We start from the raw sequence: 461373 nt of genomic DNA, 5'->3' as shown, positions 1-461373 counted from the left end.
AACAGAAAAAAGGGCAAATCACTAAACTCGATCACCTCATGGCGACCATCCAGCGCAAACACGCCAAAAAGCAAAGCATAGAATAACAGGTGATACACCCAGTACTTCCACTTAGCCCGATTTAATTCCCCCAGCATGAAACAAAATTACAAGGATCTCCCAGCTGGTTTAGCTAATATCCCTGAACGGCATAATTAGCCAGGCAATCAACCTTTTGAGGCCAGCTAACGTCCCTAAGGTGTTCACAGGATTTATTCTGTCGTTTACCGGAAAGAATTTGTTTGGAAATGCCTCCACGGGTCATCTTCGCAAAAAATTACGCTACAAGCATGAAAAGGATTCTTTGGTTCATCTTGGTGGTTATGGCCATTTCTCCGCTCGCCCACGCCCAAAGTGGGTTGAAAATCAGCGGTCGTGTGTTGGAATCTGAATCTAAACAGCCCATCCAATATGCCACTGTATTGATGATTGATACGGCTACCCAAAAGAACATTACCGGCATCACCACCCAGGAAGATGGAACCTTTGAGCTCTTCGCCGAACCCAGAAAGGACTTCGTTATCGAGGTTAGCTTCATTGGCTACCTCAAGTATCGAATTACCGAGTTTACTCCACAGAATGGAGTGATTCAACTGGGAGATGTCCTGCTTTCACCCGACCACAAGGCCTTAAACGAACTGGTAGTGGAAGGCGAAAAATCACAAACGATCTTTAAGCTCGACAAACGGGTATTTAATGTGGGCGCTGATCTGAGCACCACCGGGGCCAGTGCTCTGGAGGTTTTGAATAACGTGCCCTCGGTAACGGTGAACATTGAAGGGCAAGTTAGTCTTCGGGGAAGCGAAGGCGTGCAGATCCTGATTAATGGCAAGCCCTCGGTTATGACCGATGAAGGAAGCAACTTATTGGGAACCATAACTGCTGATATGATTGAACGGGTGGAAGTAATCACCAATCCATCGGCCAAGTATGAAGCGGAAGGCACCTCAGGAATCATCAACATTGTGCTCAAAAAGGAAGAGAAAAAAGGGTTTAACGGGTCCGTTACGCTTAATGCGGGTATGCCCTTGAACAACAGCATAGGAATCAGCTTAAACAAACGCACCGAAAAGTTTAACCTATTTACCCAAATGGGAGCTGGGCGAAGAACCTTTCCAAGAGAACAAACTACAGAAAACCGGGACCTGGTGAACGAAACCACCGTAAGCTCCTTAGGCAAAGCCCATAAGAATGAGACCTTTTACAACCTTATCGTAGGAGCAGATTATCATCTCAATGAGAACAATACCTTCTCCCTATCGGGTAAATATGCCTACGAAATTGAAGATGAAGATGCGGAATACGATTTTCAATCTTACAACATGGGAGTGCAAGACCAGGCTTGGACACGTAACGAAAACACCCATGCTACCAATCCTAAATGGGACTACGAGTTTCAATACGCTCACGATTTTAAGAGTCACAAAGAGCATGATTTGGTATTCAGTGCCTCCGGATTCTTTTTTGGTAAACAAAAGAGTTCCGAGTTTGCCGATCACACCACCTTTGGAGATCGAACCCCATCGGATCAGCATTCGGCCACCGAATTTGAAAATGCCAATTACATCTTCAAGCTGGACTACACCTACCCCTTTGCCGAACGGTTTAAATGGGAATTGGGATCGCAATACCGCCTGGACAACACGGTGAACGATTATCAAATTGGATCCTATCAGGGTGGTGAACTCATTTTGAACCCCAATTTGACCAACCTTTTCCGCTTTCAGCAAAACGTTTTGGGGGTATACTCCACCATGAGCTACGAATACAAAAAATGGGGAGCCAAAGTGGGACTTCGATTGGAAAACACCGACCTGAGTACCACCTTAGAAACCACGAATCAAAACAACACCAGAAACTACACCAACCTCTTTCCCAGTGTACACACCTCTTACAAATTGACCGAGCACTGGTCCTTTCAAGCGGGTTACTCCAAACGAATATTCCGCCCAAGAGCCTGGGATCTGAATCCATTCACCAACATTCGAAACAACTTTAATGTGACGACAGGAAACCCCAATCTTCAACCTGAGTTTACGGATTCCTATGAACTCACGAGTATTTTGGCGACCAAAAAGGCCTCCTTCAATTTTGGGGTGTATTACCGCTATACCCAAGACGTTATTGAACGGGTGACTGCCTTTGAAAACAACGTGAGCGCTACCCTTCCTGTAAACATCGGAACCAACTCCATCACAGGGTTAGAATTTAACGCGAAATACAGCCCCTTCAAGAAAATGGATCTGAGAGCCGATATTAACTGGAACGCCTTTGACCGCAAGGGGGAATACCAAGGCACCTCACTCGACTATAACGGCATCCGATGGACCACCCGGTTGACCACGAAATTCAAACTGCCCTACAAATTTGACTTAGAGCTTACGGGAAATTACCAGTCGCCTTACAACACCATTCAGGGAGAGCGAAAAGACAATTTATTCGCCGATTTGGGTCTTCGTAAAAAGATGATGAAAGGAAAGTTGGTGGCCCACCTGAGCATAAGGGACCTGTTTGCTTCCCGGGTATTTGAAACCGTTACTGAAGAGCCTGGTTTCTATGTATACAACAAAAGGCAATCTGGTCGATTCATAACCTTGGGGGTAAGCTATAGCTTGGGTAAAGGGGAGGCGATGGAATTCTCTGGCCAAAAAAGGTTTTAGCCGACACATTTCATCCTCCCCTTCTTCTTTCTGAGTACCAGCTTTGTTTGTCCTAATCTTTAGGATCCTGGTGGCACAAACTGGTCGCAAATGGCGGCCCAGGCATTGGCTGCAGATTCATGGCGAATAGCGGCTACGGGTTGGTAATCCGGATCGTTGTGCCAGGCTTCAGCAGCGGCTCTATTGGGGAACTCGATCACTACGATAAAATGCTGAGGACTTCCCTCCACTCCATTTACCTCCATATCCACAACAATGGGCTTTCCACCGTGTTTGGCCATGATTGGCATCACCTGAGGTATGTATTCATTTTGATAGCGGTTAGGATCTGTAATCTGGTAATTAGCAATAAAATAAGCAGGCATAAGTTCTTCGATTTTGGGTGCGAAATGCGTAAATTAATGGATTCTTAAACGGAGAGTAAGTTAATCATTTTTAATCCTTTGAGACTCCGACTCAGAATAATAAGTCTAAAGCAGAATGGCTTATCTTTGGTAGATATCCGAACCCAAACCAATATTCCGTGCTGCGAATTCTAAAAAACGGTATTTTGCTTCTTTGGCTTCCGCTAACCGGGCATTCTCAAGACTTAGTAGAAACGCTTTTGGTCACCGATACCAAAGACTCTCATTTGATCAACACCTACTCTCCTGCTATTGATATCGATGGGAACTACTGCTTTGATCTGGATCTTGGTGACGATCATTTTTTCATTACCAAGGATGATACCTTAGGACCACTCCCCTACATTTCTAAGAGTTATGGTAGTGGCGGTGAGTTTACCCATACCAAATCCTATCGGCAATCGGAGGATGAGCCCTGGTATTTTAAAAACGGCAAAGGGACGAGCTGGTATGGACCGGTAAAAGGAAAGGAAAAGGAGAATGAAGCTGGTGCCAGTTTAAACGGTATGTCTGTGGTAGTGGAATACCACGATTCTGTTTTCTACTATGCCAATAACCGATTGACGAGCAAGGTCCCAAAGGAAGCCAGTAATTGGAGTATAGAAGACGCTTGGGTTTGGATGGCCTCGGATGGCGAGTTCATCAACCAAAAGCTTGAAAATGGTGGATATCGGCTCTACCTCAATGATAGCATACTCCTTCACGAATCAGAAAATGACTATTACAAGCTGCGCCTAAATTCGAAAGGAGACTATCTCTTTGCCGAAGGGCGAAAACCCGGACCCAAGGAGCCCTACGACTATGATTATATGTTTTTTCTTCATACTCGAGACAGTGTATTTGGTCCTGTGAGAACAGAGTGGAATTGCTACCTTCAGGAAGATGGAGCCTACTACTTCAGCGGCGATGATGCTGGCCCCGAATATATTCTAATCAACAACGATTTTTACCGGGACCTACGTGGTATTAAAAACATCACTCTTCGAGGCCCGAAAAGTTACTTATTCACTTATATCAAGAAGAATCAAAACTATGTTTGCGTCAATGGAAAGAGTTATCCCATTCCCTATGACCAAATCACCTACCCCAGTTTGGATGAACAAGGAAACTTTGCTTTTTACGGTGAGCGGGATTACTACTTGTACAAATTTGTTAATGGCCGGGAAATAGCCGATCCTATATCCAAATACGGCGTAAGACCCATGCCTCTGCACATCGATCCTACGGGGCACTCCACCCATGTTTTTCGTACAGACGACTCCGTTTATTTCTACCAGGACGATTCCCTACTCTTTCGTCCTTTTGCGAAGCAGGAAGTAAAATTTGAAAACGGTCGTGACATCCTAGGTATCTACGGAGATAAAGACCGGCCCAATCAAGTGAACTACCTTGGATATATAGAACTCGACGGAGCCGGATATTGGCTGAATAACAACACCTTTTCTCGTCCCATGCTTCCTGCTCTCCAAAAAAGCTGGGACCCCAATCCCAAAAAGGGCGAAATTGAAGCCGCTGGGATCTCTGAGAAAGGCTTTTACATCATTCAACGTACAGGCCGAGGTAAATGGATCATCAACCTAAATAACCAACACTACCTGGAGCTGAAAAAAGTAGATCAACTCACAGCGGATAATTTTTACCTCGAAGCCGATCGCTTTGTTTGTTACGGCTTTAGAGGATTGTCTTTGTACCGATTTGAATGGAAATTATGAAACGATTAGTCTTACTGCCGATGCTCTGTGTATCCGTAATGATATGGGCACAAAAAATGCCTTCCGACTATTTTCAGGAAGGAGCCGTTATGATGGAAGGTGGCAATCCCCAAAAGGCCATCGAGTCTTTTAAGTATATCGTTGATCATCACAAAAGCAACGACATTTACCCTAAAGCCTACTACAACCTGGGGTATTGTTACTATGAGAACCGGCAATACGACAAAGCCAAGGTCATTTTTCGGGATATTCTCAACCAGGGCTTTAATGAAAAAGACCCGCTGAATGGCGGCCTGATGGACGAACCCTACGCCAACTACAAACACCGCTCCTCTCGCCTGCTCTACCAGCTTTATTTTGATCAGGAAGAATACGACAGCGCCCTGCATTACTTAGCCGTAGCAGATACCGTCCACACCTACAACCACTTTTGCGGAAATGCCCATGCCCAAGCCTCCGTGCACACCGCCGTGAATTATGCGGTAATCTATGAACGAATGAAGGACTTTGATCAGGCTGAAGCGGTTTTACTTCCTGAGGTCATCAATGAATTCGCCAATACTCAACCCATCGTGGAGGAATTGGAAAAGCTTTATGAAGTTCGAGACGATCGCACCTCCTTAAAAACCCAATTGGATCAAGCGATTGATAGCATCTATACCGTGGAAGAAAAATGGAATGATCGTACGTATACCAACTACTGCTTGAACTTTCACGGAACGGAGATTGAAGTTATTTCCCGCGGATCGGATCATGATAAGGACGAGGCCATGAAAAGAGCCGCTACCCTGGTTAGGGAATCCGGATTTTATAAAATGGTGGAATCTTTGTAGTTAGTTGAAAATCAAAAAAAATCTACCCGGACCAGGATAATCCGGGTAGATCGATTTTACCGAGAATCAGGATACTGCCTCGGAGTTTGCATTTTTCACTGCATCGGCCAGCTGGGCGGAATTGCCAACTTGATCTTCTGCGACGTTTACTGGTACAGGACCTACCTTTTCCCACTTACCATTGCGGAGGTATTCGAATACAGCAGTCCCCGATTGCCAATCTTCTTCCAAAGACATTCTTAGCTTCAGGTTAGTCACCATCATCGGAACTCCATGCACTAAGATAGGAGAAGGCCCTTCACCTGTAGCTACCACCAAAATGTTACAGGAATTCATTGTGCACATGTAAGAATAGTCACCTTTGATTTGGGAATATTCACTTAGTGGAGGATTGGTGGATTGACCTAAGTGTCCTACTCCGGTCACTTTTTGATCCGGTGTATTCACCAATAAAGAAAGGTTCAATTGTACCCCGCCTGGCATTCCGTTACCAACTCGGTAGTTGACCAGGAATAACCCTACAGATGATCCTTGCCCGTTTTCATTGTTTGACATGATAGTTTAGTTTAAAATAGTTTGATGTAAAAATACTGAAGCCAGGTTTTAGCCACAACCCGCCCATACAACCTAAAAATCATTAAAACGCTAACTATCAGCCAATTAAATTCAAATTAATCGATCTAATAAGGGTATAAATACCTGGAAAAATGGGTAGATTTCACTGGTTAAATCGAACCTCTGAATACCTCAACGATCGCCTCATTCCAATTGAAACTGAAGCCTTTTTATGAATTTCACAAAGTATTTCATGTCATTCACAAAAAAACGGCTCATCCCATAGGATAAACACCTCTATTACAAGGGGCTGCCGATTATTTTTGCCCGAAATGGTAGTATGAAAATCAATTCGTTAGCCCTACTCACCTTCCTTCAACTGTTTATTATCCATCAGGCCATGGCCCAGAAATTCTCAAGCCAGGGTTTCCTTGTTCCGGATACGGTATGTGTGAGTGATAGCTTCGACATTGTTTCTTCCAATGCTCCAGAAGCGTCCTACCTATGGACCTTTTGCCAACCTGATTTTAGCCAAAACTTTACCCAGACATCCATTGGTAACCCCGGATCACAGCTCAACACCTGCAACAATGGTGACTTGATTTTTGATGGGACGAATTACTACCTGTTCATCACCAACTACAATGGAAATATTATCCGATTGGACTTTGGCAACAGCGCCTTAAATACTCCAACAGCAACCAACATTGGCAATCCGGTTACTGGATCCGATCGATTGGCCGGTGTACAGATCGTGAAAGACAATGGGAATTACTACCTATTTTACGTAGGCCGCGGATGTGGACTTACCCGACTGGATTTTGGCAACAACCTAACCAGCACACCTACCGTGAATCAACTCGGAAGCTTGGGCATGAGCTGGCCTCATGAAATGGTCATTCTAAAAGAAAATGGATCCTGGTATGGCTTTGTCATCAACCGGTTTAACTCCAAAGTAACCCAATTGAACTTTGGAACAAGCATCACCAATACTCCAACCCGAACAGACCACAGACCTTCAGGTGCAGGAATGAGCCAAAGTAGAGGCCTCACCCCCATTAAGCACAATGGAAACTGGTACATTTTTGTAACCAACCTCAACAACACGCTATCCCGTTTTGATTTTGGAAATTCTTTGAACAACACACCAACGGCGAGCAACTTTGGCAATCCGGGAAATCGACTAAAAAACCCGCTTAGCCTGGTGTTTTTGAAGGACTGTAGCAACATTTACGCCTATGTAGCCAATGAATCCGGTGGAGCCATTACCGAATTGAAATTCAACGCAACCCTGGATACCATTACAGCCACGAAAAATTTGGGTAACCGGGGCATGTTTAACCATCCCACCTCTTTTATACCGCACACCGAGAATGGTAACCTTTACCTCTTTCTGTCAGATTGGGGAAATAGTTCCATTTATCGACTCAACGTAACCACCTGCACCGGAACGATAGCTAACCAAAGCAAAAAAGAGCCTAAAAATCTGGTTACCACCCAAACAGGAACTCTGCCCCTCACCCTTCTTCGGGATTTTGGACTACCCCATCAAGAAACAGTCTGTGAGAATTTGACTGCCGCGGTTTGCTGTTTTAAGTCTACCGTAGACACCGTTGATGCCTGCCAGAGCTACATCTGGAATGGCCAAACCTATACCTCCAACAATTTCACCGATCAAGATACCATTCGTACAGCCGCCGGATGCGATTCCATTGTCACCCTTAATCTAACCATTCACCAACCCGATTCCACGGTGGATGTCATTCAATCCTGTGGATCTTATACCTGGAATGGTGTGACCTACACCAAGGACAACTTTGGCGCCAAAGACACCTTGATCAATCAAAATGGTTGCGATTCTGTGGTTACCCTTTCCCTAACCATTTACCAGCCTGATTCATCAGTAGAAACCATTCAATCCTGTGGATCTTACACGTGGAAAGGCACTACCTACACCAGCAGCAACTATACCGACCAAGACACGCTTCAAACCTCCCATGGCTGTGACTCTATCATTACCTTGAACTTGACCATTCACCAAGTGGATTCAACGGTAGATGTCATTCAATCCTGCGGTTCTTACACCTGGAATGGAGTAACCTACACCAGCGATAACCATACGGCCCAGGACACACTGGTTGGACGATATGGTTGCGATTCCGTAGTTACCCTCAACCTCACCATTGTTGAATCAAAACATACGGTTGATTCCATCAGTGCTTGCGACAGTTACACCTGGAATGGAACCACCTATACCTCCAGTAACTACACTGCCAGTCATACCCTATCAAGTCATCAGGGTTGTGATTCTGTGGTTCAATTGGCGCTCACCCTTCACCACAGCCAACAAACCACCGATTCCATTACGGCCTTTAACACCTATACCTGGAACGGCGTAACCTATTCAAGCAGCAATTACACAGCTATGGACACCCTAACCGATATTCACGGGTGTGATTCAGTAGTGACCTTGGCCCTGACCATCATCATCAATAGCACCGGAGAAGCTCATAATCATTCCAACAAAACACTTCAGCTCTACCCTAACCCAACATCCGGTTTAGTACACCTGAAAATGGCCAATATGCCATCCGGATCTTATACACTGGCCATATACAATATGATTGGCGCCATTGTGCATCAACAGGAAGTAATGGTTGACGCTCGTGAGCAAGTGTTGGATTTGGATCTTCGATCCGTTCCTAAAGGGAAGTATTGGATTCGGGTGGAGGGAGCATCCGGATCGACTATACCTCAAGTGGTGGGTGTTTTGGTTCGGTGAGAAGTAATCTTTTCAACCTCTGAATTAGCAATTCCATCTGGTTATTTGATTACTACCATTTCCAAATTCCTGGCTTAAATAATTCAAATTACCGCGATCCTCCGTTGATACTATCTGAACAATTATTTCTTTGATAATGCGAATTATTCTGTGGTTTCCAAAAGTCAATCTACTGCGAGAACAGAGTCTTTAGATTCAAGAATTCATTGACTAAAATGTCAAAAAATTCAAGGTATTTTGGGATTGACGATTGGCTATTGAGATCGGAACTTTGGTGTTCACTTTTAAAATTACTATTATGAGTAACATCATTGCGAGCATTGTTTTATGCGAGAATCAAAATTTGGCCAACGACTATTGGTTGGAAATCGAGTTGAGTAGTCCTCATGAACATGAATATCAAGCGAAAAGAAGCCATTCAAGTGGCCCTTTCACTAATGATATTCTTGACTTAGAAGTTGATATGACCCAAAATCCATCGGCACCCGAGGATTTTATTGTTGATTTAGGGGTACTGGAAATTGATGAAGAGGACGGAGTAATCAATATTGATTTACTCGACGAAACCGATAATTCTGTGGGATCAGGTAGTGTAGATGTAAAACATGCTACACAAAAAACCCGACCGGGAGCATTTTCACCTGCCTAATCAATGATCGACCCATCACTTCATGACCAATCAGGATGGGTCGATTTTGTTTTTCTTCAATCCACACTACCTTTACTTCCTTGAAAGACCTTAAACTAATGAAACTTATTGGAATATGCCTATTTCTATTCACTATCGGTATAGCTAATGCAAATCGTCAAGGGGATAGTCTAAAAGCTATAGAATACTCTGACCTAGCCTTTCATTACCAGGACATTGACCCTGATTCCTCCCTACGATATGCGCGACTAACCCTCGAATTATCCAATCGTTGGAATTGGCTTCAGCTGCAAGCATACAGCCTGTCGGACATCGGAAATTATTACCGATTACAAGAAGACTTTCCTTTAGCAAGAGAGTATTATACTCAGAGCTTGAACATTCGCCAAAAAATTGGTGATACCAACGATATGGCAAGCGCTTACAAGCATTTAGGTTCTATGTACCGCCAATGGGGACTATACGACTCATCTGAATACTATTATTACAAGGGATTATTGCTCACTTCTGAGAATAACCGATATAGTCGAATGTATGGTATTATCGAAAATGATCTGGCTATGACCCTTATGGATCAAGGCAAGTATCAGGATGCTGAGGATAAAATTATATCTGCTTTAGGAATAGCCAAAGAACATAAGGATAGAACGGTTTTAGCACAACGATATCATACACTAGCTAATCTCTATCTGGTAATAAATCGGTTTCAATGGGCCGAAGAGTATTATTTGATGGCCTTAGAAATTTACCAAGCTGAAGGAAATCTTCAAGGGCAGATTGACGTGCTAATTAATCAAGCCGGAGTCTATTTGAACTTAGATGAAAATGAACAAGCCATACCACTACTGACCGAAGCCATTTTTTTATCCGACTCATTGGGATTATTAGATAATCGAGCTGTCATTTATAATAACTTAGGGTTAGCCTACCTAAAATTGGGGAATCTCTCTGAAGCAGAACCATTTTTGGAGAACGGTCATCTTTTGGCCATAAACACAGGTAACCACAGAACTCAATTACGCACTGGCTTCAATTTAATTCGATTGTATTTACAATTCGACGAGGTAACAAGAGCTTCAAACTTGGTCGAAGAATTGGATAAAATAGTACGTCAAAAAGAGTATATCGCTTTTCTTCCCGAATTCCTGGCGCTAAAATCCCAGGTACTGAGTGAGCACGGGAATTTTGAAAAGGCTCTAAGAGTCCAGCTTGAGTATGAGAAAATTAGAGATAGCCTTGAACTAGTCATTGACCAATCTCAGCAATCACTGATTAGGAACGAAATCTATGAACGTGAACATAAATTACATCTTCAAGAAAAGAAAACAACGATCGCCGAAAAAGAGACTGCAGAACTTAAGAACTCCCTACTGCTGTCAATTACTCTGCTCCTATCCATATTATTCATTGGTTACATAATTATGCAATGGCGAATTCAGAAATCGGAACGAGAGAAAAAAAAGAGCGAGCAACAGTTTCTTAAACTAAGGAATCAAGTTGATGTTAAATTACTGGAGTCTTATCTCAAAGCAAGCAAAGACACAGGAACTCGTATCGGAAGAGACCTACATGATAAATTAGGAAGTAAACTGGCCGTTGTTCAGTTCTCCTTGGAGGGCATGCGTAAACTCAACAACGATCCCAGGGAATTGGATAAACGATTTGTCGAAGCTGAACAATTACTGGATGAATCTTGTAAGGATCTACGATTAATCGCTCATGATCTACTGGACCAACAGCTTGAAGACCGCGAACTCGAAACAGAATTAAAAAATTACATACGTATCATCAATGATCTGGATATCGTGGATGTTTCATTTTCATCCAGTAACATACCCACTCAAATTGATGAGGCGATAAAGCAAAATGTGGTTGCACTAACTCGATTATTCGTAGAAAATGTTTTCCGTCATGCACAGGCGGCTTCACTCCAAATCCATTTAAAGTTTGAAAACAATCAAATTTTGCTTGAGATAAAAGACGACGGAATAGGGTTTAAACATTCTAATAACTCGCAGGGATGGGGTTTAAAAAATGCCCAAAACCGCGTGGAACAACTTGGGGGCAAATCAACCTGCTATCCCATCCTGGCAATGGCACTCAAATTAGCATCATCATTCCCCTATCAACTGACAAATCATGATACACGTAGCACTTGCAGACGACCATCAAATGGTTTTGGATGGACTCGTTCGAATTCTAAAGGATTCTGAAGAAGAAATTCGAATCACAGGATTAGCACTTAACGGTGAGGAGGCACTCGAAATAGCCAAAACACAAAACGTTGATGTCATGGTACTCGATATAGGTATGCCCGGCATGCGAGAAGCTGCGTCTACACTCAAAGAGTTAACTGAAAAGCATCCAGATATTCAAGTCTTAATTCTATCCATGTATGTTGATCGAGAGCGAATAATGATGATGATCCAAAACGGCGCTAAAGGGTATTTGCTTAAAAATCAAAGTGGAAGGAAAGTTGTTGAAGCCATCAAGACACTGGCAGCCGGAAAGCGCTATTTTTCAAGGGAGGTAAGGGATACCTGGTTCGATACCGAGTTTCCTGACGATGAGGATAGAATTAAAGAAATCAAACTTTCTTCTCGTGAAGAAGAGGTACTTTATCTCATTACTAAAGGGTTACCTACAAAACTTATTGCAGACGAGTTAAACCTCTCACCCGCTACGATTGAAACACATAGAAACAAATTGATGAAAAAAACGGGTTCCAAAAACGTTCAAGATTTGGTTCGATTTGGTGTAATCAATGGTTACTATAATCAAGATTAACCCACTCTTATTCTCATCTCCGCTTAAGTTTACCTAACCAACCTCTTTTCCTTCGAATTCATCTCCATTTAAGCTGATAATGGTATTCATGGATGAATCAATTCTCAACCATCCCAAAATACCTTGAAATCAACACACACCGCTGCTTTACTGATAGTTACAGTTGTAGATTTGAGTTTTAATCACTCAAAAACGGCTGATAAATGCACAAAAATTTCACTCAAAAAACGCTTAGCGTAGGGATAAATAAGTACGAGTTTACCTCTTCGCTTAGTTGCTGTGTTAATGATGCTACAGAAGTAGCACACCTGCTTAAGCGGCATGCAAATGGAGATGTAAACTTTGACGATGTTGTCCTTAAGAAAAATTCAAGGAAGGAAAAGGTTGAATATGCCTTGGATAATCTTTTCTCTGATGTTCGGGGTTGCAATCATGTACTCTTTTTCTTTTCAGGTCATGGATACAGAACTGAAAATGACGTCTATCTGGTTTGCAGAGACAGTTCATTGGAAGATCCGGGTATTAGCCTGGTTCAATTGATGAATCGAATAAATAAATCCTCAATTCCTTCTATAACGGTAATTCTGGACTGTTGTCATGCCGGATTTATAGGAGATACCGAGAAAAACTCCAACCCAATGAATGGGTCATTTCCTGTTTCATGTATTCGCGAAAACGTTACCCTACTAGCTGCTACCACTGGGCCTGATGTTGCTGGAGAGGATCGAATCCATGGGCTATTCACTAAAGCGCTACTTTATGGTTTGCAAGGAGCGGCAGCAGACCTCTTTGGACAAATTACGCCTGCCTCATTATACGCTTTGGCGGATAGTTATTTTACAGCCGGTCAGCAGCGCCCTTTATTCAAATCCAATTCTACCAACTTAAATACCCTTCGCTTGGGACATGCCATTCTGGATCATCAAAGTATTAGAGAATTGAAGAACAAGCGTTTTCATCTGGAACGAAAGGATCCCGTACAACTATATCCTCATGAAGTATGTATAGATCTCAAAAAGACCGATAAAATTCAGCGATTTGAACAGCTTATTCAATACCAACGGGCTGGATTGATTGAATGTCCAAATAACAATTCCATCTACTTATCAGCCTTATTAAAACGCCCCTACCAACTCAGTGCATTGGGCAATTTTTACTTAGAACTACATAATCACGAAAAAATTTAACCACATGAAAGTATCCACCCATTCCACCATCCACAAACGCATGAAATGCTTTGTGGATTTCATTGCCCCAGAAAAAGAAAAACGGGACAAAATCAAACAACAATCGGCTGAAATCCGAGCCTGCATTGAAAAACATGCCAAGGAGGACGGTTATACCATCGCTTCCTCTGCCTATTCAGGATCATTTGCCAAGAAAACCGGGTTGCGTCGGTACTTACTCGGCAAGGATGAAGTAGAAGGTCAGGACATTGATATTGTATTTTTATTAGAAGATAAGGACAAAGATGGGAACGCTTTAGACTGCATGATTCATCGATTTAAAGGCTACCTCAAAAAATGCTACCCAGACTCAGAAATAAGTAACACCAAGAGCTCCGCCACCATTCATTTTACCGGTTCCAAACAAAATTTTGATGCTGTTCCGCTAATCAAAACGAATCGAGAGAATATTCAAAAACTAATCCGAACCGAGGGAACAGATAGACAATCATCGGCCCAAAAACAGGTAGAATTCATCAGAAAGCGCAACCGGTCGAGCAATGAAGTCGAAGGCGTGGTACGTTTTAATGACTGCCTGCGGCTGGTGAAGTGGTGGCGGTATCATATGCAGAGTGAATCGGATGTCTTTGGAAACCATGAAGGAGATAAAAAGGTACCTAGTTTTTTGCTGGATCTACTTTGTGCCAAAGCTTATGACAAATTAGGAGTTAAAGCAACTTATGCCGAGACTCTTTTCGAGTGGTTTGATTATCTAACTGAGGTAGTCCGCGATGGCCTTCCCGTTGTATTTGGTAATCATCAACCTTCGGATACCTGGAACTGGGAAGTTATAGATCCCATGGATCGTTCAAACAACATTGCCGAGGACTGGTGCATATGTGAAATTGACGAGTTAACATACTGGCTTAATGATTCAGCCAATCAAATTTCTAATGCCATCGCAAGCGATTCCCTCAAGAATGACTCTGAAAGCCTGTTATACCTGACCTTCCTTTTTGGAGATTCCATTAAAAATCAATGCAAAAACGTGTAAATCAATTAAAATGAACACCACTCTCCCCCTGGACTAATAATCCTAAAACACTCCGTGATTGGCGAAATAACAGATCAAGAAATCAAAGAAGCTTTACCCGATACCTGGAAAGCCTTGCCGTGGCAACCGGTTAAAATTGAACCGATCAAATTGGAACTTGGTGAGGCTAAGGACATTCATTGGCCAACTTTATTGGTTCAACAAAACAAACTGTTTGATGAAAGAGTGCTCCCCGTGTTGGAGGATTATCCCAACTATCAGATTTGTTACTTCGGATTAGCCCCAATCCCTTTGGCCATTCATTTAGGAACTCGGGTGCAATCCTACCGTCCCGTAGAAGTTTTCCAAAAACATCATGATGCCAAAGATTGGCGATGGTCAGAGGGTCAACTCGACGAACCTATCCTCAAGGAAGTTCCAGAAGAACGAAACAAGGCTGAAGGGCCCGTAACCATTCGCTTTGGGACCCGATTCGAGATTCACCTGGAAGACATTGAGGCTGCAGTGAGTCAATCTAACAAAGATCTCGAAATTGCCCCTCCCAATCGAGGCGGTGATGTGTTTGTTTCGTCAGAGCATTTGTCGAAGTATGCCGGGGCCTTTAGGGACCTATTGGACAAAATAGTCTCAAACCTGCCCAGGGTAAAAGACATTCATCTATTTGCCGCCATTCCAGTGGGCATGTCCTTTAAATTGGGGCAGGAAATAAGCCCAACAGCACATCCCTTTGTGCATGTTTATGAATTCGCTCGAGACAAATCTCCTCACTATCAATTGGCCTTTACGGTCAATCAAGAGCTTAATGCTAAGCTGCTGGAAATAGCTCCAAAGGAAAAGGAGCATTTTAAATCTCTGAGATTAGCCCTGCGGGAGGATGTAGAATCGTATAAAAATGAGATTGTAGAAAAGCATGGTCAACAGGCCAAACACTGGTTCAAGGATATAGCTCCCGATAACAAATCCAATTTCCAATCCTTTCAAGCCGCGTATTGGAACTCGCTAAAACCCATTCAGGAGTTGAATCTGGATTTTAGTTATTTGGACCAAAATCACTCTTCAAAGTCAGAAGAAAACTACTACTTCTTTACGGACGCTTTTATGAAGGCCCTTAGGGAAGAATTGCCTCAGGAAGACAACCGTAGATTGGCCATCAGACTCTTTAGTCTAGGTGAATCTGCATTACGTCATTTTCATAAAATTCAATCCGAGAAATTACGCTATTGGAATCTGTATCCCAAAGTACTGGAAGAAGCTGTTTATCAATCTGATGTATACGCGTTAATTCACTGGATATTCTTTGACCGCATCCTGGTTGATTCACCTGCCGAGCAGCTAATTCGTTCGATTGATGTTTTACTCTCAACCCTTTGGGCTTTTGACCGAGCCAATGGCCGGATTCAAAAAATGGAGGTCCACCGTGTAAACCGATACCTGATTTGGTACTATTTACGTGAACGAGTCCAGGCAGACCGTTCTATAAACCTAAACCAGTTTCTCGACTTGCTTGCTCAAAAGCCCATTCTGGAATTGCGGATGAATGCCAAAACCGATACCCGAAATAAGGTTGTCTACGATTTCACCGCGCAACAGAAAGACATCGGGCTATCCATTTTACATAACGGAATCGCTCGATCTTTTGCTCATGAAGAAGGGTTCTTTCCTCTGCAGAACCTGATAGATGGATTTCAGAATCAAGAGGCCAATCAGATCAAAGAGGTCATACAATCTCTGGTAGAAAGTAAGCTTCAATAAGCTCAACATCAATCCTTAAGCACATGAAAACTCCCAAAAACTCCCCCATCCAAAATCGATTCAACTGCTTCGTGCAATTTATCTCCCCGGATCCCAAACGGCGAAGAAAGTACGAACATAGAGCGAAGGAAATTATCGGGTATATCGAGAAGCGGTTAGCCTCTGATAGTTATACGCTTTCAGGATCTACATTGGCGGGATCATTTGCCAAAAAAACCGGACTCCGAAGACATCTGGAAGGCCCAAACGAAGTGGAAGGATTGGATATTGACCTGGTCTTTATTTTGAAGAACGAAGACCTTAAAGGAAAATCCCTTACTTCGATCATTCTGGTACTGGAAGAATACCTACGCGACCACTATCCTGATAGCGCTGTAGGTCATACAAAAAGCTCTGCCACAATCAGTTTTAAGGCGGATCGCCTCTCGTTTGACGTCGTTCCCTTGATCACAACGGAAAAACCCGGCGTGTTTCAACTGAACCGCACGGACCACCAATCCAGGCGATCGTCGGTAAAGGAGCATACCCGCTTCATCCAAGCACGAACCGCATGTAGCCAAGGAATGAATGAAGCTGTTCACTTTAACAACTGCCTTCGTTTGGTAAAATGGTGGCGTTATCAACGGCAAAGTGAGAAAGGCCTATTTGGCAATGGAAAAAACGATACGAAAGTTCCCAGTTTTCTACTCGACCTACTCTGCGCCAAGGCCTTTGACCGGGTAAAGGTAGCTCAGACTTATCCTGAAACCTTGTACAAATGGTTCGAATTCATTCAGGCCGAAATTGAACACCGTAAACCTGTTTTATTCACAAAGCATGTCAAAAATTATGACCTATCCCCTAACCAGCACTGGCATGTAATGGACCCCTTGGATAAATCCAACAATGTGGTTATGAAATGGAATATATCCAAGATAGACGAACTGGGCCGATGGTTTAAGGAATCCCTACCCCCACTAAAGAAAGCCATCCTTCTCGACAGAAAGGGCGAATACGATGAAAGCCTAAAACTACTGGTCAAGCTCTTTGGCCCCTCCATCAAAACTTATTGCAAACAAGCTTAAATCTTACCTCATGATCAACGTACTTAAACTTCGCAAGGCCATTATTGATAAATACCAGAGCTACGTAGAAAGCCTAATGGACATCCGCGATGACGAATTGCGGGCCAAGGCACAGCATATCATTGACAGTCAAAAACTTTGGCCAGACCCTTTACTCCAATGTAATCCCGGATTTAAGAATGGCGAATCAATCGCAGAACTTGTTGATCAGGACTTGCTTCACCCGGAAATGGACAAAATATTCGCCAAGTATATTCTCCGCAAACACCAATCCGAAGCTATTCAGTTAGGTGCACAGAACAAAGGGTTTATCGTGACTTCTGGGACCGGATCGGGTAAGTCTTTGACGTACTTAGGTACCATTTTTAATTCAGTGCTGCAAAGACCGGAAACAGAGAGAAAGGGTGTTCAAGCCATTATCGTATATCCTATGAATGCCTTGATCAACAGCCAGTTCGACTCAACAGAGGATTTAAAAAGAGAATATGAAGATCAGTACGGTAAGCATTCCTTTCCCATCAACATTAAAAAATATACGGGACAAGAAGACGATCAGGAAAAGAAGGAAGTGATCAGAAATCCTCCCCATGTCCTTTTAACCAATTACATGATGCTGGAACTGTTGCTTACACGAGCCAAAGAATCCGGTTTGAGCCAAGCTATTACCGATCAACTGAGGTTTCTGGTATTTGATGAACTGCACACTTATCGAGGACGACAAGGGGCTGATGTCGCCTTGCTCATTCGGCGCATAAAAGCTCACTCTAAACAAAAGGTGGTTTGCATTGGTACGTCTGCTACCCTTTCCTCAGGCAAACCTCAGGATCAGAAAAAGGAAGTAGCCAAACTGGGTCAACAATTGTTTGATGAAGTCTATACTCCAGAACAAATTATCGGTGAAACCTTACAAAAAAGAATACGACGACCTCTACCAGAGCAGGAGGAATTGCATCGATCTGTCAGCGAAGATTTATCTACTATCAAAGATGAAAAAGCTCTTTTGGATCACCCGCTGAGCTGCTGGATGGAGCAGCGAATAGCCTTACAATATTTTGGAGAAACCCATCAGTGGTTACGTGGTAAACCCCAAACGGTGAAGCAAATCGCTGATTTGCTTAGCCAGGACTCTGGACATGCCAAGGATTTTTGTGAAGAGCAACTCGATGTTTACCTCCAGGTTCTTCAACGTATTAATGAAAGTTTGCCTGAGCACAGGCATTTCCTACCCTTTCGGATTCACCAATTTATTCAGCAGACCGGACAAATCAAGGTAACACTCGAATCCCGGGGCAAACGAAGCATAGTTCAGGACGACAAACCCTTTGAGTACAAAGACGGGAAACGATTACCTCTGTTTACCGTCTGGTTTAATCGTCAATCAGGAACTCCTTATTTACCGGTAACCCTTGGTGACAAAGGAGTTATTCCCTGGGATGGTGAGTCTGACCCGAGTGAAGACTTTCCTGGAAAAAACGGCTATTTGATCCTGGAAGAGAATCCACAGGATCCCCTTTGGAGTGCAGAAAGAGAAAAAGAACTACTTCCGGATAGTTGGATGGAAACCAAAAAATCAGGTACATCCATCAAAAAAGAAAAAGCGATTTACCTGCCACAAAAGATTCATCTTAATTCATCCGGAACCAGGCAAAAAATGGAAAGTTCCCCCTACAAGCCTGGTTTCTGGCGGCACCACTAAAAATCGATCCGGTTTCAGGTATTCTATACCCATCTACCCTGCGCGATTACAACAAGCTTACTCAATTGGGAGGTGTTCATCGAACGCAAGCAACCACACTCCTCTCCTTAAGCGTGTTGGAACAGCTTGAAAATGAAGCTAATTCACGATCCATTCAAAAGGTATTGAGTTTTACCGATAACCGTCAGGACGCAGCTTTACAATCGGGGCATTTTAACGATTACATGCAGCAAATCTTCATTCGGTCTTGCCTCAATCAAGCTTTAATAGCAGCCGAACAAGAAGATGGATACCTGGACCACGCCACCATCGCTTCTCGTGTATTTGAAACTATGGAATTGAAGGAGGAAGATTTTGCCAAGGACCCTAACAAACACCACAAGTACATCCAGAAGAATGAGGAATGCTTTGAAACCTGGCTGGAGTATCAACTATTTGAGGACTTGTGCTGGTCGCAATCCTACTGGATGCCAGGACTGGAACAATGTGCCCTTCTCCGAATTCACTACAACTGTCTGGATGAAGTGTGTAAAGAAGAAGAACGCTGGTCTACCTCACGGTTATTAAGCCAAATGAATGAAGTGCAGCGTCTGAATTTTCTAACTCAGGTATTAAACTACTTCCGACACTCTGGTGCGATTGAATACTACACGTTAAGTGCTGAACAAATTCGGAGAAATGAAAAAGACTTTAAGGCCCGTTTACGAAAAGACTCACTATATAATCCAAAAGTTAAAATAAATGATCCCAGCTATCTAAGAATCAAACCTGCAAAAACCAAGAAAGCTTATACAAAAAGTGTTGGGTATAGAAGTCTATTCGGTTCTTATGTGAAGGAAAAATTAGTTGATTTCATCGGAAAACCCCTCGTAAAAGAGGAACTGGATCAGGAAATAGAATCGATTCTTGAATCCCTTGAAAAGGCCGGCTACCTCAGAGTCTTCCGTTTTAGTGATGTGCCCTTATATCGTTTGAGCGTTGAGAATATCCAGTGGTTTAAAGGAGATGGAAAAACAGTGGTTCCGGACGAAATTAGAATTCGAAGCAAACGACGTCAAAATACAGAGCCAAACACCTACTATCAAGCAGAATATCAGCGCAATCCAAAGGGATACAAGCAGAAAGTTTCTCGGGAGCATTCGGGACAAATCAAAGCAGACGAACGCAAAGATGTTGAAGACCAATTTAGAGAAGCCTCAGTCAAAGCACTGTTTTGTTCACCCACCATGGAATTAGGGATAGACATTCATGACCTCTGTGTGGTACACATGCGCAACGTTCCACCAAACCCATCCAACTACGCCCAGCGGAGTGGACGAGCTGGAAGAAATGGCCAAGGCGCCCTCATTCTCACCTATTGCAGCAACAACTCTGCCCATGACCGGCACTACTTCGAACATCGAGAGGATATGGTTTCAGGTACCGTTATTCCCCAAAAGCTGGATTTGATCAACCCTGAATTGCTCAAATCCCACATTCAATCGGTGTACCTGGCCCGATGCAACCTCAAGGAACTCAGAAGTTCGCTGGCTGAGGTAATGGACTTAAATGACCACAGCTTGCCTTTGTACGAAAACATTCAAGAGGGTTTAAAACTGGATGATCAAACCATTCGGGAGTTGGAAGTTTACTTTAAACGCGTTTTTTCAGGAATAGAACACCAACTCGAGCAAACCTCCTGGTACACCCCATCCTGGATATGGGATCAACTTAAAAACACACCAACGAGTTTCAACCAGGCTTTTAACCGCTGGAGAGAATTATACGAAGAAGCCAGGCATTCCAAAGAATTGGCATCTACGCGAATGCAACAAACGCGGCTGACCAAAAGCCACCAGGAATGGAAAGACGCTGATTATGAAGTACACCGCGATCAGCGTAAAATGGACCTGCTCATTAATAAAGGAGGTGGACATCAGGACTATTCAGAGTTTTACCCATATCGCTATCTCGCTGCCGAAGGCTTTTTGCCAGGCTACGATTTTACGAGATTGCCCTACCGTGTATTCCTTTACGGAGGTGAATCGGAAGGAGAATACATTCAACGTCCCCGATTACTTGCTCTTAGGGAATTTGGGCCTGAAAATTTTGTTTACCAAAAGGGTCAGAAATGGAAAATCCGCCAAATTCATGTCCCCTCCAAAAAGGAGAACAAACTGATCGAAACGGCTTTGATCAACAAAAACCTGGGCTACTTTCATCCGGATAGGGATCTAAAAAAGGACGTCTCTCAATTCTCAGGTAAAACGCTGCTATCCACCGATTTTGAAGAATACGGCAACCTCCTTAACATGCAGGACATGACGGCCAGGCAACAGCAAAGAATTTCCTGCCAGGAAAACGAACGGATGCGCAAGGGATATCAAATAGAGACCTATTTCTCTTACCACAAGTCTCAAGAATACAGCCAAAAACTGAACATACACGACGGAACTGATCACTTGATTACCGTTCACCTACTACCGGCTGCTGAATTGATTCAGGTGAATTGTGGTTGGAGAAAGAACAAAGGAGGAAATGGCTTTTTACTACAGACCAAGAGCGGCCATTGGAAATCGGTGAATCAATTGAAAGATGAAGATCCCAAGGTACTGGAATTGATTAAAGAGGTTAAACTCTATACCCAAATCACAGCAGACTGCCTCTACCTGGAACCGGTTCGCCAACTCAACCTGGATCGTAACGGCGTAATCACGCTAATGTATGCGCTTAAATTGGCCTTGGAGCGTCATTTTCAGGTGGAATCCAGGGAATTGGCGTGTACCCTTATGGGTGACGCTGAAATGCCCAACATTCTCTTTTATGAAGCTACCGAAGGCAGTTTGGGTATTCTCTCCCAACTTCTGGCCTCACCCGAAACTTTCAAAACGATTACTGAAGAGGCTTATGGCATCTGCCATTTTAGAGAAGGGAAAGACGTTCATCCTGAAGGAAACAAACACCAAGCTTCCTACGATGATCTTTTAAGTTATTACAACCAAAGACATCATTCCCAGATAGATCGCTTTAGCATCAAAAACATATTGGAACTGTTTCAAAAAGCCAACTACCAAAGCTTAACGGAGAACGGGCACTCTCCTTACGAGTCTCATTACCTCAAGCTGAAAAAGCAATTGGTAGAAATGGACCCCGATCTTGAGAACTTGGTCGATGAATTGCATACCCAGCGACGAAAGCTGCCTCAACACTTGCATTTTCGACCGGGTAATTGCAGTCAATCTTTTGCCTGTTACTTCTCCAATCAAGTGGGCATCCAACTTCATAATCCAGTCAGCTTGAAATGGGAGGACGACCCTCTCGATCAAAGTCTTCAATCCCCTGAAAATTTAGGAATTGAAGCCCTTACCCTGAAGCCGAATGATTCACCACAGGACTTCATTCGCAAGCACCTTCATTGTTTCCCCCTTCAAACAAACTAAACATGGACACGCAATTTAAACCTGGGACGCTCGTGAGTTTTTATGAGCGAGAATGGGTTGTTCAACCCTCCCAAAATGATGATGTATTACTACTAAAACCTCTTGGAGGCTCAGAAAAGGAGATCAAGGGAATCTATAAAAACCTATTCGATGAATGGAGCCTGGTAAAACGGGCCAGCCTTTCTTTACCCCAAGAGCATTCCATCGGAAGCTTTGCGTCTGCCCGACTCCTCTGTGATGCCGCCCGTCTCTCTTTTCGAAGCGGAGCTGGACCCTTTCGTTCCATGGGTAGACTCTCCTTTGAACCTCGCTCCTACCAGCTCGTACCGCTGATTATGGCGCTTCGCCAACAGACGATCCGCCTTCTGATTGCCGACGATGTGGGAATTGGTAAAACCATCGAAGCCTTGATGATCGTTCGTGAAAAGCTGGATCGCGGTGAAATTCAACGATTTGCCATTATCTGTCTACCCCATTTGTGTGACCAATGGCACCAGGAGCTCAAGGATAAGTTTGGAATTGATGCTACTCTAATTCGCTCGGGAACGGTGAAGAAACTGGAACGGGAATTAGGTCCCAACGAATCTCTTTTTGAACACTATCCTTTTCAAGTCATTTCTATCGACTACATCAAAGGCGAACGAAAGCGGGAAGTATTTCTCAATCATGTTCCTGAAATGGTGGTTGTGGATGAGGCGCATACCTGCGCGCAACCTTCGGGGGCTACTTCGAATCAGCAGCAACGGCATCGCCTCCTAAAAGCTATTAGCCAAAAGGAAAAACAGCACTTGCTCTTGCTTACCGCGACCCCACATAGCGGGAAACAAGAGGAATTTCAAAGTTTGCTCGGCTTACTTGATCCCAGTTTTGAGCCCGTAGACATTACCCAAGCCAAGCCTTCCTTTAAGAAAGAAATAGCACAGCACTTTGTACAGCGGAGGCGAAAAAACGTGGAAAAATGGATGGATGAGAAAACCCCCTTTCCCACTCGACTTCCGCTCGAACAGGCCTATATCCTATCACCTGCCTATCGAGCGGTTTTCCGGCAGGTTCTTCAATTGGCCAGAATGCTCACCAAACCGCAAAAAAACACCACCGAAGGGCAAAAAAGAATGCGCTATTTCCTGGCTATCGGGCTGATACGTGGTGTTATGTCCAGTCCAGCGACAGGTGAAACGATGCTTCAAAATCGATTGCTTAAAAGTCTGTCTCAAGAACAATTAGAAAACCTGGGCGACGAAGACATCAGTGCTTTATCCGATCACTCCATTCTCGATGGCGACTTCGACCACAGCGAAGATCAAGCACCCGCAGAATGGACACAGCGAACCGGGTTTACCTCCAGTGAACAAAAAGCGGTACTGCAATTGGGTAAGGCCGTATCCCTATTGAAAGGATGGGAACACGATCAAAAAGCGACTGCCGCAAGGGATGTTTTAAAGAAATGGCTAAGAACCGATAATACCATCGTTTTCTGCCGCTACATTCAGACAGCCAACTACCTGGGGGAATTACTTCAAAAGGAATGGAAAAGAATCGGTGGTAAAAAGGTAGAAGTGGCCATCATCACCTCCGAACTCAGCGACGAAGAACGTAAGGAAAGAGTCCACCAACTCAGCCAAAACCCTGATACCCGCAAGGTTATCGTAGCTACCGACTGCATGAGTGAGGGAATCAATTTACAAGAACATTTCTCAGCCGTGATTCACTACGACCTTCCCTGGAACCCCAACCGACTGGAGCAACGGGAAGGCCGGGTGGATCGGTTTGGGCAATCCAAAGATGAAGTAAAAGCCCTCCTCCTTTATGGCCAAGACAATCCTATGGATGGAACCGTACTTGAGGTGCTCCTACGAAAGGCACGTAAAATCCGTCAAGCCATTGGCATTTCTGTCCCTTTTCCAGATGATAGTAAAAGCATCATGGATGCTGTGTTAACAGCAGTTCTGTTGAAACCTCAAAAGAACGCTGATGAAAGTGTACAAACTCAATTGAACTTTGGTCAGGATGATGAGGTTCAAAAGATTAAACACCAGGTCAGTGAATCCTTCGAGCGGATGGAGGAACAAGAAAAACAGATCACCTCCATATTCGCTCAAAACAGTATCAAACCCAACGAACTGGCTCCCTACTTATGGGAAAGCAAAGAGGCCTTGGGTGATGCTGGTACCGTGGAACAATTGGTTAAAGCAGCCATGCCCTTGTTTGGCTGTTCGCTAAAACCATTGGAGAAAGGATTTGAGCTTAACTCGCAAAACCTTCCGGTTGACTTAAAGGAAAGCCTTCCCCATCCATCCAATTGTCGGCTTTCGTTTGCCTCACCCACTCCAAATTCATACACCTATATCGGCCGAAACCATCCCTTTGTAGAGCAACTGTGCCTCAAACTGCTGGATGGCGCCTTAAATGATTCTGAAAACCCCTTGGTTGCACGAGCTTCCGTGTTTAGAAGCAAACAAGTAGAACAACGCACCACCTTGTTTTTGCTACGCATCCGAAACGTAATTGCCAACAAAAAGGGCAAAAACGAACTGGTGGCTGAAGAAATGAAACTGTGGGGCTACGAAGGCCTTCCCCATCAATTTGACCCCGATCAGCAACTGAAGGCACTTGAACTACTACAAAACATTCAACCCTCTCAAAATGTGCCGGATAACATTCGGAAACAACAACTTAATATCGCGCTCCGGGATTACCAACAATTGAAGAATACCCTGGACAAACTGGCCCGCGAACGTGCCCAACACATGGTAACGGGCCACGAACAATTTAGAAAAGCAGTGACCGGCCACCAATACCAATCGGTGATCCCTGTACTTCCCCCTGATGTACTGGGTGTCTATATCATTTTACCCGAAATCACCCCTTAATCATGCAGCACTACGACATTAAATCAAACTTGTTTTCCTCCCAATTGGTGGAGAACATTTCGACAAAAGGTGGACAATCAGCAGCGGACTTTGGTATTTCCGATGGAATGCGTGTCTCCGATCACATCTCCACTGCTTTCTCATCAGCACGTAACCTTTGGACCAATTTTCAACGGGCCAAATCACTTATTCCCGACCATAAAACAGGAGTAAGTGAAACCCGAAATCAATGGATGATACCCTTTTTGGGTCAACTGGGGTTTGATTTAAGTCACATCTCTTCAGAAATGGTTGACGGACAATCCTATACCATCAGCCATCGCGACAACAAATTAGGCGGACTTCCCGTGCATATTACCGGATTTAAGCACCACCTGGATCAAAATCCAGGACGAGAAAGAGGTAACCGTCAGTCGCCCCATGTGCAAATGCAGGAATACCTAAACCATACCGAGCACCTGTATGGGTTGATCAGCAACGGACATCAATTACGACTGCTCCGCAACCACCATCGATTAACCGGTATTCAATACCTGGAATTTGACCTGCAGCGCATACTGGAAGATAATGACCTGGTCACCTTTACCGCCCTGTTTCGCCTGTTACACAGCAGTCGTTTTCCGGCCAAACCCACCGCCGACTGTCTGCTGGAGCATTACCACCTTGAATCGGTGGAAGAAGGGCATCGTATTAGAAACGAACTCAAAAAAGCCGTTCAAAATGCCCTTGAATGCCTGGGCAACGGTTTCTTGATCCAAAAGGAAAACAGCGATTTACGGGAAAGTCTGAATCGAAATGAATTAACCGCTCATACCTACGGGCATAGTTTAAGAAAGCTGATCTATCGCTTACTGTTTCTATTCGTTACCGAAGAACGTCAACTGCTCTTTTTCGAAGACAGTGATGAGGATCAACGGAAATTGTACCGAGACCATTATAGCCTAGCCCGACTTCGATTGATGGCCGAACGGTATTACGCCAGCAGCGATCGTCATTATGACCTTTGGGAGCAATTGAAATTTACCTTTTCCTTTTTTGAGCAGGAAGGTCTGGGTAAAGTGCTTGGCTTGGCCCCTTTGGGAGGGGATTTGTTTCGTCCCGATTCCTTAGCCTGCTTGCAAAATTGCCGGTTGAGCAACCGCTGTTTGTTGGAGGCCATTGAACACCTGAGTCGTTTTGAAAAAGACCAGAAGCAGAAAATTCGAATTAACTACACCCGAATCAATGTTGAGGAGTTCGGAGCGGTGTACGAATCCCTACTCGATCAAATTCCCGTAATCAACTGGGACGCTCCCTCTATGCCCTTTTCCTATCGGGGTGGAGATTCGCGAAAAACAACCGGCTCCTACTATACCCACGACGACCTGGTCAAACAATTGCTTAAAACGGCGCTACGCCCAGTGCTCGAAAAGCGGCTAAAAAACGCTGAAAATGAAAACCATCCCATCCAACTTCGGAAAACTAAACTGGCAGAGGCCGTCCTTGGAATCAAGGTATGTGATCCTGCTTGTGGTTCCGGGCACTTTCTGTTAGGAGCAGCCCGGGCATTAGCTGTAGAATTGGCCCTGATCCGAGCGGATGAGGGCGAATCTACGGCTCTGTATGAAGGTCAGGCCATGCGCGATGTAATTGAACACTGCATTTACGGAGTGGATCTCAATCCCGATGCAGTGGAATTGTGCCGGCTGGTGCTCTGGCTGGAGGCCCATCAGGCAGGGCGGCCCCTCACCTTTTTGAATCACAAGATAAAATGTGGGAACAGCCTTGTTGGGCATTTACAGTGTGAGAGCGAGAACGCCCGTCTGACTGAGTCATCCGGGCAGGAGGACGAGGTATTGCTTCCTGTTATTCCTGATGGGGCTTTTAAGCCAGTGACGGGTGATGATAAGACGGTAGCCAAAAGTTTAAGACAACAAAACAAGGAAGAGCGAGAAGGAATGCTTCGGCTTGACTTTGCCCCCAATTCGATGGAATCCGGATCGCGCTTCCTTACCCATAGCTATCAACAGTTAGATCAGCTTCCTACCCGATCCCTTCAAGAAGTTTGGGAAAAAGAACGAAGCTACCAGCAATGGGAAAACGAGCCTCAACTCCAAAAGCAACGCCTGCTCTACGATGCCTGGACCTACGCCTTCTTTCAACCTTATACCCTGGATCAAAGCCTATGGGTAACTCAAGCTCGTTTACAGCAGATTAATGAAGATCGTATAGATCCCAATCATCCCCTGCTTCAACGAGTGCGCTCTGAAGCTCGGAAAATGGCCTTTTTTCATTGGCCGTTGGAGTTTCCGGATGTGTTTGGCCGAGAGCAAGATCAGCGAGGATTTGATGTTGTGTTGGGGAATCCTCCTTGGGAGCGGATCAAGATTCAGGAGAAGGAATTTTTTGCCAGTCGGATACCCGAGATAGCCAACGCCAGGAATGCGGCTATTCGGAAAAGAATGATTGAGGAGTTATCATCAGAGAACCCAATATTGCAAGAGTTTAAATGGACTCTGTACCGATCAAAAGGATTAGGGCGCTATTTAAGAAATTCCAGTCAATACAACCTAACATCCGGCGGAGACATAAATACCTACTCCATTTTTTCTGAGCGAATCATAAACCTTATATCCAATTTGGGAAGGGCCGGAACTCTTATTCCAACCGGAATTGCAACTGATTACACCAATCGTCATTTTTTCAGATTTCTAATTTCCGGGAATCGGCTAATTAGCCTTTTCGATTTTATCAACAACGCAGGGCTTTTTCCAGACATTCATTGGAGTCTAAAAATTTGCCTTCTCACAGTAAATGGTTCTTCGAGTAATATGGAATTGAAGCCAAAATTCGGGTTTTACCTTTCTCAACCTAAGGAGCTTATTGATCAGTTAAGGATAATCGAAACGCCTAGCCAAGAATTACTTGATTTTAATCCTAATACCCACACTTGCCCTCTTTTCAGAAGTATTATTGATCATGAAATCATCCAAGGCATCTATGATCGACTTCCAATTTTGATTCGAGAAGCGGGCCAAAAGAATCCTTTTACGGCCATAACTCATAGAATGTTTGATATGTCGGCAGATTCTAAAGCTTTTAAGCAAAACACCTTATCAACCAATGAATGGAGGTCTCATGTATTTGCAATGTTCAACATGTCAAATCATTCATCTTACTTCAAATTCGATTCTGAACAATACCAAATAGACCTTCAACTTGACCAAGAGGACTTGCCTTTATATGAGGCAAAACATATCTGGTTATACAACCATAGACATTCGACCTACAAACTGATCAAAGGCAAAAAACCTGAGCACAGACTTCTTGAGGGTCAAGAACAATCAAGTCCCAATATATCTATTATTCCCAGATACTTTGTTCATTCCTCAGCAGTTAAAAAGAGATTAGGAAACATATTAAACTCTGAATCTAAGAATAGAATTGTACATGATTGGCTTCTGGGGTTTAGGGACGTAAGTTGTAGTACCAACCAAAGAACATTTGTTTGTTCCATTTTCCCGTATTCAGCTGTAAGTGGGAAAATGCCTCTAATCTTTCTAGATCAACCTTTATTATTAAAACTGTGTTTTCTGGGAATGGTATCATCCATACCATTTGATTATGTAGCAAGACAAAAAGTTGGTAGCAATTCAGTCTCCATTTTCATTCTCAAACAACTTCCCATAATTCCTCCCGAGCAATTTAGCCCGGAAGACCTCCAATTCATCGTCCCCAGAGTATTAGAACTCACCTACACAGCCTGGGACCTCAAAGCCTTTGCCGACGATGTATGGGAAGAAGCTGATCCTGCTATGCGAAAACTAATCACCAAGCGCTGGAAGGATAATGAAGCTGCCATTTACCGGGAAGAAACGGATCGACCGGACTGGGTTACCTCGAAACCAGAAGAATTCCCCTTCCCACCCTTTCGGTGGGATGAAAACTACCGGCACGAAATTCAATGCGAATTGGATGCCTATTTCGGTATGAAATACGGCTTGAATGAGGAGGAAATGAAATACGTTCTGGATCCCACTCTTTCTCAATTAACCGGTAAAACTCAGGAAGAAAGAGATTCTTTTCCAGGAGAGACTTTCCGGGTGTTAAAACAAAAGGAAATTAAAAAACACGGTGAATACCGAACAGCCATTCGGGTGATGAAAGCCTGGCATCAAAAACCCTGGGAAAACGAAAGCAACTCGGTGAAACGATCGGTTCGACCCACTCCTATGAGAAATCAGCAAGAGGCCCGAAAGATTCCACCACTGATGACCTACATCATCTACCGTCACCAAAGACATCCAGCCCATGCCAAAAAACTGGGACGAGTAAAAATGGAAAAAACACTGCATTTGATCGAGTCCTTCGCCGCCGTGGATCTGGGTCGGCAACCCATTCAAGACGAGTACGGTCCGGCAGACTTTCGGCTCTTAACTCAGTGCGAACAAAAAGCTTCCGATTTGGGCTATTTCAAAGCCATTGAAGAACCGATGGAAAATCGAAAAGAGGGGCAATTTCGAACGCACTACTACAAAACCGTTAAGTTTAAAGAAGGGCTCAAGGAATTTGAAATCCAATTTCAGGATCACCGCCCTACCATAGACCATCTTTTGGAGTTAACTGTCCCCCTCAATCGACGACAAACCGAACTAATAGCCACTGTCTACGCCACCTGGAACAATCTGCTCATGGACGATCCCTACTCCATCACAGATGAAAAAATCATCCGCCAATCCCACAACTGGAGTCCGACCAAACGGGAAAAGTTTACGCTGAATGAGGTTGGACAGGCCCTACAGTGGTTGCAGGAGCATGAGCTTGAGCCCAACGGAAAAGGAAAAAAAGTAGAAAAATAATTTTTATAAATCCAGCTACCTGGCTCTGCATTTACATGGCCATAGTAGCTCAAATTATACTGTTATGCACAGATATTACATGAATGTCCGTCAAGATAGTCGCGGATACAATGAAGTACACAAAGAGACTTGTATTTGGTTACCCAATCCAGAAAACCGATACTATATCGGAGAATTTTCAAATTGCCAAGCTGCTATTGCTGAAGCTAAAAGACAGCACCCCTTGCTGAATCCAGATGGATGCAAACACTGCTCTGAGCCTTGTCACAATGGTTAGGAAAACTTCAATGGTTCACGACTATGAATGGTCGTGAACCATTTTTACAATTACTTAATAACTCCCTTAAACAATAAATATGAAAGACTATATCAGACTATTAAATGAATTTGAATCTTTCCCTACCCTATGCCATTGGTTTAGGTTAATTGCCCATCAAACATGGGACCGAATTCGGTTTGCACGAGATCATGAAGGGCTCAAAATGTTTGAAACTACAATAACCCAAAATCTACTTTTCTCTTTTGCGATCTACAAGATGAAATACGGTGCCCCGATCAATATGTACGAAGCACGGAACGAACGTGCCAATGGAAACGACATTGAATTCTGGATTACCCTTCAGGACGGTAACCAATTGAGATTACCCATGCAGGCCAAAATCATGTACAGCGGTAGCAAATATCCAAGAATGGACCATGTAGGACAGATTGACTCTTTAATTGATTATGCCAAAGGTATAGATGGAATACCTTTATACCTGCTCTACAACTCCCAGGATTCAATCAACTTCTTGCGTTATCCGGATTTTGCCCGTTTTAGTCCTTTAGAAATAAAGCAATTCGGCATTTCCTTCATCAGTGCTCACTTTTTGAAAGAAAACTATTGCAACAAATCTTTTGATAAAGAAGGGAAACCTAAATGGAAAATCCCATCGTTTTTTGACTTACATCCCTATCATGCAGCTCCTTGGAATAACTTAGTATGCCATTCGGAAGCTACAGATTTGGATTCATTTCTTAGTTACTTAAACCTCAAAATTCACGATAAATTAGTGGGAGCCAAGAGAGGCATCAAGTTTGTCAAAATTCATCCTCCGATTGACGCTAAGTGGAAACCATTAGAATTTGAAAGTGAACTAACCTCTGATAAAAATCAACTTGGTTTCATTTCTCCAGGAGATTTTGATGCTTTACCCACACCAAAGGAAACCCCTGAGGAGCAAAAAGAGAAATACGAGAAGTTTAATCCACGGTTCTTAATAAGTATAGATTTTAGAAAAAATGAAAGCAATTTGAGCAACAGCCTTTGAGATTAACGCAAAACCGCAGCCTCCCCAAAAACACGGAATAGGCTGCGGCAAATATCTCTCCCCTAAAAATTCACCCCAAAGTAAAGATTGGGCTCAAACAGAAAGTAGTTCTTCCATTTGTCATCCAGGGCTTTAAACTCGGCTGGTGTACCGGTATCGATTACCCAGAAGTTGCAATGAACTTGAGGCTCGAAGAAGAAGCGTTTCTTCTTGCCTATGGCCCAATGATAACCAAGGTGCACGGAGTTGTACAGCTTGAATCCCGTGCCGACTTTGGTGCCGCTTTCATCTAAGTACATTTTAAACTGGGGCAAAACCTCAATACTGGTGAATAAGCCTTTCCAAATCATACGTTGGTAGGACACCCCAATTCCGGTTTCCCGAACGTGACCTGGGTAGAACTCTGTTTCGGTATCGATTTTATCGGTAAGTCCATCAGACCATTGGATGCCCATGGGTTGAAACAATCTCCAGGTGGCAAATTTCACCCCAACAATGTTCTTGTTATCCAGGTTGCGTTTAACGTGAAATTCAATGTGCCGGGTATTCGTTTTATCATCCCAGGATTTGGTAAATAACTGAGGAACAATAATCAGGGGCACGCTCACCCGGTATTTGTGCATCACCGAGAGTTCCTTGGTCAGTTTAAGGTCGTTTTGGGCAAATGCGGTGAAGCTGCTTGCAAGCAAAAGGGTAATCATTAACTTTTTCATAATCAATTGTTTTTCGTTTCAGATGTTTTTGTTATTTGATGAATTCACCCCCTACATAGGAGGCTTTAATTCTGAATCAGATGGCCATAGGATGAACCCACTCCAACGATTCAACAGTGCAAGTTTCCGGCGGATTTAAAGGGATTTCATCCTGATAGGAAAGTGTGGCTTTGGACTTAATGGGCTATGATTCAAAGGGCCTCAAAATGCGACCAACAAGAATTAGCGAGTTTAAAAACACTCAATTAGGCATGAGTCAATTCAAAATTCAGAATTCAGAATTCAAATTTCAAATCTTCTCACACTGCATCAGCACTTTCACCATCAGCATTACGGCTTCTTTTGACGTTTCCAATTGATTCAAGGTACTCACCAGGTACATATCCAATTCAGGGCAGTAATACATCGAAGTACCATTCAATCCGGAATGACCAACCACATGCCACCTGGGTAAGATCGGGGCCAGTTCCTTAAATTCAATCTTACGCAAGCCAAAGCCATAGGTCATGCCCTTGGTTTCCGGCGTCCATTGCTGCATGAGGGCCAAGGTTTGCTCAGACACCAACTCCCCTTTCATCAATGCCTTCTGAAAGGTGATCAAATCCTTTCCTGTTGAAACAATAGCTCCCCCTGCCCAGTCTGCACTCAAACTCTTAAATGTGCTGATCTCCTGGCTGCCCAGGTACATTTCAGCCATAGTTTGAACAGATGAGCTCGGCTGAGATCGTTGATTGAGGTAGGTCTGATTCATCGTAAGTGGATCGAAAATATGTGTAGCCAAAAAGTCGTGTAAGGCCATGCCACTCACCTTTTCGATGATCATACCGAGCAACACATATTCTGTGTCGGTGTACCGGTACCCCCTGCCTGGAGAAAAGGAAGGTTTGAAATGAGCCTTGGAAAAGGAAATCAACTCCTCGGGTGTCCAGAACCGATTGGGATCTGTGACCAGCAATTCGAAAAGGCTGGGTGTACCATCCAGGGTTTGGGTATCAAAGTAGTCGGGTAAACCAGAAGTATGCTGCAACAAATGCGAAACCTGGATGGAATCACTATAGTCTACTCCATTCCATACGTGTAGGCCATCCGTCGTTTCACGGGTCAAGTACTTCGAAATCGGATCCTCAAATCGAATCTTTCCCTGATCCACGAGCAGACCTATGGCCGTTGCCGTAAAAGTTTTACCAATGCTTGCCGTATAAAACGGGTTCTTCAAGGTCACCTCACTCCCATCTTTGAAGGTTCCCTTGGCGGAGTGCCATTCAAAATCTTTGGAGGGCGAATAAAGGCTCAAATACACATTATGTACGTCTTTCTTCTTGAGTTCCCGTTCAAGAAGACGATCGATTCGTTGAAGTACCTTGTCTTGATTGCTTTGTCCCATAAGTAAGCATGTGCTTGCTATACCGATGAATAATAAACCGAGCTTTTTCATTTCAGATAGAATTAATGTCTGTACAAATCTTGCCGATAAGCGGACAGGAAACGTCCGGGATTCTACTTTGCATGAGATTCAGCACCTATTTAGTCTTCTTCGCAACCTCGGCTTCAAAGAAATCCTTCAACCGATGCACCCCGTATTTTGGAGCTATGTTGTCGAAAGATGCCAACGTGAGAAAGAATTCAAGGGGCCATAAGTTTTAGGAGAAGTAAAGCTTCGAAGAATAAACAGGGTCAATCGCCGCATCCAATCGGGTAAATGGACGAATTTCCCTTTCTGATTCCAGGCATCGAAAGCAAGCTGAGCGATTTCATTCTGGGTTAAAATATCAGGTCCGCCGGCCGTAATTTCCATACCCAAGGGCAATGCCAGGTGATTGGCACATACCACTGCTAAATCCTTACCGTGTATGGGATTGAGCTTATTCTCCCCATGTCCAAAGAAGTAGGCCTTTCCTTTTTTGGTCATTTCCAGAAAATCCTTCATATCTGAAAAGAAACCATTTGGACGCATAACGGTGTAAGGCAATCCGGATAAGCGCAAATCGTCAACAAAACGTTCCTTGGCTTCAAAAATCTTTAAATGCCGAAGCTGATTTCCACCAATGGCAGACACATACAAAAAGGACTTAACCTCTGCCTTTACGGCTTCATCCAGCAAGTTTTTATTGCCTTGATAATCTACATCCATGTAGGTCAATCCGTCTTTCTGACGAGTGATTCCAACGGAGGTAAAGACCCAATCTACGTCATCGCAAATACCTTGTAAAGTCTCTGGCTGCGTAATATCCCCCAGAAAAAACTGGTGTACTCCGTCAAACATTTCCTGCTGACTCTTTTTTCGGATTAAAACCTTTACGTTGTAGTTTCTACTGAGGAGTTCCTTCACTACGAACTGCCCCAGGTAACCCGTAGCACCAGCTACGAGAACATTTTTTTTAGTCATTTTCTTTTTGATTTAGGTAATTCTGTTTTCCAACTTTTGGTCGGTTGGTGGTTGGATTTTGAGTTCCATCTGGCCAGTTACCGGCTAAAATGGGTTCGGCAATAGCCCAAAAGGCTATTCCTGTTTTGGGTGTCGATCGTAGAGGTTTCATCATCGAAGTTTGGGGGATTAGAAATCATTGATATTATCGATGAGCCCAGGGCATAAAGGAAAGCGGCACGGAGTATCCTAAAGAAAAGGTCATTCCTCGATTGGTCGTTTTGCTCCAAACACCGGGTTTTTCCCCTTTGAATTTGGTGTTGTCGGTGAGGCCAAGGCTGTATCGGGCATCTAACAGAATCGATCCTGGGCCGCATTGAAAAGAAGCTCCAACTCCACCCACAACGTTCATTTCAAACCGCTTACTCTTGGCTCCAGGCCCATCGATGAAAGAAACGCCATTGATCTTTTTATCTGCGTCTCCTATTTGCTTCACCGTGTAGCGATTGGTGGCGTATCCGAAGCTTGGACCCAAAAATACGTGACCTTTCAGCCTGTTCTTGCCGAAGTTGGCTTTGAACAAAACCGGTATTTCCAGGTAATTGGTTTTCACGTCCGTGGTTCGCACGTCGGTTTCCCAGTGATTCTCAAATCGAACGCCTTTTTGAACAAAGGCTATTTCGGGCTGAAGCGAGAATCGTTTGTTCAATTGAATGTCAATAGGAACGGCAAAGGCCAGCCCAGAAGTAAACTTAGTCTTGGAGTTAATGTCTTCGTTGTGAACTTTAAACACACTGGTTCCAGCTCTTAGACCAACCGTAAGTTTTTGAGCTTGAAGCTCTCCTGAAGATATCAGGGCAATTAGAAGAACGAAGAGAAAGTAAAAGGGTAAACGTTTCATGGTAGTAAGTATTAATGTTTGCTAGGGAATGAATTAGTTTCTTGAAAATTGATCCAGAGAAAACCGAACCTGACGAAGAAATTGGTGGAACTCCGATTTATGATCTGGCGTTGACGCGTCCATATTGGTAAGAATGAGATACCCAAATCCGGTGCGTTGGTTAAACTCAAGGTGACAGGAAATACCTGGGTCTCCCCCGTCGTGAGTGAGCTGCTGATCGTTAATAAACCAGAACGTGCCTTGGTTTTGTGCCATCGATGCCGGGACCACTCCAGAAGCCAATTGAGGTTTAAAAAGTTGATTATAAGACTCGTTAGACTGAAGTACCTTAGAGCCTTGATTAACCATTTCAAGCAGGTATTTGGCTAAGTCGTCGTTGGTGGTATACAAGCTTCCATCCGGATATGAATCGTTTGCATAAGGAGGTAAAGGTGTTTTCCTATCCCAATAAAGGGTAGCCAATTGATTGGGATTCTGATTCTCGATATAGTATGAACTGGAAGACATGGACAAAGGCGCCAATACCTTGGTTTTCACATACTCCTTAAAGGGCATTTCCGTAGCGGACTCCACCAAAAAGGCACACAACGAACTGGCCACATTAGAATATCTCCACTTACTCCCGGGTTGCTCCGAGCTGAAATTATCCAAGCTATAGTACTTCCCATTGGGGAGGTAATAGCTCCTGAGGTATTCCTCCAGAGAAACTCCATCGCGCATTTGCATACCCATGGCCGATTTCAAGGCTTCAGCTCCGGCCCCATTTCCTTTATCATCGGGCAATTGGTAATAAGCCTTCAAATACATCTGCTGATTATCCATCAGTCCTGATGTATGGGTCACCAAATGCTTTACCCGAATAATCGCCTCCGGATTTTTAGGGTTTCTAACTGTAAAGGGTAGAATGGAGTTTATATCCGTCTCCAAGGTAAAGTAGCCCTCTTCAATGGCTCTGATTACTGCAATTCCAATAAAGGTTTTGCTTATTGATCCAATGGGTAAAGAGGTCTGGTTGGTAAAGGCTGATCGCTGTTCCAAATTGGCGCTTCCAAAAGACTGCTGGTAAACCAATTGGTTATCCTTCACCACGGAAACAGCAAATCCGGGGACCTGCGAAAAATCATGGATTTCAGTTAAGGCTTCACTCAACTCATCGGTTGTAGTAATGTTTTGGTCCTTTTTCTTACAGGACGGGGCCAAAAGAATCAGCCCGGCAATCAAAAGATTAGAAAGTAGTATAGATTTCATTTTCAGGAGTTTTAATGATGTTTTTGAAAAAATTCCTGAGGCAAAGAAGGGGTGATCAAAAGGCATCCGCGTTCCAAAATGTAATTGCGGACCTCTTGATGAAAATCAACACTTTTTGGATCGGAGGTGAGATTTCGCACTTTTGGTGCCAACGCCCATCCAATCCCATGAAAGGTCAGTGGCGAAGAGAGAAAGGAAGGATTCTATCGAATGCCGAGGATTAATCAGCCTGTTCCTTTAGCCAGTTTTTAGGAGTAGTACCTTCCCTCTTCTTAAAGAAGGAGTTGAAAACCGATTTGGAATTAAAACCACTTTCGTAAGCCATTCCTAATAAGGTCAGGTGGTTGTTGCTTGCATCAAGGGCCATCTCCTTAAAAGCATGGAGACGATACTCGTTGATGTATTCATTAAAGTTTTTGCCAAACTTCTCGTTGATCAACCAGGAAAGCTTATTAGGGTGAAGGTTTATTTCCTGGGCCAATTGCTTCAAATTGAGAGACGGATCCAAATACAACTTCTCCTCCACCAACGCCTGTTGGATCGAAGCTAAGTGTTTTTCCAATTCATCCTTGGAGAGCACCGATGCCTTGGTCGAAACCTCCACCACTGGTTTTAGTGCTTCGTTTTGCCAGTCAAAGGAACCGGGATACACCTGCGTTAAGAGTTGCTGAAACTTATCCAGCTTGTGCAACGGCGTCAAAAAAGGATCATTGTTGAAATTGATCAACTGCCCGGATCTTACGGCAATGGCCTTTTCCAAAATTTCCAGGGCCAACTCGTGGTTGCCCATGTGCACCTGTAGGTACAAATCCCAATTGATCAAACTGGCTGCACTTGCATTGACTTGATCCCTCACCTCTTCCAGGTTCACATCCACCGGCTCGTTGGGATGGATGAGTTGAAACAAGGCTCGGCATTTGGTAGGTTCCTCCACTTGTGGCCGACTTAAGAGAAAACGGTTGAGCGCCTGGTAATCGCCCAATTGTATGTTACAAGCTACGATAACCTCAATAGCCAAGGCAAATTCAGAATCTACCTTTAGCGAAGCCTCCATGCTGGCAATGGCTTTATCAAAATGTCCCATGAGGTAATGGATCATCCCCTGGGTATAATAATGATTGGCCGATAAGGGATTCAACTCAATGGCTTTTTGGCAGTTTTCCTGAGCTTGTTCAAATTGTCCCAAAGCCAAGTGTAACTCGGCTAAGGCCTCAAGTGCATCGGTAAAAGCGGGATTCAACTGAATGGACTTATTCACCTCCCGATAGGCTTGCTCAAAATTCCAATTTCCCCATAGGCTAATGGTTGCCAAAGCAAAATAGCCCAGGTAAGAGTCTTCGTCCAACTGCATCACCTTTTCCAGGTATTCTTGGGCATCTTGCATACCTTGCTCGTAAGGAATAAATCCCCAGGAGGCACAAATACCAGAACACAATCCTGCTCCAAAATAAGGGAGGGAAAAAGTCGGGTCCAGCTGAATGCTTTCCTTGTAATACTCAATACCCAAAAGCAAATCAGCTCGATTCCACTTGAGGTGATGGTAACGACCTTTTAAGTAAAAATTGTAGGCCTCAAGGCTCAGCGTAGGTGCAGTGACCAAATGATCCTGTACATCAAAATGCCCGAAATTTTCCCGGAGCTGATCAGCGATGAGGAGACTTATCTCATCTTGGAGGGCAAAAATATTGGTCATTTCCCGATCAAAGATCTGTGACCAAATATGCGTCCCATCCGAAACATCAATGAGCTGGGCTGTAATACGCAATTGATTCTGTGCCTTCCTAACACTACCTTCCAAAACCGATTGTACACCAAGCTGCTTGCCAATCTCCCTCACGTCCATGTGCTGGTTCTTGAAAGCAAAAGAAGAAGTACGGGCAATTACTTTGAGGCTCTTAATCTTGGTGAGCGCATTTATAATCTCTTCGGTAATTCCATCGCTGAAATACTCGTTATCCGGATCCGAACTCATATTGACGAACGGAAGAACAGCAATCGATTTATCAGCTATAAAATGAGGTTCCGAGGAAGGCATTAAACCAAAAATAAAAGCGCTTTACAAAAGAATCTATCTATTATCAAAATATCCCTGCTCTACAGCCGTCGTTTAAATGAATTGATAGGCCTGCAACAGCCCGAACGAAGATATCAAAAAGCCGGATTGATACAAGACTGCGGGAACAAAACCAATGGGCCAGTCATCTGGTTCAACTTGATCAATAAGAAAGGTAAAATGGAAGGCACTTATCCGTTCGGGTTTCCAATTGAATGGTATACAAAACCCGGTTATCGTATTTCACTTCCAGCGTATGCTTCTCCTTAAATTCTCCGTTGTCATACTTAAAATCAGCCGTCACGGTATTGTCCGAATAACAACTCGGTAATCCATTGGAACGATAAGCCCTCCCAAGAACGTCTATCACTCCCCTTTTCTCTCCATCCAAGTAAACCGTTAAGTCCATAATATTGTAGAAGTTAAAGGTAGAAACATCCTGTTCGCGCAGGTAAAAAACCACCGAGCCCGAATAGGTACAACTGTTATCACTTCGGGTACATTCAGCACAATAATTATCTGCCGCAGCCATCTGGCATCCATAAATGTATTCGCAAGACTGATCGTCCTCTTTGGCTTGGTCGTCATAATTCTTAGCCACCGGATCGGTGCAACCTTTCTTCTGACAGGCGTTCAGAATCAAAAAAAGAGAGGCAAAGGCGGTAAGCAGAAATAATCGAGACATATTTTGTTGATTTAGTTGGAAGACCAAAGTAATAAATTAGGCGTACTACCGGTAAAAGATCCCTCTCCTTACAGAGCGTCATTTGGACCTTACTGCATTGTGCTGAACCAAGTGGTACATGAGAAAGTCCTACTTTCGGCGCAAATTTTAAAACTAATCATGACTCGCCCCCTATCCTCCCTAATTTCCCTCCTTTTTCTGCTATTGTTCTTTCAATCATCCATCACTGCCCAAGAAGTGAAGGGAATGCGCTACTCCATTTCTTATTCAGCCATCGAGAAATGGGCTCAAGACAATCCTGAAATTGCTGCCGGAATTATGTCAAAGATGCCTGAACGTATGCCCTATTGGTGCGATCAATACCAGGTAGACAGTCTTTTTTATCAAGTGTTTTGGAAATCAAATAGTGAGCTTATGTCCATCAAAATTCACTCGGTAAAGGATAGGTCCGTTTACGTTCTGCTTCCTGATAATTCCCTTCGAAAGGAAAGCGAGAATCCAGGATTAGACTCCGTAAAGTTTGAACCCTTGGAAAATCCATTCATTGATGGAGAGGATACCTTAACAGGACTCAAGTTAATTGATCACAATGCGCTCCCAGTTTGGATCTATGATTCAGAAGACCTACCAACTGAAGCGGTCATCAAAGTGGATGGTGGTATTAATGACTATCCTGAAGTGCTTTTTCCCATGATGTTCAACCGATATCCACAACGAATTAAAATAGAAATGCTCTTTGTCAACTCGTCTTTTCGGGCTGAGCAAGATCTAAGCAGCAAGGATGCAAAACTGTACTTTGTATTATCTTCTTTATCCGAATCCATTAAATCCAAAACCAATCGAAGAATCTTATTAAATGGCATTGTGGACTATAAGCCATGAAATACGACCTTACTTTAAACTATCATGCAAGTATCCGAAGAAAGCAAACTGCTAATGGATGTGGATTTTATTAATGCCAAATCCAAGATTGCAGCCATTAACAAGCTGGCGGAAGACTATCAAAAAGTGGTGAGCACCGATTTATCGTTCAGAAGCCGCTATCCAAAATTGTCACCAAAATTTGGCAGATTAAATAAACGAAAACAAATAGGCCGAGAATCGATGTGGGATTGGCAGGCCAAATTCAGGGATATTTTCGAGCGCTCATCGGTCCAACATCAAGCCTTGTTTGTCTATCAATTTGCAACATTTGAAGGGCTATTGGGTATGATCCTATTACATGTGGAAGGCCGAAGAGAACTTTTTGAGACAACAGGAAAGACCGAAGAAAAAGGCAATAACAACTTAGTTGGTCTAAAAGATTTTAGAAAGAGGTTCAAACAACATTTTCCTGAAACAAAATTCCTGGTATCAAACGAACTTAGTTTTTGGAAAGAAGTCCGGAATACTATTGTCCACGGAAACGGAAGATCAAATAGCAAATTGGAAAAAGCCGAAAGGACATTAGGAAGAAATCCTTTGGAGTACAAATCCCTTGATCTCCTGTCCTTAAACGATATCAAACAGGTCGGTGAGGTTCTCCTTGATTTAATAGATCTGCTGGAAAAGGAAGTGGCCCTGTTCTCCGATCAAATTGTGAAATCATAAGGCCATCAGGCAAGTGCCCCCCTAACCAATGGGAGGTCACAAAGCCCTTTTGTACCCCGATGGCTGTGTCAAATCATTTCAAAGCTTACGAAATTCACTCTAACCTCAGGATCATGACCATTTTCGTTTTTACTGCCGGTATCTTGCCAGGCGAAATTCGAAGCAACGAATTGAACCTTGTCCGTAAATTTAGGCTGACAACATAAAAAGTCTCCGTATTGCCCGCCTACCGTGCGACCCTCTGAAATCGAAGTGAGCTCCCATTCATAACGTTCCCCAGAAAAAAAGCCTACGCCTACCGCTGGACTGGGATAGTATTCACCACCACCATATTGCACGGATATACCTAACGTTCCATTATCATTCACAGTGATACTCGGCCAGACATAAGCATATTCTGAATTCCAAATATCATATTGGCCAATAACCTTTTTCGCTACGGTATCTACTCGAATGATAACGACATAAGGATAAGGACGATTCAATTTCAGATTGACTTCCGAACAAAACGCAAAACATAAAATATCCCCTTCCATCCAGGCAGCCTGAACGGGGTTTGTTCCTAATCGAGCCAGCCATTCGGTGGGGCTGCCCGAAGGACACTGGGCTGAAAAGTTTCCAAATCCAACATTTCCAAAATAAAGCGGGAAATGCTCCAATGCACCCGACTCATACCAACAATAAACATCGCCACTTTGATCTATTCCTCCAATTTGAACAAAGTATTGCCTATCCAAGCCATAGGAAGGACTCACATAGATTCCAGGTTGCAGTTTAATATAATCCAAATGGCCCAGAGGCTCATGAGTCTTGAGTTTTTCCAAGGGCAAGCGAATAGCAATGGAATCCTGGTCCACCCAGTTTTTATTAACACAAAGTGTAATATACAGATGGTCGCTACTGCAGGCCAACTGGGGATAATCGAAAGCATATTCATCGCCTGACTGAGTATAAATATCCTGAGCCCGAATATCGTATCGATAGACGGAACTTCCCTCTTGATAGGGTTCATTGAACACGGCTATTTCTACGGACTGACCGGACACTTTACCAGTATTTAAGTTCACCCAAATCATGCATTCGATTGAGGGAACGTACAGTACATGCTGGTCGCACCAGGTTTCCGGAAATATTTGTTTTATGTTTAGGGGCTCCCAAGTTTTTCCGCCATTCAAAGATTGAGCACCAATTCCAGTGGAATAAGAGTTGGCTGAAAGCATTCCCCATTCTTTAGCCATTGCCACGCTTGGTTCCACAACCGTTCTTGGGAGATAACCACCAAACTGAGCATGGCCAAGCTTATTGTTCATGAATATATGAAAGGTTTCAGGGCTGTGATTGATCGAGGTTTGCGGATCGGTATTGGTTTGCCACTCACCCTTATTTTCTGGAAACAAAAGGCTGCCCTTATGCTTAGATGGCCCTTGGTTATCGGCAGAAGTCTCCTGGAGATCATCAGTCGGAATGAAAGGTTTAAAAGGAATTTGTTTAGGTGTTGGAGCAGGAAAACTCCCCTTTTTGATTTTATCGTTGATGAGCATAGCGTTATTTAAGGATTTTGTTCCTCAAAATTAGAGGATCCTTAACCCCAACAACCGAGTATTTATACGGGTTAGAACGGGTATAAATCCTTAATTATGAGTCCATTTAATTGCCCCCCTTTGATCTTCTCTATAGAATAGTTGGACGTTTCACTCCACTCCATACTCATTAATCTTCCCCTTTCAAACATTGAGCAACATCTTCCAGCGGCATGATTCCAGTCAGTCTTTTACAGTAGCCTCCTCTATAGCTTTGTGCTAAACTATTTTCGATGGCCCTCGATATCAATAATCCTATTGACCGCGTTGAAGGCATTTCACGAGAAGAATTTCAACGCGACTACATGCGTCCGCAGCGCCCCTGTGTGATTCCTAACTTCTATGGAGAAGATGCGGTATTCTATACCCAATGGACGATCCCCTATTTTAAGGAAGTATTGGGTGACATACAAGTGGGAGTATACGACTCAGAAGAATCGACTCGAAAAGACGATCGCTCCTACAAGAAAACTTCAGACTTCATGCGATTTGGTGATTACCTGGAGTTGTTGGAAGCCGGACCTACCAGCAAGCGGTTGTTTTTGTTCAACATATTCAAGCACATGCCTGCTTTGAAAAAAGACTTTCGGTTTCCGAAAATCACTCCAGGTGTGGTTAGAAGCCTTCCTCTGGTATTCTTTGGTGGAACGGGTGCCCATACCCGCATTCATCAGGACATGGATATGAGCAACGTATTTCTCACCGAACTTCAAGGGCGAAAAAAAGTTATTGTTTTTGATCCCCAATATTCCGACCTGCTCTATCGCCTGCCTTTTGGAGTACACAGTTCTGTAGACATATTAAACCCTGATTATGAACGCTTTCCTGGTCTGGAAAAAGTAAAAGGATATTCCACGACACTGGGACCCAGAGACACCATTTTCATGCCTTCTGGTTGGTGGCACGATATTCATTACCTGGAGCCTTCCATTGGTATGGCTATGCGTTCCTTAGGAACCGTCAAGCAAAAAATGGAAGGATTGTATTACGTTGGATTACTCACCCATCTCGATGATCTATTCCGAAAGGTATCGGGAGAAGCCTGGTATAAAACCAAAGTAAACATTGCCAACAAAAGAGCTGAACGGGCTCTGATCAAGGAAAATGCGTCCCAATAATGCGAGCCCAATAGGAGCCGCTCGTTCATGGAACTGCTACCCACACTTAAAGTGGCTACAGTTCCTGCACTTTAAGCATTGATTTGGTAATGGCATGATTCAACAAACCATCTGATGTGTATCCAATACAATGATGGGTAGGCCATGATTTGAATCATATTTATTCTCCAGGGATCGGAATACTTTTACCTCCTCAAAGTTCGCCTAATCCAAGGCCATTTTTAAATTTTAGATTATCCCTACTTTGTAGCCTATGAAATGGTTGGCTTATACCCTTTCTTCCTTTTACTACCTCGTATTCTTTGGTTTACTGTTAGTATTTCATCCGATTCAGGTGTTGAGTTGGAAGATAAGAGGATACCAAGGCCAAAAACGAGCTGTGGATCTGCTGAATTATTGTTTAATCAAAAGCTGGGCAATTTTGGGTTCTCGGGTAACCTTCAATGGTTTAAACGATATCCCGGTCGGAAAACCCTTGATCATTGTTTCCAACCACCAGAGTCAATATGACATTCCCCCAGTTGTATGGGGTTTTCGAAAGCATTTTCCCAAGTTCATTTCCAAGAAAGAGCTGGGCAAAGGAATTCCAAGTATATCGTACAATCTCCGCAAGGGAGGCTCGGCGCTGATCGATCGGAAAAACCGTTCTCAGGCCATTAAAGAAATCATCAAACTGGGCAGGCATGTTGAGCAAAACAACTATTCGGTATGCATTTATCCGGAAGGCACGAGAAGTAAAGATGGTCAACTCAAGCCCTTTAAATCGGGTGGGTTAACTACCCTACTCCGAACAGCCCCTTCTGCACTGGTCATACCCTTTGTCATTGAAGGAACCTATGCCCTTCAAGGTTCCGGATTTCCCTTGGGTATTGGCAAAAGACTAACTTTTACTGCTCTGCCTCCAATCGATAGAAATGCCAAAAGCCCGGAAGAAATTGTGGACCAAGTTGAAAGGGCGATTCGCAAACAATTGAATCAACCTTTAGCTACAGGTTTTTCAGAATCGGTAAGTTGATTGATGTTCTGAGACAGATAAACAACTCGCTCTCTTTGCTCTTCCAACTGACTTAATACCTTAACCTTAGCTTCTTCAAAGTGATCCAGGCAACCTTTGAACAGGTCGATGTAATAGTCCACTCCTCCCAAGAGATTGCCGGCAAACTTCACAAGGTAGTTTTGCTGTTTCCTCGATGAAGAAGGAAGGGTCTCCTCTATTTTATCCTTGAGGTATTCTATGTACATAGAAAGCTCTTTAATCATCATGTTAGGGCGGTCTTTCCTCTCCATGATATTCGCTCGTCCACAAATGTGGTCCACCATTTCTTTCATTCCCAAAGTTTTGGAGAAATAGGCCAAATTAGGTCCTGGACAAATGGATACTCCATCCCCTTCGGTTTTGGTTTCGAGGTTATTTACCAAAAGAGCTGATGTTCCCAACCCCACACAAATGCAGGATTTCTCCATGATCTTTTCCTCTCTTTTGTAACGTTCCTCGTCTGACAACTCGAGCTGATCCAACTCCTTCAATTTCAGGTATTGATATTGCCGAGAAGCTGTGCAGAGTCCTTGTTCGGTGAATTCCTGATTCAAGGCGACGTAACGCTTCGGACAGGAGCTACCTGGTTTATGCTTGAGAATACGTTTCTTTTTTTCCAGGTCTTTGGTATTTCCCCGGAGGTTGTTAAAGGGTACTCCCAAGGGGGAAATATGGCTTAGGTAGAGATCTTCTTCTTTGGCCCTTTTCAGTTGTTTTAAAGTGGTTGAGTCCACGTTGGTTACCTCAGGTACCAGCAGGAATGGCGAACCCCAGCCTACTGAATCAACTTCGTAATGATTCAACAAAAAATGATGTTCTTCTGCGGTACCTACGCCCCCTTGGGCACTTATTTTTAGGGAAAGTTCCTGAGCAGGAATCTCCAGTTTTTTATCCAGTAAGGCCCGAACCAAAACGTCTCCAATTTCCGATTTAAGTTCCTTCCTTTTTTCCTTGAATTCAGCCAAAATGGGCCCTAGCAGATAACCTTCGGTAGCAAAGGCATGGCCACCGCAATTCAATCCAGACTCAATACGGTATTCGGACACCCAAATTCCCCGTTTGGCCAGCATTTTGCCTTGTACCAAGGCCGATCGGTAGTCACTTACCTTGAGAATTATCTTCTTCTTAATCTGCCCATTTTTATCCGGGTAAAAGTCAGCGAAGCCTTCTAAATAGCTGTACAGTCGAGGATTCATACCTGCTGACAAGACCAAAGAAGATGAAAGATTGCTTTGAGCATAACCCCGTAAGGCGGCGTGGGCATCATTGTATTCTACCGGCAGTTTTTCCTTCTTCACGTAATTGTCCTTGTCCACCTTGGTCATGATGTTGACGTCGATACTGCCTGGTGTCAGGTGATCGCGTAGCCAATTTTCCAAATCCTTGAGGCTGTAAGATCGACTTGAAAGGCGCCTATATTCCTGCTTAACGACAGAATCTTCGGGTAATAAATTCAAATAGGTCCAAAGTCCACTACCCGGCTCCAGGGACGATTTCTTTAGCTTTTCAAATTTTTCTTCCACCAATTGATGGATCATATTTAAGTAGGCAGTAATGCGTTTAGCACGAAAATCATCCATGCTGGAAGAAATTTCCTCGTACGGTAATTTGAAATCCCGGCAGTACATTTTCCGTAATTTCTCAATCAGGATATCATCTACGAGGGAAATAACTGAGTCAATTCCGAAGGGTGATACTTTTAGGGGCGTATCTATAGTATATCCAATGCCCATAACCGGGATATGGAAGGAGTGAGTGAATGCCATAGCTTTTGCTTAATTCTATAAATAGAAATTCGTTAAAACTAAGCAAGCATCACTGACCGTATCCTGTCGACCGTTCCTTTCATTTCTGATATTGGTCATATTCAATGCACCAATATCGAGGCCTGCTTAGGTACAGACAGATCGCTGAATACAATCAACTCAAATCACTGATTTAGAGTTACCTGATCCTATCAAATGGAATTTAGGTAGCCAAAAGTTTGGAAAGCGAATTCATTCCCCCTCGGAATCATTCGAGCACAATGGCAGGGAGAACATCGAGTACCTCCCCCTCATGAAAACATTGAACCCAATACCAACCAGCACGAGGTAATTGTAAAGGAATGGAGCGGTCAGCAGCTCGAGGGTTTATCGAAATATCCTGAATGGTTTTCCCAGACATTTCTTTAACTACAATTCGGGATACTTCCACATCCTTTTGCCACTCCAGCCGGCTATTCGAAGTGCTTGGGTTCGGGAAAATGCGAAATGCTGATTCTTTCGCTAAGTTATCCAGGTTGATTCCAAGTGCAGTATCCTGCTTGGTGGTATCCTGATCTTGGGCCACACCCAGAGCAAACCGATAGGCTACCGGACGGTGATCCGAAATGTAGTAGTCGTAATCGTTCCAGCCACCATTGAGGTAATCGTCTACCTTGACGCAACTCACCTGTTGATTAGGACTGCTAAAGGTGCTCAGCAAGGGCTTGTTAATCAAAATGTGATCGAGGTGCGATGGCCAGGATGGATAGGACCAATTGGCCGATGAAGACTGAGCAATGGGCATGTCTACAAAATAGTAGTTGGTATCATCTATTTCCTGTTGGAAGATGTTATGCACCTGAGGATCGGTGATCAGATCATTCAAATCACCAACCACCATCACACGCTCGTTGAACCAGTTCAGGTTAACATAGTCCATGATCAAACGGTGTCCGGCATAGCGTCTGGACTCTTCATCCCCCGGATCGTTTCTGTCCCACGACCCATTTCCGCAACACTTGTAATGGTTGTTAATCACCCGAATGGTAGAATCCTGGTACTCAAACTCAAGAACCAAAGGAGCTCGGGGCAATGGATTACGGTATTGACTCTGGGTAAACAACTGGGAAACTTTGGCGTTTTTCACCGTTTTGGTATTGTACACATAGGCCAATCCCCGGAAATACACTTTTCCAAAAACGGCCTTGTAATCGGGTAAAGAACGCAATGAACGCTTTAGATCGTTGGTATCATCAATTTCTTGCAAAGCCCATACATCAATGTCCATAGCTGCGATGATCTTGCCCACCGAATCGATGGTCGCATTACCGCGTTTAGGAAACCGCTCAATGTTCCAGCTTGCTACTTCTAAGGTTGAATCTGTACCCCAATCAAGGTCTTTAAGGGATTGTGCCTGACCCCAAACAGACCAAAGCAATATCAATACTAATCCAGCGCTTCTTCCAATCATGCTGCAAAGAACGGGATTAATTTGAGAACAGGGAGTGCCGTTTTGGTCAGGTACCAGCTATTGGGAGTACTTTTTACTGAGGTATTCTTTATTCGTTGCCGAAAGCCAGGAATTCGCCAGTACCTTTTCTAAGGTTTCAGAATCTTGGGCTCCGTGATAGAGCATTCGAAACACATCTGCCACGGTAACACTGTTTTCCGCACGTTCGATAAGTTGAAGCTCATCGCCGGTAGATACTTCACCCGGTTTCAACACCCGTACATAAATACCGGAATACGACTGATTGATAAATTCCTTTAACACGCCCTGATCTCCAAATCGAACTCCCAACTTAAAACAAGGTTGCCGGGGTTGAGAAACCTGAATCACGGCACTTCCTGCTTGGTAGGTATCACCAATGAAAACCTGGCGTTCGTCGCAATCACTCAAACTGAGGTTTTCTCCAAACATGCCATAACTCCAATCGAGATCGGGGTACTTTTCTTTCCAAAAGGCGTAGTGATCCACCGAGTAGAGGTAGCAGGCTTTATCTACCCCGCCGTGGTAACGACGGTCAATAACGTGATCGCCTTTTACGTCCGTTGCTTCCAAAGTCAAAGGATGATTTACAGGATCCTTAAAAATTCCGGTTTCTACTTCTTGTCCTTGCCAAATAACGGTTTTCCGTTGGCCAATGTTGGTGGAAATCACTTTCATGGAGTCCAAATTTTTAGGAATTCAAATATAGTAAGGATTCCTAATGAAGTGCGGAAATGATTGGGATTTGTCAGGCGAATGCCTTGGGACAACGTTTACAGAATTTTCCCTTCTTCTTTTTAAAACTGCCACAGCATTTGTTTTTCATCTTCTTGTTTTTGGCAAGAATCATCAAAATACAAGAATCATTAACTGAAGGCTGCGGCTCGTGAATGGGAGAAATAACGCTGTTCATTATTTAGATTCGTTCTAAACAGCAAATATAGGTGCAGAACAAAGACGATGAACAATTCACCACTTCTTTTTTTAAACGGGTATCAACAATCCTTTAGAAATACTGGAATTTAAGGCTACTTCCATTTAATACTGCACCCCATACTTGGGTATTGTTCAGTATCCACAGGTTCTTCCGCCAGAATAGCATCCAGGGCCGTACAGAGATCGGTTCCACTCGCCTGCCCCATTCCCGGTCTCGAATCATCGAAACGACCTCGATAAGCGCATTTCAAATCCTGGTCAAAAACAAAGAAATCGGGTGTACATTCAGCTCCATAGGCCTTAGCTACATCCTGGGTTTCATCGTAGAGATAAGGAAAAGGATAACCTAACTGCTGAGCCACTCGAGTCATATACTCGGGGCCATCCTGGGGATGCGTTTCCACGTTGTTGCTACTAATAGCGATAAACTGAATCCCCTTTTCCTGGTATTTACGAGCAACTTTGACTAACGCTTCATTTACGTGAATCACGTAAGGACAATGGTTGCAGATGAACATAACCACCGTTGCTTTTTCTGAGCGCAAATCCTGCAGGGAAAGCAACTTACCGGAAACGGTGTCGGGCAATTGAAAAATGGGAGCTGGGGTTCCCAATTCCATCATATTGGATTCTACCAAGGCCATATCATTCGATTTGTATCAAAGGTAATAGGCAATGCCTAAACGAGCTTAAACACACGAACGGGCTTTTCAATTCCTTTCAGATGCATCAGACCTAAATCTTCATGGGACTGGACCCTATCGTTGGCCGCCAGAAAAACACTTTCGGAAATGAGAAATTGACTGCCCACTTTTTTGTTCAAGGGCTCTATTCGTGCTGCGATAATCACGTTTTTACCGGTTAAGGAATAAGACCGGCGCTGCTCATTACCAATATTTCCGGCCACAAGATTTCCCGAATTCAAACCTATTCCCAGGCGGATATTCGGTATTTTTCCATTCTCCCCTAACTCTTTCACTTTGTCCAATATGTCATAGCCTGATCGCACCGCCTTTTTAGCATGATCCGAGTCTTCCCGGGGAGCTCCAAAAACCGCCATCAATCCATCTCCCAAGAGTTGAAGAACCACCCCATTGTTCCCTTCCACGATTCGAATCAGTTCTCCGAATACCAGGTTTTGAAAATGAGCTACTTCTGAGGGTGTTCTGGAATCGGCGAAGACCGTAAAATCTCGAATATCGAGAAACATGACTGTTGCATCATAACTTTTGGTGGGCAGTTCCTGGTTGCTAAAAATCATCTCCTTGGCTATTTCCAGAGATACCTGTTGATTGAGCAAGGCCTCCACCTTATCCGACATTTGTTTGGTCACTTCTTTCTCCTCCAATAATCGCATTTCAGCTCTGCTGGCCGATTTGGAGTAATAGTTGATCAAGAGCGAAATCACTACGATAACCGAAACCGAGTTGATTACTAAAACAACATTACTTGGCTCTGAATCAATAACATATTGAGCTTCTTGGGTGGTTAAAAATAAAATCGCGTAGGTTAGGCTCACCACCCCAAGCATTCCAAATTGGAAGATGCTCTTCCATTTGGGATTGAAAAAGCAAAGCCCAGCCAGGTAGATTAACCAATAGTGAGCCCCTGAGTCCCAACCCAGAAAGTAGGATGTAACGATCTGATGCAACCACAATTCCGTGAAGGCCAGAAAAAAAGCCAGGTTTATCGCCCCTCTCCTATTTAGAATAAGCGCACTGGCAAAGGCTGGGACGCTGTAGAGCAAATTGAACCAAGCCAGTTCTTTGATGTCCAGGACAAAGAACATGAACACCGCCGAAAAATGGGCAATTAAACCAATCCAGTAAGCTGCATTGGTAATATTGATAAACCGACGATTTAAGGATAGTTCTTCTTCCGGAGATTCGCTCATATCGGATACTAAAATACAACTCCCTCCTAGAAGCTGTTCCCCCCATTCCGGGAATTGATTAGACTTTTTCGAATCAGAATTCTAATCCAAAACGACCAAATTCTAATCCGTTTACCTGAAAATTTGGGCTAAGTGGCTCATTTTATTTAAAATAGATGTACCCTATTTCTTTAAATGCTACACCCATGAAAAAACTGACTGCCCTGCTATTGGTTCTATTCTCAATTGCCTTAGCTCATCTTTCAGCCCAAACCCTTACTTTTTTTGATTATCAGGATCATCTATCCGTTACCGGAGCGGACAACAAGTCCATTACCGAAATGGTGTACAAGGATAATCACCTTTATACGGTAGGCTATTTCAATAAATTGGCCTTTATCAATCAGGATACCACGGTCCATGCCATGCAATCGGGAACCCTTATCGCGGGGTTTGTCACAAAATCTGATTCGGCCGGAAATCTAATTTGGGCCAAGAGTTTTGGCAATCCAGGAATAGCGACTCCTGACGATATTGCGGTAGACGATCAGGGAAACTTGTACATCACCGGTTATTTTGGCTTGCAAATACCTGTGGATTTTGACCCCGGCCCTGGAACCTTTCTAATGACCAGTGAAAGAGCCCATGCTCAGTTTATATTAAAACTGGATTCCCGTGGCAACTTTGTTTGGGCTCGTCAACTGCCTCAAAACAGCCGGATACCTGGTTACCTGTCTATCACCTTAGATGGAGCTGGTGACGTTTATGTAGCTGGTGGGTTTCAAGATACGATCGATCTTGACCCTGGTCCAGGCGTAGACTTGAATCCGGGTAATGGGTCCCAAAATTCCTTCCTGATGAAATTGAACCCCAACGGCCAGCGCATTTGGGTAGAAAGTGACTGGGGAGGTGGTAATCTTTTTATCCGCGATGTTCAAATTGATCCACAGGGTGGTTTGTACTTAACGGGTGCCTGTTTTTCCAGCCCCGATCTAGACCCCGGCCCCTGCGAAAGACGGGGAACCAAAACTTTCTATATTGCCAAATGGGATACCAGCCGCCAGTTTCACTGGGCTCGAGATATGGAGCGGGTGGTCTACTCCATCCTCCCCGATTCGATGGGAAACTTGTACTACAACGGGAGCTACCAAAACCACAATGATTTTGATCCCGGCCCTGGTGTGGATCTAAAACCTCACCTCCCCGCTTCTACCATGGGATTGTACCTGGCCAAAATGAGCGCCGAAGGTATTTACCAATGGAGCCGGGCCATGAAATTTCAGCCGAACTGGTCGCATTACCCCATGATGATGGGTAAATCAGGTGATCTTTTAACCGCCGGATACTTTGACCTACAAGCCCAATTTGATGAATACGATACGGCAGTAACCCGCACCCAGGGAGGTAGAGACGCATTCATCGTAACCCACAGTGCCAATGGTGAATACTTAGGAAAAACGACGTTTGCAAGTTCACAAAATGAATCCATCTGGCATTTGGCGGGAGATCCAAATACGAATAATCTATTCGTCAATTTTTCCGTCACCCGAAGTTTAGACCTTGATCCTGATCCACAGCAAACGGTGACTCATTCCAATGGTATTGGCTATTTTGATTTAGTAGTAGCCCGTTATAAGTTCTGTACCGTTTTGATTCCTACGGACACGGTATTCATTTGCCCTGGTGACAGCGTTTGGGTGGCCGGAGCTTACCGTAAAACAATCGGCAATTATTCGGAACCTACTAATGTACCCAATTGCAACTGCCATACTCTTACCACAGTTGCAGCGGCGCAATCCCAGGTTAAAGAGGAAATTATTGCGTTGTGCCCCGGCAAAGTCTATACTTTTCGAAATGGAGACACCACTCACCTTCCCACAAAACATGAATGTACCCTCTCTTTTCCCGGAGCTTGTGATACTACATTTATAACGCATGTAGTGAGTTCACCTCCTTGCTTTAAACCCATTTATAAAAATGCCAGCACTTGCGTAGGACAGCTCTACTATTTCCCGGATGGGGACACTTCATCCATCGCAACTATTGATACGAGCTATGTAAGTTCACCTTACGCTTGCGATAGTATGATTATCACTCAACTGCAGGTGGTTAATCAGAATAAATTCAGCGTTCAGGCCAGCGTTTGCCAAGGCAACTTCTACACCTTTCCGGATGGAGACACCTCGAGTATAGCCACGGTGGATACAAGCGTGATGGTGAGTCAAGCGGGTTGCCAGAGCACTATTATTACTCATTTAACCATTAGTCCGGGCTTCCATATCACGGAAAACGCTTCTGTATGTAAGGGCCAGGTCTACATGTTTCCAGATGGTGATACTTCATCCATGGCCGGCACTCATATTAGCCATTTGAGTTCTCATACCGGATGTGATAGTTTAGTAGAAACCCAATTGACGTTAAACCCACACTATGAGCGCTTGGATTCAGCCGTTATATGTCCTGGTGATCAATACCTATTCCCAGGTGGCAATATTGGAACAATGGCTACTACCGACACGGCCTTACTCAGCACCCAAATGGGATGCGACAGCACCATTATCACCGTACTTGAAGTAAAAACGCTGGACACCGTTGTAACTGAGATCAACGGAGTACTTGTCGCCCGAGATTCCCTGGCCAGTAGCTACCAATGGATCGAATGTCATACCGGTAAGCACCTGGTGGGTGAGCAACAACGAACATTCACACCCACCCAAAATGGATATTATGGGGTAATTATAAGCCGAGACAACTGCTCGGATACGGCATGTTTTGCCATGGAAACCGTTGGAATTCAAAACGGATCAGGTGTTCAAAATCAATTTAGGGTATACCCCAATCCAACTGAACGCCATACGCTACTGAGCCATAAGGACGAATCGATCCGTTACTCCCTCACTTTGTACAACAGCAAAGGACAAGTTTTGCTTCGGGAAGACTCTATAAAAGACAGTCAGTTCCCGATTGATTTGGCCCCTTATCCCAAAGGGGTGTATCACCTTCAGGTGACTGAACAATCTGGTAGAAGCACCCATTTTCGATTGGTCAAAAGGTAAGTCCACAAAAAAGGCCAGTGGGAAGTAAACCACTGGCCTAAGTGTTAAGTAAAATGGAGTGTAACTAAAAAATAAACAGGGTGTTACACGTTGCCCAATCTACACTCAAATTGGGCCCGCAACTACCACAAGCCGCTGCAGAAGCACTGGCTGTGGGTGGCGAACCTAAATTGCATCCGCCGGTGCATCCCTTGCTAACAGTGACCGTTGGACCACAAAAAGATCCGGGCGCATTGGAAAAAATAACCTGGGCCGAAAACCAATAGTTGGGAGCTGGATCAGGTACACTCACCGATCCACCTGGAGGAACGACATAGGTTTGGTGGCTTGGAATAAACCCCGAGCAAGTGGCACCCGGTGGTGAGGTTAATAAAGTAACTTGAACAGTGCATGCTGCACTATTCATAATCTGAATGGGTTGGGCATAGGACGCTAAACTTAGTCCAATGGCCAGAATAAGGAAACTGAGCTGTTTCATTGTTTAAGAGATTAATTATGGAATTTAACAATGGCCCTTTCCCAAACTGAAAAAGAGCGTTTTACATCGTAATATTCTGGCAAAACCTCAGCTACTCCAACAAGCGATGAATAAGTGATGAAAGTGGGCGAACCACTGATGATGAACAGTGTATAACTGAATCTTAGAAATTAAGCTCAATCCCAATTTCAGCCAGGGTCCCTCCTATTGGATCTCCGTTTTCCGTTCTTTCCCTAAGAAGCAAGTAATTGTTTTCAGATCCCATTTTCAAGCGTTCGCGGGTAATGGACAACCCATGAGATTGATGCCCCTTTCGGGACTTGGATTGGGCAGCTTGTAGCCCTACTCCATTATCTTTAACCTGAATGATCAACATATTGGTTTGACGGTAAATTCTGATTTCTATTTTTCCAGGTCCATCCAAAGGTTGCACTCCATGCCAAATGGCATTTTCTACCAAGGGTTGAATAATCATGTTAGGTAACTGAAGGTTAACAGTTTTGAGATCACCTGCAACATGAATCTCTTTTTCAAAAGGTCGATCCATCCTCGCCTGTTCCAGTCGCATGTAGATTTCCAATCTTCTAACCTCTTCGCTCAGCGAAATGGACCCTTTTCGCGAAGAGTCCAGATTGAGCCTTATCAATTGGGCAAAATCGGCCATAAAACGATTGGCTTCCCTGTTCTTAATGTGGCTGTAGTAATGTTGAATGGTATTGAGTGAGTTGAAGATAAAATGGGGATTCATAGACAGGTTGAGTGCCTGCTGCTCGAGTTCGTTGATTTTTTGAATGAATTTTTGCCGCTTTAGGGCCCTCCTTTTTTCGGCTCGTAAAACGCTCCATAAAATGAAGCCAAACAACAGTAACAGCAGCAATAGGATGGTAACCAAAAACTTCGCCGTTTTCCAAAAAGGAGCATGAACAATAAAAGATCGATGAGCCACTTCACCCCAAACGGTTCCGGGAACTTTACTCCGCACTTCAAATCGGTATTGGCCCGGCCCAAGCCCCACATATTCTGCCACATTCTGCTGGGTATGGTGCCATTGAGTATCCACTGGCATTAAGCGGTAGGCATAATTTACTCCGGATGGATTGGTATAGTTGATAGAACCATAGTGTAATCTTAGGTTGTTTTGTTGCCAGGTAAATTCTGGTACAGAAGCATCAAAAAGAGTGGTATCTCCCATGAGCTCGAGGGCATCGATACGAACCGGAAAGGAAACCCGGTTGGAAACTTCTATTCGGTCCAAATCTATCCGAGTCAGTCCTTTGTTGGTTCCCACCCAGAGTTGTTGCTGGACCGAATCATAAGCCAAGGCCTGTACCACTTTTGAAATCAGGCCATTTCCTTCTGTGTATCCGGTAATCAAATCATCGTAATACAAATTGAGTCCCTGATCCGTTCCTACCCACATACGATGCTGATCATCCTCTATCAGGCACCTGACCGTATTGGAAAGCAAACCGTGTTCTGTCCCATACCGATTCCATGTATCGCCTCCATCCCAAACTAAAACTCCCACCGAAGTGGCAAACCACCACTCCCCGGGTCTTCGCAAAGCATCAAAAAATTTGACATAGGCATATTCCTCTGGTACTTGTAGACGCTGAAGTTCCTCCAGATCCGATTTTACCGTAAACAGCCCATTGGAAGTGCCCAGGAGCAAAAGATGCTGGCCCCTATCCAACCAACGAATGAAGTATTCCTTGCTAAACCTTTCATGGTTACCTGGAATACGCTTCAGATTTCGACGAAGATTGTTTCGATCTTTTAGAATCAGCAGGCCCCAACGACCGGAGAACACGGTATCACCGTAATGAATTGAGGCACTAAATACATTATCAACCAACCCTTTAGTCTTGTCCCAGCGAGGATTGGAATTGAACACGTGGGTAGCGTAAAAAATGCGCTCGCCCTGATCTTGAATCTCGGAGACATATCCACTGAGGGCCTCTCGTTCTGAAGCATTTAGGTCATACTCCTGAGCTAAATTCCAAGGCCCTACTATTCCCGTTTTATTGACTCGATTGATGCCCTTACTCGTTCCTACCAAAAGGCCACTTTGAGTCCATTCCATACAAAGTATATGTCCTGAACTCAATCCATCCACTGTGCTGTAGCTGGTAAAGGGATTGTTGACCAAACAAAAAAGGCCGGAAGACTGGGTTGAAATCCACAAATTTCCTGATCGGTCTATAAACAGGTAAGTCACCTGATCTCCTGAAAAACCCAAACTGGAAGACACCTCTGTAATTCGGTCTCCCTGAAGGAGATATAATCCTTCGTTGTAGCCCGAAAGCCAAATGTTTCCATTTGGATCGCGTACGGCGTATTGCACGTATTCTTTTACCTCATCGAGGTGCCTGACCGTTTGAACCTTACCATTCTTTAGCGCATAGATTTTATCCTTTCCAAAAAGAAGGGTACTATCCTCCAAAGGAAGAAGAGCGGTTATGAAATTAACTCCCGGAAGAAGTATTGAGTCCTGACCGATTAAATAAGTCTCCTTATTGTTGGACACAAAAAGTGAATCGCTGCTAAAGGGATAGGCAAACAACCATTGAAATTTTTGTTTATTCAGGTTGATCTCACGCCGATTAAGCTGGGTATCCACCACCGTTATCACCTCCCGATTGTAGAAAGCAATAGACTGATCTTCCGGAGATTGAACAAAGGTGACCGGCTTAGCACCATGCCGATGTAAAAGCGCTCGGAGCGGTTTATCTTTTTGAATCAAATAGAGCAAGGAATCGTGACTCCCCACAACCATTTGCCAGTCATTGGTCCATTTAAATATCCGTTCTGCAGCATCATATCCTTGAGGACGCTGTAGCGGGTAGTATTCGAATACCGTACCGTCGAATCGGGAAACACCTTTGTCTGTTCCTACCCAGATATAGCCGTGATCATCCTGCGATAAACCGTAAACACTGCTTCCCTGCAGTCCTTGCTCCTGATCGAAATGCATAAAAGAAAACGTTCGGGTATACTGCGCCGACGCCCACGAAGAAATCCCCAGGAACAGAACGAAAAGGAAGTGCTTAAGCAAAGTACTCACCAATCTTCCGTTTGAATTCCTTGTTCTTTCGCTGTGAAATGAGAATTCGTGTACCATCTTTCAAAATGGCCTGACTGCCATCCTTTTGGGTATACTCTTGAAAGAAGTCGAGGTTGATCAAATGAGAATGATGAACCCGGTAGAAATTATATTTGGGCAGAAGGGATTCAAAGTAGCCCAGGTTTTTGGAAACCAACTCTGTATCGCCATTTTGATAGAACAAACGGCTGTATCCTCCATCCGCAGAGATTCGGATCAGGTCAGCCGTTTCCACCATTTTAAACCCATGAGCCTGGGGAATTTTAAGGCAAGATTTAGCAGAATTTGCACCGCCTGCAAGAAATGCTGAGGCCAGTTCCTGTAGATTGATTTGTGACGATTTTTTTTCCTGAATGCTGGAAGCCACTTTTTCCACGGCTTGCTCCAATTCGTCAATGTTAATGGGCTTGAGCAGGTAGTCCAATGCATTGGCCCTTAAGGCTTGAATAGCATATTCCGAATGACCGGTTACAAAAATGATGGGCAAAGACGAATCTCCCAATCGATCTAAAAACTCAAAGCCGCTGATACTGGGCATTTGAACATCCAAAAAAAGGCAATCAACCGGATGATCCTGAAGAAAAGATATGGCTTCATGGGGCTTTTCAAAGTCACCTAAAACTTGTACTTCAGGACAGTAATTATTCAGGAGGTTTCTCAGGTTGATTCGGGCACTTTTTTCGTCATCAACCAACACGGCATTCAATTTCATGAATCAAGGAGGGCTTTTAGGATTGTTTGATTTATTTGGTAATAAACCTTTCAGGTTTAACTAATTAGCTGTTTAACGATTAATTCGGACTAAAAGTATCTCCCATTATCATGCCTAATTTTTGCCAAAGCTCCAATTGATAAAAGGCAAACTTCGTCGCTCATTTCGGTTCCAAAGTCCAATCTGAAACCCATTAAGATCTTCCGTAAAGTTAAAAGCGCCCAGCTGAAGTCCATTAACCCGCTCCGCCGAATTGAGCATGCCCAATTGAAGGCCATCGGTTTGATAAGAATAATTCCACAGAGCTGCCTGCACTCCCCTTACCTGCTGGTGAATGTTGACTGCTAAGGCCAATGAAACTCCACGTACACTTCGATTGTAATGCCCTATTAAACCCAGCGTGACTCCATTCACCTGGCAATCGCAAAGGGAACCCAGCCCGGAAATATTTACACCATTAATTCGCTCAGAAAGCGGCATGGCCAATTCAGCTTGATAGGCCGAATCGGATTTTAGGGTGGGAACATCTGGAATAAACAGGAGAAACAACCCTCCTCCAATGATTTCAACCCGAACGCCATTGGTCCTCACCTTCCGTTCATCGGTCATCCAACTGAATAACCCTACCGAAAGGCCGTGAATATTAGCGCTCTCTTGATGAAAACTCCAAATGGGCGCATAGTTTTTTCGCTGAGCCCCAACTTTTAGGACCGTCCCAAGGAAGAGGGCAATAAAGAGCACATAGAGAATTGGTTTTGTGGCCATGGTAACGAGGGTTGTCTAACAAAAGTCGGGAATTCTCCTAAGACCCATAGCCCATCTGGCAAAATCCACGGATTCTAAAATGAGATTTAACCAGGCATTGGATGATTTTGTCTACATTGTTACCAAATCATTGCCATGTATCTACGCCTTGTTGTTTTACTCGCCCTGTTTTCTTTTTCGTTTGCCGCACTGGCACAGAGTTTTGGACCGGAAGAACTGATCAGTGACCTCACTCCCAATGGAAATAATATCCAGGTTGCGGATTTGGACGGAGATAGTGATTTGGACGTCATTGTTGCACTAAATACCTTTTCCAACTCCCGAGTAGTTTGGTTTAAAAATGACGGCCAGGGAAATTTTGATTCTGCACAAACGGCCTTTTCGGGAATCAACCGCCCCTATTCACTGGCGGTAGGCGACATAGATGGAGATCAGGATCTGGACTTGCTCACGGGTAGTTCTATCAGCGATGAGTTGGTTTGGTTTGCCAATGATGGTTCGGGAAACTTCGGCTCTAAGAAAACGATAACGAGAGGACAACGCTCTATTCAATTTGTCTACTTAACCGACATTGATCAGGACATGGATTTGGACGTTATGGCCTCCTCCATTCTGGACCGGAAAATTGCTTTGTACATCAATCAGGGTCAAGGGCAGTTTTCGAGTGAAAATCGAATAGATAGCGTCTTTCCCCATCAGCCGCGATTTATCGCCACCGCCGATATCGACGGAGATAATGACCTCGATGTGATTGCCACGACCATTCGTTCCGGAACCCACCGCATTTACAGTTATGAAAATCATGGGAACCTGACTTTTGCCAACAAAACAGAAATCTACAGTGGTAAAGAAATAACCGTATTACATGCCGAAGATCTGGATGCCGACGGTGACCCTGACATCGTATTTGCAGACGCCCAGGAAAAATCACTGGTTTGGCTGATCAATGACGGCAACGGCAGTTTTGGAAGTAAGCAACTGCTCCATGGAAATGCTGGAGAATATGTCCGAGGACTTACCATTGCCGATGTAGATGGTGACGGGGATTTGGATTTGCTTTCAGCCTCGGCCAATGAGGGATTAATTGCCTGGTATGAACAACAAAATGCCATGGCCTTTCACCAGCACGTGATTCACCAATCCGGCCAGGGAGCGAATGGCATCCAATATGGAGATTTGAACGGAGATGGAAAAAACGACGTAGTGGTTTCCTGGTGGGAAGACCGCAAAGCAACCTGGTATCCACAAGTAGAACCGGCCCTATTTTTGGAAGAATTGAGCACCATCAACTCCCCCATCTTTCCCAACCCAACACGAAACACTTTAAGGGTTCAACCCGATCAATTGGGACAGCCTTATCAAGTAATTGGTTTGAGCGGACAAGTCCTTATGGAGGGCACCTTGGAATCGCAGTTGGATGTGTCATCACTTCAACCGGGAACCTATGGATTGGTAATTAATGGAAAATATTTCCCCTGGGTTAAAGAGTAATCATTAGAACAATTGTTCCCTGGACACGAAAAACATTGGCCCCTTATTAATTGACTTGCCACCAACCACTTAACCCTTACACGCATACTATTTACCAGGAGGCATTCGCATTCCATTTAGTTCTACAAACCTTCTTCCAGCCTGCTCTGTCCCCCATTCTAACTCGGCTGAATTGAATCATTTTCTATTCATTCCCGTAGAATTCATCCTACAGCCGGCATAACACTGAGTTTGCCTCTAAGCTATACAGCGATTCAAGTATGATTAGATTTATTGGCCTTGTGGGCCTTTTTAGTTTAACCATCACAACCACAGCCATAGCCCAAGCACCGGGCAATGTGAGTAGCAACTTATTGGGTTGGTGGAAGGCTGATGCCGGAATTACCGGATCCGCCCCCGTCACCAATTGGAATGATCAAAGTGGTAATGGAAATCACCTGAGTTCCGGCTCTGGTCCTGACCTGTTGACCGACGATATCAACTTCAACGACGCTGTATCTTTCAATGGATCGAGTGAATATCTTCAGGATGCTACTGGTCTGTACGGTACAAGCACCTACAACCACATGTTTATATACATCATAAACAAAACGAACACCGTAAAATCCAGCTCTGTTTTTCGCGAAGGCCTAAGTGGTGGTGATCGGTTTGGCTCCCACTTACCCTGGAGCAACGCCAACGTGTATTACGATCACGGCACCTGCTGTGGAAGTTCTCGTATCAATACTGCCTGGGGCACCAGTACGGGAGTCTACCATCTCTGGACCTTAACATCCAGCACCGGAACCTCCACTCCTTCCGGAACCCGCAAAGCCATTTACCGCGACGGACTTTCCATTTTGACCAACGATAACAATGACGGTGGAACGGGTAACAACAGTAGCTTCTTTTTGGGAGCAAGCAGTGCCTCTTCCTCTTTTCACCACGGAGACGTAGCCGAATGCATTATCTACAATGGCGTTCCTTCCAGTACCGAGCAACATCAAATTCATAGCTACCTGGCTGTCAAATATGGGATTACCCTGGATCAATCCACCGCTCAAACCTATGTAAGCTCAAGCAATACCACTATTTACGCTTCAGGTTCCGGAGGAAGTCACGATGGCTACGACAACGACATCACAGGAATTGGTAGAGATGATAACAGCGCCTTGGATCAGCGTAAATCGATGAGCATCAATAGCGATGCTTTGATCATTATGGACAAAGGAGGAGCTTTTTCCAACGATGAAGACTTTATTCTTTGGGGCAACGATAATGGAAGCACAGCCTTAACCACCAGTCAGACTCATCCCTCTTTTGCCCGCCGCGTAACCCGGGTATGGCGAGCAGACCTTACCGGGAGTCCAGGAAATGTGAGTGTTCGCTTTCTGTTAGGATCCGGAATTATCAATACAGGAAATGCCTCCGATTACGCCCTGCTTTTGGATGGCACCGATACCGATTTTAGTTCAGGAGCCACAGCGCATACTACAGGAGCAAGCCTTAGCGGAGACACTATCACCTTTACAGGAGTAAGCTTTACCGACGGTGATTTCTTCACCCTCGGTGTCGATTTAGGAGGTACGGGACCTGGAGGTGTTATTTCCGGAATTCTGGCCTGGTGGAAAGCCGATGTCGGATTAACAGGTAGTAGCCCAGTAACTGCCTGGAGCGACATGAGCGGCAATGGCCGCGACCTTTCCGCTACTAACGGCCCTGCACTTCAATCCAATAGCATCAATTTTAATCCAGCTCTCGATTTCGATGGATCCGATGTTTTTTCATTGGCCGGCGGATTAATTGGAACTTCCACTTACACCGACTTATGGACCTATGTGGTCAATCAAACGGATAATGTGGCCAATCGCACCTTGTTTTACGAAGACATGGGTGGCAGTGATCGATACGGATCACACCTCGTTTGGGGAGATAGCCATATTTATTACGACTTTGGAACCTGTTGCGGCGTTTCTCGCATTTATACCAATTGGGGAAGTTCTACAGGCAATTACCATGTATGGAGCATGGGAACCTCCACCGGTAGCTCCACTCCATCTGGTGCCAGAAAGTCCATCTACCGCGATGGAACCCTGATTGCTTCCAACAACAACAACGAAACGGGCACCGGTAATTCCTCCACTTTTTACCTGGGTGGAAGCAATACTTCAGGATCACATGACGGGCAGGTGCCTGAATTTGTAGTATTTACATCCACCCCTACGACCAATGAACTCAGACAAATTGAATCCTACTTTGGCATCAAATATGGCCTTACCCAAAATCATGACTACCTAAGCTCATCGGCAACCACGATTTGGAATGCGACTACAAATTCGGAGTTCCACAATGACGTGGCAGGAATAGGCCGAGATGATAACTCCAATCTTAATCAAAAACAATCCATTTCTCAGAATTCAGATGCCATTGTGACCGTGGCCCTGGGTGCCGTGGCCAGTGATAATGCCTCCAACGCCAATACTTTTTCAGCAGATGAGTCCTTCCTGATTTGGGGAAACAACAACGAAGCCCTAGCTTCAGATGCGATCGTTGATTTGCCGGCTACCATTGAATCCAGATTGGCTCGAGTATGGTTGGCTTCGGAAAGCGGTACCGTAGGAACCGTTCGTATTCGGATGGATGCCAGCGGAATTTTAGGCCCTTCAGGTAATGGAACCAACGATTTAAATGACGTAAGACTCCTCGTAGATGCAGATGGCATTTTTGGCACTGGTGCTACGCTTATTAGCCCTACTTCATTTGACAACAGTACGGACCTCGTTAACTTTGATGTCGATTTTACCGTGGCATCTGGTTTTTATTTCACCCTGGGTTCAGTGGACTATACCAATGCTCCTCTTCCAGTAGAACTAACGGCATTTACGGCCCACGTTATTCATGCTGAATTGGTCGAGCTGAATTGGGTCACTGCATCGGAGATCAACAATGATTTCTTTGTGGTAGAACGAAGTCAGGATGGTAAATTCTGGACATCCGTTACCCAAGTCGAAGGTCATGGAACGAGCTCAGAAAGTCATACCTACCAATCCTTTGATTCATACCCTTTACCAGGCACGACTTACTATAGGCTGGTGCAATTCGATGAAGATGGTAGTTCGAAAATCTATCCCATGGTGGCTGTTGAGATTGGAGTAAATGAAACTCCGGTCCTCTACCCCAATCCCGCTTCTAATCGGGTCTACCTATCGAGCGCTGGAATGACGGAGTATCTCGAAAATCCTGAAATTCGTTTGATCAGTACTTTGGGTAAGGTATTTGCGCCAAATTGGACTCGGGATGGTGATCGATGGATACTGGATACCCAATCCATACCGGATGGTTTGTACTTCCTGTGGGTTCGGAAAAACGGGCAAACTATCTACCAAAATGAATTGCTCATTCGCCATTAGTCCGTCGGCCGAGAAACGGCGTACAAGGCTATAGCTTCCTCCTTTCCTCGTAAATGATGTTCTCCCATTGGAGTAAATGTAAATCGCCCGGTTTCGTTGACCAATATTTCCGTGGTCAGTAGATCTGCCCCAAGGCTATTGCACATTCCCTGAACCCGGGAGGCCGTATTGATTACATCTCCATGAAAGGCAATGTCGCGTTTATACACCCCGATTTCTGAAGCAGTAATTAAACCGGTGTTACATCCCGCCTTAAATTCAGGAACCTGTCCGTATTTCTGTTGATAATGCTTCGAGCGCTTTTTAAGAACGTCCTGAAAAGCGAAAAAGAAAGCAAACATGTACTGATCGTCCTTAGCCATATTAGCTGGCCAGGTGAGTACCACTTCATCCCCCACATATTGATACACTTCGGCCTCATACTCGGTGAGAAGAAAATTGAGATCCCGAAAACAATCGCGGATCATCTCGCTGTACAGCAATGCTCCCAACCGTTCCGCATGCCGGGTAGATGAGCGCAAATCCAAAAACATAAAGGCTCTGTACTCAGGGTGAGGAACCCGGTATTTACCTGTAAGAAATCGAAGGAGGTTGTAATCTCCCATGATCTCCATGGATTTGAGTACGAAATTGAGCATGAAGATTTGAAAAACCAGAACCAGCATGACCACCGAAACCAAGCCTAAGATTCTTGGATTTAAGGTCAAGGAGAAAAAATCGAAATTCTGGTAATATCCGAGGTTTCCGATAATCATGTAGATCAAGGCCACTATAATCAGAAAACCCACCAAATAGACTCCCGAACTGATCAACAGACTCATTCCAAATCCGTATCGGTCGAGCTTCCAGCGTCGAAACAACCATCGATTGGCCCAGATGAACAAGATGCTGAACAAGAGCCCAAAAAGAGTGGATTCCACATATTGAAAAGGAGAAACCCAATAGGCGGCGACGGGATCCATATCCTCAAGGGACAAATCCGCCAAGGAAATAAAACTCCCGATGGAACCTATGGAAATGTAGGAAAATAGATTGATACTCAATATCCAATAAAGGATAATGCCGGCATATTGAACCCGTCGTCTTTTGGAATAACGCATGGTTTGATTCAGGTGGGGTCAAAGATAGATGGTAGGATCTTTCAGCTGAACGTAAAGGGTAGAATTTTAAGGAAATTTTCGAGAATCAATACAGAATCCGCTGTGGTACTACTCTACCTTCAGAAACGGTTCCCGAAAGTAGATACATGCCCTTAGGAAGTCCAGCGAGATCCAAGACAATTTCCGCCTCCTTTTCCGATTCTGAAATAGGCATTTCACGGACTATGTGGCCCATAATGTCCACCAACATGAGGTTTTCAAATTGACGGGCATAACTCAATTCAACCAGGCGCTCATCCGGATTGCCAGGCTGTCGATTTACTTTCAACTTAGGCGTTGCCCCTTCGTAGGATTCTTCTTCCTGCTCTACATACAGAATTTTGAAGCGCTCCAACGTTCCATCAAAATCGATCTGGGTAAGGCGATAGTAATGCGATTCACTCAAGGGGGTTTGATCCAAGAACTCGTACTCCTTGCGGGTATTTACCGTTCCAGATCCCTTTTGCGAATGGATGGGCAGCCAATTTCTTCCATCTAAGCTACGCTCTATTAAAAATCGATCATTGTTGATTTCGCTGGAAGTAGCCCAGGATAGTAATCGATTTCCGCGATTGTCCTTTTCCACCTTCCACTCTACCAAATTTACCGGTAAGGGCGAGCTTGCTGTGATGGAGATGCTGTAACCAGTATAGCAAAGAGGATCATCGGCAAAATTGTCACGTCCCCGTATAAACCAACTTCCAAAAGGACTTTCCCCGGCATATACCGTTAAAGCCTGAGAGGATGCATAGGTACCTGTAGTCGGGAAAGTGGGTAAAGGCGTGGAGTTCGAGAAACTCATGGTTACCGCTCCCCCATTGGTTGTACTGGTAAATTCATCGAAGTTGATCAACCGGCGATTGGCGGTGGGTAAACTGGATGGTCCTCTTAGTATAAATCGAATCTCTTCGTTGTAAGGGTTCCCCGCTCCAGGACTAGCGCATGTATTGTCCACCTTGGAAAAACTCACACTGGCACTCACCGATGTAATGACAAAATTGGCAGGAAAATCAACTCCACTGGTAAACGTAACCGATGGTGGGTTACCCGATCCATTATCAATGATCAATGATCCGGTCCAACTTTTGGTAACCGTCGTTTGAGCACTCAGCACTCCCCATAATAGTATCCCGCACAAGAATAAAACTGCTCTCTCCATTCAGTTCTTAGACTTCCCTGTAATTCCTAATAAATTGGCTTCCTGATCAACAAGAAAAACCATGTACGATTGAAAAATGGGAAATGTTGCACGCAAAGTCAAGGGAAAGGAAAAAATGACAGCCAGCTTACATGAATTAACGATAAACGAAAGGTAGAGTGCCGGAATTACGGCATTTTTTTGACTTGGATCAAAACATATGGATGGGATTAGATAGTCCTTTGTATTTTGTAAATGTCGAAAGACCCCATTTGTATGAAAATAGTCACCTTTTCTTCCAATACTTTGTTGCTTATGGCTCTGGTTGCCGGAGCTTGTAAAAACGGCGAACGCACGCCAGAAAGCAAACCTGATCAAGAGATCGCTTACCAATCGGATGTTCGTCCTATTATTCGAGATTACTGCACCACTTGCCACCGTGGCGAAAATGCCAGTGCCGGCCTGGATTTAACGGAATATTCGGCGGTGAGAAAAGCAGCAGAACACGGCCCCTTGCTAAAACGCATTATGGACGCTGAAAATCCCATGCCACAATCGGGACTAATGCCTCGGGAAGAACGCAAAAAAATCTTGCTATGGGCCAAAAACGGCTTTCCAGAAAATTCTCCCTCTGCTACAAGTGCTGCGGCTACTGAAAAAGAATCTTCTTCTACCTACGATTGGACTCCTCCAACGATTGCACCCGCTGGAATGGATGAATCGGCCCTCGCCTTTTTTGACCACATGCCAGGACATTGGGTAGGTAAAATGAACATCATGGGCATCAAATACCCATGGTTTTGCTTCGACTACCGCCCCATTTCACCCTCCCACGTTCATGGAATTTTCGAAGGGGGTTCTATGGGAAATCTATTTACCTCCTTTTTCATTGCCGACTATCAAGGAGAAAAGCGGATTATGGCTCGTAATGGGGGTATTCTGCAAGGTATTTACCGAACCAGCTACTTCGTCATGGATAAAGCCGAAAAACGTGGAAATGGCCATTACTATCGATTGGTAGATGCCTATGGTAGTACAGACATCATGTGGATGGAACTAACGTTTACGGATAACGAATTGGTATTTAAGTCCTACACCAGTCGATTGGGATTGCAATCTCCTCCTAAACTGCACATGGAATTTGAAGCTAAAAAAATGCATCCGGAATTGGCTCAACAAGCTGCCGAAAAAGTAGGTTATCCTAAAAACGAAGCTGCCTTTAGTTTTCCCAATGGATTACCAACACCGGATTGGGGCGAAGAATATCCTGTCATTTCATCCTTTACGTACATGTCTGAAGGTCAAGGAAAAGAGATCATTACACTGGCTCATGAAGCAGGAGATCCCGTAACCATTGACGACATCCCCTACCTCGGTCGATTGAACCTGGAAATTGAACAAAATGAAAAAATCAAAGGCCATAAGCTGGAAGTCTACCTGACCCAAAAACCATTGACCAATGATCAAGGCGAATTCATCATGGAGCACGGCTACATCAAAGAAGACCTCTACAATGGTTTACTGTTGTTTCCAGAACTGGAACCAGGCACTTCTTCTTTTGAGATCACCTACTTACATCCAGGGGATTACTACCTAACGGTGATTGCCGACGTAAACAAGGATATGTATGCCTCCAAGGGCGATATATCCAGCATTAGTCAAAAAGTGAGTATTGGTGCTAAAGAGCAAAAGAGCTTACGGGTAACGGGTATTGAGCACCAGAACTAAAACTTGCGGAATCGGATGGCAAATCCGGCCTGAAGAATCAGGGCGTTGGAAATGCTACTGTTGTACACGCTGGTGGTCAGTTCATCATGATTTGAGGTGTAGTGCCGGAATTCGCGGCCCAGAGTCCATCCTCCTTTGAGAAACAGAACGTAATTCTTCTTGATATACCAATCTATAAAGAGGGTGTTGTTATAAGGATAATAGGGAAATTGGTCGGAGAAAGTGGTTAGATAAGAATCGGTTTGCCCTTGAAATTCAGACAGGTTAAAACTCATTCCTTCGGCCAAGCTCTCCAGGCCAATGTACAGATGATCGAGCTTTAAACCGTACTCCAGGTAGATACGATACATGGGAAAAAAGGAGAGGTACCCTCGTTTGGAAAACTTCCAGTCTACTCCGAGAATGGGAAAAACCCAGGGTCCGAAAGGTTGATCTGAATAAAATATTCCTGCCGACCAGATTAAGTCGTTGCTTTTTCCATAATGAACCATACCGGTAATGGCCGATTGAAAAGACGAATTGTACAAGGTGTCAAAATCGGAAGAGAGTCCGAAATAGGCGGAAATGGTACTCCCCCAATAGGGGTTCTTCCAGGTTTTGAGAAACTCGGCCCCCACAAATACCTGATGAATGTCCAGAGGTTGAGTTATGGGTCCACCATGCTCCAGCGAAAGGTAATCGTAAGATGCGGCCAAAGTCAATCGATCGGATCGATCATTTAAATCCCATCCGTATCCGCCTGAAATTCCCCATTGCCGCTGATCGATCGACAACTTGGATTGATTCAACTCGGCTGTTCCAAAGGACATACCGGAAACCTGAAAAATTTCGTCGTAATTGCTGTATTGAGCATGAAGGCTACGTGCGGACAAGGAAAGAACAAAAACTGCCAGTAAGGGAAGAAAAAAGCGATTCACGAATAAAATTTGGACCATAAGATGCCATGCAAACCTAAAGGAAGCCGAAAAAAATGGTTTTGATCTAAGTCAAAAAATCTAAATTGGCTCAGTAATGTCAGAATTGCTCGGATACATAGAAGAAAGGGTCTCTTTGAACGCAGAGGAAAGAGATGCAGTAGTAAGCGCCTTTAAACCCGTTTCAGGGGCTAAAAATGAAGTCATCATCAAAGCGAATCAAACGGCTCGCTACCTGTACTTCATTCAAAAAGGACTGATTCGCACGTACAGCGAAACAGACACTCGAGAAATAACCAGCTGGATTTATCCAGAAGGTTTATTTGCCACGGGTTGGTACAGTTTTTTGAGACAAGAGCCCTCTCCCGAGTATGTGCAATGCCTGGAAGATTGTGAATTGATGGCCATTAGTCACGAACAATTACAAAGCCTGTATAAGAGCTATCCCAATTTGGACCGTTTTGGCCGCTTGCTCATGCAGGAGCAGTTTGCCTTCCTCGACTATTTTAGCCGCGGGTATTACTTCCTATCGGCTCGTGAAAAATACGAGCTACTCCTCTCCTATTTTCCAGAAATCGAATTGCGGGCCAAAATCGGCCACATCGCATCGATGCTGGGCATTAGCATTGAAACCCTTAGTAGAATTCGATCGGGTAATCGCGGCTCATGAATCCCTCTAAATGGCAATGGAAACCCATGTTGGCCTTGGCCGTACTGGCATACGCCACCATCTATGACCTGTATTGGGTATGGGGTCTTGCCCTTCTTTTTTGGGCAGGTATCGACATTTATTCTGGAAAAACCCACCTGATCGAAACGGTGAGCTGGAAACAAAATCCGGTGTTGTTTATCGCCATCGAATTGGGATGGGCAGGCTTGGCTATTTACTTAATTTTGGGATCGTTATACCCAGTATGACTTATTGGAAATCTATAGCAGCGTTTCTTCTCATTACTGCCATTTTCGGAGCTTGCACCTCCACTTCTAAGCCTTCATCCGAACCTGAAAAACAAACCTTGACCATGGAAAAGAAATTCCAGCTAATTCTGGACACCACCTTTGCCAATCATCCTAATACGAAGGGCATTATCCTTCAAATTGATGCTCCCGACCTTCACTTGTTCTGGGGCGGTGCAGTAGGATCTGCAGATTCGGCCGGTCGCCAATTGGAATCTCATTTCCCAGCCTGGATAGCGAGTAACACCAAAACCTATGTAGCAGCAGCCACGCTTCGATTAATCGAACAGGACTACTTTTCACTGGAATCTGCCATTACTGAGTTGATTTCTGAACGCAGCAGGGAATTACTCAATCGATCGGGATATACCACAGACTCTATTAACGTTCAACATCTTTTGTCGCACACAAGTGGGTTATTCGATTATTCGCAGGCTCCAACATTTCTCAAACGATCGGTCGAAAACCCAGATTATCACTGGTCTCGTGATGAACAGATAGCCCTGGCGATGGAAGAAGGAAATCCACTTGATTCGCCGGGCAAATCCTTTAGCTATTCAGAAGTGAATTACCTATTGCTCACTGAGATTATGGAATCCCAATTGGACGTTTCATTTGAGCTGGCCATTCGAAAGTTGCTGAAGTATGAAGCGTTAGACCTAAAACATACCTGGTTTCATGGCCTGGAAGAAATGCCTCAGGATTTGCCTCCTTTGGTCCAACAATTTGCGACTCAATATCAGGTGAACACGTATACCCTACACCCTACCTTTGACCTATATGGCGGCGGTGGAATTGCAGCTACTGCAAAGGACTTGAATCACTTTACTCAAGCCCTGTTTAGCGGACAAGTTTTTGATCAAAAAGAAACCCTAAACAAAATATTCACTCAAACCATTACACCGGATTCAGGATCAACAGATTATAGACTCGGAATAGAACGACGAGTTTTGGGCAAACATGAAGCCTACGGCCACGGTGGTTTTTGGGGTACAACGTCGCAATACTTTCCCGAATTGAACGCATCAATCACCGTCTTTTTAATGGAGCGCGATGAGTGGGAAGTTTACCTCCGAATGATGGAAGATGTGGCGAATGTTTTGAGTGAGTAGTAGGGTTTGATTATGAGTTTTACAAAGTCTCTTTTGGGTTTCCCTAAGCCTTTTTCGGAGGTCCATTTTTGAAAAAGACTTTGTATTTAATCGATTAAAAGGAGCTGCAATTCTCCTTTTTCACCGGCGTAGTCCTTGGCGCTACTATGCAAATAATGAATTGGATCTGCAACTAACCCAGCCTTCACCGGATTTAAATGGATGTAATTTAATCTTTGGTCTATCATTTCGTTGCTCCATAACTCAACTGGATGATTGCCATCCCTCCAAACTTTGTAACCGTTGTTTCGCTTGATACGATCTCCTGCTTTTTTAAACTCAGCCAAAATCCATTCTCTTCTACTCTCTTGAATTGCTTTGATCTCTTTGATAATTTGGACGCTAGTATGTCTTTTAAAATCTCGCATAACAGCACCCAATTCTTGCCTACCATCATTACTAACCATAAGATGAATATGATTGGACATGATGACCCAGGCATGAATGATCAGTCCCTTTTCCTTTTGGCAATATTGCAAGGAATCAAGAATTAAATTTCGGTAGTTTTCTCTGGTAAACAAATCGATCCAGCCAACAACGGTGGACGTAGTGAAATAGATCCCATCGGGATTTCTAAACTTATACTTTTCGGACATAAAGGTTGGTTTGAAGGGCTAAGGTATACAATTAAAGTTTTGGAAATCAACCACAACTCAGGTACGCGTTTAAACGCGCACCTGATTGTGAAAATAGGTATTGCCTGGATGCATTGGATTCTTGAGGCCCATAGTTAGTTTAAGTTGGTTTGACGAGCTAATTTATGGAAATATTGATGATGGTGAGTGGATTCTCTCCGAGAGGTGGACCTCCCGGAGAGTTTACTTTTGGGAACTCAGGTGCGCGTTTAAACGCGCACCCGATTTCCGTTGTATGCTTGCTGGATCCGAATTTTGCCAAACGGTTTGTTTCTAATTCCTGTTCATTCTTAAAACGAAGCAGTTATGGAACTCAAACACCCCTGCCCAATGGCCCTATCTCGCCTGGAGAATAAGGATGGCTCTTTTTCATGCTCGGCTTGTGCCCGAAACCTTGTTGACTTTAGAGGAAAATCTGAGGCGGAAATCCGGGCTTGTGCGGGAAAAGACCTATGCGGTGTGTTTGATCTCGATCAACTTCCTGATCAAAAGAGATATTCCGGTTGGAACCAGATGCTATTCTCGGCTTTGGCCTTGCTTTCCCTAATCGGTTTTTCGGTGAAACCTCTTTCTGCGCAAACTACCGAACCTATTCAGGTAGACTCGGTTCAGGCCAAGCCGGAGAAAAATCAGGAAGTTACTGTGATCTCGGTTAGCCCGGCAATTGACGAATCCTCTGAGGAAGAAGCTCTTCCGGTTCGCCACAAACGAAAAAGAAGACTTTTTCGGAGAAAAAGAATAGCTGGTTCCATGGTCGGGTGGATTTGAATCTGCCTCATGAATGGACCGCCAATGACCTTAAACAGAACTAAAAACGAATTTGAATGCATCTACCTCATCCCTGCCCTGTAGCCTTATCCCAACTTAAGAGTAAAGATGGTCAAGCCTTCTTTTGCAAGGGATGCCAAAAGCACCTCATCGACTGTCGAGCGAAAAGTCAGGCGGAAATTGAGGCCATTGAAGATCCTCATTTTTGTGGCATTTTCAACGAAGATCAGCTTGAGGCACCAGCCCGATATAAGGGATGGAATCGATTTGCATTTGCCTTGTTGACGGGTATTTCACTCCTCGGCTTTTCCGTGAAGCCCCTTCAGGCACAGACGGTAGACCCCGTTCAGGTGGATTCCATTCAAACGAAGAATGAACAGCACCATCAGGTAACGGTTTATTCAGTGAGTGATGTTCCAGAACCGGAAGAACAGGTTAAAAAGAGCTGGTTTCACTGGTTTAACCCTCGCAAACGGAACGGAAAACGGAGATCCAAACATTGGATGGGTTGCCCTGCCTTTTAGGGAAATTACTTAGTCTGATATTGAGTTAACCTCAATCCTCACAAAACCTAATTTTGTGGCCGATGAAAACATCCCTCGAAACGGAATTAAAATCCATTCTCTCCTTCGATTCAGTTGAAAAATGGGAGATCATACAATCGCTCTGGTCGGGCTATGGTAGCCTGCTACGGGTAAAACTGCAGGGAAGTTCCTACGATTCAGTCATCGTTAAACGTATTACCCCACCGCTTGGGGCGCAGCATCCACGAGGCTGGAACAGTGAATTGGGGCATCAGAGAAAATTGAAGTCCTACGAGGTAGAATGCCATTGGTACGCCAATCTGGCTAAACGAGGTGATGATTCATGTCGAATTCCCCAATACCTGGGCCATAAAGAGATCTCGGGCGGTATGCTCTTGGTCATGGAAGATTTGGATCAAGCTGGTTATCCTTTGCGCAAAAATCACCTCACCCCTGTTGAGCTAAAAAAGTGCTTGAGTTGGCTGGCTCATTTTCACAGCCGATTTTTACAGACTCAATCTGAAGAAATCACTAAGGGGCTTTGGCCGATAGGAACCTATTGGCAGCTGGAAACCCGTACCGAGGAGTACGACAAAATGCCTTCAGGTCCACTCAAAGATGCGGCATCTATGTTGCACCAAACCCTGAAAGGTAGCCGATTTCAAACCTTGGTGCACGGAGATGCGAAATACGCCAATTTTTGTTTTGCTCCAGATGGACGTGTGGCGGCGGTAGACTTTCAATACGTGGGCGGCGGATGTGGGATGAAAGATGTAGCCTATCTACTGAGCTGCATTCCGGGTGACCTATCCCTTGCTCAGGAATCGGATCTGTTGGATGCTTATTTCAAGGACCTTAAAGATACCGTTCGACAAGAACACCCAAATATGGACACAGAAGCTCTTGAAGCCGATTGGAGGCCGCTCTACGTGGTTGCAAGAGCAGATTTTGAGCGATTTCTTCAAGGCTGGGCACCCGGGCATTGGAAATCTACGAATTATGCGGAACGGTGCGTGATTCGAGCGGTTTCAAGCTTAAGTGATCGGATTAAAGACAAATCTTAAAATGGATTGACTTATGATTCGGCCGGTTTACCCCATTCCTCTCCCGTAAGCTCAATGTATCTTTTGTCAACACAAAGAATAAGCTCTTTCAAAAATTCATCCATTTGGGTCAGCAGGAATTGAAAAAACCGGGATTCTACAAATTCAATGCTATACCCGTTGTGCACCACTGGAAACTGCAATCCAATCTCCTTTCTTTTATCCGCTTTTTTGTACTGATTGTTATTGAGTACGCCACCTTGGTGGGCAATAGCATTCCGGATAACCTTATTTTGTTTTATCGGGGTAAAGAACTTCTCCAAAGTGCCCGGGTTTATCTCATACACCTTAGTCAGGTAGTTCCAATAAAGCATTAAATCCTCCTGACTTCCAAGATCCTTCAATTTAATTTTAAAATCAAAAGAGCTCTCAATCAAGCCACACATCGATCTCAATTGCCCTTCAAAAAAGGAGTATATCGACAAGGTTAAGGCATGGTTTTGACGATTGCGCAGCTCTTCTAAAATCTGTTCTTCCTGCCCATAAAACTGATAGAAGTATTGCCCTTCAAATTCCGGTTCCTGTGCCTTAAGCGTTTCGTCTGATTCGATGGCCTGTTTGAATTCGCTTAGTGAATCGGCTAACGACGATGTCAAGTTCTGCTCAAACTTCCACAAGGATTGCACCCCTAAGTTTACCTCAAATTCAAAATAGGTTAGTTCGCCCCAGGTTAATAAGTAAATATCGCTTAAGTCTATTTTCATGGTCTCAAGGTTGTGTTTTGTGGGCCAAAAGTAGCACGATTTACGTCGACTGAGGTCTCATTCGGAGGAGACCTTTATTCGGTAAACCAAGAAATTTTGTCCAATACCTCTTCATCCTCTACATTCGTGGAATGAAACTGCTCCTTCCCTTTTCAATTCTACTCTTGGTTAGTCTTTTAACTTTTGGTCAACAAGTTCCTGTCGGAAGCCAATGGACCTTTGGAGCTTACTACGGCGGTGATATGTATGGTAGTGACAAGGAAAGCGGCTTTACCAAACTCGAAGCGGTAAAGGACACCGTGATTTTAGGAAAAACCTGCAGCAAACTGGTTTGGGATAGAAACCTGACCTGCGGACCACTCGGCATCTCCTATTTCTACGAAGAAAACGGGAAAGCTTACCGCTACCTGCCTCATGCCGCTGACTTCGAATTGTACGCGGATTATACAGTGAACGTAGGAGACACTCTGGTTCGTTACGACTGGCACGATGCGGACTCCGTTCTTCTTCGGGTAGATTCCATTACCACGCCTGCAGAATTGAAAGGACTCAAAAAGTTTCACCTCACCAGCCTAAACGTAGGTATCAATGGCATTTTTAGCGTGCTCTATGAAAATCTGGGTTACGCTGATGCGCTCGGGTTAAATCCTGAAGTAACCTACATTATCTGCGATGGTTCTTCGGCGGGAAATCTGCGCTGTTTTGAAAGTCCAGGTGGACCATCCTATAAGTTAACCTCCGGCGATTGCGAAGCCGAATTGTATGTTGCGGTAAGTGAATCAGTATTGAACGACGAAGCCTTTAGTCTGTATCCCAATCCAGCGTACGATAAGGTGAATATTATCTGGCCAGCGTATAGTTTAGTGGAAGGGTATCGGGTGACCTTGTTAGATATCACAGGAAAAGTCGTTTTTACCGGTCCCCTTCAACAGCAAATTAACATTGATCCATTTGAACCTGGAGTTTATCAATTAATCATTGAAGATTCCCAGCACCATCGGGTCTTTCAGAATCGTTTACTGATCCAGTAATACTCATTTAATTCCCTTTAAAAACCAACAATATGATTTCAACAAAACTTACCACGCACTTAAACGCTCAGCTAAGCTTGGTACTTGTGCTTGTACTTACCCTTTTCTCTTCCTGCCAATCTGGTCCCTCCGAAGAACAGAAACAAGCCGCTGAGGAATACTACAGTCAGATTCATGAAATACGGGAGAATCGGCCGAATCGTTTAATTTGATCACGGTATCCTATTCCACCCTCATCATGCCCGATGATCCTCCTCCGATGGAAGTGCAACAGCAGATGAAAGAAAAAATTGAAGCCGAACTCAAAAAGAAAAAAGAGCTAGAAGCCACTTTACTCGACATGCCCGAGTTTGATCCGGAAATCCCCATCAAGGCAGTAACCTTGGAGCAAATTCGTATGGAACAGGAATTTATGCTTCCAAGCTATTGGGAGAAAATGTACATGCACAAGGAGCAATCCACTGAAGACTCGACCCGAGTATTTGATAATCTCGTGGATCTGATTGATAAAATCGTCACCTCAGAAACCAAAAGCTACGAAGCTTGCCAAAAGTTTGAGAAAAAATACCACCTGACTCCCAGAGCAACGATTTCTTCAAGTATTGAGCGTGGAAAAGCGTTTGTGGAGGAAAATGAATGAGCGAAGCTCGTGAATTTTAAATGATCAAGTTAAATTTTCAGGAGTTTGAAGAATAACATCCATGATGCGGGTGCCTTGAGTATCACTTAAAGATTTAAGATTTAACCTTAAGATTTAAGATTCAATCGATTTCAAAAATTACTGCCTCACTCGTTACTATGTCTAAGAACTAAGGTTCCACTGTTCTTCATAAAAGCTTAATTTTCAGCTTTACCTTAAACATTTAGCTGTGAAATTTGACCTGAACGAAGAAGCTGGAATTTACCGTGTGGCCAAATGGTCTGTATTGCTCATTACCCTGACCTGGGTACTCACCCCCTTTATCATTGAATATACCGTTATTAGCAGAGGAACTTTTGGCGACCTCTTTGGCTCCATAAATGCGCTGTATTCCGGATTGGCTCTGGCCGGGATTATCCTAACCATACTCCTGCAACGGCTGGAACTGAAGAATCAGCAGGAAGAACTTCAGCTTACCCGAAAAGAGCTAAAACTAACTCGACAAGTATTTGAGGATCAAAGTAAAACATTGCGAATGCAGCGATTCGAAAACACCTTCTTTCAAATGCTTAGTGTACATCAGGAGATTGTAAAAGATTTAGATGAAAACAAACTCGAAATAAACCTTTTCAATCATGCTGATAGGAAACATGTCGCCATAAATGGAAGGGATGTATTCAAACATCACTATAAATTGCTGGTCGGCAACCTAAAATCGAATGAGAGATTCAATGAAATTTATCTTGAATATTATACCGTGGTAAAAGGCGATTTCGGCCACTACTTCCGCACTCTTTACCGAATCATCAAATTCATTGATGAAACCGAATTCGTTTCCAAACAAGATTTGAATATTACCGCAGATCCTCCTACCCACACGGAAAGCAAAAAACTTTGGGTCGCCAATTTCAAAATCCGCTACCACTACACTTCCATGGTTAGAGCACTACTTTCCGACTATGAATTGCTCTGGCTCTTTTACAATGGTTTATCCGAAAACGGAAGGGAAAAGTTCAAGCCCCTAATGGATCGCTACTCGCTCCTTAAAAACATGCCTCTGGAAGAGTTGCATGCCGAAGGATTTGAGTCAAACTACACCAAACGGGCCTTGGGAAAAAGCGACTAATCCTGTACGAAAATCCTCATTCAACCACTTTCAAACCCTAAGCATACACTTTCAAGCTATTGGCTACCACTTTCAAAGTTGGTGTTGGTTTGTCCTTATCCAATATTGACCTTTACAGAAGGTGACAGCCGAAAAACCTTTAACCGAGTAGGCATCAATTAATCCTTTTAATATGAAATCATATTTATATTTATTAATCATGGTCTTGCTTCCCACAGGAATCATGGCACAAACCGATGCCTGGACCATACAGTGGAACGGGCCCCATTTGGACGATTGCGAATGGTCGATCATGTTTGTTAACAATGCTTCTAACGAATACATTTCGGCCTACCCAACGTCATCAGAATCAACCATTGATTTACCCGTTTCAGCAGCTACTGCGGGTTACGTCCGTTTTTATCGTTTTGATGGTTCTTACGGAATCGATGATTTTTCCAATGGTCCCGCCAGTTACACCTTTACGGGGTATTGCGGATGCAACGAATACATTGTTAATGTAGTGGTGGATCAATTAACCAAGACTATAACCGTGACCGTCACTCCTACGGGTTGGGTAAAAGCCGGACCACCCTGCGATCCCGAACCGGGACAATAGTTTTAAGAAAAGCAACTCTTAGAGGTGGGAGTTGCTTTTTTTACCCATTTTTAAACCGCACCTTCAGTTTCCGCAACTCACCTTTGTCAATCTTGTCGTTCAGATTTCGATTGGTGAGAATGGCCAAATAGATCTCGGGATACTTGGACTGCCCTACCGCTACCGTCTTTCCGTTGTAGGAAAACTGGGAGATCTGAAACTCCAGCTTGAGGTATTCCCCTCTTTCTTCCAAAAGCTCCACTCTGCCGGATTCACCGTCTTCGTAAAACAAATAGTGATGCCCATTTTTTCGAATGAATAGCGCTTCATATCCCGCTTGACCAGCCGCCATTCCCATGCCTCGACCAAAGCAAGCGGTCTCATTAAGCTTCTGCCCTTCCTGAATCAATTCCCAGCTATCCTTATTCCGAAATGCGGCAATCTGAACGGAATAATACTCCTTGTTAACTGAATTATAGCGCTTGGAGAAAAAGCGTAGCCCAAAATCTTCCCGATCGATCAATATCTCGGATTGATTCTCGGCAATCACCGTTTCCTTGCCATGCTGCACATACGACAGCACTTCATGTGGCTTTTGTTTGGGGAGGAAGGACCAGAAGGCAAAACCTGTAACAATCGCAACCAAAAGAATGAAGAACCTTTTCATAATAACCTTACTGCTTAATCAACTTCAGAGTTTTTTGACCTTCAGGGAGTTGAACGGTTAAAAAGTACAATCCGCAATCCCCTTCAAATTCCAAATCGAGTTCGGACGCGTGTTCGTGATACTGACGTACCATCTCCAAACCATGAATATCCCGGAGCACCAACACCAGCTGATCAATGGTTTGATTAAAAGTAAGTCTAATCTTCCCTTCTGTTGGGTTCGGGTAAGCCTTTAGCCTGATTCCACGTCCCTCAAAATCCTCCAAAGAATTCGTTGAACTGCCCGAATTGAGATTCATCTTCTGGATGAAAATATCATCGTACCCTTCAGAAGTAAGCTCTACAATTCCAGGTCCCATATCCACATCAACCGTTCTTTTGAAATGGCCCGTGGAATACAAGTATCCTGTGGGATTGATAGCGATTCCTTCACCCTGATCATCGTCTTTGTTTCCAAAACTCTGCACCCAAACAAAATTCCCTGAGGCGTCCAGCTTGTGGACAAAAGCATCACGATTTCCAAAGGAAGGCGGGCTAACTACTTCTGCACCCGGATCGAAATCTACGGCTCCAAAAGTGTATCCGGTAGTAATCACGTTTCCTACATCATCCACCTCAATGGCCAAACCACTATCGTTGCTCGGTCCGCCGAAGATTTTCACCCAGACGAAATTTCCGCTGGCATCCATTTTATGGATATAAACATCATCCAATCCCTTAGAAGTAAAACTGCTTGTCCCCGATCCTGGATCAAAATCGGCGGTATCGTAGAAATAACCTGTGGTATACACCTCTCCCGAAGCGTTTACACTTATAGATACTCCGCGATCTGCTTTACTACCTCCAAAGGCCTTGGCCCAAATGAAGTTACCTGAGGCATCTAATTTCTGGACGAATACATCATCGTGACCAGCGGCTGTTAGTTGCGCTGATCCGGCACCAGGATCAAAATCGGCAGTGCCTTTAAAGTATCCCGTGGTGTACACATTTCCCTGACCATCCACATCCAGGGCCAACCCTTCCACCGAAGAACTTCCACCCCAGGTTTTTACCCAAAGAAAATCGCCCGAAATATCCAGCTTAAGCACAAAGGCATCCCGACTACTCCCCGGGTCAATCAATACCGTTCCAGGTCCGGGATCAAAATCTATTTCCCTTCTAAAATGCCCGGTGATATAGACATTTCCAGAGGCATCCACCACCAAAGAATGGGAACCCGACGAACTGGCTTCAATCGTTTTCACCCAATCGAAGTTTCCGGAGGCATCCATCTTATGAATAAAAATCTCATCTCCAAAAAAGGCTGTGGATGTGATGCTTTCGTTTCCAGGCCCAGGGTCAAAATCCACCGTACCGTTGAAATAGCCTTTGGTATACACACTACCCACGGCATCTGCAGCAATTGACTGTCCCACATCATTTCCACTACCGCCAAATGAGTGTGCCCAAAGCATTTTACCCGAAGAGGTCATTTTCTGTACAAACACATCGCGGTTACCCGAGGAATGAAGGGGCGTAGTTCCAGACCCCGGATCGAAATCTACGGAATGGTGAAAAACACCCGTGGTATATACGTTTCCAGACGGATCGGTAGCTATCGCATTTCCCTGATCAATGAACGAACCTCCAATGGATTTGGCCCACACGAGGGATTGAGCCGACAATTGCGAAGAGGCGGCTATCATAGTCGCGATAAAAAAAAGAGTTGTTTTCATGAATGGTGGTTTGGGGTTATTCCGAAAACTAAATTAGGGAAACTTGAGATTTTATCACACCGAGTAATGAAAGCGCTTCCCCTACCCTCATAGTCATCCTTAATAGGCCTTCAAGGAAAGTTTGTATTCATACCAATACATCTCATCCCCTTCAATCATCTTAAATACAAGCCGATCGTTGGCAATTTGCATATCGTTGCGGAAGGGATCTGCATTGTAATTGGCGAATGGCGGCAGGTAACTCAAGTCAATGACGTCCACTGTTTTTAGCATCCTGTTTTTTATTTCGAGCAGCGGTCTACCTTGGTATTTGATGTAGGCCGCCAAGAATTTCCCGTCTATAATAGGGCTAACATCGTGAATTAGAAAATTGATCTTGGCTGTCAACGTGTCTTCTAAATAAGACGGAATACTCTCCTGGGCGTAAGGCTTGTGTCCGTCACCAAAAAAACGAGATTGAATTTCATTCTGCCCCTCCAAATAGAGATCGGGCTCACAATTTAGAATGACTAAGCTTTGGGAAGAATAGTTTACGAAAAAGGTTTGGTTATAAAACAAATCGAACTTGGCGGATTGGATGGAGGCCGGTTCGCGGTAGCCTACCACCTGGGCTGACGAATCAGTCAAATCGATCTGGGTCAAATGGAGCAAGGTGGAATCAGGCGTGTAAACTAAGCTGGACGTATAGATTCGGTTTTGCTCTACTCGCAATCCGTTTTCCAACATGGTATAATGCTCCCTTTGCCCTTGAGGAGACACTTCCTCTACTTTTCTAAATGATATGGCACCCGTTTTCAGGTCGTAAAAACCAAGCAAGGAATAGGGAGTCAATACTGACTGCCCCTTATTAATAAGGGTGGAGTCTCCTTGATCATTTTTGAAGGCAAATACCTCCTCGTTGACCTCCATTACCTCGAGTTGGAGGGTAAACATCAGGGTATCCTTTCCCAAGGGATGAACCGACGATACCCGAACGATTTTTCTTCCGGTGGCACGTACTTTGGGCTCATATTCCTGGGCGTAACGGCATTTTGAAGAATCGTTGCGGGCAAAAAAGGTGCAGTATAAATCTGCAGCACTGTACCGTTTGGATACATTTAAAAGTAACTCTGCCTTACCCGAAATGGAATGGATCCGTACAATTTCGTTTCGCGTATTGGTCAGCAGCAACCACTGATTTGGCTGGTACTTAAATACTGGATCCTTGGCCTGAACCAGCAGCGTATCGATGTCCAACAGCTCGGTTTTTCGGTCAAAGTTTATTTCTACTCTTTCCCGGGGAAAGTATATGGGGTTCGTTTTATTCCATTTGGTGGAGCCATTATAGTACAAATGCCTGCGGTAGAAATAGAACAACCTGACCAAGTTCGTTTTTTGATTGAGGGTATGGTATAATTGGGTATCAGAGACTACCGTTATTTTTTTAATTTCTTCCTGGTTTAGTTGGAGGGTTTCTTGTAGAAACAAAGGCAAATCCCGGGCCCTTAATCCACCCTGATTGTTAAGAACGAGAACAACCTGTCGGCCCAATTTTTTTACCGATTGATAAGTCTCAACAAATTGAGGTACCCAGCTGGTTGTAGCCCCAACAACGGGATAGGTAATGATAAAATAGCTGTCGTCCAAAGCCCCACCTACCTCTGTACGAACCATCGAATCCAGTTTGGCTCCATGTGGATGCTCGGTGCGAAAGGGAGATTGAACGGCCTGAGAAAACAGAAATAAGGGAAGCAATATTCCAAACAAGCAAACAAACGACCGAATATTCATAACCGAAAGAAAAAAGGCAACCGCTCCTGGAAACGGTTGCCTCACTATCGTTTTAAGGGTGAAACAATATTTCATCTACCTGCGCATTGTAATAAGCATATAATCCGGGTGTTTCCGGCATATAAGATCCGTCATCTCCGTATTGTTCAACCAAGGTAATTTCCCCCAAAATATCGTTGGGTTCGGGAGCTACTACGGAGTGCCAACAGCATCCTTGTCCTTTTCCACAATTAAGTGTACTTCCAGACTTCGACTTCTTTCCCCAAGCCGGATCGAGAGGAACGTTTACAATTGATCCGCCTAAAGACAGGTATTCGGAAACCGTTTGAATGCGATGATAGATTAAACCGTTGCCGGTATTGACAATGGTAGACGGTGGATTTTGCGCAAATCCGCAAAAACTCAAGCTAATAATAGCCACTAACAAAGTGATTCTTTTCATAGTTTATTAAGAATTAATGAATGAATTTGGAGAGGTTCCGCCCCTGCCTTCGGGACCAGCCAACGATCATTTTGCTGCAGCGTCTGGTCTAAGATTTTGTTGAATTAAGCTATACTCAAATGAAAAAAGAGTATACTGCTCAAACAATACGCTCTGAAGCGTATTTTTCGGATCCTATTGAAATAGATAAGAGGTATGTCCATTAAACGAAACCTCAGGATTCGAACTTTTAATCTTAACTTTTTCCAATAATTCGCGAAAATATTTATGGACTCAAGCCTTCCCTTTTCCAGCATCACCAGAGCCTTTTTCCTCCTGTTAACCTCCCTCCTTTTCACCACCTCCATCTTTTCCCAGGACACGATAATAGACCCCAGAGACAGCGAAATCTATCCCATTGTAAAACTCGGTGACACCTGGTGGTTCCAATCCAACCTACGCTACGAAACCCGCCTCTCCTGGTGCGAAGGCCAAAAGGACCACTACCGCTGTGAATCGAATTATTACTCCTACCAAACCCTCGATAGCGTTTGTCCACCCGGATGGCGCATCCCCACCTGGCAGGATTGGGAAGCCGCGGTAGACCTCTATCAAACAGCCATGGGCATTGAAGACAGTACGCTGGAAACAGAAAATATCGAACATGAAAGTCTACGCTCTTCGGAACGCGTCATCGGACTAAACCTGTTTAACGATTCCACCGGCCTCCAGCTGCAATCCACCGGCTGGATTCAAGGCCACAAAGCCCAAAGCGATCGAAAACTGGCCAAATACCCAGCCGCCACCTTTTGGATCCTGGAACCCGAAGCTCCAGATTCCACCTTGCACTTACATATCTATGAGCATACCTATGTAAAGCATGGGCATGATTTTCATATTCGGGATAAGGCTAAGAAGGTGAGACGGTTTACTGTTCGGTGTGTGAGGTAGGAGCCCCTTATCCGTATATCGAAACCTAAATCATCGAAATCCTCTATTTTAGTTCAACCAATAACCTAAAACTAACCAAACATTTACTATCATCGTCATGGAAAAATCAACCAACTCCACACTTCCAGAAGAACTTGTCATTCGAAAAATTCACCTTATCCGTGGACAAAAAGTCTTGCTGGATCGCGATTTAGCTGAGCTGTATGGTGTAGAAACCAAATACCTTAAACGACAAGTCCGTCGAAACCTGGAAAGATTTCCAGAGGACTTTATGTTTGAACTCACCACTGAAGAACTCGAGATCTTGAGGAGCCAATTTGGCACCTCAAGTTGGGGAGGTACGCGTTACCTTCCGCTTGCCTTTACGGAACAGGGTGTTGCGATGCTATCTGGGGTTTTGAAAAGTCCGGTAGCTATTCAGGTGAATATTCAGATTATTAGGGTCTTTACCAAAATGAGGGAATTGCTTTTGACGCATAAAGACACCCTGCTCAGACTTGAGCAATTGGAGCGAGGACTTTCGCATCACCAAGAAGAGATCCAGACGATTTTTACTTATTTGGAGCAGTTGCTAAAGGCTGAATCCGAACCTCCGCTGAAGCGGGTTGGGTTTCGGCGGCGGGGTGAAGAGGATTGAATAATAAATATCCCCTTAATTGACTCAACTTTGGATAAGCTGAAAAAGGTTCTTGGATTTGCAGAATTTGTCTCCAATTAATTCTTTTCCTATTTTGGTATTCTGACGCAGGCCTAAACTATGAACAAGAAGAACCTTTCTGAAAGGGATATCTGCACCAAATTCATCAACCCAGCACTAGCCGAAGCAGGTTGGGATATGAAATCCCAAGTGCGTGAGGAAAAGTCATTTACCGATGGGCGTATTATCGTTCAGGGAAAAATGAATACCCGTGGAAAACGGAAACGAGCTGATTACATCTTATACTTCCGCGATAATGAGCCAATCGCCATTATTGAAGCAAAAGATAACAAGCAGCCTGTGGGAACGGGTATGCAACAAGCGTTAGAGTATTCTGATATTCTTCAAATTCCCTTCGTTTTTACCTCAAATGGAGATTCATTTGTCTTTCACGATAAAACGGTTTCTGAAAACATTGAAACTGAAATCGCATTAGGCGAATTTCCATCACCCGAGACTTTATGGAACAAGTACTTAAGGTTCAAAGGACTTGATGATCCTGAACCAAGAAAAGTACTGGAACAAGGATATTATTCTGAAGAAGGCGGGTTGGAACCAAGGTACTACCAGATGAATGCCATCAACAGGACTTTGGAAGCCGTCGCCAATGGCCAAAACCGAATCCTCTTGGTTATGGCCACAGGAACAGGTAAAACGTTTACGGCCTTTAATATCATCTGGAGACTTTGGAAAGGGGGAATAAAAAAACGGATCCTTTTTCTTGCGGACAGAAATGCATTGTTATCCCAAACTAAAAATGGCGACTTCTCCCCTTTCGGTAACGATATCATGCACATTATCAAACATCGAAAGATCGACAAGTCTTACCAGGTTTATTTCGCTCTTTATCAAGGCTTAACTGGTAATGAAGAGGCTATGAATGCATACAAGCATTTCAGCCGTGATTTTTTCGACTTGGTTGTGATTGATGAGTGTCACCGAGGGAGTGCTTCTGAGGACTCTGCCTGGAGAGAGGTATTGGACTACTTCGAAGGAGCGACACAAATTGGAATGACGGCAACTCCCAAAGAGACCAAGAGGGTTTCTAATATTGACTACTACGGAGATCCGGTTTATACCTATTCCTTGAAACAAGGAATTGATGACGGATTCCTTGCACCTTATAAAGTAGTACGAATAGCTACATCGGTTGATGACGGTTGGCGGCCAACCAAAGGAATGTTAGACAAATATGGAAACGAGATCATTGACCGCATTTATAACCTAACGGATTACGACCGAAACCTAGTCATTGATGAACGCACCGAACTCGTTGCTCACAAGGTCTCTGAGTTTTTGAAAAACACCGATCGTTTTTCGAAAACTATCATCTTCTGCGATGATATTAACCACGCCAACAGAATGAGGCAGGCCTTGATCAACGAAAATGCTGATCTGGTTGCTAAACATAGGAATTATGTGGTGAAAATTACCGGTGATGATCAAGTGGGAAAACAGGAACTGGATAATTTCATCGATGTAGAAGAAAGGTTTCCTGTTATCGCAACGACGTCAAAAATGTTGACCACTGGTATTGACACCAAAATGGTTAAACTGATTGTCTTGGATTCAACCATAAAATCAACCACTGAATTTAAACAGATTGTTGGCCGAGGAACGCGGATTAGAGAAGCTGAAGGAAAGGTCTTTTTCACCATTATGGACTTCAAAAAGGCGACAAATTTATTTGCCGATCCTGATTTTGATGGTGATCCTGTACAGATTTATGAACCAGCAACAGGAGATTCCGTGGTTCCCCCAGAGATTCCTGGAGACGGTGATTCCAAACCAAAAGGCGGCCGAGATGATGTAATCATTTCAGATCCCCTTCCAGGAGTGCCCAAATATTATGTGAACAATGTTCCCATTGATGTAGTTCGAGAACAGGTTCAATACTATGGTAAAGACGGTAAGCTCATAACCGAGTCCCTGAAGGACTATACCCGAACCAATATCAAAAAAGAGTTTTCCTCCTTAGAGGCCTTTTTAAATAAATGGAGCGAAACAGAAAAGAAGGAGGAGTTAATTACTGAGCTCACGGAACACGGTGTTTTGTTTGAGGCACTTCGTGAAGAAGTTGGAAAAGATATGGATGCCTTTGACCTAATTTGTCACGTTGCATTCGGCCAACCTCCCCTCACCCGAAAGGAAAGGGCCAACGCCGTGCGAAAACGCAATTACTTTTCAAAATATGGACCGGTTGCTAAAAAGGTCATAGAAAGTTTATTGGATAAATACGAGGATGAAGGAATTGGCTCCATTGAAAAAGGATCAATTCTTAAAGTAAGACCACTAAACGAGATAGGTTCACCGGTAGAAATTGTTAAGGCTTTTGGTAATAAAGAGGCATTTGAGAGGGCCATCAACGAATTAGAAACTGAACTGTACAAATCTGCTTAACATGAAAGCCTATTTTATTCGTGCCCTTTGGGGCGAATACACTCAAATCTTTAAAGATAGAAGATTTGCAGCGATTGGTTGGTTGGACAAAATTCCGGCAGAACCCCATTCACGAGATTACTTTATTCAAGAACATCGTCGATTGTTTCCCGATAATGGAGATGCCCGTACTTATCAAAATGCAGGGCAAATATTTCGATTTTGGAACCACATTAAGGAAGGTGACATTGTCGTTTCTACCTATCGTGATGGTCGACTTATTGTGGGCAAGGCAACGGGAAATCCATACTTCGAAAAAGACGATTTTACTTTCTATGAACGAATACCTGTTCAATGGAATGATCAAACGGTTAATCGATATCAACTATCTATAGGATTGCAAAACACCCTCAAGAGTTCCTTGACTGTATTTTCCATATCACAAGTAGAAGAGATTGCCCAAGCTGCCGGGTTTGATGTGCCTGAATCTAAAAAAAAGGATACTATTCCCTTTGATCAGGCTAAACTCACAGAGAACATTAGGAAGAAGATATTGACCCTCGATGCTGCCGAATTTGAATTATTGGTGAGTAAACTATTGCAGACCCTGGGATTTGAGGCTACTCAGGAAACAGGACATGTTGGCGATAGAGGAATTGACTATGAAGGAATTTTGAAAGTAAATGGCGTGGCTTCAGTAAAACTGCAAGTGCAGGTAAAACGATATGAGAGCAACAAAATAAACGATACCGATATTCGAAACTTTCGAGGTTCACTAAAACGTGACTTTCAAGGAACTTTTATTACCCTTTCAAATTTTGCCCCAAAAGCTATTGAAGGAGCCAATAATCCAGCCATGGAAACAATTAATCTGATTAACGGAAAGCAGTTTGTCGATTTATTTATCCTTCAATATGATGACGTAATGAAACTGCTATTTGATGACGAAAACGAAGTACTTATTGAAAAACTTCAATTCAAGAAAACCCTAATTCCTCTTTGATTATGCAAAAATGTGGGTTTTCAGAAACACAATTCTCATTTAACTACACCAACGAATTTGTTCAAGCCAAATCTATTACCAACCTCCCCTTCTTTCCGGATACGGTGAATGAAGGAAGGTATTATGGATTCGACGTTTGTGTGGGAAATTACTTTTTACAATACAAAAAATCGAACCTATTTGATATCAATGATCCTCAACCGCGTTTTTACAATGCGTTTAACTCCAACTATTTTAAAATCAAGATTAAAGCGGATAAACGGCAGTTCCAATTTTTGAAAAAAATCTCTCGACTAAACCAGAATTTCAACAAGGTGATGTATGTGACTCCAGAGTTTCATACTCGTAGAGAGCTCAAAAGACGATTTGCGAGTCATTCGATCATTGATGGATCAGCGCACTTTTCGTTAAATGATTTTCCCGATAATCTAACAGGAGATCATTACCTGATATATAACGATAAGGATAATTCGGGTACGCTTTTTTCGGAACCCCGGCGTATCAAGAAATCCAATCCGAATTTGGATGTAGAAGAAAATCACAACAACCGATTGAGCCTTTTTAAAATGGCTGAGAAAATTATGCGTGAGGTAGATAGAAGTGAACACTACAACCAAATTCAGGACTACAGAAATCAACCGGGAGAATTTGTTCGTCAGGTACGTGGATTGTTAATGAACGAATACCAATCTTTGTGGCTTCCGGTAATCAACTGGAATGAGTTCGAAAGGCACGTATGAGTACAATCACAACAAACATCAAAGGTATCCGCGATATTATGCGGAAAGATTCTGGAGTAGACGGCGATGCCCAGCGCATTTCGCAAATGGTGTGGATGCTGTTTATGAAAATCTTTGCTGACAAGGAGGAAGAATGGGCAATCACGCTAAACAACTACAAAAGCCCTATTCCTGAAGACCTCAAATGGCAAAATTGGGCCTCTGACGAGGAAGGGTTAACTGGTGACGACCTGATGGAGTTCATCAACAACGAACTGTTCCCTACGCTCAAGGAGTTAGATATTAAAACCAGCCCTCAAGCCCACATCATTCGCTCGATATTTGAAGATACCTACAACTACATGAAAAATGGGACCTTGTTTCGACAGGTCATCAACCAGATCAATAAAATTGATTTTAACAGTACTAGCGAACGTCATTTGTTTAACGACATTTACGAAACTATTCTCAAGGAGCTTCAAAGTGCCGGGTCTTCGGGTGAATATTACACCCCGAGAGCGGTCACCCAGTTTATGGTGGATATTGTTGATCCGCAACTGGACGAAAGTGTTTTGGACCCAGCTTGTGGAACAGGTGGTTTTTTGACTTGCTCGATTGACCACAAAAAGAAGCTGGTAAAAAACGACAAGGACGAAGCCAAACTACAAGCAAGTATTCGAGGTATAGAAAAAAAGCCCCTCCCTCACCTACTCTGTACGACCAACCTAATGTTACACGGATTTGATGTTCCTGCGGTAAAACGGGGCAACCTGTTGACCCGACCCTATGCCGACTGGAGTAGCAAGGACCGGGTGAACGTTATCTTAACCAACCCACCGTTTGGAGGTGTGGAAGAAGACGGAACGGAAACCAATTTTCCTCAAAAATTTCGTACCAAAGAAACCGCTGATTTATTTCTCGCTTTGATTATCCGTGTACTCAAAAAAGGAGGACGCTGTGCGGTGGTATTGCCTGATGGCTCATTGTTTGGTGAAGGCGTAAAAACCCGGATCAAGGAAGAGTTGCTGGCCAAATGTAACCTCCATACGATTGTACGCTTACCCAACGGGGTGTTTAACCCGTATACCGGAATAAAAACAAACGTATTGTTTTTTGAAAAGGGAAACCCAACGGAGGATATCTGGTATTTTGAACACCCCTACCCGGAAGGAGTGAAAAGCTACAACAAAGGCAAACCTATTCGTATTCAGGAATTTGATCTCGAAAAATCCTGGTGGAACGACCGGGACGACGAATCTTTTAAAAAATTCGCCTGGAAGATTTCAGCTGAAGAGATCCGAAACCGCAACTACAACCTGGATATCAAAAATCCCTACCAGGAAAGCGATGATTTGGCCAGTCCTGAAGAATTGTTGGAAGAGTTTCAACAGGTAGAAAATCAAATTTCGTCCATTCAACAAGAAATTGTGACTGTGCTAAACGAGGCTTTAAAGTAGACCTATGGAATTGTTGAAACACTTTAAGGCTTTAACCCTTCATCCTAAAAATGCTCAAGAGTTGAGGGGGTTGATTTTACAATTGGCAATTGAAGGAAAGTTGACCTCGGAATGGAGGCGGCAAAATCCTGACATCGAATCAGCTTCAGATTTATTGAAAAAGATTCAAGAGGAAAAAGTTCGGTTAGTAAAGCTAGGAAAAATAAGGAGAACTGAAGAAATACAACTTGCCTATAATATCTATCCAAAATCAAAGAAACCAAAAAAATGGAAAGTAGTACCTCTTGGAAATATTGTTGAAATAGTCAGGGGAGTTACCTTTCCAAGCTCTGAAAAATCTATAATTGATTCTTCGGAAAACATTCCATGTCTTAGAACAGCTAACGTACAAGAGAAGGTTGATTGGGATGATTTAATCTATGTCAATCGAAAATTCGTCAAGAGAGATGACCAGATTTTAAGGCTTGGGGATGTAATTATGTCTATGGCTAATAGCAAAGAGTTAGTTGGGAAAGTCGCATTGATTGACAATCAAATGAATCGTGAGTATACATTGGGTGGTTTTATTTCCGCTATTCGTCCATACAAAGTTGATTCCAATTATTTAGCCTTTTTTCTTAAAGCACCTTCAACTAGAACAAATTTGATATTAAGTTCAAGTCAAACAACGAATATTGCCAATATCTCGGTAGGGAGATTGAGACCGATAGAGATTCCTATTCCTCCAATCGAAGAACAAAAGGTTATTGTCCACATCGTAAACCAACTTTTTGATGAAGTCAATCAACTGGAAAACTTGACCCAAAAAAGAGTTCAGCTTAAGGAGAACTGGGTTACCTCTGCCCTACGTCGTTTATCTCAGTCTCAAGACACAGAACTTCAACGAGATTGGGAGATGGTCCAACAGCATTTGGGCACTTTTTTTACCGAAAAAACCAACGTACAAAAACTTCGGGAGACGATTTTGCAATTGGCGGTTCAAGGGAAGTTGACGGCTCATTGGCGTTCCATTCGTCAGGCTCAGGAGCCCCCAATGGAGCCTGCTTCGGAGCTTTTAACGCGCATTCAAAAAGAGAAGGCCCGATTGGTAAAAGAAGGAAAGATTCGAAAAGAAAGAACCCTGCCTCCTATTCTCCCGGAGGAGGTTCCGTTTGAATTGCCTAAGGGGTGGGTTTGGTGTAGGTTTGGTGAATTGGTGAAGTTCATGGCATATGGGACATCACAAAAAACAAATGATAATGATGAAAATGTGCCTGTTTTAAGAATGGGAAACATCACTTCAAAAGGACAATTAACTTTCGGTAACTTAAAATATATCCCTCCTGATCACAAGGATCTTCCTAAACTGTATTTGGATAAGTACGATCTCGTATTTAATAGGACCAATAGCTACGACTTAGTAGGAAAATCAGGTGTTTATTTTGGAGAAGGATTTACCTACACATTAGCGTCATATTTGATCAAAGTTTCATTGGTCATGAAATTTGTCGACCCCGTCTATATTAATAACTACATTAACTCGATGATTTGTAGAGTGACTCAAATTAACCCTCAAATTACTGCTCAGACGAATCAAGCAAATTTCAGTGGAACTAAACTCCGCAATATCTTAGTCCCCTTTGCCCCGTTAATTGAACAAAAAGTCATCGTCGAAAAAGTCAACGGGTTAATGGCCTTATGCGATCGCCTGGAAGAACAAATCGAGCTTAAAAATCGAGTACAGGAAGACTGGATGAAAAGCTGTTTAAAACAGGTGTTTAGTTAGTCTCTTTACCGAGAAATTGAGCTACGTCTGCCCATATTAAGGAACCTCCCTTTTTGTCATCAGGATCGTTGACCAGCATTTTCCAATGCTCATTTGATTTCAACCCTTCCAGTTCTTTTGGTAGGCCTTCACTCGTATATAGAGTTGAATCTCGTTCAACCGTATCGGTATAAATCGGATAATTGTTTTGAAGTATAATCCATCGAAATAGTTTATCAATGTCTGGATTGATATCCTCCTCCCAAAGGATATTTCTGTACATGCTATACTGATTGGCCAGCCGCTTTATGCTCCTTGGGTTAGCCTCAATTAGGTCGTGATGATTTTGAAACAAATGCCCCAATTCTTCGGTGTCCTCATCTAAAGATTCAAACAAGGCATTCTTGGCATCTGCCATAGAAATTCCGAATTTCTCTTGAACATTCTTTGTTTGTTGTGAGGGTTTAAGTGAATCCTTTTTTATCTCCTTTTTGGCAAAGGATTTTATTTCATCCTTTAACTCATCAGTCATTTCTATTGCCTCTTTTACTTCTTCTTTTTGCTTGTACTTTCCTTGTGGGTCCAATATGAAGTTCCAGTATTCTTCTTTTGTACTTCCGGTAACTTGCGGCAGTCTTACCGATAGTTGAAAGGCTTTTTCTATAAAAAAGTACCCCAATCGGTGCCCGGGTTCTCGTACTATTCCGGTGAAGTCTTTGTAATGATTTTCAAAACAGGTACTGATCCAGTGTTTGTCCCCAGCTACGATGTAAAGCACCTTTTTCTCCTTGTAGAGTGTTTGTATTCCTTCAAGAAGTTCAACGGCAAAGGTCGAATTGCATCGATCTATATCATCAATAAAAATAGCTGTGTGATAACCTGATTGTTCGATGTTTTTGATCAATGACTCAAAATGCTTCTTAATTTTCATCATAGGATCATGTACATTCTGCATAAATGATTTGGCAGTGTCAGGGGACTTGATAAAAACGGGTCGAATAACAAATTGGGAAAGTGTGTAGAGCACCCCACCAATTGCGGTCATTGAGCCAACTATTTTCGAGAAATAGATAAGGTTTTCAGAGTTAGGGTGAGATTTTAATGGAGACTTGAGACCTTCACTCGCCCAAGACATAATTTCAGGAAAGAAAATATACATGAGGTATATCAATAAAACAAACCCAAGAAAGCTGAGAGACCTATATACAAACTTAGGGTTGAATAACCTTCTTAAAGATTCGAATCCAAACATTTTAGCTTTTGAATAGCCTTTCATTCCCCCAATTGCCTGATTATAAATCTGATCCAGAAAGGGCCACCAGGGAGGATTGACATGCTGGTGTTGCCAGGCATTGAAATGAATAACAATCCACTTGTTCTCTTCTGTATCGAGATTTTTTTCAATTAACTTGAGGAAAGTAGATTTCCCATCTCCCCAGGCACCTTGAAGGTGAATCATAAAGGAGTGATCCTTATCCTTAGAAGCTCCCTTTGAGTTGAAAATTTGATTGTTCAAAAGGCCGGTCAACGATTTGGCAATTCGATCGCGGTTTAATCGATCAACCTCTTCCACCTGATCCAAATGAAAGGGAATGTTTTCTCGACGATCAAGCTCTTGCTCGCCGTTTGTGTCGATTCCTTCATCTTCCTCATTGCTCTTTGAAAGACGACGACGAGGAATGGTCGAACCTAACCATAGTTTTTTGAATGTTGGATCGTAGATAATTCGGGTGTAAAAAGCGGTAACATTCTCCGGGTTGGTTACAAGAAAATCGAATTGATCGAAATACTCTTTTAGTTTAATATGAAAGTCATTTTCGGAAAATTTTGTCCCGATGAAATAGTTAAATATTTTCTCCCGGTGCGGTTTGGAAGCAATATTGAATCGCTTTATTGGATCATTCAGGTAATCGAGAATTTGATTAAATGCCCTGTGTTTCGTTTTAGAGGTGCTTTTAAATCCATCCAGAGCATAATCAATAAAATGGGGAATCAAATGATGCTGCCTCGGTCCTATTTTAGCAATCGCCCGTTTATCCTTATAGAGGTTAAATTCCTGTTTATGAAGGCCATTGGTATCGGCATAGGCTATCAGAGTATTGATTTTCCTGTATAAAGTTGATAAGGAGCTATTCTTTTCGTCCAGAAATAGTTCAAATCCTGTAGGGCTTAAATCTCCTCTAGACTTCCAAAGAACCTTCAGTTCTGCGTATTGTTCGATGGTTGGATTTTCTATTGCTGCCTGTAAATCAATAAATCCAGCAAATCCACTGGACGTATCCTCGTGAGGCATGCATCTTTTCAGTGCCTCTCTTGCCTTTTCAAAATAGTACTCTTGCGATTGAACAAATGAGCTATATTTTTGAATGAGAAAGTCCTTGTTTATATTAACCAAAAATTCATTTCCTGGATAACCACGACTTTTCAGATTGAACTTTTGAGCAATTTGAGGAGCATCGTTCAACGTATGTTGAATCCATACGGGTGAGAACTGCTGGAGTTCAATCCCACGGATGTTTGTAAGATAGTTGGCAATCTCCAATTCCTTATCTCCATGTATTTCATCAAAATAAAATATGACGTATCGTGATGGTTTATAGGAATCGATATAATGATCGGCGGTTTCGCGAATTTCTTGGACCGAAATATCCTTATCTCCATATATTTTGGCGACCATATAATAGTCGAGTACTTCGTCTCGTTCAAAGAGGTCCGGACCTCCGGTTTCCGAATTTAACTCAGCATGCGCATCTTCTGAATGATTGTAGATTTCTAAGGCAATTTCTCTTCGTTCAGAATCTGAGAGATAGGTCAGGTCATACTCAATTCTATTTTCAGACATAGTTTAAGGTTTGATGATATTACCATGCTAATTTAAGCCATGATTGGGCGCAATTCTGAATTCTTTTGAACAACGGAATTATATTCACCAGTTAAATAATGCTGGCTCTCAGGAGGAAGTTTCCTTTTTTGCCAGGTGTTTTTACCAGGGGTTAATTGGGCTTAAAGTTGAGCGGGCCTAATTCTCTTTTCTTTCCTACCAACTTGGACGCTACTACCCTACGGCCACAATGAAGATTGGCCGGTAGATTGAGAACAAAATCTCTTTAATAAAACTGAATAACAGCCTAAAGTAGAATATGGACGGAAGAAGGAAAAATCCCTAAAACAACCCCTTCTTCTTCTTAGCTTCAAACAAATCATCCAATGCCAATCCTTCAAACTCGGCAACGGGCTGTTCCTCAACCAACTCGTGATAAACAGCAGCGACAAAAACCATCTCGGCGGCGGAGACGATGCTCTGGATTAAGAAAAAGACCAATACGCCGGCTACAATGCCTACTATGGGATTGATGGCGCCGAGCAATAGGCCTATGGGTAAGGCTACCAAAAGCAAACCGATGAAGGAAAAGATACCGAAGCTAAAGGAGGCTCCGATGGATTCACCCCACTTCTCTTTCATGATTTTGCCGGATTGTTTGAGGGCGGTGATGGGGCCTACGTTTTCGTAGGCAAGGATGGGTACTACGAAGAAGGTCATGATGGACCATACAACTCCTACAATCATGGAGAAGAAACTTCCCAATATGCCTCCGTATTCGTCAATGGCTTTGAGAATTAAACCAACGGTGGCCGATAGCATAGCCCAACCCAAAATGACGGGAATGCGAGACATACTGTAGTTTACACCGGTACTAAAACTGGGAGTTCCACCTTGTAAATAGACCCGGGTACAGTGCACGAGGCCCACGTTGAAAAAAACAATAATGAAGTAGCAAACGAGGTAAAACAAAAAGGTTAAAGCATAATCAGCGGCTGTTCCCTGTCTCATGGCTTCGCTGTAGTCAAAACCCCAGTTGGCATAGAAAAAGCCAAAGAAGGTAGCCAACACAGCACCCAAGGCGATTCCCGAGATGATGGGAAATAGAACAAGTTGTTTGTTTTTCTGAATGAGTTTGAGACTGGCGGTTCCCATGGACCACCCTTTTCCCATCCTGGTAAAAAAGCTCATAGTAATTGGTTTAGAGTTCTTTCAAAGAAAATACATTTCTAGCGGAAGGTCAAGTAATTCAGAAAGATTCAGATGGTAGGCAAATCGGGTTCCTATACCAACGCAAATACCAATTAGCACCTATTATTGAGACACGATTTCCCAAACCGCCCACTCTACGGCATCCTTACTAAACAAATACACAAAATGCCGTCCCTGAATGGTGTAGTACAAGGCCTTGTCAAAGGGCCCTACCTGCCCTTCCCCAATGGGTTCGCCTATACCACCTTCTGCTGTAAAAGGATAGATAAAACACCCATAATCGGGTTGGCCTCCCAGCCCAATCATCGCCTGTACATCGGGTAAATTGGCAAAGAAAATCTGCTGAAAACGCAGCCCAAAGGTGGGTGACTGATACTGATCTGGATCAAGTTTTCCGTCGGGCAGGAAATCCTGGGCACGGGTTACGCCATCATAATCATCGTAGCGAAATAACTGGGTGGGATTGTTGTGCAGGTAAATAGGGATTTGCAGCGGAATGAGGTACTTCGTTTTTTGGTTGCCGTGGTCGGTTTCGTCTTTGCCCATTTTTCCACCGGGAAGCAAAGGTTGGATAAACCAGCGGTCGGAGCCCGTGATGCTGGCACCGTAGAGGTAATGCTGTCCGTCGATATGAAAAGGAAACTGCAATTCGTAGGTGTTGTTCCAAATACCATGGTCGGTGATAGCGCCGATTTTTCCATCTGCATGAATGGCCCGTATTTCCCAGGGACTTGGACTAATGAAGTGTAGACTTCCCACATCAATTCCAAACAAAAAAAGATTGCTTTCAATTTCGTAGGTAAAGGCTATGTCATAAGCCAGTGCACTGGTGCCGGACTGAAGCAATGGGCCCGGAGATCCGTCGGTGTTAAGGTTTAATACTACCCAGCCTTTGGAGTTGACATCTTGCTGAAACAGGTAATGATTTTCACCAAAGGAATAATGGGTTTGAACCGCACAGGACACGCCGAATTCTCCACCCGATTGGAATACGAATTGATACATGGCTTAAGGATTTTGACAATGTTTCTTCTAAGTAAAAAGAAATTGAGCTAAAAAGCAAATTATCAACAAGTTAAAGCAGACTCAAGAAAGCCCATTTGGCACAAATGAAGCTTCGATTTTCAATCGTTACTGGGAATCGGTGGAATCCGGATTGAACAACTGAAAAACATGAACCAAGTCCCCTTCTTCAAGGATTTCCTTTTCGAACTGAAAGTTCAATTTTTGGAGCACTCGAACGGATCCCTCATTTTCGGGCAGAGCCATGGCGATAATTTTGGAGAGATGGAGGGTCTCAAAACCAAACTTCAGGCAAGCACGTCCGGCTTCTGTAGCTAAGCCTTGTCCCCAATAATCTTGCATAAACCGATAGCCCAGGTCCACTTCTTTCCAGTCTGGTAGATATTTAAGTCCGGCAAAACCGATGAAACGAGGTCCTCCCTTGAGCTCTACGGCAAAACGTCCAAATCCATGTTTTCGGTAATCTCCAAGAACGTTTTCCTGGATTCGGTGGGCTACCTCTTCCCTACTAACCACACCTCCATCGCCGGTATATCGACTCACTTCGGCATCCAGATTCATCTGGTAAGACGGCTCAATATCCTCCTGATCAAAAGGCCTTAAGATTAATCGTTCGGTTTCGAGGTAATGGTCCATAGTTCTAATTTGGGTTCAAGATAGAATTTAACGGCGAGAAGGATAAGGCGATTCAGTAAAGGGTATTGCCCCCCTGCAAAACTAAGGATCCAGGCAGTTTTGGCGGAAGTCATTTTCCTGTTGTATAACCTTCCTTGAAGGAACTAGGAAGAGCGCCTGTTTCACCCCTAATCTCCAATTTTCATGCGTGTAACACTCGTAAACCATCAAGGGCGTTTCAAATACCGAAAAAGCACTTTCATAAGAGAGCCGATTTAGGCAAATGTCCACTATCCCAAGAAGAACGGGAAAAAGCCAAACAGTGGCTCATTATCAGAAACATAGCACTCAAAAAAAAATTTCGCAAAACGAAAGATGTTCCTTATACTTGTTAAGCGATTTGACCAGATCAAGACCTATTATGCACCCTACATGGATTAAACTAAATGCACCTTAATAACCCTATAAATTAACTTCTTACCCTTGCACACGATCTCCGTTTAGCCGGAAATTTTCTTTTTTGCTCAGCCCGTTCAGCTTGACTGAATGCAAACCTTCTACAGACTCAAATTCAATTTGGGCTGTGGCGCTCTTAGCGCGTATATGGATATCTAATACCATTAATCTTTTTATTTACCTGGTACACACAATCCCATACTCTTCTTGTGGGGCTTGTAAAGCTCTTGGTGGTTAATACTTAACCAAGAACATGCCCTTTCGATTCATGCCCCAAAATGGAGAGCCTCGTCCTAGCCTTATATTTTATTGCGCATAGGCCTTAGACGTTATGTGGGATTATTCTGCCGGAATACTAGCGGAAGCCGAAAAGCTAGCCATCCAGAGTAGGCATTAATTACCCATTAATTAAACAATTATGAATACCCTTAAATTGGCAGGACTTCTAATCGTCCTGATCGTTAACGCTAACTTGGTTTTCGGACAACAATGGTCCGGATCCAACAACACCACATCTACCCTTTCCAGATCTGGCGATGTAACCGTAGGATCAAGTAATGGACTTGGTAAACTTGAAGTCATGAACGGATCCAACTCCCAATGGGCCTTTACAGCCATGAATACTGCCGGAGGCGGTGGTGCCGGCCTGTTCAAAAGTGGATGGATCAACGGAACCGAGCCCGTCTTTCAAGTGGAAACCTCGATTTCTGGTGCATCTATGTCTAGCCCTGGCCACCTTCGCTTTACCGTTCGTGCTGATGGTAAAGTAGGCGTAGGTACCAACAACCTGGTAGGCGACCACCTCTTGTATGTAGGAGGCAAGGCCATCTGTGAGGAATTGACCGTAAAACTGGAAGGCAACTGGCCTGATTTCGTTTTTGCCGACAAATATGAATTAATGAGTCTTGGCGAATTAGAGTCTTTCATCCAGGAAAATCATCATTTGCCCAATGTTCCTTCAGAAGAAGAAGTAAAGGAAGAAGGGATTCAATCGGGAAAGATGGATGCCATTTTGTTGCAAAAAATCGAAGAATTGACCCTTTATGTCATTGAATTAGAGAAAGAGATAAACCTCCTTAAAAACAAGTAGTATGAAGTTATCCCTTAGCCTTAAAGCGCTCGGGTTCATGCTCTTGATACTCGGCGGGCAGTTGACCTCCCGAGCCCAGTTAACCCCTACCCAGGCCTCGGCCACAGCTGCGGTAAACGCTCTCACGGGAAATGGAGTTACTGTATCGAACATGACCCTGAGCAAAGGTGACCCGAGACAATTGGGCACCTTTGTCAATCCTGCTAATCCTCCCGCTCCAACGATCGGAATTAGTCAAGGAATTGTTCTCTCTACCGGAACAGCCATAGAAGTGGGCCCGGCCAACAACCATAGGGTCGAATCCATTTCGATGAGCAGCCAAGGCGAGCCAGACCTTTCCATCTTGTCGGGTAGCGCTGTTAGCATGCTCGATGTGGCCGTTTTGGAGTTCGATTTTGTTCCCTCCGAAAACCACATCAACTTTCGGTTTTGTTACGGAACGGAAGAATCGTTATCGGAATGCAACAACGGTTTTGCCGACATCATGGGTTTCTTTCTAAGTGGTCCAGGAATAGCTGGCGGACAAGGATTTAGCAATGATGCTGTTAACCTGGCCGTAATTCCCGGCACCTCCACTCCAGTGGGTATTTGTACCATCAATTCTCAAACGAATACTCAATACTACAATGAGAATCTCTTTGAAGATTTTACCGGAATTGAGGCCAATTTCGAATTTGACCGGTACACGGATGTGTTTCAAGCGAGCTACAACAACCTTACTTGTGGCGAAGAATACCACATCAAAATTGCCATTGCCGATGGTAAGGACCGCTTAAAAGACTCCGGAGTATTTATCGAAGCTGGGAGTTTTAATAGTCCTACAAATGTGCTGGGCATGAATTTTCCATCCGAAATCTGTGAGAATCAAATGATGAACTTGACGGTGGTTGACGTTGGGGCCGGTAATACTTACCAATGGTCCACTGGTGAAACTACCAGAAGCATCACCGACATCGCCCGGTTGGAATCGGATCCTTACAGCGTCACGGTTACCACGCCTACTGGCTGTCAAAAGGTGTTTGTCTCCAACATTAAGGTTCATCCACTTGATGACACGCCTCCTTATACCACCGGTTACAATCAAACCGGTGAATACTGGGTAGTCGTCAACGCAAATCAAACCCTGGGAGTCAACATTCATGGCTTTGATTACGATGCCTACGACGATGTGACCATGACCTGGAATGGCGGCCTACCTGGAGCCACTGTTTCGGTTTCAGGAAACAACACGGCAACTCCGGTAGGTACGATTTTTTGGACACCTGGAGTCGGACAGTTAGGCGACCATCAGTTCACGGTAACTACCACAGGAACCGATCTTTGTGGGTCAAGTTCCACCACGGAAACCTATAACGTAAGGGTAATCTGTGAATTTTGTCCCCACACCATTTTCCACGAAAACCGAAACGGCAACGCCTTTCCTCTACCCTCGCTTACTGAGGCTGGTGCACAGGTTATTGCTGGAAGAAGTGTTACCCCCATTTTGGTGAATGGGCCGGTAAACCTGACTGGTACTTCAGGAACCACGGAATTTGCCGGTGGATTGAAAGTAAAATTGAAAACCGGATTCTCTGCTCGGGCCACCAACAATCGAAGTTTTAAGGCTCGTGTAGGAGACGTTTGTACAGAAGCCGAATCCTGTGACAATTGTTGTGACGAATGGCCTGGGTTTTCACACGACTTTCTTCCCAACGTGTTCACGCCTAATGGAGATGGTGTTAATGACTTCTGGATTCTTTCAGATAATGCTAATCCGAATTGTGCCTACAACGCCACCAAATTCACCATTACCGTTTTTAATCGATGGGGAAATATCGTGTTTCAACGTAGCGAAACGGGTATGGGATGTTGTCCCTTTGTATCCCCCACCAATGGCCTACCTTCCATTCATTGGGATGGTAGAAACAACCAGGGGAACTTTGTGGTCAACGGAGTTTACTTCATCATCGTGGAATTGGAGGCTTGTGGAAACAGTGTTGAACTTAACGCAGGTGATGTCACCATTTTCGCTTCGCCGGGTAAAACCGATGACTCGGAGTTAACTTCAGTTGAGGAACCTTTAGGATTTGAAGAAAACGAAATCACAGTTCATCCGAATCCAGCAACAAATTCTACCACAGTTTCTTTTGAACAAGCTCCTACTGAGGACATTCCGATTCATCTACTTGATGGAACCGGAAAAGTTCTGGGTAGTTGGACCCTGGAAGCGGGTCAACAGAGCTATCCTATTGATCTGGGAAATTACTCAAATGGCACTTACTTTATCCGAATCATCGCTCCGGATCAGAGTGCTGAAATCAAAACTATTTTGAAAAAATAGGACCGATAAAGTCAATCGCAAAAAAGCCTGATAGCCTGGTTAAGCTCGTCGGGCTTTTTTTATTTCATCGGGTGGAGAGTTAAGCCCATTGGAGTTAAAGTGCAGCGCGCAGTTCCAAGTAACTCCGTTCCTCCACAAACACTCCACCGATACCAAAGTTTTGACGGTCCAAAACGATTCTGGAATACCCGGAATTGGGCGTAATACTCACGGAGACTGTAGGATCGGTTATTCCATTCACCTCAGCATGACGTTTTTGGTAATCGAGGCTAGCATTCACCGGAAAGGCCAAACTTGTATACCTGTGCTCATCCGATTTTAATGAGTCGGTTTCGTAATTCAGGGAATCAATTTGAATCAAGTGGCTATACATGGTGGTGTCCAAATCATCATAATACACACTGTCCTGAAGAATCCGAATGGACGTGGTGCAGTATTTCTTGGTCACCTCTCCCCGATTATCAGGTCCATGGTTGTATTTCATTTGATAAAAACCAGTTGCAGCGGGTAAGTTTTGAAAGGTGGTTGAATCACAAACTACCGCTGGCGTTTGGTTGTTTTGAGCACTCGGCGTTTGAGTAGTATCGCTACTCTCAGGTGTGGCATCAACCACTTCTTTTTTGCAGGATACCAGAAATAGGACTAAAACAAGGATGGATAGTGTGGCTCTCATATCCCAAAAATAAGCAGGATTAATGTAAAGCTCATCGGTAGCTAAAATTTTAAGGTAATGTCTTGGAGCAAAAGGTGTATGGCCCGTAGCTTCCAAGGCTCGATTGAGTCATCCCATTGAATTTCAGATAAATCTGTGCCCTAAAAAATTTCATTTTCAATTTTTTATTCCGAACTTTATAGATCAACGACAAACTTTATGAAATCTTCACTACTAAGAGCGATTCTTCTCTTTACTGGGCTGTGCATATACTCCTGGTTGGTTTATGCCTTTGGTAGACCGGCAAATGGAGACATGGCGGGTTCCCAGGTGGAATCTGTGTCCATGCCTTAAACGTACTGTAATTGCCCCCGTTTTTTTGTAGAAAATGGGTAATGTTTCGCGGTAAATGAGAATATAATTTAGCCTGAACGGGTTTTAGGCCTGAAACAGCTGGGCCATAACCTGCTGTTTGTAACTCCCTCCTATGGGCAGCTTATTGCTGTCGATCACTACCTGATTTCCTTCCAGAGCTGTAATTCTGTCCTTGGCCACAATATAGGACTTGTGAATGCGAATAAACCGATCTGCGGGCAACTCCCTTTCCAACGCTTTGAGCGATTTTAGAGAAAGAACCCGCCCTTCTTCGGTGTGATAGGCCACATATTCGTTCATGCCTTGTACGTATACCAAATCATTAAGCGGAAGCCGAATAATACGATGCTCAGATTTCACCATGAGGTAATCGGGTTCGGCTGCCTCCGTCCGGGGAGGTGCAATTTGATTTTTACGTCTCTCCAATTCCAATCTTGAACTGGCCTTGTTTATCGCTTGCAGAAAAAGGGAAAAATCAATGGGTTTGAGTAAATAGTCCACTACATCGAGTCGGTAGCCTTCCAGTGCGTATTCCTTGTAAGCGGTAGTTAATATGACCAAGGGAGGTCGATGCAAAGATCTGAGTAATTCGAGTCCTGTTAATTCGGGCATGTGTATGTCTAAAAAAACGAGGTCTATCGAATCATCATTCAACCGACGCATCGCATCCATGGGATTCTTGCACTTACCCACCAACTCCAATTGAGGCATACGTTGAATGTAGGTTTCAATAAGCTTGCGGGCTAACTCTTCGTCATCCACAATCAGACACCGTATTTTCTCCAAACTTTTCATGATTCCGTTTGAATTTCAAGCCTCACTCGAAATTCGCGGTCTGTATTATCAATTTCCAAGAGGTGTTTATCGGGATAAATAACCTCCAACCGCCGTTTTACATTGTTTAAGCCTATTCCTCCTTCCCTTTCTTCGGTGGATGGGGTTCGCGGAATGCTGTTACTCAAGTGAAAGATAATAACTCCATCGGTTACCTTAAGTTTCAAGTCCACCCAGCCGTTTTCCAAATCTTCAATTCGCCCATGCTTAAAGGCATTTTCAATGAAGGTAATGAAGATCATGGGCGCTACCCGCACCGAACCCGGATCAGATTCCAGATCAGCATGTAAGTTCAGGCCTTCACTATCCTTAAGTAGTACCAAATCCAAATAATCTCGAATGTGGGCAATTTCGGAAGACAAAAGCACCTTTTCCTCGCTGCACTCATAAATGACGTAGCGCAGCATCCGCGAAAGCTTCATCAGGTTTTCAGGAGCCTTATCGGATTTGAGCAAAATGAGGGTGTAAATGTTGTTGAGCGAATTGAACAAGAAATGAGGATTAATCTGATTCTTAAGCAAGCGCAGCTCCATACTAAGCTGCTCATGTTGCATGTTTCGATTATGGATTGCCATTTGCCATAAACTACTCGCTATAATGGTCATGATAAAGGGTGCTGTGGTGTGCCACTTAAAGATGGTGCTTACCAACTCAAAACTCTTTTCTCGCCCGGCTACGAAGATGACCCAGGCGTAGATAATCAAATCCGTAATCAAACTGAGCAGCGTAATGGTCGCCACCAACCCAAGGATGTAATACAGGTACTTACGCGGCAGCAAATAGCGTGGAATCAGGTGATTCAAGTTAATGGAGCAAGCTACCATGGACCCTACTCCTATCATGAGTGCCTTGCCCACATCGTAAAAGGGATTTCCAATGTCGGAATAAATCCAAAAGAACAAAAACCACAACCCACCCCACAAAAGGACTTGCAACCGTTTTTCTCTTTTATTTACCAATACATTCATTGTTCCAAAACCAAAAGTCTGCCAGCTCGCTCAATTTTTCAAGATTAATCAAGCAAACCCTACATTTTATCAGTGAACGGGATTTCTGAAGACTTAAGGCCCTTCCTTGATTTTTTCGAATCCTTGCTTGAATACTTTAGGTTACGCGTTATGCTTCCCGAAAATTTGCGGGGTATTTAATCGCATTTCCTTCCCTCTCAGAAGGTCATAATAAAGTACCTGCAAAATATGAATCTCATTCCTCTTTTTCAAAGTTCAAAGGCGTTTCCATCTGTTTTTCAACCCTTTGATCAAAAAGCGAATACATCTTTTCAGCGAATAGGTTTCTGGCTTGGATTGGCTTTATTGCTTTTAACAGGACCATTACTTCAGGCTCAAACGAAGTATACCGTGAGTGGTCAGCTTAAGGATGCTTCGAATGGTGAAGATGTCCCCTTTGCCACTATTCAGGTAAAGGAACAACCCGGCGTGGGTACCACTTCCAATGTGTATGGTTTTTACTCCCTCACCCTGCCGGCTGGAAACTATACCCTTGTTTTTAGTTTCATTGGTTACGCCTCGGTGGAAAAACCCATAAAGCTTACCCAGGATCTAAAACTTAGCGTGGAGTTATCGGCCTCGCAGGAAACGCTAAAAGAGGTGGTCATCTCCGCGGAAAAAGAAAATGAAAACGTCTCCCGAAATGAAGGAAGCGTGACCACGATAAACATGCAGGATGTCAAAGAAATTCCAACGCTGTGCGGCGAACCGGATGTGCTTCGGGTGGCGCAGATGAGTCCGGGAATAAAGACCGCAGGTGAGGGGAATTCGGGCTTTTACGTGCGAGGTGGTGGTTTGGATCAAAACCTGGTACTTATTGATGAGGCACCGGTGTACAACCCCTCGCACGTGCTCGGATTTTTCTCTGTATTCAACGGTGATGCTATCAAGGGCGCAACCCTGTATAAAGGTGGAATGATGCCGGAATACGGTGGCAAAACAGCCTCGGTGATGGACGTGAGAATGAAGGATGGGAACAGCAAGAATTTTGGAGTTAGCGGAGGCATCGGCCTTATCGCTTCCCGACTCACCGTGGAAGGCCCCATCGTTAAAGACAAAGGATCATTTCTAATCTCAGGGCGCCGCTCTTTCGTGGAGCCCTACCTCAGCCTCTCAGGACAAGAAAGCATTCAAAACTCAAGCCTCTCCTTTTATGATTTGAACCTGAAAGCCAGTTATAAAATAACCGACAAAGACAAAATCTACCTCTCCGGATACTTCGGTCGCGATAACATGGGATTTGAAGATCAATTTGGAATTAACTGGGGAAATGCCACCGGAACCTTTCGCTGGAACCACCTGGTAAACGACAAGCTGTTTTCTAACACTACACTGATATACAGTAATTACAACTACAACATTGCCCTGGGCTCTGATGAAGAAAGACGTAGCATCGAATCCTCCATCGAAGACTACAACGTGAAGCAAACCTTCTCCTATTACCCCAATAGCAAAAACTCCATAAAGTTTGGTGCTAACGTCATTCACCATACCATGGAACCTGGAAGCATTGAAGGTGGCTCCAGCTCAGGTGTAAGCGACAATCAAGCTGAATTAGCCTATGGGCTGGAAAGCGCCCTGTTCATCCAGAACGAGCAAAAAATAAGTGGTGTGTTTAGCTTAAACTACGGCTTAAGGTTCTCGCTATTTAATCGATTGGGATCGGGAACGGCCTACACTTTTGATGAAGAAGGAAAATACCTGTCAGAAACTTACTATGGCAGTGGCAAAACCATGCAAACCTATGCCAACCTTGAACCGCGGCTCTCGGCGACCTATTTGTTGAATGAATACAACTCCGTAAAATTGAACTATAATCGAAATGCCCAATACCTGCATCAGCTCACGAGTTCTACCACCTCCACTCCAGTTGATGTATGGGTGATGAGTTCGAATAACATCAAGCCCCAAATTGCGGATCAAGTAGCCCTGGGGTACTTCAGAAACCTGCGTAAGCTTCCCATCGAAGTTTCAGCTGAAGTTTACTACAAATACATGCAGAATACCATTGATTACCGTACTGGGGCCAATACCTTTCTTAACGATCAAGTGGAAGGAGAACTGGTGTATGGAACCGGAGAATCATACGGGCTGGAGGTAACGGTAAAGAAAACCAAGGGAAAGTTTACCGGCTGGCTGGGCTATACCCTTTCCAAAACCACGCGACAATTTGATGAAATCAACAATGGGGAGGAATTTCGGGCCCGACAGGACCGTACCCATGACATCAATGTCGTAGCAATGTATGAGTTAAATAAAAAGTTGACCCTTTCCGGAGCTTTTATATTCTACACCGGCGATGCCGTTACCTTCCCAACAGGCGAATACACGGTAGAAGGAAACACAATCCCTTATTACACGGAACGTAACGGTTACCGCATGCCCAACTATCACCGAATGGATTTGGGACTTACCTGGAAACTGAAGAAAACGGAAAAGTTCCAATCGGATCTCAACTTCTCGCTCTACAATGTATACGGCCGGGAAAATGCGTATTCCATCTCCTTCCAGGAAAATGAGGACAATCCCGAAATAACGGAGCCCGTGCAGCTTTCCTTGTTTCGCTGGGTCCCCTCTATTACCTACAACTTCAAATTTTAATCCATGAAAAAGCTACTTCTCTTTTCGATGTTGGCAGGACTTACAGCTACTTCCTGCCAAAAGGTGATCGAACTCGATATTCAGGAATCGGATCTGCAATATGTTCTGGAAAGCGAAATGACGGAAGGTGGCCCTAAGGTGGTTGCGCTCAAAATATCGCAAACGGCTCCCTTTCTCTCTGGCGACGAACCCAAACGGGTGGAAAATGCATCCGTTGTTCTTTATGACGACCAAGGAAACTCCCTTCCACTGGTTCATCGAGACAGTGGAATTTACCAAACGACCTACGAAGCTTTACCGGATCACACCTACCGCCTTCAAGTTGATTTTGGTGGCGAGCAATACCTGGCCGAATCTTTTTTGCCCGCCCATTCTGAGCTACTCGGTGCCCGGGCCGAACCCCAAGATTCATCCGGTATTTTTATCGGGTATCAGATCAAATTCAGCTACCAGGATCCGGCCAATCGGGATGATTACTACCGGCTTCGAATGACTGTAAATGGAAAAGTGCAAAACAGTGAACGAGCGGACGCTATTTTCTTCAACGACCAGTCCAACAATGGATTAACGGTTACCCGGACCATTCGCAACAAAACCTTTCAATCGGGAGATGAAGTGAAATTGGAATTACTGAGTATGACCAAGGAAAACTTCCGCTACCAAAGAGAAGTGTTTGACATGGCCTTTGTGAGCGCTGCCTCCAACTTTAGTGCTGCCGCACCCGGAAATCCGATCAACAATTGGACCGGACCTGTGGTAGGCAATTTCACCACCTACGGATTGGATGAACTGACCTACGTGGTTCCTTAAACTCAGAAACGGTCTACCAATCTGCTAAAAGCTTCGGAGTTTCTCCCTGAGCGTGTATGATTTGATCATCTGAATCCGGTGTTTTGAACTGATTAACAAGTTCCGTATCCAGATTTACAGCTTGCACATTATCAGACAATTGAAGATCCAGCAACCCTTTGATACGTCCTTTGAGCACGGGATCCAAAATGGGCACATTCACTTCAATACGTTTGTGTAGGTTTCGATTCATCCAATCGGAAGAACCGATGCAACAAACGGGTTCTCCATCCTGATGAAACCAAAGGATGCGAGCATGCTCCAGGTAGCGGCCCACTAAGCGGGTTACCCGAATATTTTCACTCATCCCTTCAACACCAGGAATCAAACAGCAAATGCTTCGAATAATCAAATCAATCTGAACTCCTGCTCTACTGGCTTCATAGAGTTTATCGATCATGGTTCGCTCCTCCAGGTTGTTGAGCTTGATGATAATGCGAGCCGGTTTACCTTCCCGGGCCAGTTCAATTTCACGATTGATAAGATCGAGGTAGGTATCCATCAGGTTAAAACGAGCCACTTGAAGCGTATTAAATTCCTTAGGAATGGCACTACCTTCCAAAAATCCGAACAACTGCTTTAGCTCATTGCCAATATCTGGATGACGGGTAAAGAGTCCAAAATCGGTGTAAATACTGGCGGTTTTCTCATTCAAGTTTCCGGTACCAATAAAGCTGTACCAAGTATTGGGCTCCTTTTTCGTTTTACGGGCTACCAGGGCTACTTTGGCGTGTACCTTTAAATCGGGTAAGCTGTAGATAATTCGCACTCCGGCCTGGGATAAATCCTCTGCCCATCTGAGGTTGTTGGCCTCATCAAATCGGGCTTTTACCTCCATAAATACGGTTACCTGTTTTCCGTTGAGGGCAGCACTTTTCAAGGCTTGGCCAATTAAGCTATTGGAAGCCATCCGATAGATCGTGGTGTAGATGGAATGCACATCTGGATCGATGGAAGCCTGGTTGAAAAACTGCAGCACATAATCGTAGGAATGATACGGAAAATGTAACAGCTGATCGCCTTGATCAATGGCCGAGAAAATTAACTCGTGTTGTCTAAAAAACTGAGCCGGTACGCCTTGGTGTTTGGGGTATTGCAATTTTTTGGAGTGTACGCCGGGCAAACCCATAAAATCAGAAATGTTGTGGTAGGATCCTCCTTTTACCATGTCCTCGTCTTCGAAGGCCAGCTTTTGCTGCAATTCGGCGACAATAGCCTCTGACATATTCATATCGTATAGAAACCGGCAAGGAACGCCTAAATCTCGTTTTTGAATCTGACGTTTGATCTTTTCGACCAAATCACCATCCAGTTCATCTTCAATGAGCAAATCCGAATCGCGATTCAATTTTACACTCCCGCACTCCTCTACCTTATGCTTGGGAAAAATAAGCGGAAGGAAAACACGAATCACTTCATCGAGCAAAATGAAGGCATGCCCTTCTTCGCCTGAAAGCGGAATAAATCGGGGCAGCTCGTCCGAAGGGATATTGACCACGGCCAGCTCCCGTTGTTCCGGGTCCTTTTTGCGACTCAGACTTACCGCATGATATAACTTCCGATTTACCAAAAACGACTCATCGGCATGGTCATCCAAAAATCGGGGGTGAATAAAGGCCAGTACCTGAGTTTTGAAAAAGTGACGCAACTCACGAAGCTGATCTTCCTTTAAATCATTACCCGAAACCAACTTAATGCCATGCTCTTCCAGGGCTGGAAGAACCACCTCACTCAAAGTATGACCAAATTCAGCCAACTGAGCGGGAAGAATTTCCTGAATCTCCCGGACTACATCAGCGGGATTGAGACCTATCCCCTTGTTGATTTTCTTTTTGCCCAACAAGGCCAGCTTGCGCAAGGAAGCCACCCGCACCCGGTAAAATTCATCGAGGTTGGAAGAGTAAATAGCCAGGAATTTCAAGCGTTCCAGCAATGGAACCTTGGGATTCTGGGCTTCTTGAAGAACGCGGTAATTAAAGGATAACCAACTTAAATCGCGATTAAAATACCGGTTGCTTGCCCCTTCTTTCTGCTTACTCATAAGTCACCAATTTCCACAAATTTGGACCAGAATGAGCACATCTAAAAATTTGGAACGTAAAGTTTTTCCTAAGTTTTGGACTTAAGACTTCCTTGTTCCTTTTAATTCTTGATCTCCTGCATTTGCCGAATTTGCTTCAACAACATTTTCTTTGGAGTGAGGGGAATCATATTCATCATCATTTTTTGCCCAAAGGTTAATCCGGAAAGTACATCCAGTTTTCCTTGAATCATTCCATCATAACCGTCCTTAGCCACAGATTGAGCACTAAACGTGTTGGTAAACAAATCGGTTTTATCCATGCCTGAGACTTGAGCAAATTCCGTCTCGGTGGCTCCTGGAAGCAAGGCTGTAACCGTAACCTGGGTATCATGAAGTTCTTCGGCCAAAGCATTGCTAAAGGAAGTAACATAGGCCTTGGTGGCAAAATAAACGGCTTGTAAGGGGCCTGCCATTAAACTCGCTGTAGAAGAAACATTCAAAATCTTGCCGCTGTTGCGACTTACAAAATCTGGTAAAAATAGTCGGGTGAGTGCCGTGAGCGCCACAATGTTTAGGTTAATCATGGTCAAATCCTTTTCCCAATCGCGTTCATGAAACTTTCCGTGTCCCCAAAGCCTGCATTGTTGATCAGGTAATCCACCTGAACGCCCGCTTGTTTTACCGCATCGTAAACTTCCTGAGGGCCATTGGCCAGTGAAAGATCTTTGGCGATTACCAGGACTTGAACTCCATGTTTCGATTCCAATTCTGCTTTTAGGTCGTTTAATCGCTTTTCGTTGCGAGCCACCAAAATGAGATTTCCACCTTGAGAGGCATGAATTCGGGCCATTTCTTTTCCAATTCCGCTGGATGCGCCGGTAATGAGTGCTGTCTTTTTCATCGTTCGAGAATTTTAGGATTACTCAACAAAATTCCTTCATCCTAATTAACAGGTACATACACGATTTCCAGTTCAACTAACACATTTCCACGATACCCCATATTTGGCTACCCTTATTTTTCAGGGCGTAATTCTACCGATCATTTTTTAGGGAATTCTACGGTGAGTAAATCAGCTATTTCTACGCTTTTCCAGGACAACTATCCGGCCTACTTTCACATTTAAATTCAAACTGTTGTTGCCGCGCTATGCAGGCTTATGGCAACCTTAACTAAAATTCAAAAATCATGAGTACTAACAGAGATTGGTCCAAAGTGGTCAGTGCCCTCAAAGAAGGGAACATAGATGCCCTAAAACGTTTAAAAAGTAATGCGAACAGTGATGGAAATGATTCCGTAGACATTCAATGGGACATCGATTACCAAGCAGAGTATCAGCAAATTACTTCTACCTATAACCTTACTCCTAAAAATGCCGGAGATGTAGTGAGTTGCACCCTTTCCGGATTAATGGAAGGCGAAAACATTGTAACGGCCTCCATCGCGTCCCAGCTCTCCCCTATATCCACCTCAGGTGATGGCAGCTACACCGGTATGGATTACTGCAATTACTCACCATCAGGTTCGGTAACCATTGATGGTAGCGTAACCGGAACTTTGGAAAAATCGGATGGAACCAGCGTTGGTTTCAATTTCACGAAATCCATTGTAATCTCGTAAGAGGTTTATTTACCAAGAAAAGGGCGGTTATCCGCTCTTTTTTTTCGCTTGTATCCAATCGTAGATTTAAACCTACCCAACTGATAATCTTTAACTTTTCTCCTTTATTGCTTAACTTTGATTTTAACAGCTAACTGCTGCGAGGGAGAAGATTATGCCTTATACAAAGACAATTGGATTATTACTTCTGATATGCGCGATAGGGGCTCTTACACACCTTCATGCAACCACTTACACCTCCAAAGTAGCAGGTGGCGATTGGGAAACCAACGGAACCTGGGAGGGTGGCTCTGCGCCTGGCACCACTTTGTCCAATGGAGACTCAGTCATTATTTCTGCCAATTCTCCGGTTACCTTCGCTAATGAGTTATCCATAGAAGGTGTTCTTCTTATCAATGCGGGAGGTTCGCTAAAAGGATATTCGGATAATCTTAAAATTGGTGATGGGACCAATACTGGGCAATGCATCAACTACGGTGTGATTCATGCCCGAAAAGTGGAGATTAAAGGAATAGATAAAACTCCGGTAAGCGGACTCCCCTTGCTCCACAATCACGATACTATTCGCACAGGAAAAGTTCATACGGGTACCAATTCAGAAAATGGAACTGCCTCCTCTGGAAAAACAATCAATGCCACTTCCGGATACATATTAATTTCTGCAACCCTGGGCGAAGCCAAAGGTGAATTGCATGTGGATGGAGAGCTGGAAAACTGTGGTACGATCGAAGCAGAAACTCTTTTTAAACCTCATGGTTCTTCAGTAAGCTGCTGTGGCGCTATATATACCCCACTTGTAGAATTTGACCTAAACAAAGACCGACCTGGAGGACTGGGTTGCGTCAATGTTTGTTCAGCCTCCGGAAGTTCTACTCAACCTACTTGGAGGGTCAAAGGTGGTTCTGATTATGCTACACTCAGTGCCTTTACCGACGACAATGGTTCTGGCAGCGGCGGCTTTCACACGGATACAGATTTTTCCATCGATTCGGCCAATACTTTTGGTTGCGGTTCAAGTGTGAGTGGCCATACCTGGGGTGGCCTTGGATCCTACCCACTTCCAGTAGAATTAGTTGGTTTCCATCTCCAATTTCAGTATGCACATGTATTGATCAGTTGGACTACTGCTTCTGAAACTCAATCCGACCACTTCATTATCGAACGTCAATCTCAAAATGGAGACTGGTTGGAGATCGCTACGTTAGACGCTGCTGGGGAAAGCAATGAATCACTCAATTATTTCTGGCAAGACCAAGATTATGAAATCGGGCTGAACTACTATCGACTCAGTGAAGTGGACATTAACGGAGAGGTTACGACTTTTCCCATCTCCTCCATTCGCGTTAAGGAGAACATCAGTTCCCGGGATATTCAGTTGTACCCCAATCCAAACTATGGATCGTTTCATGTAAAAGGTGATCTGGAAGGATTAAAATCGGTGATTGGATTGGATGCTGAGGGTAAACAACACAAGCCTTATTACCGAGGAGATAATCAGGAAATTTTTGTCGTTCTGGAGTCGCCTCAAGGAGGAACGTTTGAAATAGTTCTGGTCTTTCCCAACGAAACCAAAACCTTATCAGTGGTGGTTACCTCAGACCATTAGTGCACAAAGCTCTGATGCAGCCATTGTCCCTTTGAATCCATTAACCGTATTTGATAAATGCCTGGTGGCAAATCATGCAATTGCCAATCGTATTCCACTTGCAACTCTCCGAATGCCTGCTGAAAAACAATCCTGCCCTGATAATCGAGTACCGAAAAATGATAAAAACCCGGAGGATAAGATAAGTTTAAGTGATCTTCAGCTGGATTGGGGTAAAGTGAAAATCCAGAGGCCGCCTCCCATTCTTCTTGCCCGCCAATAATGGGAAAACAGTAGAATCCATTGGCCTGCTTCCAGGCGTCAAATTTGGATTGAAGCACATCAATCGGTTCCACGCTATCCGGTGTTCCAGCCACGTTGATATCTATAAACAAATTGTTGGCTGCATCATTGGGCTTGGCCATTCGTAAAAAGGCGGAAAGAGAACTTGTTCCTTCTGGGGCACAGCGCGTATCTGCCCCAATTACCTTGGCGCCTTGCATGGCTGCCATCAGCTTCTCAGCCAAGCAACCATCGCTTCGAAGGAAGCGAGCTTCCATCGAGTCCAGCACCGATTGGTCCAACAAAATGTTTCCTTGAATGGAATAACCCGGCCCGGTAATGTGGTTCTTATAATCCATACATCCAGCTCCGGTAAATGCCGCAGAACGTGGGCTTCCGGCATTGTAATCTACAATTCCGTATTGCCTCACGGAGGAGTCTCCCCCGGCGTCGTTTTGCCCTAACCAATCAATAATTTCTTGGGGAGAATCTCCGAGGTTCATTCGATTTCGGGCATTCGCCTGATTGGAAGGTATGTATAAGGCTTGGGTATGAATGGCTCCAACGCCGGGAATAACATCACTAATGACCAAGGCTCCTTTAGTTCCCGGCCAAATTATGCTATCACCACAAGTGGCACCGGCGCTACCAATTTCACGGGTTACCGAATCGACGGCAACGATGGAAAAAGTATGCTGGGCTTGAAGAAAACCAGCCTGAAGCAAAAAGGAAAGAAAAAACAGAATTCGCGAATGAACCATGGTACTATAACTTAGAACCAACAAGATAGGGAATTGGGGGAATTTTAAATTTTTAGGGGCAATGATCAATTTTCAACTCCAGAAGTTGTTTATGAAACAACCCTCATCATCTTCTAATGGCAATCGATTCTCGACTCTCAACCTCGCCCTGAAAATCACTTGCATCCACGGCTAATCTGCGAGACTACGTCGTTGTTGGGTACACATTGACCAGACATTACATGATCTGGCTCATACCTGTTCAGGTTCGGGTCATTTAGGGCATACATCATAAACGACGTAAGCTGATCGACTTCTTCGGAACTTAGTTCCAAGGGGTTGAATTCACTGGAAAGTTGGGATGTTGGAACCTTGGAGTTCTCGGCTACCGCGGTATTTTTATAAATCACTACATCCTTTAAGCTTGTGAATGTTCCTCCATGACCGTAAAAAGCGGAATTAGACAGATTGTATAATTGAGGAACCTTGAACTGGTAGTTTTCCGAGGCGTTTCCGGTAAACCCTCCTCTACCCTTGTTCGCATTTTCTGCCTCTGCTGCATCCTTTATCACCGGTTGACCGGCCAGCATGTCATTCATTCCTAAGGCGTGAAATTCCATACTGCTCAAGGCTGGACCTGTATGACAGTTCACACAATTTGCTTTTCCGAAAAACAGAACCGCCCCTAACTTTTCATCCTCCGTCATCGCATCGTGATCTCCATCGAGCCATTTTTGAAACGGAGCTTGGTTGGAAATAATCGTGCGTTCATAGGCCGCGATAGATAATCCAGCCATTTCTCGGGTATACCGTTTAGAAGCAGGGATATCCGGAAAAGCCATATCAAACAATTCTTGATAACCATACTTGAATAGTAGCTGCGTATCCACATCCATTCGGTGCACTTTTAATCCAGCTATCGCCTGAATTTCTAATCCTTGGTAACCAAGGGTATTGGTCTCTTTGGGTGTTCCCGGTGTCCATTGACTTTGGGTAGATGCATTGGCACCCGTTGCTCCAAATTGCCCATTCCATAGCATCAATTCCTGCCATGCTCCATTCATGGCACTGGGAGTTCTTAGCGGTTGTAGGTCGAGAGAATCTGAAACATAAAGAGGGTTAGCATGTCTTTCTTCCCCCGTATTGCCGTAACCAATTCCTCCTTCACCAATACCTTGCTGTACGTTGGCCTGAAATCCACCACCGGCATGATGGCAACTGGCACAGGAGTAGGTATTACTTCCTCCCTCAATTCTCGGGTTCACCGCTAAGGCCGTTTCGTGAAACAAAAGTTTACCCAGTAAAACCTTTTCCTTGGTTAATGGATTTTTGGGATCCTGAGGTATGGATTGGAAATGATCCGATGCAGGAAGTTTAAAATAGGACAATCCTTTTCCGGAAGCCGCCTCGGCAAGGATATCGCTTAATGATTCGTCCAAATTTGTGGTAACCACCTCTTTACGACAACCCCAAGCCGTCATCACAAGGGTCAAGGCGATCAGTAGGTTCGTTTTAGTTTTCATAGAAATGTCAGTTAGACGACAATTTTTGGAAGCTCAAAAATAGTCAGTTGATTGGATTATGAAAATGGAAATCTCAGGTGTGCCATTACGATGGAATTCAGGTACGCGATCCCGATAGGTATCGGGACGCGCACTTGAGTCTTTTTTAATGTCTTGAACTTTGGGTGAACTTGAGTTTCGAAAAAAGATGAATTCAGGTACGCGTTTAAACGCGCACCTGAGTCTTTTTTTAGGTCTTGAACTTCGAGTAAACTCGAGTTTTAGACATAAAAAAAGCCCCTTCACTTTCGTGAAGAGGCTTCTGTTTCTCAGCGGTCCGGACGGGACTCGAACCCGCGACCCCATGCGTGACAGGCATGTATTCTAACCAACTGAACTACCGGACCCTTTAAAAACGCAGTGCGTTTTTAAAATGAACCACTTGAAGAAAAATCAACAAGCTGTTCGTTTTTAAAGTGAATCTCGAAAGATTCGATATCATTTAGCGTTTCCGCTGTTTGTCTTAGAACTATCCGTTGTTGTAACGGGCAGCAAAAGTAGACCAATTTTTAAATTCAACAAGCGTTTTTCAAAATAAATTTGATTCGCAGAAACCGCCATTTTATAACCAATTGAGTGCGAAATGGTTGCTTATATGACTTTTTTGAAAAAAAATTTTCAGAGTTCTCCCCTACCGTTAATTGCGGCACCGGCAATAATTTTTCGGACAATGGAATTAGACCTAGGAACAAATCTTAAATTGGTCTAATGGAAATCTATTCTCACCACCCATACCACCATAATCGGATCATTGACGAATTTCGAAAACTCAACATTCCCTTTGAAGAGCAAATCCTAAACCAACAAAGAATGATTCCATCGGAACGGCAACCCTATGGCATCTTTAAGATAAGTGATGAATACTCCGATGAATGCATTCCTCTGATACAACGCCTCGAAGAAGAAGATTCTGAACGAATTCCTGAAGTTCCCCGTAAGAAACTGGATTACCTCAAAATTGGTCTTGGTATATATGCCGTATTTATCAGCCTATTATGTTTTAAATACCGCCATGAATTGCAGGACACGCTGGCCGATAAAAACTTTGACATTAAGTGGAACAACTCGGCCACACGCTTGAACTATTTCGAGAAATCGAATGGTAAACTGGTATGGAGCTACTTTGACAAAGACTGGGATTTGGTTTTTGAACGTATGGAAACCTATCAGGACAATGTGATTATTGAACGCTGCATAGATGACAATGGCGACGGCTATTACGAGAACATTCGAAGCTTTGATGTGAATGGCAACTATATTGGAATTTCGGAAGACAGAAATGGTGATACCTATATCGATTACCTAGAAATGATCTTACAAGATGGCGAGGTGCTGAAGTTAGAGGATTCGAACGCTGATGGCGTTTTTGAGCGAATGCTGGAAGAAAAGAGTCGCTAAAACTAAATCCTAAACTAACTCAGGTACGCGTTTAAGCGCGCACCTGAATTAGGACCTGAGTTAGTACTATACTCTTGTCGTTAAGCAATGACTTATTTTTGAGCTATGTCCATGGGATTCCGAAATTACCTCGCTCAGCGCATTGAATTAACATCGTCGGATTGGGAGCTCGTTGAAAAGTACCTTCCCGCTCGCCCAGTCCAAAAAGGTGAACTCTTGCTTCAGGAAGGCGAGATTTCAAAATCCTTCTTTTTCAATCAGTCTGGATTTATTCGATTGTATTATACCCTGGGAAGCGAGGAACGTACGGCTTGGTTTTATCCGGAGAATCAATTTATCAGCGCTTATGCCAGCTTTGTGAGGCAAGAACCGTCTCAAATGAACCTGCAAGCCATGGAAGATGGCGAGGTGATTGAAATTACGTTGGAAGCTTCGATGGCATTACTTCAAGGCTCTCCACGCTTCGAAGCCCTGGCACGAATGGCGATGGAAGAAGAACTTATTAGCCACCAGGATATGGTTCAAATGTTATTAACCTTGACTCCGGAGGAACGGTTTGCGTCGTTACTGGAAAAGAACCCAGAAGTTTTTACCCGAATTCCCCAGCACTATATCGCATCTTATTTAGGCATGCAACCTGAATCTCTAAGCCGGATAAAAAAACGTTACTACCAAAAATCTTAACCTGGATCAAGAAACGCATTGCACTACTCCACCGAGCTTTGCTTCAAACTTGATTCCATGAAAAACACCTATCTCACCTTAGCCCTCATAGGCTTCGTTCTGCCCAACATTTGGGTAGCACAAGAAACATTTGAAACTGGTAATATTCTATTGTACACGCAACCTCTGGCAACGATGTCGGGTATGTTTGCCAATCGTATTTCCACCATTTTTATGATCGATCTGCTCTTTGCGGTGCTTGTTTTTTTTACTTGGAGCTATGCCGAAGCTAAAAAAACGGCCATGAAAGGACTTTACGGAGTTTGGATTGCAACGATGCTTTTAGGTTTAGCCGGTGGTCTTCCTTTGTTCTTATACCTGAGAGAAAGGCATCAGGAAGGGAAATAAAAAAAGGCCATTCCCTGAGGGAACGGCCTTTCTCAAAAAAAATAAAGTATAATAATCCGATTAGTCGATTACTCTGACATTCACGGCATTAGGGCCTTTTCTACCTTCTTTGAGTTCGAACTCAACCTTATCTTTGTCGCGGATTTGGTCGATTAATCCAGTGGTATGCACAAAGTATTCTACTTTGGTATCATCCTCCACAATAAAACCAAATCCCTTGGTCTCATTGAAAAATTTAACTGTTCCAGTTTTCATAATAATTGTAATAGGCTACGAAACTACCTTTTTTTATTCAACGCGTTTCTAAAGAAATGATTAATCTTTGGTAATGGATGGATTATTTCGTGTTAACGGCTCAATTATTTGGAAATAATTCTTTCTCAGGAGCCTTTTTCTTTTTAAAGGGACGAACAATTAGCCGAGTTCCCCGATCAAAATTCACATAGCTCCAAATCCAATTGATCAAAACCACCAAACGGCTTCTAAAATCAACCAGAAGCATAAGGTGAACAAACAACCAGGTGAGCCAGGCGAAAAATCCTCCGAATTGCCAGTTACCAACCTTCACTACAGCTTTGTTTCTTCCGACGGTAGCCATGGTCCCCTTATCCACATATCGGAAGGGCTTCGGTTCTTTATTCCGCAATTTATCCTGTAATGAGCCTGCCAAATATTGACCCTGTTGCTGGGCTACAGAAGCCAACATAGGTAAACCTTGAGGAAATTCATCGGTTTTGAGTACGCTCACATCCCCTATGGCCAATACGCCTTCAAGTCCTTGAACTTCATTGTATTCATTAACCACTATTCGGCCTCGTTCGATGTTGCTTTCCGGAATTCCTTCGGGAATATTTCCCATAACGCCGGCTGCCCAAATAAGCAATGCGGAATTAATGTTCTGCTCCGCTGTATAAATGGTTTGCCCGTCGTAATCCTTTACCAAGGTCTCGGTCCAAACATTCACCTCCATACCTCTTAGGTACTTAAGTGCATTGGCAGAAGCCTCAGGAGACATCGCCGCCAACAATCTTGGCCCTGCCTCGATAAGGTGAATTTGCATACGGCGGATATCCAGATCGGGATAATCCCGTGGCAGCACATGCTTTCGAAGTTCGGAGAGCGCACCTGCCAGTTCTACCCCTGTGGGCCCTCCCCCAACGATCACAAAATTCATCAGGCTATCCTGCCTTTGAATATCTTTTTCGTTGAGAGCTGCTTCAAAGTTTTGTAAGATAAGACTTCGCAAGTCCAATGACTCGGTCAGGCTCTTCATGGGCATGGCAAATTTCTCCAGGTTTTTGTTCCCAAAAAAATTGGTTTTGGCCCCGGTGGCAATCACCAGGTAATCGTATTCCAATTCGCCAATGTTCGTTACCACTCGCTTTTCGTCCGTTCTAATTTCCTGAACGGTAGCCATTCGGATGTGGGTTCTTTTTTTGTTTTTCAGCGTCTTTCGCAGCGGATAGGCAATAGAATCCGGTTCGAGACCAGCGGTTGCTACCTGATACATCAGGGGCTGAAAAGTGTGGTAATTGTTTTCGTCAATCAGGACGGTTTGGACTAAGCTGTCGTTCAATTTACGCGCCAGCTTCAACCCGGCAAACCCTCCCCCAGAATGACCACTCTGGGTAGGTCCAGTGCGGGAATGTTGAGTGCTTTCATGATGCTGGGTCAACCAGCCGTGGGCCACTAAAACATACTTTTTTTGAGTTAGCCTCCCGGCCCGGTGTTCCCTCTTAAAATTGTGGGTATAAAGATACTGAGCAAAGACACATCTTAGGTCAATTTTCGGGTATTTTTTGGGGCGATGTATCCGCATGTTTTCCTGCCGACAAGGCCAAGAATACCATTAACTAAAGTTTGATTTAATGTTAATTAATTGTTACCTTGAGAAATCGAATTCGGGAACATGTCTTTCAAACTGCTGATTATCATCTTAGCCGCTCTAATTTGCGGTTCCTGTAGCCAACAGAAAGGTTGCACAGATCCTGATGCAGCCAATTGGGATTTAAAGGCGAAAAAAGATGATGGAAGTTGCGTGTACCATGGCGATGTTCATATTGTTACCACTCAATCCTTAGACGACAACCACAAATTGTACCTCAAAGTGGATGGTCGCGGATTAGGTTACCTGATCAACCATTGCTACACGGATCAATCTGTGGCTTGCGATCCAGAGGGCTGTTCGGTGGGCTACTTCACCGACAATTTGGAAGGTACCTATCAAGTCACCGCCTGGAAGCTACAGTACAACGATTTGGATGATCAATGGGATACCATAGGTACCATAGGCCCGCAATCTTTTACTGTTTTACCGAAAACGTGCCAGGCAGTAATTCTCAACTAATTCTCAAAAAATAAGGCAAATGTCCTATGGTAGAGTCTAATAACCGAATCTACCTTTGAAACTGCATTCAGTTAACCTGACTGTGTCCTATTTGATAAAATGTGCCTTTGAACTACCTTGAGTAGCCAGGGGCACATTTATTCTGATTTTCCAGCCAATTGTTCAAAGGCTCCACGGTTAAACCAATTCTGCTCAAAGCTCTGCTTAACGATATCTTGAATGCGATCTTCAAATTCATCCCGTAGCCCATGTTCTAATAAATAGGATAAGGCTTCGTCAAATGATCGTAGCATGCTGGTAAAAAAAGAGTCCTGCCGAATGAAGCGAGTGGCGGAATAGGATTGAGCAATTTCAAGATTATACAACATTAGGTCACCCACAACCAAAGGATCTACCCCCAATCGGATAAAGTGCTTGATCAATTTTTGAGCAACCGACCTACGAGCTTTAGGCCGGCGGGATGAAATCGGAAAGTATTCTTTCGATATTTTAAATCGAGCATCTTCTAACAGCTTGTCTTCCTTGGGATTGAATACAAAATTGTAGAATTCCTTTACCTCCTTAAAACGACCATACAAATCCAGCACCTGCTCCTTCATCTGTTCGTGACTTAGGGTATCGAGGTACTTGTTTAACTCCCGTTTGCTCATGAGGCAAAGGTGGTCAATTTTAAAATGTTTCTAAACAAAGGATAAACCAATTCAGAGATTTAAAGAAGCGTTTACCGGTCCCAAACTCTTAATGAACCACAATCACCTTACCAGTTACTTTCTCTTCTCCAGTCCAGGCAATCACCAGATATTGTCCAACGGGATATTCGAGCATCGATAAACTCACTTGCTCTCCCGGATCGGCATAGTATCGTAAAATTTTTCCACTTAAATCGGCTATGTGTAGCTCTTTGGCTCTTCCCTTAAATTGAATCGTCATCTGGTCGTAAACGGGATTGGGATAGATCTTCATGCCAAACAAAGCACTCTCTACCTTTTCAGGAAGTTCGTTGTCTAACTGGGTGGTATCATCTCCAGGAAGAGTCGCTACAGGTAGAAAATTTGTGGTATCGTATCGAACAACGTGGGAATCGGCGTATTGCACGACCCAAAGGTCGTTGATGATTTCGTGTTCAATAATCTTAGGGGCCAGTACCTGCAAAGTATCCGGGGTTTCGTCGTTACGCTGATTGCAATCGGGAACGAAGGAATATTCATCAATTAAACGGAGCAACAAGTCGTTGAGAAGTTCTACGTCGTAAGAATCGGTAGTCGGTTCAATATGATCTCCGCCAATGCCACTATGGTTGGTCAAAAAGGTATAGGTTCCATTGGTACTCAGCGCCAGGCATCGCATGAGGTATTCTGTGCTTTTGTCCACCCCACTGGCCGTAACCGGAATAATGCGAATTCCTTTTCGAGCTGCTTCCTTGATGGACTCTTCCATTCTTTTACGACTTTCTCCATTGTTGTGGGGTGGCGCATCCAAAACCAAGAAAGCAATTCTGGCTCGGGCCTGCTCATTCCACTCCAACTTGTTTATGGCTACTTCGAGGGCAGCATCAACGGCTTCAGGGTAATCCCCTCCTCCGGCAGCGGACTGTTTTTTAATAAACTCAATGGTCTTTTCATACTTAGAAGTCAACGGGGTATGCTGGGTAAGATAGGCATCAGAGGCATCGCGATAAAACACACTTCCCAAACGGATAACACGATCCGGGTGTTTTTTCAATGCTCTTTCCATCACATCTTTGAGCTCCGCCTTGAGGTAGGCAATTTCATCTCCCATAGATCCCGTGGCGTCCACTACAAAGGCAATATCTACAGAGTTTTCCGCCCCGCATTTTGCATCCACCCGAAGCAGGTTCACGCCCTGATCAAACGGAATGGGAGATTTAATAGGATAAGTCTCCTCCTCTACTACAACCTCAATTCGATAAACATCTTTTGCACCGCCTAATAACCCGGGCCACAATTCGGCTTGCCCCGTATTATCTGTTCGGGTTGCCCATAAAATTTTCCGATCTCGGTTTACCAACCTGACTTCAGCGGATACTACGGGAAAATCATCCTTGTTGCGAACCAACACGGAATATCGTTGCCCCGTTTTCATGCCCCAGGTACTTGCATGCTCTTTCAATTGACTATCACTCAAATCGGACCAAAGCCTCCATTTCGCAAAATCATTCAATTGTCCGGCAGTAAGCTGACCGGCCTTTTGGGTAAAACCAGAGCCTACCTCGGGTTTAACGGACATTCCACCTGAAGATTCTGAGGTATAAGCGGACGAAGCCGACATAAACCCCACCGCATCATGGAGTATTTTAGGAGCTTTAACCACGGCCATACTTTCGGAAGCTATATCTTCATCCATCTCCACTATAACCAAATCGGGTTCAGCTGTCCCCTCCTTGTTACTATAAGTAGTTTTTGGAATTAGAGTGATCGATTTAAAAGTCGTTTTCCGGTTTAACACCATTATAAAGCCTAAGTAATCTTCATATCCCTTTGCCCGTAGTATATAACGATACTCGCCTTGCAACATACGTAACTCCAGGTTGCCTAAACTATCCGACTTTGTCTTCATCGCCTTGTCATCCTCGGTAATGTTGACGCTGGATTCCTTAATTAAAATCTTAACACCGGTCACAGGTTTCTTCGTGACTCCATCGCTTACCTGAAAATGAATTATTCCAGTGGGAACTGGCACGGTTTGAGCCGAGGCGAATAAAGTAAAAAGAAGGCCGGTAAGCAGTAAGGTAATTTTTCGGGTATCCATGGTCGTTCGTTTTTAGGACTATACTAAAGACCAAAACCATACCAATTTCCATAAACCTTACTCTTGTGCGGCTTCCTGATTGGTCTTGATCACTTCCAAAAAGGCTTCCGCGTAACGCTTGGCTTTAAACTCTCCAACCCCGCTAACTTCCAGGAATTCATCCCGATCACTCGGTTTTCTGGCGGCCATATCTTTAAGTGATGCATCGCTAAAGACAACAAAGGGCGGTTTTCCAATTTTTTGGGCAATGGATTTTCTCAAAGTACGAAGTGCTTCAAACAACCGCTCGTCGGAAGACAGGAATTCTACCTCATCCAAAACGGGCGCTTTATCAGGCTGTTTTTGACGCTCCCGAATAGTTTCCGGAGTTACCAGCCGCACTTTTTTGTTTTCAAAAAGTACCTCCCGGCTCAATTCGGTCAGCTTTAAATTGTTGTGATCCCGGTAATCGATTTCGAGAAACCCTTGTTGAATCAGCTGCTGCAGAAAGAGCTGCCAGGCAAATGCGGTTACTGCCTGTCCTACCCCAAATGTTCGGAGCTGGTGCCATTGGTTTTGCAATACAGCTACCGATCGGGTTCCTTTTAGAATGTCGATGAGTTGCGTCACACCGGCTTGTTCTCCGGTTCTGGTCACGGCCGAAAGAGCCATTTGAGCTTCTCGGGTTCCATCCATGTATTGGGGTGGATTCTTACAGACATCGCAATTACCACAGTCTTCACCCGGATTTTCGCTGAAATAGCTCAGCAAAATTTTACGCCTGCATACTTGAGCTTCAGCAAACTCCTGCATTCGCTGTAGTTTCAGTTCCTGAATTTCACGGTATTGGGGATTGTCAATGGCTTCAATGAATCCCATTTGGGTTTGCACATCCCGGTAACTGTAGAAGAGATAGGTTTCAGAATCCAATCCATCACGACCTGCACGTCCAATCTCCTGGTAATAGCTCTCCAGATTACCCGGCATATTTTGATGAATCACGAAGCGAACATTGGATTTATCTATCCCCATTCCAAAGGCAATAGTTGCGCAAATGATGTTAAGGTTGCCTTGAATAAAATCCTCCTGGGCCTGAGCTCTGAGGTCCGGTTTCATTCCAGCATGATAGTGCCCGGCTTTAAATCCAGCCAGCTTCAGCTTCGAACTTAATTCCTCGGTAGCCTTGCGACTGCCACAATAAATAATTCCGCATTCATTTTTAAAATTCCGCAGAATCCTTCGGGTTTGTTCCCACTTTTGACGCCCCGGTAGCACGGCCAGGGAAAGATTGGGCCGATCGAATGAAGCCACAAAATAGCTCGGCGATTCCATGCCCAAAAGTTGCCCAATATCGGCTCTCACAGCTCGATCAGCAGTGGCGGTAAGTGCCACCACGGGAACTTCTGTGAAGGTTTCTTTCAATACCTTAAGTTCACGGTATTCGGGACGAAAGTGATGCCCCCAGCTACTTACACAGTGGGCTTCATCAATGGCAATTAATCGAATGGGCAATTGTTGGAGAAAGTCCAGAAAATTGGCCGAAAAGATTTTCTCAGGCGACACGTAGAGCAACTTTAACTCCTGGTTCATCAATCGATCGACAATGGCTCGCTCTTCCGTTTCATCCAAGCTTGAGTTGAGGTATTCAGCGGCAATTCCATTGGCCTGAAGGGCGTTTACCTGATCCTTCATCAAGGCAATCAAGGGCGACACCACCAGGGTTAATCCGTCCATTAAAAGAGCCGGTAACTGGTAGCAAATGGACTTACCTCCTCCGGTAGGCATCAACACCACGGTGTCTTTGCCATCCATGACGTTTTCGATGATTTCTTTTTGGAGCGGGCGGAATTCGGAATACCCGAAATGTTGTTTTAAGGTAGTTAGCATAAAGATTGGTTTGGGTTGAATTCAAATCTAATGCAATTGATTCTTTTAAGAGCTCCTATTCCTTCAAACATCACCAATCAAAGGTCCACTTTTTGCCGTTTTGCGAGCTTTCTTTTGCCAAAAGATGTGTACATCTTTTCCACGACCCTCCTCAGCATTCAGACTTCACCTGAAATCAATATCCGGCTTGTTCTGCTAAAAACAAGCTGGAAAAGTGCGTATTAGGTATTCATAAATCGAAAAAACCGGAGTACTTTTGCCGGCTTTTTGAGGCAAACTCGGGAATTATGTGGGAACTTATTCGTAAAAAATCAGCCAACGCCAAAGACGATATTCTATCGGGTATCACCGTAGCTCTGGCTCTTGTACCAGAGGCCGTGGCCTTTTCATTCGTAGCTGGCATTCCTCCGCTCATCGGACTCTATGGAGCTTTTATGGTAGGCTTGGTAACAGCTGCTCTTGGCGGACGTCCGGGAATGATTTCAGGTGCTACGGGTGCTCTTGCTGTAGTCATGGTCCACTTGGTTAAAGAAGCAGGCGAACTCTACCCTCAAGTAGAATCTGCCGGGCTTCAGTTTCTTTTTGCCACCTTGGTTCTCATGGGAATCATTCAGATTGCCGCTGGTGTTTTCCGCCTGGGTAAATTCGTTCGTTTGATCCCCCACCCTGTGATGATGGGATTTGTAAATGGATTGGCCATTGTCATTTTTGTCTCACAACTGGGGATGTTTAAGGTGGAAGGCGAATACGTATTCGATCAGTCCTTCTACCTCATGGCCGGATTGGTGGGTCTCACCATGGCTATCATGTACCTCCTCCCCCGATTGACTAATAAGGTTCCGGCCGGATTGGTCGCTATTCTCACGGTTTCTTTGCTGGTGATTTTTGGCGGATTGGATACGCAAACGGTAGGCTCATTCGTAGGTGGAGAAGGCATTCAAGGTTCTCTACCCACCTTTGGAGTTCCCACGATTCCTTTGAATCTGGAAACCTTAAAATTCATTTTCCCTTACGCCTTGATTTTGGCGGCCATTGGATTGATTGAATCCTTGATGACACTGCAGCTGATTGATGAATTGACGGATACACGTGGAAATGGTAACCGGGAATGTATGGCCCAAGGTGCGGCCAACATCCTAAATGGATTTTTCGGTGGTATGGGCGGTTGTGCTATGATTGGTCAATCGATGATTAATGTGAACTCCGGAGGGCGTGGTCGTTTGTCAGGAATTGTTGCCGCCTCTGCCCTCTTGCTCTTCATTTTGTACCTCTCGCCGCTTATCGAGCAAATTCCGATCGCTGCTTTGGTTGGCGTTATGTTCATGGTGGTTATTGGAACCTTTGCCTGGTCAAGTTTCCGCGTTATACCAAAGATTCCGAGAAGTGATGCCTTTGTTATCATCCTGGTTTCTTCCCTCACGGTCATCTTTGATTTAGCCATTGCCGTAGTTGCTGGTGTGGTCGTTTCTGCTCTCGTTTTCTCCTGGGAAAATGCAAAACGGATTCGTGCTCGCAAACACGTTAAAGAAGATGGCACCAAGGTTTACGAAATTTGGGGTCCCTTGTTCTTTGGATCGGTTCAGACCTTCAACAGCAAGTTTGATGTAAAAGAGGATCCTGAAAATGTAGAAATCGATTTCATTGAGTCAAAAGTTTCTGATCACTCTGGAATTGAGGCCATTCGTGGTTTGGTTGGCAAATACGAGAAAGCAGGAAAAACGGTACGCCTAAAACACTTGAGCCCAGATTGTAAGGGTCTGTTGATCAAAGCTAATCCTAAGTTTCGCGAATTGATTGTGACCGATATCGATGATCCACGCTACTATGTGGTAGTGGATTCCGAAGTAATGGCTTAGTTCCGCCCCTGCGGTTTTTGGTGTATTTTAGATCACTTCAAACCTAAAACCGCAAAACAATGCTTAAGTACAGCGAGTACGAGGACCGGTCGGTTCACCTGCCTGCCTTTATTTCTTTGGGACACACCACTGCCCGATCGTGTAAAATATGGGCGCGTTTCCCGATAGCGGGTACCTATCATTTAATCTACCGTACTACACCCTTTCATTTCGATTCCATTCTCTTTGAAACGACTGATCTAAATGCTCATTTCTCAGAATTTGAACGCCAGCATAAACTGGCAGATCACCGCGGAGATAACACGGTGCAGTTTCCATTAAATGATCTTCAACCCGATACGCAGTATTACTATGCCCTATTTCGGGAATTAGGATCCAACAAATTTGAATGGGTTAAAGGCCATCACAAGCATTTTCATTTTAAAACCGATCCTGAAAAAGCCACAGAAATCAGGTTTGCGCTGTTTAGCTGCCATGACCCAGAAGAAGGAAAATTTCACGATCAAGCCTGGACGCACTTTCAGCACTTTTTAGAGAACTCTCCTGTCCATTTTTTAATTGGTGCTGGAGATCAAATGTACATTGACTCCAAGGGCAGTGAAAACCACAATTTCAATCAATTTATTCGAAAAAACCGGGAAGCTATTTTGGCCAAACACCCCATTGGTAGCGACTCTTTAAAAGAATTTCTACTGGATGCCTACCGTTGCAATTACCGGCACTATTTGAATTACAAGGCTCTGCAAACGGTTCAAAGTCGATTTCCGTCCTACGTCATTTGGGATGATCATGAAATCATCGATGGCTGGGGAAGTCACTCGGAAAAATACCTGGCCAAAAAGCTGGGAGTACACGGAAATGCTCAAAAAGTAAAACAGGCCAATCAATTAGGAGATGCGATGTTTCGGGCCGCCACCTTGGCCTATTCCGAATACCAGGGAGCCAAAAATCCAGAAGAAGGCAACGACGTGGGCGACGACGGTGAAGTGGGACAAATCCATTACACTTTCGACAAAGGTTTCGTTTCCTTTTTTGTGATGGATATGAGAAGTCACCGGGATTGGCGCCAGGTAAATCCGGATAACGATGACGAACTCAAAAAGTGGATTCTTGGCGATGTGCAACATCAGGATTTACAATACTGGCTGGAGGAAAAATTTAATGATGACGAATGCGAAGCACTTTTCATCGTTTCTCCTGTACCCGTTTATCATTGGGGCGAAATGGTTCATATTGGCCACCTCATTCCAAGTGCAAAGGACGATACCAAAGACGAGTGGGACTCCAAACCCAATCACTTTGAGCGAGACTCCTTCCTCAACCCCATATTCGACCTTTCCGAAGAAATGCGTAAGCCCGTCATATTCCTAAGTGGAGATGTGCACAGCGCTGCCATTTTTCGATTGTGGCGCAAGGATCGCCCTCAGGCCAATGTTTTTCAAATGACTTGTTCTGGAATTAGCCGTGGGGCCGCATCATTTGACACTCCTATTAGCAACAAGCAAATCAATTACAGTCAATACGGGAGTAGCAAACCACCAAAAGACGAACGCGTACGTGCTGAACGATTGGTCTTTGAAGAAAAAAACAACTTTGGTTTTATTCGTTGTGAAAAGATTCCGGGTGGGGTTAAAATCAATGGTCAAGTGATAACCTACAGTCCAAAGAGCGAGGAAATAGAAATGGTGCCAGCTCAAAACCTAAATCCGCAATAAGCTATTTTACAGACCGTTACCACATCCAATCGCATGAAGTGTTTGTTCCTTTTGTTAAGTGTGTTATTGAGCTCTCAGATTGTAGTGGCTCAAACGGGTTGTCCGGTATCTGGTCGGGTAGAATTTATGGTTCATTCCCATCCCAATTACCATGAAAATGCGACCAGCAATCGTATCTGGATTACCGAAGAGGATTACGAGAATCTTTCGATTAAGGATAAATTGCACTATGCTTTAAACTACCCAGAAAGTTACTCCCAGATCTGTTATTTTCAACGTCAAGATCCAAATGAAATCCGCGGGCATATTTCCGGCACCATGAGTGGCCTTCGATTCAGTGAAAGGCAACGAAAACTGCTACTGAGCCAACACGATTCCATTGGAATATACCTGGCCGAATGTGTTGAAATTGGAGCTATCCCCGACCGATTGATGCTCCAAGCCATGGTTTGGTCAAAAGCCTGGTTGTGCATCCCTTACCTGCTCGAAAACTTCGATCAAGGATCCATTCGCAACACGGAATACCTTACGGCTATACTATTGATTCTTTGGAGTTGTGAAGACGAAGCTTTTTTGAAATCCACCATTTATCAGGAACTGTATGGATCCGGTGAATTTAGAGCTCCCCCAATTCCGTATTCCGAAAAAACCAGAGCCGAAATAGAAAGCTTGGCAATGAATTTTTACCAAAAAAAATGGCAAGAACGAAACAAGTAATTCTTGGTTTCCTAATGGCCTTGAGTCTAATTTCCTGCTCGGAGCCAGAAAAGTTTGTTCAAATTCCTGGAGGCAAGTATTATCTCGGTACCTCAGGACATTTGGTCAATCCGGCAAAGGAAGTAATTCTGGAACCCTTTTGCTTAAGTATTCATGAAGTGACCAATGCCGAATTTGCTGAATTTGTAGAGGCCACCGGTTACCGGACCAAGGCTGAAATGCACTTTGATGCGATGGTGTTTAGAATCGGTATGGGAGAATATGAATGGATTCGGGAAACTACAGCCTACTGGAGATATCCTCAAGGCAAGGAAAAGGGAGGAATTGAAAACAAAATGAACCATCCGGTAACCACCATAAGTTACCTGGATGCCTTAGCCTACTGCGAATGGGCCGGTGTGCGTCTACCTACACTGAATGAATGGGAGGCCGCAAGCCGATGCGGACAGAATAAAACCTATTACTGGGGCATGGCTGATTCGTTGATTCACATGAATGGAAACATTTGGAAAGGGAAAGACCATTTAAAGCCATCCACAGCCGAACAATTTGCTCATACGGCACCAGTTGGCAACTATTTACCTAATCCTTGGGGGCTATACGATATGTACGGAAATGTCTTTGAGTTTTGCGATGGCCTCCCTCCGGCTTTAGACTCCATTCCCGGGATAGTAAGTGCCAGAGGTGGATCTTGGTGGTGCTCCATGAACTCCTGCAACTACTTCAATTCCATAGACATTGGCCGGGTAAGGAAAGAAGCGTCTTTTTCCAATCACGGATTTCGCGTGGTGAAGAAGAACTGTTAGCCCTACATCAGTACATTGCGAATAGGCTGCAGTTTTTCTGGAATGTCATCATCCTCAATCATCTCTCGTAGATCGATCTCAATGGTTCGAACCAGAGACTTCATCGGAACATCATTGCCCAAACCTTCGAATGGATTCTCACTCCAATCTCCTACGACTTCCATAATGACAAACACCCAGCCAATCACGGTGGTCATGGGAATAGTAAGCCAAAGTAGTCCTGGGTTCATATCCTGCATTTGAGTCATGATACCAAAGGGAAGCATGATGATGAAGATGCCAATCAAATAAACGCTCATAGAGGCATACTGACGTGGCAAAGGATAGTTCTTAATCCGCTCACATTTACCTTGTTGGGTGTAGAAATCGGTAAGCATTTTTTGAAGCTCCATGTGACGGAAATCGTCGATCAAACCTTTTTCGCGCAGCTTCATCAAATCTTCTGATTGACGGTCAATTAAGCGAGTAGCTCCATTTTTAAAGGATTTCATATCCTGAATTTCATCTTCGCTCAGGTAGCCCTTCAATTCCTGTTCAAACTCCACTTTATCAAACAGGCCCTTTCCTTGGTTATTCATTCGTCTTGTGGTCAACCTTCTCAAGCCACTATTACCTGAAATATGCTCCCAACTGGTAGGTCTAAGCAATTGGTTACGAAGTACCATCAACCAAGCCAGGTGCTGATAAATCAACTTTTTATGCCAGGCTTTCAATTCCTCTGAAGTGGCCTTGTTTTGAGCAAACTCATTAGTAACAAAGTGTCGAGTCATACTCCCCCAGGAACGACTTCCATTGACAATGGCTCCCCAAATTTTCCGAGCTTCCCACAAGCGATCGTAGGAGGAGTTGTTTTTAAATCCCACATAAAAGGAAACCGCGATACCGACCAGCGATATAGGTAACCAGGGCAGTTCCATCCATTCGAAATGAAATTTTGTATAAGCCAGGTAGGACAAATATCCCCAAAGTGCTAACCAGACAACATGCATGCCTGACCAGAGAAGAATATTTAATAAGGAAAAGGTTCTTTGTACGTACATAATTCCCGAATTAGCACACCAAAATAAAAAGTAATTCGATCAGAGAAAGCCTGTAAACGCTAATATTTTTAGCCTACTCTACTTCTTGCCACCAATTGCTACCCGCCCCTTCAGCGGTATTCAAAGTGAATGTATGGCCTACTTCAGGAATCAGGTAATAAACGCCCTTTTCCTTGGCCTTGGCCGTCATCCGTTGTACTGGATCTTTCCAACTATGCAGAGCCAGGTTGAATTTCCCCCAATGGATGGGTACCAAATACTTGCCTTGCAGATCGAGATGAGCCTGCACGGTTTCTTCTGGCATCATGTGAATGTTTGACCACTTTTCATCGTACTGACCACATTCCATCATGCAGAGATCGAATGGGCCATATTTGTCTCCAATCTCCTTGAATTGCGGTGTGTAGCCTGAATCTCCACTGAAATAGACCCGCTTGTTTTTTCCTTGAATTACCCAAGAACACCAAAGAGTTTTGAACCGATCGGTAAGCGCTCTACCCGAGAAATGACGGGCCGGAGTACAAACCAGTTTTAGCGAATCGCTCCACTCAGATTCCTGCCACCAATCCAATTCCTGGATCTGATTGCTTGGAATTCCCCAGGATTCCAAATGGGCTCCTACCCCTAAAGGAACGTAGAATTGATTGACCTTTTCCTTGAGTTTAAGCATGGTTTCGTAATCCAAGTGATCGTAGTGATCGTGTGAAATGAGCACAGCATCCACATCTGGAAGTTGATCTACTGACATGTGCTTGGAGTAAATAAAACGCTTGGGCCCCATAAATGAAAAAAGAGAGGCTCGTTCGCTAAACACCGGATCAATCAAAAGTGTTTTACCCTCTATTCTTACGATGGCTGAAGAATGGCCAAACCAGGTAATCGCCACCTCTTCTTCCGGGGTATTGGCAAAATCATCGGCTTGGAAAGGTTGCACCCGAATGGTATCTTCTGGCTCGGCATGATCCACACCGCGAATGAACTCCCAGGTCATTTTTGCCACATTTCCGGCACTCATGTCCATATTGGTTTCTACCGGATTGACGAAAATACCTCCATCAAATTGGGGCGAATTTTCCATGCGAGCCAATCGATCTCCACTCGCCGTTCCACCAATTTGAGGGGCCAGATTTAAAAACAAGGCCAAGCCAACCCCAATTATGACCAACACGGCCAATATTGTCCAAAGCACCATTCTTCTAAGCTTTTTCATGTCAAGCAACTATTCTTTTATCAATCGTAACTGACCCAATTCGCCGTCAGCTTCGATTTTCAGGGTATAAACCCCGTTAGCTAAATGCTCCACATTCCACTCCAGATGCTGCGTTCCCTGTGCTGAATGTCGAGCCACTTCCTTACCCGACAGATCAAACAATATCAACTCCAATTGACCCACTTGCTGGCCAAATTCAAAGGTATATTTACCTGATCCTGGATTAGGATATACCTTGAGACGATTAACTAAGGTGCTTTCGTCTAAACCGAGCACAACATTTTTACATAAACTGGTATCTACGCAACCGGCCTTGGTCACTTCAACGGCATAACTCCCTGATTGACTGACAACATAAGACTGACTATTGGCCCCACCAATGGGTCCCATTTGATGATCACAACTCAGCCATTGGTACGAATCAGCCGCCGATTCATCTACCGTCAGCTTTAGTTTCCCTTGATCAAATCCGGACTGAACATCCATATCGGGCTGAACAAGTGTAACAGTTACCTGATCGGTACCGGCACAGTGATCGGCATTTCGACCGGTAACCGTGTAGGTCTGTGTTTGATTCGGAGTAAAGGGTTGTCCATTAGTCACCCCGTGGTCCCAGGAATAATTAAGGGCTCCTGAAGCTGTAAAGGTCACAGAGTCGCCTGGGCAGATCGAAGTTTTATCTACACTACCCGTTACCTGAGGACGACTTGAACAGGTTTTGTATCGATACATGTAGTGGTAGGTCTCAGTGGTATCCTGTGCATCTCCCACCGCATACAGCTTAAAGTAAACCTTGGTTCCGGCAACGTGTGTTGGAATGGGAGAAACGGTTTTCCAGGTACTGTCTTGAACGTGATTAAGCTCAATACGCTGATTAAATCGTGTGGTATCCGAGGACCATAGTAAATAAACGGACGAAAGATTTCCCGCATAAGCAACAATGGCTTCTACCTCCATAGGAAGATCCTCCACTGGTTGAGTCTCGGTGGGCTTTTCTGTGGGAGTTACCTGTTGAATTTTTGGGTAATTGACCCTTCCCATCAATGTGTTTCTCCATAGGCCACGTCCCCAGGTTGCGGCTAACAAGGAATTGGAACCATATTGAATCTCCAGATCGCGAACGGAGGTATTTGGTAACCCGTCGTGAAACAATTGCCAAACGGTGTCTTGCATACCCATGTAATAAACACCAATTTCACCACCTACATAGATGTAATGATCGTTAGTATGATCGATTACCACTGTAGTTGCCGGAATAGCAGAAAGGTTGTAACTGATATTGGTCCAGGTTTGTCCCAGGTTGTGGGAAATGTAAACCCGTTGATTTTCATCGCGGTAGTTGTCATAAACCAGCACCAAGGTGTTGTCGTCTAAAGGATCGAAGGCGATATCAGAGATGGATCGATTGGTGGGTAGAAGGTGAGAAATATCTTGAAGGGTTTGTCCACCATCCGTGGTCAATATCATTTCATCGTAGCGCGCCATTACCCAGATGTTGGGATTGTTTTCAGCTATGGCCGCATGCTTAATTTTTCCGATCTGGGTAGTTCCCAAATTACTCCAGGAACTTCCAAAATTGGTGCTTTTGTAAACGAACTCTCCAAAACCATACAGAGTCATGTGCTCTTTCGGATCAAAAAACATTGGAGCAATCCAGTCATTGTCTCCACCGTGAGCTGCGGAATGACGGGATTGTCCGCCATCTTTGGTTCGCTGACGGTTGCCATATTGCCAACTTCCCACCATCCAGTTGTCGTTGAGGGGATGAATGATTCCTTCCATTCCATCTCCCCCATTCCATTCGATCCATCCTCCGGGCTTTAAGATGCTTGTTCCATTGTCTTGCGATCCACAAATTTGTTGACCAGCAACGGATTGGCTCACTCCTACCCGATAGTTTTCACGAATACCGGTTCCATCATTTAAGCGTGTCCAGGAAGTTCCTCCATCGGTGCTTTTGGCTAAATAACCGTCGGTTCCAATGTAGAATACCCCGTTGATGCATTGAGCAATCCTTAAATCGGCATGAACATAATTGGTATTGATGTTATGATTCGGATTTCCTGTAGACCACCAAGTAACCTGATTAAAGTTTTGTCCACCATTAGAAGTGGCTGTTACATCCACGTAACCATAGATCATACGATTGGTATCTAAATCAGAAACAGCAAATCCACCGCTACTCTGCCCTGGATTGGAAAGAAAGGTGAAATCGGCTCCCTCGTTCTTGGAGCGCCAAACGCCATTGTTGGAGGAATACCAAACACAGTCCGCACAAACTGGGCTGGTGGAAAGCCTACCATTGGAATTGTTGTTGTTGCCAGGAATGGTAGCGGATTTCGTAAAGCTTGCCCCGGCATTCGAAGAACGAAGCACAAAGTTCCGGTTGCTACTCGTGTTGCTGTAAACATAGATCACCTGTGGATCTGTAGGGTGAAATGCAATTTGGCGGGTACTTGAACTGTGAATTCGGGTCCAGGTATTCAATCTATTGGTAGACCGATAGAGACCATTGGATGCTCCAACCAACATCAGCTGTGGATCATGAGGACTCAAGGCCACAAAGTAGACCTGAACACTGGAACCCATTCCGCCAAAGCCCAGGTTTTGGGGATTGAACGGAGTTTGCTTCCAGGACATTCCACCATCAGTAGATAGGTAGATTCCATGAGTTGTGTTGTTTTTCGCATTACGCACATTGATCCAAACCGAATCCTTGTGGGTGGGAGAAACACAAATAGAGTTTACTCCAGAAGCTACCAAGGTGTCGGTAGTCACTTCCCAGTTTTGTCCCCCATCGGTCGATCGCCAAAATCCACCGCTTCGGGAACCCAAAAAGAGTTTCTGGGAATTGGCTGGGTCCACATAAAAGCTTTCTACCCGACCGATTCCTTGAGAATAGTGTGAGGTAACCGTGTTTGCGTTGTAAGGACCGAGGTCATCCCAGAGGTAATCGTAGGCATTTCTGGATGCCGTGTTCTCATATTTGTTGAGAAATGAGCGGTAGGCATTCTCCACAAAATAGGGCGATACCGTAGACCTGTCCCCTGAAGGGTAATAGTGCCCTTCTTCTGAATTTTTCCATCGCTGGTAGCCCTTCCAACCTGAACCCTTACCCTTATCGTGGGTGGCAAACCAGGCATCCGCCTCCTTGACCACATCGTAGAAATTGACCTGAGGGTCGTTCATCATTTCTTTGTAACGTTGGCTATAGGCTGATTGACTGATCCATATCAAGGCCAGTACCAAAAGACTTACTCTGTGCATAGTATTTGATTTCCAATTGAAAAGCAGTTCAAATGTAAGTCCCAGGAAGGTTCATTGAACGTGATTGACCCAAAAATTAGATTGAAGTCATTCGGAATACGGAGAAATGATGACAGCAGACACGATTCAAGGTGACTCGTTCAGATTGAACAAGCCGTTATAAAGAATGCACGACATCGTAACAAGCTACAGGTGCACCTCGCTTTTTACGTTCCAGCGGTCAACCTTGATTTTGTTTTGTATTTGCTCTTGAAACATGGAACTGAGATACCAACCCATTTGGGCGTGCTCCCCAAAAAAGGTGGGCGAATTGTAAACTATTGTCAAAATGGAAATAAAGCCAGATCCGAATTCCGGGGTATTCAGAGCCAGTTTATATTTTCGTATCCACCAGAAAAATTCGCTATGGCTACATCACACACAATTGCTCCAGAATCCTTTGATTACCTGAAGATTCTTGCCAAGAACAACAACCGGGATTGGTTTCAAAAAAACAAACCCACTTACGAAAAGGCCTTGGAAAATATCCGCGACGTGGCGGAAGATTTGCTTCAGGAAATGGGGAAACACGACAACATCGAAACTCCCTCCGGAAGAAAAAGTCTGTTTCGCATTTATCGTGATGTGCGTTTTAGCAAGAATAAAGCCCCTTACAAAACCCACTGGTCAGGGCATTTTAAGCGGGCTACTGCCGAATTGAGGGGTGGATACTATTTTCACCTGGAACCTGGAAATTCATTTGTAGCCGGTGGTTTTTGGGGACCTAACCCACAAGATTTACAACGCATTCGACAGGAAATCGACTTGAATGCGGAAGAGTTTCGCGAGGTTCTCAATGATTCAGCACTGCAATCTACGTTTGGAAATATGGAAGGTAACCAGGTAAAAACTGCACCTAAAGGATTTTCGAAAGATCACCCAGCCATCGATTTACTGCGGTATAAGCAGTTTGTGTTCACCAAACGATTCACAGATAAGGAAGTGCTTGGAAAGGACTACGTGGCGCTGGCCAATCAAAGTTTTAAGGATTTACGTCCTTTCTTCGATTTTATGAGTTCCGTGCTCACTACTGATGCGAATGGAGAATCATTGATTTAACTCATTCGGTATTCCCGATTGCCGTCGGAATCCGAATGGAAGAGTCGCGGATTTAAAACTGAGCTTGCGACCTCATGAACGAAGTGAGTAATCCGCAGCTACCACTTTCGGATTATTCCCTACGGTTCTGAGGCAGTTGCATATCCGAAAAAGTCGAGGAGATTTAAGAAACTAATCCATGGATACAAAGCGCCAAACCTACACACTTCTCTTCCACTCCACTTTTCCCAAATAGAACAGGTACTCGGTTTGATCACCCTTCTTGTTGACTTCGGCTGAATAGAAGAATGTAAATGGAATTTCAGCGGATTCAGTAACCCAAACCGCCGACCCCATGCCCATTTGAGCCGAATCATCAGATAGGTCGGTCCAGGTTAACTCTTCGATTTGTCCAGATTCACGGGAATAGAACATGGGTGCATAAAGAAAAGCGTCGATCCAAGTTTTATCCTCCAAATTGATAAGCGATTTCATGGCCTCTTTGGAGGCTTCAATCATCTCGGGATCTGCAGCTGAATCGCTGGCAATAAGGGCCAATTCGAAAAACTCCTGGAGCTTCTGCTTGCCCAATGGTTTAAACCAATCCGGGTTCAGGTTGGCATTTTCAGAACTTAGTTGCTCATTAGCCTCCGATGCCGCATACTCCTCTTCGCTAGCTTCTGCCACCGGTGCCTGCATGGTTTCAGGACTTTGGGAGCAAGAGAAAAACAAAGCTGCCAGAGTGAATAGAAATAACTTATTCTTCATCATCCCGAATTTTGAATTTGAGTTGAACAATTTTTCCATCCTTGCGGCGGGTTTCCAAAATATCCATTTGCCTTAAAGATGAGGTGGGCAAGGTCATTTTGTTGATCAATTCCTCCTTGGAATACAGGTCCACACCATAATCATTCTGCCCAAATACTTGATAAATGATAGCATCGTCGTGAATGATCTGGTTCAGTTCCCTCCGCCGCTGTTTCCAATCCTCCACCTTGCTCTTGGAGAAATAATGAAGCATGAGGGCATAATCATCTGTTTTTAGGTAAATGATTTCCGGATCCTCTCCACCTGTTAAAGCCCTTACAATAGTATCTGACTTGTAATAAGGTGAATGGACGGCAAACTGAACTACATTTTCATCACTATCCCAGGCGACACAACTATTTCCGGAAGTTACCAAGGTTCGGGGTGACTCTTTAAAATTGATAATTTCCACCCTAACTGGATTGGTAATCGGTTCATTTCGATCCTGATCGTAAAAACAAAACTGAACTCCATCTCCACCTTGAGTCATAAATTGATTCCAGGCAAACAGCCCAACCGCGGTTAGAATCAAGTAGCCCAATACGTACCATTTCTTACTTACCACCGGAACAGATGTGCTTTCGGAAGGAGCTTGACGTTGAAATTTGAAATCATTCCAATTGTCCCATCCGGCATATCGACTGAGGAGGTTCAGCATGTCAATTCGGGGCAATTTATCCGGTACTCCCGACTTGAAATAGGTATAAAACCATTTTTCACTCACCTGGCCATTGACCTTTTGTATTAGGTGATCCTGAAAATCGGTGATTTCTTGCCCTTTCCATTCTTCCAGGTTGGGCGACGCCGATGGATGATGCCTTAAAAACTCTTCAGCCACCGCCTTTTTCAACCGAACAAATGCCTTTATATCCTCCGACCGACTCAAGTATAAATTACTGGTTTTAAGAATCTTGTATTTTGAAAATTGATTTACAACTGGTTTACAAGGCTTTTACCTAAATGCCCCACATGCCCCCAATAGCTTTGGTCTCGAAAGTTAAAAAATCAGTAGAACTAAAAGCTCAATATCATGAACAGATCCAAATCCTATCTAACCGTCTTCATCCTCTCCTTTATCCTTTTTGTGGCCTGTGCAGAAAATCCCGAACACGCCATGCGAGCCGAAAATACAGAGGAACAAAACACACCAGGCGTTTATGCCGCTTCTGAAGCCATGGAAAGCGAAGAGGCCTCCCAAACACAAGAAGTTTCTATCAGCGACGTAGTTTCTTCCTCTACTCAGCCTTTTGTAGGTGCTGATAAAAAATTCATCCGCAAAGCTGATTTACGGTTCGAAGTAGATGACGTGTATCGTTCCACAGCGCAAATTGAACAAATCGCCATTCGACAAGGTGGCTTTGTGACCAGCGGAGATTTGCAATCCCAGGTTATTCGCACCGAAACCTACCCCACCGATCAGGAATCCGCTATTGAAGTAACCGAGTATGAAACCAACTGCTATGTAACCCTTAGAGTTCCTGCCGAAAATCTTCATCAGACCCTTACTCAAGTGGCTGGCGAGGTCAAATTTCTTCACAAACGAACCTTGGAAGCCGATGACGTAACCCTCAAGTTGGTGGAACAGGAAATGGCTCAGAAAAGGGCTCAAAACGGCCAAAAGCGCCTAACCGGAGACAGAAAACGAATAAAGTCCAAGAACCTCGCGGAGTTGGAAAACCTGGCCTATCATAGAGAAACAGATCGTGACTTGGCCATTTTGCGTCATTTCTCACTGGAAGATGAAGTGGCTTACAGTACGATTACCATTGCCATGGTTCAAGACCATCAAATCACGCAGAAGGTAGTGCCTAACCTAAACGCCATTCGCGAAAACAACGCTCCTGGGTTTGGACAACGCTTGGGAAAAAACCTCGCCTTTGGATTCGAACTTATTCAAGAAATCGTACTTGCCCTTATGAATGTGTGGCCATTTCTACTTGTACTCAGTATTGTGGCTGGTATAGTGATTAGAAAAACCAAAGCCAAAAAGTAGGGCGACTGAATCCCGGTTGAGAGCGGCGAGGACAAGATAAGAGGGCAAAAAGCACCCTCCACCTCGTCCTCGCTCACACTCTCACACCCGCTCTTTAAACCAGGTTAGTTAGGGCCTCTTGGAGGGTTGGGAACTGAAATTGAAAGCCAGCTTTCTTGAGCCGTTCAGGACTTATCCATCGGCTCTTGAGCACCAACTCGGCTTCCGAACCGATTAGAATACTGCCTAATTTGAGCATCAATCGGTTAGCTGGTAGTCCGATAGGTATCTTCAATTGATGCCTTAATTGTTTCATAAATTGATGGTTGTAGGGTACTTCTGGGGCGGCGGCATTAAAAACACCTTCCAGATCGCGGTGTTCGATGATCCATTCAACTGCCCGAGCCAAGTCCTCTTCATGAATCCAGCTTAGGCGTTGCCACCCAAGGCCTTGCCTGCCTCCTAATCCAAATCGAACCAAGCGCTCATAAACTGGAAGTACACCTCCCTTCTTCCCCATAACCAAGGCCATTCGCAAAGAAACCTTGCGGGTTCCGGGTGTATCCGCCTCCCACAACCGGCTTTCCCATTTTTGACAGACATCAACAGAAAATCCAGTACCTGGTACTCCATCGTTTTCGGTCATCGGTCGATCTTCGGCGTGACGGTATATGGTGGCAGAGGTTCCATTGATCCATACTCCCGGTGGATGCTGGCAACATCCAATGGCCTCTCCCAGCAGGTAGGTCGGGTGCAACCTGGAATCATAAATAAGCTCTTTGTTTTCAGGTGTATAGCGACAATTAACGGATTTACCACAAAGGTTGATTAGTGCCTCAGCATTCTCCAATTCCGTCATCCAAGATCCCAGTTCTTTGGCATCCCATTTCACGTATCGAATTCCGGGTTCATCCAGGTGATTTTGCCGACTAAGGATAACCACTTGTCGTCCTTGTCGAACCAAATGATGGGCCAGATTTTTTCCAACGAATCCAGCTCCACCGGCTATTACTATCTTTTTCATGATCTAATTTTTCAGGGCTTGTATGTAACGGACATCTACCGGACTTCCATCCAGCATAAAGGCATTCTCGGGTCGTTTATCCCATATGGTGTCAAAGGCCTTCGGGAATAACCGAATGGGATGTATATCTGCAGCAATTTGTTTATCCGGATAGATTTTCCAGGGCACATGTTCCACCCGGTATTCATGAGTTACGCGCTGATTCCCGTTGTACGCGTAATAACGCTGACTAATAAATTCTTCCAGCGTATGAGGAGCTGTGTCCTCCGCTTTGGCTTGGGTAAGTGCACTAATGCCGTGCTTGAAATTCCCTTCTCTAATGCTGTAATAAACGCTTGCTTCTTTTTCGCCTCGTTTGGCTCGTTCCCGAATCTGAACATGACCAAATCGTTCTTTAAACAAGTTGCGCGCAGCCCATTCGATCATAACCTTGGGCACCAATTCTTTGATAAAAACCACTCCTCGCCTCCATTCTCCATTTTCATAGCGCTTCACGTAGCAGCGTAGATTTAATTCAGGAAAATATTGGTGAAATGGAACCTTAAATCCCAATACACGAAGGTCCCGAAAAGTAAAGGCTACCAGGCTCAAATAGGTCTTCCCTTGAAAGTAATCGAGTTCAATTCCTCCAGGGATATAGGGTTTTAAAAGATTTGGGTCGCAGGGATAGTTCAGTAGAATCAGGTTTTCCCAACGACATCGCATGAACAGCTGATTGTTTTTCATTACTTTTAGTATTTTCAGAAATTATTGAAACTTTATGGGTAAAATAAAGGGGTGTTTGTTCAATCCTCTTATTACTTAACTAACTTGAGTAGGTTTTTGTAGAACCAGTGTTGGTCCGATCGGGTGAACTTATCCACCAATCCATTGGCCTGAATCGTGAATGATTTGATGTTGCCAAGCATTTCGATAAACTCTGCCTGCTCCTCTGCTTCAGGCTCCTGATCAAACTGTTCCAATTGCTCGATCATAGAAACTACAGGTTCAATTTCGCGACGTTTCCGCTCAGAGGCAATTTGCCGAGCCAGGGCCCAAATGTCTTTTCCTGTATAGAAGTATTCCTTTCTCTCCCCTGCTTTCAGTTCTTTAAACACGATTCCCCATTCGATGAGTGCGCGGATATTCATGTTTGCATTTCCCCGACTGATGTTGAGTTCTTCCATGATTTCCTCGGTACTCAAGGCTTCATGACTAACCAACAACAAGGCATGAATTTGCGCCATGGTGCGGTTAATCCCCCATCCAGAGCCAAAGGTGCCCCAGGTTTGAATAAATTTTTGTTTGGCTTCGTTAAATTCCATGGTTCAAATATAGAATTATTTTCTATACTTTCAATTATTTCTGAAAGTACAGTAATAATTTTTTAATCTCATGATCACAGTTATACAATTACGCCCCAAAGCCCTTTCTCAGCCATCGAATTGAATATTATTGCAAGCCTAAATACATTGGATTGAACGGACAATTATTCATTACGGATCTCGATGGAACTCTTCTAAATCCTGAAGGGAAACTATCGGATTACTCCTACTCTGCCTTAAAAGATTTGTTGGATGACGGCATGCCCATTTCGGTAGCCAGTGCTCGTAGCTTACACACCATGAAACAAATTCTTGGAGATTTACCGATTCAAATTCCGGTTGTTTGTATCAATGGAGCCTACATCTGCGACTTTGCTCAGCATCGGTACCTGGCCATACAGGGATTTCCAAGCGCGATTAAAGCCGGATTGCTAAACTATATGCAGGAAAGGAGTTTAGGGTTGTTTGTTTCGGCCTTTATCGATGAACAAGAGCTGCTTTATTACCACAAATTGACCAATCAGGGCCAACTCTGGTACCTGAATGATCGCATCAAGGCTAAGGATCACCGACTCAGGGAAACCCAGGATCTCAGCCCCTTTTATGAAGAGCAGGTGGTTTCGATGACCCTAATGGATGATCGCGCTCCTCTTGAACAAGTTCAATCAGATTTACGCCAGCAATTTGGCGATTTGCTAAATCTCAACTTAACGGAAAACCTCTACGAACCCAAATCCTGGTGGCTCACGATTCATTTTCACCGAGCCAATAAGGCCGAGGGAATCAACTACCTTTTGGAACAAGGTTTTGGAAATCAAAAGAACCTTACCGTTTTTGGAGATGAACTCAACGACCTAAAAATGTTTGCCCTGTCCAATCAGGCTATTGCTGTGAGCAATGCCAATCCAGCGCTCATCAAGAAAGCACACCGAGTCATAGGAAGCAATGACGACAACAGCGTCGTTCGCTACCTGCAAGAAATATGGAAGAAATAGGGCCTTAGCCCTATGCACTACTCTTCGGTAATGGTGATTTTTTCAATCTTGTCTCCGGCACGAATCTGATCGATCACGTCAACGCCTTCTACCACTTTACCAAAACAAGTATGATTGCGGTCTAAGTGCTGCGTATTCGAGCGATTGTGACAAATAAAGAATTGAGATCCCCCGGTGTTTCTACCGGCATGAGCCATACTTAGCACTCCGCGATCGTGAAACTGATTATCACCGTCTAACTCGCAGTCGATTTTGTAACCAGGTCCGCCAGCACCTGTTCCATCTGGACAACCGCCTTGAATAACGAAGTTGGGAATTACCCGATGGAAGTTTAATCCATCATAATAGCCATCCTGGCTCAATTTGACAAAGTTTGCCACTGTGTTAGGTGCGTCTTTTTCGTAAAACTCTACGGTCATGACCCCCTTATCGGTTTGAATTTCTGCCCTTTTCAATACGTATGTTTTTTGAATTAGAAAATGTTCTGTTCAAGTTGATCGCCAAAATTAACGAAATCACAAGGATAGCAAGGGTTCCCATCGATTCTTTCAACCGTTGAACGATTCATGTTGTAGAAAACAAAAGAATCATGAGAAAGGTTGGTTCAAGGTGTAGATTTTATACCAATCCATATTTAATGGCCTTTTGCACCGCTTCTACCCGGTTGTGGACCTGGAGCTTGGAATATATGTTTTCGATGTGCTTTCGCACTGTTTTGGGGCTTATAAACAAATCCTCAGCGATGATGGAATGGTTCTTTCCTTTGCTGATGTGCTCCAAAATCTCCTGTTCTCTTTTGGTCAATTGAAAATCAGGAATGTCGGATTTTCCCTTTTCGTCGTTGAATCGGATGAGTCGCAAAACCTTTAGTGCAATTCCCGGTGACATGGGAGCGCCTCCTTCGGCTATTTCCCGAATGGCTTGGTGCAACTTGGCCGGTTTCTCGTCTTTAAGCAAGTATCCGGAAGCCCCAGCCACAATGGATTCAAAGATGTTTTCATCATCATCAAAAACGGTAAGAATCAGAATGCGAATCTTGGGGTATTGTTCCCGGATGAGCCGAGTTGCTTCCACCCCATTCATGACAGGCATATTGATGTCCATCAGCAACAAATCGGGTTCGTAGAGCTGAAGCTTAAGCAGAGCTTCCTTTCCATTCATGGCCGAAAACAAAAACTCTACTTCATCAAAGAGCTCCAGTTTTTCGCGAATAGCCCGGGTCAAATCCGGGTTATCCTCTACTACTCCAACTTTAATTTTTTCGATCATAGCTTAGTGCTGTTTCACAAAATAAGCATCTCTCGGGGAAATCGGAAATAAGGCATTTGCCTTAATTGTCAGGAATGGGAATCTCAACTTGTATGTGGGTTCCTTTTCGGGGTTCGGTTTTCAGGGTAAATGTGCCTCCTGTTTCCTCCGCTCTAATCTGCATGTTTTGCAAACCATAATGCCCCTCCAAATCTCCATTTCGCTCAAAACCGATACCGTCATCCTTCACATCCAATCGAAGTTTGCCATCAGCAAAAGTCAATTCGATGAGTACGTTTTTGGCTTGTGCGTGTTTGACAATATTTTGAATGCATTCCTGGGCAATACGAAAGAGTTGAATGGCCTCCGATGTTTTAAACTCTTTATTTAAGTTACCGATTAATTCTACCTGATATTCTATATTTTGCAAGGAAAACATTCTACTGGAGAAATCCATCAGCTTCCCTTCAATATCGCGGAGCGAAATCTGGTTTTTATTGAGTACCCAAATGCTCTCCCGGAGCTGTTCCATGGTATACCTCACACTATTGCTCAATTCATCAATTCGTTCTCCGGGAAGTGCTTCATTCTTGGTTTCTATTCGGTAGGAAAGGTTATCCAAGGAGTGCACCAAATAGGTCAAATTACTGCCTACATTGTCGTGTAAATCTTTTGAAATCCGCTCCCGCTCTGAGCGCACTTTTTGCTCCATTTCCAACTCCCTCAAACGCTGTTTTAATTTGCGCTGAGAAAAGAAAACGGTGGTTTGAACTCCAATGGCGACTATCAGTAGAACAACAAGCACAACGAACCAAGGCTTTTGCCAAAAAGGCGGATGAACCACCAAAGGCACCTGAAGCAGAACCTCGCTTTGTTGTCCTCTTGGATTAACCGCCCGAACCCGAAAATTATAGTTTCCCGCAGGCAAATTCGAATAGGTCACACGTCGGTTGTGCGAGGTGGTGGTTACCCATTCCTCATCAAATCCTTCGAGTTGAAAGAAATACAAGACCTCTTCAGGATTAGCGTAATCCAATGCAGCAAACTCTAAGGTAACTACCTTATTACCCGGAAACAAGTCCAAAACCGATTCAGAGTGCTGCAATGCCTGCAAAAGCGAATCCTGAGCGTGATAATTTAAACTCAAACCCGTGAGGTATACCGGAATATCCAAATCTACCGGTTGTAGCACGGTATCTGGATGAAAGGCAATTAACCCCTCAGGTGTGCCATAAGCAATCTCCCGATGCGAGTTACTAAAGATGCAACTGATAGCAGCTTCCTGAAAAAGGAGACCATCCTCTGCATCAAAATTGACAAATCGATCCTCTCCATTGGGAAGCAGCGAAACACCCTGATTGTGTGTGGCCCACAGACCTGTTTGGGCATCGTAATTCACGGCAGAGACAACAGAATTGGCCAATCCAGCTGAACTTCCGAAATTCTGTATGGTATCGGCTTCAAAGGCCAACCGATCTACCCCACCGCCAAAAGTGGCAATCCATAAAACGGAATCTGCCTGGAGGTCAAACTCGCTGATAAAGCGAAAGGCAGGCCTTTTATTCTCCTGGCTAAACTTGTAGTGGTAGTTGGTCACTCTTTCTTCAGGGAGATCTATACGGAAAATACCATCGTTCGTACCTACCCACATTTTCTGGTTATGGGCTAAGGAAGAAAGAATATAATAAGTGGAAAGATCATGCAGGCTATCCTCTATTCCGATTCGACTGCGAAGCCATTCTCCATCAGCATTATAGATATAAGTTCCAAAGAATGTGGTGATCCATACTTCATCCTGAATTTCTTGAATACTGGTAACCGGTCTGGTTCTTGAATACTGTGGTGTTTCGGGCAAAGGAGTTTCGATTACTCGGTCGCGTTTGTTCAAATCAATGCGATAAAATCGGTCTCGAGCGCCGCACCACAATTCATTCCCGACTTTTTCGAGGGTCATAATACGCTCCGGAATAACACCTACCTTTTTTCTGGATCGAATGGCCTGGGATAAGAATCGATTTTCGGTCAACCGATCGGTCGTTAATCTCAACTCATAAAGTCCATCTTCAGCTCCCACCCAAAGCGTACTATCCTCTTGGTAAATGGCCCATACCATATCGCCTCGGGTCCCAAATCCATCGAGGTATTTAAATCGATCCAAATGGGGTTTATATAAATTGATGCCTTTGTTAGCCAGACCTATCCATAGGTTGTTTTGTGCATCCCTATAGATGTGGTGAACCACGTTATTGGATATCCCACCGGGCTGATCTGCTGTAAGATGGGTTAGTTTTCCAGCTTCGTCACAGATAAAAATTCCATCGGTGGTTCCGATCCAAACCTGCCCACGATCGTCAAATTCAATACACAAGGGAATCGTCGCACTATCTGGTAGAATTACTGGCTCAAGAATCTTTTTTTCAGGCACATACCTAAACACTCTCAAACCGGATATAACCCAAATTTGATGATTGGGAGAAAGGTAAATGGACTTTTCTGAAGGCAGTTGAAAAAAGGTATAATCCGGAGTTCTAATTGTGTCGTCCGGAGCTTTATCGACCATGACCAAGCCAAAGGCGGTCATGTGCAATTTGCCCCAATACTTGGAATAAGAAACATCGAACAAACTCTTGGTATTGCTCGAAACCAACCACTCAGCATGCCTGGAAAGGAGTACCGTAGAATCGGATTTTAAATCTTCTGGAATTCGAAAAAACTGCCCTCCAAATCGGGTATAAATGTAGCCTCCGATCCGGGTCATGGCTCGTCCTACTTCTTCCCGTCCCTGATCCAGGTATTTGATGGTAAATGTTTTACCACCAGCCGGATCCACTACATTGATTCCATCTCTTGTACTGGCCCAGATACGTCCCGAGGTATCCTGGGTGATTCGAACCACAAAACCGTCGGTTAGCGCAGCGTCGGCTCCTTTACCAGTGCGGTAATACCGAAAATCGTAGGAATCGTAGCGACACATCCCATCTTGGGTTCCCAGCCAAATGAAACCGTCCCGGTCTTGAAATACATGGTTTACAGAGTTCTGAGGCAGCCCGTCGTTTAGCGTCAATTCGCTAAACCGATAGGTTTGCGCCTGTACTGAAAAAACAGTCAACCAAACCAAGCCTACAAGCCCCCACCTCATCGCAATCATGGGCAAAAGTTAGCTAATCTTTTTAATCCCAAGTCCGCCGAACTACAGGTAGTTTCACATCTTTTAGGGGATCGCTTCCGCTCCCTCCTTTCCAGATGTTCTAACTTCGCTGTATGCTTATTCTCATTCTACTTTTCCTACTGCTTTTGGAATTCTACGTGTTTCAAGCCATTCAATCGGCCTGGAGTTCTGATTTTTCGCTGGCTTGGGAAATGGCCTATTGGGCAACCAGCTTATTTACTGCCATCGCGGTTATTAGCTACAACAGAATCTATCGGCTTAGCTCGGTGGAAAAGTCTCAGGGAATGAGCATCTTTTTCGGTCTGGCCATGAGCTTGATTTTCACCAAGGTGCTATTTTCTTTCCTTATGTTGGGAGAAGACCTCTTTCGGATGGCCATGTTTGCCGGCGAATCGATTTACGATGGCGAAATGGCTTCCTGGAAGGATAGAAACCTAATGTACAATGAAGCAGGCCTGCTGTTAACTTCACTTCCTCTTCTCTACCTGGGATTTGGAATCTTTAAAGGAAAGTACCGCTACCGGGTTCACCGAGTGACTTTAACCTTTGATCACTTGCCAGATGCCTTCGACGGTTTTACACTAGCTCAAATCTCAGATGTTCATTCCGGATCTTTCGACAGCCGAAAAGGAGTTCAAAAGGGGCTGGATTTGCTACAAGAGCAAAACCCTGACTTAATTCTGTTTACGGGTGACCTGGTTAACAATCTGGCGGACGAGGTAAAACCTTACATTGACCTGTTTGCAAAACTGAAAGCTCCTTTTGGAAAATTCTCGGTACTCGGAAATCACGATTATGGGGAATACGTTTCCTGGCCATCCAAAGAGGATTGGCTCAATAATATGGATCGCTTAGCCCGTTATGAGAAGGAAATGGGTTTTGACTTGCTCAACAACCGCCATGTTCGTTTAGAAAAGGACGGCGAAAGCATTGTTTTGGCAGGTGTGGAGAATTGGGGCAAACCTCCATTTCCACAACGCGGTGATTTACAAGAAGCTCTACGAGGAAGCAAATCGGATGATTTTTCGATTCTACTCTCTCATGATCCCTCGCACTGGGACTTACAAGTGCTCGACTTCCCCAAAAAAGTAGACCTCACTTTGAGTGGACATACCCACGGCATGCAGTTTGGCATTGAAATTCCGGGTTTTAAATGGAGCCCTGTAAAGTACAAGTACCCACGCTGGGCGGGCCTCTATGAAGAAAAGGACCGTTACTTATATGTCAACCGCGGATTTGGATTTTTAGGATTTCCCGGACGTTCAGGCATTTGGCCAGAAATCACTCTAATTACCCTAAAAAAGGAAGCTAAGGCTTAAACCGATATCCTACGAAAAGCTTGAATTTCCCATGAGAGATTTGGGCCCCTCGCCTTTCTCCTAAACCCACAGAAAATAAGGAGCCGGTGAACTGTAATCCTGTAAAGAAACGATCAGCATTGTAACCAATGGCATTCATGGTTTTCAGACGAAAGCCCAGATTAGGATCCATTCTTCTTCTCCGGTCCTGCTCGTAGTCTCCAAAGTTGAGCCCCATTCCCGGTATCAGTCCAAGGGTTAGAAAGAACTTCTCTTTGAGCACAGCGGTGTACATGTACCCTAAATTCACACCAAAATTGACAACCAACATATCCTTCATTTCGAGCTGTGGGTCAAAATCGCTGCGCATTTCACGTGGCACTAAGGCAGAATCGCCATCCACACTAAACTGTGAAAACGATACTCCTCCAATTACACTACCCGCACTTTTGCGCTGGATTTCGTTCAACACAAAGGGAGCCTTCAAACTAAACTTATCGTAGTTAAAAGCATAGAGGTATTGCAAACTAATGTTGATGGTCCTTACATCTGAGCGAATTTTAGATTCATCGCTTATGATGGTATCACTTCCCCGATGATCTGCCAGGCGATAACCGTAGTAGTACTGGTACACGCCTTCCATGTATTGTTCACTGGAATAAAAGGCACCTTGAAAATCGAAAAAACGGGCTTCATCAATGGCTTTTTCCTGCAAAAAGGAAAGACTAAATGCCAGATCGATGGAAAACCACCTATAAGACAGCCCTACCCCCATATTGACACCTAAGTCTGGGCGGTAGATAACCATGGATTCCGCTCGTCGGTCATAGAGCTGAAAGAAGTTAAACTTATTCACTCCCACCAGTTTCAGGGCCAAACGATCGGAATAGTTACGGATGTAATTGGTGTCTTGTTCCCGGGTCAAAAAGTTACGGGCAAATTGCTCGGTTTGAGCAAACAAGCTATCGTATTCAACCAATTGAGCCTGAGCAGCAAACCCAAATATCAAAAAGCTGAATAGCAGTATAGTTTTTCTCACCATGAACAGCTCTAAAGTAGTTGTTCCAAGCGGAAAACGAAATGTGCCGTGGTATTTTTTTACCCGCGACCGCCGGAATCTTCCCGGTTCACCCGAATGCTGCGTCCATTAGCAACCACACCTTTGAATCGACGGGCTACAATTTTGGATTGATCGCGGCTTACATCAAAGAAGGAAATTTTCTTCTTTAAGGTGATATCACCAATTGCCTTTTTCTCCAATCCAGTTACGTCACATACAAAATCCAACAAATCGCGTTTGCGGATTTTATCGATGGTTCCTACATTGATAAAGAAACGATCCCAGTGCTTGTTGCTACCGAATTCTCTTCTTGGAGAATCAGAATCACGGTCGCGATCACGATCACGTCTGGATGAATCTTTGGAAGAATTGCGCAAACGATAAGGCAGCTTATTCAATTCACTGGAAATCAAACGTTCTACAATGTCATCAGGGCTCAAACCTGCAAACTCTTCTTCCAGTATGGGTTGAATCAATTCTTTCCATTCGTTGCCTACGGGAGTTTCCACCACTCCTCTAGCCCAACGTCTCACAGCACCAGCTACAATTTCCTGTTCTGATGGTGGGTCCACTTGCTTGAGCTTTACCTTCAGATTTTTCTGAACGCTACTCATTCTGCGCTTATCCCGATTATCTACCAAGGCCAAAGAAATACCTTGCTTTCCGGCACGAGCTGTACGCCCACTTCGGTGGGTATAGTAGGCCAAATCGTCGGGTAGGGAATAATGGATTACATGGGTCAAATCTTGAACATCAATACCCCGGGCAGCCACGTCGGTAGCCACCAAAACTCGTAGGCGGTGCTCTTTGAACTGACGCATCACCTTATCCCTTTGGTTCTGAGTCATTTCGCCGTGTAGGGCTTCTACAGGGTAATGGGCGGCCTGTAGTTGCTCGGCCAATTTCTGAACATTTATTCGGGTTCGGCAAAATACAATCCCTCTTAGGTCCTGGTTTCCATCGAGGATTTTCTTCAACGTAGGAAATTTGTCCGAACCTTTTACAGAAATGAACTGATGCTCAATATTTTCGTTTACCTCTTTCTTGGTATTCACCGATACTTTAACTGCATCTGGCATGAATTTCTTCACCAAGTTTTTGATTTCGTCCGGCATTGTAGCGGAAAACAACCAAGTAGTCTTACTCTCGGGTAGATAGGTCAGGATTTCGTCAATCTCTTCCTTAAATCCGGAGCGAAGCATTTCATCGGCCTCATCCAGTACTACATACTCAGTTTTGTCAAGCTTGACTGCTTTGCGGTTGATCAAATCCTTCAATCGACCGGGAGTAGCCACGATGATGTGACGCGTTTTCTTCAAGTCGCGAAGTTGCCCCCTCATATCGGTTCCACCGTAAACAGCCAAAATTCCCAAATTGGCTACATACTGAGAAAATAGGGTAATTTGATCCGTAATCTGCTGACACAATTCTCGAGTAGGTGCAATCACCACAGCTTGGGTATAAGGTAAGTCCGTGTCGATCTTGGTCAACAGAGGCAATCCAAAGGCCGCGGTCTTTCCTGTTCCGGTTTGCGCCAGTCCGATCAGATCTACCTCAGAATCAATCAATATAGGAAGGGTCTGTTCCTGGATGGGCGTTGGGGTTTCGATCCCCATTTCCGTTAAGGCATCAGTGATATCTTTCGGAAGTCCGAGCTCAATGAATTTATTCAAAATCAAGGGTTTAATAAAAGGCTGCGAAAATACGCCAAATAAATGAGGGGGACTGTTTTTCTACTGATTATCGTCCCATAACGTCGCCTGAAGGAAAATTACCTCCTCCCCGGCCTCTTCTTGCTTTCTGATTTAAGCGGTAATTAAAGGAAAGAATAACGCTCCGAGATCTCCACTGAAATTCGGTGTAGTTTTCAAAATTCGGCCCTGTAGTTTCGCTTCTTCTGATTCGTGAATTCAGTAGGTCACGACCGCTCAAGCTCAAGGTTCCATTTCCTTTGAGAATTTCCCAAGCCGCTCCTAAATCCCAACTAAACATGTAGCGGTTTCTTCCCTGAGTCGTTTTTACTGGCGAGCGATAATTGAAGGTGGTCTGTAAGGAGAACTTGCGTTTTACTTTCCAGCGAGACATCAATCGACCTGTCCATCCCCAGGTATCTGCGTTGTAACTGGTACCTTCATATTCGCCCAGGGTAGATCGACGGAAGCCATTGAGGTTCAGGTTTAAACTCCACCATTTATAGGGATCATAATTGGTCGAAACTTCCAACCCCACAGCATGGCGCTGGCCTAAGTTGATGGGAAACCTGTAAACAACTCCATTGGTATCGCTCACTTCAATTCGCTCCACAGCGTCTTCGGTATACCGGTAATAAAGGCTGGTCAAAAACGTAACCTTCTTCTTTTTCTTCATGTAACCCACTTCCGACGAATGGGTAAACTCCGGATTGATATTGGGGTTACCTCGATTAATATTCCGTGAGTCGCTGTAGTTATAGAAGGGCAACACCCACCAAAAGCGGGGCCGATTGATCCGCTTGCTATAGCTCAATTGAATAAATTCTTCTTTGCGAAACTCGTAGGAAAGCTGCACACTTGGAAAAAGGTTGAAATAGGTTCGGTGATTCTTTTCGCCGGTAAGTTTGGATTCGGTTAACACATCAGAGAGCTCTCCCCTTACGCCTGCCTGGTAGGAAAACTTTTTCGTTTTGTTTCCGGCCATCAAATAAGCAGCATAGATGTTTTCACTGTACACCACATGATTCTCGAAATTGGGCAAAGTCACCCATTCTCCCGTTTCAGCTTCTTCCTGAACCTTAAAATCATTGTCTACGGTTCTCAAATTGGCTCGCAAACCCGTTTCTGCCTTGCCCTCTTTTCCAAAAGGATGAATGTAGTCGGTTTGCATTAAAATATTCTGTCTTTTTTCTAAAGTCGGAACCTGCTGACGAATGTCTTCCGTTTCAGAGTCATCATCGGTTTGAATAATGGTGGCATCCTCAAAATCTTCGGCTTGAGAATATTGGGCATCAACCGTCCACTCCCGACCTTTCTTCTTAAAGGTTTTGCGGTACCCCATGGACAATTCCAGGTTTTCCCTTTCCTGCCGCTCCATTTCATTCCGGTTGGTCGTTCGGGTTAATACGCGATTTTCATCGTAATCCCGGTAGATCAAATCGGTGGGGTTATCACCTGTGCCAAAACTGGTCATTCCAGCTAAACTCAAACTGTTGTAATCGTTGAGCTGTATATCGGTTCCCAAACGAAAATTGTGAGATAGCCCTCCCCGTTTACGTTCGCTTTCTGTTTCGTAGTAATAGGTGGTATCGGTCAAAAAGTTAGTCTGCTCGGTATTCCCAATTCCAGGTGTGATTCGATAATTGAGTCCATAACCAGCAAATAGATTGACCTTTTTCTTGCGGTAGTTGATCAGGAAGGAACCTCCTACGGTTTCTGGTATTCCTACCCGAGCTTCAAAGTTTCCGTTGATTCCGGACTTCTTCTCTTTCTTCAGAACAATATTGATGATTCCTACTTCTCCTTCCGCATCATATCGAGACGATGGATTGGTGATCACCTCCACGGACTCTACCATATCACCTTGCAGCAAACGAAGAGCTTCGGCATTTCCCATTCCCGTTAAAGAGGAAGGCTTGCCATCAATCAAAATACGGACATTTCCACTTCCGCGAAGGCTTACGTTTCCTTCAACATCTACTTGCACTGAGGGAAGGTTATCCAAAATTTCGGCTACGTTTCTTCCAGCATTGGCCATGTCTTTGTTGACATTAAATACCCGCTTGTCCAGTTTGATTTCCATGGCTGCTTTTTCCGCAGTAATCACAACCTCTGACAAATTCTTACTGTCTTCGGTCAATGAAAGGCGGCCCATCGAAAGTAGCTCAGAGCCCACAGTAACATTAGAAATGATCCGACTTTGGTAGGAAAGAAAAGAAACCTTTAGGTAGTATTTCCCGGGCTTAGAACCCAAAATGAATTTTCCATTAACATCGGTTGCCGCTCCAGTAACTAAGGTGGAATCAACGGCTGAAAAGAGAGCTACAGAAGCATAAGGGATAGGAACATCTCCTGGATCGACAACAATTCCAGAAACTCCAACCTTAGGTGTTTGCTCCTTGTTTTGAGCAAGTCCAGGTAAAGTAAATCCAAGCGTAATAAGCCACAGAGCGATCAGTTTCCCTTTCATGGTGCGGCAAAAGTACCTGCATTTTGGATTAAAGCAGCATGAAAATCCGGCTTTAACAACTCTTTAAGATTTGGGGTAGCCCTCAAAATCCGGGCTCTTTTCCTGATGATAGGGACTTAATCTATTCGTGGGAATGACCACTGCCCCATTTGGCACGTTCTTGCTCAAACCATCCGATGAGTGATTCACGCTGCTCCGAAGTCAAATCTGCCTCTCCATGCATCACTACATAGATTTCCATCGGCATTTCACCTTCTTCCAACTCTTCGGCACACTCCTCCAGTTTGTGTTCCTTCTTTTCAGGGTCCCAAGATCCATACTCTGAAAAGTTCAGGTGTTCACGACCTTCGTCAATATCATGACCAACCAGCCAAGACACTGGAGCTATTTGGGCGTACCAGGGATAGACCGTATTATTAGAATGGCAGTCGTAACAAGCAGTTTTGATCAAATTACCGATTTCACTGGGAGGGTTTGTGGAGTACAAAAAATCCTGCTCCAAAACCGACTCCGGATTAGAAGTATCAATACGGATAAATTGAATTCCTATTAAAACTACCACTAAACCAATCCAAACTTTCTTCATATCCGATCAAATATTAAAAATGGGGTCGCAAAGAAATAAAATATTTCTGGGTTTATCATCCAATTGCTAACCCCCGTCAGCAGCGGGCTTCCGAAGACAATGTGTCATTCATCGAACAAAACGAACCGTTCGTCGATGAAACCAAGCAGCTCATCGACCAGAGGCTGTTTTAGTCTTTCCCAGATTGGGAAAAAACTTATTTTCGACAATACCCTTTTGGGAGGCTGTTGCGGAGCGCCTTTTCCCAATTTCTTAACTCTAACTATAAAACTCTATACCCGATGCGTATACATGTACATGATTTTCAGGTTGTCCCAAATTTTATACAAACCACCTGTTCGAGAATCATTATATGTAGGTCTACTGATTTCAAAAAATCCTGATCCATAATCGCAAAGAAGGGCAATGAATAGTTATCAGTGGTTACTCAACCTTGGGGTTGATCCTAAACGGGATTCCGATACGGATATACGTAGAATTCGATCCCTCAATTTTATCACCTTTATTCTGGCGATAATCCCCATTCCCTACCTTTTTCTTTATGGTTGGTTGGGCGTACAGGAATTGGTCATCATGGAAATCGTGACAGCAACTTCACTTTTTCCCATTTTCTACCTCAATTATTTGCGGAAGCACAAGCCGGCCAAGGTCTATTGCTATTTCCTCAATATCACGTACATCTTTCTTTACTCAACCAGTTTGGGTCATGAAGCAGGGTTACTTCTTTTCTACTTAATTGCGGTATTCCTCCCCCTATTCATCTTTGACATTCACAAAGACAAGGGCACGCTTTTGTTGGGCTACAGCCTCACCTTCTTTTACTGCATTGTTGATTTCTATTTTGATTTTCAACTATTTGGCCGCTACCTCGTGGATTTAGAAACCCGTCAGATATTGTTTCTAAGCTATGTACCTTCCTCCTTTCTCCTGGCGTTTTATACGTCTTATCAAATTTCATTGTCCAACCTTCGAATGGTCGATCGCTTGCAGGATCAGCAAAATGAATTGATTCGATCGGTGGAGAGCAAGGAAAAACTCATTCAGGATATAGACTTTACGAATCGGGAGCTCCATGCACTTGTAGATAATACGGAAGATGAAGTCTTTGCCATAGACAAAGAAGGACGCTATATCATCTGGAATCATATCCATGAGAAAATGACCCTCCTGCTCTATGGGCAACGCCCTGAAAAACGAAAGGAACTCCTCTATTTCTCTCCGCCTACTTCCAAAATTCAATGGATAAATCCACCGTTTCATTGGCCTACTGTTATTGAAGAAAGCCTGACCGGACAAAACCTAAACCTCTCCCAAGCCTTTGTAAAACAAGAACGGAACACCTATTCCGAATACTCCATTCACCCCATTCCCTCAACCGATGGACAAGAAGCTATTGGAGCCGTTATTCGAGGACACGATGTAACCGATTTGGTCGAATCCAGAGATATGCTCAAGTCAATCAGCGAACGACTCAAACTGTCGGTAGACATTGGAGGAATTGGCATTTGGGAATACGACTACCAGATCAAGCAGTTTTATTTCTCCCGCATCATGCACGATATGTTCGACATACGATCGCATAAACGCAGTGAAATAACCCGGCAGTGGTATCGATTGGTAGCCAAAGAGGATCGTGAAAAACTGGTAGGTTCTATTCGAAAATTACTCAATGGAGAATCCATTGCCACTCAGCTCAAGTTAAAGGTGGCGGGTCCACAAGGAAGCCGACGTATTATCCAAACTAATTTTCACCTGCTGCGGAAAAATAGATTGCCCTATAAACTCATTGGATCTTGCATTGACATAACTGAAAACGAAAACCGCAACCTCGAGCTCAAGCAAGCCTTGGATTTGGCTGAAAAAGCCTCGGAAGCCAAATCGGACTTTCTCTCGGTAATGAGCCATGAAATAAGAACTCCGCTCAATGCCATTGTTGGAATTTCGGATTTGCTGTCCATGGAAAGCCAAATGGGACACAATATTCAGCTCTTGGATAGCTTAAAATTTTCCTCTAAAAACTTATTAGGGGTTATTGATGACATCCTGGAATTTAACCGAATCGAAGCAGGCAAAGTGGACCTTCAATTGGAATTAACCCACCTCAAGCATCTGTTGGACGACTTATACCACATGCATCGGGTAAAAGCGAATCAACAAAAAATCGATTTAAACTTTCACAAGGCTAAAATTCCCGATCTTATCCTGGCAGACTCCAACAAACTGAGTCAATGCCTGAATAATCTATTGAGCAATGCCCTGAAATTCACCCACAAAGGCTCAGTAAGCCTGACGGTTACCACAATCAAGGAGGATTTTCATACCATTTGGCTCCAGTTTCGTATCGAGGACTCGGGAATCGGAATTCCAGCTGATCAGGTTGCCCACATCTTTGACAAATTTACCCAGGTAGAGAGCCAAACCAGTCGCCAGTTTCAAGGCTCGGGTTTAGGACTCACTATTACCCGTAAATTGGTTGAATTGATGGGCGGATCTATTCAAGTACAGAGTATTGAAGGACAAGGCAGTACTTTTACCCTTGACATTCCTTTTCGACAAACTTCTTTGAAAACGGAATATGTCAGCGGCACCAACTTGCAAGTGAAGTTTGATGCCATTCACGGTAAACGAATCCTAATCGCAGAAGACAATCAGCTGAATCGAACCGTACTGGAGCATTTCTGCGAGAAACTGGCGATCCATGTGGAATTCGCCACCAATGGCCAAGAGGCCATTCAATATGCCAAGGAGAAAAACTATGACCTCATCCTAATGGATATTCAAATGCCGATGTTGGATGGAATTGAAGCCACTGAAACGATTCGTAAAAAAGATCAATTCATTCCTATTCTGGCCCTATCGGCCAACGTCAACCCCTTTAATATCGAACGAGCCAGGAAAGTAGGCATCAATGATTACCTCACAAAGCCAGTGGAGTTTGAACGATTCGTCAACAAGGTGTACGAATTGCTCATTCAGGGCAACAATTAAGGAAGGAACTGAACACCGAAACGAGTTTTCTCGGGAACCATAGTATCTGGAATTTCTGATTCTCCGAGCTGCTGCCTCAAATCAATTTCAATGGTGGTGCAAATGGCTGACATAGGTGTATCCGATGCCCTGTTTTCAAAGGGATCTTCAGTAACATGTCCTGATTTTTCCAAGATGTAGAATACAAAGGAAATCAAGGTGCTCATGGGAATAACCTGCCAATCCATCTCCTCCATCAACGACATGGGTAAGAGAACGATGAATAGCCGCATAAAAAACCGAGTAAAGTACTGGTAGTAATACGGGAACACGGTTCCTTTAATTCGTTCTGCCTTACCCTGTAAATCATACATTTCGGTCAGGCACCGGTTGAGCTCAATTTGTTGGTAATCGTTGATCCATCCTTTTTGATGGGCTACGGCTATTTCAGTTCCCTGGCGATGTAACAATTGCGTCGCTTTGTTTCGATGGGCCGAAAGTCGTTCAAACTCTTCTGCCGGTAACAGATCCTTCAACTCATCCCAGGAATCTTGTTTTCTCAATTGAATTCTCAGAGCATTAATCCAAGCCAGGTGACGGTAGATCAGGCGTCTTCGAATTTTTTCCACTCCTTCCGGGTTATCCTCCGACTGAATCAAGGAGTTGACTTCCATGCCAAATGATCGGCTGATGTTGACTACCCCACCCCATATTTTGCGGGCTTCCCACCATCTGTCGTAAGCTGAATTGTTGCGAAAACCAAGAAAAATAGCCAGGGCACCACCCAAGATGGTCACAGGAACCACCGACATTATTGGGCTCCAATGAGTTAAGGTATGAATGAAGTACAACAGCGTGGACCAAACCACAAAAAAGAGAATGGCCTTGTAGTTGAACCGGACAATACCGGCCATTTGAAACAAGGGTCTGTGTGAAAACTTGACAAGCATAGAAACGAGATGTGATTAACTAATCGAGAACAATTTTAGGTGATTTTTGGTTGTCCTCCTACTCTTGTGCCCATAAGTCGTCTAACCATAGTGGCGCACCGATTTCTGGAACCATGAGCTGATCGGGCGAATCCGCAAAGGCTTTGGTTACCACTTCAATGGGTTCGTTGGGTGGCTCATCGCTAAGGTCGTAAGTCCCATAATGCATTGGGATAAACCTTTTTCCGCCTACATCTTGATAAGCCTGAAGCGCTTCCCAAGGACTGGTATGTGACGATTTCATGATAAAATCTGGATTATAAGCTCCAACTGGCATAAGTGCTATATCGGGTGATCCCATAATTCGTCCAATGTGCTTGAAGTGCGAATCATAAGCAGTGTCTCCCGTAAAGTAGATGGATTTAGTTTTTCCATTGGACGCTTTCCATTCCAGCCAATATCCACCCCAAAGCATATCGTTAAAATCCAGTAATCCCCTTCTGTTCCAATGGCGGGCTGGCAGAAAGGCTATCTTAAGCTCAGAGAGGTCGAATTGCTGAAACCAACCTGCTTCTTGATAAGGCTGACTTGTGTACCGCTTCAGGAGTTTTCCCATATCCATGGGAAGCAAAAATTTCACCTCTGGATTTACCGATAATAAATCACGCAAGGTGGGCACATCAAAATGATCGCGATGGGCATGGGAATACAAAATGTAATCCAGATCCGTGATGGACTTTCCACCTATGGCCGGGCGGGTATATGATTTGACCATAGGAAGTTTAGAATAGCAAGGGTCAATCAGAAAGCTAACTCCACCTAATCGCAAATAGAAGGAAGCATGTCCCATCCAAACCAGTACATCACGATCGCTCTTCAAAAATGATGTGTCAGAATGTACGGTGAGCGAAAAAGGGTTCTGCTTCTTGAGTCGCTTGGCCTGGCGACGGTTCCGTTGCCACTTTACAATGTCTTTAAAACCAGGTTGAAATCGTTCGTTTTCGTTGTAATAAACTCCTTTACAGTATGGATTTCCTTTCCAATCAGGATCCAGGTTTTTCAAGGATTCATTCCGCACATATTCAATAACTCTTGACTTCTTTTTGTAGGTCATTTGCTTGATTCTCTATTTTTTTTCACCCTGGCGACGAATTTAAAACATCCCGTTATTCCTGACACAAGGCCCTTATTCCGGCCCATAGCATAGCTCGACACTTCTTGCTTTTTCATCAACTTTTCGTAAATTGTTCAGGTGCTGAATCGGATTATCGAACGTGCACAGTGGAACAAATAACAAAATCTTATTCACCCAATTGATTTCTATGGATCAGATTATTTACGTTGCTGTGATGGTCGTTACGGGCCTATTATTTTACTGGATCACCCTACCCTTTACCTTTACGATTAGACGAAGAATTGTGATTAAAGCTCCGGCAGATCGAATTTTCCGACAAGTCAATGATTTGAGAAACTGGGAAAAGTGGTCCCCCTGGCACAGCATTGATCCCAACCAGAAAATCACTTACAGCGATCCTGATTCCGGACAAGGAGCCTGGTACACTTGGGAAAGCACCAACAAGAATGTGGATAAAGGAAAATTGACCCTGGAAGAGGTTCAGGAAAATCACCTGATCAAAATTCGCCTCGAATTTGAGAAATGGGGAACGAGCCACGCTGTAATGCGCTTCAACGATAAGAAGAAAGAAGGCTATGAAGTAATTTGGAGTATGGACAGCAAAATGAACGCTTTTTCCAAACTCTTTGGCCCCTTTATGCGAATGAACCTGGGATCTATGTTCCAAAAAGGACTGAACGGAATCAAAAAAGAATCACGCCGCAAAAAGAGACAATAAATGGCATTTGACGAGCACCTTGCCGAACGCATCCGATCTGTATTGGAGGAAAAGAAAGTGGTCTTTGAAGAGAAGAAAATGATGGGTGGGCTCACCTTTATGGTTCGGGACAAAATGTGCGTAGGAATCGTAAAAAACGATTTTATGGCTCGGGTTGGCAAGGACCGATATGAGCAAGCTCTTACCCGCGAGGGTGCCCGGGAAATGGATTTTACCGGAAGACCAATGAAGGGTTACGTATTTGTAGCGCCAGAAGGGATTGACATGGAAGACGATTTGGACCTATGGGTGCAGGACTGTCTGGATTTTAACCAAGAATTATAACTACCCGCTTCCTGTAAGTTTACACCATCAAACCAACCCTCAAGTGCCTTCAGCAGTCCATTCTTACACAGAACAGACCAATGCGCTTTTTGAGACTTGCCATACTTTCATTTATGGCCTTTACCGGGCCCTATCTTCATGCACAGTCTCTCCTATTTCCCTATGCCGAAAGCAACAACCACCTCTTCTTCAATGCTGCCTTATCAAGTTGCCAATCCTACGGTTCCACTGCCTTAACCTATCTGAATCAAGCGAATAGTGTTGGAAACAGTAATACTTTGGCTTTTCAATCCAGATTAAGAAGCCGATTCGTTCGAGGAGGTATAGGTCTATTGGGGTATTATGAGCAAACCCCAGGTTCCACTCAGCAATTCTCCTTTTCCGGAAACTACAGCATTCGTCATAATGTCAATCGTCGACTATCCTTGGGATACGGAATGGTATTGGGATACAATTACCAATCGCGGAGGAAAGCAACATTTGATCCAGGTTATGCAGAATTGCCCTCGAATTCGCCTGGAGATTATTCCTATCTGGACAACCATTTTGCCGTGGCTGCCTATGGAGGTGGTTGGGCACTGGGCTTACAAGTAAACAATCCCATTTCCTGGTATTTCTCGTCAAAAGGCACATTCGACGTTCCGCTTGGTCTTACCGCCTTTGCAGGGAGAAGCATTTTAACTGGACGCCTCCACAAACATTTGAATGCCGTGGTACTCTATCAATGGCAGCAAATGCCAACCGATTCTTCAATTGATACCCCAGAAGACATTAACGAGGCAAGTATAAATCTGGCCTATATAGACAAAGAAATTTCTTTGGGTTTAGGCTATACCTATTCTCACAAACGATACTACCGCCTACTTTACCACCTCGGTTATCGATTTCATCCCTTCCGGATACTCTATTCACTGAGTATTCAAAACGATTTAGGCAGACCTGCTTTTGAATCCCCAAGCTGGAATCATCAGTTGGCCGTTCAGATGGCGATTTTTCGCCGTCGTCATTTTCGAGCCAGGTTTCGACGTACACCCTGTGAGGCCTTCTGGTATTAAGTTTGATTAACAAATCAAGTCAGTTAATCCTTCTTAAGCAGGCAACCTGCTTCAAGATTTTGAGTCATATTTGCGTCTATCGAATTCAAATTGCCATGATTAAAACACTTTGTATTGCCCTAATCGGATGGATGATTGTTGGTCCCATTCAAGCTCAGGAACAGCAGCAGGAAGAGATTCGCCAAGCTTTTGAAGGATACAAAACTTCCATCATGGAAAAAGATGGTAAAAAGGCCATTAAATGGGTAGACAAAAACACCCGGGAATATTATGCTCAAATGCTGGACCATGCTAAAAACATGGATAGCAGTTCCTTGGTTACCCTTCCCCTAATGGACTTGATCACCGTGCTTACCGTAAGACAGCGCTTTGATCGTGAGGAAATCCTGAGTATGAAAGGTGATGACTTTTTTGTAGAGGCCGTCAACAAAGGCATGATCGAGGAAAGCGGTGTCACTCCCCTATCCATCGGCAAGGTCAATATTGAAAACGATCAGGCCACAGGTCAGGTTCTTAAGGATGGCTCAAGTACGGGGTTAAATTTTCGATTTTCTCAGGAAAAATCAAGATGGAAAGTGGATCTTACCTCCATTATTCCTGCTACGACCAAGTCACTGGAACAACTAAGAATGCAACAAGGAATGAGTAAATCGGGGTTTGCCATCTACCTCCTTGGCATGATTGACAAATCCGCTTCGAAAAAAGAGGATCTCTGGCTACCCGTTAAGTAGCTGATATAACGAGGCCTATAAGAAAAACCAGCCATCCACGTTAGCCTTATAAACCACCATGAAAAAGCGATTTCGCCTTAGAAGAATCCTCCTTACCCTCCTTCTTTTGCTCATCGGGACAGGAAGCACGATATATTTTGCCGATCAATGGGTTTCGAGCAAAGCGAAACACTGCTACTCCTCCACCGATGACCTTCCTAAGAAAAAGGTTGGACTGCTGCTGGGTGCCGGTAAATACACCCGCAAAGGGAACATCAATCCCTACTATAAAAATCGCGTGGAAGCTGCTGTAAAACTCTATCGAAGCGGAAAAATCAAATACCTTTTGGTAAGTGGAGACAATTCATCGAAGTCGTATGACGAGCCCTCCACGTTTTTAAATGATCTGAAGACCAGAGGGATTCCCGAAAGCAGAATAGTATTGGATTATGCCGGATTCAGAACTTTGGATTCTGTAGAACGATGTGAGAAAGTGTTCGGTGAATCTGATATAATTATCATATCGCAGCCCTTTCACAATGAGCGAGCCCTCTTCATTGCCCATCACAAGGGAATGAATGCTGTGGCCTACAATGCACGTCGGGTTAGCCGTTCTCAAAGTACCAAAACCATGTTGCGGGAAAAGCTGGCTCGGGTAAAAACGCTGTTGGACTTATTTATCCTTCAAACCGAACCCAAATTCTACGGAAAGCCAATCAAAATTGGTTGATCTCAGGGCCATCCAAAGTGTGTCCAATAAAGTCGTAAATGGCAAATCTCCCTTCTCCTTTCTAAGTAGAATGGCCTCCAAGTGTTCCTTTAAGAGGAAAAAAGCTTCGATTAGCCGTATTGCATTTCTCCACGAATACCGCTAACTTTACGAGAGTAGAACCCAAAAACACACAAACTTTTTATGAAAAAAATGATCTTCCGCGACGGAAATGCCCTTCCAGCCCTAGGACTGGGTACGTGGAAATCGGACCCTGGGGACGTTTATGCGGCGGTAGTTGAAGCCATTAAAGCTGGCTATCGACATATCGATTGCGCCGCGATTTATGGAAATGAAAAAGAAATTGGTGAAGCCCTACGCTACCTGTTCCGAGCGGGATGGGTTAATCGCAAGGACCTTTGGATCACCTCCAAACTCTGGAATGATTCCCACCGACAAAATCAGGTAGAACCAGCCCTTCATAAAACACTAAACGACCTACAACTCGATTACCTGGATCTATACCTGGTGCATTGGCCCGTTGCCCTTCGAGAAAATGTATCCTTCCCTCAAACCGCCTCCGATTTTTATTCCCTGGAGGAAGTACCGCTTACCGAAACCTGGGAAGCTATGCAGGCAGTTCGAGAAAAGGGACTGGCGAAGCACATTGGAGTCTCTAATTTCAGTCAAAAGAAATTGCAGCACCTAATCGATCATTCCGATTTTGTACCAGAAATGAACCAGGTAGAGCTGCACCCTTTCTTGCAACAAAACGCCCTACTCCGCTTTTGCCGGGAACATCAAATTTTAGTCACGGGATATTCACCACTTGGCTCAGGAGATCGCTCTCAAAATATGAAAAAGCCAGATGAGCCCAGGCCCCTACAGCACGAACTGGTATTAGAAATTGCCTCAGAAAACGACTGTTCTCCCGCCCAAGTCCTTATCGCCTGGGCCATACAAAGAGGTACTGCTGTGATACCAAAATCGGTTAATCCCGTAAGAATCAGAGAGAATATCGCTGCGGCCAGTTTACAATTGTCTGATGCCGAAATGGTTTTGATTGATTCGTTAGATGCTCACCACCGTATTATTGATGGTAGTTTTTGGGAAAGACCGGGCAACACCTATTCTATGGCGGAACTGTGGGATGAATAAGTTGTACCGCTTACCCGTTAAAAACACCTTTTACGGGAACTACATGCGATAACAGAGATTACGGAGTTAATGTCAAAAACAAACCATGAAGCACCTTCCTCTTCTGTTAATCAGTCTACTATTCTCCCTCCTCGCTATTGGACAAAACCGGGTGGGCTCTTTCTTCGTTCAAGAATCTCAGGGTAGCTATTTATTCTTTCCCCAATTCTTCAATCCTGCGGCCATGAATGCCTCCGATCTTAAGATCAGCGCTACGGCGGTTAGCGATTTTTCCCATTACAATCAGGGACAGCTTGCTATCGAACTTCCGAGTTACAAATCCAGGTTGGCCTTAGGAATGGGCTATTCGGGAACACTTCACGACTCAAAATCAGGATATGGCAGCTACCTCAGAAAAGAACAGGGCTACCTAAACTTTACCCTCCCGATTAAAATAAAGGATGGGATTCTTAGTATTGGGGCCCGGCCGTTTTATGCCTACTACGAAGAGGGCTTCAACTTGTACGAACCTCACCTCATTTCTCCTCATTCAGACATCTTCTATCCTCAGGACTATATTGAGGAGGAAATCAATATGGATTTGGGAATTTACTGGAAAACGGAAAACGCCTTTGTTGGTGCATCCCTCTCCAGGATTTTTGACAATGAAAGAAGCAAGGAGTTGCAGGCAGCAGGACATAGAGCTTACCTGGAACAACGAAACCTGTACATTACTACCGGATTCTTTGCGTCCACCTTCAATGGAAAATGGAAACCTGGAGCCAGTTTAATGTTCAGCAGTCGAGGTGGAAGTTCTAATTATACCCTGCATTTTAATAACCGACTTTTTGATCATTTTCTTATCGGAATTGGTGGAGGTGCGAGCTTGGATGATTATTTCTACGATCCTATATCAAGAGACCTGTGGTTGACAGGTTATCTGGGCTATGAGGGCGATCGCATTCAGGTGTTGCTCAACGGTGATTATGAACCCAACAAGCCATACTACCATGACGAGTTTTACCTACTTACCAGCCTTCAACTATCCTATCGTTTTCTAAAAACAGTTTCTAAAAAAGCGGTGACCTTAGCCAAGAATTAAGACAAAAAAAAGTCCGCCGAAGCGGACTCTTTTTTTCGACATTTATTTGACTAAATGACGCACATTTCAACCTTGATCCAATCGAATCGGCGAACCGTTTCAGATTGTCCCCTCCACTTTCAGACTTCCTGCCCGTAGGCCGCAAATTGATTTGAACTCCGGAAAAAGTTCGCTTCAAACTGCTATCCCCGTAAGGAACGGTTGTCCTTCTGTTAGTTACCTTCGTTATGAGGGTTTTGCAACCTTCATTTCTTGGATAACCACAGGCATCATCATCATTAGAATTTTTTCAGCTCCTAACTATCCCATCAATGCTTTTTGAAACCGAAGTTTTTTCAACGTTGAGTATCCGAAGAAACTCTCTGTCTTTCAGCGCTTAATGGTTGCTGATTTTTGCCGGAAGGTAGTTCAAAGAACGATGTTTGATTGAATTGCTTACTCAAATATAGGAAAACTTGTATCCGAGATTAAAAAACAAGCTAAGTACTTATTAACCAAGCATCAACATCAGTTATCAACAATTGTTTATAACCTAAACTTAGTGTTTCCCTCCTCCCATGATGTGAAAACTGTGCAACAAGGCAGGGAAAAGAGCATCCATAGACTCCTTCGCTCCATTGGTAGAACCCGGTAAAGTGAGCACCATACAGTTTCCTTTTAAACCAGCGATTCCTCGGGACAACATGGAATAAGGCATTCGATTTTGCCCGTAATTTCGAGCGGTCTCCATAATTCCCGGAATCTCCTGATCCAACAAAGGCTTTACGGCTTCAGGTGTATTATCTCTTGGAGACAAACCGGTGCCTCCCGTAAAAATCAGTAAATCTGCCTTTTCATACCAGTGATTTACCTGGCTTTGAATTTGATCGAATTCATCAGGAATTACCTCGTAGTGGTCTACCTGGACATTCGCAGCTTCCAATTTTTGGCAAATCACCTTCCCCGCTTTGTCTTCCTTCTGCCCTGCAGAAATGCTATCCGAGCAGACAATTACGGCAGCCTTAAGCTCACCTTCCTGGAATCGGTTTTTGTAATCCGTTTTTCCTCCTTTTTTCCGAAGCAAACGAATGTTCTGAATCTCTACTCCTTTATCCAAAGGCTTGAGCATATCATACATGGTTAAGGCTACTACAGACGCTCCGTGCATGGCTTCTACTTCCACACCCGTTTTGTAAATGGTTTTTACCTCCATTTCAATCCGAATGGAAAGATCCTGAATCTCATATCGAATTCCCGTATACTCAACGGGTAAGGGATGGCAATCGGGCAACATTTCCCAGGTACGTTTCACAGCCAAAAGCCCAGCGGCCTTGGCCATTTCAAAAACATCTCCTTTAGGCACTTGTCTATTCTCAATGGCTGCAATGGTTGCAGGATCACTCACTTTTACCGTAGCCTCAGCCACGGCCTGCCTCAGTGTATTGTTCTTATGTGTAATATCAACCATGTAAATCGATTAGGGGCGGTTAACCTTCCATTGGTGACTCTCATCTTCGAATATTTCCTTTCCGAAAATGGGTGCCTTGGCCTTGATTTCTTCTACCAGATACTGGCAGGCTTCTGTACAATCGCCACGGTGAGCTGAAGAGGTAAAAACGAAGAGACAAATTTCACCCACAGGCACCTGACCTAAACTATGGTAGATATGCATACAACTGAGGTCGAATTTTTCGAAAGCACTTTCCCGAATATCGTGTACTTCTTTTTCAGCCATTTCCTCGTAAGCGGTATACTCAATAGACTGCACGGTTTTTCCATCTATTTCATCAGCTCTTACCTGACCTAAGAAGATGCTATGTGCACCAATTCCTGTTTTGCTCTGATGCTTGGCAATGGAATCGGCAATAAAAGAAGCGGGGATTGCTCCTTCTTTGAATATTTTCTTGATTTTCTTCGGTTTCACTTCCATTATACGGTGATTTCTTTCAATAAATTGGATTCTGGAGAAAGTCCTTGAACTCCTCCTTTCAATGAGCTGCCTGTTTTAAGAGGGTGATCTGAAGTCCAGGCCTGCAAGGCTAAACGACTTCTTACTCCACTTTGGCAGACAAATACAATATGATTTTTGGTATTTAGAATAGTCTTTTCGGAATCCCATTGAGACCAGGAAACCTGTAAGTCGGATGGAAATGGAAAAGCAATCCTCTCCTCCTCTTCTCTTACATCGCAAAGAAGCCAACCTTGCTGGTGCTTTTCTATAGCCCCTTGGGCATCGCATTCAACAATCTCTGCATGTTCGGATGGCTTTTGGCTGTAGTCCTGAATTTGCCGGGTTAAATCCCAGGTTTGGGTCTGACCAGTCCGGCTATCCCATACCCATAGTTTTCCTGAAAGCGTTGACGCATAACCCAAAATCAGCTTAATTACTTCATGAGCTTGTTGCATACCAACCATCCCGGGCACCAAACCCAACACACCGGTTACAGCGCAGTTGGCTTCTCTCCCACTTGGAGGTTCAGGAAACAAAGACCGGTAGTCAAAACCAGGCTCTTGGTGGAATACAGATACCTGCCCTTCAAAACCAGATACTCCACCGTAAACCAGGGGTTTCTGATAATATCCACACCAATCGTTGATCAAATAACGGGAAGCATAGTTATCAGTTCCATCAATAACTACATCATAGGATTGAATGATGTCTTCTGCACTCTGAGCGGTGACTCCTTGCTCATAAACCTCGTAAATCAAGGTTGGATTTAATTCCCGCAATCGATTTGCTGCCGCAGAGGCTTTGTTTCTTCCTAAGTCTGAATGTCCGAATAATACCTGGCGATGAAGGTTATGCTCTTCCACTTGATCAAAATCGGCTAATCCGATTCGACCAATTCCTGCTCCAGCCAGGTACTGGGCGGCTGGACATCCTAAGCCACCAACACCAATAATGAGCACCGAAGCCTCACTAAGCTTCTTCTGTCCGGCATCCCCTATTTCAGGCAGAGCTATTTGCCGGCTATATCGATATGCAGATTTTTTTTCCATCCCTATCCACCGGCAAATGGTGGTAACAAGGCAATTTCATCACCTACTTTCAATAGGGCCTGCTCATCTACCATTCCAGCGTTACGAGCTACCCGATACGTCAATTGTTGCAAATCTGGATAGGTTCTTTCCAACTCTTCTACGAGCACCTTTACAGTTTGCCCGTTTTCCAGGTTCCATTCCTGTTCCTGAGTTCCGCAAGCTTCTGCGGTTTGGCCAAAAAAACGAATTCTAACCATGGCTTATGTTTTCCAATCGAAGCTGGATAATTCCTCTTCGAAATAGGTTCTAATTTTTTCCTGTAGTTTTTTATACTCGTCCAATACTCTTCTACCGTCATCGGTCAATTGAGTCCCGCCTCCGCCAGCACCACCACTTACCCTTACCACAAGTGGATTGGGAGCCTGAGCATTCATGCTGTCAATCAGCTTCCAGGCTTTGCGGTAAGACATTTTCATGGATTGCGCGGCTTTGTTGATGGAGCCTGTTTCGGCAATGGCTTCGAGCAAGGTAATTCGTCCTTGACCCAAAAAAGTTCCTTCTTCACCAGAAATCCAAAAACGGTAATGTATGGGGTATTGCACCTAACAAATTTAGCGTTATATCCAATACAACATAACGCTTTTGAGGAAAGATTTAAAGTGTAATTTCCTGGCCCAAATAAGCCACGCTATAGCCCGCTTTCTGCACTTGATCGAACTCCTGACTGCTCTTGTTCCACAGCGGATTGGTGTGATTTAAATGAATGAATACCACCTTGCTTTTCTGCAGGCTATCCAATCCTTTGAGGTAGGCCATACTCTCTTCTACGGATGGATGGGGTATTTCGGCCATATCCCTTCCGGGCAATTCTTTACCGGAGAAAAAAGTTCCATCGATGAGCACCCAATCATGCTTTTTAACCTCCTCCTTTAAGTCCCGCCCCCATTTACTCCACTTATCGATGTCTGGAATAAAAAGCAGGGATTTATGAGGTCCTTGAATTTTGAATCCAACGGTTTCTGAAAACTCGTCGCGGTGAGGAACTAAAACAGGTTGTACTGAAATCTCGGCAGACAACTGAAGCAGGGAATCAGCTTTCATGAGTCTCAATTCAATATTATTCAAGTCCACCAATTGACTCCAGGGACCATTGGTTCTGATGAATTCAGCCATACGGGGCATGGTGTAAACCGGAATTTCTTGAGCACCATAAACCTCTCTGCCCAAATGCATAAGTCCGGTATAGTGGCCAATATGGGCATGGGTAAGAAAGATGCCTGCTGGAAGCTGAATCTTGGGCTGACCAAGCCATGGGCTCATCTGACTCATTTGAGCGGGAAAATCGGGCGAAGCTTCAAACATCCAGTATTTGCCTTTGCCATCGCGTAATCCCAAGGAAGTAACGCGGCGAGGCGGATGACCACCAACCCAGAGCTCACGGCAACATTCTTTATAACAACCCGCTTGAGGTGATCCGGCATCCTGAGCAGTTCCTAAAACCAGAATAGAGGGCCCTACGTCCACTCTCTTTGGCTGAATCGGTGCCTGTTCAGCCTCCTGACAAGCCATGGCCAAAAAAATCAAACCACACGCCATCCAAAGGCCTAAACGATGTACCATCCCGATGCATTTTTTCCAAACTGAACCCGATCTCCTGGCTGATAACCCAACTGCCGATTTACCGGAATGCGAAGGCGATTTTCTCCAATTTCGATTTCATACTCCAGGCCCTCTTTTCGATCGTGAACGCCCTTCACTACAGCCCAGAGGTGAGCCTGACCATTCTCCCTTTCTAAATGCAAAGGACTGGCCGAACGCGATATTTTACCTTCCTCCATCAACCATACTTCATCCGCCATCTTCAAAGCCTCTTCCCAATGGTGAGTAACCCAAAATGTGGTCAATCCTTTTTCCTGGTGAAAGCGAAGAATTAAATCCATCAACTTGCCGCGCATTTCAGGATTTAGGGCAGACAAAGGCTCATCAAGCAGCAGCAATTGTGGCTGTCGAATCAAGGCTCGAGCCAGGGCTACGCGTTGTTTTTGACCTCCTGAAAGCTGACCTGGCTTTCGTTGCGCATGACGTTGAATTTCAAGGGCATTCATCCATTCATCCACCGAATCTGAGTCCATGCCTTTGTCCAGGGCAAATCGAATGTTTTGCTCCACCGTTAAATGCGGAAAGAGAGCATAGTCCTGAAACAAGAGTCCTACCGATCTTTTTTGCGGCGGTAAGAACACTCCCTGATCGCCGCTGTACCAGGATTGACCATTAACCGTGAGACTTCCCTGATCTGGTTTCATCAATCCAGCCAGCATTCTAAGCAGTGAGGTTTTACCCACACCAGATGCCCCATAAATGACAATAAACTTTCCGGTTTCTACCTCTGCTTGCAGATCAACTGGCCAGGGGTGCAGCTTTTTATGGAGGTTTAGCTTAATCATGCTGTTCCCTCCTTCTCCACCGGTGATTTATGGCGTAAGTGATAAAAAGAATTACAAAGGTTATAAGCAGTAGGGCCAGTGAATAACCATGTGCCGCCTCGTAATTGAGCGCTTCTACCTGATCGTAAATGGCAATGGAAGCAACACGGGTTTCTCCCGGGAGGTTTCCGCCAATCATAAGTACCACACCAAATTCCCCCAAGGTATGCGCAAAGGAGAGCACCAGCCCTGTGAGTAATGCGGGTTTGCAATTGGGCAAGAGCACTCGAATCAAGGTTTGCCATTTGGATTTGCCTAACACATAGGAAGCCTCAGAAAGTTCCCGTGGTAAGTTTGCCAATCCGGCTTGCACAGGCTGAACCATAAAAGGTAGGCTATAAATAATCGAGGCCAATACCAATCCTTCAAAAGAAAACACAAAGGATACACCTACCCATTCCTGCAGCCAACCTCCTATACCATGAGCAGGGCTAAAAACCAGAAGCAGGTAAAAACCCAAAACGGTGGGAGGAAGAACCAAAGGCAGGCTCACCAAAGACTCGAAAGCCGGTTTCCACCTCGACTTACTCTCAGATAACCACCAGGCAATGGGTATGCCGATGACTAAAAGCAGCAGAGAGGTAACAGCAGCAAGCTTAAAAGACAACCAAAGGGGTTCTGCCATTAATCGGGAATTGTATATCCATATTTCTTCAGCAAAGGCTGAACTTCTTCTGAAAACAGGAAATTATAGAATTTGTCCACATCCTCCTTATCTCCCGGGTGGTTTTTCAACCGCACGACGAATTGATTTATGGGAGTATGGAGAGAATCATCGATCAGTTGATACCATCCTTCCTGGCCTTGGATCAAAGAATAGGCGATCAAACCCGCTTCTACATTTCCACTTGTCACAAATTGTGCGGCCTGGGCCACATTTTCGCCCATCACAACGTGACTCCCTTCCAGTAAATCCGGGCGAAGTTTTAGGAGAACTTCCCGGGCCGCACGGCCGTATGGAGCCGTTTCCGGATTAGCGATGGCGAGCCTTTTTATTTGAGGATGATTTAACCCCTGTTTTTCCCAATTCCACTCCTGGCGCAAAGACCAAAGCGCCAATCTCCCTTGAGCATAAATTTGTGGATTTCCTGCTGTATACCCCGACTTTTCCAACTGAGATGGGTAGTGTTTGTCAGCCGAAAGGAATAGGTCATAAGGGGCTCCATTTTGAATTTGGGCAAACAATTTCCCAGAGGAGGCAGTTATCAATTCACATGGAATTCCGTATTTCTTTTCAAACCGGGCTTCTACTTCTTCTAAAACCATTCGGGTATTGGAAGAGGCAGCTACCACTACCCCTTTAGGCGTTGACGGCTGACAGGAAAGGGCAAGACCTACCCATGAAAAAAGAAAAAAACATCGACACAGCCCTTTCCAAATCGTTTTCACCTTATCGCTATTAAAATCCGGATTCAACGGTTTATTTAGAGAACGGTTTTGTTTGAAGAAGGTCACTCACTGGATTTAATTCATGCAAGGTTTCTATTTTCAGACAGGACTCCTTCATGGCCTTTCTGTACTTCTCTGCCTCTGCTGGCATATTGGCCCCAGCTTCCTTCCATCCCTCTCGACTGGGCCATTGCGCATAAGCCAGGTATCGATTACCCGTTTCGTGGTGTAAACGAGATCCTAAACTTCCCTCATGCCGGTAGATTAAGTCCGTTAGCCCTGACCAGGCATCAATTAGTTTCTGGTCATTGCCAGGTTTAACTTCAAAGGAATAGATCACAGCAAACATATCCAGGGATTTGCCCAAATGTAGTTATTCAGGCCATTTGACCGGCTACAGAAGCAATTTTTGAATCTCCTCTTCCTCTTTCCCTCTCACATCGTAAAAATCCAGGACCAGGGTTACTTCTTCATTTGGCCCCGCATCCATTAAACGCTCTCCATTGCGAGGGATGGCTAATTGTTGGTCAGCAGTAATGACCACCACTCGAGCATCCATACCCGAATAGAGCGTGATCGTATTTACCCAATTATGAGCCAGGTTACTTAGCACAGCATTTCTCCCCTTATCCAAAAGGTAATACTTCATTCCCTTCATATCCAAGCCCTCAGCACTTTCAAATCGAACCATTACCTCCCGTTTTTGCGCACCAGGTCTGTAAAAACGATCGCAATTGAAAACTCCAAAGTTCCCTACTTGAAAAGCTCTGGTGATGCCATATTCTGCTGGATTTTCTTCTCGCCACTTTCTTTGCTCTTCCGCTCTGGCTAAGGAATCTCTTATTCGTTCCTGAGCCCATCGCGCTGAATCGGCTTGCCACTTATTGGCTGCTTTGATGGAATCCAATCGGAATTGGCGCTGTCTTTCTTCGGCCAATTTTTCTTGACGGACTTTTTCTCTTTTGTAGGAGGCAAATTTCTTTTTGTACTCTTTCATGGCCAGGTCGTAGTCCTCCCCTTCATAAACAGGCTCCACTCGATAGCGTCTTTCCTCGGCTTCTCCCATGCGGTTGTAGCCCATGAAATGGATCTGATATTGGCCCTCAACATTGGTATTTTCCAAATCGGCGGAGAACCAGGTCACATTGGTGTCCTGGTTGTTTTGTTTTCCTTCGAGCACTTTAAACTCCACGCCGTTGTAGACACTTAATTCCGGGAAAATGGTCAAGTCTTCAATCTGCAATTGAATGACCCAATATCCGGCCGCATCCTTTTTGCTCAATGGTTTTGCGGGCTCTACAATGGGCGCTTCATCCACTTTTTCCACCAGGGTTTGGTAGGATCCGTAATTGGGCTCATACGTAGTTTCCTGCAAGGAATCTAAGATAGACTCGGGTTCCATCACCGAGTCCTTTCCAATATCGGTCCATTCACCCGTGGATTCGTTTAAGGAATACAGGTTGTAATCTCGGTCAGCCCTACTGGATTGAAGTCCAATTTCCACTTGCTTTCCGGGAGCAAATTGAATTCCATTCATTCCCTTGAACTCACACATCCCTGCCGATTCAAAGGGTTGTCCTTTGTAAATCATAGGAATTCCAGACAGAAAGACATCGGAGGCCTGGTTAAATTCCCGAAAGGACAATTGAACCCTTCCTTCGGTAATTAATTGACCATTGGAATCTTGGAAACTGTGGGCAGGAACCTTGACGTAACTTCCTGTTGGCAATTCGAGTGTTGTATCGCGGTCAGCTGGAACCTCCCAATGAGTAAATGGGATAACGTCTCCCAAGGGCGGGTTAATGGCTGGGACCATTTCGGCGGTGGATCGGTTAGTTGAAGGCGTTTCGCAGGCGGTAAAAATGGATAGAAACAATAATCCAAAAAGTATCTTTTTCATGGTTCAATGATGTTGTTTCCCCTTTATACCCGCCGTTATAAAAAGGTAAACCGCTGAAAAAATTTTTTTTGAATTTGTCGATAAAAGAGGAAACTCAAACTATGGGAGAAGGGAAGGCAAAATCTCAAATAATTGTATCTTACTGTTCTTAAATCATTTATCACATGACTACTTCTCAAAAAATCCCGCTCTGGTATTGGATTGTTTCCACCCTTGCCCTTCTTTGGAATTTGAGTGGCGCTGTTATTTACATTATGCAGGCCTACAATCCTGAAATGATGATGGCCGATATGACTGAAGTGGAACGTGAATTGATGGCCAATACCCCGGCTTGGGTAACGGCTGCGTTTGCGACAGCCGTATTCAGTGGTTCAGCGGCCTGTGTTGGCCTTTTGCTTAGAAGAAAATGGGCAGGACCTTTGTTCTGGTTATCTTGGGCAGGAGCAGCAGCCCAATTTTCCTACAACTTTCTAATTATTGATTTAATGACCGTCAGTGGTCCTGGTACGATCATCATGCCCATCGTTGTGCTGGCCATTGGATTAGGCCTAATAGCCTTAGCCAGAATGGCTAAAAGTCGGGAGTGGGCTCGTTAGCCAACCATGCCCTTTTCAAATTGATAGATCTTGGCCTGAATAACCGTGGCAATAGACTGCGCTCTAACTAAGGCTAAATCGGCTTTGGGTCCTGAAAATAACTCCTTAAGGGTTTGATCAAACAGAACCAACCATTGATCAAAATGCTCTTTTTTCAAGGCCTCTTTTACGTGCAAGTCCAGGTGTGCCTTCATCGGATTTCCCCGGTAATTCTGACTATCGAGTAAAACCGACTCCCAGAAATCGTACATTTTGGGGATGTGTAGTTCCCAATTCAAAGGAACCACCTCGTTAAACAAATACCCGATAACCGGGTCTTTAATTACTTTTTGATAGAAAGTATCAACCAACAACTCAATATCTTCTCTCTTCTCTATGTCTTTCATTTCCGCTCTGATATAGCAAACTTGATATAAACTTCACTGGTCAGTTTGATGGATTTGAACTCCAAATTTGGCAGACTTCCGTAATCGTCTCCCCCACCTCCGTCGCTTGTTTCCATCATAACATTGGCCAAGGTGTTGTAACGAGCTCCGCGTTGCCCGAAATAATTGTGGTCTTCACGCACTTCCAAAGCCTGACCGGTTTCTTCTCCAATGGCCTCCAGCATATAATCCGCTTTCTCCTTGGCCGCCTTCATGGCCATAATGCGAATATCCTTTCTGTATTGGGCCATTTCGCTGTGATCCACTCGTTCAATACCAGCCTGATTGATATCCAGATCATCACAAACCTTAAACACCAAACCTACTTCATTGGCCGTGGTGACCAGCAGTCGGTAGTTCTTTTGGGCGACCACATCCTTTTTGCGACGTCTTATGGCCTGGTAACTTGTGCTTGCATCCGCTAATACCAATTTGGACAAATCTATACCCGCATCGCTAAGCGCTTTCCTCAATTCCTTTTCGAGTTGATTTATATCCACTTTTTCCTTGGACTCAGGCTTTTCACGTAAATGGATGTACAGATAGATACGATCTGGGGTTACTTCCAACTCACTCTTACCACGTACTTCAATAAAGGGTTCTGTTTTCTGTTCCTGGCTGAATGAAGTCGCACTAAAGAGAATCAGAAACAGCAGTGGAATCAGGGCTAATTTTTTCATCGGGTCTATTGTTTGGTGCTGGTGCACTTTTTCTAAAATCTTTCATTTGATGGATGGTATCTAATGTGGTAATGGTCCCCATATTCTCACCCAAGGCATTAAACTCTTCCTTTTCATACCGTACACTCCCCCATCACTCATAACCAGAAAAACCTCCTCACCGGTGGAAGGCTGGTATACAATTAGGCTGTTGTCGGGATAAAAACGGTTAACTTCAATGGAGTCTTCCAGGATGAAGACATCGGTAATATCCACCCACATGGAATAGCGCAGAGTATACATCCTTTTGGCGCTATTCCAGTTTCCTGGAGTAAAACTCATCATTCGGCTATGCAGGGTGTCAATATGCTGCTTAAATCGATCTCTGCGCAGCGGAATGGCTTTGGAAATCACTCCTAAGCTATCAGCCAACTCCTTGACTTTAAATTTTCGAATCTGATCTCCTTCTTTTTCCCAAATCCAGTCTTGACTCCGGTGCAATGATTTGTAGTGAAATTGGTCACAAATCAGTTCGGCTTCAAAAGAAGTATCGGTTCGCGATTTCATAACGCCAAAACAATTGGACTTAGCCAGGTAAAATCGATCTGGAATAGGGACATCCTGCGGTTGGTTGCATCCCGATAGAAAAAAGAGAACGAGTCCAACTAAGGCCCATCCTGTCTGACGGAATTGCTTGTGCATGATTCGGTAATTTGAAACTAAATTATAAAGACTTTTCACTGGATCACCATGCGGTTGATAACTCTTAACAACCTTATCCAAAAGGCACAAAAAAAGCCCCAATCCAGTGGAAAGGGGCTTCGGAATCTAAATTCTCTCTGACTTAGTAAACCCGATAGGTATGTTCGCGGCAATCACACTCGTCGCGCAGGGTTAAAGTCGTTTCTTCTATAAAGTACGTTTGCTTTACTGTTCCTTGTTCGTAGTAAATGGTGTTGGAAGCTTGATGTTCCATATCCATAAGATTGCCCACACGGTCACCGTTAGTAGGACGGGTGGTGTAAGGCATTTCTTCCATTACTACTCCATCTACGTAGCGGGTGTAAGTTCCATTGGAATATTCAAGAAGAGTTGTGTGGCCATTTTCAGGAGTGTTGCGGGTGCCATCCGAATTGGTTGACATGACCCATTCCCATTGCTGACCTTCCAAGGCATGACCTTGCGCAACAGCTTCATCTTCAGGACAGTGTGCTTCTTCTGGAATACAGCTGGTAAACAAAAGAGCAGTTAAGGCAAACAGTAGATATTTCATGGTTTAGGTGTTTTGTAAGCTTAATAAGCGGGATAAAGATACGATTGTTTTCTTTAAATCTCTGATTAAATTAAGGTTACCCCAAAAAAAACAGCCCTATTCGTCTCGATCTATGTCGAAAATAGTTCCGTCTTGAAAGAGGTCTTTTACATCTTGACGAGATACGCCATAGGTAGTTTCCGGGTAATACTCGGGCTTGTCGATTTTGCGCAATTGAGAGCGTTTATCGACCTGCATCGTATTTTCAAAAACATAAACACTATCTGAGTCTACCCGATCTACAAGAAGGGTGGAATACATGCCATCACCTGACTTGTAATCATACTTGTCCCCTGCCATGGGTTCTTCGATGTATCGCTTGTTGTTTTCACTATTTACTTGACCGGTGTAGAAAATCACTCCCGCTAAAACAGCAATGACGGCCAATCCGGAAAAAAACCAAATAGGTGTTTTCGTCGATGAGCTCAAGGCATCAGCCGCCTGCCTCATTTCGGCAGTCATTTCTTTTTTGTCATAGGCCGCTTGGCAATGGCTACATTCTGCCACAGCAGGCCTTCCAACTGGAAACAAGGGAATCCAGAAGATATGTGCATAGCGTCCAAATACATGAATGCGAGTGCTTCCTTCAGTTTGACAATTGGGGCAAATTAGTTTTTCAGGGGTATCCGAAGATAGGGCAGCTGATCGTGATCCGTAAATTATCATTGGTTTAGATTTTGAGCGAATATAAACCTTTCACCCAAATGGAAACTAAACCCTAACGACCTAACTATCGGGTTAATAAAGGCATGTACATAGCCCAGGGCCCCACTTCGTCTTTGTATTGCTTGGCCATAACCCGGCCAATTTGAGCGATGTGAGAAAGGTCATGTACTACCCAACTGGCCAGCAATTGCCTTAGGGTAACTTCACCTAATTCAGGATGAACCGCTTTAAGTTCCAACTCTCTATCCGTCAATTGCCAGGATTTTAAGGTTTCGAGATTTCGGGCACGCCACTCGGCAAATTCTTCCAATAACTCGTCCATGGTTTTTCCCCGGCTCATCTCAAGTTGGGCAAAACGATCGAAGGGAATGAAAGTTTGTACCTCATCAGGGCTATCCAAGATCAACTTGGCTCTTGGCAGCCAATCGGTTATTTCTCCGTGAAGTAAATGGCCAACAACGTAATAGGGGCTCCAACTCTCCCCTCCCTCATTTTCAAATATCCAGGCTTCATCCAGGTTTTTAAGCCAGTCGTTTAGAAGAATCGGTGTGCGTTCTAATATGGGTATACCAGATTGCAATTCGAATGTCATCTCTGTTTGATTTTCTGTATTGGGCGCAATGTCGGCAATATCTTTTTAGCAACCAAGATTGATTTTGACATTGTTAAAAAAACGACCTTTTTGTGAATCGGGAACTGGGTGTAAGGGTCATGAAATCAGCTTCCACACCAATACAAGCAAATGGCAAAAAGTGCGACCACAGCAGTCAAGATTAGTACGGTTAGAAGACGTTTGTTCATGGTTACCCAAATATAGGCACTCTACAAACGGATTCAAACGGGCAAAAAATCGACTTATGAACAGCTACAAGGGCTTCGTGGCCACAATGGAGTACATCATCGGAATCTTATTCCCCAGATGTTTAACGCGAAATTTACCTGGTGCAAATTCCTCCAGGTGATTGAAGCAGCTGTAGTTCGAGTAGTCGTATTCTCCGAAATGGCTCAGTTCTAAGCCTTGTCTCATTAACGAGGTGAGTAATGAACTCATGGAATGATTCCAGGAAACGTCTTTTATTTCTACTCCTGATTCTCTATCCGCATAGGTACCGGTTTGGGTTTCGATAATGGGATCAGAATTGAAATAACGGTATTGTATTTTCGAAAAATCATCGTCAAACATCCACAGCGTGGGATGAAAATCGACCATTACGAATTGCCCTCCTGGTTTCAGGTATCGAGCCACAAGTGCGGCCCAAGGCTCTAAATCAGGCAACCAACCGATGGTACCATAAGAGGTGAACACACGATCAAATTGGGCGTCTAAATGCTCGGGTAAATCATACAAATTGCAGCACACGAATTCGGCATCTAAACCTAAGTCTTCATTGAGTTTTTTGGCTTGATTAATGGCCTGGTCAGACAAGTCCACACCGGTAGCCTTTGCTCCCATTCGGGCCAGAGACAAGGTATCCTGACCAAAATGACATTGAAGATGGAGCAATGAAAGTCCATTCACATCACCCAATAGATTAATCTCTTCCTCATTGAGCGATGTTTTTCCCTGAAGAAAGGATTGCATATCGTAGAAGTCAGAATCGACGTGTGATTCAACACGGTCGTTCCAGCTTTTGCGGTTAATGGTGGCAAAGTCTGGGATTGATTTTGATTCTTTCATGATTTTTGGTTTGATCGGCCAAATTACTTGTTTTCCGCTTCCATCCGCATCTCAATCAACCAATCTTCTCTTCGTATCACCTCCCCTTTCCGGTTCCAGTAGGAAGAGCCCATATCTTGGTTATTGATAATGATAAGATCCGCTGCCGGCTCTCCGTTTTCGTACCAGAATTTCCATTCCCGGGTTATGTTGGTGGAGTCACCACCATTAGAGGCTCGTAAGTAAGTTAATTTTAAATCTTCTCCCAGTTGCCCATCGGGGTAATATTTCCAGGTACGTTTAACAGCCATTTGCCCACCGCGAAATACTTCTCGCATGGATAGCAACTTCTGTTCGTTGTAATAATTCCAGATGCTGTCTTTGACTCCTCGGCGGGTAAAACCGGTAAGAAAAACTTCGCCTGATTCATAGAAATAAGTGAAGGCTCCATTGAACGTATCACCTTCCAATTTCACCGTTCCATTGGGGTAATATTCCCTATAGGTTTGAGCGTTTATCGCACTCCCGGAAAGAAGGAACAGCAGAACAAATAAAGAGCTTATTTTCAATATTTTAAATTAACTCAATTAAACAATTAATGATTATTTACTACCAAAGGAAAATGACGCTCTTCAGCTCCTGTTTTCCAATACAAATAGTACATGCCATTAGACACCTGGTTTAATCCTTCTATCTCTACTTGCTGGTAACCTGGCGATAAACTCAGTTTTTGCCCAAAAAGTATCTGACCTTGCTGATTAATAAGAGTCAACTCCCCAGATGCTTTTAAGTCGGTGTGAATCGTGATGAAAGACTGCCCGGAAATGGGATTGGGGAATACTTCAAAAAGTTGAGCGGTTGAATGCTGTTCTATTCCAACACCGACTCCACCGCCGCCACCGCCGCCGCCTGAACCACCGCTTCCAACGGTATCCGGATCAAAGGTTACTCTTACACTATCCATGGCCACAGCACTTAAAGGGCGATCTTGAGCATTGGTAGGAACTTTACCAATGTCCTGTACCACATTGAAACCACTAACTACTATACCAAACACAGCATGTTTAGAGGTTAAAGGAGCCTTATTGAAATCGAGGTAGGTATTGTTCACTAAATTGATAAAAAACTGACTCCCACCTGTATTAGGTCCTCGATTGGCCATGGAAATAGTTTTTTGAATGTTGCTCAAGCTACTATCAAATTCATCCTGAATGGTATACCCAGGTCCTCCTGACCCAGTACCGGTAGGATCCCCCCCTTGAATCATGAAATTATTGATTACCCGGTGAAAAATGACTCCATCGTAGTACTTGCTTTCAGCCAGTTGAACAAAGTTTCCTGAGGTTATGGGAGTGAGTGTATCGTACATTTCCACCACAACATCTCCCAAGGTGGTATATAATGTTACTTGCGTTTGTGCCTTTGCAGAGCCTAAGCCCAAGAGTATTGCGGCAATGAGTAGTCTTGTTTTCATGCGGAAAAGGTACTTATTATTTGAAGGATACAGCAAAATGATTACATGAGTGGATACTCAATGCACACCTTATTACACTTATAATTCAAAGGATAACAGACACTTGGCTATTTCGCCTTAGCCCTTTTGGCCGCTGCAACGGCTTCTTGACTCCAGCGAGCCAATTCCTCCCTGTTCTCAACAACCTCCAAGGGAACTTCCCAATACGGCATTCCTTTTCCGTTGTTTTGAGGATCAAATTTTTTCATGCCCTGGATTCAAACTGGGCCTGGCTTTGTTCATCGGCTTTCAGTCGAAATACGCCCCCACCAATCATTCCAAACATGAGTCCATCGCAAAAGAAGCCTATTCCGCCAAACATTTTCTTGGCTTGATACTCTCCAAATTCTTCCAATTGGTCGTGAATGAATTCAAGGTACTGCTGATCTACTGCCATGCTTTTGGTTTAAGAATCAATAAGCTAAGGTAAGAAAGACCACAAAAAATTGCAATGCGGTTTTACCAGGAAGCTTCGATGATAAACGGGGCTGAATTAGGAATAGCTGAACGGCATTTCATCAACACTTTTTGCGGGCCGACCCATTTGGCCGCTTCCACTCCCCAATTCGCGGGTTCACGCTCGATGAGCACACCTTTATTGGCCTCCATGGGTTGTAGCACAAACCCGTTGAAACTATAACGAGCATCGAGATCGCAGCCAATCTGAAGCATATAGGTGCCTTCGTCATTAAGAATGGGGCGACCATTCATGGTTATGTCCTCTCCATTATTGGCGTTGATTAGTCTATAATGATTGCCTTCGCTTCTTTGCACCCTAATGACGTAATATCCCTGCTCATAGTACCATTCAAAAGCCAAAGCCAATTCATCGTGTTGCTCCATGGGTCGAACGGTTAAGTCGCTACCGTCGAGCATTTTTAAAATCAAGTTGTTGGAGTCTCTTTGTACTTGTCCCTTAAACCGGTTTTGAAGGTAAGTTTCCAGAGAAAGTGCCTTTTGGTGCCAATTGTCATGCGGCGCCATCAAAGAATCCAACGTTTTTTTGGAAAGAGGACTAAACTGAACAGCACTGGTATCCAGGCGATTCAAGGAAATGGAATCGCCATTGGACATCAATCCCCGAGTGGATTCAAACCTGTTGGTGGGATCTTGTTTAATAAGTGCCCTTATTTCAGCTTCATTCTCCTGAACGGGCTCTACTGTTTTTTGAGGTGGGTTATCTGAACAGGCCAGTACAGAAAATGAGATTGATGCAAAAAGAAAAAGCCGGAAGGACCGGCTTTTTGATATAGTATTCTGAATATGAATCATGAATCGGTAATTTGTTTTTGCTTGAATTGCAGGTACGAATATACATAAGGAACCAAGCCTATGATCAAGGTAACCGTAACAAAGACGACCATCATCAAACTTCCGCTAAGCAGTAATCCGGTCAATACAATCACCATCCCTCCTACTAACCAGAGTGTTCCAGCAAAAGAGTGGGTTTTCCTCCAGATTTGTTCGTTCTCCAATGTCCATGGGCTACGAATACCAAGAAAGTAATTGGGGCGAATGGTTTTAAAGTAATTACCCATAACCACAAACAGGAGACCTAATAGAATGAAAAGGATATCAGGCGGGGCGGCAGCTTGCTCTTTGGAGGAATAGAGAATGTAAAGGGCCAATACGGACATAAACAAAGTCATCCAAAATCGAAGCTGATAAAACTTGCCACCCATGTTCTTGATTTTCTTCTTTGGGTCGATGGTAGGAACTATCAGGAAAACAGCATAGGTGAGCAAGGGTAACAATATGGGAATAAGAAGCAAGGTGATTTTTGGGCCCCAGTCATCGATGTTGCCTTCCGCATCCCAATGAATGGGTACACTTTCAGGAAGACCAGACCATATAAGAGCAAGATAAATAAAGGGGCAGCCACTAAGGCCAATACCGGTAAATCAGTTTTTAATTTCATGGTTTCTATTTTTTCAGGGTAACTATCCAGGTTAATAAATCTTCCAGAATGCTGGTATTAATGGAATACACAACGAACTGGCCTTTCTTTTCGGAACTCACTAAATCGGCCCGTTTGAGTAGATCGAGATGATGAGAAATGCTGGGTTTGGAAATGTTGAAATGGTCGGCTATCTCTCCAGCGGATAAATCCTTGTCTTTCAACAACTCCAAAATTTCCCTTCTCGTGGGATCATTTAGTGCTTTAAAGAGGTTATTCATCGGTTAAACATTTAGACAAATATCTAAATACTTTTTCATATTTCCAAATCCCGCTACACTTAAAGCTTATTTTCAAGCACTTACATTATCCATGAAATTGTCTGGCCATATCTGGAAGGCTCAAATGAGCACGGCCAACCACCTCTTGAAAGTCCGAATTCACATTAAATGCCCCTTCCCCTATTCCGGCATAGATTCCGGCTATTACCGTTCCCATAAACTCTCCGAGAGCAGCTTTTCGCTCGGCCGCATACTCATCCACAGAAATGGCTTTGAAGCTTAGTCGGGTTCCAAAAACCGAATTAATCGCCTCTGCTAATTGATTTTGGGAGACAGGATCTCCATTGAGGTTGTACACCCCCTGGCTATGCTGATCATTTTCCAACAAATGACGGTAAGCTATGGCTAACTCACTTCTACTGGTATAACCACACTTGCCCTGTCCTGCACAATTGATAATACCGCCCTCTTTCACGTAATTATCTACATATTCAAAATCAGGTTCTATGTACAGCCCATTTCGACCGATAGCCCAATCCAGGCCCGAGTTTTGAATATCTTCTTCGGTCTGTCGGTTGCTTTGAACAATGGGACTAAAAGCTCCACCACTACTCGGCCCAATAATGCTGGTATATACCACTTTTTGAACACCACTTTGCTTGGCACCTTCAATTATGTTTCGGTGCCAACCTATCCTTTGTCCAGGTTCTCCATTAGCCGATACAATGAGAACTGCATCCACCTCTTTCAGAGCCTCTGGCCAATCGGTGGGTTGAGCATAATCTCCTTTTCTTACCTCTACCCCAGGCATATCCACTTTTTCTGGTGTTCTGGCAACCGCTACAACTTCGTGCTTACCGTTCTGAAGTAATTCACGAACGATACTTCCTCCGAGCTGTCCACTGGCCGCGGTTACTGCTATTTTCATGATTTGAGATTTTGAGGTAAATGTAATTTCATGCCCTCATGACTGGCTGTGAATCCGAGCTTTTCGTAAAACCGGATGGCATCTGGTCTTAATTTATCTGTAGTTAACTGTAAGACGTGAGCTCCTTCCTGCTTGGCCTTTTCGATTGCCCAAGCCATCATTTGTTCACCTGTTCCTTGGCCACGGTGCGATTTCTTAATTCGAACTCCTTCTACCTGCGCCCTTACCCCACCTTGATAGGTCAAGTAAGGAATAAAGGTCAATTGCAACATTCCGATAAGCTCTCCGCGGTCGTTGGTCACCACGGTTAAATGTTGATTGTTATCCTGATCAATTTTGGCAAATGCCTCTTCATAGGCCGAAGGAAGCGGGAGTTGGTAATCCTCACGCAGTTTTCCCAGTTCATCATCAGCCAGCATTTCTATCAGTGATTCCAGATCCTTTCGAAGGGCTCTTCTAAAATGCAAGTTTTCCTGATTATCCACCATGGTTTACATCTGGGTATGGTGAACCAATGGATAAGGTTTGGGAATTTGCTCAGGATCTTCATCAATCATTTCACGAAGGTCAATTTCAATACCTCGGGCGATAGTCGAAATGGGAACATCATTGGCCGATCCTTCAAAGGGATTTTCACCGGTTTTACCAATACGCTCCATCGTATGAAATACCCAGGAAACAATCATGGAAAAAGGAACTGCGGCCCAAACAAAGTAATCTCCAATTCGGGGAAAATTTAACGCAATCTGCTCCCCGACTTTGGCAAACTCAGGAATAACACCAAAGGGTAAGAAGAATACCAAAATCCAAACGAAAAAACTATTCAATGTAGCATACTGCCTTGGGTAGGGAAAGTTCTTAATTCGTTCAGATTTCCCCTGCAAATCATACAAATCTTTGATTAGCCCCTCCAAATCTAAGAAGGCAAATTCCCAAATGAGTTTTTCCTCTTTCAGCTTTCTCAAATGCTTGGACTGCATAGCAAGTAGCGCCGTAGCCTTGTTTGTTTTGGAAAGAACATAAGTGAACTCCTCTTCTGAAAGCAAAGGTTTCAAGTCCTCTTCCAGGGTATGTTCACGTTCTGGAATATGCATCATTTTGGCCCATTCGCGATTGGTTTTATGGCTCAAAAAAACCTCCCAGGACTTGGGGCTTCTCATCGAATGCCTCAGGGCCGCCATCCAGGCAATGTGTCGGTGAATTAAAGTAGAAACCTCCTGTTTTAAACGAACGTCATCCACAGGTTGGCTTGCGTGTTCACCAGTTACCGTATCCTTTACCAAGGCTCCCCAAGTGCGTGATACATTTACGATGCCGCCCCAAATTTTTCGGGCCTCCCAGATTCGGTCATAGGTCACTTTGTTTTGAAAACCGATGATAAAAGCCACCGCCGTACCGATCATGGCAATGGGAAGCCAGGGCAAATAGAGCCAAGTGAGCCCACAGGTATCGTATAATACCGTGGGGATAAAGGCAATAAGGAAGAAGGTAAACAGATCTAACCGGGTCCAGCGGATCATGTCTTTTACCGAATATCTTGTTTTTGTATACATCTCAAATTCCTCCGTTTATTCGGTCACCTCTTTTTTGGAAAGGGTTTTATGAATGTCGTTTACAGCCATTAAGCCGGCACTACCGTACCATTCTTTAAGCTCCATGACCAGACTCCCCTTTTGAATGGCCGGATCGGTTTCGGTTAAAGCTTTAGCCTCTTCGAGTGTTTCCACATTGAATATGTAGATTCCCCGCAAGTCGTCATTTCCGAAAAAGGGCCCTGCCACAGCAAGCTTTCCTTCATCGGCAAGGCGCCCAATGTTTTTTAGGTGTGCCATTTGTAGTTTCATGGCTTCGGCCGAATCCAAATCCCGGTTAGGACCTCGTTTTAAGAAGGCCATGACGTATTTTTTCATTCCATAAGCATCAGCTCCGTATTTGGCCGCGGCGATGGAATCATAACCTGATTGGGGCAATTCTGCCTCTTGTTCAACTGTTTCCGTGGGCTGTTGGGGAGATTGGCAAGAGAAAATGCCCAGGCCCATCAAAGTGATTCCTGAAAGCAGGAAAGATCGTTTTAATCCGTTCATGTACGCAAGTTTGAGAACGAACTAAATTAACGAATTGACTCCTGTTTTTCCACCCTATTCCGACTGGCCGTAAGTAACTGTGGATTACAGAGCTACCCTCGCTTTAAGAGCCAGGTGGTCTGAGCTACCTCCTTTAAAGACTTGTACTTTTTGGAATTGGAGCTCACCTTTTGCCATCACATAGTCCAACCGAGTTATCGCCGGTAGGTGTGACGAATTGGGGAAATTGTCAGGGTTTCCTGAACCTGCCTCCTCAAATCCATCTACCCAATCATCGGTTAATTGCCGGTATATGGGTTCATGAGGTGTAGTATTGAGGTCACCAATTAAAAAGATGGATGAATAGTCAGGTTCCCATAGAATAGCCTGCTCTTGAATCTGATTCAATTGTTCGATTCGCAATTGGTGGTTTTTATGAATCAATGGGAAAAACCGATCTGGATTTTCTACGGCCACCGCCGGAGAAGCCAGGTGAGCATGAACCGCCAACAGCTTCCTCCCGGCTACTTCCAAACTTACCCATTGCGCAAATGGCAGCTTTGAATCGTTGTTCATCACCTTGATTTGCTTCAAGGGAAATCGACTATACACGGCCAATCCATGGGTACCACGATAGGGCAATACAACTCTATAAGGATGAGATTTTGATAATTTCTTTTCCAAAATAGCATACCACTGCGGAGTGATCTCCTGTAGAAAAAGTACATCTGCCTGGGCCTGTTCCAATATGCTTAAAGACTGTTGGGGCGCTTTGTTTTTAAAAAACAGATTGTAAGTGATTATGGATATTTCAGTTTTTGGAGTGGCGGGCTCTCCTAAGCTTTCCCGGTTAATCCCTACCCAGCTATATTCTAACAATAGTAGCGCCAGGAGTAGCCAAACCACCCGCTTTAGAGGGCGAGAAACTAGGCGGCGATCGATAAACCAGGACCAAAAAACACCGCCAATAATCCATAACGGACGTCCCAGAATTAAGGCTGTACCGAGAATGAGGGTATCTCTGCCCACCAAAACCAGGATAGTCGCAAACACCCAGATAAACAGGCACATGCGAAAAAACCAGCCTAACTTTTTCGTTGGTTTATAAGATCTTAGACCAAACATGTTTTACCTCATTAATTTCCACTTAACGACCCAAATAAGAAAGAGCAGAAATAGTATACCACCAACCGCAACCACCAGGATTTCATCGAGGGCACCATTAAGCGCTCTATCCCACCCATTCTTAAAACTGGCTCTCCAGGCCAAAGATTGTAAGGCGTTTTCACGTTTCTCCATTAAGGGTGAGTGAAAGCCGAATTTAGCCGCTTCTTCATAACTCTCCAATGCCGCTTCCACGTTCAATGTTTGAGCAATCACATTGCCATAATCAAAATAGATGTTTCCCACAATCCAGTTTGGTGGTTTTACAAAGTAGCCTCGTTCTTTTAGTTGAATGGTTAAATGGTCCCTGAGTTCTATAAGATGGATACCCTTGATATTCTCCGGTATTCCTTCCTTTCCAAAATCGAGTCCAAGGATAGAGCTGGTGGAATCCCGATCTGGATTGAGTTGAAATTCCAAAATTTTTAAGTGAATCCATTCTGACCCTCCATGAGACTGCGGATTAATCTTCATGGACCTGGCAATCCAATAATGGGCAGAATCAGGTTTTCCTAACAACTCGTAGATCGTTCCCAGGTTGGAGGCCGTTACGTATGATCCTGGTCGCTGAGATTCCAAAAAATGGTAGATTGACTTGGATTTTTCCAATTCGCCCAAGTAGATTAACGCGGCTGCATAATCAGATAGATCCTGGTAAGAACTGTCCGTGCCCCATCTCTTTTCCAAACGTTGCGCTTCGAGGCGGAGTTTTGCAGCATCTATACTTTTGGGATAAACGATCCCTCTGTAAGCATCAGACGAATGTACGTTTCCATCCAGGGTGGTTCGATAGACATTGATACAGGAAAAAGAAGAAAAACCAGAAAGAAATAAACAGGCGAACAAGAATAATGAAGGTTTCATCACCATTGATTTTGAGGGTTAATACGGGCCTGTTCTTGGGCTAAAAGTAAACTATCCTCGAGCTAAGTGACTGTTATTAAATCCAAAAAGGATCATTCGCTCAACACAAAGCGCTTCGAAATGGTCGATTCTCCGTCGTTAAGCAGGAAGTAATAAATGCCTGGAGAATAATTCAATTTCCATATCATGGTTTCTTGGTTCATGTTTCGTTCTTCCAGCAATCGGCCAGAGGAATGGTAAAGCTTAACCTTCCATGGTTTGATAATCTCCTGTTTCCAGTTCAGTGTAATTTGATTCCTCGCCGGTTGAGGATATAGGGTCAATTGCTGAGCGACTGTTTCCAAATCCGGGAGGTTCAAATGGTTCCATCGCAATTGATGAACAGCGCTGGTCACTTTCTGGTCCTCTTCCATACCACCGGCGAGGTAGAATACACCCATTCCCACATCGGCCACTCCCCTTAAATCCATCGGAACGGAGATTTGATCCTTAATCCAGATTTGATCAGGGTGAGTGATATATATATAACGGTTTATCGGAGCAACCCCGCCACTGCCATTGTAGGCTATTCCATTGTAGTTGTAGGTTACCTCGCTACCACCAATCCAAAGTACTTTATTTTCCAACCGGGCACACGCCATACGGTAACCATATTCGTTGGAATCGGGTGTGGAAATGGACCAGGTGATTTGAGTTGGATCTGACGGATTTATCACTCCCATTCGCAATTGATTTTGAGCTGCAAATCCGGCACTACCAGATGCTCCACCGTAGTAATAAATGGTGTCACCAATAATAATCCCAGAAGATCCAAAGGACTTGTAATCGTGGTTGTTTGGCACATTGCTACCGGCAGTCCAGGAATCGTTTTTGGCGTCGTAAATCTGCACCAAGGGAATATTTCCCGAGTGGCTCCAGCCTGTGATTAGATAAATCAGACTGTCTTTCCAAACGGCTTGTACATGATCATCCGTTGCAACGGGCATATTTTGTCCATCCGGTAAAAAAGAATTGGTCGAAATCTGATAGCGATGCATTTTATTGGATGAACGCTCATTGCCGTTGGCATAAACATGATAGCCACCAGCAATGTATATAACGTCTCCTATTCGAGAAGCCGCAGCAGCCACCTTACCCAAAGTATCGGGTAAATCCGGGATGCGCTCAGCTAATCCGGTCTGGGTATTGAAACGAAAGGATCGTAAATGGATGCCTGAATATTTCTTGCTAGTATCAATTCCACCAAAGGAATAAAGGTAGGCCTCCCCATTGATAAAACCTTCACAAACGGCATTGTTGCTCACCGCTTCAGGTAAGTCCCCTACCCGATCCACCTGAAACTGGGCCCAAAGTGAATTCGACATCAGGCAAATAAGCAATCCTACTCCTACTCTTTCAATTATTCTGTTCATGCTCTTTGGAATACAGATCAACAATTTGATGGCGGTAAAAACAAATCAACCCTTTTCGGCTCCATTTAAACAATCGTTCCTGTGAAATGCCCTTGCGACTGGCCCATTTTTTCCAACCTTTAATGGACCAGAGCCAAAATCTCCAGGCCACCAATCCTCCACCAACAACCACGATGTGCAAAGGAACCTCAAAATAGTAGATTGCAATCATGGTTCCTAAGAATACTAAGGCCGATGGGACGACCACCTGCAGGTAACCACGAAGAATTATTTTCCAACCTGGAATAGAAGTTGAATTCTGAACCTGCCCTTTCATGGAATCAAAGATAGCGGATTTCAGGGGCGAGGGAGTTTAAGAGACGAGGGTGAGAGTTGAGATGCGAGGGAAATTCAGCGGCGAGGGAGAGAGTCAAGATTCTAGGGTGGGTGTATTGGTAGATGGTGGCTTTACGGTTCTATCAGCTTCTTTTGAACTTTAGGTAAATCTTGCAGACCTCTAATTCGAATTGGAAAATGAGTTTGTCTTTTGAGATTTCATGGATGGGTAGGAATTCATCGGTTTCCGGACGGCCGTTGGCGGTTACGTCGTAGAAATGAAGTTCTGTTTCACCCAATTCGTATTTGCCTACTAAGGTTAGCGTATCAGATTTTATTTGGAAGGTACTGTCGGTTCTGAGTTGGATTTGGTCAAATTCCATCGAGATCCCTTGAAGACAAAAAGCTGAATCACTCGTAAGGGTATCGAAATTCCAAGTGCCCGCCAAGTGCTTTTCGGGAGTAAGAATTTTGTCCTCGTATTCTACTTTTTCGCTTTCTGAGCAGGAAATGATGCTGGCCATCAAAAGGAAGACCGATAAATAGGAAAGAATTTGCTTCATCAGGACATTTTCGTTTGAGCGACCAAAATAGCAGAAATGTCGCCAGCTCTGATTAAGCAGGACGATAAATGGCTCGTGGGTAATCGGACATCCGGACTCCCTCCTTCTCCAATTCTTTGATGGCGTCGTTGGCAATCCATCTGGCGGCAGGATGGTCCACGAGCAGAATTCGATGAGCTCGTTGTATAGCTAGCGCATTCAGATCCTGGTTTCGCTTACCGATGTTTCTCAGAGCCCAGTTTACCGCTTTTTTGACGTACGGTCGGTTATCCTCTACCGCCTTTTCGATCTCGTTGAGGAAGGTGATGAAGATTTCGTTGTCCGCCTTTTTGTCGGCCATGGTGTAGGCAGCCATGATGGCAAAACCGGCACGCTTTTCAAATTCTGGTTCCCGATTTACCCATTCCAAGGCCTTGGGTATAGCCAGTGGGCTTCGTGCAAAAAGAGCCATAGAAAATGAATCGCAAATCTCCCAGTTTTCGAAGGTTACGACCCATTTTTCCATGAGTTCTTCTGTTAAATCTTTGGGGCGAAACACTTTGCTGCACAGCACTCGTGCTTCATAAATATCGGTATCAAAAAGATCGATGGCCAACTGATTATCCTTGGGAATCTGCCGAGCCAATTCTCTCAAATCCTTTTGATAAACACCCCATGCATTGTTGGCTACCACACCAAATTTCTTCTCCTTGCGTAAAACCGCTTCAGGGTCAGACAAATCACGTAAACGATTGAGTATGGTATCCAAATTCATTTGAAAAGGAATTAAGCTTCTTCTTTTATGGCAAACTTCTCCCGGTAATCTTGCATACTCTGCTCAATTACTTTTAGGGCGATTTCGCGGTTTTGAAACTCTTCCACTTTTACCGTTTTATGCTCGAGCTTTTTGTAATCTTCAAAAAAGCTACGAAGTTCTCTCACGTGATGTGGAGGCAATTCACTAATGTCGTTGTAGTGGTTTACGCTAATGTCATTGTTTGCCACAGCGATAATTTTATCATCCATTTCTCCATTGTCCAACATGCGCATAACGCCAAGAACTTTGGCCTCAACGATACACATAGGTACAATCTGTACTTGAGAGATTACCAGGATATCAAGTGGGTCACCATCATCACAGTAGGTTTGAGGAATGAAACCGTAATTGGCCGGGTAATTAATGGATGAGTATAAAACGCGATCCAGAATGAGCATTCCGGAGTCCTTGTCTAATTCGTATTTGGCTCGGTAGTTTTTAGGAATTTCGATAATACCTTTAATTACATCTGGAGCCTTGTCTCCTACACTTATATCGTGCCAGGGGTGGATGTTCATACTTATAAAAATTTTGGGGTGCAAAGTTGGGAATTAAAAGCCATTTAGTGGTGTTAATATTGCTTTAAATCCTTGTGCATTCAACGACTTTTTACACCCGGTCGTCCAAGGCTGACAAAGCGTTTGCGATAAATTGGCGCAAAGTTTCAGATCTATTGTCACTTAGCTCGGAGAACGGCAGAACGGCCCCTTTCCAATTTTCGGTAATATTCCACCTTCCCAATCCCGGTTTGGAGATGTTTTCGTAGTCTATTGGCCCTTTTAAACCATATCCAGCCAAATAAAAATAGGGTTCACCAACCATCTCGTCTTCCATCGCCCAGCCGAAACCGATTCCCAAAGTGCCATTTGGCTCTAAGTAAATTCCGGTATCAAAATGATGGGGCCAAATACGGACTTCACCGTTTTTTTGCCAATGATTCAACACGCTTGTACTGGCTTCGTTGGCTAACTGTCGGTATTCCACCCAAAGATCAAGCTCCGATGCTTGAGGTAGGGAAAAAGGTTTATGGCTCAAAGAGTAGTCCGGTATTTCATAGTGCATTGGATCCATAAATCCTTCGGTAGACAATCCCAATTGAGCCAATCCCTTGGCCATTTTCTCCAATGCCGAAGAATCGGTTTCTCCTTCCAAAGCCAGACTTTGCACGACTTGATTTCGATCGTTGACCCATTGAAACTCCAGGGATCGAAGTTTCAGAGTGGGTAAAATGGCAGCAACAGAACTTTCCACCCATCGTCCAGTGAGGCGCTCACCTATGGAATCGAAGGCCAAATTGGTGTGGCTATCGTCAGCCTTTGAAGGAATGAGTGTCCGATTTATCCGGGCTAAGAGTTGTGCCAGGTAATGGAAATACTGATCAACTTGGGTATAGGAATGAGTAGACATGAATTTGCTTTTTCTCAAAGCTAAAGAGCCCTACTCTGAAGCAAAAGTTATCTCTAAAGGAATACGGGTAATTGTCCGCTTTGCGTCGCTTCTACTCCGCTTTGACCACTCCGATAATAACACCGAACTGACCATCCATTTGAAGCCAGTTTTGTGCAGGCAAGTAGGTTCGGGAAACAAAACCATCCAAATACAGGGCGTTTTTACACCCCTTTTGCTTGAAGTAGGTGGCCATGTCGTAAAAGTTGACTTTTCGCTTCGACATGGCAAAGAGCAATCGACCGTCTGGTAATACCCCTACTCCATTTCGGATATGTACATTCGATGAGCCTTTGTTAAACTTGGGGTGCAGCTGTCCATCAATCACCAACATGGGTCCCGATTGGGTCGCGTACCAAACGTTGTTCAGCTGGTCGTAATCGGTGGATTGACAAACTATTCCCTTACCATCCTTGGTTAGCGCAAACACTCCATTGGGCTGCATGTAAAAGTTACCATAAGCCTCCTGAACCCGGTTTAGTTGTTTCACCTGTTTTCCCCGATCGATGAAAAGGCCTTGAGGTGTACCATCAGGTTGATACATTCCACCGTTCATGGCAAAAACCAATTCCTGATTGTTTGCCTCCAACGATTTTTTGAGTCGACCAAGGCTACGGTATAATTTCTGGTTGTCATCCTTCCAAAACAAACGAATATCCTCTGTTTGAGGATTTACTTCATAGGAGATAAATAGGTTTTCGGAAACCCGATACTCTTGCTGATTTGGTTCACGAAATGAGCCTAAAAGGACTCCAATCGGAAGAAGGAAAAGAAGAAAATAACGCAACAACCGCATTATTTAAACATATAAACGGTCCGCTTTTGATCATCCGGACGGCCAATGATGTTATTGATGTAGTCATTCTGGTAAACCAAGTCACCCTTCTTAATGTAACCTTCTGCTTTGGGCATACAAGCTCCCCAGGAACCCGATTGCTTACAATCTTTCAATTCTACAATGCGAACCAGCGTATGATCTTCTACGATTATCACTACATGCGTATAAGCACGAGCTTCAGACAAAATTTCCATGACATTGTCCTTGTCCAAGTCTTTGGATTTGAAAGAAGCATCGTCTGCCATAGCGGCAAAATCCTTAATGGGAGTTTTACTTTTAAAATCTTCAAAAGAACTCACGTCAGTTAAGAAATCACTAACCACAGCAGATTGGTCTTGAGATTCTCCAGAACCACTGTTTCCAGAGCAACTCCACATAAAAAGGGCTAGTACAAATGGGGCTAAATATTTCATGTTTTCGGATTTGCAGCTAAATTAAAATTTGCCGCTATCACGTCTACTCTATTTGGTAAAAATCTTTCAATTGTTCTGGACTGACCGTTAGAGCTTGATTCAAATGCCTGATTAACTTTTCTTTGATCGTATCCTGGCTGGCATTTCGCGAAATATAATTGAGTTCAATACCTCGAATAGTACTATCCAGAGCCTGCGAGTAACATAGCGGATGTGCCACCTGATCCCAAAAGTATGACCATTTCTCTTCCTTTGAACGCCTTATTCCCAGCCCAAAGTTGAGCATGGCCGGATCGTATTCGAGCAGCCGGTAAATGACTTTATTGGTCAAACGCTTGTCCACGCCAGTTTCCTTGGGATTGAGGCCGCCTAAAAAAGCAGCAATATCTTGGTGGTAGACAAAGAAGTTCAGGGTATCCCCTTCCGATGAAAAATAGTAGCCACGTTTCTCCGGGTGATCAAATTTTGCCAGAATATGCTTGTGCATGCGGTAATCCTTTCGGGTAAGGCTGTCGTAGCTCAACTGACAGAACGAAGTTGGGTTCCATTCTACTGTATCGATCTGGGCCGGGATGGTTTCATTTTGTACAGGCAACGACTCTGTGTGGGTATCGCAAGCAGTCCCAATCCAAAGACTTGCTAAGCACCAGAGCATACCATTAAAACTTGGAAACGAAGAGAAAGTCAACCGTATGGCCATGGTGTAAGATGGGTTCGTTATACATAAAACGGCTCGCCGATTTTTTGGGAACATCTTTTGATTCCTGCCGGTTTTTAATGCGAAATCGAGAATCTCCGTAGCCTAATGTAAGCACCGTTATTTGATATTCACCTGATCGATATTGGCGATAGGATCCTATTCCAAACCATCTATAAACGTTGGTGCCCATGGCTTTAAAGAGACTATCGGTCATAACCGTATTGCTATCGAGATTGAAGCGGCCGTGCATGCGTTTTAGAAAAGGTTCGGGATATACGATTTCCTGAGAATCCCCTTGGTATACCCAATAGTTTAGCTTTTTCACGGTATCGGCATAGCATTCCATCGGACCGCACTTTTGCTCGAATGTTCCAAACTCAATAACATCCAAATGGAGCTCTTGAAAATGACTCAGCTTTATCCAGTCCTTTTGACAACTGAGCAGGAAAGAATCCATCGTTGGCACATAGGTAGAATCCATTACCCGAAACGGTACGTATTTGTGGATTATTTGACGATTTCCGTTCTGGTCCAAACGAACTAACCGAGGGTTAACCTTCCAATATATCTTGCGAAATTCGTAAACTGCATCTCGCCGCTGGAAGACCTCCAAACCAATAACATCCCCTTCTGAAATACCGACTGGAAACAAGCGAATTTGAGAACCCGATTCACACGAAATCGCCTGAAGAAATGAGGTTATGATGAAGGTGAATATCAAAAGGTGTTTCATGGTAGACAAATGCAGGTCCCTTATTATCGAAAATGAGAGAACTAAATTGTTCTTTACTTCTTGTAATTTCCTGTTTTTGAAGGAACAACCAATTCTTTGATCAACTTCTTTTTGGCCCGTTTGAGCCCCATATTCGTGGTTTGGTGAATCTGCCAAACTCTTTTTCCCATAAACTCAGCATCCTGAAAGTTAAGAGATGATGGCCTATTGGATTTTTCAAAGGCTCCCCTTGGCACGTAAAAAGTAATGATTTCCTGGTATCCCCCATACTGGCTAATCCTAAGGTTAAAATTCAATTGGACAAACAACTCAAAACCATTTAACTCACATCGAAAGCAGGAATCGTTCAAGGAAGTTGCTGAGAAAAGTTCCATGATCTTCTTTCCCAATTGCCGCCGTCTCCAAGGAATCAACTTCGTGTCAATCAAAAAGAAAAAGCCCCCTAACAAAACCGAACCAATGGCCATTATAGAAAGCTGTTCCCACCAAGCCGTTGGCACATCCTCCTCCAGGAGGTTAGTAAAGAGAACAATTCCTCCTAAAAAGAGGACCGACAGGCCCGTCCATTTTAAAAAGGACTTCATAATTATGCCGGAAAAAAGATAGGATTCAAAGAATCGTATCTATAGCTTTTTCAGAACCTTTTTTGGGAAGATCTTCTTCATTACATCCTTCATATCCTCCTTTTTCTCCAAGAATTTCCACCCTGGATATGCCGGATCGTTCACCGCATACATGGTCGTTTCGGTATGGATAGATATAACTCCCGTTTTGGAATCAAAGGACACGTTGTCGGCTCCGTACACCTCTTTGAGCATAAGGGCAGCAAATTGCAAACCTTCCTCTCCCCCTTCATTGTTTAGAAATTTCATGTGCATATCAAAGGAATAGTCCAATGTAGCGTATTGAACACCTTGGTATTCCATGGTCTCAGAAACGCTTTTGACCTTGGCATTCTTCATTTCAATTTTCACATCAGGATCGGAGTATAACTTTTCGAATGCCGTCTGCAGATCCGCCTTGGGATAATGTTCAAACAACTTAGGGTATACAAAATCCAGGGTACCTGAGATATCCTGAGCTTCTATCAAGTCGAAGTAGGTATCAAATGTTTCTCGAATTTCAGATTCAGCCTTTTGTGCGAAGGTGGTAAGGGTAATAACTATGAAAAGAAGCAAGGGTAAAATTCTTTTGGTCATCATATTGGTTTTTCAAATTTCTGCGAAAATAGGCCCATTTTGTTAAACCCATTTAAGGTCAGAAACATTCCCATTGAAAATTGTGCACTTGCCAAAACGGCTCTAAGCATTGCCTAAATGCGTCGATAGAAGCCAGTTCATTGGTGGTAGCTTGCCGGCATAAATCAATAAAACTAATTACTAAAATCATCAACATGAAAAAGCAATTTTTAAGCTTCGCAGTACTAATCTGCCTGTTTCTAACCTCTCAAGCTCAGCTCAAAATTCACAACAGCGGGAATTTTACATTCGGATGGGTTCCTGCTCCTCAATCCTTCAATTTTCTCACCATTCGATCGGCGGATAAACGAGGAATCTGGCTGGAAAGTAACTTCCAGGCCCCGTATAACCAATCGATGACCACACGAGTACAAAATCCCAACACGCTGTCTTATGTAGTGCACTACAATGGCTCTGATAACTTTATGGTTGCCTCGGATGGCGGAATCTTTGCCAAGGGAATCTGGGTCACCTCGGATCGACGATTAAAACAAAACATTGTTCCCCTTGAAAACGCTCTTAAGAAGGTCAAGAGTCTTCGAGGAGTGAGCTATTCCTATACCGATGCACAAGAGAATAATGGACGATCCGATCAAACGGAGATCGGCTTTGTTGCTCAAGAATTAGAAGAAGTGCTTCCAGAAATGGTACGCGAACGACCAGATGGATTAAAATCCGTAAACTACCTGCATATGGTTGGCTTGCTGGTTGAAGCGATCAAAGAACAGCAAGTTCAAATCGATCTTCAAACCACAGAAATTGAAGAATTAAAATCCCAGGTAACCTCTTCTACTGGCCATCTTGAGAATATGGAGGAGCATGGCCATTTGGAACAGAATATACCGAATCCCTTTAACGAATCTACCCGAATCGGCTATTACCTGGAAGAATCGGTCAATGAAGCCAAGATCTTGATTTTTGACCCACAGGGAACATTAATTACCACCTTCCCTATTGAAGAAATGGGAGAAGGAAGCATCCAAATTGATGCAGGTGATTTTGAAGCGGGTTTGTACATCTACTCCCTGATCGCCGACGGTAAAGAAATTGATCATAAGCGTATGATCCTCACCGAGAAGTAATCCGTTATGAAGATGATTAAATTTCAATTAACGGTGATACTCGGACTTACGTTCCTGGTATCGAATGCGCAACTGGATGCTTCCTGGAAAGTAACCTGGCAGGATGACTTTAATAATCAGAATAGTCTCAACTCCCAATTGTGGCATACGAATTACGATTGGCGTCAAGGATACAAATGCTACGAAAAAGAAGGATCTCACTACTTTCAAGCCTATCGGTCCTGGCCAACCGATCCACACGGGAACTATGTGTTCGATCCACAAGCCGTAACAGGTTCGCCCGGTGGCGGGAAAATGGAGTTGATCGTAAAACAAAAAACGCTGACCCATCCCAACACCTTAAATGCCTGCGTTGATCCGCCCCGGTATGAGACCAGAACGACGAATTACACCGCTCCGATGTGGGTCGTTTCTCAGCAAGCTTTTAAGTATGGATACTTTGAAATTCGTTTTAAGCTACCCGCCTTGCCTCCAGGAAAAACCAATGAGGGAATTGGTGCCAACTTCTGGCTCTTTGGCGACATAAACAACATTAGCCTTAACCCGAATCAGGATATCGTGTGGAGTGAACTGGATATTTTTGAATTCCTGCATAACTGGCAAGTACCACCAGGGCCAGGACAAAACCACAACTTCTCTTCGGGTGTGCATTATACCACCATAATCCCCAATACAACGGACACTGTGATTGACAGCACCGAAGGCACCATGCCCTACATACATGTAGATTTTGATGGGACTTATAAAACAATGGGTTGCTTGTGGTTGCCCGATCGAATGGCAATCTACCTGGATGGCGAAGTCGTTTACCACAATGAGTTTCCCTACCTCAACAAATTGATGCCTATGTCCATTATTCTTGATCATAATGTGGCCGTGTCTGGTAGTAATTTAAATCCTAACACGCTCATTGACTATACCTATGACATCGATTATGTGAAGGTTTATCAATTGGAAATGGATTGCACCACTGATTTTGCCGTGTGTGAGTTTAATCCGGTCACCTACAACAACAATGTGAAAAAGAGCATTTCTGTGGGTGGATACAATTGCGATGCAAGGATTCCGGGAAACTTCAACATCTCATTCCGAGCGGCCGACTTCGTAGAATTGAAAGAAGGATTTGAAGTTGAGCTGGGTGCTGAGTTCTATGCCGACATTACCGATTGCAATGAAGCACATGAGATAAGGTAAGTAGCCATTTAATAGGTGAAAGACGAGTCCTTTGGTTCTGGTTTTGGCTGGAAACAAAGGACTTTTTTTGTTTTTGACAAGCTGTGGCAATAGAATAGCCTCAGCTCGCCCAAATAAACACAAACACCCTATTAATCAAATAAATAACCCATCTTCAGCTCCCTTTAAAACCATTTGTAAACGTTTAAAAACAATTATAAACGACTATAAACACTTAACCACCGAGTAAGCCGGGAGAGCTGCAACACCTTTGTGTCATCATTTCGAATTCGCGAATCGAAGTTTCTAAGTTTTACTGTTTTAATACGTGTTGTCATGAAGAATATGAAAAATAAGGTACAGTTGATCGGCCGCTTGGGCCAAGATCCGGAAGTCAAACAATTTAATGAGAAGAACAAGCTTGCGAAATTTAGTATTGCAACCACCGAGAAATACAAGGATGCGAAGGGAAAGTTAAGGGATAACACGATCTGGCATAACAACATTGTTGCGTGGGGGAAACTTGCCGGAGTCATTGAGCGCTACCTCAAGAAAGGATCAGAGGTAGCCGTGGAAGGCCGCTTGCAGTACCGGCGCTACGAAGATGGAGAAGGAAAAATCCAACTTGTTCCAGAAGTAGTGATCAGCAACCTGCTTATGCTCCGTACTCCGGCTGTCGCACAATAGGAGTTCCCAACCAACCCAATTTCCAGCCGAACAGCCAACTGGGGCCGGTCTCAAAAGTTCAAACCCGCCGGTCCCGGCTGTTCCCGGAAATACTCCAACAAGCATTTGCAGTTCACACTCAACCCAGGTTTCAAACATCAACCAATCCAAAATCCTGTTCATATGGTTGAGTAGTGGTTAACCCATCCCAAAAGGCCTTTCGCCTGGGGTGGGTTGTTTTTATTTAGAGCCTTGGATTGTTGATTTGTAATACTTTTAGCTCATTGCGTTATTGAATTAAACGCTCCTATGAACCGGCAACACCTCCATCTCATCAGCACTACCCTGCTCTTGACCTTATCCATTATCTGGATTATGGGCTGTTCTATTTTTAGATCTTCACAAAACTCGGTCGTCATTCCCTTTACCGAAAATGGTTTGATCGGTTTTGAAAACTCCAAAGGAGAGGTCCTAACTCCACCTCAATTTGATTCCATTGCTTCCTCTTTTTACCACGATTATGGAGTTTTCTGCCGAGATGGAAAATGTGCTCTCGTCCGTTCGGATGGAACAGTCATTACCCCTGCCATTTATGATCGAATCAATAGCGTTTATTTAGGAAGAACAAGTGTTCACGTACGGAAAGATGGCTTCTGGGGAATCATCGATCTAAACGGTCAGGTTATTCTCTCGCCTAAGAACGATATGGTCTATGGTTTTATGGAAGGCTACTGTATTTCCAGAAGAGCGGACAAATGGGGTGTTTTGGATTCTCACGATCGGGAAGTGATTCCTTTTGAGTACGATCAGATATCGCCACCAAAAGGTGGCTTGTTTCAAGTTAGAAAGGGTCGAATTTGGGGTATGCTTAACACCTCGGGAGAAGTGGCTATTCCAATAGAATACAGAGGTATGACTCCTTATAATGTTGAATACGATTTGATTGGAGTCAGAAAAAACGAAGGTTGGGGCTTTATTAATTCGAAGAATGAAGTGGTTATTCCCTTTGAGTTTGGCTATTGCCAGGCATTTGGAGGTAAAATAACCTGGGCGAGCAAGGACCAGAAATGGGGTATAATCGACACTCTGGGAAAAGCCCTACTCCCTTTCCAATTCGATTTTCCGGTCCACTATACTTCGGGAATCACCATGTTGAATGACCAGATCATTCGAATCAGGTTGAATGGAAAAGAAGGGGTGATGAATCTTGAAGGCGATACTCTTGTATCACCTAAATTTAATCACGTGGCTTTACTTGGCGATTCCCTGGCTTATGCCGAAACCGATTCCTTCTATGGCTACATCCAATTCCCTAAAAAGGAAAGCCTCTGGCCGCTTTGGAGCAATCATCAGGAACTTTGGGAGACCATTACGCCAGCTCCGAAATCATTACCCAATCATACCGATTCATTGGACTATTCCATCAATTACCTAAGAACGGAAATCACAGAAATCCTAAAGCAAGACAGTACATCGAGCTGGAGTTTGGAAAAGATCCTATTCCTGCGTGCCGAGGCCTTGAGAGAAGAGCCTAAGATCTACCCGGGTTATTCCAATTTTAAGGCCATCTGTGCCAATTACGGAATTTGGAATTCTGGAAATTTCACGGTGTCCAAATATGGACCAGGCTGGGAAAGATTTAAAAAGGAAACCCTGTTCGCCATTGTTGCCTCTGAAGAATTGCGGGAAACCACCTGGAATTGGTTGAAACCTACTTTTCGACACTCCTTTCAATCCATGCATCCTCAACACCAACGCACCTATTTAGAGGGCATTGAGTACCTCAGGGATTATATCAATCATTACCAGGCTGGAAAAATGAAACGCTACTTAAAGGAGAATCCCTGGCGGTTTGCTAATTATGATCCTGATGGAAATAAAAATCCCTGGCGAAAATCCTGTGCCACCGTGGATCGACTCATTCTGGTTCACGAAGTGATGACGGAAAAAGAGGCTCGTCAATGGATTAATAAAATCGCCGATGAGGTTCAGACCTGGGTAATCGATGTACCCAATTAAGCGAGTTTTGACGCTTCCCGATTAATCTCCTTGTTGCCCAATATTTTGAGATCTGGCTTTTTACTGGCCACTTCAATCATGGCTTTTCCAAGATTGGTAGTATTGGTTGCAGCTGCCGGAAACTGTTTAAGAACCAAATACAGAGGCCAGAAGATTTTGTAAATAACCCGGTAAGCAGCCGTTCTGGATTGAATACCACGCAAAGGTTGGATGAATCCAGGGCGGAACATATAAGCTTTGGAAAAATTCATGGCCAATAGGTCATTTTCGGTTTTACCCTTAACCCGTGCCCACATGCTTCTCCCCTTTTCGGAAGAATCGGTTCCCGCTCCTGAAACATAACAAAAGACTGAATCCGGGTTTTGAATCAAAAATTCCTGGGCAAAATTGAGGGTGAGGGAATGAGTAATCTCTGTATATTTTTCTTCGGAGAGGCCCACAGCAGAAATTCCCAAGCAGAAATAGGCCGCATCGCAATTGCTCAATTCTCCAGCTATACTCGAAACCTGTGAAAAGTCTTTTAATATCAGCTCTTTGTGCTTCGGATGATCCACCTCGATAGACCGACGATTGATCGTGATGGCTTGGTCGATGAGCGGGCTATCCAGGCATTCGAGTAACACTCCTTTGCCCACCATTCCGCTTGCTCCGGTAATTACCACTTTTAGTCCCATGTGATCAAAGTTATATTAATGATGCGGAGAACGCCCAAAGCTTCGGGCAATTTTAAATCCAACGTTGTAGTTGTTGTATACCTGTTTAAACTCGTAAGAAACTTCAGGAATAATCCACCAGTTGTTGGCCAGGTATAGCTCATACTCTGCTCCTACCTTGAGCACATAGAAATTCTCATTCGACTCAAATTCGAGTCCTGGACCGGCGAAGAAATTAAGTCCTCTAACGGGTTCATAATAGGCTTGAAGCACGGCCACAGCAACTTTGTATCGCTCCAAAATTTCCCCATCGTCTTCGATGTAGTACTTGGCCTGCTGAAAATCGAACATTCCTCCAAGAGCCCACCGGTGATTGAAGGTGTACACATAGTTCAAACCATAGGTGTTCACTGTTGACATACTTTGCTCTCTATCCAAGGGGTTTTCTCGAGTCAACGGGATAAATGTGACGCCCTGAAAAAAGGCAATGGTGTGTCGCAATCGATGAGGTGCAGCCTGCAATTCCGATGATTCTTGAGCCCAAGCCAATGAACCTGAAAAAAGAAGAATACTCCAACCAAGAAGTATTCCTAAACAAGTACTTTTCATAGGAAAATTTTAAGCTGACAATATACCACATTGTCCCCACGTTGGCATTCTTATACTTTTGCATTTGTGAAGATTTGGCTGGTAGGTTTAGTGATGGTATTGAGCGTGAATGCAAAAGCTCAATTAAGTGCAGAAAAGTATGTTTCCCTGGCACGGTCAGATCTGCAAAATCAGAATTATACCTCCGCGATTCAACGGTTGAATTTCGCCCTTCGTGCCCGCCCCTATCTGACGGAGGCCTATTTTCTACGAGGAATGGCCAAATACCAATTGGAAGATTTTCTCGGTGCCCGTGAAGACTATACCCAATGTATTCGGTTAAATCCCCTTGTTCCGGCTCCCTTCCAAAACCGAGGTTTGGCCCGGGCTCAGCTCAATGATCATTATGGCGCCATTGAAGATTTTAACCGCGCCATTAAGTTGGATCCTGGCGACTATTTCACCTACATCAACAAGGCCTTCAGTCAATTGCAGATAAATGAACTGGAAGCCGTAATCGTAACCTGCGATCGGGCGGCTTCGCTCAATCCCTACCTGGAATCAGCTTTCATGCTTCGCGGCGTGGCCTACGCTCAATCACAGAAATACAACAAAGCGATTGAGGATTTTACCCAGACCCTAAAAATCAATCCGAAAAATGACGAGGCCTACCTGCGTCGGGCCATGGTATACAACGAGAAACTGGAGTACACTTTGGCTTTAACCGATTGCGATTCTGCCATTAGTATAGATAGCAGTTCATCTCTGGGCTATTTTGTTCGGGGAAACATTTTTGCGGATCGCTTGATGTATGAAGAAGCCTTGGCAGAATATGATCAGGTTATCCGGCTTAACCCGAACAATGCTCTGGCTTACTACAACCGGGGAAACATTCGGGGAAATCTGGGCAATGTAAAAGGGGCAGCCTACGACTACAAACGGGTTACAGAGATTAATCCGGAGAATATTCTGGGACACTTTAACCTGGCTCTTTCCTACCATAAATTGGAGAAGTATGAAAAGGCTGAGGCCGAATACAGCAAGGTTATCGCTCTTTTTCCGGATATGGAAGATGCCTGGTTTAACCGAGCCTTCGTGAGAAAGGAATTAGGGGATGAAAAAGGAGCCCAAGCCGATTATATGAAGGGAAACTCTCTCCGTGGAAAAAACCGGGAACGTGAGTACAACCTGGAAGATGAGGAAATGCTAAAGCGGTTTACCGAAATGGATGCCGATTTCTACAACCCTGACTTTAATGAAGAAGAGAACCAGTTTATTGTTTACGCTGTTCCCTTCTTCCGAATTGAAGAAACGGACTATTCCCAGGTAACCCGGTCTCAATTGGAATACAACATCGAAGTGCTTAACCAATTTAACGAAGCCACTCATAACCTGCCTTATTTTTATGTAACTCACCACATGCAGGATGTTCCAGAAGGGCAACCCGAATTACGAAAGGAAGCCCTGGAAAATTTAACTCAACCAGAAACCGATGAGTTAAAAGCTCAACGAACCCTACTTTGGAAAGCCATTTGGTACCATTCAACCTTCGACTTCAACCAATCTTTGGCAAGCTACGATAGCCTCATTGCAGCTCATCCAGATTTTTACCTGGCCTACTTCAACCGAGGTAATACCATGCTCGACTTATTGGAGTTGTTGCTCAAATTGGATGCAGGAGAAGGGGCATTTATCGATGTGGGGGATGAAATTACTCCCGTGCAATTGAAGGACGTGCAAACCGTAAAACTACAGTTGGCTCAGATCGAAGAAATGTATCAGAAGACCCTAGAATTGCAACCCGACTTCTACTACGCCTGGTTTAATATAGGAATTGTGAGAGCCGAGCAAGGGAACTTCAACGGAGCGGTGGAAGCCTATAGCAAGGCTATCAAAGTTAACCCGGAGTTCAAAGAAGCCTACTACAACCGAGCCTTAACCTACCTCTACCTGAAGAGCAACAAAAAAGCGTGTAACGACTTAAGTCGAGCAGGTGAATTAGGCATGCATGACGCCTACTCTATCCTGAAAAAATACTGCAATCAATAGGCTACGCTGCCTGAAAGTCTGGACAATCTACCTGAAGGTTTGCTACGGTAAGAGGACTTTGTAGAAAATGACAATAATGATTCTCCCCCTGCATTTCATGAAAACGACATCCGAGACAGGTACGTTGAACTTGCAGAACACCGGCCTTGTTTAGCTGGTGAATGAGCTGAATAAGGGTAGCATGAATCGCTTCCTTTTGATGTGTTTCCAAGGGATGGATGGCTTGTTCCAAGGGGTAAGTATACTGCCCTAATTCCTTGAGCAAGTCTTTTCCTTGAGTGCTTAGAAAGAGAGAAAAACTTCGACTATCACTGGAAGAATAGTCCTTTTCAACCCATCCTTTTTTGTCCAAAACCCGCACAGCATCACTAATGGTAGGCTTGGTCACGTTAAACTCCTTAGCCAACTGACTGACATTGCACAATTCAGCTCCATGTTTCGACACAAAAAATAGAATCTTGATTTGAATGGGGCTCAAGCCATGAACTTTGGCTTTTTCCCATAGTAAAGCCTGAATGGCTTCAGCAATCCGCTCCAAACCGTGGGTAATTCTGCTGTTTAAATTTTCATCCATAAAAAAACCCGTGACAATAGCCACGGGTCAAAGATAGAATTACTTAGGAATCCTAACAAATTGGGATAAAAAAATTAGCCCTTCACGTCTTCCATAGACGCTCCAAAATTCAAGTGCAGCACGTTGCCATTTGGAGTGAGTAAGGCAGGAACAGACTTTACTCCTTCCCTTTCCGCTTGAGGAATACGTGAAGAATCCTCACCCAAGTGGACGATCTCGAGATTCTCTTTTCCAATCAATTCTACAATGTCGTGCTCAGCACTTACACAAACCGGGCAACCAGCGTGGTAAAAAACAGATTTGCTCATAATCAATTTTAGGTGTTAAAGTTCAACGGCGATATTGCCGATACAAATATAGTAAGGAATCCTAACTAAATAGGTTTAGCGATAAATATTTTGACGTTAAAACCTCAATTATCTATTCACCAAAAAGGCTACAGCCTGATTATCAAAAACTTTCAGGATACGTTAATAAGGACAAAGATTTCCGTCCTCACGTTGATCATTGAAAATTGATCCGATAAACATCGGAAAAATGAAAATTCCTAACCTTTCACCCGTGTAAGGTGCATGGCCTTGAGCATCCAATCAGGAAGAGGTTTTTGAGGATCTCTTTTCTTCAAGTTAATGTACCAGCCCAATTTTTTCATTACCGGCACTTTATGGGTCTCCACAAACTCGATCAAGTATCCATCCGGATCTTCGATGTATGAGAAACGTCCAGCAGCCTCTCCCATATCAAAGCTATTGGCACTATCCACAGTAAAAGGAAACCCTTTGGATTCGCAGAGCTGCATCAATTCATCCATACCATTGATATCGAAGCAGAGGTGAATAAATCCTCGATCACCCCAATCGCGGTTTTCAAAGATTTTGCGGCAATCCGTACGATCTAGGGATTGAATCAACTCGATCTGAGTAGGTCCAATCAATTTACTAAAAGCTCCATTACGCGGTTTGCTGTGGGTAAGCAAAACCCGGCGAAATTTACCACCACCTTCAGGCAATCCCTTTAGATCTTCGAATGTTCCGGTTTCGTCATAAATCACCTTGTCGTACCCCAATACGTCTGAGTAGAGGGTTTTGGACTTCTCGACATCGGATACACCAATAATTCCGCCCATTGGACCGGCGGTTAATCCTCCCGTGTTTTTGAATACGTAACCATCAGGTACTATTTGGAAGCGGTTTCCGTAAGGATCGCTCATAAAAAAGTGCTTCTGACCGTTGGGCATTTCCAGGAGCTCACTGTCCAATTGAACGCCATCTTTTTTGAATTGCTCGTAGGTTTTGGCCACATCGTAAGAACGGATTTTTCCAATGTACAGACCGTAATCACCCAACTTAACTTCAAATTCGGGCAACTGAGGAGTACGGGAAGTGTACTGCCAAATTTCAAATCCTCCCCCACTCTGAATGTTCATAGCCAAGATGGCGTGACGGCTTCGCACCTCGTTTTGGGTGTAAGGCAACATCAAGGCAGCATCTGCCGCCTCTTCAAAAACCTTGATGTCCATACCAAAGTTTTTGCGGTAAAAATCAAATGCTTCGTGTACGTTAGGAATGCCAATTCCCAATTGCTGAATTCCACTGATCACTACTGCCATAACGCTATTTTATGTGGGTTTAATTCGGGCGGCAAGTTTATAAAATAATCCCGGAATATAACGCTTTAGATACACCATGATCAATTCCTTGTTGCCCACCAATATTTCTTTCTTTTTTTGCTCTACTCCTCTTAGAATGATTCGAGCACACTGGTCTGCCGGCATTCCGCCTGACTGCCCCTCGTCCATTTCACCATGGGCTTTTCCATCTGCTCCAATTGCATGAAGAGAAATGTCCGTAGCAATTCGTCCCGGACAAACAATGGTGACAAAAATGTTTTTGCGAGCCACTTCAAATCCCAGGGATTCGTAAAACCCATGCAAGGCATGTTTTGAAGCCGAATAAGCCGAGCGCAGGGGAAATCCAAAAACTCCCGTAATACTGCTGGTAGCTACCACGTGACCAAATCCCGATTTTTCCATCATGGGGAGAACCGCCTTGGTCAAAGCCACAGCTCCAAAGTAATTGACCTCCATAATCTTTCGATCTACTTCTATTCCTGCATCCATCGCTTCAGCCCGTTGGCTAATACCACCATTGTTGAACAGGTAATCTACCTGAATGGAATCTGTTGAAACTTGATCTACCGCTTTTTGAATGGAATCGGGGCTGCCTAAATCCAGGGGAACGATCCAAACTTGATCCGAACCCAAAGAGCGGCACTTTTCGGCCACTGCTTCTAATTTATCCAACCGTCTGGCGGAAAGGATGAGATTGGCTCCTTCCGACGCCAAAGCATAACACAGCGATTCACCGATGCCTGAGGTGGCTCCGGTAATCCAGCAATTCTTATGGTACCAGGACATGTACTACTCGTCTTCTTTTACGAAGACAAAGGTATCTACATGAAGGATAGAGGCACTATTTCCATGGCTCGAACCTGCAGAAGTTTCCAGTTCGTACCCTTGCTTACCCAACCGGTTGAACACATCAACCAACTGGTTGCAGTTGTGCTCGTGATGAGTAGAGTTCAATTTTTCTACCGGGATACGTTCGGATTTTCCGTTGCCATAGGCGATAACGATTTCACCTGGTTTGTTAATTGGCTCATAGAGCTTTACTACAATATAATCCTGGGCAAAGGTCGTAGCCGACATCATCAGGAAAACCAAGAAGGGTAAAATGCTTTTCATCGTTTGTGCTTTTTTGTAGTCCTGAATCAAATATATCCATTTCGACTACAATCAAAAACAGGAAGGTTAAATAAGTGACCTGCCACTATCCGAATTAATTTAGTTTTGCACCCTTCCACATTATGATAAACGACAAATTCAGAAAGACCTTAGCGATCATTGTGCTTTTCTGCATTGCACTACTGACGCTGGCTGCTTTAACCTTTATTCCAAAGGTCCAATTCGATTACAAATTCGAAAAGTTTTTTCCGCCTGACGACGATGATCTTCAGTTCTACTACAGCCATATTGGCAAGTTTGAATCGGACAACGACTTTTTGCTGGTTGGAATTGGAAACGACGGAAGTCTGTTTGAAGAAGATTTTCTAAAACGTTTGGAGCAGGTTACTGACTCACTCAAGAAAGTTCCTCATGTAACCAAGGTGGCCTCTCCTACCAACATCAATAGTCCGGTTATCGGTCCAATGGGTGTGGTGAAGACCAAATTTGTTCATGTGGACAAACCGGAGTTGTACAAAAAGGATTCGATTAGAATCTACTCTACCCCCGGACTCAAAGGAGCCTTCTTTTCTGAAGATGCCCAAAAGGTGACGTTGCTCCTGAGCATTGAAGGTTCTGACGATAGAAAACAAAACGACAAGGTGGTTCAAGATGTGGAAGCTACTGCCAAATCGTTTGGTTTTGCGCAAACTCATGTAGCCGGAAAGATCAAGGGGGCCTATTATTTTATTCGAAAAATGGAGTTTGAGCTATTGCTCTTTATGTCCATTTCGTTCTTCCTGCTCATCCTCTTCCTGTTCATCAGTTTCCGCTCCTTCTGGGGCATTTGGATTCCCCTTTCGGTGATCGGAATTACCCTGATATGGATGATCGCGTTTATGATCATGATCGATCGTCCGATCAACTTTATGACCACCCTGCTGCCCACTATTCTATTTGTGGTGTGTGTATCGAATGTGGTACATATCGTGGAGAAATACCTGGATGAGTTACGCAAAGGTTACGGTAAGTTGCCCGCCTTAACGACCGCTTTTAAAGAGATTGGTCTGGCCACATTCTTCACTGCTTTTACCACAGCCGTTGGTTTCCTTTCGCTGTATACCAGTATGATTATTCCGATTAAGGAATTCGGTTGGATTACGGCATTGGGAGTATATGCAGCCTTCTTCTTGTCCTTTACATTACTGCCCGCATTACTCTATTTACACAAGACACCTAAGGTTAAAGGGCAGCATGCAGATGACTCTTTCTGGTCTAAAAAATTGCACCGTTTGTTCCTGTGGATTCTGCCCAATCGTCAATTGATTTTTGGCGCCACGCTCCTACTCATGCTGATTTCCTTTATCGGAATTTCGCAATTGGTGTTCGACAATAGCTTTCTGGACGACTATGCCAGTGACGAGGGCATGCGAGCGGACTATGAATTTTTTGAGCACAATTTCTCGGGTTTCCGCCCCTTTGAACTGGCCGTTTGGCTGAAGGATACCAACCGTAATTTCCTGGAGCACGAAGTACTGCTTGAGGTAGATAAGATCGAAAAAGGCCTACAAGAAGTGTACGGCATGGGATTCATTGTATCGCCTAACACCTTTGTAAAAGGAACCAAACGAGCCATGAATGGTGGAAAGAACGAATTCTACCTGCTACCCAAGGATGAAAAGGAACTGAAGAAAATTAAGCGCAACATTCGTCGTCTGCCTAAGGTGAACCTACGGAGCTACTTAACCGATAACAAAACAGAGGCTCGTATTAATGGAAAGGTGAGAGACCTTGGAGGTAAAAAAATGCGGGAGCTCAACAAGGAGTTTGCCCAATACCTCAAAGAGAACACCAATACCGAATTGATTGAAGTTCGAATCACGGGTATGCCCTACTTGATTGATAAGACCAATGAATTTTTGGCCAATAACATTGTGCTGAGCTTGTCCATTGCCTTTTTGATCATTGCCATTATTATGGGTATTCTATTCCAATCGCTGAGAATGATTGTGATTGCCGTATTGCCCAACTTACTTCCTCTTTTGGTAATTGCTGGCATTATGGGAATTGTAGGAATCAACATCAAAATTTCTACTTCCATCATTTTCGCCATTGCATTTGGAATTGCGGTGGACGATACGATCCACTTTATGAGTAAGCTTAAAATTGAGCTCAACAAGGGTAAATCCATCATCTATGCCCTGAAGCGAACCTACCTATCCACAGGAAAAGCAATTATTGTAACCTCGCTTATTCTGTGTTCCGGTTTTATGATTCTTATTCTTTCTTCTATTTCCAGTACCTTTTACATCGGAATGTTGGTCTCCACTACCCTACTGTTTGCAGTAATTAGTGATTTATTCTTCCTTCCGGTGTTGGTTTTGATGTTTTATAAAAAGTCTGAAAAGAAAGAAATAGCAAAGGAAACGGAATAAAAAGTTAATTTGGCATAGCAATTGTATTTGTTGGTCAAAATGTAAATTCGCAATTAAAATCAAGTACGATGAAAAAAGTATTTAAATTCTCCACCTTCTTATTGGCACTGATGGTGGCTTTTAGTTTCAATGCCTGTAAGTCCAAGAAGACAACCCCTAAAAAACAAGGCGAAGTTCTAATTAAACAATATTGTTCCGGACCAGATTATTTCTCCGATAAAAAACACTTCCGTTCAAACGCGGTTGGAGAGAGTATGGACCAAATGACAGCTCGTAAAAAAGCATTGTCTGAAGCCAAAGCTAAATTGGCCGGTGATATCAACACTACTATGAAAGTGGTTGGTGACAACTACGTAAAATCTTCTGAGTTCAACAACAAAGAAGAAGTATTGGAGCGTTTTGAAGAAAACTCTCGTACTGTGGTTAACCAGTCTTTGACCGGTATCAAAACCATTTGTGAAGAGTTTACCAAAACTCCTGAAGGACGCTTCAAGTGCTACATCGCTATCGAATTGTCTGGTGAGGACATTGCCTCTAAGTACAACGAGCGTTTGAGCAAAGACGAATACCTCAAGGTAGACTACAACTACGAAAAGTTCAAGGAAACCTTTGAAAAAGAAATGGAAAAAATGGAAAACAACTAAACTCCGTTTTTCATCGAAACTGGAACCCCGCATTTGGCTTAGGTCAGATGACGGGGTTTTTTATTTTTGAAGCCACGCTGCTTCTATCGGCGGGATTAAACTATTTTTATGCCACTACCTCACCCCAAAACTATGGATGCTCAATACTGGATCGAGAAACTCGCCCTACTCCCTCACCCAGAAGGTGGACATTATCGGGAAACCTTTCGCTCGAACGAAGAAATAAAACAGGAGAATTTGCCGCAGCGCTATGCCGGCAACCGAAACTTTGGTACGGCTATCTATTACCTATTGGAAGGTTTTGATCGCTCCAGGTTTCATGTTTTAAAATCGGATGAAATTTGGTATTACCACAGCGGATCATCAGCCATTATTCACTTTCTAACGCCAGAGGGTAAATACGAAGACCGTCATATTGGTCCCAATCCAGAGCGGGGTGAACAGTTTCAGGTTGTTATTCCCAGAGGTACATGTTTTGCGGTTGAAGTAAAAGATCGTAGCGGGTACATTCTGGTTGGCTGCTCGGTACATCCGGGATTCGACTTTTCAGATTTTAGTATTCCAACCAAAGAGTTCTTGCACGAGCGCTACCCGGCTCATCGCGAATTGGTTGAACGATTGGGATAAGGCTCCCCTTTTCTGGAAATACGAAATCCTTACATTTGAAAGCAATCCATGACTACACCCCCTGAACAAAAGAGAAAGTGGTTTAAGAGCCCTTGGTTTTATATCCCTACCGGATTGCTCGTGCTTTTACTGGCTGTTGTTGCCGTTCTCGTCCATCAGCTGGAAAACATTATTGAAAGCAACATAAGGACAGCCCTGGCCAATGAGAAGGAAATGGCCTACCGCATCGATTTTGAATCGCTTCGAATTCGTTTGTTGGAAAACAGCATCAAGCTTAAGGGAATTCGGGTGAATCCCAAGAACGAACTTATCAAACAACGCGAAGAAGAAGGGGTTTACAAGTCGTTTACGACTCATGCACAGGTGGAAACGGTGAGTTTAAAAGGCTTGGATTGGGAAAAACTGATTACCGAGAAAAAGGTGCATCTAAACCAACTCGTGATCATCAAACCCGATATGGACATTTACCTAACGGGTAAAAAACAACCTAAAAAAGTAACCGATACACTCTCCCTGGCCGAACAGATTTCATCAACGGTGCAATTACTTGATTCCATTCATGTTCAGGAGGTATTGATTCGCAAAGGTGTATTTGAACTCTACTCTCCCGATAGTGAGCGGGTTCTTGAAATCAACAACCTGGGCTTGGAAATGATTGGTGCCGATTATGATACTACGCATTCAGATCGCTTGCCGGTAAAGTTTGAAAAGCTCCTTTTTTCAATGGGTTCCGCCCAAACCAGCTTAGGCGAAGAATACGTTCTTTCTACAGGTGACATCCAGTTGAACTACACCGACTCGTCCTTTAAACTGAACGACCTCGCCATTAAATCGAAGTTTAACCGCAAAGAATTTACCAAACGCTCGAAGTACGAAAGAACTCAACTGGATCTGGAAACGGCGCTGATTGAAGGGAAAGGAATCGACATGGAACGGATCATAATCGATCAGTACATACATGTTCGTTCCCTGGCGATTGATCAGGTAAACTTCAAAGGTTTTAAGGACAAAACTCCACCTTGGAATACGCGTAAGAAGCACCCTATTCTTTCTCAGCTTATCAAAAAGATTCCTTTCCTGATCAATGTAAAACAGGTACACGTTGCAAACAGCGATATTCTTTTTGAACTCGTTATGCCTGAGCACGAGAAACCTGGCAAACTGTATTTTTCAGAGTGTTTTGCGTCTCTGTATAACATTACCAATGACCCTGAATTACTCGAAGAATCAGACCGACTCACAGTGGATTTTGCATCCAAAATGATGCACTCAGGAAAGTTGAATGTAAATCTTCAATTTGATCTCTCAGGAAGAGCCGATCGCTTTTATGTGAAAGGTCAATTGGATAAAATGCCTCTACAAAAGCTTAATGATGAATTGGAACCTTTGATTGGAATTGAAGTTTCATCCGGTATTCTGCACAGCGCTCAAATCGACATTTCAGGTAACTTCAACGACATCAATGGAACCGTTAATCTGCACTACAACGACATCCAGATCGATATCCTAAAACTGAAACCGGATGCTGAAGGTAAGTCGTCCAAATTCTTCAGCTTCATTGCCAACGCGGTGGTCCGAACCAACAATGTACCTGGAACCGAAAGCTACAAAGAGGGTTATGTGCACTATACCCGAAGCCCTGATATCCCCTTCTTTAAGTTTTTGTGGGAAGGAATTTTCTCCGGAATCAAAAACACACTGATCGGAATTAAGTCTAAGGAAGAAAAGGAAATGAGCAAAAAGCGCTCAGGTCAGTCTGATACGAAAGACTCCTCCGAAGAAAAGGGAATCAACAAGTTGTTTAAGAAGTTGAAGAAAAAGAAGTAATTAGAAATACTCTTTTAACCCACTAAGAATAAAGTTTGCCGCCATGGCTGCCAGCAGCAATCCCATGATCCGGCTAATAATCGTAGCTCCACTATCTCCGATTATCTTTTTCAACCAGCCAGCCAGTAACATCAAGGCCAGGGTGATTCCCAAAACAACCAACATCAAACCTATGGTAACGAATTGTTCATCCCAGGAATGACGATTGGTATCCGTTAACAAAACAATAGCCATAATCGCCCCCGGTGAAGCAATGGACGGAATGGCAATGGGATAAACCGCAATGTCTTTCTTCTTCTCAATGTGATTGATTTCATCCTCGGGTTTACTCTCTCCAAATATCATGGTGAGGGCAAACATGAAAAGAATCACCCCGCCTGAAATCTGAAAAACCAACAGTGGAATTTCGAGGTATTCCAGCAGTCCCTGACCAGCCAATGCGAAAAACAGGAGAACCAATCCAGCAATGAGCGCAGCCCGGAAAGCAATTTTGCGGGATTCTGCTTTCGAGTGCAAAGCGGTAGCAGCCAAAAAAACAGGAAAGGTTCCGACGGGATCGATTACCGCAAAAAGCGTGGTAAACTCGTTAAGAAGAGATTCTGTCATGCGGACTAAACTATGTAAAATGGTGGAATTGATCTACTTTTGCGGCCATGATCCGCCTCCCGATTCTACTCCTCACCTTTCTGTTATCTGGGTTGCAATTGTTGGGACAAGAAACCAACTATTGGTCCAATCAAATCGGATCAAAATCAGCCCTTATTGGTGGAGCGGTAACCGCCTCTGTAAGAGACAACAGTGCTGTCTATTACAATCCTGGGGCCCTGGCCTACATGAAAAAATCAAGCTTTAGTTTAAGCACCGATATTTATACCCTCGACAACCTATTTATTGAAAATGGAGCCGGCCAGGGAATTAACCTGAGTAAAACCTGGCTTGGGGTTACCCCGAATTTTATTTCTGGTGGTTTAAAAATTAAAGGTGCTCCCTTTGCCACCTTGAACTATGCCGCCTTTAGCGTTCACGAGAACAATTTCGACCTCAAATCCGTGCACAATGGCCAATATGATGTACTGAGCATTTATGACGGCAAGGAATACTACCAGGGCAATTTTGACTACCGGAGCAATAACAAGGAAGATTGGATTGGTGTTGGATTTGGACTTCATTTTAAAAATTACTTCGCTATTGGGGTGAGTACCTTTCTTACCTTAAGGCAATTGCACAACATTACTTCCCTCCGAACCAATTTGCTGTCGGATCAAACCTTGGTACCAGGAGTTCAAATTGTGGGAAGCACCGGTTCTTACCGGGAAATCAGGCATTTTCATGCTGGTAATGTTTGGAAGGTAGGAGTGGCTACCGAACGAGATAAAATAAGCCTTGGAGCCAGCATCACTACTCCTCGTTGGCGAATTCCTGTCATATCCAGTGCCACAGTGGAGCGTCACTATGAAGAAGATATTGATGGTCAACCCACGGTACAAAGTTCCTATTTCAATGAAAAGGTAAATGCCAACTTCAAGTCTCCATGGATTGTGGACTTGGGTATGCAATGGGCAGAAGAAAAGACCATCTACTCCTTCCGGGTTGCTTTTTTCTCAGGCATCGAACCCTATGCTCTCAATGAAACCGTGGATCCGGTGGATGTGACCGATACGACCCTGCGATTTGCCAATCGTGAATTTCAGCAGGTTTGGACGGCCAACCGCCCCTTGGTAAACTTTGCAGTAGGACTTGAGCGTAAACTCAATGATCAAGTTTCCGTTCTTTCCGGATTTAGAACCGACTTTAACTACATGGACTTTGACAAATTGGATCCTAACGAAAAATGGGTGGCCTCGATCAACTATTGGAATACCTACCACATTTCTGGCGGTATAGAATTGATCACCAAAAATGGCAACGATATCGTGTTGGGCGTTAACTATGCCTTTGGCCGAAGCAAGGGTGACTTGCAACTTATCAGTCTCACAGATCCATTAGCAGACAATGGCCTCACGGGCGAACTGCAAACCAATACCAGCAGCGTTTACCAAAGACTTTCTCTTGTGCTCGGATTGGCCTTGAATTTCCATCGTAGAGGTCAGGCTCCAGAAGAGGAATAGAGCTTTGAAGGATTAGAAGTGGTCCTTCACATAATCCACTACCTGTGCCACCGACAGCTTCGTACTTGCTGCTCCTGTTCGAATGTAAAAGGCCTCTTCACTCCCCTCTTTTAAATACACCGGTTCTTTCCCTTCTTCACACTCAATCAAAGCGATTTCCTTACCCAAATATTCTATGACCCGAATGGATAGGTAGCGCAGCACGTGAACCCCAATTTGTTTGGATATCAGATTCTTGATATGCAGGCGGCATTTGTCTTCATTCTCAAAGCCATCTTGTTCAATGCCCAGAATTTCGCCATCATCGGCAACACCGAGAAGCATGATTCCGCCCTCGGTATTAAGAAAGCCTACAATTCCCTTCAACCAGGCCTTCTCCATGTTCTTGTCGTTCTTTTGGGTGTGTAGGTTGTAGCGAACCGTGGATTTGAATTCCAGGTGCTTGCTTTCCCCCTTACCTATCAGCTCCAGCAATCCTCCTGCTTCTGTTTTACTTTCCAGATGAACTTGAGGTAAATCCTTGATTTGACGGGAATAGCGACGAACAATCCAAACCACCACCAGTGAGCCTAACACCAATAAGGCCAGAGACATAAACCAAATCTTCCGTTCTCCCGAATTGATCTCCATAATGAAATCCGATTCAGGGAGCACAACGCCTAAATACAATCCCTGACGTGAAGCATTCAGCTTTTGAAACCCAAACCACCAATTTTTCTGCTGTTGGCGGGTCACCAGAAAGGGATTATCTGGATTGCGCGATGGGAATTGAGTCAATAACTTTTCGAGCACCACGTCATCCGTAAACTCCGGAGAGATGAAAACCTGTTTTCTCCACCCTTCCTGACTCCGATCGATTTTACGACCGGGAATCAATACATTGCCCGTGCTGTCAAAGAGAAAAACCTGGGCATTGGGAGATACTTCCAACTCATTGAGCATGTGGTGAACATCGCTCAACCAAATATCAACCGCCACCACCGATCGGGCGCGACTTCCCGGAGGATGCCAAATTCCGGAAACAGAAATTTGAGCCTCATCATACAGCAAATTGATTTCTGGCGGAGACCAGTAAACCCGACTCGAGGTATCCAAATTTAAGGCTCCTGTTAACCAGGACGCATAGGTCCAATCTGGGCTAAAGTCACGATCTATAGGCTTCACTTCGTTTTTGGAATCAACCTGATACCAATGCCAGGGATCTTTTCCGAAGGAGGTAAAAACTCCAATGTCAATGCCAGCCTCCTGCTTGATCAGCCAAACTCCATAACCATCCGGTTCGGCAAAACGGAAGGAGCGCAGTCCTGGAATTTCCTGAAGCAAGGGCCCCATTTTTCTAACCAAACCAGCCGTGTCTGCAGGAGAAAGTTCACCTACTTCTCCCCATGATCTCATCAGGTGTATGGTTCTGCGGTAGGATTCAATCAAGCCCAAAAACTCCGAATGGGCCTTCTGGGTGACTCGGGTGGTGTTGGTTTCCATCACCTCTTCTCTCACCTCGCCTCCTTCTGCATAAATGAGCCAACCCGCTACTCCAATGAGTACGGATAAAAAAACAACCAGGTCTCGAATCATTCGAACCTGAACTCGATTGCCTCTAACAGAAGAAAAAAGGGCCATTCACTGTGTGTTTGAAAGTGAGACAAAATAAAGGAAATATGCCCTCAGATGGAGTACAAAAGCAAGGGATTTATACCTTTTTAATTCAGGCCTTCTCGGGCCTTCCATTCGGCATAGAAATCACCTACCTTCGTTTGCGTAAATCTAAATCCCCTTTTGCATCATGGCTCTTTTGCGTCGAATCCTGGTAGTTCTTGTCCTGGTCTTTATGGTCAAGTTGGCATCTGGTCAAATTCTGATCGCCCTCTTGTTTGGCGATAAACTGAATTCTGAAAAAGTAGAATTCGGTCTGAATGTTGGACTCAACGGAAGTTCATTGGACTATTTTCAAGACCACTATCGGTTTGGGGCCAATTTTGGTTTGTATTTCAATCTAAAAATCAAGGAAAAAATCTGGTTTAGCCCCTCGATTATGATGCTGTATCCAGCAGGAGGAGCCCGACTATCGCCCTATCCTACTGGGGATACTATTTTGGATCAATCACTCAATGAAGCTACCGTGCGAAGAGATTTACGCTACCTCAGCGTCCCGCTGTTGTTTCGAGCTTACTACTACAAGGGATTTTATGCCGAACTGGGGCCTCAGTTCATGTTGTTGACTTCGGCCACAGATCACTTTGAGCAAAGTGGTGAGATTGGAAAACTGCAATTTGATCGTGATATAATCGATAGCATGAATCGATTTGATGGTGGAATTTGTATTGGTTTGGGTTATAAAGTTCCGCGTAAAGATGGAATGACCTTTGGTGGGCACTTCTACTACGGTGCATCCAACATTTATAAGGATTCCAGCTTTGCCGATCATCGAAATACACTGTTTAGCTTTCATCTGGGAATTCCCATTGGGGCCAAGCATAAAGAAGATAAGAAGGATTAACGCAGGAATGGCAATTTGATTACAAACGATTGCCCAAGCTGTTTTAAGTTTGACCCCATGAAATACACCCTATTTTCAATTCTTTTCAGCCTGGTTTTCTTAACACAGGTTCAGGCCCAGTCAAACCTCGTAAAGTCTGGCCCCATGGTGGGTTACTCGGAAATGAGGGAAGTAATGGTTTGGATACAAACCGTTGCTCCAGCTGAAGTAGTGTTGCAATATCGATCGGTGGACCCGGCTTCGAATTGGCTGCATAGCCAACCGGTAAAAACTACCCAAGAACATGCCTTTACCGCTCACTTGATAGCCGATCAGGTAACTCCAGGAATGCAATACGAATACCGGGTGCTGGTCAATGGAACCACCTTCTCGCCTACCTATCCCTGTACCTTCAAAGCTCAGAGTCTGTGGCAATGGCGTACTGATCCACCTGAGTTTATGTTTGCTACCGGAAGCTGTGCGTTTATTTCAGAAGAAGAATACGATCGTCCCGGTAAACCGTATGGTGGAGACTACCACATTTTTAAAACGATGAACCGGATGCACCCGGAAATGATGCTTTGGTTGGGCGACAATACCTACTACCGCGAAGCAGATTACACCACCTTAACCGGAATGCATTACCGCAACACCCATACCCGATCATTAGAAGAGCTACAACCCTTTCTGGCCCAAACCCACCATTACGCCATTTGGGACGATCACGACTACGGCCCCAATGATGCAGATCGAAGTTTTATTTACAAGGAACGAGCACTTGAAGTGTTTAAAGATTTCTGGGCCAACCCTTCTTACGGCCTGCAAGACTTACCGGGTGTAACCGGGAACTTTTCCTACAACGATTGCGAATTCTTTTTGATGGACAACCGTTACTACCGCACTCCTCAATACAAAAAAGACAGCAGTTTTATTTGGGGTAAACAACAGGTGGAATGGTTGATTGATGCCCTAAAGTTCAGTAAATCGAGTTTTAAATTCGTCGTTACCGGTGGTCAGTTTCTCAACCCTACCCAGGTGTATGAAAACCACGCCAATTACCCTCAGGAAAGAGAGTACCTTATCCGCAGAATCGAAGAGGAAAACATCAAGAATGTAGTGTTTTTGACTGGAGATCGTCACCATAGCGAAGTTTGTAAGTTGGATTTGAAAAACGGACAAAGCATTTATGATGTTACCGTATCACCGCTCACTTCCAGGGCCCATTCCACACTAAAGGAAGAAAACCCCTTACGCCTGGAATCGAGTTTGATTTTGGAACGCAACTTTGCCACGCTCGAGCTCAGTGGAAAATGGGGGCAGCGTCAACTGTTGATTACCTACTATTCCAGTACGGGTAAGAAGCTCTATGAGCTAACGATTAATCAGGCTGGGAATTAATCATTCCAGAACACGACTCACAGTACAAACTGCGGAGTCCGGGTTGATCCAGAACGTGCAGTGGAATTTTACACTTACCGATAAACAAACGACACCAATTCTTCGGACCCAATTTTTCATAGGACTCCAGTAGTAAGCTGGCAAGTGCGGGTTCTCTATGCTCATAAAGCACTGGTGCAATTGCCGTTAGATACAACCTCAAGGCTTGGAGATTCGGCTCATCTGCCTCTACTAAAGGCTGAATTAAAGAGTCAGCCTGATTGACCCGGCCAAAGGCGAGCATCATAGAAGCCAAATCCAAGCGACGACTATCGCTACTATCGATTTGCAGGTAGTTCATTTCCAAATAATCCAGTGAAGGATCGGCCTTTGTCAAATCCTCTTCATCCTGTGATAAAAACACCAGACGAGCCATTTCGAGGTGGAACCAAACATCGAGCTTTTGCTGCACCGAATCCGGCAACCAACCTTTGCCTTCATTGATAAGGCTTTGTGCTAAAGCAATACGATCCGGAGCTTCAAGTATTTCCAGATCTCTACTCAAAAGGACTTTCAGGTTGTAATCGGCTTCTTTGGAAACCAAAATGGGATTCATGTCTTTGAGCTTATTGGCCAACGTAGCACTGGGCCCGCCTATTCCATACTGCTGGCGATAGATGGATTGGGTATACCAAAAGTACTCCCACCCTTCTCCTTGTGGAGGAAGTAAGGTATCAAATGCCAAACGCAATTCAGCCGGAACATGATTTCGATTTCGAATGAGGTAACGCTGCACTTGTCTCAATCGATCTACTTGCTTCAGTTCTTTGCGCTGTACCTTATCAAGCCATTCATCCCGTAGCAGCATCCAGTCCCACAGATCAGACTCCACGGGTTTTACCCGAATGGTGACCAAGGCTTTACGCTGCTCAGCCAAAAGATGCTCCACGGCCAACCGATTTTCTTCAACCCTCAGCCATTTTTTGATTTCCTCTTTGCTTTTGCGTTTCAAATGGAGAAAATCGCTGCCTTCCAACTGTTTGTAAAAAAGGTCCCAATTCTCCTGAGATTTTACCTCGTATGAAATGCTATCCGATTGGAAACCTTGTAGGTACTTCACCAAAGACTTTGCCCTTCCTGTAAACAACTGTTCATTTTCACTGGCACTTCCTTCAACGGATGCAAAAGCCTGTAGATAAACACTTTGAACTTTAACCTCCTGGTTTTTCATGAAACCTACAATGGCCGAAAGTTGATCCGTATCAAAGTCTACCTTTCCTTTTGGAAATTCGACTTCCGCGTGTACGGTTGTGGTTTTGCGATTCGGTCTTACCCCATCACTACGCAAATCGAGTACTAATTCGAGTTTGGGAGCCTCCACATTGGGTAAAGACCCGCAATAGCTGTAGAAATTGAGTTCGCTACAAAGTACCTTGTTGTTGATAAAGTGAAGTTTCGCCTCCAAAGGAAAATCGCTCATTCCTTCTGGGGTGGCGCCCAATCTCAGGTAGTGGCAGGTCTTCTCCCCTTTGGTTTTCGGACGTTTACGGGCTTTTTCATAAAGCTCCATTACCTGTTTCTCAATGTTGTTGCGGTATATTGGTGGAAGCAACATTCCGTCTACAATGCTCTTACCGTTACGTGTATTGGGTTTGGGTTCATAGGCCTCGTCACAGGAGTATTGATTATCGAAGGAAACCAATTCAGCCGTTAATCCATCTTTTGAAGAGCGAAACAAGCTGCGAAAGGCAAACAGATCGTACACACAGAGTAACACCTCTTCACGGGTCACCGTGAGCGAAAGGTCCATACCTTCCAACTTCTTACGTGCTTGTCGAGAGCAATCCTTGGCTTCAGTAGGTGATTTTAGACCTTTGATGTAACGGCGCTGAACCGGAATATCAAAGGACTTTAGTTTTTTTTTTGAACGACAGGTGGATCGAAATACGGGAAGTCGTTGTTCGTTTGGGTTTGAGGATGAATCCCGGTTATTTGCCCAAACACTTGAACGCCGTACAAACTTTTGGTCTCGGCATTGTAAGCCAGAGCCAAAGCTGCAATGCTATAATCCCGGCTGAGAATGTTGGCATAATGCGGCTTCGAATTCTTCCACACATCGGCCATGGCTTGGGCATAATCCTGATAGCTTTTTAGCTCCTTGTTTCCCGATTTGAATCGAACTTGAATATTGGGCTCTGCAGGTAGGTATAAAATGTTCTCACCGGCCAATACATGGGCACACCCAAAAAATTCAATGCGGCGCTGTGGATCCGACTTGGCCTTCTCCCCTTTTTGAAAGTGACTTTGCTTACCCGTCCTATCCATGTAACCAGCATGATCCCGGGCAGCCAGAAGCAAGAGCGAATCGGGAGCGAGGTTATCACGCCCCTTTTGTTGGCGCAGTTCATTGATCTCATTCCAGGTTAGAAACTCCAAATAGTTGAGGTTTGGATTTTCGTAATCGAAAGGATCAGAAGGCTGTTGTGCCCAGGCCGAAAGACAGACCATGAAAATGAGAAGCAGCGCCGATTTTTTCATTCGGCGTGCAAGATAGCGTTAAAGTGTACAAAATACCGCTGAACGGAAGAACAATTTAATCAACCGGCCGTTGAATTAAATAGAGTTATCACCTTTTTAATAGTTTACTTTGCCCTCCCTGTGAATCCCAACGCCCATATACGCAAAGGACTCTTTATTCTGGCACTGCTCAGTTTCACGCTTTCGAGCTTTTCGACTACCCTCGACAGCCTGGAAAATCGAATTGGTCAGTTGCTTGAAGTAGATCAAAAGTCCGAACTCATTGAGACCTATCTGGCCCTGGGGATGGAATACTACTATGCCGGGGAACTGAATGAAGCCATCAACCAATCTGTAAAAGCCATAAATCAGCTTAACAATCAGCTTCCTCCAGATTTGCATGGACGAGCATTTCTGCATTTGGCCAATTACCAGATTGAAACGAATCAATATACCAATGCCCTAAAGAACCTGCACCATTCTTATGAATTGTATAGCAAGGCAGAGCAAAAGGACAAACAGGCCATTGTACTGGGCAACATTGCTGTGGTGTTTGAAAAACTGAACAACACTGAATTGGCCCTGGAGTACAACCTACGATCCCTCAATCTAAAGCGAGAATTGGGCGACTCCACTACCCTAACGGCGAGCTACACCAATATCGGCAACATTTACATGGACATGCGGAAGTATGAAATGTCGATGCGTTACTACCAAAAAGCACTGGAGCTTGATTCACTGAATCAGGATTTGAGATCCATCAGCGCTGATTACAACAACATTGGCTACCTCTACTCCAAGTTGCACGACTACCGCCAGTCTCTGCATTACTACAACAAGACCCTCGAAATCGACCAGCAGCTAAACGATATATATGGTCAGTGCATTGCCTCCGGAAACATTGCTACCTCCCTGTACAATTTGGGAGATTTGAAAAAAGCCGAAGAAATGGCCTTTGCCAGTTTAGATCTGGCTAAACAAGCTGGCACCATTAAGTACATTTCCGAGAATTATGATCTGTTGAGCAAAATAGCCGTTTCGAGAGGAGACCAGGAACAAGCCTACCATTACTTAAAAGAACATTCCCGCTACAAAGACAGCATCTACGAGCAGGAGCGTGCTCAGGAAATTGCCCAAATACAACGGGTAATGGAATCCGGGCCCAACGAAAATCAAATGAATGCCTATGAAGAAAACGCCGAAATGGACTGGCAAAACTTCATTTTATTTGGCTTAACCATCCTACTTTTTTCTTTCGTTGCCTTCCTACTTATCCTGTGGATCAGCAAATTGAAATAGCGTTGTTGAAAAACTCCGAATAGGTCGACAACCGAATCAAATACTTGGATTAATTTAGCGGCCAGTAAACAACAGCAAAAAAATGGCACACGACAATTTACCAGAAGCACCCTACGAAGACGGCGGAGCGGTTAGTTTTTCAATCGTTTATACAGCTATTGCAATTGTAGGCGTTGCCCTGTTGCTTATTTTCGGATAATCCGAATTTAAGGCAGTTTACTTCTTTTCACCAGGTAGGCGAGCAAAACAGGCTCGAATCCTTCGTTGATATCCACTTCCTGGTAATCTACACTGTACTGACCACATTTCAGTTCCAGCTGGTGCTGGTATTCTTCCATGTGTTTTTGGTAGTTCTTTCGGATGGATAAGGGATTCAACTTCACCTCTTCACCAGTTTCAGGATCTACAAATCGATAAGGACGATCTTCAAAATTGAGTTCGCGCTCCTTGCTTCGGTCCAATACGTTGAATACGATTACCTCGTGTTTGTTGTGGCGTAAGTGCTGAATGGCTGAAAACAATTCATCCAGGCTCTCACCCGAATTATCGAACATATCGCTAAAGAGTACGACTAAAGATCTACGGGGAATACTATCCGCCACTTCGTGCAGGCAATCAACCAAAAAGGAATGCTGATCGTGCGAGGAATAATCCAAGGCAGATTCCAACTCACCGTACATTCTTTTGCGGTGACTCATGGAACCCCGAGCTGGCATGTGTACATCAATCTGGTTATTGAAAGTGGTTAACCCTACAGCATCGCGCTGACGATTGAACAGGTAAGAAAGAGCGGCCGCGGCATGAATGGCAAAATCCAGCTTATTCCGTTTACCTGGCTCCGCCTGATCGTTGTGAAAAGGAAAATACATCGAAGACGACGTATCGATCACCAACTGGCAGCGCAAATTGGTTTCTTCCTCGTATTTTTTGACAAATAGCTTTTCCGTCCTTCCGTACAGCTTCCAATCTACGTGGCGAATGGACTCACCGCTGTTGTATTGGCGGTGTTCTGCAAACTCGACCGAAAACCCGTGGTATGGCGATTTGTGCAGACCCGTTAAAAATCCCTCTACCACTTCCCGGGCAAAAAGCTCGAGGTTGGTAAACTGTCTTATGCTTTCTTGGTTTAAAACCATTTGTTCAATTTTCAATGATCAGGCTAAAGGGTCAATTTTCATTCGATTGTCATCGGAACTCCCACGTCTTAATGCCGGTGGCTAAGGTAGCGAAAGGTTCTTGATTGTTTAGAACTGGGAATGCTAAAGATTGTTGTTTCTAAAGATTGCACTTACCCCACATTTTCCACACTTACAGGCAAAATTCCACAGTTACTCATTGGCCTAAAAAGGAAGCGTTTCACCACTCTAAATTCGTTGAGATGCGTCAAATTCAACACACTGATTATTAAAAATTTAAAACGAATTGAGATGAAAAAACACCTACTAATACTTTGGCTTGGAGTATGGGTAAGCACCCTCGCCATCGCTCAAACAACGCCCTTCAACACGGTTTATGAACGCCCCGGATATTCCATGCAGGGTGGCAACATCATTCAATTGACCGACTCCACGGAAAAAGAACTCGTATTTATTGCCATGGGTCCTGATACTATTCGCAGGCAGGCCAATTACATCACCAACGTCTTGATTGTGAAGACGGATAGTAACGGAGTGGTTTTGCAATCCATCCAAAAGGACACTACCAATTCGGTGGAAAAACTTCTGGAAACCCACGACAATGGCTTCCTGCACATCTCTCAATACTACGATCATTTGGAAATCACCAAATACGATAACAACCTATCTCAGCAATGGGCCACCCGCTTTTTGCACCCCAGTGCCATGTTTATGGGTGGTTGGAGTTTCGACAATTTGGACGCCATCCGGGTGTATGATCCTTACGCCCCTCATGGCCAACAGGAAAACTATTACATCAGTTTTAGCTCGGGCTCTCCCGATACGACCTATCGCTACGACAAAAACATTTGTGTGCTCAAAATGGATGAAAACGGCACCCTGCTGTGGAAGAACTATTACACAGACGCCAACCGGGCTGCCTACGGTTCCAACGCTCAAATTCAGGACAATGCCTGGTCGCTCACTTCTTTCGAGTCTCCTACCCACCACCAGCGGGTGATTGCTGTAGCAGGAAACAAAGACATTCAGTTTCCCTATCATGAATACTACATGTGGACCTTTCTGATTGATGAAAATGGAAATCTACTGTCTGACATGCAATGGATTACAGTAGCCAATCCTAATCCCGACCACGGAAGTATTCTATGGGACGGAGACAGCCTGGTGTTGGCTTATCAGGAAAAAAACACCGTACTCAACCCCGATCCGGATCAAGTATCTGGCCTTGCTATCCTCAAGTTCGATGAGTTGTTTTCTGGAATGCGTGCCCGGTACTATTGGCACTCCTGCGAAAACTACCCCAATAATATTACCCTGGCCCCTGATGGGGACTACATTCTCAATGGCTGGACCGGAGAATGTATTTACACCGGACCTCCCTACCCCAGTCAAATGCTGATGAAAATCGAGCGAAATACTCTGGATGAATCCTGGTTTCACAAGTTTTCCATCAATCAGAATCAAGGGCACAGCGGTTTCCACATAACCGATCGCTGGGGATGGAACTACCAAGTTGGAAGCATCTGGAACTACTACCCCAACGGAGCCTTTGAAAATGTTCATGTAATCAAAACCGATCCTGCCGGTCGCACCTGCGACATGACTATTGATCACACCCAGTTTATTGATTTTACTCCAACTTGGTTTACCGAGAGATTAGATCCGGTATTGGATTTAAGAGATTCATTGCAAGAGGATTACATGTGGCCGGTATGGATGAATGAGTACCCTTGTTTAGATGCTCATGGTGATGGTTCACGCGGCGCAGTAGCCGTGGTGGAAGCAGAAACGCGGAATGACGAGAACCTATATACCGCTACCCCTTCTCTTATACAGGCAGGACAATCATCTTGGAAAATAACAACCGGTAAAGTATCCGAGCAGTCTTCAGAGGTACGCATATTTGACAGCAGCTCACGCCTGGTCTACAAAACAACCTGGGAACCATCAGAGGCACTGGAACTTCCAGTGGGAGCGCTTGCTAAAGGAGTAAATCTCGTTCGAATTTCAGAGTCCGGTCATTTGTTGCAAACCCTTAAGGTGGTACGTATAGATTAGATTAAAAGGACGGTCCATAACTGCCTCCCCATCCTATTGTTGCGCAGGATCGGGTTTTATACTAAAAGGCCGGCATCATTTGATGTTGGCCTTTTTTTATTTGCCAGTAATGGGTAATTAATGTGTTTTGAAGGTCGTTTAGCAACCCTTAAATAAAGGTCATGGAGATAAGAGATAGTGCGATGAGTGCTGGAAGGGCTTGTACATAAAATATCTTTTTCTCTGCGGTAATTGCTCCATACACACCAGCCACGAACACACAGCTCAGAAAAAACAAAGAGACGTTGATTTGCCACTCCGCATTTTCAATGAAAAAGGTCCAAATGAGTCCGGCCGCTAAAAAACCATTGTACAATCCCATATTGGCCGCCAGTTCCTTAGTCTGACCAAAGAGGGTTTCCGGAAATTTCCTAAACACCTTTCGCCCCCTTGTCTCCCAGGCAAACATTTCAAAGAATAGGATGTAGCAATGGATCAGTGCAATGAGCCCGACCAGAATTCTACTTAGGATTTCCATAATTGCGTGTAAATGAATGATCAAATGGGAGCATACACTCTCCCCTAATTACCGCTAAAGGTAATTGATTGTAACCTGAGAGACTCTGCTTAGATTAAGTGCAATAGCCATCAAGAATACGACTACACAAGCTGATGGCTTAATCAATGCTCAGAATTGAAACAAGTTTCCCTATTACGCGTAGGGAATAATTACGCTTTCAAAAGCCACTTATGTACCTGATCGCAAACTATAAACTTCAATTCCTCACAGCTGTTTGCAAAATCGTTGATGGGGATTGACAAAATGAGAATTCTACTCTTAATTATTCTGGCCATGGCTGGTGTTGGGACTGCGATGTCTCAAACTGGACCAGGGGGAGTTGGCAACTCCACCTCCAATGGTTTGTGGTTAAAGGCAAATAGTCTAAATCTATCCGATACCGATCCTATCGATACCTGGGATGATTCTTCAGGTAACTCTAACGATGGTAATTCCGGAGGAACTGGGCGACCACTTTATGTGGCAAGTAGCTCTATGAATAGTATGCCCGCAGTTCGATTTGACGGGGTTGTGGATACGATGACCATTCTGGATGATGCCCTATTGGATAATTCTTCCGGGCTCACCTATTTTGCCGTAGTGAGGCCCTCAAATTTGGACGGAACACCCCGTCCCATATTAGGCAAGCGCATTAGTTATGGTAGTTCAGACTATGCCTATACCTGGTTCTTTTTCGGAAGCAATACCTTGACCCTTGATATTAACACGGGTAATAATAGATTCAATACGAGTCCAACTACATTTTCTAACTCAACCAATTATCTACTAAATTTCAATTATGATGGTTCTTTGGCCGCCGCTTCCAGGTCAACCATATCAAGTGCGGGCACATTGGTTAAAACATCCACTGAATCATCTACTACCGTTCTTAACTCATCGGCAAACCTTACCCTTGCTGTGCTCAATTCTGGGGATGGAAGAGAATTTGGCGGAGACTATGCCGAATTAATCCAATATAACTTTTCGCTCAACGATGCTCAATCCATCATTGTGCACAATTACCTTTCTGCCAAATACAACATAGCCTTGACATCCAATGATGTTTACGATGAGGATGATAATGGTGACTACGATTACGAAGTGGCTGGGATTGGACAAGCCTCAGATGGATCGAATCATACTGAGGCTCAAGGTTCTGGTATTGTTAGAATGTTGGCAGCGAACGATTTAGACAACAGCGAGTTTTTAATTTGGGGGCATAACAATGAAGCTTTGAGTGCAACAGGAGTAACAGACCTACCCGCTACCATTCAGGCCAGACTTGCTCGTGATTGGTCGGCGAGTGAAACCGGAGAGGTCGGAACAACCACCGTTAGGTTTGATTTATCTGGGGTTCCCGGCTCCATTACCACCAGCGATCTAAGACTTCTTATCGATGCTGATGGAACCTATAGTTCCGGAGCGACCATTCTTGGCCCGCCTACTTCATTGGGCAGTAACGTTTACGAATGGACCGGAGTAGATATTGACAATAACGATCATTTTACCATTGGCTCGATCAATTCAGCTCAGACTCCCCTACCCGTAGAACTAATCGTATTTCATGCTAAAGGTGGACCTAACTCTGTCGTTGAACTTAGCTGGCAAACTGCTACCGAAATCAACAACCATTATTTCACCGTAGAACGGTCAAAAGACGCAGTAAAATGGTTTGAAGTTTCCAAGGCTGATGGAGCTGGAAATTCTTCCACATTATTGAATTATGCGTCCGTTGATAATAACCCATATGACGGTCTTTCCTATTATCGACTCAAGCAAACTGATTTTGATGGACAGTATAAATACTCCATGGTCAGAAGCGTTAACCTGGAAAAGCTTCAGAATTCATCAGTTGATATCTACCCCAATCCGACCCAAGAGAAATTCACCGTGAAAGCTGATCATTTGGAATTGGAGCAAATCATCCTTTTTAATAGCCTGGGAGAAAAGATCACAAAAGGGATTACTATCACCAGAGGCAAGGACCAAGGCATAGCAGATATTGACATTTCTGAGTTACAATCGGGAATGTACTACCTCTTAACCAAAACCACTGCGAACAAGGTATACAAGCAATAAAGCTCCTACGATTCCTGCTTTCTTTGTACGAAACATTAGGCACCATTAGACAGAATGGGATTCAAAGTACCCAAAGATACACCCGCCATGGAGCGAGAATTGATTTATCTCCTGGTTGACCTTTGTGTCAAATGGGGATTCTGTATTCCTCCGGATAGTTTCGAGCAAATTTCGAAAATGGACTATTACAACGACAATAACTTTGCTATAGACGTAGCTAAGGCTGAAGGATTAGACGAGCATTCAAGCTGGGTAAATAGGATAGCCGAACGATTCCGAGAAAGATTTGGAACCCATGAAATTGACGCTTCGACTTTTGTAGACCGAGTAAGGGGTGTAAAAGAAAATTGGTAATTCAAATTGCCAAGAACAACTTAGGAGTCTGCCACCTCCCTTTGGGTAAATCTTTTTCTTACGAAATCAACCATTCCAACTAACCTGAATCCATTACAGCCACAAAAAAGACCTCGCACGCAAAAAGCTCGGTACAAATACGCTCCATGCAATATCCTTCATTCGGAAACCATTCAAAACTAAGAGGCCCAACACCTGATTTGATGGTCCTCAATTAAGCCCTCAGCTTCTGGCATATATATTGCACGAAACAAGTCTGAAAAACAATCATTTACCCAACAAATCAATGACCACTATGCGAACCGTTTACTGCCTCCTATTCATTTTACTATTCACTTACTCACACGCTCAAGCTCAACGGAGCTACATCCTTTATGACACAACAGACTTCGGAGCAGACTATTCTTATTCTATTGCTGAATGGCATTATGTAGAAAATTCCATACGTCAAGATCGAATTTTGACTCCCCGACCAGCTGTCATTACTGCCGATTTTTTGGTATTGAATTGGAAATCGGGTATTCTGGTAACCAAAACCGATACTGGGCTCGTTCATATTGACGTAAAAACAGGAAAGGTAAGTTCCAGGAACTGGCCTTATCCACCCTTGGGAAGCCTCAACACTCTTTGTATGAAGTATGATGAGGCTGAAGATCGTATTTATACCCTGTATCAGAATGATAAATCTGAAGGATGGGTGGCTGAATACGATATAAAGACAAGTACTTTGATAAACGCCACCCGTATTTCCGAAGTCAATGGGGTATTTGTTTTCCCTCCGTTCATTTATAGTGCCTATACAGCGACGTTTGACACTCGAAACAACAGCTTCCTGGTTTACGGAGATGCAGGCATTTTAAACATCGATGCGAACAGTGGAATAGCCACTGCCAAACCGCTACCTATGGAAGCACAGCAGATCAACGCTCATATTTCGTTCCATTACGATGAATATGATGACATCTTTTATGCTGTTTTTCTGGATTCAAACGGACAAAACTCCTTCGCCAAATACGATTATGTCTCCAATTCATTTACCGAAAAACATAGCCTTAATCAAACGGCTTTCGGAAGTCAAATTTTCGATGCTTATTCTGATGTGTACGACAGCCAAGCCAAAAAGCTTATCGTCAGTAATTCTAAAGACCTCTGCCTTATAGACGTACACACTGGTCAGGTGGAAACCCGGTCGAGTTCCGTTCATGGTGTTCCCGCGAAAAAATTTATCATACTTACCGCTCCTTCCACGACCACTTCTCTAGTTGAAACCACCCGTCCTTCCATAAAATCATATCCAAAACCAGCCAGCGATCGCCTTTACCTGAGCGGGTTGAACCATGAGCCATGGCAGGCAACCTTGTTCAATTTAACCGGAAAGAAAACCATGGAATCTCAGCTAAATTCAGACCATCCCTCATTGGATGTTTCTTCCCTGGAGAATGGGCTTTATATTCTAAGAATTCAACAGGGTACGGAGACTATAACTCAGAAGGTGGTGATTAGGCATTGATTGGGATTAGGATTGGCAAATTCAGCACATTTGAAACCACCGGTCAAAGGCAATAATGAGAAAGATAGAACTCCTAAAATTGATCCAGTACCCTACCCTACTAATCCTTCTATTCACTTTGATGGGTTGTTCTACCGGTTTAAAGAAGATCGAGCGGCATCCATTTGAAATTGATCACTCCATTACCGGATATGATTTGGTGAGTGATGGCTATCGTTGGATGCCCGGCGTGGATGTTGTTTTGTTGGGTAAGAAGACAAAAGATACCTTGGATTATTATCAAACAGAATTTCCTACTGAGAATACTTTATACCAAGACGGAGATATGACCTTCCTCGAACTCGAAGAAGAAGAAATAATTCAAATTCCGGATACCCAAGTAACTGAAGTAAAAGAAGAAATGGCCCCTCTTGATATGCCTGACAGCATGTACAATCGAATTTGGTGGAACAACGATCCGAACTATAAAGAAGGGTTTAGAAAAGGGTCACCTATAAATCGATACTTCTATCTGACCCTGACCAAAGATGGTCTTGACCAATTCATGGATAAGATGGATTCTACTAAATACCGGTTAAGTAGGGGCGTAAATGTTCATGACAATTACGTTGATGAGTTCTTGATCCTCAATCTTCATTCAAAAGACACGTTTTTCTGCAGCGTTGAAGCTTTGGAGAATGGGAAGTTTAGGTTTCTGTCTTATTGTTCGGTTGGGAAGTGATTAAAATACCTTTGTACAAAAGAATTGATAATCAAAAATGGCAAAATTCAAACCATACCTATTGATCTTTTTGAATCTCTTTTCCATAGAAATGTTTGCGCAAAATAGTCCCGCTATTATTAGTGACTCGGACGGATTTACATATGTCCGTAGTGGACCGGGAATTGACTTTGACATTCTTGATACAATATTTAATAAGGAGTTCTTCTACTTCAAACCTGACAGGAATTCCAACTGGGTAGAAGTAACCGCTTGGAAAGGAAAACAAATCGAAGGCTTTATCAACAAGAGTAAAATTCAAGAAGTTAAAAACCTGGACAATGACACACTTAAGGAAATTGTATTTCAGGTACTCGACAAACAAAGAACTTTAGCTGATAACTTCACAGATGCCTGGAAAGCAAAGGATAGCATCGCTTACCGAAGGACCAGGAGAGAATTAGAATATTATAGCGAAACAAAATACGATCCAATTCTCCACGTAATTCCTGATTTTTTTTGTTCCACCAAAGACATTATCATAATTGACAGGCTCTTTGAGACAATGTGGGCAGACAAAGGTTCTGCAAATGAAATGCCTTCATTCTCAATTGGAGAATGCTTTAATTGCAATCCGGACTTAGTAATTGAAAGAATCAATAAAATCACAGATGAGGAGCAGAAAAAATTAGTCGTTGGTCACATTGTTTGGGGATTAATGAATCAGTTTGATGTCAATAAAGAGGGAGAATCAGAGGATAATAAGTACCATGAACTAATGGAAAAATTAGAAAACGCCAACTTCTAACCTGGCGTAATCCCTAATCGCCATAGTTTGCATTTACGACAAACCCATCATTTCTAATAATCGGTTGTTGAAAATGGTTCAATTAAAGGAACTAAAACGTCGCCATAACCCCATCATAGACCTTCATGCCACCATCACTCAAATAAGGCTTCAATAGCCTATTAACCATCTGACAATAAGCCTTTTCATTGTAAACATCCGAAGGGTACATTTGGAAATAAGCTGTACGGGCACTTCCGCTTAGGTACATGATGTAATGGAGATCTTCATCGCTCATTTCTTCTTTAAAATGACCTTGTTCATTTAGCTTATTCAGTAATTGCAGCCAGCTTTCTTTCCTGGTTTCAGCGGCTTTCATAGCCTCTGCATATACCTTCTGGAAATTTCTTTTGATCTCAATAAAGTCGATACTGAAAAATAAATACTTCAAGGTTATCGCATAACTTATGGATGGCAGAGTCAGGAAATAAACCAACAGATCCTCCTGGGAAGTAGGCTTTTGAAGAGCGGTTAACTCGGCATTCATGTCCTGGTGTAATTCCATAATCACATCCTCTTTGGTTGGATAGTGATAGGTAACATTTCCGTAACTCTTCTTATTCTCTTTCGCTACATCCCGTAAGGTTATGTTCATCACGCCGTGCCGGTTGAACAGTAATCTGCTTTGATCTTTTATGAGGGCTTTCGTCTTCATTTTGCTAAATTAGTCCATTTGGCCTAAATTTGCCATTTACTAATAATCTGGCATGAAAAGTATTTATAAATCTCCTCAAGCAAGAGAAAAGATTTTCCAACTCTACGATCAAAAATTAGCAAGTCTTGATTTTCCCTTGGAGGAAAAGGACCTCAACACCACTTACGGGCAAACTCGGGTGATAGTCTCAGGAAACCCTAAAGGACAGAAAGTGGTTCTGTTTCACGGAGTTCATGCCGGTTCCCCCCTAACGCTGGAGTGTATTAAAGGCCTTCAAAAAGACTATCAATTCTACGCGATTGATACGATAGGTCAAGCCACCAAAAGTGCAGATACCACCATCAATATTAAAGACGAGTCTTTTGCCCTCTGGGCGGATGAGGTATTGGACCAATTGGATGTTACAAGTGCTCATTTTATAGGCATTTCCTACGGTGCTTATATTCTGCAGAAGCTTATCACCCATCGCCCATCTAAAGTGGAAAAGTGCGTATTTATCGTGCCGAGCGGCTTGGCCAATGGTAATTTCTGGCCATCCATGACCAAACTTTCCATTCCGCTTATGAAGTATCAATTCTCGAAAAAGGACAAAGATCTTCGAGCCTTTGTTAAGCACTTTGTTCCGGAAGAGGATACCTACATGTTTGAATTTCAAAAAGCCATATTAACCGGCCTACACATGGATTTGAGAAGACCTCAAATTTTGCAAAAGAAGGATGTGGAACATTTCACCAATCCGGTATACCTGATCTTGGCTGACGACGACGTATTCTTCCCGGATGACAAGGTCCTAAAACAAGCAAAAGTTGTGTTCCAGAACCTAAAAGACGTTCACCTGCTGAAGGATTGCAAGCATATGCCGAATGGAACGCATCTCTTCGAAATGGAGCAAAAAATAAAACAATGGATTGGTTAGAAATAAGTTCTCCATCTTGCCCATGGCAACGAATTCATCTCCGGCAACTGAACAATTACCCATAAAAGAACTCGTTTTCGAGATGGAGGCTCGAATTATTATTCAAGATGATTTTTCTCTTCCGATGATTTATGAAAAAGAAGTGATTTGAATTAAAAACTGATCAGCACGATGGAGTCAGCGGGATTTGAACCTTAAAATTACGCTGAACGGAATCTAAACACTTATAAATATCACGTCGTAGATTCAATCTACGCCGAAACTATTCTATCAAAAGGAAGAATTCTGCGATCCAAAACAGATTCGAAAATTATAATTGCGCTCGACGGAATCTAAACATCAATCAATACCTCGTCGTAGATTCAATCTACGCCGAAACTATTCTATCAAAGGAAGAATTCTGTGATCCGAAACAGATTCGAACATTATAATTGCGCTCGACGGAATCTAAACTTTAATCAATACCTCGTCGTAGATTCAATCTACGACGAAACTATTCTATCAAAGGAAGAATTCTGTGATCCAAAACAGATTCGAACATTATAATTGCGCTCGACGAAATCTAAACATCAATCAATACCTCGTCGTAGATTCAATCTACGACGAAACTATTCTATCAAAGGAAGAATTCTGCGATCCAAAACAGATTCGAACATAATAATTGCGCTCGACGGAATCTAAACATCAATCAATACCTCGTCGTAGATTCAATCTACGACGAAACTATACGACATACCTAGGACTAAATCCAAAAACTATCCAATCCAAAACCCATAAAAAAACTCCCAAGCCAAAAATGACCGGGAGTTTCCTTTAAGAATTATGTGATGATCCCTGCTTACAGCTGTGCAGTAAGTTTGGATTCAAGTGCGCTTTTAGGTACGGCGCCAACCTGACGGTCAACAATTTCTCCGTTTTTCAAAAACAGAATAGTAGGAATGGAACGGATACCATATTTAGCAGCGGTACCTGGGTTGTTGTCCACATTTAGTTTTCCAATAACAGCCTTTCCTTCGTACTCCCCTGCCAATTGCTCCACGATAGGACCAACCATTTTACAAGGGCCACACCATTCTGCCCAAAAATCTACGATTACGGGCTTGTCGCTTTTCAAGGCCAACTCTTCAAAATTGGAATCGGTAAATTCTAATGCCATGATCTTTATTTAATAAGAAATGAATAATACTTCAAAGTCGAAAACAAATGTATTTAAATCAAGGGGTAATAGATTGTTCTTTGACGGACAATTGTCCACCCCGAGCGTTAATAACTCTTAATCAGTATCGAGGCTACTCCCTATGGACATCCATGGAGACTCCATTCATTTCATTTAATGAGAAACCAGGACGGTGAAATGCTTGGTGGAACGATAATTGTCCTTAAACTTGGGTGGTGGATGCCGAATACTAAAACTAAGCCTTTGTTTTCGGCCGCTTACACATTGATGGGCAACAGGCCTCTAAATTCTTTAGTTTTGCAAAGTATGAGTCGATTGTTTCTGATCTTATCTGTTTTTCTCGGGTTAAGTATGTCTTTGACAACGCATGCCCAGAAAAAGATACAAGCCTATTTTTCGTACAGTATCTTCCATGTTCCTGGAGGTGATCCGTATATCGAAACTTACCTATCGGTAAATGGAGAAACGGTGAAGTATGCCCCAATGCCCAGGGAAAATACCAGGCCGAAATTGAAGTAACCTACCTCTTCAAACAAAATGAGGAGATCAAGCAATTTGATAAATACAAGTTACTTAGCCCTGAACTGGCAGATGAGAAAGGAGACAAAGTAAACTTCCTCGATCAGCAGCGAATTGCCCTGCCCCAGGGTAGCTACCAGATGGAGATAAACATCCGGGACGTCAACAACAAGGGCAATGGATTTTCTGGTTCCCAAAAGATTGATGTTTATTTCGATTCTGGAAAAATCCAGTGGTCGACAATCGAATTGGTGGAATCTTACAAACCTGCTACTCAGGAAAGCAACTTTACCAAAAGTGGCATCGACATTATTCCCAATGTGACGGACTACTACCCTGATCATGTTGGATCGCTCAAGTTTTACACCGAGGTATACCACTCCGATTCGGTATTGAAAAGTGAAAAGTTTCTGATCAAGTACTACATTGCTCAATACGAAACGAATCAGCCCTTACCTCAATACATCGGTTTTATTCGCCAAAACCCGGCTCCGGTTGGAATCGTGTTGCGGGAATTCAATATTGAAAAATTAGCCAGTGGCAATTACCTACTGGTTGTTGAGGCTCGTGATCGTAGCAACAATTTGCTGTCCTTCACTTCCTCTTTCTTCCAGCGAAGCAATGTAGCTGCTGATACAGCTCAAATCGATTTGGATGAGGTCATCACCCAAATGACTTTTGTGGAGAAATACAACAATATAGATACGTTACAGGACTACGTTAGATCCATTCGACCTTTGGCCGATCGCGGTGAAGAATCCTTCATCGATCAGCAAACCAAGCGTAAGGCCGAGCCTGAAGTAGATGTATTGAAAAAGTTCCTTTACCACTTCTGGGCTAAGCGATATCCTTTGTCTGCTGGTGTGGAATGGGCCAAGTACCAAAAAGAAGTAGAAAAGGTGAACGCCTCCTTCGGCACCTCTATTCGCCAAGGATACGATACGGATCGCGGACGGGTTTACCTGAAGTATGGTCCTCCTAACAACCGTATCGAAGTTCCAAGTGAGCCTAACTCCTACCCGTACGAAATCTGGCATTATTTCAAAATCGCTAATCAAACCGATGGACGTTTCGTATTCTATAACGACGATCTGATTACCAATGACTTTACGCTACTCCACTCCACCGTATTTGGAGAAATTCAGAATGAGCGTTGGGAAATGATTCTGCAGAGCCGAAATACTCCAATGAACGACCTGGATCAGACTGATCCTGGAAACACTTACGGCTCTCGTGCCCGCTACTATTTCAACAACCCGAGATAAACTTCGGTTGTACGTTCAAAACGCTATCTTTGACGCCTTTTTAACAAAAGCACAAGAGCTCATCGGGTGACCACCTCAGTATCGAATAATACCCTTCCTGCCGGCCTCGGAGAAAATCCCAAGGTTGCGGTTGTCATCCTGTGCTGGAACGGAAAAAAGTACCTGGAAGAATTTCTTCCTCAGGTCTTACAAAACACCCACTACCCCAATACCGAAATCGTAGTTGCTGATAACTGTTCTACGGATGGCACACGGGAATTTGTTCAAGAGAAGTTTCCGGAAGTGGGATACGTTTTCAACGCTGAAAACAACGGATTTGCACAAGGCTATAACGACGCACTTAAGCAGGTAGAAGCAGACATATATGTACTGCTTAACCAGGATGCTACGGTGGCTGAAAACTGGGTAGCGCCCGTGGTGGACATGATGAAACAAGATCCTTGGTTGGCCGCAGCTCAACCCAAGGTAATTGCCGAACGTGAGCGGGAAAGATTTGAACATGCCGGTGCCTCGGGTGGTTTTCTGGACAAATGGGGATATCCGTTTTGCCGGGGACGTTTGTTTTTTCTCACTGAGGAAGATCAAGGACAGTACGATGATCCGGTAGAAATTTTCTGGGCCACAGGAGCCTGTATGTTTGTTCGAGCCGACCTGTACTGGAAAGCCGGCGGACTGGACAACGATTTCTTTGCCCACATGGAAGAGATTGACTTGTGCTGGCGTATCAAAAACATGGGCTACAGCATTAAGTGTATTCCAAGTTCGGTGGCCTATCATGTAGGTGGCGGAAGTCTGTCTTATGACAATCCCAAGAAGGCCTATCTCAATTTTCGCAACAGTTTGATCATGCTGATCAAAAACCTACCGCCCTACGAAGCGCTCTACATCATCCCCATTCGATTTGCATTAGACTTCCTGGCCTTAGTACGCATGGGAACGGAAGGAAATGTGAGGGCCATGTTTGCGGTATCCAAAGCCCATCGTCAGTTTCTCTACTATTTTCCGAAATGGTATAAAAAACGCCGCGAAGCCAAAAAGCTATGGGACCAACCTAATCTATCGGGCACCTACCCTAAAAGCCTGGTCTGGGAATTCTTTGGAAAAGGAAAGAAGAAGTTCTCTGATCTCAACTGGAAACCCTGAACAATTTTAAATGATCAGGTGAAATTTTCAATTTTCTGGAATGGAAATTGAGCGTTGAGCCTGAATATTGAAAATTGATATTGCACGTTTGTCGGCAAATTCCGAACTTTAACTCAACGCTAATGGTTTTGTATACTACGGGAACAACTTTCTGCGTTGCGTCTGGGAATTTATAATTCAAATTTTGTTTCTTCTAAGGGCATGAATCGATTGGGAACCTTTATTGCTTTATTGGCTGTGCTGCTGTCTTTTACCGGACTGGCACAAACGGTTACCTGGTCGGGACAAGTGAAAGATGGTGCTACTGGAGAGCCGCTGGGATTTGCCACCGTTTTTATCAAAGGCTCTACCCTCGGGACTTCCACCAATACTTATGGATATTTCTCCCTGACAGCCGACATCAGTAAACTTCCTAAAGATTCCCTTCAATTGGGAATTTCTTTTTTGGGCTACGAGACCTTTTACATCCCCGTATCGCACACGCAGTCTGCTCCTTTAAATGTGGAATTGAATGCCAAAAAAGAATCTCTCAAGGCGGTAGAAGTGGTGGGCGATCGATCGCAACAAGAGGAAGAAGTACATTCTACCCAAATGAGTACCATTCGAATTCCCATGAAACAGATTCGCCACATGCCTGCTATTGGTGGTGAGGTGGATATTATAAAGGTGATGCAACTGTTACCTGGCATTTCCGGTGGAATCGAGGGAACTACAGGTATGTTTGTTCGCGGCGGTGATGCCGATCAAAACCTGGTCCTGATGGATGAGGCAACGGTGTATGAGTACTCCCATTTGTTTGGATTTTTCTCCATTTTCAATACCGATGCGGTTAAAGACATTACCGTGATCAAAGGAGGTTTCCCGGCAGAATATGGCGGACGTCTCTCCTCTATTTTTGATGTCACCATGAAAGAAGGCAACGCCAAGAAACTATCAGGTTCTGGTGGAGTTGGTTTACTCTCCTCCCGGTTGACGGTGGAGGGCCCCATGCTGAACAAAAAGGCGTCGTTTGTGGTTTCCGGGCGGCGTACCTACATTGATCAAGTGGTGAAATTGGCAGGAGAAAACATTCCTTACTATTTCTACGACCTCAACGGAAAATTCCGAATTAACCTTTCTAAAAAAGACTTTCTACGCTACAGCATCTACTACGGTAAGGATGTACTGGCCATTGTGGATCGAGAGGGCGCTAACAACCGCAACGGATTTGGATTTGACAAACGAAACCTCACCAATACCTTAAGCTGGAACCATATCTACAACAAGAAACTCTTTTCAAAAGTCTCCTTCTTCAATTCCTTTTTCGACTATCAAATCAACGGTCGGTATGAGGATAATCAAATTCGGGTAAAATCTGACATCACCGATTATGGACTAAAAACCGATTATCAGTGGTATCGAAAAAGTGATCACACCGTAAAGTTTGGAGCCCTCTTTACGCATCACATCTTTAAGCCCAACCTTATTAATACCCAAGGAGAGATTTCGGAATACCTGGAAAGTCAATCTCAACCCAACCTCACCTTTCAAGAATATGCGGCGTATGGACAATCAGAACATCGGTTCTTTGGAAGTCTGCTAGCGGTAAATGCGGGTCTACGCTTTTCAGCCAGTAATACGGGCAAAAAATGGTATGCTGGAATTGAACCCAGAATTAACGCGAAATATAGCCTGACCGAAAACGATGTGGTGAAGGCCAGCTATTCGAGAATGAATCAATACATGCATCGGGTGTCCAGTTCAGCTGTAGCCTTGCCTACGGATATGTGGTACCCCATTACCGAAAAGGTGAAACCTCTGAATGCAGATCAAATTGCCGTGGGATACGAACACCTTTTCAAGAAGCCGGGTCTGCGCTTTTCCTTCGAGAGTTATTACAAATGGATGAACAACCTGATCGAATACCGCGAAGGTGCCAACCTGATCCTCAACAACGAATTTGAAGATGAACTGATTCAGGGAAGTGGTGATGCCTATGGATTTGAATTCCTCCTCAAAAGAAATGAAGGCCGAATTTATGGCTGGGTAGCCTATACCCTATCCTGGTCAACTCGAGACTTTGATGAACTTAATGGCGGTAAGCAATACTTTGCCCGTTACGATCGGCGACATGACGTTTCGGTAGCCCTCAATTTTAAAATCACCAAGCGACTGCACTTCTCCACCATCTGGGTATATGCCACCGGATCTCGTTTTACGGCTCAAACTGGGCAGTACCTGGCACCGAACCCTTCACTAAGTGGTGTGGAAGTCGTCCCGATTTATTCGGATCGAAATGCCGTTAAGATGTCCGATTCACACCGCCTGGATGTCAACCTGATTATAAAACCCAAAGAAAAAGCCAACCGCAAATGGTACGGTGAATGGCATATTGGGGCATACAACGTATACAACCGGGCCACGCCTTACCAAATCGAAATTGTTCCACGCGACGATGGACTGGGTTACAAATACTCCCAACCGGGACTGTTTGGTTTCCTTCCTTCCATTGCTTATAACTACAGATTTTGAAAAATTGGATCTATCCCATAGCATTGCTTGCCTTGGTCAGCTCCTGCCGGCCCAAGCCCATTGATATTGATGTGCCTCAGGCTGAATCGAAATTGGTGGTATCGAGTATTTCTGTTCCGGATCGGATATTGGTCATCAACGTATCCCGATCCTTTACGGCATTGGAACAATCTCCCGTAGGGGAAGGTGGAGATACAGCCCTACTCAACCAACTTTTTGTAAGCGGGTGTCAGGTTTTTCTAAGCAACGGCAACGAATCTCAACGGCTGCTGGATTTGGGCAATGGCATGTATGCCGGAACCGAAGTTACCAGAGTAGTCGATAAAGAATACGAGCTTACGGTTTACGATCCGAAGAAGGATCAGCAGGTATCCTCCAAAACACTGGTTCCTCCCCAGGTTTCACTCAACAATGTTACGGCCCAAAAGCGATACCGCTATGAGCGATTTGAAATTGTGGTTGACTTTACCTTTACCAATACCTCTGGAGGAAGCCACTACCTGGTAAACTGCTATGCCAATTCTGACGAAGGAGCTACCTACGAAAACTTTGCGTTGACTTATGGACGTTCTGAATCAACCCTGATTGAGCATTCTGCCTTTGGCGAGCCCTACAATGGAAGTATAGTTTTGAGTGATTGGGACAATGACACCATCCTCGTCTCCTTATCCGAAATCACGTCTGAATACTACGACTATTTACAGGCACGGGATCGCGCCAGTACTTCAGTTCCCTTTTTGAGTGAGCCGGTGTCTCTTCCCACCAATGTGGAAGGTGGATATGGCTTTTTTACAGCCCATTTTCCAGATGCCAGGGCCGTGGAAGTAAAACCTCAATAAATCACATCTTTATTTCCCGCATCTTCTTTCCCTTGGTGGTAATCAAAGTGATGTTGTAGTTGGCGATTCTGGCCGTTAATCCTCTACCAAAAGACACTCTAATATTGGTATAACGAACAAAAACATCCCGATTGAGGCTGCCCAATTCCTTGCGTATTTCGGGCGGAAGCATATCCCCCTCTACATCTACCGAACGAGATCCTTCAGGACCAATGTAGTTGACGGTAAATGATGTTACCCTTAGCCTTTGTTTGTAATTAGGAGCAGCGGCATAAATGCGATTAGGAACCAACTGAAGGTCAAACAAAAAAGAATCAGATGGCACCTGCTGAATATAAGGCTTGAGCTCAGGATAAACCTTAAATCGACGGATGGCGGTTAGTTCTATTCCCTCTGCTGTAGAATCAAAAATCTGAAGCCAAACGGTATCGTTTTGCAATGGACGTATCCAAGTGGTATCTCCCGATTTTCGAAGAGTTCCTCCAAGTACCTCAAGGGTAAAATTCTTGGTACTGTCTTCCACAGTAAAAAACATCGGATGTTCTACATTTTGAAACAAGTATCGGTATTCAGGATCAAAGACAATGGGTGTTTTGGGCCGTTCTACCTTGAACTCGGTGTGGGTTTGTGAGCGTGTGTTTATACCGAGTGTGAGTACGAGAATGAATACGAGTAATGTGCTTTTTCTTATTTGATTTGCTGGTATTTTCATTGCCATCCCTCGGAGATTTTGTTGCCGGCCAATTTTTCGAACTCCTGGGCGGTCATCAACTCCATGGTAAAGGTATGGGAATTGCTGCCGGGTTCAATTTTATTGAAAGACTCGTCGATGCTCACTGCTATGGTTGAACCACTATCCATTACGGACCAAATCATTTGATCCATCCCGGGGTAGTAGTTTAGATCTTTAGCACTTCCTTTTACAATAGCGGTAGTTTCCCAAAGTACCAAGGTCGCAGAGTTGAGTTTTAGCTCTTCCCCTTCGAGGGTTTGGTAAGAGGCTAAAAGTCGCTGTGAATTGGGGTTGTGGTAGAAGTAATCGGAATTCCAAATCCCAAATTGATTGATCGCAAAGGTTCGCTGAAGGTTTAACTCTTGTTGGGCCCGTTTTCCAAGGGTAAAGCGACGTGCCTTCATCTGCTCTTGCTGGGCCCGAAGCTTTTCCGCTTTCTTCTCGTATTTGACTTTAAGATCATCCCGACGTTTTTCTACAGCAAGCAATTCCTTTTCGTAAGTAGCAAACAAAGCCTCGTATCGATCATTGGCCTGTGCCCAGCTTTCTTCGGGAACCACCAAATCGGATAGAAAACAAAGGGGATTGGGGATTCCCGGCTCAGGGTTTCGCTGACTAAAACAGACCAAAAATTCGGAAGCACCCTTTCCTCTGCTTATATCCACGTTGTTCCAGGTAAAACCTCCGTACTTGGCTTGGTACACGGTATCCCGATCGCTTACCTGAAAGCGATATCCCTGAAAGCTCTGCAACTCCGGAAACTCCCGATGATTGGCCTTAATGGAGAATTTCTCTTGGTCTGCGCTTTCCAATAATGGCTTGGCCGGAGGACTTTGCAACATGCCCTGATATAGCGCTTCTTCCTGTTCCAACTTAGCTTTGAGTCGTTTCAATTTCTTCGTGGAAATCGTTCCGGCGGTATCCTTCCGAACGAATTTCCAGGTGCCCGTTTCTTCTTCAAGAATATATTGGTTGAAGTGATCCCGCTGATCAGAAGATAGAAGTGTCACTTCCAATTCTTTCTCCGGATGAACATAAAGTGGCTCGCCGTTTTGAAAAGCTCTTAACTCAAACATTCCTGCAGATTCAAAGGGAAAGGAGCCCTTGAGGGTGTCGTAAGTCATCGGAATTCCAGACAGAAATATGGACTTCTGATCCATGTATTCGCGGTAAAACAGCTGGATGGGACCTACGGGAATCATCCCGTTCTCGTCGACTATTCCTCCTCGGGAATAAAGATTTGTGCTCCGGTTGAAGTTTTTAGATACTTGTCTGCATCAAGATTCTTTACCTCCAACTGCTCATAGCTGGGCAGACCTCCGGCCAGTGGAGAAGAAAAGTACTCTGGCGGTTGAAACTCGGTATTGGATATTTCGGCTGGAAGGGAATCGTCTTTAAAATACCAGATTCCGCCGGCCAAAAGGAGCGCCAGCATGGCGCTCAATCCCCAGGTTTTCCAGGACTTAAATCCAGAGGAACTACCTGAACTCATTTCTTCGTGAAGCTTGAGCACTTCGTCAAAATTCTGGTATTTCAACGCCTCCTCATCGCTAAACTGCTGATGTTCGTTTCCTGATTTTATCGTTGTCATGATTTCTTGCTTTTGATCATTCGGCGCATTTTGTCTACCACCCGGTGCACCTTCACCCGGGCATTGGTTTCGGTTAATTGAAGAATCTCCGCAATTTCGCGGAAGGAGCGCTGTTCGAAAAACCGCAATTCAATCAATTCCACATCGGCTTGGGGTAGTTCTCGAAGCAATTGAATAAGCAGACTTCTGCGCTCCTCTGGATTCTGGTCGTGGAGTTCTTCTCCCCCCCAATCGGCCATGGTTTCCGAATCACGATCTGATACAAAAAGGGTTCGTTCCTTTTTTAACTGGCGGTAATGGTTATTCACCTCATTGGAAGCCAAACGAAACAACCAGGATCCAAAGGCTATTCCACGAGGCTCAAATCGATGTAGCTGATGCAAGGCCTTGGCAAAAACAAGGGAGGTAATGTCTCCCGCATCGTGATGGCTGCCCACGCGTTGACGTACAAAACGAAAAACGGGTAAAAAATAGCGTTTATACAACACCTCAAACTGAGCAGAATCCTTTTGAGCCCGCTTGATTTCGAGGGCTTCCTGCTCGAGAACGGTTTGCTTTGATGAAGTGGAATTGGAACTCATTTTGTTCGACGCTTTGATAGGATAACGCCAGGATACAAAAGTGTTACATTCCTTTTTTTCGATTTTTTATTCAAATGGGTCAGCCTTCGATTGCATTTGGCCTTTTTCAGAAAGCTTATCGAAAACCAAAAGTCGATTTTAAAAAGGTGGTATTCTGATTTTGGGTTTACAGGCTTATTCCCCAAAATCCACTGTGCCAAAGGAATTCGATAACGATAACCCCAAAGGCGATTGCCCAGGATTTACTCTCAGAAACGGGTGCCAAATGGCGGATGACTTTGGTGAGTAGTAACCAAGCCCAAAATTTTGCTCCCCATTTGATATAACCCACATATCCATCAGGTCTGAAATACCAGTTAACATCCCAAGTTGAAGCATAGATAGGCAGCCCAATCATGAGCATATAGGGAAATGCCTTCTTAAAAGTCACCTCCTCAAATCCATTGCGTTTGAGAACCACTGCTACAATGTAGGTGGGCAACAAAAAAGTAAGTACCAATCCAACCAATCGCCCTGCATAAAAGGCCACCCAATCTCCGGTAGTCATGTGAAACTTGGGATCGTAATGTGCTCCCATATCAATAGCAAATACCAGAACAATACCCAAGATCATCCATTGCGAAGTGGTAAAAATGTGCCTCTCCTCTTTGAAACTCCGAAAGGATGCAGTTGGTTTAAAAGGGGTTATTAACAGGTATTTTAGCGCCTCAAGCATGGGGGGCGAAGGTAATTAGAAATGGATGATGAAATGAGCATGACGGCCGTCAGAAAATGCCGACTTTCGATTTTTAACTCATAAACCAGCGATTCAGAATGTAGAGAAATGAAAAAAGTAGGACTATTAGCAGAATGGAAGCCAGTGAACAACCCCATCGCCCTTTGGCTTTATCCGATTCAGCGATATTATTCAGGTGTATTTCGCATTCTTTCTGAGTGAGAAAAAAACCTCTCCAAGCCATATCAGGTATGGAAAGGCACCAAATGGTATGGCAATGATTACATCGATAAACCTCCTCGACTTTTTCGAAATCGTCGTTCTCCCACTTCAGTCTTTCTAAATAATGGGATGCCTTGAGTTTATCTTGGAGAAGTTGCTCGAATTCAAGAAACTGAGCCTCTGATTTAAATCCAAAATTTTCGGTGTCAAAACAATGTTGGCACATGGTCTGAGCCAAGGTAATAAATCGAAAATTACCCGGCCGCTATCATTTCCACCTTAGCCTTGTAGTTCTTTACCGTTAGTTGAAAGGCCTCTTCCTTGTTCTCTTTTACCCATTCCAGGCGTTCATCTTTTTGTAGGTCCGGGTGAAACTCACGTAAGTGCTCATCGCTCCATAGGGTGAGTTCAAGAATCACCGGAGCCAGGGCCAGTCCCCTTTCCGTTAAAAGATAGATGTTGGTCTTTTTGTTGTGTGGCAACTTCTCCTTGGTAATCAGTCCAAAGCTCTCCAGGTTTTTTAAGCGGGTTGAAAGTATGTTGGTGGCAATGGCTTCTGTACTGTCCGTAAAATCCTTAAAAGTGGTTTTCCCCTCGATCAGCATTTGTTTAACAATTACGATGGTCCATTTATCACCTATAATATCTACGGCGGAGGTGATCGGACATTGACATCGAAAAGAATGATTCATAATAATTCCCCTGATTACTTTTAAAATACAAGTAATTACTTACTTTTGCTTGCAAATTAAAAGCAAAGTTATCATTTAAGGTTATGAAAAAGGTTCTTTTAACAGGTATTTCGGGATTTATAGGTCAACATTGTGCGGCAGAATTACTTAAACAAGGCTACGCTGTTAGAGGATCATTAAGAAGTCTATCCAAGTCAGAAGCGATCACTAACACCATTAAAAAGGAAGTTGATCCTAAAGGTAACTTAGAGTTCTGTGAACTGAATTTGTTGAAAGATGAAGGCTGGGACGAAGCGATGGACGGGGTTGACTTCCTCATGCACGTGGCCTCCCCTTTCGTATCCAAAGTACCCAAGGACGAAAACGAATTGATCAAACCAGCTGTAGAAGGAACACAACGCGCTATGAAAGCGGCGAAAAAAGCCGGAATCAAACGGGTAGTTCTAACCTCTTCTATGGTAGCCATGTTAGGAGATGTGGTGGGTGATAAAAACATCAATGAAAACAGCTGGACCAACCCAAAAGCGAAAAATGCCACCGCTTACCTAAAGAGTAAAGTACTCGCCGAAAAGAGTGCCTGGGACTTTATAAAAGATCAAGGCGGTTCTGATCCCATGGAGTTGGTTACTATTCACCCAGGCCCGGTATACGGTCCTCCCCTTTCCAACAACCTTTCTGGCGAGTCCATGACCACTTTTTCTGAAATGCTTTTGGGTAAGATTCCCATGGTTCCACAAGCTGGAATCAACATGTCGGATGTGAGGGATGTGGCTCGAATTCACGTTCAAGCTTTGGAAAATGCTCAGGCAGCCGGCCACCGTTTTATCGTGGCCAGCGAAAAAGCACACACCTTTCAGGATTTGGCACAAACCCTAAAGACAGGTGGTTACGAAAAAGTGAAAACCGGCCTGGCTCCCAATTTCTTCATTCGCCTAATGGCCAACTTTAGCAGCGACATGAAGGGTATGCTTCCTTACGTGGGCAAAATCTACGAAGGCGACATTAGCAACACCATGAAAACCTTTGATTGGAAGCCTATTACGCTTAAGAAGATGGCCTTGGATACGGCCGTTTCTGTGGAGCGGATATTGGAGGGAAAGTAATTAGTCTTTAGATTGGAAAGATTGAATTTCCTCAGGTGACATCGCCTCTACTTTCAGGGTAGCCCCTTCTCGTTTCGGGTAATAAACCCAAAGCAGCTTATTGGGAAATCTACACTCCACGGACATTAAATAAGAGGGAATTCGGTCCATTTGGGCATATCCGGGATGCCAAAAATGGATTAGAACTTGAGTTACTCCATGCTCAAAATTCCCAATAACCCTGCCTGCCGTACGGTACCAGTTATCTTCAGTATCCAGTGAACCTGCTTTATTCATCGTTGGGGACCTTGATTTCTTTAACCACTTTATACCCCAATCTCCCTTCCACAAAACACAGTTGAACCCTTCCGCCTTCGTAGAGCAAATTCCAGGTTTCTTCATCGGCCGTGAAGCGCTCTTCTTTCTCTCCCATTTGGAGAAACAAATAGTGCGAATCTCCGTCAGAGTCCTCCCCTTTCCAGTTGATCTTGTAGTTCTCACAAGTTACTTCACCGAGATCCAATTCTCCACGATTCATTCTACTTACGATCATTGGTAGAGCCAATGCACAACCAAACAGGAGGCTAAAAAAGACCGAGTACCTTCTTGAGCCATTATGGAAAAGTCGGGAATAGATGAATCGAAGGATTACGATTAGCAGAGCGCCTACAACCAGACCGATAACACCATAAGTTAGAAACAAATCGCCACCATGAATGGTATTTTCGAGGGTTCTGATTTCCAAGGTGAGTAAAATCAAGCTTACCATAAAACCAAAGAACAATCCATAGTAGACTACTTGATCAACTCTTTTGGTCTCCCCCTCTCCCTTGGGTGGAAAAAGATCGACCGATAATATCAAGGATATTTTGACCAAACGAATGAGGTTGGCCATTACCACCAGAAACCCGCCCAAGGCCACAAATCGTAGCATTCCGGCATCATCACTAAATGGGATAATGATGAGTCCACCAATCAAGGCATACACCAAGTATCTCAGTGCCTTTTTCCGAACTTCAGACCTGGCCATTATTCTTCAAAATGAGATGGAGACAAGAGAGAATTTGCCTTCAGTTTGTCCAATATCATTCGAGCTTCAGCTTCATCTATATCGTTGGCAAATTTGACCGTTTGCATGCCATAAGAGAACTTGATTTTCCCTCCCTTCAATCCGAAACTATTCCACTTGTTGTAATAATTGAATACACCTAAATCGGCACTTGGATTGATAGCCATATTGGCAACCGAACCGAGTTCGTATCCCCGAGAACGACTATAACCCGTAACGCGTTTTTCAATGGTCAAAATTCCATTTTCTAAGCGGATGACCTCCCTACCTGTTAACATCCAGGAAAGACCATATAAGGCAAACATTCCTCCAACCGTCCAGGCTCCCAACCAAACCAACATAAAAGCTTTGGCCACGAAGGGTGTTGTAGAGGAAAACAAGGCTCCAATAACCGTAATCTCACCCATCAACCAGCCCATGGACCAGAACCCTAAGAATGGAATGAGGAACCAATTCTTTCGAGATGGGATAGTGATTTGCAACGAGTTAGTATTTTCTATGATTTCGGCTCTGCCGTTTGCTGGTTTTACGATCATGTTTTCCGGTGATTAAAATTTTGTAGCACGGTTCGATTCAAATTTCATCATAGGTAATGCGGCCTTCCCAATAATCGACTAAGCGCTTCTTAGGTAGCCTTTCCTTATGATAAAGTTTCAGAATTTCTTCCTGAAAATCGGTCCAACTCCTTGCATTGAGTTGTTTGTAAACCTGCATGGCCTTGGCTGAATCACCAGCATATTCCAGACTACCTAAATACCCAATGTACAAATCAAATTGCGTCGAATCTTCCCTTAAATCCTCCTCAAACATCGATAAGGCTTCCTGATAGAGGTTCTTCGCTTCGGTCGGACGATCAGTCAGTTCCAGATAAAAGGCCTTTTGCACCCGAAAAAAGGGGCGATCCGGATATAGTTCAATTAGTCTGTCTGCTGATTTCATCATTCCTTCAGCATCCTTCATTACAAACATCAATCTATCTCGGTGGATAAGGGCTTGAAGGTTTTGTGGATTAAGGGCAAGTGCCTGGTCTGTGAGAGTCAAAGAGCTATCTATCCTTGTGGAACTATCGAGGTTTCTATCGAAATAAACCTCAATGGCCTTTTCTTGAAGTTTTGTTGCCTCCGCATTGTTGTTACACGAGTAAAACAGCATACTCATGAGGAGAAGAAATAGAAAATTGGTTTTCATGTTTTGAACTTGGCTGAAACGAAAATAAGAAATCTCAATCCAGAATTATCAATTAGGTCTACCGGTAAATCGCATAAACAAGGACCGAATCAGGCCAAATATTTAATTCTTTAACCCACTCTTTTTATCCCGGAATTCTATGGAATTAAGCTTATCCATGACCCTATCTAACTTAGAATAAGAGTTAAAGACTCAATTGCTTATAGGTAAATTCTACTGTTCAGAAATCGGTTTATCATATCTACTTTCCAAATTTGTTTCTTTCACAACAAATTTGACGATACCCAGGTCCTTTTCCATACTTTCCAGGGTTTCGATTAGGAACTTATCCAAATCTGGCGGTACATCCATTCCACTATCCTGGAATTGTTTGATCAGAATTGATAAATAATCAATAATCTTCGTTTTTCCTGTTGCATCCAGGAACATTTCCTGAGACCAAAATTCTAAAGTGGTCATTACCACTTGGCCTGAGGGTTCTTAATAGGGACAACAACTTGCTCTTTGTTCATCCAATCCCACGCGTGGGTTCTCACGAAGTAGTGATTTCTTTTTGGGTGACTTTCGATCCAATCGAATGTAGGAACGAGGTTAGTTTTTTTCTTGAAGGGATTCCACATCATGTCAGTTTAATGAGTTAAAATTAAATCAAACTAACTTTTGGTAATGGTGGATTACAAATCCGAACCAGTAATGCCGAAGGGTAATCAATCTTTGTTTCGGCTACTTATTCTGTTAAGCCATAGCTTTAATCTTATTCCAATTGGACTCAGATAACCCATTTTCCCAAAATGCGGTTACACCAGCATCGATTTGACTGTGAACCATCTGTGCTGAAATAATTTTATTATCTAAAACAAATACCACATTTTTTCCACTATTTTTCTTAGTGGCCTGGGACCATGCATCCGTCCCAGTTTTATCCAGATAAATGGAAAACCCTTTGGATCTTGATAGTTTTCAAATTCTCCGCCTCGAATAAAATTGGCAGGCACCACAATCGGTCGAGGGGTTACAAAAAAAGTCTGATCTGCAAAGGCTCGTTCAAAGTTGTTTGAAGTGGTCTGAACTTCATACCACCCATCGGATAAAACTTCATTCTTTAAGTTTCTGTCCGTTGTTTCCTGGATAAGTTTAAAAAACTCCGCATCATCCATTTGAGGTTGAGAACTTTGGCAGCTAAGTATACTGATAGCAATGGTGAATAATAGAATCCTTATCATTTTTAAATATTTGAATTTCAACTCAAACAACCTTCACATTTAACCACCAGAAAATACCAATTGTTGCCTAAATCTAATGAGTCAAGGATTTCCACGCCTGTTTTCAAATCATGGGTAAATGCCGGACGAAAACCCTGAGGGTTGTGATAGAAATAGGCATCATAAGTATTGTATCCGGAAACACAAGAACGAAAGCTCACTTCTATCGTATCCCCTTCCATGGCCACATAACCCCAGTCGTTAGAGTTAAACCATTGGGTCAGGGCCGGTAAGGATAAATCATGTTCGGATTTTAACTTTGAGGGATCGTCTGTTCGTAAGAAAAGACCACTCTTGCGGGAGTCCAATGAATCCAAAGTTGCTCGATTCAGTTGAATCTCTTTTTCAACCTTCTGCCATTTTTCAAAATCAGAAAACACTTGACTCTTCCAGAATGGAACGTTGGATTCACAGGTCAATAAATGACGATTTAGGTAAACGGCTATAGCCAGAACTACACCCAACACCATTAAAAGGCTCCATTTGAACCAATTCATAATGCCGCTGTTAACGCCTCAATTATTCCTGCAAGAAACAAAAGCAAAATGGTTAAAATGAGATTAATCAAATAGGTAGTAAAGGTGAGAACTATCCGCAGAATGGGATGAAGAGAGCGGAAAAATTGAAAATAAACCCAAAAGATGTAGCCCATCGAGATGGTCATCGGAACGATGTCTTGGTAAAAATCATCCCCACCAATTAGGACAGAAATTCCACTAACCACCAGGTAAAGGATAATCTGTTGGCCCGTGATGTAAAGATTTAGTGTCAAATGTTCGAAGTAGTTGTACCTGGCTTTTAGAAAGGCCCAATAGGAGGCCAATGAAAACACGGGAAGCAACAGCAAAGACGAATAGGCAAAATGCCTGGCCAGCCAATTCAGTACTTCGTAAACATGAACATTCTCCCTACCCTGATCCGTAAATCCTTCGGCAATTCCTGCGATAATCCCTCCAGATAGGTTTGTTTACCTGTAACGGAAGCCAAAAGAACGTACAATGCGGCGGTTACAAACAAGAAAGCTAAAGGACGAATATGAACCTTTCTCTTACCTGCCAAGTATTCCTGAATGGTGTGGCCGGGTCTCAGGGTCAGTTCTTTGATGGTGAAGAGGAGACCGTGATTCAGTTGAAAAACACTGTTAGACAATTCGTTGAGTAGAAACTGAAGGTTAACTCTACCGGAATCAGCCTTCTGCCCGCATTGGTTGCAGTAGTTCCCCTCAAAGGTATAACCACAGTTTTGACAGGTGTTTTTCATGAATCGAGGTGCGAAAATAAGGTTTGTGGTGGTTTTCCTGAATACCCCTTCTAATCCCAGCAGAAAGGGAAATTAAGAAGAATGCCAAATGTCCACCTTATGCGCAAACTCTATTCCACTTTAAGAACTTTCTGGGTGGTCCGACGCTGATCTATATCCAGCACCAAAACATACAAACCGGCTGGAAGTTCGGTCAAGTCTATAACCTTTTCATTACGAACAACCAATAGAACCTCACCGGTCAAGGATACAATGGAGGCCTTCATACTTTGATGGTTTTGATTGGGCGTGATTTTCAATAGACCATGAGTAGGATTAGGATGAACCCTTACTGCATTGTCATAGGACTCCTCCCCTTTTACCTCAAGGATGGTTTGGCAAAAACTTCTTCGTTCATTGATGATCGTATCGCAAGGATTCCGATACTTGGATTGGCTGTGCACGGGCGATGGTTGATCGGATTGAGACAGCGGAGTGAGCTGGGGATGTATATCCGTTTGTGCGGTTGAACCACCACCCAAAGCAATGTCCTTGGCTATTGGATTTCCGGTGAAGGTATAATCCGCCATAGCATTTAGGAAGCGAAAACTCACCAAATAATCGTGGGCATTAAACACCGCTTTGGTTGTGTATTGGCCAGGTAAGTTGTGATCGGCATTGTAAACATAGTTGGATACAGAATCTGAGTAAACCAGTATACAATCCTTCAAACTATCGTCAATGGCGATGTTATTAAATATATCCATTCCCATCCGGTGATCATTCACGTCATCATCGTCGTACAACACCATGAGCATTCGGCAATCTTTTGGGAAATTATCCAGATCGGAAGTACCAAGTTCGAAAGAGTACCAGGGAGCCGAGCAGTAAATGAACCTGGCCGTAGTTCCCCAATTGTTCTCGGTAAAATGGCGGTAAGAAATTCTCGGAGTGGCACCACCACCGAAAGAATGTCCGTAGAATCCTACCTGGTTGGTATCGATTAGTTGAGGCAAGTTTCTTGCCGCCTTGGCAAATCCATCGTATAGGGTTTGATATCTCTCAGGAATCGTTGCGCCGATAGTTTTGTAGGGTACGAAAACCACTACATAGCCGTTGGAAGCCAAATTGTAGAGCGTTTCTCGATAAATGGTGGTGTCGTTGGCGCCATAACCGTGTGAAAAGAATATGGTGGGTTTTGGTTGCGAAGTTCCCTTTGGGTAAAACACAGAAATGTCCTTGGTCAGGTAATGGTCGTTTCTAAGATGAGTGGATTCAACAGCGAAGTTGCCATCCGAGCCATAACCCGATGATGGAGGTTGAATCGGCCCCTCATATTGAGCATAGAGCCCGTTAATCCAAAGTGCAAAACATAGAAAAAGGCAGTATTTCATATAGATAACCGATTACTGATTGGGGCCTAAAAGTAGGAGATTTAGCCACTAATTTTACCGGCTAACGATTTCTTAATCTTCGACTTTAGGCGATTTTGAGTCAGGATTGTGTTACCAGAATATTTGGCAAAAACGCATTTCCTTGTTTTGTCAATTCACATTAAGCATGAATTCTCCTCATCATCAGAATTATATTCCACAAGGCAAATACGTCCGGTCCTTTTCTGGCATGAATTGTCACCTTTGACTGATCTTGTTTTAGCAAGGTTAACTCGGACCACTCACTTTTCGTTAAACCCGATTTGATGGCCCGTTTTGTCTCTTCAATGTTTTGTAATCCATGAGGTAGGATTTTTTGAATTTCGGAATAAAAAAGAACGTTTGCCATTTGATCATCACCAAACATCAACCTTTGGGCACCAAGCATAGTCCAATTTGCAGAATCAGGACAGGTAAACAGCAAGACAGGATTCCCACACTCAATGGCCCCCAATAGCTGCAAAAATTGATCTCTCCGAGTAACATTCAATTCTTCCCAAAAAATAATGGAACTGGATGCCTGATGGTATTCTTTTGCCTTCCATCTGAGCCTACTTTCAAGAAATTCGACCGTTTTCTGCATCCATTAAATGATTGGGATTAGGAATGTTTCCCATAATCCAAATCCCTCAACATTCCCTTCAACATCACCGGAACAATTAGAGAGTGAAAGGGCTTGACGGGAAGAAAATACAGCCGACCGAAGAAATTGCGAAAAACTACGGTTGTTGTGATGGTCAATCGCTTCTGGTTCCCCTCAACTGGCTCGGCAAGTAAAGAGATTCGGAAATCAAGGTGCTTATCGTCCTCCCCCATAATTACCTCCCGATCGTTGACCTGAAAAAGGCGGAACAATCCGATCTGTTCCCCGGCTTCCCATTTCTGATTATCCAGGTTGTTTTGAATCCCATCTTCAGATGTCTTCAATCCAAATGACTTAACGATTCTATTTCGAAGAGAGAAAAGCTGACCAATCCAGGATGGGCCGGAAGAGAAAAACGCTTTGGCCATATCCCTAGCCCCAATTTTATTCTCAACATCGGATAGGTATCCCTGAAAACTGTCGATGTAGTGATACTTGTCTTTGGAAGAAAACAAGAGAGACTCCGCCGGAGCTTGAACTTTGCGGATTTGAAGTGTTGCCATGTGATGCTTATCCTAAGTAATCAACTGGTGTGTAAAGGTAACTCACAAGGAATTGGTGGATAGAAAAAAAAGCGTTTTTTGAGCTTTTAATCCCCTAAATCGTTATGCACATGAATGATAAAACACGAGTAAATGATCTAATCATAAAGTTGCTTAATATCACCACCTGTCTTCACCAGATTCATATTTAATTGCCTCCCATTGGGCATGCTGTTACTCCTTATCGATTCGTCCATTTAAATTCGATGAAATCAAATTCTAAATCGAAAAAAAGCCGTGAGCACTTACCAGTTTATTGGTTTTGCTACACGGCTTTTTGGGATTGTACACCACAATTATAGCCTAACAAGTCATTCTTGTTTCAGCTTTGTAAAAACACATGCTGCTCCGTCAAGCTACTTTGTTTTTTGATGTTAGATCATTCTTCTTAACAAATTGCCAATATTCACTCAATCTTAAAAACTTGGCCCCTTTCTTTTACTTTTATTTTGCCTTCTCTTCATTTTCCGAAAACCTTTCAATTTTCTACCTCGATACTTTGGTCCTTTTCTGCGATTGTGAACTTTCGAGTCTGGACCAGATGTATCTTTATGCCTCCATATTCTTGGTCTAAACTTAACCTTTACCCTTGTTTTGAGTTTTCTTTTTGAATAACTTATGGTGATCAAAGCTGCTCTGTTGGCATCGTAGATTGGATCGCCCGTTCGCATATCAGAAGGGTTAATTCCAAACTGCGAAATGGAATTTTGAAATCTTTCTGATCTGGCATCAGCCAATTCCTTCGCCGTAAAACTCGCCACGACACTACCATTTATAAAACCATTTGCTCCTCGGTCACCTTCACTGAGCATGGTCGATCCGCTTATCTTAACAGTAAATCCATCCGGTGTTTTTCGAATAAATCTTGCAGCTCTAAATGCCTCTGTCACAGCCTTAGAATTATTGGTATAGGCATCAGAATCAAAATCAAATTCGACTCTAAAATCTTTCTCTATTTTCTTAACCTTAAATTCACTAAACACATCAATTTCAAAGAGTTGAAATTTGATTGTATTTCTTGCTCTGTCCTTAAAGCATTTTTTATACGGATCGTTGAATTTTGGTTTTACACGTTCTAAACCCTCTAATTCTATTCCGTCAATAACGCGATTTTCACTAAAGGCATATGGGCTATTCCATGGGTAAAAATAGGACAGAGGATCAACTGCAAAAAAACGTCCTAACCTTGGATCGTGCATTCTGTATCTGTATCCTATTGAATTACCATTTCCGGCTATTTCATTATCAACTTCTTGATTCTGAAAACCAAATCTATGACCACTTCCGGACCACCCTTTTCTCCCGGGCATTGGCATCCCAAAGGGGTAATAATCCTGATACTGCAACACCTCGGCTAACTTGAAGCGATTGATGGTTTGAATCAGAATATTGTTGAGGGAGAAAGAGCTACCACTTACCAACTCCCAACGAACCCCAAGGTGAATTCCAGGTACATTAACCACCACGGTTTTTGTCCCTGATGTATTGGAATAAGTCTCGGTTTGCAGCGTAGTTCCCTGGTTGTCGTACAGGGTCAACTCCACTACTCCATTAACAATCAGATCAAAAGTCAATTCATGATCTTGTCCGGTTGCTCCTGAACCCAGGTTAAACGGAAAATCGGTTTTAAAATAGGCTCCGGTCGTAGAGGATCCGATGGTACCAGTGCTGTTGTCATAGGCCATGTTCTGGTGCGCATAATCCTGGTTGCTCAACGTATAAGAATCAACATCTTCTTGTACAGCAAGGTTATCCACTCGTTGAAAAAGTGCGCGGTTGCTGATCACGTTGTTCACATTACCGAGGTAATTGCTCAATTCGTAGGCCGAACGCCCCATTTCACTGGAACCTCGTCTAAAGCGCTGCAACTCGTCTAATGCCGAAGCTCGAATAAACAGATCGGCCGATGCGGTATATTCAATATATCCGCCATTAGTGGCCCACTGAATTCCGTCGGAATAAAACCGTGCAGTATTCGGATCATCACTAAGTACTTGGGAAATATGAGGCAAGTTAACATAGTTGGAAAAGGCATTGGCCATCGATGCCGTTGTGCCGGAGAGGTTATCCTGGTGAGCCATGTAATTGTTGGCTCCATCATAAACCGTAATCCTGTTCATGGTTCCACTTCCAGCGAAAGTGATGTCCATTTCTGTACCGGTAACGTACAACCGGCGTTTACCGATATCTCCGTCATTGAGTTTAACGTCATTTTCCAAATACATCATTTCGCTTTCAGCCAAAAGACGCGTCGATTTGTCCACTCCTACCCGTTTTGAGCCGTAGATTCCTCTTTCACTCACCTTATAATCCAGTTGATAAGTAGAAGATACTTGTAACTCCAGGGTATAGCAATGTCCACCAATGCACACGGTCAATACAGGATTGCTCCAGGTCCAGCCCTCTGCTTTGAAAAGGTTGTAGGTATCGCCGGATTTAGTTACGGTAAACCCTTCGCCAGTAAAAAACTGGGTAAGAAGAGCATCCATGTTGTAATCACGGCCACAAAGTAGGATTCCATTAAAGAGATTCCCATTTGTACCTCCATTGGATAATTGCAGGGTTAAGGGTTGACTCCTTCCGTTGCAAAGGAATTGATAGTCCAGCGTGAACCAGGCGTAGGAACCATCTTCCGCCATATCGGTTTCATAGATGGCCATGTTGTCACCAGAAATATCATTTACATAATAGGTATAATCCCAATGACCAATATCAGAAACTGAGCCCGCTATCCGAGGCTTTACAATTTTGGCAATCCGATTGCCCAAAGGATCGTACCTAAACTCAATGTCCGGTTTTTCCGAATTAGGAGTTCTTGTTATGTGGGTAATCATTCCATCAAGGTTCCATTCAATATGGGCGATTTCGTCTTCCGAATTGTTGATCACCTGTCCGATTTTGTTGTAAACGAACTGAGAACCACCGGTACCGGAAGCCTTAATGTCTGAACCAAATTTCAATCCTTCGGCATCGCTAATGGTCGTTAACTGATTTTTGCCGTTGGCATAGGTATAAGTGATATCATCCATAGCCGGAGTATTGCCGTGGGCATTGCGCAGCAAACTCTCAATGTTGCCATTTGCATCGTAGATCAACTCTACCTTAAATTCATTCGTAGCTGCTGCACTCGTCCAGGTATTGGATGCCAAATCATTACCAGTTTTATGAGCTTGTTGCGATTTCAAACGGTTAAGCTGATCGTAACGATAAGCCCGGCCATAAGCATCCAAAGGATCATTATTCAAGTCCGTAATTCCGGGTGAATAGGCAGCAATGTTTCCATTGTAGAGTGAAGTAATTCCACCATTATTGTACTGGTAACTGCCTCCGTGAGTAGCTGCAAAGTTCTGCTTGGTCCCATCAATGGCTTTGTAATCTCCCTGGTAGTAATCCACCACGTAACCAAACACATCGTTGGCAATTTGACGGTGAATATCAGGATCAGAATTATAAGCGGTTCCAAGCTCGCCGTCTTTTCCAGGGTCATTCGCTCCTTGCAGGGAGTTGCTGTTCATGGCCTTTATCCAGCCTTGTAGATTGTACACATAATCCAATCCTTGAACTTTTTGCTCACCTACTTCGGTTCGAGCCAAAGGTCCGTGAAGATAGTATTCGTACTTGGCATCCTCTTGCCAGATCACCCCATCGGTGCTGGTTTCCACAATGTGAATACGGTTGTTTTGGTCGTACAGATATCGGTGATATTTAGCATCCAACTGGTGGGCTTGATACTGCACTTCGTTAACATTACCCGAAAGCAGTTCATAGGAGTAGCGGATTTCCTTTAAACTCTGACCTAAGAACTCCAATTCCGTGTTTTCGTTGATCACACGAGTTACATTTCCATGGATATCGTAGGCAAAATGAATCCCATAATCATAGGTTTCGGCGTCTCCATCTGAATTTTCTTCCACCGTAACGCTACTCACCCGTCCTAAGGTCATACGGGGTTCGGAACCAAAATAGCCGGCCACTTTAGGAGATAGGTCATCACTGTAATAGGTAGAGGTGACTTGCTCCTTGCTCATGTAATTCCAAACCGTCACTTGGGTTCCATTTATCGTCTGATCCAAATCAGCTAAAACGCTCACTTGATCGACAATGGCTTGCTGAACCTCAGCGGGTAAATCTTCGAGTGTAGATCCCGCTGCCAATTGTGGATCGTAGGCCACTCCAGCATTTAGCTGACCTATTTCAACGATTCTTCCTAAATCATCGTATCGGGTGTAGCTGTACTGGGAGTACTCCAAAGATCCTTGGGTTTGAACGGTTCGCTGCTCCGCATTTTGGGAAAGAACCAGTTGCCCCTGGCTGTTGTACCAGAATCGGTTTCTACCCGCATCAGGTGAAATGGCTTCCACCATTTGGTTAAGCGTGTTGTAGCGATACTGGGTTTTGTAGCTATGGGTCGCCGGAGCTCCATTCACTACTCCATTAGGGGAAATGGTTTGAACCAAATTACCATCGGCTGAATAGTAGTACAAAGACGCGTTGTATTCATTCGCATCGTAAACCAGCTTATAATTCTCCTCGAGAAGTTTACACTGACCTTTGTAATCTTGAACGAAGGCATCTCGTATGGCATCAATCTCACCGATTAGTTCATCGACCACCTCAGCCATCGTATTTTCAATAATCATGTCCAGGCAAGGATTCTCATTTTCCATACCGTTGTAGCGGTCCGGACAGATGGTTACCAGAATATCATTTCCAGGCTTTTGGGAACGACGGTACATGGGGTAAGAGGTCTCTACCGCAATGCTTAAAGCTGAGCTCCCTGTGTTGGTCGCTACCAATATGCATTTATGAGCATCACCGTTGGCCCTCGGGCTTCCCATGTTTACCCAAAATTCATCGAAGCTAAATACATCGGACTCATCATTAGGTATTCCGCCAACCGGATAAAAAGCGGTGATATCAATAGTGTCCTTAATGATTCCTCCGGTAGAGGTATTTTGCAGGTAAATATTGATCCCATTTCCGCCCAGGTCATGACTAATAGTGGCATCAACCTCCGAATTCAAGGTTAACGGATGGGGGTATAACGAGCTGCGGTAGTAATCGTGGTATAGCGGTATAGTATGTTCCGTTCCATCCGCCAATCCGGTTTCATCCTTTAGGTAATTCAACAGGGTAATCAAATTTTGAGCATGAGGACTCAATCCGTAAGGTGAGTACCAGCCTAACTTAGCCATGTGACATTCCTTGACATAACTGGTCAAAGCACCACTCTCGGCCTGGATGGATTCCTGATGGACCTTGAGGTAATTGCTAAAGAGTTCGTAGAGGTAATCATCACCTTCTCCACCAATGGAATAGGTGGTAGTTCCAAATACTTCCTGGTAAAAATCGGTGTACTTATCCAGGAGAGAATCGCATTCAAAACATTCACTGCACCCTACTCCTTCCGGAACGGGAATATTTAGATCAGTCACATTGGCACCAGCCTGATTACAAGCGCATTCAGCTTCGCTAAAAGAGTTTAACCAAACTCCATATTTATGCGCAAAATAGCCATTCGGACTTGCCACTCCTACCGGTAGATCATTCGCTGCCTTGAGGTTATCAAATTCGAGACGAGCGAGGGCAACCTTGTCGCAGCCACACACATCCAAAATCGGATAGGCAATGGAATCCCGGTAGCCATCCACCGATTCGATTAAATACGGATTCATGCCTGGTCCCTGTGTCAATAATCCACAAGTTTCATAAGCATCCAGAATATCTCCAAAGGAAGAAACCTGAACCTGGCCTGGGGGCGAACAAACTGTAATGGGGATGAAGGTTGGAATGATATCAACCGGGGTGTCATCGATAAAAACAGTATCCTCTGTAGCAGGAAGCGTAGATGCTCCATAAGGCGTGGTTTCACTACAGGAAGCCTTGCAAAGAGCTACAAAGTGCGCCTTCAAGGGCGTGGTATCCGCCAAATTGGTCATAGCAGAAAGATCTAACTGTGCCAACCATTGGGAAGCCAAATCTTCGCAATTGCTCTCACAGGGGGCCAGAATGTTTTGATCATAAAATGACTGTCGCCCTGCAGGAGTGGTCATTTGGTTGGCCAAATTTGTGTCCGAACCCTCGGCATGAGAGGTCATGATGCTATATAAGCGATCGGGTAAAAGGCCTGAGGTCAATCCACAATTCATGAAATGATCATTGATCAGTTCCATCCTTTTGGTCAAATAGGCATCTCTAAAAATACGCCATTCTCTATCCTTAAAACAATCACTGGTTCCCATGGAATTTGGAAAAGTCGTAGTGGATTGAGGCCTCGCCAATTCTATTGCATAGTCATAGAGATGGGTATTACTTGTTCCATCCACATTTTGCATAAAACTGGACAAGAGCGGACCAATAGTGGCATGGCTTTCCAAGGGATCATGAAGCAAGGTTCCCATTCCCGATGAAGGCGATTGATACAGGGCCGAACCATAAGTACTTATCGGCTGCAAGAGCTTAAATGAATCATCAATGGCTACAAGCAATTTCAAGGCATGATCATAGGTCATGGCACTTTGCAAATAAGCCTCATATTCAAACACATCTGCATCGGTTGAACAGAGATTTAAAAAGCACTGAGCCTCGGCCGGTAGCGCATTGTTAGACTGAAGCCAGGCAAAAATCGCTTTTGACCAGGATTCTTTAAAATTCATCACAAAAGCCTGCTTGGACATAAACCTTGGCCCCTGCCCTGCTGGATAAGGGACTCCATTATCATCCAGGTAGTTAACGGCTGCACTGGTGTAATCAAAATTGAAAATATTGTTATCACTCAGGATACTGTTGTTATCCGACCCATTGTAGGTAGAATGATCGTACGCTCCATAAAATCCACCCGGACGCAGTTCGGCAATGAAGGCATTTTCAAATTCCTCACAGCGGGTAGGAAGAATGTTGACTTCACGATTACACAGGGTGTAGCAATTGGTCAGTAATACGTTGTAATCGTTTATCGCGGTGGCCGTATCATACACAATGATGCTGACATACACTTCGGCAAAGTAGCCGGAAAAAATGTCGTCATCGTAATTCCCAAAGTACTTGTTAAACCACAACGTAAAACGCGAACCGGTAAGGGTTTCGGGAGGCAACACACCCGCATAATAACTGTTCCAAAGGTCCAGGGCCAGCTGTTCATCGAGTGTTCCCAGTAACATACTTACCCATTGATCCGCCGTTAAAAAGGACCACTTGGCGTCAATCGTATTGCCATTGTAGCTGTAGGTAAATGAACCATCCAAAGTCCATTTGATGAGATCCAGGGCACTGGTATCTGGTTCAATGAGGGTATCAAATCCGGGGCCTGGTACTGCGAAACAGTATGGAGAAATTCACTAAAGCTTCCTATTTGATCTTCGCATTGCGTTCCGCATTTATCCGGCATACAGCTATCTGCTTCAGCCAACACATCCGACAATTTGCTTTTAAACAGAGTCGCAGCGTTGGGTACACAGCCACTTTCTTCCATGTAGAAATCGGCATAAGCTTCTGCAATGCTATCGTTCAACACAATGCGTTTCGTGATGAACAAGGTGGTAGGCTTGCTAATGACCGGAGTCAGGACGATACTGCTTCCACCATTTAAGGCGTAGGTAGGATTGGAATTGCAATTGTTCAGTTGCTCCCGAAACTTACCGGCTCTTTTGGTCTCCTGAAAAAGCGTATCGTACACAGAGGCCACACAGGGGTTCTGGGCGGTGATAATGAGCTCGATATCATAAACGCAATCGAAGCAAATTGGCGTGTTAGAACAGGTGGTGTTGTAGCTGGGTATATCCACGCTGTAGTTTACCTGATAAGTCCTTCCCGGATCAATGATCCGCGAATAATTGGAAACATACTCATCCCCTATCCATTGGTTAAAATCGGTCAAGTCATTTACGCGGGGAGTTTGAGTCGTGGATCCATCCACACTAATGAGATTGAGTGGTGGTGTGCCAGCCAGAATACTGAGCACTGTATTTCCATGCATGTTTTGGTATACCGTGCGACGCTGACCGTTTTGATCCACTACGTGTTTACGCTTGTAGTACTGAGCATCGCCTCGGTTTTGGGATTGGAAATAATCCTCCAAATCACCGTTGGCCGGTTGATCATAGATATACCTAACCGAGCGCCCGGCAAGCGGCTCAAAACCCATTCCAATTCCGCCCGATGTTTCCTGTACACGTCCCGTGTTATCCGGTGTGTATCGGGTAATCTGAAAAGGCACTTTATCCGCATCCGGAACAAAGGCTTGAGCCCCTTCTTTATCCGGGTTGTATTCGGAAAAATAATTGGCAGCACCTTTGGATTCCGTATCCGATAACTTGACAAAATTATAGGCACAGGACCCCGATGTATCCAGGTATTGATCCAACTCAAAATGCTCGTAGGTATAAGCATCAGCATTGAGCGATTCGGGCATGTCGAGGCTATCGATATAAGCAAAATCATATTGATTAACGGGACTCGGTAAGATGGTGACGGCTATGCGTCCTTCGGAGTCAAAAACGGCATTGCTCGCCAAGGTTTGTTGCTCCTCGCTATTGGATACCTGGCTTTGACGCGTTCTTCCCATTCCATCGGAAAAACTGGTGGATAGTATATTCACCCCATTCTCATTAAACAGGGATTGGGCTACCCAATTTCGATCCGCATCAAACGGCGTTGTCAAAACCACATAGGGCTTGTAGTTTCCATTTCCAAGAGCGAGCATGGTAGAAGCGCTATTGGAGGTGCCCAAGCCACTCTTATCCGTAGACCATTTTCCTTCTACTGAAATACCGTAATCGGTGGTATTGTAGTAAATCGGTCTATAGCGGAAAAAGACGACTCCCTGGTTATAAATCAAAGGAACCTCATAGGCATTTGCATGAACCCTTACCCGGGTTACGTTTTCGGTAAAGTCATAGGAAAGCTGCCCGATGTTGGACTTGTTCACCGTATCGAGGTAGGCCCATTCCAAATCATAAGCCTCGGCTCCTGGAATGTATGGCCAGGATACCTTGGCCCAGTTATCAGAAACAATCCGGTAAATACTATCCTGAGGCGGCACCTTCGATAGTTGATAATCATAATAGCGCTCTGACTCAATTCTGGACTCGAGGTAAAGGGCCTCATCTCCTACATTCGTTGAATTATTGACTACTACAACTACCTGATAAGCGTCTTTAAACCGGAAATAATCCTCACTCTGGTAATCTCCCGTGGCGCTGTACTGCACTTCTAAATTTACCGGAGAAAGAATTTCCTGATAAAAGGATGTTCCATTCCATTTTGTGACGCGAATTTCCAATTCCACACTGGCCTGCAGAGTTGAACTGGTTGACTGTAGCCGAGTATGGTCTATTCCGAGAATTACCGTGTTGGTAACTCGCCGATCGGTAAAGGATTGCTGCCAGTTGGCCTGGCTTTGCATATAACCGTACTTATCATCCTGTACAAAAACAGGTGAAGTACCATTAACAGAGAAATAACTTCGTTTTACGGCCACCTCTTGGGCTCCGAACAAACGCAAGGTTAGGATAAGCAAGCTCACCATTAGGGCGTAGCGATTGCATGCTTTGTATAAAATTCTCATGGTTTATTTTCTAGTTGTGTTGGATATTAATCTTCGATAGAGTTTCGCATACTGGAAATCGTGACTTTTCCTTCTGAGGTTTCACGGAAAATTTCAGACACTACGCCTTTGGTGTTGTAGATGTATTGAACACTGAAATTAACCGGGTCCAATTGGGCCTCCTGTCTACCGTAAAGCGGCGATACCGTTACAGACTGAACCTTTGCATTTACCGGAGCGATCTTAACATCATCCAGGTAGATTTTGCTTGACCAATTGTTGTTGAATCGAATACTCCAAAGCCCAGTCGATCCGATGAACTGATCCCTGGGTAGCAGATAGGTCAATTGCTTCCATCCATCGATTAAGGTAGATTCGTAATACTTGGTCAGGCTCTTGGTTACGGAACCCTGCTTTGCAGTTACCATAGCACTGGCATCAAAAGGAGCCAAATTTCCATCCATTTTTACCCAGAAGGAGATCAGGTAATCCTTTGGATCATTAGGATCCCAGGCAATTCCTTGATCGAGGTTGGGCTCGGTCAATAAAAAGGGTACTTGGTAATCCACGGCCTGAAACCGATCATTCAGCTCCGGAATTTCGAGCTGTATATACTCCCCGGGATCAACAGCTAAGGAAGCTGCTCCGGTATGAGCATTCGAATAATCCAAAGTATGATTGGTTCGCGTTGTTCCGTCGTACCAGAGACCATTGGAATAGATCAATCGGTCTTCAAAACAACTTTCTCCATCGTTTTCCAGGTTCTTATCCTCAAAGCTTTCTACATATACTTCGTTGGTACGTGCATCTGCTGCAAATCCGGAATTGATCTGCCCTTGATGCGCAAATACCTTAGAACTGTAGTTTCCGGATGCATTCTTGCTTTCCGTCACACCTGTTAAAGCATTGATGCGAGTATGGGTTAGGGTCTTAATCCACCCGTCATTACTTGGCTCATATTCCATACCCAAAGCGGTGAGGCTGTACTTAGCAATCACAGAGGAGATTCCATCAGTTTCCAAGTTCAAGGAAACCGGTTGATTGTTTCCATAGCCCCCTTGGTATTCCCGTAGGGTGTTCATGTTAAAGACCTCGTGGATATTCCAACTCCCCTTAACTCCCACGAGAAAAGGGTTGACAATTGGCTCATCCTCCGAACTTGAGAAGTAACATTGCGAATTACTTGAAAGGCTCTTCTTGTAAAGCTGAGCGTCTTCTATGTAAGTAATTGCACTACCCGCTAAGGCCGACTCTACCGTCGTTTGCTTAAACCACTCATCTTGAGTCATTCCAGTAGGTTTCAAAAGGCTAAAGGATTGAACCGTGGCTCCGGTGCGATTCTGCTGGCCGGGTCTAACTACTTCGTAAACATAATCCTGAGGATTGGATGGGGTAAAATGGGTTCCATTGGTCTGAATAAACTTATAGGTTCCATCGTCATCCTTGCTTACCCAAACTTTGGTATTAACATCGTTCACCGCATCATGAGCGATACAGACCGTTCCGGGAACTTTTAGCCGTAGATCTACAATGGAATCCGAAGACACCGAATTGGCAGTGAACGAATGCCCCATCATTTGATAAGCCGGACCAAAAGCCTGGTATTCCTTGAACCAATAGGCTGGAAATCTTAGGTTTAAATGGTCTCTGGAAGTGTTCAGGAAATTGGTCGATGTAGACGCAATGGCTTCCCTCGATTCATGATCGTAAAGTACGTCTTGAGCACTAAATCGGGCCCGCTCGTCGTAGGTTATCACTTCTTCCAATATTCCATACTGCTGAACAATTTTTGAAAGGGTAATGGTTTTCAGCTTTTCAGTCGATTTGGAGTGATACTTCATCCAGGTAATCAGAGGAATTGGAAACGGAATAATGGCCGGAGATGGAATGACGTTAATATTCTTTTGGTCCTGATCGGAGACCACCTCAACATTGTTTTGCCTGGTATCCACACAGATAGACACGTCAATTCCTGCGACCTCCTGCTGTAGATTACCCCATTTATCAAGGGTATTTACAAGGTTGTTGAGCTGGTTGTTTTGACTTCGAAACTTGTATTCTATCGACGAAACCAGCTTACCATTTTCATCTCTCGATTCCTTTCTTTTGGGTTTGCCATGCATGTCATTGAGCACTACACTAAACCCCTGAGAAGCGACGTAGTCTATTTTAGACTCTCGTTTGTTCCAACCCACTTTAGGATCGGCCTCTTCTACATATTTCTGAATTGGAGTAAAATCATAGGAAATAGGATAATCCTTGGAGGTGTAAAACTCATCCACCATACTGCCTGTGCGGCTAAGAGATACTCCGGTTTTCTGGATGCTTTTTTGCTCTACATAACTGTACACTACTTGTGCACCGGGCAGAACATTCCTTCCCATTGGAGTTTCAACAAAGGATTTACTGGTCTTACCATAACTGGAAGCATACTGGCTCAATAAATCGGCATGATTGCGAAACAAGGTGTTGTCTTCTCCGCCAATCATCGGTTCGTTGGAATTAACTCCGGAAGTGAGCGGTGTGGTCGACTCAGGGTCGGCATAGGTAAATTCGGTTCCATAGGTATCCGAGAAGTCCTCCCAGTGGTCGGTTACCGTAATTTTGGCCACCCGGTGTCCACCGCCATATTTGATGCCATCGCTGTCAAAAAGTTTTACGAAAGAACGGAAGGAGTTAAATCTGCGGCCGTGCCCTTCTGAGCGCATGTATTTGTAAAAACCCTGTTGATGAATTCTCTTTTGCGTTTGTTGACCAGCCAGGGCATGCACAAAAGCTTCAAACCCTCCAACGCCTTGAAGGTTAGATCCTGGGATGACATATTTACTCAGGTAGTCACCCGCATATTGCCAGGCCATACGTGCTATAGGATTAAAAGTGCCCTCGGGTACAGACTCTGGCTTCACCGGTATAATGGCCTTGGTGTAAAAACCATTTTGAACAGGTCCATACACCTTAGCATGATCGGCATCGATGTTGGCATATCCGCTAACTACGTCATGGGTACTGGATTTTCCATTGGCCATTTCTACGTAGAATTTGTAATAAATGCTGGGCAACAACTTTCCCTTGTCTCTTAAAAACCGATCGCGAAACTCTTGATCGGGATCTGCCGCATTACTTGGAATTCCTTCATCTCCCAAATCCACAACCATAAATTGGTAGGGAGTTCGGGCGGCGTAGAGTTCATTCACAATCAATCCCGTGGCTCCTTTTTTGAATCCAAGAACCTGAAACAAACGCATCGGTTTTCGATCCTGAACGTAGGCGTAATTGTCGCTTTCATAGTACACCTTGATTTCCGAACCACCTGGGGTTTCTATGGTAGAGAGGTTCCAGGCCGCAGCATAGCTATTCGCATCAGATTCTGCTTGAGGAGTAAACGGATACTCGTTGTTGGTTCGAGTAGTCATGGATAGATAACCATTGGAGTTAATAGGAAAACTCAAAGCATTGTTGGGCATGTAATTTCCCCATCTGTCCTTCGCTCCTACTTTGTAAGCAGGATTAAAACCATAGGTAAAGGCGTACTCTTTCCCCTTAGATTCCAAGGACTCAAAATCAAAAATCTCAAGCGATTCCAGGGTTAGCTTTCCTCCATTACTCGCATCGCTATCCGGAGAACCAGGACATAAATCATAACTATAGTGGAACACCACAGTACGAAGGGGTTGTGCCTGGGCTCCATTCTTGAGTTTGTCTTCCTTACTGTAAAGGCGAATTTCTTGAAGGTATCTTCTACGCTGGGTAGCATCTTGGCCTCCATGTACACCCAAAACACCCAAACCATCTTTCCGAATTTTATCCGGGTCGAGCTCATCGTTGAGAATGAACTCAGCGATCATGTTTTTCGATTCAATGGACTGGAGGTACCAGAGTTCTTTTTCTCCGTAAACAAAACTTCCCTTATCGTCCTGGATTTTTCCTCGGGTGCCCGGATCAAAATAGGCCGAATCCTTTTGATAGGGATAACGCCACCTGTAGTTGGTTTCTTCCAAAGAGTAATTAAACAGGGTGTATTGCCCAATATCATCCTTGGAGGGACCATTTTGAGTTCGGTCTTCGTAGTCTGAACTCAAAACTCCCGAAATCAGGAATTGCTCCGCATATCCTGGAATATCCTTTTTCTGAAAGTAGTGATCAACTCCTTTATTATTGGATGTTGACGCATCCTGTGCCGTGTAGCTTACCAATCCTTTGGCCACTTCGTAGCCATTACCCTCTACGTTGAATTGATACTCTTTTTTAACCCGGTTGTAGACCGGATGGCTAAAATATAACCGGGAGCCATTAGGTTGAATGATATGAAAATCGGAAATATGGTGTGGTTTATTGGCACCCGCTTGGGATGTGTTATCCAATTTGTCAATAGAGTTAAACTGAAGGCCTGTCTGGGTAAATCCATTACAATCCTTAATGATGCCTCCAAAAATAGAATAGTCCCCTGCTCTACCCGCCTCGATAGCTTGAACCGTGGTCAAACGTTGTTCTCTATGAGGCTGTCTAAATGGGCCTGCATTAGTCCCATTCGTCAGCAAGGTAGATGGACTGTGACTACCTCCCGGGGATAAGGTAAAAGCTACCGCTCCGGTATACCCAAATCCCTGAAACATAGAAGGAGCTTGGGTCAATTCTCCAGCAGGCTTAAAATAATAAGGCTCATACTGGCTTCCATCAACCTTCGGTGAAAACTTCAAATCAGATTCTAAGCCAAAATCCTCTTTCCAGGAAGTGTTTACTCCAAATGTTTTGGACTCAGAAAAGTTTGTACCAAACTCGGCATACATTCCAACGCCAAATTCCGCTTCCGATTCAGAAGTATTCCCCTCAACAATTGCCACGGGATTACGAAACTCACCAACATCAGAACGTTTGGTACGAAAGCTCATTCCACCCATGGCCGAGCTCATCATAAATACATCGTCCGTATTGTAGGAAAATGGGAGAACCGTGGTTTCATGTCGCACGACACCCTCTGCTTCCCGGTTAAAATCGAGCAAAGCCATTTCTTCATCCACTTCGGGAACCTGATCGAGGTACATTTGACCATAGCCCGGATTTTCCAGGGTATTGCCAATCAACTTATCGACCACCTCTCGGTAGTTAACCCCTACATAAGGATAGGTTGAGTAATACTCTCCCCCGGCTGAAATCTTAAAGGCAAAGGACTTCGAAATACGGGATAAAGGAGTACCGGGTGTAAAGGCCAAAGCTTGAGAAGGAAAGTTTACCGTATTGAAGGCACCAGAAGTTCCGTAGGCAGCATCTCCGCTCTGAACGGACATAGACACACCAATACTTGAGGTTTCTACTGCATATCCTCTTATGCTGTTGTAATTACTACTTCGGCCTAATCCAACTCCTCCGAAAACCGGAATTCCTCCCAGGCCAAGACCAAAGCTCATTCCTACCGTAGCTCCGAAATCATTCGTTACTCCACTTTGGTTTCCAACCGATTGGTTCATGGAAATTCCACCACCAAAACCGAGGGGAACTGCCTGCAATTTTTGAGATACACTGGCCGAAAGAGAAACACTTCGATCAATGCCCAAACCTGTGTAATTATTAAACGAGGCACTCGCACCGAGGCCTACACCCAAACTGGATTCGGAAAAGGGAATATCACCGGCTCCGGAGAGCTCCACTCCAACATCCAATCCACCGCCACGAGTCAAATTATCCTCCTGATTAAAGGTGGTGGTCACCACATCTCCTTTAAAATCATCTGGAATGCCGCGCATTTGACGGTTTATCGCTCCGGGGGTTAAACTCCACCCTAAGCCAACCCAGCTGGCCTGTTGTTCCAGTTTAATGCCTGCGTTATAGTTTAAGTTGACGGGATAACCCTCCACATCCATGAGCGGAATGGAATAGCTAAAATCACCTGTTTTTACATCTACCATTTGGGAGACTCCAATGGGAGATCCCATGGAATCATTGCCATGCGCTGCCAGTAAAATACTTGGAAAAAAGAGTTGGTAGGCATGCAACAATACGAGGGCTATCGCCCACAATTTTTTGTACATCATCTTATAGTTTATTGTGGAATCGAAGGGTAAATTCTTCGTCCTTTTCATTGGTGATAACTAATTGGTAATAACCTTCTTGAAGCTGAGAAGCATCGAGGCGGTATACATTAAAGCCGTAGTCTCCGGCAGTGGTAGAAAGAATGGTGGAATTGGTTACGTCCGTTTCGTTTCCATCCGTTTTCACCAAATAGTTGATGGATCCATCCTTGTAGTCAAAATCATGCTCAAAATAGAGTTGGTTTTGATAGGTATTGTAGAATCCGCCATCGGCTTTGCGTGAAGGCTCATAGTACATAGGAGCACCACACGATAGGTTGGTGTAGCAGTTTTTAACGTAAGGCCCCTTTTGGGTGTAATACGAGGCCGGTGGGGTTGCTCCACTGTTGACTGAACTCAGAAACTTAGCCCGAATATTGGCATCACTGGTAAAAGTGGCGATCGGACTGTAAGCAGCTGGTGATAAGGAACTGGAATAAACCGTTAAGGAAGAACTTCCTCGTTCCAAGTAGAAAAATCCCTCGAAGAAAGGATCTAAAAAAACATGGGACTGAGAAGTTCCTCCCGCATGAACGGTTACCGCTGGTAATCCAAAGGCACTGCTCCACGCCATTCCTTCTGCTATAAGCGAAGAATTTCCATCCGTAAATCCAACGGTTACAGATTCACCGATAGCTCCCCCTTTCAGGTTACCATGGATCTTGTAAAGACCAGATAACCAGATCGGATCGTTTACCACTATGGAATTGGAAGCAACAGCATGGCCAACGGTCATATTGGCTGGGGCCGGATTTGGTTCGTTGAGCCTGGCAGAATGGTAGTTGGGAACCCGGGCGACGTTATTGGTTTGGTACCAGTCAACTTCATAACCAAAAGAAACATACAAAGGCGGATAGGTGTACAGAGGTGCCGTTGGTGAATTGGCAACACTTACTTCCAAACGGTACACACCCATATCCACTGGGGTGTAAAAACCGGAAGACACCAAAGCTCCATTAAGGTCGAACCATTGATACGAAATTTGTGCAACTGTAGGACACGGCTGCGGAACATAGGGATGGCTGCACAGCAGGTAATCAGCGAGATCAACATTAGGCGTTAATGATCCTATGGATTCTGCACAGTAAACTTTGGGTGGGTTTACGCTAACCTTAGAAGAAGCCTGGCTATTATAGGTGGTTAAACCAGAAATGGCCCCATGAGAAAGGGACAATTTTTGAAGGGCCAAGGTGGGTAAACTGGTCATAGCAGTGCTCCAAACCTTAATTCCATTCACCTTAACTTCCATCTCCTTATCGTTGTTAAAACCAACGGATAGTTTGGAGCCTTCCGCAACCTTGACACCGAGAGGAATGGAGTTGGCATTCATCAAAGCGTAAACATCCTGGTTGTCTACCCAAATTCCATATTGAGGCTCGATCGGATGAATTTGTTGCGTCTGGGTAAGGATGTCAAAACCAAACTTAACCTCGGTCGATTTATCTTCAATGGTCAATTCCAGCTCAGGCTGGGTCTCTTCCAACCTGCTGTCGTATTGATTGAGCAAATAGACCGGATCAAGAAAGCTGGCGGATGAAGCGGATAGTAATCCATTATCAATGGTATATCCGGAAACAGTGTTGCTTAGTAATACGGCTTCAAAAGGCAATCGAAGAGTTACATCATAGAGGGTATCCAGGCTATCGAGAACGGTGTATCGAATGGGGTCGCTATTGTGAACGTAACGAGCCAAATCCTGAGCTTTGAGCGCATTGAACAAGGAATCGGATAGCGTATCACCCAAAGTCCACAAAGGAACCTCGAGCTGCTCTGCCCTGGATTTGAGCTGGCTGTTAATGGTTGAAAGGTCTTCTTGCTTAACGAACTGCCCATTCCAGAATACCTGCTGTCCAGGTTCTAATTCGGGTGCTTCCACCTTTCCCATTTGGTTGGCTCGGGACATTTGGGTCAGGATCGGCGCCTTAAATGATTCCGGAAGAGGCCATGTGGTTTGGACTACCGATGTGGGGTCGGCGTTTTCCGCAATCATGGCAATTCGCTGCCCCATAAGTTGGTCTCCAGCCACCCGTGAAAAGACCTGAGTGGCTCCGTCATCGATCTTCACATAAATGGAGTTATTGTCCACCTCTACCCGCAGCTGATAAGCCTCGGTAGGCGTGGCCTGAAGCGCAATCCGTTGGGCGTCGTAATGAAACCAGATCGAATCACCTGAATCTGCCTCCAATACCAGCCCAAAATCATGGGCATCAGCCAAAATGCCGGGTTGATTTTTCGGTGTTAATCCAACCCATCCGGAAAATGAAACTGGTACATTGATTTGAAATGAACCATCCGTTGAATAGGCATTGGCAAATAAGGCGGCCGCAGAGCTGGCATTTCCATTTTTGATCATACTGGTTTTAGAGCCATTGGCTTGTCCCCGTGCTACGGATTGCATATAAGCCGACTCCCCTTTTCTATGGTACCATACCTTGAGTTTAGGAGCCCTGGAAGCATTCTTAAATTCACTGGAATAGAAGAATACGGCACGGGTAGGCTGCTCATTGGTCAGCTGTATTTTCCAGCCGTGGTGTTGACTTGGGTAGCGTACAAAATGCTCAACATGATCGGTCACATCAATGCTCGTCCATCCGGTATAAGTTACTGGGTAACTGATCGATTGAATTTGATCAGAACTCTCCGTATTGGGTTGATTCGCATTTATTACACCGAATTCTTCCCAGGATTCGGTTACTCTCTTCAGGTAAGGGAACTGGAAAGTGTACCCGTCCAAAAACCAGGGGTTTTCACATAAACGTCTAATTGAGCTGAATCAATGACAATATCCGTCGGCAAGGAATCTCCAAGATCATCAAACCTTAAAAGGGTTCTTTCCACCCGGTCAGTACCATTACCAGCCACCTTGGCCGTTCCTCGTAAAAATACTGAAGAGGCCAGGTTAGCTTGGGAATTAATGTTGGAATAATAGGTCACATCTGCAATTGCGGTTAGCTTTATTCCATGGGCAATCTGAATATCCGATGGGGACAAAGCACAGCTAAACACCCGGAAATTATCCAGGTCTCCGTTAAGCCACCCCTCATTAGTTGGAGTTCCATCTCCATGGCAATGCCTCGCTAAAGAAATGTAATCAAGATCACCGATCAATTCTTCGGCGCTTTGGGTAGAACGGCTGCCAGCTACTTTTACGCCATCCAGGTAAATGAAAATGCTATCATTTTCGTTTAACACGAAGCCGTAGCTGTGCCATTCACCATCACCTGGTGCAGGATAAGTTACCGAACTTGCAGTTGACTGGTTTTTGTCTCGGATTACAAATTCAATTTGGTTGTTTCCGTTATCTGCAAAGCAGTTTATCAAACTACCTGAGTTGCTGGCAGAGCGCTGGCTAAACAAAGGAGACTCATTGGAAGCACCTCCACCCTGGCCATTTAGTTTAGCATTAATAGTAAGGGTAAATGGACCTCCGGATACCAGGGGTTCTCCATCTGTAAATTCAATGTAATCGTCCACTCCATCAAAGCGGAGGGCCTTCTTTAAATAGCCACTTCCATCAGAGGCTGTAGAAGTTCCATGTCTTGAAGATGTGTAGGAGTTTGGGCCATTGTCATTGGAGTTGTTATCCAAGTGCACATCAACTTGGACACAGGAAAGATCGAGGAGCGACTTTCCATACTCCCGGTAATGGGAAATCTGGGCTCGCAAACCTGATCCTGTTATACCTAATAATAGGGTTAATAACACAAGTTTATTCATCACGTTAGTTTTAATTGGGGTTTAAGACCATGAGTAAGGTCTATCGTTTTGTTTGGGTCAGTAAACTCGGATAATTTCAAACCGGTATTAGACAGCTCAGAAGAGGCTGAATATGGGGTAACCCATTGGGCAGATGGATGAGTTATAGACGCCATCCGGAGAGGATTTTGTCCTTCCATTAAGGACATAGGAATCCACCCCGCTAAATGCAGGTTTTTGGGGTTCATAAAGATTAGGGTTCTCTTTAAAAAAAAGTCAATAAAAGGCTGTTTCCATGCTTTCGATCATGGACGATTCCAATAAATTGGCAAATAGATTGGCACTAATAGCTGGAGGTGCAATGTCTGTACAGCACCACGCAGTCTCCACCTATTTTCAGGGGAAAAAATCTGAATACGAAATTCTTGCTTGACCTCCTACTTCTGAGGTTGCAAAATGGGCTTTGGATCGTTTATTCGATCTGTTTAGGGTGTTTCAGGATGGCTCGTCCTAAAACATAGTCGATTAGATGTTTCATGTTCTAAAAGATAGGGTTCTCTTAAACTGTTTTTTGGCTAATAAATACGGAGAAATCGAATGTTACATTTCTCGGTTTAGAGGGTATGGGTGTAGGTTTGTTCGCTACTCCAATATCACTTCATTCGGAATATCCTCAGGCGAAAATGCATGGGATGAATACCTCATAAAAAGGTCCGATTTAGGAATACAGGATACTTTGAAAATTGGCTTAGGAGTGGTTCGCTCCCAGGCGGCTTTGATTAGTAGATTCATACAAGTAAAGATAGGGTTCTTTATAGGCCCAAATATATCGATAATAGGTATTCGTGATACCTCGAAATAAAGAATTAGGCTATTATTTTTTGAATGACCATTTTCATTCGACGAACTGCACAAAAGACCCTATTAAGTCCTACCGTATCGAAAGCTCGGTTGATTCGTTTTTTCCAATTGAATTTGAATCCACTCTTCTGAGTTATTGATTTTCAAACGATTACCATCTAATGAAATCGAGAAGCGATCTACTCTTACCGGTGCTTTGAATTGATGGTAAGGAAATTCGATGGGACCTTCATCGAGCATGAGAACAACTCCTCCAGCACTGGGAGTAGCGCTTATCCATTGGTTATTTAGCCTTATGCTGTAGCAATGCCAATCATCCTTCGAAGGACCAATGCCATTAGCAAAAAATACGTCTCTACGAATGCCCGTGAGCCACGATGGCCCAACTTGTAAATCATTCATAGAAGTCATCAGACCGTGACGTAGGTGCTCGCCCCCATCTGGAATAGAAAATGTTTGAACGGAAGTGCTACTTGCCCAAAGCCGGCCCCAGGGCATCAGCACAAAGGCCAATGCGCCAAGACCGCTTTTATGTATGAATGATCTTCTTTTCATCTTAATCGAAATTCTCGGTTAAGGTGCCCATCTTACCATTTTGATAATCGTTTAGGGCCTGCATGATTTCCCGTTGACTGTTCATCACAAAAGGGCCATAAGTAGCCACAGGCTCATTGATAGGCGCTCCGGCCAATAAGATAGCCCGGGTATCTTCCAACCCTTCCACCAAAACCTCCTGTCCGTCATTTTCAAACCAAATCAGGTCCTTTTTAACCGTTTCGCGATGGGCATTCACCTTCATCGATCCATCCAGTTGATAAATGAAAACATTGTAGTTTCTCGGAACGGGCAAGGTCATTTTTCCCCCTTTTTGAATATTCAGACGCAAGGTCAACAAAGGCGAATAAGTGGAAATGTTTCCCTTAGTTCCTAAAAACTCACCGGACACCACTCCCACATTAACCTTTCCATCCTCAGATGAAACGACGGGCGTTTGCTTTTCCGTTAAGGGCTGATACGAAGGCTTTTCCATTTTATTCGCAGCGGGAGCATTAACCCAGAACTGGATGAGCTCAAACTCCCCTCCTTTTTCAGCCAACTCCTTCGCCGGACGTTCACTATGCACAATGCCACTTCCACTATTCATCCATTGGGTACCTCCTGCTTCAATAACGCCATCGTGCCCCGTGGAATCGCGGTGATGTACACCTCCCTTAAAAATGAAAGTTACCGGAGCAAATCCCCGATGCGGATGCGGAGGAACTCCCACATCCTGTTGCCTTTGGCCACCAGGCATTCGGTCCGACCAATGGTGAACGAGCAAAAAAGGATCGATTTGATCCACTCCTCTCGCTGGTAAGGGTTGATCCAGATAAATTCCTCCCATATTAACCTTTTGGGCAGGAATTATTTGCTTGATGTTTCTCATGATTTTTCCTCCAAACAGGTATGATAATCACCTGTTAATGAGAACAAAGTTACAAAGATTTTTTAAATTGATGTAGGTACATGTATTTTGAGTAAATGGGAATTTAAATTACTTTTAGATCAACAAAACCAGGATGAAAAACCTAACTACCCTATTCCTCATATTGCTCGTTCCCAGCTCTTTGCTTTGGGGCCAGATTGTAATAGAGGAAGATTTCAACCAAGGAATCCCTGCTGATTGGAAAAACGATTTTCAGGATAGCTCCGGATGGTACATTCATCCTACTTTGGGCAAAGGAGGAAGCCCCTGCCTGATTTCTAAGAGTATTCCGCTACCCCACCAAAGTGGTAAAGGCGGAGAATTGACCACACACCGCATTTCCCTACTCCCGCTTAAGGATCCGGTACTCGAATTTGACCTGGCTTTGATCAAGCAGGACACGGGGTCTCCTGAACTTCAACTCGCATCCACCAACTTTAAGAACTTCGGCTATTACCGCTACCTGGCCACATTCAATGAACAGGGCGATCACGAAAACAACGCCATACCCATTACCACCTTGCATCCAGCGGGATTGGACTCCACTAAGATTCAGTGGGCACATATCGCCCAAAGCCTTACGGGTAATACCCTGGATGATTCCAACGTATTCCACATTTCGAGCAACCTTCAGTTTCGAGGAATAGTATTGGTAGACAACATCCTGATTCGCGGGCAGAACATCAATACCAATCCCATTCCCTATCAGCAGGGCTTCGACGATTCTACCCGACTGCCTTTTAACTGGGTTCCTTTCTCCTTTGACTCTTTGGGAAAATGGACATTGGATACTGTTCACTCAGCTCCTGGCTCGATAGGAAACAGCGTCGTGTTTAGGGGAAATACCCATCAAATTGAGGGAAGCTTTTATGATCTACGTGGCCCCCATGTGCACCTGGATCCTTCGGAATACCCTAAGATGACCTTTAAATATGCGGTAGATGCGGATTCACTACGACCTGGAAAACTGGAAGTTTTATTCCTTATGGGAGCCCGATGGCCGTGGGAACCTTTGTACACTTTTGATCTGGACAGCCTTCACACCGCCAAAAATTCAAGCCCTTCGTTTTCCCCGGATTCAAGTGAATGGAAAACGATGGAGCTACCACTTTCACCAGACCTATTTGCCAATGAAACCTACATTCGGTTTGGATTTGAGTATACGTCCCATGGAGGTAAATCGACCATTTACATTGATCAAGTTGAGTTCTTTGATGCTCCCCCTCAGGATACAGCGAATGGCTTGCCTCAACACCGCAATGCTGCTTTACTTCACCATTATCCCAATCCAGTCGAAAACAAGCTCTACTTGTATCACCCCTCAGGAATTCAACATTGTCATTTGACCAATTCTTTGGGTCAATCCCATGTGCTAAAAGACTTCCAAGATCAAATGCAGCAAACCGAGCTCGACATGAGCGAACTCCTGCCCGGAACCTACCACCTCGAAGTTGTTCTCAACACGGGAGAGCGTATTTCTAAAATCATCGTAAAACGCTGATAACCCACATTCTATAGGCAATCAAGTTGAAAAAAGCCCCTTGGCGATTCAAGATTGAAAATTGCCCCTAAATTTGCCGCCCATGTTTGCACTCTCTAAAATCGGCATGTTTGTTTCTGGCCGCGATCTGTTCAAGGACCTTTCATTTATGATTGGAGCCAAAGACCGAATCGGCTTGGTTGGAAAAAACGGAGCTGGAAAATCGACCTTATTAAAGATCCTCGCCGGGGTTCAAAAACCCACTTCGGGAACCGTAGATATTTCCTCCGGAAGATCCGTTGGATACCTACCCCAGGAGATCAAATTTGACTCCAATCAAACGGTTTTTGGAGAGACCTATTCCGTGTTTAAAGAAGTGGCAGGCATGGAGGCTGAGCTGCACGATATCAACCATCAACTTGAAACCAGAACAGACTATGAATCTGAAGGTTACAGCAAGTTAATTGAACGATTAAACGAGATCCACGAAAAACTCGGAACACTCGAAGCGGACAAGCTGGAAAGTCGTATCGAAAAGGTACTCAAGGGATTGGGTTTTAAACGCGAAGAATTTGACCGTCCCCTGGACCAATTTAGCGGTGGTTGGCAGATGCGTGTGGAACTGGCCAAAATCCTTTTGCGCAACCATGATTTGTTACTGCTCGATGAGCCGACTAACCACCTGGATATTGAATCCATTCTCTGGTTGGAAGATTACCTCAAGAACTATCCGGGAGCCATCATGATGGTGAGTCACGATAAGCGCTTTTTGGACAACATTACCAACCGGACCATTGAAATTGTTTTTGGAAAAATCTACGATTACAAAGCTGCTTACACCAAGTACATGGTGCTCCGCCAGGAACGCTATGACCAACAGGTGGCAACCTACAAAAACCAACAGAAATACATTGAACAGCAAGAGCGCTTTGTAGAACGTTTTAAGGCCAAGGCGAGCAAGGCAAAACAAGCTCAATCCATTATGAAACAGCTGGATAGGCTGGAGCGTGTGGAAATGGACGAGTTTGAAACGGCCAGTATTCAATTCTCCTTCCCTCCTGCCCCAAGATCGGGTGAACGGGTTTTGGAACTTAAGGATTTGGGAAAAACCTATGGAGAAAAAACGGTACTTCAAGGTATTGACCTCAAGGTGCTTCGTGGACAACGACTGGCCTTTGTTGGCAAAAACGGAATGGGTAAATCGACCCTGGTAAAAATCATTAACCGGGAAACGGATTGCAACGGTATTTGCGAATTAGGGCACAATGTAAAAATTGGCTATTACGCTCAGGTTCAAGAGAAAACGCTGAACCAGGACATGACCGTGCTGGAAACGCTGGAGCACGAAGCCACCGGTGACTGGACCAAAACCCATCGACTGAGAGGACTCCTGGGCGCTTTCCTGTTTGGAGAAGATGACATTGACAAAAAAGTACGGGTATTGTCGGGTGGTGAGAAATCGAGACTGGCCTTGGCGCGTCTCCTACTCCACGAAATCAACCTGTTGATTCTCGATGAGCCGACCAACCACCTGGATATGGCGGCCAAAGACGTGCTAAAAACGGCTCTTCAGAACTTTGACGGCACCTTGATCGTCGTTTCACACGATCGGGACTTTTTGCAGGATCTAACGGACGTAACCTTCGAATTCCGTGATCAAAAGATCAAAGAGCATCTTGGCAGCATTGACGAATTCCTGGATAAATACAAGCTGGAGCATTTCCGTGAATTCGAAATGAACAAGCCAAGCACAACCAAAGCTGCAGCAAGTCCCAAAAAGGAAGAAAAAGAGTCGGACAATAAGCTGGACTACCAGGCTCGAAAGCAAAGGGATAAGGACATTCGAAAGCTGCGCAATAGCATCACGAAATGCGAAAGACGTATTGAGGAAATTGAAGCTGAGCTGGAAGATATGGAAGCCAAAATGGCGGATCCGGAGATCTATGCCCAAAAAACTCCTGAATCGAAGGATCTGTTCTTCAAGCACGCCGAATTAAAGTCTACTCTGGATCGGAAAATGGCAGAATGGGAAACCCTTCACGCAGAGTTGGAGGAGATGGAAGGCTAATTTTTTTTTAAAGTTTCGCGCCAACCCCTATCTTTACTCTTCAGTTCATCCTATTGTAACTAACTGGTTACGATTGATTTCTAACCAGCAAAACAACCGTACGCCATGAAACAACTTGCATTAACCTGTGCCATTTTAGCCACAGTGGCGTCCTTATGGGGCCAAGATTCCAGACAGATTCTTATAGAGAAATCCAACCCCGGAGATCCTCTGGTAAACGCCCGTCGAATTACTACTCACTATGGACCACATGGGCTGCCGATCCAAGAAGATGTGGAACACTGGAAAAATGGAAAATTTGAGATACACAGCATCAGAGACTACCTCTACTCTGACAACAACCTGCTAATTGGTGAAATACTACGAAACTGGAATTCTGATCAATCCCAATTTGACACGAGCTTTGTGTACAATTACGAATACAATGGACTGGATAGATTGGTCTACGAAACGAATCGAAAATACTGTAAAAACGAATGCTCACTGACCACGGTCGATTCCTCGGTTTACACTGTTGATGGACACCTGGCCAAAAAATATCATTTCTTGCTCGACATCCATACGGGGCTAAGAACGATGCAATGGGCTCATTTTTTTGAATACCGAGCTGATGGATTGATGGTTAAAGATTCGCTCATGAATTATCTTGGAAACGGAAGCTGGCGTGGTTCATTGCGAAATTTGTACTACTACTTATCCTCGGGTCAGCTGGATTCCTTAATCATGGATGGCGGATACAATCCAATCGTAGGATGGATTCGCTCAAAAAAGGAGTTTTATGTATACAATTCTCTTGGACAACTAACTTATCGGGAAGAATTTGGTCCAACTATGAACTTGAACAAGAAGACCCATTTTCACTATAACTCAGAGGACAGCTTACACCAATACCAAACGTACAAGTGGAGCACTATAAACCACTCCTGGGAAATAGTGGAACAGGGAACCTACACTTACCAAACAACTCAACTGTCGGTGAATGAGATTTCAACAGGAACTAAGGTTCAGATTTTCCCCAATCCAGTAAAAAATGAGTTCACCGTCAGACTAGATGGCAAGGAATTGAAGGACTGCCAACTTATCCTCTATTCTGCCCAAGGAAACGAAATAATGACTCGATCATTTTTGGAAAGCGAAACCTTAGACATCGATCGAAGTCACTTGAAATCAGGACTATACCATTACGAAATCCGAAAGGGTACGCAAAGAATTTCTTCCGGGACATTGGTATTTGAGTAAATCAGTGGAACCAACCCTTAGGAAATTGTATGGGTTAAATTAATAGAGCCTCACCACCCAGGTAAGGACCTAACCAATAAAACTATACCCATGAAAACCTTTCCTCTCACCCTATTGCTGCTTGCCCTATTTTCTTCCGGCGTAGCTCAAAAAAAAATCTCCCTGCTTGTTGAACAAGAATGGAACGACTCCACAACTATCACAGGTAACCGAACCACCTGGACTTACACCCCACAAGGTGTAACCGACTCGATCATTTTGGAAAGCCATGTCAATTCTCATACCTGGGAAACCTACCGAATTACCCGTAACTACTACAAGAATTACACCCGGCTGGAAAAACAAGTTGAGATTTCAAACTATTCACCGCCTCATCCCTTCGACACCACCAACATTTTAGATTTCACTCACTATGCTGATGGGAAAGTGCTAACCAAAATCCGCCACCAACCTTACTTTTCCAATCCAAGAACAACGAAGGACTCCCTGATCTATGCTGGAAATGGTCAGGTGTTAGAAAACCACAGATTTACCTGGAATAAACAGGAAGGAGTATGGGATCCGAAGGAGACCTACTACTATGAATATCTGCCAGATGGGCGTCTAATAAAAGATTCCATTCTTTCAGCGGAAGTTACTCGAACTCCTTTCAACACGATTACAACCTGGATCAACCGAATAAGACGAAACTACTTTTACGACGCTCAGGGTGTGTTAGATTCTCTTACCCTTGACTTTTGGGCACGTGCCATGAGCGGCAACGATAGATGGGGCCGTCAATTCCGTGAGGAATACAGCTATAATTCCAAAGGGTTGGTAAGCCAAATAGAGGTAATGAATGAGTACAACATTCCGACCCGAAAAACGGAGTACACCTACACTCCCTTCGATAGTGTTCATCAATACATTGAATACCAATATAACCTGAATGATACCTTATGGGTACCCAATAAACGTGGAACCTATACCTATGAAAATCAAATGGCTGTTGAGACTTTAACTGATGAACGAACTATTCAAGTATTTCCCAATCCAGTAAGTGACAAACTCACTGTGCGTATCAACCAGAAGCCAGACCATGGATTTGAACTCAAGCTCTACTCTGCCCAAGGGCAACAAGTTTTGATAAGAGCCTTTTCCAATGGTGAAGAGCTGCACCTTGACCGTATGGGAATGGGTTCCGGATTCTACCTTTATGAAATAAATGATGGACCTCATCGAATTACTACTGGAACACTGATCTTTGACTAAGGTCAGTGCATTCCAGCTTTTTTTGACCTATCCCCCGTCCCGTTTCGAAAAATTGCTTTTTCTTAGGTATCTCTAAGAAATCAGCATGTCGAAAAAAATAGCTCTCGTATTGTCAGGAGGTGGAGCCCGGGGACTGGCCCATGTTGGCGTAATTCGTGAATTAGAAGAACGCGGATATACCATTACATCTATCGCAGGAACTTCCATGGGATCCATTATTGGAGGCGTTTATGCCTCCGGAAAAATGGACGAATTTGAAGAATGGATTAAAACCCTGGATCGAATGAAAGTGCTGAATTTATTGGACTTTGCCTTTTGGGATGCGGGCCTGATTAAAGCCGACAAGGTGATCAAAACGATGAAGGAATTTATTGATGACCAAAATATTGAAGACCTGGATCTTCCCTTTTGTGCAGTGGCGGTCGATTTATTAAATCGTAAGGAAGTTGTTTTTAGAACGGGTAGTATGTACGACGCCATGCGAGCCTCGATAGCTATCCCTTCTGTTATCACCCCGGTAAAATACAAGGACACCTTTTTGGTAGACGGTGGGGTGATGAACAACATTCCATCGGTGCACGTTGCCAGAACAGAAGATGATTTGCTATTAGCCGTTAATGTCAATGCTCGGGTTCCTTATGATGCGATTGAAGAAGAGCCTAAAAAGAGCGAACTCAATGAAAACTACGAGAAGCAGCTTAAAGAATTTCAAAGCTGGATAGACAACCTAATCCCTCAAAGGCAAAAAGAAGAGAGCCTTTCCTATTTCCAGCTGGCCAGAAAAACGATCAGCTTAATGACCTCCCACATTGCTCAACTGAGGTTGGAGGATTCACCACCAGATATATTGGTTGAGATATCAAGGGATTCAGCCGAAACCTTTGACTTTTTCAAAGCGGAGGAATTGATCGATTATGGGAGAAGAGAGGCTGCTAAAGCTTTGGATAAACGAGAGGTACAATCGCAATCACAAGGATAGAAAGGATCATTTAATACCGCAATACAACATTCAACTAAAAGATTAACTCATCCGGGTCAAACAATTGATTTTGAACAGCAAAAATAACAAGGCCAGCACTATTTCGTGCTCCCGTCTTTTGCAGCAAGTTGTTCTTATGACCTTCAACGGTACTTCTGGAAATGAATAGCTGTTCTGAGATTTCTTTAGCGGTTAATTGTCGGCAAATGGCCTGAAGCACTTCAATTTCCCGCTTGGATAAACTCTCTGCCTCAAACTGCGGCTTAGGTACTTTGCTGGTTATCTGTGAACGCATAACAGAGACCTGCTCCCGGGTAAAGAAATGGCCTTTTTCATGAACGATTTTTAAAATCCGGTACAATTCATCCGGATTAATTCCTTTGGGAAGAAAGGCATCGATTCCATTGCGTAGCATATAACCTATAAGCGACTTCTGGTAAAAGGAGGAGATAACCACGATTCGCGATTCGGGATACCGTCTTTTCAATTCGCGGGCCGTGTCGGCTCCATCGAGTTCGGGCATGCGCAAATCGAGCACGAATAGATTTGGGATATGGGTTTGAGTTTCGAGCTTTTTGAGCAGTTCTTCACCACTTGCAGCAAGCAGACTCACCTCTATATCCTCGTGTTTTAGAAAATAATCCCGTAACAAATTCAGTATCAACTGCTCGTCATCGGTCAAGGCTATGCGTAAGGTTGTCATAACATATCAGGGGTTATCGGAAACACAAACAAATAGGTGGTTCCAGATCCAGGTTTGGAATGGACCCGGTAGGACCCATTCAGCATTTCTGTTCTCATTTCTAAATTCCGCCTTCCCAGGCCACTCGAAGGCATAGAAGTATCGAAGCCAATTCCGTTATCAGCTAACACCATCATGAGGTATTTTCGGGTGCTTCTCACTTGAAAGCGAATGGTTGTGGCCTCAGCATGTTTGATGATGTTGTTTACCGCTTCCTGGAGAATGCGAATCAATTGTAACTTGTGGGAATTGGAAAGGGATAGCGTCACTTCCTCTCTGGCCTGGTAATCCAAATGGTACACTCCATCGAGCTGATGCAGCACCTCTTCCATGAGCTCCAACCAATGATTACATTCAATGAGCGGCGGATGCAAATCATGAGAAATACGTCGTGCCGTTTGAATGGATTGCTGCATCATTGGCCCCAACCTGTCCACGTTGTTTTCAGTATGCATGCGGGTAACCATAATCGTCAATTGTGTGATCAGATCGTCATGCAAGTCATTCGCTATGCGCTCCCGCTCCTTTTCTTGTACCCGAATGCTGTCGACCAGCATTTCCTTTTGGTGCTTTACTTCCAAGTCTGCCAAATGCTGGGCTGCTTCAATCTTGTTGCGGATGTATTTGCGGGTAAACAACACCATGGCCGACATCACAACCAGCAAAACTGCAAACTCAACTGCTAACCAAATTACCTGTGTTTCAGGCTCCTGCCATTGTGCCATATTCCCTGGGCTAAGTTGATATAGAGTGCTACCAAAAATACAAGACGAATTAACCAGAACACAAATACAAAGGATAAGCCTGCATTCACCATAAAATTGACGGTAAGGGACATAAACAGGTCTACTGCAGCATAAAACAGAATGAAGATATTGGTGACCTGCTCAGCGCGTTCCACCATCTTCCTACTATCCAGTACCACAAAAAGATAGAGCAAGCCCAGAAGCATAACCACACCATCAACCAACAGGCGATCGTAGAGTTGAAATTGCTCCAGCTCGACATAAAAAGAGCGACTCAATAAATGAACCAGCAAAAGAATCCCGATGCCCGAAAGCACCCACTTGAGGTAACCGAATTTTCGGGTCACAAAAAAGCGGGTATACAGAATGCTAAAGAACGCAAACTCAATCCAGGCCGACCAGGACAAGAAATGCAGGTTATTGAGCATGGAAAACCACTGCTCTATAAAACGGGAACACTGATCAATGATCAAAAACAGGATCAAAAAGACCAGGACTACCCTATTTTGATCATCCAGCCTAAATCCCCATCGAATAGCACTAAGAATGCCTAACAGCAGCGAAATTGGAGAAGCCCACGACAGCCAAACCATCCAGTCGTTGAGCGGCCCCATTTAGTGAAGTGCCGAATGGAGTAATTGGTAATCCGACTGATTGTTTCGGAAAGGCGGAATCGGTAAAGCCACATCTTCTACCAATTCGTTTTTGCTAAAATCGTTGTTCCAGAGAATCAACTCAGGCACATAATCTTCGCGCATACCTATTACGGCCATTACACTCGCACAACTCGGGTCACCAAAGAGCTCGGTCAAATCTTTCATCGGAATATGCATGGCCTGAAAAATACCGGAATCCTCGCCATGTTTAGCCGCTTCTTGGATAACATACTCTTTTCGGTTGATCATCCAACGAAAGGAGCGCTCCAAACCTTCCAGCACATCAATCTGGTTGTGGGGCGGGTTATTTCTAAATACTGGAATCGGCACATTTTCGTCGTCACCGTACTGATATAGAGCGACTTTAACTTCGCTTGCCGGCGGATCATGCTGAGCGTCCGCTATAGAATCAATCATTAAGAACTTTAATCGCTGATCGGGCACTTCCACGACACCTACGTAGGCATGAATAGTGTCTTGATCCCCCACTCCTTTGTTTTCCCAAAACGTGTACATGCTGCGGGGGATTTCAAAATAATGACCACTGGCCAACATCAATAAAGAGTTTCCTGCATTGCCTCTCATTTCGTTCCAAATGACTAAGGCTGAATTGATATCATTAATTTCCATAAGGTATCATTTAGTTTGTTTTATAGTTGCTACAGCTGTATGCAATCGTTGCGTTTGTTAAAACCTAAAGTATGGTTTTTCGTCCATCATACGGTCATTCATATCAACAATCCAAAAGGCTGCACCTTGCCAGGAAAGGCATGCCGTAAGAACACATAACCAATACCACTTAATCCGCGGAATAAGGAAGGGTTTTCCAAGTGAATATCAGCCAGATCGTAGGTTTGATAACATCCATCCTCCAGCCTCTTAATTCTGGCTTCATCAAGACGTTTCGTTACTTCCGCTTCCAGCTGTTTATCGTCGAGTAGCTGTGCCGCTTCGAGGAGAAAGTCTAATCTTCCAAACCGACCACAGCAGTAAAAGTCAATGCCCGTTTCTGCAAAATCGAGGGTGGTACGAATAGCTTGGTCCATCCTTTTGAGCCAATAGGAATCACCGGTCAATTGCCAGGCGTGCAAGCGGGCAAGTCCAATTCCAGGGGCGCCATGGCACCAGGAGGTGGCAAACTTCCCCTCTACCTTTCGAAGATCTCTCCAATTCCCCTGGTCCTGGCTAAACCATTCATCTTCCCACTGGACTGCGAGGTAGCAGGCTTCTTTGTAGCGCTCAACGCCTGTTGCTTTCCAGGCTTTTAACAAGGCTATACCCATTCCAGCAGAACCGTGCGAAAGCCCGGTTAAGGGACGTTCAAACTGACGAATGTTGTGCCAATAGATCCCGCCTGACTGAGGATCAGCGGTGGATTGACTGAGTAAAAAATCGGCACACATTTCGATTTTACGCTTAATGGCTGCTTCGGGTATTTGTTTGTAAACCTCACACAGAATGGATAAAGCACCAGCCGTTCCACCAATCTGATCCAGGCTTTCGTCCAGCTCCAAAGTCTCAGTATTCCAACCATCTACAAGCTCCAGAATAACTTGAGAATAGCGGAGGGCATCTACCCGACTGAGTACATAAATAAGCCCTGCTACACCTCCACTCATGGAAAGCGGCATCAGCCTATAGGGCGGTTTATTTTGCAAGGCTTGCTGTACTTCATGATCGAGTAGCCCGGCAACCACAGATCCGTAGGTAGATTCCCCGGTGCATTGATCCACCTGATTCAGAAAAAGGGCAATTCCCAAACCTCCCGCATACAGCGAATGATCCAGGGTATGAAAAGCGTATTTGCCCTGATCCTCCGATTGAAAGCAATTCCACTGCAATCGCCCCTTTTGCTCCCATCCTGCATCTACAATTTGCCGTGCTATGGCCAGGGCTTCTTCCCGTGAATTTTGCGTAGTCTTTGTAGCCCCCTCTTCAGTCACCCGTTTCGTACCTCCCGAATGGTTCATGTAACGAGCTGCCAGTGTAGATTCCAGAATGCGAACCTGTGCGTTTAGATCTTCCTGGGTCATGGTATAAGCCCGTTCCAGAATAAAGTCATAGGGCGTAGTCTCGTAAAATTCCGGAACTGCCTCATGACCATTGACCCATAGCGAATTTGAAGTCGTAACGGCATGGGTAAGTGGAATATCCATCTGCAATATGGCCTTGGCTTCTTCCTCTATAAATTTCTCCTGATGCTCATCGCTTAGTCTTAGGTTTAGGTAAAACTCTTCCAGGTAATTGCGAATGATTTCTTGGCGTTTTTCCTCCGATTGCAAGGCTTCGGGGACAAACGAATTTTCAAGCATCCTTTTATAGGATTCGGTGGATCGGGGAATAATGCGAACGGTTTGATGCTTAAAGCCCGAAAAAGGATGAACCTCTGGTAATAAGTGCTGCAAACTCAGCAACCAATTCCCCATTCGCTCAAATCCTTCGATTAGTTCTTTTTGGTAATTCTCCGGTGTCACCTTAGTACCATCAAGTAGGGGTTGGTTTCCATCTGCTTTTAGTTTACCAGATACACGAACCAGCTCCAAAGCATCGCTACCCTCATTTACCCAACGCCATACGGAATTGCCACTTTCCTGCACTCCCTGGGCGCCGAGGGCACTTCCATCTGCGGGTTTCTTACCGGTTCCAAAATAAACCATCATGGGTACAAGCCCTGAATTCAAGACGCTGTACAGGCCAAACTCGGTATGGTTAAAAAGGCATTCGGTATCGATAATCATGGGGTGACCACCACAGGCTATGATGTTTTCCAGGTGAATATCCGTTCCCTGCAAAAAGTACAGTAAAGTGAGTAAGCCACCCGCTCGTTGGTAGTAGTCTGCAACCTCGCCTTCGGATTGACAGGGAGTATTTTTTACAAATTCTACCCATTGGTAATTCTTTTGGTTGAGCATTTTCAAGGTTTGGAATTCAGGTCCCCCCCAGCTTTACTGGCCTGCTCCAACAAGGAATAAAAAGCGGCATCCAACCCTCCCGAGCGAGGTTTGTAAACCAACTTTTGGTCGTTTTTGAAATGAAGAATCGAGGTACTCTCCCCGTTATTGTGCACATCACCCAATCCCATTTCTACCTGGAGAATATCGCCAAAATCCACACCATGGTTCAAAAGTGTGGCCAGTTTTGCCCGATCTGATTCATAGTTTTTACGTACCGATTGTTCAAACTGCTGTGTCTGTTTTAAGTAGGTCTTTTTCAGGTGACTCAGCAAGGGATATCGTGCCGAAAAGGCTGTCCTGCCCTGCTCTTCTTGTAGGCCATTTAAATAAGCTGGTAAAGTGGCTTGGGTTGAAGTTCCTGGTTGCAACAGGTTCATGAACTTTTGTCGACGCTGAAAATTTTGGTAATCCTGATCAAAAGCAAAACGGCTGATTTGGGAAAGTCCTTTAAGTACTTCGTAGGCAGGTTGAGTCCTGTTTTGGGCTTCATTTTCATAGGCCAATGCCAGCAAGGGCTCGCTAAAGGGAATCGGTGGATGCATGGAATCTTTCATTTCAATTTGAGTTTAGCGGTAAAAAAAAGAGCCTGCCGAAGCAGGCTCCCAGGGGTATTAAAAAGTACAGCTGCAGGTCCAGAAAAAACTCTTGCAATCGGCGTCACTTACAGACTGACTGTAGTTTTTAACGCTGTTTTCCAAGTCTGCATAAGACAGCTGATATCCGTGTTCTTGAGCCGTTTTGACGAGGGTGTCAAAAACCGCCTTTTCCAAGTCGCTACCCAGTGCAGGGTTGCCAGCGACCTCTTTCGTTAAATTAATCATAGTTAAGGTGTTACAATTAGATTAAACCAATAGAAACTTAGGTGCTTAGCTACCCGGAGTACACAAAAGCGACCAGCAACCAATACAGCAGTTATCGCTAAAGGATCCTCCGGATAGGTAGGATTTACCGTTTTCCAACAGGCCAGCTTCGGTTACATCGTATCCTTTGCTTTTTGCCAGATCAATAATGGTGCGAAACGCAGCATTTTCCATCTCTTTTTGGAGAGAAGTATTGGAGCTTAATTCCTGAATAATATTTGCCATGATACTAAGTGTTTAAGGGGTTCGTAATTAGGCCGTGCAAACTGCAGTGAATAATACGCTGGTACAGCTGTCTCCCACTTTGGAAGCAGAGTAGTCTTTTTCGGAAGCTTCCAAGTCTTGAGTAGTTACGTTGATACCGTGCTTTTTGGCAACTTCTACGATAGAGTTGTTTACGGCATTGTTGAATTCGTTTCTAAGTGCCTCGTCGTTGTTAAGGGCTTCAATTAGCTTTTTCATGATAATTTGTTTTACTTGTTTGATAATTAAAGGCTTGCGCCATTTCTTTAAGTTCAAATGCTTTCCTGATCTGTTACCCGGAACCTTTTCGGTGCAGCACAAAGCCAACACGGTCATATTCAGTGACCAATCTGTATCCGAAAACAGAGTCCAGAAAGTATTCTTGAAATCCTCAGCTGAAGGGAACGTTTGACATCTCGGGCATGCGGTGGATACTTCTCGAGTATCCCTGGTGAGGTGTCAGTGAGTAATTACAGGACTAAAGTACCCTGTGAACTTGAGTTGGCGTCCGTGGTTTTTATCCGTTTCAGAAAATGGGATATTATTACCTGCGGGAAGATTTGTTTGAATTCCGGATAAGATAAGAGCCCAGTACGCCCCTATTATCAGGGGTTGGAGCGATAATGGTCAATTGAGGATCAATGCCCTCACCCCTATTCCAGTTTCATAAACCGGTACTTGTACACCGCAAAAAACTCCCGAAATAGTCCATAGAGATCACGAAGTTCAAAATGCCGGGCATGCGATCGATAGACTTGTTCAAAGCCCATTCGTTCGAAAATGATTTCCGTGCGACGTAGGTGAAAAAACTGGGAAACCACAATCACACGCTTGGTTTTGAAATCAGGAATCAATTCAGTGGAATTTTTAGCGGTTAAATAAGTCGTATTTCCGAGCGTATCCATCACCACATCCGGAGCCGGAACTCCCTGGGCAATTAGATATTCTGCCATTTTGATCGCTTCGTTGTGACCTTCCTTCCCCCTACCACCGCTAACGAGAACCTTTTGAACCAACGAATCCTGATACAACTTCAATCCTTGATCTACCCGGGCCTTGAGGCGTTCGGAGAGTTCACCGTTTTCATGGACTTTGCTTCCCAATACTACAGCGTAGTCGGCAGAACCCATGGTATCATTTACTCCCTGATAGATCGTAACGGATGATTCCAGCAAAAACCACCCCAACAATACGAGTAGAATTGCTCGAATCCTGAATTTTAATTTGCCCGACAAAGTCATGAAATTGATCTGATGCTAAAATTAAGCCGTTCGGGACTTCATTACTCGAAAAGAGAAGTAAATCAAATTCAAAAATGCCCCCATGAGCAAAGTCATACCCCAAGTCCTCGGATGATCGAAAGGATAAGCAAATCGATGCCCAACATCATAGATAAGCCCAATAGGCTCCCTAAGTACGTCCCAGCTATTCCAGCGCAGGTAACGGCCCAGGTAGATACCAAAGGCGGAGAGAAACAACAATACCACTGGAATTCCACTTACCCATTTTTTATTGATCTGCTTTCGTAGCATTTGTTCAATGTCCCAGAGGCTTAACAAACCGTACATCAACCCCGTCCAGGCGAAGGATAAAATCAGGATAAGATCAAACCAAACGGGCATGGACGATCTTAAGCGTAAATGAAAAAGATCGGTAAGGATGTAAGGTGCATTGGGAAAGAAAAGTAGCCAGACTACCATGATAAGTAAGGTTATCCGTTTGAAACGTTGCAACTCGGGTTTGATAACCATAAGTGTACTTAGCATCCAGGGAATGATGGCGAGGAACAAATTCCAATTGAGGAAAATGAATACCCGGGTATCCGAATAAAAATAACGAAAGAGCGAGCAGGCAATGCAAAAAAGGGTAAGTCCACCCAGCATTAAGTATTCGGAGGATCGGGTGTGTTTTTGAAGAAAAGCAAACATGGTTAGGAACGGATTTCAGGTTGCTTCGAATGTAAAAAGCTTGGCCCATCTGTACCTAAACACCCCCTGAGCTTTTAAGTTCTTTTTACTTAATAAAACCTAGTGTCAGAGTTTGAGTGTGAGCCCGAGAGTCGAGGGGAATTCAATCTTGAATCTTCAACTTTGAGCGTAGCGATCACTTAGGTAATCTTCAACTTTGAGCGTAGCGTTCAACGAAGATAATCTCGCTTCTCGTTTCCCGCTTCTCGTTTCTCGCATCTCGCCCCTCACCCTACATAGTCCATCCATTCTTTTACCACTGATTCGAGTGCAGCCTTTTTATTCTCAATATCCTCCAGGCTTTCAAAACGGGCTACTCGTCCTTCCTTTCCATCACCGCTCAGCAATCCAGCGGCATTGGGCAGCACTGCTCCCTTGTGAAACATGAGGCTTACAAACTTCTTGGCATTCATAAAGAAGGAAGCCATATTGCCCTTGTACATGAAGGTGGGACTACTCCACTTGATGGTTTCTTCCATAGCTGGATGGGTGGCCAGGATGATTTCACGAACCCGGCGGATTTCTGCGTCCATGGGGTGGGCTTTCTTTTCCAGGTACTCGTCTACTTTGGGATTTGTGTTCATAGGAATGGATTTGGAGTTAAAGGTAGGGAAGTTGGGTGGGGTAATGTCGGAAAAGGAGATACAGAAATCGTACATTTCAATATCCAAAATCGAACTTTTACCAGATAACTATCCATGGGACTTTTCGGCAAAAACAAATTTCCGCATATTCAATATGGCTTCAGAGGTGAAGGCATCCTGTACAAATTCAAAGGAAAAGAATTTGAAATCTGGTCTACTTGGGGGAATGGTCGTAGAATTTATCTCGATGAAATATATCCGCATGAAAAATTCACAATTGAAGAGAAGAGAATCATGTTTAAAGACATCGTAGCTTTCTCAAAATGGAAAATGGAACTTCCGATAATTGTGTATACTTCCATTTCAGATGATGCCCATATCTGGAGAGAATTGTGCATAGAGTTTAAAGATTCAATCAAATCCGTAGAAACCTCAACGGAAGAAGAAAACTTACAATCCCAATATAACATGATGAAGGAAGGCTTAGAAGGAGGATTGGCTACCTACCATATAGATGGCCAGGTATTAAAAACGGTAAAAGACCTTGAGACTTACTGGGCGAAAAAATACTCTTGAATTAACCTCACCTTTTTTCAAAAGGATCCGAAAAAGCCGGATTGGTCAACAATTGCTCATCGGTCAGCGTATTTAAAAACGCTATAATCTGATCCTTCTCCTCTTCCGTAAAATGGCGGCCACCACGGTGCGCATCAACCATTTTGGGATCGGTATGGGAGGTGGAGTGAACATCTTCGCTGTAAAAATCGAGTACTTCCCGCATGGTCTTAAATCGGCCGTCGTGCATATAGGGAGCGGTTACCATGATGTTTCGCAAAGTGGGAATCTTGAACTTTCCTAAATCCGTTGTATCGCCGGTCACGGTGAATCTTCCCGGGTCGGTGTAGTCGGAGGCTACTTCACCTGGTATTAATCCGTTGTTGGTGAATTCTGCCGTGGTGCCCAGGGCATGGCGATCGGTAACGTGGCAGTGTAAACAATTGCCCATGGATTGGTCATTTACATTTAAAAAGCCTTCAATCTCGTCTTGAGTAAAGTGATCCTCACCTCTTAGCACCCGGTCATACTTGGAATTATTGGACAATAGAGTGCGCTCAAACTGGGCAATGGCTAAAGCAATAGTCACACTATCAATCGGGCGATTTCCAAAGGCCTGTACAAAAAGTGGGCGGTAAAATGAACTGGCCTGGATTCGTTCCGCTGCAGTGGACCAATCCAAATCCATTTCAGCATGCGATCTGACCGGTTCCCAAACCTGGGATTCGAGACTTTCTGCCCGACCATCCCAAAACAAGCCAGGATGCCAGGCCAAATTGAACAAGGGCGGAGTATTTCGTTTCATGAGCTCTCCGTCAATTCCCTTGCTTAAAGCGTTTGGAGCATCCGAAAAAGCCACTTCCTGCCGGTGACAAGAGCCACAGGAAAAGGTTTTATCCCGACTCAAAATGGGATCGTAAAACAAGTACCTGCCCAGTTCCACCCCTTCCTCGGTCACCGGATTGATAGAAGAATGCGGCATTTCCGGAAAAAATTCCAACTCCGGAAAACAGTAGGGATTAACCCGCTGGGGTAAGGTCCAGGCTATGCCCAGAACCATTCCCAAAATCAGGATTACGGCAATTCTATATTTTAGAATGCCCAGCATTATTCATTAACGTGAACCACTTTAACCACATCACTGGCCTTATTGGTTCGAATGTGAAAGTAGTATTCACCCTCAGGCTGACCGGAAAGATCGACCCAATACTTGGTGGGCAAATGTTTGCTATCCTCCACTACCCGACCTTGTGAATCGGTTACCCGCAAGTGCTCAATGATATGGAAGTTATCCAATTGCTTGGCCTGGATATGTACCTTACCACTGGCCGGATTGGGATATACTTTCAAATATTCTTTCTGTTCTACTTCGGTAACCGTATGCACCTGGGTTACATGAAACATTACATTGTCAATCATCCAGCCCTCATAGGCTGTAGCGACTGTATCCGAATAGCAGGTAAACCTCACCTTGGGTTCTGTGCCCATAATAAAATCAGGCTCAAAGCAGAGCCAGATATTTCTCCATTGAAAATCTTCATCCGTAAAGCCTGTTTTTCCATTGGGAAGAACAGCTACATTATTGGTATCAAACCCAAAAAAATTTGCGACCAATGGGTTGTTATGAGGATTTTGCCAGGTAAGACCATCATCTAAAGAAAACTCCACCACTCCGCCATCGAATCCAGGTCGAAAATGTAATTGTTGACTCCACTGAAAGGCAATATACCCCCTGGAAATGTACTGAACATGGGGAAGATTAAACCAAACCCTGGACGAATCATTGGGCGGATAAGGATTTAGCGTGTCGGTCATTAGGGCTCCGGGTGCGGAAGAAGCCTGGTTGAATTTCCTTTTGGAGGGTTTTCCAATCATCCAAACATTAGAATGGTTGGTAGTGTCGAACTCAGGTATAAGCGAAAACTCTGAAGTATCTGTTCCATCAAAATAAGCGACGTATTCATGCCACCAGTTTGTGGATTGAGCATAGGAGGTAAAGGATACAGCCAGTACCAAAATGAGGGTGTTGACTAAGGACTTCATGGGCTATTTGGTTTAAGTGAGGTAAAAGTTTCCTATAGAAGACAATTTAAGGATTAACAGGAATGATTAATTAGGTCTTATCTATTTCACAACCAGCGCAGCACAGGGGTTGGGTACCTCCCACTATTTCGCGGACGGAGATAATGATCGATATTTGCGTTCTTGAAAAAGAACTTCCAATACCTCATTCATATCCGCTTTCTGGGATTTCGGTTTCACGGATGGAGCAAACAAACGGGATTAAAAACCGTGCATAGCATGGTGGATAAAACGGTGGCCTTTGTTCTACAACATGATTCCTTTAAGACCCTGGGATCAAGCCGAACGGATGCCCGGGTATCAGCTGAATCTTTTTATGTGGCGCTCTACCTGGATGATGCTCTGGACAACCTCAACGAGTTTTTAGACCTGCTCAACCTAAACTTCCCAACGGATATTGAAGCCATGGAATTACAAGAGGTTAGCCCGGATTTTAACGTCATTCAATCGGCTAAAACCAAGGAATACCTTTACCTGTTTGCTCCCCATTGCAAGGGACACCCCTTCTCTGCCTCTCTGGTCACCATGATTCCCGATGAATTGGATTTGGATCAAATGAAGGCCGGAGCCAAACTCTTTAAGGGGACGCACAATTTCCAGAATTACGTAACTAAACCCAATGAAAAAACGGAGCTTGTTAGAACGGTAAGCCAAAGCGATATCATTCCTAACCGCTTTTACCAGTCTTCCTTTTTCCCTTCTGAAGTATTTGCCTTTCAGTTGGAGTCATCCGGATTTATGCGCAATCAGGTAAGGCTTATGATGGGCCAATTACTGGAGTTAGGCAAAGGACATATTTCGCTGAACGATTTGGCGGATAGTCTTGAAAACAAACGTTCCCAACCTTTTAAAACCATCGCCCCTGCCTCGGGTTTGATTCTTTGGAAAACTTACCTCATTGAATTTATCCAAAAGCCTTAACTTGCGTCTACCTACGGAACATTTATGTCAAATTCATTATGAATAATAAACCTGAGAATTTGGAAAAAATCAATTCTCTTAAATCCAAATTGGAAAGCAAACAACCGTTGGAATCTGAAGTTAAAAACCGATTAGATCGGAAATTCAACTTAGAATTTAACTATAATTCCAATCACATTGAAGGAAATACACTAACCTACCATCAGACCGAATTGCTGCTTTATTCCGACATCTCTTCAGGAGACTTACGATTTAAAGATGTTGAGGAAATGAAGGCTCATGATTTGGCGTTATCTCAAGTTAATCTTTTGGCAACGCGAAAAGAGGAGCCGTTGACAGAAAAGTTCATTAAAGAGCTTAATAGAATACTTTTAGTCAGACCTTTTATAAAACCTTCTATCGGTCCTGATGGAATAGAAACGAACATAACAATAAAACCTGGAGAATATAAGACCAAACCCAATGGTGTAAAAATGCGAAATGGGGAAATAAGAAACTACATATCACCAGAAGAAACGGCGATGCGGATGGGAGATCTGCTCAATTGGTTCAAAACAAATAGAGATCAACTACATCCGATTGAATTGGGAGCTCTTTTCCATCATAAATTCCTTGAAATTCATCCGTTTGATGATGGAAATGGTAGAGTCGCAAGATTAATAATGAACTATGTATTCTATAGTAGCGGCTTTCCACCCGTGATAATTAAATCATCTGACAAAGAAAACTATCTCGTTGCCCTGCGTAAAAGCGACAGCGGAGATGACGACTCAATCGTCAATTACGTTGCAAAAGAAATGATGTGGTCTTTAAACCTTTGCTTAAAGGCTTCAGACGGTAAGAATATAAATGAAAAGGGTGATCTAGATAAAGAAATTGAAGTCTTAAGAAGAAACAAACTCAGCTCTCCTATAATTCACAGAACACCAAAAATTATTTTTGAGACATTCACACAAACCGAAAATGAAGTTTGGACTCCACTAACCGAAACCTTGAAAAAATTTGATGATTTCTTTGCCGAATCGAGCATCGATATATATGTTGACAATAATTTAATTAAAGAAAAAAAATTTATACCTGGGACCGCAAATTGGCTGACCAATTATGTGGGACGTGAAGTTCCCGTCGATCGATATACCATATTTGATATTGATTTGGAGGAAGTTGATATAAATAAAGTTGTGTGGATTCAAAAACTCCTATCTCTTAAAACTTCTCATGAAAAAGTAGACATCATGATCAAATTTGAACTGGAGTTTTTGGACTCCAAATATTCTATTAGGAGTGGAGAATTAGTATCCAAATTTCATGATGGGGCAACGAACTTTAAATTCTCCAAGGATTATAAATATGGCAACTCTCCGTATCACAGCGAATTAGATAAACTATCAGAATCCATCACATCTTTTATCATAGAACGGATAAAAACTTCAAATTAAAAATCACTCCTTCTCACCAATAAATCTACCTGCATGAAAACACTTGTATTTGCCCTCAGTCTTTTGGTTTTTCCTTTTGTCTCTCAAGCCCAAATGGCTCAGTATGAATTCCAGCTTAAGGGAAATGAAATCGAGCTTAAATTCATGATTCATAGGACGGAACTGATCCAGTTTCAAATCAATGAGTGCGACATCCAGGCAGAAACAGCTGAATGCACGACCTTGTATTTGGGCAGTCGATCATCGTTTTCAGTGAACGGTATGGAATTGGATTTTGAATTGAACAACTACCACATGCAGGGAACCAAGTTGGTGATGTATTTGAGAGCACCGGCTCCTTTTGACGAAATTCAAGATCTGAGCATTACCACCGATGCCTTTTATGAATTCAACCCAAGCTTTAGAAACCTTTACATTCTCAATATAGGTCCTTTTCAAGGTTCACGCCAGTTGACCATCGATAATCCATCTTTGGACCTAAGCCAGGAGAATTAATCCTTAACACATCTCACGGCTCCACCCGTTGCCGTTGAAATACCGGATGTACGCAACTGGTTGTCATTATAAGACAGGTAGTATATTCTTCCATTGGAGGAACTTGGCCACAAACTCGCTGACCAGATATAAGCATTGTCGTAAATACCGGTAAACGATGATGAGGAGCTGCGCTGTCCATTACCCACTGCTGTGAATCCAGTACTGTTTGTCGCTGACGTGTTGGGCGGGTCCCAGTGAACGGTGTAATGGTCCTTTAGGTCTCCACCACAGGTGGAACAGTTTCCTCCATCTACATGAGAGGCATCCAAATGCGTAGCCAGTGTATCCCATTCGGCGCCACTTGGTACGTGCCAGCCTGTTGGACAAACTCCTTGCACTCCACTTGGAGCCGCAGTACTTGCTGAACCTCCATTGAGCATGGCGGTGAAATTATAGAGACGACCGTAGTCCTGAAAATAGGAAGCACTATCGTTGTTGTAGAAATACTGTGAGCCATTGGATGTAGAATACCGCATGTTTTCAGTCATCCAAATCTGGGTTCCAATTTGAACAGTACCGTACTGATCCTTATCCCGAGTATCCAACCAATCTTCTCCAACTACCCATCCGGAATTGGCTGCGGCCAGATTAACTACTACGGTATCACGGGCTGTATCTCCTTGATAGCTTACCGCCCATTCCAATTCGTATTTGTTTCCTGGAGCTCCAGTAAAAGTAGATCTGGCTTCACTACCATTGCTTACTGCACCTCCTGAACCGCTCAATACCGTCCAATTACCCTTATGAGGAGCCACTGCGGAATCGGCTCCTAAGGTTACCGTGCTGGCCGACGGATCCAGAATATCTCTTCCGGCATTGGCCTCTACTTCGTTTTTCACACACCGAATGGAATACCGAGTGGTGGTAGAAGCCGAGCTTGAATAGGTCATGTCATCGTTGTTGTAGCTCAGGTAATGGTAGTACCGATTACTAATACTGCTCGGATTGTAACTCGTGGACCAGAAATAGGCGTATTGATACAATCCCGTGAATCCGGAACCTGAATGGTATCCCGCTCCCCGACCTGAGAAACCGGTAGAGTTTTTGGCTGAAGTATTGGGTTGCTGCCAATGTAGCGTGTGTTTTTCCTTTAACTCACCCCACAGGTGGTACAACTTGATAAAGCAGAGTGCCCTGCATTGATTTGGGTATTAAGGGTATCCCACTCATAAACGGAAGGTAAATGCCACCCTGCCGGACAAACTCCTTGAACCCCACTCGGCACCCGGTTGCTTATTCGCTCCCCATTCAAAGAAGAAGCCGCCCGATAAAGTCTACCGTAGTCGTCCGCATAACTGAGGCTATCTGAATTGTAGTAACTATCGCCCGATGGCGCGTTGTAGTTTAGGTTCTCAGCCATCCAAACCTGATTTCCAATCTGAACGGTTTTATAGGATTCCTGGTCTCTTACATCATACCAGGTTTCTCCTGGTTCCCAATTGTTGTTTCCATCGTTGTTGAGCACCACACGAACCGTATCGCGGCTGGTATCACCCTGGAAGAAAGTCTTCCATTCGAGGTAATGTTCGCCTGTACCACCGCTGAAGTAAGAGGTTTTAGGATCGGTAGCATCTGCCACGCTTCCACCGCCAGATATAACCGTCCATTGTCCGCTATGAGGCACATCTGGAAGGGTTGCATCCAAGGTAGTGCTTGTACTTGCCGAAAAGATATCTTCACCTGCATTGGCTTCTGGAAGATCTTTCAGGCAGCGGATAGAATAGCGGGCACTCGATGAACTGGAAGAAGAAGATGTGACCTGATCGCTGTTATAGGACAAATAATAGTGCTCAAAATTGGAGGTACTGGATTCATCGTATGAGCTGGACCAGAAATACATATTATCGTACACTCCGGCATAGGACGAACCCGTGTAATATCCTGCCCCTCTTGCCGTAAATCCAGTGCTATTGCTCGCAGAAGTATTCGGCGGATCCCAGTTAACTGTAGTGGTTTCTTTTAGCTCTCCCCCACAAGTGGTACAGGTAGATTTCGGTGTGTGCCCTGATTTTATGTGAGTTAAGAGGGTGTCAATTTCTCCCTGTGAAGGAACGTGCCAGGCTACGGGACAAACTCCCTGAACACCACTCGGTACGGTGTTGGAGATCCGTTCTCCATTCATCATTGTCCCTTGGTTATATACCCGACCAAACTTTTCCGCATAACTGGTAGAATCACCGTTGTAATAATCATCGGAGCTTACACCCGGAACGTTGTAATTGAGATTCTCGGCCATCCAGGTTTGATTCCCAATCACCACGGTTGAATAGGTTTCCATATCTCGGGTATCCAACCAAACTTTACCTGGTGTCCAATTCACATTGGCGTCAGACATACTGATGAGCACTGTATCTCTGCTTGTATCACTTTCAAAAAAGACCTTCCACTCCAATACATAATCCTCTCCAGGCATGCCGCTAAACAAGGTTTTGGGATCATTTACATCCCCAAAGAATGCCGTACTTCCTGAAATGGCTGACCAAACCCCTTCATAAGGAATGTTTAATGAATCTGCATTCAAAAAGGTTGAACTCTGGCCAGGAATCAATTGATCCGCACCCGCATAGGCCACTACCTCGTTCTTTATACAGCGCACTGAATACCGAGTAGAACCGCTCGAGCTACTCGAATAAATAGCCTGATCATTGGAACTGGATAAGTAATAGAAAACATTATTTCCAGTGCTGGACGGGTTATAACTCGAAGACCAGAAATAAGCGTAGCTATAAACTCCAGTATACCCCGATCCGCTGTAATACCCTCCGCCTCGGGCTGTGAAACCCGTGCTGTTACTCGCCGATGAATTTGGAGCTGCCCAGTGTAGCACGGTTTCTTCCTTCAATTCTCCCCCACAAGTACTGCAGGAAGAAAAATCGGAATGAGCAGGTTTAATCTGCTTGAATAAGGTATCCCACTCATTGGCCGAAGGCAAGTGCCAGCCTACAGGACAAATTCCCTGTACTCCACTGGGGACAGATTGCGTTGTACGCTCTCCATCAAGAACGGTGGAGTTGTTGTATAATCTTCCAAATTTCTCTGCATAAGAAAGGCTATCGTCATTGTAATAGGTATCGGAAGTTTTGCCTGGTACGTTGTAATTCAGGTTTTCTGCCATCCAGGTTTGGTTTCCAATTCTCACGGTTTGATACAACTGACCATCTCGTTCATCCAACCAACCTTTTCCAGCGGTCCAGTTTACGTTAGGCTCAATGAATTCAATCAAAACGGTGTCACGGCTTGTATCGCCAGCAAAGCTTAATTGCCACTCCAGGGTATAGGAGCTGTCGCGAATTCCGGTCAGGGTTGCTCTGGGATCGGTGTTGTTCGATAGGCTTCCCCTGTTCCATCAATGATGGTCCATTTTCCTTCTTCGGGAACAACGGCTGTATCAGCTGCAAGCGTGGCAGTTGTTCCACTGGTTACCTGCTGATCTTTTCCAGCATAGGCATCGGGCAAATTCTTGACGCAACGAACGGAGTATCTTTGGGAGTTCGAATTTGTAGAAGTATAGGTCGTTTGCGCATTGGCCGATCGAAGGAAATAGGCATCCTGATAGGCCGAGTTACCGGTATTGTAGCTTGAACTCCAGAAATAGGTGTAGTCATATAGGCTGGAATAGGATGCTCCGGTATAAAGTCCGGCTCCCCGAGCGTTAAATTTCAATTCGTTGGTAGCTCCAGAGTTGGGCGCATTCCAGTATTCGGTAAAGGTTTCTTTTAATGGCCCAGCACAATTTGAGCAATTGGTTCGAGTGGCATGCCCTGAGTTTATTCGGAGAAACAGCGTATCCCATTCAGCCGTACTGGGCAAGTGCCACCCTTCCGGGCAAACTCCCTGAGTAGTGCTTGGAGCAATGTTACTGGTCCTTTCGCCATTCATTACGGCGGTTTTGTTGTAGAGTCGGCCAAAGGTTTCGGCGTACGTAGCACTGTCGCCGTTGTAATAGACGCTGGTTCCTAAATCACTTTTGTAATTCAGGTTTTGAGCCAACCAGGTTTGATTTCCAATTTTAGTGGTTTGATAGAGTTGTCCGTCTCGTTTGTCTAACCAGCTGTCACCTGGAAACCAGGCTACATTCGCAGCGGTAAAGTCAATGATGACCGTATCACGGCTGGTGTCACCCGCAAAGTGGAGCGTCCAAACCAGCGTATAACTGCTATCTCGGGTCCCGGAAAGCGACGAATTAGGGTCATCCGGAGTGGCTATACTTCCTCCTCCTCCATCTATAATGGTCCAGTATCCTTTTTCAGGAGTCACGGCTGAGTCAGCTTCCAGGGTAGCCAGGGTTCCTGTGGTTATCTGCTGATCCTTTCCAGCATAGGCCAAAGGAACATTCTTAACACAACGAATGGAATACCGGCTGGTGGACGAATTGGTAGATGTCTGAGTAACCTGATCCGTATTGTGGCGAACGTAATAGCTGACCTGAAAACCAGTATTTGAAGTATTGTAGCTTGCCGACCAGAAGTAGGCATACGTATAAATGCTGGAGTAGGTCGATCCACTAAATTGACCACCGCCACGAGCTCCAAACCCTGAACTGTTGCTGGCTGAAGTATTTGGAGCTGACCAAAATTCAGTAAACTCCTCCTTCAACTCGCCTCCACAGGTTGTACAACTTCCCCGGGAGAATGCGAAGAATTGATGGTCGTTAATAGCGTATCCCACTCCCCTCTACTCGGTAAATGCCAGCCAATGGGACAAATTCCGCGAACCACGCTGGGTGTAGCATTGGTCAAACGTCCACCATTCATCGAGGCGGCACGGTTATAGAGTCGACCAAAGTCTTCTGCATAAGTAGTGCTATCGTCGTTGTAGTAAGAATCGTTTCCTACGGTGGAGTTAAAATTCAGGTTTTCGGCCATCCAGGTTTGATTTCCGATTAGCACCGTGCTATACATTTGGTTATCCCGCTCATCGAGCCAATCTTTTCCAGGCTGCCAATTTTCATTGGCCGGGGTAAACTCAACCCTCACGGTATCGCGGCTCGTGTCCTGAGCAAAGGAGACCGTCCAAACCAGTAAATAACTACTGTCTGATCTACCCGTAAACTTACTGGCCGGATCTTCGATATCGGCAAATACACCTCCACCTCCGGAAGCAATGGACCAGCTACCCACTTCAGGTGGAACAACCGAATCAGCCGCTAAGAAGGTAAACGTATCGGTCGTGTTGATTTGATCGGCACCGGCATAGGCTTCGACCTCATCCTTTACACAACGAATGGAATACTTTACCGAGCCACTACTCACCGCGCTTCGAATGGCAAGGGCGTTGTTGCTGGACAGGTAGTAATATACGTCCTGAGAGTTGTTAGTTGTACTGTAACTGGCTGACCAAAATCCGGTTACGGTGTTTAATCCGCTGTAGGAGGTTCCAGTGTAATACCCGGTTCCCTGAGCCCCGAAATCGGTGGAATTAGTTGCTGAGGTGTTGGGGGTATTCCATACTTCTGTACCTTCTTCTTTTAAATGCCCACCACAGGTGGTACAATTTCCTCCAACGGAATGGCCGGGTTGAATATGGGTAAAGAGGGTATCCCATTCCGCCTGAGAAGGTAAATGCCAGCTCGTAGGACAAAGGCCTTGAACATCACTTGGAGATTCTAAAGTGGCCCTCCCCCTAAGATCGCCTGGTTATGGGTATAGAGTCTTCCAAAATCGCGGTAGGTCGCACTGTCGTCGTTGTAAAATACATTCCCGGAAGCATTCCGATACCGGAGATTTTCACTCATCCACACCTGGTTTCCGATGGTCACGGTTCCATAAACCTCTTGATCTCGGGTATCCAACCAATCATTTCCTGCGGTCCAGAATCGGTTATCACCTACAAATGAAATCCGAACAGTATCGCGGGCCGTGTCTCCATTAAAACTCACCCTCCATTCCAGCAAATAGCTGCTATCAGCCGTCCCCGTGAACAGCGAGTTAAACGCCGTATCGTAAGCAAAACTTCCTCCGGTACCATCAATAATGGTCCATAAACCGGAAACCGGTACAATGAGGCTATCGGCTTCAAGTGTGGTAGAAGTGCCCGAACCCACCATTTGGTCCTGACCAGCATCCGCCTCAATGTAGTTCATCACACAGCGAATGGAAAAAGAATAAGATGAGTTGTTGTTTCCAAGAACCGTTACATCGTCGTTATTATAAACAAACCGGAGGTAGTTGTAGTAGGAGTTGTTGCTCGTGTTGTAGCTCGACGTCCAAAAATATCCCTGAGTTTTATGATTGCCAAAACCGGAAAAATAGCTTCCGCCCCCCAGATGTTTAAACCAAACTCAGAATCCGCTCCGGTATTGGGCGAAGTCCAGTAAACCAAACTGGTATCTTTTAATGATCCACAGGTAGAACAGGTTGAATTTCCCGAAGAAAAATTGCCATCCACCCGCTGAAAAAGGGTATCGTACTCCAATTGACTGGGTAAATGCCAACCTATCGGACAGGCTCCTTGTCGAACGCTTGGGTAGGTATTGGAATAGCGACCTCCGGCCATAGCCGCGGTATGGTTATACAACCGCCCAAAATTGGAATAGGTAGTTGAATCGTCATTATACCATCGCACGGTCCCTACTCCGGGATCAAAAGTCAGGTTATCTACCATCCAGGTTTGCTGGCCAATTTTTACCGTTCGGTAATGCGTACTATCCCGATTGTCGAACCAGGATGTTCCAGGCAACCAAGCTTGGTTATCGGTACTTTGAGACTCGGAAGAAAGCCCTAAAATGGCGGAGATTTCGCTAAAATTGACTCCCATAATCTTCTCGATTTTGGAGGAGTCAACTCCACCTACTTTTCCAACTCCCTGGGCATAAGCACTTTGATTGACTGTGATCAGCAACAGTAGGCAAACCATTGCCAGGAAGTGGTATGTAATCTTTTTAACCATGAGAAAGATTTACAGACCGCCGCTAACTTCAATAACTACGTAGCTCGGATTAAAAAACAGGGTTGTTGCGGAGGTCGCATATCCCACCACCTGAACCTGATCTCCAGAACCTGAAGGCGCCGTTTGGGTCAACTCTCCTGTGGTGGTTGATACATAGATCATCCCTCCCACGGTCCAACTCCAGGAACTGTTGGTTGCAAATCCGTAATGCAAAATCTTTTTGCTGCCCGTTCCGGTTTCTACGGCCAGGGCCACACAAGGCATGGTGGAGGTCGCATCCGCATCGGACAGATCATAATTACCATTGGACTTAATGTACAAGGCTCTAACAACACCACTCGTACTCCCATCTACCGTTGCTGTAGAAGTAATTCCGTTGGGACTGGTATCACTTGTTGGCGTATTGTCCAGCCCAATGTCTCCATCCACATCCAGGCGAGCAACCGGGGAGCTTGTTCCAATTCCTACGAATCCGGAAGAATCAATCACCAGGCGATCAGAGCCCCTGCCTACATCAGAGATTCGGAATTTCTTGACAAAACCCGAGGACCCAATGGCCCAACTCTCTTTTGAGTTTACAATGCGAAACAAAACATCGTTATCACCTCCGGACCGAAGTCGTTGTTCAGCATTACCACTTGAACGATAAACATCCATACGGAGATCAGGATTGGTGTTGGTGGATCCGAAATTGGCCAAACCTGAGGTGATGTTTATTCCATTGGTTCCTTCCAAAAAGCCATTTACTCGTACGGTATCGTTGGCAAAGTCTCCCCAAATCAAAGGTGTGGCTGAACTCGAATTCTCAATATACAGCAAGTTGCTGCCGGTTTCATTGGCACCTGATTCCGATCCTATGAACACGTTATTGGAACCCGTAGAAAGATTTCTTCCAGCTCCTCTTCCCGCCAGAACATTGCTGCTACCTGTAGTCATGTTTCTACCTGCGTCATCCCCAAGAAAAACATTGTTACTTCCTGTCAATTTGGTGGTAGAATTTCCATAACCTGCAGCATAGCCCAAAGCGGTATTTCCGACTCCGGTAGTATTGAAGTACATAGCATAAGGCCCTACTGCTGTATTCCGGTTACCCGAGGTTTTCTCCCGCATAGCCTGGGTTCCCATAGCTACGTTGTTCACAGCCGATACGTTATTCTCAAAAGCTTGAAAACCTATTACCGAGTTACCAAAGGCACCATTTCCGTTACCCACACCTGGCCCAATGTAAACGCTGGCATTGGAGCCAGGAACCAGAATTTGTCCACCTGTAATAAACTCATATTGCAGGGCTCCACCAAGAGTTAAACCAATGGTATCTGAATCAGCACCCGAAGAATTTTGAGTAGAGACGTAAGTATCCCGATCGGCATCGGCTAATACAGTAGCCGTATCTGCAGATCCACCAGCTGAAGGCGCCCAGGTGGCATTCCCCATTCCATCGGAGGTTAAGACGTGTCCATTGGTAGCCCCATTCGTTAATCGAATGGAGGAGGCCATTATTCCCCCATTAACATTCAAAACAGAGTCTAATGTGGTGGTACCAATACCTACATTGTTATCGATGTAAACATTACCATTGTTAAAGTATCCGGCCCAGGCACTGGAGCCTGTTGCGGTTCCGTAAATCCCATACGTGTTTCCGGATGTTCCTCCGGCTTCTCCGTACACACCGTACTTATCGGAAGCTGAAGTATTGTTGTTGGCTGCACCGTAGAGACCGTAGTTATCTCCATTACCTACTCCGGTAACGTTGGCAAATACCGCTTTCTTGTCTGATGCAGAGCTTTTGGTATTGGCAATAGAAATGGAAAAGTTTTCGGTTGTTTTTTGAATATCGATGGTAGAAGTTGGTGTGTTAGTCCCCATTCCGATCAACCCCACATTGTTTAGTGTATCGTTGCCCGCATCGTTTCCTTCGGTAAGCACTTGAGTAAGATTAGGCGTAGAAGAACTTCCAGAAGATCCGCTGGAGGCGCTCCAACCCAATATAGGTATCCGAGCAGAAACAGCCTGGGTAGAGCTGCTTGAAAAAATAATACTCCCATCCGTTTTAGCCAGGGCTCCTGAGGAGTTGTTGGAATATCCAAAGGCAAAATGGGTCTCTCCCGGATCAACCAATATTGTGTAATAGGTAGTGGTTGCCCCTCCGGCCCAAGCCGCAGTACCAGCAATCTCTGAAACAGATACATCGTTACTGATCGTTAATCCGGATGGCAAACTGATTTGTGCCTCAACAGAGGTTCCCGTCCCTTTGGTAAACTTTCCACGAATAAGCACGTCGGGGCCTTCCCTTCTCCAATAAAAGGTGTCGGCGGTAACGGTACCAAATCCGGTGTAGACAGGGGTATATTCAACCCAATTGGTACTTACCGTAGAGCTCGAAGAGCCTCCGGTTCCAATATTGGTCCAGATACTGCCATCGTAGTAATAGTAAGTCGAACTATCGGCGTTATAAATCATCAATCCAGAGGCAGGACTGCTGATGTTGTTCATTTGAGTAGTCGTTAATCGGGGCGGCAAAAGACCTCGGGATGTATCATCGATCTCCAAGGCAGCTGAAGCATGAGGGTTACCTCCCCCTTGGTTTATCAAGACCCATTGCGCCTGGGCAAAACCAGAAATCAATAAAAAGGCCACTAAGGTGATCGCCTTGATCCCTATAAAATCAATCCTTAAACTGTGTTTGCCTCCCCACAATTTGGATCGATGTAAGCCCAATCGATTATAATCCAATGTTTGACTATTCATTTTTCTCTCTGTTGTAAATACCAAACAGCGCTGTCGGCCTTTGTACGAAGACCCCAAAGTTGCCTACGAGTGGCTTTCTTCCCTACTTCTCTCTTTCTGCCTTCTCGGTATTTTTAGTTTGTATAATCAAATGCTATCCCAAATATTCTAAAATCTCCAGTGCAAGTATCACTACCGCTTCCTCCACTTCTTCTAATTACTACGTAAACCAGATGATCTCCAGCTGCTATACTATTGGTGGTAACACTTACTTCTGCCAAATAATCAGCTGTAGCGGGAGCCGCAGTAACAAAAGAACCTCCACCAGGATTACTGTTAATGACTTCACCCACATCGACACCTCTCACGGCAACATTTCCAGCAAAATTTCCTGAAGTCGCATCACTGGAATATTGGATTCTACAAGTCAATGTACCTCCAGGAAAATCTGATGGCGTTGCAAAGGTCACCACCAAGTCACGTGTTCCTCCATCAGCAAATTCGGCGTAACGCGATTTCCAGGTTCCGTGGGTAGCAAAGGTCACTCCCGACTTATTTGCATCATCCGATAGATTGCCCACCGGAATAATGATGGATCTTTTTTGCCCGGAAATGTTCTCTGCGTCAGTCCAACTGGCATCCCCGTCTGCATCAGAAACCAGCACTTTGCCGTTACCAGCACCACTAGTGAGCTTGATGTTGTCCGCTTCGATATCTCCATTTACATCTAAATCTGTCGTGGGATTTGTGGTATTGATACCTACTTGACCATCGTGTTCAATTCGCATGGCTTCGTTGGCAGTACTTCCATCTACATAGCTATAAAAAACCAAATCCCCCACATTGGTTGAGGCATTGGTCACCTCGCCTGTAATACGACCTAACTTATTGGATGAACCAAGATCATTGTCGTAGTTCTCAAAATTGAGTTTTGCTTGAGCATTGCTGGTCGAAGTATTTCTTGCCCCTCTAATGGTAAGTGATCCATCATTGCTCGTAGAAGAATTCGGACTTACTAAAAGTTGGGGACCACCATCCACCGCGATATGAAGTGCGGATGTAGGTTTCGTCGTTCCTATACCCACATGACCACCATCATTTATGGTCATCTTAATGTCATTGGTATCTACATTGGCCGTGGTGTTAATTTGAACGGCGAAATTCATTTGATAATCAGAGGTGGTAACATATCGGTGAAAAATGGCTGCATTATGGCGCTCATCCCCAGTAGTAGCATTCGATTTGAATCGAATTCCAGATAAGGTATTGGCAGTTCCACTTAAATTGTGAACATCGATAAATGCCCCATCACTGGCTGATGCCGAAACGAGAGAGGCGATCTCCAATTGCTTCGACGGAACATTAGTACCAATTCCAACGGATCCATTGGGAATCCATAAATCCTCATTTACATTCACATTACCGTAAATCGTAACATCGTCGGTGTTAAAATCACCCAGGATAAGAGGTGTAGATGAATTTGAGTTTTCGATATACAGCTTGTCACTTCCCGTTTCGTTACGTCCCGCCTGGTTTCCTATGAACACGTTACCACTTCCCGAAGTGTTGTTCTGCCCCGCATCGTCTCCAATGGCTACGTTATTACTTCCGGCACCATTACGCAAACTGTTGACCCCAATGGCAACATTGCTGGTTCCTGTGGAAAAGGACTGTAGCGCCCGATATCCGATGGCTACATTGTTAGCTCCTGAACCCGTTTGAAGGGCCTGTGCTCCAATTCCTACTCCGTTGTTTCCAGTAAAAGCTGATCCGGATTGGTAACCCGCAACTACGTTACGATCACCTGAACTATTTCCTTGTAGTGTAGAGTATCCAATTGCTGTATTCTGAGTTCCATCGGTTAAAGACTGCATGGATCCCCATCCCAGAGCCGTGTTATTCGTACCTGATGTCAAAGAGGCCAAGCTGTTGTATCCCAGCGCGGAGTTATTATTACCTGTAGCTGAACTCCCTGAATTAGCACCAACCATGGTATTTTGAGCACCGGTAGATAGATTAGCTCCAGCCTTATATCCAACCAAGGTATTCGCATTACTCGACAAATCATCACTTGCCCCAGCCGATTCTCCAATGAAAACACTGGTTCCTGAATTCAACATTTCAAAACGCCCACCTGCTTTAAAGCTAAAGTATTGCGTTCCTGAGTTGTAAATTCTTACCTGGTTGTCATTCGCTCCTCCTAGATCAGTAACCACTTTGGTGTTGTTATCCTGATCGGCAATTTGGGTGGTGTCACCTAAAGAGGTAACCGCAGGCGTAGACCAGGTGGCCGTTCCATTTGAACTGGAGGTTAGCACCCTGCCATCAGAAGCACCTCCGGTTAACCGAATGTATTCAGCATGAATTCCTCCATTTACCGTCAAAGCCGAGTCGGTAGCAGTAGTACCAATACCCACGTTATTACCTAATGGATTAAGGGCCAAAGGTTCCAAATTATGGGATTGAACATATCCATAACTCGTGGTTCGCCCAAGGGTCATGTTGTCTGATCCTGATTCAGAAATTTGAATCTGTCCGGTGTTTGCATTAACAGGTGCAGCGGACTCCACGTGAATCGGCGATCCTGGATTGGTTGTACCAACCCCTACATTTCCGTTACTGTGGACCCGCATCTTCTCATTCCCACCTTGCTCGAAGCGAATGGTCGAATTGTCAATCTCCACCTTGTTGGCTCCCGTGGGATTTTGAATTACAGCCAAGGTATCCGAACCATTTCGAATTCCCACCCAGCCGGAACCGGAGTAGAAATAAAAGGCCGAACTATCGGAGTTGTAAATCATCAATCCCGTTGCCGGTGATGAAATACTAGTCATTTGCGTAGTGGTCAACCGGGGAATCAGAACTCCTTTATCTGTTGCCCGGATATCCAATGCCGAAGAGGCATCAGGTGATCCACCATTTTCATCTATAACTACCCATTGGGCCTGGGCTGATTCCGCTCCCATCAGAATCATCCCGGCAAGGCATAGTCCTTTTAGTAGTTCTCTCTGTCTTTTAATGGAAAAACGATTCATTCGTGCTTTCTTATTAATGAGAATTACTGTTTTCTATATACACAGCGATAAGGTGCTGTAGTTGATGCTGGATCTTGGAAGGTTCTGTTTTTAATGTCCCCGTTTCCGGCCACCAGCATATTGTTTTGTGAAATGTTTGACATCCACTCCCAGTCATCGGCTTCGTCGGTAAGCGTTAGAATGGCAGTAGCAGAATACCAGTCAGCGTAGGTCGACAACTCGTATCCGTTTGAGGCACAAGTCTCAGTAGCTACAAACCAGGTAGCGGCTGCTTGTTCACTGGAATGGATACAGAAGTTTTCGTTCACCTTGTCAAAGCCTGCTGGACAAACCAGGGTATCCATGTACCAAACAGCCTGTCCTTGAGAATTGGCCCGGATGATTTTGTTCTCAGCTACATTGGCCTGATCTACATAAAAATCATTGGTAACCACTACATCGCTGTTGAAACGCAACGAGTCTTTGTCCATATCACCCCAAATCAAAGGAGTACTGGTATTAGAATTATCAATGTAAAGGAGGTTAGAACCGGTTTCGTTATAACCAGCCTGATATCCTAAGAAAATATTTTTGTCTCCAGTATTGGTATATCCGGCCTGGTATCCAGCCATCAAGTTACCTGATTTGTCATGCGCACCGGGTGAGCCGTATCCAGCCTGAAAACCTAATACCACGTTGAGCGATCCAGCCTGGTTATTCATGTCTGCCTGGTAACCTATAGCTACGTTTTCTTTACCTGTTGAACTCTGGCCTTTGGCAAAATAACCAATAACCGTATTACTCGATCCAGAAGTACTTTTACTCAAGGCGGCATATCCCATGGCTACGTTATTGGATCCTGCCGCATTAGATGACATAGCCTCAGATCCTACTGCTGTGTTAGAGCCTCCAGTGGTTACATTCAGAGCCTGATAACCAACAGCGGTGTTGTCTCCGGCAGTAGTTGCCTTGAGCAAGGCGTTGTAACCCATGGCCGTGTTATTGGAACCCGATGTAACCAAAGCCATGGTACCTCGTCCAAATCCAGTGTTTCTATCACCAATGGTTAAGGCATTACCCGACATTGCACCTACCATGGTATTACCGGTCACAGATCCAATGGTAATATTCGATCCGGCATCGTGTCCAATGAAGGTATTCTCTCCATTCTGCTGAGTGAATACCAAGCGAACGCTGTCCATTCTATAGTATTCCTTGCCGGCAATTTCGAAACGGATCATGTCTTCGTCCGAGCCTCCCTTATCAGTTAATATGCGGGTATCATTATCCAAATCGGCCAGCTGCGTGGTATCTCCCAAATTAGTAGCCGGAAGAGCTTGCAAACTCATACGACCTGCTGCGTCAGAGGTTAAAACGTGACCACTACTTACGTTTCCTACGTTATAGAATAAAGTGTCTTGGATGAAAACATTTCCATCGTCAAAGTAACCTGCCCAGTTAACGGTTGCATCAGTGGCCGTACCGTAAACACCATAGTTAACCGATCCACCACCAAAGGCAGTACCGGATACACCGTAAGCTTCGATACCACCATTCGAACTGGCTCCACCAATCACACCAATATTGGCTGTTGATGCGTTAATAGCGGAACCGGAAATACCATAGTTGAACTGACCACCACTTTGGTTGGTAAACTCACCAACGGTGGATTCAAGTCCACCTACTCCACCGGTATTCTGAACCGAAAGACTCACTTGAGTCCCTGTTGCCTGAGATCCGCTATTTGTGCTGATGATCGCAGCCAAGGAGTCATTCGCGTTTATTCTGAGGTACTCGGCATCAACCGAGTCAATTTCTGCGGTTCCCACCACATGAAGGGTACGAGTTGGTGTGGAAATATAATCGCCAATGATCATTTTACGGGCCACGGATAAGTTTCCGGCATCATCAATGCGCATTCTTTCACTACCGCCAGTTGCAAACCGAATAATATCTTCATTGTTCGATTCTTCAGTTCTTACGTAAGTGTTTCCATCGCCATCTGCTATCTGAGTAGTATCGCCTAAGCTAATAGATGCAGGTGCTTGCCATACCAAGCCACTTCCATTGTAGGTAAGTACCTCTCCAGAATTAGCAGGCCCGCCTGTTGGGAAGGTATAGTTGTTACCTACACTCAAGGTTCCATAGATCTTGATACTATCGTTGTTAAAGTCTCCGTAAATAAGTGGCGTGGACTGATCGGAGTTGTCGATGTAAAGTTTGTTGGATCCTAATTCATGGTAACCCGCCCGGAAACCGAGGAAGATGTTTCCACTTCCATTCTTACTGGAGTAACCTGACTCATATCCAATCGCTACGTTTTGGAATCCTGAAGTATCTTGAGTCAAGGCATTGTAACCGAACGCTACGTTTTGTGTACCCGAGGTCAAATTTTCCAAAGCTCTTGTACCAAAGGCATCATTGATTCCCGTTTTGCTCAATCGCAAGGCATGAGCACCAAAGGCAGAACTATTGCTACCGGTCGTAGAATTAAGAGCAAGGTAACCAAAGGCCGAGTTGTCCATTCCTGTGGTCAGCGTCATAAGAGTTGCGTTACCTACGGCCGTGTTATTCGGTCCGGTAGTGCTTACCATAGATCGTGTACCAATGGCCGTGTTATACTCCCCTGCCGTTACACTATTCAGGGCTTCTGCACCAATACCTACATTCGCCCGGTAGGGGTGATCGTTAAAGGTTGAATGACCAATTCCTGCCGCACCTCCTATATAAATGTTGTTATTCGAGTTATCGGTATTATTAATCCTTCCTCGTGAATCCACTTTAAGCGCATCGTCGTTGTTAAACGTTAATACCAGTTCGGTGGAACTGATCTCCAATTTATTCGAATCGTTTACCTTGATAAGGGGCAAAGTATCGACTGAAGGTAGCGTTGACCAACGGGCGTAACCATCTGCATCAGAAGTTAACACTCTTCCTGATCCAGCACCAGTTGGAAGAATTAAGGTATCACGAATAAATACGTTACCTGCTTCTCCATAGAAGGCATAGTTGGTGTCCGCATTTTCGGCACGAGAGTAGATACCATAGTTTATTCCGGAAGCATTCGTACTGGCCGCACGTCCATAAATGGAAATGTTTTCCCCTCGTCCGTTTGCAATACCATAAACAGCAGCATCATTGGATGTAGCTGTGGTATCTCCCATGACCCCTACTACACCTCTATTGATAAAGGAACTGTTTGCAGAGGATCCATACACACCATAGTTAATACCATCCGAACTTGCTTCTGCGAATCCTTGGACACCCATAGCAAAATTTGCCCCAGCCGGAGTGGCTCCGGCTACACCAACAATACCTCTGTTTTCTGTGGCACTATCTCCCACTGCGTAAATTCCTCGGTTTACTCCTGAGCTTGTACCGTGGGAATAGGCAAAAATGGCTTCGTTTTCACCAGCGGCGCCACCGATATAAGAGGCAAACCCTCTTTGATAGGTAGCTGAAGTATTGGTACCAGCAGAAACATAACGGCTCATTTCATAACCTCCGGAGGTGACACTAAAATTATCTCTCACATAAAATTTATTCGGCTGATCTGTGGCTCCAATGCTAACGTTACCATTGGTATCTATCGTCATGATGGGAGCACTGTTGTTGGTGATAAAATCCAGGCGGTGTTTTGAGAAGGTCCCTAATTGTCCGGCAGTTCCAGTAAACAGCCAGGTTCCCATTGAGACTACGCCATCGGTATTCATGATACCCCAGGAGTTGGTTCCCGATCTAACCGTTAGTGCTTCATCAGACACAGCCTGATTGGTATCAATGGCCGCTCCACTTCCGTTAAAGAGATACAGTCCTTGATTTCCACCAGAATAAGAAATGTGATTACCATTGGTTTGAATGTTTTGGGTGGCGGTGTGATCTCCTAAATTGTCTCCAGCAGCGTCTTTCCAAACCGGGTTACCATTAACATCTGCCCCCAAAAGTTGGCCATTCTTACCGGCCGTATCCGGAAATGAGTATTCATTGCCTATCGACAGGTTACCAAATATCTTTAAACTATCGTTGTCAAAATCACCCCAGATTAATGGAGTGGCGCTGCTACCGTTATTAATGAATAGCTGGTTGGAGTAACTTCCAATGGTGCCAGCTGAGGAACCCAGGAACACGTTTCCTCCCCCACTGGTAAGTCCACTACCCGCATTTGTTCCAATAGCGGTATTTCCATTTCCAGTGGTCGCTCCGAGCAATGATCCCGATCCAATAGCTACATTGCCACTTGGATTAATCGAGTTTTTCAAGGCTTGCTTACCTACTGCCACGTTATTAGCACCATTGAAGTTATGCTTCATCGCTTGGTTACCCACGGCGGTGTTATCAGGACCTACAATTCCGTTGTTTTGCAAGGCCTCAGCACCAATGGCTACTGACCCTGAATTACCATTGTTCAAATTCAAGGCGTGGTATCCTATACCTACGTTTGAAATGCTATCGTGGTAATTTTGAGGATCAAACTCCCCTGCTCCGGTACCCATGTATATGGAACCTTGACGTTTGTCTATGCGATTTTCATAAAAGGTATATTCCGTTGTATCATCCACTCCAACCAGCACCTGTCCGGTAGAGTTCGCATCCACGTAAGTACTTCTCGAAAAATTCTGAATTATGGAGATGGTATCAATGGCTATGGCATGAGCGATGGAAACCCCTCCTCCACCATTGATCAAAATTGAGTCACCGGTCAAGTTAAGGCTTAGATTCTGAAGTTCGTTAGTAGCACTGCTGTCCTTGTAGGCTCCAGCATCCAAATCATCTAATCGACCGGCCAAAATGGTTGAATCCGAACGAATTTTGTTGGCCAAGTCCGCGCTATCCGCAATCTGCTTGGTGGTTAACGAGGCCAATCCAGTAGTATTTGCATCCACTCTTGCTCCTAAACCAGAAGTATCGATTTGGGTGGAGGACCGCAAATAGGGAGCAAGCATGCTCGCCGTGTCACTGATGTTCAGCTTATCATTGATTCGACTACTCAAACTTGCAGTATCAGCTGCATTAAGCTTGGAATTTTGCAAGTTGGTAATATCCGAGGCGTTGGCAGCAACACCCGTTACATTGGTGTTGATTCGGCTACTTAGGCTGGCCGTATCTGTCGCATTCAGCTTGGTGTTTTGTAAATTGGTGATATCACCCGCATTGGTCGTAATACCCGATACATTGGTATTAATTCTATTGCTCAAACTTACCGTATCCGATCCACTCAACTTGGTATTTTGCAGATTGGTAATATCACCAGAATTGGTCGCAATTTCTGAAACATTGGTATTAATTCTATTGCTTAAGCTTACCGTATCTGACCCACTCAACTTCGTGTTTTGCAAATTGGTAATGTCACCGGCATTGGTCACGATACCTGAAGCATTGGTATTGATTCTATTACTCAAGCTCACGGTATCGGTACCACTCAACTTCGTGTTTTGAAGGTTGGTAATATCAGAAGCATTCGTCGTGATGTTCGTTACGTTGGTGGTTATACGATCGCTCAAACTGGCCGTATCTGTGGCATTTAGCTTTGTATTCTGCAGATTGGTGATGTCTGAAGCGTTTGTGGTAATTCCGGAAGCATTGGTATTGATCCGGTTATTCAAGCTCGCTGTATCACTGGCGTTCAATTTGGTATTTTGAAGGCTAGTAATATCAGAGGCATTAGTTGAAATCAAAGCACGAAGAGCACTTGCCGTATCAGCCAGATTGGAGTTTCCGTTAAATAGCGAAAGGTCTACCGTATCCACATTTACTCCCCCTTCTACCGTGATCAGGTCATTGCCAGACAAGTACAAGGAATCAATCTTTTCGTTAGTAGCACTACTGTCCTTAAAGGCTCCGGCATCTACCTTAGCATCCAAGGTGTTGATTCGGTCGCTTAGGCTCGCCGTGTCTGCCTCCAACAAGTACTTGCTAAGCATCGAAGCGGTATCACTCAAATTCAATTTGTCATCGATACGATCACTCAAGCTCGCAGTATCGGTCTCTAACAAGTACTTACCCAACATCGAAGCGGTATCACTCAAATTCAATTTGTCATCGATGCGATCACTCAAGCTGGCGGTGTCCGTTTCTAATAAGTACTTGCCCAACATCGAAGCGGTATCGCTCAAGTTCAATTTGTCATCGATTCGGTCACTCAAGCTGGCCGTATCTGACTCTAACAAGTACTTACTCAACATCGAAGCGGTATCGCTCAAGTTCAATTTGTCATCGATTCGGTCACTCAAGCTGGCCGTATCTGACTCTAACAGATAATTGCTAAGCATAGATGCGGTATCACTCAAGTTCAATTTATCATCGATGCGGTCACTCAAGCTGGCGGTATCTGTCTCTAACAGATAATTGCTAAGCATAGATGCGGTATCACTCAGGTTCAATTTGTCATCGATACGATCACTCAAGCTCGCAGTATCGGCTGCATTCAATTTGGTTGTTTGAAGAGTTGCGATATCGGAAGCATTAACATTGATCCGGTTACTCAAATTATTGGTATCCAAGGCTCTTAAGTAAGGATCAAGCATAGCAGCCGTATCGCCACGTGCAATATAGCGCTGCAACATAGAGGCGGTATCCCCTCTTCCAATATAATTCTGAAGCATGGTAGCTGTATCTCCCCGAGAGATATAGTTCTGAAGCATTGCGCTTGTATCGCCTCGAGTGATGTAATTCAATAGCATGGAAGCTGTATCGCCTCGAGCGATGTAGTTAAGAAGCATGTCTGCCGTATCGCCTCGAGCTACGTAAGGTTGAAGCATTGAAGAGGTATCACCGCGTGCAATATAACGTTGCAACATACCTGCTGTATCTCCCCTGGCGATGTAGTTAAGGAGCATCGCAGCCGTATCACCCCGGGCAATTAATCGTTGCAGCATATTGGCTGTATCCCCACGAGCTATATACCGCTGAAGCATGGCATTGGTATCTCCTCTTGCTATGTAGCGCTGAAGCATTGCTGACGTATCACCACGAGCAATGTAATTGAAGAGCATGCCGGCGGTATCTGTAGTTTGAACCGGGGTCCCGATGAGCACTCTTAGTGTGTTTGCGGTATCCGCTAAAGCCAATCGCATCAAAGAAGTTGAATCTGAAAGAAGCCCTATTATGGCTATACTATCACTTCGCATTTTATTCGATAGGAAAATGCTGTCTGCTTTCACTTTACTCATGGAGGCAAAGTAGCTCATGTCAATTCCATACTCATTCGGAGGGTTGTGGTCATCGAATAGATACAGCGAATCTTTGATCGTATCCAACCGCATTTGTTGAATGTGCAGGGTATCCAGAAAGTGGCTCAGATCAATAACATTGGAAGTTGGTCCGGTTAAGGTTAGCGTTTTAGCCAATGGATCGTAAACCAGGGTTTGAATCTCGTTGGTAGTACTGGTATCTTCATCGTTTAAGGCACGACCAGCTTCCCGGGCAAAAAAGGAATACGGTACAGACAAGAGCTCAGACTCTCCCATCGACCGGTAGTTTTGCCCACCTGACTCATCCAGCTCCACCTTCATGAAAAAAGGAGCCGTATTGGCCTCTTCCCATCGAACGGAGTCCAGGTGATTTTGTTCGGGAATACCATCCCCTACCTTCAGCACGACCAATCCCATCAAATTGGTGCTTGTTTGATGACGCTCAATGTATCCGTCGCCTAATTTACCCTTCTGGTAAATGGTGATCCGAAGAGTCACGCCTTGACCACTAAGCACCTGACCATCGGCATTTCGAATAATGGCCTGGTAGTTAATTCCTTCGTAAGATGTCAATTGCGCCTGAAGTGCAAAGCCTGTTAAAATAAAGGCTAACACCAGCAGCAAATTTCGTCCGTTGTGATAGGCTTGATGTAACATAACGATTGTTTATTGTCTGAGTATTTTTTATCTATTCTTAAAAACACAAATCCGGAAAAGTCCTTGAAGATCTATTCCGGTTAGTTGCTACTCCCCGAGGGAAATCAGTCGGTATAAAGTCAATTAGCTTTGTGTTTCTTCAATTTTTCTATTTCTACTTGTCCCCCAACCTATTCGCCGGTTACTCGTTTTTGATCAACCGAATGGTCTTCACCAATTGCCGCTGATCGTTGTACACGCTAAGCATGTATGGACCATTGGACAGGTGAGCCACATAGAGCGACGTTTTTGAGGAGGTAATTTCTTGTTCTAATACTGGGCGATATGCGTAATCCTGCATCACACACATCCAGGGTGAATCCCATTCTGGGGTAAAATCCATTTCCAAGGTCAACTCCCGAACTACCGGGTTGGGATAAACCTTCATATCAACATCAATCTCGGGTTGATAATTCCAAACCTTCACCACGGTCCAAGCCGTTTGGTGAAAGCCTTGGGTCATAAAATACCGATGATCTCCTTCGGTGGCAATCATCACCTCACCAATGCTCCAGGCCATGTAAACGCCTGAATTTTCTTCAAACCCTCCGGCTGGGGTAATCAGACGAAGACCAATGGTATCGGAAAGATGCTGGGCCTTAAGAGTAGACAAACTACTTCCGAAAAAGCCTGCAAAAAGTGTAAGAATAACTATGAAATGAACCCGTTTCAATGCGCTTTGTATCAAAAATCGAAGATAGTTAATGATTGTTAATCCTCCTACCTGCCCAAAGGGCATTTCGGCGTATTTTTGATTTTCGCGATGTACGCCATTATTGACATAGAAACTACTGGACTTAGCCGATCTGGAGCCAAGATTACCGAAGTGGCTGTTTTTAAGCATGACGGACAAAAAATTGTGGACGAATTTGTCAGTCTGGTCAACCCGGAAGTCGTTATCCCATACGAGATTACGAGACTCACAGGAATCACCAATGGCATGGTCCGATCGGCACCCAAATTTTATGAGATTGCCAAGGACATTATCCGCATTACTGAGGACTGCACCTTTGTCGCTCACAATGTCAATTTTGATTACAGTTTCATCCAACGGGAATTCAAGGATTTGGGTTTCTCTTTTAAGCGAAAAAAACTGTGTACCAAAAGACAAAGTCAGGTACTTATGCCTGGCCATAGATCCTATGGATTGGGCAACCTCTGTCGAGACCTGGGTATCATCATCGATGGTCGACATCGAGCCGCCGGGGATGCCCGAGCCACGGTAAAACTGTTTGAAAAACTGCACGCGATCGATCCGCAATTAGGGACCAAGGTTTCGGACGAAGAACAGCTATCCAAATACCTTCACCCCGATCTGGATGTAAACAAGGTGCTCGACATTCCCAAAGCTACGGGTGTGTATTACCTCTACAACGCAGACAAGGAGGTAATTTATGTAGGAAAAAGTACCAATTTGCGTACCCGCCTTTTCAACCATCTTCGGCAGCCTAAGACCGAAAAAGCCATCAAAATGCACCAGGAAGTGGCCGATCTATCCTATGAAATTACCGGATCTGAGTTAATTGCATTGCTGCTTGAATCCCGGGAAATCAAAGCACTTCAACCCAAGTTTAATGTTGCCCAACGAAGACCTACCTACGCCTTTGGAATTGTGGAATACCGGGATTTGTTTGGTTATATAAACCTAAGAGCGGTTCGGGTTAACTCCGATCAAAAACCCATTGCCCGATACGCCACTCTCAAGGATGCTCAGCGGCATTTGGAACACCTGGTTAAAGATTTTGAATTATGCCTGGGAATGGCAGGACTCCAAAAGTGTCATCGAGGCTGCGTAACTCATGGTGTGGGAGATTGCCACGGGGCTGCCCTCTGCGAAGAATCCGCTGAAGAATACAACGAGAGGGCCATATTCGCCATCGCCAATCTACAGTATTTTGACAAGGATTTTCTTATAATCGAAAAGGGTCCGGAAAAGGATCAACTGCACGCCATTCTCATTGAAGATGGTGGATATGGAGGATACGGTCTGTTTGATCAGGAAAATGACCTAACTCCAGAACAAATTCGTGACGGTGTCAAATCCTATCCAGATAATCCAGAGGTAAGAGGATTAATTTTTCAATACCTACTCAAGAGACCAGTTAGGAAGATTTTTCTTTCGAATCTTGAAGACTGAAGATTGAATCTTGAATCTCCAATCTCCAATCTTGAACTTTGGAATTGAACGCCCCCTACTAAATGTACTCTTTGCTTGGTAGAGGAATAGTTATTAGAACCTCCACTCTAAATCAACCTGAAGATTCGAGATTCAAGATTCAAAATCAAACCTCATGTTTCACCACCACGCGACCTCGTGTTTGGCCCTTGAGAATAAGCTGAATCTGGTCATCCAGTTGATCTAAGGTTACATCGTGGGCAATGGTTTCCAAATTATCCGGCTTCCAGGGACCTGAAAGCTTTTCCCATAGCAAAAGACGGGTGGCCATCTCCGTTTCGGCGGATTCTACACCAATTAGGTTTACCCCGTTGAGCAAAAAGGGATATACCGTAGCCTCCAAGGTAGGAGACGCTACCAGACCACAAACAGCAATGCTTCCATTTTTACCGCAGCCAGCCATTAAGGTTCTCAAAGTATTTCCTCCAACCGTATCCAGTGCTCCTGCCCACTTGGTTCGGGTAATGGGACGTTTTTTGGGATCGTCTACATAGTCGCGGCCTTCGCAACGAATGGCACCTAACTGCTTGAGATAATCGTATTCCTGCACCTTTCCGCTTGAAGCAACCACTTCATATCCTGCTTTGGAGAAAATAGATACAGCCATACTTCCCACTCCCCCACTGGCTCCTGTGATCACAATCTCACCCCAATCTGGGCGCTGACCAGCCATCTCCATTTTGTGTAAGGCCAAGGATGAAGTAAATCCAGCTGTACCAAGAATCATTGCCTGTCTTAAATCAAAGGCATCGGGCAAAGGAACCACCCAGCCTTCCGGAACCCGGATATACTCTCCGAATCCACCATCAGTATTCATTCCCAAATCGTATCCGGTAACCAAAACACGATCGCCTTCTTTGAACTTGGGACTGGTAGAAGCGGCTACAAATCCACTGGCATCAACTCCAGGTGTATGTGGAAATTCACGTGTAATGCCCTTGTGCCCGGAAGAAGATAAACCGTCCTTGTAATTCAACCCAGCGTAATGCACCTGGATCAATACTTCTCCTGGTGGCAGATCATTTACTGAACGTTCAACAATTTTTCTCTCAAAGTTCCCTTCAGGGCTCTCAAATATCCGGTAGGCGCGAAACGTTTTTTCCATGGCCGAAAATTAAGACATGAAGCTCACACGAGCCCCGGCTTACAAAAAAAAATCTGCCGTTTACAAATACTGACCAACCTCGTCAAATAAGCCTGGTCAATCCTAATGTTACAGTCCTAAAACAGCTAAACATGAGATGCCTTCCAACACCCAGCTCCCATTATTGGGGGTTATACCCGTACCTGCTCATTGGCTTGATACTTCTGTCCGTAGCTTGCGACAAAAGTGACTCCGCCGCCAAACCCGATGAGGATGAATATGAAGACCTCTATGGGGAATGGAGATGGGTTCCGCACAATGCTCAAAATCAATTCCCTGACACGGTTCTCCCCTGTATAAAAGGAGACTCTTTGGAGGGCGAATACTGGATTGCGCATTGGTATGATTTTGAACTATTACCCGATCAAAAACTTAAGGTAGCTGAACGAAGGGCCTATGTACCCAAAGACGTTCCTTTTTACAAAGGCACAGTTGATTTGATGGATCCCTGTACCCGAATAAAGTTGATTTCAACTCAAAGAACAGAAGAACAATGGTGGGCCTTCCGCTCTGGTTTCATCACCCTATCGTTGGGAGGAAAAACGCACGAAGTACAGATATCCAATAACCGGCAATTTTTAAGACACAACCGTGACGAGTATACCCGAAACTCGAGTTACTACTTGGCACTCAAGCATTGCCCAACTTTACCGCCGCAATTATCGGTGGTTCTTTCTCTGTTCTGATCTCGGCACAATTTTGGTGGCTGCCGTGCAAACTAATCGGCATGAATACCAATCTTTTTATCACCCTGCCTCTACTTCTATGCCTTTATAGCTGTGGGAAGGACGAAACTTTTAACACCAATCAAGAATCCCCGGTAGCCGGAGAATGGCGTTGGATGCCTCCCAAAAAATTTTCTGGTCCCCTAAGTTCCAAAGACAGTTGCTGGATAAATGACAAAGCCTACGCCTTTGTAAAGTGTACCTGGGCCGATTATCTATTAACGGACAATGGCAATCTTTGGAAAATCAATCGAAAAGGTACCGTATTAATGGGCCCTGATTTATATGCCGATTCCGTTTCATCAGAGGTCACTGCCTGTGAACCGATTGAAGTAGATTCTAGCTGGAGCGAGGAAGGAATTTGGTGGAAAAAAGAAAATCGATACTTCCTCAAAGTGGGAGAAAGCTACGAAGCCCTTGATTATGTCCACCCCGACAAAAAAGCCCTTATTGGCGGCCGTTCGTATACCAGAAACGTTAGCTATTATTAGCCTTTAAGTGCTCCGTCTTTGATCTCTTCTACCACCTTAGGATCCAATAAGGTTGAAGTATCACCGAGATTCGAAGTATCTCCTTCGGCTACTTTCCGAAGAATACGACGCATAATTTTACCTGATCGGGTTTTAGGTAAACCACTCACAAACTGAATTTTGTCTGGGCGGGCAATTTTTCCAATTTCTTCAACCACTGTTTCCACGATTTCGGCTCGGAGTACTTCATCGTCATTCACCCGATCACGAAGGATTACATAAGCATAGATACCCTGCCCTTTTATATCATGAGGATAACCCACAACGGCAGATTCCGCTACCTGAGGATTGCGATTGATAGCATTTTCGATTTCAGCAGTTCCAAAACGGTGCCCAGAAACGTTGATCACATCATCTACGCGGCCAATAATTCGGTACATTCCATTTTCATCGCGACGAGCTCCATCACCGGTGAAGTAATGATTATCGTAATGAGAAAAATAGGTCACCCGGCATCTTTCATGATCACCATAAGTTGTTCGGATCATCGATGGCCAAGGATGCTTTATACACAGATAGCCCTCTTCCCCATTGTCCGTAATTTCTTCTCCTTCACTATTAAGCAAAACAGGTTGAATTCCAGGTAAAGGGTACCCTGCGTAGGACGGCTTGTGCGGTCCGTGATCGCCGAGGGCTGAAATCATGATTCCTCCGGTTTCGGTTTGCCACCAGGTATCTACCACCGGGCAACGCTCTTTTCCTACGTGAACATGGTACCAATACCAGGCTTCCTCATTAATCGGTTCACCCACAGTACCAATCACTTTGAGCGAATCAAGGCTGTAGGAAAGAACGTGATCGTCGCCTTGTGCCATTAATGCTCGAATGGCGGTAGGAGCCGTATAGAATTGATTGACGCCATACTTGTCACAAATTTGCCAGAAGCGTCCCGCATCTGGCCAAGTAGGAACTCCTTCAAACATAATAGTCGTGGCTCCGGCCAACAACGGTCCATAAACGATGTAGGTATGTCCGGTTATCCAACCAATATCAGCGGTACACCAGTAGATATCTCCGGGATCGTATTGAAACACATTTCTAAAGCTGAAATCAGCATAAACCATATAGCCACCGCAAGTATGCACCACTCCTTTGGGTTTTCCAGTGGACCCCGAGGTGTATAAGATGAAGAGCATATCTTCACTATTCATCGGTTCAGCCGGACAATCGCTATCTACTTTATCCATTTCATCGTGCAACCAAACATCACGTCCAGGCACCATATTAACAGCCCAATTGGTTCTTTGCACCACAACTACTTTCTCCACACAAGAAGAGGATTCGATAGCCTCATCCACCACCCGTTTAACCGGAATTTCTTTGGTACCCCGATACAGTCCGTCCGAGGTTAGGACCATTTTGGCCTGAGCATCTTCAATGCGATCGGCCAAAGCGTGGGCTGAAAATCCAGCAAAAACGACCGAATGAACTGCACCGATTCGGGCACAGGCCAACACGGCAATGGTCAATTCGGGAATCATAGGCATGTAAATGGCTACGCGATCTCCTTTTTGGCATCCATTTTCTTTGAGCACATTGGCGAAGCGACAAACCTTGTCATGAAGTTCATGATAGGTCAGGCGCACAAACTTTTCCTTGGGATCATTCGGTTCCCAAATCAATGCCGTTTGATCTCCCCTTTCATCCAAATGTCGATCGAGGCAGTTTTCCGTAATGTTGAGTTTTGCCCCTTGAAACCATTGTACATCAGGTTTGGCAAAATCCCAACTCAGAACATCATCCCATTTTTTTCTCCAACGAAATTCATTGGCAACTTTCTCCCAGAATTGCTCGGGATTGTCCACACTCTGATGATACAATTCTTTGTAGTGCTCAAAGGAGGTAACTCGGTACCAGGGTTGCTGTTCTGACATGGTCATTCTGTTTTTTTAATCGTGTTGCACTCAAATATAGAATTTGTCCGGATTCCGTCGTCTTGCCCCGGTTAACTTAGCATTGATCTTTTCAAGGACTTTCTTGTACCTATTGATCAAAAGCCGAAATATGAACCGAACAAACCACCAAAATTCGCTCCGAGAAACGCTGATGATCAATCTGGTTAGGTATTCGAAACCTCTTTACGGCCTGTTTTTCAAAAGCAAAGCCGAACCTTGGGAGTTAAGTGTGTTAGCATTACTTCAGTATCCGCAACAGTCATTGGGTCGGGAGTTGGGCTTGTTTTTGGTAGCGAATCGTCTTAAGCTGATGGATAAGTTCGAGGATCATGATGTATACCATGTTTTATTACAATACAGCACGTCTGTGGTAGATGAGGCCAGAATGCAATTCTTTTTATTGGGAAATGGGAAGCGTTCTCTATTTGCCCTGGGCACCGGATTTATTGCCTCCTGTTTCTTTCCCGAAAGATGGGGAGCGTTTTATGAAGCCTACAAACGGGGACAACATTCTGGCGTTGTGTTTAAATCCGATTTTCTACTCGGCTTGAATCAACCCATAAACGATTTGCGTAGCTACTTCCAAATTGAGGAACACCCCGCCTTCTCTGCCTCTTCGATACCCTTTGCGTAGAAAAAATACGGCAAATGCCGTATAAAGAACTGCCTGTTCCCCGGTACTTTTGAAAGTATCAAAAAGGACACATTATGAAACGCTTATTAATCATTGGCCTGGCTTTGCTTACCCTACAGGCTTGTAAAAAGGAAGGATGTACGGACCCAACTGCCACAAATTATAATACAGACGCTGGAAAAGATGACGGTAGCTGCACGTATCCGAGTACCAACAACACCAATAACAACAACAATAATAACGGAGGCGATAATCAGGGAACTCCTGCAACGGATTCCTACCTTATCGTAGACGGCGGAGATACCGTACCACTTATCACGGCCACGGTCAATTATCAGGATACCGCACGTACCATTTTACAAACGAATTTTAAGGATGACAACCACCATGTGGGCATTTCCTACACCCTCACGGAATCGCTGAAGGAACAATCCTATACCACGAACAAAGACCGGTTCTTTTTCGCTCAATCCGGCGTTGACAGTGACATCAACTTGTACTACAGTGATTTTAAAGCCAACAAGAATTACCTGGTAGAATCTGGTAAAACCATTACGGTGACCTCTTCGGGAGGCAAAAAAGAAATTTCCTGGAGGGGGTTAAAACTCACCTTAGAAACGGATAGCACTCAATCCATTACTACCACGGCCAAAATTTTGGTCACTTTTTAAGAGTCAGACTTTTCGACCATCAACCAAAGCATGGGTTCATTTTCCTCGAAACTGGACCCTTTTTTAGGTCCTTTCGAGCAGTCCAATTTGTTAGAACAAACTGAATTTCCGAATTTTGCGTCAGAATTGACTGAATAGTCAGTACTGCGTAAAATGGGAACACTGACCGGACTAAAATGGGGCATCTTATGCCTGGGTTTGCTATGGGCTTTTATGTCCACTGGGCAAACCACATCCAACAAAGTCAATCCCAATTGGACCAGTAACGGAGATTGGACCGGAACAGCTCCTAGCTACACCATGACCCAATCCGCCATATTAAACCACAACAGTAGCATTACCACAGAAATTCAAATTACCAGCGGAAATACACTGACCATAAACACCGGTGACACCTTAACCACTTCTCGAAATATTACACTCAAAGATGGCGGAACGCTCATCGTTAATGGCCACATTGAGGGAACCAGCAGCGGTAAAGAATTCAAATTGGAAAAAGGCACCTTTACCGTAGGCAGTACAGGAAGTATCAACTGGCCCGGTAAATTCACGTCTGACGATAATCCGGTAACCATTGATATGGACGGTGTCATGTACATTGGGAATAACTGGTCCAACAAAGTAACCTGGAGCGGTGACGGAAGAATTGATGTCAGCGGATCCAACAAACTAAATAATGACGGAGGAACACTTTTCGGATGCACAACCAGTGGCGGAGGCTGTTGCTCTTGTGCCGCATGTTGCCTGGGAACAACCTCTATCAACGCTCTTCCCATCAGCCTGTTGAGCTTTAACGTTTGGGATCGTGGCGACCATCTCCTTTTTCGCTGGACCACGGCCTCTGAATGGAATAACGACTATTTTGAAGTAGAGCAAAGCGCTGACGGAATACACTGGACTGTGTTAGGTCAAGTAGATGGCTCAGGGACGAGCAATGAAATTCAAAACTATTCCCTTTCCACTCCCCTTGTTACCGATCATTCCTATTACTACCGCCTCTCTCAGTATGATTTTGATGGGTCTGTCCAATACTTTTCAGTAGTGCAAAAACTTGCCCAGGGAAAAGAAAACTTGGAAGAGGTACTTATCCAACAAGAACGAGGCGGAATCTGGCTTCACTTCCCCACAATTCCGGATCATAAACCTCACGTCCAGTTTCATTCTGTACTCGGCTCCTCCATCCTAAACGATCTGGAACTGACCTCCACTTCGGATCAAGACTATTTCATGGACACGTATTCTTTGAACAAGGGCTACTACCTCATTCAAATATCCACAGGGCATACTACTTTGAGTTATCCGGTGGTAATCAATCGTTAGCTTGAATAAATTGAGCTGGACTTTCCTGAAAGTGCCGTTTAAAAGCTCTTGAAAATGCGCTGGTTTCGGAATAGCCTAATACGTAGGATAATTCTTTGACCGACCCTGCTTTTGTTTTTAAATGAATTCGGGCAAATTCCATTTTGTTGTTTTCTGAGAGTCTACGAAACTGGGCCCCTTCCTCTTTTAAATGGCGCTGAAGGCCTCGTGGGGAAAGAGCCAGCATAGAAGCCACCTGATCCTGATTCAAACTTTCAGGTAAATGTTGCAGCAGCAATCGATTTACCCGGTCGGTCCAACTTTTCGTTGGATTCATTTTTGCCAATTTCCGCTCTGCAAATGCCACCAGATTTTGAAGCATTTCTTGATCCGCCGTTTCGATAACCTGATCCAAACTTCCAGGTTGAAAATCTAAGTTCACCTCTCCCCCAGTGGCAACGCTGCATTGAAAACTGCGCTCCAAGGCTTCACGATTGGCTAAGGGATAATCCAATGTAATGCGCTTGGGTCTTTGTTGCTGATGGGTCAAGGTATCAAAGGCCTTGAGTAGAAATAGGATGGCTCCTTCCAGCGTTTGCTGATAAGCTCGTTCGGAATGATTGCGCCAAAGTTTATCACAGCTTATTTTTAGCACATTACCCTCCAGTTTCATGGGAAGTGAGCTGCATCCCAATTGATAGAAAGCACAAACTTGTTCCAGGGCCTCACGAATGCTAGAACTTGATTGCATGAGTTGCAACACCAATCCTGCCGTGGATAAATGAAGTCCCCGACTTACCGAAATTCCAAACTGAGGGTTGTTGGTTTGTTCCAGAGCCCGTTCCATCATTTGGTTGTAGGCTTCAAATTCCACGGGTTGATCAGGTTGGTTCATTTCGCTCAAGGTCATTCCAATAGGTTCCACCAACAATGGCACACTTGCTCCCTGATCGGCAGCCACGAGAATGATGTTTCGAATAAATCGAGCATTAAAAGCCATAGTTCAAAAATAGGCCTTTAACCCCTTGTCGCAAAATGTCAACACCTTGGCGTTTGTGACCGGTTCATCCACAGGGGGCTCCGGTACTTTTGGATCAACAAAAACAAACAAGATGAAAAAGATTGAAACTTTTATCCAGATTGAAGCGAGTACAGAAAAAGTGTGGGAAACGCTAAGCCAATTAGAGAAGTACAAAGATTGGAATCCCTTTATTATAGAATCCAAAGGTCAGGTCACAAAAGGAAACGTATTGATCAATACCATGAAAAATGGCGAACAGCAGATGACTTTTAAACCGAAGGTGACTCAAGTAGAAGAAGGAAAATACTTCGAGTGGTTGGGAAATCTATTTGTTCCTGGGTTATTTGACGGTCGTCATTACTTCAAGCTTACCGCCCAGCAAGACGGCTCTACTCTACTTGAACAAGGTGAATATTTTACCGGAATTTTGGCCTCGCTGATGCTGCGATGGATAGGAAAAAATACCGAGCAAGGATTTCAGGCCATGAACCAAGCCCTTAAGAATCAAGTGGAAAGATAGAATAGGCTTCAACCGGAAGTTATCAGACGGCTCCTCAAATGAGCTGAATCCCTCGTAAAATGGAGTGATCTTCCTAGGAAGATACCAGCATAAATGGGTTACATTAGCAGTTCAAACACATCCACCCATGACTACGCAAGTAGAATTTCAACTTCCCCCTTGCCCAGAGGAATCCATCTGGTAACCGGATTTATTACCGAACAGCTTCCTCCTCTACCTGAAACAGGCCTTCTGCATTTGTTTGTAAAACATACTTCATGTGGAATCACGATTAATGAAAATGCGGACCCCACCGTAAGGACCGATATGGAAACTTCGCTGGATCAACTAATCCGGGAAGACGAGCCTTTCTATAGGCACGTATACGAAGGTCCGGATGACATGCCGGCTCACATTAAATCGAGTCTGGTTGGAGTATCCGTAAGCCTTCCGATTGCGAAAAAACAACTCAACCTGGGAACCTGGCAGGGCATTTACTTATGTGAATTCAGAAATCAGGGAGGCGCCCGTAAACTGGTTGCTACTATTATAGGAGACTAATGAACTACCGATTTCAAGTACAGGTTTATGGAAAAGTTCAGGGCGTTTGGTACCGAAAGTCTACCCAAGTGGAAGCCCTAAAACTGGGCCTAACCGGCTGGGTAAAAAATGAACCCGACGGATCTGTGATTATGGCCTTTGAAGGACCTTTCGAGTCTTGCTTAGCCCTCATCACTTGGGCTCACCATGGACCAGAACATGCACGAGTAGATCGTATTCAGCTCGATCAGGTGGAACCTAAAGGAGGTTCTGGGTTTGAGATTGTGCGGTATTAAAAAAGGGGCTACCTACTCGAGGCACCCCCTTTCATTTTTGGCTTTCAGCCCAATTAATTTAGTATTGCTTAATCACTGAAATCACTTCATTGACTTCCTGATTAAATACCCTTACAAAATAAATTCCGCTTGGCTCTTCCAATAGATTAATCTGCATTTCATCAAATATTCGTTCTTCGAAGATTTGAAGCGTTTTCCCGGAGTAATCCATTACCTCAACGCCAAACGATTGTCCAGCATATTCTCCAAACAGGCGAAGTTGAAATTGCCCATTATTGGGATTAGGATACAATTGAATATTCTCACTGTCATTAAGTACTTCTTCCTCTCCCGATGGAGAAGTTTTACAAGGTGAACCAGGAAACACTTCATAGGCAACGTAATCAACCGCAGAACATCCATTTTGTTCAGTAACCCTCACACGATAAATACTGGATTCTGTCAATGTGGTCACCTGGCTCGTTGTACAAGGGCTACAAGTTAACTGATCTTCAGGGTACCATTCAAAAGTGGCCGTTCCCGGAGCTCCGACTACTTCAATGGTTTTAGCTTGAGCATTTCCATTGCAGCTAACTGCACTATTCGCCTGAACACCATTAATATATATACTCCAGTTGGAGACATTGGCCCCAGTAATTACCAAAACCTCATCTTGAGCCTCACAACCGTTAGCATCGGTAACGGTAACCGAATATGTCTCCTGACCAGCAGTCATTGGCTCCACAGTAGTAGTGGCAGAATTACTCTGGTGAGTAGTCAATGAAGGCCACCAAGAATAATTCAAGTTTCCGTTTCCTGTGGCGCTAACAGTTAGCGTCGTCTCATCTCCTATACAAACATTGGTCGTTGGCGTAATAGACTGGATTACAGGCCTATCTAAAACGGTAATGTTTTTAATCTGAGAGTAAGTATGCGTTGTTTGAATACCGGACAAATCTATAGTCACGATGGCCCATAAGGTAACCGAATAGGAACCCGCAGCAACCTGAACCTTATATTTTGGATTACTAAATGTTCCCTCATAAAATTGATTATTATTTATCATTGAATTGGCATAACCAGGCCCGGTAGTTTCTCCGGCAAACTCCCAGTTGTATTTTACATCAATTAAACAAGGATAACCAACAAGCCCACCAGATGTATTCACAAACTCAACATCGCCTGTACAAGTACTAACTATTTCAAAATCGGGAACAAAATCAGCTAGGGTCATGTCCTTAGTGCAAGGAGCCGGAATCTCCGCTGCCGGAAAAACAAAATCTCCATTTCTATCCAACATAAATTGATCAATATCGACCATTTCGGACCCCGGCTGTAGTTCTATTCGGTAATTTCCTTCCGGAAGACTCATTTCAGCCAAATCACAAACTCCCTGGGTATACCACATCCAGGCATATCCTGAAATACAGACAATTTCATCGGAGTAAATGACTTCATTTTTATCTGTCGAAATGACTTTAATGAATATAGATGATTGGTCAAATTCGTGCCCTTCCTTGACCCTTGCCCTCACCGCAAAAAGAAAATCATCTGCCCCTGCTCCGTTGTCTGGAGTTACATGAAAGTTATACGCTAGAGAAGGTCCTTGTTGAGTATAATTCCAATTGCTTAAGGACATATTAAATTGATGATTTGAAAAAGTGGTAAAGGTTGTATAATCAGTAAATGTCATATTCCCATTGGGATTCACTGGTAAACCGAATACATTTCCTGGATCACTATTATCGGGGATTCGAGTTCGAATGTCCAGAAATGTTGGGTCCAAAGTATTTGTAGAGTTACCCATCAGTTCATCCGCCAGTTCGGCTTCAAAAACCAAGTCATCACTCCACCGAGTTGGATGAATGTCTTCATGCCAGGAATCCAATTGGATGAAAACTGGCTCGGTAAAGGATTGGGGATCATATCTGAACAAATAGACACTCCCCTGCTTTCTGGTTTCCAATGAAACGTTTAGCCCATCCATATCTTCCATGGTAACAATCTTGTCATAGGAGCTTCCACCAGGTTCTTGATAGTTAGAAATGGGCATATGTGCAGTGCTTATAACATAATGAACATCCGCAGAATTACCCGGATTTTCCCATTTCCTAACCAAGTTATAAACGTTACTCCCGCCTTTTATCCGGTGATGAGGATTTCCGTCTGGGTAGGTTAAATGCTGATCGGTCAGCAACACTCCATCCCTTAGGATGTATTCGTATCGAGAGGCAATTGCCTGAGCATAAGAGGGCATTAAAAACTGCCAGGTCCAATGCCTTGGGTCTTGATTTGGCTGAGGACTACCTCCCATATCTTGATCCACGAAATAACTGGAATAGAAGAATTCCGCCCCATAATTGTTCAACAATTTCAACAATCCTAAAAATTGTCCAGGACGGATATTTGGAGTAGGATCCATTCTCCAACCGGCACATACAAATGGGCTAAAAAGGTTATCACCAAATGAAAGCTCAGTTTGCCTTGCGTTCTCAATCCAGCTGAACGAATTATTACCTGGCTGATTTCTGTGCCAAAAACCTGGTCTTAGAGGATAGAAATCTGGCGTTGAATGTACGTTTCCATTTTCGCTAAAGTTTATCTGTTTCAATTCCTCCCAGTCATCGACATTCCAAGCACTATGTCCTCCCTGACCGTCTATAGAATAGTAGGAATATCTGGTTCCCGCACTTTGAAAATATGAATTATTCATAAACTCATCTCTATATGCCCTTCTTAAATCGGTTTTCATTTGAGAGTAACAAGCGTTATTGTTTCCACCCGTTGCTGACGCACAATGTGCTGAAACATCCGAATTAAATCCCATCAAATTTGACCATTCGGTCGCATTTGGCCTGACCTCTCCATTATCCGTAATCTGATCTATTGGTCGTTTTAAAGGACTCAATCTACCATCTTCCAATGATCTGGCTGCCGACATCCCAAAGTTCCGAGCCATTCTTTGAAACTCAAGAGGGTGAAATACTGAAGATAAGGTAGTAGGGGAATTTCTCATATAAAAATGATCAGCCAAAGTTGATTGGCTTATTCTTCCCCATTTGGTGGGACTACCATTAACTTTGTCAAGTGAGGTTTGATTGGCATAAACCGTTAAACCAACAGGAATGTCAACATTGGAATTAGCAAAATCATCCAACCCCAACATTGGAAAATTCGAGCCAAAGTACTGCGCCGATATCTGAGAATAATAATTCCAATTCTTGGAAAGTTCTTCATTGAGCTCAATACCGTTTACCTGAGATTGAGTGGTACTAGCATAGGTTAGCTGACCACCAAATTTCACATAGCTTACAAATGGATAATTTCTCAATAAGGTATTCCCAGGTAAATATCTAGGTTTTGGTGCATCATTAATTTGATCAATAGGATGAGGTAAACCAATGGCCGAAGCTTTCGCACTTGTCACATAACCAATTGGAAATTCATTTTCATCCAAAAACCCGGTTAAATCGGGACCATTGGGTATCGCGGTATGAGCAATATTATCTTCAAATGAATAGTGTTTCCCAATATTTATGGCATCGAGGTAATTTTGGTATATCACAGCAGCTGGCAGGGCCTGCCCCAAGGTAATGGCGTATTCATCGAAATCTCCTAACTCATATTTACCATGACTATTTTCTGGCCGAATTACCCAATCGGTAGTGCCGGTTCTACCTTCAAAAACATCACCAAATTCTGGCATGACAAAAAATTGGAATTCATCCGGAGAAATCCCATCCACGAACAATTTATGTAATCCGCGCTGTAAATCTGAAGTAACTGCTATATGGTGCCACTCTCCATCTGAATAGTAATTCCAGTTTTTCCTATCCACCCCGTTTAAATCAAAAGCCAAATGCCGAAATTTGGAGTAATTGGGCCCATAAAACAAATCAATAGAAATCGCTGTAGATGTTATTAATAACCTCACCGCAGGAGCGCCACCATGGCCACTACGCTGAAAGTGAATGGTTTCGGCATCCTCATCCAATCTAACCAAAAATTGAAAAGTTAATGCGGAAACATCCTGATGGTTGGGTTTTACAATTACACCATTTGGCTTCGCTCCATCCAACAAATCGATAGAAATAAAATCGCCTACTTGCCCCCCAGAAAAAGAAGAATAGTTCTTGTCACCAATAGGAAAACGAGTAATCTCAGCAGGTTGGTTGATACTCGTATACATATCCGTAGAGGTGTAATTTGTACCTCCAATCATACCTAAAGGTGTGTTGGGGGCTTCGAACGTCCAATAATAATCAGGCGTATAAAAAGCTCCTGTCGGAGCGGTACCATCTAAAATATCAATAGTGTGAACGGCGGTCGTACAGTTTGAGCCTATCACATGTACGCTGTAGGTACCAGTAGCTGTGAGGTTAGTGAAAGAAGATCCGCTTTGACTTATTGGAGGCCCCTGACCAGCGGGAGGAGTCAACACATAATTGGTTACTGGGGCTGAGCCATCGGTAATAACACTGATTGAAAAATTTTGACCTGACGTTTTGTAATCATTGATCAAATTAGATTCCAGATAAAATTCCGGACATTGTCCAATTAGGTTTTGGTAACTAAAAATTAGAAATATAAAGACACCAAGCGTGCCTGTGGTTATTGGTTTCATAGATCAATAGCTATAATTAAGAAAATTCAATTAGAGCGCTGCCGGTTATGCAGGAAAAGGAGAATTACTGGTTTTAAATCAAATTGTTGATTGCAGAAAACCGTGGTGGCCAATAAATTTGAAATTCCGTTTGATTCAAATTCATTAAAATTGTTCGGATAAAAAGATGAGGATAAACTACTGGTCGATTACCTTTTTAGATAATACTGGTTCTTTCCATTCTGTCAGTTTTGGTTAATATTCGATCTTTTATAAATACAACACAATCATCTGAGAGCGTCGTATTTACAATTAAGCAATGAATAAAAATAGGAACATTAATCATTACCCCCTGATCAACTTCATAAAGACCAATAATTCCTATATCACGGTATAATTTTCTACCATGAACTGCAAATGGATGGGGTTCTAAAAATTGAAGAAAAAGCTAAACTTCCTAAAGGAAAGCCTTATTACCCTGGCAAAGAATCTTCCTTATTCATCTGCTCAAACCTCTCAATTAACTCTTCATCGGTCATGTGAAGGTTTTTGATAGATGCCTGAGCCTGAATGGCGTATTCGTGGCGTGGAAAGCGTTGAATTAATTCACGGTACTTCGTTTCCGCCATTCCCTTCTGATTCAAGTAATTGTCGTAGATAAAAGCGGTCAAATAGAGCGCATCTACCGCCTTTTCGTGGTTTCCGTAATCGCGATCGAAGTTCTTAAGAATGTTGATCGAACGGTCGAAGGCGCTGATTCCCATGCACACTTCAGCCGCCTTGAACAAAAACTCAGGAGCGTTTTCATCATCGGCATTGTTATTGGCAAACTGGATGTATAAACTCACCACCTTATTGGCTTGATTGACATCAATTTGGCCCGAAACTGAATTCAATAATTTCGACTCCTGATCTTTGATGGAAGCGATGGCCTCCTTCTTTAAAATCTCGCTGTCTTTCTCGGTTGACTCAGGGGTAGTTGAAGTGCCGCATGCAGCAAACAATGCCGCAAACAGGGCGATTCCAATAATTCTAATCATCATCATTTGGGGAACCTCATTTTGTACTTGGGGTCAATATTACCTTTTTTAATGTTGTTGAGCTTTCGCTGAAGTAGACGTTTTCTAAGCGGATTGATATGGTCGGTAAATAGCACTCCTTCGATGTGGTCGTACTCATGTTGAATAATACGAGCAGCCATACCGTAGTACTCCTCTTCTACCAATTCCCATTTCTCGTTGTAATACTCAATCACCACTCTTTCCGGACGATCTACATCGGCCCGAATATCTGGAATGCTCAAACAACCTTCCTCAAAGGGCCACTCATCACCATCTTCTTCTACGATAATGGGGTTAATAAATGCCTTTTTAAAGGTCTTCAAGGTTTTGTACTCCCGCTGATCTTCTTCCGACTTTCCATCCTTGTAATCATCAGCATATGGCGTACCATCCACAATGAACAAGCGAAGCGCTTTCCCTACCTGTGGTGCTGCCAATCCCACACCATGGGCCGCATACATGGTTTCAAACATATTGTCGAGCAAAGGTTTTAACTCACTCGAGTTTTCCTTGATTTCCTCGCACTCCTGCCTCAAAACAGGATGACCATACGCGTAAATGGGTAATATCATAAGCCGTTATTTGCTTCCAGGTAAGCTTGTAAAATAAGCGTAGCACTTACCTGATCCAGTAATTCTTTTTTTCGTCGATTCTTTTTCTTCACACCCCCAGCTACCATGGTTTCCATGGCCATTTTGGAGGTATATCTTTCATCTTGTCGATGTATGGGCAGCTCAGGTAATTCTTTCTTAAGCCTCTGGATGAATTTTTGAATGTCTTTTTCAACTTCCGAGAGTTCATCATTCAATCGAAGCGGTAATCCGATAACCAAGGCCTCTACTTCTTCCTGCCGAGCGTAGTCCGTCAAAAATTTTACAGCCTGTTCGGCAGGAACCGTGGTCAATCCGCTGGCAATGATCTTTAAAGGATCAGTAGCCGCAATTCCGACGCGTTTGGTTCCATAATCTATCGCTACAATTCGTCCCATATTTCCGGTTGCAAAATTAGGAAGAAAACGGCATTCGATCAGAAGGTGACAATATCCTACTTTTGCGCAGGAAAATGGAACCGTATTCCGACGCTTGGAATGCAGAACCGAAGAATGAGCATGAGAGAAATTATTGAAAAGGCCTGGGAGAACCGGGAGCTGCTAAAAGAAGTGGAAGTACAAGAGGCTATTCGTGCCGTAGTGGATCAAATTGACAACGGAAAACTGCGTTGCGCCTCCCCTACCGAATCTGGTTGGGAAGTGAACGAATGGGTTAAAAAAGCCGTGGTCATGTATTTTCCAATTCAAAAAATGGAGACCATTGAAGTAGGTCCCTTTGAATTTCACGACAAAATCGCTCTCAAAACGAACTACAAGGAAAAAGGTGTTCGGGTTGTCCCTCATGCCATTGCTCGCTATGGTTCATACGTGGCACCTGATGTTATCATGATGCCTTCTTACGTCAACATTGGTGCTTATGTAGATTCAGGGTCTATGGTGGATACCTGGGCTACAGTAGGATCTTGTGCACAAATTGGAAAAAACGTTCACCTCAGCGGTGGGGTTGGAATTGGCGGAGTATTGGAACCTCTTCAAGCCGCTCCGGTAATTATTGAAGACAATGCATTTATTGGATCCCGTTGTATTGTAGTAGAAGGCGTACGTGTAGAAAGAGAAGCTGTGTTGGGCGCCAACGTTGTGCTAACCGCCAGTACAAAGATCATTGATGTAAGCGGTGATGAGCCTAAAGAATACCGTGGCTATGTTCCTGCCCGTTCTGTGGTTATTCCTGGCACAATGCCTAAGCGTTTTCCAGCCGGAGAATACCAGGTGCCTTGTGCATTGATCATTGGAACCCGTAAAGAAAGTACAGATAAGAAAACTTCATTGAACAACGCTCTGCGCGAATACGACGTGGCGGTGTAGGTTTATGAACCGGATACTGGTCATACAAACCTCATTTATAGGAGATGTTATCCTGGCTACTTCGGTAGTTGAAAAGCTCCACCAATTTTACCCAAGTGCCTCCATCGATTTTTTAGTTCGGAAAGGCAACGAGGCTCTTCTCGATGGGCATCCCTTTTTGAATCGGGTGTGGGTTTGGGACAAGCAATCTGGAAAATACAGTAACCTACTCAAACTTTCCCGGGAAATTAAAGCTCAATCGTACGACTTGGTGGTGAACGTACACCGTTTTGCAGCATCGGGTTATTTGACCTGGACTTCTCAAGCCAAAGAGCGCAGTGGCTTTGCCAAAAACCCCTTTTCTTTTTCCTACACCCGCAAGGTGAAGCATGAAATTGGAAATGGTAAACACGAAATAGAACGAAATCAAGAATTGATACAGCCCTGGACGGACGAGAAACCGCTTCCTCCCCGCTTATACCCCACTGAGAAGCATGTACAAAAAGTGCAAGCCTATCAAAACGATCCTTATGTGGTGATTGCGCCGGCCTCGGTATGGTTTACCAAACAACTTCCTACTGAAAAGTGGGCGGAGTTAATCGCTTCGCTGAATCCAGATTTGAAGGTTCATTTTATCGGTGCCCCGCAAGACCGGGATACCGCTCAGGTTATTATAGACCGAGCTGGAATTGAGGATCGGGCCATTAATTTGGCGGGAGAGTTGAGTCTGATGGAATCAACGGCTTTGATGCAAAAAGCCACCATGAATTACGTGAACGACAGTGCTCCCCTGCATTTGGCTTCTTCGGTAGATGCTCCAGTAACAGCCTTTTTCTGTTCCACCGTTCCCCGGTTTGGATTCGGGCCGTCGGGCACCCAAGGCAAGGTGGCGGAAACGGAAGAAAAACTCGATTGCCGCCCGTGCGGATTACACGGAAAAAAGGAGTGTCCCCAGCAACATTTCAAATGCGCTACTACCCTACCGGTTAAGAAATTTGCCGTATGACAGAAAAAGAAATCATTTATGAGGCTGTCCAGGTTTTACAGGACGGCGGGTTAATCATATATCCTACCGATACCATTTGGGGACTGGGTTGTGATGCCACCAATTCAGAAGCGGTAAAAAAGGTTTTTGAACTGAAGCAGCGCGCAGATTCGAAAAGCTTAATTTCCTTGGTAAGTTCGGATGCCTTGCTCAATCGCTGTGTAACAGAAGTGCCTTCTATTGCCTGGGATTTGTTGGATGAATCTGTTGATCCCATGACTGTCGTTTATCCACAGGCTCGTTGGATTGCCTCTGAAGCGATCGCTGAAGATGGATCTGCTGGAATTCGCCTGGTTAAAGAAGGTTTTGCGCATAAACTGGTACATCGGCTAAATCGGCCGCTCATATCAACCTCTGCCAATATAAGTGGAGAGCCCTCTCCGAGGCTAAAAGAGGAGATTTCCTCTTCCCTATTGACTGGGGTAGATTATGTGGTAAATTTGCCCGGCCTTGGCGGGGGAACGGGAAAAGCCTCATCGGTGATTAAACTGGAGTTAAACGGAGAGATTAAGATTCTAAGGAAGTAAAGAATGAACCTGAAGGAAAAACTGGATTTACCCATTTTTGAAACCATTGCAAAGGTTGCGGCCAAACGCCAAACACCAGTTTATGCAGTTGGAGGTTTCGTTCGTGACACGTTGTTGCAACGCCCCATTAAGGATATCGACTTTGTTACTTTGGGCAGCGGTATCGACTTGGCAAGCGATGTGGCCAAAGAGTTGAATCTGGAAAACTCACTCACCGTTTTTAAGAATTTCGGTACTGCCATGATCAAGTGGAAGAAATACGAAATTGAATTTGTAGGTGCCCGCAAAGAGTCATATCGCCGTGGAAGTCGAAAACCCATTGTTGAAGATGGAACCATTGAAGACGATCAAAAACGGCGTGATTTTACGATCAACGCGATGTCCATTTCTCTTCAGGAAGAGAATTATGGAGAGGTAATTGATCCTTTTGATGGCCTGAAGGACTTGGACGAAAAGCGAATTAAAACCCCCTTGGCTCCAGACCAGACGTACTCCGACGATCCTTTGCGAATGATGCGGGCCATCCGTTTTGCCACTCAATTGCACTTTGGCATTGAAAAAGAATCCCTGGAAGCAATTTCCAGAAACAAGGAGCGCATTCAAATCATAAGTCAAGAAAGAATTGCGGACGAACTCAATAAGATTCTGGCTGCTCCAAACCCTTCTATAGGCTTCGATTACTTGTACAAAACGGGGCTATTGGCCATCATTTTACCTGAAATTCAAGCTTTGCAAGGCGTTGAAGAGATTGATGGTCAGTCTCACAAAGACAATTTCTACCATACGATTGAGGTGGTGGATAACATCAGTGAGAATACCCAAGACCTGTGGTTGCGTTGGGCTGCCCTACTCCATGACATTGGCAAACCTGTAACCAAAAGATTTGACGATCAGGTAGGCTGGACCTTTCACGGCCATGAATTTATCGGATCGAAAATGGTACCGCGGGTATTCAAACGATTGCGCATGCCGCTGAATGACAAAATGAGATTCGTTCAGAAAATGGTCATGCTGAGTTCTCGCCCGGCAGCACTTACCTCGGACGATACTACTGATAGCGCCGTAAGAAGGCTACTCTTTGATGCTGGAGACGATATTGATAGCCTTATGACCTTGGTAGAGGCTGATATTACTTCCAAAAATGCAAATCGGGTAAAACGCTACCGCAACAACTTTAAGGAAGTTCGTGGCAAGCTTAAGGCCATTGAAGAGAAAGATAAGATTCGGAATTTTCAGCCACCTATTAGTGGAGATGAAATCATCAGTACCTTCAACTTACGTCCTTGCAAGGAAATCGGATTGATCAAAAACGCGATTAAAGATGCCATTTTGGACGGAGAAATTCCGAACGAATACCAGGCTGCACGTGAATTCATGCTTCGAAAAGGTGCCGAATTGGGCCTAAATCAAACTTCCTGATCTACTTCTCAATCAAAAGATAACCTTCTCTTGAAAGCCAATGTCCAAGGTTTTCATCAATTGGTTTCCCCCGTTTTGGGTTTCCGAAAAACAGCCAATCCCCTGGTCTGCCCTGAGCTATAGAATAATTTCTGGCTGAAGTAACCACTCGATCCATTCCATGAGTATCGTCGGTAGAAGTTAGATGCAAGTTCCACAATTCGTCCAGCAGTTGTGCCGACCCATCATTCAGGGTAACCCATCCATTGCTCCAACTGGTATCATGAGGTAGAATTACGGTATTTTCAATGCCCTGCATTTCAACCCACCCCTGGCGGGCAAAAGCAATTCTGGAAGTATACTTTTCTGAGGTAATTACAACCGAATGCTTGCCTTGAAAAACTTCAACCATGGGCCGAGTATGATTATAAACCAAAATTCCTCGCCTGTTCTGCCTGCTCCATTCGCTATACGTCGAAGACACAAAAAGCAAGAGAACTGTTGCCAAAGCGGGATAAACGCGTTTGAACTTTTGTTGAAATCCTATTTCTAACAACGCCCAAATGAGAAAGTACAACAGGGCCACGTCCCAAGCCTGAATGTGTACTCCTTGGATCGCCCCGGGTGGTAGACTATCAATCCAGGAGACCAGTGCATTTACGGTATGAATCAAAACCTCCATACACCAAGCCACATAAACAGCAAGGGATTCAAAAGGAGATACAGCGAGTAGCAACAAGCTCCCAGTAATGATCAAAAAAGCACCTGGCACAACCACAAGATTGGATAACAAGAACCAAAAGGGAAATTGATGGAAATAATAAAGCCCAAGCGGAAAGGTGGCCAATTGGGCTGCCAGAGACAAAGCCAACAAGTCCCAGATGTAGGCAGTTACCTGATTCTTTGGCGACCACAACTTCCTAATTTTTGGAAACACCCAAACGATACCCGTTAGTGCGGCAAATGACAATTGAAAGGACACTTGAAAAAGCTGAGTTGGATTGACCAAAAGCATGATAAATGCTGCTCCACAAATGATATTGATTACATCGGCACGACGCTGCAGGTATTTACCGATTACATACAACGAGATCATGGAAGATGCCCGAAAAACCGAGGGCACAAATCCTGTAAGCATGGCGTAAATTTGAATTCCTGCAACAGGCAATAGCGAAGATAAGGCCCGACTTTTTCCTTGAAAAAACCAGCTTGTCACTTGAAACAAAACCAAGAATATCAACCCCACATGAAGACCCGAAACGGCCAAAACATGCATGGCTCCGGAAGCGGCGTAAGAAGCACGAAGTTCTTTATCCAACCCGGATTTATCACCAAGAAGCATAGCCTTAATTAAGGCAGACGATTCCTCGTTGAGTAACCCCTCCAGACGTTGGGCTAAGCTGTGACGCCAAAAGGCGGGATTGTCAAATGTAAAAGCCCCATAACCAAGTGGGATGCTCTGATGTCCGTAGAAATCGAAGTAAAATCCTTTTTCGTAAAACACCTCTCGAAAATCCAGAAGCGAAGGGTGGGTCATACTTCTCAGATTTTGAAAACTCCCCTTAGTCATGACCGTATCGCCAGGGCAAAAAGACCGATCGAGAAACAGAAAACCAGATAGTCCCTCCACTCCATCGGGAACACGAGCAGCTGAAAGACAGTGCACCTGGTATTTGTAGCGATGGACATCAATTTCGCGAAACTGATCAATGACAAATACAGCCGAACGTCCCTTAAAATCATCGAAGGCGATGGCCTTATTTTCCCAATGCGGAATACGATTTTGCAGGAACAAAGCAAACCCCAGCACAAAAAACCAAGAAGCGACCAAGGTTCCAAACCACCAGCGAAAGCGAAATGTCCAGGCTACAAAGCGCTCTAGGATCAAAGGAATGGCGATTAAACCGAGAATTAAATAGGAAGCATAAAGAAGATAACCTGGATCAAGCCAAGTAGAATCCACCCCGTGTTCAAAGACATATCCCAGCACTACCCCGGGAATCATAAAAGCCAGAATACGAACAAAGGGTTTGGTTCTAAGGTGTCGGTTGATGGTCGACATACCCAAATCTAAACAATTTTGAAATTTCAATCTCCAACTCAGAGCTCAGATAACTATCGAAGCGATCACCGAAGGTAATCTTGAACTTTGGAATTGAACGCCCCCTTCTAAATGTACTCTTAGCTTGGTAGAGGCATTGTTATTAGAACCTCCACTCTAAATCAATCTGGAGATTCGAGATTCGAGGTTCAGGATTCAGGATTCAGGATTCAGGATTCAGGATTCAAGATTCAAAACCTAGTCTTCCCGAAAGAAATCCAAGGCTGAAAGGTGGATCAAGTGGGTGTCTTTGTAGTAGTAATGAAGAATCTTGTTGTAAGGATAGCCCAGCTCTGCCATACGCATTGCTCCTTCCTGGCTTAGTCCTACACCATGGCCGTATCCCTTCCCACTAATATTCACATAACCATCTGATTCAGTCACGGTAAAGTAGGTAGATTTCAAGCTCCAATCTTTGCGAATAGTCTTTAGCGGAATGGATTTTCCAGCAACCTCCAAATTGGCCTGACGGATGTTTGGACTGTAATTCAAAAGCTGCTCGGTGGCTGAAGTATCGCTCAGCGAAACATTCCATTTTTTAGCCATGTAGTTCAACCACTTCTCTTTCTCCAAAGACGTTTGCCAAAGGTAGTGAGGCATGTCCAAGCTAAAGGTATCTGAAACCGATCTTAGGTAACCTACCGGTTGCGACCAGGCATCTTCCGAGTTAACCGTTTGACCACCGGAATTGGAATGAAATACGGCCTGAATAAGGTTGATATCGCTGTCCACCAAAACCAATCCTCGTGTGGCATTAACGGCTCTTACGATCTCCGGATTTCCTTTACTTTTTCCTTTGTACACCTGGCTATTCACGCGATCGCATACGTTGAATCCGAAATTGGAAAACTTGTTCAAGTTACTCAGTACATAAGTTCTGGCAATAATTGCCTGCACCTTATAGTATTCAAAGGTTTCCTTTGTTCCCGATTCAGCTTCCACTACCCCGGCAATGTAATGCTCGATGTAAACATCGTTGACGAGTTTTAAGCGGTTTTTGTAGGCGGTAATGCGAAGGTTATCGTTGTAGGTGCGACTTTCTGTTTTCGGAGTCACCCCCTTGAATCGGAAGCAGGCGCCCCATTCCTTTCTTTTGAGTTGCACTTTTCTAAATGCACCGAGAGACTTTCCTCCCGAGGTTAACTGCACCTTCTCACCCTCTACACGGGCTACAAAGGTTTGATTTCCTCCTAAGGTCTTCACTACCTGGCCATCCCCTATCAGATCATAATTTCCCCGATCGATGGTTATTAGAGATGCGGAAGGTCTGTTTCCCCAAAAGATGCCTACGTTTACCACTTCCCGGACAGCCAAGAGTGGGTGAGACATCAAAACCAGTAAAGCTATGATAGTCAATCTCTCCATTGGAAAACAAAAATAAAGGCCTGTTCAGGGAATTCTGAATTAGCCTTTCAGAGTTTTCAACATCCGACTTGCAGTAATTTCGGATGCACCGCTACCGCCCAGTTTTTCACGCAGTTCTTCGTAATCCTTGAGCAGTTGATCGCGTTTGTTTCCACCGGGTAACACGGCGGTGAGTTCGGTTTCCAGGTTCTTCGAATTCAATTCTCCCTGAATGAGTTCCTTCACAATTTCCCGATCTACAATCAGGTTTACCAGGGAGATGTACGACACCTTAACCAACATTCGGGCAATGTAATAGCTCAACCAGCCTCCTTTGTAGCAAACCACCTCAGGCACATTAAACAAGGCCGTTTCTAAGGTGGCAGTACCACTACTTACCAAGGCAGCCTCGGCGTGCATCAGTAGGCGGTAGGTTTCTCCGGAAATGATCGGAATCTTCTTTCCGCCCAATACGGATTCGTAGTACTCTTTGGTCTGCGAAGGCGCTCCAGCCAAAACAAATTGATAGTCCGAAAAGCGATCTTGCATTTGAGCAAAAAGTGGAAGCATCTTACTGATTTCCTGCTTTCTACTTCCAGGAAGAAGAGCCACGATGGGCTTATCCGAAAGCCCGTACGTTTGTCGAAAGGCCTCGGTGGGCATTCGTTGATCCCTAAATTGTTTGACGGCATCCAAAAGTGGGTGCCCGACGAAATCTACCTCCATATCAAATCGGCGGTAAAAATCTTTTTCAAAGGGCAGAATCACGTACATCTTCTCTACATCTTCCTTGATTTTGTAGGCTCGATTTTGCTTCCAGGCCCAGATCTGAGGTGAGATGTAGTAAAATACTTTTCGTCCGTTTTTGCGGGCCCAGCGCGCAATTCTTAGGTTAAACCCAGGGTAATCCACTAGAATCAGCACATCGGGATTCCATTCGGCAATATCGTCTTTGCACAGCCTTATGTTGCGTAGAATAGTTCTTAAGTTGAGAAGAACTTCCACAAATCCCATGAAGGCCAATTCCTTGATGTGTTTTACCAAGGTTGCCCCCTGTTCTTGCATCAAATCTCCTCCCCAGGCACGAAACTCGGCTTCGGGGTCTTTTTGACGCAGTTCACGAATCAAATTGGAGGCGTGCAAATCTCCGGAGGCCTCACCTGCTATGATGTAGTACTTCACGAGGCGTAGAAATAGGCGACAAATGCAATAACGTAGGCAAAGTTGGCCAGCAGAATACCTCTACCCGTGAGATCCATTTTCAATCGATTTAATACCAGGAGCATTACCCCAGCATTAAGTCCAATGGCCAGCAAACAAACATTTTCCAGGTAGGTTGGAGAATACTCCACCAAATCAGGATCGGCAAAGGCAATCAAAGCATATACCACAGCGGGTGGAATGATTAACCCTAAAATGATTCCGAGTAAAATGTGATCCTTAATTTTCATTCAGCTTCCAACTTTTTAAAGACGAAAGTGCGCTATGAGCCGTCAAATCTGTTTGAATCGGTACTACGGACACATAGTTGTTTTCCAGGGCGTGAATATCTGTATCTTCTCCCGGATCGTAGTTTTTGAACACTCCCGTCAGCCAAAAGTACTCTTTCCCGAACGGATCGAGGCGTTGTTCAAACTCTTCTTCCCAATTTCCATTGGCCTGTCGGCAGATTTTGATTCCCATGATTTCGTCTCGTTGAAGTCTGGGAATGTTCACATTGAGGCATACATTTTTAGGTAACCCTTCCGCCAATACAGTCTTGGTGATCTTTCGAGAAATTTCACGAGAAGCTGAAAAATCTGCATCAATACTGTGATCCAGAAGCGAAAACCCTACACTGGGCACACCTTCCAAAGCCCCCTCTACTGCCGCAGACATGGTACCTGAGTACAACACGTTGATGGAGGCATTACTTCCATGATTGATTCCAGAAACAATGATATCTGGCTTGCGCGGTACCAATTTGTACATCGCCAGTTTGATGCAATCCACAGGAGTTCCGGAACAGGAGTAAACCGTGAGTCCTTCTTCCTGCGAAATAAGTTGGGTGCGTAGGGTAGCATTCAAGGTAATCCCATGACCGGTACCCGACTGAGGTTTATCAGGGGCTACTACAATTAAGTCTCCCAAGTCTCGGATAGACTCAATGAGTGATTGAATACCCGGAGCGGTTACTCCGTCATCGTTGCAAACAAGAATTAAGGGTTTGCTCATACGTATTGAAGGCGTTTAAATTCGGAGCAAAGAACAGCTGCGGCGGAAGCCACATTTAATGACTCTCCAGCTCCAAAACGAGGAATGGATATTTTTTTTGTGATTAAATGACCTACGTTTTCGGAGATTCCATGGGATTCGCTTCCCAGCACAATGATAGCATTGGAACTCAAATCCAACTGGTAAATGCTTTCACCATGAGTGGTAGCTCCATAAACGGGTTTTAATGGGTTGTTTATTCTTAAATCGAAAATGGCCTCAGTCAGTTCCCGATAGCTTACGGGAATCCTAAATAAAGAACCCATGGTAGATTGAACCACCTTGGGATTGTACATGTCGACCGTGTCTAAGGAACAGATTACCTCGGAAACCCCAAACCAATCGGCCGTACGGATAATGGTCCCCAAATTGCCGGGGTCCCTTACTCCATCGAGCATAAGCACCATTTCGTCCTCCATGTAACGCAGGTTTCGTTGTGGCATTTTAACTACAGCCAAAACCTTGTTAGGTGTTTTTAATGCACTGATTTTTTCGAGATCAACGGCTTTGATTTCCTCCACGGGAAAAGAGGCCTCCTCGATTAGCGATTCATGCTCCATTAGCCAGTCAGAGACAGCCAAAAGTTCCTGAATTTGGTAAATTCCTTTACCCGTTGGTGAATTCTCGGCCAACAATTCGGCCACCATTTTTTCGCCTTCCACCAAAAATAACCCCTGTTCGTGACGGTGTTTTTTTTGCTGTAAGGAGCGGATAAGTTTGACTTTGTTTTTAGATAACATCCCCTGTGCTCGGTCCTAATTCAGTATTATTGCAAAAGTAACAAATATGGCTCCGGCCGCTTTGAAGCGAGTTCAACATATTGCCCTTTTTTTGATTCTGGCAGCCTCTGTTCTTCAGTCGTGCAAACCTACCAAATTGCTCAAAGAAGGAGAGTACCTGCTGGACAAAACCAACCTTGTGGTTAAGGGTGACAAGGAAGTTCAAAAAGAGTTTCGTGATAATGTAGATGTGGACGCATTAAACAGCATTATCAAACAAAAGCCCAATCGCAAACTATTAAACACCTTCAAGTTTCACCTTCAGATCTATACCTACGGAGCTAAAAAGAACAATTGGTTTAGACGCTGGCTCAAGAAAATTGGAGAACCTCCCGTTATTTACGATTCCGTTCTCACCCGAAAATCTGAAGAACAACTCAACTTGTACCTCCAGAAAAAAGGATACTTCCTTTCTCGAGTAACTGATTCAGTAGCCTACCAATACAAAATAAAAAAGGACAGTATACGCATTGATAAAAAGAAGGTTATCGTAACCTATGAAGTTCATCCGGGTCCGCCTTACAAGGTGATGAGGCTGGCTCGTACCATGCACAGTAACTCGATTCAGGTAGCCTTCGATTCAACGGTAACTGAAAACGGCCTCATTGTTCAAGGAAAAAATTACGATGAATCCTCGCTCCGAAATGAACGAGATCGGATCGAAAGGGCCATGAAAAACAAGGGCTTCTACAATTTTGGCAAGCAATACATCCGATTTGAAGTAGACTCAACGGTAAAGAAAGAGCGGGTGAAGGTTACCACTGTGATTGATCCACCAGAGCCTGTACAAATTGAAGAGCAAGGTAAGGACACTGTGGTTCAAAGAGACCATCAGAAGTATTATATCAAAGATATGTTTGTGGTTATCCGTACGGGCAAGAACGAAGGATTGGTCCAAGCCGACACCGTGCTGCTGGATAGCGTGAATTTTGTGAACTACCCTGGAAATGCGATGCGTCCGAATGTGATTTTAAGAACGCTGTATTTCCGCCCTGGTGATTTGTATCGCCTGGAAGACATTGAATATTCCTACAATCGTTTGGCTAACCTGAAGGTGTTTCGATTGATCAACATCAATGTATTTCCCCATCCGGATGATCCGAATGGAACCGACCTGCGAGCTGTTATCGACTTGTCTCCGGGCGCCAAGCAGAGTTTTACGGTGGAAACTGAAGGAACCAACCGTGGCGGTAACCTGGGAATCAATGGAAGCGTGAAACTAACCAACCGTAACGTACTCAAAGGAGCAGAACTTTTTGAAGTAAAAATCCTAGGAGGATTGGAAGCTCAAAACGATACGTTCCGTGATAATTCCGAAGAATCTCAATTTAGCAACCTACCCTTTAACACCCTGGAATACGGAGCGGAAATGACACTCAGGGTTCCCGATCTGCTCATTCCTAAAAAGAAGAACAAAACCCCGGGCTATGAAAAGCCGAATACCGCATTTTCACTGGGATACAACTACCAACTGCGAAGTGCTTATAAACGGGATGTTTTTGCTGCCGTAATGGCTTACAACTGGTTCCTCAAACGAAGGCACGGATTCAGGCTAGCCGTTGTTGATCTGTCCTACATTAGTATCGACAAAGCCGATTGGTTTCAGGAAAGGTTGATAGAATCCAAAAACTCCCTCTTGATCAACAGTTACCAAAATCACTTGATTTCGGCGACCAATTTGAGCTACCAATTTACCAACCAAAAGAGCTACGATGAAAACTACTTCTTCTTCCGAACCATGTTTGAATCAGCGGGTAACCTTCTCCGGCTTACCCACGATTTGACAGGACGATCCTTTGAGGAAGGAACGGATTACTACACCGCATTGGGAGTGCGGTATGCCCAATACCTCAAAATGGACGCCGACATTCGATTATACAATGTGATTACGGACCATACTCGAAGTGTTTATCGTTTCTACGGAGGTGTCGGTGTAACGCTACAAAACCTAAACGTGCTCCCCTTTGAGAAGAGTTTTTACGGGGGTGGTGCAAACAACAACCGAGCTTGGCTGGCCCGATCCATGGGACCTGGTAGTATGTCGGATACCTTAGTCAATGTGGATCGAATTGGAGACATGAAACTGGAGCTCAACTGGGAATATCGTTTCCAACTGATTGGTTCCTTGGAAGGAGCCTACTTCATCGATGCCAGTAACGTTTGGCTACTCAAAAAGGATAGCTTGCGACCAGGAGCAGAGTTCGCTTTCGACCGATTCTACAATGAATTTGCCATTGGTTCGGGATTAGGATTAAGGGTCAATTTGAGCTTCTTCATTCTTCGATTAGATGGAGGTATAAAGGTTCATGATCCCGTAGCCCCTCGTGGAGAGCGGTGGATCTGGCAATCGAAAGACCAATACAACGAGATGCAACGGACCTATTACGAAAACAATAACCTCGGTGGTAGTCCTCCCTCCTACCGAACCCGGCTCAACCTGAACCTGGCTATATCCTACCCTTTTTGACCCTGCGATTCGCCGCGATGGTCTAATTTTGCAGCAAAATGTTACGCTATGCCCGCTGCTGGATCTTCCGAAACTGGTCTTGTCATTTACGATTACTTTATCTCACTGGGATTTAGTCCGTTTTGGGCCTCGACTACCCGAGCAGCTATTTTGGTGTGCTGCCTGTTTCTCATCGTCGTTCTTTTTAGCACGGTTATCAGAAGCTATTTACTCAAGTTGATCAACAAAGCCACGGCCAAGTCACCTACATCATACGATGATATTCTGGCTCAAAACAAGGTTTTTCGTCGGGCTTCCTTGTTGATTCCAGCCCTGTGCATTTATCTCTTCGACGATTTCATATTTGCTCAATACCCGGGTCTCATTCGTCTGTTTCGTGGAATAGCCAATGTTTATTCCGTAGTCATCATTGCCTGGGTCATCGACGCTTTGCTGAAATCGGTTCAGCATGTAATGGAAACCCGTAAGGCTTTTGAAAATAAGCCTCTTACCTCCTACCGCCAGTTGGTTTCCATTCTCAACTATGGGGTGGCTATAATCTTGGTCATTTCCATCATTATCGATCGTTCACCGATGTATTTGTTGAGTGCTTTGGGTGCTGCAACGGCCGTATTGTTGCTTTTGTTCCGGGATTCCTTACTTGGATTTACAGCAAGTATTCAGCTGGCTTCCAACGACATGATTCGCGTAGGCGATTGGATTACGGTTAAAGCCTATGGCGCTGATGGAACGGTTACCGAAATTAACCTGAGCACGGTCAAAGTGATCAATTTCGACAACACGATTTCCACAGTTCCTACTTATTCGCTCATCTCCAATTCCTTCGTAAACTGGAGAGGCATGCAAACTTCGGGCGGCCGAAGAATCAAAAGGGCATTAAACATCCATACTGGTTCTATCCAAATGTGCACTCCGCAGATGCTCGAAGACTTTAAACGGATTAAGTTAATTCAACCTTATATCGAAGAGAAGAGTGCTGAAATTGAACAATTCAATACGCAAGGTGGGGTGAGCAAAGAAGTTTTGGTAAATGGACGGAACCTGACCAACATAGGACTCTTTCGAAAATACACCGAACTATACCTGGCTCAAAACCCAAATATTAATCAAGACCTCACCTTAATGGTGCGTCAGTTAAGCCCAACTGCCGAAGGCCTACCCCTTGAGGTTTATTGCTTTAGCCGAAACAAAGACTGGGTAGTCTACGAAGGTATCATGGCCGATATTTTTGACCACCTCCTGGCTGTTGCTCCTTACTTCCATTTGGAGGTATTCCAAAACCCAAGTGGAACGGATTTTCACCAGTTGCAAGGAAAGGATTAACTCGTGTGATCAAATACGATAACCCACTCTCCATCTTGCTTCATCCATACCAGTGAAAAGTAGCCACCGAGGGTATCTTTACTGCGTAGCAAGGTCCATTTTCCAATGACAAAATACCGGAGCCTTCCTATGGTTCTCATCTCATCAATTTCAAACTCCAATTTCCCCATCGCCTCCTTATCGGGATAGGCCTTTACGTAATTATTATAAACGGTTTCCCAGCCGCAACTCTTTCCGTTTTTGGATAAAAAACACAAGGAATCACTTTTCCAATAGGCATCCATAAATCCCTCTAAATCACCCTCATTCCAAGCTGCCTCTTGATTATCCATTCGAGTCTTAATGATCTTCAGATCATTTTGAATATCTTGCGGCCTTCTTTCCTCGCAGCCCAAAAAAACTAAGCCGAACACGAGAAGGCAAATTACTGAAAAAGAGTATCTTGTAAACATGAGTGCTATTTATTTTGGTGGATTAAAACCTTCTTAGAGAATTAGAGTATAAAACAAACAAAAATTAAAGAGTTGACCACAAAAAAGGTTCGGGTTTTAGTTGTTGAAGATGAACCAGCCATGGCTATGTTACTAGAGCGATTGCTGGAACAATTGGGTTTTGAGGTTATACAAATTGTACGTTCGGGTGAAGAGTCTATTGAAGTAGCGAATCAGGAAATTCCTGATATCATTCTCATGGATATTTATCTGGAAGGTGAAATGAACGGTATCCAAGCGGCTGAACAAATTTTGTCGCGACATAATATACCTGTCATCTATTCTACATCCGATGCGGATGAAGAAACCTTGCAGAATGCCAAGTCTACTTATCCCCTGGGTTATATTTTAAAACCCTACAGCCGCAATGTCTTGAAATCTACCATTGAGGTAGCCCTGTCGATCAAGGAAGTAGAAACGCGCAAGAATGAGGAGTTAAAACAAGCCTATCATACGATTACGCAACAAACTCAAGAAATTCTCGATAGTTTTAAAAGTGCTCAAAAAATTCAACAAGCCATTTTACCGGGTGAACCTGAATTCCGCGAACATTTCCCAGAATCCTTCATTCTTAATCTACCCAAGGAAAGCCTCGGAGGCGATTTCTTCTGGTACAAGTACCTGGATACGGATGAACTTCTTTTTGCTGTGGTGGATTGTACAGGCCACGGAGTTCCAGGAGCACTCATGTCGATTCTTGTAAATTACCAACTCACCAAAGGTTTGTCTGATGCGAAAAAGGGAGATGGTTTAGGTCAAATCTTTCAATTTGTAGACAAAGTTCTAAGTGATACTTACGAAGGCGAACACTTGGGCAAAGCCGAGGAAAAAGAAATCAAAAACCTAAACGCTGGTTTCGATTCGGCTATGTGCCTTTACAATGAAAAGAAACGCACACTCCGGTTTTGCGGAGCCAAACGTCCATTGTACCTGGTGAGAGACGGCGAGGTTCACACCTATTCAGGCAATCGGGCATCGGTAGGCCTTTTTGACGTTCCCGGAAAGTCCTTTCAGGAAATTACTATTCCTATTCAACCCGGAGACCGCATATACCTCGCATCTGACGGTTATCAAGACCAAATGGGTGGTAAGCTGGGCAAACGACTCAAAAGTGCTCCCTTCCGTCAAATTCTACTCGAAATGAGCCAGTACCCCATCACAGAGGGCTCTGAAAGACTCATGCGGCAATTCAACTCCTGGAGAGGAATTCACGAACAAATAGACGATGTTCTAATTCTCGGAATGGAGTTTTAGAATAAGAGAAGCGATCCCGATGGCCATCGGGAGAGATCTGAGAATCGAGATTGGAGATTGAAGATTGGAGATTCACTAGTTCCCATTAAGCTTCCGCTTCAATCTTGGAATCACTTCGTAGGCAATCTTTTTGATGAGGGCATCATAGGCCTTGTCCCCAGCCCGGGTATAATCGAGGTCCACTCCTTTAATTCCATTGAGGGATTCTTTGACCAAAACCTCACCGGTGCTGGTTAATTTAACGGTGGCTTCTCCTTCCAAAATGGCCGTATAAAGCCCCTGAAATTCACCGGCTTCCCGTGTATCGGCTTGTACTTCGATTACAATATCGCTCTTGTTGATATCGGCTTCGTATTGCATACCGTTTCCGATGAGTGACTTCTGACAAGCCGAGCGTAGTCCTGAGGTATTTTGAACCGGCATTTGGCCAAATTTCTTCTCCTGCAAATTCAATTGAACCCGAGGGGAACGAACCACTAAATCAAATCGACATTCAGGAACGTCAAAAGACCGGATCATTAATTTATACATGGGATCCCCTTTGGCAAAGAAGGCTTGCATATCCATTCGAACTTCAAGCTGGGCAGTTCCTCTTCGGGAGGCCCTTTTAAAACCTGGCATAGCCACTCCGTCAAAGCGCGTTTCCACCTTTACCCGATCTGGATACAGCAAGTTGCAATCATAAATTAAAGGCACCTGATTTTGGGGTTTCTCCCCTTCTCCCGTCACCTTTACCTGAGTCAGCTCTCGATCTGGAACGATTCCATAAGTCAATTCCATGGCCTTCTGATTGCCGGTTATTTTAATGGATCGCAACAGCTGCTTCATGTCTTGCATCACTACGTTTCCGAGATACTGCTTCTCCCCGGTCTGAGGATCATCCACCATGATGGGCTCGTTTAAAAAAGGCTCCAATGCTTTAAACGCCAATACCTGGCTGCGAAAAGATTGAACCAATTCTTGATTTCTTCTAGCCGTTGCGGCATCCTGACGATGGCTTTGCGCCTGCTTCACCGCCCGATCGATGCGTTGTTGTTTAAGCTCCAGGTAGCGCTTTTTGCTGAGTCGGTAATAAATATAGTACTGGCCCTCATCTTCCCATTGGTCCACTTGTTCGTAGTCTGAGATCGTTGCGGCCGACTGAACCCGAACGGATTGAAGAAATCGCTCCTCAAAAGAAGTCTGGGTCTCCAGTTGTTTGAGCAAAGAGTTGGATTCCACCTTCACTTCTATTTCCGATACCAGATCTTGCAAGGCATTGCGTTTCGCGATTTGGGCGTAGTCCGAAGGGTTTATTTTTTTGTTGGAACGGCCAATTCCAATGTAGTAATCCGTATCAATTGGCCTGCGCTGTACCCATTCCGGTCCAGGATCAACGATTTCCTCGGGCTGTTGAGTCACTTTTTGAGTGGACGTACATGCGGTTAACAGGAATATGGGAATAAGCAGGTAAAATAGTTTCATTCCAACTTGGATTCGTATTGGGTAATTTTTCGGGAAAATCCAGCGGCCACTTCGCGGGTCATTTCGTCATAAAGAGAGGCCTCTGTTCTAAGTGCCCTAACCGGTGTTTTGAATTTTTTATCCAAAGCCGATTTCGAGGCTCTGTCGGTGTATACCTTGTCATCGGTCCGAGCAATGCTTTTACTCTTCCAGGTGCCGGGATACACATTTTTGTAATTCAACTCTGTACGGGCATATTCCAATTGATCGAAGCGTTTGAGTTGGTAAACTTCCGAAAGCACTACTTCCCCTGTTTCTGCAGAAATCAACGATACCTCTACTTCACATTCAACCCTTCTCTTACCCATTGTGACTTTGTAGGTAATTTTTCGGTATTTCACTTCTTGAGTGGTCTTCCCCGTAGTTTTGTCGTAGTGCTTAACGATGTATCGCTCATAACCATTTTGGGTATAAGCTTTTGGAGCCTGATGAAAGGTTTTGTAGCTTACGAGTTTACTCGATATCAGCATTTTTGCTCCCAGCATTTCACCGGTTTGCGCTGCTGTATTGGCATCCAATATCCCAGTTAATCCCAACTTCTGTTCTTCAATAAGTTCATCCGTATTTTCCCGGTCAATAATGACCCGAAAAGGATTGTCGGGTGTAATTAACCCCCGTTGCAAGGCTCGGTAAACCAACTGGGCCTGATTTCGTTGAGTTGAATTGGACTGAACCGGAAGAATGGCAATGGTCAACCTGCCCCGGGTAACGCATTCATTTTTGAAATATTCGGCTTCCTTGTAATCGGAACTAATGGCCAGAACTTCTGTATAGAGTGCATAGGCCTTGCGAAAATGTTTGGCATCAAATTCTCGGTTAGCCACTCTATAAATGGGTTCTGCATCAGAAAAATCCTTTAACTCCCTGGCATCCTTGTAATAGGGATCGAGTTGAATAATTTCATCAAGAACAGCCGTGGATTGATCAAATCGCTCAGCACGAAGAAACTCCATCGCGTCATCGTAACGGATTTCTAAATACGCTTCTCGGGATTCGAGGTAATTCTTTTCGTAGTAATTGGGAAATTCCAGCTTCACATAGGGCGACACCTTTTCATGGTAAGCCTTGGCTTCCAGGTAGGAATAAACCGCCGTTTTGTAATCGTTGGCCCCATGAGCAATGTAGAATTTTTGCAGGTGATTCTCCAAAATCTTCTGCCCTTCTCGCTTCAAGGCAATGGTTGCATCAACGTTTTTTCGGTTACGTTTTACGGCGAGGTAGTAAAACTCAGCCGCCTCTTCGCTCAAGCCAGCTTCCTGCAATCGCTCACCGCGCTTGTAGTAAGAGCGTGAGGTGTTGCAAGAGCTATTGACCAATAGCAAGCAGGCGAACCATATTAATATTCGGGTATTCATGCAGCGGTTCAAAAATAGAAAGGCTTTGCAACTATTTTGCCAAAACCGCTTTTTTAAGAAAAATAGACCGCTATTTTCGGAAGCCGTAGATGAATTGGCCTATAAACGTTTGAGGAAACTTTTCGATTCCCGGGAAACCCAAACGAATATCTCTTCCGTCACTCGGCATGGAGGCCGTACCAAAGATATAATCCCAGATAGCCAGACTAATTCCAAAGTTGATTCCATGGGGTTTTCCCTCTGGTAAATCATAGGAATGATGCCAAATATGCATTTGAGGACTGTTGAACAAATACTCCATAAAAGGACCTAAACCAAAAGCAAATACCAGCGGAATTCCAATGATCCAGGCACCGCCATTCAACCAATCCATACCCGTGTAGTGTACGATGTAGAATCCAACGAACACCCCTAAAAAGCCGGCAGAATAGGTGCCTTTGATACGGAAATTAGCATGGTTGTAGTGTCCAATAGCCAGGGCTGCGATATGAATGATAAAGAAGTCATATAACCCAATTCCCAGCAGCGCCAAAGGCAAGTACTCGAAGCTGCGGTAAACCAAAGTTTCCATCCAATGATAACGAAGGTGAGCCGCAAAACCCATTTGCTCTACCGAATGATGAACCTTGTGAAACTCCCAAAGAGCCGGAACCCGGTGAAGCAATCGGTGAACCCACCACTGCACAAAGTCCCTAACTACAAACCCGGTAAGCAATACCGCCCAAATAGGCCATTGATTCATCGGGTTGGATTCCTGGAGATTGAAACTCGTCACCGCGAGAATGGCGTCGTTGAAAAGGTTGACCACCACATCCGAAAAGCCGTTGTAGATAATGAGTGAAAAGAAAAAGAAGTTGAAAAACATGTAGAAGGCATCCAACCAAAAATCTTTGCGGAATCGAGCTTGCCCTTTTCTCCAGGGACGCAGCCATTCCAGCAGCATAAAAAAGAGGGAAACGCCAATCAACCAATAAAAATAGTTGTGCCACCCCGGATGGGTGATTTCATTCCAGAGGTAACTTGCGTATCCTTTATACCCTCCTACAAATATGTTCCAGTACTTCTCCATAGGTAACTGATGTTTGCTCTCCAAAAATCTTGGAAACCATGCAAATGTCGGTTATACAAAAGTAGTGGGAAGTAACAAATGTCACTTTTAGCACCATCATTTATTGGATTTAAAAAGCAACCAAATCCTAACCATCGGCCAATTGGATTGTCTATATTCGTATTCGTTCCGGCACCCGCAGGAAATGGGTGTTTCCAGAACTAATTGAAGAATTCTGATTCTCTATTATGAAGAAAAAACACCTCCTTTATTTGCTTGCCGCATTGACATTTACGGCATGCTCAGAGGAAGAAAAGGTAAAACAAGCACCTCCCGCACCTTTCCCAGTAGCTAAGCTCAAGCCCCAAAGAGTTCCCATTTCAAATCTCAGTATCGGTACGATAGATGGTTTAACCAACGTTGAACTCCGCGCCAAAGTTGAGGGATACATTGAAGAAATTTTCACGGATGAAGGACGCTTTTTGCAGAAAGGTGATCCCATCTTTAAAATTGAAGATGATATCTATCAAAATGAGGTTTTAACAGCTGAAGCAGCATTGGCCCGATCCAAAGCCAAACTGGAAAAATCTCGTGCAGATGTAGAGCGCCTCACTCCCCTGGCTGAACAAAATGCCGTGAGTAAGCAAGAATTGGACTATGCTATTGCAGAGCACAAGGAGGATCAGGCTAACGTAAAAGCATCAGAAGCATCACTGGCTCAGGCTCAAATTAACCTCGGCTATACCGAAATTCACTCTCCGATTAATGGTGTTTTAGGGCAACTTCCTATAAAGGTCGGAAGTTTGGTTGGACGTGGGGAAAGCACCCTGCTATCTACGGTTTCTGAAGTGGACGAGGTGTATGTTTACTTCAACGTAGATGAAGCCTCCTACCTAACTTTCCTGAAATATGTCCCAGGAAAGTCCCTGGATGACAAAATTGAAAAAGTACCACCCATGGAGGTGATTTTGGCAGACAACTCTGTATTTGAACACAAAGCGGAGTTACAATCGGTAGACCGGGCTGTTAATGTGACTACAGGTTCTATTCGGTTTAGAGCTATTATTGAGAATCCTGATGGTCTGCTCCGCCCTGGAAACTTTGTACGGTTAAACATGACCCATTATATCGATAGTGCCGTAATCGTCCCCAAAAGGCGGTTTACGAAATTCAAGGCCGGCAATTCATCTTTACCTTGAACGACAGCAACAAGGTGGTGAGCCAAAGGATTGTGACTGGTAATTCTATCGACAACCTATTTGTGGTTAACGAAGGGCTTTCCTTCGGTGATCGAATCATCACCACCGGATTGGCCAAAATCAAGGCTGGTATGACCATTATCCCTAAGGATACCGTAATCACGATTTCCCGCTAAACACTGACTCATGGTAAATTTCTTTATTCATAGGCCGGTTGTTTCTACCGTAATCTCGATTTTGATTACGTTGATGGGGGTTATTTCGATGATGACTCTTCCCATTGCCAAGCTTCCTGAACTGGCTCCACCTGTGGTTCAAATCCAAGCGGTTTACCCAGGTGCCAACTCCATGACGGTTGAAAAAACCGTTGCCGTACCGATCGAAGAAGAGGTAAATGGGGTTGAAAACATGCTCTACATGAGCAACTCCTGCTCCAATGATGGAGTACAGCAGCTAAACGTGTATTTCGAAGTAGGTGCCGATCCGGATATGTCGAATGTATTGGTACAAAACCGGGTTTCGAGTGCTAACAGTAAGCTCCCTCCAGAAGCAATTGGTGCAGGTATTACCACCAAAAAGCAGCAAACCAGTATGCTATCGGTCATTGTATTGGCCGCTGAAGGAGGTAACTACGACGAAGTATTCTTGAGCAACTACATGAAAATCAACATTGAGCCGGAAATTAGACGGATTGCTGGTGTTGGTAATACAAGCTTTTTTGCCGAACGGGAATATGCCATGCGTCTGTGGCTTTTTCCTGATAAAATGGCCGCTTACGGCATCACTCCTCAAGAAGTGGTAGGTGCGGTTAAAGAACAAAACCTGGAATCGGCTCCGGGAAAAATTGGTCAGTTCCCAATTGTGGATGGCCAGGTAATGGAATTTGTAATTCGTGCCAAGGGCAAGCTTTCTACCGAACAAGAGTTTTCCAATATCATTATCCGAGCTAAAGAAGACGGATCCTTGATTCGAATTGGCGATGTTGCCCGGGTAGAATTTGGTTCGAAAGACTACAAAGGGATTACACGCTTTAATGGCTCTGAAGCACCTGCTTTGGCCATCTATCAGCTGCCTTCTGCTAACGCTAAGGCGGTAATGGACAACATCCGAATCAAGATGGAAGAGTTGTCCAAGCGTTTTCCTGCCGGAATTCGCTACGAAATTCCTTATGACACGACCACTTTCGTAGATGCCTCCATTAGTAAGGTTATTGAAACCTTGTTGGAAGCCTTCTTGCTGGTATTCCTTGTGGTTTACATCTTTATTCAAGACTGGCGTGCTACCCTGATTCCAGCTCTGGCTGTTCCCGTGTCGATTGTAGGAACTTTCATCTTTATGGGACTGATGGGATTCTCGATCAATCTTCTCACCCTTTTCGGGCTTATCCTTGCCATTGGAACGGTGGTGGATGATGCCATTGTGGTCATTGAGGCCGTGCAACAAAAGTTGGAAGCCCACCCCGATTGGACAGCAAAAAAAGCGACTATCGAATCGATGAAGGAAATTACGGCACCCATTATTACTACTTCGTTGGTATTGATCTCGGTGTTTGTTCCCATCGCCTTTGTACCTGGCACTTCAGGTATTCTGTTCAAGCAGTTTGCGATGACCTTGTCTTTCTCTGTATTGATTTCTACGATTAACGCCCTTACGCTGAGTCCGGCCATGGCTGCACTTCTACTTAGAGCTCCTGAAAAAGACAAAAAAGGAATCTTAGGTAAATTCTTCAATGGATTTAACCGCGTCTTTGAGGTGGTTACAGAACGTTACGGTTCAGCGGTGAGCTTTATGACCCGTCGTACGGCCATGGCGATGATTTTACTCGTGGCACTTTCCGGTGGAGGATTTATGCTGTTCAACTCCATGCCGACTGGGTTCGTTCCTCAAGAAGATGAGGGATATGCTTTCGTAGACATTAGTCTGACTCCAGGTGCTTCGCTTCAGCGTACGGATGATGCTCTGAATGTTTTGAGTGAATTGATTAAGGACATCCCTGAAATCAAAAACATCATCAACATGCCCGGCTTTAGTATGATGAACTCCACTTTCGTTTCCAATAAAGGGAGTGCCATTATCGAATTGAAAAACTGGGATGATCGTACCCGAAATACAGATCAGATCATTAAAGAAATCAACGGTAGACTTCGGAAGTACCGGGAGGCCCAAGCCATTAGTTTTGGTCTGCCCGCCGTGCCAGGTTTGGGTAACGGGTCCTCTTTTGAGTTTAACCTAATGGACCTCACAGGTTCTGGAGTTTTCCGATTGGCCGAGGTGAGTGAGGACTTTGTAGCTGAAGCTCAAAAACGACCTGAATTGGCCTATGCGATGTCTTCTCTGGATGTAAACTCTCCTCAATACGAAGTAAAAATCGATGAGGAAAAAGCCAAGAAACAGGGTGTAATGATCAATGATCTTCTCGCCACCATTCAGGGTTACTACGGTTCAGATTATGTATCTGACTTTAACCGATTTGGGAAATTCTACCGGGTGATCACCCAGGCAGACACAAACTATCGACGTTCTCCCGATGATCTCCTCAACATCTACGTGAAGAATGGCAAAAATGAAATGGTGCCCATTTCTTCGATGGTAACCATTAAAAAGGCTTACGGACCTGACTTCATCAAACGATTCAACATGGCTACCTGTGCCGTAATTCAGGGAGAGCCTGCTCCGGGATACAGTTCTGGTGATGCGATTAAAGCCATGGAAGAAACGGCAGATGCGGTACTTCCGCAAGGATACACCTACGCTTGGTCGGGCATGTATTTGCAGGAAAAAATATCGGGTGGACAAATTGTCTACATCCTTATCATGGTGGTCATTTTTGTGTTCCTAATTCTGGCTGCTTTGTATGAAAGTTACATACTCCCCTCTCTGTTATGCTGGCTGTTCCTCTTGGAATTTTAGGTTGTGCCGCACTTCAGTTGATCATGGGATTAGATAACAACATTTACACTCAGGTGGCCCTTGTAATGCTGATCGGACTTTTGGCTAAAAATGCGATTCTGATTGTGGAATTTGCCAAAATGAAACGTGAAGAAGAAGGTCTCCCTATTTTGGAAGCCGTTCTCGAAGGGGCCAAGCAACGATTCAGGCCGATCTTGATGACCGCCTTTTCGTTCATCCTGGGTACTTTCCCACTTCTTATAAGCACAGGTGCTGGTGCGGTAAGCCAGAATTCGGTAGGATCTGCCGTGTTCGGTGGAATGCTAACCGGAACTATTCTCGGTGTATTCTTTACGCCGGTTTTATTCGTGGTTTTCCAGCGGTTAACCGAGAAATTCAAAAGCAATTCGTCAACAGAAAGCCCCAGTGAATCATGAAAATAAGCTTTCTTAATTCCAATCCGAGCGGCCGCCGTTTCGCTCTTCTGATCAGTCTGGTGTTGTTGGGTACCTTCATGCAAACCTGTAAGGTGGGCGATAACTATGAGCGGCCGGAAAAAGAACTGGCCCTGGAAGATAAATACCGAAACATCGAAGAAACCGACTCCACTACCCTGGCCCAATTGCCTTGGAGAGACATTTTTGATGATCCCGTTTTGGTAGCCTTGATTGATTCAGGATTAAACAACAACATGGATCTTCTTAGAGCTGTGGCCCGAATCAATGAATCCCGAGCGTATGTAAAAGAGGCCAATTCGAGCTTACTTCCTCACATTGGTGTAGATGGACAGGCTTCTCGTGCGGCCAACTCGGATAACTCGGCCATTGCCTTGTTTTTAGGCGATGAAACCGGGGGCGTTACGGCCTCCAACCTAAACAACTACAAGGTAGGCGTTGGACTCATGAGTTACGAAATTGACCTGTGGGGAAAACTGAGAAGATCCAAGGAATCAGCCTTGGCTAAAATGCTGGAAACCGAAGCCGCACGGCAAACGATTCAGAATACGGTCATTGCAGAAATTGCTTCAAACTACTACGATTTGATCCGCTTGGATCAACAACTACAGATTACCCAGGCCAATATCGCGTTGCGTCAAAAAACCTATGACCTTATCAAATTGAAAAATGATAAAGGTGTTGAATCCGGACTTGCGCTCAAACAGGTAGAAAGTGTGTTGTACAACGCCAAGGCCATGGTACCTCAAATTGAGCAACAAATTCAAATCCGGGAAAATGCTTTGAACCTACTTGTAGGGCGTTATCCTACTACTCTGGAGCGTGGAAAGCCTTTAGGAGAGCAAACCGTACGTGAAAACCTTCCTACCGGTATTCCTACCCAACTTTTGGTTTATCGTCCAGATGTGGTGGCCGCAGAGATGAATTTAGCCAGCACCAATGCCGATATTGGCGTTGCTAAAGCTTACTTCTACCCTTCTCTTACCATTAGCGCAGGATTGGGATATGAAAGTGTTGGAGTTTCCAATTTGTTTCAAACACCGGAATCCATCTTTTGGAACATTGCTGCTGGTTTAACAGCTCCGATTTTTCAGGGAGGACGAAATAAGGCTCGTTTGCGTCAGGCAGAGGCCAGAATGCAACAGGCTTACATTGACTACCGCTACAGCGTTATGGGAGCGGTAAAAGAGGTTGCCGATGCAGTCATTTCCATTGAAAAAACGGAACAGCAGTATCAGGCGAAACTCAAAGAAGTACAAGCTCGTCAGAAAGCGGTGGAGTACTCCGAGGCTCTATTTAGCCGAGGAAGTGCAAGTTACCTGGAAGTTATTGAGGCTCAACGATACACCTTAACTGCCGAATTGGAGTTGAGCGATATTCGCAAAAATCAGCTTATCGCTATCATCAATTTGTACAAAGCTCTTGGAGGCGGCTGGGATGCTTCGCCAAATGAAACGGCTCAATCAGATGCCGAATGAGGTAGCATACCGAACAATTCCAGATAAATCCAGCAGACCACCAGGTCTAAGTTCGATTCCCATAAAACGCTCGTCACTAACGGCCAATGGGCAATGGATGTTCCATTTTGACGCCCGTTCAAAACCAAATTTGGGGTAGTATTCACTGTGACCTAAAACGATTACCCCTCTAAATCCCATAGCTCGGGCTTTTTCTAAACCAGCTACAACCAGTTGGCTACCAATACCCTTGAGTTGCATAGCAGGATCTACAGCCATGGGAGCCAAGGCCAAAAGATCTCGTCCAGCATGATTATCGATACCCAGATGAGAAAAGAAGATGGTTCCTATCGGGAGGTCATTTTCGTTGCAGCCTACCAAGGCCAATTCAGGAACAAAATCGATGTCGCGTCTTAATTCAGCCACAAGTCGGCTTTCGTTGGTTCCCCTAAAGGCACGATCTAAGATATCGTGTACCCGTTCAAAGTCTTCTCGACGCTCTTGCCTAATCGTTAGGGGGTGCTGCATCTATCAAAGATACGGGATTTGAATTTTCAATAAAAACCGCATCTCAATAATTATCCACTGAGATGCGAGGAGAAAGATTCATCTCCAAAACGGAAACGAATCTTCCTTCTTGCAATTTATGTCTTAGGGAGTAACCACATCTCCATCCCAGCCCAGCATTCCGCCGTCCAGGTTGAAGAGGGTGGCAAAACCCATTTGAGCCATGGCGCCACAAGCAGAACTACTTCGGCCTCCGCTTCGGCAGATCATAAAGTAGTGTTTGCTTTTGTCCATTTCGCTGATCTGTTCGATGAAATCAGTTCCCATCAAATCAATATTGATGGCTCCTTCAATCGTTCCCGTTTGTACTTCTTCCGGAGTTCGAACATCAATCAAAACGGCTTGATCGTCGTTAGCTACTTTATCTCTAAATTCCTGAGGTGTAATATTCGTATACATGATGCGTGTCGTTTGAATTATTCAAAGGTAAGAGATCAAGACTGAGACGAGCAGGCAAATGCCGTTACCGGAATATCGGTTTTTAGAATGGCATCAATCCCACCATTCACATTCACGTGATTGTGGAATCCACGGGCTTTCAAAATACTGATGAATACCATAGAACGGTAGCCCGACTTACAATGCACATATTGATTAGGCTCATTGGTGATCTTATCCATATTCGCATTGATGTAATCTAATGGAATGTTAGCTGCATCTTCCACATGCTCCGCATCAAATTCAGAAGGCTTACGAACGTCCACAACCGTGCCGCCATCCTTAATCAAAGCTCCAAGATCGTTAGCTTCGACAGATGGAACCGAATCAGCTTCTTTGCCCGCATTTTTCCAGGCCTCTACTCCACCGTTCAAGTATCCGATCGTGTGGTCATATCCTACCCGAGAAAGACGAGTAATTACTTCCTCTTCTTTTCCAGCGTCAGCCAAGAATAGAATCGGCTGTTGTAAATCTTCAATCAAAGCACCAACCCAGGGAGCAAAGTTTCCATCCAATCCAATAAACACAGATCCAGGAACGTGAGCTTCGGCAAAAGCTTCTTTGTTACGTGTGTCCAGAATCAAAGCTTCAGCATCGTTGGCCAGCTTTTCAAATTCATCTGCTGTCAGTGCCCGGTTACCTCGATCCATTACTTTGTCAAGGCTATCGTAGCCCTTCTTGTTCATCACGGCGTTCTTAGGGAAGTATTGAGGCGGAGGCGCTATTCCGTCAGTCACTTCTTTAACAAACTCTTCGCGGGACATATCTGGACGCAAGGCATAATTTGTTGCCTTTTGATTACCCAAAGTATCCACCGTTTCAGTACTTAGGTTTTTACCACAAGCCGAACCCGCACCATGACCAGGATAAATGGTCAAGTCGTCGCTCAATGGCATAATTTTGTTTCTTAAGCTATCAAATAGGTAGCCAGCCAAATCTTCTTTAGATAAATCACTCTTTACGGCCAGGTCAGGGCGACCTACATCGCCGATAAACAAGGTATCTCCAGTAAATAGCGCTACATCCTTTCCGTTTTCATCACGAAGCAAAAAGGTGGAAGACTCCATGGTGTGTCCTGGAGTATGAAGCAGTACCAAAGTCACCTTTCCAATTTTAAACTCTTGGTTGTCTTCGGCACAGAGGAAATCAAACTCAGCTGTTGCATTTGGTCCATACACGATTTGAGCACCCGTTTTCTGGGCCATATCCAAGTGTCCTGAAACAAAATCAGCGTGAAAGTGAGTTTCAAAAATGTATTTGAACTTTGCATTGTCCTCTTCGGCTTTGCGCAAATAAGGGGCGGTATCTCTAAGTGGGTCAATGATGGCAGCCTCGCCATCGGATTCAATGTAGTAGGCGGCCTCAGCCAGGCAACCTGTATATAATTGTTCAACTTTCATGTTTCTTCCTTTTGATAAAAAGTATGAAGCAAAAGTACACAGAGCCGTGTTTTCAAAAGGTAACAAATGTCACTGTTAACGATTATTTCGAATTGTCTACTGGCCTCTACGTCTGTTTATAAGGCTGGTAAAAACGATAGAAAGGCCAACCGGAAAGAGGAATTTAAAAAGGAGTAACCATCCATTTCTCCCCCTCTTCTCCGGTCGACCAATCAACCCTAACCTAAACTAAACTAATCTAAACCAAATCCAATACGATTGTATCAATATTTTACTTTTTGCTCACGAGGCATCCCGAGTCGCTGTGCGATCCAGGAGTAGTCTTACAGATCTGATTTGCCGGGGAAGTTGAATAACAGCCTCTTCTTCCCATAACTCTACTTGAACGGATTTTTCGTAATCCATCATTAGAAAGCCCCTATGAATGGCTTCCCGGAACAATTGAAGGTCGGTTTCAACGAGCCATTTTTCACGAATAGAATCTTTGGTCAGTTCGACGGATGTGGTTGTGGCATCGAGAATTTTTGCGGCTCTATCCAGGCTGTAGCCGGACAAAAGCAAACGCAATACATTTCTCTCAAAAGGAGTTAAGTTATTCGAATCCATAGTTTAAGATTGGTGATGTTAATGGAATAACAATACATCAAATGTATCATTAAATCAAAAATACAATCCAAATGTATTATAATTTTTATGGATAAAAAATGAAAATCAAATATTTTATTAACAACACACTCCCATTCACCCAATAAGACCGATTGATAGCAACAAAAAAGCCGCCTGGCGAGGACCAGACGGCTTGTAAAGAAGTCTTTTAAACTTCTACTCTACCCGATTCAATTTTAGGGTTTCCTGGCCAGAACTACGGGTTACTTTAAGCACGTATTGTCCGGCCGGATGTCCTGTCGAATTCCATTCAATACGATTGCTTCCGGTTTGAAAATGGCTGGCATCCCAGGAATGGATCAATTTGCCATCTACTCCGAATATTTCCGCTTGAATCACAGGATCATTGGCCTTCGCTCTGATTTCGAGATTCACGCTTGTGCTAAAGGGATTGGGATAGACTTGACTCTTCGCATCCTCAGCAACAATCCCCTCTTCTCCAAGTGTTTGCTCCTTGTACGCTACATGAGAATTATCCATACGATAAACAAATCCAACGGCCCTTCCTGCCATTGCCGGAGGCATCATACAAGGTCCAAATTCCAACCAGGTTCCTCTAAAATCTCCGGTTACATAGCGGTTGTATATACCTGTAGTATTGGTACCGTATTCAATTTCCATGGCCCTTGTATGAGTATAGGTGGACCCTACATCATCTACTACATCATGGGCAGAAATAGGAGTACCCGTAGAGACGGACAGGGTGTTCATTTCTACACTAGAAATCTCGGTATTAAATCTCAAATCATAGGCAATGATAAAATCAACGCTTGATGCACTTTTCCGGGCTACACAAATGCTTCGGTCATAAACGGATGTGTAGTAAGGTAAAGTGGGATCCATTAAACTTGGATCTGATCCTGAGATGGACGTGGTAGGCAGGCCGCTCTCAAAGACATCCAGGTTGCGGTCAAAACAGATCACGGCATGATCACTCCAGTTGGGTGATAAGCTGGCAATCGGGCCTACTCCATCCAAAACAAGGTCCTGGGTAAAGTTTCCTACCACTATAACCTTATCATCGCCCATGTAAGCGAGATCGAGGCCAATATCTTCTCCATCGCCATATATGTATTTATAGGTAGGTGTCATAGGCATGCACCCTCCACCTGGAACGGTTACCTTGGCCAACATAATGTCGCGATCAGCATTAATCACCGAACCGGTAATCCACACATGGTTCAAATCCGGATCCATAACCACATCCATTACCTTTTCCCCCATTTGGTTGGCCGATAGATTTTGACCTCCCAGAGTATATTGAGAGAGAAATCCGACGGTAGGATTAATACCATCAAAATCCACCGTAAAAGAGCAACCCGGATCACAACCGGATCCAGTCCAAAGCTTGGCATGTGGGAAATGGATGGGCCATTCCAAGCCATTGCTTTCCACAAAACCACCGGTAAAAAGACGTCCACTGGTTTCATCCAGGGTAATACCCTGACCGTAAGTATTAAGGTCGGCATCGGTTTCAGCGACCCACATAGGCTGGCCATCGTGCGAAAAACGAGCTACAAAATGACGGTAAACACTGGAGCTAGTCTCACAAGTGACAACTGGTGTAAACAAAGGCACTGGATAAGTCTGCTCAAAGGTTACTTGTCCGGTAATTGACCCGGTGACGTAAACATCGCCTAAGGCACTGACTTCGATATCCATCCCCGAGAACTCTGGATGGTTTGGCGTTGTGGTGGATCCAAAAGTAATCCACTTTATACTCGCCGTTTCAGCTACCTCATCGCGTATGATTCGCATCACAAAAATCTTCCAATCGGAAGGAGGTGCAAGCGGGATGCTCAATTCCGTAATTCCAGCTCCACAGGGGCCAAAATGGGCATCTACAAATTGACGACTCATTCTACCAGTTAGGTAAATATCGCCGTAGGGAGTTTCGGTTCCAATATCCATGGACTCGATGTATACATGACCATCTGCCTCGAACCGGAAAGGAAATATTTGGGCTGAGAGTGTCCCATATCCCCCACAAGTACTAAGGCGATGAATAAAGTTTTTAGAAGGTGTTTGAATTGATGTTTCATAGGTTTTGTATTTAATTGTTCAGTAGAGGAATCGGCCGTGGTTCCAGGTAAAATGAATTCACGATTCAAAGGTCATAGAGCCGTGAATAAAGGATGTCAACCTATGTTTTTATTCTGTCAAGCTATGATGAAAAAGCGCCTTTCAACTCTCTCTTAGTCAAAATAAAAGGTGTTTTCAAAAACCGATCACCTCCTTCCCACTCCTCCATTTTATGGCACCATTTGATGATTTTGAATAAACCCTTCCAGAAAATTGTAGTTATATTTAAAGGAGATCGACTCAACCCGATCACCTCAACATACCTGGTAAACTATGACTATACGCATTATCCTCATTGGACTATTGGCAGTCCCGCTAGGGCTATACGCCCAAAAAAATCCTTTTGGAAAACTTCAAGAATGGGAGCAGAAATTGGAACATGCTCAAGATTCCGATCGCACCGAAGTACTGATTCGATTGGCCGATCATTTGTACAAAAATGATAGCCAGCGAGCTTTAAAACTCGCCAAGGAGGCCTATTTGCTGGCTGAAAAATACGAGCAAAACTGGTTTAAAAGCTGGGCCCATTATCGGATTAGTGTAACGGAGAGGGTTTTGGGAAATCATCGTGTGGCTTTGGATTCGATTCAAAACACGTTAAAGTTTGGCTTGGCGTATGACATTCCCATGATCATTCACGCCAGTTATTCTGAAATAACTTCCAACCTTATTCACATGGGAAAATACGACCAAGCTCTACAGTCTCTGGACGAAGGGATGGCCCTGGCTTTAGAGAAGAAGGACACCGTTATTTGGGCCAGTTTATCCTTGAAAAAGGGAAATATATACCAGTACCGATCGGATATTCAGTCGAGCCTGGCGTGTTATCAAAAAGCGATTGTACTTTACCAACTTACCCAATATGAAACCAGCCTGGGTTATGCCTACCAAAACCTCGGTGATCTCTACCTGACCACAAGCCGTATCGACTCAGCCTATTTCTGCTACCGGCAAACCATGAATATTGCCTTGAAAAACAACGACCAAAGACTGGAACAGCAAGCGGCAATGAGTCTGGTGGATGTTTATTTGCTCGAAGGGAAATTGGATTCCGCTATTCATCGGGCTCAACAATTTTACCAACGTGCCAACGATCTTGGCATCCCCCCTCTCCTTAGCCAGTCTCATCAATTGTTTGCCAAAGTGCAAACCCGTCTTGGAAACTACAAAAAGGCTGAAGAAGAACTTCTTATTGCACTGGATTTAACCCGCACTCAAGAAAACGTGTCCCGGCAAATTTCCATTTACCTACAGCTCGGTATGCTCTATCGAAATATGGAGCAACAAACCCGATCTCTAAAACTTATTTTGGAAGCCGCTGAAATGAGTCAGGAAATTGGTGAGATTAATAAACTGGCCAAATGCTACCAAAGCATAGCCGTATCCTACAGTCTCCTCCACCAATGGGATCAGGCTCAAAACTACCTCAACATGGCCCTTGCGATAAACGCGGAAACCAGCAAAGACTACAATGGACTGATCAACGACACCTACCATCAAGGCATGATTTACCTGATGCAAAACAAGACCGACAGCGCCATCCAAGCTTTTACCGAGAGCTACGAACGATCGGAACGATCCCGTTTTTTTAAAGGTAAAATTCTCAACCTGGAAGGGCTGGCAAGCTCCTACCTCGCTCAGCACGAATTGATCAAAGCCGAGAAGTCCATTCAAAAATCCATTGAGTTGCAACAGAAATCAGGAATTAGTTCTCCATGGGAAGCTGATATTTATAGAACCGCTGGACAAATTTCCCTGGCACAGGGCACCCCTCAAAAGGCAATCAAAGAGTTTAAAACAGCCCTCGATTATAACGGAGATGCCAATCGCCCTAGCCTAATACGCGACTGCCTGGACGGGCTTGCAAAATCTTATGGCCAGGTTGGAAATTACCAGCGTGCGTTCCAATATCAAACCCAGCAAAAAGTAATTGATGACAGCCTATCCGCCTCACGAAGAGTCCAGCAGATTGCCTTGCTTCAAACTACCTACGAGACCCAGAAAAAAGAACGGGAAATCACCTTGCTAAAAAAAGACAATGAGTTGGCTGAGCTCACCGTAGTAGCTCAGCAAAATGACCTGGATCGAAAAAAGAGTCAACTCACCACATTGATGCTCATAACCGGAGTCATTATCCTGCTTGGCTTGGGACTTTACAACCGATTGAGGTGGAAGCAACGGGCCAAAACTCTAATGCTAATTAATCGGCAATTGGAATTGGAACAACAAAATGCAAGCACTCATCATCAACTTGAAATGGCCGAAATGCGTTCGGAATTCCTCACTCAAATTTCTCATGAATTCAGAACTCCCTTAACCTTGATTCTTGGCCCCGTAGAGCAAATGAAAGGAAATCCCGAACAAGTAAATGACTCCAAACTCAACCTTGTTTACAAACAAACCAAACGCTTGCTCAATCTGATCAACGAGACCCTCGATGTGGTAAAAAGTGAGGATGGCGCCTTGCAATTGCATCAAACTCCAACCGATGTTTCGGGCCTTATAAAATCAGTGACCACGGGATTTACTCCTTTAGCCGAAAAACAAAAAGTGAACCTGAAATTGGATCTTCAAATCGAGGATAAATCCATTTTGTTGGATGCGGGTAAAGTGGAAAAAATCCTGATCAATCTATTAGCCAATGCCTTCCGATTTACCCAGTCGGGTGGCCAGATAAAAGTGAGTGCCTGGAGACCAAATCCTGAATCCCTCTGCATTGAAGTTCAGGATACGGGTGCGGGAATTCCTAAGAAGGCCTTGCCCCATTTATTTGATCGCTATTACCAGGTCAGTCCGGATGAACGCGGAAGCGGTTTAGGTCTGAATCTGTGCCAAAAGTTGACCGAGCTACACCAGGGGGAATTGACCGTAACCAGTGAATTGGGAAAAGGCAGCATCTTCATCCTCACCTTGCCCATAGCGGAGCCCAAATACTCCCCCATACAAACCCTGCCACTGGATCTGGCACACTTACCCAATCCCAAGGAAGAAAGCGATGAGAGGTCGACCATTTTGGTTATTGAGGATCATGAAGAAGTTAGAAACTACATCGCTGATTTACTTCAGCAACAATATCGAGTGCTACTGGCCGGCAGTGGTGAGGAAGGGAAATTGAAAGCTGAGAATCAACATCCGGATCTCATTGTAACCGACATTATGATGGGAGAATTAGACGGTGTGGAACTGACTCGCCAGCTCAAAAATCAATGGGCCACGAGTCACATTCCCATCATTCAACTCACTGCCAAAGCCGGATTTCAGGATAAAATGGAAGGACTAAAGTCAAGAGTTGATGATTACCTCACCAAACCCTTCCATGCCGAAGAGCTCATTCAACGCTGCCAAAATCTGCTGCATCAGCGGGAGCAACTTCGCCAGCTCTTTAGCACACCCCTACTCATGGAAAGTGATATCCTGCCTCTCTCCGACACAGATCGGGATTTTTTGGATAGAACGGTTAAAATCATTGAGGACAATCTTCACAATCCCGAATTCTCGGTAGAATTTCTTTGTCGGGAACTGGCTTACAACCGATCTGGGGTACACCTCAAACTAAAGGCCTTAACCGGAAAAAACACGAGTCAATTTATTAAAACCGTTAAACTCAGACACGCCTCAACTCTACTGCAAAAGAGCCAGGCAAGTATTTCAGAAATTGCTCAATATTCGGGCTTCAACAATAGACAGAGTTTTAACAAGGCTTTTAAAGAGCTATTTGGAGTAACACCAAGTGAATTCAGAGCGGCCTAACGGATCGTTACACCCTCCCAAATAAGCGTTCAAAAACTCATCTACACACTGATTATCAGAACCCATATAAGTAATTAGCATTAGACAATCCGTAATTACATTTAAACATTCTTTACCCTAGGAAGGACCTTTGTCTTATCAAATCATTTCAAAAAATGAATGCTATGAATAAGACGATTTTTATTACCGGTGCTTCCTCAGGAATTGGCCGGGCCACTGCCTTCAAATTTGCTCGTGACGGATGGAATGTTGCAGCAACCATGAGATCTCCTGAAAAGGAGACTGAATTGAACCAATTGGACAACGTAAAGGTGTATAAACTGGACGTTACCAAGATGGAAGACATCCAACTTGCTGTAGAACATACCCTTGAGGATTTTGGTCAAATTGATGTAGTGCTTAACAATGCTGCAGCCTCTTCTTACGGCGTATTTGAATCCTTTTCTACCCAAGAGATTGCCGGCTTATTTGAAACCAATTTGATGGGATTGATCCATGTATGTCACACCGTGATTCCACATTTTAGAGAAAAGCAATCCGGCACCATTATCAATGTATCCTCCCTGGCTGGAAGGGTCACCTATCCACTAGGAACCCTCTATCACGGAACCAAATGGGCTGTAGAAGGATTCTCTGAATCTTTGATTTACGAAATGGAATCGATTGGTGTGAAAGTGAAAATAATTGAACCCGGAGCCATTGATACTCCCCTACTTAAGGCTGCCTTTGCTACTTTGGAAAAAGAGAGTCCGGCTCCTTATGAATCGATCAAAAACTCCTTTCAAAATGTGATGGGAAGTATGGCTTCTGTACCCTCACCGGTAGATGTGGTAGTGGATACCATCGTTAAGGCCGCTACTGATGGAAGTAACCAGGTTCGTTACATTGCTGGTGAAGATGCGAAGCAAGCCGTAGCTCAACGCGATTCCATGGATAGCGAGTCCTTTATCCAAGGATTCAGAACTCTTTTTCTCCAGTAAGTCAAATCCAAAACAAGGGAAATCATGCGAAAAGTGATGCTAATTACAGGCGCCTCTTCCGGAATAGGAAAGGTTGCCGCACAACATATGAATAAGCTGGGGTGGAAGGTTTATGCCACTGCCCGACGGGTAGACAAAATGCAAGACCTCCAGAAACAAGGTTGTGAGGTTTTGGCCATGGACGTTACCCAAGATGACACCATGGTTGCCGGGATCAATGAGATCCTCCAGAAAGAAGGAAAAATTGATGCTTTGATCAACAACGCCGGCTATGGTTCTTACGGCTCCTTAGAGGACGTTCCCATTGATGAAGGGCGGTATCAATTTGAGGTAAATGTTATTGGCCTTGCTCGATTGACCCAATTGGTGCTCCCTCATATGCGTGGAGCCAAAGCTGGGCGAATCATCAATATCTCTTCCATTGGAGGAAAGTTTGGTGAACCCCATGGAGCCTGGTATCATGGGACCAAATGGGCAGTAGAAGGCATGAGCGATAGCTTGAGAATGGAACTCAAGCAATTTGGAATAGACGTGGTGGTGATTGAACCCGGAGCGATCAATTCCGAATGGAGCGGTATTGCTCAAACCAAGCTTTTGGAAACCTCCGGTGATACAGCGTATGGAAATTTGGCCCGAAAACACGTGAATATGCTCAAGAAGTACGATGGGCAAGGCTCAGATCCAATCGTGATCGCCAAGGCCATAGAAAAGGCTTGTGAGGCTTCTAAACCTAAAACCCGCTATGTGGTTGGTAAAGGTTCCAGTATGTTCCTTACGGTGAAGAAACTCCTTTCTGATCGCGGATTTGATAAAATGATGTTGAATCAGATGAAGTAATCCAAAAGCTTCCATAAGACTATGGATCCAATACTTCCTTGTGGTAATATCCCTCCAGGCTAAATCCTATCTTTGATATAGCCGGGGATTTTACCTTTTTAAACTCCTCATCAGGTAAAATCATGAAAGAGTACAAAGACTTTAGAAACATTAAATCGGTGAGTGAAGCTCACAAAATCCTGGGTTTGAATAAACCCAAGCACCCTTCTATTTCTCTGGTCCAAACCCGGGATATTGATTGGAACGAAGAGCTGTTTAACAAAAGCTACATCTGGGATTTCTACATGATCTCCCTTAAGTTTCACAGCAATCCCCTGCTCTATGGTCGAAACTACTACGACTACGAAGAAGGCACCCTGGTCTTCACGAGTCCCGGTCAAGTAATCACTCCTACCATGAGCGGCGATCAAGGCCCGAATGAGGGCTGGATTCTATTCATTCATGCCGACCTCTTCCGGCATACACCTTTGGGTTCGAAAATCGGTGAATACAGCTTCTTTTCCTATGCAGCCAATGAAGGATTGCACTTATCCGAAGAAGAGAAATTGAAGATATGTTCCATCGTTGAAGACATAGAAAAGGAATACAGCCAAAACCTCGACCGTCATAGCCAAACACTCCTGGTATCTAATCTGGAACTCCTGCTCAATCACTGTACCCGATCTTACGACAGGCAATTCTATACCCGGAGTCCGCACCAGAAAGACATCATTACCGTGGTGGATGAATTTATCATCAACTACATCGACTCTCAGAAATCACGGGCCCATGGAATTCCTACCGTAAAGCAGTGTGCCGAAAAAGTAAACTTGTCCCCCAATTACCTGAGCGATTTGCTCAAAAAAGAAATAGGAAAGAGTACCCAGGAGCTCATCCATTTTCACCTGATCGAAAAAGCTAAAAATCTACTCCTTACTTCTCAGGACTCCGTCAGTACCATTGCCTATGATTTGGGCTTTGAATATCCCCAGTACTTTGGCAATCTTTTTAAAAAGAAGACAGGAATGTCACCTATGGAATTTCGTCAATTGAATTAATCGGAGCACAGTTTATCCCTTAGATGATACCATCTTAAACGCCAATCGAGGCAATCGGAATGCAATCCATAGAAATAATCGAATTTTGGGAAGGGTGATCAATTTCTGATCCTTTTCCAATCCACTGACCATCCATTTCACCCAATGCTTCACGGGCATTTTATCCCCCTCCCTTCCGGCGGTCATGGAAGTTTCGGTAACGGGAGGAATACATTCGTATACCTGAATGGAACTATTGATTAAGGAATAACGAAGGCCTCGTGTAAAATTTCTCAAACCAGCTTTTGTAGCACTGTACACCAATCCATCTAATTTGGAACTGGCACCGAGAGCTGAGGTCACATTAACTATAAAGGGTGATGAAGATGTGGCCAATAAAGGAATCATGAGCTGAGTCAGAATAAGAGGACCAAAAAGATTGATTTCTACTTCCTGTTTAATCCGATCTAAAACATGGGTAGCTTCGTCAAACAAATAGTTGTATTGTACTCCCGCATTGTTGATCAAACCATCTATCAATGGGTAATGATTTTGCAAATATACAACGGTATCCTCAACGTCCTTTGTCTTGCTCACATCGCATCTAAGGGCTTTTAGACCTAATTTTTCAGCCTCATCCAATCGATTGGAATCGCGCCCCAAAATCAATACGATACACCCTTTTTCCAATAGTACCTTGGCCAACTCTAAGCCAATACCCGAACTACCTCCGGTAATCAAAATGGTTTTGTTTGCTAAGTCCATTTCTTGTTGTTATTACGGATTCTTAAGGGGAAAGCGGTAAGCAAATCCAATGTGAAAGACCTTATAGAGATTGGTTACACTATTTTCAAAACCTTCATTCATGTTTTTCTGAATCTCGGCCTGTGCCTCGGACGAAAGATTAGCCGTTCCTCCAAACTGATATTCTGGGTCCGGACGTTGCCCCCAGGCCGGCGTCCATTCAAACCCTGCTGTAAACCCATTTTTAAAGTGGTATTGATAACCCAACCCCAAAGCCAAGCCCCAACCCGCTGGACGCGATTGTTGAACATGAATACTGCCCTCGAAATTCTCGCCCACCAGGTTCCGGCTACGATTGTCAAAGAACATGTTTTCGGTATCTCGACCATTATAAACGAATCCAGCAGAGATATAAGGACCAAAGCGCACGGGCGTGTAGCGAACTTGTAGCATAAATCGCTGGTTCACGGTTTCCATGGATCGCATCAACCCATCCAGTTCAGCAGATTGCGCATTGAAGGAGCTTTCTGAGCGTTGAATTTCATCCTTAAATTGATAAATGAATCCGGCATAGATCTTTTCATTAAAGTGGTATCCTAGGGTGATACTGGGTTTAAAACTGCCTCCTACAGGCAATTCACCCAAACCAATACCTACCTGCCAGGTACGAGGTATAACCCGGCTATTTTCCTGACCCCAAGCATTGAATTGAAGCAAAAAGGCCATAACTATTGAAGTAATCCAAGTGATTGTTTTCATGTCGTGATTTTTAGAATTGAAGCAATTGATTAAACCATTTGAACAGATGAACCAGTGCCACCCCGAATAGACCGTTGATAGCAAGCATGGTTAAAGTTGCCCCTCGAAGTCCGAAATACTGCAATGCCAGGCTGTCGGGCAAATTCGTGTCAAAACCCAATATTCGGTTAACAATAACCCAGGCGTTGAGAATTTCGGCCCGGGTTCCCAGTAAATAATCCACCGAAATCATAACGATGGAGCAAGCAAATCCCGCTGCTGAATAGATGACCCAAGGGGAGCGAAAAAAAGATTTCATGGTGCATAAGAATTAAGTACAGGACAAAATTGCCCTGGCCCTGATCCTTAGGCATTAACATAGGTTAAGGAATGGTTTTCACCCCGATGATTTCACCAATTGAGCCCTAATTCGGCTGAGCTGAATGGGTGTTATTCCCAAGTAGGACGCAATGTGGTATTGAGGGATTTGATTTTCCAGATTGGGAAAATCTTCTCGGAAATGAAGATAGTTGGTTGTAGCATCGTTGGTTACCATGCGAATGTCGTGACGCTCTTTTTTGATCCAAACTTGTTCTAAGATTCGAAGCAGCAGAGTTTCCAAACAGCGGTGTTTGACAAACAACTCCTTGAACCCGGGATAAGAAAAGGCCAGAACCTTGGCATCGGTTAAAGCTTGAAAAGAGATCGCACTTGCCGATTCAGATAGGAGCGCCGTGAGTGGTGTAGGAAAGGTTCCAGGAATAAAAAAGGTTTTGTTGTATTCATTTCCTTCCTTGTTGTAGAAAACCCGAATAACCCCTTCTAACTGAAAATAGGCCTTGTGTACCCGAGATCCTTCACGCACCAGGTATTCATTCTTTTTTAAAGCAAGAGGTTGAAACAAGGGCTCAAAATCATTCCAAGCCTCTTCTGTGATAGGACTAAGTTGATTTAAAGCTTCATACAACGCCGTTGAATTCATACCTAAAAGACCAATGAATGGAATTCAAAAATAACCATACCCACTTGATTGAGAAATGAGTCGAATGGCCTTTTGACTATATTTGAGAAGCGTCCAACCCGTGGCAACAATGGCAATTTCAGCTCATTCCAACATGTTCAACTGGCTCAAAAACAATCCCTTGCTCTCCCTGATCTTAAGTGGCCTGCTCGCTGGCTTAATCTGGCGACTGGAAGTGGAATACCACGGCTGGGCTGGACTTAAGTGGATTAGCTATTTCCACTACTCCATACCTGCCGGCATACTCCTGTTTTTTGTTTGGAGTAATGCTCAAATTCAGTTAACCGCCAAAAAGCGATTGTTTTTCAATCTTTCTGGCCTTGTATTCACCGTCGTTGTACTTGGCTTGCTGGAGCTTTCGTTACGTGGCGCTTTTATCTCTGGCCCTTCCGCTTTTATTCATCACATGACCGCTCCCCGCTGGTTGCTTTTTGCCTCCCAATATGGCATTCTCATTTTACTTCCCCTTATTCCGATCGGGCTTTTCTTTATGATTCGTCTCTTTGGTATGCGCCCTCCTTATCGCAACCTATTCTTTTCGCTTGCTGGACTGGTCGTTTCAGTGCCCATTTGCGTACTTCTTTTAGACCTGGTCAACCACCGAGGTGGAGCGGATGAAATTCACGCCCTCAAGAGTGGGTTTATCGTTCCCTTTTGGTTCTTTTTTCTGGGCATTCTGTTTTATCAATCTATCACCAATCGCTCTTCTTCAGCAGCCTGACTCCTCCCCTATTATTCCACTTCAAAAAAGAGGGTCAAAAAACTGCTAAAAATCATATTTACACAGCGTATAAATCATCCGTTTTTGCTTGAAAAACAAGCCCTTCTCCGGTAATTTAGTAGAGGAAGTTCAGAGGTAGAGTTGGGGGATTCCTCCAAGGGAATGAATCCTCTGATGATCCTAATTGACGAGGACTTCCTTAATAAATAAAATGGGCGTCTTTAGGGACGTATGCATCATGAAACAGCTATTGATTTTAGGAGCGGGTACCTCCGGCACAATGATGAGTAATCATTTGCGAAAAACGCTACCCAAAAAAGACTGGCAAATAACGGTGGTAGATCACCAGGAGAATCACTATTACCAACCTGGATTTCTTTTTCTACCGTTTGACATTTACAAAACCAGTCAGTTGAAAAAATCCATCAAAAAATTCATTCCAAAAGGCGTGAATTTGATTCAGGAAAAGGTGGAATTGATTGACAAAGACCAGGATCAGGTAAGCCTCAAAAATGGGGAAAAACTGAAGTATGACATTCTGATCATTGCCACAGGAACCGATATCGCCCCTCGCGAAATTGAAGGAATGCTTGGTGACCACTGGCAAAAATCTGTATTTGACTTCTACACTTTTGATGGAGCTCGTAATCTGCGCAACAAGCTTAGAAAATGGGACGGCGGAAAATTGGTGGTTCACATCAGTGAAATGCCCATCAAATGTCCGGTGGCACCGCTTGAGTTTGCCTTCCTGGCCGATTCTTATTTCAAGAACAAAAAAATGCGCGATAAGGTGGATATCACCTTTGTTACTCCAGTATCTGGAGCCTTTACCAAGCCCAAGGCTTCTAAAGAGCTAAACTACTTGTTGGAGCAAAAGAACATCAAAATCGTTCCTGACTTCAACATCGAAAAAGTAGATGCAGACAACAACAAGATTGTGGACTACGGAGGCATGGAGGTAGAATACGACTTGCTGGTAACCGTACCCACTAATATGGGAGACGATGTGATTGAGCGCTCTGGATTTGGTGATGAGCTCAACTTTGTACCTACCGATAAAGCCACGCTTCAAACCAAGGTGAAAGACAACATCTTCGCCATTGGCGATGCCACCAATATCCCGGCCTCTAAGGCAGGGTCTGTAGCTCACTTTGAAGCCGAGATTCTTACGGAAAACATCCAACGCTACATCAATGGCCAGGAGTTGAAACAAGAATTTGATGGACATGCCAATTGCTTTGTGGAAACGGGAGATGGAAAAGCCATTTTGATTGACTTTAACTATACCCACGAGCCCACTACCGGGCACTACCCTTTCCCCAATTTTGGCCCATTAAGTCTGCTTAAAGAAAGCCACATGAACCACCTTGGAAAATTGGCTTTCCGCTGGATTTACTGGAACATGTTGATCACCGGAAAACACATTCCTTTCGTATCTGCTACCATGGATACTGATGGTAAAGACCTCGAACCCGAACAAGAAATAACACATTAATACCTAATAAAATGGAACAAGTATTTGCAGGGGTATCCGTTCAAGTAAATGACGAAGGATACCTAACCGATTTTTCTCAATGGACACGTGAAGTAGGTGAAGACATGGCTCAGAAAGAGGGCATCACCATGACAGACAAACACTGGGAAGTGATTAACTACCTACAGGAACAAGAACGCAACGAAGTACCACTTACTATTCGCAAAATCGGAAAAAGTGGTGTGGTAAACATCAAAGAGTTCTACGCCCTATTCCCTAACGGACCGCTCAAGGTATCCAGCAAAATTGCCGGAATTCCTAAGCCGGTAAGTTGTATTTAATTCATTGTTGAATTCAGATTTTATCCAAAATGGAAACCACTGATAATACCGTAGAAATGGCGGCTGAGGCGGCTCAAAAAGCGGCCGACAAACCCGTAAAGAAAATGATGCTGATCTTGTCTAAAGCTACTTTAGACAATGTATACGCCTGCTTTATCCTCGCTAACGGCGCTCGGATGGAAGGCATCGAATCAGAGATCTTTTTCACCTTCTTTGGTTTGGAAGCGATTCAAAAAGAAAAGCTCAAAAACCTTCATGTAGCTACCGTAGGGAACCCTGCCATGCACATGCCTACTATGCTGGGTGGATTACCAGGAATGGAAGCCCTGGCTACCAAAATGATGAAAAACGAAATGGAGAAATTGGATATTCCTCCAGTTGATGAATTTTTAGAAATTCTTTCTGCCAGTGGAACCAAACTATGGGCTTGTAAATTGGCCATGGACATGTTTCACCTGGAAAAGAACAAACTGATTGACGACCTCGATGGAGTGCTCACCGTGGGTGATTTTTACGCCCGTGCCAAAGGTGACGGAACTCACGTCCTGTTCATCTAATTCATTAGTTTATCGCGCTGAAAGCCCTCCTCTGGAAAACGGAAGGGGGTTTTCTTTTTTGAACCTTTTTCCTTTCTCCCTTAATTTTAGGTCAAAGAGAAAACCTATGTGGATTATGATTTCAGGTCCTTATCGCTCAGGTAGCAGTGATCCAGCTGTGTGGGCCCAAAACCTCGAGGCAATGAACAAGGCAGCATTTCAGGTATTTCAAAAAGGACATGTACCCGTTATTGGGGTAAATGGAGCTCTCCCCATCATCAAAATAGCCGGTGAACAACACTACGACTCGCTAATGATGCCCATTTCAATGGCCCTGGCCGATCGCTGCGATGCCGTTTGGAGAATCGGAGGCCCCTCCAAAGGTGCAGATGAAGAAATGAACTTGTTTATTCGCAAAGGATTACCCGTTTATCGAGATGTAAATAGCATTCCCATGGAATCTACCCATTCCTGAACTTAGCGTACCATCAATTTTTCAAGGAATTTCCTTTCACCATAATGAATCCCTAAAACGTAAAATCCTGGAGAAAGATCACTGATATCCAGCTCGGTGGGAAATTCGTCCAAGACCTCTCTTTTCACCTGATCTCCCTGAAGGTTAACAAATTCAATTTCAATAGGTTCTTGCATTCCACTTCCGGTAATGATAAGGTGATCGCGAGCCGGATTAGGGAAACTACGAATGAAAAAATCCTCCGAACTCAATTGGACACTAACGGTGGTATCAATAACCTGGCTACCGGTATCTTGAAATGTAACCCGATAGATGGGTGAAGCCGAATCGGCATACTCTACGATATACAACTCTCCGTTTACAATGGTCATGTCGATTGGGCGATTAAGGCCACGAATTACCCTGCGACTTTCAATCTCGTCGAAACTTCCTGAACGCGGGGAAATCATGAGTAGGTCTTCACTTTCGTCAACAAAAGTTCCTACTCCACCCTGAGCCAGAGTTCCTGTGGAATCGCCACCAGGAGTCCAGCTAAGCAAAAAACCTTTATCTGAAAAATGGACTCCTTCAATCCTTCCTCGGGAGAAAACCAATCCTAAGGGGCTCCGATGAGCAGAAAAAGTGGTGATGTAATCTCCGGTTTGAGAGGCTTGTTTCACTCCTCCAGTAATTGGATCACGGTAATAATCCGCATCGGGACCAAAGTTGCGCACGGCTTCTTTAAAGGTTACTCCTGGAGGTGGTGGCGGATAAGTAGAATCGGCATGGAAAAAGCCCTGACTCATCGCCCAACAATTGGGGTGTATCAACTTGTCTTGAGTTGGATCGAAAGGTAAAAACTGCTGCGGGGTGAGATTGCCCCCCATATTCCAAGGAAAGCCATAATGCGCCCCACGCACCACCCGATTCATTTCATCCGGATCATCGCGATCTCCGGAGTTTTCCAAAGCATATAAATGACCGTATTGATCGTAATCAAAATCAAAGAAATTTCGGGTACCTCGAGCGTATATTACCTGGTTTTGAATCAACCAAAGGCTATCGTTTTTGAGCAGCTTGTTCGTATCGTGGGTCGAAGCGCAAAGCAACACCGAGGTGAGTGGTACATTTCTAATTCCCGGATGCTTACCGTAGTAATCCTGAATTTCCCCATGATCGCCACGTGCTCCACTGCACCAGATAATGGAATCAGTGGGTGTAATGATCAACCCGGAAAACAAATGGTCAAAATAATCGGCAGATTCGTAAGGTTCTGTTTCTGCCAAAACCGCCCAGGTTCTGGATCCATTGGATTGCAGTTTGGCCTTACTTACCCGACCTGTGGTCCACTCCTTGAAAGCGTTAATATTCCCACAAATTACCCAAAGGCTATCCCGAATATCCATGCCCTGCAAATAGGTAATTCCATGATCGGCCGAGGTATACAACAAGGAGTCTTTGAGCGCCCCACTCGAACTATCCACCTGATAGATATCTCCATTTACCCGAGCATAGATCAATCGCTGGCCTACGGAATCGTGCAACAACCGCACTACCCTGCCTTCTACTTCCGTGAATTTAGAAATCTGTATTCGGGTATCTAAAGGAGTGGGTTGAGCCTGGAGCTGGATACTCAAAATGAGAGCAAGGCTCAAGAGAAGCGCTAATCGTTGGATCATGACGGTCATGTTTGATTGAGGAAAATACGACAAATTCCCGTGTGAGGCACTGTTAACAAGTCGTTCGATCCGTTTTAGGGATGAATTAAAAAATAGTTCTTAAATTCGCTACAACTTTAAGTTGTTGTAATTTACAAATGAAAGAAGTAACCCGTAAATTAAGCGAGCTGGGATTCTCTGAATATGAGTCCCGTACCTACCAGGTACTACTCAATCAGGACCTGCTTTCGGCCTCTGAAATAGGCAAGTTGGCCGAAGTTCCCCAAGGAAGAATTTACTCCGTTCTTCAACAATTAATCGATAAGGGATTTTGCACTCTGTTTCAGGGAGCGGTAAAAAAATACAAGGCTGTTCACCCTAAAACAGCATTTAACTCGCTCATTCACAAACAGGAGCAATCTTACCAGGAACTGATTCAATTTAAGGATCAGTTGGCTAAGGACTACGAGGAGCGTCAAACGGACAGTACGCCTTTGGAATACATTCAGATTTTGACCTCTAAACAAAGTCAGGTAGCCAAGTTTGATGAGTTAATTCTGGAGTCAAAGCAAACGCTCTACTCCTTTAACAAGGGGCCCTATGCCACCGGATTTAACCGGAAGCTGAAAGAAATAGATGAAGCCAGTGCTCCACTCAAAAAGATCATGGCGGCCGGTACAGTAGTTAGAGCCTTGTTTGAGCGGGAGGACAAAGCCGTTGAGCCTTTTGTACAAATGCTCGAGTATTACCAAAGCTTGGGAGAAGAAGTAAAAATCTGTCCTTCTCTACCCATGAAGATGTTGCTCTCTGATGGGAACAAGGCCATGGTGTCGTTGAGAAACAATGACGCCTCAAGGTTTAAGCTGACTTCGATGGTGGTGGATCACACCGACTTAACAACTGCCTTGTCCGAATTATTTGAACTGTATTGGAACCAGGGAATCACCCTGGAAGAATACCTCCAGCAGGTGAATTACCAGCCCACAGAATAAAGAAAAGGAATGTCAAATTAAAATGAAAACAATGATGAAAAAGTGGACTTTTCTACTCGCCCTTCTCCCCTTATCCTTGTTTGCCCAGGCGCAACACACCAAGGTAGTTTTGGTAGAAGAAGGAACAGGAACCTGGTGCCAATGGTGCCCCCGTGGCGATGTGTATGGCATTGAAATGCACAAGCAATACCCTAAAACGGCTATCTACATTTCGGTCCACGATGGCGACCCAATGGAGATGCCAGACTACGCTGATCAACTGAACTTAAGCGGATATCCAAATGGCCGGATAGATCGCAATACAACTACTGGATTGCAACCTGGTGCACTTAGCAGCGACCTGGCGCCCTATTTATCGCAAACACCCATTGCTGGTGTATCGAGTGACATTACATTCAATAGCACAACCCGTGAACTTACCATGACGATTGAAGCAGAAATGGGTAAAGATGCCACCGGAAGCTATCGTCTGGGAGCCATTGTGGTGGAAAACGGAATGATCGGGCCTTCACCGAGGTATGATCAATCAAACAGCTATTCGGGCGGAAATTTTGGAACCATGGGTGGGTACGAAAAGCTTCCCAGTCCAGTTCCGGCAGGCAGAATGGTATACAATCATGTAGCTCGTCATCTTCCAGGTGGATTTTCGGGAGATAGCTTGTCGCTGCCTTCACAATTGGATAGCGCCCAAACCTATACCTACGTGTACAAATGGACACTTCCAGCTGAGGTTAACGAAGATTTGATCCAGGTAGTAGGTTTTATGATCGATATGAGCAATGGATACATGGTAAATGCGGGCAAGAGCACCTACCTCAGTGGAAAAGACAATGCCGCACCCTTTTTTCACTCCGATGCCCGTACCAAAGGATTTAAGAGCCTGGTGTATAATTATGAAGTGATCACACACGATCCTGATGCAGACGGAATTACCCTTTCGGTGGCGTCAGGTCCGGCATGGCTTAGTCTGACTGACAATGGTGATGGAACCGCCGATTTGAAAGGAACTCCTCCCTCTGTCGGTAGTTTTCCCGTCACCATCGAAGTAACTGATGGGCAGGAAACCACCCAGCAAACCTACACCTTGATCGTAGAGGAACCCACCGTAGATTGGGTACAAGTGGGTAAAGTAGGTTTTAGCGGAAACAGCGGATCCAGTATTGATCTGGAATTCGACAAAAACAATGTTGCTTACGCTTTTATGAGCAACTCTGACAATGACTTCGGCCAGGTGTACAGTTTTGCCAACAATCAGTGGTCTCAAGTTGGACAGAACTACTCAGATATCAATCCTTTTCAATGCGATTTTACCATTGATCCGGAGGGTACGCCCTACGTTGTGAATGAAAACACCTTAAAAAAATGGAATGGTAGTCAATGGGAAACGGTTGGTAATGGGCCTTTTCATTCCGCTCGAGTAATTTCCCCTCAGGTTGTCATTGGATTAGACGGACATCCCATCGTGGTAGGCATGGAAACCAGTGGAACCTCAGTATCTTACCAGTTTGATGGAAGTTCCTGGGTTTCTCGGGGTCCTGTAGCCGATGGAATTACGGTATGGTACCGACTCAAAACCGATTTGAACGGTGTGATTACCACCATCTACGGAACGGATGGTAGCAACAGTTTCTATTCCGAAGCGGCTCGATTTACGGGTTCTGGTTGGGAAACCTACAAAGGCCATGTGGACGGTAACGACTTTACTTATTTCGACCACGATATTGCCACCACTCCTAAGGGAGATGCTTATGCTGCCTTGATTCTCGGATTCAGCGATCAATTTCTCAATATTTACAAATACGATAAAGGCGATGAGACCTGGAAATTGATCAAGGCCAATTTGTCCGATGGTCCTGCTGAGGACTGCATGATTGAATCTGATATAAACGGAACCATCACGGTATCTTACGTGGATAAGAATGCGGGAAGTAAAATGAGCGTGCAACGCCTTCAAAACGGAAACTGGGAATACTTGGGAATTCAAGGATTTACCCCAGGAGTAGCCCAAGCAAATATGACACTTAACGATGCTGGAATTCCTTTCGTCCTCTATTCCGACGTAAGTGCCGGAGAAAAACTCAGTGTAAAACGATTTGAAGATTTTGCAACGGTTTCTGTAAACGATGTTTCTGAAAAATCATCTCAAAACTGGCGCATTTTCCCTAATCCTAACAACGGAAACTTCTCCTTGGAGGGACCACACGCCGAACGCTATGAGTTGGTAGATATGACCGGGCGCATTCACCGTGCTAATGAACTGAACTCAACAGTGGATATTCAATCGGTTAACCTGGGATCGCTTAAACCAGGAATCTATTGGATTCGTTTATACTCCGCTCAAGGAAACCAGACTCAATCCATTTTGATCAAGTAATAAAATTATACCTCTACCCAAGCCCGATTCACCCAGGTGATCGGGCTTTTTTTTTGCTCTCAAGGGAGCGGCGGTTGACGAATAAGTCATTCGAAGCAATAGTTCTATTTTAGCATTTTGAACGAACCCTATGCCACGCTTTTTCTTTTTCGTATTTATCGTCATTTTAATCATTGGACTCTTGCGGAAATTCGTTTTCAGCAACAAAGCCAAAATGCGCCGAGCACTTAAAAAAGTTCCTATCAAACGCATTAACGAGGTAAAAAATGATGAATATGTTCGCATTTCAGGAAGGGTTATGAATTCCAGCAACGGGTTGGCCGCTCCCCTTTCGGGAAGACCTTGTACCTATCACCATACCTTGGTAACGCGGAAAAATGGAAAAAACCGAGAAACCCTAATCGATAACGAGGAGGCCATTAATTTTTTCGTCCATTCCGATGGTGGAGTTGCCCTGGTCAACGTGTTGTATTACAAGGGATTTTTGGTAAAAGACGGAAAGTTTAAGTCGGGGTTTCTCGACGATGTTGAAGAGAACATGGACGAGCTACTCCAGCGATTTGGACATTCAAGCACCAATTTTTTCGGCTTCAATCATTCTATCCAATACAACGAAGGCGTGCTGGAACCCGGAGAGGAAGTAACGGTAGCCGGATTTGGAGAATGGGTTCCCAATACCTTTAAGGAAGTGCCGCCGGAGGTTAAGCAAGTACTGATTTTGGATGGTAGCGTGGACAATCCTGTTTTAATCAGCGATGATCCCGGAATGATCGAGGATCCGGACACCGAAGCTATAAGCCAGGAACAAAAGCGACGGGTGGAAGAAATGAAACCCGATCCCATATCGTTTGAAAAAACAGACGTCCCAAAAGAAACCAAGAAGACTCCTACTCCTGAATCGAGTTCCCGAGAAAAAGAGGAAGAAGATAACCGTTCGGAACGCAAAAGCGAACGTCGCAACCGCAATGACCGCAAGGGGCGTTACCTGAAATAAGAAAGAGCTGATTTATTCGTAATTGGGAACCCGCACTTCTGATTCCCAGGAATGCATCTCCCCAGATTCTTTGGTAATCTTAGGTTGTTCTTGAGCCAAGAACATATCATCACCCAAAGATTTGGCTTCCACAGCCACTTTTACCCGGTGCCCGGATTGGGTTAAATCGTCGTAGGTCAAGGACTTGAAGGGCTCGTATGCTGCTGAATCCAGGAATAAAACTCCAATTCTCCCTTCTCCCAATTCAAGCTGAACATACGGAGCATGCATCAAATTGTGGGTTTCCAAATTGAGCATCCAGCGGGTACGATTGGGATCTATTTCCATCAACTGGTCGTAGCCTAAGCTATCCACCAAATCGCGGTATTCCATCAAAGCGTCATCCGGAAGTCCGTAAAAATTGGACGAATGAACCAAGGGAAAAAACAAGACGCCTTCCAGATCTTTGGCATCTTTCGATTCTGAACTTTGACAGGCCGATAACCCCGTAAAAAGGACTCCCATTAAAAGCGATTTTAGAACAATTGCGCAGCTATTGAATTTCATAAAACCCTTACTCATGCCAACCAGCATTGGTCAATTTGTAAATCTTTTGATTTTGAATATTCCTCCAAATCTGAACATTGGAAGAATCTTTGAGCCATACCAATTGATGAAAAGCAGGCGTGGTATCTGGTGCGGTAAAAGAGAAAAAATCTAATTGGATGGTATCCTGATGAGACCAATACCAAATTCCGGTAACTTTTTGTTCTAACACTCCTTTAGCTCCACGCTTTTTCCAAACAAAAGCATCTTCTATAAGCTCGAGTTCTTCCATTCCCACTTTCTTCGGATGATAAAAACTAAACTGCCCCAATCGCTGATCGGGTTTGGGCAAACTGGAAATTCTGCTCTTCGAAGGCTTTTCCTCATTGTAGGTGAGAAACAGGGTGGCTCCGGGAAAGCACCAATACTCCTTTTGCTTCAGTTTGGCTCTACCCCAATAGTTTTGACCATTACGCTCATACACGTAAGTCGTCCAAGCTCCTACCTCCTGATCAAAGGTCACATCCATCACCCTTGCCTCAAGAATTTCAGGCTCATCCTCACTTAATTTTACGTCAATGGTATTTAAATCGAACCAAAAAACGAGAAAGACTATAAGCCCAATGGGTATTATGAGCCACCACCAAACGGAAATCCCTTTCATGGGAGAAAAGTAGGCAATTCAATTACCCCATCAAAGAACTTGTGCGGCGTGTTCCTTGGTTTTTACTTTGGTAATAACCTCAGCAATGGTTCCAGCTTCATCAATAACGAAGGTGGTTCTTAGCAGGCCATCAAACTCTCTACCCATAAATTTCTTAGGTCCCCACACATCGTAGGCTTTGATCACCTCCATTTCTGTATCAGCAATCAAGGGAAAAGGAAGCTCGTATTTACTGATGAAATTCTGGTGTTTTTTCTCACTATCAGGACTAACACCGATAACTGCATAGCCTTGAGCCAAAAGCTGCTCATAGTTATCTCTCAGGTTACAAGCTTGAGCCGTACAACCGGGAGTATTGTCTTTGGGGTAGAAATAGAGAACTACTTTTTTCCCTTTAAACTGATCGAGGGAAATACTTTCTCCGTTTTGATCTTTTCCTTCAAATGCCGGAGCTTGATCACCCGCCTTCAAATGGGTGGAATGAGGTACAAATGCCATAGAAACTGTTTTAGTCTTTTGTGTTTTTCCAGGTTTCAAAGAGATTTTTCTGAGTGGGCCTATACTTGGGCATCCGAGTAAGTGGCTCACATTCTTTCAATGTTTGACGGCAATCCTCTGGTAACTGCTGATAAAGCTGCGTTCCTTTGGTTTTCCAGGCAATCATTTGATCAGATACGTCTTTTACAATCTTTGCTGGATTACCTACAACAACCTTGCGATCGGGAATGTTCATTTCTCCGGGAACAAAACATAAAGCTCCTACAATACATTCCTTACCTATTTGAGCATCATCCATCACCACCGCATTCATACCCACCAGGGTATTCTCGCCAATGGTTCCGCCATGCACAATAGCTCCGTGACCAATATGCGCTCCTGCTTTCAAGGTGGTTGTTTTACCAGGGAACAAATGAATCACACAGTTTTCCTGAACATTGCATCCATCTTCAATGATTATCTGCCCCAATCGCCACGGAGAACGGCACCAGGGCCGATGTAAACATCTCTTCCGATAATCACATTACCGGTAACATTAGCTTGGGTGTGTACATAAGCCGAAGGATGAACCACGGGCTTATAGCCATCAAATTCGTAGAACATAATCTCGATTTTACCGGCCAAAGAAAACAAAAGTTTCGACCGATTCGGAGGAAGCACTATCCTTTCCCCTTCCCTATTTTGAAAGTGTGAGACTCCCTGTCCATTCCTGCTCTCCCCATTTGAGCACGTAGAAATAGGTCCCGGCCCTGGCTTTGCCTTGATTCACAGATCCATCCCACTCCTGACGAGTTTCGCTGGATTCGAACACCAGTTGCCCCAGCGATTGTAAACAACAAACTCGGAGCAAGCTCTAAACTCGGGATTGCTGATGGGGTGAAACCAATCGTTGATCCCATCTCCGTCGGGCGTAAAGGCGTTGACCAGTTTCCAAAGTCCATCATTTCCGGTCACTTCATAGCTAAATGGAAGGGTATCGGTACAGGTACCGGCATATTGAACAATCAACTGGCCGGTTAAGGGAGAATAACCCACTGAGGAGGATGTCCAGGAATCACCGGAATAGGTTTGCCCATCGATCAGCCAGGTAATGGAGTCTGCTTCAGACAAGCCTTTTACATCCAGAAATACGGTGGAACCCTGGCAATCGGATTCTTCAAATTGCTCAATCGCTCCGGAAGTATCCATTACATGGGCTTGAATAATCATGGAGTCTTCTGAGAAACATCCACCGGATGCGGTGACTTTTAAACGGCCTTCAAACTCCGATCCTGGAATGATCTCAGGATAGGCGGCTGTTGGATCTGAAAACCGATGACTCGGGGTCCAGGCATAGGTGTAATCGGGTCGACTGCTCCCCGTCCAGTTAGCCTTGGGCCGATCGTTACAAAGTATCCATTGGTCGGGCAATTCAAACTGAGGCACCTCCAGTTCATCCATAACGATACTGTCCTGATAGGTGCAGCCCTCCCGCTCTACTTCATAGTGATAGACCTGGCCCGAGTACAGGTATCGACTCCTTTGAGCCCAATTGTCTTTCCAAATCAGCGTATCAAAAGGGCCGAGTCCATTTACCCAAGTGGAATCTCCGGCACAAAGAGCCGAGTCATTGACATTCATTCCCCTCAATTGGATGGAATCTATCCGAATGCTATCCACGTCAAACAAAGTATCACAAGCCCCCACAAAACCTTTGGTCACCCAGTAAATTCCCGGCCGGTTGACTTGGGTAGTAGAACCTGTGCTACCATCATTCCAGAGGTAAAAATCGCCTACTCCATGGGCAGAAATGTTCAATGGGTATTGGCAAACTTCTTGGGTATCTATGGGTTCATTCGGGAGGTAGTATCCATCGTAATCGGAACCACCACCCAGGTAACATATTTCAGTTCCCTGACTTACCGAAATATTGAATTGTCCATAGAATCCCTTCTCGCATTCAATAACCTGAAAATTGGTATCCGTTTGAATAGTAGCATAAACGTAGCCATTGTCTGCCGGAAAAGGTTGAAAATCGGCGCTGCGATTAACACCATTGATGGTTAGATCTTTTTCATGTCCGGCAGGGCAAATGAGTTGTAAGCCATTCTTGAACTTGGGAATGGTTTGATAATGCATAAAATAGCGATACTGAGGATAAACTACCGCTTTTTTGACCCGTTGAGAAGCCGGTTCAAGCTGCGTAAGTTCAGGATCGCATAGATATTGGGTATCCATAGGATTGGTATGAATCAAACGAAATACCTGGATGTTTTTATTGGAGTGAATTTTGACGGCCGAGGAATCATCAAATTGATGATACTCGCCTGCTTGTAAATTGGCCACTAACTGATTGTTGACGTACACATCCGTTTGGTTTTCCCACGCCATAACCCTGAAACGGTATAGAACGTGCCAGGGCATGGGCACATCATAATAGAGCGAATCTGAGTGGCGTTTGGGCATCATCATCTCATACAGGGTTTCGCCGGTGGCGGATGGTGTAAAACTGACGTAGGCAAACTTGGCTACAGAAACGGCAATCTTTCGATCCGCCGGCCCAGTGGCCCGAATCAAGGTTCCGGTAAGTTCAGTGGTTTTTCTTCTCTGTTCGTAAAATCCTCGGTTTCTAAATTGAAAACATTGCCCGGCATTGAGCAGAATTTTATAGGTATTACCCGGTAAAAGATTCCCTGAATGACTCGAGTCCGTGGGTGTAATTTCAATTGGGGTACTATCACATAAGGCCGTTATGGTAACCATACAAGCACCTCGATTCCGATCTGAATTCCGGTAGGAGCAAATCCGGTACTCCAGGCCGAGAAAATCGGTAGGCCAAACGGTCATCATGCCACCTCCCTTGAGTATTCCCTTCTTAAAAGCCACACTCACCGGTCGATCGCTCGTTATTTCCACCACTGTATCTTGAATGATTTCAAGAGCCATGGCCTGAGCCTGCAATGGCAAGGTAATTTCCCTACCCTCACCGGCCGGAACATAAACCTGTTGCTGGAAACCAATGGCCGAAACGGAAATGGTGCAATTGGCATCGTACGCCGAAGTGATCACCAAATGATTCAAGGAGGAATGCCTCGGACTATATTTAGCAGGTTCAGGAATGGAAAACACAAAGTGATCGCCTGCTGTGGAATACGGAGATTGTCCATGGACAGAGAAACTGCCCAAGAATAAAATCAATACAAAGCATTGAATGATTTTGACATAGATGGTCGTCATATCCTTTGGACAGCATGATGTCCAACACGTTGGGCAATTTCTGGTCAAAATCTACTTCAATCGGTTTTAAATACACATAACCACCTACTTATCAACCCATTAAACCTTTACATTTTTTATTCCCCCGCACTCCTTTTGGCCAATTTAAATTTTAATAGATCAGAATAGGGGTGGATTTGATTTCCGTTGTCATCCTTTAAAATCGTTACTTTTAAATCCGAACAAAAAATGAAAACACTCATGCTAGCAACGATCAGTTTAAGCTTACTTCTGCTAACCAATACCTCTTGCAGTAAAAACCACTGGAAATGCGTGGATGGCCAGGGAGAACTGGTTAAACAAGAACGTGTAGTTTCCGATTTTACCGGAATCAAACTCAAAATGTCGGGTGACGTTATCGTAACAGTCGACCCCAATGCTAAAACCCCAAAAGTGGAGGTAGAAGCCCAAGCCAATATTCAAGAGCACATCGATCTGGATGTTAACAGCAATACCCTGGTCATTGATAACGGCGAATGCATCAGAAATCATAAACGAATTACCGTACATATCACCACTGACGATCTATCCGAAGTTCGGGTAAGTGGTTCGGGCAATGTAGTGATCAACAATACCCTGGAAACGAATTCCTTTCATGCCTCCATCAGTGGATCAGGAGATATTCGTGGTCAAATTGTAAGCCAGGATGCTTCAGCGAGTATTGCAGGATCGGGTGATATTAATCTTAGTGGAACCACCAAAAACCTCGAGGTAAGCATTGCCGGGTCGGGTGAGTTTTATGGAAGAGCTTTGGAAGCTGCAAATGCCGACATGAGCATTTCCGGATCAGGAGATATCAATTGCCACGTGAGCGAGAATCTCGAAGTGAGTATTAGCGGAAGTGGTAGCGTAAACTACTTAGGTTCTCCTTCAATAGAGACGTCAATTGCAGGTTCAGGTAAAGTGAAGAAGCTGAACTAAACGAACTTTAACGCCATAAAAAAAGCCCGAGTCTTTTACAGATCTCGGGCTTTTTTTAGATTTATAGCTAATTATACCTTCTCGATAACCACGGCATAACCCTGCCCCACTCCAATACACATAGTACAAAGAGCGTAGCGTTTATTTTGCTTGTGCAATTCCAATGCTGCTGTATGGGTAATTCGAGTTCCAGACATTCCAAGTGGGTGACCAATGGCAATGGCACCACCATTTGGATTGATTCTCGGATCATCATCTGCCAAACCAAGTTTGCGGGTAACGGCTAAGGACTGAGCAGCGAATGCTTCATTCAATTCAATCACATCCATATCGTTGAGCGTTAATCCTGCCTTTTTCAAAGCCTTTTGGGATGCTCCTACCGGGCCAATTCCCATAATACGAGGCTCTACACCAACAACAGCCCAGCTAACCACACGTGCCAATGGAGTGAGGTTATGATTCTTTAAACCTTCTTCAGTAGCCATCAACATAGCCGCAGCACCGTCATTCAATCCGGAAGCGTTACCAGCTGTAACGGAACCTTCCTTTTTAAACGCAGGACGCAGTTTACCTAAAATCTCCATGCTTGATTTAGGCTTGATAAACTCGTCGTTAGCGAAAATGAGTGGATCTTGTTTTCTTCTAGGAATGGATACTGAAATAATCTCTTCAGCCAATCGACCGTTTTCCTGAGCACGAGTAGCTTTCTGCTGAGACCAAAGGGCAAATTTGTCTTGATCTTCACGGGAAATTTGGTACATCTCCGCCAGATTCTCGGCCGTTTGCCCCATTCCATCAGTTCCATACAATTCCTTCATCTTAGGATTGACAAAACGCCAACCAAATGAAGAGTCATGCATTTCCGCATCACGGCCAAAAGGCTTAGAAACTTTTGAAATCACCCATGGGCCACGGGTCATGTTCTCTACACCACCGGCGATGAACAATTCGCCATCACCACCTCTCAATGCACGGGCACCATGAACAATGGCAGACATACCACTGGCACACAAGCGGTTTACCGTTTCCCCTGGCACACTCCAAGGCAAACCAGCAAGCAACAAGGCCATACGAGCCACGTTTCTATTGTCTTCTCCAGCCTGATTGGCACAGCCCATAACCACATCTTCGATAGCGGCTGGGTCCACAGACTCGTTTCGGTTCATCAATTCTCTCAGCACCAAAGCAGCGAGATCATCTGTTCTTACCGGGGCTAAACTTCCCCCAAAATTTCCAATCGGTGTACGAATGGCATCAACAATAAAGGCTTCTTTCATCTTTTATTTTTCGTTCTTCTCGTTCTGTTTAACACCGTGTTCACTCCACAACCTCTTGCTTCGGTATACTGTTCCTTGAAAGGTGGCTACTTTTTCTCCAGATTCGAGAGATACTACCACTCGATAAGTCGCTATTCGGTTTGACCTATTTTCCTCAGTTGCCCGAGCTATCAAAACGTCTCCTTCCTTACACGATCGGTGATAGTGAATGGAGTTTTCAACAGACAAACATTGCTGACCATGCGAATTAGCCGCAAAGGCCAATGCACTATCCGCCAAGGCAAAGGCAATACCTCCATGCAAGATGTCAAAACCGTTAAGCATATCGTGTTTAACGGTCATTCGTAGAGTATTAGCACCATACTCATCCGAAACCCGTTCTATTCCCAACCACTGCGAAAATGGGTCGTTGGTATACATGAGGTCTACAATATGCTTGGGTTGTAAGTCGTCCACGGTTAATAATTTCGCCAAATTTAGGACATTGTAATTATTAAGTTTGTCGCTAACACCTTTTAAATAACAGAGGTTTTTGTCGGGTAACGGGTTTTATTTCTGTCTTCTTTTCGGACTGGTTTTTAGTGCATTTTCGGTACGTGCCCAGCACTTGGCTCCAGCTTCGGATAATTACCTTCCTACTCAGGGAGTATTGATCAATCCTGCACTGGCGGCAGATCCCTACCCCTACATCGACGTTCGAGTGGCTGGACTCTCGGGCGGTTTTCAGAACGATTTCTTCTATTTCGCCAAGGGTTCCCCGGCAATTTGCAGGACAATTTTGAAGCCGGTCGTCGCTACAATATCTACAGTGAAATAGATGCCTATGCCCCGGGGTTCATCATGGCGCACAAAAACATGGGCTTTGGACTCAATATTCGAGTACGCAACCATTTCATTGCCCGCAGAATGCCCTCCGATTTAATGAAATTTATTGACGAAGGCTGGAACTTTACTGATCAGCATGACATCGATTATGATGCGGATAATTTCTACGCCAAAAACTTTACCTGGGGCGAAATAGGGCTCAATTATGGCCAAATCGTATACAAACGAGGAGATCAAATCATCCAGGCCGGTGGATCACTCAAAATATTGAGTGGAATATCAAGCATTGGCATCCTCTCCGATAACCTGAATTACCGAGTAGATAGTTCGAACGTAACCTTCAATGAATTCACTGGAAAGATAGCCATTACCGATCCTGGATTTAATATCGGAATGGGGATGGGACTGGACTTGGGGATTGTTTACAAAAAAATGATCAACGACAACAACACCTTTTACCTGCCTCATAGCAAAATGAGTAAGTGTAAAATCAATCCCTACAAGTACAAAATAGGTGTTTCGCTGCTCGATTTAGGCTTTCTTCGATTCACCAAATCGAGTAACCACTATACGTTTGAGAATGATTCCGCCGTTTTCGTCGACCATGAAAACTTCAACATCGATTGGCCCACTGATATCAACCGACTGATTGAAGAGTCGGGATCCAATCCAACGCAAAAAACGAAGTTTACCTCTACCCTTCCCTTGGCGCTGAGTGCCCAGTTTGATTACAACTTTGAAAACAACATTTACGTGAACGCTACCCTGTTGATGGGATTTCGACAAAGCAATTTTATGGGCGGCGATCGAATCACACAGTTTACGGTTACCCCGAGGTATGAACACCGGTTTATAACCGTGGGTTTACCCGTCACTGTATTCCGCTACCAAGCACCTGGTGTGGGACTGCACGCCCGCTTGTGGTGGTTGACTTTGGGGACCAACAATTTCCTCCCATTCCTCTTTAGTTACGATGCCTATGGGGCGGATGCTTATTTTAGCTTAAACGTTCCTATCTTTCATTCCGGAAAGTGTAAAGAATACGAGCGAAAGAAAAGCGACTACTGCCCAAAACCGAGAAGAAAAATTAACATCAAAGGTTGGTTTAAGAAAAAACGCAAAACCTAATGGCCCAAAACGCACTATTTAGCCCAGACTATCTTCAATTCTTTAAGGAGCTGGCTGCCAATAATCACAAGGGATGGTTTGATGAAAACCGTAAACGTTATGAAAAGGAAGTCAAAAAGCCTTTTCAGCAATTTATCCAAGCCCTAATTGATCGGGTTAAGGAAGACGACAAAGAGGTAGAAATAGAACCGAAAGATGCCATTTTCCGCATCAATAGAGACATTCGTTTTAGCAAGGACAAGACGCCTTACAAACTCAACATGTCAGGAATTGTTTCCCCTGGAGGTCGCAAAAACAAAGAGGCTCCTGGACTTTATGTAGAAGCCGGTCCGGAGCATTTTCGAATTTATGGCGGGGTATATATGTTGGATAAAAACAACCTGGAAGATCTCCGTTTTCATATTGCGGCTCAAGGTCGAAAATTTGAGCAACTGATTAACGATAAAACGTTCGTCAGCCACTATGGAGAAATTCGAGGTGAAAAGGCGAAACGACTTCCCAAAGAGCTAAAGGAAGCAGCCGAAAAACAGCCCTTGATCTACAACAAAAATTTCTACTACTTCGCTGAGCTACCGCCCGAAACGGTAATAGCCGAAAATGTGGTGGATCAAGTGATGGAATACTACCACGCTGGCAAAGATTTGATGTATTTCTTTCGTCAAGTAATCCACTACTAAAACCAGCTCATGCTACGATTACTTTTTCTGCTCCTGATTATAAGTCAGGTTTCGTTTGCTCAAACCCGGTATTTCGATCCTTCTTTTGGCGTTGGGGTAACCTATGGCCGTCCTTACGGCGAATCCAATAAAAAGCAAGGTGAAGGTGGTGAAAAAATGGTCACTCTACTCATGGACGTTTACCAGCCACTAAACGATACTTTGAAGAATCGGCCACTGATCATCTTTGCCCATGGAGGCGCTTTTTTGATGGGAGACAAAAACAATTTCCCCATGGAAACCCTCTGCTCCCGATTTGCACAAATGGGCTATGTAACGGCCTCCATCAATTACCGCAAAACGTTTATCAAAGCGCCTACCGATCAGCTCTCTGGGGAAAAAACGGTAATTCGACCCATTCACGATATGAAAGCTGCTGTTCGCTATTTCCGAAAGTCGGTGGTGGAGAATGGTAATCCCTATGGCGTAGATACGAGCTGGATATGGGTAGGTGGAAGTTCTGCCGGAGCCATAGTAGCCTTACATGTTGCCTACTTGGATTCTCAGGACATCAAACACCTGGAGTTGAATTTAGACAACTGGGGCGGATTGGAAGGAAACAGCGGCAACCCAGGCTACTCATCCAAGGTTCACGGAGTCATCAATTTATGCGGTGCCATTGGCGATACTGCCTTTATGAACGAAGCCTTGCCCGTGATCAATATTCATGGTTCAGAAGATCCAATCGTTCCCGTAAACGATGATAGCATTCGCTACGATCTTCCTCTGGTCTACATTCCTCGGGTAAAACTTCAAGGCAGTGAATGCATCTATGCCCGAAACCTCGAGCACGACACGCCGAGTGAAATTCACCTTTTTCCCAATCAAGGTCACTGTCCGTATGACAAAACCCTGGACCGCAAACGATATCCGGTAAACATGGATATTACCGTAAATCTGATCCGCAATTTCCTTTATAATACCTACTGGAACACTGGACCTCCGGTAACCGATAAAAGCACCTCACACGCCACGGCAATCGATTGGGACTACAAGGATGGAACCATGCAGTTTTACCCGGTAGATAAAGCCGTTAAGAAGATCAAAATCTACGTGATGGATGAAAACTACGAGCGGATGAAGAAAAAGGTGTTGCGCAAAAAACTGAAAGCCTTTACCTGGAAGTATACACCGCCCGAAACACCTCACATTATCACCGTGCGATACAATGGTTTTTACCGCACCAAACACTACCCTACTCCTTGATCCATTCAGGTATTAACATCGTTTTGGTTGAGCCGGAAATTCCTACGAACACAGGGAATATTGGCCGACTTTGTGTAGGATTCAACGCTACCCTTCACCTCATTGGTCCTTTGGGATTTGAGATCACTGATTCCCGGGTCAAACGAGCTGGTCTCGACTATTGGCCAGACCTTAGTATTCATCAATATGCCTCCTTTGAAGAATGGCATCAGCAGATAGCAGACGAATCCCGAATTTTTCTCTTTACCACCCACACCGATAAAAGCTACTCACAAGTAGATTTTCAAGCTGGAGATTGGCTGGTGTTTGGAAAGGAATCGGTAGGATTATCGGCCGATATTCAGAATCGTTTTCAAGAGCAATTGGTCACCATCCCCTTCCCAGGAAAAGTACGAAGCTTTAATCTGTCCAATGCCGTTGCTATTGCCCTCTCGGAGGCCAACCGACAGTTTACTCTTTAACGAAACGCGTAATTCGGGTATAGGATTCACCCTTTTTGATTTTCAAGAGGTATACTCCAGATTCCAAATGACCTACCGAAAGCTTAGTTGTACCCGATAGAGGCTCACTTTCGATTCCAGAAACCAATTGACCCGAGGTAGAATAAATCTCTACCTGGTAATAATTCTCATCGGTTTCAATCGTCAAGAAATCCCGGGCAGGATTTGGATAGGCCATCCACAAGTTATCGTCTTCCAATTCTGGCGTAGTCAAGTATTGGTGTACACCTTCCTTAACCGTGTTTTGATAGGATAAAATCCAAAGATCAGGGTCAATGACTACCGAGTCTGGCTTGTAACCAATCACCCGACTAACCGTCTGATTGTTTCCGGTGTGCGCAAAAATGATATCCTGTCTTTTACCCTGATGGTACAAAGCGATGGGCACGTTCATTTCAAAAAAGTCTACCGAAGAATGGCTTTGGTCCTGGTCCAAATCCAGCAAAATTTTGTCCCCTACAACTCTCCAAAACAAGCTGTAGCGAGGATACCCCTGCCCGTAGTACCAATCATCGAAGAACTCAGTAAGATCAAGCCCCGAGGTAGCTTCTAAGTGTCCTTTTAGATTTTCAGTGCGTACGAAGGAGTATTTCAATTGCGGATCGTTCAAGTAGTTTCTTACTCCTTGGTAAAAGTCTTCATCACCACAAACGTAGCGGAGCATGTGAACCAGGTAAGCCCCTTTCTTATAAGTTAATCGGCTACTAAACACCCGGTTGCGCGAGGTTGTATCGTCTATCCAAACAGAACCTCTGTTGCTCGACGCAATATCTCTGATCGTTGCTTTTTTCCATTCTTGCCAGCCCAAATCACCAAATCCTGCTTCATAGGTCAATCCCGTGAGGTAACTGGCGAAACCTTCGTTCAACCAGATGTCTTCCCAGCGCCCACAGGTTACCAGGTTTCCAAACCACTGGTGAGCCAACTCATGTGCTACCAGGGGCTGATTTAAATCTAACATGGTCGACATGGTTTGATGTTCCATTCCGCCACCAATATCAGTCTGCATGTGGCCGTATTTTTCCTTATCAAAAGGATAAGGACCAAATAAGGAATCGAAGAGGGCAAAAGTTTTTTCCAAATGCAAGGCTGCGGAATCCAACCAAAAAGTATCCGATGGTAGCAGGTAGTCCTGCATTTTCAAGGTTTTGCCTCGGTAGTTTAAGGTATAATCGTAGATTTTGTATTGAGCTACGGAAAAGGCGATCAGATAATTGACAATGGGATAACGGTGTTTCCAATGTGTGGTAGCTCGGGCTCCATTAACCTGACGACTCTGAAGTAATCCAATGGTGGCTGCCTCAAAAGAAGCGGGTGCATGGATAATCATATCCACAGAATCGATTTTGTCGTGTAAATCCACTTTACATGGCCACCAAAACCGTGCTCCATCTGGTTCAGACATGGTCCAAACCATGTAATTACCCCGATTATCAGCGTACGGGTTGAAATAGATGTAACCACTCCAATCGTTACTACTGTGTGGATTTCCTCGATAGAAAACCTGTGAAGTCAATCGAGTTCCCACCGGAATGGATTGGGGTAAAATGATTTCGATTTGGTTATTCTGGTGGTTGACCTGGCTAATCTTTGCTCCATTCACATAAACGGAATCTACATGCATATCCGATCCGTTAATCAGATCGAAAAACAGGGTATCCATGGCTCTTTTTTCAACGGTAAGCCCTGTAGTCACATTTCCTTCGATCCAGGCTGAATCAGGAAAAACGCTTACCTCGATGCGATGGTAATCAATGTTGTAGTTGTCAATATAGTGACCATGAACCACCTCCACACCAGCGGAGTTCATTTCACCATACCAAAGATCCTTTTCTTCAGGATTGATTCCAACTTGCTGAGCCTGTAGGCTCACCACCGAAAGACACAAGGCAAAAGCCCCAATAAGATTTCTGAACATAATTCCGTATTAGTTCCGCAAATATGCCAGAAATAACGGAATTAAAACGTAACGTTTATCAGGTGGTAATAAATGGTGTGGAAACCGGCTTTAATCAGGCTTTCGCCAAAGCTTCACTCAGTACAAGCATACACGAAAACATCTTCGCGATTTTGTCTTCAGACAAATTCAAATACTCTTCTGAGAAGAACTCATCGGCCAGGTAGGAGGCCAAAGCGGCTTGAGTAGAAGCACCAATCATGTTGTTCAACTCTTCTTCCTCACTTTCTTCAGGGAAGGACAATACTTCGTTGAACAAACCATCCATTTTCTCTTCAAGATTTTTCAAATCTTCTTCTGAAAGGGTACTCAAAGAATCATTCTTGGACAGCTCAATGGCGTGCCAAATAATCATGGTTAAATAGAACAGGTCCTCAGCGGCTTCTTCATTCTCCAACCCTTCTCCAACTCCTACAACGAAACCCATTACAAAGGGCTGTTCTTTAGAGAGTTTTTCAAAGAGGTTGTTCAGCTCCGGCCCCTCCATATTTTCCAGATGCTCAATGGCCAGGTCGATGGCGTTGTCGGTAACTATCAGATCTTTCACGTGCATGCTTTTGGCGTTTATAACCCGAGACAAGTTAAAAAATTATATCTGTAAACAAAAAACTAACTATAGAATTTGACGTTGTCATTACTCATCCTTTTCAGCAATACACTCGGACGGTAGCGATCTTCGCCATATTCTTCCTGAAGGTCTTCCAATTGGTTCAATACATGATCCAATCCAAGCTCATCAGCCCACTTCAACAAACCTTTCGGGTAGTTTACCCCTTTGGTCATGGCGATATCCAAATCTTCTTTGGACGCAACCCGCAAATACAAAGCATCTACAGCCTCATTAATCAGCATCGCCAAAATTCTTGAAGTGATCTTCTTGGCCAGCTTTGGATCTGTATCTGGGGTAGGCTTTTCAGCACCTTCGTCGTAATCATAAAACCCACGTCCTGACTTGCGACCCAATAACCCGGCTTCTACCAAACGCTTTTGAGAAAACGATGGTTTGTAGCGAGGATCAAAATAAAATTCTTTGAAAACGGTTTCCGTAACCGTGTAGTTAACATCGTGTCCGATGAAATCCATTAATTCAAAAGGCCCCATCCGGAAACCTAAATCCTTCATAGCTTGATCAATGGTTTCTGGCTCGGCCATGCCTTCCTCGTAGATACGAATAGCTTCACTGTAGAAAGGACGAGCAACACGGTTTACGATAAACCCAGGGGTATCTTTTGCCACAGCAGGAGCCTTTCCCCAATCCAACATCAGTTGTCGTAAGGTATCGACCCATTTTGCATCCGTGGTAATAGCTGGAATAATCTCCACCAAAGGCATCAAAGGAGCCGGGTTGAAGAAGTGTAATCCTACAACACGTCCTCTATGCTCGCAAGCCGAGGCAATGGAAGCAATAGACAACGAAGAAGTATTTGTTGCCAAAATACACTCCTCGCTTACCAGGTTTTCGATTTTGCGAAATACCTGTTTTTTAATGTCCAGGTTTTCAATGATGGCTTCTACCACCATATCGCTATCCTCTACTCTACCTAATTCAGAAGTTAACTCAATTCGACTGAGAATCGCGGTAGCATCCTCTTCGGTCAACCTTCCCTTTTCAACCAGACGGTTCATGATTTTTTCCAATCGTGAACCCGCTCGATTAAGGGCATCTTCGTTGTTATCGTAAAGGGTTACTTCGTGTCCGTGAGTGGCAGCGATCTGCGCAATTCCGGTACCCATGGCACCAGATCCAATAACGCTTACTTTATTCATCTGTGTTTTTCTATCAGGCTCCTTTAAAAGCGGGTTTTCTTTTTTCCAGGAAGGCATTTACTCCTTCGCTATAATCGTGGGTTTGTCCGGCTTCGGTCTGTAAATCTCGTTCGCTATCCAATTGAGCAGCTAAATCCTGTTCCTGAGATAGTTGAAGAGCTTTTTTAGTCAAGGCTAAACCACGTGTAGGCATCTTAGCTAAACGGGCACCCAGCTTCATGATTTCGGCTTCAAATTCCTCATCTGGAATACTGCGGTAAATCATGTTCATTCGTTCGGCTTCGTCGGCCTTAATCTTATCCCCCAACATCATTAGAGCCGAGGCCTTTTGCCAACCGATTAATCGAGGTAGAAAATAGGTACCTCCGGTATCTGGCACCAAACCAATGGCACTAAAGGCTTGAATGAAGGAAGAAGATTGGGTTGCTACAACGATGTCGCAGGCCAAGGCCAGGTTAGCACCGGCGCCGGCAGCCACTCCATTTACCGCGGCAATTACTGGTTTTTCCAAAGCAGCAATTTTTAATACCATGGGATTGTAATGCTGATCAACAATGTTGGTCAATCCAGGTCCATTAGGATCAATAGCTTCGGCCAAATCTTGTCCGGCACAAAAAGCTCTTCCCTCTCCGGTGATCAAAACCGCACGAATGGAATCATCCTGAGCACAGGTGTCCAATTTTTCTTGCATGGCCAAAGCCATTTCGCGGTTAAAACTGTTCAATTTATCGGGTCTGTTCAATCGAATTACGGCCAGACCATCCTGAATTTCAAAGCGTATGGATTCCATTGTAATTTGCCTTTAGGTAGGCTGTAAAAGTATTAAAATGAATGAGCCAAAACGCCTGTAGTGACAAGAAATTGTGGCGGAAAAGAGCGTTTTTTACGAAGCGTTACAAAAACGAAAAATTGAATGAAAATGAATCGTCATATTCACTTCACAAGAAAACACTTAATCTACTGCACTTCAAATAATTAATCAAAATCTAATGAGGCAGTTCCGTTGTATATGTGAACAATTTCCCGAATATATTCCTAACCCTCATTTTGAGCCAATAAGGAACATCCTATAAAAGACAAAACTGAAAGTAAAATGAATGGAAGCCCCTTCTTCCATGAGAATTAGGCTTAAAGAATCGAATTGGAATGGTGAAATCGAGAATGGAATCTTTGAAATTTATCTAACAAAGAAGCAGCTCGGCTACTAACTCGATGGCGATGCAAAAGGTGACTTCGGCTACTACACATAGCACCTCAACGGCCACCTCTCCTGCTTTGTCCCACTTAGCTTTTCGGAGTCCCTTTTTCTTATCCACCATTTTTTTGGCGTGGGACTGATGGAAGGGCTTAATCGGACCATCATCATCTCCATTTTCCAAAGATTCAACGCTTAGCTCCTGACTCGGAGATTCGGTCGTCCATTCGGTATAATCTTCCGGAGATTGGCTGGTAGAAATGGCATCAGCATTGGCCGAGAGATACATACTCGGGTACAGTGCTAAAAGAAAAAAGAGTGTTAGAATCTTCATAACGGTCAGTATTTCAGGTGCAAGATACGAATTTTGATGATCAATCTCGGATCTCGGATCTCGAATCTCCAATCTTGAATCTCCAATCTTCAGTCTTGAATATCGTTTCTCGACTCTCGCATCTCAAATCTCCAATCTCGACTCTTCGCTTCTCAAAACTTGAAGATTCAAGATTAAACGTTGAAGATTGAAGATTCTAAATGCACTTAAAGTAGTCGAATGTCTCTAAGCAGTTATTGCATTTGTACAGAGACTTACAGGCCGTAGATCCAAATTGGCTGATAAGTTGGGTATCTCTGGAGTCGCATTGGGGGCAGGCGACGCTTTTGGGACCGGATGCAAAGAGTACTCCTTTGTCGTGGGTTCCCTTTTCGGGTGGAGCAATACCGTATTTTCTCAGCTTTTCACGGGCTTCATCACTCATCCATTCAGTGGTCCACGCAGGATCGTAAACCGTATTAATATGAATGGAATCGTAGCCTTCCTTACCTAAGGTCGTACGAATATCTTTCATGAAGGCCTCCGTAGCCGGACAGCCTGAATAGGTCGGTGTAAGGTCGATGATAATTTGAGCATCATCTCCGATAGAAACTCCTCGGATAACGCCTAACTCAACAATGGAGATAACAGGAATTTCGGGGTCCGGAATGGTATTTAAAATACTCCGGACCCGTTGAATCATTCCTTGTTTTTCTTCCGCTGTCATGGTTTACCAGGATGCGTCTGGGTAAGCTCTTGCCAGGGTTTGGAATTCAGCCAAAATGTGGCCCATAGCTTCACTATGACGACCTTGACGTCCTCCACTGGCAATCCAGTTATCTTCAGGCGTCTCAAGAGTAGCTCTTTCGATCACTTCTCTCAGACGAGCTTCGTAAGCTTCTTTCAAACTGGCAGGATCAACGATAATACCGGCATCGATAAGCGTTTGCTCCACCTCATCTACTTCCATCATTTCGTGACGGTAAGACCAGGCATAGTTCAACGCGTCCTGCATTTTGGTATGACTCTCTTCTGTTCCATCTCCCAGACGAACTACCCACTCCGAACTGTGTCTCATGTGGTAGGCCAATTCTTTACGGGCTTTAGCTCCGTAGGCAGCCAACTTTTCGTCCGGACTTTTAGCCAACTCGTCACACAGCATCCAATTATAAGTTGAATAAAGCATGATGCGGGCCATGGTATCAGCGAAGTTTCCATTGATCAATTCCACCAACCAAACCGATTGAAACTCATGTTCATTGCGTAGGTAAGCAAAATCATCTTCGGTTCTTCCCTTTCCTTCTAATTCGCCAGCTTGGGTGTATAGAATTCGGCATTGACCGAAAAGATCCAGGGCCATATTGGAAATAGCGATATCCTCTTCCAGAATAGGTCCTTTGGCGCACCACTCCGTGAGGCGGTGACCAAAAATCATAGCATTATCTCCTTGACGGAGACAATACCTCATTAATGCTTCTTTAATTTCCATCTCTACCCGGTTTTAAATGTGTTTGGCGCCTTCTGGCATAACATAGAAGGTAGGGTGACGATAAATTTTATCGTTACTTGGATCGAAGAATGCTTCTCCATCTTCAGGAGTGGATGAAACAATGGCGTCAGAGGGTACTACCCAAATCGAGGTTCCTTCCATTCTACGGGTATATAAATCCCGTGCATTTTGCAGCGCCATTTCAGCGTCGGCGGCATGAACGCTTCCAGAGTGCTTATAAGGCAATCCAGTTTTACTTTGTACAAATACTTCCCAAAGGGGCAATTGTGTGTCGCTCATAGGTCTCGTTATAATTCGATTGTTAAGCTACTTGTTTTTTGTCCTGTTGTTTTTTGGCGTAGGCTACGGCAGCCTCTCTTACCCATTGACCATCAGCATGAGCCTTCTTGTGATTGTCCAATCTTTGCTTGTTGCAAGGACCATGTCCACCGACTACTTGCCAAAATTCTGTCCAGTCAATTTTTCCCCAGTCATACTGACCTTTTTCCTCATTCCATTTCAAATCAGGATCCGGAATGCTTAGACCAATAACTTCGGCTTGCTGAACCGTTTTGTCAATAAATTTTTGCCTCAACTGGTCGTTAGACTCACGCTTGATCTTCCACTGCATGGATTTGGCCGAGTGTGCCGAATCCGAATCATGTGGACCAAACATCATCAACGATGGCCACCACCAGCGATTCAAAGCATCCTGTGCCATAGCTTTTTGCTCGGGGGTCCCATTAGCCATAGTGGCCATGATCTCGTACCCCTGACGTTGGTGAAAACTCTCTTCCTTACAAATTCGTACCATACCTCTGGAATAGGGTCCATAAGAAGTACGCTGCAAAGACACCTGATTAACAATGGCCGCACCATCAACCAACCACCCTACTGCACCAATATCGGCCCAGGTAAGTGTTGGGTAATTAAAGATGGAGGAATATTTTGCTTTTTGCTGATGCAGAAGATCCAACAACGTTTCTCGAGAAACGCCCAGGGTTTCGGCAGCACTGTACAGGTACAACCCATGACCGGCTTCATCCTGAATTTTGGCCAGCAAAACTACTTTCGACCGTAGACTCGGGGCCCGTGTCAACCAGTTGCCTTCTGGCTGCATACCAATAACTTCTGAGTGGGCGTGTTGAGAAATTTGACGAACCAGATTCTTCCGGTATTCCTCCGGCATCCAATCTCTTGGTTCTATCTTCTCTTCACGATCTATTTTGGCTTCAAAAGCCGCTAATTTTTCTTGCTCTTCCATATTTACATTAAAGTAGTAAAATGTTGCTACAATGTTAACCAATATTTCCATGCTCAACAACCCGAAAGCCGGGCTACAGCATGACTTTGATCATCTAATCCTATGATTTTTAGACAATAGAGAGAGATAATTGTTATAAATGATGATAATATTATTTTTGCACGCTGTTTTTGATCAGGAAAACCCAAAGAAGTTATGTTTTACAATTTGACCGTTAAAGAAGTAAAGAAGGAAACTCCAGATACCGTATCCGTATCGTTTGATATTCCAGACAATCTGAAAGAGCATTTCCGCTATACTCAGGGGCAATACCTGACTTTCAAAAAAAATCTCTTTGGAGAAGAACTACGTCGCTCTTATTCACTTTGCTCGAGCCCAGTTACAGATAACGAACTTCGAGTGGCCATTAAAGAAGTGGAAGGTGGTCGTTTTTCAGGCTACGCGAATAGCAAGCTTTCTGCTGGCGATGTATTGGAATCTATGACTCCCATGGGCAACTTCTTTACCGAAGTAAAAGAAGGACAAAAAAAGAACTACGTATTCTTTGCAGCCGGAAGTGGGATTACTCCGGTTATCAGCATCATCAAAACCATTCTGGCGGTTGAAACTGAGAGCACCGTGCTTTTGGTTTATGGAAACCGAGATAAGAACTCTATCATTTTCAAGGACGAATTGAGTCAAATCAAAGAAGCTCACGGCGATCGTTTGACCATGGTTTATGCTCTGAGCCGAGAAACGGAAGTGAATGGCGCTATCAATAGCCGAATCACTCCTGCGATATGCCCTGAGATAAATACCCGATACGGAACTTTGTATCAGGCAGACGAATACTTTTTGTGCGGACCGGAAGAAATGATTCAGTCGATAACCGATCATTTGAAATCGTCCGATGTCAACGCCGACAAAATTCACTTCGAATTATTCACTACTCCAGTGACTGCTCCTGAAACAAATGAAGATGATGCATCAGAAGAAATTACTTCAGAAGTGATGGTGATTATGGATGATGAGGAATTTGAATTTCAACTAAGCAGCAAAGGAGAATCCATTTTAGATGCTTCGATCGAAGCCGGTGTAGACGCCCCTTTTTCATGTAAAGGAGCCGTGTGCTGCACGTGCAAGGCCAAGGTTGTGGAAGGTTCGGCTCGAATGGCTATGAACTATGCTTTGGATGATTACGAAGTACAGGAAGGATACATCCTTACTTGCCAGGCCCACCCAACTAGCGAAAAGTTGGTGGTGGACTACGACGTCATCTAAAGGTTGCTGTAACCCTATATTTCATTTCGGCATAATTGCCGCCTCGGTTTATGTCTTGCCTTTTTTTGGGTAGGAAATACCCTGAATTGGTTTTGATTTCAGGTAGCGCCATATTGGGGCGATCATCCAAGTCATTTGCAATCAACATGAAATACGATTTCCAGGGCTATATCTGGTGATATGTCCCGATTTCACAAGTAGGACAAAGTCCCGAAATACGAGTACTTAGTAGCCATTTGACGGCATTTTACTACCTAAATTAGGGTATTCGACGAGTTTTAACAATTTTCTTTGAAATGTCTGCCCGGTTCCATTTAGAGGCTAACCCACTCATTTTACAACCATTACAGGGTCTCGATTAGAGAATATTAAAAAATCGATAAAAAATCATCAAATAAGATGACAAACATCACCAAACCCCTACCCATCCTGGGGGCGTATACCCTCGGGGACTTCCTTTTTTGAGGAGGTTCCAATGGTTACTTTAATTAAATAACAAAAATCAAATTTATGTTTAAACGATCCTTAGGTTGGCTGGCAGCTCTTGCACTTTTGCCAGGCATCCAATCATTTGGTCAAGGACTCGTGAAGGATTACTCTTTCACCTCGACCAAAGGAACCTACACCCCTTTGAGTGGTGGGACTCAGGTGAGCGCCATTCACGGCGACTCCAAAATGAGCGCCTCTATCTCTTTGGGATTCAGCTTTACCTACGATGGAAACACCTACACGCATGTGAAGGCTAGTTCCAACGGATTCTTGCAGCTGGATACAACCAAAACCAGCAGCCGTACCACCAATGACCTCAATGGGGTCAATGAACCGATCATCGCACCGTTGTGGGACGATTTAGATGGTCGGGCAAGCAATAGCGCTTCTGCAGCTTCGTATACAGTCACCGGTACCGCTCCTAACCGAGTATTTACCATGGAGTGGTTGAAATGGGAATGGAGATATAACTCCACCGACTCCGTCATTTCTTTTCAAGCCAAATTGTACGAAACTTCGAATAAGATTGAATTTATTTACCGCCCGGAAAGTGCTCCTGCAACGCCCTCTGCTTCTGTAGGATTGTGTGGACTGAACACCGGAGTTGGTACCTTTTTATCCTTGAACAGTTTAGGAGCTAATCCAACTGTTTCAAGCACCACAGAGTACAGCTCTTTGAACAGCTTACCAGATTCAGGAAGAACGTACGCGTTCTCACCTCCCACCTGTTTGGGTGTTTCTCAAATGAGAGATACACTTCCTGGAGCTACCTTCATGAGCATCCTGTTCAACTCATCTGCTTCCGTAGGATCTGTCTACCAAGCTGAATGGGGAACTGCAGGTTTTACTCGTGGATCAGGAAACAGTATTAATGGAACAACTACTGCAGGAAGTACAAGAATCAACTTGACAGGTCTTACAGAAGCTACTTCTTATGATATCTACATCAGAGAAGTTTGTGCTCCTACGGATACTTCAGGTTGGAATCTTTACACCTTCTCTACCCTTTACCCAAATCCACAACAAAACAATTTTGTTGGATTTAATGGAAGCAACTTATCTACTGTTTTTCCAGGATGGCGTGAAGCTACCAATTGGCCTACCCCTACCGGGACATCATCCTCTTGGGTAAGCTCTACCACCTCCCAACAAAATGCTTTGGGACAGATTACCGCCAAGATAAACCTATACACTACTACGCGTGACGAATGGTTGATTAGCCCAAGATTTTTGGCATTGAGCACTGACTCTTTGAAGTTCAAGGCTGCTTTGACCAATTACAACAATGGCTCAACAGACAAAATGGGTAGTGATGATACCGTTAAGGTACTTATCTCCGAAGATGGTGGACTTTCTTGGACTCAGTTGATGATGTTCGATTCCATCAGCGCACCTTCAAATTCTCTTCAGAAGTATTCTTTGAGCTTGAGCGCTTATGCAGGTAAGGCTATTCAAATTGCGTTCTACGCACAGGATGGACCTATCGATGATTCAGAGGATTACGACTTCCACGTTACGGATATTTTCATGGGAACCCCTCCTACCATTGACATGGCGGGTATCGATGTGCGCACCGCTAACGGATGTTTGACTGCGAATGAAACCGTATTTGCCATTATTGAAAATAAGGCCAGCGCAACTATTCAGTTTGCGTCTAACAACACTACTGTAGGTGTAGCTATTTCAGGTGCTGGAACAGGTACTTTGAGCACGACTCTTTCAAGTGACTCTCTGCAACCTGGAGATACACTTCATGTAAACGTTGGAACCTTCAACTTTTCTACTGTAGGTAACTACGATTTGAAATCCTATGCCATTGTGAACAATGATGGAGATTTGACCAATGACACTTCAAGTGTTATGACTTTCGTTCAGGACTCCACCTACGCAATGCCACAAGAGGCTGACTTTGCTGCCTTTACTGGATCCAATATGCCAAGCGCTCAGCCAGGATGGCGTGAAGCCTCTGGTGCGAATTCCCCTAGTGGAACTTCCTCTGCTTGGCTTGCCTCAAATACTACTCAAACAACAGCTTTGGGTCAAAAAACAGCTAAGATCAATCTTTACACTGATTCGCGTAACGAATGGATCATTAGCCCAAAAATGACAGCCAGCGCAACAGATACTCTGTTCTTTAAGGCAGCTCTTACAAACTACAACAACGCAGCCATCGATTCCATGGGATCAGATGATAGCGTTAAAGTATTGATCTCTGACGACTGTGGATTGAGCTGGACTCAGGTTATGGTGTTCGACAAGAACAACGAGCCTGGAAACTCTTTGACTGAGTATAAGTATGCCTTAGGTTCATACGCTGGTTCTTCTATCTATGTAGCTTTCAAAGCTCAAGATGGTCCAGTTGATGATTCAGAAGACTACGACTTCCACATCACTGATATTTTTATTGGAACTCCTCCTACCAAAGACTTTGGTGTAGTAGAGGTAATTGCTCCTTCAGGAAATCAGTGTGGTAGCGATTCTACAGAAGTTATCGTTGTAGTTGAGAACTTCGGAATCAATGCTCAAACTAACGTAAGTGTTTCTGCTGCTATTTCTGGAAGCTTCACCGCTACCTTAACTGGTACAGTAACTTCTCTTGCTCCTACCATGCTGGATACTATCTCTTTGGGATGGGTTAACACCAAATTGGGTGGAACCATGGACATCACCGCTTACTCCAGCCTTACTGGTGACGAAGACAACAGCAATGATACCTTGAAAGTAACTGGAATTGGTTTCGGAGCTATTCCAAATACTCCTTCTGCAAGTAACATTAACGTTTGTTCTGGTGTTGATACCATGCTGATTGCTGGTGGTTCTACGAACGGTTTCCGTTGGTACAACATCAAAAATCCTGATTCTGTGATCCACACAGGTGATACTTTGATGCTTAACCAAGTATCGATGACGGACACATTTGAAGTAGAAGGTTTTAACTTTACTACTGATCAAGTTGGTCGTACCACTCCTCCATCAGGAAGCTTCCTCACCGGTGGTGCTGGATGGGGTCTTGGATTTAACGTAAATTCTCCTTCAGTACAAATCGATAGTGTAACTATTTACCCTACCGGTAGTGGTTGGGTTATCGTTGAAGTAAGCGATTACTCAGGTACTCCTTTGTACCGCGCAGATACGGTATTTATTACCGGTGGTTCTTTGAATCCAATGCGTATTCCTGTTGGTTTGACTGTTCCTTCTGGACAGTACAAAATGACCATGGATTACTCAGGTATCACCAATATGGGTCGTGAATCAGCAGTTTTCCCATACAGCAGTACTTTGGGAGAAGTTGAAATTATCGGAGGAAGTACCGGTACCGGTAACCCTACCTCTTCTAACTACTACTGGTTCTACGACTGGGCTATTACCATTCCACAATGTCCTTCTGATCGTCAGCAGGCCATCGTAACTATTTTGCCATCTCCAATGGTGAATATTGGAAGCGATAGCTCTTTCTGTGCTGGAAGCAATTTCACTTACACTTTAGATGCTACAACTCCAGGATCATCTTACCTATGGCAAGACAATTCTATCGGAGCTACTTACGCTGCTACAACTCCTGGTACTTATTGGGTTGATGTAACGGGTGGTAATGGATGTGTAACTCGTGACTCTGCAGTTATCGGATCTTATGCTCTACCTACTGTTTCCTTCCCTGACCCAGCAGACGTTTGTGCCAATGCAGACAGCTTGACTTTGACTGGTGCTATGCCAGCAGGTGGAATGTACAGCGGTACTAATGTGGCTAATGGCAAGTTTATCCCAACTCTTGCTGGAGCTGGTGTAGACACACTTTACTACTCCTTTACAGATACTAACAACTGTATGAACATGGATACAGCCCACATCAATGTGGACACTGTACCCGTAGTTATGGCAAGTGCTATTCCATCTCTATGTGTGGGTGGAAGCCCTGCTACTTTGACCTTTGGTTCTCCAATGGGTGGAGTTTACTCCGGTAACCAAGTAAGCGGTGGAGCTTATGATCCGGTAAGCGTAGGTATGGATACCTTGGGCTACCGTTTTGAAGATTCCAACGGTTGTGCTGACTCTACTACTGCTGTTGTAACTGTAAATGGTCTTCCAACAGTAACCATGGGTCCTCTTAGCGACGTTTGTGAGAATGCTCCTCAGTTCAACCTTTCTGGTGGAATGCCAACAGGTGGTACTTACATGGCTTCAGGTATTAACCTAGGTGGAATGTACGATCCATCTCAAGTAGGTGCTGGAATGGACACCGTAGTGTATACTTACACAGACGGAAATGGCTGTATGAACTCTGATTCTACTACCATGACTATTCTTCCTTCTCCAGTAGTAGCTTTTGCTCTTAACGCCTTTGCTTGTAGCAACGATACCATGAGAACCTTGACCGAAGGAACACCTATCGGTGGTACCTACTCAGGTCCTGGTGTTACTGGAACAAACTTCAACGCAAGTGCAGCTGGTACAGGTAATCAGCAATTGACTTATAGCTTCATGGCTCCTAACGGATGTTCTGATAGCGCTACAGGGTCAATTACTGTTGAGGCTGCTCCTACCTTCAATTTTGTAGGTGAGTTGACCAGTTGTGGTTCTTCTCCGATCATCATCACTACTGATGCTAACGGAATGGATCATGCCTGGAGCGACGGAACCAATGGTGATAGTCTTACCACTACTACTTCTGGAACTGTATCAGTAACCGTTACTGATCCTAGTACTAACGAAAACTGTTCTACTACCGATTCAGTTGTAGTTAACTATGACGCCATCTGTGTGGGTATTGATGAACGATTGGCTGGTAGCGATGTACGTTACTTCCCTAACCCAAGTAATGGTCAGTTTAGCTACGAGCTAAAAGGATTTAGCGGGTTGGATGTAACCGTTACCATCGTTGGAACCAATGGTCAGGAAATTTACCGCGACCAATGGACCAATGTGAGCGAATTGCACCAGGGTCAAATTGATTTGCAGCACGTGAACAACGGGTTGTACTTCATCCACCTTTCTACTTCGAAAGGAATGGTTACCCACCGCATTTCGATTGCTCACTAAGTATTGAGTTATATAGGAATATGAAAAGGGCGCCGATTGGCGCCCTTTTTTTATGCCCTTAGGGCTCTTTCTTACCATCCCATTTTAGCGCTAATATTTGTAGCATTTCCAGGCATTGTAGCAATTGGAATTAGACGGCCCAAAAACAAATTACAAGCGCTACCTTTGCGTCCATGTCTGCACCTCTTGCCGAACGACTACGCCCCAAAAATCTGGATGATTACATGGGTCAAAAACACCTGGTAGCTCCAGGTGCCGTATTGCGCAATTCCATCGATAATGGATTGATCCCTTCCCTAATTTTCTGGGGTCCTCCCGGAGTGGGTAAAACCACTTTGGCATCCATCATTGCTGAATCGATGAAGCGACCATTCTATACTCTATCGGCCATTAACTCGGGAGTAAAGGATGTGAGAGAGGTCATTCAAAAGGCAGAAAAGCAACAGTTTTTTGGCACCAACAACCCCATCCTGTTCATTGATGAGATTCACCGTTTTTCCAAATCCCAACAGGACTCTCTCCTGGGCGCAGTGGAAAAAGGAACGGTTACGCTAATTGGTGCCACTACCGAGAACCCCTCATTTGAAGTAATTTCAGCCTTACTATCCCGATGTCAAGTGTACGTGCTCAAGTCCTTTGAAAAAGAGGAAATGACCGACCTGCTGGAGACCGCGCTGAAAAAAGACGAAATTCTTAGCAAACAAAACATCAAACTTGAAGAATCGGAAGCCCTGATTCGCCTTTCCGGAGGAGATGCCCGCAAATTGCTAAACACCTTAGAAATTGTGGTCAACAATCTATCTCCCAAAGAGAAAAATGTGACCATCACCAATGAAAAGGTGACCAATAGCATTCAGCAGAATACCGTCCTCTACGACAAGACGGGAGAGCAACATTACGACATCGTGTCAGCCTTTATCAAATCGATGCGTGGAAGTGATCCGCAGGCAGCGGTCTATTATTTGGCCCGGATGATTGAAGGTGGCGAAGACCCCAAGTTTATTGCTCGGCGTATGCTGATTTTTGCCTCGGAAGATATTGGATTAGCGAATCCAACAGCCTTGGTCATGGCCAATACCTGCTTTGATTCGGTTACAAAAATTGGTTATCCGGAATGTGAAATTATTTTATCCCAGGTAGTTGTGTACCTGGCCACTTCACCCAAGAGCAATGCTACCTACAAGGCGATCAAAGAAGCTCGGCAGTTTGTGCGACAAACCGGAGACCTCTCCATACCCTCTCCATTCGGAATGCTCCAACGAAACTGATGAAGAAACTGGACTATGGTAAGGACTACCAATACGCACACAATTACGAAGGAAATTTTGTGCCGCACGAGTTTCTTCCCGAAGAAATAAAGGGCACCACATTCTACCAACCTGGGAACAACCCCAGAGAAGCCGACATCAAAAAGAGGCTAACACATTGGTGGAATGATAAATACAAGATCTAAAAAAGCCTTTTACATTTCTGGTTTCTCCAGGTTTTTTACCTACTTTTGCACCCCGAAATTTTTATTCTAAAAAGCCGTTGAGCGGAGAACGGTTTGTTAAATAGCTCTTTTCCCTTTCCGCAGGAAGAGATACAAGTAAGGACATTTATGTCTGAAGAAAACAAAAACACTTCTGAAAAACCAGAAGAAGTAAAAGCAGAAGCAACTGAAGCTAAAGCTACTGAAGAAGCAACATCTCAAGAGGCTGCTGAGCCTGTAGCAGAAGCTAAAGAAGAAAAGAAAGCTGCCCCTAAAAAACCACGTGCTCGCAAAGCTGTAAAAGTGGATGTGGAAGCTGAAACAGCTGCTGAACCAGAAGCTACTGAAGCGGTTGAAGAAAAAGCCGCAAAAGCAGTTTCTACAAAACCTGAAGTGGAATACGTACCTGCTATTCCGGTGAACGAAATCAAGCCCCTAGACGAATTTGACTGGGACGGTTACGCTGAGTCGGATGACATTTACACCGCTGACGAAAAGCAACAGATGTCTGATCTGTACAATTCTACCCTAACCTCTATTCACGAGCATCAGGTAATTGACGGAAAAGTTGTGACTATGACCAAGAAAGAGGTTGTAGTAAACATCGGTTACAAATCTGACGGTGTTATTTCTGGTAACGAATTCCGTTACAACAGTGAATTGAAAGCCGGTGACCAAGTAGAAGTTTACGTTGAAAAAACGGAAGACAAAACGGGTCAATTGGTACTTTCTCATAAAAAAGCTCGCACCATGCGTGCTTGGGAAAGAGTAAACAACGCTTTGGATACTCAGGAAGTTATTTCTGGATTGATCAAGTGTCGTACGAAAGGTGGTTTGATTGCCGACGTATTCGGAATCGAGGCCTTCCTTCCAGGATCACAAATTGATGTGAAGCCTATCCGCGACTACGATCAGTACGTAGGAAAAGAAATGGACTTCAAAGTGGTTAAGATTAACCAAGAGTTCAGAAACGTTGTTGTTTCCCACAAAGCATTGATCGAAGCCGAACTGGAAGAACAGAAATCGGTAATCATGTCCAAACTGGAGAAAGGACAGGTATTGGAAGGTATCGTGAAAAACATCACATCTTACGGTGTATTCATCGACTTGGGTGGTGTAGACGGACTGGTACACATTACTGATCTTTCTTGGGGACGCGTTAATCACCCAGAGGAAATCGTTCAATTGGACGAGAAAATCAACGTGGTTATCCTGGACTTCGACGACGAGAAGAAACGTATCGCTTTGGGTCTGAAACAACTTCAGTCTCACCCATGGGAATCTCTAAACGACGAGATGAAAGTAGGCGATACAGTAAAAGGAAAAGTGGTTGTATTGGCCGACTACGGTGCGTTTGTAGAAATCGCTCCAGGAGTAGAAGGTTTGATCCACGTTTCAGAAATGAGCTGGTCTCAGCACCTACGCACTGCCAACGATTTCTTCAAGATTGGCGACGAAGTAGAAGCTGTAATCATGACTTTGGATCGCGAAGAGCGCAAAATGTCTTTGAGCACACGTCGCTTGTTGCCTGATCCATGGGATAACATCGAATCTAAATTCCCAGTAGAATCTAAAGTTACCGGTAAGGTTACTAACCTATCTAACTTTGGTGTATTCGTGGAGTTGGAAGAAGGTGTTGATGGATTGATCCACATTTCTGATTTGAGCTGGTCTAAGAAGGTGAATCACCCAAGCGAATTCTGCGCTGTAGGTGAAAACATCGAGGCTGTAGTTCTTGAAATCGATAAAGACAACCGTCGCTTGAGCCTTGGTCACAAGCAATTGGAAGAGAACCCATGGGATGTATTCGAATCAGTATTTACTGAAGGATCAGTACACCAGGGTACTTTGCTTACCTTGACTGACAAAGGTGGTTTGGTTGGTTTGCCTTACGGCGTAGAAGGATTCGCTCCTGGACGTCACTTGGTTAAAGCTGATGGAACTAAAGTGAAAGTAGACGAGCAAATCGATTTCTTGGTTTTGGAATTCAACAAAGACGCGAAGAAAATCATCGTATCTCACTCCAGAATCCACGAAAACGAGAACGAAGCTACTCGTCAAGCTGATAACAAAGCAAACAAAGCTCGTGCGGCTCATACCCGTAAGAGCGTGAAGAAATTGTCTGACAACTTAGAGAAATCTACTTTGGGTGATATTTCTGCACTATCTGCTTTGAAAGAAAGCATGGAAAAAGAAGAAAAGAAAAAGGACTAATTCCTATTTCTAAATAAGCTACGGAAGTTTATTTACTTCCTGATAAAAACCCCTCATCTGTCTTTGGCAGGAGGGGTTTTTTAATTTTCAATTTTCAGGGTCAATCTTGAATCTTGAATAAATGGGGCGCTTTTGGCTTGAGGCCTTAGCGTTTAAGAATTAACATATATGATTGCCCTTTTTCTATTCAATCTTAAATCTTAAGGGGCAATTTTAAATCTTAAGTGGTTCGTAGGCAGCTCCAGGATTTAGCGTTTAAGATTTAACCTTAACATTTATGATTCCTAAGAGGTATTCGAATTTGAAAATGCCTCTGCTCTTTTTTGAGCCAACTCGTTGCCACACAAGCTACCCATAAACAGTAACCTTATTATCCACGAATATCTTCTTCATTTGCCTTTCAACAGTGATCGAATGTCCTATATTTGCCCCCTGAGATGCTCACCCGGACACTCCTAAATAGCAAATCCTTCGAGCTTACCATTAATCGGTTGTGCTACCAGCTCATTGAGAACCACAACGACTTTTCCAATTCCATTCTTATAGGTCTACAGCCCCGCGGGGTAAAATTGCTTCAGCGCATTGAAGAAAAGCTGACTCAAATTCAGCCTGGATTAGAATTGAAAACAGGAAGTCTGGATGTGACCTTTCACCGGGACGATTTCAGACGAGGAGCGCAGCCTCTAACGGCGAGTGAAAACTCCATGCCTCATTTGGTAGAAGGAAAACGCGTGGTACTCATTGACGACGTATTGTATACCGGTAGAACTGTGCGTGCCGGACTCGACGCCTTACTCGACTACGGTCGTCCGGTAAATGTAGAATTGTTGGTTTTTATCGATCGTCGATTTAGTCGTCACTTGCCTATCCAGCCTGACTATGTAGGCCAAAAGATTGATGCTATCGTTTCGGAACGAGTTGAAGTAAAATGGAACGAAACCGAAGGAAAAGACGAAGTCGTTCTGTTCACCCTAAATCAGGAAAATGAGTAGTTTATCAGTTGATCATTTAATCGGAATCAAAGACCTCACTGAGGATGACATTCATTTGATTTTTGAAACGGCTGACAACTTTAAGCAAGTGATCAATCGTCCGATTAAAAAGGTTCCTACTCTTCGTGATATTACCATTGCCAACCTCTTTTTTGAAAACTCTACAAGAACAAAGCTCTCCTTTGAATTGGCCGAAAAACGGCTTTCTGCTGATGTGATTAATTTTTCAGCGGGTTCTTCTTCTGTCAAAAAAGGCGAGACCTTAGTAGATACAGTCAACAATATTTTGGCCATGAAAGTGGACATGGTGGTAATGCGTCACCCCTACCCGGGTGCCTCTGTTTACCTGTCCAGACAAGTGGATTCACGCATCATTAATGCGGGTGACGGAGCTCATGAGCATCCAACGCAAGCCCTGCTCGATGCCTACTCCATTCGAGAGGCTCATAACGATGTAGCCGGTAAAAAAGTGGTCATTGTGGGAGATATTCTTCATAGCCGGGTAGCCTTAAGCAACATTTTGTGCTTACAGAAATTGGGTGCTGAAGTAATGGTTTGTGGCCCGACCACCCTCATCCCAAAACACATTGACAAATTAGGTGTTCGAGTAGAACACAACTTAAGATCAGCTCTCGAGTGGTGCGACATTGCAAACATGCTTCGCATTCAACGTGAACGACTGGATATCAACTACTTCCCTTCACTTCGGGAGTATACCATGTTGTTCGGATTAACTCAACCACTACTCGATTCTTTAGACAAAGAGATTACCGTAATGCACCCTGGACCGATTAATCGAGGGGTTGAAATTTCGAGTGAAGTAGCTGATAGCGATCAAGCAATAATATTGGAACAAGTAGAGAACGGCGTGGCAGTCCGCATGGCGATCCTTTACTTGCTCGCACAAAAAATTCGGAGAGACTAATTCCTTTCGTTATATTTGAATCATTAAATTTGGGCGGACTAGACTAAATTTTGAATCTGAGCATGAATTTTACAGTAGAAAAGACGGAACAATACGACCTGTTAAAAGTAGTGGCTGACAAATTGAACGGTGTAATTTCAGGTGAATTGAAAGACCTGATGGAAGAAAGCATCACCAATGGTCAACGCAACTTGGTTTTAGATTTGTCTGATACCAAATTCTGTGATTCTTCAGGATTGAGCGCAATCCTTGTTGGTAACCGCAGATGCAACCAAACAGAAGGCATGTTTGTTGTTGCAGGTGCCAAGGATATGGTAATGAAGCTCATTACTCTATCTCAGTTGGACAAGGTATTAACCCTGGTCCCTACAGTTTCCGAAGCACACGACATGATCGTGATGTCGGAAGTAGAGAAACAACTTAACGACGAAAATTGATGAAACAACTTTTTACCTTCTTATTTCTTGTACTAACCGCAACATACGCACAAGCTCAGTGCACTCCTGACCCGAGCCATACAAGTGCAGGCTTTTATTCATCAGCCGGAAAAGATACCCTCCCCGGCGCCGAAATTAACTCGGTTTACGACGAAGTTATTACTATCGTTATCCCACCTGATACCAATACAGGTATTCCAGGAATTGGAACTATTGCTATTGATTCTGTAGTTCTTACTTCTGTTCAAGGATTGCCGGTAGGATTGACTTACGAAACACTTTCTGATAAAATTGAAGGTGGCAAATCCGGATGTGTTAGAATTTCTGGAAAGCCTACTAACAACGGGGATATCGGTACCGTTCGTATTAACATTAACTCTACCGTTTATCTTCCCATCATCGGAGCTGCTCCCGCTCCTGCTCAAGTAGTAGAAATGGAAGTAAAAGCATCTACGGTAAGTGTGAAAGAGGTAAACTTCAACGAGCCTTTTGCTGTGCACAATGCTCCTAACCCATTTTTCCCAAAAACTACTTTCTACCTGAATCATCGGGTGAGTGATCATGTTCAGTTTACCGTATTGAATGTGGTTGGAGAGAGAGTTATTGATGAAATTGTAGAGTTGAAAGACGGTGAATCTTTCTTTCACTTTGAATCAGTAGATCTTCCAGGTGGAATCTACGTATACTCCATTAAGGCCGGAGATAACGAAACCCTCGGCCGGATGATGATTGCCGATCACTAATGGCGATCAGCGTTACGGTACTGGGTTCTAATTCAGCAATTCCGGCGCTCCAAAGACATCCTTCAGCACAAGTAGTCAGCATTGACCAAACCCTCATTTTGGTTGATTGCGGAGAAGCTACGCAAATTCAGATGCGTAAATATGGCATCAAGTTTCAGCGTATATCTCATATCCTGATTTCCCACCTCCATGGCGATCACTACTTTGGTCTCATAGGATTGCTCAATACCATGCACCTGTTAGGCCGTGAAAAAGAGCTTACCCTCTTCGGTCCTCCAGAGTTGAAGGAAATCATTTACCTCCAACTAAAGGTGGCTAAAACACGCTTTAGGTACCCGCTGAATTTTCAGCCCTTAGATTTTCAAAACACAGGACTCATTTTTGAGAACCAGAAATTCCGCATTTCTACGGTTCCATTGGAACACCGTATTCCCTGTTTTGGATTTGTGTTTGAGGAAGTTCCAGGGCCAGGTAACATCAAAAAAGAGATCATTGAAAAGTACCAGCCTTCAATTGCCGATTTGCAGCGTATTAAACGTGGTGAAGACTTGGTTTTGGCCAATGGAAGCGTAGTTCCGAATAAAGACCTCACCACTCCTCCTCCACCGCCTAAGAAGTACGCCTACGTAACCGATACTCGTCCAACAGAACACTACCTGGAAGGAATTTCAGGAGCAGACCTGCTCTACCACGAAGCTACCTTTAAAGTAGACTCTGCAGAGCGTGCACATGAAACGCACCACTCCACTACCCATCAAGCGGCCGAGATTGCCCATAAAACAGGTGCTCGAAGACTACTAATTGGTCATTTTTCTACGCGCTATAAAGATTTACAGCCGCTGTTGGATGAAACTCGCGAGGTTTTTGATCAGGCTGAATTGGCATTGGAAGGAGAGACTTATTTGCTTTGACTTTGGTCAAAGCAACAATCTTAAATCTTAAATTTTTAGGGTCAATTTTCAATTTCTATCTCCTTCGGATCTTTGATCCGAAAGTCGGGATTTGTGATGAGCAACATAGTCAACCACCTCACGAACGAAGTGAGTACTCCTTATAATTGAAAATTTAAAATTGATCCTGAAGATTGAAAATTGCTCCCCGCTTACCATCCTCCATCAAACTCATCGTCGATGAGCATTAGGGCTTCGGTGAGTTCTCCTAAGGTTTTTTGGTTGTTTTGCTGGAGCGCAATTTCACGTCCTTTGCGGTAGACTTTGATGGCCTCCTCGAGCTCGTTGTCTTCTTCCAGAAGTTTGCCCAACCGGTAATAAGCACCTAAATAAGTCTCATGGTTTTGAACGATTCCCTTGAGAATCTCGACCGCCTTGTCTCTTGCCCCAAACTTGTGGTACTCCAGGGCTGCGGCATAGTTTAGAAATGGATCGTCCGAATTGGTGGACAGCATTTCTTCGATTAGCTTTAGACGATCTCTTTTAATCATTACAGGTGCAGATGCGTTGTGGACTAAAGTACAAATTTAGCAAGGATTGTTGCGCAATGCGACAGCTTTTCGGCGAATGGTTTTAAACATTTTATGAAGCTTGTTAAATCACCTTATGACCAAAAAAGAAAAGGGCCTCTCCCGGAAATCAGAAAGGCCCTTTTCTTATCGATACAACTAAATCTAATGCACCTTGATTTTTGTCCTGGTCTGCTGACCATTGGCATGGTGTCGGATGACTACCAAAATTCCGGAATCGTGGTAGATCGACTCTACTTTCTCAGAAAGCTCATGCTCCGTTAGCTCTCCATCTTGTTTAAACACCAAGCGCCCATGAATATCATACACCTCCATGGCCGTAATTGGACTGTTGAGGCTTTCTTGCTCCAATACAGATACTGGCGAATCCGAATTTTTGAAGCTATTGATCAAAGTAGGTGAGGATGAACCCACTGGGCAGTTAAACCATTGCCCGGTGATACCCGTCAGGCCAATATCTCGTTGGATATAAACTGGATTCCATTCAATGCGATGGCTGCCCCCTATTCCATTGGACAAATCATTCTCAACCATGCTGAACACATAGGGAATTGGATTATTCACTATTTCTTGGTTTTGCATGTAATTTCCGTAGTAGCAAAAGTCATCGTTCAATAAAGTCTCCATTTGTCCCCCAATGAAAGCCGATGGGAACCAATTGGACTGGGCCTTAAGCAAGGTGCCTTCTGGAGTAATGCTACCCAAGGTGCTGCCATTCTCTGCTGACCAATAGGAAATAGCGCTGTAAGAAGAATTGGGGTCTAAGGTAAGCCGGCCAATCCCATCGTCTGATTGACAGGTAATAACCACCTCATCATTCGCCGCGTCGTAGTCGATGTCATATGGATAGGTCTCGAAAAAATTTGGGGTTATGATCTCCTTGGAAAGCACAGGATTCAAATTGATGTCGACAACGGTAACACCTGTAAAGGCATTAAATCCATGGTAACCAAGGACAAAGAAAGGCTGCTGCTGATCATGTAACCAAAGCGAAGCTTCCAAGCCTCCAATAACTCCCGTATAGCTGGCATCTCCTCTCACGGCTACCCGGCCATTTATTCCCAGGGTATTGGGGTTGATCTTAATTATAGAGGGCATCGCATTGGGCGGTGAATTGGGGTCATAATAAATGTTCATGGTACCCGTAATGAACAGGTCGCCTTTAACCTCACCAATTCGATCCATGATGAAGAGGTTTTCCCCAAATCGATCAGTCATGGCTACCACATTCTGCCAAGGCGGTGTATTTAATTGGCCCGATGCGGGATCCAGGAGATTAAGAACCAAATGCTGACAGTCATCGACCAAGGTAGCTGGTCCGTTTCGGTAGGGATACCCCACATTAACCACAAAGAACAACTGATCAAGTGAGGGAATGTACGCAATTCGACTTTGCTTGGGATAGCGTACGTTTTGACCGTAGCTGGAATTAGCAAAATGATAGCTATACACAATCCAATTGTTGTAGGAATAGGCATTGGAAGCTCCATTGATATCCAACTTGATCACCGCTGTATTTCGGTTTAGGAGGTTTCCCGGGTTTGAAATAGTTCCCGCCGGGCTGGCTCGAAAAAGGGTCGCAATGAAAAGGTTTCCATCAGCATCAAGGCAGGAGTTCTGGAGTTTGAGGTCAACCAATCCTCCACCGTATTGAATATCATCGTAAAACAAGCGCTCACTGAAAACTGCATCTCCCGCCGGATTTAGAATAAGTACCTGAATACCGTCATGAACGTTACCCGTACCCGGATTTACATTGGATAATTGAGAGACTTTGACAACATTTCCGTTATCCAATAAATGGATATTATCTCTGGATCCAGCGTTATCATAGGATGCGGAATTTCCGGTAACGGTGTAAAAATTTTGCCCGTTGCTCCATGGAGAAATCGCCAGAAAAGCAGCAAGAAAAACTAAAGGAATAATTCGTTTCATCATGTTAATTTGGTTTTGGATTAGAATAAAAGGCAAAGCTCTACAAGCCGTCCACCATGCCTATCAACAGATGTAATAATCCTTGAATCATATGTTAGTTTTCCCTGTACTCAAGGCTATTTGAATGGAATTGAAAAAGGGAGATTGGCCTTCGGAAATTGGATTGAGGTGATTAGTTGAGCAGATTTTTTAGCTCTTTAAGGGCTTGTTGATTTTTGGGATCACTCATACCTCCGCGAATTTCCATCACATCCTTTTTGGCCAAATGCCAGCTAATTGGAATGCTGCGCTCGTCATGCACATTAAGGACGAGGTTAACCACCTTGACCTTGCTTTTGATTTCATGGGGAAGTAAAGCCATCATTTCTTCCTGGGCCATGAACTGGGAGTTGAATAGGTTTTGGTAAACCGAACCCACGGGAGAAGTGATAGAATGAAGTAAGGATTCGTAGGGATCTTGATTAATCTTGATTTGATCGGGTTTATCCAATATTCGAACCACCACAATCTTCTCAATGGCTGTATCTATCCAAGGCGACATACAGGACAAATAATCCACCGAATTTTGCCATCCATAGTTATCCCTCACTCCGGCATCCATTACGTCGATAGCAGGCTCAGAAGGGAGCGAGATGGTGGGCAAAACGTAGGGAAAGGTCGCATTCATTCTTAAGGCAGAAGTGAGCAAGAGCTTGTCAGCAGACTGATTTTCAAAGAGCCGGTAAAAGTCGAGCGTGCCGTATTTCGCATGACTAAGGTTGCGGTTGCGATTGTGATAGAGATAAAGCACACTACTGGAGCCAATCACCAATCGCCTGCCATCGTTGGATACAATGGGACTAAACCACATCTCCGGTAAATCGCCATTGTAAACATAAGGAGCGTAGGAACTTACTGGTTTGTTAAGTACTCCCTCAGTGTTCAAATTCAGTTGCTTTTCGAAGTAGTAGCCCCGGTCTTTAAAATAACGATGACCATCAGCTTCAAAGGTTCGATAGCGAATAAAAAAGTCATTAACCACCCAGGCAAAAGCCAAAGGATTCAAAATATCCCGAGCCATATTCTCGGTGCCATTTGTGCTTCGTGTTTCTTCTTTCAGAAACTTTTGCCGCAAGTGGTTCTCCCGGTAATAGGCCGAACCGATCATTCCTCCCGAGGCACCAGTAATCAATCGGGTTTTGGAAAATAGGGCTCCATCCAAAACAGAATCACAATGCTCTAAACTGTGATAAGTCCAAACTGCCGAGCGCAGCCCACCGCCACTCGTGTTGACTAAAACAAGGGTATTTCCGTTTTTAGCTTTCCAATTGTTGAGCGATTCTATTTCTCGGTTCCAGGCTTCTTGATTCACCAAAGAATCTCCGTGTAATTTGGCAATCGATTCGTTGGTATAAGGTTGAGGCGGAGCATCGTAGTTAAGCCCGTAGGCCATATTCGTCCGTCGAAAAATAGGATAGGTAGAAAGGTAATTGAGTGAAAGGAAAATAACCAGAAATCCGAATATACTCCACTGCTTCAACCAATTGTGCAAGGCTCCGGTAAACATCAAGGCCAGGGTCAATAAAAGGAAAATACTGGCACCTGCCGGAATAGCGAAGACTGGGTTTTCCATGAAAATACCCAAGGTAAGGATACTGATAATCGCCCCGATTTCAAACAAGGAAGCGTTCAGGTGGTTTTGCTGGATCACCTTACGAAGCGTTTCTCTCGAATAGTGTCGGGTGGGTCTGGCCACTGCAATTCGCAGTTTCTCGGTGATGTAGGTTTCGATCTTCCAGCGACTGGTTCTTTTCAAAAATTGATACCACTTAACCTCTGGTTCCAATAGATCACGAATGGGACGATACCTTTTTCGCCTCTTCTCCCCTTTCCCTTCAAACATGGCAAACACACTCTTGTTCGTCCCAATGAAATAGGAGATGCTCAATCCGGCAAAGAAGAAAATACCCAACAAAAAGCCCATCAAATGGATCATGACATTAAGGGGAGTTTCCAGTTCACGATTAATCTGAAAGTCTACCATGTTGACCATGTAGATAAACAGAAAGGTGGTAGGAATCAAAAAGTTGTTGATCACATACATCAGGAAGGGCCGCGACAACGTTGCTATAAAGGGGAATCGAAACCCGTTTATGATGTAGCTGCTGATGTTGAAGGCCATGATGAATGATCCACAGGCCAATCCGAGAAGAATGTGGGATAGGAAATTGACCTCACCCAAGTATTCCGGATACAAAAGGAGATTGGGTAAGCCATAGGTACGCGCAAAGAGTTGAGTTACCAACCCAAACAAAATCACCCAATAGATAATGAGCACCTGATTGCGCTGAAGATGCACAGCCACCAAACGGAGTGGGAAAAAGAACACCACTCGTTGGATGATTTTACGGATGCGTTTGTGGTTTATGGGCATAAAAAAAGCGCAATTACGTCAAATGTAAAACGGAATTGCGCCCTTTTTGATATACCGTAGATAAAAGCCTTACATTTTCGACTCTGCCAGTTGCAGAATCTCGGCTTCTAACTGCTGTGCACGAGACTGAAGATCATTCCCTTTGGTGATAATTTCATCCACAAAGTTTCTGTCCTTCAGGTCCGCTGCATTAATCTTTACATTGAGGAAAGCTCCCATGATTGCCGTACGGGCACAAAGTGCTCCAACAGCTGCATCGGTCACGGAATTAGGGTTACCAATTTCCGTCATGGTTTTGATCAACTCAAAGGAGCGGAAAGTAGTTTCCATAACCCGAAATGGAATTTCAATAGCATACTTGGTTGCGGCTTCAATAGCCTCTGATCTGCGTGCTTTATCTTCTTCGCTATCCTTAGGCATGCGGAAGGCATCAATAATTCGGTTAAAGGACTCCGTATCCTCATCCACCAAGAAAAGCAATTCATCCTTGATTTTTTGCCCTTCTACGGCCCAATTAGAGAATTCTTCCCAGCGATCATCCCATCCTCTTTTGTGAGAAGATAGGTTAGCCACCATGGTGCCCAAGCTCACGCCCAATGCTCCTACGTAGGCAGAAATTGATCCGCCACCCGGGGCTGGAGATTCACTGGCTGTTTCATCAGCAAATCCAGTGAGGTCCATATCCACCAATCGCTTGGTTTGGCTATCGCGAAGTTTGTATTCAATAATCTTTTCATTGGGATCGAAAGGAGCCAAATCGTCCAGTCCCAAAGACTTAACCGCAATTTTAATAATCTCACTTTCAGGAACACCCAAAGAACGATTTTGCTTTTTCAGGAAGTATTTTCCCGCATCCAACATGGCATTCAGCGGCACCAATCCGATCAACTCAGAACCGGTAACACGAAGTCCTCTTTGCTCGGCAGACTTACAGGTTTCATCAAAGGCTTCGTGGATCGAAGTCACACTAATGTTGGTCAGGTTGTACGAGATCTGCGCGATTCCGTACTCCTCAATGTACCAACCAATTCCTTTAACACATTTCAATTTTCCAGGTTCACGAACGGGGTTACCGTTTTCATCTTTCACCACCTTTCCGGTAATGCCATTACCTTCTCTTTTAATTCGTCCTGCTTCACGAATGTCAAAGGCAATCGCATTGGCTCGGCGAGTAGAAGTCGTGTTTAGGTTAACGTTATAAGCTACCAAAAAGTCACGAGCTGAAATAGCCGTAGCTCCGGTTCTCTGTGCACGTTCGTTGAACTCGGCTGGACCAAAGTCCGGAGTCCAATCTGGGTTACTCAATTTATTTTTCAAGCCTTCGTACTCACCTTCACGGCAGTTGGCCAGGTTTCTTCTCTTTTCCTCTTTGGCTGCTTCTTCGTAGAAATAACCAGGAATTCCAAGTTCCTTTCCAACACGCTCTCCAAGCTTATGAGCGTATACAGCTGTTTCTTCCAAGGTAATACCAGACACCGGTACCAATGGGCAAACATCAGTAGCACCGAATCTCGGATGCTCTCCACTGTGGCCACTCATATCAATAAGTTCAGCAGCCTTTTCAATAAGACGAAAAGCAGCCTCAATAACTACTTCAGGTTCGCCCACAAAAGTGATTACCGTGCGGTTGGTAGCCTTTCCAGGGTCAACGTCGAGGAGTCTAACTCCGTCCACGGTTTCAACGACTCCAGCAATGGCATTGATTTTATCTTGATCCCGGCCTTCCGAGATATTGGGTACACATTCGATTAATCTCTTTTCCATTCGTTGCAATTTGGGCGTCAAATGTAGCTAATTCGCAATTTTTTCGGGGGCATTTTAGCGGACAAAATCACCAACATCAGGAGACCCTTGGTTGGCTCCAATAAAAAAGGCCGATTCCAACGAAACCGGCCTTTTCCTTATTCTATCACTACCTGTTAGGGCATTGCCAATCCAGGGTAGTTTGTTACACTTACTTTGGGAATATTCCCTCCGTATTTCAGATTAATGGCATCAATCGTTGCATTGGCGGCAATCGCATAACCGCGAGGTGTTAAATGCACGCCATCCAGAGAGAAAGTTCCTCCGGTTACGTAGGTGGTTTGAAAAGTTACCCCATCGAAGGTAAAACCGTTTTCTTTCACCGAAGCCAATACAGAATTCATGTCCGCATAGGCCAGGCCTCTGCTCTCTGCTACCGATTTGATGGTGGCGTTGTAGGAAGCCACGTGATCGCTAATTTTTGCAATCTCACTTGCCTTTAGAACATCAGAATCCTTTAACGGAGAAATGGCCGCTAAAGCGGAGGCCGGATTGGCAGGATCAAACTTGCTTTGATCGAATACACCATATCCTTCACAACGCATAGCATCCTGATCCACACTCAGCAAAATCAATTCTCCTTCTTTCAACTGACGAATACCCAGAGGGTTGGTCGCTGAAACGGGTTCTTCAACCAAAAAGGCATTGGCACCGGCCTGAAAATTGAACCGATACTGCTCTCCCAATCCAGGAGCGATGGCATTGAAAGTATCCGCCACAAACAAGAACAGCTGATTCAACTGGGTTGCTAAAGATTGTTCCAAATTAGCCCCATTATAGGGTACCGTGGTAAAAAACGGAATCGAAGTCACATCCGGAATATTCATGCAAACTCCCTTAGCGCCATTGGCCGTCAACCCAGCTACCAATGCGGTGTATGCAGCTGTAAAGTTTCCAGCTGGAGTGGCCGGGTCTCCTCCTTCTCCACCCGAAGTGGCATATCCGAGAATGTCGTTGTTACCAATCCAAAGACTAAAAAATGTAGGGTTACTCAACAAGGCATCCTGCAACACCGTTGAATTGGTACTTGAAGCGAATCGCACGTAATAAGGATTTGCCAAGCCCAATGTCAAGTTTGCCGGATCTCCGTATCCTGGGGCCAATAGATGCTCAACCTTGGCTCCCGGAACTCCGACATTGTTGTAGGGACCGCTGGCTGCTACAGAGGCACCGTTGGCCGGATTCGCCGGATTGGTTGTTGACGCAACCGGGCCTAAGCCAGTTTCACCCTTACAATTGGTGGAATAACCCAAGACCAATTTTACATTGGGGCTCACCAAGGGAATTCCACCGAAGTCGTCGGCCATCAACGGCTGCTTAAAGGTAGATGCTCCGCCTACGGATTGCAATTGAGTAGCCACCATGCTCGGAAAGGAGTTTTCCTGTCCGCTCTTGTATAAGGCCCCATCTGCAAATCCAGCGGTCAACGAGTTTCCGACTGCTACAAATCGAGAATAGTCTGCCGAGCCACCTTCAAAATTGGGGTCTTCAAATTTTCTGTCACAGGATAGTACGACCAATACGGAGGCTGCTATCCAAATTGTTGTCCATTTCTTCATGTTCAGTCCTCCTTAAAAATTGTATGATAATCCAAGTCCTGGAACCCAGGCTGTAGTTCTGTATGTTCCTGAAAAATTGGCCGGCTTGTACTGCGATTCACGCTCCAATCCGTAGATGTAGAGCAGAGATACATCTATGCTCAAGTTCTTCATCGGCGAGTAACTGGCTCCTCCGGTAAAACCCAGGTTGTCCATATTCGGAGTTTCTGGGGTAAAGTACTCATCCTGAACAGGCGATGGATCGTAGTAGGCTCCTAACCGTACAGAAAGCTTTTCACTGTGCTGATAATTGGCTCCCAAACGAAAGGCTATGGTATTTTCATACAACCGCGGATTACGACTATCTTCCAACCCATCGGTATTGGTTTCAAAATCAAACACCAAGGAATCATACACATCCCAATTTACCCAATTAGCCTCTGCCGCGATGGTGATTTTATCGGTTAAGTCATAGCCGATACCAAAGTTGACAGATCCAGGCAAGTTGAGGGTTGTAGAAAACTTATTGGTCTCAGGAAAATTGGAATTCAGAGAAGCAGGAACCTTCATGGTCACATCTCCATCTTTCGCTTCCATCTTAATTCCCGACTTGTAGGACAGGCCGATGTGTAGTTGTTCCATAGGATCGTAGTAGATACCAGCGTTGAAGCCATATCCATTCGCTCCACTTGACAATTCTACCGTTTCGGTATTGTCTCCCACAGGTAAATTGATGGCTCGGTTAATCTTTACATTTCCCGTCGCCCAGATAAACCCAACTCCGATTCCCAGGTTATCCATCACCTTATAACCCACCGTGGGTTGAATGAAGAAGGATCGAAGTTGAATTTTTTGAATTAAGTAACGACCGGCCCATTGATCGTCCCATACCACAGAACTTCCGAAGGGAGTGTATACACCCAAACCAATGGAAATTCGCTCTTTAAGGATATAGTTGGCATAGGCACTGAATGGAGTACCCACAGGATTGTCGGATTCGAAAGTTTGGTTGTAGGTTTCGTTTTGGTAGTACGCTTTGGAAAAAATGGTACTCATTCCCAACGAAGCCGAAAAAGTGCTGTCAAGCATGGGCAAAGCTCCGGGATTGAAATAAATACTACTCGCTCCAAAGAGCATGGGAACACCCACGTGGCCCATTCCAATTTGTTTTTGACCCTGGAGTGAGACCTGAAATCCTCCGGCAGAAGAAGACAGAAATAACACCACAGCCAATGCTGTAAATAGAAGTTTTTGCATATCTGTTTTGTTTGAAAACCAGCATGGAAATTATCCATAATTGGTTAGAAATCAAAGCTCAGAGGCAAAAAAATATTAGGCACGCATAGTATTTTCTTACAAATTCATGCGTCCAATTTTGAGCTTTTACAGAAGCAAAGCCGTGATTCTCAAGGCTATTGACAAATCAAGGTAGAAAACAAGAAACGGGCACATCTGCAATTAGAGGATATCCATCGAGCGTGAATACTTCCACTTAGACGAACCCTTCACTCTGGTCCCCTCTGATCCTCAACCTTATACTTTCTGTCCGTTCAGTATAACGGTGTCAATGTGGTCGCCTCCAAAGGCATAGGGAATGTAAGAATACGAAGGCATCTCCCTGGTAATTATCAAATTAGCACGTTTACCTTCAGCAATAGATCCAAGTTCAGAAGACCAACCCATGGCATAGGCTCCATTCAGGCAGGACGCATTAATAGCCTCCTCAGGAGTCATTTTCATTTTGATACAGGCCAAGGACATTACAAAGGGCATTTTACCAGAAGGCGTCGATCCCGGGTTGTAATCTGTGGCCAAAGCAACCCCCAACCCAGAGTCGATCATTTTTCGAGCCGGGGAATAGGGTATTTCCAAAAAGAAGGAACAAGAGGGCAACAAAGTTGAAATGGTGGGGCTATCCTTAAGCATTTCGATTTCGTCGTCGGCTAACTCTTCCAGGTGGTCCACTGAAAGAGCATTCAGCTTGAGCCCCACTTCAATACCTCCAGAAATGGTGAATTGATTCACATGGTATTTGGGTATCAACCCATGGTCTAATCCGGCTTGAAGTACGCGCTCGGTATCCTGGTTGTCGAAGTATCCTTTCTCGCAGAAAATATCAATGTATTCGGCCAAGCCTTCTTCTTTTACCTGTGGAATGATCTCATTCACAATCAAATCCAGGTAGCCTGATTTATTGTCTTTGTATTCCGGAGGAAGAGCATGTGCTGCCAACAAAGTAGAGCGAACCATCAAAGGAGTTTCCTTTTGGATACGTTTGATCACTCGAAGCATCTTCAATTCGCTATCTACGCTTAGTCCATAACCACTTTTAATTTCTAAAGCTCCTGTACCAAAAGACATTACCTCATGGGCACGGGCAACGGATTGTTCAAACAACTCATCTTCGGAAGCCTTCCTTAGGTTGAGGGCTGAATTGATAATCCCTCCTCCCCTTTTGGCAATTTCTTCGTAGGAAACTCCCCGGATACGATCCGCAAATTCTGATTCGCGGTTTCCGTAATACACGATGTGGGAATGTGAATCGCAAAAAGCGGGCATCACAATTTTTCCGCTGGCATCAATCACCTCCAAGTCATTCCAGTCTGTGATTCCGCCCCAATCTTTCATCTCACCAAAAGCCAGAATTCGGTCACCTTCAACGGCCAACCAGGCATCTTCCAACACGTTTAATTGGTTCATTTCGGAACCGACTACGCGCGTCTTCTCTTTTCCGCTTTCTTCAAATCCGACTAATTGCTTGATGTTTTTGATCAGAATCTTTCCCATGCTTTGGACTTTTGTTTGGGCAAAAATGAAACAATTCGGGTGATTGAGCCTCTACTTCTTCTCGTCAATTGACAAGAAATGATCCACACGTTTTAAGGCGGATTCGCTTCGCTGACTCTTTTTGCGCACCTCATCAATGAGCGCCTTATTTTCCTGACTCTGGTAGTACTTCTTGAGGGCGTTTCCACAAACTCCAGCCAAACGCCAATTGGCATTTTGAATTCCGGTGAATAGGCTTTGGATGAAAGCCTCATCCAGATAGTTCAAGCGCTGCAAGGTTCTCACCGCATTGGTTCGGGTTTGAAAATCGAAGGACTCGGTTGACAAATCCACCAGTTCGTTATAATAGGCACTATCGCCTGTAACATGAACGGCAATTTCTAACCACTGAATACGAACATTGTGGGTAATGCCTCCCTGAACATCTGAAGTTTGGGTCAAATACCCTTGAATATTTCCTGGGAAACTCATGGCTAAACGAACCAATGCCGTTTGGATAACTTCGTAAGAGGAGGCATTTAAAAGCTTTTCATAATCGGCCTGTAGTTCGGCTGGAATCTTCCTGGTATTTCTGAGAACTACCTTTTGCAGATCGGGATCGTTGCTGGCTATGGCCTCCCGAATCCATCGGATGGAGTCTTTGTGATTCCATAATTGCGTGAGTGCTTCTCCCCGTGAGAAATAAGCTGAGTCCTGCGTAAATGCTTTGATCAAAGTGGCCTCCTTGTCTTCCATTGCTGTTTTCCGCAAGGACACCAAGGCATCATAACGATCGATCATGTACGCTGCCTCGGTAGCTTGATTGAGTCTCCAAGTTAACGAACGATCAAAGGAAATTTGTTTCAGAATTTTTGAACCCGGATCAAAGAGTACATAACTAATCTCCTTCTTTTTGTCCCGCTCGATCAAAATGGTATCAGATTTTCCATCCACCCATTCGCGAAGAGAATCACGGCTACCATCGGTATAATAAACTTCAACCACCACAGGCATTCGGAAAAGGGGAATCTCGGGAACGGTATCCTGCAATTGATTGACCACCATGCGGTATTTTTTAGCCTTTTTATCCGTTTCCCATTTTACTTCATACTGAGGCATTCCACCGTGATTAACCCATTGATCGATAAACCAACCAATAGGATAGCCCGTGGATTCGTAAAAAGCTCCAATCAAGTCATCTCGTGATACCAGACCATAGGCGTGGTCAACCAAATAGTGTTTGAGCGCTTCACGAAATAGTTCGTCTCCCACAGTATAATTCAACATGTGCAAAACGTAACTACCTTTCAGGTAAAAGCGAGCCGAACCTGCCGCTGAATGCCCTACTCCACGGTGATCAGTTTGATCGGCTTGAAGGGCGGCCTGTTGGTTGTTGCGCATCATCACCTCAAAATCATCTTGTCCTAAAAACTCCCGCACGACCGAGGTGTGATAATAGGTGGCAAAGCTCTCATGCAACCAGTGATCGTCAGGACTGCGAGACGTAACCAAATCTCCAAACCACTGGTGTGCCAGCTCGTGACCATTTACATAGACGTAGTTTTTGTCGTTAAAGCCAACCGAATCTACCCAGAAGAAATCACCAAATATGGTGGCCGAAGTATTCTCCATAGCTCCGTAAACGAAATCCTGCACGGGCACTTGAGAATAGGTTGGCCAGGGATAAGGAATTCCAATATTTTCTTCGAGGTAATCAAATATCTCCTTGTTGTAGCGGTAAGTGGGCTCCACTTTTGCCGGGAATCCTGGGTAGTAATAGTTGTACAACTTTACCCCTGAAGCCGATTGCTGTTCCCAGATTCCATAGTCTCCAATAGCCAACATCATCAGATAAGGGGAATGTGGCTTTTCCATGTGGTAGTGCCAAAAGGTTTCCTTGCCTTCATTCATCCTCAAAATGAACTTACCATTGGAAAGCACCTGATACGTGGAGTCAAAATGCACCGTGATGTCGGTGGTAATTTTATCGGCCATATCATCAAATAGCGGCACCCAGCGCCGGTTGTCTATCCCCTGCCCTTGAGTCCAAATCTGTTTGCGGCAGCGATTGGTTGAATCCTGCCAACCAATGAAAAACATTCCTTTTCGGGGCCAGGCACTGTAGCTGATAAATACTTCGTGGTTCTCTCCACGTGCCAGCGGTTGATCAAAGTAGACCGTAATTCCTTGGTCACTTACTCTGTATTTGGATTCCGAGGAATCGGCTTGAAGCAGGTGTACCTTCATTTGGGTTGCATCCAGATACAAGGAATCCAATTGAGGCCTAAGCACTTCAAATTTTAACCGTACTGATCCATTCACCCTTCCCGAATCAGGAACAAAACGCAAGTCGATGTGGGCGTGCTTAAAATCCACAAAGCGTTCGCGGGCATCTTTTTTCGGATCTTTTACATAACAAGAAAGCTGATCTTGGGCATTCAATCCCAAGACAAGTACCATAAAAAATACCGTGAGTGAGGACAATTGAAGTTTCATGTGAATTTCATTCAGATATGGGGCAAGATTAAGGAATTTTGAGGGGAAAAGTGAACCGCTTATCAAGTCAGGCCTTGCATTATGGCTCATAGAACGGTGGTTTGAAAAGAGAAGGAATGCTGATTTTGAACTCTTCCTTCCTAGCTATCTGATTCAGAATTCATGTACTTTAGCCACCGCTTAGTACGAAGGCCATACATGCTGAAAAAAATTCAATCGCTTCTTTCCTATGGAACAGACCTTCCGGGCAATAGTCCATGGGTATGGATTCTTTTATTAGCACCAACAATCCTTCTATTTATTCTAAGGTTCTCCTTTCTTTCCTTAGGCAGTTATTGGGACGAAATATGGGTGTATCACCCAGCAGTGCATTATTTAATCGAACACGGCGTTTCCTTCGATCCAAATGCACTTCCGGTAGATCTTTCCAGAGGTCATCCTACTCTTTTTCATAACCTCTTTGCCTTATGGGGTGTCATTTTTGGAGATTCGGTGATTACCCTTCGCCTTTTTGCCTTGTTGGTTTCTGCCTCATCCTTGGTCTTTCTTGGCCTGGTTTTGCGGCACTTCAAGTTGCCCTTGATTCTAATCTTTTTAGTTGAAATCTCTTTGATAGCTCAGCCAGAGTTTTTTCAGCAGTCCACCCAGATTTTGCCCGAAGTTATGTTGGGGCTATTTGTTCTGAGTTCCCTCTATTTCTATTTGAAACGAAACTTGATTCTCCTTGCCCTTAGCCTAAATCTTCTTTTAATGACCAAGGAATCAGGCATCATTTTCTGGTTCCTGTTTCTCGTTTGTGAGTGGTTGTTTTATTCTCGCGAAAAACGAGGTCAAGTCATAAGAACTTCTTTATCCATTTTGGCCGGGCTGGCTATTCCTGTGCTTTTTTTTGTGGTGCAATATTTCGAAAAGGGCTGGGTGTTCTTTCCGGAGCACACAGGCATGCTCAATTTTGAGTACCACGATATCCTGGTCAATTTCCAAAACTTCTACCTACGTGTTTTCGAATTCAAAGGGCGCTACCTTCTTTCCTTAAGTATATGGCTGAGTATAGGTTTAGTTTGGCCATACAGCAACTGGAAAATTCGAATTTTTCACCTCGTATTATTAGGCTCCCTACTCAAAGTATTGTTCGGTTATTGGGAAGTGCCCAATGAATGGGTAATTCCGGTTTGTGCGGTGATGATTGCAGGATTCGTTTACACCTTTTTCATTCCCTGGAAAAAGCAGAGTGACGAAAAGAAAATGGTAACCTTCGGCTTGATGGCCTGCGTCCTGTTCATTGGATATTCGGCTATCAATTTCTTCACCTTTAGGTATTTGCTTTGCCTCATTCCGATTTTCTTAGGAGGTTCAGCTTTACTACTCCACCGATCCTTTGCACAATGGACCATCGTTCCCGTACTCATTTTTGTGGGGGCCATCAGCTGGAATGTGGTAGACTGGCAGGAAGAAAAAATATTTGACGTTTCCTCCGGATACAAGGATGGGGTTGAATCCTTTCAGGAAGCCATGTTAAAAATCGAAGAACTCGACATCTATGATAAATCCATTCACGTTGGATTCCTCGATAAATATGCCTTCAACCATGCCTACATTGGATACCGTAATTCTACAATTCCATTCACAGCAATAAATACCTTGCCACGAGGCGAATCGGAATACGTACTCTGCAAGAATTTTGGTAATGAGTGTGATCCAGAAAATTTAAAGGACGAATATGAGGTTGTTTTCTGCGTGGAAAAAGGGATTGCATACTCTTGTTTGCTGCAGCGAAAATCGCAGAATTGAAAAATTCAATTGCCTCAAAGTTCAAATATGCCTTTGAAACCGTAAATTTAACCCGTGCTTGATACCAGACTACTTTTAATTCTTGGCCTTTTGCTGTCCACAGGACTCAAGGCTCAGGTAGATTCTGCCTACATGTATTCATTCGGCGGTGGTCGTGATGACTTTGGTCGTGATATGGAATTGACCCAAGACAATGGGTTTATTCTTGTTGGTAGTACCAGCAGCTTTGGCGCTGGAAATTCAGATGTGTATTTGGTAAAAACGGATTCGGCTCTTAAAAGAACCTGGTCTGTAGCCTTAGGACATGGTCACCTGGAAGTAGGTAGAGCTGTGGAAATCTCACCGATTGGTGGCGGCTATGTCATTTGCGGCTACACCAACAGTATTGGAAATGGTGGCTACGATGCCTATGTTTTGGGAACCGATCCCAGTGGCAAGCTTCTTTGGGAGCGAACCATGGGTGGATTTGATTGGGATTTTGCCCATGACCTTAAACCCACTTCAGACGGTGGATACCTGGTAGTAGGCAAAACCTACAGTTTCTCCGACAACGGTAAGGCCGATGGCTACATTTTTAAGATCAAGGCCAATGGCGATCTTGAATGGGAAAAGAACCTGGGTTCAGGAGGTGACGACGAATTCAATCGTATCATTCCAACCCGAGATGGAAACTTTGCCATTTGTGGAGCCCGTCAAGACACCTCGATGGATGGAAATCCTCAAAATTTCTGGTTGGTGAAGATGGACGAAACCGGAAAAATTCTTTTTGATGCACATTACAGCTACCCTATAAGTCGCTCAGGACACGGAATTATAGAAAATCAAAAGGGCGAATTCGTAATGGTTGGAATCGAAGTAGATGAAAAACTTGGAGTCAACAACGAATACGTGATGGTTGCCGATAGCACAGGTAAGTTTGTTCGCCATATTGATGTACTGTTTGGCGAAAAGACGGATGAGATGTACGACATTGTTGAAGGCAGCTCACTCTACTTTACAATGGGTCATACCAATTCACATGGAAACGGTGAACCTAAAGGAATTTTTGGTGCTCGTACCATTAGTATCGACTTCAACATGCAGTTGGTGTACGGGCCTGTGGTTGGTGAAGGCTGGTATGACAAGAAGATGTACACCGTCCGCATCAAAGATGGTCGTAGATACGGAATTGGCGATGTAGGAAGTTTCGAAAACCAATACCGCGATATGGGAGTTATCGAGTACCGCAGCGATACCAATGCCTGGCGATACGGCTTATCCGAAACCTACCGCTTTCAAGACACCACTTTAGATCGCACCGTTGCGGTTGAAAATCATGAAACACAAGCGGATGGATTTCAATTGTACCCTAACCCGGTATCCGATCGACTTATCATTCAGGCCCCATCGATCAATGGCCCCATGAACTTCCATATCCTCGATATTAGAGGAAGTATTTTGGAAGAATATGAAATCGATTTTCAGGGAGAAGCTGCCTTAGATGTTAGTCGTCTATCCCAGGGCAGTTACATTCTGGTCATTGATGGGCATATACCCTTGAGGTTTCAGAAGTAGTTTACTCTTTCCGGTAAATTCGAATCTCAAATTTGCCGTCGGGTTCCCAAGTCTTTTCGTAGGTTTCAGTAAGGGTCAATCCAAACTCTACCAGCATGTGATTATCGGTTAACCGCACCTCGTTGGGGCAGAAATGAGAATCCCAAATGAACACATCTCCAGGCTGAAATTCCCCCAACATGGCTCCACCATTTTCAATCAGATTCATGGTTTCAGACTTGTCGTAGGGATTGAGTTCCATAAAATAAGGAATGACCGGATGCGCATAATACACCCGATTATCCTCTGTTTTCCACTCCTGAGCTTTGGGAAGTAAGGACTGAACCAATTCATCCTCAGGATGCAGCTGCTGAGGAAGTCTATATTGCCTCATATCGTAATACAGCAGTAGGGCGATGATGGCCAAGCCAAAAACCTTAACCATCCAATCTTTCTTGAGCGGTGCAGATAGAATATCGAAGCCCTTAATGCCAAGCAAAACAAGTAATGGAGCGATGACCAGCATAACCCGAATAAGTCCGGCAGAACCACCTATACCCAGCCACCAAACTACTGAATGGGCAGAGAAATAACCAAAAGCAATAAAAATGACCTGCCACTCAAACCAAAACTTAGGCTGACTCCAGGATGCTTTTCCCTTCCAGGGAAGTAAGGCCACAATACCAATGAGCATCAACAATCCCAATGGAAGTTGAGTGATGTGCTGGTAACTATCTGCAAAATGCATGAGGCTTCCAGAATGGTAAATATCCGCTGCCCCTTGATAAGGATTCTGGTTAATCAACCACAACCAATCTCCATAGTACCATCCACCAACCAGGCTATAAATAACAAAGCCTGATGCCAGAAAAGGAATGGCTTTCCATTGACGAACCAGTAAGAAATAAGTGATCCAAATGGGAACAAAAATGAAGGTCTCTGTTCGCACGATGGGCAAAAAGGATAGAACTACGGCTCCCCAGATGTATTTTTTGTCCAGGGTAAGGTAGAGTCCCAACGTAAGAATAAAGGCCCCTAAAGGCTCCGTAAGAGCCGAAAAAACGTGGATATAAACGATGGGGCTAAACAGCAACAAAAGCAAAGCCAACCAACCGTTTCGGTAACCCAGTTTGCGAGCCATGCCAAAAACCATCAATCCACAGCCCGTAGCCAAAAGCACATTGAACACCTCGGCACCTTTTATCGATCCCATAGCAAAGGGAACCAACAAAAGTGTAAACAAGGGTTTCGCCCAATGGTGGAGCAACAGCTCGGGATGTTGGGGAGCATAGTGCGCAAAAAGAAAATGATTGTAGGAGTCTCCGCCCCCATTCACCCAATCCATGGTGATGATGTAGTAGCCAAAGTAGGCCATACCAAACAACAGGGAAAACCCTATCAGGTATCGATCGGGGATTTTATTTAATGTAGCCTGCACTTACAGAATGGTAAATTCAGTTCGGCGATTTTGAGCACGGCCTTCTTCGGTTCCATTGTCCGCAATGGGTTCATCTTGGCCGTATCCCTTAGATGCCAAACGAGAAGAATCAACGCCCTGATCGACTAAATATTGGAACACCGCTTTGGCCCGGTTCGCACTTAGGGTTTTGTTCGTAGCCGCCGTACCTTGATTATCGGTGTGCCCCCCAATTTCAATTCTTAAATCAGGATTCTGTCCGAGGTACTTTACCAGCTTATTCAACTCCGCTCTACTCTCGGGTTGCAGGTCATATTTTCCAGTTTCGAAAAACACATTTCTTAATACCACACGGGCTCCCTTTTTAATCGGGATCAATGGAACTACCAGCTTCCGTGGAGCCGCTTTGGTCTGCTTTTTCAAAGCAAAATTCTCGGAATAAAAAAGGTATCCTTTTCGCGATACATTCAAGGCATAGTTTCGCTCAGAAGGCAAAGACGCCAGGAAGGTACCATAGGTCTTATCGGATTGGGTTCTTATCATTACTTTTTCAGTAGCCAAATCGATCAACTCTACATCAGCATCTAACTTTTCGTTGGTTTCTGAATCGAATACCACACCCGAGAGGTAGCTGGATGTAATAGGACGTGCGTAATCCGGAAGAAGAAACTGGTAAATATCCAACTTACCATAACCACCATCCCGCTCAGAGGCAAAATAGGCCAAACGTCCATCTGGATCGGCAATCATGGAGTATTCATTTTCAATACTGTTGATTGGGTATCCCAAGTTACGCGGAGTACCCCAGTTTCCTCGGGAGTCCATTTTTACGACAAAGAGGTCATGCTCGCCCATTCCTGGTAATCCATCTGAAGAGAAATAGAGCGTGGTTCCATCCGCATGCATAAATGGGGTCATTTCTGAACCTGAGGTATTGAAGGGCAAACTTTTAGGCTCTCCCCAGCTACCATCATCGTTTTGGCGAATCATCCAGATATCAGACTTACCTCTTCCCCCCTTTCGGGCGCTGGAAAAGTAGAGCGTCTTACCATCAGGTGAAAAACTGGGGTGAGCATCCCAAGCTGATGAATTTACAGGAGGTGGCATTTTTACAGGACGTTCCCATCCTTTAGCTCCCAACCAGGAAATATGGATGTTGCAATGTTCCATCGGAGGGCAAATGGTAAAAAACAAATACTTCCCATCATGAGAAATACTTGAGGCTCCTTCATTGGCTTGGGTCGTGTTAATGGGTCCTCTAAAATTCTTAGCAGGGTTCCATTTTCCGGTCCCATCGCCGGTACTGTAATACAAGTCTTCCTGATAGCGAACACGGCCATCATTAGCTCGTATAGGCGTCTTGCGGGAAAACACAAACAATCTCTTGTCCACCGTTAACGATGGGTGGTAATCCTCTTCTGCCGTGTTGATGGAAGGCCCCATGTTTTTAGGGTCAAAGGGAACGGGATTTTTTACCGCCTTGGCCGCAAATTTTACGCTGCGGTACATGGGATCGAATGACGCCCGAATTTCGGGAGGCATATTTCCCAATGAGGCAAATGTTTCCAAATGAGCTTTCGCTGCATCAAACCGACTTAGTTTGCGCTCTGCATCCGCCAATCGCATGTAGAGCATAGGCTTGAAATAAGGATCAATTTCAAGGGCCTTACCAAAGTATTCGATACACAGCTCATATTGCTTGCTGCGGTAATAGATATCCCCCAGCGCCAATGCAGGTTCAATAAAGGCAGGATCGCGCTCCAAAGCCAGCTTAAAAAACTCAGCAGCTTCCGTCATTTCCATCCGGGAATAGTGGATGCGGCCTTCTTCAAAGATTTTCACGGCTTTCTTATCTCTACTGGTGTATTGGGCTGAAAGACTTCCTGCCATCAGCATCAACACAATCAAACTACACGTATACTTCCAGATTTTATCCATATACAAATCCATTACCGGTAAACGACAATGATACAAAACCCTTACCAACTTCAATCTGGCGAAATTCTGAATTTTGAATGTTGAATATTGAATTTTGTGGTAAACAAGGCACAAACACACCAAAAGCACCCTCAGATTTCGAATTTCAGAATTCAGAATTCAAAATTCAAACGATTTCAAGGAATCCGCATATACTTATGCGTCTGGAGAGAAATACTCCAATCGGGATTTTCTTTAACGAAGTTGATAATTCTGGGCAGCACCTCTTCTTCCCTACTCCATTCAGGTTGCAAATACCAGGCCGCTGAATCGGGAAGGTTTTCTGCCAAATTCGATGCCCATTCCAAATCGGGAGGACGCACGACTACTACTTTAAATTCATCGACCTTGTTCCAATTGCTTGGATGCGGCTGTTTTCTTCGCTTGGGCGACAATACAACCCAATCCCATTCACCAGTCAGTTCGTAAGCTCCGGAGGTTTCAAGCCAAAGATTAAATCCTGCCGTTCTAAATTGTTGAGTCAATTCAGAAAGGTCGTACAAACTGGGTTCTCCACCGGTGATCACCACGTTTTTTGCTCCGCTTTCCTTTACCCATTCGATCATGGTTTGGACGGAAGCTTTGGGGTATTGATCGTCCCAGCTTTCTTTTACATCGCACCAGGGACAGCCCACATCGCATCCGGCAATGCGAATAAAATAGGCAGCTTTACCAGCATGGTGTCCTTCACCCTGAATGGTGTGGAAATGTTCCATCACCGGAAACTCATGTAGATGCGTTGTCATAGAAACGCGGCAAAAGTACACTCAATTAAAAAAAGGAAAAGGGATTTTACGGATCAATCCAAGGTTTTCACCTTCGACATGGAAGTAGCCAGGGTTAAAACCGAAGCTGCTACAATAGCTCCAAAGCTCTGCTCCACTACTTGCCAGCAGGCATCCAGAAGAATGTGCTCCAATGAAGGGTTGGCGTAGAAAGAAATTCCGAATACAAAGGCTATCAGATAGATAAATGCCCCAACAGACCCACCGATCCAAATTCCACGTAGAACTCCTTTATCCGGAGAAGTCATCACTTTAATCAGGAAGGTGATTACAAAAGATATCACAAAATAGACCACCGCTACCATGAGCAAAAACAGGTCTTTAGGATAGGCTATTCGGGTAAGATCGTTGAGAAGAATGCCGTGCCAGACATAGGAAATGGCATAGGTAGATATAAACGTAATCAACCAAGCCGGAAAAAAACTTAGGTCCAGTTTAAAACGGGTCCTAATGTCAGAACTATTCGCACTTGTTTTACTCATCTGTTTGAGTCTCTCCCTCCCTACGGAAATTCTCTGCGTTCAAAAATAAACAATACTTGAAAAGTATAATTTCTATTTTTACCTCCTTCTATGATTTTAGGACGTAAAAAATGGTCATTGGTCTATTTCCTGGTTGCTGCGCTGCTGGTTTTAGGCTGCAATAGACAACGAGACGGCTGGACTATAGACGCTTTGGTGCCTCTGGTCCACTCCAATTTGAACCTGGAAAATATTTTTGCTGATTCCCTTTTAGTGCCGGGAACGGACAACGTGTTGCATGTAGTTTACGAAGACACCATCACCACCTTTAAGGTGGACGATGATCTGGACTTTCCTGATACTACCGTAACGCAAGTAAACCGCGGTCCAGCAGTAACCATCAATTGGGACAAGACGGTTCCCTTGATTTCGGATACGAGTGATAATTCCTTCCGAATCGATGTAATGGACCTGACTACGGCCCGAATCAAATCGGGTTCCATAGATTTTAATGTTATTTCCTCCATCACGGAAGAAACGGAAGTAACCTTCATTATGCCTTCGGCCCAAAAAGGTGGACAATTCCTATCCGTTAAAACGATCATACCCGCCTCTCCGTCATTGACCAATCCCACCGTAGTATCGGTGAACATAGACCTTAGCGGTTATGAAATGGACCTTACCGGAGTGGACAAAAAAGACTACAACACCATCTTTTCCTATTTCGTAGTAGAATTTACCGATCCGTTGAATCCATCTACGACCTACCCCTATGGACCAAGTGATTATGTGAATTTCGAAATTGGTTTCCGTGATATTGTTCCAGACTACGGTAAAGGCTACTTCTTTACCCAAGTGGTGTCAGAAGCCTCTTCAACCGATCAACGATTGGACCTTTTTGACCGAATTACCTCGGGTACCATGGATTTGGAAGAAGTGAACCTCAACTTTACCCTGATCAATGAAGTGGGAGCTGACATAACTGCACGGGTTAATTCCTTAACAGGCATTAATAGCAAAACCAATGAAAGTGTTGATTTACAAGGTGACTTAATCGGTACATCGCTCAACATCAACCGGGCCCGGGAAGATTATTCCATCCCCTTTCCACACACTGTGGCTACCCGGTATGAATACAACATGAACACCTCGAATTCGAATGTGGATAAAATGATCGAGTCCTTTTTGGACAGCATTGCTTACGACATTGAATTTACCATTAATCCCAGAGGAAACATTTCAGGTAGTAACGATTACATTTTTGCGGGAACCGGTATAACGGCCATGCTCGATGCAGACATTCCGTTGTGTTTGATTGCCAATGAACTGGCCCTGGTAGATACCGCGGATTTTATGCCCGGAGATCGAGATGATAATCTCAACAACATCGTGGGAGGCTACCTCAACGTGCATTGCTACAATCGCTATCCCTTCGATGCCAAGTTACAAATGACTTTGATTGATGCCAGTGGCAGAAAACTGATCGATCTTTTGGAAGAAGGTGCAAAAATTGAAGGTGCCGTTCCTGACGCCAATGGCCGAACAACAGCGCCGATCCATTCCTTGATCAAGGCTCCGGCCACCCCAGAAGCGATTGATGCGTTCTTTCGGGCGGAGCGAGCCATTATCCGGTTAACCCTGGATACGAAATCGGGAGATCAACATGCCAAAATTTATGCCGATTATGATTGTGAAGTCAAGGTTGTCGGAGATTTCAAATACAACACCAGTTTGCGATGAAAAAGAGTATTCTACTTCTAGTGTTCGCCGGTTTGTTATTGGGATCCGGCATTCAAGCTCAAAGCGACTTTTCCCTGGGCGACTACTCCCTGGATGATTCGTCTCAGATCAAAGTGGGGGTATGGTTTGAAAACCATTTTAACTCCAATGTGATTAGCAACAGCATGTACTACAATCAACTCTTTAAGACGACCCTTTCGCGATCGTCTCAGGAGAGTATGAAAGGACGGCTGTTTAAACGAAACCGCGCAGGTAATCAGGAAACCGAAAGAATTTACGCTTCTTACAAGGGAAAAAATAGTACGGATTCTACCGGCTTAACCCATTTTGTAACCGCTGGAGTTCGTCGATCGGTGGTTTCAGGTTTTGGAAGAGATGTATTTCTACTTACCGCTTTGGGTAACAAACAATTTGCAGGAACTACTGCAGATCTCGACTACCTGGAGGTTGAATTGATGCAGTATATGCAGGTTCAATACGGAGTCATTCGCCAAACTCCTAACTGGACTTACGGAGCCGCTGTTGGCTTTTTGATGGGTAACCGTTACCTGGATATCAGCAGTGAAAAAAGTGGTGTGTACACCTCCTCTATTGGCGATACCCTGCATGGATTTGCCAAAGGAAGCATTTACAGTAGCGATACCAATTCACGCAACATTTTCGACATTAACGGATATGGAGCTTCGATTGACCTCTTCTTGGCCAAGCGACTGGATCTTTTCAAAAAACACGACGGTGCCGGTGAAATCCGTTTTGAAGTCAATGATCTCGGATTTATCTCCTGGAACGATCGGAGTGTTGAGTATACCGTTGACGGTGAATACACTTGGACGGGAATTGATGCTCCTAACCTCTTCGATATTTCAGACTCACTCTTCAACGATCAAGTGCCTGATGACCTTGAAGGCAAGTTTGTAAAAGAAAGAAAAGGTGGTTCTTTTACCCGTATGCTCAATCCTCGTATTGCCATCTACCACATTGAGCAGCTTAACGATCGGGTATTGCTAAAAAACATGATTGATTACCGGTTCAACGCCCATCAATTACCCTACATCGCCTCCAGTCAGTTTGTTCGTATCAACAAAGATCCGGGCGCCTGGAACTACACCATGAATTTCTATGAAAGTGTGGCGGGTTACGGATTCGTGGGCCTCGGTTTAGGATTTGGAATTGATCACGAAAAATTCAACTTTTTGATCGGATCGCGAAACCTAATCGCCATGATGAGTCCGGATTACCTGAGCGGATCCAACGTTCATTTCGGATTCCATTGGAAATTTAGGTAAGCCCTTTTGCCATGAGTACCAATCGACGCTTTCTGTTTGATGTCCTCTTGCTGCTGTTTCTCAATTTGCTGGTCAAACCCTTTTGGATTTTTGGGATTGACCGGACCGTTCAAAACGAGGTAGGTTCGGAAAATTACGGGCTGTATTTTGCCTTGTTCAATTTCTCCTACCTGTTCAATTCCCTGTTGGATTTAGGCATAACGAATTACAACAATCGCTCGGTAGCTCGGGAAGCGGATTTTTTGAAAGACAACCTGACCAAACTTACTGGAATCAAAATAGGCTTGGGCGGTCTTTACTTGATTGTTACCCTTTCCGTTGGCTGGTTTCTGGGTTATGACGGCACCGAATTTCAACTACTCTTTTTTCTCACCATCAATCAATTCCTTACATCCCTTCTGCTCTTTTTCCGGTCCAATATATCCGGCCTCCAGCGATTTACCTGGGATAGTATTGCCTCGGTTTTTGATCGCTTATTGCTTATAGGGATTTGCGCCTATTTAATATGGGGAATAGATGATCGTTTTCAAATTGAATGGTTGGTGTATTCTCAAACGGCATCCCTGTTAATAGCCACAATTCTCATTGGCGTCATTGCCCATAGCATGGGCTCCGGGTTATCCTTTTCCCTTAGCCGGGACTATGTGATAACACTGCTTAAAAACAGCCTTCCTTTCGCCTTTATTATTCTTTTTATGAGCATGTATAGCCGGCTGGATGCCATCATGCTCGAGCGTTTGCTATCCGACGGTAAATTCTATTCAGGGGTTTATGCCCATGGTTATCGGATACTCGATATGCTGAACAACTTTACCTTCCTGTTCACCGCCATACTCTTTCCCCTACTCTCCCGAATGCTGTTTCAAAAAGAGCCTATTTTGGACCTCATTCAACTATCTATCAGGTTGTTGTTTATTCCAGCGGGCTTCGTTCTACTGGGTGGTTGGTTTTTTCGGGAAGACATCATTCACATGTTGTACAGCGATCCTGATGCTCAAAGTTTTACGGCCTTTTCCTGGTTAATGACTTCCTGGTTGTTTTTGGTGATGGCGTCTTTATTTGGCACCGTACTTACCGCAGCTGGGGAGCTAAAAGCCATGATGGTGATTACCGGAATATCCTTTGTTCTGAATTTTGTTTTCAACCTTTTCGCCATTCCCGATTACCAAGCCGAAGGCGCTGCCTTGGCTACCCTGATCGCCCAGGCCAGTTGCGGTCTTGGAACATTTATCTATTGCGTTTACAAGGGCTACATTCCCCATTTCGGTAAGCTTTGGATTCGGTTTATCCCCGTCATGCTTGCAGCCTACATTTTGATCGATACCCTGGAAGTATGGACCGTGCCTTTTTGGATGCTCTTTGGAACCAGTTTGGTCGGCTATTTGTTGCTGGTGCTATTTTCTGGAATTCTTAGTAAATCGCTTTTACTGGAGGCACGACGCGTCATTTGGAAAAGCTAATCCAAGTCTCATTCGGATTTAGGACCAGGTACGCGTTTAAACGCGCACCTGGTCAAACGCGCACCTGGGTCGGCCGAAACAAATTATATTCGTTAGGAAATTTGAATCAATGTCCACCTTCCAATCCTTAGAAAAAGAATACCTGAACATTACCCCATTTGATACTGATCAACTTCTTCCATTTTATGAAATGAACAAGTCCTTTTTCATCTCCTTTCAACCTGTCCATCCAAACGAGTTAAAAAGATACCTGAGTATGCTATCTGAAATTGGTCAAACTTATTCGTTCTCGGGAAAACACAAAACTGCTATAGCCATCCTTAATCGGGTAATAAATCTTTATGAAACCAATCATAATCAAATGGACATCGATTTAACTCAAGAAGTTTCATATAATCAAGCCTGCTGGAGTAAGGGATATTCTCTTATGGAACAGAAACAATTTGCTAAAGCCAAACCCATTTTTAAACACTTGCAAGATCTTGAGGCTCCTCAAAATGCGGACATGTACGAGATCATTCTGAAAATCTGTAATTGGAAAATAAAAAACCGAATAGCTGTAGGGTTGGGAGTTACTGGTTTTCTAATCCTTTCCGTAAAATACTCCGTAAAGTGGATTTACCCAGAAAATTATTCTGAGTTCTTTGTCTACTTTGGATTTTTAGGTTCGATTTTAATCATCTCAAGTGGCTTAATGTATAAGTTCAAAATCGATTCGAAGATCATTGATAAATACATTTCAAATGACCAGGTACGCGTTTAAACGCGCACCTGGTTAAACGCGCACCTGGGAATGCAGATCATTTTGCATCTTAGTGGTCTTATCCTAAAACACCTGGTATGGAAAATCTTCTTAAAATCGGAATGGCGCAGATTGCCCCTGTTTTGTTGGATCGCAACAAAACCCTGGACAAGGTGAAGGAATACGTCCTTAAGGCGAGCCAGGAGGAATGTGGACTTGTCGTATTTGGAGAAGCTATGGTTCCTGGATATCCATTCTGGCTGTCCTTGACCCATGCTTCTGAGTTCAATTCCATCATCCAAAAGGAGATCCATGCCCACTATATTCGAAATGCGGTTCAAATTGAATCCGGTGATTTGGATGAAATCTGCGAATTAGCACGAACGGAACAAATTGCCATTTATCTGGGAATCATTGAGCGGGCTCAAAATCGCGGAGGTCACAGCTTATACTGTTCCCTGGTTTACATCGATGCTGAGGGAAGTATTCGATCGGTCCATCGTAAACTTCAACCCACCTACGAAGAACGACTGTCTTGGTCCCCCGGTGATGGTCATGGCCTGCAAGTTCATGATATAGGTCCTTTCCGGGTTGGCGGGTTAAACTGCTGGGAAAATTGGATGCCTTTGAGCCGCACTGCTCTGTATGGACAAGGCGAGAATTTGCACATAGCCGTGTGGCCAGGCTGTCTTAGAAATACGGAAGATATCACTCCCTTTCTGGCTAAAGAAGGGCGCTCCTTTTCGGTATCCGTAAGCGGGGTACTCCGAAAAGAAGACATCCCGGAGGACATTCCACATTACGATAAAATCATAGCCGACGCTCCCGATGTTTTGGTGGATGGCGGTTCTTGTATAGCCGCTCCCAATGGCGAGTGGATTGTTGCACCAGTGGTAAACGAGGAAGGATTGTTTACCGCCAACTTGGATTTTAATCGGGTATTGGAAGAACGCCAGAATTTTGACCCGGTTGGACACTACTCCCGGCCTGATGTAACCAAGTTGATCGTTAACCGGGAAAGGCAGGCTGCTGTGAACTTTTTGTAATTCGGGTTTTACGCCCTGTTCAAACAGTCTTATTATTTAATACCCCCATCCATTGATGAATACATCTACGCTTTCCACCGTGCTAGCCTTGCTTCTCCTATTTTCTATCGGTCCCCTTCTAGCTCAAAACCCCATTCCCGGCACGGATGCTCAGTCCTTCCAGATTACCTCAAAGTCCGATACGATTAACTATTTGGTCGTTGGAAAGGCAGACAAGCAAACTACCAAACCTACCCTACTCTTTTTACAGGGTTCCCTTCCTGTTCCGCTCGTTTTCGATCTGGATAGCTTCTATCATATCAACCTTCCTTTTGACTACCGCAAACTCACGAAGGACTATCAAATCGTAGTCATTTCCATGCCCCACACTCCATTGGTCGTGGACAAAACACACCTCAACCGACAATACTGTTACGTTCCCGATGCTTCCCAGCCCAAATCATTCAGTCGATCCTATCTTGAGGACAATCACTTGGATCAATTTGTACAGCGAACCCAACAGGTCATTCAGGATTTAAGAAACAAGCCTTGGGTTAATGCTCAGGAAATCCATTTGGTGGGACATTCTCAAGGTGCAAAAATCGCCGCTGTGGTCGCCGCCGAGAATGAACAGATTACTTCGGTTTCCCTCCTCGGTTTTAATGCCTTTGGACGCTTTGATGAATTTATTCGAAAGGCTCGGGTAAAGCTGAGATCTGGACAAATTAACGGTGAACAATACCAGAAACAGCTTGAAGAATATTACGAGCAATGGAGAGCCATACACCAGGATCCCGACAATGTGGAAAAAGGACACCTAAGCTGGACCTCTTTCTCCATTGATTATACACCGTATTTATTGAAAATAGAAGCTCCGATGTACATTGGATATGGAACCGAAGATATCGGCGCCGAAAACTGCGATCTAATCCCGCTCAAACTGATTGAACAAGGGAAAACCAATTTTACCCTAAAGCCCTTCGAAGGTTGGAACCACAATTTCTTTGAACTTAAAGAGGGTCGCCCCGATTATAAGCAAGGTCCTCATTGGACGGAGGTGATGACAGCCATAACGACCTGGCACCAGACTTTCTAAAAACCCATAAAAAAAGCCCACTGGATCGATATCTCAGTGGGCTTTGCATTAATAGTTACTCGACTTATTTGGTAATAATCAATTGCTTGGTTTGAGTTCCCGCCGAAGAGGAACTAACTACCTGGTATACTCCTGTAGGATAGGAAGACACATCGAGTTTATACGCTCTTCCCGATTCTATAGAAATGGCTTCCTGTAGAACCAGAGCTCCGGAGGCATTGTATACCCGAATGGTAGTTTCCTCAGAAGGATCGCTCCATTCGATGAATACTTGATCTTTTGCCGGATTCGGGTAGATTTTCCAGGAAGATGGCTCTTTCACTTCAGATTCTTCTGTAGCCGTTATCATGGCTTCAGCATCGGCCGAACGATTGGCTCCTGGCTCAGAACGGTACATGCTCACCAGGTACTTCGTGTTCGGTGCACAGGTGCCTCTTCGGAAACAAAGCAAATAATGAGGTTGCCACTTCTCAGCCTGAATCATTACATAGCTCGTTGGCGAAGTACCGGCATTGATGGGCCAGTCATTAATATAAGGATGTACCCCAGCATTCGCATTGTTGGCCGTCCAATTCCAGTTCCAGGAATGAGCCCCTGTTACCGGATGAATCTGTAAATCCAAAGTTGCAGCCCAATAAGCGGCCGCTCCTCGCTGAATAAACATCACCTCTTCCCTGGTATCCGAATCTAACTGACCAAAGAGCATAACATCTCCGCTTACCAAGGGATAATTCCAGCCGCCAAAGCTGTTGGAACCATTGGTAGACCAAGCCCAGGAAAAGTTTCCATTGTCGTAATTAAACAGGGTTCCCCAGTTTCCAAGAGCAATCATTTCATCTTTTCCATCGTCATCTACATCCGCCATACGAATACTTCCCGTTGGATAAGGTTTAACGGAGCTTGTCCCCTGGTCGGAATCGAACCATACGAAGTTTCCGTTCAGGTATTTGAAAATAGTAGTCCAGCCATTTTCAATATGCCCCAATAACTCGTCTTCAGATCCACCATCCAGATTTCCGGCGGCCAATCCTTCTCGGTAGGGATAAACAGCATGACCAGAAGGAATGGTATGATGCAGCACAAAATCTCCATTGTCGTATTTGTACATTTTGATCAAACCGGATTGAGGGACAGCCAGGATATCATCACCTCCATCTCCATCAAAATCACCAACGATCAATCGGGTGCCTGAGTAGACCGCATCAAAAGAGGAATTCACCACATGGGATCCACCTAAATTGGACCAAACCGGACTCCAGTTTCCGCTAATGTATTCGAAAGTAGCATGGGTATTCATTCCTGCGTTCTGATCGGTTCTAATCCACAATAGTTCTTCTCTTCCGTTTCGGTTAAAATCACCGGTCAAAAACTTGTCGGAATCTTTGATTTGAGTGAATCCCCCAGATTACCTGTAGCGTGATTGGTCCATACCTTTTGCCAATCCTCTGACATGGAAATAGGTTCAATAACAAAAGCGGCATCCATGTATCGGGAGGTTTGTTTGATCAACCATGGCAGACTCAAGTTAAGTTCATTGCATCCTCCTACCTGACGATCGGTTTGAATCAAATTACCAGTACGGGTGTCATACCACTTGATTTCGTAATTGGCGTATGGAATTGGGATGCTCACCGAAAAGTAACCGTTGGCCTTGAAACTTGGTCTGTTCGCGGAATTGGGCGTATGAACATAAGGTTCCATCACGGGAGCGGATGATGCATTTAATCCCGTACTACCGGATCGAATAAGGTTATTAATCGTTCCTGCCTTATCCTGGTACCAACCAAAGATTTGATTTTCGGGCGTGGTTAACCACCTTAAGAAGTAATTCTCTTCGTGAACCACCTCACGCTTAACTCCTTTTTTGGCCGGAACCTGATCTACAAAGGATCGAAGCCCCCTAAACTGAACCAAGTTGTTTAATGCACCATGAAACGAACTGGTTCGACTTATAAAATGCTCTACCGTCCAATTCATTCCTGCACCGAGATCGGCGTCAAAAAAACTGGTCCAGATATCGGTATGAATACTAAATCCATGAGGATCGTATTCCGTATAATTCATACTAAAGGGCATTCCATTCATTTGCAAGGAGCCCATTTCATTGAGGCAAACGGGTTTACCTGGAAACTTCTGACGAAGAAGAGAAATCTTGGTGCTAAAGTTGGCTGGAGAATAGAAAATCTGGTCGGGTGACCGGTTTTCCCATTGGTTCAAGTACACATGTAAGGAAACCAAATCCATGGATGGGTCCATTCCCAACTGATGGGCTCCTACCTCATCCTCAAAACCAATATAGCTGGTTCCTAAAGCACGATTATACACATCGTGATCACGAACAATCGAAGCCATAGCATTGTGCCAAGTCACCAAATGAGGAATATCGGCGGAAGTAATATGTCCCTCATTCCAAATTTGATCGATTTCATTGAAAATTTCCCATTGAATGACCTGAGTGCTATATCCATAGCGATCGATAATGTAGCGCACCACATTGCTCTGCAAGGCGAAGGCTTCGGTATTGGTAAAGAAGTCGATTTCTGAATTACAAGGGCCACCTACAGGCGTTTGGCAAACTCCAGGGCCAGGTGGCGCTACATTGGCATTGTAAGCATTGTATTTATTCCAGAAATCTCCTTGGGTAAAATTGTTGGCATTGAAGAAACTGATTTTCAGAGTTATGTTGTATTGCTCGGCTAACTCAAAAACCTGGTCGAAGGCATAAGCATCGGCCAGGTTGAATCGATAGAGATAGGGTTCGCAACCATAGGTATAACCAATTCCTTGAATGGCCATTGTTCCAGCATAATTCATCCATATCCGAGCGTGATTAACACCGTTTTCATCAAAGCGCTGAAAGATGGTCTCAAAGAAATTGACTTTCGGTCCACTGCTTTGTCCCCACGCCGGATTGCCTGGTACGTTTAGTCCGATCGGGTGATAAACTTGCCCGTTGTCATAGCTGTAATCAAATCCGTTATTCAGCCGAATAAAGCTGGAATTGGGTTTTGATTCAGTAAGGGAAGAAAAGCTAACGTTTGGAATAGGAACATATAAGTTTTCATTGGGGAAATAGAAACCCAGTTTAATTACATAATTCCCCACCTCTTCGGGTGTAAATCGAACTTTCCAGGAATTAGAAATTTGGTTAGACATCGATTGCCCGGGCATAAATGGCCACATGGCATGAGGTGAATTGTTCAGTGTGTTGATGGTGTAGTTTCCGTAAAAGAAACCTTCTACGTTATGAGTCGTTCCGCTAGGTGCATATACCGTGGCCCTAAGGATAACCTCCCGCTTATCAAAAGGATTTTTGGTACTGTACAAGGGCTGATAAGGGCCTGGAATACTACTGGGGTTAATGGTATGCTCAAATTTTTGGAACCGCTCAATTTGGGCATAAGTGAATGGAGTGAATGCAAGGCAAAGCCAGGCAATCAATAACGTTCTCATTGACATAAAAATGTTTGATTAGGTGAATAGATAGTTTAACGGGACTGAGGAATTTTCGATAAAACGAAAAATAGCCTAAATGAAGGTCCAATGGTGGTCCAATTCAGGAAGGGTTTTCCTCGTTTTTTGAATCGGTAGCTAGGGTTTCTAAATCAGAGTCGAGAGTCGAGGTTTGAGAGTCGAGGTTTGAGGTTTGAGGTTTGAGGATATTTCATTTCGGCCGGTGATCCTGTGGGGGACCTACCACAAAAAGCTCGACCGATGGTCGATCCTTTTTTAGTTCTTCGCACATGAACGAACTTGTTCGTTCAGTGCTCTAAACTAAAAAAGCCCCGAACGAACCGTTCGAGGCTTTTTGTGGCGGAGAGTGAGGGATTCGAACCCTCGATACCCTCTCGGATATGCCGGTTTTCAAGACCGGTGCATTCGACCACTCTGCCAACTCTCCGCTGCAAAAGTAGTATTTCTCCTTTTCCAGAAAAGAGCTCGTTAAAAAAAATTTATGGGGATGTTAAATGAACTAATTCATGTCGAATTTAACATCAAGAATATCAAGCTGTTTAATCAGTTCGTCGGTGATAGAAACTTTTTTACCTCGAGCGAGTCCACTGGCGTCAATTCGCTCTTTTTCGTCCACAAACTTCATTTTGACCCGACAATTGCCTTCATTTCCCTCAATGATTTCTGTTAGTTCATTGATGAATTCATCGTCAATTCGGCTCAATTCGATGTTCAAAGTAATTTCCTGAGCAATCTTTTCCCTCAGGTCGGTGAGCAAACTCATCTTAGTAACCTTGAATTCGGGCTCATTTCTGAATCGAGACATAACTACCCTACCCTGAACAAACAGGTAATAATTGTTGGTCAGGTATGCTTTGTTGTTGAGGTAATCCTCGCCGAAGAGTACAATTTCAAAATCGCCTTTGTAGTCCTCGATGCGTACCTTTCCAAAGGGTTTACCCGACTTGGTGGTCAGGTGTGTTGCCTCTGTGACGATTCCAGCAAAACGCAGCTCATTTTTACCCATGAGGGCTTCCATGTTTTCAGCGAGAATACCGAGGTTAAAGTTGCGGGTACAGAAATGTTGAATTTCCAGGCGGTAGTCATCCAAAGGGTGTCCCGAGATAAAGATCCCTACCAAATCCCTTTCCTTGGATAGTTTCTCCAAGGTTCCCCACTCCTCACAAACGGGAGGCTGAGGTTCCGGAATTTGTACCGCTGAAGATTCTCCAAAAAGAGAAACCTGGGAACTGTTTTTAGAGGCCTGGTGGTTGATTCCAAACTTTACTGCGTTTTCGAGGAAAGTAGGCCCGGTTCCCTCTGAGTAAAAATATTGAGCTCGGTGAGTCCCCCCAAAGGAATCAAATGCTCCAGCCAAGGCCAGGGATTCCATGGTACGTTTGTTCACCGATTTGTGATCAATGTTTTTGGTGAATTGGAAAATAGAATGGAACTTACCGTTCTCAGTTCGGCAGGCAACGATGGCTTCTACAGCACCTTCCCCTACTCCTTTAATAGCTCCCATTCCAAATCGAATCTCCCCTTTGTCGTTTACCGCAAATCGGTATTGGGATTCGTTGACATCCGGACCTAATACAGGAATCTCCATCCGACGACATTCTTCCATAAAGAAAGTCACCTTTTTGATGTCGTTCATGTTGTTGGTCAATACGGACGCCATAAATTCGGCTGGGTAATTGGCTTTGAGGTAGGCGGTTTGAAAGGCTACCAAAGTATAAGCTGCAGAGTGGGATCGGTTAAATCCATACTCGGCAAACTTCTCCATCACCTCAAAGATCTCGTTGGATTTTTCTACCTCAATTCCGTGCAGTCGCTCGGCACCTTCGGCAAATACAGCTTTCTGTTGCTGCATTACATCCATTTTCTTCTTACCCATCGCCCGTCGAAGCAAATCCGCTCCACCGAGTGTAAATCCTCCAATGATCTGAGCAGTCTGCATAATCTGCTCCTGGTAAACCATGATACCATTGGTATCTTTTAGAATCCCCTCAATCAACTGGTGAGGGTACTCCACCTTTTCCCGACCGTGCTTCCGATCGATGAAGGTATCAATAAACTGGAGGGGCCCCGGACGATACAGGGCGTTCATCGCAATCAAATCCTCAATATCGGTGGGCTTGAGCTTGCGGAGGTATTTCTGCATCCCACCGGACTCAAACTGGAAGGTTCCGTTTGTTTCTCCGCGTTGATACAGTTCAAAAGTCTTTTCATCGTCCAGCGGAATTTCATCCGGATCGATTTCCACACCATGCCGCTCCTTGATCATGCGGATGGCGTGCTTGATAATGGTCAAGGTTTTCAGTCCGAGGAAGTCCATCTTAAGCAGACCCGCATCCTCAACTACCTTGTTATCAAACTGCGTAATGAGCAGGTCGGCATCCTTGGAGGTGGATACCGGAATGTATTTGGTCAGGTCATCGGGTGCGATAATTACCCCACAGGCGTGTGTACCCGTGCTTCGAACCGAACCTTCCAGAATCTTGGCCTGGTTAATCACCTTGGCGGCAAAGTCATCCCCTTCAGACATGGTTCTGAATTCCTCAGCCTGCCTGCTCTGATCGGAGTTGAATTTGGATTTCAGCTTATCCTGAACCCCACCATCGGCCAATACTTTATTCAGTGTAGCACTTAGGTGATCGGGAAAGGACTTGGTGATGGTATTTACATCGTTGAGTGGCATATCCAAAACCCGACCTACATCCCGGAGCGAACTTTTGGCCGCCATGGTACCATAGGTCACAATTTGGGCCACCTGTTTGTAGCCGTACTTCTCTACTACCCAGTCGATAATGGCTCCACGACCTTCATCATCAAAGTCGATATCGATATCGGGCATGGTTACACGCTCCGGGTTTAGGAATCGCTCGAAGAGTAGCTTGTACTTTATTGGGTCAATGTTGGTAATCCCCACACAGAAGGCGACAGCAGATCCGGCTGCCGATCCCCGTCCCGGTCCTACCGACACACCCATTAACCGAGCTTGGGAGGTAAAATCCTGTACAATGAGGAAGTAACCCGGGAACCCCATTTCCTTAATGATCTTCAACTCGTAATCGAGTCGTTCTCGAATCTCGTCGGTGATTTCCGGGTAATGCGTTTTAGCCCCTTCGTAAGTCAGGTGTCTGAGGTAATCATTCTGATCGGTAAAGCCTTCAGGCAAAGCAAACTCAGGAAGCAGGGATTCAGAATCGAGTTTGAAGGGCTCAATTTTGTCCACAATTTCCATGGTATTGGCCAGGGCTTGTGGTACATCTTTGAAGATGCGCTTCATCTCATCCTGAGACTTGAAGTAAAATTCCTGGTTAGGCATACCCGGACGAAATCCACGACCTCGCCCAATGGGTGTACTCTGCCGCTCCCCTTCTTTGATACACATCAAGATATCGTGGGCATTGGCATCCGCTTGATTCAGGTAATACGTATTGTTAGCGGCAACTACCTTAATTCCATATTTCTCGGCAAAGTGAATCAGGACGGAATTCAAGTGTTTTTCTTCATCCAGTCCGTGATCAGTCAATTCCAGGTAATAGTCCTCACCAAATAGTCCATGCCAGTATTTTACGGCTTCTTCGGCTTGCTCCTCACCTACGTTCAGTACCAGGTGAGCCACTTCAGAATTAATACCTCCGGACAGGCAGATCAATCCTTCTTTAAATTCTTCAATTACTTCTTTACCTACCCGGGGAATACCCGCATAGAAACCATTGATAAATCCTTCTGAAACAATTTTGGATAGGTTGTGGTAGGCATCCTTATCCTTGGCAATAAGAACAATCGGTCGTCTACGGTCCGGATCGTCCTTGGTAAATTGAAGTCTTTTGTACTGCTCGGCTACGAATACCTCAGAACCCACAATGGGTTTAATTCCTGCTCCCATAGCAGCCCGAGTAAACTGAAAGGCCGCATACATGTTCCCTAAATCCGTTACCGCAACGGCAGGCATGCCGTATTCGGCGGCCCGTTTACACAGGTTATTGATGTTGGTGGTAGCCTGAAGAACGGAGTACTGTGAGTGGTTATGGAGTTGGGTAAATTGTATTTCATCTAAGGGAAGATCATACTTCGGATCCACCCTCAATCCATCCGAAACCGCCGTTTGAACTTCTTCCTCTTCCTGTTCTTCGCCTAATTCCCTGGGATCATAGGGTTCAATGTTCAAGCCAATGGCCTCGATTCGCTCGGGATTGGCCAGCAAAAAGGCCGCGTATTCATCGTCGCTCAGTCCAACTTCATCAGGACTTACAACTTCAATACGAATCAATTCCAGGAAACAACGGGCAGTCGCCTCAACGTCGGCGGAAGCGTTGTGTGCTTCTCCAAAGGCCTCGCCAAAAAGTTTTTCGTGTAGCTCAGTCAGCGTGGGCCATTTGAACTTACCTCCACGTCCACCGGGAATAGCCACGTGAAATGCGGTAGCCTCAGATTTGGTATCCAAGGGAGCCTTATCGTGCAGGGAGGTTTCCAATCCGGCACGGAGGTACTCGCAGCCCACAATGTTGATATCAAACTCAATATTGTGCCCCACGTTGTAATTGGCACGCTCCAGAGCTTGATTAAATTCTTCCAGAGCAAAGGCCAGATCCACCCCTTGTTCCTTGGCTCGCTGAGTGGAAATTCCGTGAATCTTTTCAGCGTTGTAGGGAATGGTATACCCATCGGGTTTGATGATGAAATTTTTGACTTCCACCAGTTGTCCTTCCGAATCATGCAACTGCCAGGCGAGCTGAACCATTCTCGGCCAGTTGTCAAAATCGGTAAGTGGGGCGTCGAAACGTTTCGGAAGTCCGGTAGTCTCGGTATCAAAAATTAAATACATATACCTTGTCTATAAGACGGTTACATAAAATGAATAAAACCTTTTGGGAAGGTGGAAAAACCAGTTCTAAATTAGACTTTTTAAAGGCTCGCTCAGCGCCCCATTTGGGTCGGAATTTTGAACGACATATTAACAGTCCAAAGTCAATAAATTGAGTTCGAATTCAAGCCTAAATTTTCTAAAGTAAAGCGGCCGTTTAGCTATTCGGACTCTTCACCGTCACTGATGAATTGTTCGTCAAAGTTGAGTAGGTAGAGGCTATCTGTGGCTCGGGTAATGGCCGTATACATCCACCGCATTAAATCCACTCCTTGCATTTCTGGGGTGAGGTAGCCCTGATCCACAAATACGTTTTTCCACTGTCCACCCTGAGCTTTGTGGCAAGTAATGGCATAGGAAAACTTTACCTGTAAGGCCTGGAAATAAGGATCGTTTTTGATTTTCATTCTGCGAATCGTCTTATCCTTAATGTCGGAATGGCGTTTTTGAATGGCTTCGTAAAGTTTATCATTTTCATCCCGAGTCATGGCCGGTGAATCGGAACAAAGCGCATTGATGTTGAGCACAACACTGATCGGGTCCTGGTCAGGATAGTCGAGCATACGCACTTCAGCATGGGCAAATCGGAAGCCCCATTTCTCTTCCATCTTTGAGATACTGAGCAACTCAACAATATCTCCGTTGGCAATAAACCCAGCCTGCGAAGTAGCATCGAGCCAATGATAGTTGTTGCGTACCACCATGAGCAAATCGCCAGACTCTAATTCCTCTTCTTTATAGAGTACTCGATTACGAATAGTTTGGTTGTAGCGATTCGCTTGTTTGTTTGACCGGCAAATAACAATGCTATCTTCAATGCTTCCTTGGGAATAGCAACTCTCAAGCTGATCTTGAAAATCGACTCCTGAAATAGCCTTTACATCTGGAAAATCCGCATTAAATTGAGGCAGTAGTTCTTGGTTTAATAATCGATGCCGAGTTTGGGTGGCATTGAACAAAATACCCGATTCCTGCTCTTGACGAACTACCTCCTTCATTTCAAACATGACCGCTCGTTTCAGGTATTTGTCGCTCAGTAATTTGGGACTAAGGGCTGGACTCACCCGCTCGTTGACCGGTGGGAGCTGCGCCACGTCTCCAATAAATAGGATAGAACAATTTTCACCGTCGTCCACATACCGAATTAAATCATCCAACAAATTGGACCCCGAAAACAACTGATCCGCAGCTTGGGTACTTCCACTAATCATGGAAGACTCATCCACTATAAATAAGGTATCCTTGGACTTATTTCTTCCCAAACGAAAGGTCAAAACTGCCCCACCAGCGGTATCCAAAGAATAAATTACACGGTGCACCGTTGAAGCCCTTCTCCTGGAATATTTGGAGAGCACTTTGGCCGCCCTTCCAGTGGGTGCCATCAGCAAAGATTTCATCTTTAAAGCTGGCAAGGCTTTTGCAAGTGACCGTACCAAAGTGGTTTTCCCCGTACCGGCATAACCCCGGAGAACGAAAATGCGCTCAGGCCGCTCAGTAAGAAATTCGGCAAATTGTTTAATGAACCGAAACTGGTCCTGGGTGGGTTTCAGGTTTAAATTCTTTAGGATTTGGTCCCTGGCAAAAGTTTTATCCACGGGCCCAAAATTAGAGAAAAATGTCGGTTAAAAATGGCTTAAAACCCGTGATATCAAAGGGATTGTACTTAACAATAAAATCACTTTGTGATTGAAAAAAAATAGTAAGTTTGTGCCCGCTTGAATGGCATGTATCATTAAAAACAGAACATGAATCTTCTAAAGAAAATTATCGTTCCCACCCTATTGACACTGACGGGAATCGGCTTTTTATCCTTCGCTTTTGCCACCGGACAAAACCAATTCTTCATTCTTTCGGCCGTCGGCTTAATCCTGATTGGTGCCATTTCATACATGAGTGCACTCAACATGCTGAACAAGGGATCAAGAATGATCGTGATCATCCTTTTGGCTGTTATGGTGTTTGGAGGTTCTTTTATGGTGTACAAATCCATTAAAGATCCAGTTGACTTTAAAAATGAAAGAGATCGTCGATATGCATACGTAATTCAGAATCTAAAAGATCTTCGCGAAGCACAATTGAAATATAAAATCGTTAACGGCAAGTTTGCTAACGATATGGATTCATTGGTTTTCTTTATCAAAAACGAATCCTTCCCTCAAATTAAATCCATTGGTAATGTACCTGATACCTTGACCCGCCAGCAAGCTATCGAACAAGGTATTCTTGTTTTGGATACCACTGAGGTGCCAGCTCACGAAGCTATCTTCAATTCCAAATACATGGATGGAAGAAAGATTCCTTTGGTTATCGACTCTCTACCCTATGTTCCCTTTACATCTACCGTATTTGAGATGGAAAGTGGATTTATTGAAAGAGGAAAAGTTAAGGTTCCGGTATTCCAGATTACCGATGCCAGCCCCTTTGATAAATACAAAGTGCTGATGGTAGGATCAATGACTGATCCAACGACATCTGGAAACTGGGGAGAATAATCCAGTACGCTGAGCACTACAAAATCGGACACCACGTATCTACGGGTTGCAGATCAGTACGACCCGCAATTGGCCGGCAACTATTCCCTGTGGGGATCCTGGTTGCCTGGAAAATTGACCCTTGCGGTTATAGATGAAGAACAATGCACCCTGCTTGGCCTTCATGAAATTCCATTTTCTCTCGACAAATGGGATGCCCGAACGCTTCGTCGTGAACTTCAAAAAAGTCCACTTTACGGAGCCGATTATGGCCGGACATCTTTCTTAATCTTTACGGAATCGAGTTCACTCCTTCCTGCTTGTGATGAAGAAACGGCTCAAACTCTTTTTAAAGAAGAAAATCCAAATCAGGAAGAAAGCAAGTGGCTCTACCATCCCCTACCTCGGATCCAATCTCAAGTAGTGGCCAAAGCCTCCGAATCTGTCTTTGATTTTTTAAGTCAAAATTTTCCGGATGCGTCCTTTCGTCATTATACAGGAGCTGCGATTGAAGAAGGATTGTTTGTGAGTAAAAAGCAAAGCGACATTCTCGCTCGATTGATCATTCAGCCCGATTCAGTTCATGTAATCCTTTTGGATCAGGGTAAGTTGCTTTTCTGCAATCGCTTTTTGGCCCGGGTAACAGAAGATGTATTGTATTACCTCTTTTTTGCTTTGGAGCAATTGGAAATTAACCGGGACGATGTGGTGGTTATGATCAGCGGTCATCAGGAAGCCCTATCCCTTAATCTGGATATGCTCAAGGAATATCTGCCTCGGGTAGAACATGAAGCAGTTGATCCCAGTCTTTCTGTATCGCTCATTCACGATCCTGTGGCCAACCGAAACCTAAGTCTGTTAAACTTGTTTTTGTGCGAATAATAAGCGGAAAATACCGAGGAAAGACCTTAAAAACACCGGGTAACCTTCCCGTTAGGCCTACCACCAATTTTGCCAAAGAATCGCTGTTCAACATATTGAACAACCTGATGGATCTGGAAGAAATTCGTGCCATTGATTTATTTGCCGGGACGGGAAATATCAGCTTTGAATTGGCTTCACGTGGATGTCCGGAAGTATGGACGGTGGAACAAAATATGAAGTGCATTCGATTTATTGATCGCACCGCCAAAGAGCTCGACTTGCCCATGAAGGTGTATCGCTCGGATGTGTTTAGACTTCTCAATAAAGGACTCCCCAAACCCTTTGACCTCATTTTTGCGGATCCGCCCTATGACCATCCGAATTTGGAAAAATTACCCGAACTCATGACCGATGCCAAAAACCTGGCACCCAATGGCTGGGCAGTTCTCGAGCATGGACCTGAGCATCAATTTGATGACCACCCTCTCCTTCAGAACACAAGAAAATATGGACACGTTCGTTTCAGTTTTTTCCAGGTCGGCAAAGACTGATTTGATAATTTTGCTCAAAAGACCCCATGAAAGTTGCTGTATTTCCCGGAAGTTTTGACCCAATCACAGTTGGTCATGAAGCGATTGTAAAACGAGCCGCTCCTCTTTTCGATAAAATTATATTGGCCATTGGAGTAAACTCCAGTAAGAAATACATGTTTACCCTGGAGCAACGCATGGAAGCTTTGCAAGCCTGCTTCAAGGATTATGACCATGTGGTGGTAGACCAGTACGAAGGATTGACCATTGAGTACTGCAAAAAAATTAACGCCCAATACATTCTTCGTGGCCTTAGAATTGCGGCTGACTTCGAATACGAAAGAAACATTGCGCTGATGAATCGAAGTATGAATGATCAGGTTGAAACACTCTTTTTGATCAGCCAACCTGAATACTCAGCCATCACCTCAACCGTTGTAAGAGATATTTTGCGCAATGGCGGAGATATAAGTCAATTTGTACCAGAATCTTTTCCCTTTAAATGATTCGACTGATTCCATACCTGTTCCTTTTACTTCTGAGCATTCCTGCCTGGGCTACCCGCATTAGCGGTACGGCCAAATCTTATGCTGGCCGGGAAATCAAATTGCAGGTATTCAATGACCTTTTCACCCTTACGCAAAATGACATTGCGCATCAAATTATTGATGAATCCGGGCAGTTTTCGTTTGACTTTGATCCTGGACAGGTTCGCCTGATTACTTTGCGAATTGGAGAGCACCGAAGCAATTTTTATGTAGCTCCAAATGGAGAATATTCCTTGAGTTTAGAAGCTTGGTACGCTCAATCCGATGCGCCTCTTAGTCCAGATAAATACCTACCAGCTACTCTATTGGCTCAAGACCCTGACAGTGTGAACCCAAGGGTAAGCCAGATCAATTTTTACCTGGAAGATTTTCAGCAGAAGAACTACATGCAATTTATCCGGGGAAATGCAAAAAAAACCGTAGCCAAGCTCAAAACCAATATTTCCGAAGAGTTTGCCTCTGTGGAAAATGATTTTCTAAAAGATTACCTGAAGTATAAAATTGCCCGGCAGGAATACAATGCGCGGATTCACAAAGACACCCTATTTCAACAATACCTGTCTTCCGGAGAAATACATTTTCAAAATCCGGCTTTTGCGGATTTCTACGAAAGCTACTACAACAAGTGGTTTAACCGCTACAATTTGAGTGGTGAA

387 protein-coding genes, 2 tRNA genes and 6 pseudogenes (2 of these 395 only partly in view) are annotated in these 461373 nt (G+C 44.2%); 164 read left to right on the top strand and 231 right to left on the bottom strand.

Translation table 11 applies throughout. The annotated features are described in order from the left end of the window. A protein-coding gene (locus KFE98_17250) for a histidine kinase (GenBank protein ID UTW61737.1) crosses the window boundary here: on the bottom strand, positions 1–137 show its start. Its footprint begins 880 nt before the window's first position; the window shows 137 of its 1017 coding nt (coding positions 1–137); the start codon lies at positions 135–137; its stop codon lies beyond the left edge, outside the window. Positions 138–329: 192 nt separating this feature from the next. Here KFE98_17250 and KFE98_17245 point away from each other — a divergent pair, with 192 nt between their 5' ends. Beyond that, positions 330–2699 (top strand): TonB-dependent receptor, encoded by a 2370-nt coding sequence (locus KFE98_17245; GenBank protein UTW61736.1) that lies wholly within the window; start codon positions 330–332, stop codon positions 2697–2699. A 59-nt stretch (positions 2700–2758) separates the two neighbouring features. On the opposite strand, the gene KFE98_17240 is transcribed toward KFE98_17245, so the two are convergent. After that, positions 2759–3064, bottom strand: coding sequence for a DUF1330 domain-containing protein (locus KFE98_17240; GenBank protein UTW61735.1), 306 nt, complete (start codon positions 3062–3064; stop codon positions 2759–2761). Between the two features lie 158 nt (positions 3065–3222). Between KFE98_17240 and KFE98_17235 the strand changes: the two genes are divergently transcribed. After that, entirely contained in the window at positions 3223–4815 is a 1593-nt protein-coding gene (locus KFE98_17235) for a hypothetical protein (protein UTW61734.1), read from the top strand. Continuing rightward, complete coding sequence (locus KFE98_17230) at positions 4812–5648, top strand: tetratricopeptide repeat protein (GenBank protein UTW61733.1); 837 nt, start codon at positions 4812–4814, stop codon at positions 5646–5648. The genes KFE98_17235 and KFE98_17230 overlap by 4 nt, the downstream gene beginning before the upstream one ends. Before the next feature lie 66 nt (positions 5649–5714). Here the strand turns inward: KFE98_17230 and KFE98_17225 are convergent, their stop codons facing one another. Beyond that, on the bottom strand, positions 5715–6203 hold the full coding sequence (locus KFE98_17225) for a DUF1842 domain-containing protein (GenBank protein UTW61732.1): 489 nt from the start codon (positions 6201–6203) through the stop codon (positions 5715–5717). A gap of 340 nt (positions 6204–6543) precedes the next feature. On the opposite strand from KFE98_17225, the gene KFE98_17220 reads away from it, so the two are divergent. The 14 genes from KFE98_17220 to KFE98_17155 all read left to right on the top strand — a co-directional run bounded on the left by KFE98_17220 (position 6544) and on the right by KFE98_17155 (position 31590). Further along, the gene (locus tag KFE98_17220) at positions 6544–8985 is read left to right on the top strand and encodes a T9SS type A sorting domain-containing protein (GenBank protein UTW61731.1); all 2442 of its coding nucleotides are present in this window, start codon (positions 6544–6546) and stop codon (positions 8983–8985) included. A gap of 298 nt (positions 8986–9283) precedes the next feature. Next, positions 9284–9634 carry a hypothetical protein gene (locus tag KFE98_17215; GenBank protein ID UTW61730.1) on the top strand — a complete coding sequence of 117 codons (351 nt, stop codon included), beginning with the start codon at positions 9284–9286 and terminating at the stop codon, positions 9632–9634. Positions 9635–9732: 98 nt separating this feature from the next. Further along, complete coding sequence (locus KFE98_17210; protein ID UTW61729.1) at positions 9733–11847, top strand: tetratricopeptide repeat protein; 2115 nt, start codon at positions 9733–9735, stop codon at positions 11845–11847. Beyond that, positions 11813–12421 (top strand): response regulator transcription factor, encoded by a 609-nt coding sequence (locus KFE98_17205; protein UTW61728.1) that lies wholly within the window; start codon positions 11813–11815, stop codon positions 12419–12421. The genes KFE98_17210 and KFE98_17205 overlap by 35 nt, the downstream gene beginning before the upstream one ends. A 203-nt stretch (positions 12422–12624) precedes the next feature. After that, on the top strand, positions 12625–13608 hold the full coding sequence (locus tag KFE98_17200) for a caspase family protein (GenBank protein UTW61727.1): 984 nt from the start codon (positions 12625–12627) through the stop codon (positions 13606–13608). A gap of 4 nt (positions 13609–13612) precedes the next feature. Beyond that, positions 13613–14641, top strand: a complete 1029-nt coding sequence (locus KFE98_17195) for a hypothetical protein (GenBank protein UTW61726.1) — start codon at positions 13613–13615, stop codon at positions 14639–14641. A 54-nt stretch (positions 14642–14695) separates the two neighbouring features. Continuing rightward, complete coding sequence (locus KFE98_17190; GenBank protein ID UTW61725.1) at positions 14696–16393, top strand: SAVED domain-containing protein; 1698 nt, start codon at positions 14696–14698, stop codon at positions 16391–16393. A gap of 23 nt (positions 16394–16416) precedes the next feature. Continuing rightward, positions 16417–17457, top strand: coding sequence for a hypothetical protein (locus KFE98_17185; GenBank protein UTW61724.1), 1041 nt, complete (start codon positions 16417–16419; stop codon positions 17455–17457). Positions 17458–17467: 10 nt separating this feature from the next. Next, on the top strand, positions 17468–19153 hold the full coding sequence (locus tag KFE98_17180; GenBank protein UTW61723.1) for a DEAD/DEAH box helicase: 1686 nt from the start codon (positions 17468–17470) through the stop codon (positions 19151–19153). Between the two features lie 113 nt (positions 19154–19266). After that, positions 19267–22572 (top strand): hypothetical protein, encoded by a 3306-nt coding sequence (locus tag KFE98_17175; protein ID UTW61722.1) that lies wholly within the window; start codon positions 19267–19269, stop codon positions 22570–22572. Positions 22573–22574: 2 nt separating this feature from the next. Continuing rightward, positions 22575–25442 carry a DEAD/DEAH box helicase gene (locus KFE98_17170; protein UTW61721.1) on the top strand — a complete coding sequence of 956 codons (2868 nt, stop codon included), beginning with the start codon at positions 22575–22577 and terminating at the stop codon, positions 25440–25442. Positions 25443–25444: 2 nt separating this feature from the next. Next, on the top strand, positions 25445–30280 hold the full coding sequence (locus KFE98_17165) for a hypothetical protein (GenBank protein UTW61720.1): 4836 nt from the start codon (positions 25445–25447) through the stop codon (positions 30278–30280). Between the two features lie 64 nt (positions 30281–30344). After that, positions 30345–30557, top strand: coding sequence for a hypothetical protein (locus KFE98_17160; GenBank protein ID UTW61719.1), 213 nt, complete (start codon positions 30345–30347; stop codon positions 30555–30557). Positions 30558–30927: 370 nt separating this feature from the next. After that, the gene (locus KFE98_17155; protein UTW61718.1) at positions 30928–31590 is read left to right on the top strand and encodes a hypothetical protein; all 663 of its coding nucleotides are present in this window, start codon (positions 30928–30930) and stop codon (positions 31588–31590) included. Between the two features lie 62 nt (positions 31591–31652). Here the strand turns inward: KFE98_17155 and KFE98_17150 are convergent, their stop codons facing one another. From KFE98_17150 to KFE98_17115, 8 genes and pseudogenes are all read right to left on the bottom strand, one after another. Beyond that, positions 31653–32303, bottom strand: coding sequence for a hypothetical protein (locus KFE98_17150; GenBank protein UTW61717.1), 651 nt, complete (start codon positions 32301–32303; stop codon positions 31653–31655). A 289-nt stretch (positions 32304–32592) separates the two neighbouring features. Then, a complete protein-coding gene (locus KFE98_17145; protein UTW64738.1) occupies positions 32593–33708 on the bottom strand; it encodes a beta-lactamase family protein in 1116 nt (371 codons plus the stop codon). A gap of 115 nt (positions 33709–33823) precedes the next feature. Further along, positions 33824–34689, bottom strand: a pseudogene (locus KFE98_17140) (SDR family oxidoreductase). Continuing rightward, a complete protein-coding gene (locus tag KFE98_17135; GenBank protein UTW61716.1) occupies positions 34682–34843 on the bottom strand; it encodes a hypothetical protein in 162 nt (53 codons plus the stop codon). Before KFE98_17135 ends, KFE98_17140 begins: the two are co-directional and overlap by 8 nt. Positions 34844–34873: 30 nt before the next feature. Beyond that, on the bottom strand, positions 34874–35569 hold the full coding sequence (locus KFE98_17130) for a PorT family protein (protein UTW61715.1): 696 nt from the start codon (positions 35567–35569) through the stop codon (positions 34874–34876). 33 nt (positions 35570–35602) lie between these two features. Continuing rightward, a complete protein-coding gene (locus KFE98_17125) occupies positions 35603–36817 on the bottom strand; it encodes a beta-lactamase family protein (GenBank protein ID UTW61714.1) in 1215 nt (404 codons plus the stop codon). Between the two features lie 220 nt (positions 36818–37037). After that, positions 37038–38789 carry a tetratricopeptide repeat protein gene (locus KFE98_17120; GenBank protein ID UTW64737.1) on the bottom strand — a complete coding sequence of 584 codons (1752 nt, stop codon included), beginning with the start codon at positions 38787–38789 and terminating at the stop codon, positions 37038–37040. 244 nt (positions 38790–39033) lie between these two features. Continuing rightward, positions 39034–39555, bottom strand: a complete 522-nt coding sequence (locus KFE98_17115; protein ID UTW61713.1) for a hypothetical protein — start codon at positions 39553–39555, stop codon at positions 39034–39036. Positions 39556–39714: 159 nt separating this feature from the next. Between KFE98_17115 and KFE98_17110 the strand changes: the two genes are divergently transcribed. Together KFE98_17110 and KFE98_17105 are read left to right on the top strand one after the other, a co-directional pair. Continuing rightward, positions 39715–40437, top strand: a complete 723-nt coding sequence (locus KFE98_17110; protein ID UTW61712.1) for a hypothetical protein — start codon at positions 39715–39717, stop codon at positions 40435–40437. A gap of 60 nt (positions 40438–40497) precedes the next feature. Beyond that, on the top strand, positions 40498–41145 hold the full coding sequence (locus KFE98_17105; GenBank protein ID UTW61711.1) for a hypothetical protein: 648 nt from the start codon (positions 40498–40500) through the stop codon (positions 41143–41145). 68 nt (positions 41146–41213) lie between these two features. On the opposite strand, the gene KFE98_17100 is transcribed toward KFE98_17105, so the two are convergent. Beyond that, entirely contained in the window at positions 41214–42686 is a 1473-nt protein-coding gene (locus tag KFE98_17100) for a hypothetical protein (protein UTW61710.1), read from the bottom strand. Positions 42687–42958: 272 nt separating this feature from the next. Between KFE98_17100 and KFE98_17095 the strand changes: the two genes are divergently transcribed. Then, entirely contained in the window at positions 42959–43843 is an 885-nt protein-coding gene (locus tag KFE98_17095; GenBank protein ID UTW61709.1) for a cupin-like domain-containing protein, read from the top strand. 253 nt (positions 43844–44096) lie between these two features. Further along, complete coding sequence (locus KFE98_17090; protein ID UTW61708.1) at positions 44097–44858, top strand: 1-acyl-sn-glycerol-3-phosphate acyltransferase; 762 nt, start codon at positions 44097–44099, stop codon at positions 44856–44858. Here the strand turns inward: KFE98_17090 and KFE98_17085 are convergent. From KFE98_17085 to KFE98_17065, 5 genes are all read right to left on the bottom strand, one after another. Next, on the bottom strand, positions 44819–46645 hold the full coding sequence (locus KFE98_17085) for a hypothetical protein (GenBank protein UTW61707.1): 1827 nt from the start codon (positions 46643–46645) through the stop codon (positions 44819–44821). The two genes, KFE98_17090 and KFE98_17085, sit on opposite strands and share 40 nt — an antisense overlap. 247 nt (positions 46646–46892) lie before the next feature. Further along, positions 46893–48095: an endonuclease/exonuclease/phosphatase family protein gene (locus KFE98_17080; GenBank protein UTW61706.1), complete on the bottom strand. Its 1203-nt coding sequence runs from the start codon at positions 48093–48095 to the stop codon at positions 46893–46895. A 57-nt stretch (positions 48096–48152) separates the two neighbouring features. After that, complete coding sequence (locus tag KFE98_17075) at positions 48153–48791, bottom strand: MOSC domain-containing protein (protein UTW61705.1); 639 nt, start codon at positions 48789–48791, stop codon at positions 48153–48155. 350 nt (positions 48792–49141) lie between these two features. Then, positions 49142–49693, bottom strand: coding sequence for a thioredoxin family protein (locus KFE98_17070; protein ID UTW61704.1), 552 nt, complete (start codon positions 49691–49693; stop codon positions 49142–49144). Between the two features lie 35 nt (positions 49694–49728). After that, entirely contained in the window at positions 49729–50943 is a 1215-nt protein-coding gene (locus tag KFE98_17065) for an adenylate/guanylate cyclase domain-containing protein (protein UTW61703.1), read from the bottom strand. 185 nt (positions 50944–51128) lie between these two features. Here KFE98_17065 and KFE98_17060 point away from each other — a divergent pair, with 185 nt between their 5' ends. Continuing rightward, a complete protein-coding gene (locus tag KFE98_17060) occupies positions 51129–53978 on the top strand; it encodes a T9SS type A sorting domain-containing protein (GenBank protein UTW61702.1) in 2850 nt (949 codons plus the stop codon). A 64-nt stretch (positions 53979–54042) separates the two neighbouring features. Here the strand turns inward: KFE98_17060 and KFE98_17055 are convergent, their stop codons facing one another. From KFE98_17055 to KFE98_17040, 4 genes are all read right to left on the bottom strand, one after another. Next, positions 54043–54456: a hypothetical protein gene (locus KFE98_17055; protein ID UTW61701.1), complete on the bottom strand. Its 414-nt coding sequence runs from the start codon at positions 54454–54456 to the stop codon at positions 54043–54045. 163 nt (positions 54457–54619) lie between these two features. Continuing rightward, positions 54620–57520: a histidine kinase gene (locus tag KFE98_17050; GenBank protein ID UTW61700.1), complete on the bottom strand. Its 2901-nt coding sequence runs from the start codon at positions 57518–57520 to the stop codon at positions 54620–54622. Next, positions 57504–58271: a response regulator transcription factor gene (locus tag KFE98_17045; protein UTW61699.1), complete on the bottom strand. Its 768-nt coding sequence runs from the start codon at positions 58269–58271 to the stop codon at positions 57504–57506. The genes KFE98_17050 and KFE98_17045 overlap by 17 nt, the downstream gene beginning before the upstream one ends. A 114-nt stretch (positions 58272–58385) precedes the next feature. Next, positions 58386–59036, bottom strand: coding sequence for a hypothetical protein (locus KFE98_17040; protein UTW61698.1), 651 nt, complete (start codon positions 59034–59036; stop codon positions 58386–58388). A 135-nt stretch (positions 59037–59171) separates the two neighbouring features. On the opposite strand from KFE98_17040, the gene KFE98_17035 reads away from it, so the two are divergent. Next, entirely contained in the window at positions 59172–60527 is a 1356-nt protein-coding gene (locus KFE98_17035) for a T9SS type A sorting domain-containing protein (protein UTW61697.1), read from the top strand. 260 nt (positions 60528–60787) lie between these two features. Then, positions 60788–63916 (top strand): T9SS type A sorting domain-containing protein, encoded by a 3129-nt coding sequence (locus KFE98_17030; protein ID UTW61696.1) that lies wholly within the window; start codon positions 60788–60790, stop codon positions 63914–63916. Here KFE98_17030 and KFE98_17025 read toward each other — a convergent pair. Together KFE98_17025 and KFE98_17020 are read right to left on the bottom strand one after the other, a co-directional pair. Further along, entirely contained in the window at positions 63913–65016 is a 1104-nt protein-coding gene (locus tag KFE98_17025) for an adenylate/guanylate cyclase domain-containing protein (protein ID UTW61695.1), read from the bottom strand. The two genes, KFE98_17030 and KFE98_17025, sit on opposite strands and share 4 nt — an antisense overlap. 85 nt (positions 65017–65101) lie before the next feature. Next, a complete protein-coding gene (locus tag KFE98_17020; GenBank protein UTW61694.1) occupies positions 65102–66214 on the bottom strand; it encodes a hypothetical protein in 1113 nt (370 codons plus the stop codon). A gap of 255 nt (positions 66215–66469) precedes the next feature. On the opposite strand from KFE98_17020, the gene KFE98_17015 reads away from it, so the two are divergent. Further along, positions 66470–67921, top strand: a complete 1452-nt coding sequence (locus KFE98_17015; GenBank protein ID UTW61693.1) for a hypothetical protein — start codon at positions 66470–66472, stop codon at positions 67919–67921. Here the strand turns inward: KFE98_17015 and KFE98_17010 are convergent. Further along, positions 67918–68838 carry a hypothetical protein gene (locus tag KFE98_17010; GenBank protein ID UTW61692.1) on the bottom strand — a complete coding sequence of 307 codons (921 nt, stop codon included), beginning with the start codon at positions 68836–68838 and terminating at the stop codon, positions 67918–67920. The two genes, KFE98_17015 and KFE98_17010, sit on opposite strands and share 4 nt — an antisense overlap. A 94-nt stretch (positions 68839–68932) precedes the next feature. Here KFE98_17010 and KFE98_17005 point away from each other — a divergent pair, with 94 nt between their 5' ends. Genes KFE98_17005 through KFE98_16995 form a run of 3 tightly spaced genes read left to right on the top strand, consistent with a single transcriptional unit; the run spans position 68933 to position 70904 of the window. Further along, entirely contained in the window at positions 68933–69505 is a 573-nt protein-coding gene (locus tag KFE98_17005; protein ID UTW61691.1) for a Crp/Fnr family transcriptional regulator, read from the top strand. Further along, the gene (locus tag KFE98_17000) at positions 69502–69753 is read left to right on the top strand and encodes a hypothetical protein (protein UTW61690.1); all 252 of its coding nucleotides are present in this window, start codon (positions 69502–69504) and stop codon (positions 69751–69753) included. The genes KFE98_17005 and KFE98_17000 overlap by 4 nt, the downstream gene beginning before the upstream one ends. After that, on the top strand, positions 69750–70904 hold the full coding sequence (locus KFE98_16995; GenBank protein ID UTW61689.1) for a beta-lactamase family protein: 1155 nt from the start codon (positions 69750–69752) through the stop codon (positions 70902–70904). Before KFE98_17000 ends, KFE98_16995 begins: the two co-directional genes overlap by 4 nt. 86 nt (positions 70905–70990) lie before the next feature. Here KFE98_16995 and KFE98_16990 read toward each other — a convergent pair whose 3' ends face one another. Further along, positions 70991–71539 (bottom strand): transposase, encoded by a 549-nt coding sequence (locus KFE98_16990; protein UTW61688.1) that lies wholly within the window; start codon positions 71537–71539, stop codon positions 70991–70993. A gap of 345 nt (positions 71540–71884) precedes the next feature. Here KFE98_16990 and KFE98_16985 point away from each other — a divergent pair, with 345 nt between their 5' ends. The 3 genes from KFE98_16985 (at position 71885) to KFE98_16975 (ending at position 73934) form a co-directional block, all read left to right on the top strand. Next, the gene (locus KFE98_16985; GenBank protein UTW61687.1) at positions 71885–72346 is read left to right on the top strand and encodes a hypothetical protein; all 462 of its coding nucleotides are present in this window, start codon (positions 71885–71887) and stop codon (positions 72344–72346) included. A gap of 56 nt (positions 72347–72402) precedes the next feature. After that, positions 72403–72870: a hypothetical protein gene (locus KFE98_16980; GenBank protein ID UTW61686.1), complete on the top strand. Its 468-nt coding sequence runs from the start codon at positions 72403–72405 to the stop codon at positions 72868–72870. A 62-nt stretch (positions 72871–72932) separates the two neighbouring features. After that, positions 72933–73934 carry a phosphotransferase gene (locus KFE98_16975; GenBank protein UTW61685.1) on the top strand — a complete coding sequence of 334 codons (1002 nt, stop codon included), beginning with the start codon at positions 72933–72935 and terminating at the stop codon, positions 73932–73934. 11 nt (positions 73935–73945) lie between these two features. On the opposite strand, the gene KFE98_16970 is transcribed toward KFE98_16975, so the two are convergent. Beyond that, on the bottom strand, positions 73946–74677 hold the full coding sequence (locus KFE98_16970) for a hypothetical protein (GenBank protein ID UTW61684.1): 732 nt from the start codon (positions 74675–74677) through the stop codon (positions 73946–73948). Between the two features lie 131 nt (positions 74678–74808). Here KFE98_16970 and KFE98_16965 point away from each other — a divergent pair, with 131 nt between their 5' ends. The 5 genes from KFE98_16965 (at position 74809) to KFE98_16945 (ending at position 78072) form a co-directional block, all read left to right on the top strand. Continuing rightward, entirely contained in the window at positions 74809–75708 is a 900-nt protein-coding gene (locus tag KFE98_16965) for a T9SS type A sorting domain-containing protein (GenBank protein ID UTW61683.1), read from the top strand. 32 nt (positions 75709–75740) lie between these two features. Further along, positions 75741–75920: a hypothetical protein gene (locus KFE98_16960; protein UTW61682.1), complete on the top strand. Its 180-nt coding sequence runs from the start codon at positions 75741–75743 to the stop codon at positions 75918–75920. Further along, positions 75917–76348, top strand: coding sequence for a hypothetical protein (locus tag KFE98_16955; GenBank protein ID UTW61681.1), 432 nt, complete (start codon positions 75917–75919; stop codon positions 76346–76348). The genes KFE98_16960 and KFE98_16955 overlap by 4 nt, the downstream gene beginning before the upstream one ends. A gap of 229 nt (positions 76349–76577) precedes the next feature. Next, positions 76578–77474 (top strand): putative phage abortive infection protein, encoded by an 897-nt coding sequence (locus KFE98_16950; protein UTW61680.1) that lies wholly within the window; start codon positions 76578–76580, stop codon positions 77472–77474. Between the two features lie 172 nt (positions 77475–77646). Next, positions 77647–78072, top strand: coding sequence for a hypothetical protein (locus KFE98_16945; protein UTW61679.1), 426 nt, complete (start codon positions 77647–77649; stop codon positions 78070–78072). Positions 78073–78112: 40 nt separating this feature from the next. On the opposite strand, the gene KFE98_16940 is transcribed toward KFE98_16945, so the two are convergent. The 4 genes from KFE98_16940 to KFE98_16925 form a co-directional block, all read right to left on the bottom strand. Beyond that, positions 78113–78718 carry a hypothetical protein gene (locus tag KFE98_16940; protein ID UTW61678.1) on the bottom strand — a complete coding sequence of 202 codons (606 nt, stop codon included), beginning with the start codon at positions 78716–78718 and terminating at the stop codon, positions 78113–78115. A gap of 7 nt (positions 78719–78725) precedes the next feature. Beyond that, entirely contained in the window at positions 78726–80432 is a 1707-nt protein-coding gene (locus KFE98_16935) for an SBBP repeat-containing protein (protein ID UTW61677.1), read from the bottom strand. Between the two features lie 99 nt (positions 80433–80531). Then, positions 80532–82277, bottom strand: coding sequence for a hypothetical protein (locus KFE98_16930; protein ID UTW61676.1), 1746 nt, complete (start codon positions 82275–82277; stop codon positions 80532–80534). Then, the gene (locus KFE98_16925; protein ID UTW61675.1) at positions 82255–82644 is read right to left on the bottom strand and encodes a hypothetical protein; all 390 of its coding nucleotides are present in this window, start codon (positions 82642–82644) and stop codon (positions 82255–82257) included. The genes KFE98_16930 and KFE98_16925 overlap by 23 nt, the downstream gene beginning before the upstream one ends. Before the next feature lie 267 nt (positions 82645–82911). Between KFE98_16925 and KFE98_16920 the strand changes: the two genes are divergently transcribed. The 7 genes from KFE98_16920 to KFE98_16890 all read left to right on the top strand — a co-directional run bounded on the left by KFE98_16920 (position 82912) and on the right by KFE98_16890 (position 91594). Further along, a complete protein-coding gene (locus KFE98_16920) occupies positions 82912–83574 on the top strand; it encodes a hypothetical protein (GenBank protein UTW61674.1) in 663 nt (220 codons plus the stop codon). 97 nt (positions 83575–83671) lie between these two features. After that, positions 83672–84211, top strand: a complete 540-nt coding sequence (locus KFE98_16915; protein ID UTW61673.1) for an ORF6N domain-containing protein — start codon at positions 83672–83674, stop codon at positions 84209–84211. Positions 84212–84331: 120 nt separating this feature from the next. Continuing rightward, positions 84332–86671 carry a DEAD/DEAH box helicase family protein gene (locus KFE98_16910; GenBank protein UTW61672.1) on the top strand — a complete coding sequence of 780 codons (2340 nt, stop codon included), beginning with the start codon at positions 84332–84334 and terminating at the stop codon, positions 86669–86671. Between the two features lies 1 nt (position 86672). Beyond that, on the top strand, positions 86673–87653 hold the full coding sequence (locus tag KFE98_16905) for a restriction endonuclease (GenBank protein ID UTW61671.1): 981 nt from the start codon (positions 86673–86675) through the stop codon (positions 87651–87653). Positions 87654–87655: 2 nt separating this feature from the next. Beyond that, entirely contained in the window at positions 87656–88393 is a 738-nt protein-coding gene (locus KFE98_16900) for a hypothetical protein (GenBank protein UTW61670.1), read from the top strand. Then, a complete protein-coding gene (locus KFE98_16895; GenBank protein ID UTW61669.1) occupies positions 88390–89829 on the top strand; it encodes an SAM-dependent DNA methyltransferase in 1440 nt (479 codons plus the stop codon). Before KFE98_16900 ends, KFE98_16895 begins: the two co-directional genes overlap by 4 nt. Positions 89830–89833: 4 nt before the next feature. Beyond that, positions 89834–91594 (top strand): restriction endonuclease subunit S, encoded by a 1761-nt coding sequence (locus KFE98_16890; protein ID UTW61668.1) that lies wholly within the window; start codon positions 89834–89836, stop codon positions 91592–91594. Here the strand turns inward: KFE98_16890 and KFE98_16885 are convergent. From KFE98_16885 to KFE98_16870, 4 genes are all read right to left on the bottom strand, one after another. Beyond that, positions 91587–94415 carry a hypothetical protein gene (locus tag KFE98_16885; GenBank protein UTW61667.1) on the bottom strand — a complete coding sequence of 943 codons (2829 nt, stop codon included), beginning with the start codon at positions 94413–94415 and terminating at the stop codon, positions 91587–91589. The genes KFE98_16890 and KFE98_16885 overlap by 8 nt on opposite strands. A 321-nt stretch (positions 94416–94736) precedes the next feature. Next, a complete protein-coding gene (locus KFE98_16880) occupies positions 94737–95585 on the bottom strand; it encodes a hypothetical protein (protein ID UTW61666.1) in 849 nt (282 codons plus the stop codon). Between the two features lie 123 nt (positions 95586–95708). Further along, positions 95709–96611, bottom strand: a complete 903-nt coding sequence (locus KFE98_16875) for a hypothetical protein (GenBank protein ID UTW61665.1) — start codon at positions 96609–96611, stop codon at positions 95709–95711. A 126-nt stretch (positions 96612–96737) separates the two neighbouring features. Further along, positions 96738–97265, bottom strand: a complete 528-nt coding sequence (locus KFE98_16870) for a GNAT family N-acetyltransferase (GenBank protein ID UTW61664.1) — start codon at positions 97263–97265, stop codon at positions 96738–96740. Positions 97266–98118: 853 nt separating this feature from the next. Between KFE98_16870 and KFE98_16865 the strand changes: the two genes are divergently transcribed. After that, entirely contained in the window at positions 98119–98790 is a 672-nt protein-coding gene (locus tag KFE98_16865; protein UTW61663.1) for a hypothetical protein, read from the top strand. Position 98791: 1 nt separating this feature from the next. Then, positions 98792–101110, top strand: a complete 2319-nt coding sequence (locus tag KFE98_16860) for a choice-of-anchor L domain-containing protein (GenBank protein UTW61662.1) — start codon at positions 98792–98794, stop codon at positions 101108–101110. A 94-nt stretch (positions 101111–101204) separates the two neighbouring features. Here KFE98_16860 and KFE98_16855 read toward each other — a convergent pair whose 3' ends face one another. The 3 genes from KFE98_16855 to KFE98_16845 all read right to left on the bottom strand — a co-directional run bounded on the left by KFE98_16855 (position 101205) and on the right by KFE98_16845 (position 103906). After that, on the bottom strand, positions 101205–101783 hold the full coding sequence (locus KFE98_16855) for a hypothetical protein (GenBank protein UTW61661.1): 579 nt from the start codon (positions 101781–101783) through the stop codon (positions 101205–101207). 417 nt (positions 101784–102200) lie between these two features. Continuing rightward, positions 102201–102932 carry a response regulator gene (locus KFE98_16850; GenBank protein UTW61660.1) on the bottom strand — a complete coding sequence of 244 codons (732 nt, stop codon included), beginning with the start codon at positions 102930–102932 and terminating at the stop codon, positions 102201–102203. Beyond that, on the bottom strand, positions 102929–103906 hold the full coding sequence (locus KFE98_16845; GenBank protein ID UTW61659.1) for a histidine kinase: 978 nt from the start codon (positions 103904–103906) through the stop codon (positions 102929–102931). Before KFE98_16845 ends, KFE98_16850 begins: the two co-directional genes overlap by 4 nt. A gap of 261 nt (positions 103907–104167) precedes the next feature. Between KFE98_16845 and KFE98_16840 the strand changes: the two genes are divergently transcribed. Next, positions 104168–106579, top strand: coding sequence for a TonB-dependent receptor (locus KFE98_16840; GenBank protein ID UTW61658.1), 2412 nt, complete (start codon positions 104168–104170; stop codon positions 106577–106579). A gap of 3 nt (positions 106580–106582) precedes the next feature. Further along, positions 106583–107389 carry a DUF4249 domain-containing protein gene (locus KFE98_16835; protein UTW61657.1) on the top strand — a complete coding sequence of 269 codons (807 nt, stop codon included), beginning with the start codon at positions 106583–106585 and terminating at the stop codon, positions 107387–107389. 13 nt (positions 107390–107402) lie between these two features. On the opposite strand, the gene ppk1 is transcribed toward KFE98_16835, so the two are convergent. Beyond that, positions 107403–109469 (bottom strand): polyphosphate kinase 1, encoded by a 2067-nt coding sequence (gene ppk1 / locus KFE98_16830; protein ID UTW61656.1) that lies wholly within the window; start codon positions 109467–109469, stop codon positions 107403–107405. A 101-nt stretch (positions 109470–109570) separates the two neighbouring features. Beyond that, positions 109571–110352, bottom strand: a pseudogene (locus KFE98_16825) (SDR family oxidoreductase). A 287-nt stretch (positions 110353–110639) separates the two neighbouring features. Between KFE98_16825 and KFE98_16820 the strand changes: the two are divergent. Both KFE98_16820 and KFE98_16815 read left to right on the top strand, forming a co-directional pair. Continuing rightward, entirely contained in the window at positions 110640–111071 is a 432-nt protein-coding gene (locus tag KFE98_16820) for a hypothetical protein (protein UTW61655.1), read from the top strand. Positions 111072–111225: 154 nt separating this feature from the next. Continuing rightward, positions 111226–112677, top strand: a complete 1452-nt coding sequence (locus KFE98_16815) for a hypothetical protein (GenBank protein UTW61654.1) — start codon at positions 111226–111228, stop codon at positions 112675–112677. On the opposite strand, the gene KFE98_16810 is transcribed toward KFE98_16815, so the two are convergent. From KFE98_16810 to KFE98_16800, 3 genes are all read right to left on the bottom strand, one after another. Continuing rightward, entirely contained in the window at positions 112674–113699 is a 1026-nt protein-coding gene (locus KFE98_16810; GenBank protein ID UTW61653.1) for a DUF1028 domain-containing protein, read from the bottom strand. The two genes, KFE98_16815 and KFE98_16810, sit on opposite strands and share 4 nt — an antisense overlap. 155 nt (positions 113700–113854) lie before the next feature. After that, positions 113855–115201: a cytochrome-c peroxidase gene (locus KFE98_16805; GenBank protein UTW61652.1), complete on the bottom strand. Its 1347-nt coding sequence runs from the start codon at positions 115199–115201 to the stop codon at positions 113855–113857. A 312-nt stretch (positions 115202–115513) separates the two neighbouring features. Next, positions 115514–115587, bottom strand: a tRNA-Asp gene (locus tag KFE98_16800). 361 nt (positions 115588–115948) lie between these two features. Here KFE98_16800 and KFE98_16795 point away from each other — a divergent pair. The 3 genes from KFE98_16795 (at position 115949) to KFE98_16785 (ending at position 117709) form a co-directional block, all read left to right on the top strand. After that, entirely contained in the window at positions 115949–116638 is a 690-nt protein-coding gene (locus KFE98_16795) for a hypothetical protein (protein ID UTW61651.1), read from the top strand. Between the two features lie 105 nt (positions 116639–116743). Then, entirely contained in the window at positions 116744–117322 is a 579-nt protein-coding gene (locus KFE98_16790; GenBank protein ID UTW61650.1) for a Crp/Fnr family transcriptional regulator, read from the top strand. 57 nt (positions 117323–117379) lie between these two features. Then, positions 117380–117709 carry a DUF2834 domain-containing protein gene (locus KFE98_16785; protein UTW61649.1) on the top strand — a complete coding sequence of 110 codons (330 nt, stop codon included), beginning with the start codon at positions 117380–117382 and terminating at the stop codon, positions 117707–117709. Between the two features lie 60 nt (positions 117710–117769). On the opposite strand, the gene KFE98_16780 is transcribed toward KFE98_16785, so the two are convergent. Further along, positions 117770–117964, bottom strand: a complete 195-nt coding sequence (locus tag KFE98_16780) for a cold shock domain-containing protein (protein ID UTW61648.1) — start codon at positions 117962–117964, stop codon at positions 117770–117772. Between the two features lie 100 nt (positions 117965–118064). Then, a pseudogene (locus KFE98_16775) lies at positions 118065–119371 on the bottom strand (NAD(P)/FAD-dependent oxidoreductase). Between the two features lie 247 nt (positions 119372–119618). Here KFE98_16775 and KFE98_16770 point away from each other — a divergent pair. After that, a complete protein-coding gene (locus tag KFE98_16770; GenBank protein UTW61647.1) occupies positions 119619–120056 on the top strand; it encodes a hypothetical protein in 438 nt (145 codons plus the stop codon). 137 nt (positions 120057–120193) lie between these two features. Here the strand turns inward: KFE98_16770 and KFE98_16765 are convergent, their stop codons facing one another. The 3 genes from KFE98_16765 to recQ all read right to left on the bottom strand — a co-directional run bounded on the left by KFE98_16765 (position 120194) and on the right by recQ (position 124691). Beyond that, positions 120194–120706 carry a hypothetical protein gene (locus tag KFE98_16765; GenBank protein UTW61646.1) on the bottom strand — a complete coding sequence of 171 codons (513 nt, stop codon included), beginning with the start codon at positions 120704–120706 and terminating at the stop codon, positions 120194–120196. Positions 120707–120794: 88 nt separating this feature from the next. Beyond that, positions 120795–122825 (bottom strand): VWA domain-containing protein, encoded by a 2031-nt coding sequence (locus KFE98_16760; GenBank protein UTW61645.1) that lies wholly within the window; start codon positions 122823–122825, stop codon positions 120795–120797. Between the two features lie 57 nt (positions 122826–122882). Continuing rightward, positions 122883–124691: a DNA helicase RecQ gene (recQ, locus tag KFE98_16755; GenBank protein UTW61644.1), complete on the bottom strand. Its 1809-nt coding sequence runs from the start codon at positions 124689–124691 to the stop codon at positions 122883–122885. Between the two features lie 287 nt (positions 124692–124978). Between recQ and KFE98_16750 the strand changes: the two genes are divergently transcribed. The 4 genes from KFE98_16750 to KFE98_16735 are packed head-to-tail and all read left to right on the top strand — an operon-like array spanning position 124979 to position 129785. Beyond that, a complete protein-coding gene (locus KFE98_16750; GenBank protein ID UTW61643.1) occupies positions 124979–126547 on the top strand; it encodes a SulP family inorganic anion transporter in 1569 nt (522 codons plus the stop codon). Positions 126548–126606: 59 nt separating this feature from the next. Then, positions 126607–128262, top strand: a complete 1656-nt coding sequence (locus KFE98_16745; protein ID UTW61642.1) for an alkaline phosphatase family protein — start codon at positions 126607–126609, stop codon at positions 128260–128262. A gap of 33 nt (positions 128263–128295) precedes the next feature. Then, on the top strand, positions 128296–128979 hold the full coding sequence (locus tag KFE98_16740; GenBank protein UTW61641.1) for a hypothetical protein: 684 nt from the start codon (positions 128296–128298) through the stop codon (positions 128977–128979). 14 nt (positions 128980–128993) lie between these two features. Then, a complete protein-coding gene (locus KFE98_16735; GenBank protein UTW64736.1) occupies positions 128994–129785 on the top strand; it encodes an SUMF1/EgtB/PvdO family nonheme iron enzyme in 792 nt (263 codons plus the stop codon). A gap of 2 nt (positions 129786–129787) precedes the next feature. Here KFE98_16735 and KFE98_16730 read toward each other — a convergent pair whose 3' ends face one another. The 3 genes from KFE98_16730 to KFE98_16720 all read right to left on the bottom strand — a co-directional run bounded on the left by KFE98_16730 (position 129788) and on the right by KFE98_16720 (position 135302). Next, positions 129788–130825: a hypothetical protein gene (locus KFE98_16730; protein ID UTW61640.1), complete on the bottom strand. Its 1038-nt coding sequence runs from the start codon at positions 130823–130825 to the stop codon at positions 129788–129790. A gap of 73 nt (positions 130826–130898) precedes the next feature. After that, positions 130899–132035, bottom strand: coding sequence for an MBL fold metallo-hydrolase (locus tag KFE98_16725; protein UTW61639.1), 1137 nt, complete (start codon positions 132033–132035; stop codon positions 130899–130901). Between the two features lie 9 nt (positions 132036–132044). After that, the gene (locus tag KFE98_16720) at positions 132045–135302 is read right to left on the bottom strand and encodes a T9SS type A sorting domain-containing protein (protein ID UTW61638.1); all 3258 of its coding nucleotides are present in this window, start codon (positions 135300–135302) and stop codon (positions 132045–132047) included. A 405-nt stretch (positions 135303–135707) separates the two neighbouring features. Here KFE98_16720 and KFE98_16715 point away from each other — a divergent pair, with 405 nt between their 5' ends. Beyond that, on the top strand, positions 135708–136400 hold the full coding sequence (locus tag KFE98_16715; GenBank protein UTW61637.1) for a DUF2461 domain-containing protein: 693 nt from the start codon (positions 135708–135710) through the stop codon (positions 136398–136400). A 198-nt stretch (positions 136401–136598) separates the two neighbouring features. Here KFE98_16715 and KFE98_16710 read toward each other — a convergent pair whose 3' ends face one another. Both KFE98_16710 and KFE98_16705 read right to left on the bottom strand, forming a co-directional pair. Further along, the gene (locus KFE98_16710) at positions 136599–137147 is read right to left on the bottom strand and encodes a hypothetical protein (protein UTW61636.1); all 549 of its coding nucleotides are present in this window, start codon (positions 137145–137147) and stop codon (positions 136599–136601) included. Continuing rightward, the gene (locus tag KFE98_16705; protein ID UTW61635.1) at positions 137137–138072 is read right to left on the bottom strand and encodes a hypothetical protein; all 936 of its coding nucleotides are present in this window, start codon (positions 138070–138072) and stop codon (positions 137137–137139) included. The genes KFE98_16710 and KFE98_16705 overlap by 11 nt, the downstream gene beginning before the upstream one ends. A 144-nt stretch (positions 138073–138216) precedes the next feature. Here KFE98_16705 and KFE98_16700 point away from each other — a divergent pair, with 144 nt between their 5' ends. Further along, complete coding sequence (locus KFE98_16700) at positions 138217–139179, top strand: DUF4349 domain-containing protein (GenBank protein UTW61634.1); 963 nt, start codon at positions 138217–138219, stop codon at positions 139177–139179. A gap of 94 nt (positions 139180–139273) precedes the next feature. On the opposite strand, the gene KFE98_16695 is transcribed toward KFE98_16700, so the two are convergent. From KFE98_16695 to KFE98_16685, 3 genes are all read right to left on the bottom strand, one after another. Next, positions 139274–140182 carry a TIGR01777 family oxidoreductase gene (locus KFE98_16695; protein ID UTW61633.1) on the bottom strand — a complete coding sequence of 303 codons (909 nt, stop codon included), beginning with the start codon at positions 140180–140182 and terminating at the stop codon, positions 139274–139276. A 3-nt stretch (positions 140183–140185) separates the two neighbouring features. Then, a complete protein-coding gene (locus KFE98_16690) occupies positions 140186–140908 on the bottom strand; it encodes a DUF2071 domain-containing protein (protein ID UTW61632.1) in 723 nt (240 codons plus the stop codon). Between the two features lie 71 nt (positions 140909–140979). Next, positions 140980–141486 (bottom strand): HTH domain-containing protein, encoded by a 507-nt coding sequence (locus KFE98_16685; GenBank protein UTW61631.1) that lies wholly within the window; start codon positions 141484–141486, stop codon positions 140980–140982. Positions 141487–141638: 152 nt separating this feature from the next. Here KFE98_16685 and KFE98_16680 point away from each other — a divergent pair, with 152 nt between their 5' ends. Then, entirely contained in the window at positions 141639–142481 is an 843-nt protein-coding gene (locus KFE98_16680) for an HAD-IIB family hydrolase (protein UTW61630.1), read from the top strand. Positions 142482–142498: 17 nt separating this feature from the next. Here KFE98_16680 and KFE98_16675 read toward each other — a convergent pair whose 3' ends face one another. The 3 genes from KFE98_16675 to KFE98_16665 all read right to left on the bottom strand — a co-directional run bounded on the left by KFE98_16675 (position 142499) and on the right by KFE98_16665 (position 146877). Continuing rightward, positions 142499–142936 (bottom strand): peptidylprolyl isomerase, encoded by a 438-nt coding sequence (locus KFE98_16675; protein UTW61629.1) that lies wholly within the window; start codon positions 142934–142936, stop codon positions 142499–142501. A 163-nt stretch (positions 142937–143099) separates the two neighbouring features. After that, positions 143100–143750 carry a response regulator transcription factor gene (locus KFE98_16670; protein ID UTW61628.1) on the bottom strand — a complete coding sequence of 217 codons (651 nt, stop codon included), beginning with the start codon at positions 143748–143750 and terminating at the stop codon, positions 143100–143102. Between the two features lie 61 nt (positions 143751–143811). Next, complete coding sequence (locus tag KFE98_16665) at positions 143812–146877, bottom strand: hypothetical protein (GenBank protein UTW61627.1); 3066 nt, start codon at positions 146875–146877, stop codon at positions 143812–143814. A 113-nt stretch (positions 146878–146990) separates the two neighbouring features. On the opposite strand from KFE98_16665, the gene KFE98_16660 reads away from it, so the two are divergent. Continuing rightward, positions 146991–148217 (top strand): metallophosphoesterase, encoded by a 1227-nt coding sequence (locus tag KFE98_16660; protein ID UTW61626.1) that lies wholly within the window; start codon positions 146991–146993, stop codon positions 148215–148217. Here the strand turns inward: KFE98_16660 and KFE98_16655 are convergent. The 4 genes from KFE98_16655 to KFE98_16640 all read right to left on the bottom strand — a co-directional run bounded on the left by KFE98_16655 (position 148207) and on the right by KFE98_16640 (position 154003). Further along, the gene (locus KFE98_16655) at positions 148207–149238 is read right to left on the bottom strand and encodes a DUF4421 family protein (GenBank protein ID UTW61625.1); all 1032 of its coding nucleotides are present in this window, start codon (positions 149236–149238) and stop codon (positions 148207–148209) included. The genes KFE98_16660 and KFE98_16655 overlap by 11 nt on opposite strands. A 56-nt stretch (positions 149239–149294) precedes the next feature. Further along, positions 149295–150929 carry a DEAD/DEAH box helicase gene (locus KFE98_16650; protein ID UTW61624.1) on the bottom strand — a complete coding sequence of 545 codons (1635 nt, stop codon included), beginning with the start codon at positions 150927–150929 and terminating at the stop codon, positions 149295–149297. Positions 150930–150996: 67 nt separating this feature from the next. Further along, entirely contained in the window at positions 150997–153417 is a 2421-nt protein-coding gene (locus KFE98_16645) for a TonB-dependent receptor (GenBank protein ID UTW61623.1), read from the bottom strand. Positions 153418–153538: 121 nt separating this feature from the next. Then, positions 153539–154003, bottom strand: coding sequence for a heme-binding domain-containing protein (locus KFE98_16640; protein ID UTW61622.1), 465 nt, complete (start codon positions 154001–154003; stop codon positions 153539–153541). A gap of 405 nt (positions 154004–154408) precedes the next feature. Here KFE98_16640 and KFE98_16635 point away from each other — a divergent pair, with 405 nt between their 5' ends. Further along, a complete protein-coding gene (locus tag KFE98_16635) occupies positions 154409–156991 on the top strand; it encodes a response regulator (GenBank protein UTW61621.1) in 2583 nt (860 codons plus the stop codon). Here the strand turns inward: KFE98_16635 and KFE98_16630 are convergent. Further along, positions 156988–157920 carry a hydrogenase gene (locus KFE98_16630; protein UTW61620.1) on the bottom strand — a complete coding sequence of 311 codons (933 nt, stop codon included), beginning with the start codon at positions 157918–157920 and terminating at the stop codon, positions 156988–156990. The two genes, KFE98_16635 and KFE98_16630, sit on opposite strands and share 4 nt — an antisense overlap. Positions 157921–157978: 58 nt before the next feature. Beyond that, complete coding sequence (locus tag KFE98_16625) at positions 157979–159013, bottom strand: MBL fold metallo-hydrolase (protein ID UTW61619.1); 1035 nt, start codon at positions 159011–159013, stop codon at positions 157979–157981. 208 nt (positions 159014–159221) lie between these two features. Here KFE98_16625 and KFE98_16620 point away from each other — a divergent pair, with 208 nt between their 5' ends. From KFE98_16620 to KFE98_16590, 7 genes are all read left to right on the top strand, one after another. Then, positions 159222–159752, top strand: a complete 531-nt coding sequence (locus KFE98_16620; protein UTW61618.1) for an SRPBCC family protein — start codon at positions 159222–159224, stop codon at positions 159750–159752. After that, positions 159753–160076, top strand: coding sequence for a TfoX/Sxy family protein (locus KFE98_16615; protein ID UTW61617.1), 324 nt, complete (start codon positions 159753–159755; stop codon positions 160074–160076). An 89-nt stretch (positions 160077–160165) separates the two neighbouring features. Beyond that, positions 160166–161131 carry a type IX secretion system membrane protein PorP/SprF gene (locus tag KFE98_16610; GenBank protein ID UTW61616.1) on the top strand — a complete coding sequence of 322 codons (966 nt, stop codon included), beginning with the start codon at positions 160166–160168 and terminating at the stop codon, positions 161129–161131. A gap of 95 nt (positions 161132–161226) precedes the next feature. Then, positions 161227–161862 carry a hypothetical protein gene (locus tag KFE98_16605; GenBank protein UTW61615.1) on the top strand — a complete coding sequence of 212 codons (636 nt, stop codon included), beginning with the start codon at positions 161227–161229 and terminating at the stop codon, positions 161860–161862. A gap of 58 nt (positions 161863–161920) precedes the next feature. Beyond that, the gene (locus KFE98_16600) at positions 161921–162571 is read left to right on the top strand and encodes a YdcF family protein (GenBank protein ID UTW61614.1); all 651 of its coding nucleotides are present in this window, start codon (positions 161921–161923) and stop codon (positions 162569–162571) included. A 183-nt stretch (positions 162572–162754) separates the two neighbouring features. Continuing rightward, positions 162755–163708, top strand: a complete 954-nt coding sequence (locus tag KFE98_16595; protein ID UTW61613.1) for an aldo/keto reductase — start codon at positions 162755–162757, stop codon at positions 163706–163708. An 85-nt stretch (positions 163709–163793) separates the two neighbouring features. Next, positions 163794–164789 carry a type IX secretion system membrane protein PorP/SprF gene (locus tag KFE98_16590; GenBank protein ID UTW61612.1) on the top strand — a complete coding sequence of 332 codons (996 nt, stop codon included), beginning with the start codon at positions 163794–163796 and terminating at the stop codon, positions 164787–164789. A 538-nt stretch (positions 164790–165327) separates the two neighbouring features. Here the strand turns inward: KFE98_16590 and moaCB are convergent. Genes moaCB through KFE98_16535 form a run of 11 tightly spaced genes read right to left on the bottom strand, consistent with a single transcriptional unit; the run spans position 165328 to position 173522 of the window. Continuing rightward, positions 165328–166236, bottom strand: coding sequence for a bifunctional molybdenum cofactor biosynthesis protein MoaC/MoaB (gene moaCB, locus KFE98_16585; protein UTW61611.1), 909 nt, complete (start codon positions 166234–166236; stop codon positions 165328–165330). A 9-nt stretch (positions 166237–166245) separates the two neighbouring features. Continuing rightward, positions 166246–166692 carry a molybdenum cofactor biosynthesis protein MoaE gene (locus KFE98_16580; protein ID UTW64735.1) on the bottom strand — a complete coding sequence of 149 codons (447 nt, stop codon included), beginning with the start codon at positions 166690–166692 and terminating at the stop codon, positions 166246–166248. Positions 166693–166697: 5 nt separating this feature from the next. Then, positions 166698–167768 carry a ThiF family adenylyltransferase gene (locus KFE98_16575; protein ID UTW61610.1) on the bottom strand — a complete coding sequence of 357 codons (1071 nt, stop codon included), beginning with the start codon at positions 167766–167768 and terminating at the stop codon, positions 166698–166700. Positions 167769–167770: 2 nt separating this feature from the next. After that, positions 167771–168007, bottom strand: coding sequence for a MoaD/ThiS family protein (locus KFE98_16570; GenBank protein ID UTW61609.1), 237 nt, complete (start codon positions 168005–168007; stop codon positions 167771–167773). Positions 168008–168010: 3 nt separating this feature from the next. Continuing rightward, positions 168011–168352, bottom strand: coding sequence for a LysR family transcriptional regulator (locus KFE98_16565; GenBank protein ID UTW61608.1), 342 nt, complete (start codon positions 168350–168352; stop codon positions 168011–168013). Positions 168353–168404: 52 nt separating this feature from the next. Beyond that, positions 168405–169370, bottom strand: a complete 966-nt coding sequence (locus tag KFE98_16560) for a pyrroloquinoline quinone biosynthesis protein PqqB (GenBank protein ID UTW61607.1) — start codon at positions 169368–169370, stop codon at positions 168405–168407. Then, positions 169355–170194, bottom strand: a complete 840-nt coding sequence (locus KFE98_16555; protein UTW61606.1) for an ABC transporter ATP-binding protein — start codon at positions 170192–170194, stop codon at positions 169355–169357. The genes KFE98_16560 and KFE98_16555 overlap by 16 nt, the downstream gene beginning before the upstream one ends. Next, a complete protein-coding gene (gene modB, locus KFE98_16550; protein ID UTW61605.1) occupies positions 170187–170858 on the bottom strand; it encodes a molybdate ABC transporter permease subunit in 672 nt (223 codons plus the stop codon). Before modB ends, KFE98_16555 begins: the two co-directional genes overlap by 8 nt. Beyond that, on the bottom strand, positions 170858–171622 hold the full coding sequence (gene modA / locus KFE98_16545) for a molybdate ABC transporter substrate-binding protein (protein ID UTW61604.1): 765 nt from the start codon (positions 171620–171622) through the stop codon (positions 170858–170860). Before modA ends, modB begins: the two co-directional genes overlap by 1 nt. 31 nt (positions 171623–171653) lie before the next feature. Then, on the bottom strand, positions 171654–171971 hold the full coding sequence (locus KFE98_16540; GenBank protein UTW61603.1) for an antibiotic biosynthesis monooxygenase: 318 nt from the start codon (positions 171969–171971) through the stop codon (positions 171654–171656). A gap of 45 nt (positions 171972–172016) precedes the next feature. Beyond that, on the bottom strand, positions 172017–173522 hold the full coding sequence (locus tag KFE98_16535) for a hypothetical protein (protein ID UTW61602.1): 1506 nt from the start codon (positions 173520–173522) through the stop codon (positions 172017–172019). A 164-nt stretch (positions 173523–173686) separates the two neighbouring features. Between KFE98_16535 and KFE98_16530 the strand changes: the two genes are divergently transcribed. Next, complete coding sequence (locus KFE98_16530; protein ID UTW61601.1) at positions 173687–174118, top strand: hypothetical protein; 432 nt, start codon at positions 173687–173689, stop codon at positions 174116–174118. Here KFE98_16530 and KFE98_16525 read toward each other — a convergent pair. From KFE98_16525 to KFE98_16375, 31 genes and pseudogenes are all read right to left on the bottom strand, one after another. Further along, positions 174115–174504 (bottom strand): group III truncated hemoglobin, encoded by a 390-nt coding sequence (locus KFE98_16525; GenBank protein ID UTW61600.1) that lies wholly within the window; start codon positions 174502–174504, stop codon positions 174115–174117. The two genes, KFE98_16530 and KFE98_16525, sit on opposite strands and share 4 nt — an antisense overlap. Further along, on the bottom strand, positions 174501–175223 hold the full coding sequence (locus tag KFE98_16520; protein ID UTW61599.1) for an SIMPL domain-containing protein: 723 nt from the start codon (positions 175221–175223) through the stop codon (positions 174501–174503). Before KFE98_16520 ends, KFE98_16525 begins: the two co-directional genes overlap by 4 nt. Positions 175224–175283: 60 nt before the next feature. Beyond that, a complete protein-coding gene (locus KFE98_16515) occupies positions 175284–175904 on the bottom strand; it encodes a hypothetical protein (GenBank protein ID UTW61598.1) in 621 nt (206 codons plus the stop codon). 142 nt (positions 175905–176046) lie between these two features. Beyond that, the gene (locus KFE98_16510; GenBank protein ID UTW61597.1) at positions 176047–176475 is read right to left on the bottom strand and encodes a hypothetical protein; all 429 of its coding nucleotides are present in this window, start codon (positions 176473–176475) and stop codon (positions 176047–176049) included. Positions 176476–176571: 96 nt separating this feature from the next. Beyond that, positions 176572–177180, bottom strand: coding sequence for a zinc-ribbon domain-containing protein (locus tag KFE98_16505; protein UTW61596.1), 609 nt, complete (start codon positions 177178–177180; stop codon positions 176572–176574). 64 nt (positions 177181–177244) lie between these two features. Continuing rightward, positions 177245–177772, bottom strand: coding sequence for a DinB family protein (locus tag KFE98_16500; protein UTW61595.1), 528 nt, complete (start codon positions 177770–177772; stop codon positions 177245–177247). A 273-nt stretch (positions 177773–178045) separates the two neighbouring features. Further along, positions 178046–178858, bottom strand: a complete 813-nt coding sequence (locus tag KFE98_16495; protein UTW61594.1) for a class I SAM-dependent methyltransferase — start codon at positions 178856–178858, stop codon at positions 178046–178048. 23 nt (positions 178859–178881) lie between these two features. Further along, positions 178882–179406: a hypothetical protein gene (locus tag KFE98_16490; GenBank protein UTW61593.1), complete on the bottom strand. Its 525-nt coding sequence runs from the start codon at positions 179404–179406 to the stop codon at positions 178882–178884. A gap of 26 nt (positions 179407–179432) precedes the next feature. Continuing rightward, on the bottom strand, positions 179433–180311 hold the full coding sequence (locus KFE98_16485) for a peptidylprolyl isomerase (protein UTW61592.1): 879 nt from the start codon (positions 180309–180311) through the stop codon (positions 179433–179435). 107 nt (positions 180312–180418) lie between these two features. Continuing rightward, a pseudogene (locus KFE98_16480) lies at positions 180419–180747 on the bottom strand (TfoX/Sxy family protein). 62 nt (positions 180748–180809) lie between these two features. Then, entirely contained in the window at positions 180810–181622 is an 813-nt protein-coding gene (locus KFE98_16475) for a hypothetical protein (GenBank protein ID UTW61591.1), read from the bottom strand. Then, a complete protein-coding gene (locus KFE98_16470) occupies positions 181619–182242 on the bottom strand; it encodes an SdpI family protein (GenBank protein ID UTW64734.1) in 624 nt (207 codons plus the stop codon). The genes KFE98_16475 and KFE98_16470 overlap by 4 nt, the downstream gene beginning before the upstream one ends. Before the next feature lie 31 nt (positions 182243–182273). Further along, positions 182274–182528, bottom strand: a complete 255-nt coding sequence (locus KFE98_16465; protein UTW61590.1) for a winged helix-turn-helix transcriptional regulator — start codon at positions 182526–182528, stop codon at positions 182274–182276. A gap of 85 nt (positions 182529–182613) precedes the next feature. After that, the gene (locus tag KFE98_16460; GenBank protein UTW61589.1) at positions 182614–183456 is read right to left on the bottom strand and encodes an NAD(P)H-binding protein; all 843 of its coding nucleotides are present in this window, start codon (positions 183454–183456) and stop codon (positions 182614–182616) included. Next, the gene (locus KFE98_16455; GenBank protein UTW64733.1) at positions 183453–183923 is read right to left on the bottom strand and encodes a GNAT family N-acetyltransferase; all 471 of its coding nucleotides are present in this window, start codon (positions 183921–183923) and stop codon (positions 183453–183455) included. The genes KFE98_16460 and KFE98_16455 overlap by 4 nt, the downstream gene beginning before the upstream one ends. Before the next feature lie 24 nt (positions 183924–183947). Further along, positions 183948–185009 (bottom strand): hypothetical protein, encoded by a 1062-nt coding sequence (locus tag KFE98_16450; protein ID UTW61588.1) that lies wholly within the window; start codon positions 185007–185009, stop codon positions 183948–183950. Between the two features lie 15 nt (positions 185010–185024). Beyond that, on the bottom strand, positions 185025–185495 hold the full coding sequence (locus KFE98_16445; GenBank protein ID UTW64732.1) for a hypothetical protein: 471 nt from the start codon (positions 185493–185495) through the stop codon (positions 185025–185027). Positions 185496–185624: 129 nt separating this feature from the next. After that, positions 185625–186644, bottom strand: coding sequence for an endonuclease/exonuclease/phosphatase family protein (locus tag KFE98_16440; GenBank protein ID UTW61587.1), 1020 nt, complete (start codon positions 186642–186644; stop codon positions 185625–185627). Positions 186645–186647: 3 nt separating this feature from the next. Next, a complete protein-coding gene (locus KFE98_16435; protein ID UTW61586.1) occupies positions 186648–187547 on the bottom strand; it encodes a tetratricopeptide repeat protein in 900 nt (299 codons plus the stop codon). A 92-nt stretch (positions 187548–187639) separates the two neighbouring features. After that, complete coding sequence (locus KFE98_16430) at positions 187640–188959, bottom strand: T9SS type A sorting domain-containing protein (protein ID UTW61585.1); 1320 nt, start codon at positions 188957–188959, stop codon at positions 187640–187642. Continuing rightward, positions 188943–189275 carry a hypothetical protein gene (locus KFE98_16425; protein ID UTW61584.1) on the bottom strand — a complete coding sequence of 111 codons (333 nt, stop codon included), beginning with the start codon at positions 189273–189275 and terminating at the stop codon, positions 188943–188945. The genes KFE98_16430 and KFE98_16425 overlap by 17 nt, the downstream gene beginning before the upstream one ends. 142 nt (positions 189276–189417) lie before the next feature. Beyond that, positions 189418–189837 (bottom strand): hypothetical protein, encoded by a 420-nt coding sequence (locus KFE98_16420; protein ID UTW61583.1) that lies wholly within the window; start codon positions 189835–189837, stop codon positions 189418–189420. Positions 189838–189889: 52 nt separating this feature from the next. Then, positions 189890–190591 carry a DNA alkylation repair protein gene (locus KFE98_16415; GenBank protein ID UTW61582.1) on the bottom strand — a complete coding sequence of 234 codons (702 nt, stop codon included), beginning with the start codon at positions 190589–190591 and terminating at the stop codon, positions 189890–189892. An 11-nt stretch (positions 190592–190602) separates the two neighbouring features. Further along, positions 190603–191151, bottom strand: a complete 549-nt coding sequence (locus KFE98_16410; protein UTW61581.1) for an inorganic diphosphatase — start codon at positions 191149–191151, stop codon at positions 190603–190605. Between the two features lie 91 nt (positions 191152–191242). Continuing rightward, the gene (locus KFE98_16405) at positions 191243–192040 is read right to left on the bottom strand and encodes a hypothetical protein (GenBank protein ID UTW61580.1); all 798 of its coding nucleotides are present in this window, start codon (positions 192038–192040) and stop codon (positions 191243–191245) included. 91 nt (positions 192041–192131) lie between these two features. Beyond that, complete coding sequence (locus tag KFE98_16400) at positions 192132–192875, bottom strand: phosphodiester glycosidase family protein (GenBank protein ID UTW61579.1); 744 nt, start codon at positions 192873–192875, stop codon at positions 192132–192134. Next, entirely contained in the window at positions 192875–193330 is a 456-nt protein-coding gene (locus tag KFE98_16395) for a hypothetical protein (protein UTW61578.1), read from the bottom strand. The genes KFE98_16400 and KFE98_16395 overlap by 1 nt, the downstream gene beginning before the upstream one ends. A 43-nt stretch (positions 193331–193373) precedes the next feature. Next, complete coding sequence (locus KFE98_16390; protein UTW61577.1) at positions 193374–193985, bottom strand: hypothetical protein; 612 nt, start codon at positions 193983–193985, stop codon at positions 193374–193376. Positions 193986–193989: 4 nt separating this feature from the next. Next, positions 193990–194763: a hypothetical protein gene (locus KFE98_16385; protein UTW61576.1), complete on the bottom strand. Its 774-nt coding sequence runs from the start codon at positions 194761–194763 to the stop codon at positions 193990–193992. Between the two features lie 53 nt (positions 194764–194816). Further along, positions 194817–195347, bottom strand: coding sequence for a hypothetical protein (locus KFE98_16380; protein ID UTW61575.1), 531 nt, complete (start codon positions 195345–195347; stop codon positions 194817–194819). A gap of 39 nt (positions 195348–195386) precedes the next feature. Next, positions 195387–195962 carry a hypothetical protein gene (locus KFE98_16375; protein ID UTW61574.1) on the bottom strand — a complete coding sequence of 192 codons (576 nt, stop codon included), beginning with the start codon at positions 195960–195962 and terminating at the stop codon, positions 195387–195389. A gap of 194 nt (positions 195963–196156) precedes the next feature. Here KFE98_16375 and KFE98_16370 point away from each other — a divergent pair, with 194 nt between their 5' ends. The 4 genes from KFE98_16370 (at position 196157) to KFE98_16355 (ending at position 200941) form a co-directional block, all read left to right on the top strand. Further along, entirely contained in the window at positions 196157–197083 is a 927-nt protein-coding gene (locus KFE98_16370; GenBank protein UTW61573.1) for a tail fiber domain-containing protein, read from the top strand. Positions 197084–197095: 12 nt separating this feature from the next. Then, entirely contained in the window at positions 197096–198277 is a 1182-nt protein-coding gene (locus KFE98_16365) for a family 16 glycosylhydrolase (GenBank protein ID UTW61572.1), read from the top strand. 315 nt (positions 198278–198592) lie between these two features. Next, positions 198593–198943 carry a single-stranded DNA-binding protein gene (ssb, locus tag KFE98_16360; protein ID UTW61571.1) on the top strand — a complete coding sequence of 117 codons (351 nt, stop codon included), beginning with the start codon at positions 198593–198595 and terminating at the stop codon, positions 198941–198943. 288 nt (positions 198944–199231) lie between these two features. After that, the gene (locus KFE98_16355; GenBank protein UTW61570.1) at positions 199232–200941 is read left to right on the top strand and encodes a WG repeat-containing protein; all 1710 of its coding nucleotides are present in this window, start codon (positions 199232–199234) and stop codon (positions 200939–200941) included. Here the strand turns inward: KFE98_16355 and KFE98_16350 are convergent. Together KFE98_16350 and KFE98_16345 are read right to left on the bottom strand one after the other, a co-directional pair. Beyond that, complete coding sequence (locus KFE98_16350; protein ID UTW61569.1) at positions 200938–201615, bottom strand: epimerase; 678 nt, start codon at positions 201613–201615, stop codon at positions 200938–200940. The genes KFE98_16355 and KFE98_16350 overlap by 4 nt on opposite strands. 15 nt (positions 201616–201630) lie before the next feature. Continuing rightward, entirely contained in the window at positions 201631–202203 is a 573-nt protein-coding gene (locus KFE98_16345; protein UTW61568.1) for a hypothetical protein, read from the bottom strand. Between the two features lie 66 nt (positions 202204–202269). Here KFE98_16345 and KFE98_16340 point away from each other — a divergent pair, with 66 nt between their 5' ends. Beyond that, positions 202270–204231 (top strand): tetratricopeptide repeat protein, encoded by a 1962-nt coding sequence (locus tag KFE98_16340; protein UTW61567.1) that lies wholly within the window; start codon positions 202270–202272, stop codon positions 204229–204231. A gap of 1 nt (position 204232) precedes the next feature. Here KFE98_16340 and KFE98_16335 read toward each other — a convergent pair whose 3' ends face one another. The 5 genes from KFE98_16335 to KFE98_16315 form a co-directional block, all read right to left on the bottom strand. Then, positions 204233–204805, bottom strand: a complete 573-nt coding sequence (locus KFE98_16335; protein ID UTW61566.1) for a MarR family transcriptional regulator — start codon at positions 204803–204805, stop codon at positions 204233–204235. Positions 204806–204879: 74 nt separating this feature from the next. Beyond that, complete coding sequence (locus KFE98_16330) at positions 204880–205113, bottom strand: thioredoxin family protein (GenBank protein UTW61565.1); 234 nt, start codon at positions 205111–205113, stop codon at positions 204880–204882. 239 nt (positions 205114–205352) lie between these two features. Next, positions 205353–206414 (bottom strand): VOC family protein, encoded by a 1062-nt coding sequence (locus tag KFE98_16325; GenBank protein UTW61564.1) that lies wholly within the window; start codon positions 206412–206414, stop codon positions 205353–205355. 9 nt (positions 206415–206423) lie between these two features. After that, positions 206424–207221, bottom strand: a complete 798-nt coding sequence (locus tag KFE98_16320; GenBank protein ID UTW61563.1) for an SDR family oxidoreductase — start codon at positions 207219–207221, stop codon at positions 206424–206426. 3 nt (positions 207222–207224) lie between these two features. Continuing rightward, entirely contained in the window at positions 207225–207548 is a 324-nt protein-coding gene (locus tag KFE98_16315; protein ID UTW61562.1) for a hypothetical protein, read from the bottom strand. Between the two features lie 122 nt (positions 207549–207670). On the opposite strand from KFE98_16315, the gene KFE98_16310 reads away from it, so the two are divergent. The 4 genes from KFE98_16310 to KFE98_16295 all read left to right on the top strand — a co-directional run bounded on the left by KFE98_16310 (position 207671) and on the right by KFE98_16295 (position 213060). After that, positions 207671–209962, top strand: coding sequence for an MMPL family transporter (locus KFE98_16310; protein UTW61561.1), 2292 nt, complete (start codon positions 207671–207673; stop codon positions 209960–209962). A 68-nt stretch (positions 209963–210030) separates the two neighbouring features. Further along, positions 210031–210606 (top strand): hypothetical protein, encoded by a 576-nt coding sequence (locus tag KFE98_16305; GenBank protein UTW61560.1) that lies wholly within the window; start codon positions 210031–210033, stop codon positions 210604–210606. A 132-nt stretch (positions 210607–210738) separates the two neighbouring features. Further along, positions 210739–211233 carry a cupin domain-containing protein gene (locus KFE98_16300; protein ID UTW64731.1) on the top strand — a complete coding sequence of 165 codons (495 nt, stop codon included), beginning with the start codon at positions 210739–210741 and terminating at the stop codon, positions 211231–211233. A 48-nt stretch (positions 211234–211281) separates the two neighbouring features. Further along, positions 211282–213060 carry a hypothetical protein gene (locus tag KFE98_16295; protein UTW61559.1) on the top strand — a complete coding sequence of 593 codons (1779 nt, stop codon included), beginning with the start codon at positions 211282–211284 and terminating at the stop codon, positions 213058–213060. On the opposite strand, the gene KFE98_16290 is transcribed toward KFE98_16295, so the two are convergent. Next, a complete protein-coding gene (locus KFE98_16290) occupies positions 213061–213666 on the bottom strand; it encodes a MarC family protein (GenBank protein UTW61558.1) in 606 nt (201 codons plus the stop codon). 47 nt (positions 213667–213713) lie between these two features. Between KFE98_16290 and KFE98_16285 the strand changes: the two genes are divergently transcribed. Continuing rightward, a complete protein-coding gene (locus tag KFE98_16285) occupies positions 213714–215168 on the top strand; it encodes a hypothetical protein (protein ID UTW61557.1) in 1455 nt (484 codons plus the stop codon). A gap of 12 nt (positions 215169–215180) precedes the next feature. Here KFE98_16285 and KFE98_16280 read toward each other — a convergent pair whose 3' ends face one another. Continuing rightward, positions 215181–216788 (bottom strand): putative DNA binding domain-containing protein, encoded by a 1608-nt coding sequence (locus tag KFE98_16280; GenBank protein UTW61556.1) that lies wholly within the window; start codon positions 216786–216788, stop codon positions 215181–215183. 163 nt (positions 216789–216951) lie between these two features. Between KFE98_16280 and KFE98_16275 the strand changes: the two genes are divergently transcribed. Together KFE98_16275 and KFE98_16270 are read left to right on the top strand one after the other, a co-directional pair. Continuing rightward, positions 216952–217665, top strand: a complete 714-nt coding sequence (locus tag KFE98_16275) for a PorT family protein (GenBank protein UTW61555.1) — start codon at positions 216952–216954, stop codon at positions 217663–217665. Between the two features lie 57 nt (positions 217666–217722). Next, positions 217723–219042 carry an alkaline phosphatase D family protein gene (locus KFE98_16270; protein ID UTW61554.1) on the top strand — a complete coding sequence of 440 codons (1320 nt, stop codon included), beginning with the start codon at positions 217723–217725 and terminating at the stop codon, positions 219040–219042. Here KFE98_16270 and KFE98_16265 read toward each other — a convergent pair. Together KFE98_16265 and KFE98_16260 are read right to left on the bottom strand one after the other, a co-directional pair. Beyond that, positions 219023–220831, bottom strand: coding sequence for a hypothetical protein (locus KFE98_16265; GenBank protein ID UTW61553.1), 1809 nt, complete (start codon positions 220829–220831; stop codon positions 219023–219025). The two genes, KFE98_16270 and KFE98_16265, sit on opposite strands and share 20 nt — an antisense overlap. 101 nt (positions 220832–220932) lie before the next feature. Next, entirely contained in the window at positions 220933–221559 is a 627-nt protein-coding gene (locus KFE98_16260) for a CAP domain-containing protein (protein ID UTW61552.1), read from the bottom strand. 120 nt (positions 221560–221679) lie between these two features. On the opposite strand from KFE98_16260, the gene KFE98_16255 reads away from it, so the two are divergent. Beyond that, positions 221680–222837, top strand: a complete 1158-nt coding sequence (locus KFE98_16255) for a tetratricopeptide repeat protein (protein UTW61551.1) — start codon at positions 221680–221682, stop codon at positions 222835–222837. 206 nt (positions 222838–223043) lie between these two features. Here the strand turns inward: KFE98_16255 and KFE98_16250 are convergent, their stop codons facing one another. Then, entirely contained in the window at positions 223044–223973 is a 930-nt protein-coding gene (locus KFE98_16250) for a DUF58 domain-containing protein (protein UTW61550.1), read from the bottom strand. A 291-nt stretch (positions 223974–224264) separates the two neighbouring features. On the opposite strand from KFE98_16250, the gene KFE98_16245 reads away from it, so the two are divergent. Then, entirely contained in the window at positions 224265–226031 is a 1767-nt protein-coding gene (locus KFE98_16245) for a hypothetical protein (GenBank protein UTW61549.1), read from the top strand. Positions 226032–226179: 148 nt separating this feature from the next. Here KFE98_16245 and KFE98_16240 read toward each other — a convergent pair whose 3' ends face one another. Next, positions 226180–226548, bottom strand: coding sequence for a DUF1304 domain-containing protein (locus KFE98_16240; GenBank protein ID UTW61548.1), 369 nt, complete (start codon positions 226546–226548; stop codon positions 226180–226182). Positions 226549–226818: 270 nt separating this feature from the next. On the opposite strand from KFE98_16240, the gene KFE98_16235 reads away from it, so the two are divergent. The 5 genes from KFE98_16235 to KFE98_16215 all read left to right on the top strand — a co-directional run bounded on the left by KFE98_16235 (position 226819) and on the right by KFE98_16215 (position 232020). Beyond that, complete coding sequence (locus tag KFE98_16235; GenBank protein UTW61547.1) at positions 226819–228648, top strand: T9SS type A sorting domain-containing protein; 1830 nt, start codon at positions 226819–226821, stop codon at positions 228646–228648. 54 nt (positions 228649–228702) lie between these two features. Further along, positions 228703–229002, top strand: a complete 300-nt coding sequence (locus tag KFE98_16230) for a hypothetical protein (protein ID UTW61546.1) — start codon at positions 228703–228705, stop codon at positions 229000–229002. A gap of 295 nt (positions 229003–229297) precedes the next feature. Further along, positions 229298–230512 (top strand): T9SS type A sorting domain-containing protein, encoded by a 1215-nt coding sequence (locus tag KFE98_16225; GenBank protein ID UTW61545.1) that lies wholly within the window; start codon positions 229298–229300, stop codon positions 230510–230512. 55 nt (positions 230513–230567) lie between these two features. After that, on the top strand, positions 230568–231233 hold the full coding sequence (locus KFE98_16220) for a hypothetical protein (GenBank protein ID UTW61544.1): 666 nt from the start codon (positions 230568–230570) through the stop codon (positions 231231–231233). Positions 231234–231270: 37 nt separating this feature from the next. Continuing rightward, positions 231271–232020, top strand: a complete 750-nt coding sequence (locus tag KFE98_16215; protein ID UTW61543.1) for a hypothetical protein — start codon at positions 231271–231273, stop codon at positions 232018–232020. A gap of 91 nt (positions 232021–232111) precedes the next feature. Here the strand turns inward: KFE98_16215 and KFE98_16210 are convergent, their stop codons facing one another. Next, complete coding sequence (locus KFE98_16210; GenBank protein ID UTW61542.1) at positions 232112–232714, bottom strand: TetR/AcrR family transcriptional regulator; 603 nt, start codon at positions 232712–232714, stop codon at positions 232112–232114. Positions 232715–232766: 52 nt separating this feature from the next. Here KFE98_16210 and KFE98_16205 point away from each other — a divergent pair, with 52 nt between their 5' ends. Beyond that, entirely contained in the window at positions 232767–233630 is an 864-nt protein-coding gene (locus KFE98_16205; GenBank protein UTW61541.1) for an alpha/beta hydrolase, read from the top strand. 838 nt (positions 233631–234468) lie between these two features. Here the strand turns inward: KFE98_16205 and trxA are convergent. After that, the gene (trxA, locus tag KFE98_16200; protein ID UTW61540.1) at positions 234469–234786 is read right to left on the bottom strand and encodes a thioredoxin; all 318 of its coding nucleotides are present in this window, start codon (positions 234784–234786) and stop codon (positions 234469–234471) included. Positions 234787–235466: 680 nt separating this feature from the next. Between trxA and KFE98_16195 the strand changes: the two genes are divergently transcribed. The 4 genes from KFE98_16195 to KFE98_16180 all read left to right on the top strand — a co-directional run bounded on the left by KFE98_16195 (position 235467) and on the right by KFE98_16180 (position 241084). After that, a complete protein-coding gene (locus KFE98_16195) occupies positions 235467–236591 on the top strand; it encodes a GWxTD domain-containing protein (protein ID UTW61539.1) in 1125 nt (374 codons plus the stop codon). Between the two features lie 66 nt (positions 236592–236657). Then, the gene (locus tag KFE98_16190; protein ID UTW61538.1) at positions 236658–237734 is read left to right on the top strand and encodes a glycosyltransferase family 2 protein; all 1077 of its coding nucleotides are present in this window, start codon (positions 236658–236660) and stop codon (positions 237732–237734) included. Positions 237735–237935: 201 nt separating this feature from the next. Beyond that, positions 237936–240245 (top strand): TonB-dependent receptor, encoded by a 2310-nt coding sequence (locus tag KFE98_16185; GenBank protein UTW61537.1) that lies wholly within the window; start codon positions 237936–237938, stop codon positions 240243–240245. Continuing rightward, the gene (locus KFE98_16180) at positions 240242–241084 is read left to right on the top strand and encodes a DUF4249 domain-containing protein (GenBank protein UTW61536.1); all 843 of its coding nucleotides are present in this window, start codon (positions 240242–240244) and stop codon (positions 241082–241084) included. The genes KFE98_16185 and KFE98_16180 overlap by 4 nt, the downstream gene beginning before the upstream one ends. 1 nt (position 241085) lies before the next feature. Here KFE98_16180 and KFE98_16175 read toward each other — a convergent pair whose 3' ends face one another. The 6 genes from KFE98_16175 to KFE98_16150 all read right to left on the bottom strand — a co-directional run bounded on the left by KFE98_16175 (position 241086) and on the right by KFE98_16150 (position 245618). Then, the gene (locus KFE98_16175; protein ID UTW61535.1) at positions 241086–241796 is read right to left on the bottom strand and encodes a hypothetical protein; all 711 of its coding nucleotides are present in this window, start codon (positions 241794–241796) and stop codon (positions 241086–241088) included. After that, positions 241793–243019: a hypothetical protein gene (locus KFE98_16170; GenBank protein UTW61534.1), complete on the bottom strand. Its 1227-nt coding sequence runs from the start codon at positions 243017–243019 to the stop codon at positions 241793–241795. The genes KFE98_16175 and KFE98_16170 overlap by 4 nt, the downstream gene beginning before the upstream one ends. A 14-nt stretch (positions 243020–243033) precedes the next feature. Continuing rightward, positions 243034–243408 carry a hypothetical protein gene (locus KFE98_16165; protein UTW61533.1) on the bottom strand — a complete coding sequence of 125 codons (375 nt, stop codon included), beginning with the start codon at positions 243406–243408 and terminating at the stop codon, positions 243034–243036. Beyond that, positions 243405–243989 (bottom strand): sigma-70 family RNA polymerase sigma factor, encoded by a 585-nt coding sequence (locus tag KFE98_16160; protein UTW61532.1) that lies wholly within the window; start codon positions 243987–243989, stop codon positions 243405–243407. The genes KFE98_16165 and KFE98_16160 overlap by 4 nt, the downstream gene beginning before the upstream one ends. 166 nt (positions 243990–244155) lie before the next feature. Beyond that, a complete protein-coding gene (locus tag KFE98_16155; protein ID UTW61531.1) occupies positions 244156–244704 on the bottom strand; it encodes a hypothetical protein in 549 nt (182 codons plus the stop codon). A 476-nt stretch (positions 244705–245180) separates the two neighbouring features. Further along, complete coding sequence (locus KFE98_16150) at positions 245181–245618, bottom strand: helix-turn-helix transcriptional regulator (GenBank protein UTW61530.1); 438 nt, start codon at positions 245616–245618, stop codon at positions 245181–245183. Positions 245619–245701: 83 nt separating this feature from the next. Here KFE98_16150 and KFE98_16145 point away from each other — a divergent pair, with 83 nt between their 5' ends. Beyond that, positions 245702–246721 carry an aldehyde reductase gene (locus KFE98_16145; GenBank protein UTW61529.1) on the top strand — a complete coding sequence of 340 codons (1020 nt, stop codon included), beginning with the start codon at positions 245702–245704 and terminating at the stop codon, positions 246719–246721. On the opposite strand, the gene KFE98_16140 is transcribed toward KFE98_16145, so the two are convergent. The 19 genes from KFE98_16140 to KFE98_16050 form a co-directional block, all read right to left on the bottom strand. Then, the gene (locus tag KFE98_16140) at positions 246722–246997 is read right to left on the bottom strand and encodes a hypothetical protein (protein UTW61528.1); all 276 of its coding nucleotides are present in this window, start codon (positions 246995–246997) and stop codon (positions 246722–246724) included. After that, the gene (locus KFE98_16135) at positions 246990–247730 is read right to left on the bottom strand and encodes a hypothetical protein (protein ID UTW61527.1); all 741 of its coding nucleotides are present in this window, start codon (positions 247728–247730) and stop codon (positions 246990–246992) included. Before KFE98_16135 ends, KFE98_16140 begins: the two co-directional genes overlap by 8 nt. Continuing rightward, complete coding sequence (locus tag KFE98_16130) at positions 247730–248305, bottom strand: hypothetical protein (GenBank protein ID UTW61526.1); 576 nt, start codon at positions 248303–248305, stop codon at positions 247730–247732. The genes KFE98_16135 and KFE98_16130 overlap by 1 nt, the downstream gene beginning before the upstream one ends. 37 nt (positions 248306–248342) lie before the next feature. Next, the gene (locus KFE98_16125; protein ID UTW61525.1) at positions 248343–248957 is read right to left on the bottom strand and encodes a hypothetical protein; all 615 of its coding nucleotides are present in this window, start codon (positions 248955–248957) and stop codon (positions 248343–248345) included. Between the two features lie 213 nt (positions 248958–249170). After that, positions 249171–249416, bottom strand: coding sequence for a hypothetical protein (locus tag KFE98_16120; GenBank protein ID UTW61524.1), 246 nt, complete (start codon positions 249414–249416; stop codon positions 249171–249173). Between the two features lie 392 nt (positions 249417–249808). Next, a complete protein-coding gene (locus KFE98_16115; protein ID UTW61523.1) occupies positions 249809–250180 on the bottom strand; it encodes a hypothetical protein in 372 nt (123 codons plus the stop codon). A gap of 17 nt (positions 250181–250197) precedes the next feature. Then, positions 250198–250716: a hypothetical protein gene (locus KFE98_16110; protein UTW61522.1), complete on the bottom strand. Its 519-nt coding sequence runs from the start codon at positions 250714–250716 to the stop codon at positions 250198–250200. Then, on the bottom strand, positions 250713–251066 hold the full coding sequence (locus tag KFE98_16105; protein UTW61521.1) for a hypothetical protein: 354 nt from the start codon (positions 251064–251066) through the stop codon (positions 250713–250715). Before KFE98_16105 ends, KFE98_16110 begins: the two co-directional genes overlap by 4 nt. Before the next feature lie 32 nt (positions 251067–251098). Then, the gene (locus KFE98_16100) at positions 251099–251479 is read right to left on the bottom strand and encodes a DUF3667 domain-containing protein (GenBank protein ID UTW61520.1); all 381 of its coding nucleotides are present in this window, start codon (positions 251477–251479) and stop codon (positions 251099–251101) included. Between the two features lie 110 nt (positions 251480–251589). Beyond that, complete coding sequence (locus KFE98_16095; protein ID UTW61519.1) at positions 251590–252852, bottom strand: T9SS type A sorting domain-containing protein; 1263 nt, start codon at positions 252850–252852, stop codon at positions 251590–251592. A 160-nt stretch (positions 252853–253012) separates the two neighbouring features. Beyond that, complete coding sequence (locus KFE98_16090; protein ID UTW61518.1) at positions 253013–253345, bottom strand: hypothetical protein; 333 nt, start codon at positions 253343–253345, stop codon at positions 253013–253015. A gap of 146 nt (positions 253346–253491) precedes the next feature. Further along, positions 253492–254037 carry a DUF2867 domain-containing protein gene (locus KFE98_16085; GenBank protein ID UTW61517.1) on the bottom strand — a complete coding sequence of 182 codons (546 nt, stop codon included), beginning with the start codon at positions 254035–254037 and terminating at the stop codon, positions 253492–253494. 455 nt (positions 254038–254492) lie between these two features. Further along, positions 254493–261320, bottom strand: a complete 6828-nt coding sequence (locus KFE98_16080) for a hypothetical protein (GenBank protein UTW61516.1) — start codon at positions 261318–261320, stop codon at positions 254493–254495. Next, positions 261257–263641: a hypothetical protein gene (locus KFE98_16075; GenBank protein ID UTW61515.1), complete on the bottom strand. Its 2385-nt coding sequence runs from the start codon at positions 263639–263641 to the stop codon at positions 261257–261259. Before KFE98_16075 ends, KFE98_16080 begins: the two co-directional genes overlap by 64 nt. Positions 263642–263667: 26 nt before the next feature. Next, positions 263668–269649, bottom strand: a complete 5982-nt coding sequence (locus KFE98_16070; protein ID UTW61514.1) for a hypothetical protein — start codon at positions 269647–269649, stop codon at positions 263668–263670. A gap of 1 nt (position 269650) precedes the next feature. After that, entirely contained in the window at positions 269651–272419 is a 2769-nt protein-coding gene (locus tag KFE98_16065) for a DNRLRE domain-containing protein (protein UTW61513.1), read from the bottom strand. Next, entirely contained in the window at positions 272386–273402 is a 1017-nt protein-coding gene (locus KFE98_16060; protein UTW61512.1) for a hypothetical protein, read from the bottom strand. The genes KFE98_16065 and KFE98_16060 overlap by 34 nt, the downstream gene beginning before the upstream one ends. A gap of 903 nt (positions 273403–274305) precedes the next feature. Continuing rightward, the gene (locus KFE98_16055; GenBank protein UTW61511.1) at positions 274306–274797 is read right to left on the bottom strand and encodes a hypothetical protein; all 492 of its coding nucleotides are present in this window, start codon (positions 274795–274797) and stop codon (positions 274306–274308) included. Between the two features lies 1 nt (position 274798). Continuing rightward, on the bottom strand, positions 274799–275668 hold the full coding sequence (locus KFE98_16050; GenBank protein UTW61510.1) for a pirin family protein: 870 nt from the start codon (positions 275666–275668) through the stop codon (positions 274799–274801). Positions 275669–275801: 133 nt separating this feature from the next. On the opposite strand from KFE98_16050, the gene KFE98_16045 reads away from it, so the two are divergent. The 5 genes from KFE98_16045 to KFE98_16025 all read left to right on the top strand — a co-directional run bounded on the left by KFE98_16045 (position 275802) and on the right by KFE98_16025 (position 282724). Then, complete coding sequence (locus KFE98_16045; protein UTW61509.1) at positions 275802–277208, top strand: T9SS type A sorting domain-containing protein; 1407 nt, start codon at positions 275802–275804, stop codon at positions 277206–277208. Between the two features lie 82 nt (positions 277209–277290). After that, positions 277291–279255, top strand: coding sequence for an ABC-F family ATP-binding cassette domain-containing protein (locus KFE98_16040; GenBank protein UTW61508.1), 1965 nt, complete (start codon positions 277291–277293; stop codon positions 279253–279255). A gap of 105 nt (positions 279256–279360) precedes the next feature. Next, positions 279361–280494 carry a T9SS type A sorting domain-containing protein gene (locus KFE98_16035; protein UTW61507.1) on the top strand — a complete coding sequence of 378 codons (1134 nt, stop codon included), beginning with the start codon at positions 279361–279363 and terminating at the stop codon, positions 280492–280494. A gap of 90 nt (positions 280495–280584) precedes the next feature. Continuing rightward, a complete protein-coding gene (locus KFE98_16030; GenBank protein ID UTW61506.1) occupies positions 280585–281745 on the top strand; it encodes a T9SS type A sorting domain-containing protein in 1161 nt (386 codons plus the stop codon). A gap of 79 nt (positions 281746–281824) precedes the next feature. Then, on the top strand, positions 281825–282724 hold the full coding sequence (locus KFE98_16025; protein UTW64730.1) for a patatin-like phospholipase family protein: 900 nt from the start codon (positions 281825–281827) through the stop codon (positions 282722–282724). 34 nt (positions 282725–282758) lie between these two features. Here the strand turns inward: KFE98_16025 and KFE98_16020 are convergent, their stop codons facing one another. The 12 genes from KFE98_16020 to KFE98_15965 all read right to left on the bottom strand — a co-directional run bounded on the left by KFE98_16020 (position 282759) and on the right by KFE98_15965 (position 291476). Beyond that, positions 282759–283427: a response regulator transcription factor gene (locus KFE98_16020; GenBank protein UTW61505.1), complete on the bottom strand. Its 669-nt coding sequence runs from the start codon at positions 283425–283427 to the stop codon at positions 282759–282761. After that, positions 283424–284191: a hypothetical protein gene (locus KFE98_16015; protein UTW61504.1), complete on the bottom strand. Its 768-nt coding sequence runs from the start codon at positions 284189–284191 to the stop codon at positions 283424–283426. The genes KFE98_16020 and KFE98_16015 overlap by 4 nt, the downstream gene beginning before the upstream one ends. Beyond that, positions 284158–284826 (bottom strand): hypothetical protein, encoded by a 669-nt coding sequence (locus tag KFE98_16010; protein UTW61503.1) that lies wholly within the window; start codon positions 284824–284826, stop codon positions 284158–284160. The genes KFE98_16015 and KFE98_16010 overlap by 34 nt, the downstream gene beginning before the upstream one ends. Beyond that, on the bottom strand, positions 284827–285498 hold the full coding sequence (locus tag KFE98_16005; protein ID UTW61502.1) for a hypothetical protein: 672 nt from the start codon (positions 285496–285498) through the stop codon (positions 284827–284829). It abuts the gene before it with no gap. Between the two features lie 98 nt (positions 285499–285596). Then, positions 285597–287780 carry a type 2 lantipeptide synthetase LanM gene (lanM, locus tag KFE98_16000; GenBank protein UTW61501.1) on the bottom strand — a complete coding sequence of 728 codons (2184 nt, stop codon included), beginning with the start codon at positions 287778–287780 and terminating at the stop codon, positions 285597–285599. Positions 287781–287782: 2 nt separating this feature from the next. Further along, the gene (locus KFE98_15995) at positions 287783–288376 is read right to left on the bottom strand and encodes a DUF4135 domain-containing protein (protein UTW61500.1); all 594 of its coding nucleotides are present in this window, start codon (positions 288374–288376) and stop codon (positions 287783–287785) included. Between the two features lie 57 nt (positions 288377–288433). Continuing rightward, the gene (locus KFE98_15990; GenBank protein ID UTW61499.1) at positions 288434–288643 is read right to left on the bottom strand and encodes a hypothetical protein; all 210 of its coding nucleotides are present in this window, start codon (positions 288641–288643) and stop codon (positions 288434–288436) included. 45 nt (positions 288644–288688) lie between these two features. Beyond that, positions 288689–288907, bottom strand: a complete 219-nt coding sequence (locus KFE98_15985; GenBank protein ID UTW61498.1) for a hypothetical protein — start codon at positions 288905–288907, stop codon at positions 288689–288691. Positions 288908–288934: 27 nt separating this feature from the next. Next, complete coding sequence (locus KFE98_15980) at positions 288935–289144, bottom strand: Nif11-like leader peptide family natural product precursor (protein UTW61497.1); 210 nt, start codon at positions 289142–289144, stop codon at positions 288935–288937. Positions 289145–289578: 434 nt separating this feature from the next. Continuing rightward, positions 289579–290160, bottom strand: coding sequence for a YdcF family protein (locus tag KFE98_15975; GenBank protein ID UTW61496.1), 582 nt, complete (start codon positions 290158–290160; stop codon positions 289579–289581). A 27-nt stretch (positions 290161–290187) separates the two neighbouring features. After that, positions 290188–290853, bottom strand: a complete 666-nt coding sequence (locus KFE98_15970) for a DUF1361 domain-containing protein (protein ID UTW61495.1) — start codon at positions 290851–290853, stop codon at positions 290188–290190. Between the two features lie 266 nt (positions 290854–291119). Then, the gene (locus KFE98_15965) at positions 291120–291476 is read right to left on the bottom strand and encodes a DUF1801 domain-containing protein (protein UTW61494.1); all 357 of its coding nucleotides are present in this window, start codon (positions 291474–291476) and stop codon (positions 291120–291122) included. Between the two features lie 114 nt (positions 291477–291590). Here KFE98_15965 and KFE98_15960 point away from each other — a divergent pair, with 114 nt between their 5' ends. Then, positions 291591–292052 carry a hypothetical protein gene (locus tag KFE98_15960; protein ID UTW61493.1) on the top strand — a complete coding sequence of 154 codons (462 nt, stop codon included), beginning with the start codon at positions 291591–291593 and terminating at the stop codon, positions 292050–292052. Between the two features lie 7 nt (positions 292053–292059). On the opposite strand, the gene KFE98_15955 is transcribed toward KFE98_15960, so the two are convergent. Further along, complete coding sequence (locus KFE98_15955; GenBank protein UTW61492.1) at positions 292060–293139, bottom strand: cytochrome-c peroxidase; 1080 nt, start codon at positions 293137–293139, stop codon at positions 292060–292062. Next, entirely contained in the window at positions 293139–294074 is a 936-nt protein-coding gene (locus KFE98_15950; protein ID UTW61491.1) for a T9SS type A sorting domain-containing protein, read from the bottom strand. The genes KFE98_15955 and KFE98_15950 overlap by 1 nt, the downstream gene beginning before the upstream one ends. A gap of 162 nt (positions 294075–294236) precedes the next feature. Here KFE98_15950 and KFE98_15945 point away from each other — a divergent pair, with 162 nt between their 5' ends. Genes KFE98_15945 through KFE98_15935 form a run of 3 tightly spaced genes read left to right on the top strand, consistent with a single transcriptional unit; the run spans position 294237 to position 296968 of the window. Further along, on the top strand, positions 294237–295034 hold the full coding sequence (locus KFE98_15945) for a tRNA pseudouridine(38-40) synthase TruA (protein UTW61490.1): 798 nt from the start codon (positions 294237–294239) through the stop codon (positions 295032–295034). A 38-nt stretch (positions 295035–295072) separates the two neighbouring features. Then, on the top strand, positions 295073–296473 hold the full coding sequence (locus KFE98_15940; protein UTW61489.1) for a Fic family protein: 1401 nt from the start codon (positions 295073–295075) through the stop codon (positions 296471–296473). Positions 296474–296506: 33 nt separating this feature from the next. Continuing rightward, on the top strand, positions 296507–296968 hold the full coding sequence (locus KFE98_15935) for a hypothetical protein (protein UTW61488.1): 462 nt from the start codon (positions 296507–296509) through the stop codon (positions 296966–296968). Here the strand turns inward: KFE98_15935 and KFE98_15930 are convergent. From KFE98_15930 to KFE98_15885, 10 genes are all read right to left on the bottom strand, one after another. Then, positions 296965–298125, bottom strand: a complete 1161-nt coding sequence (locus tag KFE98_15930; protein UTW61487.1) for a hypothetical protein — start codon at positions 298123–298125, stop codon at positions 296965–296967. The two genes, KFE98_15935 and KFE98_15930, sit on opposite strands and share 4 nt — an antisense overlap. Beyond that, positions 298101–300233 carry a hypothetical protein gene (locus KFE98_15925; protein UTW61486.1) on the bottom strand — a complete coding sequence of 711 codons (2133 nt, stop codon included), beginning with the start codon at positions 300231–300233 and terminating at the stop codon, positions 298101–298103. The genes KFE98_15930 and KFE98_15925 overlap by 25 nt, the downstream gene beginning before the upstream one ends. 74 nt (positions 300234–300307) lie before the next feature. Further along, on the bottom strand, positions 300308–301678 hold the full coding sequence (locus tag KFE98_15920) for a hypothetical protein (protein UTW61485.1): 1371 nt from the start codon (positions 301676–301678) through the stop codon (positions 300308–300310). Beyond that, positions 301603–302262 (bottom strand): hypothetical protein, encoded by a 660-nt coding sequence (locus KFE98_15915; GenBank protein ID UTW61484.1) that lies wholly within the window; start codon positions 302260–302262, stop codon positions 301603–301605. Before KFE98_15915 ends, KFE98_15920 begins: the two co-directional genes overlap by 76 nt. A gap of 353 nt (positions 302263–302615) precedes the next feature. Next, positions 302616–303092, bottom strand: coding sequence for a hypothetical protein (locus KFE98_15910; GenBank protein UTW61483.1), 477 nt, complete (start codon positions 303090–303092; stop codon positions 302616–302618). A gap of 50 nt (positions 303093–303142) precedes the next feature. After that, a complete protein-coding gene (locus tag KFE98_15905) occupies positions 303143–303898 on the bottom strand; it encodes a hypothetical protein (GenBank protein UTW61482.1) in 756 nt (251 codons plus the stop codon). Positions 303899–303907: 9 nt separating this feature from the next. After that, complete coding sequence (locus tag KFE98_15900; protein ID UTW61481.1) at positions 303908–306646, bottom strand: hypothetical protein; 2739 nt, start codon at positions 306644–306646, stop codon at positions 303908–303910. A gap of 113 nt (positions 306647–306759) precedes the next feature. Then, a complete protein-coding gene (locus tag KFE98_15895; protein ID UTW61480.1) occupies positions 306760–309660 on the bottom strand; it encodes a hypothetical protein in 2901 nt (966 codons plus the stop codon). 23 nt (positions 309661–309683) lie between these two features. Then, complete coding sequence (locus KFE98_15890) at positions 309684–317486, bottom strand: hypothetical protein (GenBank protein ID UTW61479.1); 7803 nt, start codon at positions 317484–317486, stop codon at positions 309684–309686. 181 nt (positions 317487–317667) lie between these two features. Next, on the bottom strand, positions 317668–318264 hold the full coding sequence (locus KFE98_15885; protein ID UTW61478.1) for a hypothetical protein: 597 nt from the start codon (positions 318262–318264) through the stop codon (positions 317668–317670). Positions 318265–318288: 24 nt separating this feature from the next. Here KFE98_15885 and KFE98_15880 point away from each other — a divergent pair, with 24 nt between their 5' ends. Beyond that, positions 318289–319662, top strand: a complete 1374-nt coding sequence (locus tag KFE98_15880) for a GIY-YIG nuclease family protein (GenBank protein UTW61477.1) — start codon at positions 318289–318291, stop codon at positions 319660–319662. Between the two features lie 145 nt (positions 319663–319807). Here the strand turns inward: KFE98_15880 and KFE98_15875 are convergent, their stop codons facing one another. Continuing rightward, positions 319808–320806, bottom strand: a complete 999-nt coding sequence (locus KFE98_15875) for a YhdH/YhfP family quinone oxidoreductase (protein ID UTW61476.1) — start codon at positions 320804–320806, stop codon at positions 319808–319810. 131 nt (positions 320807–320937) lie between these two features. On the opposite strand from KFE98_15875, the gene KFE98_15870 reads away from it, so the two are divergent. Then, entirely contained in the window at positions 320938–321531 is a 594-nt protein-coding gene (locus KFE98_15870; GenBank protein ID UTW61475.1) for a hypothetical protein, read from the top strand. A gap of 41 nt (positions 321532–321572) precedes the next feature. Next, the gene (locus KFE98_15865; GenBank protein UTW61474.1) at positions 321573–322061 is read left to right on the top strand and encodes a hypothetical protein; all 489 of its coding nucleotides are present in this window, start codon (positions 321573–321575) and stop codon (positions 322059–322061) included. Here KFE98_15865 and acs read toward each other — a convergent pair. Further along, positions 322058–323974 (bottom strand): acetate--CoA ligase, encoded by a 1917-nt coding sequence (gene acs, locus KFE98_15860; protein ID UTW61473.1) that lies wholly within the window; start codon positions 323972–323974, stop codon positions 322058–322060. The genes KFE98_15865 and acs overlap by 4 nt on opposite strands. Before the next feature lie 130 nt (positions 323975–324104). Between acs and KFE98_15855 the strand changes: the two genes are divergently transcribed. From KFE98_15855 to KFE98_15845, 3 genes are all read left to right on the top strand, one after another. After that, a complete protein-coding gene (locus tag KFE98_15855; GenBank protein UTW61472.1) occupies positions 324105–324629 on the top strand; it encodes a hypothetical protein in 525 nt (174 codons plus the stop codon). Positions 324630–324703: 74 nt separating this feature from the next. Then, a complete protein-coding gene (locus tag KFE98_15850) occupies positions 324704–325300 on the top strand; it encodes a hypothetical protein (GenBank protein UTW61471.1) in 597 nt (198 codons plus the stop codon). A gap of 153 nt (positions 325301–325453) precedes the next feature. Beyond that, a complete protein-coding gene (locus tag KFE98_15845) occupies positions 325454–326620 on the top strand; it encodes a hypothetical protein (GenBank protein ID UTW61470.1) in 1167 nt (388 codons plus the stop codon). Here KFE98_15845 and KFE98_15840 read toward each other — a convergent pair. Further along, a complete protein-coding gene (locus KFE98_15840) occupies positions 326610–327599 on the bottom strand; it encodes an AraC family transcriptional regulator ligand-binding domain-containing protein (GenBank protein ID UTW61469.1) in 990 nt (329 codons plus the stop codon). The two genes, KFE98_15845 and KFE98_15840, sit on opposite strands and share 11 nt — an antisense overlap. Positions 327600–327711: 112 nt before the next feature. Here KFE98_15840 and KFE98_15835 point away from each other — a divergent pair, with 112 nt between their 5' ends. The 3 genes from KFE98_15835 to KFE98_15825 all read left to right on the top strand — a co-directional run bounded on the left by KFE98_15835 (position 327712) and on the right by KFE98_15825 (position 328955). After that, complete coding sequence (locus KFE98_15835) at positions 327712–328140, top strand: SRPBCC domain-containing protein (GenBank protein ID UTW61468.1); 429 nt, start codon at positions 327712–327714, stop codon at positions 328138–328140. A 93-nt stretch (positions 328141–328233) separates the two neighbouring features. Next, on the top strand, positions 328234–328680 hold the full coding sequence (locus KFE98_15830) for a secondary thiamine-phosphate synthase enzyme YjbQ (protein ID UTW61467.1): 447 nt from the start codon (positions 328234–328236) through the stop codon (positions 328678–328680). Further along, entirely contained in the window at positions 328680–328955 is a 276-nt protein-coding gene (locus KFE98_15825; GenBank protein UTW61466.1) for an acylphosphatase, read from the top strand. Before KFE98_15830 ends, KFE98_15825 begins: the two co-directional genes overlap by 1 nt. Before the next feature lie 58 nt (positions 328956–329013). Here KFE98_15825 and KFE98_15820 read toward each other — a convergent pair whose 3' ends face one another. The 4 genes from KFE98_15820 to ruvX all read right to left on the bottom strand — a co-directional run bounded on the left by KFE98_15820 (position 329014) and on the right by ruvX (position 335586). Continuing rightward, entirely contained in the window at positions 329014–333558 is a 4545-nt protein-coding gene (locus tag KFE98_15820) for a T9SS type A sorting domain-containing protein (GenBank protein UTW61465.1), read from the bottom strand. A gap of 452 nt (positions 333559–334010) precedes the next feature. After that, the gene (locus KFE98_15815) at positions 334011–334583 is read right to left on the bottom strand and encodes a hypothetical protein (GenBank protein UTW61464.1); all 573 of its coding nucleotides are present in this window, start codon (positions 334581–334583) and stop codon (positions 334011–334013) included. Next, the gene (locus KFE98_15810; protein UTW61463.1) at positions 334580–335170 is read right to left on the bottom strand and encodes a peptide deformylase; all 591 of its coding nucleotides are present in this window, start codon (positions 335168–335170) and stop codon (positions 334580–334582) included. The genes KFE98_15815 and KFE98_15810 overlap by 4 nt, the downstream gene beginning before the upstream one ends. After that, positions 335167–335586 carry a Holliday junction resolvase RuvX gene (gene ruvX, locus KFE98_15805; protein UTW61462.1) on the bottom strand — a complete coding sequence of 140 codons (420 nt, stop codon included), beginning with the start codon at positions 335584–335586 and terminating at the stop codon, positions 335167–335169. Before ruvX ends, KFE98_15810 begins: the two co-directional genes overlap by 4 nt. A 114-nt stretch (positions 335587–335700) precedes the next feature. On the opposite strand from ruvX, the gene KFE98_15800 reads away from it, so the two are divergent. From KFE98_15800 to KFE98_15785, 4 genes are read left to right on the top strand one after another with little or no spacing between them, the layout of a single operon-like run. Then, positions 335701–336513 (top strand): 2,3,4,5-tetrahydropyridine-2,6-dicarboxylate N-succinyltransferase, encoded by an 813-nt coding sequence (locus tag KFE98_15800; GenBank protein ID UTW61461.1) that lies wholly within the window; start codon positions 335701–335703, stop codon positions 336511–336513. Positions 336514–336517: 4 nt separating this feature from the next. Then, on the top strand, positions 336518–337498 hold the full coding sequence (locus KFE98_15795; GenBank protein ID UTW61460.1) for a glycosyltransferase family 9 protein: 981 nt from the start codon (positions 336518–336520) through the stop codon (positions 337496–337498). Further along, positions 337495–338064 (top strand): threonylcarbamoyl-AMP synthase, encoded by a 570-nt coding sequence (locus KFE98_15790; protein ID UTW61459.1) that lies wholly within the window; start codon positions 337495–337497, stop codon positions 338062–338064. The genes KFE98_15795 and KFE98_15790 overlap by 4 nt, the downstream gene beginning before the upstream one ends. A 3-nt stretch (positions 338065–338067) precedes the next feature. Further along, positions 338068–339483 (top strand): HD domain-containing protein, encoded by a 1416-nt coding sequence (locus KFE98_15785; GenBank protein ID UTW61458.1) that lies wholly within the window; start codon positions 338068–338070, stop codon positions 339481–339483. A 1-nt stretch (position 339484) separates the two neighbouring features. Here KFE98_15785 and KFE98_15780 read toward each other — a convergent pair whose 3' ends face one another. From KFE98_15780 to KFE98_15755, 6 genes are all read right to left on the bottom strand, one after another. Further along, positions 339485–341524, bottom strand: coding sequence for a ComEC/Rec2 family competence protein (locus KFE98_15780; protein ID UTW61457.1), 2040 nt, complete (start codon positions 341522–341524; stop codon positions 339485–339487). A gap of 237 nt (positions 341525–341761) precedes the next feature. Then, a complete protein-coding gene (locus KFE98_15775) occupies positions 341762–342892 on the bottom strand; it encodes a SpoIID/LytB domain-containing protein (protein UTW61456.1) in 1131 nt (376 codons plus the stop codon). A 75-nt stretch (positions 342893–342967) separates the two neighbouring features. After that, entirely contained in the window at positions 342968–344089 is a 1122-nt protein-coding gene (gene lpxB, locus KFE98_15770) for a lipid-A-disaccharide synthase (GenBank protein UTW61455.1), read from the bottom strand. Next, on the bottom strand, positions 344086–344358 hold the full coding sequence (locus KFE98_15765) for a hypothetical protein (protein ID UTW61454.1): 273 nt from the start codon (positions 344356–344358) through the stop codon (positions 344086–344088). The genes lpxB and KFE98_15765 overlap by 4 nt, the downstream gene beginning before the upstream one ends. After that, positions 344348–345121 (bottom strand): 5'/3'-nucleotidase SurE, encoded by a 774-nt coding sequence (gene surE, locus KFE98_15760; protein UTW61453.1) that lies wholly within the window; start codon positions 345119–345121, stop codon positions 344348–344350. The genes KFE98_15765 and surE overlap by 11 nt, the downstream gene beginning before the upstream one ends. Then, a complete protein-coding gene (locus KFE98_15755; protein ID UTW61452.1) occupies positions 345118–345900 on the bottom strand; it encodes an RNA methyltransferase in 783 nt (260 codons plus the stop codon). The genes surE and KFE98_15755 overlap by 4 nt, the downstream gene beginning before the upstream one ends. 46 nt (positions 345901–345946) lie before the next feature. Between KFE98_15755 and KFE98_15750 the strand changes: the two genes are divergently transcribed. After that, complete coding sequence (locus tag KFE98_15750; protein ID UTW61451.1) at positions 345947–348406, top strand: BamA/TamA family outer membrane protein; 2460 nt, start codon at positions 345947–345949, stop codon at positions 348404–348406. Between the two features lie 48 nt (positions 348407–348454). Further along, complete coding sequence (locus tag KFE98_15745) at positions 348455–349729, top strand: mechanosensitive ion channel (GenBank protein ID UTW61450.1); 1275 nt, start codon at positions 348455–348457, stop codon at positions 349727–349729. Here the strand turns inward: KFE98_15745 and KFE98_15740 are convergent. After that, positions 349726–350061: a nuclear transport factor 2 family protein gene (locus KFE98_15740; GenBank protein UTW61449.1), complete on the bottom strand. Its 336-nt coding sequence runs from the start codon at positions 350059–350061 to the stop codon at positions 349726–349728. The two genes, KFE98_15745 and KFE98_15740, sit on opposite strands and share 4 nt — an antisense overlap. Positions 350062–350253: 192 nt before the next feature. On the opposite strand from KFE98_15740, the gene KFE98_15735 reads away from it, so the two are divergent. Further along, entirely contained in the window at positions 350254–351474 is a 1221-nt protein-coding gene (locus tag KFE98_15735) for a response regulator (GenBank protein ID UTW61448.1), read from the top strand. A gap of 75 nt (positions 351475–351549) precedes the next feature. On the opposite strand, the gene KFE98_15730 is transcribed toward KFE98_15735, so the two are convergent. The 3 genes from KFE98_15730 to KFE98_15720 form a co-directional block, all read right to left on the bottom strand. Next, the gene (locus KFE98_15730) at positions 351550–352938 is read right to left on the bottom strand and encodes an LPP20 family lipoprotein (GenBank protein UTW61447.1); all 1389 of its coding nucleotides are present in this window, start codon (positions 352936–352938) and stop codon (positions 351550–351552) included. After that, the gene (locus tag KFE98_15725) at positions 352935–354332 is read right to left on the bottom strand and encodes a hypothetical protein (protein UTW61446.1); all 1398 of its coding nucleotides are present in this window, start codon (positions 354330–354332) and stop codon (positions 352935–352937) included. Before KFE98_15725 ends, KFE98_15730 begins: the two co-directional genes overlap by 4 nt. Before the next feature lie 70 nt (positions 354333–354402). Then, positions 354403–355401 (bottom strand): sterol desaturase family protein, encoded by a 999-nt coding sequence (locus KFE98_15720; GenBank protein ID UTW61445.1) that lies wholly within the window; start codon positions 355399–355401, stop codon positions 354403–354405. 227 nt (positions 355402–355628) lie between these two features. Here KFE98_15720 and KFE98_15715 point away from each other — a divergent pair, with 227 nt between their 5' ends. The 5 genes from KFE98_15715 to KFE98_15695 are packed head-to-tail and all read left to right on the top strand — an operon-like array spanning position 355629 to position 361401. Then, entirely contained in the window at positions 355629–356579 is a 951-nt protein-coding gene (locus KFE98_15715) for an efflux RND transporter periplasmic adaptor subunit (protein UTW61444.1), read from the top strand. Then, positions 356576–356755: a hypothetical protein gene (locus tag KFE98_15710; protein UTW61443.1), complete on the top strand. Its 180-nt coding sequence runs from the start codon at positions 356576–356578 to the stop codon at positions 356753–356755. Before KFE98_15715 ends, KFE98_15710 begins: the two co-directional genes overlap by 4 nt. A gap of 10 nt (positions 356756–356765) precedes the next feature. Continuing rightward, on the top strand, positions 356766–359489 hold the full coding sequence (locus tag KFE98_15705; GenBank protein UTW61442.1) for an efflux RND transporter permease subunit: 2724 nt from the start codon (positions 356766–356768) through the stop codon (positions 359487–359489). After that, positions 359462–359905 (top strand): efflux RND transporter permease subunit, encoded by a 444-nt coding sequence (locus tag KFE98_15700; protein ID UTW61441.1) that lies wholly within the window; start codon positions 359462–359464, stop codon positions 359903–359905. Before KFE98_15705 ends, KFE98_15700 begins: the two co-directional genes overlap by 28 nt. Then, complete coding sequence (locus tag KFE98_15695; GenBank protein ID UTW61440.1) at positions 359902–361401, top strand: efflux transporter outer membrane subunit; 1500 nt, start codon at positions 359902–359904, stop codon at positions 361399–361401. The genes KFE98_15700 and KFE98_15695 overlap by 4 nt, the downstream gene beginning before the upstream one ends. On the opposite strand, the gene KFE98_15690 is transcribed toward KFE98_15695, so the two are convergent. From KFE98_15690 to KFE98_15670, 5 genes are all read right to left on the bottom strand, one after another. Then, positions 361387–361908, bottom strand: a complete 522-nt coding sequence (locus KFE98_15690) for an N-acetyltransferase (protein UTW61439.1) — start codon at positions 361906–361908, stop codon at positions 361387–361389. The genes KFE98_15695 and KFE98_15690 overlap by 15 nt on opposite strands. 123 nt (positions 361909–362031) lie before the next feature. Further along, positions 362032–362349 (bottom strand): rhodanese-like domain-containing protein, encoded by a 318-nt coding sequence (locus tag KFE98_15685; protein UTW64729.1) that lies wholly within the window; start codon positions 362347–362349, stop codon positions 362032–362034. Positions 362350–362381: 32 nt separating this feature from the next. Further along, the gene (locus tag KFE98_15680) at positions 362382–363785 is read right to left on the bottom strand and encodes an MBL fold metallo-hydrolase (GenBank protein ID UTW61438.1); all 1404 of its coding nucleotides are present in this window, start codon (positions 363783–363785) and stop codon (positions 362382–362384) included. 282 nt (positions 363786–364067) lie between these two features. Next, a complete protein-coding gene (locus KFE98_15675; GenBank protein ID UTW61437.1) occupies positions 364068–364391 on the bottom strand; it encodes a hypothetical protein in 324 nt (107 codons plus the stop codon). Between the two features lie 216 nt (positions 364392–364607). Next, positions 364608–366362, bottom strand: a complete 1755-nt coding sequence (locus KFE98_15670) for a T9SS type A sorting domain-containing protein (protein UTW61436.1) — start codon at positions 366360–366362, stop codon at positions 364608–364610. A 444-nt stretch (positions 366363–366806) separates the two neighbouring features. Here KFE98_15670 and KFE98_15665 point away from each other — a divergent pair, with 444 nt between their 5' ends. The 4 genes from KFE98_15665 to KFE98_15650 all read left to right on the top strand — a co-directional run bounded on the left by KFE98_15665 (position 366807) and on the right by KFE98_15650 (position 373137). Then, a complete protein-coding gene (locus KFE98_15665; GenBank protein UTW61435.1) occupies positions 366807–370283 on the top strand; it encodes a tetratricopeptide repeat protein in 3477 nt (1158 codons plus the stop codon). 164 nt (positions 370284–370447) lie between these two features. Next, positions 370448–371263 (top strand): SDR family oxidoreductase, encoded by an 816-nt coding sequence (locus tag KFE98_15660; protein ID UTW61434.1) that lies wholly within the window; start codon positions 370448–370450, stop codon positions 371261–371263. Between the two features lie 24 nt (positions 371264–371287). After that, the gene (locus KFE98_15655) at positions 371288–372100 is read left to right on the top strand and encodes an SDR family NAD(P)-dependent oxidoreductase (protein UTW61433.1); all 813 of its coding nucleotides are present in this window, start codon (positions 371288–371290) and stop codon (positions 372098–372100) included. 122 nt (positions 372101–372222) lie between these two features. Beyond that, complete coding sequence (locus KFE98_15650; protein ID UTW61432.1) at positions 372223–373137, top strand: helix-turn-helix transcriptional regulator; 915 nt, start codon at positions 372223–372225, stop codon at positions 373135–373137. Positions 373138–373149: 12 nt separating this feature from the next. On the opposite strand, the gene KFE98_15645 is transcribed toward KFE98_15650, so the two are convergent. From KFE98_15645 to KFE98_15630, 4 genes are all read right to left on the bottom strand, one after another. Then, positions 373150–373881 carry an SDR family NAD(P)-dependent oxidoreductase gene (locus KFE98_15645; protein ID UTW61431.1) on the bottom strand — a complete coding sequence of 244 codons (732 nt, stop codon included), beginning with the start codon at positions 373879–373881 and terminating at the stop codon, positions 373150–373152. A gap of 12 nt (positions 373882–373893) precedes the next feature. Then, complete coding sequence (locus tag KFE98_15640) at positions 373894–374619, bottom strand: outer membrane beta-barrel protein (protein ID UTW61430.1); 726 nt, start codon at positions 374617–374619, stop codon at positions 373894–373896. 10 nt (positions 374620–374629) lie between these two features. Further along, a complete protein-coding gene (locus KFE98_15635; protein UTW61429.1) occupies positions 374630–374917 on the bottom strand; it encodes a hypothetical protein in 288 nt (95 codons plus the stop codon). Positions 374918–374995: 78 nt separating this feature from the next. Then, the gene (locus KFE98_15630) at positions 374996–375580 is read right to left on the bottom strand and encodes a Crp/Fnr family transcriptional regulator (protein UTW61428.1); all 585 of its coding nucleotides are present in this window, start codon (positions 375578–375580) and stop codon (positions 374996–374998) included. Between the two features lie 109 nt (positions 375581–375689). Here KFE98_15630 and KFE98_15625 point away from each other — a divergent pair, with 109 nt between their 5' ends. From KFE98_15625 to KFE98_15605, 5 genes are all read left to right on the top strand, one after another. Next, complete coding sequence (locus tag KFE98_15625; GenBank protein ID UTW61427.1) at positions 375690–376340, top strand: hypothetical protein; 651 nt, start codon at positions 375690–375692, stop codon at positions 376338–376340. A 238-nt stretch (positions 376341–376578) separates the two neighbouring features. Continuing rightward, positions 376579–377835, top strand: coding sequence for an NAD(P)/FAD-dependent oxidoreductase (locus tag KFE98_15620; GenBank protein ID UTW61426.1), 1257 nt, complete (start codon positions 376579–376581; stop codon positions 377833–377835). Between the two features lie 11 nt (positions 377836–377846). After that, on the top strand, positions 377847–378155 hold the full coding sequence (locus KFE98_15615) for a TusE/DsrC/DsvC family sulfur relay protein (GenBank protein ID UTW61425.1): 309 nt from the start codon (positions 377847–377849) through the stop codon (positions 378153–378155). A 56-nt stretch (positions 378156–378211) separates the two neighbouring features. After that, positions 378212–378712, top strand: coding sequence for a DsrE/DsrF/DrsH-like family protein (locus tag KFE98_15610; GenBank protein ID UTW64728.1), 501 nt, complete (start codon positions 378212–378214; stop codon positions 378710–378712). A 106-nt stretch (positions 378713–378818) separates the two neighbouring features. After that, positions 378819–379166 carry a DUF4406 domain-containing protein gene (locus KFE98_15605; protein ID UTW61424.1) on the top strand — a complete coding sequence of 116 codons (348 nt, stop codon included), beginning with the start codon at positions 378819–378821 and terminating at the stop codon, positions 379164–379166. Between the two features lie 2 nt (positions 379167–379168). On the opposite strand, the gene KFE98_15600 is transcribed toward KFE98_15605, so the two are convergent. Beyond that, a complete protein-coding gene (locus KFE98_15600; GenBank protein ID UTW61423.1) occupies positions 379169–380824 on the bottom strand; it encodes a T9SS type A sorting domain-containing protein in 1656 nt (551 codons plus the stop codon). Positions 380825–380961: 137 nt separating this feature from the next. Between KFE98_15600 and KFE98_15595 the strand changes: the two genes are divergently transcribed. From KFE98_15595 to KFE98_15585, 3 genes are all read left to right on the top strand, one after another. Further along, positions 380962–381795 (top strand): TrmB family transcriptional regulator, encoded by an 834-nt coding sequence (locus KFE98_15595; protein UTW61422.1) that lies wholly within the window; start codon positions 380962–380964, stop codon positions 381793–381795. A gap of 31 nt (positions 381796–381826) precedes the next feature. After that, entirely contained in the window at positions 381827–384169 is a 2343-nt protein-coding gene (locus KFE98_15590) for an Omp28-related outer membrane protein (GenBank protein ID UTW61421.1), read from the top strand. Positions 384170–384383: 214 nt separating this feature from the next. Beyond that, on the top strand, positions 384384–385163 hold the full coding sequence (locus KFE98_15585; protein UTW61420.1) for a hypothetical protein: 780 nt from the start codon (positions 384384–384386) through the stop codon (positions 385161–385163). A 12-nt stretch (positions 385164–385175) separates the two neighbouring features. On the opposite strand, the gene KFE98_15580 is transcribed toward KFE98_15585, so the two are convergent. The 6 genes and pseudogenes from KFE98_15580 to KFE98_15555 form a co-directional block, all read right to left on the bottom strand. Continuing rightward, a complete protein-coding gene (locus KFE98_15580; protein ID UTW61419.1) occupies positions 385176–385667 on the bottom strand; it encodes a hypothetical protein in 492 nt (163 codons plus the stop codon). Positions 385668–385716: 49 nt separating this feature from the next. Next, complete coding sequence (locus KFE98_15575) at positions 385717–386352, bottom strand: hypothetical protein (protein UTW61418.1); 636 nt, start codon at positions 386350–386352, stop codon at positions 385717–385719. Positions 386353–386382: 30 nt separating this feature from the next. Beyond that, positions 386383–386850: a thioredoxin-dependent thiol peroxidase gene (gene bcp, locus KFE98_15570; protein ID UTW61417.1), complete on the bottom strand. Its 468-nt coding sequence runs from the start codon at positions 386848–386850 to the stop codon at positions 386383–386385. Positions 386851–386860: 10 nt separating this feature from the next. Continuing rightward, positions 386861–387453: pseudogene (locus KFE98_15565) on the bottom strand (transferase hexapeptide repeat family protein). 73 nt (positions 387454–387526) lie between these two features. Then, positions 387527–387661: a gliding motility-associated C-terminal domain-containing protein gene (locus tag KFE98_15560; GenBank protein UTW61416.1), complete on the bottom strand. Its 135-nt coding sequence runs from the start codon at positions 387659–387661 to the stop codon at positions 387527–387529. Next, positions 387616–390066, bottom strand: coding sequence for a hypothetical protein (locus KFE98_15555; GenBank protein UTW61415.1), 2451 nt, complete (start codon positions 390064–390066; stop codon positions 387616–387618). Before KFE98_15555 ends, KFE98_15560 begins: the two co-directional genes overlap by 46 nt. Before the next feature lie 228 nt (positions 390067–390294). On the opposite strand from KFE98_15555, the gene KFE98_15550 reads away from it, so the two are divergent. Further along, complete coding sequence (locus KFE98_15550) at positions 390295–391026, top strand: DUF2807 domain-containing protein (GenBank protein ID UTW61414.1); 732 nt, start codon at positions 390295–390297, stop codon at positions 391024–391026. Positions 391027–391097: 71 nt separating this feature from the next. On the opposite strand, the gene pcaF is transcribed toward KFE98_15550, so the two are convergent. After that, positions 391098–392303: a 3-oxoadipyl-CoA thiolase gene (gene pcaF, locus KFE98_15545; protein ID UTW61413.1), complete on the bottom strand. Its 1206-nt coding sequence runs from the start codon at positions 392301–392303 to the stop codon at positions 391098–391100. A gap of 3 nt (positions 392304–392306) precedes the next feature. Then, positions 392307–392723, bottom strand: a complete 417-nt coding sequence (locus KFE98_15540; GenBank protein UTW64727.1) for a hotdog fold thioesterase — start codon at positions 392721–392723, stop codon at positions 392307–392309. A gap of 345 nt (positions 392724–393068) precedes the next feature. Between KFE98_15540 and KFE98_15535 the strand changes: the two genes are divergently transcribed. Genes KFE98_15535 through KFE98_15520 form a run of 4 tightly spaced genes read left to right on the top strand, consistent with a single transcriptional unit; the run spans position 393069 to position 396639 of the window. Beyond that, on the top strand, positions 393069–394256 hold the full coding sequence (locus tag KFE98_15535) for a hypothetical protein (GenBank protein UTW61412.1): 1188 nt from the start codon (positions 393069–393071) through the stop codon (positions 394254–394256). After that, a complete protein-coding gene (locus tag KFE98_15530; GenBank protein ID UTW61411.1) occupies positions 394256–394933 on the top strand; it encodes a DUF2461 domain-containing protein in 678 nt (225 codons plus the stop codon). Before KFE98_15535 ends, KFE98_15530 begins: the two co-directional genes overlap by 1 nt. Positions 394934–394942: 9 nt before the next feature. Then, the gene (locus KFE98_15525; GenBank protein UTW61410.1) at positions 394943–396178 is read left to right on the top strand and encodes an alpha/beta hydrolase; all 1236 of its coding nucleotides are present in this window, start codon (positions 394943–394945) and stop codon (positions 396176–396178) included. Between the two features lie 11 nt (positions 396179–396189). After that, positions 396190–396639, top strand: coding sequence for a tRNA (cytidine(34)-2'-O)-methyltransferase (locus KFE98_15520; GenBank protein ID UTW64726.1), 450 nt, complete (start codon positions 396190–396192; stop codon positions 396637–396639). Here KFE98_15520 and KFE98_15515 read toward each other — a convergent pair. The 9 genes from KFE98_15515 to paaA form a co-directional block, all read right to left on the bottom strand. Further along, positions 396629–398596: a T9SS type A sorting domain-containing protein gene (locus KFE98_15515; GenBank protein ID UTW61409.1), complete on the bottom strand. Its 1968-nt coding sequence runs from the start codon at positions 398594–398596 to the stop codon at positions 396629–396631. The genes KFE98_15520 and KFE98_15515 overlap by 11 nt on opposite strands. Positions 398597–398690: 94 nt before the next feature. Then, a complete protein-coding gene (locus KFE98_15510) occupies positions 398691–399182 on the bottom strand; it encodes a hypothetical protein (protein UTW61408.1) in 492 nt (163 codons plus the stop codon). Between the two features lie 62 nt (positions 399183–399244). Then, a complete protein-coding gene (locus KFE98_15505) occupies positions 399245–400402 on the bottom strand; it encodes a 3-hydroxybutyryl-CoA dehydrogenase (protein UTW61407.1) in 1158 nt (385 codons plus the stop codon). Positions 400403–400415: 13 nt separating this feature from the next. Next, on the bottom strand, positions 400416–401192 hold the full coding sequence (locus tag KFE98_15500; GenBank protein UTW61406.1) for a 2-(1,2-epoxy-1,2-dihydrophenyl)acetyl-CoA isomerase: 777 nt from the start codon (positions 401190–401192) through the stop codon (positions 400416–400418). A 391-nt stretch (positions 401193–401583) separates the two neighbouring features. Then, positions 401584–401931: a hypothetical protein gene (locus KFE98_15495; protein ID UTW61405.1), complete on the bottom strand. Its 348-nt coding sequence runs from the start codon at positions 401929–401931 to the stop codon at positions 401584–401586. A gap of 196 nt (positions 401932–402127) precedes the next feature. Then, positions 402128–402637 carry a phenylacetate-CoA oxygenase subunit PaaJ gene (gene paaJ, locus KFE98_15490; GenBank protein UTW61404.1) on the bottom strand — a complete coding sequence of 170 codons (510 nt, stop codon included), beginning with the start codon at positions 402635–402637 and terminating at the stop codon, positions 402128–402130. A gap of 3 nt (positions 402638–402640) precedes the next feature. Beyond that, entirely contained in the window at positions 402641–403399 is a 759-nt protein-coding gene (paaC, locus tag KFE98_15485) for a phenylacetate-CoA oxygenase subunit PaaC (protein ID UTW61403.1), read from the bottom strand. Between the two features lie 12 nt (positions 403400–403411). After that, a complete protein-coding gene (gene paaB, locus KFE98_15480; protein ID UTW61402.1) occupies positions 403412–403699 on the bottom strand; it encodes a 1,2-phenylacetyl-CoA epoxidase subunit B in 288 nt (95 codons plus the stop codon). A gap of 22 nt (positions 403700–403721) precedes the next feature. Further along, positions 403722–404663 carry a 1,2-phenylacetyl-CoA epoxidase subunit A gene (gene paaA, locus KFE98_15475; GenBank protein UTW64725.1) on the bottom strand — a complete coding sequence of 314 codons (942 nt, stop codon included), beginning with the start codon at positions 404661–404663 and terminating at the stop codon, positions 403722–403724. A 195-nt stretch (positions 404664–404858) separates the two neighbouring features. On the opposite strand from paaA, the gene KFE98_15470 reads away from it, so the two are divergent. From KFE98_15470 to KFE98_15430, 9 genes and pseudogenes are all read left to right on the top strand, one after another. Beyond that, on the top strand, positions 404859–405923 hold the full coding sequence (locus KFE98_15470) for a 2Fe-2S iron-sulfur cluster binding domain-containing protein (GenBank protein UTW61401.1): 1065 nt from the start codon (positions 404859–404861) through the stop codon (positions 405921–405923). 510 nt (positions 405924–406433) lie between these two features. Continuing rightward, positions 406434–411449: a T9SS type A sorting domain-containing protein gene (locus KFE98_15465; protein UTW61400.1), complete on the top strand. Its 5016-nt coding sequence runs from the start codon at positions 406434–406436 to the stop codon at positions 411447–411449. Positions 411450–411622: 173 nt separating this feature from the next. After that, positions 411623–412902 (top strand): annotated as a pseudogene (locus tag KFE98_15460) (replication-associated recombination protein A). Positions 412903–413049: 147 nt separating this feature from the next. After that, the gene (gene rpsA, locus KFE98_15455) at positions 413050–415134 is read left to right on the top strand and encodes a 30S ribosomal protein S1 (GenBank protein UTW61399.1); all 2085 of its coding nucleotides are present in this window, start codon (positions 413050–413052) and stop codon (positions 415132–415134) included. Between the two features lie 437 nt (positions 415135–415571). Further along, a complete protein-coding gene (pyrR, locus tag KFE98_15450; protein UTW61398.1) occupies positions 415572–416126 on the top strand; it encodes a bifunctional pyr operon transcriptional regulator/uracil phosphoribosyltransferase PyrR in 555 nt (184 codons plus the stop codon). Further along, positions 416119–417051 (top strand): aspartate carbamoyltransferase catalytic subunit, encoded by a 933-nt coding sequence (locus tag KFE98_15445; GenBank protein UTW61397.1) that lies wholly within the window; start codon positions 416119–416121, stop codon positions 417049–417051. Before pyrR ends, KFE98_15445 begins: the two co-directional genes overlap by 8 nt. A 62-nt stretch (positions 417052–417113) precedes the next feature. Further along, positions 417114–417488, top strand: coding sequence for an STAS domain-containing protein (locus KFE98_15440; protein ID UTW61396.1), 375 nt, complete (start codon positions 417114–417116; stop codon positions 417486–417488). After that, the gene (locus tag KFE98_15435; protein UTW61395.1) at positions 417488–418231 is read left to right on the top strand and encodes a hypothetical protein; all 744 of its coding nucleotides are present in this window, start codon (positions 417488–417490) and stop codon (positions 418229–418231) included. Before KFE98_15440 ends, KFE98_15435 begins: the two co-directional genes overlap by 1 nt. Beyond that, on the top strand, positions 418231–419142 hold the full coding sequence (locus KFE98_15430; GenBank protein UTW61394.1) for a ribonuclease Z: 912 nt from the start codon (positions 418231–418233) through the stop codon (positions 419140–419142). The genes KFE98_15435 and KFE98_15430 overlap by 1 nt, the downstream gene beginning before the upstream one ends. Positions 419143–419333: 191 nt before the next feature. Here the strand turns inward: KFE98_15430 and KFE98_15425 are convergent, their stop codons facing one another. The 8 genes from KFE98_15425 to KFE98_15390 all read right to left on the bottom strand — a co-directional run bounded on the left by KFE98_15425 (position 419334) and on the right by KFE98_15390 (position 432662). Continuing rightward, complete coding sequence (locus KFE98_15425) at positions 419334–419672, bottom strand: hypothetical protein (GenBank protein UTW61393.1); 339 nt, start codon at positions 419670–419672, stop codon at positions 419334–419336. A gap of 183 nt (positions 419673–419855) precedes the next feature. After that, positions 419856–421649: a hypothetical protein gene (locus KFE98_15420; protein UTW61392.1), complete on the bottom strand. Its 1794-nt coding sequence runs from the start codon at positions 421647–421649 to the stop codon at positions 419856–419858. 169 nt (positions 421650–421818) lie between these two features. Then, positions 421819–424059: a hypothetical protein gene (locus tag KFE98_15415; protein ID UTW61391.1), complete on the bottom strand. Its 2241-nt coding sequence runs from the start codon at positions 424057–424059 to the stop codon at positions 421819–421821. Positions 424060–424128: 69 nt separating this feature from the next. Next, positions 424129–425823, bottom strand: a complete 1695-nt coding sequence (gene ftcD, locus KFE98_15410) for a glutamate formimidoyltransferase (protein ID UTW61390.1) — start codon at positions 425821–425823, stop codon at positions 424129–424131. A 155-nt stretch (positions 425824–425978) separates the two neighbouring features. Then, positions 425979–427421 carry a G-D-S-L family lipolytic protein gene (locus KFE98_15405; protein UTW61389.1) on the bottom strand — a complete coding sequence of 481 codons (1443 nt, stop codon included), beginning with the start codon at positions 427419–427421 and terminating at the stop codon, positions 425979–425981. Positions 427422–427433: 12 nt separating this feature from the next. Beyond that, on the bottom strand, positions 427434–428657 hold the full coding sequence (locus tag KFE98_15400; protein UTW61388.1) for an outer membrane protein transport protein: 1224 nt from the start codon (positions 428655–428657) through the stop codon (positions 427434–427436). A 276-nt stretch (positions 428658–428933) separates the two neighbouring features. Next, positions 428934–430187, bottom strand: a complete 1254-nt coding sequence (gene hutI / locus KFE98_15395) for an imidazolonepropionase (GenBank protein ID UTW61387.1) — start codon at positions 430185–430187, stop codon at positions 428934–428936. Positions 430188–430238: 51 nt separating this feature from the next. After that, entirely contained in the window at positions 430239–432662 is a 2424-nt protein-coding gene (locus tag KFE98_15390; GenBank protein ID UTW61386.1) for a hypothetical protein, read from the bottom strand. Positions 432663–432860: 198 nt separating this feature from the next. Between KFE98_15390 and KFE98_15385 the strand changes: the two genes are divergently transcribed. Next, positions 432861–434453: a hypothetical protein gene (locus tag KFE98_15385; protein ID UTW61385.1), complete on the top strand. Its 1593-nt coding sequence runs from the start codon at positions 432861–432863 to the stop codon at positions 434451–434453. A 54-nt stretch (positions 434454–434507) separates the two neighbouring features. Beyond that, the gene (locus KFE98_15380; GenBank protein ID UTW61384.1) at positions 434508–436007 is read left to right on the top strand and encodes a T9SS type A sorting domain-containing protein; all 1500 of its coding nucleotides are present in this window, start codon (positions 434508–434510) and stop codon (positions 436005–436007) included. 1 nt (position 436008) lies between these two features. Here the strand turns inward: KFE98_15380 and KFE98_15375 are convergent, their stop codons facing one another. The 4 genes from KFE98_15375 to KFE98_15360 all read right to left on the bottom strand — a co-directional run bounded on the left by KFE98_15375 (position 436009) and on the right by KFE98_15360 (position 440647). Beyond that, positions 436009–437424 carry a hypothetical protein gene (locus KFE98_15375; GenBank protein UTW61383.1) on the bottom strand — a complete coding sequence of 472 codons (1416 nt, stop codon included), beginning with the start codon at positions 437422–437424 and terminating at the stop codon, positions 436009–436011. Beyond that, the gene (locus tag KFE98_15370) at positions 437425–439341 is read right to left on the bottom strand and encodes a PD40 domain-containing protein (GenBank protein UTW61382.1); all 1917 of its coding nucleotides are present in this window, start codon (positions 439339–439341) and stop codon (positions 437425–437427) included. It lies immediately after the preceding gene. A 176-nt stretch (positions 439342–439517) separates the two neighbouring features. Continuing rightward, positions 439518–440096, bottom strand: coding sequence for a radical SAM protein (locus KFE98_15365; GenBank protein ID UTW64724.1), 579 nt, complete (start codon positions 440094–440096; stop codon positions 439518–439520). Between the two features lie 83 nt (positions 440097–440179). Continuing rightward, complete coding sequence (locus KFE98_15360) at positions 440180–440647, bottom strand: hypothetical protein (protein UTW61381.1); 468 nt, start codon at positions 440645–440647, stop codon at positions 440180–440182. 90 nt (positions 440648–440737) lie between these two features. Between KFE98_15360 and KFE98_15355 the strand changes: the two genes are divergently transcribed. From KFE98_15355 to KFE98_15330, 6 genes are all read left to right on the top strand, one after another. Next, positions 440738–442366, top strand: a complete 1629-nt coding sequence (locus KFE98_15355) for a hypothetical protein (protein ID UTW61380.1) — start codon at positions 440738–440740, stop codon at positions 442364–442366. Next, positions 442363–443652, top strand: coding sequence for a hypothetical protein (locus KFE98_15350; GenBank protein UTW61379.1), 1290 nt, complete (start codon positions 442363–442365; stop codon positions 443650–443652). The genes KFE98_15355 and KFE98_15350 overlap by 4 nt, the downstream gene beginning before the upstream one ends. Before the next feature lie 11 nt (positions 443653–443663). Then, on the top strand, positions 443664–445112 hold the full coding sequence (locus tag KFE98_15345; protein UTW61378.1) for an oligosaccharide flippase family protein: 1449 nt from the start codon (positions 443664–443666) through the stop codon (positions 445110–445112). Positions 445113–445221: 109 nt separating this feature from the next. Beyond that, a complete protein-coding gene (locus KFE98_15340; GenBank protein UTW61377.1) occupies positions 445222–445875 on the top strand; it encodes a hypothetical protein in 654 nt (217 codons plus the stop codon). Between the two features lie 77 nt (positions 445876–445952). Then, positions 445953–446900 (top strand): carbon-nitrogen hydrolase family protein, encoded by a 948-nt coding sequence (locus tag KFE98_15335; GenBank protein UTW61376.1) that lies wholly within the window; start codon positions 445953–445955, stop codon positions 446898–446900. Positions 446901–446955: 55 nt separating this feature from the next. Next, a complete protein-coding gene (locus KFE98_15330; protein ID UTW61375.1) occupies positions 446956–447975 on the top strand; it encodes a hypothetical protein in 1020 nt (339 codons plus the stop codon). Between the two features lie 64 nt (positions 447976–448039). On the opposite strand, the gene KFE98_15325 is transcribed toward KFE98_15330, so the two are convergent. The 5 genes from KFE98_15325 to KFE98_15305 form a co-directional block, all read right to left on the bottom strand. Further along, complete coding sequence (locus tag KFE98_15325; GenBank protein UTW61374.1) at positions 448040–449341, bottom strand: T9SS type A sorting domain-containing protein; 1302 nt, start codon at positions 449339–449341, stop codon at positions 448040–448042. Next, the gene (locus KFE98_15320; protein UTW61373.1) at positions 449338–451428 is read right to left on the bottom strand and encodes a DUF5060 domain-containing protein; all 2091 of its coding nucleotides are present in this window, start codon (positions 451426–451428) and stop codon (positions 449338–449340) included. Before KFE98_15320 ends, KFE98_15325 begins: the two co-directional genes overlap by 4 nt. Before the next feature lie 358 nt (positions 451429–451786). Beyond that, positions 451787–451876 (bottom strand) — tRNA-Ser (locus KFE98_15315). A gap of 72 nt (positions 451877–451948) precedes the next feature. Beyond that, positions 451949–456265, bottom strand: coding sequence for a DNA polymerase III subunit alpha (gene dnaE, locus KFE98_15310; GenBank protein ID UTW61372.1), 4317 nt, complete (start codon positions 456263–456265; stop codon positions 451949–451951). A gap of 200 nt (positions 456266–456465) precedes the next feature. Continuing rightward, on the bottom strand, positions 456466–457899 hold the full coding sequence (locus KFE98_15305; GenBank protein UTW61371.1) for an AAA family ATPase: 1434 nt from the start codon (positions 457897–457899) through the stop codon (positions 456466–456468). Between the two features lie 150 nt (positions 457900–458049). Here KFE98_15305 and KFE98_15300 point away from each other — a divergent pair, with 150 nt between their 5' ends. The 5 genes from KFE98_15300 to KFE98_15280 all read left to right on the top strand — a co-directional run. Then, positions 458050–458796, top strand: a complete 747-nt coding sequence (locus KFE98_15300) for a hypothetical protein (protein ID UTW61370.1) — start codon at positions 458050–458052, stop codon at positions 458794–458796. A gap of 69 nt (positions 458797–458865) precedes the next feature. Further along, positions 458866–459657, top strand: a complete 792-nt coding sequence (locus KFE98_15295) for a DUF3822 family protein (GenBank protein ID UTW61369.1) — start codon at positions 458866–458868, stop codon at positions 459655–459657. Continuing rightward, positions 459648–460190 carry an RsmD family RNA methyltransferase gene (locus KFE98_15290; protein ID UTW61368.1) on the top strand — a complete coding sequence of 181 codons (543 nt, stop codon included), beginning with the start codon at positions 459648–459650 and terminating at the stop codon, positions 460188–460190. The genes KFE98_15295 and KFE98_15290 overlap by 10 nt, the downstream gene beginning before the upstream one ends. A 26-nt stretch (positions 460191–460216) precedes the next feature. Next, on the top strand, positions 460217–460675 hold the full coding sequence (gene coaD, locus KFE98_15285) for a pantetheine-phosphate adenylyltransferase (protein ID UTW61367.1): 459 nt from the start codon (positions 460217–460219) through the stop codon (positions 460673–460675). Then, positions 460672–461373: the 5' end (the start) of a TlpA family protein disulfide reductase gene (locus tag KFE98_15280; protein UTW61366.1), read on the top strand. Its footprint extends 750 nt past the window's final position; the window shows 702 of its 1452 coding nt (coding positions 1–702); the start codon lies at positions 460672–460674; its stop codon lies beyond the right edge, outside the window. The genes coaD and KFE98_15280 overlap by 4 nt, the downstream gene beginning before the upstream one ends.

Source organism: bacterium SCSIO 12741 (assembly GCA_024398055.1).
In the GTDB taxonomy this organism is placed as follows: Bacteria; Bacteroidota; Bacteroidia; order Flavobacteriales_G; family Salibacteraceae; genus SCSIO-12741.
Note: the sequence above shows the minus strand (reverse complement) of the source record. Positions and strands in the feature narration are given on the sequence as shown.

Excerpts from the sequence above, each read along its gene's own strand:
- KFE98_17245 (UTW61736.1), top strand. The coding sequence starts at position 330 with ATGAAAAGGATTCTTTGGTTCATCTTGGTGGTTATGGCCATTTCTCCG.
- KFE98_17240 (UTW61735.1), bottom strand. The coding sequence starts at position 3,064 with ATGCCTGCTTATTTTATTGCTAATTACCAGATTACAGATCCTAACCGC.
- KFE98_17230 (UTW61733.1), top strand. The coding sequence starts at position 4,812 with ATGAAACGATTAGTCTTACTGCCGATGCTCTGTGTATCCGTAATGATA.
- KFE98_17225 (UTW61732.1), bottom strand. The coding sequence starts at position 6,203 with ATGTCAAACAATGAAAACGGGCAAGGATCATCTGTAGGGTTATTCCTG.
- KFE98_17220 (UTW61731.1), top strand. The coding sequence starts at position 6,544 with ATGAAAATCAATTCGTTAGCCCTACTCACCTTCCTTCAACTGTTTATT.
- KFE98_17215 (UTW61730.1), top strand. The coding sequence starts at position 9,284 with ATGAGTAACATCATTGCGAGCATTGTTTTATGCGAGAATCAAAATTTG.
- KFE98_17210 (UTW61729.1), top strand. The coding sequence starts at position 9,733 with ATGAAACTTATTGGAATATGCCTATTTCTATTCACTATCGGTATAGCT.
- KFE98_17200 (UTW61727.1), top strand. The coding sequence starts at position 12,625 with ATGCACAAAAATTTCACTCAAAAAACGCTTAGCGTAGGGATAAATAAG.
- KFE98_17195 (UTW61726.1), top strand. The coding sequence starts at position 13,613 with ATGAAAGTATCCACCCATTCCACCATCCACAAACGCATGAAATGCTTT.
- KFE98_17185 (UTW61724.1), top strand. The coding sequence starts at position 16,417 with ATGAAAACTCCCAAAAACTCCCCCATCCAAAATCGATTCAACTGCTTC.
- KFE98_17180 (UTW61723.1), top strand. The coding sequence starts at position 17,468 with ATGATCAACGTACTTAAACTTCGCAAGGCCATTATTGATAAATACCAG.
- KFE98_17170 (UTW61721.1), top strand. The coding sequence starts at position 22,575 with ATGGACACGCAATTTAAACCTGGGACGCTCGTGAGTTTTTATGAGCGA.
- KFE98_17165 (UTW61720.1), top strand. The coding sequence starts at position 25,445 with ATGCAGCACTACGACATTAAATCAAACTTGTTTTCCTCCCAATTGGTG.
- KFE98_17160 (UTW61719.1), top strand. The coding sequence starts at position 30,345 with ATGCACAGATATTACATGAATGTCCGTCAAGATAGTCGCGGATACAAT.
- KFE98_17155 (UTW61718.1), top strand. The coding sequence starts at position 30,928 with ATGCAGGCCAAAATCATGTACAGCGGTAGCAAATATCCAAGAATGGAC.
- KFE98_17150 (UTW61717.1), bottom strand. The coding sequence starts at position 32,303 with ATGAAAAAGTTAATGATTACCCTTTTGCTTGCAAGCAGCTTCACCGCA.
- KFE98_17135 (UTW61716.1), bottom strand. The coding sequence starts at position 34,843 with ATGATGAAACCTCTACGATCGACACCCAAAACAGGAATAGCCTTTTGG.
- KFE98_17130 (UTW61715.1), bottom strand. The coding sequence starts at position 35,569 with ATGAAACGTTTACCCTTTTACTTTCTCTTCGTTCTTCTAATTGCCCTG.
- KFE98_17125 (UTW61714.1), bottom strand. The coding sequence starts at position 36,817 with ATGAAATCTATACTACTTTCTAATCTTTTGATTGCCGGGCTGATTCTT.
- KFE98_17120 (UTW64737.1), bottom strand. The coding sequence starts at position 38,789 with ATGAGTTCGGATCCGGATAACGAGTATTTCAGCGATGGAATTACCGAA.
- KFE98_17115 (UTW61713.1), bottom strand. The coding sequence starts at position 39,555 with ATGTCTCGATTATTTCTGCTTACCGCCTTTGCCTCTCTTTTTTTGATT.
- KFE98_17110 (UTW61712.1), top strand. The coding sequence starts at position 39,715 with ATGACTCGCCCCCTATCCTCCCTAATTTCCCTCCTTTTTCTGCTATTG.
- KFE98_17100 (UTW61710.1), bottom strand. The coding sequence starts at position 42,686 with ATGCTCATCAACGATAAAATCAAAAAGGGGAGTTTTCCTGCTCCAACA.
- KFE98_17095 (UTW61709.1), top strand. The coding sequence starts at position 42,959 with ATGGCCCTCGATATCAATAATCCTATTGACCGCGTTGAAGGCATTTCA.
- KFE98_17090 (UTW61708.1), top strand. The coding sequence starts at position 44,097 with ATGAAATGGTTGGCTTATACCCTTTCTTCCTTTTACTACCTCGTATTC.
- KFE98_17085 (UTW61707.1), bottom strand. The coding sequence starts at position 46,645 with ATGGCATTCACTCACTCCTTCCATATCCCGGTTATGGGCATTGGATAT.
- KFE98_17080 (UTW61706.1), bottom strand. The coding sequence starts at position 48,095 with ATGATTGGAAGAAGCGCTGGATTAGTATTGATATTGCTTTGGTCTGTT.
- KFE98_17075 (UTW61705.1), bottom strand. The coding sequence starts at position 48,791 with ATGAAAGTGATTTCCACCAACATTGGCCAACGGAAAACCGTTATTTGG.
- KFE98_17070 (UTW61704.1), bottom strand. The coding sequence starts at position 49,693 with ATGGCCTTGGTAGAATCCAATATGATGGAATTGGGAACCCCAGCTCCC.
- KFE98_17065 (UTW61703.1), bottom strand. The coding sequence starts at position 50,943 with ATGAGCGAATCTCCGGAAGAAGAACTATCCTTAAATCGTCGGTTTATC.
- KFE98_17060 (UTW61702.1), top strand. The coding sequence starts at position 51,129 with ATGAAAAAACTGACTGCCCTGCTATTGGTTCTATTCTCAATTGCCTTA.
- KFE98_17055 (UTW61701.1), bottom strand. The coding sequence starts at position 54,456 with ATGAAACAGCTCAGTTTCCTTATTCTGGCCATTGGACTAAGTTTAGCG.
- KFE98_17045 (UTW61699.1), bottom strand. The coding sequence starts at position 58,271 with ATGAAATTGAATGCCGTGTTGGTTGATGACGAAAAAAGTGCCCGAATC.
- KFE98_17040 (UTW61698.1), bottom strand. The coding sequence starts at position 59,036 with ATGGCCACAAAACCAATTCTCTATGTGCTCTTTATTGCCCTCTTCCTT.
- KFE98_17035 (UTW61697.1), top strand. The coding sequence starts at position 59,172 with ATGTATCTACGCCTTGTTGTTTTACTCGCCCTGTTTTCTTTTTCGTTT.
- KFE98_17030 (UTW61696.1), top strand. The coding sequence starts at position 60,788 with ATGATTAGATTTATTGGCCTTGTGGGCCTTTTTAGTTTAACCATCACA.
- KFE98_17025 (UTW61695.1), bottom strand. The coding sequence starts at position 65,016 with ATGCGTTATTCCAAAAGACGACGGGTTCAATATGCCGGCATTATCCTT.
- KFE98_17020 (UTW61694.1), bottom strand. The coding sequence starts at position 66,214 with ATGGAGAGAGCAGTTTTATTCTTGTGCGGGATACTATTATGGGGAGTG.
- KFE98_17015 (UTW61693.1), top strand. The coding sequence starts at position 66,470 with ATGAAAATAGTCACCTTTTCTTCCAATACTTTGTTGCTTATGGCTCTG.
- KFE98_17005 (UTW61691.1), top strand. The coding sequence starts at position 68,933 with ATGTCAGAATTGCTCGGATACATAGAAGAAAGGGTCTCTTTGAACGCA.
- KFE98_17000 (UTW61690.1), top strand. The coding sequence starts at position 69,502 with ATGAATCCCTCTAAATGGCAATGGAAACCCATGTTGGCCTTGGCCGTA.
- KFE98_16995 (UTW61689.1), top strand. The coding sequence starts at position 69,750 with ATGACTTATTGGAAATCTATAGCAGCGTTTCTTCTCATTACTGCCATT.
- KFE98_16990 (UTW61688.1), bottom strand. The coding sequence starts at position 71,539 with ATGTCCGAAAAGTATAAGTTTAGAAATCCCGATGGGATCTATTTCACT.
- KFE98_16985 (UTW61687.1), top strand. The coding sequence starts at position 71,885 with ATGGAACTCAAACACCCCTGCCCAATGGCCCTATCTCGCCTGGAGAAT.
- KFE98_16980 (UTW61686.1), top strand. The coding sequence starts at position 72,403 with ATGCATCTACCTCATCCCTGCCCTGTAGCCTTATCCCAACTTAAGAGT.
- KFE98_16975 (UTW61685.1), top strand. The coding sequence starts at position 72,933 with ATGAAAACATCCCTCGAAACGGAATTAAAATCCATTCTCTCCTTCGAT.
- KFE98_16970 (UTW61684.1), bottom strand. The coding sequence starts at position 74,677 with ATGAAAATAGACTTAAGCGATATTTACTTATTAACCTGGGGCGAACTA.
- KFE98_16965 (UTW61683.1), top strand. The coding sequence starts at position 74,809 with ATGAAACTGCTCCTTCCCTTTTCAATTCTACTCTTGGTTAGTCTTTTA.
- KFE98_16960 (UTW61682.1), top strand. The coding sequence starts at position 75,741 with ATGATTTCAACAAAACTTACCACGCACTTAAACGCTCAGCTAAGCTTG.
- KFE98_16945 (UTW61679.1), top strand. The coding sequence starts at position 77,647 with ATGAAATCATATTTATATTTATTAATCATGGTCTTGCTTCCCACAGGA.
- KFE98_16940 (UTW61678.1), bottom strand. The coding sequence starts at position 78,718 with ATGAAAAGGTTCTTCATTCTTTTGGTTGCGATTGTTACAGGTTTTGCC.
- KFE98_16935 (UTW61677.1), bottom strand. The coding sequence starts at position 80,432 with ATGAAAACAACTCTTTTTTTTATCGCGACTATGATAGCCGCCTCTTCG.
- KFE98_16930 (UTW61676.1), bottom strand. The coding sequence starts at position 82,277 with ATGAAATATTGTTTCACCCTTAAAACGATAGTGAGGCAACCGTTTCCA.
- KFE98_16925 (UTW61675.1), bottom strand. The coding sequence starts at position 82,644 with ATGAAAAGAATCACTTTGTTAGTGGCTATTATTAGCTTGAGTTTTTGC.
- KFE98_16920 (UTW61674.1), top strand. The coding sequence starts at position 82,912 with ATGGACTCAAGCCTTCCCTTTTCCAGCATCACCAGAGCCTTTTTCCTC.
- KFE98_16915 (UTW61673.1), top strand. The coding sequence starts at position 83,672 with ATGGAAAAATCAACCAACTCCACACTTCCAGAAGAACTTGTCATTCGA.
- KFE98_16910 (UTW61672.1), top strand. The coding sequence starts at position 84,332 with ATGAACAAGAAGAACCTTTCTGAAAGGGATATCTGCACCAAATTCATC.
- KFE98_16905 (UTW61671.1), top strand. The coding sequence starts at position 86,673 with ATGAAAGCCTATTTTATTCGTGCCCTTTGGGGCGAATACACTCAAATC.
- KFE98_16900 (UTW61670.1), top strand. The coding sequence starts at position 87,656 with ATGCAAAAATGTGGGTTTTCAGAAACACAATTCTCATTTAACTACACC.
- KFE98_16895 (UTW61669.1), top strand. The coding sequence starts at position 88,390 with ATGAGTACAATCACAACAAACATCAAAGGTATCCGCGATATTATGCGG.
- KFE98_16890 (UTW61668.1), top strand. The coding sequence starts at position 89,834 with ATGGAATTGTTGAAACACTTTAAGGCTTTAACCCTTCATCCTAAAAAT.
- KFE98_16885 (UTW61667.1), bottom strand. The coding sequence starts at position 94,415 with ATGTCTGAAAATAGAATTGAGTATGACCTGACCTATCTCTCAGATTCT.
- KFE98_16880 (UTW61666.1), bottom strand. The coding sequence starts at position 95,585 with ATGAGCTTTTTTACCAGGATGGGAAAAGGGTGGTCCATGGGAACCGCC.
- KFE98_16875 (UTW61665.1), bottom strand. The coding sequence starts at position 96,611 with ATGTATCAATTCGTATTCCAATCGGGTGGAGAATTCGGCGTGTCCTGT.
- KFE98_16870 (UTW61664.1), bottom strand. The coding sequence starts at position 97,265 with ATGGACCATTACCTCGAAACCGAACGATTAATCTTAAGGCCTTTTGAT.
- KFE98_16865 (UTW61663.1), top strand. The coding sequence starts at position 98,119 with ATGAATACCCTTAAATTGGCAGGACTTCTAATCGTCCTGATCGTTAAC.
- KFE98_16860 (UTW61662.1), top strand. The coding sequence starts at position 98,792 with ATGAAGTTATCCCTTAGCCTTAAAGCGCTCGGGTTCATGCTCTTGATA.
- KFE98_16855 (UTW61661.1), bottom strand. The coding sequence starts at position 101,783 with ATGAGAGCCACACTATCCATCCTTGTTTTAGTCCTATTTCTGGTATCC.
- KFE98_16850 (UTW61660.1), bottom strand. The coding sequence starts at position 102,932 with ATGAAAAGTTTGGAGAAAATACGGTGTCTGATTGTGGATGACGAAGAG.
- KFE98_16840 (UTW61658.1), top strand. The coding sequence starts at position 104,168 with ATGAATCTCATTCCTCTTTTTCAAAGTTCAAAGGCGTTTCCATCTGTT.
- KFE98_16835 (UTW61657.1), top strand. The coding sequence starts at position 106,583 with ATGAAAAAGCTACTTCTCTTTTCGATGTTGGCAGGACTTACAGCTACT.
- ppk1 (UTW61656.1), bottom strand. The coding sequence starts at position 109,469 with ATGAGTAAGCAGAAAGAAGGGGCAAGCAACCGGTATTTTAATCGCGAT.
- KFE98_16820 (UTW61655.1), top strand. The coding sequence starts at position 110,640 with ATGAGTACTAACAGAGATTGGTCCAAAGTGGTCAGTGCCCTCAAAGAA.
- KFE98_16815 (UTW61654.1), top strand. The coding sequence starts at position 111,226 with ATGCCTTATACAAAGACAATTGGATTATTACTTCTGATATGCGCGATA.
- KFE98_16810 (UTW61653.1), bottom strand. The coding sequence starts at position 113,699 with ATGGTTCATTCGCGAATTCTGTTTTTTCTTTCCTTTTTGCTTCAGGCT.
- KFE98_16805 (UTW61652.1), bottom strand. The coding sequence starts at position 115,201 with ATGAAAACTAAAACGAACCTACTGATCGCCTTGACCCTTGTGATGACG.
- KFE98_16795 (UTW61651.1), top strand. The coding sequence starts at position 115,949 with ATGGAAATCTATTCTCACCACCCATACCACCATAATCGGATCATTGAC.
- KFE98_16790 (UTW61650.1), top strand. The coding sequence starts at position 116,744 with ATGTCCATGGGATTCCGAAATTACCTCGCTCAGCGCATTGAATTAACA.
- KFE98_16785 (UTW61649.1), top strand. The coding sequence starts at position 117,380 with ATGAAAAACACCTATCTCACCTTAGCCCTCATAGGCTTCGTTCTGCCC.
- KFE98_16780 (UTW61648.1), bottom strand. The coding sequence starts at position 117,964 with ATGAAAACTGGAACAGTTAAATTTTTCAATGAGACCAAGGGATTTGGT.
- KFE98_16770 (UTW61647.1), top strand. The coding sequence starts at position 119,619 with ATGTCTTTCAAACTGCTGATTATCATCTTAGCCGCTCTAATTTGCGGT.
- KFE98_16765 (UTW61646.1), bottom strand. The coding sequence starts at position 120,706 with ATGAGCAAACGGGAGTTAAACAAGTACCTCGATACCCTAAGTCACGAA.
- KFE98_16760 (UTW61645.1), bottom strand. The coding sequence starts at position 122,825 with ATGGATACCCGAAAAATTACCTTACTGCTTACCGGCCTTCTTTTTACT.
- recQ (UTW61644.1), bottom strand. The coding sequence starts at position 124,691 with ATGCTAACTACCTTAAAACAACATTTCGGGTATTCCGAATTCCGCCCG.
- KFE98_16750 (UTW61643.1), top strand. The coding sequence starts at position 124,979 with ATGTGGGAACTTATTCGTAAAAAATCAGCCAACGCCAAAGACGATATT.
- KFE98_16745 (UTW61642.1), top strand. The coding sequence starts at position 126,607 with ATGCTTAAGTACAGCGAGTACGAGGACCGGTCGGTTCACCTGCCTGCC.
- KFE98_16740 (UTW61641.1), top strand. The coding sequence starts at position 128,296 with ATGAAGTGTTTGTTCCTTTTGTTAAGTGTGTTATTGAGCTCTCAGATT.
- KFE98_16735 (UTW64736.1), top strand. The coding sequence starts at position 128,994 with ATGGCCTTGAGTCTAATTTCCTGCTCGGAGCCAGAAAAGTTTGTTCAA.
- KFE98_16730 (UTW61640.1), bottom strand. The coding sequence starts at position 130,825 with ATGTACGTACAAAGAACCTTTTCCTTATTAAATATTCTTCTCTGGTCA.
- KFE98_16725 (UTW61639.1), bottom strand. The coding sequence starts at position 132,035 with ATGAAAAAGCTTAGAAGAATGGTGCTTTGGACAATATTGGCCGTGTTG.
- KFE98_16720 (UTW61638.1), bottom strand. The coding sequence starts at position 135,302 with ATGCACAGAGTAAGTCTTTTGGTACTGGCCTTGATATGGATCAGTCAA.
- KFE98_16715 (UTW61637.1), top strand. The coding sequence starts at position 135,708 with ATGGCTACATCACACACAATTGCTCCAGAATCCTTTGATTACCTGAAG.
- KFE98_16710 (UTW61636.1), bottom strand. The coding sequence starts at position 137,147 with ATGAAGAATAAGTTATTTCTATTCACTCTGGCAGCTTTGTTTTTCTCT.
- KFE98_16700 (UTW61634.1), top strand. The coding sequence starts at position 138,217 with ATGAACAGATCCAAATCCTATCTAACCGTCTTCATCCTCTCCTTTATC.
- KFE98_16695 (UTW61633.1), bottom strand. The coding sequence starts at position 140,182 with ATGAAAAAGATAGTAATAGCCGGTGGAGCTGGATTCGTTGGAAAAAAT.
- KFE98_16690 (UTW61632.1), bottom strand. The coding sequence starts at position 140,908 with ATGAAAAACAATCAGCTGTTCATGCGATGTCGTTGGGAAAACCTGATT.
- KFE98_16685 (UTW61631.1), bottom strand. The coding sequence starts at position 141,486 with ATGGAATTTAACGAAGCCAAACAAAAATTTATTCAAACCTGGGGCACC.
- KFE98_16670 (UTW61628.1), bottom strand. The coding sequence starts at position 143,750 with ATGATCGAAAAAATTAAAGTTGGAGTAGTAGAGGATAACCCGGATTTG.
- KFE98_16665 (UTW61627.1), bottom strand. The coding sequence starts at position 146,877 with ATGATTGCGATGAGGTGGGGGCTTGTAGGCTTGGTTTGGTTGACTGTT.
- KFE98_16660 (UTW61626.1), top strand. The coding sequence starts at position 146,991 with ATGCTTATTCTCATTCTACTTTTCCTACTGCTTTTGGAATTCTACGTG.
- KFE98_16655 (UTW61625.1), bottom strand. The coding sequence starts at position 149,238 with ATGGTGAGAAAAACTATACTGCTATTCAGCTTTTTGATATTTGGGTTT.
- KFE98_16645 (UTW61623.1), bottom strand. The coding sequence starts at position 153,417 with ATGAAAGGGAAACTGATCGCTCTGTGGCTTATTACGCTTGGATTTACT.
- KFE98_16640 (UTW61622.1), bottom strand. The coding sequence starts at position 154,003 with ATGAAGAAAGTTTGGATTGGTTTAGTGGTAGTTTTAATAGGAATTCAA.
- KFE98_16635 (UTW61621.1), top strand. The coding sequence starts at position 154,409 with ATGAATAGTTATCAGTGGTTACTCAACCTTGGGGTTGATCCTAAACGG.
- KFE98_16630 (UTW61620.1), bottom strand. The coding sequence starts at position 157,920 with ATGCTTGTCAAGTTTTCACACAGACCCTTGTTTCAAATGGCCGGTATT.
- KFE98_16625 (UTW61619.1), bottom strand. The coding sequence starts at position 159,013 with ATGACCTACAAAAAGAAGTCAAGAGTTATTGAATATGTGCGGAATGAA.
- KFE98_16620 (UTW61618.1), top strand. The coding sequence starts at position 159,222 with ATGGATCAGATTATTTACGTTGCTGTGATGGTCGTTACGGGCCTATTA.
- KFE98_16615 (UTW61617.1), top strand. The coding sequence starts at position 159,753 with ATGGCATTTGACGAGCACCTTGCCGAACGCATCCGATCTGTATTGGAG.
- KFE98_16605 (UTW61615.1), top strand. The coding sequence starts at position 161,227 with ATGATTAAAACACTTTGTATTGCCCTAATCGGATGGATGATTGTTGGT.
- KFE98_16600 (UTW61614.1), top strand. The coding sequence starts at position 161,921 with ATGAAAAAGCGATTTCGCCTTAGAAGAATCCTCCTTACCCTCCTTCTT.
- KFE98_16595 (UTW61613.1), top strand. The coding sequence starts at position 162,755 with ATGAAAAAAATGATCTTCCGCGACGGAAATGCCCTTCCAGCCCTAGGA.
- KFE98_16590 (UTW61612.1), top strand. The coding sequence starts at position 163,794 with ATGAAGCACCTTCCTCTTCTGTTAATCAGTCTACTATTCTCCCTCCTC.
- moaCB (UTW61611.1), bottom strand. The coding sequence starts at position 166,236 with ATGGTTGATATTACACATAAGAACAATACACTGAGGCAGGCCGTGGCT.
- KFE98_16575 (UTW61610.1), bottom strand. The coding sequence starts at position 167,768 with ATGGAAAAAAAATCTGCATATCGATATAGCCGGCAAATAGCTCTGCCT.
- KFE98_16570 (UTW61609.1), bottom strand. The coding sequence starts at position 168,007 with ATGGTTAGAATTCGTTTTTTTGGCCAAACCGCAGAAGCTTGCGGAACT.
- KFE98_16560 (UTW61607.1), bottom strand. The coding sequence starts at position 169,370 with ATGGTACATCGTTTAGGCCTTTGGATGGCGTGTGGTTTGATTTTTTTG.
- KFE98_16555 (UTW61606.1), bottom strand. The coding sequence starts at position 170,194 with ATGATTAAGCTAAACCTCCATAAAAAGCTGCACCCCTGGCCAGTTGAT.
- modB (UTW61605.1), bottom strand. The coding sequence starts at position 170,858 with ATGGCAGAACCCCTTTGGTTGTCTTTTAAGCTTGCTGCTGTTACCTCT.
- KFE98_16540 (UTW61603.1), bottom strand. The coding sequence starts at position 171,971 with ATGTTTGCTGTGATCTATTCCTTTGAAGTTAAACCTGGCAATGACCAG.
- KFE98_16535 (UTW61602.1), bottom strand. The coding sequence starts at position 173,522 with ATGAAAAAGATACTTTTTGGATTATTGTTTCTATCCATTTTTACCGCC.
- KFE98_16530 (UTW61601.1), top strand. The coding sequence starts at position 173,687 with ATGACTACTTCTCAAAAAATCCCGCTCTGGTATTGGATTGTTTCCACC.
- KFE98_16525 (UTW61600.1), bottom strand. The coding sequence starts at position 174,504 with ATGAAAGACATAGAGAAGAGAGAAGATATTGAGTTGTTGGTTGATACT.
- KFE98_16520 (UTW61599.1), bottom strand. The coding sequence starts at position 175,223 with ATGAAAAAATTAGCCCTGATTCCACTGCTGTTTCTGATTCTCTTTAGT.
- KFE98_16515 (UTW61598.1), bottom strand. The coding sequence starts at position 175,904 with ATGCACAAGCAATTCCGTCAGACAGGATGGGCCTTAGTTGGACTCGTT.
- KFE98_16510 (UTW61597.1), bottom strand. The coding sequence starts at position 176,475 with ATGAAATATCTACTGTTTGCCTTAACTGCTCTTTTGTTTACCAGCTGT.
- KFE98_16505 (UTW61596.1), bottom strand. The coding sequence starts at position 177,180 with ATGATAATTTACGGATCACGATCAGCTGCCCTATCTTCGGATACCCCT.
- KFE98_16500 (UTW61595.1), bottom strand. The coding sequence starts at position 177,772 with ATGACATTCGAATTGCAATCTGGTATACCCATATTAGAACGCACACCG.
- KFE98_16495 (UTW61594.1), bottom strand. The coding sequence starts at position 178,858 with ATGAAAGAATCAAAATCAATCCCAGACTTTGCCACCATTAACCGCAAA.
- KFE98_16485 (UTW61592.1), bottom strand. The coding sequence starts at position 180,311 with ATGAAAACAAGACTACTCATTGCCGCAATACTCTTGGGCTTAGGCTCT.
- KFE98_16475 (UTW61591.1), bottom strand. The coding sequence starts at position 181,622 with ATGATTCATATTCAGAATACTATATCAAAAAGCCGGTCCTTCCGGCTT.
- KFE98_16465 (UTW61590.1), bottom strand. The coding sequence starts at position 182,528 with ATGAATAACCTCTTTAAAGCACTAAATGATCCCACGAGAAGGGAAATT.
- KFE98_16460 (UTW61589.1), bottom strand. The coding sequence starts at position 183,456 with ATGAAAATAGCAGTAACCGCGGCCAGTGGACAGCTCGGAGGAAGTATC.
- KFE98_16450 (UTW61588.1), bottom strand. The coding sequence starts at position 185,009 with ATGTATACAAAAACAAGATATTCGGTAAAAGACATGATCCGCTGGACC.
- KFE98_16445 (UTW64732.1), bottom strand. The coding sequence starts at position 185,495 with ATGGGCCTGGGCATTTTCTCTTGCCAATCTCCCCAACAGCCCACGGAA.
- KFE98_16440 (UTW61587.1), bottom strand. The coding sequence starts at position 186,644 with ATGTTTGGTCTAAGATCTTATAAACCAACGAAAAAGTTAGGCTGGTTT.
- KFE98_16435 (UTW61586.1), bottom strand. The coding sequence starts at position 187,547 with ATGAAACCTTCATTATTCTTGTTCGCCTGTTTATTTCTTTCTGGTTTT.
- KFE98_16430 (UTW61585.1), bottom strand. The coding sequence starts at position 188,959 with ATGAACAGAATAATTGAAAGAGTAGGAGTAGGATTGCTTATTTGCCTG.
- KFE98_16425 (UTW61584.1), bottom strand. The coding sequence starts at position 189,275 with ATGAAAGGGCAGGTTCAGAATTCAACTTCTATTCCAGGTTGGAAAATA.
- KFE98_16420 (UTW61583.1), bottom strand. The coding sequence starts at position 189,837 with ATGAAGCAAATTCTTTCCTATTTATCGGTCTTCCTTTTGATGGCCAGC.
- KFE98_16415 (UTW61582.1), bottom strand. The coding sequence starts at position 190,591 with ATGAATTTGGATACCATACTCAATCGTTTACGTGATTTGTCTGACCCT.
- KFE98_16410 (UTW61581.1), bottom strand. The coding sequence starts at position 191,151 with ATGAACATCCACCCCTGGCACGATATAAGTGTAGGAGACAAGGCTCCA.
- KFE98_16405 (UTW61580.1), bottom strand. The coding sequence starts at position 192,040 with ATGTCTACTCATTCCTATACCCAAGTTGATCAGTATTTCCATTACCTG.
- KFE98_16400 (UTW61579.1), bottom strand. The coding sequence starts at position 192,875 with ATGCGGTTGTTGCGTTATTTTCTTCTTTTCCTTCTTCCGATTGGAGTC.
- KFE98_16395 (UTW61578.1), bottom strand. The coding sequence starts at position 193,330 with ATGAAATATTTAGCCCCATTTGTACTAGCCCTTTTTATGTGGAGTTGC.
- KFE98_16390 (UTW61577.1), bottom strand. The coding sequence starts at position 193,985 with ATGCTCTGGTGCTTAGCAAGTCTTTGGATTGGGACTGCTTGCGATACC.
- KFE98_16385 (UTW61576.1), bottom strand. The coding sequence starts at position 194,763 with ATGAAACACCTTTTGATATTCACCTTCATCATAACCTCATTTCTTCAG.
- KFE98_16380 (UTW61575.1), bottom strand. The coding sequence starts at position 195,347 with ATGAAGTCCTTTTTAAAATGGACGGGCCTGTCGGTCCTCTTTTTAGGA.
- KFE98_16375 (UTW61574.1), bottom strand. The coding sequence starts at position 195,962 with ATGACCAAAAGAATTTTACCCTTGCTTCTTTTCATAGTTATTACCCTT.
- KFE98_16370 (UTW61573.1), top strand. The coding sequence starts at position 196,157 with ATGAAAAAGCAATTTTTAAGCTTCGCAGTACTAATCTGCCTGTTTCTA.
- KFE98_16365 (UTW61572.1), top strand. The coding sequence starts at position 197,096 with ATGATTAAATTTCAATTAACGGTGATACTCGGACTTACGTTCCTGGTA.
- ssb (UTW61571.1), top strand. The coding sequence starts at position 198,593 with ATGAAGAATATGAAAAATAAGGTACAGTTGATCGGCCGCTTGGGCCAA.
- KFE98_16355 (UTW61570.1), top strand. The coding sequence starts at position 199,232 with ATGAACCGGCAACACCTCCATCTCATCAGCACTACCCTGCTCTTGACC.
- KFE98_16350 (UTW61569.1), bottom strand. The coding sequence starts at position 201,615 with ATGGGACTAAAAGTGGTAATTACCGGAGCAAGCGGAATGGTGGGCAAA.
- KFE98_16345 (UTW61568.1), bottom strand. The coding sequence starts at position 202,203 with ATGAAAAGTACTTGTTTAGGAATACTTCTTGGTTGGAGTATTCTTCTT.
- KFE98_16335 (UTW61566.1), bottom strand. The coding sequence starts at position 204,805 with ATGGATGAAAATTTAAACAGCAGAATTACCCACGGTTTGGAGCGGATT.
- KFE98_16330 (UTW61565.1), bottom strand. The coding sequence starts at position 205,113 with ATGAGCAAATCTGTTTTTTACCACGCTGGTTGCCCGGTTTGTGTAAGT.
- KFE98_16325 (UTW61564.1), bottom strand. The coding sequence starts at position 206,414 with ATGGCAGTAGTGATCAGTGGAATTCAGCAATTGGGAATTGGCATTCCT.
- KFE98_16320 (UTW61563.1), bottom strand. The coding sequence starts at position 207,221 with ATGTCCTGGTACCATAAGAATTGCTGGATTACCGGAGCCACCTCAGGC.
- KFE98_16315 (UTW61562.1), bottom strand. The coding sequence starts at position 207,548 with ATGAAAAGCATTTTACCCTTCTTGGTTTTCCTGATGATGTCGGCTACG.
- KFE98_16310 (UTW61561.1), top strand. The coding sequence starts at position 207,671 with ATGATAAACGACAAATTCAGAAAGACCTTAGCGATCATTGTGCTTTTC.
- KFE98_16305 (UTW61560.1), top strand. The coding sequence starts at position 210,031 with ATGAAAAAAGTATTTAAATTCTCCACCTTCTTATTGGCACTGATGGTG.
- KFE98_16300 (UTW64731.1), top strand. The coding sequence starts at position 210,739 with ATGGATGCTCAATACTGGATCGAGAAACTCGCCCTACTCCCTCACCCA.
- KFE98_16295 (UTW61559.1), top strand. The coding sequence starts at position 211,282 with ATGACTACACCCCCTGAACAAAAGAGAAAGTGGTTTAAGAGCCCTTGG.
- KFE98_16290 (UTW61558.1), bottom strand. The coding sequence starts at position 213,666 with ATGACAGAATCTCTTCTTAACGAGTTTACCACGCTTTTTGCGGTAATC.
- KFE98_16285 (UTW61557.1), top strand. The coding sequence starts at position 213,714 with ATGATCCGCCTCCCGATTCTACTCCTCACCTTTCTGTTATCTGGGTTG.
- KFE98_16280 (UTW61556.1), bottom strand. The coding sequence starts at position 216,788 with ATGGCCCTTTTTTCTTCTGTTAGAGGCAATCGAGTTCAGGTTCGAATG.
- KFE98_16275 (UTW61555.1), top strand. The coding sequence starts at position 216,952 with ATGGCTCTTTTGCGTCGAATCCTGGTAGTTCTTGTCCTGGTCTTTATG.
- KFE98_16270 (UTW61554.1), top strand. The coding sequence starts at position 217,723 with ATGAAATACACCCTATTTTCAATTCTTTTCAGCCTGGTTTTCTTAACA.
- KFE98_16265 (UTW61553.1), bottom strand. The coding sequence starts at position 220,831 with ATGGACCTTTCGCTCACGGTGACCCGTGAAGAGGTGTTACTCTGTGTG.
- KFE98_16260 (UTW61552.1), bottom strand. The coding sequence starts at position 221,559 with ATGAAAAAATCGGCGCTGCTTCTCATTTTCATGGTCTGTCTTTCGGCC.
- KFE98_16250 (UTW61550.1), bottom strand. The coding sequence starts at position 223,973 with ATGGTTTTAAACCAAGAAAGCATAAGACAGTTTACCAACCTCGAGCTT.
- KFE98_16245 (UTW61549.1), top strand. The coding sequence starts at position 224,265 with ATGAAAAAACACCTACTAATACTTTGGCTTGGAGTATGGGTAAGCACC.
- KFE98_16240 (UTW61548.1), bottom strand. The coding sequence starts at position 226,548 with ATGGAAATCCTAAGTAGAATTCTGGTCGGGCTCATTGCACTGATCCAT.
- KFE98_16235 (UTW61547.1), top strand. The coding sequence starts at position 226,819 with ATGGGGATTGACAAAATGAGAATTCTACTCTTAATTATTCTGGCCATG.
- KFE98_16230 (UTW61546.1), top strand. The coding sequence starts at position 228,703 with ATGGGATTCAAAGTACCCAAAGATACACCCGCCATGGAGCGAGAATTG.
- KFE98_16225 (UTW61545.1), top strand. The coding sequence starts at position 229,298 with ATGCGAACCGTTTACTGCCTCCTATTCATTTTACTATTCACTTACTCA.
- KFE98_16220 (UTW61544.1), top strand. The coding sequence starts at position 230,568 with ATGAGAAAGATAGAACTCCTAAAATTGATCCAGTACCCTACCCTACTA.
- KFE98_16215 (UTW61543.1), top strand. The coding sequence starts at position 231,271 with ATGGCAAAATTCAAACCATACCTATTGATCTTTTTGAATCTCTTTTCC.
- KFE98_16210 (UTW61542.1), bottom strand. The coding sequence starts at position 232,714 with ATGAAGACGAAAGCCCTCATAAAAGATCAAAGCAGATTACTGTTCAAC.
- KFE98_16205 (UTW61541.1), top strand. The coding sequence starts at position 232,767 with ATGAAAAGTATTTATAAATCTCCTCAAGCAAGAGAAAAGATTTTCCAA.
- trxA (UTW61540.1), bottom strand. The coding sequence starts at position 234,786 with ATGGCATTAGAATTTACCGATTCCAATTTTGAAGAGTTGGCCTTGAAA.
- KFE98_16195 (UTW61539.1), top strand. The coding sequence starts at position 235,467 with ATGGAGATAAACATCCGGGACGTCAACAACAAGGGCAATGGATTTTCT.
- KFE98_16185 (UTW61537.1), top strand. The coding sequence starts at position 237,936 with ATGAATCGATTGGGAACCTTTATTGCTTTATTGGCTGTGCTGCTGTCT.
- KFE98_16175 (UTW61535.1), bottom strand. The coding sequence starts at position 241,796 with ATGAAAATACCAGCAAATCAAATAAGAAAAAGCACATTACTCGTATTC.
- KFE98_16170 (UTW61534.1), bottom strand. The coding sequence starts at position 243,019 with ATGATTCCCGTAGGTCCCATCCAGCTGTTTTACCGCGAATACATGGAT.
- KFE98_16165 (UTW61533.1), bottom strand. The coding sequence starts at position 243,408 with ATGACAACGATAAAATCAGGAAACGAACATCAGCAGTTTAGCGATGAG.
- KFE98_16160 (UTW61532.1), bottom strand. The coding sequence starts at position 243,989 with ATGAGTTCCAATTCCACTTCATCAAAGCAAACCGTTCTCGAGCAGGAA.
- KFE98_16155 (UTW61531.1), bottom strand. The coding sequence starts at position 244,704 with ATGCTTGAGGCGCTAAAATACCTGTTAATAACCCCTTTTAAACCAACT.
- KFE98_16150 (UTW61530.1), bottom strand. The coding sequence starts at position 245,618 with ATGAATCATTCTTTTCGATGTCAATGTCCGATCACCTCCGCCGTAGAT.
- KFE98_16145 (UTW61529.1), top strand. The coding sequence starts at position 245,702 with ATGAAAAAGGTTCTTTTAACAGGTATTTCGGGATTTATAGGTCAACAT.
- KFE98_16140 (UTW61528.1), bottom strand. The coding sequence starts at position 246,997 with ATGAATAAAGCAGGTTCACTGGATACTGAAGATAACTGGTACCGTACG.
- KFE98_16135 (UTW61527.1), bottom strand. The coding sequence starts at position 247,730 with ATGGCCAGGTCTGAAGTTCGGAAAAAGGCACTGAGATACTTGGTGTAT.
- KFE98_16130 (UTW61526.1), bottom strand. The coding sequence starts at position 248,305 with ATGATCGTAAAACCAGCAAACGGCAGAGCCGAAATCATAGAAAATACT.
- KFE98_16125 (UTW61525.1), bottom strand. The coding sequence starts at position 248,957 with ATGAAAACCAATTTTCTATTTCTTCTCCTCATGAGTATGCTGTTTTAC.
- KFE98_16120 (UTW61524.1), bottom strand. The coding sequence starts at position 249,416 with ATGACCACTTTAGAATTTTGGTCTCAGGAAATGTTCCTGGATGCAACA.
- KFE98_16115 (UTW61523.1), bottom strand. The coding sequence starts at position 250,180 with ATGATAAGGATTCTATTATTCACCATTGCTATCAGTATACTTAGCTGC.
- KFE98_16110 (UTW61522.1), bottom strand. The coding sequence starts at position 250,716 with ATGAATTGGTTCAAATGGAGCCTTTTAATGGTGTTGGGTGTAGTTCTG.
- KFE98_16100 (UTW61520.1), bottom strand. The coding sequence starts at position 251,479 with ATGAAAAACACCTGTCAAAACTGTGGTTATACCTTTGAGGGGAACTAC.
- KFE98_16095 (UTW61519.1), bottom strand. The coding sequence starts at position 252,852 with ATGAAATACTGCCTTTTTCTATGTTTTGCACTTTGGATTAACGGGCTC.
- KFE98_16085 (UTW61517.1), bottom strand. The coding sequence starts at position 254,037 with ATGGCAACACTTCAAATCCGCAAAGTTCAAGCTCCGGCGGAGTCTCTC.
- KFE98_16075 (UTW61515.1), bottom strand. The coding sequence starts at position 263,641 with ATGAGAATTTTATACAAAGCATGCAATCGCTACGCCCTAATGGTGAGC.
- KFE98_16070 (UTW61514.1), bottom strand. The coding sequence starts at position 269,649 with ATGATGTACAAAAAATTGTGGGCGATAGCCCTCGTATTGTTGCATGCC.
- KFE98_16060 (UTW61512.1), bottom strand. The coding sequence starts at position 273,402 with ATGAATAAACTTGTGTTATTAACCCTATTATTAGGTATAACAGGATCA.
- KFE98_16055 (UTW61511.1), bottom strand. The coding sequence starts at position 274,797 with ATGAAAAGAAGATCATTCATACATAAAAGCGGTCTTGGCGCATTGGCC.
- KFE98_16050 (UTW61510.1), bottom strand. The coding sequence starts at position 275,668 with ATGAGAAACATCAAGCAAATAATTCCTGCCCAAAAGGTTAATATGGGA.
- KFE98_16045 (UTW61509.1), top strand. The coding sequence starts at position 275,802 with ATGAAAAACCTAACTACCCTATTCCTCATATTGCTCGTTCCCAGCTCT.
- KFE98_16040 (UTW61508.1), top strand. The coding sequence starts at position 277,291 with ATGTTTGCACTCTCTAAAATCGGCATGTTTGTTTCTGGCCGCGATCTG.
- KFE98_16035 (UTW61507.1), top strand. The coding sequence starts at position 279,361 with ATGAAACAACTTGCATTAACCTGTGCCATTTTAGCCACAGTGGCGTCC.
- KFE98_16030 (UTW61506.1), top strand. The coding sequence starts at position 280,585 with ATGAAAACCTTTCCTCTCACCCTATTGCTGCTTGCCCTATTTTCTTCC.
- KFE98_16020 (UTW61505.1), bottom strand. The coding sequence starts at position 283,427 with ATGACAACCTTACGCATAGCCTTGACCGATGACGAGCAGTTGATACTG.
- KFE98_16015 (UTW61504.1), bottom strand. The coding sequence starts at position 284,191 with ATGGCACAATGGCAGGAGCCTGAAACACAGGTAATTTGGTTAGCAGTT.
- KFE98_16010 (UTW61503.1), bottom strand. The coding sequence starts at position 284,826 with ATGGGGCCGCTCAACGACTGGATGGTTTGGCTGTCGTGGGCTTCTCCA.
- KFE98_16005 (UTW61502.1), bottom strand. The coding sequence starts at position 285,498 with ATGGAAATTAATGATATCAATTCAGCCTTAGTCATTTGGAACGAAATG.
- lanM (UTW61501.1), bottom strand. The coding sequence starts at position 287,780 with ATGCTCAACCAAAAGAATTACCAATGGGTAGAATTTGTAAAAAATACT.
- KFE98_15995 (UTW61500.1), bottom strand. The coding sequence starts at position 288,376 with ATGAAAGATTCCATGCATCCACCGATTCCCTTTAGCGAGCCCTTGCTG.
- KFE98_15990 (UTW61499.1), bottom strand. The coding sequence starts at position 288,643 with ATGATTAATTTAACGAAAGAGGTCGCTGGCAACCCTGCACTGGGTAGC.
- KFE98_15985 (UTW61498.1), bottom strand. The coding sequence starts at position 288,907 with ATGGCAAATATTATTCAGGAATTAAGCTCCAATACTTCTCTCCAAAAA.
- KFE98_15980 (UTW61497.1), bottom strand. The coding sequence starts at position 289,144 with ATGAAAAAGCTAATTGAAGCCCTTAACAACGACGAGGCACTTAGAAAC.
- KFE98_15970 (UTW61495.1), bottom strand. The coding sequence starts at position 290,853 with ATGTTTGCTTTTCTTCAAAAACACACCCGATCCTCCGAATACTTAATG.
- KFE98_15965 (UTW61494.1), bottom strand. The coding sequence starts at position 291,476 with ATGAACACAAATCCCAAAGTAGACGAGTACCTGGAAAAGAAAGCCCAC.
- KFE98_15960 (UTW61493.1), top strand. The coding sequence starts at position 291,591 with ATGGGACTTTTCGGCAAAAACAAATTTCCGCATATTCAATATGGCTTC.
- KFE98_15955 (UTW61492.1), bottom strand. The coding sequence starts at position 293,139 with ATGCTGGGCATTCTAAAATATAGAATTGCCGTAATCCTGATTTTGGGA.
- KFE98_15950 (UTW61491.1), bottom strand. The coding sequence starts at position 294,074 with ATGAAGTCCTTAGTCAACACCCTCATTTTGGTACTGGCTGTATCCTTT.
- KFE98_15940 (UTW61489.1), top strand. The coding sequence starts at position 295,073 with ATGAATAATAAACCTGAGAATTTGGAAAAAATCAATTCTCTTAAATCC.
- KFE98_15935 (UTW61488.1), top strand. The coding sequence starts at position 296,507 with ATGAAAACACTTGTATTTGCCCTCAGTCTTTTGGTTTTTCCTTTTGTC.
- KFE98_15910 (UTW61483.1), bottom strand. The coding sequence starts at position 303,092 with ATGAACTACATTGAGGCGGATGCTGGTCAGGACCAAATGGTGGGTTCG.
- KFE98_15905 (UTW61482.1), bottom strand. The coding sequence starts at position 303,898 with ATGGTTAAAAAGATTACATACCACTTCCTGGCAATGGTTTGCCTACTG.
- KFE98_15900 (UTW61481.1), bottom strand. The coding sequence starts at position 306,646 with ATGAATAGTCAAACATTGGATTATAATCGATTGGGCTTACATCGATCC.
- KFE98_15895 (UTW61480.1), bottom strand. The coding sequence starts at position 309,660 with ATGAATCGTTTTTCCATTAAAAGACAGAGAGAACTACTAAAAGGACTA.
- KFE98_15890 (UTW61479.1), bottom strand. The coding sequence starts at position 317,486 with ATGTTACATCAAGCCTATCACAACGGACGAAATTTGCTGCTGGTGTTA.
- KFE98_15885 (UTW61478.1), bottom strand. The coding sequence starts at position 318,264 with ATGCCCTTTGGGCAGGTAGGAGGATTAACAATCATTAACTATCTTCGA.
- KFE98_15880 (UTW61477.1), top strand. The coding sequence starts at position 318,289 with ATGTACGCCATTATTGACATAGAAACTACTGGACTTAGCCGATCTGGA.
- KFE98_15875 (UTW61476.1), bottom strand. The coding sequence starts at position 320,806 with ATGGAAAAAACGTTTCGCGCCTACCGGATATTTGAGAGCCCTGAAGGG.
- KFE98_15870 (UTW61475.1), top strand. The coding sequence starts at position 320,938 with ATGAGATGCCTTCCAACACCCAGCTCCCATTATTGGGGGTTATACCCG.
- KFE98_15865 (UTW61474.1), top strand. The coding sequence starts at position 321,573 with ATGAATACCAATCTTTTTATCACCCTGCCTCTACTTCTATGCCTTTAT.
- acs (UTW61473.1), bottom strand. The coding sequence starts at position 323,974 with ATGTCAGAACAGCAACCCTGGTACCGAGTTACCTCCTTTGAGCACTAC.
- KFE98_15855 (UTW61472.1), top strand. The coding sequence starts at position 324,105 with ATGAACCGAACAAACCACCAAAATTCGCTCCGAGAAACGCTGATGATC.
- KFE98_15850 (UTW61471.1), top strand. The coding sequence starts at position 324,704 with ATGAAACGCTTATTAATCATTGGCCTGGCTTTGCTTACCCTACAGGCT.
- KFE98_15845 (UTW61470.1), top strand. The coding sequence starts at position 325,454 with ATGGGAACACTGACCGGACTAAAATGGGGCATCTTATGCCTGGGTTTG.
- KFE98_15840 (UTW61469.1), bottom strand. The coding sequence starts at position 327,599 with ATGGCTTTTAATGCTCGATTTATTCGAAACATCATTCTCGTGGCTGCC.
- KFE98_15835 (UTW61468.1), top strand. The coding sequence starts at position 327,712 with ATGAAAAAGATTGAAACTTTTATCCAGATTGAAGCGAGTACAGAAAAA.
- KFE98_15830 (UTW61467.1), top strand. The coding sequence starts at position 328,234 with ATGGGTTACATTAGCAGTTCAAACACATCCACCCATGACTACGCAAGT.
- KFE98_15825 (UTW61466.1), top strand. The coding sequence starts at position 328,680 with ATGAACTACCGATTTCAAGTACAGGTTTATGGAAAAGTTCAGGGCGTT.
- KFE98_15820 (UTW61465.1), bottom strand. The coding sequence starts at position 333,558 with ATGAAACCAATAACCACAGGCACGCTTGGTGTCTTTATATTTCTAATT.
- KFE98_15815 (UTW61464.1), bottom strand. The coding sequence starts at position 334,583 with ATGATGATGATTAGAATTATTGGAATCGCCCTGTTTGCGGCATTGTTT.
- KFE98_15810 (UTW61463.1), bottom strand. The coding sequence starts at position 335,170 with ATGATATTACCCATTTACGCGTATGGTCATCCTGTTTTGAGGCAGGAG.
- ruvX (UTW61462.1), bottom strand. The coding sequence starts at position 335,586 with ATGGGACGAATTGTAGCGATAGATTATGGAACCAAACGCGTCGGAATT.
- KFE98_15800 (UTW61461.1), top strand. The coding sequence starts at position 335,701 with ATGAGCATGAGAGAAATTATTGAAAAGGCCTGGGAGAACCGGGAGCTG.
- KFE98_15795 (UTW61460.1), top strand. The coding sequence starts at position 336,518 with ATGAACCGGATACTGGTCATACAAACCTCATTTATAGGAGATGTTATC.
- KFE98_15790 (UTW61459.1), top strand. The coding sequence starts at position 337,495 with ATGACAGAAAAAGAAATCATTTATGAGGCTGTCCAGGTTTTACAGGAC.
- KFE98_15785 (UTW61458.1), top strand. The coding sequence starts at position 338,068 with ATGAACCTGAAGGAAAAACTGGATTTACCCATTTTTGAAACCATTGCA.
- KFE98_15780 (UTW61457.1), bottom strand. The coding sequence starts at position 341,524 with ATGTCGACCATCAACCGACACCTTAGAACCAAACCCTTTGTTCGTATT.
- KFE98_15775 (UTW61456.1), bottom strand. The coding sequence starts at position 342,892 with ATGTCTCACCCACTCTTGGCTGTCCGGGAAGTGGTAAACGTAGGCATC.
- KFE98_15765 (UTW61454.1), bottom strand. The coding sequence starts at position 344,358 with ATGAAAATTAAGGATCACATTTTACTCGGAATCATTTTAGGGTTAATC.
- surE (UTW61453.1), bottom strand. The coding sequence starts at position 345,121 with ATGAGCAAACCCTTAATTCTTGTTTGCAACGATGACGGAGTAACCGCT.
- KFE98_15755 (UTW61452.1), bottom strand. The coding sequence starts at position 345,900 with ATGTTATCTAAAAACAAAGTCAAACTTATCCGCTCCTTACAGCAAAAA.
- KFE98_15750 (UTW61451.1), top strand. The coding sequence starts at position 345,947 with ATGGCTCCGGCCGCTTTGAAGCGAGTTCAACATATTGCCCTTTTTTTG.
- KFE98_15745 (UTW61450.1), top strand. The coding sequence starts at position 348,455 with ATGCCCGCTGCTGGATCTTCCGAAACTGGTCTTGTCATTTACGATTAC.
- KFE98_15740 (UTW61449.1), bottom strand. The coding sequence starts at position 350,061 with ATGGATAATCAAGAGGCAGCTTGGAATGAGGGTGATTTAGAGGGATTT.
- KFE98_15730 (UTW61447.1), bottom strand. The coding sequence starts at position 352,938 with ATGAAACTATTTTACCTGCTTATTCCCATATTCCTGTTAACCGCATGT.
- KFE98_15725 (UTW61446.1), bottom strand. The coding sequence starts at position 354,332 with ATGAATACCCGAATATTAATATGGTTCGCCTGCTTGCTATTGGTCAAT.
- KFE98_15720 (UTW61445.1), bottom strand. The coding sequence starts at position 355,401 with ATGGAGAAGTACTGGAACATATTTGTAGGAGGGTATAAAGGATACGCA.
- KFE98_15715 (UTW61444.1), top strand. The coding sequence starts at position 355,629 with ATGAAGAAAAAACACCTCCTTTATTTGCTTGCCGCATTGACATTTACG.
- KFE98_15705 (UTW61442.1), top strand. The coding sequence starts at position 356,766 with ATGGTAAATTTCTTTATTCATAGGCCGGTTGTTTCTACCGTAATCTCG.
- KFE98_15700 (UTW61441.1), top strand. The coding sequence starts at position 359,462 with ATGCTGGCTGTTCCTCTTGGAATTTTAGGTTGTGCCGCACTTCAGTTG.
- KFE98_15695 (UTW61440.1), top strand. The coding sequence starts at position 359,902 with ATGAAAATAAGCTTTCTTAATTCCAATCCGAGCGGCCGCCGTTTCGCT.
- KFE98_15690 (UTW61439.1), bottom strand. The coding sequence starts at position 361,908 with ATGCAGCACCCCCTAACGATTAGGCAAGAGCGTCGAGAAGACTTTGAA.
- KFE98_15680 (UTW61438.1), bottom strand. The coding sequence starts at position 363,785 with ATGAAAGTTGAACAATTATATACAGGTTGCCTGGCTGAGGCCGCCTAC.
- KFE98_15675 (UTW61437.1), bottom strand. The coding sequence starts at position 364,391 with ATGGATTCGAATAACTTAACTCCTTTTGAGAGAAATGTATTGCGTTTG.
- KFE98_15670 (UTW61436.1), bottom strand. The coding sequence starts at position 366,362 with ATGGATATTGGAACCGAAACTCCCTACGGCGATATTTACCTAACTGGT.
- KFE98_15665 (UTW61435.1), top strand. The coding sequence starts at position 366,807 with ATGACTATACGCATTATCCTCATTGGACTATTGGCAGTCCCGCTAGGG.
- KFE98_15660 (UTW61434.1), top strand. The coding sequence starts at position 370,448 with ATGAATAAGACGATTTTTATTACCGGTGCTTCCTCAGGAATTGGCCGG.
- KFE98_15655 (UTW61433.1), top strand. The coding sequence starts at position 371,288 with ATGCGAAAAGTGATGCTAATTACAGGCGCCTCTTCCGGAATAGGAAAG.
- KFE98_15650 (UTW61432.1), top strand. The coding sequence starts at position 372,223 with ATGAAAGAGTACAAAGACTTTAGAAACATTAAATCGGTGAGTGAAGCT.
- KFE98_15645 (UTW61431.1), bottom strand. The coding sequence starts at position 373,881 with ATGGACTTAGCAAACAAAACCATTTTGATTACCGGAGGTAGTTCGGGT.
- KFE98_15640 (UTW61430.1), bottom strand. The coding sequence starts at position 374,619 with ATGAAAACAATCACTTGGATTACTTCAATAGTTATGGCCTTTTTGCTT.
- KFE98_15635 (UTW61429.1), bottom strand. The coding sequence starts at position 374,917 with ATGAAATCTTTTTTTCGCTCCCCTTGGGTCATCTATTCAGCAGCGGGA.
- KFE98_15630 (UTW61428.1), bottom strand. The coding sequence starts at position 375,580 with ATGAATTCAACGGCGTTGTATGAAGCTTTAAATCAACTTAGTCCTATC.
- KFE98_15625 (UTW61427.1), top strand. The coding sequence starts at position 375,690 with ATGGCAATTTCAGCTCATTCCAACATGTTCAACTGGCTCAAAAACAAT.
- KFE98_15620 (UTW61426.1), top strand. The coding sequence starts at position 376,579 with ATGAAACAGCTATTGATTTTAGGAGCGGGTACCTCCGGCACAATGATG.
- KFE98_15615 (UTW61425.1), top strand. The coding sequence starts at position 377,847 with ATGGAACAAGTATTTGCAGGGGTATCCGTTCAAGTAAATGACGAAGGA.
- KFE98_15610 (UTW64728.1), top strand. The coding sequence starts at position 378,212 with ATGGCGGCTGAGGCGGCTCAAAAAGCGGCCGACAAACCCGTAAAGAAA.
- KFE98_15605 (UTW61424.1), top strand. The coding sequence starts at position 378,819 with ATGTGGATTATGATTTCAGGTCCTTATCGCTCAGGTAGCAGTGATCCA.
- KFE98_15600 (UTW61423.1), bottom strand. The coding sequence starts at position 380,824 with ATGATCCAACGATTAGCGCTTCTCTTGAGCCTTGCTCTCATTTTGAGT.
- KFE98_15595 (UTW61422.1), top strand. The coding sequence starts at position 380,962 with ATGAAAGAAGTAACCCGTAAATTAAGCGAGCTGGGATTCTCTGAATAT.
- KFE98_15590 (UTW61421.1), top strand. The coding sequence starts at position 381,827 with ATGATGAAAAAGTGGACTTTTCTACTCGCCCTTCTCCCCTTATCCTTG.
- KFE98_15585 (UTW61420.1), top strand. The coding sequence starts at position 384,384 with ATGCGCCGAGCACTTAAAAAAGTTCCTATCAAACGCATTAACGAGGTA.
- KFE98_15580 (UTW61419.1), bottom strand. The coding sequence starts at position 385,667 with ATGGGAGTCCTTTTTACGGGGTTATCGGCCTGTCAAAGTTCAGAATCG.
- KFE98_15575 (UTW61418.1), bottom strand. The coding sequence starts at position 386,352 with ATGAAAGGGATTTCCGTTTGGTGGTGGCTCATAATACCCATTGGGCTT.
- bcp (UTW61417.1), bottom strand. The coding sequence starts at position 386,850 with ATGGCATTTGTACCTCATTCCACCCATTTGAAGGCGGGTGATCAAGCT.
- KFE98_15555 (UTW61415.1), bottom strand. The coding sequence starts at position 390,066 with ATGACGACCATCTATGTCAAAATCATTCAATGCTTTGTATTGATTTTA.
- KFE98_15550 (UTW61414.1), top strand. The coding sequence starts at position 390,295 with ATGAAAACACTCATGCTAGCAACGATCAGTTTAAGCTTACTTCTGCTA.
- pcaF (UTW61413.1), bottom strand. The coding sequence starts at position 392,303 with ATGAAAGAAGCCTTTATTGTTGATGCCATTCGTACACCGATTGGAAAT.
- KFE98_15540 (UTW64727.1), bottom strand. The coding sequence starts at position 392,723 with ATGTATACCAACGACCCATTTTCGCAGTGGTTGGGAATAGAACGGGTT.
- KFE98_15530 (UTW61411.1), top strand. The coding sequence starts at position 394,256 with ATGGCCCAAAACGCACTATTTAGCCCAGACTATCTTCAATTCTTTAAG.
- KFE98_15525 (UTW61410.1), top strand. The coding sequence starts at position 394,943 with ATGCTACGATTACTTTTTCTGCTCCTGATTATAAGTCAGGTTTCGTTT.
- KFE98_15515 (UTW61409.1), bottom strand. The coding sequence starts at position 398,596 with ATGTTCAGAAATCTTATTGGGGCTTTTGCCTTGTGTCTTTCGGTGGTG.
- KFE98_15505 (UTW61407.1), bottom strand. The coding sequence starts at position 400,402 with ATGAATAAAGTAAGCGTTATTGGATCTGGTGCCATGGGTACCGGAATT.
- KFE98_15500 (UTW61406.1), bottom strand. The coding sequence starts at position 401,192 with ATGGAATCCATACGCTTTGAAATTCAGGATGGTCTGGCCGTAATTCGA.
- KFE98_15495 (UTW61405.1), bottom strand. The coding sequence starts at position 401,931 with ATGAAGATTCTAACACTCTTTTTTCTTTTAGCACTGTACCCGAGTATG.
- paaJ (UTW61404.1), bottom strand. The coding sequence starts at position 402,637 with ATGACAGCGGAAGAAAAACAAGGAATGATTCAACGGGTCCGGAGTATT.
- paaC (UTW61403.1), bottom strand. The coding sequence starts at position 403,399 with ATGGAAATTAAAGAAGCATTAATGAGGTATTGTCTCCGTCAAGGAGAT.
- paaB (UTW61402.1), bottom strand. The coding sequence starts at position 403,699 with ATGAGCGACACACAATTGCCCCTTTGGGAAGTATTTGTACAAAGTAAA.
- paaA (UTW64725.1), bottom strand. The coding sequence starts at position 404,663 with ATGGAAGAGCAAGAAAAATTAGCGGCTTTTGAAGCCAAAATAGATCGT.
- KFE98_15470 (UTW61401.1), top strand. The coding sequence starts at position 404,859 with ATGTTTTACAATTTGACCGTTAAAGAAGTAAAGAAGGAAACTCCAGAT.
- KFE98_15465 (UTW61400.1), top strand. The coding sequence starts at position 406,434 with ATGTTTAAACGATCCTTAGGTTGGCTGGCAGCTCTTGCACTTTTGCCA.
- rpsA (UTW61399.1), top strand. The coding sequence starts at position 413,050 with ATGTCTGAAGAAAACAAAAACACTTCTGAAAAACCAGAAGAAGTAAAA.
- pyrR (UTW61398.1), top strand. The coding sequence starts at position 415,572 with ATGCTCACCCGGACACTCCTAAATAGCAAATCCTTCGAGCTTACCATT.
- KFE98_15445 (UTW61397.1), top strand. The coding sequence starts at position 416,119 with ATGAGTAGTTTATCAGTTGATCATTTAATCGGAATCAAAGACCTCACT.
- KFE98_15440 (UTW61396.1), top strand. The coding sequence starts at position 417,114 with ATGAATTTTACAGTAGAAAAGACGGAACAATACGACCTGTTAAAAGTA.
- KFE98_15435 (UTW61395.1), top strand. The coding sequence starts at position 417,488 with ATGAAACAACTTTTTACCTTCTTATTTCTTGTACTAACCGCAACATAC.
- KFE98_15430 (UTW61394.1), top strand. The coding sequence starts at position 418,231 with ATGGCGATCAGCGTTACGGTACTGGGTTCTAATTCAGCAATTCCGGCG.
- KFE98_15425 (UTW61393.1), bottom strand. The coding sequence starts at position 419,672 with ATGATTAAAAGAGATCGTCTAAAGCTAATCGAAGAAATGCTGTCCACC.
- KFE98_15420 (UTW61392.1), bottom strand. The coding sequence starts at position 421,649 with ATGATGAAACGAATTATTCCTTTAGTTTTTCTTGCTGCTTTTCTGGCG.
- KFE98_15415 (UTW61391.1), bottom strand. The coding sequence starts at position 424,059 with ATGCCCATAAACCACAAACGCATCCGTAAAATCATCCAACGAGTGGTG.
- ftcD (UTW61390.1), bottom strand. The coding sequence starts at position 425,823 with ATGGAAAAGAGATTAATCGAATGTGTACCCAATATCTCGGAAGGCCGG.
- KFE98_15405 (UTW61389.1), bottom strand. The coding sequence starts at position 427,421 with ATGAAGAAATGGACAACAATTTGGATAGCAGCCTCCGTATTGGTCGTA.
- KFE98_15400 (UTW61388.1), bottom strand. The coding sequence starts at position 428,657 with ATGCAAAAACTTCTATTTACAGCATTGGCTGTGGTGTTATTTCTGTCT.
- hutI (UTW61387.1), bottom strand. The coding sequence starts at position 430,187 with ATGGGAAAGATTCTGATCAAAAACATCAAGCAATTAGTCGGATTTGAA.
- KFE98_15390 (UTW61386.1), bottom strand. The coding sequence starts at position 432,662 with ATGAAACTTCAATTGTCCTCACTCACGGTATTTTTTATGGTACTTGTC.
- KFE98_15385 (UTW61385.1), top strand. The coding sequence starts at position 432,861 with ATGCTGAAAAAAATTCAATCGCTTCTTTCCTATGGAACAGACCTTCCG.
- KFE98_15370 (UTW61382.1), bottom strand. The coding sequence starts at position 439,341 with ATGGATAAAATCTGGAAGTATACGTGTAGTTTGATTGTGTTGATGCTG.
- KFE98_15365 (UTW64724.1), bottom strand. The coding sequence starts at position 440,096 with ATGGAACATTTCCACACCATTCAGGGTGAAGGACACCATGCTGGTAAA.
- KFE98_15360 (UTW61381.1), bottom strand. The coding sequence starts at position 440,647 with ATGAGTAAAACAAGTGCGAATAGTTCTGACATTAGGACCCGTTTTAAA.
- KFE98_15355 (UTW61380.1), top strand. The coding sequence starts at position 440,738 with ATGATTTTAGGACGTAAAAAATGGTCATTGGTCTATTTCCTGGTTGCT.
- KFE98_15350 (UTW61379.1), top strand. The coding sequence starts at position 442,363 with ATGAAAAAGAGTATTCTACTTCTAGTGTTCGCCGGTTTGTTATTGGGA.
- KFE98_15345 (UTW61378.1), top strand. The coding sequence starts at position 443,664 with ATGAGTACCAATCGACGCTTTCTGTTTGATGTCCTCTTGCTGCTGTTT.
- KFE98_15340 (UTW61377.1), top strand. The coding sequence starts at position 445,222 with ATGTCCACCTTCCAATCCTTAGAAAAAGAATACCTGAACATTACCCCA.
- KFE98_15335 (UTW61376.1), top strand. The coding sequence starts at position 445,953 with ATGGAAAATCTTCTTAAAATCGGAATGGCGCAGATTGCCCCTGTTTTG.
- KFE98_15330 (UTW61375.1), top strand. The coding sequence starts at position 446,956 with ATGAATACATCTACGCTTTCCACCGTGCTAGCCTTGCTTCTCCTATTT.
- KFE98_15320 (UTW61373.1), bottom strand. The coding sequence starts at position 451,428 with ATGAGAACGTTATTGATTGCCTGGCTTTGCCTTGCATTCACTCCATTC.
- dnaE (UTW61372.1), bottom strand. The coding sequence starts at position 456,265 with ATGTATTTAATTTTTGATACCGAGACTACCGGACTTCCGAAACGTTTC.
- KFE98_15300 (UTW61370.1), top strand. The coding sequence starts at position 458,050 with ATGAATCTTCTAAAGAAAATTATCGTTCCCACCCTATTGACACTGACG.
- coaD (UTW61367.1), top strand. The coding sequence starts at position 460,217 with ATGAAAGTTGCTGTATTTCCCGGAAGTTTTGACCCAATCACAGTTGGT.